Here is a 461,373-nt window from a genome sequence, read left to right as displayed (position 1 = left end):
GGATGAATTCAAGGAGTGGGCGGCTTCCCGCGCCGCAGCTAGCGAGGGCAACAACGTTGTTGCCCTCGCTAGCTGAAAACCATTCGTCATTCATCGGATCGAAGAGTATTTACAGCAGATTTTGGACTTGACTCGATTCAGCCAGTCAGCCGACCTTGCGAACATCAGCCGCTCAGGTAGTCGCAGCCACAGACACCGGGCAAACAGCGTCAAGTCATTGAAACACGATTGCTGATTAGCCTGGGTCGGCAGGCATAACCGATGCGGGCTTTCTGGCCTTTAGAAGCACTGCAAGCGTCGGGTATGGTCCACACTTTCCCCTTATTGCGAACGTGGATTCAAGTTCGAAGTGCAATTTTGAAAACAGTCAGGCTGAAGCGCCATTCTTTGTCGCGCAAACAGCCTCACTTCGGGAACATGAACTGTATCTGTGCGCGAATCTGCCAGTTCGCTCCGTCGTCTGGCGTCACCACGTTGTAATAGGCGGACAACTGCGTGTTCACCGGCAGCTTGCCGAGGTGGAATATCTTGCCGACGCCGCCACCCACCGGCACCGTCCAGCGCTGGCTGCTCTCGGCCTTCCAGTTGGCGGTGATGATCGGCGCGCTGGTCAGGTACAGGCCGCCGGCTAAGTTGTAATTGACGAAGGGCTGGATCAGGCCGTTGTTGTACGATCCGCCGGTACCGCTGTCCGAGAGCGACCAGACGTTGTTGACAATCGCGCCATAGACCCAGGGGTCACCTTTATCCAGGTGCAACACCACCAGCGACGGACCGAGGCCCCAGTTCCGGTTGCCGAGTTGCGAATCGCTGTTGGTCGGTATCTGCACTACCGGTCCGGCGCCCCAGATGACGCTGCCCGGTTTCGCCGGCGACAGGAAAGCCGTGAATACCGTGTCGCCGACGCCGTTGGTGCGGTCGTCGCCCGGATAGAGCGCGGGCATCGAGATCACCGGCACGATGGTACGGGTGATGATGTTCCATTCGTCATTCACAGAAACCGGAATCACCGGCTGGATATTGAGCACATTCTGCGTCTTCTTCTCCGGCCCGAAGTTGAGATTGGTATTGTTCTGGAACGGCACGCTAATCAGGTTGCCGACCGGGTTCTGGGCGAGCTTTGCCAATTCCTCGGCGCTCATCTCGGCATGCGCCGGCAGTGTGCACAGCGCGGTCAGGGCGGCGGCGCACAGTGGTGCACCAGCATGGTGAATTAATTGCATCGGTTTACTCCGGTTTCGATGAATGGCGCCCGTAGCTCGGCGGGCAAACTACTGCACCCGCACCGCATCAGGCGGCACGAAAGCGCCGCAATGCAGCGTCCTGTTCTTCATGCCGAGTGAGAAGCGGTGCATCGGGTTCAGATACGTACGGGTGTGCTGTTCATTTCACTTGCTCGATGTCCGGCAACTTCCAGCTCTTGTCCAAAATCGATGGCTCCGGGCCATACACTCTGAACCATGGGAACCATTTCTGACCCGCAGGCGTGAAGAGCCAGTTGGATTCCTGGCCAGCGGGCGGCTTGGGGCCGATGTAAATATCCACCGAGCCATCGGCGTTCTTCTTCAGATCCTTGTCGAGCGAACCCAGCGTGAGGCGGGTCGAGTTGAAAAAGAAGCTTGAAGTCTTCAGACTGTAAACAGTGATTGACCAAAACTCCTTCACCGGAACATTCGCCGGAACATGAAGCCGGTAATTGCTCCCGCCTTCCAATGGCTTGCCGCTGCGGTCGAAAAAGGCACCGAAGTAGAAGCTGCCGGTCCCCGCCTTTACCATTGGGCAGAAATACTGATAGAGACCGATGGCTCGCGAATCCACACCAAAATAGTTTGGCATTTCCCACGTGAAATCGGTCTCGATGGAAATCGGCGGGGAGACGAAGACCCACTTCCTGTCCGGCCACCACGGGGTGTCGCCCGTTGTGACCGCCTCCATTAACCAGGCCTGCGCTTCCGCCGCCGCGCGCTTCAACACGGCGTCGGTTGCGGCGTCGGGCTTGAACTCCTTGCCCTTCTCGATACCGAGCGGCAGGAGCATGCCCATCATTTGCAAGTCGCGAGGATGCACCGGCTCTTCGTTCAGCATGCGGGAGAGGTGGGTGAAAAAAGTTTCGTCAAACTTGACCAATCCGTTGTACAGGATGTCGCTCATGTCGAGGAAACGCTGCGCGGGTGGATTGGCCGCCTGCGACAATGGGTAAATCTTGAGCTGCTTGACCAGAGCATCGCCCGCCTGCACATCCTTTTCGGAGTAGGACGCCAATATTGAGCGCAGCAGCGTCATCGTGTTGTAGGTGGTGGGACGCACCACCGTGTAGCCGTCCGGCACCTTGCCCTTGTAGTCCGGCGGCAGCACAAGATATTTGCCGCCTTTGCCATCTAAGCCAAGGTCCACTTGCGGCACATACCAGGCGTCTTCGATGGTGCCGTAGAAGCTGGCGCCGGGGACGGCGGGCGGCACTTCCACCACCACCGGGCCGTCCTGCCTGGTGTTGATGAACCAATAGATGTAGCGCGTGTTGACGTTGGGCGTGGGTGACTGGTTCTTCCAGCCGCCACCTTTGGGCCACCAGACGATGTCGTTGTAGTTCGCCTTGCCGTCGCGGAAGGCGGCTTGCTTCACAGCGTCCTCGCCCACCAGCGGCAGGCCCCAGATGACGGCTTCCACCGCGCGCCGATCCAGCATGCGGCTGTTGAGTTCGCTGGGAGAAAAATATTCTAGTTTCACCGTTTGTGCGCTGGTTTGTGCGCTGGCCGGTGTGCCAATGCCCAGCGCCGTCAGCATGACCATGCAAATGAGTGTCTTCATGATGGTTTCCGTTTCATCCTAGCGGCGGAATCCGCCGAAGCCGGCACCGCCCCAGCCACCCCAGCCACCCCAGCCACCCCAGCCGCCCCAATCCATGGAGTCCATGCTGTTCATCTGGGCCGCTGCGAGGTTCTCGTTGCTCAGTTGCTTCTGGATACGGAGCTTCTGGTAGGACTGGAATTCGGCAGGCCCGCCGACGTAGGCCAGGTTGTTCATCGCGTCCGGCAGCACGTAGTAGTGCTTGCCCTGATAGTTGATCGGCGAGACCTGGTCCTTCGGTAGTTTCGCCAGGATGGCCCGCTGCTCGGCGTTGACCGGGGTGATGACCTTGAACCCGGCCGCAACGGCCAGGTTTTCATCGCTGATCGTGCTGGTGGCGCAACCCGCGGCCAGTACGACGAGCGCGATGGCAGCAAGGGTCTTCAAAGGGTTCAGGATTTGTGTGATGGTCATGGTGGTCTCTTGTTCGGTTGTTCGGTTGTGGTGTGGTGGTGGTGGTGGTGGTGGTGGTGGTGGTGGTCGGGGTATCCATGTTTAGTCAAAGCTAAATATCTACTTCCAGTCGTCGTTCATGCTGACAACAATCCAGCCCTGCTTCTTCGCCTCGTCGTGTTGGAGGCACTTATACGCAGGCTATCGGATCATTATTTATGCAAAAAACCGGGTCAATTTGAAATACAAATCAACCCTGTATTGCTGTGCTGTTCATTTCACTTGCTCGATGTCCGGCAACTTCCAGCTCTTGTCCATGATCGCCTTCTCAGGGCCATACACTCTGAACCAGGGGAACCATTTCTCACCGGCAGGCGTGAAGAGCCAGTTGGACTCCAGGCCGGCAGGTGGCTTGGGGCCGATGTAAATGTCCACCGAGCCGTCGGCGTTCTTCTTCAGATCCGTGTCGAGCGAACCCAGCGTGAGGCGGGTCGAGTTGAGAAAGAAGCTCGAGGTCTTCAGGCTGTAAACCGTGATTGACCAGAACTCCCTCACCGGAACATTCGCCGGAACGTGAAGCCGGTAATTGCTCCCGCCCTCCAACGGCTTGCCGCTGTGGTCGTGAAAGGAGCCGAAGTAGAAACTGCCGGTCCCCACCTTTGCCGTTGGGCAGAAATACTGAAACAGAGCGATGGCTCGCGCATCGACACCAAAGTAGTTTGGCAACGCCCACTTGAATCCGGTTTCAATCGTGATCGGTGGGGTGGGGACGACCCACTGACTGTCCGGCCACCACGGGGTGTCGCCCGTTGTGACCGCCTCCATTAACCAGGCCTGCGCTTCCGCCGCCGCGCTCTTCAACACGGCGACGGTTGCGACGTCGGGCTTGAACTCCTTGCCCTTCTCAATACCGAGCGGCAGGAGCATGCCCATCATTTGAAGGTCGCGCGGCTGCACCGTCTCTTCGTTGAGCATATGGGACAGGCCGGTGAAAAAGGTTTCGTCAAAATTGACCAGACCGTTGTACATCACGTTACTCAGGTCGAGGAGACGCTGCGCGGGCGGATTGGCAGCCTTTGACAACGGGTAAACCTTGACCTGCTTCACGAGTTTGTCGCCGGCCTGTACATCTTTTTCGGCTTCGGACGCCAAAATGGAGCGCAGCAGCGTCATCGTGTTGTAGGTGGCGGGACGCACCGCCGTGTAGCCGTCCGGCACCTTGCCCTTGTAGTCCGGCGGCAGTACAAGGTATTTCCCGCCTTTGCCCTCGAATCCAATGTCCCTGAGCGGCTCATACCAAGCATCTTCGATGGTGCCATAGAAGCTGGCTCCAGGGACGGCAGGCGGCAGTTCCACCACCACCGGGCCATCCTGCTTGGTGTTGATGAAGAAATACATGTAGCGCGTGTTGACGTTGGGCGTGGGCGACTGGTTCTTCCAACTCCCTTTGGGCCACCAGACGATGTCGTTGTAGTTCGCCTTGCCGTCACGGAAGGCGGCCTGCCTCACAGCGTGCTGGCCCACCAGCGGCAGGCCCCAGATGACGGCTTCCACAGCGCGCCGATCCAGCATGCGGCTGTTGAGTTCGCTGGGAGAAAAATGTTCTGGTTTCGCCGTTTGTGCGCTGGCCGGTATGCCAATGCCCAGCGCTGTCAGCATGACGATGCAAATGAGTGTTTTCATGATGGTTTCCGTTTCATTGAGTGCCAGCTGAGGGCGAGCTTTGCCAATTCCTCGGCGCTCATTTCGGCGAATAAAGGTGAGGTGGCGAGCAGTGTTGCGGTCGACGTCGAAAAAACCAACATTTTTGCTTTCGTGATGAATTTCATCGAACGCTCCCTGACTTCAAATATTGGTGCAAGCAAGTCAACAATCAAAAAACACGCCATCGGGTTTCGTGCTGCCATGCGCCCCCCCCCACGGCTCCCTACGCCAAGGGCACATGGTCACGACACTGTCCTGCACCTACTTGGCCGGCGTGACCCCACGCAGTTCGGCGAAGCGCTTGGCGATGAGCAGCGACCACTTGTCGAATGCATCCTTCGCATACGACCAGGCCTGGAATGAGTTCATGTAACCGCTGGCCCAGGTCTGGGCCGTGCCAACCACGCCACCCTTGGGGTCGGCAGCGTACTTGCGGCCGATCTGGGTATCCCGGCACTCGGCGAGAATCGCGCCCGTTGCCCCGTCGCGGACCTGCATTTCCATGCCGGTTTCACCCATATAAGGGGTCGAGCCCGCCGGGCGGCCAGTGGCGGCGCCGGAACCAATCTCGGCAACGAACCCGTAGGGGATAAGCGTTCCGGTCACGCTGTCCGTCACCTTGGTCGGCACCAGGTCGGTCAGCTCGATGCCGATTACCGCGACCCCCGGGCCTGCTTTGTCGACGACCTGCATTTGCGAACTCAGGGCCTTGCCCAATGCAGCGTGGAAGTAGTCGGTCAGGGTCTTGAGGTCGCTCGGATCGACCGTCACGTGCTCGCCTTCCTTGGCATTCTTGGGTGGCACCAGCGAGACGAGGATACGCGAGATCATCACCTTGTCGAACTTCTTTGGATCGAGATTCGGGTCGCGCCAGCAGTCCATGCCGCCCGCCTCCGGGTTGGGCTTGAGGCGCGCGTAATCGCTCAGAAAGCCGCTTTTGGTCAGGCGCGCGGAGTCGGTCGCCGTCACGTTCGTGCCACTGCCCAGCGCCGCATCGTAGGTGGCGCAACCGGCGAACAGCGTCGCTGCCCCGGCAATGAGGCAAATACCCAGACCGCGTGTGGCGAAGGGCGCTATGGTTGTTCTGGTGTTCATGATCATTCCGTTTCCTTGTTTGGTATTGGTGGTAACCCGGCGTTCCAGTCGGGTGCTTATTCGAACGCGAATATCTTTTTCCAGTCGTTCTTCATGCTGATGACAGTCCAGTCCTGCTTATTCGCTTTGTCGTAGAGCCCTTGCGTGAAGGTGCCGACCTTGGTGGCGGGCAGTCCCTGGGCCGGGCCGTAAGCATACTCGCGCTTGGCATCGTCGTGCAGCACCAGCATCGACAGCCGCGCACCGTCGCCGGCCTTCGTGAATTCGAGCATCTGCTGGTCGCCGGTCGAATTGCCGAACGCGGCGTAAGGCCGGCGGCCGATCATCAGGTGGATGCCCTCCGGCTTGCCGGTAAAGTCGTCGTTGAGCAGCAGCTTCAGCTCCTTGGTCAGGAAAGGCTTGCCGTTCTTGGCGTAGCCGTACTTCGTGGCACCGGCCGTGCCCACCACCTGCTCCGGTGGAATGCCATAAGTCGCCTCCGAGTACGCGCGCACGAAATCCTGGCCGCCGCCGGTGACGATGTAGGTCTTGTAGCCGTTGTCGCGCAGGTACTTCAGCACCTCCTGCATCGGCTGATAGACAAGTTCGGTATAGGGCCGCTTCCAGCGCGGGTCCTTGGCGCTCGCCATCCACTTCGACACTTCGGTGTTGAAGTCATCCACCGACATGCCGGTGAAGGTGGCAGCGATGATCTTCTCCAGGTCGGGCAGCGTCAGCTTGGCCATCGCCTCGCGGTTGCCGGAGAGCACGGTCTTGAACGGTTCGACGTTCTTCAGCTCAGGCTTGGCTTTGACCACTTCTGGCACTCGGTCCAGCGCGTACATCACGAACGAGTAAATCGGCTGCTCGACCCACAGCGTGCCATCCTGGTCGAACGTGGCGATGCGCTCGGCGGGCGGCACGAACTTCGGGCTACCTTGCGTGGTCGTCTCCTTCACGAACGCGACGATGGCCTGCTTCGCGGCACCGTCGTTCCATGAGGGCAGTGGATCTGTCTGGCCCCAGGACAGCGCAGAAAGCGAGAACAAGGTGAGAACAGCAAAGGCACGAGAAAGAAGATGTACGACACGCATGGTTGATTCCTCCGGAAGTTTATCAATCCGACGCGCAGCCCGCTTCAGACAATGTCTTCCGCAAGCTGTTGGTCATGTTGAGGGGGTACTTTTCAGAACCTGTGGCCCTTCAATACGGCGGATTGACCACCAGGTATTGGTACCCCTGGGGCTCATACCAGACCGAGCCACATTGCTGGTAGTACGCGCCGCCGTAGTTGACCGGGGCACAGCCCACCGGAACGGAGTTCACGATTGAGCCCACCGCTGCGGCAGTCAAGGCAACCGTCGCACCGACAGCGGCCGCGGTGGCAACCGGGTGGTAGCCGCCGTCCCAGCCGCCGTAACAGCAGCCGCCGCGATTGACATTCGCGTTGAAGTTCCGGTTGATGTTGACGTTGTTGACGCTGGTGTTGCGGACGTTGTTGGTGCGTATATCAGATCTGTCGAAGTTGGCGTGCATGTCACCACCACGGAAGCCGCCGCCGTCGAAACCGCCACCACCGCCACGGAAGCCGCCGCCGCCAAAACCGCCGCGCCCGAACGCCTGGGCAACGGGCACTGCAGCGAAGCTTGCGAGAAAGAGGATCGTCAGCGTGGCCAGGGAAACCTTGTTGATTGATTTCGTCATTTTTTTACCCCTTTACTTGGTCTTCAGCGGCACAAACTCAACCTTGGTTGCGCCCGTGGGTGGCGTCGTGTTGAACACCGACGCATCGAAGGTCGGCTTCAGATTCCACGCCAGCACGTGTGTCGATTGCGGACGTGCCTCATCCGCCAGATTGTTGATCACGATCTTGCGCGGCAGAGGCTTGGTGCCGGTGGTGACCCAGATTTCCCAGTCGATCTTGCCCTGGCGAAAGGCATAGTGATCGCAGAGGTCCTTGCCGATGAAGTCCTGCCCGGCGTTCATTGCCGACTCGATCTTGTCGACCGGCGCCTCCGGCGTACCCCAGACGAAGAGGTCGGACAACGGAATCTCGACGCCGTAGTTTTCGTCCAGGCGCTTCGCCAGTTCGACGAGCGATCCGCTGAACCCGAACGTCGAGTAAGCCTTCTGCGCCGGCATGTTGAGCGTAACCGTCTTGCCGTCGTAGATCAGTTCGCTTCGATTCCGGGCGGTCGCCATGGCGACGTGCACCTTGTTCGGCCGATCGACGGCCATGTCCACCATCGCCGAGTGCTGCAGCTTCTGACCACTGGCGAGCACCTTCTCGCCAGTGGCATCGGAATACACCGTGAAGCGCTTCAGTGTCTGCAGATGAGCACCCAGGTCCTTGAGGGCCTGAATCGTTGCCGGATCGACCGGCTTTGCGGCAGACTGCGCCATGCCCGGGGGCGCGAACAACATCGCCAGCAGGCTGAGCACCCATATCCTTCGTACCATGACTTTCTCCCAAATTGTGAACGAACGATTGAAAATTTCCACTGGTACAGCATCGGATCGTTCTAACGTCGCTGTACCCGAAGCCTGTTCAAGAAACCCTTTTGAATCAATTCCGACATTCGCGCGCCATCAATTACCAGGCGGCGAGATGCCCTCCAACCGCTTTAGCCGATTCATCGCCTGCATTGCCTGCAGTGAGTTGTAGTTGATGCCCGCGGCGTTCAGGCTGCTGCCCTGCTGGAAGGGATACTCCGGCAACGTCGCGAGAAATTTCTGCAGCTTTTCCTGGACCGGCACGAACAGCCAGATATTGTCCGCATACCAGCGGATATACATCCCGGACTCCTCCGGCGCCTTCTCATACGGGTCGGCGCGCAGGTTGACGATCACCGGCCAGCCCGGCACTTCCCGCACCGCGGTCGCGATGTTGCCGTGGGTGACGGCAAAGTGCACCTTCCAGTCATTCCAGCGAATCGCGTTCAGATCGCCGTTTTGCCCGAAGTAGAAAATCTCTTCACGTGGTCCCTTCTTCGCTTCACCCTTGAAATAGGGCAAGAAGTTGTAGCCGTCCAGATGCACCTTGAAGGACTTGCCGTTCGCCTTGTAGCCCTGTTTCATCTTCGCGACGATGTCCGGCTCGCCTGCTGCCGCCAGCAGCGTCGGCAGCCAGTCCTCCTGCGAGAAGATTTCGTTGACGATGGTGCCCGGCTTGATGACACCGGGCCAGCGCACCAGCATCGGCACGCGCATGCCGCCCTCCCAGGTGCCTCCCTTTTCGCCCTTGAAGGGCATGGTGCCGCCATCGGGCCAAGTGCCGGTTTCGGCGCCGTTGTCGGTGCCGTAGACGACGATGGTGTTGTCGGCGATGCCGAGGTCGTCGAGCTGCTTCAAGACCTCGCCGATCATCTTGTCATGCGCGGCCATGCCGTCAGGGTAGAGACCAATGCCGGTCACGCCTTCCTGCGCCTTGGTCAGATGCGTCCAGACATGCATGCGGGTCGTATTGAGCCACACGAAGAAGGGCTTGCCGTCCTTCGCCGCCTTGGCGACGAACTGCGCCTGGGCTGCGTGAATCTCCTCGTCGACGGTTTCCATGCGCTTCTTCGTCAGCGCACCCGTGTCCTCGATCTTCTGTCCGCCTTTGCCATCGGACCAGGTGTGCAACACGCCACGCGGGCCGTACTTCTTCCTGAATTCCGGGTCTTTCGGATAGTAATAAGTCTCTGGTTCCTCCTCCGCGTTCAGGTGGTAGAGGTTGCCGAGAAACTCGTCGAAGCCGTGCACCGTGGGCAGGTGCGAGTCGCGGTCGCCGAGGTGGTTCTTGCCGAACTGGCCGGTGACGTAGCCCTGCTGCTTCAACAGATCGGCAATCGTCGGCGACCAATCCGGAATGCCCTGCGGTGAACCAGGCATGCCGATGGTCAGCAGCCCGGTACGGAAGGGCTGCTGCCCGAGGATGAACGACGCACGACCCGCGGTGCAGCTTTGCTGCGCGTAAGAATCGGTGAACAGGGCGCCTTCCTTCGCGATGCGGTCGATGTTGGGCGTCTTGTAGCCCATGATGCCCATGCTGTAGGCGCTGATGTTGTCACGGCCAATGTCATCGCCCCAGATGACGAGGATGTTGGGCTTCTTCCCATCGGCGGCGTGGGCGGGAGCAAGCGCGCTCACCAGGGCGAGGCCAACCGCCATAACGAGAGTCAGGATACTTGTTCGTTTGGTCTTCATGGCATTCCTATCTTTCTGCAGTCAGTTGCTTGTTATTACTCGAAAATGGAAATTCAAGCGAGGTTAATGCAGTCTGGCCATCACCCTCGCATGAAAGCGCTGATGCCCGTGAGCGCAAACTGCACTCCCATGGCGATCACGATCAAACCCATGAAGCGCGTGGCCGTGTCGCGTGCGAAGCCTTCGCCTTTGGCGCTCGTGCCGCCCCGGTCGTGACCGCCGACGAATATGGCCAGCATGATCGCCAACCACATGACAGCGGTGCCGACAGCCACCGCGACCAGCGCGGTCGTCGGAACCTCGCGGCCGGAATGAGAGACCGCAAGCGTAATCACGCCGGTAATTGTGCCGGGGCTGGCCGCGAACAGGATCAGCGGCGTGAGCGATGACTGCGGAGGGGTGGCACCGGGGTTCGCCTGGCCGCCCGTGGTCGGGTTGCCGCTCAACATGGAAAACCCGATCCACGCGAGCACGCCGCCTCCCGCCACCGAGAACGCATCCAGCGAGACGCCGAAAGCGTCCAGTATTTTCGTGCCGAACAAGGCAGCCAGCACCAGAATCACCAGCACCGTCACCGCGGCTTGGGTAGCGGCGGCCATCATTGCCCTGCGGGGTGGCGTCCCCTCGACCCGCAGAAAAATCTCGGCACACATGGCCGGATTGATCAATGCCAGCAGTGTGATAATGGCTTGTAGCTGATGTCCCATCGTTTGCGCCTTCCTGCATTTCCGCCTATTTCAAATTGCCGGTGACGTTTGTCGCCGTGGTTTTCAAGTATTTATCCAGCGGGACCAGCAGGTTTTTGGACTTGCCAAGCTCGTCTGACAGCTTCTGGGCGGCGGCGACTTGATCGGTGGTCAGCCCCTTGGTCTTGGCAATGTTCATTTTGGCGTGGTTATCGGGTGAACCATCCAGGGTCGCTGACAGCAGGAGCAGGGCCAGGCCGGCAGTCTTGTCAGCTTTTACGCCATCGCCGCGCAGATACAGCATGCCCAGATTGCCGATAGCGAGCGCATCACCCTGCACCGACGCCTTGCGATACCACTGGTTGGCTTGCGCAAAATCAACGGCGGTGCCACGACCATTTTCATACAGTACGCCCAGATTGAATTGCGCGTTGGAGTTCCCTTGGTCCGCGGATTTTCGATACCAAACCACCGCTTCCTTTTCGTCCTTGGTGACCCCGATGCCTTTCTCGTACATCAAAGCCACGTTGAATTGGCAACTGGCATCACCTTTTTCCGCGCAGGCGCGAAACTCCTTGAATGCCAGCGGCAGATTACCGGCTTGGTGGGCCGCCACGCCTTCGTTCAAACCCGCCCGGGCTGGACTGCTCAGGAGGCTGAAGGCTGCCAGCAACGCCAGGCTGGCACAAATGATGTGAAGGGTTCGTTTCATAATTTTCACTTTGTTGTCCGGAAACCGAGCCGTCAGAAGCGCGTAATGTTCGCTGCCGGCGGGTTCGGATATAGCCGGGGTCTGATCCAAGCCTTGCTACACCATAAACCATGGCAGCGTGAGGTACCAACGACGGACTATCAAACTCATGGCGCCGACGGAATGAAGATGTTCGGCAAAGGCTCGCAACACCCCTCCATCGCGGAACGCGACGACTGTTGCGGTCGACGCCTAAAAATCGCTCAATTTCAAAGCCCAGGCAAAGGCAACGGGTTCCGACCTGAACTAAATCCGCGGGCCGCGGAGTCATGGCATGGCCCCGCACGGCTAAACGAAAACGGGCACCGCGTTACCGGGGTGCCCGTTGCTTTACATCAAGCAACCTCGACCGCTATTCGCCAGCGTGGCTGCTGGTATTCGCCTCCTGCATTTCCTTGATGATCTGATCGAGGTTGTAGCTGGAGGGAGATTGAAGCGCCGGGAATTCCTTGTAGCTCATCAACTCCTTCATCCACAGCAACTGTCCGATGGGCAGCAGGTTCCAGTCGTAAATATACGCCGTGCTCGGCGCGGCCAATGCGCCGCTTATGCCCGAGAAGGTGTTCTGATTCATGACGGAACCTTCGAACGGATCGCGCTTGATGTTGTTGACCTGCGTCCAGTGCCAACTCTGGACTCCCAACAGGCCACCCAAAGGTGTCGAAGGGGCCATCGCATAGTACATCTTCCAGTTCTTGTAGCGCACCGCCGAGGGGTGGGTGCCGCTGTAGTAGAACAGCGTGTCGCGCGCGGAATCGCCCTTGCCCTCCAGGTAGGCGCGCTGATTGACGCCGTCCAGTTTGGTCTTGAGGATGCCAGGGTACTTGCCGGCCATGATCTGCTTGTTCAGGTCGTCGCCTTTGGCACCGCCGGCGATGTCAACGAAGGTGGGCACAAAGTCCAGCATCGAGAAGATCTGGTCCTTGAGGATGCCCGGCTGGATGTGTCCGGGCCAACGGATCAACAACGGGACTCGCATGCCGCCTTCCCAGGTCGTCAGCTTGCCGCCGCGGAACGGCGTGACGCCACCATCCGGGTAGGTGATAACCTCGGCCCCGTTGTCGGTGGTGAAGACGATGATGGTGTTGTCCATCTCGCCCATCGCCTCGAGCTTCTTGAACACTTCACCGATGTTGTCATCCATCTGCTTCATGCCGACTTCGTTGATGCCCCAGTCCTTGCCGCCCTTGACGCCCAACATGGCTTCGTACTTGGGCGAGAACACGGTCGTGATATGCATGCGCGCCGGGTTGTACCAGACGAAGAACGGCTTGCCGGTCTTCTTCGGGTCGTTGCGGTCGAGGTAGTCGATGACCTTGGCCGAAATTTCCTCGTCCACGATCTTCGACCGCTCTAGCGGCAGCGGACCTTCATCCGTGCAGCTCTGGTTTGCTTCCGTGCCATCCTTGGAGTGGCACCAGATGACTGGCCGTGGCGGCATCATGCACAGCGTGGTTTTCGGGTCCACCGCGCCCGGCACCTCGGCAAGTCCCTTGACCGGCAAGTTCTTGCACGGCGGCACCACAGCCTGATCCGTCGGCGTCTTGTTGATGTCGGGGAAGCTCACGCCCTGCATCGCATCCAGGTGATACAGATAGCCCCAGAACTCCTGAACACCATGGGCCGTCGGCAGCGAACCGGGCTTGTCACCCAGGTGGTTCTTGCCGAATTCGCCCGTGTTGTAGCCAAGGTCGAGCAGGAATTTGGCGATATGCGGAGTGCCGGGCAACAGGGAACTGGTGGAGCCGGGCAACTGCGGCATGATCATGCCCGCACGCAGAGGGTTCATGCCGGTGGCGAACGAGGTGCGGCCGGCGGTGCAACTCTGCTCCGCATAGGCGGTCATGAATCTCGCGCCTTCCTTCGCCAGACGGTCAATGTTGGGCGTTTCCCCAACCATCAGCCCCTGGTGGTAGGCACCCACGTTCATGATGCCGATGTCGTCGCCCATGATGAACATGATGTTGGGCTTCTTGCCGGACTGTTGCGCCGGCGCCGCGGCCATTCCCGGCGTCTGCGCCGGCGCCGCGGCTACTTCCGAGGTCTGCACCGGCACCGCAGCCGATTCCGCCTTGGGAGCCGGAGCGGCGACGGCCGATACTGCGACCCCCGCGACCGCCTTCGGCTCTTCCTTCTTGTCACAGCCCCCCACGAAGAACACGGCGGCAACGGCAAGCCCTGCCATTAATATTCTGCGCAAATCTTTCATCGTTAGTCCTCTCATGTGATCGGTGAGCCGCAGTGACGCGGCCTGCGTTACCGCCTCACAAATGTAGGTTGGGATGCGGTTTCCGCCAACTGTACTTTGGTTTAGTTCGCGCCGGCACTGCGGCAGAATCACATCGCTGCGCCGGGGTGACTCTGCAACGCGCTGCGCACGGCCTCAAGCAAGGCCCGGTTCGTGAACGGTTTGCGCAACAGGGCTGATGCGCCTGCATCGCTGGCGCGCTGAGTCAGCTCGGCATCGTCGCTCGCGGTGATGAAGACGATCGGCAGCAGCGGATGTGACACGCGCAGCAGCGCGCGCACCTGCAGGCCCGACAGACCCGGCATATGCACGTCGAGCAACACGCATTCGGGCACGCGCTGCGTGAGCGAGTCAATAAAAGTCTGGCCCGATTCGAAGCTCAGCACCTCGAAATCCGCCAAGCGCAGCAGCCGCCCAAGTGCAGAACGCACTTGCGCCTCATCATCGACGATCGCGATGCAGTTTTGGGTCATGCGCGCAGCCTAACGCCGGCGATCGATTGCCGATACTGAACTTTCGTCTAGGGACCAGACACTGGCGGTCGGGCAACCGCCTTGCCCTCCACATCAATGTCGAGCCGGGCGACCAGATACATCAGCTCGGCCACCGTGCGCGCCTGCATGCGCGCCATGATGTGCGAGCGATGGAACTTGACGGTCTGCTCGACGATGCCCAGGTCGGCGGCGATCTGCTTGTTCAGCTGGCCCGCGGCCAGCCCGCGCAGCACCTCGCGTTCGCGCGGTGTCAGGCCGGCCAGGCTCTGCTGCAGTGCCTGGCCGTCGGCGGCGGCCTGGCGGGCGCGCGCGTCGAGCGCCAGCGCCGCACCCACCGCAGCAAACAGCGTCGCCGCCGCTACCGGCTTGGTCAGGAAATCGACGGCGCCGGCTTTCAGCGCCCGCACCGTCATCGGGATATCGCCATGGCCGGTGAGAAAGACGATCGGCAGTGCGCGGCCGAGTTCCAGCAGTTTGCGTTGCAATGCCAGCCCGTCCAGGCCGGGCATGCTCACATCGAGCAGCAGGCAACCGGGCATGGCAGGCGTGTGCCGGGACAGGAAGGCTTCAGCCGAATCAAAGGCGAGGCACGGATAGCCGCGGGCGTCGAGCAGCCGCGTCAATGCGACGCGCAGTGAAGCGTCGTCGTCGACGATGAATACGGTTGGCATGGTCTCACTCATGTCGTCGCCGCCGGCGGCAGTTGCAGGCAGAAAACCGCGCCGCCCTGCGCAGCGGTGGCAACGGTCAGCGAACCTTCATGCGCCGCGGCGATGGAGTGGCAGATCGCCAGCCCCATGCCCATGCCGTTCACCTTGCTGGTCCAGAACGGCTCGAAGATCGACTGCATGTCGCTTGCAGCAATTCCGTGGCCGCTGTCGGCGACGCACAACTGAACCATTGAATCTTTCAGCGCCGTATTGACGATCATCTGGCGCCGGTCTTCCGGATTGCCGTGCATGGCGTCGGCCGCATTGGTCACCAGGTTCAGGATCAACTGCTGCAAATGCACCCGGTCTCCTGCTACGGCGGGCAAAACTGCCGACAGGTCCGTCACCACCGACATCTGGCGCGCCAACAAGTCGCCGCGAATCAGTTCGAGGGAATCGCGCACGAGGACGTTCAAGTCCAGCGCAACCCGTTCGAGCTCGTTGCGCTTGAACAGCGCACCCAGCTGGCGGATGACGTCGGCAGCGCGCTGGTCTGAGGCGGCGATGTCGTCGCAGATGAGGCGCAGTTCGGCCAAATCCAGCGGATGACGGTCGAGCATCAGACGGGCCGCTTCGGCATTGCCCAGGATCGACGCCAACGGTTGGTTCAGCTGGTGCGCGATCGATGCCGACAGCTGACCGAGCAGCGATACCCGCGTGATGTGCCGCAGTGCGCTGCGATCCTGTGTGGCCTGCAACTCGGCCTGCTTGCGTTCGGTGATGTCCATCGCCACGCCGAGCATGCGCTGCCCGCGGCCGGGTTCGGTGTGGCCGCGCGCGGCGACCCAACGTTGCTCGCCGTCGCTGCCGACCTGGCGGAATTCGACATCGAGTCGGCCTTCGCCGGCGCGAGCGTTGACCACCGCCGCTTCCACCGAGGCGCGATCGCCGGGGTGGACGCCGGCGAGCAGCGTGTTGAAATCGGCGAAGCGCCGCATGGCGTCGTCGGTACTGCGCCGCTTCGGCAACACCGGGCGGGCGTCGGCGCCTTGCGTGTCCAGCACCCACATCGACAAGCGCGCCGCCTGCGCAGCCAGCTTCATGCCGTGTTCGCTTTCCGACAGCGCGGCAGCGGTGCGCCGTCGCCGTCGCCGCTCGACGAGCAACGCGCCGATCAGGATTGACTGCACCAGCATCACGGCGACGCCTGCGAGTGCCAGGTCGCGGTACTGCTGCCAGAAGCTGGGCTCCTTGAAGTTCACGACGGTTCCCGGCGGGATTTCGGCATCGCTGATGCCGAATCGTTGCGCCTGCCGCCAATCGACCTGCATGGGCAGCGGCACCGACTCGGGCGGCGCCAGCAATTCAACGGGGACACCAGAGATCAGATCGGCGCTGAGCCGTGCGGCAGTGCGGCCCATCTGCGAATAGTTGACCATCCGACCGCCAAGCACCCCGGTGTCCATGAACGTCAGATGCGGGCCCAACACGGGCACCGGCGACGCCGACGCAACCAGCTGCGCCGCGTCGCGGGGCAGGTAGCGGCCACCTTGCCGATCGGTATAGAAGCCCGGCGTGAACACCAGCCAATCGTCGCTCAGGCCTTGCAGCCGCGAACGCAACGCGGCGGCGGACTCGACGACCATGAATTCAATGTCGAGTCGGCCCTCGAAAGTGGGCGCCTCCTTGCGAATCCTCTGATTCCATTCGTTCGCAAATTCGCCTACGTCCAGCACGATGAGCAGATGGCGCGCCTTGGGCCGCCATTTCAAGCCTTGCTCGACCGTGCCGCTGAAGTCGTGGCGCATGAGCACACCCACGAATTCAGGTGGCAACGGCCCCGTCTTGCGCAGCATCTGCTCCGGCACGGCCACGTACACCACCGGCGTGTGGGGAAAGAACTCGTCACGCTGGCGCACGACAAAGGCAAATGCCTCGGGACCACCCGCAACAATGACCGACGGCGGCCGCGACGCGTATTTGGCGTTCAGGTAGGTGACGAACGTGCGCTCGTAGGCGGCGCCGTAGAAGGTTGGCGCATCGAGAAACTCGCTGAACACGGTGACGTCGACATCGTGCCGCTCTTCCAGCGCCTGCATCAGGCTCTGATCGAATTGGATGTTTGCCGGCAGTAGGCGGCTGGCGGAATACAGCACCAACACGTTGCCGGAGGAAATCGCCGACGCCGTTTGCGGCAGCACCGCCAGCAAACACAGCATCAGTGTCCAGGCAAACTGCGAACGGCGTGAATCGCATCGGCTCGCCGCCGAGCGCTCGGCTGCTTGATCCGCCGAATGGGCAAGGGCTAAAAAGGCACAGACCACGTTTTACCGCCCGCCACCTGGTCAAATAACCAAGCGGGGTCGAGGTCTGCCCCGTTGGGCCAGGTCACGGCGCCCAATTCGAGCAGGCGGCCACGCAGCACTTCGAGAGTGCGGATGTCGATCTCCACTTCGAACTCGGCATACAGCGCATGGAAGTGCCGGGGGGTGGGCTTGTTCGCTACAGAACATCTGAATAAAGATACCGAAAAACTGCTGATCGTTGGCATCGGCGCATCTTATCAGACCCGGGAGAGCCACCGGTCCGAAAAATCGCACACCTCGCTTGCTCAGGTTTTGGGGCAGGTATCAGATTGCAGGCGCCGCCCGAATGACTGGTCTGGCGAACGACTGTCGGGCCGCTTATGGCCCAGAGTGTGGAAAAAAGCCCTGCCCGGATATGATAATGGCAACATATTCTCCGAAGTAGCGCCATGAAGCGCTTCATCGAAGGCGAAAACCGGGCACAAAGCACGCTGATTGCGCGACCTATAACCCACATTGGCCGACACCAGCCCGCTGGGCTTGGCTACCGTGCAAACCCGCCCCCGCACTTCAGGCATTGCGGGCAGCGCCGCCGGTCATCGGGAAATGGATCAGGCTTTGGCAGTTCCGCCGCCGCCCGCCCGGTGAAGTAGTCCCGCGCATCCGCATCCGCATCCCGCTGGCACTGGCTCAAGACTTCGGCAATGGCCGCCGGGTCAGATTCTCCGATCAGCGTCAGCCAAACGTAGATTGGATGTTCTTCATCGGCAGTCATGGGAACGGACGGTTGCTGGATCGTCGGCTTGAACGGCTCTGCCGCGATTGCGTCCGGATAGCTAGCAAGGAATTCAGCATCGGTCGCATCGGAACAGCAGGCCACTTCCAGCGGATCACGGTCGGGGTAGTAAATCAGCCAGCAGAGGAAAGCGGTCGCCGTCTCGCCAGCGTCGACTTTTGCAACCTGCACTCTTTCCACATTCGGGGTCTGCGTTTTTATGTATGCCCCTCGAGCGGTACTGACAGAACTGACCAAAGGGGCTTTGGGCGGCTTTGTCAGTACGGGTTCAGGGATATGCGCGAATATCTTTTGCCCTTCAATTTGCTTCAGTCGTTCAAGGTAGCTCATGCTTTGCCCCCCCTGATCCAATGGAACTGACTGGTCGACTTGCCGCCTGTCTCAACTGATTCCACAGTGAGATGCCCGTATTCCTGCAACAGCACGATGGCTGTCTGCGCCTTCGCTGGCGTTTCGAGTCCCGTCCATCCGGCCCGGTAAATTTCCCGCACCTTGAACGGGCTGATGAGTTTCCCGGATTGCAGTCGCTTGAGCAGGGTCTTTGCCGCGTCAATATCGGGTCGTGTGGCGTAGCTGTAAATCCTCCGCGCATGGCTTTCGAGATATTTACTGAACACAATGGCACGAACTAACGCCTCCTCGCTCACCGGCCCGACGCAGTCATCGCAGAGATGATTGATGCGTGACAGCAACGGTATTACCCGAAGGGTCAAATGCACTTGCCGGATTGATCTCGATCACTTGCCGCTTGATACCGAAATCGAATATCCGCTTTGACCAGCGCAGTACTTCGTTCGCCACAGTGGGTGCACCACGCTTAACGACGCTTTGCAGCATGGCGTCAATGTCTCGGGGGCGCACGTCCTCAGCTTTCATTTTGCCGATAGCGGGCTTGATGACTTTCTCGATAGGGGATCGCACGATGTTGGGATGCTTCCAGTGCCCGAGAATCGTCCGCTCAAAGTATTCGTCCGCCAGTTTGGCAACCGTCCAAGCGTTTTTTTCGTCCTCGATCTTGGCGGCAGCTTCGCGCTTGCGTTCTTGTTTTTCGCCTGCAACGTCGTAGCCAAGTGATACCCGTGCCGCCATTTCTTGTGCAGTCTTGCGGGCGTTGGCCAACGAGAGTGCTGCATAGCTGCCCAAATTCATTACCCGTTGCTTGCCGCCGAAGCGGTAACGAAAGCGCCATGACGCGCCGGTGTCGCCTTCACGGAAGCGAAGATATAGCCCATCGCCATCTCCATCGCCATCGCCATCGGCACGGCCTTCAAAACGTTCGCCCGCCTTGATCCAGCCCCGAATCTCAATATCTGTCAGCTTGCCCATATCGCCCCAGGAATCCGCATTAGTTCGTGTGCTCAAATTTGCAACCTATAAACACAAGGGGCACACGTCTGGGTACACGGAAGTTCTGCGCCCTTCTGATACGACATGCAATTGCAAGACGTTAAAAAGCCCCATGGATAGGGGCTTTTGTTGGTTCACTGCGCCGTCGTGAAACGGCCTGAAGAATCATTCCAAATTGGATTTAAATCAGTAGTAGCAGGCACAAAGTCCCACCACTACTGACTTTTGGTTATTCGATTTTTTGCGGGGGTACACGCATGGGTACACGTTTTTCATGGGCTTACCTGATACGTTGTGATGCGAATAATTTTATGTTCCCGTGCCTCATTAGACGACAAACCCGCCACGAAGGCGGGTTGCGTACCTCTAAAATCTGATTATTCCCTATGCGGTGCTCTTCGGCACAGGAATGATCTTCCCCGTCACGAAGCCATGAGACTTTTGAGGGGCGAACGTTTTTTCCTCTTTGGTGGCACCAATGCGCTTGATTGCAGATGCCTCGTCACGGAGCATCCGCTCAACACTACGCCCTTGTAGCACCTGCTTAAGTAGCTCATTCATTTGGTTTCTCCTTCTCTGCGTGAGCAGCTGAATCAAGCAACGTCTCCCGCACGATGACAAGTATAGACAATAACTGCCGGAATGGTTCAAGTAGAGGACTAAGCCGTTCGGCGCCTTTTACCTCCGCGATTCCTTCATTAGTGCTGTGTAAGTTCAGAACGCCTAGAGGCACTCCTGTAGCAGCATCAGCCAGTTGTAACAATGGCATTGAGAAAAAGCTACCGATGTTTTTTCCCGGCCCTTCAGCAAAGTAGGAGCGAGTATCTCTCTTTGTTTTTTCATCCATTGACCCTTGCGCATCTAACCAATCGCTAAGCTCGCTGATTGCAGCAAAACCGGCAAACTCCTTTTTCACAAATGCCCACGGGGCACCAGGCAGGATGGGATGCTTTACTGCAAGGTCTTTATTGCGAGTAGGTGTGGTGTCTTTCGGAATCAATATCGCAAGGGGAACCACCGAACCGTCGGGGCCGAATTCATCACCACAGGTGCTAGCCCGGATGTTTCATAAACCCATCCCATTACACACAACTTCAACACCTCTGCGTAACATGCTGACTTTACAAGAAATGCTGGGTGGATGTGATGGGTTGGGCAGCGGAAGAATTCAAGGCGATCGACCTGGGCGACCGGCGTCTGGACAAGCGCACGGTGCTGCTGGCGGAGCGCATGGCAGCCAATCCGATGGCCAGTATCCCGCAAGCCTGCGGCGGCTGGGCGGAAACCCAGGCGGCGTATCGTTTTTTTGCGCAGGACGACATCGAATGGGAAGCCATCCTGGCCTCGCACTGGGGAAGCGCCGAAACGCGCATGCGGGTGCATCCGGTGGTGCTGTGCATCCAAGACACCACGGAACTCGACTTCAATGGTCAGCGCATTGCCGGTCTGGGGCCGCTCTCGTATGAAGCCCAACGCGGGATGTACGTGCATTCCACCTACGCGGTCAGTCCGCAGCGTGAACCCTTGGGTGTTCTGGACGCCTGGATGTGGGCACGCGAACCCAAGGACGCGAGCGGCCAACGAGGTGGCCTGCTGGAAAGCACCCGCTGGACGGAGGGCTACACCCGCATCGCGGAGTTGGCGAGCAGCATGCCGGACACCCGGCTGGTGTATGTGGCGGATCGGGAGGCGGACATCGTGGCCCTGATGGTGCAAGCCCGCGAGCTGGGGCATCCCGCCGACTGGCTGATTCGTTCCCAGCACAATCGGGCGCTTCCCGAGGGCGGCAAGCTGTGGACTGAGGTCCTGGCCAGCGAAGCGCTCGGCGGCATCCGCTTCACGATGCCTTCGCGGCAAGGACAGAAGGCGCGGGACGTTCGGCAACGAGTCTGGGCAAAGCGGGTGACGGTCTCCGACGGCAAGGGGAGCCGGATCGAGGTGAGTTGTCTGGTGGCGCGAGAAGAAAGTGCCCCCGAGGGCGTGAAGCCGGTGGAATGGCGGCTGCTGACCAATCGGCCGATTAACTCTTTCGAAGCGGCGACCGAACTGATCGACTGGTACCGGGCGCGCTGGGAGATCGAACTGTTCTTCCATGTCCTCAAGAACGGCTGCCGCGTAGAGGCGTTGCAGTTGAGCACCGTGGCGCGGCTGGAACGGGCGCTGGCGCTGTTCATGGTGGTGGCTTGGCGGATTGCCCGACTCATGCGCCTGGGCCGTACCTGCCCAGACCTGGATGCGGCCTTGCTGTTCGAGCAGGACGAATGGCAAGCGGCTTACATCCTGAATCGGAAGAAGGTGCCCAAGACGCCGCCCAGGCTCAATGAAGTGGTGCGCTTGGTGGCGATGCTTGGCGGATTTCTGGCCCGCAAGGGCGATGGCGAGCCAGGGGTGAAGACCCTTTGGCTTGGCCTTCAACGCGTCGTCGATTTCGCCGCCGGGATCAGATTCGCGAGAGAGGCTCATGCGTTATGACGCGAGTTCAACTTCAAAGTGTAATTTTGAATAATTTGTGTGTAATGGAATGTCATAAACCCGCCGCGCGATGTCAATGTCGTGCCATTCCAGCCGTGATGCGAGTCAGCTTGCTGCGAATTTTGCTGCCAACCCGCCACGATCGGCCAAATACCCCAACTTTTGGGCATCACACCCTGCCGCCATCGATCCCTGGACAGAGCGCTGGCGAGACCTCACCTCCGCTCAAGCGGATTCGAGTCGGCAGCATGAGACGGCGTCGCCGAGTCGATCAGGCCGGCGCCGGCGGGCGCGGGACGAGGTAAAGCAACTCGGTCACCCGCGCCAGCACCCCTTCATCGGACACGACGTAGGCAAGGACAGCTTGATCCGATCCTTGTACTGCACCACGCGCACCGCCAACTTAAAGAGTTTCAGGATAATCGACAGCGGTTGCGCCTTGGCCAGTTCCGTATGCACCAGCGTGTTCTCGCGCAAGCCGTGAATCAACCCATACGCCGCACACGAATAGAACAGCCGCAGGTGATTGGCGAGGAAGGCATGATCGGAGGTCCGGTCACTGGCCAAGTCGTTCTTCACCGCCTTGATGAAGTTCTCGTCCTGCCCTCGAGCACAGTACAGCTCTTTGTAAAGCACATCAGGCGTCGGGTCGGACAGCGAGGTCACCACGTACCGCGGGTTGTCACCCAAGGCCATCACCTCGGCCTTGACCACCACGCGGTAAGCCTTGGGCCACGAGCCCGCCTGATACTCGATATCGTCGTACAGTCGTGTCGCCGCAGGCTCGGCGTTCCCCAGGCGCTGGGCGTTGGCGCTGTGTGTCTGGTGCAGCGCACGGGCTTTCTTCAGCAGCGGCTCGGCCTTGGGCGAGAGCACCTGGTTGCCGGCCAGGCCGAAGAGAAAGTCCAGATGCGGATCGGACTCGCACAAGGTCATCAGTTCGGGATTCGCGAAGTGACCATCCCCGCGCAGCAGGATGTGGGTCTCGGGCCAGGCCTGGCGGAGCAGGTGCAGCACGCGCTTGATGATGACCGCATTCTCTTTACCGGTGGGACGCTTGCCCGGACGCAGGACGGCGGTGATCAGCTTCCCGGAGAGTCCTTCGAAGAGGAACAACGGCAGGTAGCAATGATTGCCGTAGTGGTGGTTGTAGAACGCCAGTTCCTGCTGCCCGTGAGTGGCATCCTCAGAGTGATCCATATCCAGCACGATCACGGCAGGCGCTTGGGCGTAGCTGGCGATGAAGGCGTCGACGAAGCTTTTGGCCAGGCGGTAAATGTCTTTGCGCGATACGCTGTTCTCGAGCCGGGAGAGCGTGGGGCCGGAGGCCAGGTCATTTCCCTCGCCCAGCGGGGCACGACCGACCGCCAGTTTGAACAGCGGATCGCGCCGCAGCGTGTTGGCGTCATTACCGTCGGCGTAGCCGCTGGCGGTCTGGAATATCCGCTGACGAAGCAGGTCGGCCAGCGGATGGTCAATGTACGAGGCGTGGCGTTTGTCGTGAATCGCGCTGACCAGGCGGGGAATCAGGCCGATTTGCAGGTCGATGCCACGCAACAGGAGTGCGCCAAAGTCGGAGGACATCGCCCCGCCGTCAAACTCTGCCCGGATCGTAAATCCGGCGCTGGCGGGAAAGCGAAGCTGGGTTGGGATAGAATTGTCCATGGGCGGTCTCGTTTAGGCTTCTTACAAAGCGTTATTGGCGTAACCCCAATTATATCAATGGGTTAAACGAGATTCGCCTGCTTTTATGAAAAATTCGGGCTAGTTGAGAGAGGCAGCACCAACTCAAGACAACCATCATAGTCAGGGTGCTTCCTCTCCTTACAGTTTGGCATGAATATAGGGGAAGCCGCCTCCGTTTTGTCTTGGGGTCGATAAATCATGATGTTGGCGTGATAGTCGACACCGTCGCTGGTTCCATCATATTTTTGGGTTGTTTCGAGAATCGCCCCCAAGACATTGCGAATACCCTGCTCGATGTTTTGCAGTGATGAATTCGTTGTGACGGCTATCGTTACCGCTGTAGCCCGTCTCACAAGCTCTTGATATGCCGTCAAGAAATCTTCAGGAGGAAGTGACTCTAAGCGATGAACAGTTGAGTTGAGGACTTCAACCTGGTTATCTAATTGGCTCCTTGCGCGGCCAACAGCACGGTTCTGCGCCCATTGCGTGCCATGAATCAGTATCCCAACAAAAAAAATGGACACCCAAAACACACTGGCTTTCCAGGAGCAATTGCCGGCCATAAACGCGGGCCAGAGATTGTTCTTGATGTCATTAGTAAAGAAGGATGCAAGCGATCCCGCCAACAAAGTGCTAATTGCTAGAAGCGCCCCAATCCAAGGCTGCAGGAGTACTTTTTCAAATTTATCGATGATAGACATATAAGCCAAATTTCTGAAGATAACGATTATATGCTTTACATGCCCCTCATCTCGCTTCTCGCGAGCGCACTGTCTGTGCCCTAATTGAGCACATCAAAAACCCGCCACGACGGCGGGCTGATAGTTGTTACGTAATTTTTAAGCCTTGTTCGCTAAGGTAACAACGTGGCGCGCAACTCCGCGTTCAACATTCAGTCCAAGGGGACCAACAACATCGATCACAGGGTATTTTTGCGAAACAGATTCATTCGTACCGATCAGCCAGCCGGTTAGCAGCTTCTAGCTCTCCCTCGACTATCCCCAGCATCTTCATCATTCCGGCCAGCGAAACGCCCACATGGGCGTCATGCTCGGCAGTCAGTCGTTCAAAGGTTCGCCAGTGCATTCCCTTGGGCTTCGAGCCATTGCCGTTCAATATGCCCGGCTCCCAGCCTAGCCGCTCCCTGATTCGATCAGCCCGCCGCGAGGCGCGATCATGGCTCGCTTCCCGCTGACACTGATAATTCAGCTTATGGCAGTGCCGACAGGCAAACACAGCGCCGCCGAAAAGGATCGCCACGCGCTTCCCGCACTTCGGACACAGAAACCATGCCCGCTTGCCGCCCAGGTTGCAGGCCGTCCATGCCAGCCGCACCGGGTATTCCATCTGCTGCCAGTCGTCGCCATTGCTCCGGCTCCGGTAAATCAGGGTCACGTGGTCGGCATCGGTTCGCATTTTGATAGAACCTCGCTCCGTGCCATTGCTCGACCAGTTCAGATCAATTAACCGTCCAGGCATCAGCCATTCCTTGCGCTGCAACAGTCGAACATCCAGCCGCAGCATGTCGCTGGTCGTTCGCTTCCCGCCCTGATACCTCCGCCCGCTGCCTCGTCCGCCCATTTTCTTACGCTCCGATTCTGCCTAAATCATTTGGCAAGTTTCGCCTATTGCCTGCATGGAAAAGGCGGAAACCATTGCCCTGCCTACTCCTTGGATGATTCTGAAAATCCTTGATTTATCGACTTCTCAGCTCTCGCAGCTTCAACAGCATGGCTAAAGTGCGTTCAAACTTGCGGTCCAGGTGCGTTTCGTAGCGGTTCAGCTTCTCCAATCGGTGCGCTTGCAGCCCTTCGCCCAGGGTTTGAACCTGTATTGCCGGTGCGTAGCGGGCTTCCTTGTCGTAATTGAAGCAGTGCAGCCACAGGTGTTCGTCAATGAATTGCGCCAACCCTTCGGCATTGGCCGGGCATTCCTCTTCTTCGGAGTGCTCCTCCCACCAATCCCGCGAATCTTCACGAAGCGCCCGCAGTGCCCGGTCATAGGCATTGACGCCACCTTTGCGAAGTATTGCCCGCGCCTTTTCGGTCGCCTGAAGATCAAGCGCAGCGACCCGCTGATTCTCGGTAATCTGCTCCGGGGTTTCGTTCATCAAGTCCGCCAATTCAGGGCCATTCACCGACAGGCCGACGCGCTCGAACGGTGCCGCCGATGTTGCCGCGTTATCCATCTTGCTATGGGCTGCGGTTCGCAAGCCCCGATTGATCGCCGCCCCCTCGGCCAGCAGTACCCGCCGTTTGCGCCAGATGATCGCGGCCAGTTCCTCGACGAGATGCTGCTCGGTCATGCCTGCCGGTCGGTGTTCCTCGATCAGCGCCGCCAGCATGTCGGCAAACTCCGAATAGCTCTCATGGGCCAGGACAACCAACCGCGACAAAATGCCGTGCTTCAGGGCGTTGCCTTTGACCGGCTCATATTTGCCCAGCGTAGCGACGGGGGCGGGTTCGGCGACTTCAGGAAATAGCACGGTCACAGAATCGGCGCGTTTCGTTTTGGTCATTGTTCTGTCCTCCATTGATTGCAGGATGCGCCGCCGTCCTCGGGCAGCTTGCGAAGCGGGTGATTGATGCCATAGGCGCGGGGTAGGTCGTCACGTTCGCCGCAGTAGCCGTCTGATTTACCGGGCCGGGCAAAGTGCTGACAGGCCCGGCAGGAATGCACCGGCTCGGGTTTGGTGTTGATCGTGATGCCCCGATCCTTGGCAATGCTTCGGTAGCAGAGCAAAGCGCCATACGGATCAGCCAGCGCCGCCGCCAATGCCTCGGCTGGGTCGGCCTCCGTGTCGTTCGCGTAGATCGCTGCAACCAGCGCCCGAAGCTCTGCCGCTTCGTTCGGTGTCGGTTTTCGCTGGATGCGCTCCGGTATCGGTTCGGCGGCTACTGCGTCTGGATAGAAGGAAAGCGCCTTGGCATGATCAACCGCAGGCGCGAACGTCACCGGCAAGTCGTCGCGGTCGGTGAAATGGAACAGCCAGCCAAAAAACTGCGCCCAATCATCCGCATTGATATTTTGTGCCGTTGCAGACGTTTCAGCCGTGCAAGCCCCTATTGGCAAGGGTTTCTCTGCAACGGCACTACCGTTGCAAGCCGTTTCAGACGTTTCAGCTACCCGGCCTTCCATCTTCGATAGCAGATCATCAAGCGCCATGATCGCCCCCAAGTCGGTCAGCCTGCACCGGGTAGAGTTTCAAAGCGCGTCCGGCTATCCGGTGGAACTTCGCCCGTTCGCCATTGGCGCTAGGTGCGGCCAGTGCTCCGGCTTCCTGCAAAACATCCAATGCCCGCTTGAAGTCGAAGCCCTTCAAGGCTTCGCGCATCCCATCTGCCGTGAACAGATAATCGCGGCTTCCGTTGGTGTCTTTCCACCATCCGGCCCGGTCGCGGATCGTTGCTTCGCCGGTTGCGTCCGCATCGGAGAAACGCCCGTCGCCATGCCGATCAATAAAGCCGGAAACCTTTTCGAGAATCTGTCGCCGCTCGTCGTTGCCCTTGCCGCGCATGGCACGCCATACCCTGAAGCCTTCCGCCGCCGCCTTGATCGCATCGCCTTCCGGCCAACCTGTTATGCCGTATTCGGTCGCCACTTCACCGGCCAGGGCCAACAGGGCGAACCGGCCCGCTGCGCGTTTGTCCTGCCCTTCGCCGCCTTCCCCGGATAGGGTCGGCAATGCCTTGATCCTTTCCAGCAGGGCGCAAAAGTCCCGATTGTCGCGGGTCAGCTTTTCAAGAAAGGCCCGCCCGGCGTGTCCGTGATGCGTCACGGATGCCCGCTTGATCGCATCGGAGAAAGCCGTACCGCTCGGCAAGTCGTGCAGCGCATCCCATGCGCCATAGGTTCGCGCCGCAGGAATATCCAGCAACCGCACAGCTTGCCCGGCCTTGGCCCGGTGCCCGCCTTCGAGCATCGTTGTGGCAATGCTGCGTTCGCCACTCGACAGAATGAAACAGCGCCACCGGGAAACCGCTCGGGCGCTGCCGGATCGCCCGGCCCTTTGCTTGCCGCGCCCATTGCCCAGGCTATAGACAATCGCGCCCACCTCTCGCGGATCGCATTCGCTGATTTCATCCAGGGCCAGCAGGCAATCATTGAACAGCGCCGCCGCGCCTTCCATGCCGTTGGCCGTCGCCCGCCAGCTTCGCCGGTAGCTCGGTCCGCCCCAGATGGAACAGCCCGCCTCTAACAAGGTCGTCTTTCCGGTGGAAGAATCGCCGACAAAATGCACGCCGCCCCCTTCGGCATTGCATCGCGCCAGCATCGGCCCGGCGAACGATGCCGACAACGCCAGCAGCAACAGCGGATTGCCCACGGCCAACGCCGCTATATCGGACTTCCACCCGGCCAGCGTGCCGCCCGTCGTGTGTTCGTCGTGTCCGCGTTCGCCGCTCTGGAAAATCACGCCCGAAGCCTTCGGCCCGATCACCGCATCCGGCAGAACGAAAGAACCGTCGCACCATCCGACTTGCAGGGCGCAGCGCATCAGGCGTTTCGGGGGCTTGGCTTGCAGGTAGGATGCCAGCAGGTTCCGCGCCTTCGGTGAAGGGTCAATTTCCACGCCCATGCCCAACAGTTCGCCGCGCATGTCGTCGCCTGCCCCTCTGAGCAAATCCATTGGCATGGCCCATTCCCGCCAGCGGCCTAAGGTGTTTTTGAAGCGCAGCAGCCGCCCGAAATTGTTGTCGCCGCCGTCAAAGGTCACGGCCTCGACTTTCAACGGCGAGCAAATCCATGATTGAAACGGGTCGCCATTCCGATCAGAGCCAAAGAACCAGACGCCAGGCCGAAACTTTGCCCCGCCATGCTCTAGCCAGTCCTCGAAAAGACGAAAGGCCGGGCGCTCGTTGTCTTTAGTCACTAACCAGTTCAATCATCACAAATCATGAGAAGAATTCAGGATGCGCAAGCCATGGTTGGCACTATGTTGAAGCGGGTCAATGAGCAGGCCGCAGCGACGACTGAACGTCCCAATCGAGTGAGGTAGTAGCGATAGGTATGAGTGACTTTCTTGATCAAGCCGAGCGTACGCGGTCGGGCAAGTTGGCGCGACATGGCGGACGGAGTGAGCTTCAGATAGCTGAGAAGATCGGCACGACGCCAACCGTGAATGTTGAACTCGCCGCGTTGCATGGTTTGCAGCAAGGCTTTCTCGGCAGGATCAAAGAAGTTCACCCTTTGACACCGGGAGCCGCCCCCAACCGTGGCATGCTCAATCGCTCCAAGTCACGCTCGCCGGCACTGGGGTCATCGAGGCTGGAGAGGAACGCCAGGTAACGTTGGTTGCAGCCGAGCAGGATGTCGCGCAGGTCGATCAGGCTATAGATTGTCTTCTTCAGGGGCGCCAATTCTCGGGTGGCGTGCCTGTCCTTGTGTTCCACCTTGCGGTGGTGTTTGAAGAAACTCACGTCATTGACGGTCGTTTCGACCCGCAGTACGCGGGAGAATTTGTCATACACCTTGACGCCAGCGGCGCCCATGGTGTGCTTGATGCAGCGCCCCTCGATACGGGTGGACAACCGGGAACCGATCTCCTGGGCCAGTTGTGGCGTGACCTTCTTGCCCAGAAAGCTGGAGACGCGTTCTGCGTTGGCGGCCAAGACCGCTTGGCGCGAAATGGCGTCATACAGTGGAACCAATATCTGCTCACTGCGAAACATCAGGTCGGTGGAGTATTCGACTTGGCGCAAGCTCCAGTGATACGAGGATCCAAAGACGTCAAGCACTGGGCACAACCACTGCGCATAGCGATCCAGTCGCGGGTGAAGTACGTCGGGACTGAACGCATCCGCCAGCGCCTGCGCCTGCGCGATGTCGGCGACACGCAGGAAGGCGTTGTCCTGCTGGAGGAAGTCGATCCTTTCTCGCGTCAGAGTTCTTGCCAGAGCGCTGTGACCATTACAGTAGAACTGCAACCCGAACGGTGCCCACGTCGGCACACGCAGGTAGCACAACCCCAGTTCCTCGTCGATGAAATAGAAGTAGTAGTGCAGGCACTTGCCTTGATCGGGGCGCAGGTAAGTCTTGCCACTGCCTTTGTCATGCCACGGTTTGTAGCTCGGACAGGCTTCCATGGCCGAGAGCACATGCACCAAACCCGGTGCGTCGCCGCGACCGGCGAGCACTCGCGCGACCAACTCTTCCTTGCGAATATGGCTTTTGCTGACGTGCTCGATTTCAATACCCGCCGCCAGACACACCTCCTGCGCACGCTCACGAATGCGATCTCGCAGCGGCTCGGCAAATCGCGGGTAGTCGAATACCCGAATTCCGTGCGTGTACAAATAACTCGTCATTCCTGCCGCGTAGCACGCACCAGGCAGCGTGCCGGTGATAATGATCCGGTCAAAGCACGAAAGCACGCCATGCATGTTCGTCGCGTATCGTTCCGCCAGAGCCATCGCCAACATGATCGCCTCCTCGGTCATTCGTCAGGCTTCTATCGTAATACCTGTTTGGTTCCGGCTCGTCCGGCTTAGGAAACGGGCTTTCCACCGGTTTTGAAACGGCTGATACGTCTGCCAATTCGCTGCCGTTGCAGTCGAAAGCCTTGTCGTTACAGGGTTGCACGTCTGAAACGGCTGATACGTCGATTTCCGTCGTTGCTGTGCTTTCGGACTGGATCAGGCCAGCAATCGCCAACCGTACCGATTCAATCCCGACCAGCGCCGCCATGTCGTTGAAGTCGGTCGCACCGGCAGGCCGATCAATGCCAAAGTCAGGAACAGCCAGTAGCCCGCCCACGGATCGCGCCGCCTCGGTTGCTTTGGTCATGCCGGGATTGCCATCGGTGCGGGTGTCGTCGTCAGCGCACAGGATCAGCGGCAATTCGGGAAATTTGCCCCGCATGGCTTGCGCTACGGCCAGCAGGTTGCCCGCGTTGAAAGCAACAGCCACCGGGTAGCCGGTCGCCTCGTGGATCGTCGCGCCGGTTGCGTAGCCTTCGGCAATGCACAGCGCCGCCGCGCCCTTGGGGTTGCCGATACTGAAATAGCAGCCCTTTACCCGTCCGCCAGTCAGGAAACGCTTGTCGCCATCGGGTTGGATGAATTGCAGGCTGTGCAGATCGCCATCGGCCCGCATTGGGATAACCAGCGCCGCATTGTGCAGCCTTGCGCCGTTAGCCTTGATGCCTTTGCGGATCAGGTAAAGATGATCGCCGGGGGCGGGTTCGGCCTTTTGCCAGATCGCCGCCGCTTTGGCTTTAGCTTCGACCTTGCGCCTTGCTTCCTCGGCTTCACGTTCGCGCCGCATGGCTTCGATTCGTTGCCGGTGCGCCGCTTCCTCGTCGCTGGTCAGGCTGCGCCCAATGTCGGCCCGCCAGGTGTCAGAGATACCAGCCCGCCAGCAGCCAAACGAACCGGCAGGAATGCCGTCGCCGTGCAGCGAATACCATCCTGAATCGTCGCCCCGCTTCCCGTTACTGGAAAACCGGCGCAGCTTGCCATCGGCCTCTATGTCATCCGGTGGAGTCAAGCCCGCCGCTTGGATCGCATCGCGGAATTGCCCGACAGGGTTAATCTGCATCACCGCTCCCTTCGCCGTCGAAGAAGCCCGGCTTCGGCCATTCCGGCGAACCCAAGGAATACAGGGCGGCGTTATGGCGGATCACGCCACGAAATTCTACGTCTGCCAGGATCGTCGTCCGAATGTTGAAGCCCATCGCCCGCAGGTTATGCACCCGCGCCGCCGCTTCGGGAATGGCATGGTCAGCCGTCAGGACGAACGAGAGGACAGGTTGATTCTGGCGAATCAAATTCAGCACATCGGCGCATTGGCCGGTCACCATTGGCGCGGTATGATTGCAGCTATCGAATGTAGTTTTTGAAGCCGTGTGCGGCTTTTTCTTGTCGGTCACGGTCGCCCCTACGCCGCCAGGGCTTTGCGAAGGTCGCCCACGTTCCAGGCGGTAACGCGCTCCGACAGCTTGCGGGGTGCAGGCAGGGTGCCACGCTTGACCATGCGCCAGACGGTTGCCGACGAACAGCCGACAAGTGCCTGCACTACTGGCAGGCGAACATGCGCGGAATCGGGAAATGAATCGTAGTTGGTAAGCGCGTCAGGGATTGCGCTCGGGTCGGTATGGTGTGCCATGACTTGATCCTTTCTGAAGTGTCATGGCCGAACAATATTGATCGTCAAAAACCCGCGAAATACACGACGGGCGGAGGGCGTGCATTTACCGACCGACTACGCACAGTCTCCGAACGGAGGCTGATTATCTAAACTTTACACCCACCCTTTTTGCATGCTCGCGTATCCACCCAGTTACCGTTCTAGGCTCAAACTCAAACTCTTGTTTAAGTAGCCAATCTGAATAATGCCTGCCTGCTTTTTCCGCGCTAGGAAATTGCGAAGGCGACTTCTCCCACTCTTCTATCACTTTGGCTTGAGCTTCGTTGCGTTTTTGGTGTCTGGCTATATTCAACTCTCGACCACGATCTGATCTTTTTTCCCGTTCTAACTTTTGCTTGCTCATTTCATTCTGAGTTTGGATTGCTTCCATTTTTTCTAATTGTTGTAGGTGTTCGGCGAAGCAAACCGCCTCCATCGCTTTCAGCGTGCATTCGATCGCCGCAGACAATCTCCATGCAGAATCACCGTTGATATGCTCAATAAACGAGGTGATGGTCGTGCCATCTCGGAAGGTTGCGACAATCGGATATTTTGTGCCAATCCATTCGAGTGCCTCAGCCAACATCCATAGAGAAAGTGTCGCAAATAATTCATACGGCTTATTTTCGGAAAAGCCTTCTTTACCAATGTCATCCCACCAGTCAGCCAAATCCTTCAACGCATCAATTTCGCTTGTATTCTCTAAAGACGGAATATCCAACTCGCCTTCCATTCCATCCTTAAAAAGCCAGCGCCCGTTTGCCTCTGTTCCACCGTCCCACTCAAAAAACTTTTCCCGCATTTCCATCGCTAGAGAATATTTCGAATCCAAATCTTGCGGTTCTCGCTTGTAGCGGCGAGGGGCGTTGGCGCAATATAATGTCATGCACTGCCCTGTGGTGGGGTTTTGAAGCGAAAGAGGACTTCAGATGGCAGCAAAGACCAGGATAGACGACAGCCCGGCGAAGGTGAAATACCGCTACCGGGTGAAGAACTGGGCGGAATACGACCGTGCGCTGGTCAATCGCGGCAACCTGACGATCTGGTTTGACGAGGACAGCGTGGCCAAGACCTGGAAGCCGCCGCGTCCGGTGGGTCGAGGCAAACCGGGCACGTACTCGGAGGTCGCGATTCAAACCTGCCTGACGCTCAAGACCCTGTTCCGTCTGCCCTATCGGGCGACCGAAGGTCTGCTCAAATCGCTGATGCGCCTGTGTGCGCTGGACCTGCCGGTGCCGGACCACACCCACATGTCGCGCCGGGCGGCGACGCTGGAAGTCAAGATTCCCCGGCGTCCGAGAGTTGGCGCCACGCATGTCGTGGTCGACTCGACCGGGCTGAAGATATTCGGGGAAGGCGAATGGAAGGTTCGCCAACACGGTGTCGGCAAACGCCGCACTTGGCGCAAGATTCACCTGGCCGTCGATGAGACGGCCAAGGACATCATCGGGATTGAAGTGACGACGGCGGACTGGCACGACAGCGAAGTCTTCCCTGATCTGTTGGCACAAGTCGACGGTGACGTCGGTCAAGTCTCGGCGGATGGCGCCTACGATACCGAAGGGACGCACGCCGCCATTCGTCAGCGGGAAGCCAGGGTAACGATTCCGCCTCGCGAGGGTGCTGTGCTTTGGGGGAATGACCATCCGCGCGATGCCCTCCTGGCCGAGATCGAAACCCAAGGGCGAGCGGGATGGAAGGAAGCCTCCGGCTACCACCGACGCAGCATTGCCGAAAACATGATGTATCGGCTCAAGCAATTGGGCGGTCGACTCTTCTCCCGCGAGTTTGACCGGCAGGTTGCCGAGAGCCATGTTCGAGTGGCAATCATCAACCAGTTCACCTACCTCGGCATGCCGAAATCCGTCCGCGCTGGGCAAATTGCGCCTGCGGCATGAATCAGGATGGGGATAGGGGGAATTCATACTGAAAATCGCGAAAGCAAGCCATTGTTATATAAGCGATGCCTAATAGTGCACCAACGCCGCGGCGAGGGATGCTTAATATGGCCTCCAAGTCGCTACGAAGCCGCTGAATTTCATTTTCTTCTAGCTCGTTGAAGTGTTCATAGATGGCAAAATCAATAGCCTTGGCTACAGAATGAATTTGCTCTGATGTGCGTGAATTAAGCAGTTGCCGGGATCGAAATGCAATTGACGGCATTCCAGGCACAGGCCCATTTGGGATTTCCCCCAACTTGGGGTCAAATCGCTGAAGTTGTCCAAAATAGCTCACAGTGTCCCTTTCACGCTCCCTTAATTCAGAAGCCGCACCAGCCGGGTAAGGGTGCCCGGTGTTCCTCCCGTCGGAGTAGGCGCGGCAAACTCGGTCAGGCGACGGTCTTGCCCTTCTTCAACGGCACGACGTTGTAATCGGGTTTCCCTGCTTCCAAGGCTTTCAACAGCTTGGCCCATTCATTCAGCGCCGCCTTCCGTTCGTCAAAGTAATCGTGCCGGTTGTAGGTGCCTTCCACGCCTTTCAGCTTGTGGTTAAGGCAACGCTCCGCAACGTATGGATCAACGCCCAATGCCGCCAAGTGCGTGCGTGCCGTGCGCCGGAAGTCGTGAATGGTGAAGTTCGGAATATCGGCCAGCTTCGGCTTGATGTGCTTCGATAGCGCCGCATTCAGCGTATTCAGATCAATGTGCGGAATCATCCGGTGCTGCATCTTCCGCGCCGGAAAAACGTAGGCACTACCACAGGCCAGGCGGTGCAACTCTCGCAGTGTTTCAACAGCCAACGGTGGCAGGGGAATATCAATCGCCGCGCTGGTCTTGGTGCGCTCTTCCGGCAGGTGCCAGACGCCGCCATCAAGATCAAACTCCGACCAAGGGGCGGAAACCAGCTCTTCTTTTCGAACAGCCAGCAACAGCAACAGGCGAACGGCGTAGTGATTTTCGATAGTTAAGGTGCCCGCCTTGTCCTTCATGGCCTGAAACAGCTTGATGATTTCCTCGCGGGTCAGCCAGCGGTCGCGGGTTTCTTCCTTGCCGCCAGCGTCAGCAATATCAAAGGCGCTGGCCGGGTTGTACTGGATCACATGGCGCTTGATTGCGAAGTCAAATATCCGCTTTGTCCAGCGCAGCACGTCGTTAGCCATTGTCGGGGCACCGCGCTTGACGATGGTTTGCAGCATGTTGTCGACGTCGCGAGGCTTTACGTCCTCGGCTTTCATCTTGCCCATGTTCGGCTTGATGTCGTTCTCGATCCTTGACCGGACAATGTTCGGATGCTTCCAGCGCCCGAGAATCCTCCGCTCGAAATACTCGTCCGCCAGTTGCGCCACGGTCACGGCGTTTTTCTCGGCCTCGATCTTGGCGACAGCCACACGCTTGCGTTCCTGCTTCTCGCCTGCAACGTCATGGCCTAGCGCAACTTTCGCGGAAAGGTCTTTGGCGGTCTTACGGGCATCAGCCAGCGACAGCACGGCATAGCTGCCCAGATTCATGATTCTTTGCTTCCCGGCGAAACGATAGCGAAATTTCCAGACAGGCGTTGCGTAGCTCTCCCGGTAGCAAAGGTAAAGACCATCGCCGTCCCCGCGCTGCTCAAAGCGTTCCCCGCTCTTGATCCATGCACGAATCTGAATATCTGACAGCTTGCCCATGACAACCTCCGCAATGTGCACCCCTAAAATCAATACTTGTGCACCTCTGGGTTCACATAGGGGTGCACACAGATAATGCGCTTTCCTGATACGGCATGCAACACTATGAAAAGAAAAAGCCGCATGGTTAGCGGCTTCTATGGGCATCTTGCAATGTTCTGCAACGGTCTGAAATGTCACTCCAAATTTTGGATTTGCTCGCGCATCTGCTCGATCAGAAGCTTGAGGTTCATCGATGCCTGCGAGACTTCGGTGATCGCCGATTTAGAGCCGAGCGTGTTGGCCTCGCGGTTAAGCTCCTGCATCAGAAAATCGAGGCGTTTGCCGCAGGCGCCCCCCTGTCTGAGTACCCGCTCGACTTCATCCAGGTGCGTGGTCAGCCGGCTCAATTCCTCGGCCACATCGATGCGCGTAGCGAACACGGCGATTTCCTGCAGTACGCGCTCGTCGTTGGCGCCACCCAGCGCTTCGACCAGCCGCTGGCGCAACTTGTCGGTATACAGCGCCTGCGCTTCGGGAATTCGCGGCGCCACCCGGTGAACGATGTCGCGCATGGCAGTGACGCGGTCGACGATCATTTCAGCCAGTTTTTCACCTTCACGGCCGCGGCTGGCGGAAAACTCGTCGAGCGCCTCGCGCGCCAGTTCCAGGACCCGCGGCCCGAGCTCAGCGTGGTCGATGGACTGGTCGCCGAAGATTCCCGGCCAGCGCAGCACGTCGTTGACCGACAGTGGCATCGCCTCCGGCAACACCCGGCCGACCCGGTCGTTGAGAACGCGCAGCGCGGCGAGAAGGTCGGTGTTGATCTCCAACTGGTTGGCGTTGGCTGCTGCCGCATTCAGGGAAAGCCGACATTCGACCTTGCCGCGGGCGATGCGTGCGGCAAGCAGTTCGCGCAACGGCATTTCTAGGGCGCGAAGATCTTCGGCGATGCGAAAGTGAAAATCGAGATAGCGCGAATTGACGCTCTTGAGCTCGAACTGCAGCGTTCCCCGCTCGATATCACGGGTCTTCACTGCGTAACCAGTCATGCTGCAAATCATTGTTCGTGGGCCTCCAGCTTTACAGGCCGGACAACACGCCCGACAATGCCTGCACTCCGCATCATAACCGCGAGATCGATGGCGCAACAAGCCAACCACGCGTTACCCGATGGCTTCCAGATCGAGGAATACACGATTACCCGCCAACTTTCGCTCGGCGGTTTTTCGATCGTCTATCTGGCGACGGATACGGATGACAATCGCGTCGCGATCAAGGAATATCTTCCCAACAGCCTCGCCTTGCGTGATCAGGGGGAAATCAAGCCGCTGATCACGCCCGAGCATCAGGGCGCGTTTCGCTATGGGATGAAGTGTTTTTTCGAGGAAGGTCGCGCCTTGGCCCGCCTTTCCCACCCCAATGTCATTCGCGTGCTCAACTTCTTCCGCGGCAACGACACGGTATACATGGTCATGGAATACGAACGTGGCCGCACGCTGCAGGAATACATCCAGACGCACCGTGGCGAGGTCACCGAGCGTTTCATTCGTGGAGTGTTCACCCGACTGCTCAACGGCTTGCGCGAGGTGCATTCGCACAAGCTGCTGCATCTCGACCTCAAGCCGTCTAACATCTATCTGCGCGCTGACAACACGCCGGTGCTGATCGACTTCGGCGCCGCCAGGCAGACGCTGGCATCCGATGAGCCGATGCTCAAACCGATGTACACCCCCGGTTTCGCGTCGCCGGAACATTACGGGTCGCGCAAGGATCTCGGTCCGTGGAGCGACATCTACAGCGTTGGCGCATCGATGTACGCGTGCATCGCCGGCAGTTCCCCGCAGGCCGCCAACGAGCGTTACAAGAGCGACACCCTGGCGCCTGCCATGATGCTCTGGGAGGGCCAATATTCTGACCGCTTGCTGGAAATCATCGACTGGTGCCTCAACCTCAACCATTTCTACCGCCCGCAGAGCGTCTTCGCGCTGCAGAGGGCGCTGATCGATACGGAGGCGCCACCCGTTCCCGACGAAACGCGCAACTGGCTCAACCGCTTTGTCGGCAATTACAAGAAAGATGACCGATGAGATTCACGATCTACCAGGACAGCCGCCAGGGAGGGCGCGCCAACAACGAGGACCGGACCACCTACTGCTACTCGCGCGAAGCGCTCCTGATGGTGGTGGCCGACGGGATGGGAGGTCATCACTATGGCGAGATCGCCTCCCAGATCGCCGTGCAGACCATGGCCGACAGCTTCCAGCGTGAGGCACGGCCGTCCCTTGATGACCCGTTCCGCTTCCTGCAGAAGGGCCTGACCAACGCCCATCATGCCATTCTCGACTATACGGCGCGCCATCGTCTGCGTGACACGCCGCGCACCACCTGCGTCGCCTGCGTCATCCAGGACAACGTGGCCTGCTGGGTGCACGCCGGCGACTCGCGGCTGTTCCAGATGCGCGGCGGCAAGGTGATCGCCCGGACGCGGGATCATTCGCGGGTCCGCTTGCTGATCGAGGAAGGCGTGCTATCCGAAACGCAAGCGGCGCTCCACCCCGAACGCAACAAAATATACAGCTGCCTGGGCAGCCCCACGTTGCCGGAAATCGAATTCTCGCGCAAGACTCCGCTCAATCACGGGGACATTCTGCTGCTCTGCAGCGATGGGTTGTGGGGCGAGGTCAGCGGCGAGGAGATGGCCGTCGCCCTCAAGGGCGCCAATCTGGTGCATGCCATGCCGATGCTGCTGACCCGGGCCGAGGTCAAGGGCGGCACGCACGCCGACAACCTTTCGGTGGTGGTCGTGCGCTGGGAAGACGCCTATGTCGAGGAGCCAAGCAGCAGCATCTCGACCCGGACCATGAAATACAACGAGGTTGCCACGCACATGGAGGAATTCGGCCGCGATCCTGCACACAAGACCGATCTCAGCGAAGACGAAATCGAGAAGGCGATCGAGGAGATTCGTTCCACTATCGAGAAGTTCAACCCGAGGAAACCAGGACAATGAGCATGCGCCCCAGCGAACGACTACCCGACCAGATCCGTCCCATCCGTCTGACCCGCAACTTCACTCGCCACGCTGAAGGTTCGGTGCTGGTCGAAATGGGCGACACCCGCGTCTTGTGCACCGCCAGCGTCGAGGAAAACGTGCCGCCCTTCCTGCGCGGCAAGGGCCAGGGCTGGGTCACTGCCGAATACGGCATGCTGCCGCGCGCGACGCATACGCGCACCGCGCGCGAAGCGGCCAGGGGCAAGCAAAGCGGCCGCACCCAGGAAATCCAGCGCCTGATCGGCCGCAGCCTGCGTGCGGTGACCGACCTGAAAGCACTCGGCGAACGCCAGATCACGCTCGATTGCGATGTCCTGCAGGCCGATGGCGGCACGCGCTGCGCCTCGATCACCGGTGCCTGGGTCGCCCTTTACGAGGCCTGCGAGAAGCTGGTCGGTGCCGGCAAGCTGGCGGCCAACCCGGTACGTGACCACGTTGCCGCCGTCTCGGTCGGCATCTACAAGGGCAGTCCGGTGCTTGATCTCGACTATCCGGAAGACTCCGCCTGCGATACCGACATGAATGTCGTCATGACCGGCGCCGGTGGCATTGTCGAAGTTCAGGGCACCGCCGAAGGCACGCCGTTCACCCGGTCGCAGATGAACACCCTGACCGACCTCGCCGAAGCCGGCATCCGGCAACTTGTCACCGCCCAGCAGAGAGCACTCGCCACATGAAGAAGATCGTCCTCGCCTCCAACAATGCCAAGAAGATGAACGAGTTGAACGCCCTGCTGGCGCCGCTCGGTTTCGAAATCATCGCCCAGGGCCAGCTCGGCATTCCGGAAGCCGAGGAGCCGCACTGCACCTTCGTCGAAAATGCGCTGGCCAAGGCCCGTCACGCCGCGAAACTGTCCGGCCTGCCGGCGCTGGCCGACGATTCAGGACTCTGCGTCGCCGCGCTCGGCGGGGCGCCCGGCGTCCATTCAGCCCGCTACGCTGGCGAGCCGAAATCGGATGCGCGCAATAACGAAAGGCTGCTTGCCGATCTCGACGGGCACGGCAATCGCGCTGCTCACTTCGTCTCGGTCATCGTTCTCGTTCGCCATGACGACGACCCCCAGCCACTGATTGCCGAGGGCGAATGGCATGGCGAGATCCTGCCCGCGCCGCGCGGCGCGAGCGGCTTCGGCTATGACCCGCTGTTCTATGTGCGGGAGTTCGACCGTTCCGCCGCCGAACTCGACGCCGCCACCAAGAACCGCCTGTCGCATCGCGGCCAGGCCATGCAGAAGCTCATCGACCGCCTGCCGACGCTGTAATTGCCTTGGCCCGCAGCATCCCCATTTTTGCCCAAAAACCGGCGTCGACCGCAACAGCCCTCGAATTCCGCGTTTCGCCGCCGCTCGCGCTCTACGTGCACGTCCCGTGGTGCGTGCGCAAGTGTCCGTACTGCGACTTCAACTCGCACGAGGCCGATGGCGCGATTCCCGAACGGCAATATGTCGACGCGCTGATCGCCGACCTGCAATCCGCCCTGCCGCTGATCTGGGGACGGCCTGTGGTCAGCGTCTTCTTCGGTGGTGGCACCCCCAGCCTGCTGTCGCCCGCCGCCATCGACGAACTGCTTGCCGCCTTCCGGGCGCTGGCCATGCTGTCGCCGGAAGCGGAGGTCACGCTGGAAGCGAACCCGGGAACGGTCGAGGCGGAGAAGTTCGCCGGCTTTCGCGCCGCTGGTGTCAACCGCCTCTCGCTCGGCATCCAGAGCTTCAATGACGAGCACCTCAAGGCGCTCGGCCGCATCCACGACGCCGCCGAAGCCAAGCGCGCCGCGCGACTCGCGGGCGACCATTTCGCCTCGTTCAACCTCGACCTGATGTACGGCCTGCCGGGCCAAAAGCACGAGCAAGCACTCACTGACCTCGATATCGCGCTGGCCTTTTCGCCGGCACACCTGTCGTGCTACCAGTTAACCCTGGAGCCCAACACCCGCTTCGCCGCCTTCCCGCCGGCATTGCCGGAAGACGATCTGTGCGCCGACATGCAGGAGGCCATCGAAACCCGGCTGGATCGCGCCGGCTACGTCAATTATGAAACCTCGGCCTTCGCCCTGCCTGGCCGGCAATGTAGACACAATCTCAACTACTGGCATTTCGGCGACTATCTCGGGATCGGCGCCGGCGCCCATTCCAAGCTGACGTTGCACGACCGCGTACTGCGCCAGATACGCTGGAAGCACCCGGCCGCCTACCTTGAGAACGTGCGTAGCGGCTTGCCGGTGCAGGAAACGCACGAGGTTGCCGTCAGCCAGCTTCCGGTCGAGTTCCTGATGAATGCGCTGCGCCTCACCGCCGGCTTTCAGCCCGCGCTCTTCGAAGCACGGACGGCGCAGCCGTTCAGCCGCATCCTGCCGCAACTGCGGGCCGCCGCCGCTGACGGCCTGGTCGACATCGGCCGCGAGCGCATCGCCCCAACGCCGCGCGGGCGGCGTTTTCTCAACGTGCTTCTCGGACGTTTTCTCGATGAGGACCGGGCGAGCTGAAACAGCTTCCCCCGGCTACGCCCTAGCCGAACAACCCGCCCTTCTTCAGCAGGCCCAGCCCCTGGCTCAGCAGATCGCCACCCTGGGGCACCTCGCCATTCGGCGTCATCTGGTCGATCAGTTGCGGCAGAACGCCGGCCAGGCTGCCGGAAGCCTGCTGCGGGCTGACGCCGAGTTGCGCGGCGAGATCGTGCAGCACGGAGCCGCCCAGCACGCTCTCGATCTGCTCTCCCGAAACCGGCAGATTCTGGCCATTCGCCACCCACGAATTGACGATATCGCCGAGCCCGCCCTGCTGGAACGACCGGATGATGCCTTCCAGGCCGCCGGTCTGCGGGTTGTTGACGAGTTGCAGCACGGTCTGCAGCAAGCTGCCGCCGCCGCTGGAGTTGCCGCCGGCGAGCGCGCCGACAACCTGATCGAGAAGGCTCATGACTTTATTCTCTACTGGATAATGGGATAGCCATCGTAACCGAAGCCGCGCACGAATGGCGCGCCGGATTGCTCGACCACCGGGACGGCGCGGCGAACGCGGGTCTCCGTTTCAAGCGATTGTGTAGCTCCGATCTACCCCCTGGCGGGACGGGTTCCTGGCGGCGTGGTCGGGCAGCGTCGGTCCGCTGTGGCTTTTCTGCTGACATTCAGTGTGTTATCTATGGTTTTATAGTTGACCGGTGGCGTCGAGGTGCACATACTGTTAATTGGGGGCGAGGGGCTCTCCAAACCGCAAAAACACGCGGGGCGGTGAGGTTCGGAGCCTTTCCCGATGCATGCTGGTTGCAGCTTTTTTCGAATGACGAATGAGTTGCGGCAAGTTAATGAATGACAACAACAGGGGCAGGTTATGAGTGCGTTACTGATTCTGACGATTGTGACGATTGTGATCGTCCTTTTCTTTGACTATACCAACGGCTTTCACGATGCCGCCAACATCGTCGCGACGATCATCGCGTCGCGCGCGATGACGCCGGCGCAGGCGGTGATCATCGTTGGCACCTTCGAGTTTCTCGGCCCGCTGCTCGGCGGGACGGCGGTCGCCAACACCATCGGCAAGTTCGTCACCCTGAGTGACGTCCAGACGATTCTGTCGCTGGGGATCCTGATGAGCGGTCTGGTGGGGGCCATCGTCTGGAATCTCGGCACCTGGTATTTCGGTATTCCGTCATCGTCTTCGCATGCGCTGGTCGGCGGCCTGATTGGTGCCGTCGTCGTCTCCGTCGGCTTGGACCATGTGGTCTGGGGTTTCTCGGAGTTGATGCACGGCAAGCTGACCGGCATCGTGAAGGTTATTGCCTCGCTGATCCTGTCGCCCCTGCTCGGGTTCTGGGTCGGCTTCGTCATGCTTCGCCTGTTCAAGTTCGCGCTGACGGCGGCGACGCCCTCAGCCAACAAGGGCCTGCGTTATGCCCAGTACGTCACTTCCGCAGCCCTCGCCTTCTCGCACGGCGCCAATGATGCGCAGAAGAGCATGGGCATGCTGACCCTGGCCCTGCTGCTCGGCGGTTTCATCGACAAGTTCGAGGTTCCCTTCTGGGTCATGCTGGCTTGCGCCACCGCGATCACCCTCGGCATTCTCTCAGGCGGCTGGCGCATCGTCCGCACCCTTGGCTTCTCGATCTACCGCGTCCGCCCGGTCCACGCCCTCAGTTCGCAACTGACGTCGGCGCTGATCATCATGTCCGCGTCGATTTTCGGCGCGCCGGTGTCGACCACCCACGTCGTCGCCACGTCGATCATGGGCATCGGCGCCGCCGAGCGTCCGAAGTCGGTGCGCTGGAAGAAAGCCAAGGATATTGGCATCACCTGGGTGATCACGATTCCCGGGTCTGCCCTGGTTGCAATCATTACATTCGCATTGATCAATCTCTTCATCGGAAAGGTTTAAAAATGAACGCCGAAGCAAGCAAAGGCAGCACCAAGAAATCTCTCGGCAAGCGGGTTGTCGAGCGCGTATTCCCCAAGGTTCCGAATTTCTTCGTCCTGCTCGCCGAACAGAGCGCCGTTGTCGCGGTCACCGCCGGCCTGCTGGTCGAGTACATGGGCTCGAGCAGCCCGGAGGTCGCCAAAAGGATTATCGCGTCCGAGCAGGAGGGGGACCGGATCAAGGTCAACAACCTGACGCTGCTCAACGAAGCCTTCTCGACTCCGATCGACCGCGAGGACCTGCACCGCGCCATCATCAATCTCGACGAGATCATCAACAGTTGCATGACGACCGTCGTCGATATGGACGCCGATCTCCTCAGCGTCAAGGCCGACAAGCACTGCATCGAGATGGCAGCTTACCTGAAGGAAGGCGCCGAGGCGATTGCCTTGGGTTACGGGCGCCTCGGGACCGAACCAAAAGCCGGCCGTGCCGACGCCGACAGGGCTGAAAAGGCCGTCAAGAAGTTCACGAAATCGTACCGGCGCGCCCTCGCCGAGTTGTTTTCAGACAACGACTTCCACAACATCTTCCGGCGCAAGGAAATCTATACCCAGTTGTCACATGCGGCCTTGCGCATGAACGTCTGTAACAGCACGCTGCTCGATATCGTCGTCAAGCTGACCTGACCTCCCGACCGCGCCGGGCCAACTTCGGCGCACCGGCAACTCCCATCGGGGAAGACCTTACGGTCTTCCCCATTTTTTTACCCGCTCGCTGAAGCCGGGTTCACGACCGCCGGCCAGCGACGGCCAGGAAATAAACGCCACCGTGAATCGCGGCGACGCCTACCGGCCTCGGGATGCGCCGGTGACCGTCGATGCGCCCGCAGGCGCATTCCTCTCCGCCGGGTTCCGACCACTTACGGGTTCTGCGAGCGGCGCCCGGGCGCAGCGTACCCGGAGTCCTCTGGCCGGGCTGAGTATGCCGAAACCATCGAAAATACCCACAAACGACGCTCGGGCGCGCAGATCGCAGGTGCCTTCCTTGTGGATCCAAGGCGAACGCCATCACTCCAAAACGTGACAAGTGGATGAACCCCAACAAATATAAACCATAAGCATTGCTGAAGACATATTTTATGACGCGGGCTATCAAATAGTTGTTGACAATTTTACAAAAATGAAATTTATTTTTGAATTCCTTGCGTGCCTAATGCTTAGGAAGTAGAGTAACCACTCTTCTAGTCCTGTTTCTTACTCAAGGGGAAATTGTCATGCTCAGCAGTCTCATGCCTCAACGCAAGGAATTCTATGTGCTCCTTGCCGCGCTTTCCGATCGTGTCGTCGCTGGCGCCAACGCGACCTTGCGCCTGTTGAATGGTCTCGGCAACAACGCCGAGGATGTTCCGACGCTGGTCGCCGAAGTCAGCCTGCTCGAGCAGGCCGGCGACAAGATCAAGGCCGAAGTGATCACCTTGCTGCACCGTTCGTTCACCACGCCGATCAACCGCGATCAGATTCATGCGCTGGTCAATGAACTGGACGTCGTGCTCAATGCTCTCGAGGACGTCGCCAGGGCGGTGGCAATGTACAACATCAAGGAATCCACCGGCGAGGCGCGCGAACTGGCCTCGCTCGGGGCCGACGCCTGCATGCGCCTGAACCGGGCCGTGGCCGGCCTCGGAGAAAAGAGCCGCCGTCCGGAAGTCATCGGCTTCTGCAAGGAAATCGATGAAATCGAATCGAAGGCTGACCGTGTGCACCGCAAGGCCATCACCAGCCTGTTCGACGGCAGCGGCACGGCGTGGAACGCAGTCAAGATGAGCAGGTTCTACGCCCTGCAGGAAGTGGTTCTGGACTCTTGCGAAGAGGCGGCCAAGACCATCGAAGAAATCCTGATCGAAAATTCCTGAGGGGCGCGCAAATGGAAACTCTGAACATGAGCATCTGGACGCTGGGGATGATCATCGCTGTGGCTTTGGCCTTCGACTTCATGAACGGGTTTCATGACGGCGCCAATTCCATCGCGACGGTCGTCGCCACCGGCGCCCTGACTCCCAAGCAGGCGGTGCTGTTCGCCGCAGCCTTGAACTTTGCCGCACTTTTCGTTTTTCATCTCAAGGTCGCGGCGACCATCGGCAAGGGGACAGTTGACCCGAGCTTCGTTGATTACTATGTCATTTTCGGTGCCATGATGGGGGCGCTCGCCTGGAACATCATCACCTGGTACTACGGCATTCCCTCTTCGTCCTCGCATGCGCTGGTCGGCGGCCTGGTCGGTGCCACGGTGGCAAAGGCCGGCTCGGGTGCGCCGATCATCTGGGACGGTTTCGGCAAGATCCTGGCGTTCATCATCATATCGCCGCTCGTCGGCTTCATCATCGGTGGTCTGTTGATGGTTGTAATGGCCTGGATTTTCCGCAAGCATACACCGCACGAGGCGAGCAAGTGGTTCCGCAGCGGGCAGTTGCTGGCGGCGGGACTGTACAGTCTGGCCCATGGCGGCAATGATGCGCAGAAGACGATCGGCATCATCTGGCTGCTGCTGATCACCGCCGGTGTCGCGACGACGGATGTCGACAGCCTGCCGATGTGGGTCGTCTATTCGTGCTACGGCGCCATCGCCTGGGGCACCTATCTCGGCGGCTGGCGTATCATCAAGACCATGGGTTCCAAGATCACCAAGCTCAATTCGGTGAGCGGCTCGTGCGCCTCGATGGGCGGCGCAATTACCCTCGGTCTCGCGACCTTCGGCGGTATCCCGGTATCCACCACCCACACCATCACCGGCTCGATCATCGGCGTCGGCGCGGCTTCGGATGTCAAGGCGGTGCGCTGGGCGATCACCGCCAACCTTATGGTGGCGTGGGCACTCACGATCCCGGCGTCCGGCCTCCTTGCCGCGCTCTTCTGGTACCTGGGCAAGGGCTTCCTCTGATAAATATAAGGAACGGTGATCATGTCAAGTAACTTTCTACCGAAGCGCGGTGAATTCTTCGCATTTTTGACGGCTCATACCGATCGTGTCGTGGCCGGAGCAAACGCCACATCGCGGCTGGTCAGCAGTCTCGGCAATCCCGCCGCTGGGGCCGACCAAGCCACCCCCCTGATCGACGAGGTGAATGCCAACGCGACCAGCGCTGACCGCATCAAGGACGATTTCATTCAGGTCCTCTACGAAGCCTTCGTCACCCCGATCAGTCGCGATCTGCTGCACACGCTGATTCTCAATCTGGAGAGGGTGCTCAGCAAGCTGCAGACCGTTGCTAATGCCATAAGCATTTACCGCATCGAGGAATCGACGAGCGAAGGCCGCGCCATGGCGGCACTGGCGGCCGATGCCTGCGTGCGCCTGAACAAGGCGGTAATTGCCTTGAGCGAAGGCAAGGAAAAGCCGGAAGACATCGCCAAACTCTGCCATGAAATCGCCGACGCCGGGGCCAAGGCCGGACAGGCGATGACTGCGGCGGTGACCCGGCTATTCGCGAACGAAGGCGACGACGACGCTACGGTGCACGCGTTGAAGATGAACCGCTTCTATTTCGCGCAGTACGACGTGCTGAATGCCTGCAAGCGCACAGCCCAAGGTATCGAGGAAATACTGCTCGAAACTGCCTGATCGAGGATGGCGGGGGCCAGCGCTGGCCCCCGCCTTTCCTGCCGTCCGCGTGCCATCGCGGATCATTCCTCCAGGCATCGCTTCTCCCGCAACTCCACATCTTGGTCCACGGCCGCCGGGCTCTGGCCTCCGGTGGTATGCGCGCAATGCGCCGGCCGTCCGCCTGGTGCGGCCAGCGGCAAGCCCATGACCGAAACCCTGCTCGAAGCGCTCAGCCTGCTGGGGGACTTCGACCACCGGCGCCTGGCTGGCGGTGGCCGACTTTCACGAGCGCGGTGCTCTGGTCGTGGCGCTCAATGCCCTGATAGGGCTGCCGTCGGTGGTCGACGTACTCATCAATCTCGTGCTTTCGCGCAGCGGCCCGATCGGCGCCTACGGCCTGCTGTTCTCGCCGGCGGCGTGGGCCGTTTTGCAAGGAGAACTGCATTGGCGCATTGCACGATCGCTGATTCTGCTCCTCGCTCTGCTGGCCGGCATGACTCACCCGAGGAAACCCTGGTCGTCGCCGTCGACACCGGCCAGGGACTCGACATTGGCCGCCGCGGCGATGCCGACGTCCTGTTCGCCCATGATCGCGCCGCCGAAGACAAGTTCGTCGCCGACGACTACGGCAGCTACCGCCAGGATGTGATGTACAACAACTTGGCCTTCATCGTCCCAAAGGACGATCCGGCGAAGATCCGTAACGCCGGCAACGCGCTGAAGGCAATCGCCGCCAGCGGCCAGTCGTTCGTTTAGCGCGGCGACAAGAGCGGCACTTATGCAGCGGAACTGCGCCTGTGGAAGAAAGCCGGCATTGATCCGAAGGGTCTGCCCGGTTACAAGGAGACCAGCAGCGGGATGGGGCCAACGCTGAACATGGCGGCCGCCGAGCGTTTCGCCGGGTGGCCGACCTCGCCGGCCGGCCAGGAAGCGATTGCCAGCTTTCGCGCCGACGGCCAGCAAGATTTCTTGCCCAATGCCAAGAGGTGATGCCATGACCGATATTTCCCCCCGCGCTTCGCGCGCTCCGGAAAGCCGCTCCCTGTTGGCCGCCGAGGCTCGCGATCGCATGCTGGCAGAGGTCGTGCCGACCATCACCGCCACCGGGTTGCCGGGCAGCCCGAACAGCCAGGCCTTGCCAACCTTGTAGAAGGCCATCGGCCGTCCGGGCTTGATGTTCAGCTTCCAGAACCTGACCTCGCCCAGTTTTTCGAGAATCTCGCGGACAAAATCGGCCTCGCCGACCGCGACCCCGCCGGTGGTTGTGATCGCATCGGCGACCTGCGCCGCCTCGGCCAGGGTTGCTTCGAGCCGCTCCGGCTGGTCCGGAACGACGCCCATGTCGATAATTTCTGCGCCGAGCCGGGTCAGCAGCCCGTGCAGCGTGTAGCGGTTGCTGTCGTAGAGCTCGCCTGGCGCCAATGGCTTGCCGATCGCGGCCAGTTCGTCGCCGGCCGAGAAGAAGGCGACGCGCAGGCGCCGCTTGATCTCGACTTCGGCCATGCCGAGCCAAGCGATCAACCCGAGTTCGGCCGGGCCAATGCGTTTGCCGGCCGCCAGGCCGACGGCGCCGCGCGCCAGATCCTCACCGGCGCGGCGGATGTTCTGACCCTGGCGCTGGCCGGCGGGAACGCATACGGCATCCGCTTCGACCCGCGTGACCTCCTGCATGACGACGCTATCGACGCCAGCCGGCAGTACGGCGCCGGTCATGATGCGCACCGCCTGCCCCTTGCCGACCAGACCCGAGAAAGCTCTGCCGACGAAAGCCGTGCCGACCACGCTCAGCCTGGTCTCACCTTCGGCGGAAAGGCTGTCGAAGGGGACCGCGTAGCCGTCCATCGCCGAGTTGTCATGCGCCGGCACATCGTGCGGTGCGACGATGTCGACGGCGAGGATGCGCCCTAGCGCACTACGGACCGGGAGGAATTCGCGGCCGCTGAGCTGCACGCAGTTTGTGCTCGACGCGCTGCTCAGCTTGTCCGGGCCGGTGCGCCCGCTGCTGACCGTTGCGGCAGCCAACGCGATCAGGAAGCAGCCCGGGCGCCGCGAATACCTGCGCGGGCGGGTTGTTGCGGTCGACGGCGAATAGCAGGTAAAAACTATCGGCAATCAGGGGTCGGGCGTGCTGCGCTCGATGTCGGAAGCCAACTGTTTCATCGTGCTGCCGGAAGATTGCGCCGGCGTGCAGGCCGGCGGCAGCGTACAGGTGCAGTTGTTCGAAGGATTGTAGGGCTCAGTCGGCCACTTCGATCTGGCCGCTGACTGTCGTCGTCACCAGGCTTTCACCGGCCTCCAGCGGAATCGGTGCCGCTGCCTCGTCGGCCATCGCGCGCCTGGCGCGCAACATCGGCATCGGCGGCAACTGGCCGCTTTGCTGGACGCTGAGGTGGCGAATCACGTATGGCTTGCCGAGAACCTCGGCGACCACTGCGGCACGCTGGCGAAAAGCAGCGATGGCATCGCGCGTCGCTTCGTCTTCCACCTTGCGGCGTGTTTCCGGTGTCGGTAACTGGTTGACGCCGCTGACCGCCAGCCGCATCTGCTGCAACTGGCCGAGCAGTTCGGAAACTGCTGCCACGTCGCGCGATTCGAGAATCAACTCGGAGTGAATGCGCCAGCTGTCGATCTTCTGGTTCTGGCCATAGACCGGGAAAGTGCTCTGGCGGCCGCTCTTGACCGTTATGCCGGGCTTGGCCTTGATGACCTTCAGTCCTTCGGCAATCTCCTGATTGACGCGGCGCGCCAGTTCGGCCGGGTTGTTACCACTCGCCTCGGCGAACACGGTGGCGCGTACCATGTCGTTGGCTGCCGGGCGACTCGCTTCGGCCGTCAGGTCGACGGTGGTGGCGGCGCCGGCTGTCGTGCATAGCAGCGCACCGGTCAGTAGTGCGAGGCAGGCTTTGCGCATGGTATTCAGTGTTCCTTGGTGTGGCCTTGCAGTTCGTCGACGATGCGCTCGCAATGCGCGATATGGCGCATCGCCACGGTATTGACCGACCAGTAGCCGATGCCGGCAGCGACCAGTTGGCCGGTAATCGGCACCAGACGCAGCGCCTGCATTGTCGTCAGGCGCAGGCCGACCACGCGCACGATGCGGCCAATCAGCACCGGTGTCGTCAGCCGGGCGGCGAGCGTGCCGCCGGCCCCGGCGAGCAGGCGATAGACCAGCGCCTGACGCTGCTTCGAGAGCCGGCCGATCTGTTCATCGCTAAGGCCGAAATGTTCGTTGATGCGATTGATCAACCGTGCCATCAGGGCGAGGTCGGTTGCCAGGTCGATGCCGGGAATGGGGATCAGCGACGTTGCCGCCGCCAGCGCCGCGCGGCGGCGGGCCATGGTGCGGCACTCCTGGCGCAGCGACTCGGTCGGATTGCTCGCGCGTGCGTCGGCCCAAGCGGCATCGGCGGTGGCAGCGTTCATGTTGCGCTGCACCCTGCTCAGGACCCGCCGGATTGACCGCCGCGTACCTTGCCGTAGATGACGAGCAGCACGATGGCGACGACGACCGAGGCGATGAATCCGGCGCCTTCACCCGCCTGATACCAGCCGAAGTACTGGCCGATCACGCCGGCGAGGAAAGAGCCGCCGATGCCGAGCAGCACGGTGACGATGAAGCCCATGTTTTCCTTGCCCGGATGCAGCAACTTGGCCACGACGCCGATGACGAAACCGAGAACGATGGTCCACAAGATGCCCATGATCTGTTTCTCCTTAAAAAAGTGAGTTTGACCCGGGTGCCGGGCAGAGGTTTCATGCTAACCCTGTTTGCGCCCCGCGAGTTGGTGGAGCAGCTAAAAATCTGGGTGGCCAGGCAGCGACTGTCACTTCGCCAGCACCGAGCAGAGCGACGCCGGGCAGGACGATTCCGGACAGATGGACGGTCCGCAGGCACAGGTTCAGCCAGCGGCGGTCGGGAAAGTCACAGACATTGTCACGTTGCTTGAGCATCAAGATGCGGACGGGTATAGAATTGTGCACTATGTCTGAACTCGAAATGCTTGCCGAACGTCTCGGCCGCGAGTTGCTGAACCGCGGGGAATGGCTGGCGACCGCCGAATCCTGCACCGGCGGCTGGGTAGCGCAGGCGGTGACCGCCGTTGCCGGAAGTTCCGCCTGGTTCGATCGCGGCTTCGTGACCTACTCGAATGATGCCAAGGTCGAAATGCTGGGAGTGACGGCGACGACGCTTGAACGTCACGGCGCAGTTTCCGAGGCGACGGCGCGGGCAATGGCGCAGGGTGCCCTGAAGCATAGTCGGGCTACGTGGGCTGTGGCTATTACCGGCATCGCCGGCCCGACCGGCGGCACGCCCGCCAAGCCGGCGGGCATGGTCTGCCTTGCCTGGGCGCGACGTGACGGCGGCTGCGAGGCCCTGACCTGCCAGTTCGCCGGCACCCGCGCCGAGGTTCGCCAGCAGGCGGTGCGTCTGGCGCTGAGCGGCGCGCTCAAGCGGGCGATGGCAGCGACTCTGATGGCCTGAGGCACCGTTGCGGTCGACGGCTGAAATCGGGCAATTTTTGGTTGTCGATGGGGCACCAGGGCTGCAGAATTCGGCGAGAAGCAGAAGTAGTACTCTGAAAATCGTCAGGCAACAGTCAGTTGAGGCGAGACATTACGGCTTCGGGAAGTCGCAGTAGCGCGAACAACAGCTTCTCGATCCAAAACCTGATGACTTTTCAGACACGCCAGTGACGCCACATCCCGAGTATTGCCCCGCCGGCAAGTATCACAAACAGAACGGCCTCCTCGAAGCGTTTGAGGTCGGCCAACACGGTGTTGATGACCAAACCGAACGCATAACCTGCCCCGCCGATCGTCAATGCCCGCACCACGGCACCAATCACATTCAGTACCACAAAGCGGAGGATCGCCACTCTGCTTGTTCCGAGGAGCATTGGCCCGGCAATTCTCAGCCCATAGAGGAAACGCAATGTCAGAATGAAAAGGGTAGCGTGACCCTCCAGCAGTTCATGAACCCGTGGCTGTTGCTCTGCCAGTGAAGGGAAGCGTGCAATCAGTGCCCGGCCTTTCCAGCGACCTAGCAGGAAGGCCAGTTGATCGCCCAGCGTGGCGCCCAGAACCGCCACCACGATTACCACGGGCAAGTCGAGCAAACCACGATGCGCGGCGAACCCGGCCGCGAGCAGGATGCTTTCTCCTTCCAGCAGTGTGCCGACAAAGACCGCCAGATAGCCGTAGGAAAGAATGAAGGCGCTGATCATGTATGCTGCTTCTGACGGTAGCTGAACACCAGCCCCGGGCGATCCTGGCGCGTGCGCAGTTCAATGCTGCCGCCCATCTGCATGGCCGCCTCACGGGCGATGGCCAGGCCAAGGCCGCTGCCTGTACCAATCGCGCCCGGCAGGCGGTAGAAGGCATCGAACACACGGCTACGTTCGTTCTGGGGAATGCCTGGGCCGGTGTCGACGACTTCGATAAAAACGGCATCGCCAGCGGCCAGCAGGCGCAGCGTCACCTCACCGCCGGCAGGCGTGTATTTCAGCGCATTGTCCAAGGCACTGGCCAGGATCAGGCGTAGCGCTTCCTCGGTTGCGTGCAGCGAAAAGCGCGCTTTTTCATCGAGGCCCAGGTCGATTCCCCCAGCCTCGGCCCGAGGAAGAAATTCGGCGATCAGCGCGCGCGCCAGAGCCGGTACCTCGACCTCGGTTTCTGCTGCACCTCCTGTCTGGATACGTGCCAGGTTCAGGAGTTGGTCGGTCAGGCGTTGCGCCCGCTCGATGCCGGCCTGCAAGGGTGCGACTCGCGCCTGCATGTCTGCCAGCGAGGTGGCGCGGTCGAGATTCTGCGCCTGCACCGACAAGGCGGTGAGTGGGCTGCGTAGTTCGTGGGCGGCATCGGCGATAAAGCGCATCTGCTGTGTCACCAGTAGATTCACGCGCTCCAACAGGCGGTTGATCGCCTGCACGAAGGGCCTGATTTCGTCTGGCAGACCGTCATCCACGAGAGGCAGTGGGCGTTGTGCGGCTTGCGCGTCCAGACTTGCCGAGAGTCTGGCGACTGGCACGAACCCCCGCCGCACGATGCGCACCACCAGCCATGCCAGCAGCGGCAACAGGAGGAGCAAAGGAATCAGGGTACGCAGGGCGCTGTTGACCGCGATTTCGTCACGTACCTCCGTGGGCTGAGCCAGCACGGTGCGCGCACCTGTTGCATTATCATGGATATAAACGCGCAACCGGCCCGAGTCCGTATCCAGCGTATGAAAACCGGCCTTCAGATCAGCGGCCAGCCATGCTGGAGGGCGGCTGCCGGGCAAGTGCAGGATCAGGATACGGGACTCCGGATCACCACCGACGCCAGCGTTACTTCGAACGCCAACTTGTGCCGCGTCGCCATACAACTCGGCGACCTGTCGCAACATGTCGTCCTGGAACTCCTTGGCTTCGGAATATGCCAGGATGAAGGAGGCCAGTGCAGCAACCAGCGCCGCAATCAACACGGCGCCGCCCAACATCAGGCTTAGGTGGCTTTGCAATGAACGCTTCATGCCGTTTTATCCACCATCCAGCCGGCACCGCGCACGTTCCTGATGGCGCCGGCACCGAATTTCTTGCGTACGCCGTGGATCAGGAAATCGACGGCGTTGCTTTCCACTTCCTCATTCCATCCGTAAATACGCTCCTCCAGTTCCCCGCGCGACACTATCGCGCCGGGACGCAGCAACAGCGCATGCAGCAGGGCAAACTCACGAGCGCTCAGTAATACAGTCACCTCCCCACAATGTGCTTCGCGGGTAGCCGGGTCGAGGCTAAGCTTGCCATTGCTGAGGACGGGTGTCGCCTGTCCGCCCTGACGCCGCACCACCGCGCGCAACCGAGCCAAAAGTTCGCTGACAGCGAAGGGCTTGACCAGGTAATCATCGGCACCGTAATCGAGTCCTTTGATCCGGTCATCGACGCCGTCGCGGGCGGTGACGACGACGACCTGCACTGAATTGCCCGTCTGGCGCAGACGACGCAGCACTTCCAGTCCGTCACGCTTGGGTAGTCCAAGGTCGAGCAGTACGGCTTGATGTTCGCCAAGTGCGAGAGTGGCGCTGGCATCCGCCAACCCGGCCTCATTGCGTTGGCCAAGACGGTTAATCGTCGTCGTCATGATCGGCCTTGTCCTCAGTGGCCAGGATCACCTGGCCACTGGTCGGATCGACCTTCACGTCCATGACCTTCCTGCCATTCACCACTTCGACATCAAAAACCCACTGGCCTTTGTGATGCTCGTAGTCGGCGCGGGCAGCTTTGCCACCGGTGTGCTGTTCGGCCGCTTTGACGGCCTGAACCATATCTATCTTCGCCCCGCTAATCGCCAGAGCGTCGTTCTCAGTGGGTTGCGCCGCATGAGCAATGCCGATAGCGGCGGCAGACAGGGCAATAAACTCTGCCAGATACAGTTTGTGTTTCATGATGCTTCTCCTTCAAGAACCGCGACATTCGCATAGACATGAAGTTAGTGAAGAAGAATTAGGGGAGAATTAGCCCAGCATCAAACAATTGCCAGATTAGGAAATGTAAATCACGCCCTACTGGAAACGGCAGCAAAGCGCAGTATGTGGTCTGCCTCGTTGCATTTGGCATGTAACGGCATTGGGGCTGGGAGCTGACTCAGTTAGCCTTACCCCGAAGAGTAGCCGCGGGTCGAACCGAGCCAGTCATATTCATCCGGCCGATCCTGTTAGTTACCCCGGCAGCGGCTCGAACAATGCTGCCAGGTCATCAGTGCCGAACTTGAGTTCGACGCCGCGATCCTCGGAGAGTATGCCGGCGGCCAGTTCGGCCTTTCGTTCCTGGAGCGCGAGAATCTTCTCTTCGATGCTGCCGCTGACGATCAACTTGTAGACGAACACCGGCTTGTCCTGCCCGAGGCGGTGGGCGCGGTCGGTGGCCTGGTTTTCGACCGCCGGGTTCCACCACGGATCGTAGTGGATGACGGTGTCGGCGGCGGTCAGGTTGAGGCCGACCCCGCCGGCCTTCAGGCTGATCAGGAAGATCGGAACTTCACCGGCCTGAAAGCGGCTGATCGGCTTTTCACGGTCGCCGGTGTCGCCGGTAAGCAGCGCGTAGTCGAGGCCGCTGGCGACGAGTTCATGCTCGATCAGCGCCAGCATGCTGGTGAATTGCGAGAAGACGAGGATGCGCCGGCCTTCATCGACCAGTTCCGGCAGCATCGCCATCAGCAGGTCGAGCTTGGCGCGTTCCCTGACCTTGCGCGCCGAACTGGCCCTGACCAGGCGCGGGTCGCAGCAGACCTGGCGCAGCTTCAGGAGTGCGTCGAGGATGACGATCTGGCTGCGGCTGAAGCCCTTGCTGGCAATTTCGTCACGCACCTTGGCGTCCATCGCCGCGCGTACCGTCTCGTAGAGGTCGCGTTGCCCGCCTTCGAGTTCGACATTGCGCACGATGATGGTCTTCGGCGGCAACTCCTGCGCGACATCTTCCTTTTTGCGGCGCAGGATGAAGGGCCGGATGCGGCGGGCGAGCAGGTCGCGGCGCCGGTTGTCGTTCTGTTTTTCGATCGGCGTCCGCCAGTGCCTGGCGAACTGCCGGCCGCCGCCGAGAAAGCCGGGCAGCAGGAAGTCGAACTGGCTCCACAACTCGCCGAGATGATTCTCCAGCGGCGTACCGGTCAGGCACAGGCGGTGCCGGGTATCAATCTTGCGCACCGCTTCGGCGCCGCGGCTCTGGGCGTTCTTGACAGTCTGCGCCTCGTCGAGGATGAGCAGGTGGTAGCTATGCCGCATCAGTTCGTCGGCGTCGCGCCAGAGCAGCGGATAGGTAGTAAGCACGACGTCGTGTTCGGCGATCTCCGCAAAGCGCTGCTTGCGCTCCGGGCCGTGTAGCGACAGCACCGACAGGTCGGGCGCGAAGCGCGCCGCCTCGTGCTTCCAGTTGAAGATCAGCGAGGTCGGGAGGACAATTAGCGCCGGCTTGTCGAGGCGCCCAGCCTCCTTTTCGAGCAGCAGGTGGGCCAGCGTTTGGGCGGTTTTGCCAAGGCCCATGTCGTCGGCCAGGATGCCCGAGAGGTTCTGCTCGCGCAGGAACTGCAGCCAGGCCAGCCCCTCTTTTTGGTAATCGCGCAATTCGAGGCGCAGGCCGGCCGGCGAAGCGATGCTCGATACGCCTTGGGCGGCGCGCAACTGGTCGGCCAGTGCCAGGATGTCGCCCTGGCCCTTGAACCGCCAGCGGCTGGTGTCGTTGATCTCGGCCAAGCGCGGCGCGTCGAAGCGCGAGACGCGCAACGTGTCGCCGCCGGCAAAACCGTCGAAGAGATCGATCAGCGTCGCCGCCAGCGGCTTGATGCGGCTGGCCGGGACGCGAACGCGCTGACGCAGCGCGGTCTGGAGTTCGATCGGCTCGTCGTCGGCAATGGCGTCGATCAGCGCGCTGTCGAGCCAGCGGGCATCGCGGCGGAACAGCGTGGCGAGCAGCGGAGCCAGCGCCAGGCGCTGACCGTCGACGATGATGCCCATGTCGAGATCGAACCAGCCGTTGTCGGACGCGACGAGATCGGCTTCCCAGCCATCGACTTCGAGCAAGTGGTGGCGGAAATCTTCCGGGTATTCGACCTGCCAGCCGGCGGTGCGCATGGCATCGCGGCCCTCGCGCATGAAGACGATCCAGGCTTGTTCGCTGGCCAGCCCGAAGATCCCTTCCGGTGGGCGGCCGAAGGTATCGAGGGTGTGCGACGGAATCTTCTCGAAGCCAGCTGCGGTCAACGCCTGCAGGGACTCCCTTTCGGCTTCGGGCCGCCGCTTGAGGTGGACCGTCTCGCCTTCCGGCAGGGTAATGAACTCGTGGTGCTCGCTTGGCCGGACATCGACGTCGGCATAGCGGAAGAGTGGTTGCGCAATATCGAAAGCGTCGCCGGTCAGGCTGCTTGCATAGCCGCGCCAGGCGCGGTTGCCGTGGGTCTGGACGGTGTCGAGTTGGAGGACTGGCTGCGGCGGCGCATCGACGATGCGCAGGTGGATCGTCGCGTCCTCTGCCGGTTTCGGCAATTCGGGGGCGAGTTCCGCCAGGGTCTGGGCGACGACCGCCGCTTCCTTGGCCGAGAGTGGCGGCAGGCTGAACAGCCGGCTGATCACTGCCGGATTGCCGGCCACCTCGAGCGGGCCGGCCTCGCTTTCGCCGAGATCGACATACCACGGTGGCTGCAGCAACGGGACGACCAGCGCCGCCGGCGGTTCGGCGATCAGTCGCGGTCTCTGCTGGCCGCGCGCGTCGACGCGCCAGCCGACCCGGGCCGGGCGCGGGCCCCCCTCGCTTAGCGGTAGACCGTCGCCGCTATCCACATAGAGACGGCCGCTGCGCGCCAGGCGCTCGAGAACCTGGGCGCCGTGCCGCGGCCCGAGGCCGAAGGCGCGCAGCCCGACGGTTTCATGTAGGCGGTCGGCCCACAAGGCGCGCAGGATGCTGAGATCTTCCTCGTTGACGAATTGCGGCGGATTGACCAGCGCGCGTTCGATGTTCCACCATTCCTCGGTGCTGTCGGGAAACTTGCCCTTGGCGATCTCGATTCCGAAATGGCGCTGGTCAGGCGTCCATTTCAGCATGTAGAAAAGCTGCTGGCGGGCACCGGACGGACGCGCCTTCTTCTTGGCCACGGCGATCGACGCGCGGCGCAGATCCTCAACCCACGACAGAACGCCGGGACTGACGCGATCCGGGATGTCGCGCTCGGTGATGGCGCGCAGCAGCATGGCCGCGACGTGCTTGCAGTGGCTGCCGACCGGGCAGCTGCAGTTGCTGAACAGGACCGGCACGCCGAGCCGGCCGGTAACCAGCTTCGCCATCGCCAGATAGGGTTTGCGAGCGCTGCCGGGAACGACAGCACGGATGAATTCGGGCGTGATTTCGAGATCATCCACGACATCAACATAAGCGTGCGCCTTGTCCAGTTCGCGCTGGCCGAGCCAGTCACGCAGATCTTGCTCGGTGTAGGTATCTAGGGAAGGAGGCGGCATCAGGTTTCAGTAGAGCAACAGGCCGATCAGTGCCGCCAGCAGCAGCGCGATTGCGGCCAGCCAGTGACTCTGCTGTTTTTGAGCGGCGATCAGGCGTTCGAGTTGCACCTGCAGGTCGGCCGACGGTTCGCGCGCCAGCGCCCGATGAATCAGGCGCGGCAGTTGCGGCACGGTGCGCGCCAGGTAGGGGGCTTCCTGCTGCAAGGCGCGCAGCATGCCGCGCTGGCCGACCTGTTCGCTCATCCAGCGCTCGAGAAAGGGCTTGGCGGTCGTCCACAGGTCGAGTTCCGGGTCGAGCTGGCGGCCAAGGCCCTCAATGTTGAGCAGCGTCTTCTGCAGCATGACCAGTTGCGGCTGGATCTCGACGTTGAAGCGGCGTGACGTCTGGAACAGACGGAGAAGGACTTTGCCGAAGGAAATATCCTTTAGCTGGCGGTCGAAAATGGGCTCGCAGACCGAGCGGATGGCGGACTCGAATTCATCGACCCGGGTATCCTTGGGCGCCCAGCCGGACTCAATGTGCGCCTCGGCGACGCGCTTGTAGTCGCGACGGAAGAAGGCGAGGAAGTTTTGCGCCAGATAGTTCTTGTCGCTGTCGGTCAGCGTACCGACGATGCCGAAATCGACGGCGATGTAGCGGCCGTCCGGGGCGACGAAAATGTTGCCGGGATGCATGTCGGCATGGAAAAAGCCGTCGCGGAAGACCTGCGTGAAAAAGATCTCGACGCCGGCCGCCGAGAGCTTCGGCAGGCTGATGCCAGCGGCCCGCAGCCTGTCGATCTGCGAAATCGGTATCCCCTTCATGCGCTCCATGACCATGACGGTCCGTGTGCAGTGGTCCCAGTAAACCTCGGGCACGATCAGCAGCGTCGACTTGGTGAAGTTGCGGCGCAATTGCGAGGCATTGGCGGCCTCGCGCATGAGGTCGAGTTCATCGCGCAGGTATTTGGCGAACTCGGCGACCACCTCGCGTGGCTTCAGGCGCCGGGCATCCGACCACAGTCTTTCAAGCAGAACGGCGAAGGTGTCGAGCAGAGCGAGGTCGTGCTCGATGACCGACAGCATGTTCGGGCGCAGGATCTTGACCGCGACTTCGTGACCGCCATCCTCTTCCTTCAGCCGGGCGAAGTGAACCTGGGCGATCGAGGCCGAAGCGACCGGTATCGGGTCAAATTCGGCAAACACGTCGTTTGCCGGACGGTGATACGCCTTCTCGATTTCCGCCAGCGCAAGATGCGAATCGAATGGCGGCACCTGATCCTGCAGTTTGGCGAGTTCGTCGGCGATGTCGGTCGGCAGCAGGTCGCGACGGGTCGACAGCACCTGTCCGAACTTGACGAAAATCGGCCCCAGCGCCTCCAGCGCCATGCGCAATCGTGCTGCCCGCGGCGCGGAGAGGTCGCGCCAGAACTGCAGCACATTGGCAACGCGGACCAGACGCCCGCTCGGCTCAAGTTCGAGCACCATTTCGTCCAGCCCGAAGCGACTGGCGACGGAGGCGATCTTGAGCAGGCGGAAGAGGCGCATGAGGAAAAGGGGGCGCGAACGGGCATGAAGAAAGCCAATCGAGCATGTTAACACGCAGGGTGGCAATTGGCCTCGCGCGGTCGGGGCATTTTGCAATACCCTGGCACCCACGGCGTATAATCGCCATTTGCCTTTCCCGCAGCGAATCAATGGCCCATGATGTCAAATCCCTGCTGACCGAACTGCTACGGCGGGCGCTGGCAAGCGTTGCGCCGGCGGCGACCGGAACGCCGATCCACATTGAACGACCGCGCGACCCGACGCATGGCGATTTTGCCACCAACCTGGCAATGCAACTGGCCAAGGTACTGCGGAAGAACCCGCGCGAAGTCGCCAGGCTGTTGCTGGCCGAGCTTCCGGCTTCGGGGCTGGTCAGCAAGGCCGAGGTGGCGGGGGCGGGATTCATCAACTTCACGCTCGATGCGCGGGCCAAGGTCAATGTCGTCAGCGCCGTGCTGGCTGCGGGCGACAAGTTTGGGCGCTCGCACCTCGGCGGCGCGCAGAAGGTGCAGGTAGAGTATGTTTCCGCCAACCCGACCGGCCCGCTACACGTTGGCCACGGGCGCGGCGCCGCCTATGGCGCGTCCCTGGCGAACCTGCTGGCCTTCGCCGGCTGGGATGTGACGCGCGAGTATTACGTCAACGATGCAGGGCGGCAGATGGACATCCTCGCGCTGTCGACCTGGCTGCGTTACCTCGAGCAACACGGCGTCGTCGTGCCCTTTCCGTCCAATGCCTATCAGGGCACCTATGTCCGCGACATGGCAGGGCAACTGACGGCGGCGCACGGCGACAAGTACCTCCATCCCGCCACCGTGGTGATGGCCGGCGTCCCCGGCCTGCCGCAGGCCGACCGCGCCGACGACGAGGCCAGGCAGCAGCGCGAATTCCATCTCGATGCCCTGATCGCCCGGGCCAAGGATCTGCTCGGCCCGGACTGGCCCTACGTGCATCAGCATGCGCTGTCCGAACAGCTGGCCGACTGTCGCGACGATCTGGAGGAGTTCGGCGTCGAATTCGATGTCTGGTTCTCGGAAAAAGCGCTTTTCGATACCGGACTGGTCGCGCGTTGCGTCGACCTGCTCGGGCGGAACGGCCATCTCTACGAGCAGAACGGCGCCCGCTGGTTCCGGTCGACCGCCTTCGGCGATGAAAAGGACCGCGTCGTGCAGCGCGAGAACGGCCTGTACACCTATTTCGCCTCCGACATTGCCTACCACCTCAACAAGTTCGAGCGCGGTTTCGACAGGGTCATCAACATTTGGGGTGCCGATCACCACGGCTACATCCCGCGCGTCAGCGGCGCCGTCAGGGCGCTCGGTCTCGATGCCGACAGGCTGCAGGTGGCGCTGGTCCAGTTTGCCGTCCTCTATCGCAACGGCCAGAAGGCATCGATGTCGACGCGCTCCGGCGAGTTTGTTACGCTGCGCGAACTGCGCAAGGAGGTCGGCAACGACGCCTGCCGTTTCTTCTACGCGCTCAGGAAGTCCGACCAGCACCTCGATTTCGACCTCGATCTGGCCAAGAGCCAGACCAACGAGAACCCGGTCTATTACATCCAGTATGCGCATGCCCGCATCTGCTCGGTGATCGCGCAGTGGGACGGCGATTTTGCATCGCTCGCCGTTGCCGATCTGAAGCGCCTCGACAGCCCCCGCGAACTGGCCATCGCCAACAAGCTGGCCGATTTCCGCGATGTCGTCGAGAATGGGGCGCGTGACCTGGCGCCGCATCTGATCGCCTTCTACCTTAAGGATCTGGCCGGCGAGTTCCATGGCTGGTATAACGCCGAACGTATGCTGGTCGAAGATGCCATGCTGCGCGATGCGCGTGTCGCGCTGGCCGCGGCGGTCCGCCAGGTGATCCGCAATGGTCTGGGAATCCTGGGTGTCAGCTGCCCGGAATCGATGTGAGGAAAAACCATGAGTCGTGACCTGAAACCCAAAAAGAACCAGCCGGCAAGGAAGAAGGCGCGCGGCGGTACCCTGATCGGTATGTTCATCGGCCTCGTGATCGGGGTCGTTATCGCCGCCGGGGTGGTGTGGACCATGAACAAGTCGCCGCTGCCCTTCAACAAGCAGGTGATGACGCAGACACCTCCGCCGGAAGGTGGCAAGGTCAATGGCGTCAAGGCGGTGGCGCCGGCCGGTGATGCCCAGCCGCCACTGCCGATAACGCTACCGGGCAAGCCGGGGGACCCGATTCCCGAAAAACGCTTCCAGTTCTACGACATCCTGCCGGGCAAGTCTAACGCCGTCCCGGACAAGGCACCAAAACCGGTCGCCAGGGAAGAGCCGAAGAAGGAGGAAAAGAAGGAGGAAGCGAAGGTGGAGTCCAAGGAGAGCAAGACCCCGCTCTTCCTGCAGGCCGGTTCCTTCAGTACCCCGCATGATGCCGACAACCAGAAAGCCAAACTTGCGTTCATGGGAGTGGAGGCCGTCGTGCAACAGGTGATGGTGCAGGACAAGACCTACTACCGCGTCCGGGTCGGCCCGTACACCAAGAGCGATGAACTGAACAAGGTCCGCGCCGAACTGGCCAGAGACGGTATCGAAGCCCAGGTTGTCAAGAGCAAGGAGTAAACAATGCAATTTGCCCGTCGTACTTTTCTCGGTGTTACCGTCGCCGCCGCGCTGGCTGTCGGCGTTCCTGCCTTGGCTCAGACTGCCGGCAAGGATTACACTCCGGTTTCGCCAGCCCAGCCGACTGACGATCCAGCGAAGATCGAGGTGCTCGAATTCTTCAGCTACGGGTGCCCGCACTGCAGCGATTTCCATCCGCAGATTTCCACCTGGGCGGCCAAACTGCCGGGTGATGTCGTCTTCAAGCGGGTGCCTATCACCTTTGGCCGTGCTGCCTGGGCAAATCTCGCGAGGATCTACTATTCGCTGGAAGCGACCGGCGACCTGGCCCGTCTCGACGGCGAAGTGTTCAAGGCGATCCATAACGATCGCCTCAACCTGTTCGAGGAAAAGTCGATCGTCGAATGGGTCGCCAAGAAGGGTGTCGATCAGAAGAAATTCACCGAAGCCTTCAATTCGTTTGGCGTCATGAGCAAGGTCAAGCGCGGCGACCAGTTGGCGCAGGCCTACAAGATCCAGGGCGTGCCGGCGGTGGCGGTTGACGGCAAGTACCTGGTCGGCGGCAGCGGCTTCAACGAGGTGCTGGCCACCACCGACAAGTTGATCGCCAAGGCGCGCGGCGAGAAGGCCGGCAAGAAATAGTTGGCGTTGAAGGTATTCATCACGGGCGCCTCGTCGGGTATCGGCGAGGCGCTTGCCGTTTACTACGCGGGCCAGGGGGCGACCCTTGGCTTGGCGGCGCGGCGGGCCGCTTTGCTCGAGGCACTGAATCAGCGTCTGGGTGGCAGGCATGCCACCTACTCGCTCGACGTCCGTGATGCGCCGGCCCTGCGCGCGGCGGCCGCGGACTTCATTGCCCGCTTCGGCGTCGCCGATATCGTCATCGCCAACGCTGGAGTATCGGCCGGAACGCTGACCGAACACGCGGAAGATCTCGATACATTTCGCCGGATCATGGACATCAACGTTTTCGGCATGGCCGCGACCTTCGCGCCGTTCATCGCGGCGATGCGGGCGGGCGGCGGCGACAGGCGCCTGGTCGGCATCGCGTCGGTCGCCGGGATTCGCGGACTGCCGGGCGCCGAGGCCTATTCGGCCTCGAAGGCGGCGACGATCAGCTACCTCGAAAGCTTGCGTCTCGAGATGCAGCCCTGTGGAATCAAGGTGGTGACCATCGCGCCCGGCTTCATCAAGACACCCCTGACTGCGGTCAACCGCTACAAAATGCCCTTTTTGCTCGAGGCGGACGAGGCCGCCCGGCGTTTTGTGCGGGTCATCGAACGCGGCATGAGCTATACGGTGATTCCGTGGCAGATGAGTGTCATCGCCAAACTCCTGCGCGTCCTTCCCAACCGGCTCTACGACAGGCTTTTCAGGAGCGTCCCGAGGAAGCCGCGCGACTTGCTAAAATAGTCTCATGCCAAACATCATCATCAATGGCGGAACACGCCAGATTACTGAAACCCTGACTGTCGCCGCGCTCATCGAGCAGCTTGGCTACACGGGCAAACGCATTGCCGTCGAGCGCAACGGCGAGATTGTCCCCAAGAGCCAGCACGCGGCAACCCTGCTCGCGGCCGGTGACCAACTTGAAATCGTCGTCGCCGTCGGCGGCGGCTAAGCAAAGAGAGAACACTCATGCATCAACTGACTATCGCCGGCAAGGCGTATCGTTCCCGACTGCTGGTCGGTACCGGCAAGTACAAGGATTTCGCTGAAACCCGGGCGGCCATTGATGCTTCGGGTGCCGAGATCATCACCGTGGCGATCCGTCGCACCAACATTGGCCAGGACCCGAGCCAGCCCAACCTGCTCGACGCGCTGCCGCTCTCGCAATTCACCATCCTGCCCAATACCGCCGGTTGCTACACGGCTGATGACGCGGTGCGCACGCTGCGCCTGGCGCGCGAACTGCTCGACGGCCATCCGCTGTGCAAGCTCGAAGTGCTGGGCGACCCGACCAGCCTGTTCCCGAACATGCCGGAAACGCTGAAGGCTACGGAAACGCTGTTCAAGGATGGTTTCCAGGTCATGGTCTACTGCTCCGACGACCCGATCCAGGCCAAGATGCTCGAAGAGATCGGCTGTGCCGCCGTGATGCCTCTGGCCTCGCTGATTGGCTCCGGCATGGGCATCCTGAACCCGTGGAACCTGCGCCTGATCATCGACAGCGCCAAGGTACCGGTCATCGTCGATGCCGGCGTCGGCACCGCGTCCGACGCCACCATCGCAATGGAACTCGGTTGCGACGGTGTGCTGATGAATACCGCCATCGCCCACGCCAGGAATCCGGTGCTGATGGCGAGCGCCATGAAAAAGGGCATTGAGGCCGGCCGCGAGGCTTATGTGGCCGGGCGCATGCCGCGCAAGCTCTATTCCGCCGATCCGTCGTCGCCGACCAGCGGACTGATCGGTTCGTGAGCGACGGCGTCTACAACGCCGGCCGGGCCGGCGAGGATCACGGTCACATCAAGAGTTACGTGCGCCGTGCCGGGCGCATGTCGGAAGCGCAGCAACGCCACTACGCGGAACTGATGCCGAAGATTGGCATTGCCTACGTCGCAAAGCCGATTGACCTTGTTGCGGTCTACGGGCGAAATGCCCCGAAAATTCTCGAAATCGGCACCGGCATGGGCGAAACGACGGCGCAGATTGCCGCTGACAACCGCGACAACGATTATCTCGGCGTCGAAGTGCACTTGCCGGGCGTCGGCGCGCTGTGCAAGCAGATCGTCGAGCGCGAACTGACCAACCTGCGCATCTGCCAGCATGACGCCGTTGAAGTCGTGCGCGACATGTTGCCGGAAGGCTCACTTGACGGTGTACACATCTTCTTCCCCGACCCGTGGCACAAGGCGCGCCACAACAAGCGCCGGCTGATCCAGCCGCCGTTCGTCGCACTTCTCGCAGCGCGCCTGAAGCCGGGCGGCTATTTCCATTGCGCCACCGACTGGGAAGAGTACGCCGGGCAGATGCTGGAAGTTCTTTCCGCCGAGCCGTCACTGGTCAATTCGACCAACGGCTTCGCCCCGCGTCCCACCTACCGGCCGCTGACCAAGTTCGAAAACCGCGGCCTGCGTCTCGGGCACGGGGTCTGGGACGTCATTTTCTTCAGGCGCTAAGCTGGCAATCTAGTGGCCGTGCATGGTGCCCGGCTCCATCGTGGTGACGCCGGGTTGCAGCACGTTCGGGTCGAGCATCCCGAAGATCATCGCGACGTGCGCGACGACCAGAAATACCGCCGCCCACATCGCGTGCCACTTCAGCCTCTGTTCATCGTTCAGGCCGCGTCCGGTAACACCGAGATCAAGCAGCGCCAGCCCGAGCAAGGGCACGACGCCGAGCAGGTAGGCACCAACCGCGATCAGGTCGGCCGGGCCACGCCATAGGCCGCCCTGAGTCAGCGGGATGACGGCGGTGAACAGCAGATAAACAAAGACGCCGACGAAGTAGATGCCGCCGGCAATGCTCGCAGTCCGGTTGATGCTGCGTACCGTGCCGTGCAACTGGCGCGAAAAGAGGATGAACAACTCGGTGATGACGACGGTTTCGGCAAGAATGACCGGGACCGCCATGAACAAGATCAGGTTCCAGGGCTGATTGGTGGCCAGCAACTGCATGTAATGCGTCATGGACATGATGATTCTCCAATGCAAGGGGTAAAGCCGCGCCGGCAGGTGCCGGGCGGATTGAAACAGGCAGGGGAGAATCAGTGAATCGGGGGCGGGTTGTCGGGCGGCAGTGCCGGGCCAAGCGCCAGCGTGCAGCGGATCGGAATCACTCCACCCGGAGTCGGGTCGGCGAGCAGCGCCGGCTTGGCCGGCAAGGCGGGTGACACGGCGAGGTCGCAACTGATCTGGCAGGCCTTGTCGCCAAGCTGGTGGTGTGCATGCGCCAAAGTCGCATCGTTCGCTGCGTGGTCCGGACAATCAGCCATCACGGATGATTGCGCCACAGCAAAGTCTGCCTGAATTGCCGGTAACGGCAGGGCATAGGCAGCCCCTGATAGCCCGCGCAGGGCAATCGACAGTATCAGCAGCAAAACGAGACGCACACCCGGACGCATGGCGCAAGTCTAGCATTCAAAGGCGATGCGGCGAGCCTGGCGGACTGCTAAAATCTCGGTCTTTTCAGTCCGCATGGTGCGGCCCGCACCCGGATACAAACACTTCGGAAATTCAATTATGTGGTTCAAGAACCTGCAGCTATACCGCCTGCCGACACCGTGGAACGTCGACCTGGCCAAACTCGAAGAACAACTGGCGCGCGGCCCGTTTGTCAAATGCCCGAGCAACCAACCGGCCAGCCGTGGCTGGGTAGCGCCGCGCAAGGATGGCGCGCTGGTCTTTTCGCTTGGTCGCCAGTGGCTGCTGGCGCTCTCTGTCGAACAACGCCTGCTGCCTTCGGCGGTGATCAACGAAGAAGTGCAGGAGCGGGCCGAGACAATGGAGGCGCAGCAGGGCTACGCACCCGGCCGCAAGCAGCTGAAGGAGTTGCGCGAGCGCATCACCGAGGAACTGATGCCGCGGGCCTTTACCCGGCGCCGCATGACCTTCGTCTGGATCGATTCGCAAAACGGCTGGTTGTGCGTTGATGCCAGCAGCCCGGCCAAGGCCGAGGAGGCTATCGAGCATTTGCGTCACTGCCTCGACGATTTCCCGCTGACACTGCTTCATACGCAGCTTTCGCCAACTGCGGCGATGGCCGACTGGTTGGCTAGCGGCGAGGCGCCGGCCGGGTTCACGATCGACCGCGACTGCGAACTGATGGCCGCCGGCGACGAAAAGGCAGCGGTCCGCTACGTCCGTCACCCGCTGGAAGGCGACGAGATCAAGGCGCATCTGGTGAGCGGCAAGCTGCCGACGCGCCTGGCGCTGACCTGGGATGACCGGATATCCTTCATCATCAGCGAGAAGCTCGAAATCAAGCGCCTCACCTTCCTCGACCTGCTCAAGGAGGAAGCCGAGAAAAGCGCCGAACATGCCGACGAGCAGTTCGACGCCGACTTCGCGCTGATGACCGGCGAACTGTCGCGCTTCCTGCCGCAGATCGTCGAAGCGCTGGGCGGCGAGGTCGCCGACGAGAAGTGAGCGCCTGCCCCTGCACCCCAGGGGTGCTTCCTTCGGGGCGCGGGCTGGATAAGCAATATGCGGACTGTTGCGGTCGACTTCATTCCGGCGCCGAAAATGCCGCGAGCGCCGCGGCGTTGATGTGCTCGCGTTACAGCGCCTATGTCCTGGGACTCGAGCCTTACCTGCTGTCGACCTGGCATGCGTCGACCCGGCCATCTTCGCTGAACCTCGCCGAAACGATGGACACCAAATGGCTGGGCCTCGAAGTCAAGAGCCACCAGCAACAGGACGAAGCCCACGCCACCGTCGAATTCATCGCCCGCTACCGCATAGCCGGTCGAGGCCATCGCCTGCACGAACTCAGCCACTTCGTTCGCGAGGAAGGGCGCTGGTATTACGTCGCCGGCGAGGAGCAGCCGATCCGATGCGCCTGAAAATCACCGGAGTCATCCTGGCTGGTGGACTCGGCCGGCGCATGGGCGGCGTGGACAAGGGTCTGCAACTGCTCGATGGCAGACCGCTGGTCACGCATGTCATCGAGCGCCTCGCGCCGCAGGTCGATGAACTGCTGATCAATGCCAACCAGAACAGCGCACGCTACGCTGAGTTTGGTCTCCGTGTCGAGGCCGACCGGATTCACGGATTTGCCGGTCCGCTGGCCGGCCTGCACGCCGCGCTGGCGGTTGCGATGCACCCGCTGGTGGCCACCGCACCCTGCGATTCGCCCTTCCTGCCGGCCGATCTGGTTTTTCGCCTGTTTTCGGCGTTGACCGCGACAGATGCGGAAATCGCCGTCGCTCGCACTTTCAACCAGCCGCACCCGGTATTCTGCTTGTGCAAACGCGCGGTGCTGCCGCATCTGGACGAGTTTCTCGAACGCCGCGAACGTAAGTTCGAGCGCTGGTATTCGACGCTGAATGTTGTCGAGGTCGCCTTCGACGACGAGGCCGAAGCCTTTGCGAACATCAACACCCGTGAGGAACTCGGGCGCTTCGAGGCGGCAAAGGAATAACCGCCAGCCGGCTATTCCGGCAACTGGACATGTCCTTGCTCATCGAGCGGCAAGAACGGATTCCAGCAGGACTCCCAGAGAAGCCAGAAGTTTGCAACCATGCGGGCTTCGGCGACAAAGGTGAGCAGCCGGTGGTGCGACAGACATCCGCGCTTGTTAGTCACTAACCAGTTCAATCATCACAAATCATGAGAAGAATTCAGGATGCGCAAGCCATGGTTGGCACTATGTTGAAGCGGGTCAATGAGCAGGCCGCAGCGACGACTGAACGTCCCAATCGAGTGAGGTAGTAGCGATAGGTATGAGTGACTTTCTTGATCAAGCCGAGCGTACGCAGTCGGGCAAGTTGGCGCGACATGGCGGACGGAGTGAGCTTCAGATAGCTGAGAAGATCGGCACGACGCCAACCGTGAATGTTGAACTCGCCGCGTTGCATGGTTTGCAGCAAGGCTTTCTCGGCAGGATCAAAGAAGTTCACCCCTTTGACACCGGGAGCCGCCCCCAACCGTGGCATGCTCAATCGCTCCAAGTCACGCTCGCCGGCACTGGGGTCATCGAGGCTGGAGAGGAACGCCAGGTAACGTTGGTTGCAGCCGAGCAGGATGTCGCGCAGGTCGATCAGGCTATAGATTGTCTTCTTCAGGGGCGCCAATTCTCGGGTGGCGTGCCTGTCCTTGTGTTCCACCTTGCGGTGGTGTTTGAAGAAACTCACGTCATTGACGGTCGTTTCGACCCGCAGTACGCGGGAGAATTTGTCATACACCTTGACGCCAGCGGCGCCCATGGTGTGCTTGATGCAGCGCCCCTCGATACGGGTGGACAACCGGGAACCGATCTCCTGGGCCAGTTGTGGCGTGACTTTCTTGCCCAGAAAGCTGGAGACGCGTTCTGCGTTGGCGGCCAAGACCGCTTGGCGCGAAATGGCGTCATACAGTGGAACCAATATCTGCTCACTGCGAAACATCAGGTCGGTGGAGTATTCGACTTGGCGCAAGCTCCAGTGATACGAGGATCCAAAGACGTCAAGCACTGGGCACAACCACTGCGCATAGCGATCCAGTCGCGGGTGAAGTACGTCGGGACTGAACGCATCCGCCAGCGCCTGCGCCTGCGCGATGTCGGCGACACGCAGGAAGGCGTTGTCCTGCTGGAGGAAGTCGATCCTTTCTCGCGTCAGAGTTCTTGCCAGAGCGCTGTGACCATTACAGTAGAACTGCAACCCGAACGGTGCCCACGTCGGCACACGCAGGTAGCACAACCCCAGTTCCTCGTCGATGAAATAGAAGTAGTAGTGCAGGCACTTGCCTTGATCGGGGCGCAGGAAAGTCTTGCCACTGCCTTTGTCATGCCACGGTTTGTAGCTCGGACAGGCTTCCATGGCCGAGAGTACATGCACCAAACCCGGTGCGTCGCCGCGACCGGCGAGCACTCGCGCGACCAACTCTTCCTTGCGAATATGGCTTTTGCTGACGTGCTCGATTTCAATACCCGCCGCCAGACACACCTCCTGCGCACGCTCACGAATGCGATCTCGCAGCGGCTCGGCAAATCGCGGGTAGTCGAATACCCGAATTCCGTGCGTGTACAAATAACTCGTCATTCCTGCCGCGTAGCACGCACCAGGCAGCGTGCCGGTGATAATGATCCGGTCAAAGCACGAAAGCACGCCATGCATGTTCGTCGCGTATCGTTCCGCCAGAGCCATCGCCAACATGATCGCCTCCTCGGTCATTCGTCAGCCTTCTATCGTAATACCTGTTTGGTTCCGGCTCGTCCGGCTTAGGGTTGTACCCACGCGCCGCGCCCTCCTGTTGCCCATGCCGGGCATTTCCACTTTCTCGGATTCGTTTTCGATCTTCCGACGCTGTCATTTGATACAATTCAGCCTATTGTTTTAACGCTGTTTTATGAGGATCATCATGACTATGACGTCCTCAATATATCAACTGCATCACCCCGTTGATTAATTCTGCGCTGGCGCACTTTGATGCCCACTTTGCCCCCTACCTGCGGTGCTTCCAAAGCCGCACCGGCTCGGTTGAAGCAGCAGCCCGCCTGTATCTCCATGGCCGGTTCCAGAGTGATCGGCGTAATCTGGAGCGGATGGCCGAACAGGTGGCGGGAAGCCACTACCAGCGCCTGCATCACATGCTGAGTGAGTCGGCGTGGCGCTGCGCTGATGTGCGGCATCAGCTGATCCAAGATGCCAATGGGTATTTCGGCCATGGCGCCGCCTTGGTCTTCGACGAATCCGCGCTGGAGAAGAAAGGCGAGAAGTCGGCTGGCGTCGCGCGGCAATGGAATGGCCGGCTGGGCAAGACAGAGAACAGTCAAGTCGGTGTCTTTGCAGCCGTCGTTCGTGATCGCGCCTGTGCGCTGGTCGATGGCGAACTCTTTGTCCCCGAGAAGTGATTTAACGAACGGGTACGTTGTCAGGCGCCAGGCACGCCTGAGGACCGAGCGTTTCGCACCAAGAGGGAAATGACGCTCGCCATGCTGTTGCGGCTGCACCGCGAAGAACTCTATTTCAGCTATTCGGTGTTCGATGCCGGCTACGGGGGCATTTACCGTGGTTGCTGACTGAGCTTGACGACGCGTGTGAAACCTTTCTGGCCGAAGTGCATGCGGATCGGACGATCTATTCGAGTGATCCGCGCCCCGGAATACCGGTGCGCACTTGCGCCAAGGGCAAGGCACCCACATGATGGCAAACGCAAGTAGCCGCACCGACGGTGACGGCTTGGGCGCTGGCGCAACCGGCTGCTGCCTGGTGTCGCCTGTCGGTACGCGAGGGGGAAAAGGGTGGGGCCATTGCCGATTATCTGACGTGTCGGGTCTTTGTCTGGGATGGTCAAGCGGCACCGGCCCGGCGTTGGCATTTGCTGGTTCGTCGGGAAATTGATGGCACGAAGCTGAAGTTCTGCCTATCGAATGCCAAGCCCCAGTGTTCGCTAAGCCGCTTGGCCGATATGCAGGTGGCCCGTCACTTGGTCGAACGTGCCTTCGAGGATGCCAAGGGCGCCTGCGGGATGGCCGCTTATCAGGTCAGGAGTTGGCAGGCCTGGCATCATCACATGGCGCTCGTCATGGTGGCGCTGATGTTTCTGGCCAAGGAACGACTGGCTAATCGTGAGACCGCTACGCTGCTTTCCTGCAATGACCTGGTCGATATCTTGCGCCACAAGCTAACGATCCAGGATCGAGACAAATGCTGACCTCGCCACCATGATCGCAAATCGCCATCGACAGCGCCAGAAAGCCATGGATTTCGCTTATCAAAAATAGGCCACTACCCTGAAGGCATTATGTTGTTATGGTATCTCACTACTGTCCGGTCAAATGAGCACTCGAACTGCCGAGCGCCGTGACTGACGGGGCGTTCCGAGCGAAAAGGTGTGGTGTCGATTTGAAATCGGCGAAAAATGGCCCTTCGAAATTTTCTGAAGGGTGTTGCCATGAACGCCGGCAAGACACTGTTTTCCCAGTTGATGGATTTCCTGCCGTGGTCGACATTCAATCGCTATGTCACACGCTACAGCGGCGACAAAGGCGTTCGCACACTGAGTTGCGCCGAACAATTTCGGGTGATGGCCTTTGCACAACTGACGTATCGGGAGAGCTTGCGGGACATCGAGACCTGTCTGTCGGCGCAATCCGCCAAGCTGTACCACATGGGATTTCGCGAGCCGGTACGGCGTGCGACATTGGCCGACGCAAACGAATCGCGGGATTGGCGCATCTACGCCGACTTTGCCGCGCGGCTGATTGTCCAGGCAAGAAAGCTCTATGCCAGCGAAGACTTGGGCCTGGAATTGTCGAACACCGTGTATGCGCTCGATTCGACCCCCATCGACCTGTGCCTGTCGGTATTTCCCTGGGCGCATTTCCGTACCACCAAGGCGGCGGTGAAGATGCATACGCTGCTCGACTTGTGACCAGGGGAAATCCCTGTGGGACGCGGCAGTATTCCCAGTTTTATCCACGTCTCCGACGGGAAACTGCACGATGTCCATGCGCTGGACTTGCTGACCCCGGAAGCCGGTGCGATTTACGTCATGGATCGCGGTTATGTTGATTTCGCCCGCTTGCACAGGCTGCATCAGGCGGGGGCTTTCTTCGTGACCCGTGCCAAATCGAACCTGAATTCCCATCGCGTCTATTCGGCGCCAACCGACCGCAGTACCGGTATTCTCTGCGACCAGACGATTGCCCTGGATGGCTATTACACCCGGCGCGACTATCCTGCCCAGTTGCGGCGTGTTCGATTCAAGGATGCCGAGACCGGAAAAACGCTCGTCTTCCTCACCAACCAGATGATCTTGCCGGCAGCAACGATCTGCGCGCTTTACAAAAGCCGCTGGCAGGTCGAGTTGTTCTTCAAGTGGATCAAGCAGCATCTTCGAATCAAACAGTTCTTCGGTACTTCAGAGAACGCGGTCAAGACGCAAATCTGGATCGCGGTGTCGGTCTATGTGTTGGTCGCCATTGTTCAGAAAAAATTGAAGCTCGACGTTTCCCTCTACACTTTGCTACAGGTTTTATCCCTCACCCTATTCGAGAAAATGACCTTGCAGCAGGCGTTCCCGGGTGACGATTACAGATCCGGAGCGCACCCGGTTTGCAACCAATTGAATTTATTGGGAATCTAACCGGACAGTCAAGTTTTACCCTCCTCCAATTGAAAAAGGAAATTTCGCCATGATGACTTTTAAATCTTTGTGCGCCGGAATTACCCTGTGCGGCGCTTCCGCCATCGTATTTCCTGCCGGCAACCCGCTCAGCGTCCACGTACTAAATTTGGAGAATGGCCTACCATCGCCCGGGGTGAAAGTGCTGCTGGAAAAGCAGGACGGCAAAAGCTGGATAGAACTCAGCAGCGGCATCACCAACGAGCAAGGCCGTATCCCGGCGCTGTACCCGGAAGGCAAGGCGCTGGAAAAAGGCAACTACCGCGTCACCTTCAAGACCGGCGAGTGGTTTGCAGCGCGCAAAACGCCTTCGTTTTTTCCTGAAGTTCCGGTGGTTTTTGTGGTCGATGGCACAGTGCCGCACTACCACATCCCGCTGCTGCTGAGCCCCTTCGGTTTTTCAACCTATCGCGGCAATTAAGTCCGGCGTCGAAGGTTACCTGTAGTCAATTTCACAGCCCCCTTCGACGGGTCGCCCTGACGTTCATCGAAACCGGCGCGCGTCAAGATAGTTGTCGCCTCGGTCATGCAGTTAATGGCGGAATAAGCTTGTCTTCCAGATGCGCGTTGGCGATGCAATCGCGTTCTGGATTGAGGGTCACTACACCGACCGGCGTCCAATTTCGTGTCTGACCAGTCCAGCGCGCCGGGTTGAGATTGTCGAGCACCAGATGGACCCGGCGAGCGGTGGCATAGACCTGTTCGGGCAGGTGGCGGACGAAAGCCACAAAATCGGCTTTGGTCCGATGATCGGTCACTCCGACAGTTCGTCGACCGCCCTTGGGCTCGATGGCAATGAACAGATTGCACGTTCCGCGACGAACGTATTCGTAGTCCACTTTGACTGGCATGCCGGCCCGATCGGCAAGGGCCGGCGCGAATCCTCGAGCAGTTGCTTGCTCTTCTCGTCCAGCCAAACGACGGGTTCCCGCGAGCGGAACGGGCGCGCGTACAACTCGAGCAGATCGTACATCAGCTGTCGATACTCTTCCGTCAGCCTGCCGACACACCACATCAGTTTGCGCCACGGCTTGATGCAGTTTTTTTTTAGCAGCCGGCGTATCGTCTCGCGGCTGATCGGACCGACATCGGCCACTGCGTGTGCCGCCCGCTACAGCAATTCGAGTGTCCAGCGTGTGGCCCCCTCCGGCGGCGCCGAACAGGCCAAGGCCGAAATCTCGGCCTCGACATCGGCACCGTACTGGCATGGTTTGCCTGGTCGTGCCACATCGCGCAGCGCGTAATCCGCCCGACCTTCCCGATATGCCGCCCGCGTTTTCCAGATGGCTGTCCGTCCTACCCCCAGAACCGCCATGATCTGGGACTCCGGTATGCCGTGATCAAGCGCGGACAGTACGTGTGCCCGATTGACTTCCCTGGTGTGGCGCAAACCTTTCGCCCGGCACGATTCAACCTAAAAACCTCGGTTAGCTGATTCCATTCGCATGGCTTACGAGGAATTGATGCGGATGAGGTGGGCCGATGGCAGCCCTCAAGCGCTGCTCCTGTTGGGCGATCTGTTGCCCGACTTGCTGAGTACGGACAAAGCCTGCGACATAGACGCGATCATCGAGCATCTTGCTGCGAATGAGATTCAAGCGGTCATCCCTCCCAAAAGCAATCGTATTGTCCAGCGTAGTTTCGATCAGCACCTTTACAAAAATCGCAACCTGGTAGAACGCTTCTTCTGGCGGATCAAGTAGTTCCGACGCGTCGCCACGCGCTATGACAAACTCGCCGAACGCTTCGCTTCCTTCGTCGCCCTCGCCGCAGTTTTCATCTGGCTCACGTGATTGTCAACACACCCTAGCAAACCGAAGAAAACCGTGATCGGTCCCCGATACGTCTGTACCTGCTTTCTCTGACTGTCTACCGTCTGAATTTACCGGACTGCGCGACTTTTCGCGTAGGTCCGGTGGAATGATGAGTTGGAGGAAGTAGCCGACATCAAGCAAAGCCGCGATGACGAAAGCCTGATGATGTGGATGGAGGCGTACGTGCTTACATGACTTCGATGACGAGAGCCGGATCAAATTGCGGATTCTCGCTCACACCGCTCTTGGCATAGCCGCGCGGGTTACAGACTACGCGTGTGCCGTTCAAAACATAGTCAAAGCTGTCGTGAGTATGCCCGTGTATCCACAATTCGACACGTTTGCCGTCAATCAGTCGTTCGGCATCGGAGACGAAGCAGGCGTTCAAGGGTGAGCCCGCAAATTTCGGATGAACGCTTTTCGGCGAGGGGGCGTGATGTGTGATAACAACGGTTTTGCCCGGGAAAGGTTCAGCCAATTTTTCTTCAAGCCAGTTCGCGTGACGAGTGAATAGCAGTTCGGACATATCCGGCGTGAACATCGTTTCCGACGCTGCGTCCATTTGAATTCTGCTGAAATCACGCATGAAGTTCAGTGCTTCGCTGACTGCCACATCTCGCTTCTCCCCATCGCCAAATAACCGGAAATCGGTCCACAGCGTCGTTCCAAGAAAACGTACGCCACCAATCACGACGGCGTTGTTGTCGAGCACCCAAATATCACGCCGGCTACACAACTGCCTTAACTCCTGAACTGTCGAGGCAATACTGCCTCCGTAAAACTCATGATTGCCTGGCACGTAGAGAACGGGCTTGGTGAACGTGCTCGCCCAGGCGATGGCTTCTTTGGGTCGGGCGATGTCTCCCGCGATAATTACTACGTCCGCATTCGTTTTCGGTACCTCAAATGCGGCGACGCTCAAATGGAGGTCGGAAAGAACATGAAGCTTCATAGATTTCGTCCTCTAAGTTCAAGGTAAGCGACAGGTCCGCCTTAGGCGGACCTGTCCGCTTGAGCATCTTATTCGGCGCGTTGTTTGCCAGGGAGCATGCGCCGCAAGGTGTTGTCACGAAGAACGTAGTGATGGATTAAGGCCGCAAAAGCGTGCAGACCAATCAAGAAGTAGCCCACTGTTCCCGCTGTTTCATGAATTTCCTTTATTTGCTTGGCTAGGTCCTTGTTCTCCGCAACAAGAGTGGGTAGCTGGAGCCCAAAAAACGGAATTGGCTTACCAGCCAAGCTCAGAACCAACCAGCCGGCCAACGGCAACCCCAGCATCAACGCATAGAGCGCATAGTGAACTGCTGTGGCAAGCAACTCCTGCCATCGCGCAGCGGGCGGTTCAATGCGTGGTGCCGGCCCACTGGCAAAGTGCACCAACAAACGCAGGATAGCGAGAAAGAAAACGGACAGACCCAGCATGAAATGCCACGTTTTCAACGCCTCGCGAAGGTCACTACCCTTTGGAAACAGGCCATGTAGTTCTATGCAGGCATACACCGCTGCGATCAACGCAAACATCAACCAATGCAAGCCAATTGATAAGGAGCCATAACGTACAGAATTGTTTTGCCAGTTCATATTTTGCCTCGAGGATTTGCCATCCACCGTTGGAATTCACCGGCTTGCACGGCTTCATTCGCAAGGTCCGGGGAATAATGGGTTAGGCCTCATGGTGCTTGGCCACGGACCGAGGAAGACCAAACACACGATCGAACGCCCATGTGAAGGCAATAGCATAGATAAAGAAAAATACCAGGAGGCCAAGATTTGCTACGAATGCGCCGAGTGCGGATATATTCAACCAGAGAGACATGACCGGGGTCAATATGATGGCGAGGCCTCCTTCGAAACCTACGCCATGCCCTAGGCGCCTAGCAAGTGACCGGCCTCTTACGGTTTGCCGCGACTCCCAGTGCTCAAAAAGTGTGTTGAAGACATAGTTCCACGCGAGCGCAATGCTGGACAGAACGAATGCAAGTCCGATGGTTGAAGCAGGTGGCTTTTCGAAGGCCAGGCTCAGCACTGGACCAACGAAGGCGATGGCGAAAACCTCATACAGGACGGCTTGGAGCATACGTCGGGTTCTGGGATTCATGAAGATACCACAGTGGTAATTTGGGTTTTGGTAAAGTCTAACGAAGTAAAGAGACTTCCCCGTATCGAATTAGAGGCGGAAGCCGCCAGCAGCAGTTGCTGCCATGAATGAGTTTCCACACTGAATCATTTGCTCGAAAGGGGAAGTCCATGAATATTGTCACCGCAGGCAGCGATCTGGCCAGACATGTATTCGCTTTGCATGGCGCTGACCAGAGTGGCAAGGCGACATTTATCAAGCCCAAGGTGGTTCACAGTCAATTGCTGGAGACGGTCGCCAACCTGCCGCCCTGTCTGGTCGGCATGGAGGCCTGCTCCGGCGCGCACCACGCATTGGCTGTTCCATTTATCCTGCGTCAAGAAAATTCAGTAAATCAGCCCTTACCCAGAAAAACGCCATGACCCAAGAACTCGATTACAAAAACAACCCGCTGCACGGTGTGAGTTTGAAAACCCTGCTCACGGAAATCATTGACTACTACGGCTTCGATATTCTGTTTGCCTACTTGAACATCAACTGCTTTGCGAGCAACCCGAGCATCGAATCCAGTGTGAAGTTTCTGCAAAAAACTGTTTGGGCGCGGGAAAAGGTAGAGGCCTTCTACTTGTACCAGTTCAAAAGCCTGCCTCGCGCTTCCGCCGAACAATTTGAATTGCCGCCGCGGGACCGTATCGTACCGCCAGACCAAAAGCCGGGGCAACCAGCCAAATTGAGTCTGGAAGATGCCGAGCGACTGCGCGAAAAGCGGGCAAAAAAAGCTGCGCTACACGATCGTGCAGCCGATCAACGAACCGGCGCCGAACGGCGTCCCACCAATAAGGCAGGGACTTCCACCCCAGACAGCTCAGACCCCTGGGCGAAGTGGCGGAAATAGCACAATCATTCCTTGCACCGGGGAAATGGTGCTCTGATCCCGGTTGCAAATCCCAATGTCGGGCTGCCCGATCTGAACGTAAGCGAGAACTGCCCTGCCAGCGCGGAGTGACACAGACTCACCTGCGGCAAAGGCGAAACTCTGTTTCCACAAAGCGCCTTCTCCATCAATGACCGGACTGACCATAGAACTTCCTGATGATCAGGCTCGGCCGACCACGCGGTTTTTTCGCGCGGACCGGCCTATATTGCCCGGATGGTCATCTCACCATCCAACAGTTGAACAGCGCTGTCAGGACGCTTACTTATTGTCCTTCTTCTCCGCGCCCTCTGATTGCACCTGCTTCATTTGTACTCCACAGCAGATTTCGGAATGGGGCCTTCCTGCCGGACAAGGGCAAGCCTTCTCATAAACAAGCTGAGCTCCACACTTCTCGCAGACATATCTATCACCGACATTACGTGGCATTTTGCTCTCCTTTTTCGCTACATTACTTAAGAACAGGCTCCAGAAGGAACCAGCAGCATTCGCAGTTCATCCTAGCACGCAGATACCTTCATAAGCAAAATCTTCATTTCTTCGTAACGCCCTGCATTGCCACTCCTAACGACCGAGTAGCCTGACACGAGAGCAAGCGCCAAAAATCATGGTCGCCTCACAAAAAACTGATTGGGCGCGGCAAAAGGTCGAGGTCTTCTATTTGTACCAGTTCAAAAGCCTGCCTCGCGCTTCCGCCGAACAATTTGAATTGCCGCCGCAGGACGGTATCGTACCGCCAGACCAAAAGCCGGGGCAACCAGCCGAATTGAGTCTCGAAGACACCGAGCGACTGCGGGAAAAGCAGGCAAAAAAAGCTGCGCTACACGATCGTGTAGCCGATCAACGAACCGATGCCGAACGGCGTCCCACCAATAAGGTAGGGACTTCCGCCCCACACAGCTCAGACCCCTGGGCGAAGTGGCGGAAATAGCGCGATCATTCCTCGCGTGGGGTAAATAGTGGTCTGTCCCGAATGGCACTAAGTTAAGGACTTATTGCGTCCATTTTTGCAGCGACAATGCTAGCGCTGGGCATGCTGGACAGCCTTAACTTAGTGCCATTCTGGTCTGTCCCCGATTTCCGTCCCCCTTGATCAGCCGGCCCACGCTTAGAACAACCGGGTAAGCCGTTCGGCCAGCATGCGCTCGTTCGTAAACGACAAGTCGTACATCGCCGAAAATGCCTTGGCGTTTTCGTCGCTTAGTCCGGCGATGCACATGACGAATTGCTGGCCATTGATTCCCAGACGCTTCTTCAAGGCAAGGTAGCGGTCAATATTTTGACGGAATTCACCACTCTTGCACTCGATGCAAACAGGAGTCTCACCGTCGATTAGCATAAACACGTCGATCTCGTGGAGGTCGCCGTTGGCCAGCGTCAGGTTGAGACCGCGTGCACAGGAGAAGCGGCGCTTGCGTTCCTTGGCGTAGCGCAGGCACGTCATCAACGTATGCCATTCCAGCCATTCTCCGTTGAAGAAATTGCGGATGGTCGGCGCAGTCTGCAGAATTAGCCGGACATTGTTTTCCGGTTTGTTGTGAAAACACTTGGCGACGAAAGAGAAATCATAGAGTTGCTGACAGAAAACGGAGATCGCCTTGGCGTCCTCAGGTGACTTCTTGTCCAGATTGATCGTTGCGCTGACGTGCTCCTTCTGCTGCGACCAGCGGATGCGCTCCAGCACCTCTTTGAGCACCGGCAGATTGGCGCCGATGGCCTCGGCCACTTCGTCGAAGAAACCGCTGGTGTCGACGTCGCGCATGTTCGCCTGGGCCTTGATCTGCTTCTTGTGAAACCAATCGTAGATCGGTCCATGCTGCAGTTCACTGGCGAGGAAATCGGTATTGGCCAGGTCAATATCGGCAACTTGACGGTTGTCAGTTGCCGCATCGGGTGAGGGTTTCACCGGGCCTCTCAGGCGGATGACTTCTCGCTGGGCTGTGAAGTATTTGTCGAGCAGTTTCTCGATGAAATACAGCACTGGATAGACCTGTGCTGGTGCGCCGCATTTCGGACAGGTGACGTTCTGACCGACGAGGCTGTCCGGTTGTTCGGCGAGCAGTGTGCATTTGTTGCAGCGGATGATGGCCATGAGATATTGAAATGAGCTGAATTCGGTTAAGAGTATAGCGGCTGACAGCGCGCTTTTTGGCGGGGAGTGCTTGCTTTGTTTCGTTTTCTGGGCGGCCGAATATAATTTGCTCCCATGTCTTTATCCTCCAGTAAGCACAGCTCACGCGACGACACAACCGGGGATAGACAACGGTTTTTGGCTGTTTTTCGCGGTTGACCGTGGCAATGAGTGGAAATCGTGGCCTGTCGTCCCCCGATTCTGCGCGCTTGAGGAAAATGTAGGTGGATTCGCTTGGGTGCAGATCGTTTCAATCGGTCAGCCAGCTTTCATTGGTGCGATCGCTTGGCTGGTTTCCGGGGCGAATAACTGGCTGCTTAATGAAGGTCGGCCAGTAATCTAATGGCATGGTTTCTGCGCTTTACGAAGGTCGCCAGCAGAAGCACAAAACACGCTGAAGCGTTGCCAAAGAAAATCAAAGCCATAACAGGATCACCTACACAAAAAACTGCATAGGCAACGGTGGCCAGGTGGGATAGAAAAAAGAGCGCCCAGGTACTATACGAAATGGCCGATGCGCCGTTTTCGTCTTTTGTGACTTTGATGATCTGGGGCAGATAGGCAAAGATGCGAATGGAGTTCATGAACGTGAATAAGGCGAACACCAACGGGGAAACCCAATCGTGTTGAATCTCGACTTGCCCCTTGAACAATACAACCAAGCCTCTCAACTCTTGTAGCAAACCAAAAATGTCGCCCATATTCACTTTCCTCCTGAATCGAATCGGAAGAACCGCAAGCGAATCGGAAAAACTGGAAGAACCGGGGACAGGAAGAACCGTGGACAGACCAGAATGGCGCTAAGTTAAGGCCATTTGGCATGCCAAGCGCTAACATTGTCGCTGCAAAAATGGACGCAATACGTCCTTAACTTAGCGCCATTCGGTAGAGTAGAGGACAGGCTTTCGCCTGCCCTCCCTCATCAAACCGTGCATGCGATTTTCCCGCACACGGCTTTCCGATGTTCTTCACACCAAGGCATGCGCAGTTCCTCGACTCATGGTTGCTAGCTCAACCGAGTTGGTCGAACCTGCGCACTCAATGCTTGAGTAAGCAACATCAGCGTTTTCCTGCTTGGCCTTGGCATAGAGCTTCCTCTGTAGCGTCCTGATCGTATCCGGGATGGTTAGCGACATGGCAATCCCCTGATCCTCCGCGCTTCGGTTGCATGAACAAAGCAGGGTTCCTTCCCTCGACCGGGGTTGTGTTGTCCCGCGATCTCAGTCGGTACTATGAACCCCTCCGACTCCCGTCTCAGGCCGCTGCGCTTTCGTTTCCTTATGCGCAACAGTCGGTGGCCTCCCCACCTCCCAAAACGGGTCTCCAGCACTGGGCAGTCTATCTTCGAGTACATGCCGACCCTGCTACCCCGGGAGTCAACGAATGCCACTTCCGTTATTTCAGCATCCACCCAACGGCCTTCCCCTTCTGTCCACAGGGTCGGCGTCTCCATTTCGTTTACGAGGCTACTCATGGGTTCACTTGCGTTACGGCCTGCTCTCTTGCTGTTTGGAAACTCACGACCCCGCGTTACCGCGACGCCGCTTCCTCATGCTACCGGGGCGTACGGACAACTCCCCGGACGGGACTTCAACCCGCTAGACTTACTGCTGTTACTGCGAACGGACAGACCACGGTTTTCGCGGCGTTATGCCGTCGGGTAGCCGGCGTCTTCGATAATCTGCCGGATATCGCTTTCCGAGACTACCGTGGTGTGTTCGATAGTTGCTTCGCCGGTGTTCATCGAGATATCGACGTAGCCGATGCAGGGCAGGTCCTGGATGGCATTCATGACGAGGCGCAGGCATTCGTCCGATTGCATGTTGAGGATTTTGATGGTGGTGTTTGGCATGGTGAACTCCGTCGATTGATTGCCGATTGTATGCGCACTGGCGCCGCGCCTCCAGTGTCTGGCGAGGTAAAATTCCTGCCCCTGTACCCACACCATGTCGATGAGCAAAGACCAGTCAGCCCACCGTGCGGCATTGGCAGAATTATCGTGCCTGACTGCCGATGCCCGGCGTTTGCGTGCCTTGCCGCGGGAATTGGCGCGGTCGACCGGCGAAAAGCGGCAAAAACTGCGAACGGATTTGGCGACGCTGCTAGCTGCATCGCAGGCAGCGGTGGTCGCGCGTCGCGCCCGGTTGCCCAGGCCGGAATTTCAGCCTGACCTGCCGGTCAACGAGCGCCGGGTTGATATTGCCGAGCTGATCGCCGGGAACCAGGTGGTCATCGTTTGCGGTGAAACGGGCTCGGGCAAGACGACGCAGTTGCCGAAGATCTGCCTCGATCTCGGCATTGGCGCGCGCGGGCTGATCGGCCACACTCAGCCGCGCCGGCTGGCCGCGCGTTCGGTGGCGACGCGGTTGGCGCAGGAGTTGAAGACGCAGGTCGGCGCCGGGGTCGGCGTGAAAATTCGCTTCCACGACATGTCGACCGCCGACAGTTGGGTCAAGCTGATGACCGATGGCATCCTGCTTGCCGAATCGCAGTCCGACCCCTACCTGAACGCCTACGAGGCGCTCATCATCGACGAGGCGCACGAACGCAGCCTGAACATCGATTTCCTGCTCGGCTATCTGAAGCAGTTGCTGCCCCGGCGGCCGGATCTGAAGCTAATCATCACCTCGGCGACCATCGACGCCGAGCGTTTTGCCGAACATTTCACGGTCGACGGCAAAAATGCGCCAATTATCGAAGTTTCCGGTCGGCTTTACCCGGTCGACGTGCGTTATCGACCGGTTGAGGATATCGACAAGAAGGACGACGAGCGCGATCTGTACGATGCCATCGTCGATGCCGCCGATGAACTTTCCCGGCTTGGCTCTGGCGACATTCTGGTGTTTCTGCCCGGCGAGCGTGAAATCCGCGAGGCGGCAGAAGCCTTGCGCAAACATGCGCTGGCGCGGCCGGGCTTGAGCACGGCGCACGCGCCGGAAATCCTGCCGCTGTTCTCGCGCCTGTCGGCTGGCGACCAGGACCGTATCTTCAAGCCATCCCGCGGCCAGCGGCGCATCGTGTTGGCGACCAATGTCGCCGAAACCTCGCTCACCGTACCGGGCATCCGCTACGTGATCGACACCGGGCTGGCGCGGGTCAAGCGGTATTCATACCGCAACAAGATTGAGCAGTTGCAGGTCGAGAAAATTTCGCAGGCGGCGGCACGTCAGCGAGCCGGGCGTTGCGGCCGGGTGGCAGCCGGTGTTTGCGTGCGACTCTACGATGAGCTGGACTTCAACGCCCGACCGCAGTTCACCGACCCGGAAATCCTGCGCTCCTCGCTGGCCGGTGTCATCCTGCGCATGAAGTCGTTGAAGCTGACCGATGTCGAGAGCTTTCCCTTCATCGAACCGCCGCCGGCCAAGGCGATCAGCGATGGCTATGCGCTGTTGCAGGAACTCGGTGGGCTGGATGACGATAATCGGCTGACCAAAATTGGCGAGGCGCTGGCCAGGCTGCCGCTCGATCCGCGCATCGGCCGCATGCTGGTTGCCGCCCGTGACCTGGGTTGTTTGACGGAAGTGCTGGTAATCGCCGCCGGGCTATCCACGCAGGACCCGCGTGAACGCCCGCAGGAGCGCCAGCAGGCGGCGGATGAAAAGCACAAGCTGTTTGCCGACGAGAAATCCGAATTTCTCAGTTGGTTGAAACTGTGGAATTGGTTCAAAAATGCCGTCGACCACAAGAAGTCGAACGGGCAGTTGGTCGACAACTGTCACGCGCACTTTCTCTCCTACCTGCGTTTGCGCGAATGGCGCGAGGTGCATGGCCAGTTGCACGCGATGGTGACTGAACTGGGCTGGCGGGAAAACCAGCTGCCCGGCACCTACGAGGCGATCCATCAGGCGCTGCTGACCGGCCTGCTCGGCAACATCGGCTGCAAGGCAGACGAATCCGGCTACTACCTGGGCGCACGTGGCATCCGTTACCTGATTCACCCTTCGTCGCCGCTGCAAAAAAAAGCCGGCAAGTGGATCATGGCCGCCGAGATTACCGAGACAACGCGCCTGTTCGGCCGCTGCGTTGCCCGCATAGAAGATGTCTGGATCGAGAAAGTGGGCGCTCACCTGATCAAGCGCCAGTACTTCGATCCGCACTGGGAAAAGAAGGCGATGCAGGTCGCCGGCTGGGAGCGGACGACGCTCTACGGCATCGTCATCAACCCCAAGCGGCGCATCCACTACGGCCCGCTGGCACCGGCCGAGGCGCGCGAAATTTTTATCCGTCAGGGGCTGGTTGCCGAGGAAATCGAAGAGAGCTTTGCCAAGCGCTGGTTCTTCTTTCAGCACAACCAGAAGCAGATTCGCGACATCGAGAAGATCGAGCACAAGCAGCGCCGGCAGGATGTGCTGGTCGACGATGAGTTGATCTTTGCCTTCTACGACTCGCTGATTCCCGAAGGCATCCACAACGGCGCTACCTTTGATCACTGGCGCAAGACCGCCGAGCTGGAAAATCCGAAGCTGCTCTTCCTCGCCAAGGATGACCTGATGCGCCACTCGGCGGCTGGCGTCACGACCGAAGCTTTCCCGCATCATCTCAAGGTCGGCGGTATCGACTACGCACTGAGCTACCACTTCGAGCCCGGTTCGCCCAAGGATGGCGTGACGCTGACCCTGCCCCTAGCGCAGCTTAACCAGATCCCGGCGCTACGCATGGAATGGCTGGTGCCAGGATTGTTGAAGGAAAAGCTGGTGCAATTGATCAAGACGCTACCGCAGAAGATTCGCGCCAAACTGGTGCCGGTGCCCGAATTTACCGAAGAATTCCTGTCGACCGTAGCAAGTCAGGACAAGAAGCTGAACCAGGGCATCATTTCACCACTGATCGACTACATCCTCGAAGCGCGCGGCCTGAATGCCCGCGGTTGGGCGGTAACGCCGGATGCCTTCCGTCCCGACGCGCTGCCGCTGCATTTTTCGATGAACTACAAGCTGATCGACGAACATGGCCGGCAACTGGACATGAACCGCAGCCTGGTGGCACTGCGCGGCGAGTGGGGCAACTCAGCAAAGGAGGAGTTCGCCGAACTGCACGAAACCCCGTCCGAATACACGAAACTAACCGACTGGACTTTCGGCGAATTACCGGAGCTGATGGAGGTTCCTGTTGGCAAGCAAACGGTGATCGGCTACCCGGCGCTCGTTTGTGAAGAGGGCGACGAAACCGTCAGCCTGAAGGTTTTCGATTCCGCCGAGGAAGCCACCGAGTGTCATCGCAAGGGCCTGGCCCAGTTGTTCATGCTGCAGTTTCGCGAGCAGGTGAAGTACTTCGACAAGAACGTGCCCGGCCTGGCGCCGATGGCGATGCAATACATGGCGCTGGGTAGCAGCGACGAACTGAAGCGCCAGATTATCGACCTGACCTTCGAGCGTGCCTGCCTGAGCGAACCGCTGCCGACCACGCCGGAGGCATTTAAGGTGCGCTGCGCCGAAGCCAAGGCACGACTCGGGCTGATCATGCAGGAAGTCTGCCGCCTGGTCGGCACCGTGCTGGGCGAATGGCAGGCGGTGACCAAGAAACTGCCGGCCTTCAAGGCGCACGCCTCAGCAGTGGCTGACATCGAGGTACAGATGAAGCGACTGATGGGCAAGCAGTTCGTCAGCGACACGCCATTCGAGCGGCTGCAGCACTACCCACGCTACTTCAAGGCCATCGGCGTGCGTCTCGATAAACTCAGAGCCAACCCGGCGCGCGATGCTCAGTTGATGGCCGAATACGGCCCGCTGTGGACCAATTACGAACGCCGCGCCTTACAATTGGCCAGATTGCACGCATCTGACCCGCAGATAGACCAGTTCCGCTGGCTTATGGAAGAATTGCGCGTCGGCCTCCATGCGCAGGAACTGCGGACGCCGGTGCCAGTCTCCACCAGACGACTGCAGAAACAATGGGAAGGAATCAGGAATGGGTGAAAAATGGGTGACGTGATGCTGGCGCTGGCGAAAACCTTCGCCAGCCTGAAACAGGGCAGGGTCTGGGGCTATGTGTTGGTGCCGGCCGTCGTCTCGCTGCTGCTTGCGGTCGGACTGGGGATCTGGGCGCTCGGCGCCGTGGTCCGGCAAATGATGGACTATCCGCCGATGACCCTGCTCGTCGGCTGGGGGCTGATCTGGCTGGCGCACATTCTGGCTTACCTGGGCGGCTGGATGGCGATCTTCGCCATCGCCTACCTCACCGCCTCGCTGCTGGCGGCCATCTTCATCATGCCACTCATGGTGAAGCACCTGGCGGAAACCGAGTACCGCGACGTCGCGGCGATGGGCAAGGACAGTTTCGTCGCTGCCACGGTCAACAGCGTCGGGGCATCGATTCTGTTCGTCATTGCCTGGGTGGCGACGATTCCGCTGTGGCTGATCCCCGGCCTCTCTCTGCTCATTCCGCTGCTGCTGATGGGCTGGCTGAACCGCCGGACATTTGCCTACGACGCGCTGTCGGTGCACGCCACCGCCGATGAATGGACGGTGCTGCGCAAGGAAAACAAGGCACAGTTCCTCATGCTCGGCCTGACCATGGCGCTGCTCGCCCACGTTCCATTCGTCGGCCTGCTGGTCCCGGCGCTGGCCGCCCTGTCATTCGTCCATTTCGGGCTCGAGGCCCTGCGCCGCTCGCGCGGCGGCGCATTGGTAAGCATCGAAGGAGGTGCAGCATGAGTCGCAGCTTTGGCGCCGTCATCATCGGCGATGAGTTGCTCTCGAGAAAGCGCCAGGACAAGCACTTCGCGAAGATCGCCGAGATGCTCGGCCAGCGCGGCCTGCGCCTGTCCTGGGTCGAATACCTGGGTGATGATCGCGCGCGCCTGACCGCTACCTTCCGGCGCACGATGACCGCTGGCGACGTAGTCTTTTCCTGCGGCGGCATCGGCAACACCCCGGACGACCAGACACGGCAGGCAGTGGCGGCGACGCTCGGCGTCGGGCTGGAAATACACCCTGAGGGGCTGGAGGAAGCGAAGCTGCGCTTCGCCGACGACATGACGCCACAACGCCTGCAACTGGTCACCTTCCCGGCGGGCGTCAGGATCATTCCCAATCCTTTCAACCGCATACCTGGCTTCATGGCCAACGAGCATTATTTTGTTCCGGGCTTTCCGCAGATGGCGCACCCGATGATCGAGTGGGCGCTCGATACCTTTTACAGCAACGAGTTCCGCCCGGTCACGGGCACCGTGGAAAAGGCCTTGCTGTTGACCGGACCGACAGCTTACGAGAGCGCCCTGCTCGATCTGATGGAACGCATCGTCAGCGTCTACCCGACCCTGCGCCTGTTCTCGCTGCCGTCGCTGATCGGCAACGAGCGCCGCCACCTCGAACTCGGCGTCGAAGGCGAACCGGTGCTGGTCGACAAGGCAATGGACGAGATCCGCGGGGAAGTCGAGCGACGCGGAATTTCGTGGACCTGGCGCCCATAAGCGGTAAGGCACCGCCGATGCAAACGGCGCGGTCGACGCAAAAAAAACCCGCGGAATTCGCGGGCTTTTTGTCGGTGACCGAGGCGCCGGTATTACTTGGCGACAGTCTTGCGGGCAGCGGTAGTTGCGGTGACGGCCTTGGTGCTCGCCGTTGAGGCTACCTTCATGTTGGCTTCGGCGACGTCGGAGAACTGCTTGGCCATCGCCGTCATGTTGTCGAAAGCCTTGGTCGAGGCGTTCAGCATCGACTTCATCGTGGCCGCGAAAACATCGCCGCCGACCGGTGCGCTGGCAGTAGCCTTTTCGACGGCGCTGCTGGCGTTCTTGGTGAAGCTGCTGTACTGGCTTTCCATCACGGCAGTGACTTCCTTCTGCATGCTGCTCACCAAGTCATAAACGCTGCGCGAGTAGTCAACCCACTTGTCGACGTTCGGCTTGGCCAACTCGCTGTTGAGCTTGGTGACTTCGCCGGCGTCCTTGGCGCCGAGAAGCTGCTGGGCGTTACCGACGGTGTTGTTGAAGAATTCGCGTGAGGCCGCCATGTTGAGGGCGGTCAAACGCTCGACACCATTGAAAGCGGTGCGCAGCAGCGCCATCATCACCTCGGCGTTGGCCTTCTGGGCGGTGGCAAGTTGTTCCATGTTCGGTTTGTTCATCATCTTCTCCAGTGTTGTGGTATCGGTGTGGACGAAACAGACCCCCGCGCCGGGCGCCAGGGGTCATTTACAGCAGATTACTTCTTGCCGCGGGCGACGGCACCGACAGCCTTGACGGTCGCGTTGGTCGCGGCGGCGACGTTGGCTTCGGCGATCTCGGCAACCTGTTTGGCGGCCTTGTTCATGTTGTCGAAAGCAGAAGTCGCGGCAGCGATGGCGCTCTTGACGGCAGCAACGGCAACGTCGGAACCGGCCGGAGCGGACTTGGCAGCCTTGTCGAGCAGGCCGGCAACGGTTTTCTGGAAGTCACCGAACTGTGCTTCGATCATCTTGGCCATCTCTTCCTGCGTCTGGGCCGAGATTTCATAGACGGAACGCGAGTAGGCGACAGCCTTCTCGACATTGGGCTGTGCCAGCGAAGCCTGGATCGACATGGCGTCCTGGACGTCCTTGGCACCCATCATGGCCTTGGCGCCGGAGACCGAATCTTCCATCATGGAACGGGCGGTGTTCAGGTTCAGGGCAGCGATACGCTCGGCGGAAGCCAGCGCGGTGTTGGCCACGGACAGCAGTGAATCAACGGTGGCCTTGTTGGCGGCGGCAAATTGCTCGGGGGTGGTGAACATTGTGGGATCTCCTGTATTAAAGTTTGACGAAAGGTCAGGGACAAGCAGCACGGCACATCTAAATCTTTTTGCTGCACTGCACCATGGGCTTGATTATAGGGGTTAATCTCTGAATGTCAACAAAATTTGGTGCACCGCAACAAATTTTTTAGGGTAGGTCAGAACAGGTACTTACCGGTGCCGCAACGACCCCTGCCCGATACCGGATCCTGCACCGCAGCAGCGAAGAGGCCTCAGTTCCGTGCGGGCGTCGTCCCCAGCGCGCCCGATCCCTTCAGTTCCAGAGGCTGACCCGATGCGGCCGGCTGCTCCACCTGCGCGCTCTTGTTCCTGGACTGGATCAACGCGCGCACCCGCGCCGGCGGCGCTTTCGGGTCACGGCTCTGGCCTGCCGTCACCAGATATTTTTCACTGATCGAGTCATACCAGATGTAGTCCCCGCGGACCTGGTCCGGTCCGCTCTTGACCCAGGCGCGGTGAAAGAATTCGGCGATTTCAGTATTGGTGTTGTACTCGATGCGCTCGGCTTCGCCATCAGTATATTCATCCATGCCCTCGCGCTTCTGCCGCATGCGCGCCAGTCCATCCTTGCCGCCGAACGCCGTTCCCTTCTGGAAGCCAAACTCGTCCTCGGTGATCACCACACGATCGGCGCGCAGCACCATCGTGCCCTTGATTACCACCACGTCACCCTCGAGAATCTGGATCTTCTTGGCGTCATCAATCGAAATCCTGTTGGCTTCGACCTGCATGGGCTTGTCGCGATCAGCGCGCTCGGCAAAAGCCACCTGCGACAGCAAGGCAAGGATCAGGAGGGTGACGGTTCTCAGGCTCATTTTTTCGCTCGACGTGGATAGGACATTCCGGTGACCTGCGATTGCAGGACGAAGGTTGAGGCATTGTTGTCCACTTGCATGCCCACCCCCTTGACCCAGGAGCGGTCTTCGGTAATCTCGACCGCGCTGTTGGTAAACGCGATCCCGGTATCGGGTTCGACGGTCAGGTCGGGCATCCTGGCGACCATTACCGGCCGCTCCCTCGTCTCTGAACGAACCGCCTTGACGTCATCCCAGAGAAACACGGTGTCCCCCTGGCTCGTCACCCGCGCGTTGTTGCCGGACGTCGTGAGCGTCACCGCATCTGGCCGGTATTGGGTCAGGACCGGCGATTTCAGCTCCGAACTGTCGTCATCGGGAAAATGTTCCATGTACGGTGCCGTCAGGCGGTATTTGACCCGCCCCCCTTCGTCGAAAGTGCGGATAATGAAGTTTTCCGCAAAGATATCTGGGTCATGGCGAAACTTTCCATCGCTGACTGCTTCGGCCGGCGCCATCACCTTTTGCAGCCAGAAGGTGAGGCCTGCGAGCAGCGCCAGCAGCACGAGCACGAAGATCTGGTGGGAAGTAAATTTCATTGCGGGTCGAGGTAGGCGGCGAAAAGGTTTTCGAGCTTACCCTGGGCGGCAAGAATAAATTCGGCAGCCTCGCGCACCGCGCCATGACCACCCGAACTGTCCATTACCACATGCGCGCGCTCGCGAACCACGGGCCGCGCGTTGGCCGGGGCGATCGCCAAGCCGCACTGCATCATGACCGGCAGGTCGATCAGATCGTCGCCCATGAAAGCGCATTCCGGCCAGTGGAAACAGAGTCGCGCGAGCAGCCCACCAACTGTCTCTCGCTTGTCGGCAACCCCCTGGAAGACATGTTCGATGCCGAGATCGGCGGCACGCGCGGCCACCACACCCGAGCTGCGCCCGGTGACGATGGCCAGTTCGATTCCGCCACGCTGCAGGAGTTTCAGGCCGAGACCGTCCTGGACGCTAAATATTTTTAACTCACGACCGTCGTCGGTGTAGCAGAGGCCGCCATCGGTCATCACGCCATCGATGTCGAAGGCGATCAGCTTGACGCGGCTGGCGCGCATTCTGGTGTCCATCAGATCACCCTGGCCGTAAACAAATCATGCATATTGAGCGCCCCCAGCAGGCGGCCATCCGTATCGACAACAAGCAGGGCGTTGATCCGGTAGCGCTCCATCATCTCGACCGCCTCGACCGCGAGCCGGTCGGGGCCGATTGTACGCGGACGGACATGCATGACGCTGTCGATGCGCGCCGACAACAGATCGACCCGTTTTTCGAAAGCGCGGCGCAGGTCGCCGTCGGTGAAGATACCAAGCGTCCGTTTCTGATCGTCGAGGACGGCCACCAGCCCGAGGCCGCCACGCGACATGGCGAGGATGGCATCGGTGACGCCGGTCCGGGGGCTCACGGTCGGCACGCCGTCGCCCGTGCGCATCACGTCGCGGACATGGGTCAGTAACCGACGCCCGAGCGAACCGCCGGGATGAGAACGGGCGAAATCGTCCGGACCGAAGCCGCGCGCATCCAACAGCGCGACTGCCAGGGCATCGCCGAGCGCCAGCGCCGCCGTCGTGCTCGCCGTCGGCGCCAAATTGTGCGGACAGGCCTCCTGCTCGACGCCGGCATCGAGGTGAACATCTGCCTCGCGAGCAAGTGTCGAGGTTGGGGCGCCGGTCATGGTGATCAGGCGCGCACCCTGGCGCTTGACCAGGGGAATGATGCGCAGCAATTCCTCGGACTCTCCGGAGTTCGACAGCGCCAGCAGAACGTCGTCGCGGGTGATCATCCCGAGGTCGCCATGGCTCGCCTCGGCCGGATGAACGAAATAAGCCGGCGTCCCGGTGCTGGCCATCGTCGAGGCGATCTTCCGGGCGACGTGTCCGGACTTGCCCATGCCGCTGACGATCACTCGCCCGTGACAGCCGAGAATCAGCCTGACGGCCACCGCAAACTCGCCACCTATCCTGCCTGCAAGCGCCTTGACCGCGGCAGCCTCGATGCTCAGTGTCTGGCGACCGAGCTCAAGGGCACGCTCCGAAGAAAAATGATCGGCTATCAAGCTTGGGTTCATGGCCATGCTGCGGTTATGATTGTCCGAGTATACCTGACTTGCGAAACGGACTTGAGCTCACTCTCCCTTGCCCTTCTGCTTCTCGGCGCCTCGGTACTGGCAGTAGTCATCTGCCGCCGCTTCAACCTGCCACCAGTCCTCGGCTATCTGCTCGTTGGCAGCATCATCGGCCCGCACGCCCTCAACCTTATGGACGACGTGCATCGGGTCGAGTATCTCGCCGAATTCGGCGTCGTCTTCCTGATGTTCTCGATCGGTCTCGAGTTCTCGCTGCCCAAGCTCTACTCGATGAAGCGCATCGTATTCGGCCTAGGCCTGCTCCAGGTCGTGGTCAGCATGTTGCTGATCGCCGGCCTGGTCATGTTCGCCGGCATCAACTGGCAACTTGGCATCGCCCTCGGCGGCATCTTCGCGATGTCCTCGACCGCCGTCCTGACCAAGCTGCTTGCCGAACGCATGCAGTTCGACACGGCCCACGGTCGGGAAATAATGGGGGTGCTGCTCTTTCAGGATCTCGCGGTGGTGCCGTTGCTGGTAATCATTCCGTCGCTGACGCAGCCGCCGGAAAAGCTCGCGATGCTGCTCGGCATCGCGCTGCTCAAGGCCGTCGTGGTGCTCGCCGTGATACTCGTGTTTGGCCAGAAGCTGATGCGCAGGTGGTTCCACTTCGTCGCCCGTGCCAAGTCTTCCGAGGTATTCGTCCTCAACGTGCTGCTGATCACCCTGGGCCTCGCCACGCTGACCGAACTGGCCGGCCTGTCGCTGGCCCTTGGCGCCTTCGTCGCCGGCATGCTGATTTCCGAAACCGAATACCGCCTGCAGATGGAGGAGGACATCAAGCCGTTCCGTGACGTGTTGATGGGTCTGTTCTTCGTGACCATCGGCGTCAAGTTGGATCTGCATATCGTTGTCGGGTTGTGGTGGCAGGTCTTGCTGATTTTGATCAGTCTGCTCGCGATCAAGGCGGCGGTCGTCGGATTGCTGTCCTGGCGCCTCGGGTCGACGCCGGGCAATGCCATTCGCTCGGCGCTATGGCTCTGCGCCGGCGGCGAGTTCGGTTTCGTCCTGCTCGGCGAAATCGCCAACGCGCCGAAAGCCATCGAGCAGGTGGCGCTGACGGTGCTGGTCCTGTCGATGCTGGTTGCGCCCTTCATCATTCAATATAGCGAAAAGCTGGTAATGCGCTTCGTCGCCAGCGAGTGGATGATGCGCTCAATGCAGTTGACGAAGATCGCCGCGCAATCCATGGACACCGAAAAACATGCGATCCTTTGCGGCTTCGGGCGTAACGGTCAGTATCTGGCGCGCTTTCTCGGCCAGGAAGGGATCACTTACATTGCGCTCGATCTTGACCCGGATCGGATTCGCGAAGCCGTAGCCGGTGGTGAAAGCGTCGTTTTCGGCGATGCCGGACGCAAGGAATCCCTGATCGCCGCCGGCCTGATGCGGGCCAGCGTAGTGATAGTCACCATGAGTGACACGCCCCTAGCCGAAAAGATTCTATTCCATGTTCAGTCCGCGCGGCCGGAGGTGCCGGTCATAGTCCGCACCGCGGATGAACGCGACTTGGAGCGCCTGTCGCGGGCGGGCGCTACTGAAGTGGTTCCCGAAGTACTCGAAGCCAGCCTGATGCTGGCCTCGCATGCACTCATGTTGCTCGGCGTTCCGCTCAATCGGGTGATCAGGCGCGTCCGCCAGACGCGCTCGGAGCGCTACAGCCTGCTGCGCGGCATCTATCGTGGCGCGAGCGATCATGACCATGACGCGCGTGACGACCATTACCAGCCCAGGCTGCACTCGATTCTCCTTGGGCCAGGTGCCAGCGCAATTGGGCGGACCCTGGACGACCTCAATCTGGATGAAATCGGCTGCGAGGTCAGCGCCATACGCCGCCGCGGCATCCGCGCGGTCGAGCCAGCCCCCGAAACCCGCCTGCTGGAAGGTGACGTTGTCGTCGTACTCGGTGACCGCGAAGCGGTCACCGTCGCCGAGGAGCGGCTACTCCACAAATGAAAAAACCCGCCGAAGCGGGCTTCCGAGAGCGTCCGTGACTTACAGCGTCTTGCAAACCACATAGACTGTGCCGCCGTCGTCCACGTAGGCAGTTTCCGTAGGCGTCACATTCAGCGCCGCAGCGTTACTCGTTCCGCGAACCTGACCGGTATTGGGCTTGCCGTCATCGAACTGCGCATCAATCGCGTTGGCGATCTTGCCCGACAGGTTGGTCGAACAAATGGTCAGCGCCGAAAGGCCGAGCGCCCCATTCTGCGCCTGCAGGATGCCGCCCGCAGCATTCTGCGGTGCGAGCCAACTGCCTGAGTCGCCTCCGACGAACCCGGACAACCGGAGATGCTGCCAGAAGCGGCAATTCTCGCCATCCTTCCCCGCACCCACACAATCGATTACGGTAGCCTGGCCGGTAGCGCCAACCGCCCCGTTACCGTCGCCCGATATCGTAGCCGGGTTTGTCCACCGGCTCGCGGCATCGTTGTCGTCACCGGGGAACTTCTTGTAGCGATCCTGGTAGCCGTATACTGCGGCCGACATCCCGTTAAGGTCGTTGGCAACGTTCCTGATCTTGGCCTGGGTGATCAATTCCTGACCTTTCAGTACGCCGCCCAGCAACAGGCCGATAATGACCAGTACGATGGCAATTTCGACGAGGGTGAAGCCACCTTGGCTGTTTTTCATTTCTTTCTCCGGTTGGGTCTTTATGCACATACCAAAGCAAACTCCGTGCCAGATTGAAATGGGGTCATTTTGCGGTTTCAGCGCCCGAAATTTGTGTTTACCCTGTCGGAAATTCGACAGTTGTTGAAAACATGAACACCGACACTTCAAGCACCCTCCCCTGGTGGTCGCGCCAGCCCCACCTTCTGCTGGCCGGGCACCTCCTGCTGCTCCATGCGCTGGCCTTTGGCGGCTGGAAATTGCCGGCCATCCGTATCCTGTGGTTCGTCGCCTTCGGCCTGTTTCTGCTCTGGCAGCCCTTTGTCGCCGGCGAGCGGCCCATGAGCTGGCGTCAGGGGGGGGCACTGCTGGCTGCCGCGCTTGCCTCGACGTGGCTGCTCAGCCCGTGGCTGATGCTGATCTGGTGCGGCGCCCTGGCGGCGGTGATCGGCGGGCGCGTGCTATGGACCAGTGACCGCCTCGAGCGCGCCGGCTATCTCTTCGCCTTCGGCTATCTGGTCTGCCTGACCATCTTTGGCATCGTTCCGGAAATCTCTCCGTCCGTCGTCCTCAATCCCTTGTCCAGGGAAATGATCGCTCACTACATGCCGCTCCTGCTCGGTGCGCTCCTCGTCTTTCCTTCGCACCCGCTACGCCGCCGGGCGGGTGACGCGTTCGACCTCTTCTACGGTCTGCTGGTATTTCTGGCGCTCGCCGTCTTCGTGCTTGGCGCGCTGGCCGTCACTTTCGTGTCCGCCATCAGCTATGTCGAGGCGCTGGCGCAGACCTCGCTGGCGATTGCCGCCGCCCTGCTCGTGTTGGCGTGGGCGTGGAACCCGCGCGGTGGCTTTTCCGGAATTGGCTCCGCCCTCTCACGCTACCTGCTCTCGGTCGGCCTGCCACTTGAACAATGGCTGATTCAACTGGCCGAAACCAGCGAGCACGAAAGCCACCCAGTGCGTTTCCTCGCCACCATCGCCGAACAACTGGAGCACATGCCCTGGGTGGTCGGCTGTCGCTGGCAAGCGGATTCGGAGTCCGGCGAGGTCGGCGAAACCTCGCCGTACCCCCAGGAGTATCGCCGGGACAACCTCCTGCTCGCCATATATTTCCACTATGCCCCGTCACCGGCAATGCGCTGGCATGTCGAATGGCTGCTGCGCCTGGCCACCGAGTTCTACCTTGTAAAGTTCCAGACCCACGAATTGCAGCGCATGAGTTATCTGCAGGCGGTCTACGAAACCGGCGCCCGCGTGACCCATGACGTCAAGAATCTGTTGCAGTCACTGCACACTCTTTGCTATGCGGCAGCGCAGCGGGGCAACCCGGAAGCGACAGCGCAACTGCTCGCCCGCCAGTTGCCGCAGATCGCGGAGCGTCTGAAATCAACGCTCGACAAGTTGCAGCGCCCACAGGCCGACGACAGCTGCAATGTTTCCTCCGCGAAGTGGTGGGGGCGCCTGCAGGATCGCCACACCGGCGACCACATCGAGTGGAACGACCCGGCCGGCGAGGCGGAGATACCGAGCGCGCTGTTCGACAGCATCGCCGAAAACCTGTTGCAGAACGCGTTGACCAAGCGTCAACACGAAAGCGGGATCGAAATTTCGGCCAGACTGACGGTCGACCGCGACAACCCAATACTTACCGTGCGTGACACCGGGCAAGCGATTGCTCGGTCGGTTGCCGACTCACTGTTCAGGGCGCCGGTCGCGTCCGAGTACGGGCTGGGCATCGGTCTCTATCATGCAGCCAGACAGGCCGCCGAAACCGGCTACCGCCTTGACCTTGCCGAGAACCGGCCCGGTTCGGTTGTCTTCACGCTGGCGCCCCGGACGTGACAGCCAGCGTTGGTGAAGGCCGGCCCGACAAGGGACCGACCAGCCGGTATACCGGAGTGTTGCCCTTGCCCTTCAGGTAAATGATCTGCGGTTCGCGGAACTCGAAGCGATCCGCCAGGCGCCGATAGGTCGTTTCGTCCACATGGACCATGCCGGGGACGCCTTCGCTGGTGATGCGGCTGGCCAGATTGACCGTATTGCCCCACACGTCGTAGATGAACTTCTTCTTGCCGACCACCCCGGCGACCACGGGTCCGGTACCGATGCCAATCCGGACTTCCAGATGCAGGCTGTTGACCTCGAAGTCAGTCTGCAACAGGTCGCGCATGGCCAGCGCCAGTTCGCAGATGGCCTGCGAATAGTTGCCCTGCTCATTGTTGAGGCCGCCGGCGACCATATAGGCATCACCGATGGTCTTGATCTTCTCGATGCCGAATTTTTCGGCCAGTTCGTCGAACGAGGAGAAGATGCGGTTCAGCATGGCGAAAACCTGCTGCGGCGACATCCCTTCCGCAATCCTCGTGAAATTGACGATGTCGACGAACATCACGCTGACGTCGGCAAAACCGTCGGCAATCGTCTGTTTGTCGTATTTCAACCGTTCAGCGATGGGTCCGGGCAGGATGTTGAGCAGCAGGCGCTCGGAACGGTCCTGCTCATCCTGCAGCAACCGGTGGGTTTCCTCGAGGCTGGCCTGCGCCTTGGCTTTTTCCTGCGTCGAGTAACGCAGCAGCAGATAGACGATGGTCGAAACCGCAGCGAAGTTCAGCGCGAAGAAGAACACGCTGACCCTGGTCGGCACCCGCGGCCCGCCTACAACAATGCTGTCGGCAAGGAAGTAGTCAAAAAATCCCGAGAGCGCCGTCAGAAAGATGTAGGCAAAGAACCATGCCGCCGACTCGCGCACGCCCAAGAACAGTACAGCACCGATCGGGGCCAGCAATCCCCACAGGCTGATGCCGCTGGCCGTGATGAAGTTGCCGATGCTCCACTGCACCACAAAGGGCATGAACAGGAAGAGAGCCAGTTGCGAGTAGCGGAAAAAATTGAAATTGCCGCTCTTGAGGAAATAAATCAGGTTGGAAACCAGAAGCAACTGGAAGACGAAGGGCGCCGTCGAGGAAAATTTCGGGCCCATCTGCCAGTAGAGCAGGAGCCACAGCATCGACCCCAGCGAGACGAGGCCGGTGGCAAATATCAGCAGCGATTTTTTCAGGCGCGTCTCGGCGTCATCCTCCGGATTGAATCCGGCGGTACTCAACTTGAACAGGCTGGACTTGGACTGGCTCATTTGACCCCTGCCGTCGACGCAACGGACACTCTCCAGTTTGTCAGGCGACACCGAAGCCGTCAATAAGCCGGCAACATATTTACCGCGCAATCTGCAGGCAAACAGGCGCGCCAGTTCCGCCCCGGGAGACGGCGCCCGCATGAAAACCTTGCTGACCACGAAGGCATGAACCCCGTTGGCGCGCATCGGTGCCACATCTTCCGGTGGCTGGATGCCGATTTCGCTGTCGACGATACGCTCGACCCGCTAGGCAACTCCCGGCGCGGCATCGCGTAAAGCGCCGTGGAGATGGTCTCGTGGCTGACCGGCGCCTTCGCCAGCCGAGCCGTAATTCAGCGGGGCTCATTGGGATCGTCAGCCCAATTCCGCGAAGCGCCCCCGACAAGTAGAATGGTGCGCTTTCAGGCTCATCATTCCATCGCCATGCCCCAACTTCTGCTCACCCCCGTCCGCCTCGGCGCCCTCGAACTGAAGAACCGCGTCGTCATGGCGCCGCTGACGCGCTGCCGCTGTGACAATCCTGGCTATGTACCGACCGAAATGATGGCCTGCTACTACGCGCAGCGCGCCGGTGCCGGACTGATCGTTTCCGAAGGCGCCGTCGTCTCGCCGCAGGCTCGCGGCTACCCGTTCACGCCGGGCATCTGGTCGGATGAGCAGGTCGCCGGCTGGCGACTGGTCACCGAAGCCGTGCATGCCAAAGACGGACTGATCGTCTGCCAGCTCTGGCACTGCGGCCGCCTGTCGCTGCCGGAATTCCACGACGGCCAGCCGCCGGTGGCGCCGTCTGCGGTCAACCCGGAATGGAAGATGTTTTCGACCACCGGGAATCCCGACACCGTGACGCCGCATGCGCTGACCCGCCACGAGATCAGCGGAGTCGTCGCCGATTTCCGGCAGGCTGCCGCCAATGCCATGGCCGCCGGATTCGACGGAATCGAAATTCATTCGTCCAACGCTTACCTGTTCCACCAGTTCTTCTCGCGGCAGGCCAACCTGCGCGATGACGAGTACGGCGGCAGCCATGAAAACCGCGCGCGCTTTTTCTTTGAAGTGCTTGATGCCGTCGGCCAGGTCATGCCCTTCAACCGTGTCGGCTTCCGCCTGAATCCGATGATGAACCGTTTCCATGGCGTTAGCGTTGATGAAGACACGTTGCCGATGTGGGAGCACGTCATCCGGCGCGCCAATGGCTACAGCCTCGCCTTTCTCCATCTAAGCGAACCCTTCCAGCCCGGCCAACTCGACGATACCGCTTACGGCCTGGCCGATGTCGGCGCCCGTTTCCGCCCGCTGGCAACGATGCCGATCGTCGCCAATGGCGGCTTCGACCAGGCCTCCGGCGAAGCGCGGCTGGCCGCCGACCTGTGCGATGCCGTGGCCTACGGCCGTGCATGGATCGCCAACCCCGACCTGGTCGAGCGTTTCGCCGCCAACGCGCCGCTCAATGAAGCTGACATGAAGACTTTCTACCAGGGTGGCGAACAAGGTTACGTCGACTACCCGACGTCCGCAGCATGAAGCGCCTCGCCACGCTGCTGACACTGGCCATCCTGGCCCTACCGGCACTAGCCGGCGGTTTGCCACCGAGCGTGCTGCAGGCGCTCAAGGCGGCACAGATTCCCACGGCCAACGTTTCCATAGTCGTTCAGCCGGTCGGCACCGCACAGCCGCTAGTCGCCCACAACGCGGCACAACCGATGAACCCGGCCTCGGTCATGAAGCTGGTCACCACCTACGCGGCGCTCGACCTGCTCGGCCCGGCATGGACGTGGAAAACCACGGTGTGGACGGAAACCTCTGCGGTCGACGGCGTTTTGAACGGAAATTTGTATCTCAAGGGCAGCGGCGACCCGCGCTTTGCCATCGAGCACCTGTGGGATCTGCTGCGCCAGTTGCGCGTGCGCGGTATCCAGAAAATTCGTGGCGACATCGTCCTCGACCGCACCGTTTTCGACGTCCCCGCCATTGACCCCGGCGCCTTCGACGACAAGCCGATGCGCCCCTACAACGTCGGCCCCGACGGCCTGCTGATCAACCTGCGCGCGCTGCGTTTCGCGCTGCTGCCCGACAATGCCCGGCCACGCGTGCTGCTGGAAACGCCGAGCACCGGATTGCGCGTCGACAACCAGTTGCGCAGCGGTGAAGGCCGCTGCGGCAGCAACTGGAAGGATCTGATCAACGTCCGCCTGATTCCCGAAAGCAACGGCGACCGCCTCGAATTCTCCGGCACCTACAGCGCGCGTTGCGGCGAAAAGACCCTGAACCTGTCGCCGCTGCCCGCCGATGGCCAGGCCGGCGGCCTGATTCGCGCCTTGTGGCAGGAACTCGGCGGCACCTTTGACGGGCAGGTACGTGGCGGCACGCTCGCGCCGGGCGCCCAACTGATCGCCACGCACGAATCGCCGCCACTGGCCGACATCGTGCGCGACATCAACAAGTACAGCAATAACGTGATGGCGCGCCAGGTTTTCCTGACGCTGGGCAATGAAAGGGGGCCGGCGACCGCCGAACGCGCACAGGAACGAATTGGCGAATGGCTGAATGCGCGCGGCCTGCACTTTTCCGAACTGGAAATCGAAAACGGCTCCGGCCTTTCACGCAACGAACGAATCAGCGCCGACAGCCTCAACCGCCTGCTGCTCGATGCCTGGAAAAACCCGGTGATGCCGGAATTCGTGTCGAGCATGCCGATTGTCGGCGCCGACGGCACGATGAAGAAACGCCTCAAGGATTCCGAAGCCAGCGGCCGTGCCCATATCAAGACCGGCACGATCAACGGCGTCAAGGCTGCCGCCGGTTTTGCGCTCGACGCCCAGGGTCAGCGCTACGCTGTCAGCTTCCTGATCAACGATCCACGCGCCCGGGCCGGCAGCGCGGCGATCGACGCCCTGTTGCTGTGGGTCGCCCAGCGGCGGGTCGGCGAGAAGAACGTCGTGCTCGAAAGCGAGTAGGACGCCAGGCACGGTGACCGCTCCCCAGCCCTTCCCCGGTGTCATGCTCGACCGCTGCGGCCTCAACCGGCAGGCGATTTTCGATCTCGACGCGTTGCCGGACGACATTTTCGGGCAACGCAGCGTGCAGACCGCGGGTTACCGGCAACTGATCCTGATCGGCCATGGCGGCACGGCGCTTTGGCAAGCGGTTGGCAAATCGGGCATCACCGGCCGCGACCCGATCGACGACTTCACGCTGCGCGCTGTCAGGCAGTGGATGGCCGAGGAACTGCCCGGCCATCACTACGCCATCGTCTATCCCGATGCGCAGGCGATCCCACTGCAACGCCTCGGCGCACTGGCCGGCTGGCACCAACCGACACCGTTCATGCTCGGCATCGACGCCGACTGGGGAACCTGGTTCGCCTACCGCGCTGCCGTTCTGGCCGACACGCATTTTGCAGCCATTTCAGCGGTCGACCGCAACGCTCATGGATGCGCCTTGGAGGACGCCAGTCCATGCGCCACCTGCGCCTCCCGGCCTTGCGTCGCTGCCTGTCCCGCCTCGGCGATGGTTGATGGCAAATTCGCGCTGCAAAAATGTCTTAAGTATCGCCGAGAGGCCGACTCGGCCTGCGCCTTCACCTGCCTGGCGCGCGTCGCCTGCCCGGTTGGCAGCGCGCACCGCTATGGTAGTGAGCAACTGCACCATACCTATGCGGCTTCACTGCGCGACATCAGTGAGTATTCTGAATGAGCGACTTCAGACGATCGGGCGTACCCCAGCCAGTGCTACCCAGCCGCGAATGACGCGGTAGGCGACCCACAGGCCGAGGAGGGCGATGAGAATCCAGGCGATAGGGATACCAATGATGGTGATGATCAGCAGGCCATAGACAACCAGCCACAGCGCAGTGAACCAGAAGGTACGGATCTGCCAGCGGAAATGGGTTTCCAGCCAGGTGCCATTGACGTCGCTGCGCTTCAGGTAATTGAGGAAGACGGCGATCAACGACGGCAGGCCGAAGACGAAGCCACCGGCGACGGTCGCCGCGGAAGTGACGCCGACCAGCACGGCAATGGCGTGCAGGCCGTAGATGATATGGGTCAGTTGCACCAGCGAAGGGCGAACGCCTTGCAGGTTGGCAGCGGGAATGGGTTCTTGCATTACGGCTCCGGAAGAAGTTTTTGTATCAGCAGGGCCTGCCCAGCGGCAGGGTCGAGCACATAGGGAGCATACCCCGCGCGCATGTAGGATGCCATTGCCTGCGCATTGCCCGAGAGGATTTCCAGGGTCAGCTTGCAGCACCCGAGTTCGCGTGCACGCTCTTCAGCCCAGCGCAGCAAGGCCTGGCCGATGCCCTGGCGGCGATAATCGGCATGCACGACGACGTCGTGAATGTTGAGCAGCGGCCGGCCGGCAAAGGTGGAAAAACCGAGAAAACAGTTAATCAGGCCGACCGCCTGTTCGCCGTCATACGCCAACGCGCCGTGAAAACCCGGTTGGTTTTGCAATGCCATGACGAGATGGGATTTGGCGTAGTCGGGCAAACCCTCGCCGCCGCCCATCGGGTCACGCGCGTAATGATCGAGCAGTTCCAGCCAGGCTGTGGAAATGGCCTCGATTTTCAGGTCGACCGCGACAAGTTGCAACATCAACACAGCTCGGGCGCGATGAACGCGAGCGTGGGGAAGCAGCCCCGGTAACGGCCGACGCCGAGAAAAGGCTTGCCACCCGGAAAGAGCGCCCGGCGAGGGATCTGGATCACCGGCAAAGCGATGGCTTCAGGAATTGTTTCCATCTCCTCGGACCGGGTATGAGTTATGGACAGTTCGCTGCAGATGACGGGATTGATCGCCAACATCTCGCTCACGGCCGATCGCTCAAGCTGCCCTTGCGACCCATCAGCCGATAGCGCATCATCTTCGGCGACATCAAGCATTACGTGCGTATCGACAAGAACCATGCGGAACACTCCCCGCGAGTCAGCGCAAGCATCGCGCGGCGTTCACCCGAACCGCGGCCGACCCGCGCAACGCGGCAACACGTGCTGACTGCGGTGGCGCATCGTCGCAACGCACGAGACAAACGGTGCCATCGGGCTCCGCAACAAAATCGACACGACTGTCAGCGGACAAACCGAGCAGATCGCGAATCGGTTTGGGCATCGTGGCCCGCCCTTTCTAATTAACGACGGTCGACATTATATTACCTCTTCAAAATGGGTATTGGCGTCCTATCAACCCGTCGCGTTTTGGGACGGCTCCCGGCGCCAATCCGGTTGGTGTGTTGCCAAGCGCCGATAACGCCTTCGCGGCCGCCAACATGCATGAAGCTGTCAACCGCATGAACATCGGCTATCATTCGGCAATGCCCCCGACCGAGCATTCGTTGAAGTACTTGAAGTTCCTGCACCTTGCACATGCCATGCGCCAGATGCCGAGCTTGCCTGCGCTGGACAATATCGAAGAGCGCTTGCTCAACATGCTGGCGACAGCCTGGTATGCCAATCAGAGAATTCCGGTAAGCGAAGCGGCACGCATGGTGCCCGATGCATCTGAACGCACCGTATACAGACGATTGAAAACTCTGGAATCGAAGGGATTGATAGCTTTTGGCGCGGATGCCAACGACCAGCGCGTGCGTTACGTGATGCCGACAACACGTACGGATCAATACTTCGACAGATTGGGGCGTTGCCTGGAACGTGCCCAGGGCGCGTGATGCGCGATCAATCCGACTCGATCAAGGTTCAACTGGTCGAGGTCTGCGCAGTTGCCACGCTGTGGGTCGTATTGTTCAGAGTCAACCACTGGCTGTTTTCGGCCGTAGAAGTAAGTCCCTACATCAATTGGGTCTTCTTGCCGGCCGCGTTGCGGGTCCTGTCCGTGTTGGTGCTTGATTTGAGCGCCGTCGCGGGGTTGTTTATCGGAACCCTGATCACCTGTGATCCCGTCGTGGGGGTCAACCTTGCAGACTCGCTTATCCTGTCGTCCATATCCTCGTTGTCACCTCTGCTCGCGGTCCGCTTGATGACGAGATGGATGAGGTCCGAGCCGGACCTGAAAGGCATGACGTTTGCCCAATTGGCAGCAATCTCGACGTTGAGTGGGGTGGCGAGCTCAACGATCGCGAACTTCTATTTTCATTTGCGTGACCAGACACACGACTGGATGACAGGGGTGATGCCCATGCTCATCGGCGACCTGGTTGGTACGCTTATAGTGCTGTTCATAGCTTCGCAGGTGCTGCGCAGACTATCCCATCTTGCCAGGCGTTAAGCGCCTGCGACAGCGGTCCAGTTGGATTCCGGCCTTCTTGGCTTCTTCAACCAACATTTGACAAAAGCCACGCTTGACACCGGACATGTCGTTGCCTACCATTAACTGTCAGCGTGGCAGTTATCAAGCGAATTCTTCAAAGCCTTTCTCCTTGAGGTGCAGTGCATGCGAGGTGACCACAAACGGGTCGCAGGCTGGTTGAGGTTGATCAAGCAAACGGGGAGCGGGATGAAACTACGATGAAAGAGGGGCTGACCAAGGGACAGTCTGAAACGACGCCCACCGAACCACCCAGGTTCCGGGATATGATCTGGACGGTGCTTGGATTGTCCTTGCTGATCTATGTCGGCATTGATCTGATGATTGGGAGCGGTAGCCGGACTTCCGAGTACAGGGAATACATGGTCTCGCGATCGACAGTCAGCCCTCTGAAGCCGAACCCGTCCCACGGCATGCCGGAAAATGCCAGGACCGACCTGAACAACGTCGAACCCGGAGCGTCGCTGGCTCCTGAGGCAGTTCCCGAAAGCGCTACACAAAGCCCGCCGGCGCGCTAGCTGGCAAGTCTGTAACAAGCAACCCGGGCGTTGGCCCCGCCACCGCTTCTCCGGAAAAAGCGGAACCAGGCACCGCCCATGCGGCAGCGGGCGTAGCGAGCGAATCCTCAAAGTCCGGGGATTGGTGATCCTGGCGAAAACGCCCGCCCAACCCTTCGCTTTTCCTGACCGAAAACGGTCGGAGGGTTACTTCACTCACAAGCCTAGGTCCTGCCACAGCGCATCAACGCGCTGCTGGACCCAGGCATCCATGACAATCGGCCGCCCCCATTCGCGGTTCGTCTCACCCGGCCATTTGTTGGTCGCGTCCAGCCCCATCTTGGAGCCGAGGCCGGCAACCGGGCTGGCGAAATCGAGATAGTCGATCGGCGTGTTATCGACCAGCGTCGTGTCGCGGCTGGCATCCATGCGCGTCGTCATCGCCCATACCACTTCCTTCCAGTCGCGGATATCGATGTCGTCGTCAACGACGATGATCGTCTTGGTGTACATGAACTGGCGCAGGAAGCTCCAGATGCCGAACATGATCCGCTTGGCGTGGCCGGGATACTGCTTCTTGATCGACACGATGGCCATCCGGTACGAGCAGCCCTCCGGTGGCAGATAGAAATCGACAATTTCCGGGTATTGCTTCTGCAACAGCGGCACGAAGACTTCATTGAGCGCGACGCCGAGCACGGCCGGCTCGTCGGGCGGCTTGCCGGTGTAGGTGCTGTGATAGACCGGGTTCTTGCGCATGGTCATGCGCTCGATAGTGAATACTGGGAATTCCGCCTGCTCGTTGTAGTAGCCGGTGTGGTCGCCGTACGGGCCCTCCAGCGCCATTTCGTCGGGATGAATCACGCCTTCGAGCACGATTTCAGCCGAGGCAGGCACTTGCAAAGCGGAGCCGAGGCATTTGACCAGCTCGGTTTTGCCACCACGCAGCAGGCCGGCAAACTGATATTCCGAAAGGGAATCGGGCACCGGCGTCACGGCACCAAGAATGGTCGCCGGATCGCAGCCGAGCACGACGGCGACCGGGAAAGGCTGGCCGGGATTGGCCAACTGGTGATCGCGAAAATCCAGCGCCCCACCGCGATGCGCCAGCCAGCGCATGATCACCTTGTTCGGGCCGAGCACCTGCTGGCGGTAGATGCCTAGATTCTGCCGGGACTTGTGCGGCCCTTTGGTGACTACCAGCCCCCAGGTGATCAGCGGCGCAATGTCGCCCGGCCAGCAATGCTGGATCGGCAATTTGGCCAGATCGACATCCTTGCCTTCCCAGACCACTTCCTGACATGGCGCGGTCGACACCGTTTTCGGTGCCATATTCATGACCTGTTTCAAAATCGGCAGCTTGTGCCAGGCATCCTTCAGCCCCTTGGGCGGCTCCGGCTCCTTCAAATAGGCGAGCAACTTGCCGACTTCGCGTAGCGCCTGCACCGATTCCTCGCCCATGCCGAGCGCCACCCGTTTCGGCGTGCCGAACAGGTTGGCCAGAACTGGAATCGTGTGCCGGGTCTGGCCACTGCGCGGCTTCTCGAACAGAATCGCTGGGCCTTCCGCACGCAACACACGGTCGCAGATTTCGGTCATTTCGAGGTGGGTATCGACCTCGATACCGACTCGCTTCAGCTCGCCGGCTTTTTCCAGCTGCGACATGAAGTCGCGCAGGTCGTGGTATTTCATCGCGTCCGGTACGAGAAATGGCAGGCGACGCAAGCCGTCGTCAGATTAGGCAGCAAGGCCAGCGCCTTGTCACGGTTGCCGGTCCTGGCTGCGGCGGCGAATTCGCTGGCTGCCTGGTGACCATCCATGCCGATGCCGTGCATGGCCGGCGGCATGTACGGGCCGGGCCGGGCATCGAATGGCTTGTTGCGATGCTTGCCCATGGCGGAACGGCCAAGTTTGGCCTCGGCCACTTCGCCGGCCTCCTTGACTTGGCCTGCCGCCATTAGCGACAACACTTCGTTGAGGGCGACGAGATTTCCCTGCATTTCCTCACGCAAGCTGTCCTGTGCCGCTGGCGGCAACTTGACCAGTTCGCGGGCATCGTCGGCAAGCGCCAGCCCTGAACTCCCCACTGTTGCGGTCAACGCCAGAAAAAGGCCAAAAAACAGGGCTTTCATCCAAAGGTCCTTCCGGAAACCAGAAAATCGACGACGATCCCGGCAAAGATCGCCGCGCCAGCCCAGTTGTTGTGCAGAAAGGCTTTGAAGCAGGCCATCCGCTCGCGGTCACGAATCCATGTGTAGTGCACCCCGAAGATGCCTGCCGCAACTACCAGTCCGGCATAAAATGCCCAGCCCAGATGCAGCCCCCGGCCAATCCAGCCGATGATCAACAGGGTCGCAGCGTAGCAGATCATCACTGCCGCGACGTCGAAGCGCCCGAAGGTAATGGCCGAGGTTTTGATGCCGATCTTCTGGTCATCTGCACGGTCGACCATGGCATATTCGGTGTCGTAGGCGATCGCCCAGAACACATTGGCGAGCAGCAGCCACCACGCTTCGGCCGGTACGCTGCCGAGGTGTGCGGCGTAGGCCATCGGAATGCCGAAGCCGAAGGCAACGCCGAGGTAGGCCTGCGGCAGCGCGAAGAAACGCTTGGTGTACGGATAGCTGACGGCAAGAAAAAGCGCCGGCAGCGACAGCCAGATCACCAGCGGGTTGCTGAGCATCAGCACCAGCAGGAAGGCGCACAGCGAAAGCCCGGCGGAGAGAGCAAGCGCTTCCTTCGTCGACACCTTGCCGGCGGTCAGCGGACGCTCCTTCGTGCGCTCGACATGGCAATCGAAGTCGCGGTCGGCGTAGTCGTTGATAACGCAACCAGCCGAACGCATCAGCACGGTGCCGAGCACAAACACCCAGAGGACGATCCAGTCCGGCTTGCCGAGCGACGACAGCCACAGTGCCCACAAGGTCGGCCACACCAGCAGCAAAATGCCGATCGGCTTGTCGAGCCGCATCAGCTTTTCGTAGAGGTCGAGACGTTCTCTGATCCGGTCGAGTTGCAGTGCCATGATTGAGGATTTTACCCGACTGTTCTGTTACTTCCTGCTGCTACTTCCAGTCACCGCGCAGGTGCTCGACGATCTGCTGCAAGTTTTCGGGTGTCGCTTCAGCCGGCGCCACCGGTGGCGCGCCAACGACGGCAATCTTTGAGAACAGCGGGCGGCGGAAGGGTTTGCTCATTGCCGGGCCGCCCTTGCGTGAATAGAAGCTGCCCCACAACCCACGCAGCGCCAGCGGAATGACCGGCACCGGGTCGCGTTCGACGATGCGCGTGACGCCGGGGCGGAAGGGACAGATTTCGCCATTGTCGGTGATCTGCCCCTCGGGAAAGATGCCGACCAGTTCGCCTTCCCTGAGCGCCGCCGAAACTTCGTCGAAAGCGCGTTCCATCATCGCTGCATCCTCTTTGGCCGGGGCGATCGGAATCGCCCGGCTGTGGCGGAAGATGAACGAAATGATCGGTGTCCGGAAAATGCGGTGGTCCATGACAAAGCGGATCGGGCGCGGCGACACGGCCATCAGGATGACCGGATCGACGAAGCTGACGTGGTTGCAGACGACCAGCGCGGCGCCTTCGTGCGGAATGTGTTCAACGCCGCGCGCCTGGAGGCGGTAGAAAAGGTGGATCAACACCCAGGCGATGAAACGTAGCAGAAACTCGGGCACCAGCCCGTAGATGAAGACGGCGACGGCGGCATTGCAGATGGCGGCGACGGCGAACAACAGCGGGATCGACAGCCCTCCCGCGAACATGGCGGCTGCGGCAAGCGCCCCGAGCACCATGAAGAATGCATTGATGATGTTGTTGGCGGCAATGATCCGCGCCCGCTTGTCCGCAGTGCTGCGCAGTTGCACCAGCGCATACAGCGGCACGATGAAGAAGCCGCCGAACATGCCGAGCAGCAGCAGATCGACGAGCACCCGCCAGACGCCTGACTGACCAAGGAGCGCGGCGACCGGCAGTTCGCGCGTCACCGGCGGCAGCGCCATCGATGCCAGGGCGAGGTCAAGCCCGAAGATGGTCAGACCGATCGATCCCAGCGGCACCAGCCCGAGCTCGACATGACGCGCCGAAAGCCGTTCACAGAGCAGCGAACCGACGCCGATGCCGACCGTAAACACCGCCAGCAGCAGGGTCACCGCCCCTTCGCCGCCACCCAGCACGATCTTGCCGTAGGCTGGAAGCTGCGCGAGAAACAACGCGCCGTAGAGCCAGAACCAGGAGATGCCGAGGATCGACAGGAAGACCGTCCGGTTCTCACGCGCGAAGCCGATGTTGCGCCAGGTTTCGCTCAACGGATTGACGTTGACCACAAGTTCTGGCGCCGGCGGCGGCGCTTCCGGGATGCCGCGACTGACAAGATAGCCGGCGACGGCGACGCCAAGCCCGGCCATGGCGATCCACACCGCATCAACCCCGGCCCCGGCAAGAAGACCGCCGGACAGCGTCCCGATCAGGATGGCGACGAAGGTTCCGGCCTCGACCTGGGCATTGCCGCCGACCAGTTCATCCTCGCGCAAATGCTGCGGCAGGATCGCGTACTTGACCGGCCCGAACAGCGTCGATTGCAGGCCGAGCAGGAACAGCGCGGCCAGCAAAAGGGCCAGGTTGTGCAACAGGAAGCCGGCGATGGCGACAATCATGATCCCGATTTCGAGCAGCTTCGTCAGCCGCGCGAGCATGGCCTTGTCGTACTTGTCGGCGAGTTGCCCCGCCGTTGCCGAAAAAAAGAAGAAAGGCAGGATGAACAGCCCGGCAGCCAGATTGGCGAGAATTTCCGGGCGCAGCGACGTCCATTGCGCCGACTGGAATGTCACCAGCACGATCAGGGCGTTCTTGAAAAGATTGTCGTTGAACGCGCCGAGGAACTGGGTCAGGAAAAGAGGGGCGAAGCGCTTGGTGCTTAGAAGACGAAACTGCCCGCCGGCAGATTTTTCAGTAGCATCACTCATTCAATATCCGTATTCACGTGTCAGAATCGCAGCTTGAAAAACGGCATTATCTCCGACATGCTCACTTCCCGCTCCGAATATCTTGACCTCCCCGACGTCCGCCTGCACGTCAGGCGCTGGGGCAACCCGAAGGCGCCGACCCTGTTCATGCTGCACGGCTGGATGGACGTTTCCGCCTCGCTCCAGTTCGTCGTCGATGAACTCAAGCACGACTGGAACATCGTCGCCCCCGACTGGCGCGGCTTCGGACTCTCGGACTGGCTGAGCCGCCCCTATTTCTTCGCCGAGCACATCGGCGATCTCGAAGCCATCCTCGATCGCTATGCACCGAAAGGGAAGGTCAGGATCGCCGGACACAGCATGGGCGGCATCATCGCCTGCCTGTATGCCGGCATCCGGCCCGAGCGCATCGAAAGCCTGATCTCGCTGGAAGGCTTCGGTATCGCCCCGCACCAGCCCGACGTGGCGCCGGAACGCTATCAGCAATGGCTGGATACCTTGCAAAGACCGCCGCGCATGCACGTTTACCAGGATCGCGCCGCCTTCGCGCGCCGATTGCTGCACACCGACCGTTTCCTGACGCCGGAACGCGCCGAATTCCTCGCCAAGCACCTCGCCCGCATCGGCGACGGCGAGAACAAGGCCGGCCAGCGCCGCCACGGCATCATCTGGAACGGCGACCCCTGGCACAAGGCGCCCGCCCCCTACCTGTTCCGACTGGAGGAATCGATGGCCATCTGGAGGCAGATCACCTGCCCGGTGCTCTGGGTTGTCGGCCGCGACTCGTGGATCATCCGCGACTTCGCGACCCGCCCCGGTGACTGGGAGGCCCGTCAGGCCTGTTTCGCCAACCTGAGCGTGGAGTGGATCGACAATACCGACCACATGCTGCACCACGACCAGCCGGCGGAGGTGGCGCGGATCATCGAAGCGGCGTTCACTCAGGAAAGCGCCGGTTGATGCCGCCCGTTCGCCGGCGGCGGCAGACAGATCCGGGAGGCTGGATGGCGATTTCGTCCGCAACGAGGACAACCCGGTGAGCCAGGCCTCCGACTACCTGAACGAAGGCGTGCGACCACGCGAAGTGTGGTCCTGGGCCTGCTACGACTTCGCCAATTCAGGCTATACGACGGTCGTCGTCACGGCGATTTTCAACGCCTATTTCGTCGCTGTCGTGGCCGGCAACGCCACCTGGGCTACCTTCGCGTGGACCGCCGCGCTGTCGGTCTCCTACGCGGCGATCGTGGTCACGGCGCCATTCATCGGCACCTGGGCCGACGCACACGCGGCCAAAAAGAAGGCGCTTGCCGTCACCACCGTCGGCTGCATAGCGGGAACCGTGGCGCTGTATTTCGCCGGGCCGGGAGATCTCGCCATCGCCATCACCGCCCTGATAATCTCGAATTTCTTCTTCGGTACCGGCGAGAACCTGATCGCCGCCTTCCTGCCCGAACTTGCCAAGGGGTCGGCTCTGGGCAAGGTCTCCGGGTGGGGCTGGGCTTTCGGCTACGTTGGCGGCCTCCTCAGTCTCGGCGTGTGCTTCGCCTATGTAGTCTTCGCCCAGGCACAGGGACAAACCGCCGCACAGTACGTGCCGGTGACGATGCTGATCACCGCCGCAATCTTCGCCATTGCCAGCCTGCCGACCTTCATGATTCTGAAGGAGCGCGCCCTGCCCCAGCGCCAAGCAAGCGGCGCCTACGCGCAGACCTTCGCCCGGTTCCGCGAGACGATCCGGCAGGCCGGCCGCTATCGCGACCTCGCGCGCTTCCTCGTCTGCATCCTGCTCTACCAGGCCGGCGTGCAGACGGTAATTTCGATCGCCGCCATCTACGCGCAGCAGGCGATGGGCTTCGGGACGCAGCAAACCCTGCTGATGCTGCTGGTGGTCAACATCACCGCCAGCATCGGCGCCTTCGTCTTCGGCCAGTTCCAGGACCGCATTGGGCACGTGCGCGCCGTCGCCTTTACGCTGGCCTGCTGGCTCGTGACCACGCTGGTCGCCTGGCGGGCCGACGGTCCCGGGCTGTTCTGGGTGGCTGCGAACCTCGCCGGCCTGTGCATGGGCGCCAGCCAGTCGGCCGGCCGCGCGCTGGTCGGCTACCTGAGCCCGGAGGCGCGACGGGCGGAATTCTTCGGCTTGTGGGGCGTCTCGGTGAAGCTGTCGTCGATTCTCGGCCCACTGACCTACGGCGCGGTGAGTTGGATTTCGGGCGGCGACCACCGCCTGGCCATGCTCGCCACCGGCGCGTTCTTCGTCGCCGGGCTCGCCATCCTGGCCGGCGTCGATCCCGAACGAGGCCGGCGCGCCGCCGAGGCCGGCTGATCCGGGCGACACGGCCTGTCGCGGTCGACACCGGATTCAGGGCAAATTTCAGCCGCCGGTAACCAACGCTTCCTGAATCTCGAAACGCTCGTCACCGCCCAGGCGGACGATGGTGAAATTGCTGCGGCGCTCGAAGACTGTCGGCTCCGTCGAATCCGCCGCGATCATCTCGTGCCTGACAAACAGGATGCGCCGCTTAAATCCCTCGCCCCAACGTACCTCGACGGTCGCCGTCCCATCGAAACCGCGACGGATGACGAAGGCGCCGCATTCTTTCGTTTTGGCGTCGAAGGGTAGCGTGCATGCAATCTTTGCCGAGGCATGGAAAGGCGTACCGGGAATCAGCGCATCCTGCGCCGGCGGAATGGCCACCAGCGCCTGGCCGCTGACGTCAAGTGTCAAGGTGTACCGGGCCGATTCCTTGCGCCGAGCGGCATTGCGCATCAGATAGACGCGAGTGCTGTAATCGCCGTCCATTGGCAAAACGCCCGAGAACCGGTTGCCGGAGGTGCTGCCGATGAACATCGCGACCTCGCTACCAGGCGGGTTGATGTTGAAATAGCCGGAGGCGTTGCCGGTTTTCATCTCGACGCTCAAGGTCTGCCCGGCGCCAGCGCGCAGCTGATAGTCGATGTAGTGATCACCCTTGATCGGTCCCTTGACGACCGTCGAGGTCGCGCCCTTGGCGAAGTGAACACGCTCGGCACGGCGATCCGGGTCGGCGATAGCTGCGACACCAACGACCGGTTGGACGAGGAACAACGCACCGGCAACTACAAGGCGCTCTCTGTTCAGTACAAAATTTCGATTCCTACGCTTATCGTGCAAAATGACTATTAGAACAGTCTGGGTTGCGCTCCAAATGCTCGAAATGTGCTGCGGCGTGACCTCCAGCTCTGTGAGGGCGTACTGGCTGATTGCACTCTGTGCAGCGAAAATCTTGCTGAATAGCAGGTGCAGAGTCTTTGAGATCAATTGCCGAGTCAATGTTAGTCAACCGGCCACTCAAGATACAGGTAGTCATTTTTGCCATGTCAATGTGCTCCGTAAAACAGATTAACGGTGAAATTCAGCAATTTGCTGCAAACGCAGCTGGCCGATGGCCCGCCAACGCGGATAATTAGGGAAGCTTGTAAAAGACATTGTGTCCACGCTTTTCGAACACCACATGCCCCTCGTTGACCAGCAATCCAATCACAGACCATGATAAATAGTTTTTTTGTTTTCCTTGGAAGTCGCTTTCAAGGCCGAGTTTTCTGGCAAGCACACTATTACCAGCACCATCAGGATAATTAGCCAGTTCCTCAAGAATGGCCGCCTTCATTGCGTCCAAAGCGTGTTGTGCTTTTGCAGCGGAATTCATAGTTGGCTTGCTCCTGAGCGTGCACAAGAAATTTTACAGGTCTGTGAAAAATCACACATCATACAACTTGATGGCTACCCGGCGACCCAATCCTCTTGACTTAGCGGTCTGTCATCTAATTTTGGCAACTTTGCCATCTGGCCGCGCCAAGATATAATCGAGCATGTAACCAATTGATATAAATAGGCTTTATATGACGGCCTAAATATGCCAATATCGTTTCACGGCTAACGGACTACATTCATGGCGCCAATTTCCTTGCCGCCGCCCGCCGCGAGCCTCGGTTTTTCACCCGAAACCGTGAATTGCCATTCACGAATCTGATCGCTTTCCTGCTCACCGGCATTCGCGGCGCAGTTCAGGCGGAGCTTGATTCCTGCTTTGCCCTGCTTGCCGGAAGAACCCGCCTTTGTCGGGCGATCACGGCCAGTGCCTTCTCAAAGGCGCGCAGCCATCTGGTCGCCAATCTCTTTGAGCCGCTCAATACAGAATTGCTGCGCCTGGTCGATGAGGTCGTTCCGCAGCAGCCGGACTGGCAAGGCTTGCGGGTCTTGGCGGCGGATGCATCGAAGGTACGTCTGACCTTGCTTGACCTGGAAGGGCGCCGCCATATTCGAGAAGCGGCCATCTTCGGTTTGTTTCGGCCAGGGATCGAATTGTTCGACTCGCTGATTTTGCACAGTTCGCTGGTCGGCGAACGTCAGATGTTGTTTGAGCGGCTTGACCGACTCGGTGCTCAGGACATGCTGGTGCTTGATCGCGGGTATCCGGGTGCCTGGTTGGTCGCGGCGCTGTTGCATCGAGGTATCCCCTTTTGCATACGCTGTGATTCGTCCGCTTCCTTTTCTGCCATCACCCAGTTCATGCGATCCGGAGAAGATGAGGCGCAGGTGACATTGCCGCCACCGCATCGTCAGGATGCCATTGATTACGAGTGTCCGCGTCTGCCTTCTATGGTTCGCCTGATTCGTCAGGTGACGCCGACTGGCAAGGTACGGGTCTTGATGACCTCCTTGCTTGATACCGCGCGGTATCCGGCCACAAGCTTCTCAGCCCTTTATCACAGCCGTTGGCGTATCGAGGAGGCGTTCAAGCGCATCAAACACCGGCTCAATCTGGAGCACACGTCCGGCCTGACTTGGCTGGCCGCCTGCCAGGATGTTGGGGCCAAGATGGTGTGTGACAATCTCAATGCCCTGGCCGCCTACCTGGCTGCGGAAGAGCGGCTGCCCAGCGATTCGCCATGGCGAGTGAATCGGACGATGGCCTTCAATACCGTACGTCGTATCTTGCCCCGAGTCTTGGCGGGTGTGCAGCAAATCACCACCCGAGTTACCAAGGAAATCTTCTCGGAAATCGTCAAAAACCTTCAGAAATTTATCCCTGATCGTGCTCGACCTCGGCCAAACCCGCGAAAGCCTCACCTGTCCTTTGCTTACAAACCCGCCGTATGACTATGGGCTAAGTTGAGAGGATTGGGTGGCGGTCGGCCAGTAATATATATATATGTTCAGCGACGCAACGAACTGACGATACCGTACTGGATTGCGTTCTGGACGGACATCGCGCGCGTCATCTGAATGCTGTTGACGCTTGCATTGATGGTCGTGACGCTCTGAATCTTCTGGTTGTCCAGAGTGTTCTGGATGACCGTTGCCGTTGGATTCTGGACGACCTGAGTGGGAACGTAATTGCCAGCTCCGTTCTGCACGACCAGCGCGCTTGAAGGTGCTACCGGCAATGCCCCCACCACGCTCGTGCCGCCCACGGTCGACTGGAGATCCTTGAGGTTGAGAACGTTGGTGGCTACTAGGTTGCCGTTGATGTAGACAGCCCGCTCGATACCAATGGTGAACTTGAGGCTGCTGCCTTCGAGTTCAAAGCCACCACGAACTTCGTCGAGCGCGGACGTATCCAGGGCAGCAAGTTGCTGGCCCAGGAGTTGCGATGCATCAAGCGTCCGAGGTGTTTGACCTGATGATTTCTTGGCGAGAGGCTTTTCGGCATCGGCCACGTCAGCCAAGACGGCGACAGCGGGCGACGCATCGGCAATCTCGGTACCCGCCGGTAGCGCCTCATCGACCACAGCCACTGAACCTTGCGGAACGGTAGTGCATTCGGCAGGTAACTGGTCGTCGAGCGGCCATGGGGCGAGCGAAAGGAGCTCCGGTGCTACCTGAAGCGCGCGGCGCTTGGCCACGGCACACGCCTGACTGTGCGGGCCACCGGCGAGCATCCGGCTTGCACTGCCGGCATCATCGTCGCCATTGGCACTCGCAGTCTGGATGATATTCCCGAAAATCAGGATTTCCAGGCTGCTCGCCAAGAACTGGACGGACACCGCCATCCCGCTGGCGACCAGCAAACTGGAGAGTTGGAGGCGAGAGAAGATCATTGCCATCTCCGTCAGAAATCCGCAGGCCCGCGCTTGGCCAGGTTGTAGTCGGCGCCCCCGCGTTGGTGGCCGGCGGCGATGGGGCTGGCGGGAGCGGCCTGCCAATCGCGGTCGGTGTTGAACCGGGCAATTTCCAGCTTGTTCTTGATCACGAACAGAATATTGTTGGCCCAGATCTCGGTGAATTTGCTTCTTGAAATGGCGCGAGTGCCTGAAGACGGGTCGCCAATCAGAACCCGGCCATCACGCAAGCCCTTGACCACGACGAAATGGTAATAGCCCTGTTCCTTAAGCAGAACGATGGCCGGCACTTTGGCGGCAGAAAGCTTGTCAAGCTCAGTGACGTAGCCGTCAGCCTCGAAGCCGTGGCTGGCGAGATAATTTTTGATGTCAAGCAAGGAGAAGCCTTCCTTCTTGATCTTTGCCTGATCACCACGTGTGAACATTTCGCGAAAGACGTCCTGCTCACTGACCGGGAAGTTGTAATGGTGGGTCAGCAGGGTGGCCAGCGCGGCCGACCCGCAACTGAAATCGTATTGTTGATGGAGGGTCTTCTGGAAGCGCTGTTCCTTCATGCTGACGACTGGCGCTGAGTATGAAGCGCCCGCCTGCGCCGGAAGATCAACGAACCCCCTGGGGGCAGCCGAAACGCCAAAGGCGCTGACCAACACCGAAAGGAAGCAGAGATTCCGGATCGCAGAGGAGAACATCATTTAACCTGCAAGTTGATGATGGTCGCGTTCTGGATCAACACGTTGTTGCCGGAATTCTGGACCACCGTCGAGAAACCAGCCGCACCAGCGAACGAACCGTCGTTTACAAAGTTACTACCCGTTGTCAGGTTGGAGGCCTGGTTGTTGCTCACCGCGCCATGGCTCTTGACATCGTTGAGCGTGATGTCGAGTTCGGCGCCGCCACGGGAAAACGCAAGATCCTGACTGTCGACCGCGGCAATGCCGAAAATGTCTCCCGCGCGCAACATTACCGCCTGGTCAGCCTCTTCGGCACTGGCCTGAAGCGGAAGGAAGGCAGCGCCGAGCAAGGTCGTTACGATCAAACAACGGGAATGCATAATTGCTTTCACGTTTTTCCCCTTTCATGAAAAGCAAAAAGTCCTGGGGCCGGGAGGCCCCAGGACCGATTACAACTTACTTGCCGACGTTTACAGTAGCCATAACATTGACCCCTTGCTGGACCATGGCGTTCATGCCACTGTTCTGGGCTGCCACCATGATGCCGGCGGCGGATTGACCGACGCTGCTCATGTTGTTGGACATGTTGAAGATGCCTGCATCAAGAGCGATGGAGCCACCCGCACCACCGGCGCCACCGACAGCGCCGTTGCCGACCCCACCTGCACCACCGTTGCCGGTGCCGCCGGCGCCACTGACGGCGCCGACCGCACCATTGCCACCGGTACTGGAACCACTGGCCCCACCGGCCGCAGCAGTAGCACCGTTACCGGCTGTTGCGGAGGCGCTACCGTTCGAGGCCGAGGTCGAAGCGCCGCCGTTGGTCGCAGATCCATTTTTACCACCGGCACCACCAGTGTTGGTAGCCGTGCTGGTGCTGGCGCCACCGTTCGCCGTCCCAGCGCCGGAGTAGGACTGACCCGTGCCGCTGCCGGCGCCGCCGGTGCCGTTCACGCCACCACCCGTGCCAGCGCCAGCCGCAGCGCTTGTCGCAGCGCCAGTGGCGCCACCACCGTTGGCGTTTGCAGCACCGCTACCCGCGCCGCCGGTATTGGTTGCCGTCTGAGTGCCGCCACCCGACCCGAACCCGTATGATTTCCCGTCATCCTTGCCGGAGCCCGCGCCAGCGTTCTGCATTGAACCGGCAGGACCACCCAAGCCAGCACCCATCGCACCGGCAGAACCTCCGGTGGTGGAATTGGTTGCGCCAGCGGGGCCGCCTTGGCCGGCGCTAATGCCGTAAGTGCTGCCGCCCATACCGGCGCCCAATGCAGCGCTATCGCCGGTCTTGGCCTTGGTGCTGCTCAAGTTGGCGCTATATGCTCCTTCAGCCGAGCCACCATTGCCAGCGCTGCCATTGGTGGCGCTGCCATTGCTGGCATATCCGGCGGTAGCGCTGCCATTACTGACGGCTGCGGTTGCACCGCCACTACCGCCAGTGCTGGAACCAGCATTGCCGGTTTGCCCGGCATTGCCGCCCGCGCCGCCATTGCCGCCATTACCGGAATTGCCGCCGGTGCCGCCGGTGCCAGCACCGCCATAGCCCTTGCCACCCTTGCCACCGGCGGCGCCGTTGGTGGAGCCAGTGTTACCAACAACGTTGCCGATACCGTACACCGTGTTACCGGTAACGGTACCAGTCAATTCGACCTTGGCAATCGCCTTGCTGGTGTTGAAAGCATTGTCAAAGCTGGACGTTGCCGTCCCACCACCACTGTTTGCGGTGCTGCCCAACCCGAGCGCCCCGGCGCTTTGGTCCCTGTTGTCGCTTTGGTCCCTGTTGTCGCTGTTGTTGTTGGCGACATTGTCGACCTTCGCGTCAACTTGAAGCGACGGATCACCACGCCCGTCCGCCCAAGCGGGAGTCACACTGTAGGCCAAAGCAACGGCCACTGCCAAAAGAGTCTTGTTCATTGTAAATCCTCCAATCAAGAAATATTAGAAGTGGTCGAAGCCTCATGCCACGCCCTCCTGTTACCTTCTAAGCAATGCCTGTGCCAGGAACAAGAAATTTTTTCAAGTCATTGTTTTTACTGTTATTCATGTATAACAAGAATTGGGGCGTCGGTTCAGTGTGGCTGAATGTGTAACGAATGTGAAACAGCCGGTCACCAAAACCCCGGAATCTGCCGTTTCATGAACCCGCTCGGGTCGCCTATGTCATGACGACACAAGGATTTTCGCTCGCCGTAGTCGCCTGTAACGACAGTGATACAGCGAGCCAGCGAGGGGCCTCGGTAAGGAGAAGCCGTTGATTTGCGCGGCTTCCAGCGCATTTTTCGTCGTGATTGAACAAGATTGAAATTACAGGTATTTCCGGCTCGTGGCGGCTGCGGCGGATTCCGCCGAGCGTTGAAAGAATGTCGACAAGTGCGCAACGGACCCGCCGCGGCGGGTAAGGCCAGGTTGCGGGGGAGATTAAGGATACGCGAGCGCCCTTCTCCGGAAGAAAGGCCGGGGAATGCCTACAACGTGATGCCTAGCTTGTTTATCACCCGATAGAGGGTGACACGGGAAACGCCGAGCTGACGAGCGGTCCTGCTTACGTTGTTGCCGTTGGCGCGCAGGCTGGTTTCGACAATATCGCGTTCGAACGAGGCGCGCGCCGCCTCGAGGGTCACGGCGGGCGCCTCCTGGTCAGCGGGCTCGAAACCCATGTCGTCGGAACCGACGAGCTTGCCTTCGCTCATGATCACTCCTCGCCGAACCCGGTTGATGAGTTCGCGAACATTGCCCGGCCAGTGGTAAGTATTGATAGCCCGCATGGCTTCGGCGGTGAAACCGACCACCCGGCATTTGGGCGTGGTCAACGCAAAGTTGCGGAGCACCGTTTTGGCAAGCAAAGCCACGTCGCCGTTACGTTCCCGCAGCGAAGGCAATTGCAGGTGGATGACATTCAGGCGGTAGAAGAGATCTTCGCGAAAACGCTTGGCGACGATGGCTTGGTGCAAATCGACGTGCGTTGCCGCAACCAGCCGGAAATCGACGGGGATCGCCCGGGTTGACCCAAGGCGGGTGACGGCGCGCTCCTGCAGGACACGCAAGAGATTTCCCTGGAGATCCAGCGGCAGGTCGCCGATTTCATCAAAAAACAGCAGACCGCCATTGGCGGCTTCGATCTTGCCGATCTTGCGCTCCGTCGCACCAGTAAACGCGCCTTTTTCGTACCCGAACAACTCGGCCTGAATCAAATTGGTCGGGATGGCGGCACAGTTGACGACGACGAAGGGCTTTTGCGAGCGCGGCGATTGGCTGTGAATAGCCTTTGCCACCAGTTCCTTGCCGGTACCCGACTCACCGCCGATCAGCACCGGCAGATCGGCGTCGACCACCTTCTCCAGTTGACGGAAGAATCTCATCATCACCGGGCTGGCGCCGATGATTCCAAAACGTCCGGATGCGTCATCCGGGTCGGCGAGAGCGAGGCGCAATCCGGCTTTGCCGCAGGCATGGCCAATGCTCATCGCCAGCCGTTTCGGGTCGATCGGAAGCGTATGGAAATCGTGAAAGGCATTCAGGATGAAAGTCTGCAACGCCTTGGAGCCGATTGTTTCCGGCGTGACGACGGCAATCCACTCGGTCGTCGGAGTGGCTGAAATCAATTGCTCGACCTCTTCGCGAAACGCCGGTGCCAGCGAGCCGAAGACGACCAGTCCGACACTGCAATGATCCCTGTGGAGGATCTCTTTGCCCTCGGCCACGGATCCTGCGCAATGCAGAATCTGGGAAGCAGCCGAGATCAGGATCCGCTGGTCACGCAGATGATCTTGCGGATCGACCGCCAATACATGCCATGTTTTCATTTTCGTGCCCAGTAATTCACACAACATCCTTCTTCCCCTGGCAAGCCCGTTTTCCGGAACAGGTGCATTTTATGCCGCAAATGAAAACTGCCGCCCCTGACCTGCCTTCAATCTACTGCGATGGGGCCGGGACTGACCGAGAGATAACTCACACTTGGCGAGAAATCACCAGCCGCTCATGTTCGGTGGCAAAGGAATGCGGCGCTGTGACCAGAACGCGCAGGATTCAGGCAATCCCGGTTTCGGGCGGGTTGCCGAACGAACTTGGGTGAGTCCGGGTCAAGGGGGCCTTGAGCAGTGCCCCCGACCGAATTCGGACGTTCGAGAGCATTTCCGCCCAAACCGGGCGGTCGACCGCAGCCGACACGGCACGGTGGGGGTGCGGGAGAAATGAACGGCGTCAGGCCGGGACAGGCCAGGCCTGACGGCCTCCCTGGCAAAATTTCAGTTTTCGGGGAACCGGTAATCCTTGAACAGTTCGCGCAGCTTCATCTTCTGCAGCTTGCCGGTGGCAGTGTGCGGCAGATCTTCGGCGAAGATGACATCCTCGGGCAGCCACCACTTGGCAACCTTGTCGTCAAGGAATTTCAGCATCTCTTCGCAGGTCACTTCCTGGCCGGCCTTCCTGACGATGATCAGGAGCGGGCGCTCCTGCCATTTGGCATGGGCCACACCGATCACCGCGGCTTCCGCCACGGCGGGGTGCCCGACCGCCGCATTCTCGAGGTCGATCGACGAGATCCATTCGCCACCCGACTTGATCACGTCCTTCGAGCGATCGGTGATCTGCATGTAACCATCGGGGTCGAGGGTGGCGACGTCGCCGGTATCGAAAAAGCCTTCGGCATCGAGGATCTCGCCGCCTTCGCCGTTGAAGTAGCCACTGGTGACCCATGGTCCGCGCACCATCAGATGGCCGAAAGCCTTGCCATCGTGCGGCAAGCTGTTGCCCTCGTCATCGGTGATCTTCATGTCTACGCCGTAGATCACCCGTCCCTGCTTGACCTGCAGGTTCAGGCGCTGGTCGAGCGAGTAATCCTTGTGCTTGGGCAGCAAGTTGCAGACCGTGCCTAGGGGGGACATCTCGGTCATTCCCCAGGCATGCACGACAAAGGCGCCGAACTGGGTCTCGAACTTCTCGCACATGGCGCGCGGTGCGGCCGAGCCACCAATGACGACGCGCTCGACACAAAGGTCATCGCGCGGCGCGAGCCGGTTGGCGTCGACATGCTGAAACAGCATCATCCAGACGGTCGGAACGCCGAGGGCCAGCGTCACCTTCTCGTCGCGCATCAACTCGTAGACGCTCTTGCCGTCGAGCGCCGGTCCGGGCATCACCAACTTGGCGCCACACATGGCACCGGCATAGGGCATGCCCCAGGCATTGACGTGGAACATCGGGACGATCATCAGCGCCGAATCCTTCGCGCCCAGTCCGAGTACATCAGTCGAGCAGACGGCGAAGGAATGCAGCACCGATGAGCGGTGCGAGTAGAGAACACCCTTCGGATTGCCCATTGTTCCCGATGTGTAGCACAGCGATGACGCGGTGTTTTCGTCGAACACCGGCCATTCGTATGCGCCGCTCTGGCGGCCGATGAGTTCTTCATAGCATAGCAGTCCGGGAATGTTGCAGTCGGGCACGTGGCTACGGTCGGTCAACAGCACGAAGCCCTTCACGGTCTTCATCAGCGGCGCCAGTTTCTCGATCAGCGGAACGAAGGTCAGATCGAAGAAAACGAACTGATCCTTGGCGTGATTGGCGATGTATTCGATCTGCTCGGGGAAAAGGCGCGGGTTGATCGTATGCAGCACCGCCCCGGAGCCGGAAACGCCGTAATAGAGTTCCATGTGCCGGTAGCCGTTCCAAGCCAGAGTCGCCACCCGGTCGCCGCGCTTGACGCCGAGCTCCGTCAGAGCGTTGGCGACCTGCTTGGACCTGCGCGAAATGTCGCCGTAAGTGCAACGGTGAATCGGACCCTCGCAGGTTCGTGAAACGATCTCCGCATCGTTGTGGAACTTGGACGCATGCTCGATCAGCGTCGAAATCAGCAGCGGACGGTCCTGCATCAGTCCCATGCCCATGATGTCTCCTTCTCTGGTTAGCTCGGGTTCGTTGGAATTCATTCTTTCGGGCAGGGTGCGCGCCCCGGCTGCGCTCACTGCAAGCAATGCCGCACATAATATACAAAGCCTGGTCACCTGAGCCACTCGAAACAGGGGGGATGTATGTGGCACGATGGCGAACAGTCATCTTCAAGTCAGGTCGGCAGGCACTCATTCTTCGGGGGCCGTCCCGGAATATTCCTTCTGCCTGACGCATGCCCGCTAACGGAGGTGCGGCGTTTGCGATGGCCGCGGTCAACTTGCCGCGCAGCCGATATTCGCCTGGTAGTGATCCATACTGCGGTGCCAGTAGCAGTGCTATTCGAGACATGCAGGCATAGCGATCGCTCACCATCGGCGAATGAATCGTGAAGTCGCGAATCGAGATCGATCAGGCACGCCCGCCGGCTCTCAAGGCCGCCTGGATGATCGACAACGTCGGGGCCAAGGAAGCGCGCAGGAGATCTCGATGATCAAGGCACTGGTCCTGGGCGTGCATACCGCGGTGTGCGATCGTGCGACGCAGACGTTCGGGGCGATGAGCAACAGCCCGAAGACGCCGCTGGCCGACCACTGGACCTGGGGCCGGGCGCTGCGCTATGCCGATGGGCCAGACGAAGTACACCTGCAAGCCATCGCGCGCATGGAAATCAGGAGAGGCAAGGAAAGTCTCAGTTCGACCCTGCCCTATCTGACACTGCCAGTGCGCATCCATTAACCCGGCCCAATAATGAGCGCCCCATGCAATGCTGTGCCCCGAAAGCCGGAAATTCCCATAAAACAGGGCTAGTTCACCCCAATTCAGCCTTGGATTTGGAAATCGACGTCAAATTGTTCAGCGTCTCCCTGGTGGGTTCAAGTCCATTTGAATCCGGCCTCCCCTTTTCTCAAGCGGGGCGACATTCATTAACCAGCGGTTTGTTGGTCTTGCCGTCCAGCAACAAGCCCTTCCACGGCAGGTCGATCCACACCAGCCCGCTCGCGCCATCCTCGTACCGTGGAAGTCCCGAGTAGGAAGGGTCGCGCTCGAGCCGGTAGCTGCTGCTATTCCAGACGATCGTGATGCTGTGGGTCACGCGGTTGCGGATTTCACGCTCGAGCTTGATGCGCACGTTGTGCTCGCAGTTGTAGGTGCCGCTCGCAAGCTTCAGTTCGAGCTGTGTATTCTGAGATGCGGGCGGGACCTTGGGTGTGCTCCCGCAGGCCGCCAGGACCAGCGTGAGCGCGGCAATTACCAATATTGGAGAATCAGACATCCGGACTTGCCCTCCTTTCATGAACAGAACTGATTGTAGCTCGACGATGGGATGGGCGGGCGTGGATCAGCGGAGTCCATGACATCCTGAATACCTTATTTACTACGCCCCGAAACACGATATCCGGGGCTGACCGGAACTCGACGTCGTCGACGAAGTTCTTCAGGCGCTTCGTGAACGGCATGCGAAGGGGATCGTCACAGTTGTAAAGGATGCTGTCGCCAGACAGAAGCTCCGCAAGAGGGATTGCGCCAATCGCCAGTCACTTGCGGAAGGTCATCGCGAGATTCCGCGAACAATCCGGAATCCGCCCACCGGCCGGGCCGGTTACACCGCGCGGCCGATCACGCTCTCACAGCCCCACAAACTCCCTGATCTTGGCCAGGATGCCGGCTTTCGGCTGCGATCCCTGGTCATCTTCGGCCGCGCCCATGAACTGGTGCCTGAAGCTATCCATTTCGGCCTCGCGGCGGGTAAGAATTTCGGCGATCGCTTCGGCAATTTCCGGCCGGGAGCGGATAACCTCCTCGACCGTGGCCTGGTCCAGGCGGTAGCACACCACGTCGGTCTTGGCGATGATCGTGGCGCGGCGATCCTCACCGGTCAGCACTCCCCTTTCGCCGAACGTGCCCCCGGCCTGGACCGTGCGGAAGAGCTGCCGTGAATGGTCGGGAAACTCCATCCACTCTTCGGCTTCGCCGACGGCCAGCAGATAGAGCCAGTGCGATGCTTCGCCCTGGTGGAAGATGACGTCGCCGCAGACAAATGGCGCGTAGACCATGTGCTCACAGATGGTCCGCAGCTCCTCTTCCTGCAGGCTGGAAAACAGCTCCAGCTTTTGCAGATCGGCGATACGGCGGTCGATTTCCCGGCGGCGCAGCGACTCGCGATAGGCATCGTTTTCCTTGGTAATGTGCACCGAGTGTTCCGGCACCGCCAACTCCATTCGCGCGCGTTGCAACGCGACCAGGATATGAACCCGCACCGCGGAATCGGTCGGGTCGTCAGGCTGCGGATCGAGCATCCAATAGCGCAGCGCGTAGCGCCCGTAGCCCTGCCCGAACTCCATCAGCACGCAGGTCGGGGCGGGATCGCGGGCGACGTTGGGAATGTCGGCGCTGCGGATCGCCTTTTCCACCTTCTGGATCACCAGCGTCGGCGGCGAGTCATAGGTGATGTTGAACCAGATCCAGCGTCGCCAGGGCCAGTTGGGGATGTCCGCCCGGCCGAAGACGGTGAACCTGCCGCGCATCAACTGACTGTTGGGAACGACCACCACGTCGCCGTTGCGCGTGCGGATCGTTGTCTGCCGCCAGCGAATCTGCGCCACCCGGCCAGTGACATCGTCGATCTTCACCCAGTCGCCGGTGCGCAGCGAGTTGTCGAGTTGCAACGCGACGCCCGACAATATGTTGCCAAGGGTGTCCTGCATCGAGAAAGCCAGCGCCGCGGTGATCACCGCCGAGGTGGTCAGCAGGCTGGACAGGTCGAGGCCGACGATGTGCAACCGCCCGAGGAGGAAGGCGGCGTAGACGACGAGGAGGATAATGTCCTCGGCGATGCGCACGACGACGATGCCGAAGCGCGGCAGGATGATGCGGAAGACGAAGATCGCCACCAGGCGGCACAACGCCATTCCTGAACCGATGACGAACAACTCGTGGATCATGACCGCGAAGCGCGAATAATCGAGCGCCTGGAGCACGGCACCGAAGATCTGGCCCCCCAGGCAGAGGACGAACACTACCGTCGTCCTGCCGATCCGCTGACGCTCCTTGGGCAGTATCCGCAACGACAACAGCGCAAAGAAGGCGACCACGGCGATAATGTACTTGGTCTCCGGCAACCAGAAATAGGTCCAGATTTTGAGCATCACTGCTTCCATCGTCACCTCCCTCGCGCATCAGGGAACAGCGCCGGAACTGCCCGGCGGCCCGCGGATCACGCTTTGTTCCTGACCAGACCAGGGCGGCGACAGTCGCGCGGACAGGCATCCAGGCGCTTCCCCGAGCAGTATCAGCGGGCTGCCAGGCGCAGTCAATCAACAATTCGATGCCTTCGAGCAGACCTCGGGAACTCGACGCCACCTGGATTACCGCGTCGTCTGCTCGCTTCCCCAACGCTCAGTCAGACATTGAAGACAGATACGCCGCCGACCTTTTTTCAAGAACCACACCCCATCCCGTTGCAAGCGCGGGTGCTCGACGGCGAGGACCTCGAAACGCTGAGTGTCACGGTCGACGGCGAAAAAGGGGCGTTTTCCGTAACGCCGAATGCGCTGACCATCGCCGACGTTCCCGATGCCTTCACGCTGCGCAGCGTCGTGCGCATCGAGGGTGCTGGGGTCAACGAGTCGATTCTGGTGGTTTCCGGGCAGGAACGGTGGCAGGTTTGGCGGCGGTGGTAGCTGAAGGTACATGGCTACTAGCGGCCAGGAGTGGTGATTAGAGTGCTCAAAAGCGAGGTAGGCCGAACGTCGGGTAACTGATCGGAAACCCGTCGCTCGATTCTCCGCGTGGCAGTTCTGGAATTCGGCCACAGCCGACCGAGTTCCTTACGCGTATTGATGGAAACAATTAGAGTCGAAGACGCAGAACTTCCTGCATGTCGTGGCGACCTTCGACATAGATATCGATCAACTCATGGAGCAGCACAGGAGAAATTGGCCCAACGTCGACCTTGCGCCCAGATGGAAGCTTCTGAAAGCCTTGATCAAGTCGCACCCCCCCCTTGATTGAGAAGAGGTAACGCGCATGCATGCGGCTAGCCGACTGACTGTCTTCGAACAACGCATATTCTAGCGAACATGCAAGCGGCAACTGAGCATCTGCACGCAATTTCCTTAGGGCCTCACGAAGCTCTTCTTCTGTACTCTGCCGGGTGCCAATCACGGAGTCATAACGCGCGCAGATCAGGACTCTTTCACATCGCCCGCGAGCAATCTGTTGCAGCAAAGGTCTCAGCACGCTTACTGCATTTTGCTTGCACGGATTGACATACGGATCGACCATTACAATCTCCGGACTGAAAAGCGCGATCGTCTTGCAAACACGGACAAACTCACGCGGAATGCCCTCGATTTTTTCCTCTGCTGTCGGAGGAAGATCGAGTGAATCAAGCGTAAGCGCCGCAGAATGACCACCTTCGTGCCCAATGATTACCGCATCGAAACAAGGGTTCGGCGGCTTGAGCAACTCAAAGGCGTTATCCTCCCACGACCGCCTCAGATCGAACGGGAAGGAGCGGTTCGGAATCAGTTTCAGACGCTCAATGGCTCTTCTAAGGCAGGTACTGATACGCGCCTGCTCCACAGGCGAAACAGCAGGGACGCTTTGCTCAACCCGCAACACCCAGTCAGAGGGATATTCACCAAGATAGCGACCTGCCTCAGGGCCAAATTTTTCCAAGGCGAAGCGCAGATCAGACGGATGGAGAAATGCCCCAGGATCGGCGGCAAACAGCTCATTCATCGAACAGTTCCCGGTCACGTTCCTCAAAGAAACCACGGGGCCATCGATCCATGAAATCCCCATCACGAGAAACCCGCAAATTCTTCACCTCGCTGGTACCATCAGGCAACGGATTGAAATAGAGGACCGTGACTTCGTCAGAGGCAATGCGCAACTGTTCAGGAATCTGCGTCCCTGCGGAACTTTGCCGAACTCGCTTTAATACGCGTAGCAAGAGATGCTCGCTATGCGTTTCGACAATCAGTTTTGAGTACTTCTGGCGACTGGCATCAATAAGCACATCGCCCATGGCCGCCTGCAAAGCAGGATGTAAATGCAGTTCGGGTTGCCTTCGTCATGTGACTCTTCAGGGTCGACATCGGAAATAGCCCCGCTCACCGACCCCCTTCGCGGCTTCACGTCACTTACATCCCTCGCCCCGCAAAAACCGTCCTCGCTGCTTTGACATATCATCGGCCGATCCAGCCCCGATGCTGCTCAAACAATGAAAACGGATACCCCCCAGACGATCTATCTCAAGGACTACACCGCGCCCGCCCTCCTGATCGATACCGTCGACCTCGACATCGAAACCGGCGGCACCACGGTCAGCGTGATGCTGGTGCTGCGCCGCAACCTGGCCCGCCCGGGCGCAGACACTGGGGCTCGACAGCGACGAACTGGAAACCCTGAGTGTTGCGGTCGACGGCGAAAACGTGCCATTTTCCGTAACGCCGAACACGCTGACCATCGCCGACGTTCCCGCTGCCTTCCACGTAGTCCGTCGTTTCAGGGCGCGAACGCTGGCCGATCTGGCGACGGGTAAGCGGCACAGGTGAAGCGCGAGACTTCAGTCTCTGAAGCGCTCAAAGCGCGTTGCAAGTGGGAAAATAGATCCACTCAATATCCAGCTTCAATCCAATTCAATTTTTGTTCTGCATTCCCACATGAGAATCCTCGAATACAGCGGCCTGAACACTTCGCGCGTCAGCAAAACCTATCGCAAACTTGTCGAGGCTATTGCCCGCGGCGACTTTGCCGCGGCCCAGGTCAAGAAACTGGTCAATCTCAGCCACGGCAAGTTTTACCGCGCCCGCCTCGACGACAGTAACCGTCTACTGTTCTCACTGGTTCGTCATGGCGACACGGTCTGCGCCCTGATGCTTGAAATCATTGAGAATCACGACTATGACAAATCGCGCTTCCTGCGCGGGGCGCAAATTGATGAAAGCAAAATTCCCGATTGCGGTTTTGCCGAGGCCGTCGCTGAAGCCGAGCCATTGCGCTACCTGCACCCGGATCGCACCCACGTACACCTCCTCGACAAGCCGCTGTCCTTTGACGATCTCCAGGAAGCCATCTATCGCGTTCCCGCCCCCATCGTGATTGTCGGAAGCGCGGGCAGCGGCAAGACCGCCCTGACCCTGGAAAAGTTGAAACATGCCGAGGGCGAAGTGCTGTATGTGACGCATTCCGCCTTCCTGGCCCAAAGCGCGCGCGATCTCTACTTCGCGCATGGCTTCGAGCACACTGGGCAAGATGCCGTATTTCTGTCGTATCGGGAATTTACCGAATCGATCCAGGTGCCGCCCGGGCGCGAAGCAACATGGCGTGACTTTTCGGGCTGGTTTTCTCGCCAGCAGCAAGCGTTTCGAGACATTGACGGGCATCAGGCTTTCGAGGAAATTCGCGGGGTCATCGCTGCCGCCGCCAGTGGCCTGCTCTCGCGTGACGACTATGCCGCCCTTGGCGTGCGCCAGTCGATCTTCCCGCCTGAGCAACGGGGAAAGCTCTATGATCTCTTCGACAAATACCGCGCGTGGCTGAGCGAAGCCAAGCTCTTTGACCTCAATCTCGTGGCCCAAGCCTTGCTATCCAAAGCCGCCCCACGATACGACTTTGTCGTCATTGATGAAGTACAGGACATAACGCCCATCCAACTGGCGCTGGTTCTCAAAACACTGAAAAAGCCGGGGCAATTCCTGCTTTGCGGCGATTCAAACCAGATTGTGCACCCCAATTTCTTCTCCTGGGCACAAGTCAAAGCCTTGTTCTGGCAGGACCCATCGATCGCTGAGCGGCAGGAGTTGCGCGTCCTGACCGCCAATTTTCGCAATGGCAGTGAAGCAACTCGCGTGGCCAACCAGTTGTTGAAAATCAAGCATCGCCGATTCGGCTCGATTGATCGAGAAAGCAATTTCCTGGTACAGGCGATGGCCGCCGAGCGCGGGGAGGTCTCGCTGATAGCAGACAAGGAGGCCGTCAAAAGGGAGCTCGACAAGCAGATTCGGCAATCGACGCAATTTGCCGTTCTGGTCATGCGTGACGAAGACAAGGCCGAGGCCCGGAAACATTTTGGAACCCCACTGCTGTTTTCCATTCACGAAGCCAAGGGCCTGGAGTACGAAAACATCGTGCTCTATCGCTTTGTCTCCGACCACCGCGCCGAGTTCTCCGAGATTGCCGATGGTGTCAGCGCGCAGGATCTGCAAACCGATGAGCTCGACTATCGCCGCGCCAGGGACAAGAGCGACAAGTCGCTGGAAATTTACAAGTTCTTCGTCAACGCCCTATATGTAGCGCTAACCCGCGCCATCAGGAATCTTTACATCATTGAAACCGATGTCCAGCATGCCATTTTCGGCCTGCTGGAACTGTCGACCGCGGAACAAATCAAGGTCGACGCCCGTCAATCGACGCGCGAAGATTGGCAAAAGGAAGCGCGCAAGCTCGAACTGCAAGGCAAGCAGGAACAGGCCGACGCCATCCGCAGCGACATCCTGAAACAAACGCCCGTCCCTTGGCCGATTGTCGACCAGCCTCGCCTGAACGAACTGCTGATCAAGGTATTTCGCGAGCAGGCCCCGGGCAACAAACAGAAACAACAGCTTTACGAGTTCGCCACCTGCCACGACGAACCCATGTTGGCCGCCTGGCTAGTCCGCGAGGCGAAGTTCGACGCGGCCAAGGCCTACACTCAGCAACGCGCCACCCTGGGCCGCAAAAACTACATGGCCTATTTTGCAAGGAATATCAGGGACGTGCTGCGCCAATGCGACCAATATGGCCTGGAACATCGCCTGCCGATGAACCAGACGCCGCTCATGGCCGCCGCCGTCGCCGGCAATGTACCGTTAGTGGAAGCACTGGTTGAACGCGGCGCCAATCGCGAGGCAGTGGACCAATACGGCTTCAATGCGCTGCACTGGGCCATGCGCGAGGCCTTTCGCGATGCAAAATTTGCCGCCGGGCCATTTGCCGCGATGTATGGCCTGCTCGCCCCGCAGTCGCTGGATGTCAATACCGGAGAGCGCCTGGTACGCATCGATCGCCATCTCTCCGAATATCTCCTCTTCCAGACCCTGTGGACACAGTTCAAATCCCGCTTCACCTATCGTCAACGCCGGCCTTATGCGGCCTTTGAGGCCACCGCCATCGCCGCGAGCTGGGAGCATCTGCCGGCCAACGTCGTGCGCCCGGAACGCAAACGCCGCACCCATATCTCCCAGGTTCTCTCGCGCAATGAAGTCGACCGCGAATATGCCTACAATCGCGCCTTGTTCAAACGCGTCGACCATGGCTGGTATCAGTTCAACCCGCAAATTGCCGTCCGCGGCACCTCCGGGCAGGAACAATACTGGACCCCGATCTTTCAAGCGCTCAACCTGCCCTTGATTGGCGAATTCTCCGACACCATTCTATGGTCGCGAATTGGCGAGTATCTGGAACTCGCCAAACTCCCGGCCTTTACCCCTCCCATCGCGGCCGAGCGCCTGTTGGCAAAACAGGAAGCCGAACGCAAGGCTGCGGAAGAAGCCGAGCTTCGCCAGCGCGAGGAATTGGCGCAATGGCAACGCGAGCGAGCAGAATATTTGGCGAGCCGAAAAGCGAAGACAGCGCGCCCACTCAAATGGGGTACCCGCGAAGCAAAGCAAATCGAAATTGAACGCATCCGCAAGGAAATAGAAGCGAAAAACAAATCATGAAAACCGACACCCCGCAGACGATTTACCTCAAGGATTACACCCCGCCCGCCTTCCTTGTCGACAGCGTCGACCTCGATTTCGTCATCGAAACCGGCGGCACGACGGTGACGTCGACGCTGGCGATATGCCGCAACCCGGCCATCGCCGCGCAACCGCTGGTCCTCGATGGCGAGGAACTGGAAACCTTGAGTGTTGCGGTCAACGGCGAAAAAGTGCCATTTTCCGTGACGCCGAATACGCTGACCATCGCCGACGTTCCCGATGCCTTCACGCTGCGCACCGTCGTCCGCATCGACCCCGACGCGAACACCGGCCTTTCCGGCCTCTACCGATCCCGCGACGGCTATTTTACGCAGTGCGAGGCGCAGGGATTCCGCCGCATCACCTGCTTCCTCGAACGGCCGGATTTCATGTCGACCTACACCGTGCGCTGCACGCCGGCGATTTCTTGGTCCGCGAATAGACAAGGGGCCCGCCCTTCGGCATCCTGCCTGACCAGACCGACGCCATGCTGACACCCGCGTTCGAACGTATCGAGGATGCCGCGGTCGACGACTCGATTCCGGTGTTTTCGGGGTGGGAATGCAGGCGGGTTTGGCGGCGAAGGTGGCTGAAGGCACATGGCTACTGTCGACCCAAAGTAGTCCTTGGCCCATTGGGAAAGCTGACCTTCAACGTGGAGTTGGTGCGGCCGTTGGCGCGACGGATTAGCGAGGGTTTAGTCACTAACCAGTTCAATCATCACAAATCATGAGAAGAATTCAGGATGCGCAAGCCATGGTTGGCACTATGTTGAAGCGGGTCAATGAGCAGGCCGCAGCGACGACTGAACGTCCCAATCGAGTGAGGTAGTAGCGATAGGTATGAGTGACTTTCTTGATCAAGCCGAGCGTACGCAGTCGGGCAAGTTGGCGCGACATGGCGGACGGAGTGAGCTTCAGATAGCTGAGAAGATCGGCACGACGCCAACCGTGAATGTTGAACTCGCCGCGTTGCATGGTTTGCAGCAAGGCTTTCTCGGCAGGATCAAAGAAGTTCACCCCTTTGACACCGGGAGCCGCCCCCAACCGTGGCATGCTCAATCGCTCCAAGTCACGCTCGCCGGCACTGGGGTCATCGAGGCTGGAGAGGAACGCCAGGTAACGTTGGTTGCAGCCGAGCAGGATGTCGCGCAGGTCGATCAGGCTATAGATTGTCTTCTTCAGGGGCGCCAATTCTCGGGTGGCGTGCCTGTCCTTGTGTTCCACCTTGCGGTGGTGTTTGAAGAAACTCACGTCATTGACGGTCGTTTCGACCCGCAGTACGCGGGAGAATTTGTCATACACCTTGACGCCAGCGGCGCCCATGGTGTGCTTGATGCAGCGCCCCTCGATACGGGTGGACAACCGGGAACCGATCTCCTGGGCCAGTTGTGGCGTGACCTTCTTGCCCAGAAAGCTGGAGACGCGTTCTGCGTTGGCGGCCAAGACCGCTTGGCGCGAAATGGCGTCATACAGTGGAACCAATATCTGCTCACTGCGAAACATCAGGTCGGTGGAGTATTCGACTTGGCGCAGGCTCCAGTGATACGAGGATCCAAAGACGTCAAGCACTGGGCACAACCACTGCGCATAGCGATCCAGTCGCGGGTGAAGTACGTCGGGACTGAACGCATCCGCCAGCGCCTGCGCCTGCGCGATGTCGGCGACACGCAGGAAGGCGTTGTCCTGCTGGAGGAAGTCGATCCTTTCTCGCGTCAGAGTTCTTGCCAGAGCGCTGTGACCATTACAGTAGAACTGCAACCCGAACGGTGCCCACGTCGGCACACGCAGGTAGCACAACCCCAGTTCCTCGTCGATGAAATAGAAGTAGTAGTGCAGGCACTTGCCTTGATCGGGGCGCAGGTAAGTCTTGCCACTGCCTTTGTCATGCCACGGTTTGTAGCTCGGACAGGCTTCCATGGCCGAGAGCACATGCACCAAACCCGGTGCGTCGCCGCGACCGGCGAGCACTCGCGCGACCAACTCTTCCTTGCGAATATGGCTTTTGCTGACGTGCTCGATTTCAATACCCGCCGCCAGACACACCTCCTGCGCACGCTCACGAATGCGATCTCGCAGCGGCTCGGCAAATCGCGGGTAGTCGAATACCCGAATTCCGTGCGTGTAACAAATAACTCGTCATTCCTGCCGCGTAGCACGCACCAGGCAGCGTGCCGGTGATAATGATCCGGTCAAAGCACGAAAGCACGCCATGCATGTTCGTCGCGTATCGTTCCGCCAGAGCCATCGCCAACATGATCGCCTCCTCGGTCATTCGTCAGGCTTCTATCGTAATACCTGTTTGGTTCCGGCTCGTCCGGCTTAGGATAAAAGCATACACCAGATGCGCATCAGCGACTGCTTTGGAGCATTTTCTTCAAGGACCACTCGCCGGGAGTATGAGTAGGCGCCTGCGCCAGAAAGCCAAAACTCGCCAAAGCAAGCGGTTTTTTGCAACGGCTGCAATGTGGCACGTACCCCACGGAATGCTTTCGGCCACTATGCACAGTTTGAAACTATGTGCAGTTCGTTTTGGCATACGCTCTGCGACGCAGGCAGGGCGTATCTTTCGCAAAACCTATTCTCTAAATTGCTGACATAGTTTCTGCTGCGATGAGAAACAGCAATGCCGCTACTTTGCTCCAGTTACCAACTTACCCCAATTGCATCTTAGCTCGACCACGCAAACAAAGCCGGCTCCGTGCCATGATGGTGCGGGGTTGCAGAGGAAGGGACTGTATTCGATCGGGCTGCATGGCGAAAAGCACATGGCGACTTTTGCATTCGGATTCGCTTGTCCAGTCCCTGATTTCGCCAAAACTATGTTCAGAACTGTTGCACGTAAGGTCCGCGAATAGGGCCATTCCGGTCGTCACTGTACCTAGTTGCGAACTGTGCATAGTGCAGAGGGTTTTTAGCTTGGCGGGCGCGGCGTGCCGAGGTTGGTAGGAGGTGTAGCGCCACCACCGCGACCGGTAGGCTAAAAATCCTGTTGTACTGAACCGCCCGCGCAGGCGGTGGAGCTATGGGGTTTGAATCAGAACGGTATTGTTGGTGCGCGAGATTGGCAACCGCGAGAAGCGCGCCGCATAGGCACAAGAATGCATTTCCTGTGCGCATGCTCGATCTCGGGCGGTTGGGTGCAGCGCTTTGATGGATAGCCCAGCCAAGGCAAGAGGGCATTTCGGCGGCGCATGTCCGCTCTGGCAATAGGATGCCCGATGGCTGCCGGGGAAACTCGCAACGCCTTTTTGAGAGTGAGTAAAGTCGAGACCATCAGCCATGACGAGGTGGTCCGCGCGGCAGGGTGCCGGGCAGGAAGGTTTCAATGCGAAGCATGTGGCCACGTCCGCACTTTGGGCAGTCACGCAGCGAGTTGCCGGTCAGCAACTGGTAGTGGTCACGGTAGTCGAGCGGTACATCAGGAATCTCGACCACGGGTGTGGGTTCGGCGAGCAACTGCCGGCAGAGGGCCAGCTTGGCCGCGCGGTGGCGGTTGGCCAGGAAGCCGTAATGCCGAATCCGTTGAAACCCGTCCGGTAAAACATGTAGCAGGAAGCGGCGGATGAACTCCTGGTCATCCAGACACATCACTTTCGGACGCGACTCATGGCGGTAATCCTTCCAGCGAAAGCGAACCTGGCCATCGCCAAAGTCGAGCAGCCGATTATTCGAGATGGCCACCCGGTGGGTGTAGCGACCCAGATACTCGAGGACATGCTGAGGACCGCCAAACGGCGGCTTGGCGTAGACCACCCACTCGACCTTTCGCGCAGGCGCCAGATAGTGGGCGAACGTACGTGGAACCTGAAGCGGTTCGAGAGTGTTGAAGAAGCGTAGGTGCCCGGCGTCAAAGGCGGCCTGTAACTGCGCCAGAAACAACCGGCGAAAGAGCCGCGAGAGCACCCGCACCGGCAGAAAGAACCCCGGACGGCAGGCGATCCAGCGCTCACCATCGGCACTCAAGCCGCCGCCCGGCACCACACAATGCAGATGTGGGTGATGCAGCAGATTCTGACCCCAGGTGTGCAGGATCGCGATGAAGCCGATCTCGGCACCGAGGTGCTTGGGATCCACCGCGATCGTGCGCAAGGTCTCGGCAGTTGCATGGAACAGGATGTCATAGACCACAGCCTTGTTCTGATACGCGATCGCTGCAATCTCCTCTGGCAACGTAAAGACGACGTGGAAATAATCCGCAGGCAGGAGATCGGCGTGGCGATCATCCAGCCACTGCGCACGCACCAGGGACTGACACTTCGGGCAGTGCCGATTGCGGCAACTGTTGAAGGCAATGCGCAGGTGACCACAGGCGTCACACTGCTCCACGTGTCCGCCGAGAGCGGCGGTGCGGCAGCGCTCGACCGCGCTCATGACGCGGCGCTGCCCGCGACTGAGCGCGTCAGCGTGGTCCTCGCGGAAACGGGGCCCGGTTTGGCGAAAGATGTCCGCCAGTTCGAGCCCGATGGCACGCAACGCCCGCCTCAGAAATGAGCAGGCGGTGTCGGTGTCAGGGGCGGAGGTTCCACTTTGGGCAACAGGTCAAAGGGACTGGTCGTGGCACACACGGTACTGGCCGCCACCTTCAGGTAGCGCGACGTAGTGGCCAGACTGCGGTGCCCGAGGAGGAGTTGAATGGTGCGAACATCGGTGCCGGACTCAAGCAGGTGCGTGGCGAAGGCGTGACGCAGCGAGTGAGCAGTAATCGGCTTGGCGATGCCCGATGCGCGGTGGGCTTTCTGGCAGGCCAGCGTGACAGCACCGCGGGTGATCGGCTGACCTGGCAGATCGCCCGGAAACAGCCACAGCCTCGGGTGCTCGGCTTTCCAATACAGCCGCAAGGTCTCGAGCAGTCGCGGCGAGAGCATCACATAGCGGTCCTTCTGTCCCTTCCCTTGGGCGACCCGGAGCATCATTCGCTGGCTGTCGATATCCGTCACCTTGAGGTGAGTGGCTTCGGAGACGCGCAGGCCAGCCGCATAGGCGGCCGTCAGAAGCGTTCGATGCTTGAGACTGCCTACCGAGTCGAGGAAGTGCATCACTTCCTCTCTGCTGAGGATCACCGGTAGCTTGAAGGGCCGCTTGGGCATCGGAATTTCTTCGACGGACCAAGGCCGTTTGAGCGTCACCTTGTAGAGGAAGCGCAACGCACCGGTCGCCAGGCCCACGCTGCTCGGCGCGAGCTTCCGGGTCTCAATCAGATATAGTTGGTAGGTTCGGATCTCTTCCGGCCCGAGTTCCTCCGGCGGACGGTGAAAGTATCTTGCGTATGCAGCGACCTGTTGTACGTAGGACAATCGGGTGTTCATGGCGAGATTGCGAATGCCCATGTCTTCGAGCATGCGCTGGCGTAGTGGGGTCATGATTAAGCTCCTTATCGGGAATGAGTGAAGTGCTGCAAGCAGCGACTTCATCGTTCTCCGTCAGGAGCCTTCTGTAAATCCATCCCACTGAATTCGGCCGTCAATCGGCGATTACCGCGTCAGCGGTTTAGTACAATGGCCGCTATGTAAACCTCTACATAGCGGCCAGGAGCGGCTCAACGAGGAAATTCGCCGGCGGGAGCGCGTGATCCGCATCTTCCCCAACGACGAGTCAGCCTTGCGCCTGATCGGCGCTCTGCTGGCCGAACAGAACGAGGCTTGGCAGGAACGGAAGTACCTCGACATGGATGAATTCAAGGAGTGGGCGGCTTCCCGCGCCGCAGCTAGCGAGGGCAACAACGTTGTTGCCCTCGCTAGCTGAAAACCATTCGTCATTCATCGGATCGAAGAGTATTTACAGCAGATTTTGGACTTGACTCCCCGCAGAATCGCAGACACCGAGATCTTTGCAGAAAATGACGAGCAGGTAGTCGTGCCTACAGCGGTCACAGCAAACAAGAGTAGAGCTGTGATGGTTCTCCCAGAATTTGCTAGCCCTTGCGACGCAGACGCCCCGAGAGCTTCAGTCCATCACGAAAATTCAGCGTCATCAGGCTGAAGTTGGTGGCGCCCGCCACTAGCTCTACCACTTGCAGCGCATAAAAGGTCGCATTAATTTCGCCCGCAGCGGCCTTGTAGTACAAGTAAAAAGCGCAGGGCAACAGGATCAAGATTCCGTTGGCAGCTATGAGTTGCATGCGCTTTTTCTTGACCGCCAACAAGTTGCCTTTTCGCACGCGTGATAGCGCAAATCCGCTGCCACCGACAGCAGCCATGGCCGGAATCATGATCCACATGGCTTGGAGAATGCTGTGCTTGACCAGCACGACGGCTTCTTGCGACAAGAACAGCTCAGAGATCAGTGTGGATAACCAAAAGCTGGCAATGCACACCATCGCGATGGTTCCGGCAATAGGATGGATGGTTTTTTTCATGGGTGCCTTACTACAGTGTTTGGGTGATATCGCTTGCTTGTTCCGACACTTGGGGCTGTGCGACTGAATCCATTTGCGTAAGCAGTGACGCCAGAACCTCGCAAGCGCCTTCTAGTGCCGATGGTGCAATGTCCTTTGCCAACGACGCGCCACGCTTCTGCCACTCAGTGCTAATGCCGTCATAGGCGAGCTGCCCGCTCGGGCTCAGGCTGTAAACCGGCGCGCGTGCGTCGTTGGGATTGACCTGTTGGGTGAGCAGACCCATGGCGAGAAGTTGGTCGGTCTGCTTCAATGCCGCTTGTCGGGTAAGGCCCATGGCACGGCCGATGGACGCCGCCGACACAGGCTGGCAAGCCAGATCCACCGCGCCCAGAACCTTCCACTTGGCGCTGGTCAGGCCCCAAGGCGCGCAGAGCTGGTCGCCCTCCGAATTAAGCGCGCGCTGTACCTGAAAAACGAGCAGGCTCAGACGGGACATGAGATCGAGATTAGTCAAGATAGGGCCATAGTTCGACAATAAGTTGTCGAACTATGGCTGATTGACTATTGGTTGTCAATATGATTATTTGCCACACTTATCTGGACCATGGCTTGCTCGACACTGCGTTGATGCACTCTGGCGAACGGCAGCAAATACAGCATCACAGTCATCCAAGCGAGCGGCGTCTATGGCCGGAATGGGTCGACACCGGAAATAGCCCCACAACCGCGCCCCGACTGCCTCAAGTCGCACGCACTCCGCGCCCCACAAAGGCCACCCTCTCCGCTTTGACGTATCATCGGCCGATCCAACCCCGATGCTGCTCAAACGATGAAAACCGACACCCCGCAAACCATTTATCTCAAGGACTACACCCCGCCCGCCTTCCTGGTCGATACCGTCGACCTCGATTTCGTCATTGAAGCCGGCGGCACAACCGTCACCGCCACGCTGGCGCTGCGCCGCAATCCGGCCATCGCCGCGCAGCCTCTGATCCTCGATGGCGAGGAACTGGAAACGCTGAGTGTTGCGGTCGACGGCGAAAAAGTGCCTTTTTCCGTCACGCCGAACACGGTGACCATCGCCGATGTCCCCGACGCTTTCACGCTGCGCACCGTCGTCCGTATCGACCCCGACGCGAACACAGGCCTTTCCGGTTTCTATCGTTCCCGCGACGGTTATTTTACGCAGTGCGAGGCGCAGGGCTTCCGCCGCACCACCTGACTCCTCGACCGGCCGGATGTCATGTCGAGCTACACCGTGCGCTGCACGCCGGCGATTTCTTGGTCCGCGAACAGACAAGGGGCCCGCCCTTCGGCATCCTGCCCGGCCAGACCGACGCCATGCTGACACCCGAGTTCGAACTTATCGAGGATGCTGCGGTCGACGACTCGATTCCGGTGTTTTTGGGGCGGGAATGCGGCGGGTTTGGCGGCGACGGTAGCTGAAGGCACATGGCTACTGTCGGCCATCAAGAGACCTTCAGGCACAGAAAAATTGCCGCAACGAAGGACCGGTAAATGATAGCAAACCCGTCACTCGATTTTCTGGCTTGTTGGCTTGGGCTTCGGCCAGAATTGACGGCGTACTTTTCGCCAATCAGATCCTCAATGTAGTGGTTACCGGTCAGGCGACGGCAAATATTTCGGCTTCAAAACACCCCACGAGGTCTTTACCAAACAGCTACACTCGCGTCATAACGTCGTTGCACTTCAGAGTTAAATCCACCTATCAATTCGTCGAATATATTTCCCAATATCCCTCCGGAATCGACAGGATGAGGCGTTTCAACTTGCCTTCCCGCCGATCCGGACGCATGAACTGCCAGAATTACTTTTTCATCTCGTCTTTGCCCATGCTGTCTTTGGCCATCGAATCTTTCGTCATGGCATTCTTCGTCATGTGATCCTTGGTTATCGTATCTTTTTTCATTCCTTCTTTGGCCATCTGATCCTTGGCCATCGTTTCCTTCTTCATGCCGTCCTTGGCCATGCCATCGGCCATGGCATCCTTCTTCATTGCATCCTCTGCGAAAGCCGTGCTGCCGGCGATCAGAAGACAGGCGGCGAATAGGGTGGAAGTGATCTTTTTCATGGTGAACTCCATTGAGATTGGTGATTGAACGGCAAGATGCCGGGTATTCAGGGCAGCCGAGCGGGATTGCTCAACTACCGCCGAACCAGTTGTACCCCTGGTCTTCCCAATAGCCCCCGGGGTAAGTGTTGGTGACAAAAATTGCCTGAATGTGTTTGGGATTCTTGTAACCGAGCTTGGTCGGCATGCGCAGTTTCATTGGAAAACCATAGCGAGGTGGCAGCGGCTGACTATCATAGGTAAGCGTCAGCAACGTCTGCGGGTGCAGCGCCGTCGGCATATCAATGCTGGTGTAGTAATCGTCGGCACATTTAAAACCGACGTACTTGGCGCTGAGATCGGCACCGATCCGGCGTAGAAAGCTGGCGAACGGGACGCCGCCCCATTTGCCAATGGCGCTCCAGCCTTCGACACAGATATGGCGCGTTACCTGATCGGTCTGCGGCAGGGCTCGCAATTCGGCCAGTGTCCATGGATGCTTGTCGGCCATGATGCCGTTCACCTCCAGGCGATAGCCCGCTTCGTCCACCTCGGGTATCTCGTCTTCGTCATAGTAGGCATTGAACGGAAACGGACGCGTGATCATTGAGTCCGGGTAAGTCGGGGCAAGGCGGTTCGGGTCGAACAACCAGCCCTGCACCTTGTCGTTGAATCGGGAGACTTTCATCAGCGCAATCTCAACGCTGCTCTCATCGACAATGGCGCAACCGCTCAGCAGCGACAGTCCACCGAGAGTCAGGGAGCGCTGCAAGAATGCGCGCCGAGTTGGCTGCTGGAGATGGTGTCCGATGTCTTTAATGGCATCCTTGAGCACAAGATCGCCGTCAATGGCGAGGCGCTGGGAGGCTTTCTTGATCATCGCTGTCCCTTTCTAACGTCCGCGGATCATGGCCAGCAGCGTGCTGGGAACCAGCGCCACCATCAGGAGATGAACGCTGAAAAATGCTACCAAGGCCGACATGCCGAGGAAATGAACCCGCCGCGCCGATTCGTAGCCGCCGAGCAGTTCACGGAGCAGCGGAAACTGCACCGATTTCCAAAGCACCAGGCCGGACAGGACGAGCAACAGCAAATCCGCCATCACAAATAGGTAGGCACCACGCTGCACCATGTTGTAGTGGTGCAGATCGGCATGAGACAACCGACCTTTCAGTGCGGCCAGTACATCTGCCAGCAGTGTGCGCAGCGAAAGGGGAAAGAACTTGTCGCGCAATCGGCCGCCGATAATGTTGCACGCAAGGTAAATCAGCCCATTGCCGGCCAGTACCCACATCGCGGCGAAATGCCATTGAATCGCCCCACCAAGCCAACCGCCAAGGGTTATGTTGCCGGGAATGACAAAATCGAAGACAGGGGAAGCGTTATAGATCTTCCAGCCGCTCATGGACATAACGATGACCGCGACCGCGTTGATCCAGTGCGTAATGCGCACCCAGCGCGGGTGAATCAGGCGGGCATCATTATCCATCTTGGTCTCTTCTCTTTTTTCCACTTGGGTGTGCGTTGTGAAAGGTAGTTCGGTGACAATTGGCTAATGGTTACAAGCTCAGGCAAAATTTGTTTGGTGAAGACCAGGCTCGTCTTTTTTCCGGTCGCTGTAACCAATGGCGTCAATGCAACGAACAACTAGAGAAGAAGGGTTTCGCGCGAAGGAAGATCGCCTCAAGGATCAACTGCTGCGCGGGCTTGCCGGGGACAACGCGGCCTACCGGATGTTCTTGACGGAATTGAGCACTCATTTGCGCGCCTTCCTGCGGAAACGTCTTTTCCGCCTGCCTGACGAAGTGGAGGATTTGGTGCAGGAATCGCTCCTGGCAATACACAACCAGCGCCATACCTATGATGCCGGGCAACCCCTGTCGGCTTGGGTTCAGGCCATCGCCCGCTACAAGCTCGTAGATCTGTTTCGTCGGCGGGCCGCTCATGAACAGTTGAACGATCCCCTGGACGACGAAATGGAAATTTTCTCGGTGGCGGATTCGGAAGCAAGCGAAGCACGACGGGATTTGCACAAGTTGCTTTCCGAATTACCCGAGCAACAAAGGCTGCCCATCATTCACACCAAACTGGAAGGCTTATCGGTGAAAGAAACAGCGAAAATGACTGGCATGTCGGAGTCGGCGATCAAGGTTGGCGTACATCGGGGCCTGAAGGCCCTAGCAGCAAAGATTAGAGGCACTTTATGAAAACGGATGATCTGGTCAACATGCTGGCAACCGGCGGCGGCACGATGACCGCAACGGCCATAGGACGGCGCTACGCGACGTCGATTGGCTGGGGCATGCTCGGCGCGATCTTGCTAATGCTTGTGTTGTTGAGAACCCGGCATGATCTCGTCCAGGCAACCTCGCTACCGATGTTCTGGATAAAACTGGCATTCTCCGGCGCTCTTGCAGGGGGCAGCCTGTTTGCCACAATGCGATTGTCGCGTCCTGGCGCGCGACTCGAATGGCTGCCGCTGGCAGTTTTTTTGCCGGTCCTGACCATTTGGACTATCGCGACTTATTCATACTTCGACGCGGAACCCGTTGAGCGCTCGAAACTGCTCTTCGGCGAAACATGGAAAATCTGTCCGTTACTGATTGCCATGCTTTCGATCCCGGTGTTCGTGGCGGTGATACGGGCCATGCGGGATCTAGCGCCGACCCGGCCGCGCCTGGCCGGCTTCACCGCGGGATTGCTGTCTGGAGCGATTGCCGCTGTCGTCTATTGCCTTCACTGCCCGGAGATGGGTGCGCCGTTTATCGGTGTTTGGTACCTGCTTGGCATCCTCATCCCCGCATGCATAGGAGCTTTGTTGGGGTCAGCTCTTCTACGCTGGTAGACGTATGGGGGAGGCGGCGGATTTCGAACTCATATCGGAAATTGATCAGTTGAATTGCCAATCGCAGCAATGACCAAACTTGAGAAGTCGATCTCAGGAGCTTGAGCGGCCGCTTCCTGATCAATGGGCAGTCTTTGGTCTCCCCCGAGAATTCAGGGGACGAATTTCCGCATCTGTTAAGGCTTGTTCGATGCCCGCCTGTACGCGCAGGGCATTTAGTCACTAACCAGTTCAATCATCACAAATCATGAGAAGAATTCAGGATGCGCAAGCCATGGTTGGCACTATGTTGAAGCGGGTCAATGAGCAGGCCGCAGCGACGACTGAACGCCCCAATCGAGTGAGGTAGTAGCGATAGGTATGAGTGACTTTCTTGATCAAGCCGAGCGTACGCAGTCGGGCAAGTTGGCGCGACATGGCGGACGGAGTGAGCTTCAGATAGCTGAGAAGATCGGCACGACGCCAACCGTGAATGTTGAACTCGCCGCGTTGCATGGTTTGCAGCAAGGCTTTCTCGGCAGGATCAAAGAAGTTCACCCTTTGACACCGGGAGCCGCCCCCAACCGTGGCATGCTCAATCGCTCCAAGTCACGCTCGCCGGCACTGGGGTCATCGAGGCTGGAGAGGAACGCCAGGTAACGTTGGTTGCAGCCGAGCAGGATGTCGCGCAGGTCGATCAGGCTATAGATTGTCTTCTTCAGGGGCGCCAATTCTCGGGTGGCGTGCCTGTCCTTGTGTTCCACCTTGCGGTGGTGTTTGAAGAAACTCACGTCATTGACGGTCGTTTCGACCCGCAGTACGCGGGAGAATTTGTCATACACCTTGACGCCAGCGGCGCCCATGGTGTGCTTGATGCAGCGCCCCTCGATACGGGTGGACAACCGGGAACCGATCTCCTGGGCCAGTTGTGGCGTGACCTTCTTGCCCAGAAAGCTGGAGACGCGTTCTGCGTTGGCGGCCAAGACCGCTTGGCGCGAAATGGCGTCATACAGTGGAACCCATATCTGCTCACTGCGAAACATCAGGTCGGTGGAGTATTCGACTTGGCGCAGGCTCCAGTGATACGAGGATCCAAAGACGTCAAGCACTGGGCACAACCACTGCGCATAGCGATCCAGTCGCGGGTGAAGTACGTCGGGACTGAACGCATCCGCCAGCGCCTGCGCCTGCGCGATGTCGGCGACACGCAGGAAGGCGTTGTCCTGCTGGAGGAAGTCGATCCTTTCTCGCGTCAGAGTTCTTGCCAGAGCGCTGTGACCATTACAGTAGAACTGCAACCCGAACGGTGCCCACGTCGGCACACGCAGGTAGCACAACCCCAGTTCCTCGTCGATGAAATAGAAGTAGTAGTGCAGGCACTTGCCTTGATCGGGGCGCAGGTAAGTCTTGCCACTGCCTTTGTCATGCCACGGTTTGTAGCTCGGACAGGCTTCCATGGCCGAGAGCACATGCACCAAACCCGGTGCGTCGCCGCGACCGGCGAGCACTCGCGCGACCAACTCTTCCTTGCGAATATGGCTTTTGCTGACGTGCGCGATTTCAATACCCGCCGCCAGACACACCTCCTGCGCACGCTCACGAATGCGATCTCGCAGCGGCTCGGCAAATCGCGGGTAGTCGAATACCCGAATTCCGTGCGTGTACAAATAACTCGTCATTCCTGCCGCGTAGCACGCACCAGGCAGCGTGCCGGTGATAATGATCCGGTCAAAGCACGAAAGCACGCCATGCATGTTCGTCGCGTATCGTTCCGCCAGAGCCATCGCCAACATGATCGCCTCCTCGGTCATTCGTCAGGCTTCTATCGTAATACCTGTTTGGTTCCGGCTCGTCCGGCTTAGGAAGTGACGAACCCAATGAAATGGCGGTGAAATCGCCGTTTGCCTTACGGTATACGCTGACCTGACCTTGCAGCCTTGTGCGGCAGCAATAGTTCAGTAACCGGCCTCATGACAACTGCAATGTCGATGTCCACAGAAGGTCGACACCGGAAATAGCCCCACAACCGCGCCCCGACTGCCTCAAGTCGCACACACCCCGCGCCCGACAAAAGCCGCCCTCTCCGCTTTGACGTATCATCGGCCGATCCAACCCTGATGCTGCTCAAACAATGAAAACCGACACCCCGCCAACCATTTATCTCAAGGACTACACCCCGCCCGCATTCCTGGTCGATACCGTCGACCTCGATTTCGTAATTGAAGCCGGCGGCACAACCGTCACCGCCACGCTGACGATGCGCCGCAACCCGGCCATCGCCCCGCAACCGCTGGTGCTCGACGGTGAGGAACTGAAAACCTTGAGTGTGCGGTCGACGGCGAAAAAGTGCCTTATTCCGCGACGCCGAACACGCTGACCATCGCCGAAGTTCCCTATGCCCTTACGCTGCGCACCGTCGTCCGCATCGCCCCGGATGCGAACACCGACCTTTTCGGCCTCTACCGTTCCCGTGACGGTTATTTCACGCAGTGCGAGGCGCAGGGATTCCGCCGCATTTCCTGCCCGGATGTCATGTCAAGCTACACCGTGCGCTGCACGCCGGCGATTTCTCGGTCCGCGAACAGACAAGGGGCCCGCCCTTCGGCATCCTGCCCGGCCAGACCGGCGTCATGCTGACACTCGCGTTCGAACGCATCGAGGATGCTGCGGTCGACGACTCGATTCCGGTATTTTTGGAGTGGGAATGCAGGCGAGTTTGGCAGCGAAGGTAGCTGAAGGCACATGACTACTGTCGGCCATGAAGAGACGTTCGCTCACCTCGGAAATTGACAAAAAGAAAGGCGGCAACAACCCAGAGAGCCGCCATTCAACAACTTGCCAATCTCCTGGAGTTCGGCTTTTGCGGTCATTAGCGGAAACGCAAAACTTCTGACACACCCTCCCTTGTGCAAGGCTAAAGTCGTTCAGTGACGAGAAGACGCACCTCAGGCCGGTTGAACCGGAATTGAGTTACGAACTGATCTAACTTTTAATCAGGTCATCAATCTGGTTCAGGATTTGCTTATCGTTCGCTCAACTGCAGCCTCTAACTGGCCAAGAAATTGCCTATCAACTGATTCCAGAACATGGTTCAAGTTCCAAAGCAGACTGTGGCGAATCTCCTCGCGAGGGCTTGAGCAACCCAACCAGTTACCATTAACGACATCAATAGGAGCAAGTCTGTTAGAGAGCAGGGCAATAGAGTTCCTCTCAATATATGCTCGATCACTTTTTGGCCCAGGCTCATCGGGTACTTCCACCCATAACACAGTCATGCTGCCGAGATATTCCGATACACTCTTCTCCAAGGCCAGTTCATCTGCCTTGGTAGTCGTGTCTTGACGAACCTCTATAGGAGCAGATGCACCACGACCCCACGTCGGAAGCGATTCTCCGTTGCGAGCAAGCAATGCGGCTCCAACGTGCAGGCGAAAAACCGAGCTGCGGTGATTGCCATCACCAATTCGGTTCCCTCGATGTGTTCTCAATCGGTTCCATAAGGTTGCCTTAGCTCCAATGCTAACAGCATGTGTGCCCACTCTAACGATCCTCGGCGTCAGCGGGGACGATGAACGATACTCTCCCGGTTCACGAAAGAAATAGACCCCCCTCGCTGGCAACCCTGACTTCGAACTTAATTCCCTGAGCGGAACCCCTTGGTTTTCCAATGCGTCCAGTTTAGCGAGGATAGCGTAAAACCTGTCGAGGTGAACGAGGGCATCAGTCATCAACTGTGTTCCTTCAACCACCTGAGCTGACGGCCGAAAGATAGGCCGGCCAACGGGACTTCAACCTCGTATCCCTCCTTTATCAGAGCCGGGATGATCCCATCGCGATAGCGCTTTCCAGCAAGAATAATCACAGCAGTCCCCGCCACGAGAGTCTCACTCAACTGCTGTACAACCCGCGCCGACCATTGGCTCCTTGCCGCTTTGCCCATCTTGTTGAGTGTCTTTTCGTAAGGTGCGATTACTTCATCGGGACTGAGAACGCCATGCTCTGCTGAGAGAATGAACCATGCATCCGCGTTCTGCTCGGCGTATCTGCGCATCCCCTGAAAAAGCTGGGATGCATATAGATCACAGGCGGGCGAAGGCACCTCTCGCTTCGACTTTACGCACGATACGAGGGCCACTTTCTTTGCCATGACATACGTTCCTCAATTCGAATTCATGCGAATCGACTTGGCCTTGATTGCAGTCAGCGACTGACTGCCTTGCCTTGCGATTGCCCGTGTTTGTCGTAAAGCTCAGTCGTGTTGCCCCGAGTGACCTTCTTGCCTTCATAATTCCCCTGTTTGTCATAGAGGCGAGTTGTATCCCCGCGAGTCTCTGACTTGCCGACATAGTGGCCCTGCTTGTCGTATATTCGGGTCTCGCTTCCACGCTCATTCGTTCCTGCCTCAACGGTCGAGGCAAGCACATAATGGCAGCGACAAAGATGAACTTTTTCATGTGGCAATCATAGATGAAAGCGATTTCCTCTGGGGCCGCCGGCGAACGAGGAGACAGAAATGTTCGATGATTTCTTTTTGCTTGAGCGAGAAGGCGAACCAGCCGTGCGTGCCGAAAGGCTCGCTTTTGGTGAGACCTCGGGTCGTAACGAAACGTGGCTGCGCGATACGCTATTCGAACATCCAGAACTTCTGCCGTTAAAGGACATCGACCCATCGTTTGGACCGCTAATTCCATTATGCAAGGAGCTCCAAACTGAAGCCGGACCGCTGGACATTGCCTTCATCAACCAATACGGCCGCTTGACGCTGGTCGAATGCAAACTCTGGCGTAACCCGGAAGCAAGACGAAAAGTGGTCGCACAGGTTCTGGATTATGCGCGGGCGATCAGTCGCTGGTCGTATTCCGATTTGCAGCGACAAGTGGCGTCAGTACTCGGACGCAAGGGCAATATTCCCTTTGAACTTGTCCAAGCCGTTATGCCGGGCCTGAAAGAGCAGGAGTTCGTGGACAATGCCTATAGCGCGATGCGATCGGGCAGATTCCTTCTCTTGATCGCGGGCGATGGCATCCGGGAAGACGTTGGCGCACTTGCAGAACTGATCAACCGCAATGCTGCATCTGGCTTCGCATTCAGCCTGGTCGAGGTCGCTCTATATGGGTTTGAAGACGGTGGGATAGTTGTCCAGCCGCGTGCCATCGCAAAGACGCAAATAATCGAACGTACGGTGGTTCTGATTCGCGAATCCGGAAGACTTGAAGTCGTATCGGAAGAAGATGAACTTGGAACGGAAGCATCTGCCGGGCAGGTCGACAGATCGACCGACAGGAACGAGCTTGGCGAAAGTCCAAAACAGGCTGAATATCGTGCGTGGTGGAAACAGGTTCTTGAAATGCAGTTCGACGACCCCGACCAAGAGCCCCCGAAGTTGTACTGGCCTAACAATGTACGCGTGATGCTTCCCTGGCCGCAGATTTGGATAACCGCCTATCGACTCGGCGGTGATGCCGGAAAAATCGGGGTCTTTCTGGGCGGACGTAGACCAGGCTACACAGAGATGATCGAAGCCCTGGCCCAGCAAAGCGAAGAAATACTTGCCGAACTGCCCGAAAATACCGCCTTCAGGCTTGGTATCGGCGGTGGTGAATTTACGTTTGCAACGCAGTTGCCCGCCTCGGATTTCCCTGATGATGAATTGAAGAAACGTTAGTTCGAGGAAACTCTTAACGCTTACGTCAATGCGATTCGACCAAGGCTCAAGAAACTCATGCAAGAGCGACAGAACGAGCAAGTTTGAGATCGACATGAGCGTGGATAGATTCGACTGATAGCACAAAAAATGACGAGAATCAGTGAAAACACGAATGCCCACATTGCAGGAAATTGACGCATTAATCTCGTTTCTGCCACGACTGTACGCCCAAGGGTTTACACCCATCAGGGGATGGGGCGGCGGAACCACAGATGAGAACGGCGTTATTACTCTGTCTTGGCCAGAATACGACGAGGTTGTTGAGGAATTTTTCCGGATTGCTTCCAGAGAATGCTGGAGTGACTATGCCTATAGTCCTGAAGTGGCAGGCCGAATGCTTGAAGACGACGAAGTTGTGAATACCGCCGATCTTGCCCAAATCAAGACAATGCTGACATATTGTGTTCGTGGGGAGCGGTTTTGTGAAGGACATTGGTCCGCAATGATCGAAGATGGCGATGTTCGCCGATTGCTTCAGCGGCTTGCCGAACTCGGATCATGAAATGCTTAAAAGGACGCGCCACCTGATAACGTCAGTCGACATCCATTGTCGAGCCTGTACGAACCGTTGCGCTTTTGAATCGCGAGCAGCATGCGTCCCTTTACCACCACAAGGCTGCCATTCAATTTTCACCAATCCCAATGGCCGCAGTGGGTCGACACCGGAAATAGCCCCACAACCGCGCCCCGACTGCCTCAAGTCGCACACACCCCGCGCCCCATAAAAGCCGCCCTCTCCGCTTTGACGTATCATCGGCCGATCCAACCCCGATGCTGCTCAAACGATGAAAACCGACACCCCGCAAACCATCTATCTCAAGGACTACACCCCGCCCGCCTTCCTGGTCGATAGCGTCGACCTCGATTTCGTCATTGAAGGTGGTGGCACGACCGTCACCACCACGCTGGCGATGCGCCGCAACCCGGCCGTTGCCGCGCAGCCGCTGGTGCTCGATGGCGAGGAACTGGAAACGCTGAGTGTTGCGGTCGACGGCGAAAAAGTGCCGTTTTCCGCGACACCGAATACGCTGACCATCGCCGACGTTCCCGATGCCTTCACGCTGCAGACCGTCGTCCGCATCGAACCCGACGCGAACACCGGCCTGTCCGGCCTCTACCGTTCCCACGACGGCTATTTCACGCAGTGCGAGGCGCAGGGATTCCGCCGCATCACCTGGTTTCTCGACCGGCCGGACGTGATGTCCACGTACAGCGTGACGCTGCACGCCGACAAGGTGAAGTTCCCGGTGCTGCTCGCCAACGGTAATCCGGTCGCTGCCGGCGAAGAGGCTGACGGCCGGCATTGGACTAAATGGGAAGATCCGTTCAGGAAGCCGGCCTACCTGTTCGCTGTCGTCGCTGGCAAGCTCGATGTGTTGCGCGACAGTTTCCATACCGCTTCCGGGCGCGATGTGCAGCTCGCCATCTACGTCGAGCCGGGCAAGCTCGACCAGTGCCCGCATGCGATGGAAGCGCTGAAGAAATCGATGCGCTGGGACGAGGACCGCTTCGGCCTCGAATGCGATCTCGACCACTACATGATCGTCGCCGTTGGCGATTTCAACATGGGCGCGATGGAAAACAAGGGTCTCAACATCTTCAACACGAAGTATGTGCTGGCGCGCAGCGACGTCGCCACCGACGTCGATTTCGAGAACATCGACCGCGTCGTCGCCCACGAGTATTTCCACAACTGGACCGGCAACCGCGTCACCTGCCGCGACTGGTTCCAGCTTTCGCTGAAGGAAGGCCTGACCGTCTTCCGCGATCAGGAATTCGGCGCCGACCTGCATAACCGCTCGATCGCCCGCATCCGCGAGGTACGCGGCCTGCGCGCCGCCCAGTTCCCGGAAGATGCCGGACCGATGGCGCACCCGATCCGCCCGGCCAGCTTCGTCGAAATCAACAATTTCTACACGGCGACCGTCTATGAAAAGGGCGCCGAAGTCATCCGCATGATCCAGACCCTGATCGGCCGTGAGGCTTTTCGTGCCGGCATGGACGAATACTTCCGCCGTCACGACGGCCAGGCCGTGACCTGCGAGGATTTCGTTGCCGCGATGAGCGCCGCCAGTGGTTTCGATTTCAGTCAGTTCATGCGCTGGTACAACCAACCCGGGACGCCGCATGTTGCGGTCGACGGCTATTTCGATGCCGAATCGAAAACCTATACGCTGACCTGCACGCAAGCCAACCGCCGCGCTTCGGACGATGCCCCTTACCTTATCCCGATTCGCGTCGCGCTGTTCACCGAAGCCGGCGAACTGATCGCCGGCAGAGAACGTCTGCTGCACCTGACCGCAACGACGCAATCCTTCGTTTTCAACGACCTCGTCTCCGAGCCTATCCCCTCGCTGCTACGCGATTTCTCGGCGCCGGTGATCCTCGATTTCGACTACACACCGGCCCAGCTGGCCGTGCTGCTCGCCCACGAAAGCGACCCGTTCAACGCCTGGGAGGCCGGGCAACGTCTGGCTACGCAACTGATCCTCGACGCTACCGCGGCCATCGCCGCCGGCGAGACACCGCTCTGGCCAGCCGATTTTATCGACGCCATACGCCGCCTGTTGCAGGCGCAAGCCGCCCGCGGCGCTGCCTTCGTCGCCGAAGCGCTCAGCCTGCCCGGCGAATCGACGCTCGCCGAAATGCTCGACATCGTCGACCCGGACGCCCTGCACGCCGCCCGCAACGGCCTGCGCCACCACTTGGCTGAACAACTGGAAAAGGAGTTTTTTGGCCTGTATTCGGCGTTGACCGTCAGCGAGCCTTATGCGCCGAGCAGCGAACAGGCCGGCCGCCGGGCGCTGCGTAACTTGTGCCTTTCTTACCTGCTCGAACTCGATACGCCGGCGGTCCGCGCCCTGGCGCTCAAGCAATTCGAGTCGGCCGACAACATGACCGACCAGTTCGCAGCGCTGGCCGCACTGGCCAACGTCAATGCTGCCGACTGCCCGGAACGCTCCACGGCGCTGGCCGAATTCTACGCCCGCTGGCAGGGTGAAGCTCTCGTCGTCGACAAGTGGCTGGCCGTGCAATCGACCAGCCGGCGTCCCGAAACGCTGGCCACGGTCAAGACACTAACCACGCACCCGGCCTTTGACCTCGCCAATCCGAACAAGATTTATGCGCTGATCCGCGCCTTCGGCGCCAATCTGGTGCGCTTCAACGCTGCCGACGGCAGCGGCTATGCCTTCATGGCCGAGCAGATTCTGGCGCTGCACGACCGCAATCCGCAGGTTGCCTCGCGCCTGGCCCGCTGCTTCGACCGCTGGCAAAAGTTCGATGCCAACCGGCAGGCACATGCCAGAGTGGCGCTGGAACGCATTCGCGACCACGACGGCCTGTCGCGCGATGTGCTGGAGGTGGTGAGCCGGGCACTCGTCTGATCGCTAACGGGGCAGTCAGCCCGCCCCGTTATTGCTCAAGTTTGTGGAATGATCGCCATTGGATCGATGGTCGTTTTCATGGCGCCTGCAAGCGAGTGGGATCAAACAATGCCTTGAGCCAGCATGGCTTCGGCGACCTTGACGAACCCGGCGATATTCGCGCCGTTTACGTAACTCACTTTCCCGTTCTCGCCACGGCCATAATTCAGGCAGGCGTCATGGATACTGACCATGATTTCGTGCAATCGGGTATCGACTTCCTCCGGCGGCCACGACAAACGCATGGCATTCTGGCTCATCTCCAGCCCCGAGGTGGCTACGCCACCCGCGTTGCTGGCCTTGCCCGGCGCGTAAAGCACGTCGTTGCTCTCGAAAATGCGGACCGCTTCGGCAGTCGACGGCATGTTGGCGCCCTCGGCCACGCAAATGACGCCATTGCGCAGCAAGGTTGCGGCATCGGCGCCATCGATCTCGTTCTGCGTCGCACACGGCAGAGCCACGTCAACCGGCACCTGCCAGGGGCGAGCGCCAGCCAGGAAATGAGCCCCCACACGCTGGGCGTAGTCGCTGACCCGGCCGTACAGATGGTTTTTCACTTCCATCAATTCCGCCAGCTTCTCGCGCGTAAAGCCGTCTTCATCTACCACCGTTCCCGACGAATCGGACACGGTAATGACCTTCGCGCCAAGCGCCATGGCCTTCTCGATAGCAAACTGGGCAACGTTGCCGGCCCCGGAGATGCTGACGCGCAGTCCCTCGAAGTTCCGTCCGCGCTGCTTGAGCATCTGCTCGGCAAAATAGATCGTGCCGTAGCCGGTAGCCTCGGGACGAATCAGCGAACCACCGAAACTCAGACCCTTGCCGGTAAAGACGCAATCGGCACGATTCGAAAGTTTCTTCATCATGCCGGCCATGTAGCCAATCTCCCGGCCACCAACGCCGATATCGCCCGCCGGAACATCGGTATCCGAGCCAATATGGCGAAACAGTTCGCTGACGAATGCCTGGCAAAACCGCATGACCTCCCCCGGACTCTTGCCCTTGGGGTCGAAATTGGAACCGCCCTTGCCGCCACCCATGGGCAGCGTGGTCAGCGCATTCTTGAAGGTTTGCTCAAAAGCCAGAAACTTCAGGATGGAGAGATCGACCGAAGGGTGGAAACGAATCCCGCCCTTGAACGGCCCGATCACCGAAGAATGCTGAATCCGGTAGCCGCGATTGACCTGAACATCTCCGTGATCATTGACCCAGGACACGCGGAACATGATGACCCGCTCCGGCTCGACCAGACGATCCAGCAAGCCATGTTCCACATAGCGCGGGTGCTTCTCGATGAATGGCCAGACGCTTTCGATGACTTCCGCTACCGCCTGCAGGAACTCCGGCTGGCCGGGGTTACGCAACGCGACATGGGCAATGAATTCTTCATACGAACGATACTCCATGATCAAAACTCCGTAGGTGCTAGGCAGGGCGCCGGGCGGCATTATGACGCTGCCCGGCGGTGTAAGCCTGGTGCGCCACAGACCGCCCGGGCATATTGCCTTCCGGATAGCTCACGTCCAGCACCAGCAGGCGGCGCAAGCTGGCATCGGGAAATTCCCAGTCGATCTCCTGACCGATTGCCAGGCCAATCAGTGCCGCGCCGACCGGCGCCAGCACCGATACCCGTCCGCGAGAGGCGTCTGCGTCCTCCGGGAACACGATCTCGACTTCGCGACTCTGACCGGTTTGCTGATCGCGGTAACACACCCGGGATTGCATGGTAACAACCCCCGGGATCATTGATTCCGCAGGAAAGACAATCGCGCACTCCAACACCGCCCGGAGTTCGGGCGGCGTTGGCATGGCCATCAGTCTCACAAAATCCACATCGCTCAGCATAAGATTCACGTTTTCCATCTTCACCTTTCTTGGGATCAAAGGAGTACTCGGCCTTCCCCAACCCGACGAGACGATGATAGACAGCCCGATGCCAGTTGATAAGCCCAGCGAATTGAATAAAACTGTTTCCTATATTGAAACAATAAAGCGTGGCCATGTACGATATCAAAGACATGCTGATCTTTGCCCAGGTGGTCAAGGCAAAAAGCTTTTCCGGCGCGGCGCGACGCCTGGACACATCGAAATCCAGTGTCAGCAAGGCCGTTTCGCGGCTGGAAGCGGCACTGGGAGTCCGCTTGTTGCACCGAAGCACACGTCGGCTCGGCCTGACTGAAATCGGCGAAGCCTATTTCGAGCACTGCGATCGCATTCTTGACGAGTTGGCGCTCGCCGACAGCACCATCCATCGCCTGCACATGGAACCGCGCGGCACACTAAAAATCAGTGCCCCGGTGGCCTTCAGCACGCTGCATGTCGCCCCCGCCCTGCCCGACTTCATGGCGCAATATCCGGATCTTTGTGTCGACCTGGCGATTGGCGACCGCTTCGTCGACCTGGTTGACGAAGGCTATGACCTCGCGCTGCGCATTACCGCCGAACCGGGACAAAACCTGGTGGCGCGACGCCTGGCCCCGATTCGTCGAAAAATCTGTGGCAGCCGCGAATACCTGGCCCGGCGCGGCATGCCGCAAACCCCTCAGGATCTCGTCAATCACAACTGCCTGGATTACACTTTCATGAATACTCAGGGGCTCTGGCACCTGCGGGGGCCGGAAGACGCGACTGCCATCCCGGTCAGCGGCACGCTGCGCATCAACGATGATGAAGCGCTTTCGCAGGCAGTTCTGGGCGGGCTGGGGCTGGCCCTGCTCCCCACCTTTATCGTTGGCCAGGCCTTGCAGACCGGCCATCTTCTTGAAGTCCTGCCCGGCTATGTCCCTCTGGAGCGCTTCCTCTACGCCGTTCACCTGCCCAATCAACACCTGCCGTTAAAAACAAGGGCATTCATCGAATTTCTGGTCGGGCGTTTTGGTATCGAGCCTTACTGGGATCAGGCCAAAGACGAAACCGCTGCGCCATTTCCCTTCTTCCAAACGCCTCCGGCACTGGGTGGTGGCTGATTCAGGCGCCGATCGTCGCCGCCTTGGCCGGGGCCCACTGGCGGCGGCTGACCGGCAACTTGTCCGGGACACCGCGCAGCAAGGCCCAGCCGTAGGCCTCGGCATCGTCGCCGGCAGCCTTCTCGAAGCCGGCGAGCGCCATTCTCGCCACCAGCACCGCACGGTGCAGGCGAATGAAGCGCTCGGCATATTCGCTTTCGAGATGGGTCAGCGCCTCGTCGAGCAGGTATTCGCGGTCGACCGTGCGCGCCGCGACATACTTGAGGTCGGCCTTGAAGTAGAGAACTTCAGCGACCGGCAAGAGCAGCAGGCGGCCGCGTTCGAGGCACGACAGGTGGGTGCGCCCGCCACCACGCACGGCGCGCCCGACGCTGGCAAGCAGTTCCGGATCGGCCGGTTGTGCGGTTTGCACCTTTTGCAAGGCAACAAGCAGGCGCTGGGCGCGGACCGGCTTGAGCAGGTAGTCGACGGCGTTGAGGTCAAAAGCCTGCACCGCATAATTGTCGTAGGCGGTGGTAAAGATCACCGCCGGCGGCGCCGGAAAGGCGCCGAGATGGCCGGCCAGTTCGATGCCGTCCATGCGCGGCATGCGGATGTCGGCAAGCACGACATCGACCGGGTGGTCGCGCAGGAATTCGAGCGCCGCGACGCCGTTGCCTGCCTCGCCGACGACTGTGGACGGGAACTGGATGGCAATGTCGACGAGCAGTTCGCGCAGACGGGCGCGCGCCAGCGGCTCGTCATCGACGACCAGGATTTTCAGGGGTTCGGCGTGCGGCATGGCAGGATGATGCGGACCTCGTAGAATTGCTCGCTGGCGTCGATTTCCAGACGTGCCTCGAGATCGTAATACAGGGCGAGGCGTTCGCGGATGTTGGCGACGGCGATGTGGTTGCCGGCCGCATGTTGCGACTGACTGGTGTTCGGGTTGGCGATGGCGATCCGCAGTTCGTCGCCGCCCTGCTCGATCGTAATGCGTACCGTACCACCCTCGGGTGACGGCTCGATGCCGTGATACACGGCATTTTCCAGCAGCGGCTGCAGCATCAGCGGCGGAATCGGCAGGCTCATGGAAACCGCCCCGATTTTCCAGTCGACCGTGAGACGCTCCCCGAGACGCAGCCTTTCGAGTTCGAAGTACTGCTTGCCGAGCGCGATCTCGTCGGCTAGGCTGATCATTTCACCAGGGTCGCGCATCGCGGCGCGGAACAGGTCGGACAGCGACTCCAGCGCCGCCTCGGCCTGCTGCGGCCGGGCGCGGATCAACGACAGCACGGCATTGAGCGAGTTGAACAAAAAATGCGGGCGGATGCGTGCGTTCAAGGCCGCCAGACGCGCTTCGGCCTGGGCCGGCGAAAAGGCGCGGGCGCGCAATTCGAAGTAACCGAGCATCACGACGGTCGCCGCCATCGTCAGCATGACCGGGCGCAACGCGTTGCCGCCGTCGCCGAAACCGAGCGACTGCCAGAAGAGATTCTGGGTATACGCCAGTCCGCCCGCCAGGATGAACACGACCAGTTGCCCGAGGCGCAGCGGCAGGCTCCGCAGCGGATCGCGCAATGCCGCCAGCAGCCCGAGCGCGAGAAGGAGCAATGGTTCGACCAGCGCCGCCATCTCGACATAGCGCGCCATCCAGTCGGCCAACCCGGGTGACTGGATGAAGGCAACGGCCAGCGCCAGCAGGTTGACCCCGAGCAGCACGCGCAACATAACCCCGAAATTACGCCAGTCGGGTAGCGGATGCGTTGCCGGAAAGTACCGTATACTTGCCATTCCTGATGCCTGATCGCCTTGACCGCCCTATTCTATGACTTCCAGCGCCGCGCAATACACCTGGGCCGGACGATTCTCGGAACCGGTCTCCGATCTCGTCAAGCGCTACACCGCCTCGGTCGACTTCGACCGGCGCATGTGGCAACAGGATATTCGCGGCTCGCTGGCGCATGCGAGGATGCTGGCCCGCCAGGGGATCATCGGCAAGGGCGATCTGATCGACATCGAGCGCGGCATGGAAGCCGTGCAGCACGAGATCGAATCCGGCAAGTTCGAGTGGTCGCTCGACTTCGAGGATGTGCACCTCAACATCGAAAAACGCCTCACCGCACTCATTGGCGATGCCGGCAAGCGCCTGCACACCGGCCGCTCGCGCAACGATCAGGTCGCCACCGACATCCGCCTTTATCTGCGCGACGCCATCGACGACATCCAAATGCTGCTCAAGGCCTTCCGCAGCGCGCTGATCGACCTCGCCGAAAAGGAAGCGGCAACGGCCATGCCCGGTTTCACCCATCTGCAGGTCGCGCAGCCGGTGACTTTCGGCCACCACATGCTGGCCTACTTCGAAATGTTCGGCCGCGACGCCGAGCGTTTCGCCGATGCCCGCAAGCGCGTCAACCGCTTGCCGCTCGGCGCCGCCGCGCTGGCTGGCACGACCTACCCGATCGACCGCGAATTCGTCGCTGCCGAGCTCGGCTTCGAGGGCGTCTGCGAGAATTCGCTCGATGCCGTGTCGGATCGCGACTTCGCCATCGAGTTCACCGCTGCCTGCGCGCTGCTGATGATGCACATCAGCCGCCTCTCCGAAGAACTGGTGATGTGGATGAGCCCGCGCGTCGGTTTCATCCAGATCGCCGACCGCTTCTGCACCGGCTCGTCGATCATGCCGCAGAAGAAGAACCCGGACGTGCCGGAACTGGCGCGCGGCAAGACTGGCCGCGTCTATGGCCAGCTGATGAGCCTGCTGACCCTGATGAAATCGCAACCGCTGGCCTACAACAAGGACAACCAGGAAGACAAGGAACCGCTGTTCGATGCCGTCGACACCGTGACCGACACGCTGCGCATCTTCGCCGACATGGCCGGCGGCATCACCGTGCGCGCCGACAACATGACGGCGGCGCTGACCCAGGGCTTCGCCACCGCCACCGACCTCGCCGACTACCTCACCAAAAAGGGCCTACCCTTCCGTGACGCCCATGAAGCGGTCGGCCTCGCCGTCAAGGCCGCCGAGGCAAAAGGCGTCGACCTGCCGCAACTGACGCTCGACGAACTGAGAGCCTTCTGCCCGCAAGTGGAAAATGACGTTTTTTCGGTGTTGACCGTGGCGGGTTCGCTCGCTTCGCGCAACCACATCGGCGGCACTGCCCCGGCCCAGGTCAGAGCGGCCATCACCAGGGCGCGCAGCCGCCTCTGAACGATGAAGAAAAATCTCGGCAAATACGAACTGGTCAAGAAACTCGCGGACGGCGCGACGAGCACCGTCTATCTCGGGCGCGACCCGTTCGCCCGGCGCGATGTAGCGATCAAGGTCGCCAGTCCGGAAATCCTGCGCGACCCGGAAAAGGGCAAGCTGTATACCAGCCTGTTCCTCAACGAAGCATCACTGATCGGCAAGCTCAACCACCCGCACATCGTCCAGATCTACGATGCCGTGGTCGCCGAGGATCTCTGCTACATCGTCATGGAGTACGTCGCCGGCGGCACCCTCGAGCCGCACGCCCAACCCGGCAGTCTCTTGCCGGTCGACCGCGTCGTCGAGCTTGTTTTCAAATGCACGCGGGCTCTCGATTTCGCCTACCGCCTCGGCATCACCCACCGCGACCTCAAACCCGCCAACATCCTGCTCGTCGGCGGCTCGGACATCAAGATCTCCGACTTCGGCGCCGCCATCATCAAACACGCCAGCATCGAACGCACCCAGGTCACCGGCATCGGGTCGCCGGCCTACATGTCACCGCAACAGATTCAGGAACAGTTTCTCGACCACCGCACCGACATCTATTCGCTGGGCGTCGTACTGCACCAGTTGCTGACCGGTGAGTTACCCTACGCGGCATCCAGCAACTTCAGCATGGTGTACCAGATCGTGCATGGCGAACCGTCCAAGCCTTCAACACAACGCCCGGGCTTGCCGCCAGTGCTCGACGAAATTGTCGGGCGCGCCATGGCCAAGGACCTCGGCGCCCGCTATCAGACCTGGCAGGCATTTGGCCATGACCTGGCCCAGGCTGTCCGCAACCGCCAACTCAAGGCGTCACGCAGCGACTTCCCGGATACCGAGAAGTTTGCCACCTTGCGCGCCCTGCCCTTCTTCACGGATTTTACCGATGTCGAAATCTGGGAAGCTTTGCGCTTCGCCGACTGGCGGCAGGTTGCTCCCGGCACCGCGATCATGCGCGACGGCGATCCCGGCAATTTCTTCTGCTTCGTCGCCGACGGCGAACTCGTGGTGAGCAAGAACGGCACCCGGCTCACCACGCTGAGCGGCGGCGAATGCTTCGGCGAGATGGCGATCATCCGCCGCCATAGCCACATCCGCAGCGCCGATGTCGTCGCCGAAACTGTAGCGAACATCGTCACCATTCGTGGTGAAGCCCTGGAAAAGGCCTCCGAATCGTGCCGGATGCACTTTTACCAGGGTTTTCTCGACGTTCTCGCGAACCGGCTGTCGCTCTCCAACCAGCGCCTGGCGACGAACTAGCTAGCGTCAGCGGCTGGCAGCGAAGCCTTGGCCTCGCTCGCCGATTCGTAGATCTGTGGGGCCAGCTTGCCCTTCGCGAGCGCTTCGCCGAGCTTGACGCGCAGGAAGGTGTTCGAGGTGTAGCGCGTCACGTCGTGGTAGTGGCGCTCGACGACGCCCTTGACCATGGCAATGTAGTCTTCGACCAGTTCCGGCAGGATCGAGAAACGATCGTAATTGACGATGGCGAAGACCTTGTGTCCGACGGGTTTCAGGCACCCATCGACGGCCTGCTCGATGCGCGCGATATCATCATGGCTGCGGATGTTCAGCCCCTCGAAATTCAGGAAGAAGAGGTTTTTGTCAGCATCGTAGGTCAGACGTTCGGGCATCGGGATCTCCAACATCTGCGGACGCATCTTCATCGGTTCGTCGCGGAAGATGCGGCTGTCCATCAGGGCTGGCGGCGAATGCATGATTGGGACGAAGTCCATCTGGTCGAGAATGTCTTTTTGCAAATTAACGCCGGGGGCGATTTCGATCAGTTCGAGACCTTCCGGACAGAGCCTGAAGACACAGCGCTCGGTCACGTAGAGCACCGGCTTGCCCCATTTGGCTGCCTGCACCCCGCTGAAGGTGCGGTGCTCGACTTCCTCGACAAATTTCCTCGCCTTGCCGTCCTCGAAAATCCGCAGTTTTCCGGCGTCGACCGCAACATCCAGATGACCGGCGGTGAAGGTACCGACAAAAACCACTTTTTTTGCATTCTGCGAAATGTTGATAAAGCCACCGGCGCCCGCCAGACGCGGCCCGAATTTCGAGACGTTCAGGTTACCTTGGCGATCTGCCTGAGCCAGGCCGAGAAAGGCGATGTCGAGGCCGCCGCCGTCGTAGAAATCGAACTGGCTGGGCTGGTCGATGATCGCCTGGGCATTGGTCGCCGCGCCGAAACTCAGGCCACCGGCCGGTACGCCGCCGATGACGCCCGGCTCGGCGGTCAGCGTCATCAGGTCGATGATCTGCTCTTCCGCCGCCACATTGGCGACTCCCTCCGGCATGCCGATACCGAGATTGACCACCGCGTTGGCCTTCAACTCGAGCGCTGCCCGACGCGCGATGATCTTGCGCTCGCTCATCGGCATCGCGGCGATCGCCGACATCGGCACCTTGATTTCACCGGCGAAAGCGGCACTGTAGGGTTCGCTGAAGGTCTGCATATGGTATTCGGGCTTTTCGGCGACCACGACGCAGTCGACCAGAATGCCGGGAATCTTCACCTGACGCGGATTGAGCGTGCCGCGCTCGGCAATGCGCTCGACCTGGACGATGACGGTGCCGCCCGAATTGCGGGTGGCCATCGCGATGGCCTGCGCCTCGAGCGTCAGCGCTTCCTTCTCCATCGTGATGTTGCCGTCCGGGTCGGCGGTCGTTCCGCGGATGATACCGACGTTGATCGGCAAGGCCTTGTAGAAAAGATATTCCTCGCCATCGATCTCCATCAGGCGCACGACATCCTTCGTGGTCTTCTCGTTCAGCTTGCCGCCGCCGAAGCGCGGATCGACGAAGGTGCCGAGGCCGACCCGCGTGATGGTCCCCGGCTTACCGGCGGCGATGTCGCGAAAAAGATGGGTGATGACGCCTTGCGGCAGGTTGTAGGCCTCGATGCGATTGGCAACGGCCAGTTGCTGCAGCTTCGGCACCAAGCCCCAGTGGCCGCCGAGCACCCGAGCGACCAAGCCGTCGTGCCCGAGGTGGTTGAGACCACGCTCCTTGCCGTCACCCTGACCGGCGGCATAAACGAGCGTCAGATTGCGCGGGCTACCGAGGCCGTGCACATCGGCCTCTTCACCCTCCAAAAAAAGATTCTCGAGGGCGACGGCGATATTTTCGGCGAAGCCGATACCGACGAAGCCGCCGGTCGCAACCGTATCGCCGTCGCGGATCAGGCGAACCGCGTCACGGGCCGAAACGACCTTTCCGGTATCCGAAGCGCGGAGTGATGAGGCCATCGGGTGTTTGGCGAGAGGCATGTCTTGTCTCCTTGGTGGCTTATCCGGCGCTCAAACGATGCCGGTGAGGTAATAGGTGCCGATCACCACGAACACCGCCAATGTTTTGATAATCGTGATCGTGAAAATGTCCTTGTACGACTGGCGATGGGTGAGGCCGGTGACGGCCAGCAGCGTGATCACCGCGCCGTTGTGCGGCAAGGTATCCATGCCACCGGAAGCCATCGAGGCAACGCGGTGGAAAACCTCCAGCGGAATTCCTGCCGCCGCGGCATTCTGGATGAAGGTTTCCGACATGGCCGCGAGCGCGATACCCATGCCGCCCGAGGCAGAACCGGTGATCCCGGCGAGGACGGTGACGGTGATCGCCTCATTGACCAGTGGGTTCGGGATGGCGCGCAAGGCATCGGCGATGAATAGAAAGCCGGGCAAGGCGGCGATGACCGCCCCAAAGCCATACTCGGAAGCGGTATTCATGGTCGCCAGCAGGGCGCCGCCGATCGCTGTCTTGGTTCCCTCGGCGAATTTCTCCATGACCGTCTTTCCGGCAAAGACGAAGACGGTGGCGATGCCCACCAGAAGCGCGCCTTCGACCGCCCAGATGGCGGCGATGGCCTTGGTCTGCTGGACCACCGGCGCTGCCTTGCCGATCACCGCCGGAATGAAGGAAGTCGATTCACCATAAATTTGCGGAATCACCACCGTGAATACCTTGTTCATGACCCCGACCATGACCAGCGGCAAGATGGCGATCAGCGGATGCGCCAGCTTTTCGTGCTCGAAAGGTTCCGGCTCGTTAATCAGGACGGTGCCGTAACCCTCGTTATTGGCCGCCGCCTTGCGCCGCTGCCATTCAAGGTAGCTCATGCCGACGATGAAAATGAAGACCGCGCCGATGATTCCGAGCATCGGTGCAGCATAAATGTTGGTCTTGAAGAAGGTGGTCGGGATGATGTTCTGGATCTGCGGCGTTCCCGGCAGCGCATCCATCGTGAACGTAAAGGCGCCGAGGGCGATGGTCCCCGGAATCAGCCGTTTGGGAATACCGCTGGCCTTGAACATCTCGGCAGCGAACGGATAAACGGCAAAGACCACGACAAACAGCGAAACCCCGCCGTAAGTCAGGATGGCGCAAACCAGCACGATCGAAAGCATGGCGCGCTGGCGGCCGATCAGATTGATCACCGACGCCACGATGGCCTTGGAAAATCCCGAAAGTTCGATGACCTTGCCGAATACCGCACCGAGCAGGAAGACCGGGAAGTAGTTCTTGACGAAGACCACCATCTTGTCCATGAAGAGGCCGGTAAACATCGGCGCCACCAGGGATGGATCGGTAAAGAACACTGCGCCGAGCGCGGCAATCGGCGCAAAAAGAATCACGCTGTAGCCGCGATAGGCTACGAACATCAGGAAGCACAGGGCTCCCAGAACGATCACGAAATCCATTGCCCTGTCTCCTTATTATTGGTGAGGAAATCGGGCGGCGCTGCCGGAGCATGACGCCAGAATTCCATGCATTCAGACGATTGCCGAACCTCAAACACGCTTATGATTTGCCCGTGGCAGCGGCGCTTTCACGGGCAGGCGCAGTTTGCATCAACAATACGGAATAAAGCAAGTTCCGGCTGTTCTGCCGGAAAACATCCGAGCCGGCCTTGTGCAGCCATTCGGAGGCAACCATCTCGCGCGAGAAGATGCGGCACCCTCCTGGCGCAGACGTACCACCGCCAGCCTGATCTTCCGGCCGCCGCGAGCAACCCGCCTCGGCTTCCACAAGGACCTTCTTGCCCAAGGCCGGCAGATCAAGCGCTGTCTGTAGGACGCCCGGGTCGGCAGTCGTCCCGGACATGACGCCAAGATTGATCGGGAAGATCTTGTAGAAGGGGTACTCCTCGCCGTCGATCTCCATCAGGCGAAAGGCATCTTGTGTGGCTTTTTCGTTCAGCTTGCCACCGCCAAAACACGGAGCGACGAAGGTGCCGAGGCCGACGAAGCCGCGTCATGGGCCGATATGGCCTTTCCGGTATCCGAGGCGCGGAATGAGGAGGCTTTGGGGCGTCTTGCAAGCCGCTTGCGGAAGTCTCGCGGAAATTCAGTTCGCGTCAGGATCGTTCTTACAAGGCCAGCGGCGCAATCGCTGGCGATCATAACAAACACCGCCAGCGGGAGGAAGGGCGGGAAAATCCGCCCTTCCTGATAACCATCTCAGCCGCTCAGAACTTTTCCGGCACGACCTTGTACGGGTAATCCGGCTCCTTGTACTTGCCCGGCGCCTGGCGCTTGGGCAAGACGATCTTGCCGCGCTTGATCTCCTCGTAGGGTATCTTGCTCAGCAGGTGCGTGATGATGTTGAGGCGCACCCGCTTCTTGTCGTTGGACTGCGCCACATACCATGGCGCCAACAGCGTGTCGGTTTTCTCGAACATCTCGTCGCGTGCTCGCGAGTAGTCGTACCAGCGGCTGTAGGACTTGAGGTCCATCGGCGACAGCTTCCAGATCTTGCGGCCGTCGTCGATGCGCTGTTCGAGGCGCCTTGTCTGCTCCTCGGGGCTGACTTCGAGCCAGTACTTGATCAGGATGATGCCCGATTCGATCATCAGTTTCTCGAAATTGGGCACGATATCCAGGAAGCGGCTGGCCTGCTCGTCGCTGCAAAAGCCCATGACCCGTTCGACGCCGGCGCGGTTGTACCAGCTGCGGTCGAAGATGACGACTTCGCCGGCTGCCGGTAAATGCGGCATGTAGCGCTGCGCATACATCTGGGTCTTTTCGCGCTCGCTCGGCGCGGGTAAGGCGATAACCCGGAACGCACGCGGACTGACGCGCTCGGTGATCGCCTTGATCGTACCGCCCTTTCCGGCACCATCGCGACCTTCGAAGACGACGCAGACCTTCAATCCCTTGGCGACGACCCATTCCTGCAGTTTGACCAGCTCGACGTGCAGTTTCTCGAGTTCCTGTTCGTATGCCTTGGCTCCGAGTTTCTCGCCAACGGGTGCCGCCTGCTTTTTTCTTGCCTTCTTCTTGCCCATCTCGATCTCCTTGAATAGATCCCTGGCATGGCGCCAGCGGTTCCATCATAGGCCGCTAGCCGATGGTCGGCAATCTGCACCCACCGATTCCGCCGTGCTATCCTGCGCCGGTCAGCTTTTGGTCTGATGTCCGAGGAGAACTCCATGAAAACAATCCGATCCTTCGTGCTTTGGTGGCTGGCCGCCAGCGTGCTGCTGGTTTCGGCAGTCCGCGCACAGGACAATGCGGCACCCGCCGGCGCGCCGGCGGCGCCACCGCCGTTCACGGCGCAGGAACTCGATTCCATTCTGGCACCGATCGCCCTCTACCCCGACAGTCTCCTGTCGCAGGTTCTGATGGCCTCGACCTATCCGCTCGAGGTGGTACAGGCAGCGCGGTGGTCCAAGGCCAATCCGAAACTCAGCGGGGACGAAGCGGTCAAGAAGGTCGGGAACGAAAGCTGGGACGTCAGCGTGATGTCGCTGGTCGCCTTCCCCAATATCCTCGAAATGATGAACGAGAAGCTCGACTGGACACAGAAGCTCGGTGACGCCTTTCTCGGCCAACAGGGGGACGTCATGGCTTCGATCCAGCGCCTGCGCCACCTCGCCCAGAACGCCGGCAATCTGCAATCCAACGAGCAGCAGGTCGTGCGCAGCGAGGCGCAGGTCATCATCATTGAGCCGGCCCAGCCACAGACCATCTACGTGCCCGCCTACAATCCAACGGTGGTCTATGGCGCCTGGCCCTACCCTGCTTATCCGCCCTATTACTATCCAGGTGTCGCCATGTGGTACCCGGGGGCAGCACTGGTTCGCGGCTTTGCCTGGGGTGTCGGGTTCGCGGCCGCCGGCGCAATATTCGGCAACTGCAACTGGGGCAGGGGAAACGTGAATGTCAATGTCAACCGTGCCACGAATATCAACCGCAACTACAACCGCACCAGTGTCGGGGGCGGCGGCAACTGGCAGCACAATCCGCAGCATCGCGGCAACGTCGGCTACCGAGACCAGGGTTCTCGCGAACGCTACGGCGACGGTCGTGGATCAGGTGCAGACAGCCGGCGTGACTACCGCGGTCGTGATGGCGAGCGCGGCGGTAATCGCGAAGGAATCGGCGGCGACCGGGGCGGGAACCGCGATGGAATCGGTGGCGGTGATCGTGGCGGCATCGGTGGCGGTGATCGTGGCGGCATCGGTGGCGGTGATCGCGGTGGCGTCGGTGGCGGTGATCGCGGTGGCGTCGGTGGCGGTGATCGCGGCGGCATCGGTGGCGGCCAGCATGACCGTCAGCCTGGCGCCAGCGACCGCATGAGCAACCGCGGAAGCGGCAGCGGCAACCGGGCGAACGCCTTCGAGGGGGTGAACAGCGGCTCCAGGGATCACGACCGCGGCCGTGCCAGTACCGGGCAGATGGGTCACCAGGGTGGTGGTCACAGCTTTGGTGGCGGTGGTGGGGGGGCACGTCAGATGCCCAGCGGCGGCGGTGGCGCCCGGATGGGTGGCGGCGGTGGCGGGGGTGGCGCCCGGATGGGCGGTGGTGGTGGCGGGGGTGGCGCCCGGATGGGCGGTGGTGGTGGCGGTCGCGGTGGTGGTGGCGGTCGGCGTTAAGGAGAACAGACATGAACATGAACAAACTCAAGCGCTTTCTGACGGCAGCTCTCTGCGCCGGCACCCTCGCACTGCCGGCGACAGCGGCAAATGCGGCGCCGACGACGGCCTTCAAGTCGCCCGAAGCGGCGATGGAGGCATTCGGCGCGGCGATCATCGACAACGATCATGCGGCGAAAACGGCTCTCCTCGGCGGAAATTACCAGTCGGTCATTCCGCCCATCGACACAGAAGCCCGTTACCGCTTCCTCGAGGGTTGGGCGAAGTCGCACAAGGTCGAAATGGATGGTGACTCGGTCGCCCGGATCGCCGTTGGCGACAAGGGCTGGACGCTGCCGATCCCGCTCGTGAAGACCTCGGCCGGCTGGCGCTTCGACATGAAGGCCGGTGTCGCCGAAATGCAGCTGCGCCAGATCGGTCGCAATGAACTGGCGGCGATCAAGGTCGCCCAAGCCTACGCCGATGCCCAGATGGAGTATGCGCAGAAGGATCGCAACAGTGACAGCATACTCGAGTACGCGAGCAAGATCGTCAGTTCTCCCGGCAAGACCGACGGCCTCTACTGGCCGGCCAAGGTTGCTGCCGAGGAAAGCCCACTCGGCCCACAACTGGCCCGCGCGGCTGCCGAACATGGCCTCAAGCAGCCAGGCAGCTACCACGGTTACCGTTACCGCATCCTTACCGCACAAGGTCCGGATGCACGGGGCGGGGCGCGTAATTACATTGCCGATGGCCGCATGACAGACGGCTTCGGGCTGATTCTCTGGCCGGCCCGTTATGGCGAGACCGGAATCATGACTTTCATGATCAACCAGGATGGCCAGGTCTTCGAAAAGAATCTCGGCCCCGATACGGCAACCCAGGCCGCGCGACTGAAGACTTTCAACCCGGACGCAACATGGCGGAAGGTCGAGGACAATCAGTGAGAAAAATCGCGAACTTTTGAACTACAATACGTCGTCTAATTTTTTTGACAGGGAATCTCTCATGATCAATTACGCCAAGAAATCTCTTCTTGTGGCGCTGCTGGCCGGTATCGGCTTCGGCGCCACCGTCGCTCAGGCTCAAGAGCGCGTTTATGTCATCGACCAGCGCGACGTCGTCGCCCTGAGCGGCTTCGGCCTCTGCTGGCGCACCGGCTACTGGACTCCGGCGGCTGCCGCCAAGGATCCGGCTGGCTGCCAGTGCGACAAGGACCTGCTGCCGAAGGAAGTCTGCGAGCCGCCTGCTCCCGCTCCTGCCGTCGGCGTCAAGCCCACTGCCGAGAAGATCACCGTCGCCGCCGACGCCCTCTTCGACTTCGACAAGGCGACGCTGCGTCCGGAAGGCAAGGCCAAGCTCGACGAACTGGTCTCCAAGGCCAAGGCCATCAACCTCGAAGTGATCCTCGTCGTCGGCCACACTGACCGCATCGGTTCGGCTGCCTACAACCAGAAGCTGTCTGACCGTCGCGCTGCCGCCGTCAAGACCTATCTGGTCTCCAAGGGTATCGAGACCAACCGTGTCTATACCGAAGGCAAGGGTAAGACCCAGCCGGTCACCGGCGACAAGTGCAAGGGCAATGTCAAGTCCAAGGCCCTCATCCAGTGCCTGCAGCCGGATCGCCGCGCCGACATCGAAGTCATCGGCACCAAGTAAGACGCCGCGCTTCAGCAAAAACCCCGCTCGCGCGGGGTTTTTTTTGTTCATGTGATCGGGGTAAGCTGCCATGATCCAGTTCGTTCGTCTTGTTGCCAGCTCCGCCCTGTCCTTGGTCTTGAGCACGTCAGCCATCGCCGACGCCGGGCGCCCTAAAATCGGACTCGTACTCGGCGGGGGTGGCGCCCGCGGGGCGGCACATATCGGGGTTCTCGAAGTGCTCGAAGAACTGAAGGTGCCGGTCGACTGCATCGCCGGCACCAGCATGGGCGCCCTGATTGCCGGTGCCTATGCCTCAGGTCTGACACCGGCGATGATGCGCAAGGCAATGGCCGAGGCCGACTGGAGTGACATGTTTACCGACATCCCGGATTACTCGGATGTCAATTTTCGCTACAAGCAAACGCTGCAGGAATTCATTCCCGGCTCCGAGCTGGGCGTCACCAGCGACGGCATCCGCATCCCGCCCGGCGTCATCGATGGCGTCAAGATCAAGCTTTTCTTTAACCGCCTGGTCAGCGCTGGCAAGGATGAGCGGATCATCGAGAGACTGCCGATACCGATATCAATCATCGCCACCGATATCGGCAACGGTCGGCGCGTCGTCCTGCGCGAAGGCAACCTGGCTTCAGCGATGCGTGCCAGCATGTCGGTACCCGGACTGCTGTCGCCGATTGTATTGAATGGCAAAAAACTGGTCGACGGCGGACTCGTCGACAACGTGCCGATTGAGGAAGCACGCGAGCGCTGCAACGCAGATATTGTCATCGCGGTCAACGTCGGGTCGCCGCTATTGGACCCCAGCCAGGTCGGCTCTTTGCTCACTATTTCGGCGCAGATGGTCAACATTTTGACCGAGCAAAACGTGACTCGCTCGCTGGCCATGCTTAAGCCGACCGATATCCTCATTCAGCCTGATCTCGGCACGATCACCGCATCAAATTTCAGCCGCAACGCCGAAGCTGCGGATCGTGGAAAAGCGGCGGCCAACGCGGCACGCGGGCAACTGGCCAAACTCGGCGTCGACGCAGAAAAGTACGCCCTGTGGCGCGAACCGATCAACCGGCGCAACAAGCAACCACCGATCGTCAACGAAATCGAAGTCGCCGGCCTGGTCGGCGTCAACCCGGCCATGGTCGACCGTCAATTGACGGTCACGCCAGGCGAACCGCTGTACGGCTCGAATATTGACAACGACATCCTGCGCATCTACGGCGACGGATTTTATCAGGGCGTCGACTATCAACTGGTCAATTTCCGCGACCGTAACATTCTGCGCATCCTCCCTGTCGAAAAAAGCTGGGGGCCGGATTACCTGCGCTTTGCACTGAACCTGGACACCGATTCGAGCCAGGGATCCAGCTTCACCTTGCGCGCCGGCTACCAAAAGACGCTGATCAATGACCTCGGCGCCGAGATGCTGGCAGCCGTCAGCATCGGCAATACGATGGGGGCCGCACTGAACTACTATCAACCGCTCGATCCGGCACAGCGCTTCTTCGTCGAAAGCAACCTGAGTCATGCGCGTAGCTCGCTGGATATCTACGAGAACAACAAGCGTATCGCGCAATACACTACTTCAGCTACCGTGCTCGCCCTATGGGCAGGGACGAATATCGGCATCAAGGGTCAGGCACGCCTTGGACTGATAGCGCAAAAACGTTCGTTCGATCGGGATATCGGCAACCCCCTGTTGCCCAATTTCGATACAACTTATACCGGCTGGATAGCGTCACTTGCCCTCGACCAGATGAACCGCCTTTATTTCGCCACCCGTGGCTGGTCGACAAAACTCGACTATTTCGATTCGAGCGATGCCGGGTTCTCGCGCGTCGACGCCGACATTCGGGCTGCCTATTCGCGGGACAACACAGTGTTCACCGGGCGCGTAAATTATGTCGGGTCACCACGCGGGGAACTGCCTTTCTACAATCCCGGCAAACTTGGTGGCTTCCTGAACATGAGTGCTTTCGCCCGCGGGCAAATTCTCGGCGACAACATCACCTATGCCGGCATCCGCGCCGAGCAGATCATCGGCACTTTCCCGGTCGGCCTGCGCGGCGACATACGGCTCGGTTTCGCCCTTGAAGGTGCGCATGTCGGCACCTACTACACGGAGACGAATCTCAGCGGCACCAAAATCCTCAATTCGGCCGCCCTCTATCTCGGTGGCGAAACGCCTTTCGGCCCAGCCTATCTTGGCTTTGGCTATTCCACCAACGGCGCCTCCAACCTGTTCCTTTCGATCGGCATTCCCTGAGCGGCGCATCAGGACCGTTCACTGGCATAATCTGGTTTTCCCCCAAGGAGAGACACCCCATGAAGAACCGTTCCATCCTGCTCGCGGCGCTGATTGCCGCAGTTCCGGTCCTGGCTTCGGCCCAGCAGGCCGCGAAGGCCGCCACCATCATTGAGAAGGAAAAGGGCGCCGTTACCGTTGCTGACGCCGTCGAGCTGCAAGTGGTGGTGACCGCCCTCGACAAGAACACGCGGGCGGTCACCGTCCAGGAGCCTAACGGAAAAGTGATGACCTTCACTGCCGGGCCACAGATCAAGAACTTCAGCAAGATCAAGATCGGCGACCTGGTAACACTGAGTTATATCGCAGCGCTTGGTCTCGAACTGAAAAAGGGCGGCGGCAGGCTGCGCGAGAGCATCGAATCCGAGCAGACGGCCCGCGCCAAGCCCGGCGACAAGCCGAGTGGCAGCATGAACCGCACGGTCAAGGTCATCGCCGATGTCACCGCGGTGGATGCCGGTGCCGGCACGATCACCTTGCGCGGCCCGCAGCGCAGCGTCGATCTCGTCGTCAAGGACAAGGATCTGCTGAAGGACGTCCGTGCCGGTGACCAGGTTTTCGCAACCTACGAGGAATTGACAGTCCTGTCCATCACCCCGACCCCACCTCCCGCGCCTGAACCGCCGCCCGCCTCCGCGCCGGCAGCGCAGTAGTCTCGCCAACCGACCATGTCGGTTTGACCAATCGCCTGACCCTCTGCGCCACCACCCGCCTCGCCCAGGTGCTGCGCGGGGAGGCGCCGGAGGGTGTCACCGTCTGGCAAACGCGCCAGGCGCTGACCATCGCGCAATGGCTGGGCAACCTTGCCGACGAAGCCTTGCTTGGCGGCAGCGCCGACCTGCCAGCCGTACTCGACCCGTTTGCCGAGCGCCTGCTTTGGGAGCAGATCATCGCCGCCTCGCTGACCGACGCGGCTCCGCTCTTCGACCTTCAGGGCATGGCGACATCGGCAGTCGAAGCGCACGCCCTGTCGCGCCTGTGGAATATCCGGCCGACCGGCGCACTGTTTGCCGACGAAGCCAGGCTATTCGCCGGCTGGCAGCGGGAATTCGACAAACGCTGCAAGGTCGCCGGCTGGTGCGATGCGACCCGCTTCCAGCAGCAAGTGATCGGCCTTATCGCGGCCGGCCATTTCGCCTTGCCATCGGTCGTGGCTTTCGCCGGTTTCGACCGCCTGACCCCGCTCGACGAAGCGCTGATCGCGGCGCTGACTGATCGCGGCGTCAATATAGAAAATGTGGCCGATTCCGCCGTCGACCGCGACAGCGTGCAAAAAATGCTTCCCTGCGCCGATATCGCCGCCGAGTGCGCCGCCATCGCGTCATGGGCCAGCGCAAAGCTCGCCAGCAATCCGGAGAGCCGGCTCGGTATCGTCGCCCCCGATCTGGCCAGCGTGCGCGACCGCCTGGAGTTCGTGCTCGACGACGCGCTGCATCCGGCGCTGATTCGTCCCGATGGCGCCGAAATGCCGCGCTGTTTCAACTTTTCGCTTGGCCGGGCGCTGGCCGATCTCCCCCTGATCCGGATCGCCCTCGACCTGCTGGCGCTCGGCAGCGGGCGGGCCAAGGTCGAACAAAGCCGTTTCTCCGCGCTACTGCTGGACGGCGGCTGGGGGGCTGGCGAAGCGGAAGCCGACGGCCGCGCCCGGCTCGATGCCGCGCTGCGCCGCGACCTGCCCTATTTCACGAGCTTGCCGGCGCTGATCCGGCTCGCCGGGCGCCTGGCCGAAGACGGCGCGGCGCTCTGCCCGAAAACGGCGGCGGCGTTGCAGGGCTTGCTCGACACACTGGCGACCGCACCCAAAAAATTATTGCCGGGAAAATGGGCGCCCGTTTTGCGCAAGGCACTGCAAGCGTCCGGCTGGCCTGGTGACCGCGTGCTGTCGAGCCACGAGTTCCAGACCCGTCGCGCCTTCGGCGAAATGCTCGACGGCCTCGGCCGGCTCGACATCCTGCTCGGCCCACTGTCCCTCAACCACGCCGTACGCCGTCTTGGCGAACTTTGCCGGCAGCGTATCTTCCAGCCGGAAACCCGTGGCCGGCCAGCCATCCAGGTACTCGGCGTGCTCGAAAGCGCCGGTCTTGAGTTCGATGCGCTTTGGGTGATGGGCATGAACGACGACCAGTGGCCGCCTCCGCCGCGCCCCAACCCGCTGTTGCCGGCCGAACTGCAGCGCGCGGCGGGCGCCGCGCATGCCAGCGCCGAGATCGAACTCGATTTCGCGCAGCGCGTGCAGGCGCGCCTGCTGCGGGCGGCGCCGGAAGTGAGCCTTTCGTATTCGCTGGCCGATGGCAACCGGGTGCTGCGACCGAGTCCGCTACTCGCCGGAATTTCCAAACGCGAGCCAGCGCCGGGCGCATTCCTGACGCTGGCCCGGCAACTGGCCGACCAATCAAACCCGGTGCTCGCTGCGATCGACGATGCCGTCGCACCGGCGGTCGCCGAAGGCGAAAAGGTCGGGGGCGGTACCTGGCTTTTGCGCGCCCAGGCGATCTGCCCGGCCTGGGCGTTTTACCAATACCGGCTCGGCGCGGAGGTGCTGGGTAAGCCTGTCGAAGGCCTCGATCCGGCTGCCCGCGGCACGCTGGTACATGAGGCGCTGGAGGCTTTCTGGACGGCGGCACGCTCATCGGCGAACCTCGCTGCGCTGGGTGAAGGAGAGCGCCGGCAGGCAATTGCCGGCGCCGTCGCCAACGGCGTGGAGGCGTTCGAGCGCAAGCGCCACATTTCGCTCCCCGCCCGTTTCCGCAAACTCGAAGCGGTGCGCCTGGAAAAACTGCTTGACCTCTGGTTGGCCCTCGAAATCCGACGCCGCCAAGCTTTCGACGTTATCGCCTGCGAGCAGCGGGAGGCGGTCGAGATCGAGGGCATCAGGGTCAGCATGGTCGTCGACCGTATCGACCAGTTGGCCGATGGCCGGCAGGTCATCATCGACTACAAGACCGGCGCCGTCATCGATACCAAAAACTGGGCTGCGCAGCGCATTACCGAGCCGCAGTTACCAATCTACGCCGCGCTGGTCAACGATGAGGTGGCGGCCGTGGTTTTTGCCAAGGTACTGCTCGACAAGCCGGGTTTTGCCGGGGTTGCCGACGAGAAGGACATCCTGCCCGGCGTCCAGGGTATTGGCGATGACAAGCAGAAAATCTTCGATCCCGCCGAATTCCCGGACTGGGTAGCCGTCATCACCCATTGGCGTGAACGACTGCACGCCATCGCCCGTGAAGTCAAAGAGGGGCAGGCCGGTGTCGTCTTCGCCGATGAAAAGGCGCTGCAGTACTGCGAGGTTTTGCCACTGCTGCGCTTGCCGGAGCACCGTCGCCTACTGGCGACCGCACTGGCCGGGAGGCCGGCATGAGCATGGCACCCGACCGCCTCGCAGAAGACGAAGCCGCCCGCAAGCGGGCGCTCGATGTCGCCTCCTTCATCGTCGAAGCACCGGCCGGGGCCGGCAAGACCGAACTGCTGACCCAGCGTTACCTGTGCCTGCTGGCGGTGGTCGAGCATCCGGAGGAGGTGCTGGCGCTGACCTTCACCAACAAGGCGGCGACCGAGATGCGCGACCGCATTCTCGGCAGTCTGGAGCGGGCGGCGCGCGGCGAAATGCCGAAAGAGGCGCACAAACAATTGACTTTCGGGCTGGCCAAGGCAGTGCTCGCCCACGATGCCGAACGCGGCTGGCTGTTGCTCGGCCACCCCGGCCGGCTGCGCATCACGACGCTCGATGCGCTGTGTGCCAGCCTCGCCCGGCAGATGCCCTATCTCTCCCGTTTTGGTAGCCAGCCCGGCGTCGCCGAGGATGCCGAGGCGCACTACGCGACGGCGGCGCGGCGCACTCTGGAAATGGTCGAAAGCGATGGCGATGACGCCGAGGTGGTCGCTGCGGCGCTGGCTTTCATGGACAACAATGCTAGCCGGCTGGAAAAGCTGCTGGTGACCATGCTTGGCCGCCGCGACCAGTGGCTGCAGCATGCCTCGCGGATCGAAAGCGGGGCGCTGAAGGCCGAGGTCGAGGCTGGCTTCGCGGCACTGATCGAGCGCGATCTGGCGGCGGTCGAGCAGTTGGTCGACGGGCGAATCCAGCACCTGCTGATGCCGCTAGCCCGCTTTGCAGCGGCCAATGTGTCGGGCGTGTACGAGGCGATTTTTGGCTGGAATTCGCCGTTGACCGCAACAATCGCCGATCTGGCGCCATGGCAGGCGGTCGCCGGGCTGCTGCTGACCAGCAGCGGCACGCTGCGCAAGACGGTCGACAAACGCCTCGGCTTTCCGGCCGACAAGGAATTCGCCGACCAGAAAAAAGCCATGCTCGAACTGCTTGCCGACTTGCGCGTTGTGGCCGGGCTGGAAGCGGCGCTGGCCATGCTGGTCAAGCTGCCACAGCCCGAGTTGACCGAGGCTGAGTGGGCCACCGTCGAGTGTTTCTCGCGCCTGCTGCGCCTTGCCGCCGGACAGCTGTGGCTGGCTTTTCAGGAGGCCGGTGAGGTCGATTTCATCGAGATTGCCGCACGCGCCGGCTTGGCGCTGGGCGACGATGAGGCACCGACTGACCTCGCCCAGGCGCTCGATTACCGCATCCGCCACCTGCTGGTCGACGAATTCCAGGACACCAGCCCGAGTCAGGTCGGCCTGATCGAGAAACTGACACGCGGCTGGATGCCGGATGACGGCCGCACCCTGTTCGTCGTCGGCGACCCGATGCAGTCGATCTACCGTTTTCGCAAGGCCGACGTCGGGCTCTTCCTGCGCGTGCGCGAGCGCGGCATCGGTGACATTCGGCTCGGCCACCTGCGCCTGTTTCGCAACAACCGCTCGTATCCGGGTATCGTCGATTGGGTGAATGGCGCCTTCCCGAGCATCTTTCCGCCAGACGACAGCCCGGAAGCCGGCGCCGTGCGTTATGCCGAATCGGCCGCTACCCGGCCAGCCCGTGACGACAGCGGCGTCATCGTCCATCCGGTCATCGAGCGCGAAGGCGGCGATGGCGCCGTGGAGGAAGCCTGTCGCGTACTGGAGATCATCCGTCAGTCGCGCGCCGCCGCGCCGGATGAAAAAATCGCGGTGCTGGTCCGCGCCCGTAGCCATCTCGATGCGCTGGTCGCCGAAATCCGCCGCAGCGCCCCGGACCTGCGCTTTCAGGCGGTCGATATCGAAGGACTGGATGGCCGCCAGCATGTTCAGGACTTGCTGACCCTGTTCCGCGCCCTGCATCACCGTGCCGACCGGGTGCATTGGCTGGCGCTCTTGCGCGCCCCGTGGTGTGGCCTGGTGCTGGCCGACCTGCACGCGCTGGCGGCCGACGATAAGCAATCGACAATCTGGCAACTGATGCACGATGCGGCCCGGATCGCTCGCCTCTCGGAAGACGGCCAAAAACGCCTTTGGCATGTGCGCGACGTGCTGCACATCGCGTTTGCCCAGCGCGACCGCCAGCACTCGCGACGCTGGCTGGAAGGCATCTGGCTGATGCTCGGCGGGCCGTGCTGTCTGGAAGCGCCGGAAGCCCTGAGCGATGTCGAAACCTTCTTCGCGCTGGTCGACAGCCTGGTCGCCGCCGGCAAGCTGGATGCCGACACCCTGGCTACCCACGCCGGCGAACTGTACGCGCCAACCGACCCGCTCGGCGGTGCGCTGCAGATGATGACCATTCACAAGGCCAAGGGTCTTGAGTTCGATACCGTGATCGTCCCCGGCCTGCACCGCGTGACCGGCGGCAACGACAGCAGCCTGCTGCTGTGGGACGAAGTGGCCGGGGCCGATGGACGCCAGCATCTGCTGGTCGCACCAATGAAGCAGAAAGGCGCCGACAACGGCGAACCGGCAGCTTACGATTACCTGAAAAAGCTCGAAGCCGAGCGCGCCGCGCACGAGGATGAACGCCTGCTTTACGTCGCCGCGACGCGCGCCATCCGCAAGCTGCATCTGCTTGGCGTGGCGGTCGCCGACGACACCAAGGACGATGGCCTCAAGCCGCCGGCCAGCGGCACGCTGCTCAAGCTGCTGTGGCCCGGCGTTACCCAGGCAGCGTTTGCTGCCGCGCTGGCCGAAACCCCGGCAACGGATATGCCGCCGCCGGCCATCGACCCAGCATGCTTCGTGCCGCCACTGCTGCGTCTCGCCCGACCCGAAGTGCCCGAGGCTCTACAGCAACTTCCCGAGGGCATCCTGGCGGCCGACAACCCGCTCGAAGTCGATGTGTCCGAGCAAGGTTTGTCGCTCGAAGCCTCGGTCGGCACGCTGGTCCATCGCTGCCTGGAACTGATTGCAAAAAATGGCCTGAAAACGGCGTCGACCGCGACGATTGCTTCCATGCAGCCCATCTACCGGCGCTGGCTGCTGGCGCAGGGCCATGCAGAAGCGGAGGTGGCGCAGGGCAGCACCGAAGTCGTTGCCGCGCTGACCCGCACGCTGGAATGCCAAGCCGGCCGCTGGCTGCTGGCCGATCACCCCGAGGCCGGTGCCGAACAGGCTTGGTCAAGCCGCGACGAGCAGGGGCGCGCGGTCAACCATGTTATCGACCGGACTTTCATCGACGATGGCTGCCGTTGGATCATCGACTACAAGACGGCTCGCTTGCCAGAGGCCGAGTTGCCACGGCACGCCGAGCAATACCGGGCGCAACTCGAACGCTACGCCGCGCTGTTTTTCAACGATCCCCTGCCGCTCAGGATGGCGATCTTCTTCCCTCTGCACGGCGCCCTCGTCGAACTCCCCCGAAACTAGCCGCGGTCGCGCCGGATCGACTTGACGGGTCAAGCTTGGGATATACTGCGGCGAAAATACCAACAACATGATTTGATGTCGCCTCGACCGTGGAACATTCTAGCCGGCTTGTTCGTGGTCGCCTGCCTTGCCGCAGCGACGGCGGCTCACCCGGCTGCGGCCACTCTGCAGATCGCCGTGCTTGAAAACTCGCCACCGATATCCTTTCGCGACAGCGATGGCCGATTGACAGGTTTCGACGTCGAGCTGGCGCGAGCACTGTGCGCGGAAATGAAAGTCCAGTGCGAGTTTCAGGTGATGGTACTGGATCGCGTGGTTGACGCGGTGGCCGGCGGCGAAATTGACATCGCCGCGGTCTGTCTGCTCGATACGCCCGAGCGGCGCCGCCGGATCCTCCTTGCCAAGCCCCACTTCCGGTCGATCACCCTGTGGCTTGCCAAATCCGGCGTGGAACCGGGCCAGCGCGGCCTGCGTGTCGCCGTCGTCAAGGGTTCCGCGCAGGAAACCTATGCCCGCAAGCAGGGATGGAATACCGTCGGCGTGCTGACGAACAGCGAAATCGGCGCACCGCTGCTTGCCGGTATTGCCCAGGCGGCTATCGTGTCGATGAATACCAGCCTGCATCTACAGGGCGACAAGGCCTTTCAGGAGCTGGGCCTCGCCACGACGGTCATGAAGGTTCCCGAACTGGTCGGCAATGCGTCATTCGGCATCAACCCGCGCCGCCCCGAACTCAAGACCGCGGTAGACGAGGCGCTCGAACGTATCAATCGCAACGGGGTCTACGAACGGGTCAACACGCAGTTCTTACCTTTCCGGGTGCATTGATGCCGGCATTTCGATCCCTCTTTCTGGTTGCCGCCCTGTTGTCAGGAGCCCTGCATGCAGCCGATCTGCGGGTGGCGGTTCTGGTCCAGGATGTGGCGCAGGTCTCGTCGCAGGGCAATCTTGTCCCGAGCGGCACGCCCAAGGCAGACGAGGTGGCTTTCACCGACGAACTGGCCCGGGAGATCTGTCGCCGTATCCGTTCCCGCTGTGCCTTTTCCTACGTGACCTTCGGCGAAATCCTGCCCGGTGTCGAGGACGGGCGCTTCGATCTCGGCTGCGGCAACTTCTTGCGCTCGCCCGAGCGCGAGGAACGTGTCGCGTTCAGCGAACCGATCTTTCGTTCCGCATCACGCCTGATCGGATCGCCGGCCACCGCCCGCGCGTTTGCCGGCAAGATCGGCCACGAAGTCAATACCGGCAACCTGCGCGGCGCGCGAGTGGCGGTGATGGAAGGTACACAACAACAGGCATTCCTGAACGCCATCGCCGCCGAGCGCGATCTGACTGTCGTGGCCACGGCGACAAAGGCCGCTGCCTTCGACGCGCTGCGCGATGGCGGCGCCGACTTTGCGTTGCTGCCGGTACGCGCCGGTTATGCCCTGATCAGCCATCAAGAGACGGGGCGCTTCGGTTTTGTCGGCCCCGCCGTTGCCGATCATGGCCTTGGCGACACTGTCCACATCATCCTGCCAAAACAGGAAAACGCATTGCGCCGCTCGGTCAACCAGGCAATCGCGGAAATTCGCGCCGACGGAACGGGGCATCGCATCGTACGCCGACACTTCCCGGTAAACCTGGACTAAAGCGCGATGCCGACTCGCCCCAAACGTTACTCCGCGAACCGGGTTTTCGCCCTGCTGGCGGCAGCTTTCACGCTGCTGTTCGCCCTCGTCGTCATTTTTCTGGCTATTGACCAGAAACGTGTTCACGAATCATCAGCACGCCTGCAAAAGAAGACCGTGCCGGAGATCATCCGTTATCAGCGCCTGGCGCGCAATCTCGATCTATTGCGCCAGGAAGGCGAACAGGTCTTTTCTTCGGACACGCCCGAAGACCGCCAGCAGTCGCTGTACCTCGTCATGCTGGTAGCCAGTCATCCGAGCATTCTCGAACATCCGCGGGCGGCAGCGGCCGCCCGCGACACCGAGGCTTTCCTCGTCAAGACCGGCCATCTGGCCACACAGAACCCGGCCATGCTCAAGGTGCAGTATGCGGAATGGCAACAGCTTTCCAGGCGCCTGAACCTGCTGGCGGATGACATCCTGGTCGAGGGCGCCAATCTGGCGACCGCTGATCTCGACGACGTTGCCGCCGCCATGCGCCTCACCAGATACAAGCTGATGGGGGCTACGGCGCTGATCGGCAGCTTTCTCCTGGTGCTGCTGATCCTGCTCAGACAGCAGCTGCTGCGCCCGTTGCAGAAAATCGACCGCGCTCTGTCGTCTCTCAGCGTCGACCAGCCGGCACCGGAATTTCCCGGTGTCCGCCTGGCCGAGATTCATGCTGTCGAGGAAGCGACCAGACGCCTGCACGACGCGATGGTCAGCAATGATGCTGCGCGCCGCGAGCTGCAACTGTTGGCCAACCGGGACGGCCTGACCGGACTGATGAACCGGCGGCACTTCATGGAATCGGCCGCGGCCGAATTGCGGCGCGCCCAGCGCTATGGCCGGCCCGCTGCCGTCGCCCTCGGCGACCTCGATTTTTTCAAGAGTCTCAACGACACCTATGGTCACGGCGCCGGCGACGCCGTGTTGCGCACCTTCGCCGAACTGCTCGCCGAGAGTCTGCGCCAGTCCGATCTCGTCTGCCGCTACGGCGGCGAGGAGTTCGCTTTCCTGTTTCCCGAGAGCACGGTCGAGCAGGCACGCATTCTGGTCGAGCGTTTTCGCGAACGCTGTGCCGCGCACGAGATCCGGCTGCCCGACGGCCTGCTCATTCGTGTCACGCTCAGCATCGGGCTGGCGGACGCCACCCGCTGTCCGATCGACGTTGCCTTGCAACGCGCGGACCTTGCGCTCTACGAGGCCAAGCGACTGGGGCGCAACCGCATAGTCGTTGCGGCGGAGGCCGGCTGATGCATATCCTGATCGTCGAGGACGACCGGGTGATTGCTGAAAACCTCTATGATTTCCCCGAAGCCTGCGGACATCGCTGCGATTTCGCACCCTCTCTGGCATCCGCGGACGCCCTGCTCGGGCGCCATGAATTCGACGCGCTGGTTCTCGACCGCGGACTGCCCGACGGTGACGGTGCGCTACTGGCCGGTCGACTGCGCGCCGCCGGGAAATCACTGGCGATTCTGATGTTGACCGCACGCGATACGCTCGACGACAAACTGGCCAGCTTCGGCGGCGGCACCGACGACTACCTCGCCAAACCCTTTGCCCTGAAGGAAGTGGAGACGCGATTGCAGGCCCTGCTGCGCCGTTCGGGCGGCCAGCCGCCAGCACGGCAGTTGGCGTTCGGGGCGCTGTCCTGCGATCCGGCGGAACGGTCGGTGACGCTGGCCGGCCAGCCGCTCATCCTGCCGCCCAAGGCACTGCGCCTGGTCGAGGTGCTGCTACGGCAGCCACAACATGTCTTTTCGCGGCGCGAGCTGGAAATGGCAATCTGGGGGCGGGAACAGGAAGCGAGCGACAATCTGCGCAGCGTCCTGCATACCGTACGCCGGGCTCTGACCGATGCCGCTCCGGTCAAGATCGTCAATGTCCACGGCCTCGGCTACAAGCTCGTCAGCCGCTAGACGCGGGCCGAGCATGCGCCTGCGCATCGCACTGGCGCTGGGCGCACTGTCGCTCCTCGTGATCCTGGCACAGTCGCTGGCGATGCTCGCAGTATTCGACGAGACCGAAGAAGCGTTCATCGACCAGATCCTCACCCAGCAGATCGCCCACAGCATGGCCGTCTGGAAGACCGCGCCGGGATCGGCATTTCCCAACACCCCCGCCATGCAACTCTACCGGATCGACGGCGCAACGGCGCCATCCGCAGGGTTGCCCGCCCAAGTCCTGGCGCTGCCGGTCGACAACCATGAGATCCACCTCGGCGGTCGCGAAGCTCACGTGGCGGTCCGCCAAGATGGCGGCGCGCGCTACATCCTCGTGTACGACGCCGAAGAACACGAGGAGCGACTGCGCAGCCTGACGCTTCTCACGCTGAGTGCCGGCGCATTGCTCACACTGATCGTGCGGCTCGCGTCGGCGAGCCGGACGGCGCACCGCTGGCCGAGCCCGGGATGGAGCGCGAGATCCTGGCAATCGCCGGGGCGCTCGACCGCTACCGCCAGCGCCAGCACGAAGCGCTCGACCAGGAACGGGAATTTGCCGCGAACCTCTCCCACGAATTGCGCACGCCCCTGACCGCAATCCGCACCGATGCCGAACTGCTGGCGGCCCTCCCGGACGCCCCGGAATCGGTCCGGCGCCGCGCGAATCGCATGATTCAGGGGGTCGACCGTATCAACGCCCTCGGCAGCAGCCTCCTGCTCCTGAGCCGCGAGGCGGGACCCGCACTGCTCGGGGAAATCCGTCTTCGCGCCGCCGTATCGGCGGTCTGGGAATCGCTTTCGCACTCCTCGGGCAAGCCCGTCAGCCTGCGCCTGATGGTGCTGGAAGCGACTATCGTCAGCGCGGATCCGGCCCTGCTGGACCTGGCATTGCGCAACGTGCTCGACAATGCGCTGCGCCACAGCGACCGGGGTGAAATAGTCTGCGCGCTGGAAGGCAGTCGGCTGATCTTCTCCGACTGCGGCCCGGGGTTTGCAGAGGCCGAACTGCCGCGCGTATTCGACCGTTTTTTTAGTGGACTGCGAGGCCGGCACGGCCTCAGCCTCGCGCTGGTGCGACACGTCTGCCGCGCCAGCGGCTGGCAGGTCGGCGCCGGAAACGCGGCAACGGGTGGGGGAAGGGTCACCATCGATCTTGGCGAGAGCCTGCGGTCGAACTGACCCTGCCATTTTCTCCCGATTCGCTCACCCTGACCTCGCACGCAGTCGCGCATCCCGGCGCAACTCGAACAGTTCGCTGGCAATCACCAAGTCGCCAAGTTTTGCATAGCCAAAATTGTGCGGATCGAACGCCAACCAGTTCTTGTTCATGTGAGATCCGACGCCAGCAAGCGCCGCCCAACCCTTTTCATCGGAAACCGCTTCGACGGCGCTGCGGAGGTGGATAATGCCAGCGAGTCATCGACGATGACCGCATCGCTGCCGCAGTTGCCGCAGCAATGCCAACACTCCGGGGATCCCGGGACTTTTACTACAATGGTGGCCATGCTGTGATCAGCCGGGCTTGCCGTCTAGCCGCGCGCGCGACAGCACCAGCCAGTAGCGAATCGCGCAGATCGCGAAAGCGAGCGACCAGCAGATTCCAGAGCCGACGATCGTGCTCGCGTAGGCATCGGGCAAAAGCATCCCGCCGAAGACTCTGATCAGCACGGCGCACAGAATGAGCAGGAAAGTCATGACCTCAAAGCGGTCGGCGACCAGCGGACGGCCGGTGTGACCGCGCGCGGTGCGAGTCATCATGCCGAGGGTCATGCCGCCAATGGTGCCTATGGTCAGCGCGTGAAGCGCCAAGGGCTCGGCAACAGCGCCGAGCGCCGCCAGGGCACGCAGCACGAGATGGACGACCAGCCAGCCGTAAGCCACATGCAGCACCCACACCAACGGTGTTCGCAGCGTCCGCCAGGGTTGCCAGAGATAGAGTCGGGCGGCGTGCGCCAACGCAGCGGCCAGCGCAATGGCGGCGATCAGCGCCGCCGGCAACACCAGAATGTCCGCGATCAACAACAGCAGTACACTGCCCAGGGCAAGTTTTTCGATCAGCGGACGGCGAGTGGCTTGCGCACCGGGAATGCCGTTGTTGGTGAACATGGGAATGACCCGACCGCCCATCACCGCGATCACGAAGAGCACGACATCGAGCCCGGCTTGCAAGCCCGCTTGTGCGGGCCAGGCGATTACGCCGAGCCAGGAAAGATGCATCGCCAGCACCACCGCACCGAGTAGCACGAGCAGCGCGACGAAAAAATAGTTGCGTTGGTTGCGGCTCTTCCACAGCGGGATGGCGAAGGCGATTGCCACCGCCACTGGGAAAGCTGTATTCACCACCGCTGCGGCGAGCGCATAGGGGGTCAGCATCAGGACCCGCCCAGCAACCCAGAGCAAGGCAAATGCCATCAACACGCCACCGGTCGGCGTTGGCTGCCCGGTCCAGTTGCGGCCCGCCGTGAACAGGAAGCCGGTAATCACCGCCAGGGTGTAGCCGAACAGCATCTCGTGGCCGTGCCAGGCCGGGATGTGCGTCATCCCGGCCGGCAGGTAGCCGGCGTACTGCGCCACCCAGAGCGGAATCGACAGCGCGGCAAAGATGCTGGCCAGTAGATAGAACGGTCGAAAGCCCAGCACCCAGAGTGCGAAATGCCCGCCTGGTGCGTCGCTTCGTGCTTGTCGCTCCGCGACGATGAGCAGTTTTGCCATCGTGTTCTCCATTCTCAAGAAGTCAGTATCCAGCAATCTGGCTGAATTCGAGGCCGAAAGCTCTTTCGTTTCAGTACCTGTGCGCCAGACTTGGCGATGCCCGCGGTCCGCGCCAGGCAATTGTCCGCACTCGGCATGAGATCGCCTCGCCAACGCCTGCCTTCAGGCGGCGCGCGCCTCGCCGGCCTCTTCGTAGGTCCGACCATCCCGGATATGGTAGAGGCGCTTGAAGGTCGGGATGATTTTCTCGTCGTGCGTGACGACAATGATCGCCGCCTGGAAGCGCTGCGCCATTTCGTTGAGGATGCGAATCACGGTCAGCGCGCGCACGCTGTCGAGCGGTGCCGTCGGCTCGTCGGCGAGAACGATCGGCGGCTGGTTGACCAGCGCGCGCGCGATCGAAACCCGTTGTTGCTCGCCGCCGGAAAGTTGCCGTATCTGCGCCTCCGCCCGGTGTCCGACGTCGAGTGCCGCGAGCATCTGGCGCGCCCGCTCGCGCGCCTGGTCATTCGGCACACCGGCGAGCATCGGCAGCAAGGCGACGTTGTCGGTCACGTCGAGGAAGGGAATCAGGTAAGGCGCCTGGAAGACGAAGCCAATGCGGTCGCGGCGCAGCGCGCGCAGGTCGCTGACCTTCCAGCCATTGTCGTAGATCGCTTCGCCGGCCAGAGCGATCCGGCCCGAAGTCGGTTCGATCACCGCCCCGAGGCACTTCAGCAGCGTGCTCTTGCCCGAGCCACTGGGGCCGATCAGCCCGACCACCTCACCGGGCTGGATCGCCATGTCCACCCCCTTGAGCGCGTAGACTGCTGCATCGCCCTCGCCGTAACGCTTGCTCAGACCGCTGATTTCGATTGCCGGCTGGACCATGTCAACCGCCGATCGCCGCAGCCGGATCGACGCGCAGGGCGGCGCGAATAGCGACGACGCTGGCCAGCGCGCAGATCAACAACACCAGCAGCGCGCCGCGCAGCGCGTCGCCGGGGAGCAGCAGCACGTACTTGGGAAAGATCGGCGCCCACAGCGCTGCGGCGCTGCGCCCGACGACGAAGCCGATCACGCCGAGGCCCAGCGCCTGCTGTAGGATCATCAGCGCAATCGTCCGGTTGCGGGCGCCAATCAGCTTGAGCACCGCGATCTCGCGGACCTTGTTCAAGGTCATGGTGTAGATGATGAAGGCGACGATCGCCGCGCTGACCACCGAGAGGATGACCAGAAACATGAAAATCTGCCGCGCCGACGTAGCGATCAGCTTGGCGACCAGGATCTCGTCCATGTCGGCACGCGTATAGGCCTCGAGATGTTTCCAGCGTCTGATCTGCTCGGCGACCTGCGTTTCGTCGGCGTCCGGCGCAAGTCGCAGCAGTACGACATTGACCTGATGGCTGTTGGCCTGGCTGGCCTGCACCGCTTCGAGCAGCCCCGGGACACCCGGGCGGTTGAACGCCGGATTGGCGGCGGTACGCGCGCGCTCGTTTACCAGCGCGTCGTTGTCCTTGAGAAACTGCACCTCCTGCGCGTCCTTGAGCGGCACGAAGAGCATCGGGTCGCCGCCCGACGAGACCATGCGCCGGGTCAGGCCGACCACCGTGTATTCGTGACGGCGGATGCGGATGCGCTCGTTCAGGGCGAGCCCGCTGCGCACGTCGGCGATCGCCTCGTAGTGCGAGCGCGTGATTGGACGCCCGGCGACGAGGTAGCCGGGTTCGCCGGGGTGCCCGGGTTCGAAGCCGACGAGCATCACCCGTACTTCGCCACGTGTGTGCTCGATCTGCATCGTCAGATAGGTCACGTTGCCGGCAGCGGCGACACCGGGGATGCCGAGCAGGCTGCGGTAGACGTCGTCGCGAACGCTCGACGGCTCGGCGTACGGCCCCAGCGTATCACGCTGGACGACCCATAAATCGGCACCGCCAATGGCCAGTAAGGCTTTGCCGTCGTCGACCAGACCGCGGTAGATGCCGGCCATCGACAGCGTCACACCGATCAGCAGTCCGAGGCCGACGCCGGTAAACACGAACTTGCCCCATCCATGCAGGATGTCGCGCGCCGCGAGGTTGATCATGGCGTCGAACCGACGATCGCGGTGACGACTTTCACCCTGCTGTCCGGTCTCAATTCCTGCGCGCTGTGCACGACCAGCTGGTCATCCGCAGCGAGTCCATCGAGGATCTGGCTACGCCCGTCGAGCGTCGTGATGCCGACCGTGACCGGCTGGAAGGCGACGCGCCCCTCGTCAAGCCGCCACACCCCTTGCCGACCGTCGACCCGCTTCACCGCTGCCGCCGGCAGCCAACGCGCATTGGCCAGCGCGGCAACCGTGATCGTCACTTCAACCAGCTCGCCGACTGAGATCGCTTCCGGGCGTACAGCGAAGCCGACATTGACGATGCGTTCTTCGCTTACTGCGTCGCTGACCAGATCGACGCGCTGTACTTCACCGCGGTAGCTGCGCTGCGGGTCCGAACGCAGCACGATCTCTGCCGGCTGGCCGACGCGGACACTGCCTGCCTGGCCCTGGTCGATCCGCGTCCGTACCCACAGGCTTGTCGGGTCGATGACCTGCACCACTGCCTGGCCGCCGACGACCGTCGTTGCCGGTTCGACCAGGCGCGCGCTGACCACCCCATCGACCGAGCTCACCAGTCGACCCTGCGCCTGCAGCTTGCCAGTTCCGGCGACGTCCGCCTGCGCGCGTTCACGGTCACGCTGGGCCGCCGCGACCAGCGCTGTGGCGCCGGCGACGGCCGCCTTGGCGGCGTTGGCTTCGTACACCTTGGCGTCGACCGCCTGCTGGCTGACGAAGCCCTTGCCTTGCAACTCGTGATAACGGCGGGCCTCGGTGGTCGCCACCAGAGCGCGGCCTTGAGCCTCCGCCAGCGCCGCCTCGGCAGCCAGGATCGTGCTTGCAGCGCGCGCCACCGCCAGCTCGCCACTGAGCACACGCTCGCCGAGATCGACCGGATCGAGTTCGGCGACGAGCTGCCCGGCCTTGACTACATCGCCCTGATCGACCAGCACGCGCAGAACGCGACTGGCTTGTGTCGGCCCGAGCGCGTAGGCGCGGCGCGCCTCAACCGTGCCGATGCCGAAGGTGCTGGCGCTGAGCGGGCCATCCGTCGGCGTGGCGAGCGTCACCTTGATCGGCGCCAGCGGTCCCTGACTGACAATCAGCCAGCCGAGGACTATCGCCAGACCGATCGCGGCAGCGATCAGTCCTGCGCTACGGCTTAGGTGAAGCTTGGCCAACAGGCTCGTACGCATGTTCACCGTCCCCTTTGCCCGCGATAAGCGTCAAGCAGCAGTGGCCACAGCTTCTGCGCTGCACCGACCATTTCTCCTTCGTTGTCGGCGAGCGATGCCTGAATGACCAGGCCCTGCACGGCGCCGATCAGCAATACAGGTGCCAGTGCCTGGTCAAGCGCAGCCGGCAGTTCGCCGGCCGCCTTCGCCTCGGCAAAGAGTTGGCTCAGTCTCTGGCGATACCTGCTGATCATCGCGCGCACTTCGAGGCGCGCCGGCGAATCGCCCGGGTATTGCAACTCGTGGAAGAGGACACGCGGCACACCGGGGTTGCCTGCAATGAAAGCCACATGCGCGAGAAACACTTGCTGAATCTTGGTCAGCGGCGAGGCCACCTCGTCGGTCGCCGCCGCCAACGCGGCACCAAGCGCTTCACGTACCCAGCCGAAGACCGCCAGCCAGATCGCCTGCTTGTCGGGAAAGTGCCGGAATATCGCCCCCTGAGTGACGCCCATATGGTCGGCAATCGCCTGGGTCGTGATCGCGTCCGGTCCACGTTGGCGGGCCAGGAAGAGAACCGTCGTGACAATCTCACGCTGCCGCTGTTCGGTGGTCAAGCGCTGGCGTGACGGTATTTGGGAGGTAGTTGAAGCAGTCATGGCACCGTTACACCTACATTCCGAATAGTAATTAGATACTAGCCTACTCGCACAACGCCTGTTTGGCAACCGTCGAGTCGCCCGATTTATTGGGTACTAACGGAAATCCTTGTAGAGAGAAAACCAAGGGGAATCACGGGCCGCTCGCTGGTGGCCAAATACCAGCGAAGCACTGCCAACTTTGATGTGAAGCGGGTTGGACCCGCGCGGGGTATGCCTGATTAGCTCAAGGGGAAGAAGCCATTCCCGACTAACGAAAGAGGCCCCCGCGCATGTCCTTCATCAGGGTCTGGGCAAGAAGCCCGACGCGCCCCATGGGAAGTCCCCTTGGAGGATGACCGGTTGTAGTACCGCAGTCCTTCACCTTCTTTACTTCAACATAGCAGACCAGATGGGCAGGCAGATCATTGAGGCAGAACAACGATGAGACAGTAAAAATCAGAAAACCGTTTGCTAAATATGGAGAAGCTCTTGTAGTTTGAGCTTAGGGGCCGGCGGAGGGCGAAGCCCGGAGCGAACCTGCAAGCGCAGCTTGCAGGTGGTCCCCACAAACGAATGGTTGGGCCTCATTCAGGGAAAACTCCTTGAGCATGCAACTCGTCGGCATGCTTCCACAAACCGTAGCCGCTTGGAGGAAGCGCCAGAAGTTCCAAAACATCTCGTGATGAAAGAAGTCGCTCAAAGATCAGCAGGAATCGCTGGTCAATAATGTCCTTGTATAACTCGGAAACCTCCTCCAAAGTGAATTCGCAGGCGTGAACCCAGCCAAGTTTGTAGAACTGAGGGGCGGTTGGGCCATCGGCCGTAATCGTACGTAACTGACCTGTCCTTGAGCAGTATGAAAGAACCGCAATGGCGTCCTCTCCGAGAACGCAGGACTCTGGATATGGTGCAAGAACTTCGGTCATGAGTTGCTGCCGTTTCAACAGCTGAAAGAGAACGCCAGTTGGTGTGGCAAGGCCAACAATGGCTACTTCGGATGTGTATGAATGGAATCGAAAGAGCTGAACGCGGCTCCCCAAATGCTGCTTGCGACACACGCGGACCACGACGGAGACATTCCCGCAGTCGTGGCTGTGTGCGAGTCTGTGCAGTTGTCCGCGTGATTCCGCCACCTCCAAGACTCGTTCCCCAACTTCCAGAGTGAGTTCGGCGTCTATGGCCAGAATGCCAAGGTAGGGCTCGACTCCGTTAACGAAAATTGTGGAAAGCTGCACGAGCGCGGGCTCCAGTCCGTCATCCTCGTGGGCAGTGCCCATCTGTTGTGCCACGGCCTTGATGAGGTATTCGTGCGTAAGGGGCTTGCCAAGGACGACCAGCGCCTCTCCTTCCTTGATCACGGCACGAAGCGAGTGGTTGCCGGGGACTAGCCGTGGATCTCCTTTTCCTGCACGGAAGATTGGGACAATCATGAATTCCAGGCCGCGTACAAGAGGATGGTCTTGCTTTAGCTTTCCAGGTAAATGAAGCGCTACCAGATCACCGACTTTCAGTTCATCGGTTAATCGCCAGAGAAGGCCTTCAGTCCCGCTGGACCTGCACACGAGTGTTCTCAGTTCCGCGGCGATTACCTTAAGATGACTCTTACTGTCGCGCAACTTATGCAGGTGCTGGCGCAGCAATTACATGTGCGCGTCCAAGTCCAACAGCTTCTGCTCAATCGATTTCGCGTTTCGGTTGGAGGACACGGCAAAAACCCTCTAAGAGGCCCAACGAAGGGGTAGAAAAACTCGCTCAGCAAAATTGAGGGGCAATTTTGAGGAATGATTTATGTCTCCCGAAACCGAGATCGTCGATTCTGGAGCGATTGTGGAAGCCGCAAATTTCTGGTACGAGGGCATTTTTCGCGAAAACGGGATTTTCTACAGCTTCAATGTTTGAATTCACCGGACTTGCGCAGCTCTATCCGCAGGGTCTGGTGGAATGATAGGTTGGGCCTCATGTCATTGGGCGACCGGGAAGCAAGGAGCTCAGAGATGGCGCACTTCATCTGGTAAATTTCCTCATTCGTTATTTTGTCCATCAGCATATCTGATCGGTGCCGCAATAAGTTCCTGCGGAATTGCGTTGTCTAACGATGCAAGTTGAACCGCCACGTAGTGCCCACCAATCTGCTCTACGTACCCACGTGCAAACGAGCGCACGCCGCAATGTCGACAGAAAAGATGGTGTCCGACTTTTTGTCCGAATTGGTAGTCGTTCAATGCGCCTTCATCCGAAAGTAGCCGAAAAGCGTCGGGCTTAATAATCGCGTTCCAGTTTCTTGTTTTTGTGCAAATTGAACAATTGCATTTGTTAGTTCCAACGCTCAAGTTGATGTCGGCCTCGAAGCCTACTGCGCCACAGTGGCAACTTCCCTGGTAAGTTTTCAACATGCTAAAACTCCTCATGTGACAAAGCTAGCTCATTGGCGCGTCTGAGGCCCAATGTTGGAGTTAGGCGTCTGCGTGTAATTTGAGTTCATTGCGTTCCTGTCAACAGCATTTCCGCCAAGTCTGTCGTCGGAACCCAAATGCCTTCTGTACCCTGTAGGTATAGCGGTGTTTTCCATGGCTGGCGGATCGAGTTGGCTATTTCTTGTCAAGGAGTTGCTTCAGGAAGCGGCCCGTGTGGCTGGCCTTGCATTTGGCGATCTGTTCGGGCGTCCCGGCGACAAGAATCCGTCCACCGCCGTCGCCGCCTTCCGGGCCGAGGTCGACGATCCAGTCGGCGGTTTTTATGACGTCAAGGTTGTGCTCGATGATGACGATGGTGTTGCCGTTGGCGGCCAGCCGCTGCAGCACGCTGAGCAGCATTTCGATGTCCTGGAAATGCAGGCCGGTGGTCGGTTCGTCGAGGATGTACAGGGTGCGGCCAGTGTCGCGTTTGGAGAGTTCAAGCGCCAGCTTGACGCGCTGCGCTTCGCCGCCGGACAGCGTGGTGGCGCTCTGGCCCAGCGTGATGTAGCTGAGGCCGACGTCGACCAGCGTTTGCAGCTTGCGGGCGACGACCGGCACGGCGCCGAAGAACTCGCGGGCCTGCTCGACGGTCATGCCGAGCACGTCGTGAATGGTTTTACCCTTGTACTGCACTTCCAGCGTTTCGCGGTTGTAGCGCTTGCCGTGGCAGACGTCGCAGGGGACGTAGATGTCGGGCAGGAAGTGCATTTCGACCTTGATCATGCCATCGCCCTGACAGGCTTCGCAGCGGCCGCCCTTGACGTTGAAGCTGAAGCGCCCCGGTCCATAGCCGCGGACGCGCGATTCCGGCACCTGCGAAAACAGTTCGCGGATCGGCGTCAGCAGGCCGGTGTAGGTCGCCGGGTTGGAGCGCGGCGTGCGGCCGATCGGCGCCTGGTCGACGTTGATCACCTTGTCGAACAGTTCGAGTCCGGAAATTTCCTTGTACGGTGCCGGTTCGGTCGACGAGCCGTAGAGGTGTTTGGCGGCCGCGGCGTAGAGTGTGTCGTTGATCAGCGTCGATTTGCCGGAGCCGGATACGCCGGTGATGCAGGAGAACAGGCCCACCGGCAGTTCGAGCGTGACATCCTTCAGGTTGTTGCCACAGGCGCCGGTCACCAGGATACGTCTGCCAGCCTGGCGCGGTCGACGCGTTTTTGGGGTCGGAATTGCCTTGCGCCCGGAAAGATAATCGCCAGTCATCGAGGCTGGGTTGGCCGCCACTTCAGCCGGCGTCCCTTCGGCAACGATGAAGCCGCCGTGGATACCGGCGCCGGGGCCGATGTCGATCACGTAGTCGGCTGACCGAATCGCATCCTCGTCGTGTTCGACAACGAGCACCGAGTTACCCATGTCACGCAGGTTTTTCAGCGTTTGCAGCAGGCGGTCGTTGTCGCGCTGGTGCAGGCCAATCGATGGCTCATCGAGGACGTACATGACTCCGGTCAGCCCCGAGCCGATCTGCGAGGCCAGCCGGATGCGTTGTGATTCGCCGCCGGACAGCGTTTCGGCCGAGCGTTCGAGGCACAGGTAATCGAGGCCGACGTTGATCAGGAAGGAGAGGCGGGCGGTGATTTCCTTGAGAATCTTGTCGGCCACCTGCGCCTTGGCGCCGGTAAGCGTCAGGCAGCTGAAGTAGTTGCGCGCTTCGCCGAGCGGCAGGCGGCTGATTTCATGCAGCGTCCTGGTGCCGACACGCACGTGCCGCGCCTCGATGCGCAGGCGGGTACCGGCGCACTGCGGACACCCGGTATTGCTGATGTATTTGGAAAGCTCCTCGCGCACCGCCTGCGAGTCGCTGCCCCGGTAGCGCCGCTCCAGATTGGGGATGATGCCCTCGAAGGTGTGGCTACGGTCGAAGCGTGTGCCCCTTTCGTTGAGGTAGTGGAAATTGATCTCGGTGCGCCCGGAGCCATAAAGAATCACCTGGCGGAATTCCTCGGGCAGTTCGCCGAACGGCGTATCGACCGAGAAGCCGTAATGCGCGCCCAGCGATTCGATGATCTGGAAGTAGAACTGGTTCTTCCTGTCCCAACCGCGAATTGCCCCACCCGCCAGCGACAGTGCCGGGTTGCCGACCACGCGCCGCGGGTCGAAAAACTGGATCACCCCGAGGCCGTCGCATTTCGGACACGCGCCCATCGGGTTGTTGAAGGAAAAGAGGCGCGGCTCCAGTTCCTGCAGGGCGTATGAGCAGACCGGGCAGGCGAACTTGGCCGAGAACAGGTGTTCCTTGCCGCTGTCCATCTCCAGCGCAATCGCCCGGCCGTCGGCATGACGCAAGGCAGTTTCGAAGGATTCGGCCAGGCGCTGGCGCATGTCGTCGCGCACCTTCAGACGATCGACCACGACGTCGACATTGTGCTTCTGCGACTTGGTCAGCTTGGGCACCGCGTCAAGTTCATGCACCGCGCCGTCGACCCGCACCCGGGCGAATCCCTGGGCGCGTAGCTCAGCGAAGAGATCGACCTGCTCGCCCTTGCGGTTGGCAACCACCGGCGCGAGAATCATCAGCCGCGTTTCTTCGGGCAGCGCCAGTACGTGGTCGACCATCTGCGATACGGTCTGCGCTTTCAGCGGCTGGTTGTGGTCGGGACAATACGGCGTCCCGGCGCGGGCAAAGAGCAGGCGCAGATAGTCGTGGATTTCGGTAACGGTGCCGACGGTCGACCGCGGGTTGTGCGAAGTCGCCTTCTGCTCGATCGAAATTGCCGGCGAGAGTCCCTCGATCAGGTCGACGTCGGGTTTCTCCATCAACTGCAGGAACTGCCGCGCGTAAGCCGACAACGATTCGACATAACGCCGCTGTCCCTCGGCGTAGAGGGTGTCGAAGGCCAGCGAGGACTTGCCCGACCCGGACAGCCCGGTAATCACGATCAGCCGGTTGCGCGGCAGATCGAGATTGATGTTCTTCAGATTATGGGTGCGCGCACCGCGAATGCGGATGGTTTCCATGATGCCGACGTCGTTTCGGATTAGAGCAACCGCTAACTATACGCAAGTTCTTGCGCTGAACCGCCGCCGAACAGCAAGCCGCGCCGGCGATCAGCCCGCCGGTGCGTCCTTCAGGGACAGCGTCACGTGGACCGTGCCATCCACGATCCGCTTCTTCATGGGCCAGCCAACGGCGGAGAACACCCTGAGCATGGCTGCGTTGGTGACGAGGACTTCCGCGATGAAGTGCGAAATTCCCCGATCGCGGGCGATCCGGCCGAGGTGCATGAGCAACCGCCGGGCAATGCCCAGGCCATGCATGTCTTCCTCAACGACGAAGGCGACTTCCGCCATGTCGTCCCCACAGCGCGCATAGCTCGAAGACGCAATCACAACCTCCCGGCCTGCCACCATATGGGTGACGATCAGAGCAACCCGGTTGTCGAAATCCATCTCCCGTATCAGGCGGTAGTCCGCCTCGTTCAGCTTGCGCTTGAAACTGAAGAAGCGCGAATAGATGGATTCCGGATCGAGGTTGCTGAACGCCTCGGCTATCCGCTCGCCATCGTCGGGACGCAACGCCCGGATGCAGACTTCCATGCCATTGCGCAAGGTCTCCCTGACATAGTAACTACGCGCATCGATCACCCGACTACCCTCCCACGACATACAATCTTTTTTTCGCCCGAAAACCCCTGGTCATGCCTGCTCCAACCCGGGGCAACACCCAGTACAGCCACCCGCGCAGACTGCCAGAAATCGGCGGCCAACTCCAGAGGCGCGGGCCGCAAGCCGGTTCTGCTAGCGCACGACCTTGCGCCACTCCTGCTCGAAGTAGCGGACCAGCACCTGATTGTTCAGGCGATTGACCTCGGCCGGTACGCGCGCCATGTCGGCCGGAAAGCGGAACAGGTCGGGAACGATTTCCGGGGTCAAAAATCGCGTTTTTTCCGGGTCGACCGCAACGGGCGAAAAATCCTGGCGGCCGGCGATGATGAATCCCCATTCGCCGAACGAGGGCACCAGCGCGTGGTAGGGCGCCGTCTTGAAGCCGACATCCTCGAGCGTCGTCACTACACTCCAGAACGACTGCCGCGCATAAAGTGGCGAAGTTGACTGGACGACAATCAGGCCGCGTGCTGCCAGGCGCTTTTCCAGCAGCCGGTAGAAGGCCGAGGTATAGAGTTTGCCGAGCGCGAAATTGGCCGGGTCGGGAAAATCGACGACGATGAAGTCGAAATAGTCGTCGCTCCCCTCCAGCCATTGCAGCGCATCGGCGTTCACCACCTTGACGCGCTCCGACTTGAGCGACCCGGCATTCAGCGCCACCAGTTGTGGCGCCGTTGCGAACAGTTCGGTCATCGCCGGATCGAGATCGACCAGCGTTACCGCCTCGACATTCGGATACTTCAGGATTTCGCGCACCGCCAGTCCGTCGCCGCCACCGAGCACCAGCACGCGCCGGGCACCAGGCAGCGCGGCCAGCCCCGGATGAACCAGCGCCTCGTGGTAGCGGTATTCGTCGTGCGACGAGAACTGCAGGTTGTTGTTGAGGAACAGGCGCAGATCATCGCGCCAGCGGGTGACGACGATGCGCTGATAAGGCGTCGTTTCGGCATGGACGATTTCGTCGGCGTAAAGATGGCTTTCGGCGAAAGTCGTCAACTGGCCAGCACCGGCAAAGCCGGCGGCCAGCAGCCCGAAGACCGTCCAGCTTTGCACGGCCAGCGCACGCCGGGCCGGTAACTGGTCGCGAAACAGGTGCAAGGCCCACAACGCGACCGCGACGTTGAGTACGCCGAACAGCAGCCCGGTGCGCACCATGCCGAGTTGCGGCGCCAGTACCAGCGGGAAAAGAATGGATACGGCCAGCGCGCCGAGATAATCGAAAGTGAGCACTTGCGACACCAGATCCTTGAACGCCAGCTCGCGCTTCAGGATACGCATCACCAGCGGTATCTCCAGACCAACGAGAACGCCGACGCCGAATACCATCAGATAGAGCACCAGCTTGAACGGCGCTGCCAGCCACGTGAACACGACGAACAGCCCAACTGCCGAAAAGCCGCCGAGCAGCCCGACCATCAGCTCGATCTGGATGAAGCGCCCGATCAGGTCACGCGTGATGTATTTTGACAGCCACGACCCGACACCCATGGCGAACAGGTAGGTGCCGATCACCGTCGAGAACTGCGTCACCGAGTCGCCGAGCAGGTAGGACGACAGCGCGCCGGCGATCAGTTCGTAGGCCAGCCCGCAGGAAGCGATGACGAAAACGGAAAAGAGGAGGGCGTGCCGCATGGGCATGGATGCTAACCCGAATCGAAGACTCGGTGACTTTGCTCGAGCACCTAAGCCTGCCGCTGCGGGCCTCCTGACACCGTGAAGCAAGCCTCACTCGGCGAATAGTTGGTGGGCGCCAGTTCCACCGCCCGGTTGACTGCCACCACCAACGTGCTCACACCGCGCGGGTGCGCCTGGCGGTCAGGGCAGCGTCACTCCCAGCGTCCACATCACGCCCGAGGTACCGATCAACACCATCTCGCCACATATGCGATTAAAGCAGTAGCCGACGGAGCCAATGGCTGCCGGTGCAAAACCGGTGCTGTTGAAGGGAATCTTGTCCTGGTATTCGCCTTTGTAACCGTGCAACACGCCGGCGGCAACCCTGGCGTAGGCTGCCGGTACCGAGTCGAACGGCCGCCACAACAGCCCCCCGAAGACGAACTGCGACGGCTGGTAGAAGGAGTTGGAGAAGGCCGCTGCGCCGACCAGCACCTGCCCACCGAGCCAGCGCTCCTGCAGACGCCATTCACCGTAGACCAGTTTCTGATTGTTGTTGTGTTTGTCCGACGGATTCCAATGCACTGTCGCCAGGCTGGTCTGGAAGTAGAAGCGATCGGTGCGCCAGGGCTCGGGGGCGTCCCACACCGAATTCGTCACCTCCGGCGTTCCCTCGGATCCCGTGGCAGTGCCGGCGGACTGCGCCATCGCCGGTGCGGCACCCAAAAAACACGCCGCGGCGAGCAGAAGCGCCGGCACGCGGCACGCCGACGCGGGCGAAACCCGGAAGACGATGGCGGACAGGGAAGGGAGCGCCCATGCGCCCAAGGTACAACTAGAGAGGGAAGACATGGCAGCTCACAAAAAAGAAGGCCCGTCGCAGGGCAAGTCGCGCAGTATATTTTCTGCGATCAACTGCGGTCAATGCCGGCCAAGGTGATTTTGGCTCCGGAATACCAAATTGACAGCGTCTTTCAGGCACGTGATACTTCGTCGGGTGGCATTGCAACGCCTATCCCGTTTCCTTGACCCGGACGATTCCCCAACCAAGGCGCCCGACTTTCCGACCAGACCTGGATGACGCTCCGTACGGCAAGCCTGGACATCGGGAGTTGCCGCAACATCCGCGACGGTTTCCGGCCCCCCGAGTCCAACGGCCTATTACCGGGGTGTGATGCGACGGGGAACATCTTGCTGACTTCTTCATTCACCGGAATCCTTCGTGACCCTTGACATCGCCGAACCGGACCTGTCGGTGATCGTCACCGGGCAAGGCTCCTTTTCCCAGCGCCAGGACTTCGGCGAGCAGTTGCTCGAGATTGCGCGCGGAGCGGGGCATTCCGCCGAGTTGATCGTCGCCGAGACGCGGCCGACAGCAGCGGATGAAGAAAAAGGCATCGTTCGCGCTGTCAGCAGGGCTCGTGGAAAGTTCGTGGCCTTCTGCGACCCGGCGTCGGGCCTCGCGCCGGAGACGCTGATAGCGCTGGTGGCACCACTCGCGGACGATCTTCACGACCTCGCCATCGTCGTGCGCGACGAGAAACAGTCTGGCGCGGCGCTGACAACGCTCGCAACCCGGTTCAAGGCGTTGCTCGCAAGACTGATTCTCTGGCCAGTCGCGCAAACACGCGATCCGTGGTCGCGATGGTACGCGCTGCGCCGCGATCAACTCCTTCGACTTGCGCCGCCGGACCGTGCATCCGCGGCGCCTCTTCACTCGCTGCTGCTTGGCGGACCCGAGATGCGCATCGTCGACGTTTCAGCACGGCCCGGCCCGAATGCTTGCCTACCGCCAGAATTACCCACGCTGCGCGAGATTCTGGCCAGGCTGCGCCGGGGCATGTTCGCACCGGAGGGGGCGGCGCCCATGGGCGGGAAGGCCCGGTTTGCCGCCACCGTCGGAATCACGGTTGACCTGGTTGTCACCTTGGCGCTCCTCACCTGGGGATGGTTGCCTGGGGCATCGAACCTCGCCGGATTCGTCATGGGTGCTGCTGCTTTTCTGGGGGCACGCGTTCTGTGGCCGGCAGGCTCGCGCCCGGCGGGGGGCTGGCAACTGGTCGCCGCCGCGCTTGCGCTGTGCCTGCGCGGTGGCGCGATCGCCACCGCACTGGCTTACGGGTTGCCGCCATGGATGGCCGCGATGGTCGGCGTCGGTATCGCCTGGAGTGCCGGCGCGGTTGGTAACGCGTTCGCCCCACGGTCCGCGCCACAACCGTCGGTCTCCATGGCACGGCGCTGGAGCATGGCGGCGACGGGCATCGTGGTCAGCGTTTTGTTGCTGCACCTGCTCTATCTCAAGGTGTTTCCGCTGACCCCCGAAGAAGCCTATTACTGGAACTACTCGATGCGGCTCGACTTCGGCTACCTCGACCACCCACCCATGGTGGCCTGGCTGATCGCGCTCGTCGAAGCACTTTTCGGGCACGGCGAGGCCAGCATCCGCCTCGCCTCGCTCGCCTGCACGGCGGTGATGATGGTCTTTGTCTACCGCTTGGCCCTGCGCCTCGTTGACCGGCCGGCCGCCCTGGTGGCGGCCGCGTTCGCGGTCCTGATCCCCTACGGCTTCTTCATCGCGGGATTTATGATTTCGCCGGATGCGCCGCTGGCGGCGGCATGGGGTGCCGGCCTTTATTTCCTGCACCGCGCACTGGTCGGGGACGAGCGCCGGGCCTGGTACGGCGTCGGTATTGCGCTGGGGCTGGGCCTGCTTTCCAAATACACGATCGCCTTGCTGGGTCCGGCCGCCCTGGCTTTCTGCCTCGTGGACCGACGCTCGCGCGCCTGGTTCCTGCGCCCGCAGCCCTACTTCGCGGTGCTGATTGCCGCCGCCCTGTTCGCGCCCGTAATCTACTGGAACTTCGCCAATGACTGGGCGTCGTTCCGCTTCCAGGGGGGCGAGCGCTTCGGCGAGGAACAACAGTTCAGCCTGCACTACATGCTGATGAACATGATCCTTGTCGCCACCCCGCTGCCGCTCATGGTTCTGCCGCTGCTCTTCTCCCGACGGTGGACGCGGGACGCCACGCGCTTTCCCGAGCCCGCGCACGCCGAGGCACGCAACCGGCTGTTCGTGGCCTGTTTCGTCTTTGTCCCGCTCGCGGTCTTCGCCTGGAGCGCGCTCAAGCATGTTCCGCGCCTCAACTGGACCGGCCCGATCTGGCTCGCCACCCTGCCGCTGCTTGGCTGGACGATCGTCCATGCCAGCGCGCTGCGCTGGCATGGACTCGGTACCGCAATGCGTCTGACGGCGGGCAAGGTCATCGGCGCGTTGCTGGTCATCTATGCATTTGTCAATTACCACCTGGTCCTGGGAATTCCTAAAGTTCCCTATTCACCGTCGTTCGCCAAAGCGATCGGCTGGCCGGTGGCCACCCGGGAACTTCAGAGGGTGCATGACCGAATTGCGCAGGAAACCGGTGCCACGCCGGTAATCGTCGGGATGGACAAGTACAACACCGCGAGCCAGATCGCCTTTTACGGTGCCCGACCGTTCGCCTTGCCGAGGCAGGTGCCGCTGAAAGCGACAGCGATTGAGGCATTCACCGGGAATTCCCTGATGTTCAACTACTGGGATCCGCCCGGCCAGTTCCGGGGTCGTACGCTAATCATGGTGGCGCGCAACCAGCAAACGCTGGCGACCGATCTGCTCGAGCCGTACTTCGGCGAACTTGATGCGACGATTCATGCGCTACGACTGGCAAACACCGGACCTGGCGGTGACGGTCGGCGCATCGCTGACTACTTCTACCGGATCGGTTACGACTACCGACCCGTGCCGGGCGAACGCTGATCGGGCGCGAAGGACGCCGCCAGGAAGCAAGTCTGCGCGGGCGTCGCCGTCTACCGGCCTCATGCCGCATGACGGCGTTCTGCATGGCAGCGAATGGTTCAACGAGGAACAGCCGATTACGGTCTAGAGCGTGCTCGTCATGCCCAGCGAGGCGAGGCGTGGCAGATGCACCTCGACACCGTGCTAAAGTCATGTGCCGCCCGCGTGTTTCTGCGAAAATGTCTCCCCCGTTTACGAAGTTTCCGGATTTCCATGCCTCCCCATCCCGCCATTGCTCCCACCGCTGAAATCGTCGCCGAACTGAAGGCGGGCCGCATGGTCGTCCTCGTCGATGAAGAAGAGCGCGAGAACGAAGGCGATCTCGTCATGGCCGCCGAGCACATCACGCCGGAGGCCATCAACTTCATGGCCAGGTACGGGCGCGGATTGATCTGCCTTACCCTGACCGAAGAGCGCTGCCACAAGCTGGGCTTGGTGCAGATGGCGCGCAACAACCGGACGCAGTACGGCACTGCATTCACGGTTTCCATCGAGGCCGCCGAGGGGGTCACCACAGGCATTTCCGCCGCTGACCGCGCGCGCACGATCCAGGTCGCCGTCGCCAGGACTGCGACTGCTGACGACATCGTCCAGCCCGGCCATGTCTTCCCGATCACCGCGCGCCCCGGCGGCGTGCTGGTCCGCGCCGGGCATACCGAAGCCGGTTGCGATCTGGCCGACATGGCAGGCCTGGAACCGGCTTCGGTGATCTGCGAGATCATGAACGACGACGGCACGATGGCCCGCCTGCCCGAACTGATCGATTTTGCCCGCGAACACGGCCTCAAGATCGGCACCATCACCGACCTCATCCACTACCGCGCCGCCTCCGAAACGCTGGTCGAGCGTGTCACCAGCAAGACGATCCAGACCGCCCACGGCGAATTTACGCTGCACGCCTATGTCGACCGCGCCGGCGGCGCGACGCACCTGGCGCTGGTCAAGGGCAAGATCCCACCCGGCGAGGAAACACTGGTGCGCGTTCATGAACCACTCTCGGTACTTGACTTCATCGACCCCGGCAGCAAACCGCAATCGTTCTCGATCGACGAGGCGCAGGCCGCTCTTGCCAGGAACGGGCATGGTGTCATCGTCCTGATGCACCGCCCCGAGGATGGCGAAGCGCTACTCACCCGCCTGACCAGCGACCCGCCGCGCGCCCGGACCAAGTGGGATCCACGAACCTACGGTATCGGCGCCCAGATTCTGCGCGATCTCGGCGTCGGCAAGATGCGCCTGCTCTCAAGTCCGCGCCGGATGCCCTCCATGACCGGCTTCAGCCTCGAAGTCACCGGTTTCATCACTTCTCCTGCGGAGCTCTGAGCCATGTCCCGTTTCGACGACATCCATGAATATGACAATTCTCTCGCCGGCGCCGGCCTGCGTATCGGTATCGTCATGAGCCGCTTCAACCTGCCGGTCTGCGAGGGTCTGCTTTCGGCCTGTGTCGCCGAACTAAAACGCCTCGGCGTCGCCGCTGGCGACATGGCGATCGCCAACGTGCCGGGTGCGCTGGAAATTCCGCTGGCGCTGCAGACCATGGCGCAAAGCGGCCGCTACGACGCCCTGGTCGCTCTCGGCGCGGTGATTCGCGGCGAGACTTACCATTTCGAGGTGGTTTCCAACGATTCCTGCCGTGGCGTGATGGACGTGCAACTTGATACCGGCATCCCGATCGCCAACGGCATCCTGACCTGCGAAAGCGACGAACAGGCCGAAGTCCGCACGCAGGAGAAGGGCGGCGATTGTGCCCAGGCCGCCGTCGAAATGGCCAACCTGCAGAAGGCGCTCACCCAATGACCACTTTCGCCAGCGATACCGAGCAACCGCAGGAATCCAAGGCGCCACCCAGATCGGCCCGTCGCCGCGCCCGCGAGTTCGTGCTGCAGGGGCTTTACCAGTGGCGGGTCGGCGGCGCCGACGAAGCCACCATCGAAGCCCAGATTCCCGAGATGGAAGATTTCGCCAGGGCGGACAACGACTTCTTTCTCGCCACCCTGCGCGGCGTCATCGCTCAGCAGGACAAATTCACGGCACTGGTCGCCACCCACATCGACCGCGCGTTCAGGGAGTTGTCGCCGATCGAGGCCTGCGTTCTGCTGATGGGCACGTGCGAACTGGTAGACAACCCGGAAACCCCCTACCGCGTGATCATCAACGAGGCTATCGAGCTGACCAAGGCGTTCGGCGGCACCGACGGCCACAAGTACGTCAATGGTGTGCTCGACAAGGTTGCGGCCGAAGTACGACCGGCCGAAGTGGAAGCCAAGAAAAAAGGCCGTTGATGCCCGGGGAGTTCGCCCTCATCGACAAATATTTCTCGCGCCTCACGCCGACGGCTATTCTCGGTCCCGGCGACGACTGCGCCCTGCTGCAGCCGACGCCGGGCAAGCAACTGGCGATCACCACCGACATGCTGGTCGCTGGCACACATTTCCGGCCCGATACCGACCCCAAGAACCTTGGCTGGAAGGCGCTGGCGGTCAACCTTTCCGACCTCGCCGCCATGGGCGCCACGCCGCGCTGGGCGCTGCTCGCCGGCAGCCTGCCTGCGGTTGACGAGGCTTGGATCGCGGCTTTCAGCGTAGGCCTCTTCGCCTGCGCCGCCGAATATGGCGTCGATGTCGTCGGCGGCGATACGACACGCGGACCGCTCAATCTGTGCATCACCGCACTCGGCGAATACGAACCGGGCCAAGCGCTGCGCCGTGATGGCGCGCAGGCCGGCGATCTGATCTGGGTTTCCGGACGCCCCGGCCTGGCCAGCCTCGGATTGGTGCAACTGCAGGGCCGGGTCAACCTGCCCGAACCGTGGCGCCGTCTGTGCATCGCCGCGCTGGAACAGCCGCGCCCGCGCGTCGCGCTCGGCCAGGCGCTGGTCGGTGTCGCCTCGGCCGCCATCGACGTCTCCGACGGCCTGCTCGCCGATCTCGGCCACATCGGCGAGCGCTCGGGTCTGGCCGCCGCCGTGCACCTGGTGCAACTTCCGCATCTGCCCAAAGGTGAGCGCTACGATGCCGACCTGCGGCGTATCGCCCTTGAGTGCCAGCTAAGCGGCGGCGACGACTACGAACTCTGCTTCACGACACCGCTTGCACAGGCGCAAGCCATCGCCGGAATCGCTGCGCGTCTCGAACTGCCGCTCTGGTGCATCGGTAGCATGGGCGAAGGCCAGGCCGGCGCGGTGACGGTCTTCGACCCCGACCGCAAACCGATCGAGTTCGCGCAGCGAGGCTACGACCACTTTGGCTGAATCTTCGAAAGGCGCGCCCAGCCTCAAATTCCTCTTCGCCCACCCGGCGCATTTTTTCGCCTGCGGTTGCGGCAGCGGCCTGGCCCCGCGGGCGCCCGGCACCTTTGGTACGCTGTTCGCGTGGCTGAGCTTCAACCTGTTTCACTCCTACTTCACCGATTTCGCGCTGCTCGGCCTGTTTGCCGCGGCCTACGTGTTCGGCATCTGGGCCATCGACATGGCCGGCCGGGCGCTCGGCGACCCTGATCATGGCAGCATCGTCTGGGACGAAATCGTTCCCTTCTGGCTGGTGCTGCTGATGACCCCGGACACATTGCTCTGGCAAGCCGCCGCCTTCGGGCTGTTCCGCTTTTTCGACATCACCAAGCCGCAACCCGCCCGTTACTTCGACGAGCACGTCAAGAACGGCTTCGGCGTCATGGCCGATGACCTGGTTGCCGCCGGCTATACCCTGGTCTGCCTGGCGCTGCTGAAATTCATCCTTTTTTGACGGTCGACCGCAACATTCGAGCAGTTCCACTGGCGAGCGACAGGCATAAAATGGTGGCACGAATTTTGGGAGTATCACCATGAGCCACAAGCATGCACACTTGATGCGCAGCATCTTTCAGGATCCGCCGAGCGCCAACATTCACTGGCGCGAAATCGAATCACTGCTCCATCATCTCGGCGCCGAGGTCGAATCCGCGCACGGCGCACGCTTCAAAATCACGCTGAACAAGGTTGAGGCTTTCATGCATCATCCGCACAACAGCAACACCTGCAGCAAGACCGATATCAAGCAGTTGCGCGAGGTGCTGACCCACGCTGGAATCACGCTGTCCTCATACGAGTCCACCTGAAGGTCGAGCTTTCAGCTTTCCCCGGGGGCGCCGAGCACCAACGCGACTGCGGCATCGGCCAGTTGATCGACCGTCAGTTGCCCGTCGGGGCGATACCAGTGGCCGGACCAGTTGAGCATGCCGAACAGCAGCAGGCGTAGCGGCGGGCCAGCGGAGCGGATTTTCCCCTGTTGCTCGAGTTCGTCGAGCGTCGCCTGCCACGGCACCTGATAGCGGTCGAATGCAGCGGCGATCTCGGCGCGTTCAGCGACACCCAGCGAACGGGTTTCGCTGAGCAGCATTGGCGCTGCGCTATCGGCTTCGAGCACGGTCGCCAGATGAGTGCGAACCAGAACCCGCAGGCGCTGCTCGGGATCGGCGATATCGGCGATCTCTGTCATGAGTCGTGCGCGGCCGGTTTCGAGACCGTCGATCATCGCCTCCTTGAGCAACTCCTGCTTGCTGCGGAAATGATAGAACGGGCTGCCCGAGCGCATGCCGACCGCTTCGGCGATGTCGCGCGTTGTCGTGGCAGCAAAACCTTTGTCGACAAAAAGGCGCGCCGCGGCGCGTAGCAGTTCTGCACGGCGGTTGGGCTCGCTCCCGGCTTCGGCTTTGCGGCGCGACATGACTAGAGGCTGGCCGCGACGCGCGTGCCCTGCTCGATGGCGCGCTTGGCATCGAGTTCCGCCGCGATATCGGCGCCGCCGATCAGCGTAAACGGAATGCCTGCCGCTTCCAGCGGTGCCTGCAGTTCGCGACGCGGATCCTGGCCGGCGCAGATGACGATGGTATCAACCGCCAGGGTCTGCGCCTCGCCATTGATGGTAACGTGCAACCCTGCATCGTCGATACGCTCGTAATTGACGCCGGCGATCATCTGCACGCCGCGCTTCTTGAGCAGGGTACGGCGAATCCAGCCGGTGGTCTTGGCCAGCCCCTCGCCAACCTTGGACGATTTGCGCTGTAACAGAAATACGCGGCGCGGTGCCTCTTCGCTGACCGGCGCTTTGAGTCCGCCGCGGTTGGTGTAACCGGGATCGATGCCCCACTCGTCGTTGAAGCGCTCGGCCTCGCTCTTGTCATCATGGGCATGGGTCAGGAACTCGCCGACATCGAAACCGATACCGCCGGCACCGATGATCGCCACCGTCTTGCCGGCTGCTTTGCGTCCCTCAATGATGTCGAGATAGCTCGCCACCTTGTCGTTTTCGATACCTGGGATCGGCGGTTTGCGCGGCACGATGCCGGTTGCCAGAACGATATGATCGAAGGCCCCAGCCTTAAGTAACCCGGCGTCGACGCGCTGGTTCAACTGCAGCGTGACACCGCTGGTTTCGATCAGCCGCCCGAAGTAACGCAGCGTGTCGGCGAAGTCTTCCTTGCCCGGAATCTGCTTGGCGATATTGAACTGGCCGCCGATGCGGTCCGCAGAGTCGAACAGCGTGACCTGATGACCGCACTCGGCGGCCGTTGTGGCACAGGCCAGGCCGGCGGGGCCGGCACCGACGACGGCAATTTTCTTTGGCGCCGAGGTCTTTTCGATGACCAGTTCGGTTTCGTGACAGGCACGCGGATTGACCAGGCAGGATGTCAGCTTGCCGGCGAAGATGTGATCGAGACAGGCCTGGTTGCAGGCGATGCAGGTATTGATCTCGTCCGCCCGATTGGCCGCGGCCTTGTTCACGAAATCGGCATCGGCAAGGAAAGGTCGGGCCATCGAGACCATGTCGGCGCAACCCGAGGCGAGAACATCCTCGGCAACTTCCGGCGTATTGATGCGGTTGGTCGTGATCAGCGGAATCTTGACGGAACCCTTGAGCCGTTTGGTTACCCACACAAAAGCGGCGCGTGGCACCATCGTCGCGATGGTCGGGATGCGCGCCTCGTGCCAGCCGATGCCGGTATTGATGATCGTCGCTCCCGCCGCCTCAATCGCCTTGGCCAGCGCGACCACCTCGTCCCAGGTGCTGCCGCCTTCGACCAGGTCAAGCATCGAGAGGCGGAAAATGATAATGAAATTGGGTCCGACCCTGGCGCGTGTTGTGCGTACCGTTTCGACGGCGAGGCGGATGCGATTCTCGAAACTACCGCCCCATTCGTCGGTTCGCTTGTTGGTTTGCAGCGCGATGAACTGGTTGATCAGATAGCCTTCTGAACCCATGATCTCGACGCCGTCGTAGCCGGCCTGCTGTGCCAGCTGGGCGCAGCGCGCGTAATCGCTGATGGTCTTGCGGATGCCCCAGCGCGTCAGCGCACGCGGTGTGAAGCGGTTGATCGGTGCGCGCAGTTTCGACGGCGCGACATTGAGCGGATGATAGCCATAGCGCCCGGTATGCAGGATCTGCAGGGCGATCTTGCCGCCTGCGGCGTGGACCGCATCGGTGATGATGTGGTGTTTGCCGACCTGCCACGAAAAACTGAGCTGCGACGCCTTGGGGTAGCCACGGCCGGCAAGATTCGGCGAAAAACCGCCGGTGACGATCAGGGCGACGCCACCGCGGGCGCGCTCGGCATAGAACGCAGCCATACGCTCGAAACCATTTTTCTCTTCTTCCAGCCCGGTGTGCATCGACCCCATCAGGGTGCGATTGCGCAGCGTCGTGAAGCCGAGATCGAGCGGGGCGAGAAGGTGTGGATAAGGCGACTGTATCGAGGTCTGATTCATGAACTGCTCTCCGGAATATCTGATTAGCAATTAAGCAAGCAAGCGCTTGATTATTTTCAGGCCGAAGCAAGGGAATTGCAAGCGCCGGGGAAATCCTCTGGATGTGAGCGCAGTGTCCAAAACAGAACAGTGGCAAGGAGTCGCCGCGAGGCTTATCCCGATTTGGGCTTTTTCCAGGTGTAGACCGCGGTAACCGCGTAGTTCCAGACCGCGCCGACGAGCACGCCGGCAACCGCCGAGAGCAGCCAGTAGGCGCGCTGATCGAAGAGGTAGGCCGCAATCCCCACATTCGCCAGCGCCCCGACGCTGCAGGCCAGCGAGAAGGACAGCCAGCCGCTCAGAAGTTTCCAGCCCTGCAGTTGCATGTCACGGTAGGTCAGCACATTGTTGACCGCGAAGTTGAACGTCATGGCAACGAGCGTCGCCGCGGTTTGCGCTACGATGAACGAAGCTCCGAATCCCCGGAAAAGAATTGCCAGGATGGAAAGGTGAACCCCGAGGCCGAGCAGACCGACCAGCGAAAAGGCGATGAAACGGATGGGAACGACGCGACCCAGATAGTGGTCGAGCAGCATGATGAAAAACTCCCATGCCACCATTGCGTCAAGTTTGCTCTTTCCCGAGAAACGATTGCGGAACTCGTAAGGCAGTTCGCGACAGCGGAGCGGCTCGGGCGAGGTAGCGAAGAGATCCAGCAGTATCTTGAAGCCGACGCCGGACATGCCGGCCCTGACACAGCGCTCGACGGCCGTGCGCCGAATCATGAAGAATCCGCTCATGGTGTCCTGCAGATCCGCCTTGAGCACCAGACGGCTGAGTCGCGTGGCGAACTGGCTGGTGGCCACGCGGGTGCGATTCCAGCCCTCCATGCTGCCACCTTCCGTGTACCTGCTGCCGACCACAACGTCCAGGTCGTCACCGCGCAACGCGTCGAACATGGCTGGCAGCAGCCGCTCGTCGTGCTGCAGGTCGGCATCGATGACCGCGACGATGGGCGCCGATGAAGCCATCATTCCTTCAATACACGCCGATGACAACCCGCGCCTGCCGATACGCTGGATGCAGCGGACCCGGCTATCGTGCTGCGCCAGTTGCCGCACCGTTGCCGCTGTACCGTCCGGAGAATCGTCATCGACATAGATCATCTCCCAGTCGACCTCCGGCAGCGCGACGGCTACCCGATTCCTGAGTTCAACGATGTTCCCGGCCTCGTTGAAGGTCGGCACGACTATGGACAACTGGGGCATGAAAAACGTTCTCCTGAACGGTACGGGACGCAAAATGGCGTTAGTTTAGCGCATCCTCTTTGCCGCGCCGAGGCCGCCCCTTGTAGTTCGTCGCCTGATAGATCTCGATGCGGCGAACGACCTTTCCGGAAGAGGTCGTCTCGACGACATCAACCGGGGTGACCGCGTCGAAATACGGCTTGAGGCGCTCAAGATCGAGTTTCGACTGTGCCTGGTCGGTAATGACAAGTATCCCGGTCGCTCCCCGCAGGTCGCGATCAGCCGGAAAATAATCGTACTCGAGCGCCTTTTCGCCGTAGATGTCCTGAGCGTAGGTGCGCTGTTGCCCGGAGCGGTGGAACCAGATCAGCGAACTTGTCTTGTAGTACGGTGAGAATACGAAGCTGTCCTTCCCCTCGGCCCTGATCGCCGCCTCCAGTCGATCGACCCGCGCCGCTGCTTCCCGGAAGCCACTCCAACTGTTGAGATCGCCTGGAATCGGCAGGTTCGGAACCGTTGAAATGGCGGCGCCGACGACAAGCACCGCCGCCGACGATGCCAGGCCCCAGACCATGCGCCGCTCCCTGTCGCTCCGTGCAAGCAGGTGGCGGATACCCAGAACGATCAACGGCCAGAAGGCAGGCGCCAGCCAGTTGATCTTGACGATGGAGCGGAAACTAATCCCGGTGAACAGCAGCAGGGGAACAGCGGCACTGATCAGCAACAGGCGAACCGAATCGTCGATGCCCCGGGTGAGCCATCCCCGGAACTCGCGGACCAGGGAGGCGATCGAGACGATGAACAGATAGGGGGTAACGATCAAAAACTGCTGGACAACCAGCATCAGGAAGTAGCGTGGCTTGAAGCCGCTCATCTCGTTCAGCCGGCGACTGCTCTGGAATGTGAGCGAAGCCCAGTCGTGCTGAACATTCCAGATCAGCACCGGGGAGAAGACGACGATCGCCAGAAGGAAGGCCAGGTAGGGATGCGGCCTCGCCAACCAGAAGCGTTGCCGCGGCGACGTGAGCAAATAGAGCAGCACGATCGGGCCGAGCAACGCGCCGGAATACTTGCCCAGCCAGGAGAGCCCCATGAAGGCGCCGGCGACGAACCACCAGCGTCCTTCGGCCGTGGCGCTCAGACGCCACACTGCCCAGATCGTCCCGACCCACGCAAACAGCAGGGGCCCGTCAGGCGTCGGGCCAAACCCCAGGACCTCGTAGACGATGGTCAGGTTTAGCGCCAGCAGTGACCAGAAAGCCAGTTTGCGGTCACCGAACATGTCGAGTATCAGCCGGGCCCAAAGAATGTTCCAGCCGATCGACCAGAGCACCGCCGCCGACTTGATGCCAAATGCCGTCTGCCCGAACACCGCCGTCGTCAGCGCAATGCTGTAGCTGGCCAGAGGCGGGTGGTCGAAATACGACCAGTCCGGAATGCGGCTCCACGTCCAGTAATACGCCTCCTGCGGCAACAGCGGTACGATCGCCGCCAATGCGAAGCGCAGCAGCGAGAAGCCGATGATGAGAAACGCCACTGCCCGTGATTGCTCGGGAAACGAGCGCCAGGTACCGCCGGAAATGTGGGATGTTCGAGTCATCGGGTGAATCTTACCGGTTGATCGAACGCCCTGCCACAGGAGAATTCCGAACCGATACGATATGTCAAATTCTCCGAAAATCAGTCCGGCCAAGTTTAGCGAGGGCGCCGTAAGGGTATTGTGAGGAAGCCTCGCCACCGTTCGCGCTGAGCGCGCTTTCTTAGCGCGATACTTTTCGGGGGATCACCGGTTGCGGCCATCAACCCGGCTTTGGCGCGGGCCAAGGCCACACCGGATGCGAGCCACCGGGCAGGATGCCACCAGCCGCGGCAAGCAAAGTGACGCAATCCGGATTCGGGTTTTCCTTGGACTGTCGTGGGGATTAGACTGCATCCTTGAAGCAATGAGAGACGAACATGCTGAAGCTTTACGGATTTCGCGTCAGCAATTACGTGAATATGGTCAATCTGGCGCTGCGGGCGAAATGGCTTCCCCTCGACTACGTGCTGACCATCCTCGACCAGAGCCCGGAATTCCTTTCCAAGAGTCCGCACGACAAGGTTCCCCGCCTGGAAACGGAGCACGGGTGTATCAGCGAAGCCTGTGTCATCCTTGAATATCTTGAGGTGTCCGGCGCGGGGCGCGCGATAAAATCGTGACCCGGAACCGCCAGATCGTCCTCGACAACCGCCCGACTGGCGCAGCCAGCTTCAGCAGCGTCATTCCTCCGTTGCGGGATGGGCAGGTACCCGCGCGCGACCACCGCCGGAACCTCGACCCCCGCATGCGCGGACACATGAACAACACCAGGAGCAGGAACTTGGGCAAGTGGTTGGTCAGGCGATCCGGGCAATATGCAAAGCCGATCCACCCCGCGATCGCTGACGGCGATGATGGCTCCGCTCGAATGCACAGGGCATGACGGTCTCGACCTGGCTGCCCTGATCCGACGCGGCGAGGTGGGTTCGGTGAAATTCCTGGATGCGGCGATCGCGCAGATCGAGCGGCACAACCGAACCGCGAGCGCCGTCATTCGCAAACGCTACGAACAGGCACGAAGCGAATCCGCGCGGGTGAGCACCAACGCGCCGTCTGCCGGCGTCCCCTTCCTGCTGAAGGACCTGATCGCCAGCATCGCCAGCGAGCCGACCCGGTGCGGCAACCGCCTGCTCGCCGCGCTGCCCGTGCCGCGCGACAGCGAACTGGTGCGCCGCTTCCGTGCCGCCGGCCTAGTCATCATTGGCCGCACGGACACACAGGAATTCGGTCTGACGCCCTATACCGAGCCCGACGCCTTCGGTCCGACCCGCAACCCGTGGTTGCTTCGGTACTCGTCGGGAGGCTCCGGCGGCGGCTCGGCGGCGGCGGTAGCTGCGCACATGGTGCCGATGGCCAGCGGCGGCTCGATCAGGATTCCCGCATCGTGCTGCGGCCTGTTCGGCTTCAAGCCGAACCGCGGCATGACATCGACCGGACCCGAATTCGGCGAACTCTGGCGCGGCTATGCTATCGAACACGAGATCACCCGCTCGGTTCGCGACAGCGCCACCATGCTTGACGCCACCACAAGGGTCGAGCATGGCGCCCATTATGCCGCACTCGGGCCGATCCGACCCTCCCTTTACGAGATCGGAAACACACCGGGTCCGCTGCGCGTCGCGTTTGCCGGCAAACCCCTCCTTGGCGGACATCCCGTCCATCCCGATTGCCTGGCCACCATGGAAGCGAGCGCCAGGCTGCTCGCGTCACTAGGGGGCACCACGTCGAAGAAGCCGCCCCACCGCTTGACTGCGAGGCTTGCGCCTTGGCCTTCATCACCGTCATCGCTCGCGAACTGCGGGCCGAGTTCGAGAACTTCGCGCGGCCTGCCGGGCGCTCGCTTCATGCCGGTCAATTCGAGACGGTAACCTGGAGACTTGCCCTTATCGGTCATACCGTCAAGGCCGCCACTTATGTGAATGCCGTCCGCACGCTGCAACTTGCGGCACGGTCGCTGGCGCCCTTTTTCGATCAGTACGACGTGCTGCTGACACCCACTTTGGCAACACCGCCGACGGTGATCGGCTCGCTCCAGCCGTCGGCCGGCGAGAGTCGCCTCCTCCGCATCGTCAATCGACTCAACGCCGGCTGGCTGTTGCATGCGCTCGGTGTTCTTCGCTCGGTCGCGGACAAGACGTTCGATTACGTTCCGTTTACGCCGCTGTTCAACGCCACTGGACTGCCAGCGATGTCGGTGCCATTGCAGTGGAATGGCGACGGATTGCCGGTTGGGGTGCAGTTCGTCACCAAGTTCGGCAGCGACGCGACGTTGTTTCGACTGGCCGGGCAACTGGCACGAGCGCAACGGTGGTTTGAGCGCGCGCCTGCCGGGTATCCGGGGCGGCTGGATGGCGCGTGAATACATTCCGTACACGACATCAACATATCGTTGCATTCCGTCACTTGAATTTCCCGGCATGCGCCCCTATCTTCTACGTATGCGCTGATGATTCAGCCTGGCGGCCCACCTCCCCCTCCCCCTCCTTCAGGTGGCCGTCTTGGAAGCCTCGGACTCCCCCGGTCCGGGGCTTTCATCCTTTCAGGCTGCATCAAGCCGGCATGCCGAACACGCGGGTTCGCTTTTAGAACCCCCTGTCAAGACGCGGCTTCATGATCGGTCTAGGATGGTCGCGCTTCTCCTTCCCTGACTGCTCCCATGCCCCTCTCCATTTCAGGCATCACCCGCGGGATGAACCGTCGCACGGCCAATTCGCGCATCGGCCAGCGCGTCTTGCGGACTTTGCCGGTCCCCGCGGACCTCGGGGCGGTGACCGATGTCGACCGGATCGGTGAACTCGCTCCCGGGTCGGTCGGGATGACGCAGGATGATGTCGGCGCGATCTGGTCCCGCGCCGAGGATCTCTACTGCACCGGCTACTACCCGGCGCTGATGCTCTGTATTCGCCGACACGGCAAGATCGTGCTGAACCGGGCAATAGGTCATGCCCGCGGCTTCGGCGAACCGGGTGGTCCGGACATTCCGGAGCCGGTCAGCACCGGAACGCCAGCCTGCCTGTACTCGGCGAGCAAGGCGATAACCGCCATCCTGATCCACAAACTGGCCGACGACGGCCACGTCAACCTGCTCGACCCGGTCGCCCATTACCTTCCCGAGTTCGCCAAGCACGGCAAGGACAGATTGACCATCCTGCAGATTCTCTCGCACCGCGGTGGTGTTCCCGGTATCCGGTGCGAAATTTCGCTTGAGAAACTGGTTCACCACGAGACCCTGCTCAAACTGGTCTGCGAAGCCGAACCGACGGATGTTCATGGTCGCAAGCAGGCCTACCATGCCATCACCGGTGGGACCATCCTGCAGGCCATCCTCGAGCGCGTGACCGGACACTCTATCCGCAGCTACTGGCATGACAATTTCAAGAAGCCGATGCAGTTCCGGTATTTCGACTATGGTGCCACGCCCAAGGAATTCGACCTGATGGCGCGCGACCGGTTTGCCGGCGCCAGGGTTCCGCAGCCATTCCGCACCTATTTCCGTCAGTTCCTCGGCCTGGACGTCGAAAATGACCGTGATTTCGTCAACAACTACGCTTTCTTCTCCGAACCGGTTCCGGCCAGCAACATGATCGCCACTGCCGAGGAGACCGGGCGTTTCTTCCAGATGCTGCTCGATGACGGCCGCCACGGGGAACGGCAGATCATCGGCAAACTGGCTGCCCACCGGGCGACGTGGGAAACCTCACCGCATCAACTGGACAACACGTTGAAGGTGCCCCTGCGTTACTCGGCGGGGATGATGCTCGGCGGCGAGCCGTTCGGTCTTTTCGGCCCGCACACGGGCAACGCCTTCGGACATCTCGGGTTGATCAACATTTTGGCCTGGGCTGATCCCGATCGCGACATCGCGGTCGCCCTGCTCAGCACCGGAAAGCCTCTGCTGGCGCACAATGCGTTCTGCCTGATCCAGTTGTTGCGCGAGATCAACAACCGGATTCCCCGCAAGCAGCGTTCGCTGTCCTAGGGTGTGTTGACAATCACGTGAGCCAGATGAAAGCTGCGGCGAGGGCGACGAAGGAAGCGAAGCGTTCGGCGAGTTTGTCATAGCGCGTGGCGATGCGTCGGAACTGCTTGATCCGGCAGAAGAAGCGTTCTACCAGGTTGCGATTTTTGTAAAGGTGCTGATCGAAACTACGCTGGACAATACGATTGCTTTTGGGAGGGATGACCGCTTGAATCTCATTCGCAGCAAGATGCTCGATGATCGCGTCTGTGTCGTAGGCTTTGTCCGCACTCAGCGAGTCGGGCAACAGATCGCCCAACAGGGGCAGCGCTTGAGGGCTGTCACCGGCTTCTCCACCGGTGAGACGAAAGCGGGCGAGTGACCCCAAGCCTTCAACCAGGGCGTGAATCTTGGTGCTCAGTCCGCCCCGTGATCGCCCAAGCGCCTGGCCACCGTTTTTTTTGGTGCACCGGCGGCATGTTGATGGGCGCGAACGATGGTGCTGTCGATGAACACCTCTTCGAAATCTGCGTCCTGCGCCAACTGGGTGAAGATGCGATGCCAGACACCACGCCGCGACCAGCGAGCAAATCGTTGATAGACACTATTCCACGGCCCGAATGGGCATGGCAGGTCACGCCACGGACTACCCGTGCGAGCAATCCACAAAACCGCTTCAACGAACTGTCGATTATCGGCCGCCGTGCACCCCGGGTCGCTGGCTTTACCCGGCAACAGGGACGCTATCCGCTCAAACTGATCATCACGCAACCACAAACGTACCATCATCCTGACGCCACCCAAAAGTCAGGATATGACCCTATATCAACCTCTGTGAACAGCCCCCTTGTAACTCATTGACTGTAAACGAGGATTTCGCCGATCAATGCCATGGTCATCTATCGGAGTGATTGTCAACACACCCTAGGCGAGAGGCCGCCCGTTTTCCGGGATCGCCGCCGCGGCCACCCTCTTGCGGATCATTTCTTCATTGCCCCCGACACTGCGCGCTTCGAGGCGATATTGGAACTCAAACGGTACCCCTCGGTCGGGCCGCGACCAGTCGTGAGGTTCCGGTCCGACATGCATCATGGTCAGGACCCGTCCCGGGAAATCATTGCCCTCAGTCGGCTTCGGCATACAATGATCGTTCAAGGAAGAATTCCCGGAGAAGGTCATGAAGTTGAAGACTGGACTTCTTTGCGTCACCCTCGCGGGGATCCTCTCCGCCTGCGCAACCCCCAATGGCGACAGGGGGACGCTCAATGTCCCGTTGCGGCCGGGCCAGCAAAATCTTGGGGCAGTCGCCCAGGCCACCCTGGTGGCGCGGGGCAAGGTAACCGATGTCAGAATCTTCCTCAGCGGTCCCCTCCCGCTCGGGGTTTCGCGGATGCCACAGCTTTTTGCCTTCATCTACCCCGGATTTTGCGGCAGTCAGGGATCCCGACCGGCCTTCGAGATGAACAGCACGGTGACCACCTTCTCCGAAATAGGAGGCTGGAGGCTGAGAAGGACAGCAGCGACGCCGCTGGAAGCGCTGCGCAGCGGCGACTATTCGATCGTCGTCCGCACCAGCCCGCAGGACCGGAACATCGACATCTTCTGCGGCGACATCCGGTAAGAAACGACCGGTCCGCGCTCTGGCCAATGGAGGCATCATTTTCGTTTCCGGTCCGCAGTGCCCGGAACTTCACCCTTTCCTCACCGCACTCGGCCGTGGCGCCACATATTTCGTCCATGGCGCGATGTAATCGCTGTGAGCAGCCGCAACCCTGCCGTCCACGCGTCCGTCATCGATCGTTCCACGGCATTCTCGAACTCGGCATGCCCGGTATCGGCATTCCCGCCGCCGTCGGCGCCGAGTTCGGCGACCCGGCGTGCGAGGGTGTGATGGTCACGGTCGTCATCATGGCGACTTCACGGTGTCCAAATCGATCCTCGGGCGCTTCTTCGAGGTTTACTTCGGCCCGAGCGCCTGGATTGCGATATAACCCTGCCTTGACCGACAACAGTTGCGGTCGACGGCGGGAAAGTCGCGAAAACGGAATTATGGGAGCAAGGGCATGAAGCAGCTGAGCGGGTCGGACAACCTCTTCCTGGTACAGGAGGACAAGAACGTCTCAACCACGTCGCGAGTCTCACCATATATGACGTTTCGACCGCGCCTGGAGGCAAGGTCCGCTACAAGGACATTCTCAAGCACTTCGCTGATCGCATGTCGATCGACCCGATCTTTCGCCAGCGCCTGGTCGCCCCACCGCTCGGCATTGATCGCCCCTACTGGGTCGAGGAAAGCGAGGTAGACCTCGAATTTCACGTCCGCCACATTGCGCTGCCCAAGCCGGGGGACTGGCGTCAGCTGATGATTCAGGTGGCACGCCTGCATTCACGTCCGCTCGATCGCTCGCGCCCGATGTGGGAGGCCTACGTGATCGAGGGACTGGACAACATTCCCAAGCTGCCGCCCGGATCCTTTGCAATGTTCATGAAGTTCCATCATGCCTCACTCGATGGCATGGCCGGCATCCGTCTCGGAACGCGGATGCATTCGGAAACGCCGGCCACCGACATGTCGGACACCGAAACCGGAACAGTCTATGCCGATCGTGATCCGTCGGCGGTCGAGTTGGCCTCGCGCGCCGTGATCAACGGAATCAATCGCGTGGTGACGGCCGGCAAACTATCCGTCGAGATCGCGGCCAAGGTTGCCGTACATGGGCGCGGGGCCGTTGGCGACTTGCTGCGGGTAGCGAAGGGAGATTCACGCGGCGGTAACGGCTTTATCCTGGCGCCGGCGCCGAAGACACGCTTCAATCAAGCCGTATCCGCCCACCGCGTGGTTGACGGTTTCGGGATGCCCCTCTCCCGGATCAAGCGCGTCCGCGCCAGAGTGCGGGGCGCCACGCTCAACGACATCTTTCTGGCGGTCGCTGGCGGAGCGGTGCGCAAATACCTGCTGAGCAAGAACGAGTTGCCCGAGCGCTCGCTCGCCTGTCTGATGCCGATGGCTCTGCACAGCGACGGGTCAGCCGGTGGAAATGCGGTCAGCGCGGCAGCCGTCAAGGTCCGTTCCGACATCGCCGACCCGCTGGCACGGCTGAAGGCCGCGCACCATGAGGCACAGGCCGGCAAGGAGCAGGCCGAACTGCTCGGCCCGGAAATGCTCAAGAATCTCCTGGATACCCTGCCGTCAGCCGTCGGCAGCCTGATCGTCAACCGGGTACTGATTCCGACACTGAACATGACCGTCTCGAACGTCCGCGGTCCGGAAAGGCCGCTGTACATGGCCGGCGCCAAGGCCATGTGCTACTACCCGGTGAGCATACCGACCGACGGCGTGGGGCTCAACATTACCGGCGTCAGCTACAACGGTGTCATGTGGGTTTCCGTCGTCTCGTGCCGCAGCATGCTCCCCGATCCGGACTTCTTCACCGCCTGCATGCAGGATGCCTGGGAGGAAATCCTCGCTGCTGCCGACGCCCTGCCGGAAGAGCCGGCGGCAGCCACGGCAAAGTCCCGGACAACGCGGGCGACGACAACGAGAAAACCGGTTGCGGCAAGAAAAACAGCCCCTGAAAAGACCGCGCTGCCTGAAAAGCCAGCACGAGCCCGACCCATGCGGACGCCGGCAAACCCCGTCGCAGATACCGCAAAGCCGGCAGCAAGAAAGCGGACGGGGTCGCCAGCAACCACAATGCTGACGGAAGGCGACGAGAAAAAGGCCGGATAGACTACCGGCAGGATTCTACAGGCAGGTCCGGTGACCCATCTTCTGGGGCATCCGGCCTGCCTTTCCGCATCCTTTCAAAGCGCCCACTATCGCTTGAATTGCGTGACTCGACGACGTGGTCATCGGATTGACGCGTCTCGGCACCCTCACCGCACTACCTGGGCGCGCATGCGGACATCCGCCACCCTTCTCACACTTCTTCAAATCGCGTCTTCCAGATCTCCTGAAACAACTCCGCCGGCGTCGTTCGCCACCCACTGGAGAAAGATGGAAGCCCGACAGATCACTTGCCACAAGTCCGGACAGATTGTTTGTTCCCTGCGGACGGAATCGACGTTATTGCACGATACGATTTTCATTCTACAATGCAAAAAATAACTAGGTGTAAATACGGGTTTGCGATTCGGACCCGACGCGACACAATTGGCGTTAAAGTTGTCGTGCGCAACAGGCATGACATGACCGAAACCGACTTTGGAGACGAACAATGGCCGACCAGCAAAATCCACAGCCCGCCCCCATGGATGCAGACCCCCAGGAAACCAGTGAATGGATGGAGGCACTGGAAGGCGTCATCGCACAAGAAGGTGCCGATCGTGCCCATTTTCTGATCGAGAAGCTGATCGGGCAGGCGCGCGAGGACGGTATCGATATTCCGTATTCGGCCAATACCGAATACATCAACACCATTCCGGCCGAGCATCAGCCCAAGTACCCGGGCAACGCGGACATGGAAATCAAGATTCACTCCTACATCCGCTGGAACGCCATGGCGATGGTCGTTCGCGCCAACAAGGACACCAACGTCGGCGGCCACATCGCCTCCTTCGCCTCGGCTGCTGCACTATACGACGTCGGTTTTTCGCATTTCTGGCGCAGCATCAATGACCCGTCCGGCGGCGACCTGATCTTCTTCCAGGGCCACTCCATACCGGGTGTTTACTCGCGCGCTTTCATGCTCGGCCGCCTGACCGAGGAGCAGATGGATCACTTCCGCCAGGAAACCGGCGGCAAGGGCATTTCGTCCTATCCGCATCCGTGGCTGATGCCGGATTTCTGGCAGTTCCCGACCGTCTCCATGGGCCTTGGCCCGATCCAGGCCATCTACCAGGCCCGCTTCATGAAGTACCTCGACTCGCGCGGACTGGCCAAGGCCGGTGATCGCAAGGTCTGGGCCTTCCTCGGCGATGGCGAGACCGACGAGGTTGAATCGCTCGGCGCGATCGGCATGGCTGGCCGCGAAAAGCTGGACAACCTGATTTTCGTCATCAACTGCAACCTGCAGCGCCTGGACGGCCCGGTGCGCGGCAACGGCAAGATCATCCAGGAAATGGAATCCGAATTCCGCGGGGCCGGCTGGAACGTTATCAAGCTGATCTGGGGCACCCACTGGGATGCGCTGTTCTCCCGCGACAAGAAGAGCATCCTGAAGCGCCGCATGATGGAATGCGTCGATGGCGAATACCAGACTTTCAAGGCCAAGAACGGTGCCTACGTGCGCGAGCACTTCTTCAATACGCCGGAACTGCGTGAACTAGTTGCCGACTGGACCGACGACGAAGTCTGGCAACTGAACCGCGGCGGCCACGACATCTTCAAAATCTTTGCTGCCTATGACCGCGCCATCAAGACCAAGGGCGCGCCGACCCTGATCCTGGCCAAGACCATCAAGGGCTTCGGCATGGGCCAGGCCGGCGAGGCGATGAACATCTCACACCAACAGAAAAAGCTCGACACTCAGCAGGTCGGCCGCTTCCGCGATCGCTTCAGCCTGCCGGTAGCGGACGATCAACTGGAAAAGCTGCCCTACCTGACCTTCCCGGAAGACTCCGAGGAATACAAGTACATGCGCCAGCGCCGCATGGACCTCGGCGGCTTCCTGCCACAACGCCGCCGCAAGGCCGAGGCGCTGGCCATTCCGCCGCTCGAGACCTTTGCCGCACTGCTCAAGGCCTCCGGTGAAGGCCGCGAATTGTCGACGACGATGGCCATCGTCCGCATCATGAACATGCTGCTCAAGGACAAGCAGATTGGTCGCCATGTCGTGCCCATCGTGCCGGACGAATCACGCACCTTCGGCATGGAAGGCATGTTCCGCTCGGTCGGGATCTGGAACCAGCAAGGCCAGAACTATGTGCCGGAAGACCATGACCAGCTGATGTTCTACAAGGAGTCGAAGACCGGCCAGGTACTCCAGGAGGGGATCAACGAAGCCGGTGCGATGAGCGACTGGATCGCCGCCGCGACGGCTTATTCCGTGCATAACGTACAGACCATTCCGTTCTACATCTGCTACTCGATGTTCGGCCTGCAGCGCACCCTGGACCTGTGCTGGGCGGCCGGCGACCAGCGCTCCCGCGGCTTCCTGATCGGCGGGACCGCCGGGCGCACGACGCTGAACGGCGAAGGCCTGCAACATGAGGACGGGCACAGCCTGATCCTCGCCAATCTGATCCCGAACTGCGTTTCCTACGACCCGACCTTCCAGTACGAAGTCGCCGTCATCGCCCAGGATGGCATGCGCCGCATGCACGTCGAGCAGGAAGACGTTTTCTACTACATTACCGTGATGAACGAGAATTACGAGCATCCGGAAATGCCGGTGGGTGCCGAAGCCGACATCATCAAGGGGATGTATTCCTTCCGGAAGGGGAGCGACGCCGCCGGCCCGCGCGTGCAGTTGCTCGGTTCCGGCACCATCTTCCGTGAAGTCATCGCCGCCGCCGAACTGCTCAAGCAGGACTGGGGCGTCGAGGCTGATCTCTGGGGCTGCCCGGGTTTCAACGAACTGGTGCGCAATGGCCAGGATGTGCACCGCTGGAACATGCTGCACCCGCTGGAAGCGCCGAAGCTGTCGCACGTCGAGCAAAAATTGGCGGGCGCCAAGGGTCCGGTCGTCGCCGCCACCGACTACATCAAGCTGTACTCCGAGCAGATCCGCCCCTTCGTCAAGGCACCGTATGTGACGCTCGGCACCGACGGCTTCGGCCGCTCCGACACGCGCGAGAAGCTGCGCCATTTCTTCGAGGTCGATCGTCACTGGGTGACGCTGGCTGCCCTGAAGGCATTGGCCGATAGCGGCGAAATTGCCCGTGAGAAAGTTGCCGCTGCCTTGGTCAAGTACAAGCTTGACCCGAACAAGCCCAACCCGCTGTCGGTTTGAGGGGGAGAGACGACATGAGCCAGATCATTGAAGTCAAGGTTCCCGATATCGGCGATTTCCCGGAAGTCCCGGTCATCGAACTGTTTGTCAAGGTCGGCGACAGCATTGCGGTCGATGATGCGATCGTCACGCTGGAATCCGACAAGGCGACGATGGATGTGCCGTCCACTGTCGCCGGCGTGGTCAAGGAAGTCCTCGTCCAACTCGGTTCCAAGGTCGGCGAAGGCAGTGTGCTGATCAAGGTGGAAACGGGGGCTGCGGTTGCCGCCACTGTTGCGGTCAACCCGGAAAATGCGCCAAAAACACCGTCGGCTGCTGCGGTCGCTGCTCCGGTGGGCGGCGCGCTTGTTGAAGTCACGGTACCGGATATTGGCGACTTTTCCGACGTGCCGGTCATCGATCTGTTCGTCAAGGTTGGCGACAATATCAGGGTGGACGACGCCATTGCCACGCTGGAATCCGACAAGGCGACGATGGATGTGCCCTCCACCGTTTCCGGTGTCGTCAAGGAAGTCCTGATCCAGCTCGGCTCCAAGGTCAGCGAAGGTGCCGTGCTGATCAAGGTCGAAACAGGTGCCCCGGCGGCCGCAGCGCAAGCCGCCGCTGCAGTTCCCGGTGCAGCAGCGCCGGTCGCCGCACCTGTTGCAGCCGCTCCGGCTGCGCTGGCGCCGGCCCTGCCGGCCGGCAGCAAGGTCCATGCTTCGCCATCGGTCCGCGCCTATGCCCGCCAACTTGGGGTCGACCTCTCGAAGGTAAGCGCCAGCGGCCCGAAGAACCGCATCGTCAAGGAAGACCTGACCAAGTACGTCAAGGGCGTGATGACTGGTGCGATTTCCGGGCCGGTTGCCTCGGCGACTGGCGGCGTGGTCGGTGGCGGAGTCCTCGATCTGCTGCCGTGGCCAAAGGTCGATTTCGCCAGGTTCGGTGAGGTCGAAATCAAGCCGCTGTCACGGATCAAGAAGATTTCCGGCCAGAACCTGTCGCGCAACTGGGTGATGATCCCGGCCGTGACTTATCACGAAGATGCCGACATCACCGACCTCGAAGCTTTCCGCGTGTTGCTCAACAAGGAAAACGAGAAGACCGGCAACAAGCTGACCATGCTCGCCTTCCTGATCAAGGCCTGCGTCAAGGCGATGCAGCGTTATCCGGAATTCAACGCTTCGCTTGATGGCGACAATCTGGTGCTGAAAAAGTATTTCAACATCGGCTTCGCCGCCGACACGCCGAATGGCCTCGTCGTCCCGGTTGTCAAGAATGCCGACCAGAAGGGCGTTTTCGAGATTGCTCGGGAAACCGGCGAACTGGCCAGGCAAGCACGCGACGGCAAGCTCAAGCCTGCCGACATGTCCGGTGCCTGCTTCACGATTTCCAGTGTCGGCGGCATCGGCGGCACCTACTTCGCGCCGATCGTCAATGCGCCGGAAGTCGCCATCCTCGGGGTTAATCGTTCGGCGATGAAGCCGGTCTGGGACGGCAAGCAATTCGTGCCGCGCCTGACCCTGCCGCTATCGCTGACCGCCGACCACCGCGTCATCGACGGCGCGCTGGCCACCCGCTTCAATGTCTATGTCGCCGAACTGCTGGCCGACATGCGTCGCATGATCGTCTGAGGGGAACGCGATGAGTCAACTTATTGAAGTCAAAGTCCCCGACATCGGCGATTTCTCCGAAGTGCCGGTCATCGATCTGTTCGTCAAGGCCGGCGATGCGATCAAGGTGGACGACGCCATTGCCACACTGGAATCCGACAAGGCGACGATGGATGTGCCGTCGACGGTCGACGGCGTGGTCAGGGAGGTTTTGATCCAGGTAGGGTCCAAGGTCAGCGAAGGTGTAGTGCTGATCAAGGTGGAAGCTGGAGCGGCTGTCACGGTCAACGTGGAAAATGCACCAAAAACCGAGTCGACCGCAGCACCAGCGCCGGTTGCCGCCAGCCACGCCGGCGGTGCCGACCTCGAGTGCGAGATGCTCGTCCTCGGCGCCGGCCCCGGTGGCTATTCCGCCGCCTTCCGTTCAGCCGACCTCGGCATGAAGACGATCATCGTCGAGCGTTACGCGACGCTCGGCGGCGTTTGTCTGAACGTCGGCTGCATTCCGTCCAAGGCGCTGCTGCATGTCGCGGCAGTCATCGAGGAAGCCGTGCACGCCAACGATCTCGGCGTCACTTTTGCCGCACCGCAGGTCGATATCGACAAGCTGCGCGCCCACAAGGACAAGGTGGTCGGCAAGCTGACCGGCGGTCTGGCCGGCATGGCCAAGGGCCGCAAGGTCGACATCGTGCGCGGCTATGGTTCTTTCATCGACCCACGCCACATCGAAGTCGAAGAAACCACTGGCAGCAGCCAGGAAAAGACCGGCGTCAAGAAGATAATCAAGTTCCAGAAGTGCATCATTGCTGCCGGTTCGGCCGCCATGCACCTGCCCTTCATCCCGAAGGACCCGCGCATCGTCGATTCTACCGGCGCGCTGGAACTGCGCTTCGTACCGAAAAAAATGCTGGTCATCGGCGGTGGCATCATCGGCCTGGAAATGGCCACGGTCTATTCGACTCTGGGTGCCAAAGTGGACGTCGTCGAAATGATGGACGGCCTGATGCAAGGGCCGGACCGCGATGCGGTCAAGGTCTGGGAAAAGCAGAACACCAGCCGCTTCGACAAGATCATGCTGAAGACCAAAACGGTTGCCGTCGATGCCAAGGAAGATGGCCTGTGGGTCAAATTTGAAGGCGAAGCTGCGCCGAATGCCGACGCCGTGCGTTACGACATGATCCTGCAAGCCGCCGGCCGGACGCCGAACGGCAACAAGATCGGCGCCGAAAAAGCTGGCGTGATGGTCACCGACCGTGGTTTCATCAACGTCGATGCGCAGATGCGGACCAACGTGCCGCACATCTTTGCCATCGGCGACCTCGTCGGCCAGCCCATGCTGGCGCATAAGGCCGTCCATGAAGCGCACGTCGCCGCCGAAGTCGCCGCCGGTCACAAGGCGGCCTTCGATGCCAGCGTGATCCCGAGCGTCGCGTATACCCACCCCGAAGTGGCGTGGGTTGGCGTCACCGAAGATCAGGCTAAGAAGGAAGGGCGCGAGATCGAAGTCGCCAAATTTCCGTGGGCTGCTTCCGGCCGAGCCATCGCCAACGGTGCCGACTACGGCTTTACCAAGCTGATTTTCGATGCGGAAACGCATCGCGTGATCGCTGGCGCGATTGTCGGCCCCAATGCCGGTGACATGATCGGCGAAGTCTGTCTGGCCATCGAAATGGGCTGCGACGCGGTCGATATCGGCAAAACCATCCACCCGCATCCGACGCTGGGTGAAACGATCGGCATGGCGGCCGAAGTGGCGCACGGCACCTGTACGGATGTGCCGCCGCCGCGCAGGAAGTAGCTTGTGGGGTTAAACTGACGAAGGGCGGCGGTTATCCCGCCGCCCTTTTTCATGTTGCTGGAATTCCATGACCGCTGCCAACTCCTTGCCCCGCCGATCCACGCAAGAACAGGTGCGCCTCGAAGAGGTTCTGCGCGACATGTTCGAGCACCGGATTTGTTTCAACGAAGTAATCGGCTTTCACGTCGAATCGTTCGACCCGGCCGCCGCTTCCCTTTCCTTCGCCATGCGTCCTGATCTGGTTGGCCACTACCTGCATGGCCGCCTGCATGGCGGAGTCATATCCGCGGCGCTCGATACGGTTGGCGGGTTTGCCGCAACCGTCGGAATCGGCGAGAAATTCTCGAGCGAAACGGCCGTTCAGGTCGCCAGTCGCTTCGGACGTCTCGGCACCATCGACCTGCGGGTCGATTACCTGCACCAAGGCAACGGCACCCGATTCACGGCCACCGGACGGGTCACCCGTCTCGGCGGCCGCATCGCTTCGGTGCAGATGACGCTGGAAAACGAAACCGGGCTGCTGATCGCAACCGGCTGCGGCTCCTATATCATAAGTTGAACGTCAGGTTTTGGCGGGACGCCTTGCCCGCGACGACAGTAAACCGCCTACCGTACCCGACGATCCATAACTCGACCGCCAGCCGCCGCCGGCGCTGCAACCATCCTTCTCGGCAGCGCGGCCGCTTGATCGCCCCAGGCAACTGGATCACATGCCGGATTGGGGAAGGTGCCTATTCGAGCAGTTCAGCGGGAATAACCGCCCGCAGCACTGTCTGTGTTTCACCACCGCGGGTGCGGTTGCTCAACCACCAGAGAGCACCCTTCTTGATCGTCCATTCGGCTTCCTGACCTGCAAGAAGAAGTGCCGCCAAACGCCCGAGAACAGGCTGGTGACCCACGACAAGCACGGCGCCACTGGCGTCCGGCCAGCCGCATGCCGAAATCAAGTCGGTAACCCCGGCATCGGGGCCGATCGTGCGTATGGTCTCGAACGGCAGCTTCAACGCCGCCACCGTCTGCTGCGTTCGCACCGCAGGACTGGCGATGATGCGCAGATCCCTCGGCTGGTGTTCGCCTATCCACTTCGCCATGATCCGCGCCTGCTTGCGGCCGCGCTCGGTCAGGCGCCTCTTGAGATCATCTTCGCCTTCCTCCGCCTCGGCGTGTCGCCACAATAGCAAGTCCATCATCTACCCCCAAGAAATACCGTTATTCATGCTGAGATGTTACCGCAGTTCCCAACCATAATCTTGTCAGTGATTTCAGCCGAAGCCAGACACCAATTCCAGGCATCGACATCGCACCGGGCTACGACCACATCACCAGCGGCATCATCACCTACAAGCTCGCCGCCCACTCCGCCGCCCTCGCTAAAGGCCGCCCCGGGGCGCAGATTCACAATAACGCATTGAGCGAGGCGCGTGAATTCCACGACGAAACCCTGCCCAAGGAATCAGCCAAGGTCGCCCACTTCTGCTCGATGTGTGGCCCGCACTTCTGTTCGATAAGGACCACCCAGGATGTACGTGAATTTGCGGCACAGCGAGGCATCGCCGAAGCCGAGGCGCTGGAGAAGGGCAGCTACGCGGCTGCCCTTCTTTTTTTGCCAAATTCTGCGGTCGACCGTAAAAAATCACCAGTTTTTTAGCAAGATGTGCTGCAAACCGGGCGTTTGTGCGACGCGTCCTCGCAGAATATTTTTCCCGCAGCCACATTGCCGTTAAACTGCATGGCAGGCGTCCCAGCCGCCGGCTGGTGCAATTTTCTCCCCTCCTCGCGACCCCTGAAAACGCCAATCCATATTGATGCCTCGATTTGAACGGCTGCGCCAATATACGCTGCACCTGCTTGATCGAGCGGAGCATCGCGTCGGCCAGGCACAAGTTTATGTGCGCGCCAATCAAACCTACCTTCTTGCCCAGGGGCGCCTGTGGGTTGGGCGGGCTGTTTTCTGGCTGGCGGCGGTCGCCGTGGGTCTGGCGGCGGTCGGGTTTGCACTGCTGTCGGAGGATGCGAAGCATTTCTTTTCCAAATGGGTTGCCGAATACCCGTGGCTACCCTTTATTCTGACGCCCGCCGCCGGCGCTGGCCTGCTCTGGGTGACGCGCACCTATTTTCCGGGGGCGGAAGGTTCCGGCATTCCGCAGGTGATGGCGGAACTGAAGCGGCCAAAGACTTTGGCATGGCGCCCGCTGGTTTCCTTGCGCATTGCCTTCGGCAAGGTGCTTGTCGGCATCGCTGCTGTCGGTTCGGGTTTTTCCTTTGGCCGGGAAGGCCCAACCGTGCAGGTAGGAGCTTGTCTGATGTCCTTTGTCGGGCGTCTTCTGCCGACGACCCTGCGTATCCAGCAGCATCACCTGCTGGTTGCCGGCGGCGCTGCCGGAATTGCCGCGGCGTTCAATACGCCCCTGGCCGGAATTGTCTTTGCGATTGAAGAGTTGTCGCGCAGCGTCGAGTCGCGCATGTCCGGCGTGGTCATTACGGCGATTGTGCTGGCCGGCGTAGTGGCACAGGCTTTTCTCGGCAACCACAATTATTTCGGTTACGTGACGGTGCTCGGTGAAACGCCGGATCTGCTCCAGACGATTCTGCTGTGCGCGCTGGTCAGCGGCATGGCCGGTGGAACCTTCGCGCGCATGCTGGTCCTGGCGGCGACTGGTTGGACCGGTCGTGTGGCCGAGTTCAAAAAAGTCAGTCCCTACCGTTTTGCCGCGCTGCTCGGCTTGCTCATCGCCGGTGTGGGCTGGGCCAGCGGCGGCCTGACCTGGGGGAGCGGCTACGCGGAAACGCGCGCGGTGCTGGCGTCGTATGAGTCGGTACCCTGGTATTTCGGGCCGGCCAAGTTCATCGCAACCGTGGCCGCCTACCTGACCGGGTTGCCTGGCGGCATTTTTGCACCGTCACTGGCCATCGGTGCCGGAATCGGACGTGATCTGGCTCCTCTCCTGAGTGGACAGGCCATCGCGCCGACGGTCATCGTGTTGTGCATGGTCGGCTTTATGGCAGCGGCGACGCAGGCGCCGATCACCTCGTTCATTATTGTCATGGAAATGGTCAATGGCTACAGCCTGGTCATGGACCTGATGGCCACCGCGCTGATTGCTTCAACGGTTTCCCGCCTCATCTCGCGTCCGCTTTATCTGACCTTGGCAGAAAACATGATTGCACAGCAAGAGGCCGCTACCGCTGCTTCCCGTCCGCCCACTTCCTCCGAAAAAATATCCTGAGCCCGCCACGATGGAGTGTCGCCCCTACTGCGCAGCTTGCTGTATTTCGCCGTCGATTTCCTCGCTCGGCAAGGCGGCCGGCACACTCTGCCGATATCTGGACGCCCGGTTGCGCTGCACGGTTTTTGACCAACCTGAACGGCCAGCCTGTTGTGCGGGCCTGCAGCCTTCGTTTGAGATGTGCGGTGCGTCGCGCGAGCATGCCCTGCGCTGGCTGAGCGATCTTGAGGCGCGCACCCGGCCAGAATAGTAGAATGCGGCCTCGCATTCTAGGCTACATACCATGGACCCGATTCTCCTGCTCAAAGCCCTCATCCTCGGCATCGTCGAGGGGCTGACCGAGTTCCTGCCGATTTCCTCGACCGGCCATCTGATTCTTGCCGGCGACCTGCTGAATTTCAATGACGATCGCGGCAAGCTGTTCGAGATCGTCATCCAATCGGGAGCGATCCTGGCTGTCGTCTGGGAGTATCGGACGCGGATTGTCGGGGTTTTTCGCGGTCTGGGCCACGACCGGTTGGCGAATCGGCTGGTGCTCAACCTCGCCATCGCCTTCATGCCACTCGCTGTACTCGGACTGCTTTTCAAGAAGGCAATCGAGGCCCATCTGTTCAAGCCGGTACCGGTGGCGCTCGCCTTCATCGTCGGCGCCTTCGTAATTATTTGGGCCGAGCGGCGAACGCATGCCATCCGCGTCGAAACCGTTGACGACATGACCTCGCTCGACGCGCTCAAACTGGGGCTGGCGCAGGCCTGCGCGCTAATTCCGGGCACCTCGCGTTCCGGCGCGACGATCATCGGCGGCCTGCTGTTCGGGCTTTCACGCAAGGCGGCGACCGAGTTTTCATTCTTCCTCGCCATTCCGACCCTGTTCGCAGCGACCGCTTACCAGTTGTACAAGGAACGCGCCCTGCTCAGCCTTGACGACCTCGGCATGTGGGTGGTCGGCTTCGTTTCCGCCTTTATTTCGGCATTCCTCTGCGTGCGCTGGTTGCTTCGTTACATATCCAGCCATGATTTCACGGTCTTTGCGTGGTATCGCATCGTGTTTGGTATCGTCGTGCTGGCGACTGCACATTTCGGCTGGGTTGAATGGACCGTCAACTGATCCTTTACCTGCACGGCTTCTGCTCGTCGCCGGCCTCGGCCAAATCGCGGCTACTCGGCGACTACATGGCCGGGCGCGGACTGGCCGATCGCTTCGTCTGTCCGCAACTGTCCACGGTGCCTGACGAGGTGATCGCCAATATCAGCACCTTGATCGAGGTGGCTGACGGACCAGTGACGCTGGTCGGCTCGTCGCTAGGCGGGCACTACGCCAACCATCTGGCGGAGAAGTTCGGTCTGAACGCGGTGCTGATCAACCCGGCTGTGGTCCACCGGCTGGAGCCGGAGGCGTTCGTCGGCGAGCACGCCAATTTCCACACTGGCGAGCGCTTCATCTTCACCACCCAGCACGCAGAGCAACTGGCGGCCCAGGTCGTTCGCCCGACCCCCGGGCGTTACTGGCTGCTGTGCGAGACCGGCGACGAGGTTCTCGACTGGCAGCAGGCGGCCGAATTTTATGCCGGCTGCCGCCAGACAGTGCTGCCAGGGGGCGACCACAGCTTCACGCGGTTTGCCGAGTTCATGCCGCAAATCATTGAATTCTCGGGGTTATAATCCACCGATGAATGTATTGTTCGAAGAAGATGGCGGCTTCAAGGCCGGCAGTATCATGGCCGACAACGATAGCTCCTTGCAGGTCGAAATGCCGACCGGCAAGCGCAGCAAGATCAAGGCCGCGACGGTATTGCTGCGTTTCGACAAGCCAGCGGCGGGCAACCTGCTGGAACAGGCGACGCCGCTCGCCGAAGAGATCGAGCCGGATTTCCTGTGGGAATGCGTCAATGACGGCGAGTTCTCGTTTCTCGATTTCGCCCGCGATTACTACGGCCACGATCCGGCGCCGGTCGAAGCGACTGCGGTGCTGCTGGCTGTGCACGCGGCGCCCGTCTATTTTCACCGCAAAGGCAAAGGCCGCTTCCGCAAGGCGCCGCCCGAGATTCTCACGGCGGCGCTGGCCAGTCTGGAAAAGAAGCGCCAGCAGGCGCTGGCGATGGATGCCTGGATCGCCGAACTCAAGGAATTTCGGCTGCCGCCGGAAATTGGCACGCTGACCGACGCCCTGCTCTACGCGCCGGACCGCAACAAGCCGGAAACCAAGGCTTTCGAGACGGCCTGCGGCGAAACCGGTCTGACGGCGGCGCAACTGCTGTTCAAATGCGGCGCCATCAAGTCGGCCTATCATCTGCATTTCAAGCGCTTTCTGCACGAGCAGTTTCCTAAGGGCATCGCCTTCCCGGCGCTCGAAGCGCCGACGCTGCCGCGCGATCTGCCGCGTGCCGATGTCCGCGCCTTCTCGATCGACGACGCCAGCACCACCGAAATCGACGATGCGCTGTCGGTCGTCAAACTGCCCGGTATCGGCTCGCGCATCGGTATTCATATCGCCGCGCCTGGCATGGCTATCGAACACGGCTCGCCGCTCGATGGCGTCTCGCGTGCCCGGCTGTCGACGGTTTACATGCCCGGCAACAAGATCACCATGCTGCCCGATGCCGTGGTGCAGAACTACACGCTGACCGGCGGCGTCGATTGCCCGGCGGTCTCGCTCTATCTGACGGTCAACGACGTTTTCGAGCTGATTTCCCACGAATCGCGACTGGAGATGGTGCATATCGCCACCAACCTGCGCCATCACGATGTTGAGCCCTGGTTCAACACAGAAACGGTCAACGGGCCACTGCCCGAGATGCCGTTCAAGGATGAGTTGGTTCATCTGTGGCATTTCGCCAATGCCTGCGAAGGCCGGCGCGGCAAACCTTCGGCGACGCAGGGCATCAACGACTACAACTTCGAGATTATTGGCGACCTGGCCGATCCCGATGCCTGCACGGTCGAGATCAGCGAACGTAAGCGTGGCAGCCCGCTCGACAAGCTGGTTGCCGAACTGATGATCGTCGCCAACTCGATTTGGGGCGGCCTGCTCGCCGATAAGAACATTGCCTGCCTGTATCGTGCACAGACGCAGGGCAAGGCGCGCATGACCACCTCGCCATTGCCGCATGAAGGCCTGGGCGTGGCGCAATATGCCTGGATGACCTCGCCGCTACGCCGCTATTGCGATCTGGTCAATCAATGGCAGCTGATTGCCTGCCTGAAGGGCGAAACACCACCGTTTTCCCAGAAATCGGCCGAACTGTTTGGCACGATGCGCGATTTCGAGGCAACTTATGGCGCCTATGCCGATTTCCAGCGCCTGATAGAGCGTTACTGGTGCCTGCGCTGGCTGCAGCAGCACGGTATCAGCGAAATCGACGCGACGGTACGCCGCGAGCAACTGGTCAAGCTCGCTCATTTGCCACTGGTGCTGCGCATACCGTCGCTGCCGGCTGATATCGGGCAGGGTCGGCGGGTTCGCCTGTCAGTCGAGACCATCGACCTGCTTGGCCCGGAGCTCACTTGCCGCTATCTTTCCGTCATGGATGAAGCCTTGGCCGAATCGATAGAGGAGGAGGTTCAGTGAGCGTGGCAACGCTTTCATGGCAGCCCGTGGTACCCGGCAACCGCCGGTTGTTGCTGGCGATCAGTATTTCGCTGGCGGTCCACGCACTGCTGTTGACCCTGCACTTCAGTTTTCCGGACGCCTCGAAGGCGATGCGCGAAAAGGCGCTCGACATCGTCCTGGTCAATGCCAAGTCCGCCAGGAAGCCGACCGATCCGCAGGCGCTGGCCCAGGCCAATCTTGACGGCGGCGGCAATACCGACGAGAACCGCAGACTCAAGACACCATTGCCGCCGACCCCGCAGCAGACTACGGGCACTGAAATCGAGCGCATGCAGCGCCGGTTTCGTGAACTCGAAGTCGCCCAGCAGAAGATGCTGACCGAAGCCAAAACGGCGCGCGCCGTCGCCGCCGCGCGCAATGCCGCGGAGCAGCCAAAACCCGTGACCAGCGTCAGCGGCCTCGATCTTGCCGAATCGGCGCGGGCGATGGCGCGACTGGAAGGCGAAATCAACAAGAGCGTCGATGAGTACAACAAGCGTCCGCGCAAGAAGTTCATCGGGGCAAGGACAGAGGAATATCGCTTTGCCCAGTACATCGAGGACTGGCGCCGCAAGGTCGAACGCATAGGTACCATGAACTACCCCGCAGCCGCGCGCGGCAAGCTCTACGGTTCGCTGGTGCTGACCGTTTCGATCAATTATGACGGCAGCCTCAATCGTGTGGACATCAACCGTTCTTCCGGTTACCGCGTGCTCGACGATGCGGCAAAGCGGATCGTCCAGATGGCATCGCCCTACTCCCCGTTCCCTCCGGACATACGGCGTGACACCGACATTCTTGAGATCACCCGGACCTGGTATTTCACTCAGGGCGACCAGGTCTCGGCAAAATGACCGATCGCTATTGCGTGATCGGGAATCCGGTTGCCCATTCCCGGTCGCCGGCCATTCATGCCCGGTTCGCGGCGCAGTGCCATCAGGACCTGAGCTACGAAGCGATTCTCGTCCCGCTTGATGGATTCGCCGCGGCGGTTGGCGACTTCGCCGCCGCCGGCGGCAAGGGGGCGAATGTCACTCTCCCCTTCAAGGAGGAGGCCTTCGGTCTGTGCAGCCGCCGCAGCGCGCGCGCGGAGCGGGCGGGAGCGGTCAACACACTCGCTTTTGGGAGGAATGAAATTTTCGGCGACAACACCGACGGTGCCGGCCTGGTCCGCGACATCGAGGTCAATCTGGGATTTCCGCTGGCCGGCCGGCGTGTTCTGCTGCTCGGGGCCGGCGGCGCCGCACGCGGCGTCATCGCGCCGCTTCTCGAGCGCCAGCCGACCGGTCTGTTCATTGCCAACCGCAGCGGCGACAAGGCGGAGACGCTGGCAGGACAGTTTTCCGACCTTGCCACGGTCAACGCCGGAAACTTTGCCAAAACCGCTAGCCGAACATTCGATGTCGTCATCAACGCCACCTCGGCCAGCCTCTCCGGGGCGACGCTGCCTTTGCCGGCCGGCATCTTCGCTTCCGGCAGCCTCGCCTACGACATGATGTACGGCAAGGGTGAGACGCCATTTCTCGCGCTGGCCCGCGAACAGGGCGCTGCCCGTCTGGCTGATGGTCTCGGCATACTGGTCGAGCAGGCGGCCGAGGCTTTTTTCGTCTGGCGCGGGGTGCGGCCGGACAGCGCGCAGGTACTCGCGGAACTTCGCGAACAACTGCCGGCATGAGCCGGCTGGGCCGCTGGTTCAAGTGGGCATTGCTCGGCCTGATCGGCGTCTTCCTCATCTGGCAGTTGTGGCTGCTCGGCTGGGTGCTGCTGTGGAAATGGGTTGACCCGGGCACGACGCGCTTTATGGAAATTCGCTTGGGCGAGTTGCGCGAGAAGAATCCCGACGCCCGTTTGAAGAAGCAGTGGGTCGCCTATGAGCGGATTTCGCCTCATCTCAAACGCGCCATCATCGCCTCGGAAGACGCCAGGTTCGTCGATCATGAAGGCTTCGACTGGGAAGGCATCCAGAAGGCCATGGAGAAGAATCAGAAGCGCGGGCGGACCGTTGCCGGGGGGTCGACCATCAGCCAGCAACTGGCGAAGAACCTCTTCCTGACGCCGACAAAATCCTATTTCCGCAAGGCCGAAGAAGCCGTCATCACGCTGATGCTCGAAAACCTGTGGAGCAAGCGCCGGATTTTCGAGGTCTATCTGAACGTCATCGAGTGGGGCAACGGCGTTTTTGGCGCCGAAGCGGCCGCCCGCCACTACTACGGCATCGGTGCTGGCCAGCTTGGTCCGGAGCAGGCTGCCCGGCTGGCGGGGATCGTGCCGAATCCCCGCTTCTACGACCGCAATCGCAATGCACCCGGCCTCGGGCGCAAGACCGCGATCATTCTCGCGCGCATGCCGGCGGCCGAAATTCCCTGACCGGCACCTCGCTGGTCGCACTTGCGACAACAGCGAATCGCGTCAGAATTTCCGCGTTCACACGCCGTCGATCAACCATTTCCGGCAATGTTTACACCTAATTTATGCGGAGAGTGGGAAACTGCCTGCCGCTCGACACCACTGGCCGGATTCCATGTCCTTCGCAGTCACGCTGCAGTCCGCATCGACCCGCCGCGCCGCCGATTACATGGCGGCCGTCGCGGCCTGTTGCCTGACGGCGGCCGTCGCGTTCCCCTTGCGGGATCACCTCGATCTGCCCGACATTGTGATGCTCTTCCTGCTCACGGTGTTTCTTGTTGCCACTTTTCTCGGTCGCGGACCCGCCGTCGTCGCCTCGTTCCTGAGCGTCGCGCTGTTCGACTACTACTTCGACTCGCCGCATCACTTCCTATTCTTCGGCGATGCCGAGCATGTGCTGACCTTTGTGATCATGCTCGCAGTCGGCCTGGTGACGGCTCAGCTCGTTTCACGGGCTGCCGCGAAGACCCATGAGGCCCGGGCGCGCGAGCGGGAGACTCGCCAACTCTACGAGGCGGCGAGGGACATGGCCGGCGCCCATGACGTCACCCAGATTCTCGAGGCAATGCAGCGTTACCTGAGCAATCGCGGCCTGAGTGGAAATCTCCTTGACGTCGGCGACGATGATCGCCTCGCCGACCACGCCGGAGCCGGCATCACCTGTTTTCCACTGCGCACCGTGACGCGGGTTCGCGGCGTACTTGCCGTGACGCCGCTGGACGACCATGCCCCGCTTGCCGACGAGCAGCACAAGGCGGTCGAGGCTCTGACGTCTCTCGCGGCACTCGCACTCGAGCGTCTTCACTACGCCGAGGCCGCGCAGAAGGCCGAACTCATGGTCGCTGACGAACGCCTGCGCACGTCCGTGCTCTCATCGCTGTCACACGACCTGCGCACACCCCTGACCACTCTGGTCGGTCTTGCCGACACCCTCGCCCAGCAGCGCGAGACGCTGCCGGCCGACGCCACCGAAACGGCCGGCATCATCCGTGACCAGGCACGGGCCATGCACAAGCTGCTCTCCAACCTGCTCGACATGGCGCGGCTGAAAAGCGGCAGCACCCCGTTGCGCCGGGAATGGCAGCCGTTCGAGGATGTCGTCGGCAGCAGCCTGCGACTGTCCGAGAGTGTCGCACCCGACCGCCACGTGACTGCTGAACTGGCCCCCAACCTGCCGCTGATGTTCTTCGACGCCGTACTGATCGAGCGGGTCCTCTGCAATCTGCTCGACAACGCCTTCAAGTATGCGCGAGCGGGCGCGTGCATCTCGCTGGCGGCGCGGCAATCGTCCACGCATCTCGAGGTCTCGGTGTGCAACGACGGTTCCGGGTTCCCGGCGGGACGCATCGAGTCGATGTTCGATCTCTTCGTGCGTGGAACGAACGAATCCTGCATTCCGGGTGCCGGACTCGGACTCGCCATCTGCAAGGCCATCGTCGATGCGCATGATGGAAGCATCCGAGCCGAGAACAGCGTCAGCGGCGCCTGCGTGCGGTTCACGCTGCCGTGCCTGACGCCGCCGGTCACGATCGAGGACGAAACTTGAACACGCTGTCACCCCTCGCCGTGGTCGTCGAAGACGAGCCGCAGATCCGGCGCTTCGTCTGCAGCGCCCTCCGCGATGAATCGTGCCGGGCGTGCGAGGCCGGATCGGTCGCCCAGGGTCTCGACCTGGCAGCGCGCGAGCGCCCGGACCTGGTGGTTCTCGACCTCGGGCTCCCGGACCGCGACGGCGTCGACTTCATCCGGGAGCTGCGCGTGTGGTCGACCGTTCCCATCCTCGTCCTCTCGGCGCGCTCCGACGAGTCGGACAAGATTGCCGCCCTCGATGCCGGCGCCGACGATTACCTGACCAAGCCGTTCGGTGTCGGCGAACTGCGCGCCCGCGTGCGGGCGATGTTGCGCCGCAACCAGATACGCGGCAATGCAGGCGCCCTACATGCCTTCGGCGATGTCGAGGCGGACCTTGCGCGACACGTTATCCAGCGCGCGGGAGCGGAGGTTCATCTGACGCTGCGGGAGTACAATCTGCTCGTCCAGCTATTGAGTAATCCGGGCCGCGTGTTGACGCACGGTTTCCTGATTGACAAGGTCTGGGGGCCGGCTAACCGTGAGAAGAACCACTACCTCAGGATCTATGTCGGGCGTCTCCGGCAGAAGCTCGAGACCGATCCGACCCGCCCGCGCCATATCCTGACGGAAACCGGCGTCGGCTACCGTTTCCAACCGTAACCTGCAATCGCGCGGATCGATTGCCAGATAAGGAACAAAGAGGATTTCGATCATGACCCAGCAAGACCACCTGAACGACGCCAGTCCAAATGCCGACGAAGATCTGACCGACGCCAAAGAAGTCAAGGACGACCTCGCCCAGGTTAATGGTTTGGTCGCCAAGGCTCGTTTTTACGACGAGGAAACCCGGAACCAGGAGGGCCCCCGCCAGGAACTGCTGGATGTCCTCCATCGCGAACAGCAGTTCCGGCTGCGAACCTTCCTCGCCACCATGCCGACCGTGGCGATCGCCGTCGTCCTCAGCGCCTTGCCGGAAGACGATCGCGCGATAGCCTGGAAGGAGATCGCCGAGGATCGCCTCGACGGCATTCTCGACCTGCTGGCCGAGGACGTCGCCGAGGAACTGATCGGCGACGGCCAGCACACCAGCAGCAAGGTGATGGTCAACGCCTTCGAACTTCAGAACGGCCGGCTGCGCCAGGTAACTGTCGATCGTCCGGCCCTGCTTGCCAACATCAAGCCGATCTGGGTCGACCTGGTGGCGCCGACGGCGCGCGTGCGCAGCTGGGTCAGCAAGCACTATGGACTGGAAATCCCGGACCCGGAAGACCTGAACGACCTCGAATCGAGTGCGCGCTACTACGTCGAGGACAACGGCGAGGTCCACCTGCGTTCCGACTTTCTCCTCGATCTCGACGCGGGGTCACGCAACGTGGCGGTTGGCTTCATCGTGCACAACGACATCCTTTTTTCGGTGCGCAGTGAGGAACTGCCAGTCTTCCGCCTGCAAAGACTGCGCGCCCGCAGTCAGCCGGGTTATGTGAAGTCTGGCACGGACGTCCTGCTCGACCTCTACGCCGCCGACGTGGAGTACTCGGCGAACGCCCTCGAGGGCGTCTATGGCGAACTGGAGCGAGTCGGCACGCAGGTACTCAGGTCAGCGATTACCGATGTCGAAGCGTCACAGATACTGGCCGGCGCCGCCGAGGCCGAGGACATCAACGGACGCACCCGCCGCAGCGTGCTGGATACCCGGCGCGCCCTGTCCTTCCTGATGCGCGGCAAGTTGCTGTCGAAGGTTCAGCTTTCGGATGTGCGCGAGATTCTGCGCGACATCGAGTCCCTCGATGGGCACACGGCCTTCCTGTTCAACAAGATCAACTTCCTGATGGATGCCACGGACAGTGCGATCAACATCAACGCGAACAGGAAGATCGAGCGGCTGACGGTACTCAGCGTCGTCTTCATGCCGATCAACGTTCTCGCTGGCATGGGCGGCATGTCCGAGTTTTCGACGATGGCGCAGGCGTTCGAGTTGCCGATGTGGTTTGCCTACGAACTCTTTACGGTCTTCGTGATCCTGGTCGGAGCCTTAATGTTCTTTGGCCTGCGCTATTTCGAGAAACGGCAGCCCAAACGCCCGCGAGCCGTCGCCACCAAGAGTGCCTGATCGTCGTTCCAAAAAATGCTACCGCCGGGTTGCTGCTCAGCTCGGGGTGGATCAATGGCTCGCGGCCGGAGGCCGTCACAACGCTCCGGGCGCAGCCTGTGCTCAGTTGAGACTGGCGAAATAGTCGGCGGCGGCGACGACGGTCGCCGCGATGTCGGCATCCGAATGCGCGGCGGAAACGAAACCGGCTTCGAAAGCCGACGGCGCGAAATAATGGCCGGCGTCGAGCATGGCGTGGAAGAAGCGGTTGAAGGCCTCCTTGTCGCAGGCCAGCACTTCGTCGTAGGTCGTCGGGCAGTTTTCGGAGAAATAAAGGCCGAACATGCCGCCGATGTTCTGCGCGGCAAAGGCGACGCCATGTTCTTTGGCTGCGGCGACCAGACCGTCGCACAGCGCTTTGGTCCTGGTGGTCAGATTTTCATAGAAGCCGGAGGCCTGGATCAGCTTCAGCGTCGCCAGCCCGGCGGCCGTGGCGACCGGATTGCCGGACAGGGTGCCGGCCTGGTAGACCGGGCCGAGCGGAGCGATCTGTTCCATGATTTCGCGCTTGCCGCCGAAAGCGCCGAGCGGCATGCCGCCACCGACCACCTTGCCGAATGTGGACAGGTCAGGCGTGATGCCGAACAGCCCCTGGGCGCTATTGAGGTCGACGCGGAAGCCAGTCATTACTTCGTCGAAAATCAGCACGACGCCGTGTTTTGTACACTGCTCGCGCATGGCTTTCAGGAATTCCGGCGTCGGTGCGATCAGGTTCATGTTGCCGACCACCGGCTCGACGATGACAGCGGCGATCTTGTCGCCATGTTTCGCAAAGGCGTCTACCAATTCCTGCGGATTATTGTAGGCCAGCACCATGGTGTGCCGCGCCAGATCGGCCGGCACGCCGCTGGAAGATGGGTTGCCGAAGGTCAGTGCGCCGGAACCGGCCTTGACCAGCAGGCTGTCAGAATGACCGTGGTAACAGCCTTCGAACTTGATCAGCACGTCGCGGCCGGTATGGCCGCGTGCCAGGCGGATGGCGCTCATCGTCGCCTCGGTGCCCGAGGAGACCAGGCGCACCATATCCATCGACGGCACCAGTTCGCACAGCAGATCAGCGATTTCGACCTCGCGCTCGGTCGGCGCGCCGAAGGTCAGGCCGTCGACGACGGCAGCCTGGACGGCGGCGATGACTTCCGGGTGGGCATGGCCGAGGATCAGCGGACCCCAAGAGCCGACGTAATCGGTGTACCACTTGCCATCGGCATCCTGCACTTTCGCGCCGACACCCTTCTGGAAGAAACAGGGCGTGCCGCCGACCGAACGGAAAGCGCGCACCGGCGAATTGACGCCGCCGGGAATGTGGCGCTGGGCGCGTGCGAAAAGCTGCTCGTTGCGTGTGCTCATGGTTGTACTTCCTCGAATAGGCGTTGATAGGCAGCGGCACGAGCCGCGATGTCCGGTGCGCCAAACAGGTCGCTGATGACGGCGAGCAGGTCGGTGCCAGCGGCGACCAGGGCTGGCGCATTGGCGAGCGTGATGCCGCCGATGGCGCAGCTTGCCACGGTCAACGTGGTTTTGGCCCGAGAAAACAGGTCGACCGCGGCAGACACGGCATTTGGCTTAGTGAGCGATGGAAAAATGGCGCCAAACGCGACGTAATCGGCTCCGGCAGCGGCGGCCTTGCGCGCCACCGCGAAGTCGGCATAGCACGACGCGCCGAGGAGCCTTTCCGACCCAAGAATGGCACGAGCCGCGACCAGGTTGCCATCGTCCCGGCCGAGGTGGATACCATCGGCCTTGACCAGAACGGTCAAGGCCATGTCGTCATTGATCAGGAGCCTGGCGTTGAAATCCAGCGTAAGCCGGCGCAGGGCATGTGCCCGGGCCACGCGCTCGGGGGCAGCGCTGGCCTTGTCGCGGTACTGCACGAAGCGGCAGCCACCACGCAACGCGGCTTCGACGTCGGCCAGCAGGCGGTTGCGATCGCTGCATTCCGGCGTAATCGCGTAGAGTCCGCGCAACTTATCGGCCATCGCCATCATCTCCACCTTGGCTCATCGCAACCTTATCGCCTTCGCTGCGGGCCCGGAAGAAGCGGTCCGGGATGAACTGGCCCCCGCCGGGCCGGAAACCGTGGACCAGTGTCTGCCAGGTGTAGTCCTGCGCATAGCGCACGGCATCGTCGATGCTGGCGCCCCCGGCGAGGTGGCCAGCGATTGCCGATGCCAGGGTGCACCCCGAGCCGTGATAACTCCCGGGCAGGCGCTCCCAGCGATCCTGGCGCATCACGCCGCCCGGGCCATACAGGGTATTGATGACCTCCGGGGTCACTTCGTGCGTTCCCGTGATCAGGACGTATTGCGCGCCCATCGCGATCAGGCGTTGCGCGCAGAGTTCGATTCCGGGTTCGTCTTCGTCGTCCTGGTATTTGGCAAGCCGTCTCGCCTCCGGGGCGTTTGGAGTCAGTAACGTGGTCCGCGGCAACAGGAATTCGCGCATCGCGGCAATGATCGCTTCGCCAGAGAAATCGTCGCCGCGCCCCGAGGCCAGCACCGGGTCGAAGACAACGGGAATGTCGGGATGATCGGCCAGGATTCCGGCAACGGCGACGACGTTTTCTACGCTGCCGAGTACGCCGATCTTGAAGACCGCCACTTGCATGTCGTCGAGCAGCGTTCGCGCCTGGCGCTCCAGGAGGTCGGCGGCAACGGCATGCACGCCTTTGACGCCGACGGTGTCCTGGACCGTCAATGCGGTCAGCGCTGACAGGGGATGGCAACCGAGGCTGGCCAGGGTCAGGGAGTCCGCCTGAACGCCGGCACCAGCAGTGGGATCGCTGGCGGCAAATGCCAGGACAAGCGGGGGAATTGGAGTTGCGGTAGTCATGAATTGCCGCGGACATGGCGCGCAAGGCGGCGATTGGGTAAGATTGAGCGGATTTTATCCGAATCCGGCTGCCATCGAACGCCACCAAATGAACAACGAAACAAATAGCAAAACATGGATGTGTCTGATCTGCGGTTTCATTTATGATGAGGCATTGGGTATCCCGGCGGAAGGAATTCCGCCGGGAACCCGCTGGGGGGATGTCCCGATGAACTGGGTTTGTCCCGAATGCGGGGCGCGGAAATTCGATTTTGAAATGATGGAGTTTTGAAGTCGGCGTAGTATGATGCTGCGCTGGGAAGGCTCCCTGACGAGGAGCAAGGGGACTCGATTGGCTGATCTATCTAAACTGCGCGACGTCAAGGTAATGGTGATTGACGACAGCAACACAATCCGGAGGAGCGCGGAGATATTCCTCGTTCAGGCCGGATGTCAGGTCGTGCTTGCGGAAGACGGATTCGACGCACTGGCCAAGATCGCCGACCACCAGCCCAGGTTGATCTTCTGCGACATCATGATGCCTCGTCTCGACGGATACCAGACCTGTTCCCTGATCAAGAAGAATCCGCGTTTCAAAGCAACGCCGGTGATCATGCTGTCCTCGAAGGACGGACTTTTCGATCGGGCGAGGGGACGCATGGTCGGCTCCGATCATTACCTGACCAAGCCTTTTACCAAGGATAGCCTGTTGCAGACCGTTGCCACCTTCGCCCTGCCGTCCGCCCCGGAAGCTTCTTAGTATTCATGGAGAAATAATGCCCGTCAAAAATATACTCGTCGTTGACGACTCTCCGACCGAAAGGTACTTTTCGGTGGACTTTCTGACCAAGGCCGGCTATCACGTGACCACTGCCGAGAACGGCGAAGAAGGAATTGCCAAGGCCAAGGCGACGAAGCCGGACCTGATCCTGATGGATATCGTGATGCCGGGACTCAACGGCTTTCAGGCAACCCGCACACTGACGCGTGATGAGGAAACGCGGCATATTCCAGTCATCGTGTGTACCTCCAAGGGGCAGGAAACCGACAAGATATGGGGATTGCGGCAGGGTGCTGCCGACTATGTCGTGAAGCCGGTCAATCCGGAAGAGTTGCTCAAGAAGATTGCCGAGCTTCCCTGATCCAGATGGCAGGAAAAACCAGTCTTCGCGATTTTCAGGAATACCTTTCGGGGCGCCTCACCGGCGCCGCGCACGGACGCAGCACATCTTCGTGGCTGGGAGTGCTGGTCGGTGACGAAAACTGGCTCGTCGACCTGTCCGACGGCGGCGAGATTGTCCAGGCGCTGAAACTGACCCCCGTTCCGCTGACACAACCATGGTTTGCCGGTATCGGCAATATCCGCGGGAGCCTCTACGCAGTGGCTGATTTCTCGGTCTTTTGCGGGGGTACGCCGACGCCGCAGAACAGCAGTACGCGCCTGCTTCTGGTTGGCAGCAAGTACGGGGCGAACGTGGCATTACTGGTCAATCGTATGCTGGGCCTGAAAAATCCCGAAGACTTCGTCGGCGAATCGGTCGATTCGGCAGCACCGGCCTGGGGTGCGGCACGCTTTTCTGACAGCCAGGGTCAAATCTGGCGAAAACTCTCGGTGCGCGACCTGCTTGCCGATAACGATTTCATGAACATCGGGGTTTGATTGTCCGTGACCCAGAGCAGAGGATAGAGATGGCGTTGAGCTCGAAGAACCCTGGTCATGGTGGCAAGGAAGGTGCGGACGCGCCCAGGAAGGCAGCTAAGGCTTCTGCGGCGACATCGGCTGGTGGGTTGTCCTGGCTACCGGGATCGTTCGCACAGCAACCCGTCATCAAGCAGATGAAGACTCTGGGCGGCATATTCGTTGTGTTGCTGCTCGCGATCGCCATTCTAGTCATTTTCAACAATCGCAGTTTGACGTACGACACCGCTTACGTCGCGGCATCGGGCGAAATGCGCATGCTCTCGCAACGTCTGGCCAAGGCATCAACCCTGGCCTTGCAGGGAAATCCGGCCGCCTTCGCGCAACTGAAGGATTCACGGGAGACATTCAGCCGTCTGCTGGATCGGTTGACTTCGGGCGGCGAGATTGCCGGTACGGACGTGCCGCCTTCGCCGGCTGCCGTGCAAGCGCAGCTTGAGACGCTGACCAGGATCTGGGCGGAAACCGAGAAGGACGCGATGACGGTTATCGAGCAGGAGGCAAACCTGATTGCACTGGGCAAGAGCGTGACCACCATCGACAACGAAAACCCGGCGATGCTGGAACTGTCCGAGCAGGTTGCCGCCCTCAAGCTGCAAGCTGGCGCCGGAGCGCGGGAAATTGCGTCAGCAAACCAGTTGGTCATGTTGACGCAACGGATCGCCAAAAACGCGTCGGCACTGCTGGTCGGTGACGAAATCAATCCGGAAGTGGCCTTCCTGCTGGGCAAGGATACCAATGCCTTCCGCGATATCCTTCAGGGGCTGCACAAGGGTGGCGGCGACTCGGATACACGCGAGAAGCTGGTGGAACTCGACAATGCCTTCAAGTCCTATCAGGCAGCGATCGGTGGGATTCTCGACAACATGCAGCCGCTGGTTCTGTCCAAACAGGCGGGTGCTCGCATCTTCCGTGGCAGCGAGGAGTTGCTGAAGGCGACCGACGATCTGGCTGCCGGCTTTCAGCAGGAGCTCTCCGAGCGCTGGTTCTTCATCGTTCTGCTGATTGTCCTGGCGGCATTGGCGGTGGCTGTCCTCTCCTTGCTGGCCAAGGTCTATCTCGATGACGCGCGGCGCCGTACCGAGGATGCGGAATTGCAGCGTCAGGTTTCTGAGCGAACCAACCGCGAGAACCAGGACGCCATTTTGCAACTAATGAACGAGCTAGGTGATCTGGCCGACGGCGACCTGACAACCAACGCGACGGTGAGCGAGGACATCACGGGCGCCATTGCCGACTCAATCAACTACACCATTGAGGAACTTCGTCTGCTGGTCGGCCGCATCAACGATGCGGCGAACCGAGTGACGACGGCGACCGAGATCGCCCGCCAGACTTCCATCGAACTGTTGACTGCCGCCGAAAAGCAATCTCGCGAAATTCAGGATGCCGGCCAGTCGGCGCTCGAAATGGCGCGTTCGATGAGTGAGGTCTCGAGCAGCGCGACCCAATCGGCCCAAGTCGCTCGCCAATCGCTGGCTGCTGCCGAGAAGGGTACGAGGGCCGTTGAGGACTCGATCAAGGGCATGAACGAAATCCGTAACCAGATCCAGGAGACCTCGAAGCGGATCAAGCGCCTCGGGGAAAGTTCCCAGGAGATCGGCGAAATCGTTGAACTGATTTCCGACATTACGGAGCAGACCAATGTGCTGGCCCTGAATGCCGCGATCCAGGCCGCTTCGGCGGGCGAGGCGGGTCGCGGCTTCACGGTGGTGGCCGAGGAAGTGCAGCGGCTGGCGGAGCGGTCGGCCGAGGCAACCAAGCAGATTGCCGCGATCGTCAAAACTATTCAAACCGATACGCAGGACGCTGTATCGGCCATGGAGAAATCGACCCAAGGGGTGGTGGAAGGTGCGAAATTGTCGGATGCGGCCGGTCAGGCGCTGACCGAGATCGGCCTGGTGTCGCACAACCTTTCGGATCTAATCGACAGGATCTCGGCGTCGACCCAGGACCAGGCCACATCGGCGACCGATGTCGCCAAGCTGATGCAGGCGATCCTGAGCGTCACCGAGCAGACTACCGCCGGCACGGAACGTACTGCGGCGGCGGTCGAAGAACTTAGTTCCCTGGCATCCGAACTGAAGGGCTCGGTCGCGGGCTTCAAGGTCAGTTGAGCGAGATTCGCGAGAGCTTATGAACGCGGCAACCGAATTCGATCTGGGCCCCTTGACTTGGGTCAAAGGTGAGATCGACCTGGCACTTGATCGTGCCGTCGAAGCGCTTGGTCAGCATGAATTGAGCGGTGATGCGACACAACTGAGGTTCTGCCGCACCCATATCCACCAGGTTCATGGTGCCCTGTCGATTGTTGGCCTTGACGGCGTGACACAGGTTATCGAATCGCTCGAAGGCTTGACCGGTGCTCTGGAAAACAAGCGGCTGCAATCGACAGCCGAGGTTTTCGCCACGCTGGCGGACGCCATTGAGGCGATCCGCGGATACCTGGACGATCTGATCGCCGGCGAGCCGAATCAGCCTTTGCGGCTGTTTCCCACTTATTCGGCGCTGGCGAAGGCTCGCGGGATCGAGGCATGCAACCCCACTGACCTGTTCTATCCGGACATCACACGTCGGCCACCCCGGTATGCGGTACCGGTTGCGCCTCTCACGCCGGAACAGTTGCTCACTCTGCTCAAGTCCGAGCGTGCGCGCTTTCAGAAGGGGCTGCTCGCCTGGTTGAAACACACGGCAGATCCGCATGTTGCGCTCGAACACATGCGAACGGCGCTGGACAATATCGAGGCGACCCAAGAGTCGCCATCAACCCGTGCTTTCTGGTGGGTTTCGCTGGCCTTCGTCGAGTCACTGTTCGATCATCGGGGTGAGGCCGACGCCGAATCCCGGCAGTTGCTGGCCCGCATCGACACGCAGATACGCCGTCTGCTCCAGGGTTCGCGAAGCGTTGCCGAGCGTCTGATGCGTGACGTCCTCCACGCGGTAGCGCGGGCCCCGGCCGAATCGAGTCCTGGGGTTGCCGAGGTGCAGTGGGTTTTCGGGCTGAAGGCACTGATACCGGCTATTTCGGTGGGACATGGAACGACACAACCGCAGGAGATCGCGCTACGCCGCTTGCGTGATTCCCTCGCCGCCACAGAGGAATTGTGGAATAAGTTCTGTACCGGCAGCGCATCCGCGCTCCCCACATTCGAAAAGCAGGCGCAGACCTGCGCGGCTCTGACAAACGAAATCGGGCACACGGATCTCAAGCGCCTCGGCCAAGGCTTTGGTGCTTTGGCGAGTTGGCTTGCAGAATCACCCGCTCGCCACAATGACGCGGTAGCGATGGAGGTGGCGACGGCTATCCTGCTGTTGCAGAATGCCCAGGAGAATTTCCGGCGCTTGGGTATGGACTTCGCAAAGCAGGTCGACCTGATGGTTGCCCGTCTGTACGCCTGCATCGCCGGCAATCCGCTTGGCGGCAACGAGGAATTGCCGTTGCTCGACGAGATGACCCGCCGGGCTCAAGAAAAGCTGCTGGTCGGGCAGGTGGCTCGCGAAATCCAGAACAATCTGGCCCAGGTCGAACAAACGCTCGACGCCTTTTTCAGAAATCCCGAAAAGAAAAAGGACCTCGCGTTACTCGATGCCCCGGTCAGGCAAACCGCCGGCGCGTTGGCCATGCTGGGCCACATGCCAGCCGTTACGCTCGTGCGGGGTTGCGGTGCGAAAATTCAGGATTTCGCCCGTCCCGACTATGCTCCGCTGGCAAGTGACTTCGAAGCCGTGGCGCAACAACTCTCGACGCTCGGGTTCTTCGTCGATGCACTGCAGCATGGCGAAAGCGATTTCGATGTCTTCCTGCGGCGACTGCATGGGGCACCTGCGCCCGAGACAGGTGAAGATGCCGGGGACGATCTGTCTGCCGTGCAAACCGTCGAAGATCAACTCGAACAGCACAAGCACGAGACCCAATCGCTGTTCGAGGCGTTCAAGGACGCTCCCGGCGACGAACGAGTTCGCACGGAGCTGAAGCATAATCTGCAGACTTTGCAGAAGGATGCCGATCTGCTCGCAAATTCCGAACTGGGGAACACCGCGAAGACGGTCCTCAAGGCGCTTGAGAGCGGGAAGGCTTTGCGGCCCGAGATCGATGCTGCCGTCTCGTCGTTGGTGGGGACGTCAGTCGCGGCAGCGGCGCCTTCGACGGAGACTCTGGAGCTTGCCCAGTCGAGCCACGAGGCAATCGATGCCGAACTCTTGGCAATCTTCCTCGAGGAAGCACATGAGGTACTCGCCACCATCGGTGAGCAGGAAAGATTGTTGGCGGCCAACGCAAACGACGGCGAGGCACTGACGACGATCCGCCGTTCGGCGCATACACTCAAGGGCAGCGGCCGAATGGTCGGGCTGACGGACATGGGCGAGGCCGCTTGGGCGCTCGAGCAGACCCTCAACATTTGGCTACGTCAGGACATGGTCGCCACGCCAGCGCTTCTGGATTTGATCACCGATGCCCATCAACTGTTCTCGCGCTGGGTCGCAGCCCTCGAACACGGCAGCGAGGCCATTCCTGATCCAGTCGCCATGGTCGCAGCGGCAGAATTGCTGCGCGGCGAGGAGCCGCTCTTGCCGGTGCCCGCCGACAGGCCCGCTAGCGTCGTCGAGTCAACGGAATCGCCGTTGACCGAGACCGCCGAAGCGGCATCGTTTGTCCTGGATCTCGCGGCCGACACGCACGCCGTCCCCGAATTCGAATCTGCCGCCGTCGCGGAAGTGCAAGAGATACTGGAGTCCGAGATCAGTTTTGATGGGGTCAGCGAACCCGATGTTGCCTTTGCAACCGAAGCGGCAGAGCAGTTGCACGACATGATTGATGCCTTCGCCGACCTTCTTGCAGAGGAAGCCGGTGGTCTTCCGCCGCCGGCGGAAGCACCAGCCGCAGCACCAACTCTTTACGACATCTTCTATGAAGAGGCACGCGGACACCTTGAAACCCTGGTCGCTTCCTATGTTGCCCTGGAAGCCGACCCAACTGCCCCGACCGCATTCGACATGACGCGTGCCGCCCACACTCTGGGCGGCATTGCGGCCACGGTTGGCCTGATGCCCCTGCACCATCTGGCGGTCGCGCTGGAACACGCACTGTTGCGTCGTGACAGTTCGGGCCGCCTGGCCAGCATCGAGGGACTTGAAACGATCCGTCAGGGGATCATTACCCTCGAGAGCATGTTTACGGCACTGGCATGCCAGGAGGCGCCCGAGGAGCAGTTCCAGCTAATTGGAGCGCTTGCGGACATCTACCTTCCCAAAGCGCAACCCGAACCCGCGGCAGTCGAGCAGACCAGCGTTTCGGACGAGGAGGCTCCGGGTGTGCAGGAACCGGTCGCGCCGCCTGCCGGCGAAGTCGTTGCACAAGAAGCACCCGGCCCTGTTGTCGCAAGGCTCAAGGATGACCTCGACGAGCATTTGCTGCTCGTCTTTCTTGAAGAGGCTCAGGACCATCTGCGCGAACTGACCGTGCAGCTTCGCTTGTGGCGCGGTGATCCAGCCAGCGATGCCCAGCCACACGCCATCGCCCGTCTGTTGCATACCTTCAAGGGGAATGCGCGGATGGCGGGCGCGATGAACCTCGGTGAGTTCACCCACTTGCTTGAAGCGCGCGTCGAGGACGTTCTCCGCGCCGAGGCGGCAACTCCCGCATTCATCGACGAAATCGAGAGCGGCTGCGACATGCTGGCTCAGGCGGCAGAGCGCCTGCGCTCCGGCGGGGGCCCCGAGATCGATGCTGGCAGCATGGTCTCGGGCGCGGCTGTTGGCGAAGCGGCTTCCGCAATCGCCCAGGCGCCGGATGTCGACCGCGACCATGATGTCGAGACGGGTGCGCAGCGCGCAACCCTCCGCGTCAGGGCCGACCTGATCGACCGGCTGGTCAACGAGGCGGGCGAGCTGTCCATCGCCCGGGCGCGGATCGAGGGTGAAATGCGCAGCCTCAAGGGGTCGCTGCTCGATCTGACTGAAAACGTCATCCGTCTGCGGCGACAGTTGCGCGAGATAGAAATCCAGGCCGAAGGCCAGATCCAGACGCGTGTCACCCAGGCCCACGACGGCCAGACGGACTTCGACCCGCTTGAACTCGACCGCTTTACCCGCTTCCAGGAACTGACACGCTTCATGGCCGAGTCGGTCAATGACGTCGCGACGGTACAGCAGAACCTGCTCAAGAACCTCGATGATGCCAATGCCGCCATCGTCGCGCAGGCACGACTCAATCGCGGACTTCAGCAGGAACTGATGGGCGTCCGTATGATGCCTTTCGCCAGTCAGGCCGAAAGGCTATTCCGTATCGTGCGTCAGAGCTCCAAGGAACTCGGCAAGCGGGCCAACTTCGACATCGTCGGCGGTCAGGTGGAACTCGACCGCTCGGTGCTCGACAAGATGATGGCGCCGCTCGAGCACATGCTGCGCAACGCCGTGGCGCACGGTATCGAACCGCGCGCCGAACGGGTCGCTGCGGACAAACCGGAAATGGGCGACATCACGGTCTCGCTGGCGCAGGAAGGAAACGAAATCATCCTTTCGATGACCGACGATGGCCGCGGACTCAACCACGATCGAATCCGCGCCCGGGCGGAAGCTCTGGGGCTTCTTGAACCGGACCAGGAGATTGACGAAGCCCACCTCTACGACTTCATATTCCTTCCCGGGTTTTCGACTGCGGGAGAGGTCAGCCAACTTGCCGGTCGCGGCGTCGGCATGGACGTGGTTAAGACCGAAGTCGCGGAACTCGGCGGGCGCATCGAAACTGCCTCCCGCCTTGGCCACGGAACCACCTTCCGCATCTATCTGCCGCTTACGCTGGCTGTTACCCAGACGCTACTGGCACGGGCCGGCACGATTCTTTATGCCGTTCCATCGACGATGATCGAACAGGTGCTCGATCTCAAGGAAGAACCGCTCGCCGAACTTCGCGCGCAGGGCGAAGTAGAATGGCTGGGCAACCACTACCCGTTCCACTACCTCCCACATTTGCTCGGCGACACCACGGCGGTGCCGGAGGCACAGCGCCAGTACTGGATCCTTCTCTTGCGTTCCGGCTCGCAACGCGTGGCGGTACAGGTCGACGAACTCAGGGGCAATCAGGAAGTCGTCGTCAAGAATATCGGCGCCCAGCTCTCACGGGTGGTCGGCATCGCCGGCGCCACTGTCCTTGGCGATGGTCAGGTCGTCCTGATACTCAACCCGGTCGCGCTGGCCAGCCGCAAGCCCGCAGCGAGCATCCAGAACGCAGTTCCGGTGTCGGCGGCGCCAGTCGTGACGACCGCAGCCACTCTGCCCACCGTGATGGTGGTCGACGATTCGCTGACCGTGCGCAAGATAACGAGCCGCCTCCTTGCCCGCGAGGGTTATCACGTAGCGCTGGCCAAGGATGGCGTCGATGCTCTCGAACAACTGCTCGAGTTGGTGCCTGATGTCGTGATTTCCGATATCGAAATGCCGCGCATGGATGGCTTCGATCTCATACGCAACATTCGCGCCGACAAGCGGCTTAGCAAATTGCCGATCATCATGATTACCTCGCGTACCGCCGAGAAGCATCGCCGCCACGCGCTCGAAATCGGTGCCAGCGATTACCTTGGCAAGCCTTACGACGAGGACGAACTGCTGACCCTGATTGCCGGCTATATCAAGGCCAAGCAGGCTTCCTGATCACCGAGTAACGGGCCAGGGTATCCGCTCTCGCTCGGGCATGGTCTACCATCGGCAACGGATAGTCACGACCGATGATCACTCCGGCCGCTTCCTGCTCGCTTCGTGATATCAGCCACGGGCTGTGGATATACCTGTTCGCCACACCGGTCAGCTCCGGCACATAGCGGCGGATGAACTTGCCTTCCGGATCAAACTTCTCCGATTGGGTAACCGGGTTGAAGATGCGAAAGTAGGGCTGCGCATCACAGCCTGTCGATGCCGCCCATTGCCAGCCACCGTTGTTGGCCGAGAGGTCAAAGTCGTTGAGCTGCTCGGCAAAATGCCTTTCACCCAGTCGCCAGTCGATACCGAGATCCTTGGTCAGGAATGAAGCGACGACCATGCGCAGGCGATTATGCATCCAGCCGCAGTGTGTCAATTGGCGCATGGCGGCATCGACCAGAGGGTAGCCGGTACGACCCTCTCGCCACGCAGCCAGGCCTTCCGGCCAGTTCTCCCAGGCAATGGCATCGTATTCGGGCTTGAAGGCGTGACCGACGACGCGTGGGAAGTGGTCGAGGATCATGAAATAGAAGTCGCGCCAGATCAGCTCGCTGAGCCAGGTATCGGCCCCATTTTCGCGAGCAGTGCGGACCAGTTCGCGGATGCCGATCGTGCCGAAGCGCAGGTGCACCGAGAGGTATGAAACGCCTTTCACGGCAGGGAAATCGCGCATGGCGCCATAACGCGAGATGCGCTCCTCGCGGAACTCGTCCCAAAGCGCGCGGGCGCCCGACATGCCCGGCTGGATGCCGAGTTCGACAAGGTCGGTGCTCGCGAAGCCGATTTCATCGAGGCTGGGCACTCGCGCATGCTCCCGCTGGGCCAGAGTGCCGTGACAGTGGCAGGCAGCACAGTCTGCTGCGGTCAACCGCTTCAACCAGGCGTTTTTGTAGGGAGTGAAGACTGAGAACGGTTTGCCAGCCAAGGTCAGAACCTCCTCCCGGTCGAAGATGGTCTGATCCTTGAAACGGTGAAACTCGATGCCCGAGTCACACAAGCTTGCGCTGATCGCGTTGTCGCGCCGCTTCGCGGCCGGCTCGTAATCACGATTCGCGTACACAGCGGCCACGCCAAGTTCGCGGGCCAGTTCGGGAATCTCTTCGGTCGCCCGACCATGACGCACGATCAATCCACCACCCCTGGCGCGCAGCGCGGCGTCGAGTTCGCAAAGCGATTCACGGATAAAATGCACGCGCCGGTCGCGCTTCGACGGCAGCACATCAAGAATCTCGCGGTCGAAAACGAAGGCGCAATAGACCTCCCCCGCCTCGGCCAGTGCCGCGCTCAGGGCTCCGTGGTCATGGTCGCGCAGGTCGCGACGGAACCAGACAAGTGCTTTTTCTATCTTCATGGTTGGTTTGTACCCCGGTGGCGATTAAAATTCCAGCATGAACAGCGTTAATCTCACCGACAATTTCCTGATTGCCATGCCGAGCCTGGAAGATCTGTATTTCTCCCGTGCGCTTGTCTATATCTGCGAGCACAACGAGAACGGAGCGCTGGGGATTATCGTCAACCGGCCAATCGACATGACATTGGCGGGGCTGTTCGAAAAGATCGACATCAAGCTGGATGCGGAAAATTTGAACAATCTGCCCGTCTATTTCGGCGGTCCGGTACAACTTGACCGCGGATTCGTGCTACATCGTCCGGTGGGACAGTGGCAGTCGACACTGACCGTGAATGACGAGGTCGGCTTGACCAGTTCGCGCGACGTCCTGACTTCGGTCGGGAGCGCGGGCTTCCCTTCCGAAATTATCGTGACGCTCGGTTACTCCGGCTGGGATGCCGGACAACTGGAAGCCGAACTGGCCCAAAATTCATGGCTAACGGTGCCCGCGAAGAACAGCATTCTTTTCGATCTGCCGCCGGAAGAGCGTTTGCCGGCGGCAATGCAGAAACTCGGCATCAGTTTCACACAGCTTTCCGACGTCGCCGGGCATGCCTGAAGGCACCGTACTGGCGTTCGATTTTGGCGAAAAGCGCATCGGAGTTGCCACTGGGGAGACCCTGCTCGGCAGCGCCCATCCGTTGACGGTGATCCATGCCGAATCGAACGATGACCGCTTCGCTGCCATCGGCAAGCTCGTTGCCGAATGGCGGCCGGTCCAACTGGTGGTCGGTCTGTCAACCCATGCCGATGGCACGCCGCACGAGATGACGCGACTGGCACAGAAGTTCGCCGAACGCCTGCGCCGCCGTTTCAACCTGCCGGTCGGCCTGGCCGACGAGCGCCTGACCTCGCTCGATGCCGAAGCCCGGCTTCGGGAAGCCGGCCATAACAGTAAGTCCGCCAGGCCGCTGCTCGATGCCGTGGCGGCCCAACTCATTCTTCAAACCTGGTTCGAAAGCCCGCACCATGCCGCCCCTGCCCAGCCCCCTGCCTGACGCCGAGATCCAGTGCCGTCAACTGGCCGAACAGATTCGCCCGCACCTGCATCGCCAGCCCGCGCTTATAGGCATCTTCAGCGGCGGGGCCTGGATTGCCGGGCGACTCAAGGAACTCCTCGGTCTTCCCGGGGATATCGGGTTGATCGACGTCTCCTTCTACCGCGATGATTTCGCCGCGAAAGGCCTGCATCCGCAGGTCAAGCCGACGGTCATCCCCTTCACTGTCGAAGGTCGTCACCTGATTCTGGTCGATGATGTGCTCTACACCGGGCGCACCACCCGCGCTGCGCTTAACGAACTGTTCGACTATGGTCGCCCGGCGTCGGTGGCGCTGGCGGTACTGGCCGACCGTGGCGGCCGGGAACTGCCGATCGGAGCCGCCTACTGCGTCTGGGATGTGTCCCTGAGCGACGGCGAAAGCCTGGAACTGAGCAAGCGGGACGATGGCCGGCTGACCTGGAGGCTCGCGAATGCATAATCCACAGTTGAACCGAACCGGCGAACTGATCCACCTGTTGTCGATCGAGGGCTTGCCGCAGCCCGTTATTGCCCAGATTCTCGACACCGCCGCCTCGTTCATGGAAGTCTCGGCACGCGATGTCAAGAAAGTGCCCCTGCTGCGCGGCAAGAGCGTCTTCAACCTGTTCTTCGAAAACTCGACACGCACGCGAACGACTTTCGATATCGCCGCCAAGCGCCTCTCGGCCGACGTCATCAATCTCGACATCAATCGTTCGTCGACCGCCAAGGGCGAGACGCTGCTCGATACCATCGACAACCTGTGTGCCATGCACGCCAATCTCTTTGTCGTCCGTCATGCGTCGAGCGGCGCTCCCTACCTAATCGCCGAGCATCTGCAGCGTATCGGCCGTGACGACGTCCACATCATCAACGCCGGCGACGGCCGCCATGCGCACCCAACGCAGGGCCTGCTCGACATGTACACGATCCGTCACTACAAAAAGGACTTCACCCGGTTGCGCGTAGCCATCGTCGGCGACATTCTGCATTCGCGCGTCGCGCGCTCGGACATCCAGGCCCTGACGACGCTGGGTGTGCCGGAAGTTCGCGCCATCGGGCCGGAAACGCTGCTGCCCAAGCATCTTGACAAGCTCGGCGTGCAGGTTTTCCACGACATGAACGAGGGCCTCAGGGATTGCGATGTCATTATCATGCTGCGCCTGCAGAACGAGCGCATGGCCGGCGCGCTGCTGCCGTCGGCAGGCGAATACTTCCGCCACTACGGCCTGACGCCACAGAACTTGGCGCTCGCCAGACCCGACGCCATCGTCATGCACCCGGGGCCGATGAACCGCGGCGTCGAGATTCACTCGGCCGTGGCCGACGGACCGCAGGCGGTGATCCTGCCCCAGGTCACCTTCGGCATCGCGGTGCGCATGGCCGTCATGAGCATCGTTGCGGGGAATTGACATGAATATCGCTATTGAAAATGGCCGCGTAATCGACCCGAAAAACGCTGTCGACCGCAACGCTTCTCTGTATATTGCCGACGGCAAGGTGGCGGGCGTCGGCGAGGCGCCGGCCGGCTTCGTCGCCGAGCGCACTGTCGACGCGACCCGGTGCGTCGTTTGCCCCGGGCTGATCGACCTCGGTGCCCGTCTCAACAGCATCGAGGCCGAACTGGCCGCCGCCGTCGCCGGAGGTGTGACTACCGTCGTCGTGCCCCCCGATGCCGTCCCACCCCTCGACGAACCGGAACTGGCAGATCGCCTGATCCACCGCGCCAAGGATATCGGCAAGGCCCGGGTGCTGCCGCTCGGCGCGCTGACCATAGGTCTGCAAGGAGAACGCTTGGCCGAACTGGCCGGCCTGAAAAAGGCGGGCTGTATCGCCTTCTCGCAGGCCAAGGCCCCGGTCGTTGATACCGAGGCGCTGTTGCGGGCCATGGAGTACGCCGCGACCTTCAGCTTTCCGGTCTGGCTTCAGCCACAGGATTACTGGTTGTCGCGCAACGGCATCGCCCACGAAGGCGCGGTGGCCAGCCGACTTGGCCTGGCCGGGATCCCGGTCGCCGCCGAGACCATTGCCATCGCCACCATCCTGCAACTGGTACGCGACACGGGTTGTCGGGTGCATTTCACGCGTCTGTCCTCGGCAGCCGGTACGGTGTTGATCGGTGCGGCCCGCGACGAAGGACTGCCCATCACCTGCGACATCGGCGTCCATCACTTGCTGCTGACCGACTACGACATCGGCTATTTCAACCCGCACGCCCGTTTCGTTCCGCCTCTGCGTACCGAGCGCGACCGCCAGGCGCTGTCGGCAGCGGCGGTCGCCGGGTTGGCGGCAATCTGTTCCGACCATACGCCGGTCGACGCCGACGAAAAGCTGCTGCCGTTTGGCGAGGCCAAGGCGGGCGCGACCGGCCTCGAAGTCCTGTTGCCGCTGACCCTGAGGTGGGCGGAAGCAGCGGGAGTGGCGTTACCCGCGGCACTAGCCCGGATCACAGCGGCGCCGGCCGAGGTGCTCGGGCTGCAAAGCGGGCAGCTTGCCGTGGGGGCGACGGCGGATGTCTGTATTTTCGATCCGGCGGCGATCTGGCAATTGACCCCGGATACCCTCAAGAGCAGAGGCAAGAATTCACCGTGGACCGGCTACCTGATGAGTGGCAAGGTCAAGGCAACCCTGGTTGGCGGGCGGGTTGTTTACCAGGCATAAGGCGGTTTGCCACAACGGAAACTGTGGGAGCCAGCCCGCCGTTTTGCGTAAACATTTCATCCCTTGAGATATGCAACGCTTGCTGATGCAGGTGTTTGTGCAGATATATTCCTGAACTGGGGGGCGGCGTTGGCGACAAACCACACACCCGTGCGTCCACCAACAGTTTTCAGGTTGAACCGTCATCGTCCCGCAAGAGGGGGCTCAAGCTTCGTGGCTGGACTCTGGGATGCCCGGAATGAAAGCCACGCACAGCCGATGGCCGCGGCATAGGGTAAAGCCTGCAGGCTCAGCGCCAGGATCCATCCCTTCAGCGCGGCACTCGGATCGCCAGGCGCGAAACCGAGCGCGGCAATGCACAGCAACAGGCCCAGTAGCAGGACGGATTCCTCGCGAACCGAAGCGAACGCACCCGGTTGCTGAAGGGGTGGCGCTTCCGGATTGTCGCTGGTCTTACCCTTGCGGGTCACATCGAAAACAGCACGTCGGCCAGACAATCCGGCGATGACGCCGCGGGCGATGCTGTGCGAGAGCCCCATGCCGGCCAACGCCGCGCCAGCAACATCGGCTGCCGGACAGGGTACCCGACGGCTATAGAGTAGTGGGACCAGCGCCAGCCGCGTGACAAAAAATACCGCCAGCGGCACCACAAAAAGCGCTATCGGCAAGCCGAAGATCTGCGGCGCAGCGAGCACACCCAGGGTCCAGCTAATGGCCGCAACGCTGAAGAATAGATGTAAGGTGTCGCCCAGCCAGGGCAGCCAGCCGGCGATGAAATGGTAGCGTTGGGCCGGCTGCAGCCGAGATTCACCGAACAAGATCGCCCAATGGCGCCGCAGGATCTGCATTGCGCCCTGCGCCCAGCGCCGGCGCTGGCGCTGATAGGCGGCAAAATCGGTCGGTACCAGGCCGGTGCCCAGTACTTGGTCGACGTAAATCAACCGGAAACCCGCTTGCATCAGGCGCAGGCCCAGTTCGGTGTCTTCACAGACGCAGTCGACATCCCATCCGCCGACGTCGCGTAGCGCTGCGGCCCGGATAAGCGTCATGGTGCCATGCTGGATCGCTGCGTCACGTTCCTGGCGGTGGTGCATGCCGATACGGAAAAAGCCGTCGTACTCCCAGTTCATCATGCGGCGCAGGCGCGTGTCCGACCAGTCGCGATGGGCTTGCGGCGACTGCACGACGCCTACCGCCATGTCGGCGAAATAGCCGGCGAGCGCCCGCAGCCACTCCGGCTTTACCAAGTAGTCGGCGTCGACTACGGCAACCCATTCGGCGCGCGGATCGGTGTGCTCGAGCGCAAAGTTCAACGCTCCGGCCTTGTAGCCAGGCCAGTGTGGTAGATGAAAAAAACTCAGGCTTGGGCCGGACGCCGCAGTGTCAGATCCCTTGTCCGCTGCCGCCAGACGGGCGCGAACATGCGCTTCGACCGGTTTCCACAGCGCTTGATTACCCGTGTTGTTGTCCACCACCAGGACCTCGAAAGCCGGCCATTCCAGCGTCAGCAGGCTGTCGATCGCGGCGATTACCATCGCTGGCGGCTCATTGCTGCAGGCCAGATGAATGCTGACGAAAGGGGTCCGCATGCCGGCAGCGAGCGGGTACGGTGCCGCCTGGTGGCGTAGGCTACCCGGCCAGAACAGCTCGGCGAACTCAAGGACTTGCACCAGTAGAATCGCGGCGATCATCGCCAGTGCAGGCACCAATAAGGCTAGCGGTACGATGTCGAAGGGGCGCAGATAGTGCAGGAGGGGCACCGTCGCCAGGAGTACGGCGAACGAAGCCGTCGCCTGCAGGCTCAGAGCAAGAGTTATGCGACCGGCCAGCCGCATCGGTGAAAAAAAGAACAGCAAGGGCAGCATCGCCAGCAAGCCCAACGCCGCCGAGGTGAGTGCTTTCTCTGACCAGAACGGGTCAGCCCGCACCGGGCCGGTGAAGGCGAACTTCGCCTGCCGCGCTGCGTCGAGCAGTCCCCAGTGAGCGCCGGCAGTCCCCTCGCTGGCGTGCTTCCACGGTTGGTCAACCGCCTCCATCAGGAAATAATCGAGGTCTCGCCCGGCGACACGCTCGAGAAAGGTACGCACGAACACCGCCTGACGATCGGGCGTGGCTTGCGCCGCCGCCACGCGCTCGCCGTTGCTCGGCCAGCCGATTTCACCGATCACCACCGGCTTGCCCGGAAAACGCTCGCGCACTTCGGCGTAGCGCTGCAGCGCGTAATCGACCGCGAGCTCAACGGGTACCCCTTCCCAGTAAGGCAACAGATGTACGGTGATGAAATCCACATGCTCGGCCAGCGCTGGCTGGCTCAACCACACATGCCAGGGCTCGGCGGTGGATACCGGCACTGACAAGGTGGCACGCAGGCGATCGAGATAGCCGTACAGCTCGATCGGATCAAGCTTGCTGCGCAACTGGGTTTCATTACCGGCGATCACTCGTTCGATGCCTGGGTGCCGGGAAACTGCTTCGACGATGGCGGTGATTTCGCGCTCATTGTTCGGGTGGCGGTGGTCAAGCCAGACCCCGGCGCTTAGTTGCAAGCCAGCTTGCGCAGCCAGCGTCGGCAACGTTGGCAGTTCGCTCGCGCTGTAGGTACGCAGGCGAGTGGTCAGGCCGGCCAGCTTGTGCAGGTCGCCAGCGAGCTCCGCATCGCTTGGAAAGCGCCCGGTGAACGGGCTTTCCCAACGCTGGAAGCCGCTGTAAGCCAACCCGGTGACCCGCATTGGCACATCGGGCGCCACCACAGACGGATTGAAGGCCCGCCAGATCAGCAGGTTGATAAGTGCCACGAACGCTGCAATGAGCAGCGCGCCGGCCCAGCGTACGGCAGTGCCTCGCCCGGGGTCGGGCCGGTCCGGCGTTGCGCCGTTCGCTCCAACTGCCCCTGCGCGACGCGGCAAACTGCCGGTATCCCCCACTTTCTGCGCTACGATTGTGCAATCGTCACCAATGCCCTGATCCACATGCCGGGTTTCTCGCTGCGCTGCTACGGCTTGCTGATATGAACGCGACCTGTTCACGACAAGCCCCTGCGCCCTGGCGTCAAGCGACGGTGTTGGCGGGGCTTGTGCTGAGCGTCCTCGGGCTGCTCGCCTGGGCCGTTGCACAGGGTCGGCCCGTGCCCTTGCCCGATGCCGTCGACCTGCGCGTGCCTTGCGTGTCTTATGCGCCCTTTCGCCGACCGAACCACAACCCCTTCGACCCGACATTGCACCTCGAGCGGGCTCAGATTGAAGCCGATTTGCGTCTGCTGCGCGAGATGACCTCCTGCGTGCGCATCTACGGTGTGGACCACGGACTCGATGCGGTACCGGCGATCGCGCGGGCGCTGGGCATGCGGGTGGTGCTGGGCGCATGGATCGATGGCGATGCGGCGGCCAACACAGTCCAGCTCGAGCGGGTGTTGGCGCTTGGCCGTGAATATGCAGATGTGGTCGACTTGCTGGTGGTCGGCAACGAGGTGTTGCTGCGCGGTGAACAGACCCCGGAGGCGCTGGCCGCGCTGCTCGCGCGGGCTCACCGCGAATCTTCCGTGCCGATCGCCTATGCCGATGTCTGGGCCTTCTGGCTGCGCCACGCCGACGTGCTGCGCGATCACGTCGATGTCGTCGCTATCCATGTTCTGCCCTACTGGGAAGACGAGCCGGTTGCCGTAGCCCAGGCAGTCGAGCATGTTGTTGCGGTCAACGCCCAAATGCGTGCGTTTTTTGCACCATTGCCGATATTCGTCGGCGAAACCGGCTGGCCGGCGGCAGGCCGCCAGCGCGGACCGGCCGTGCCCGGAAGGCTGGAGCAGACACGTTTTGTACGTGAACTGCTCGCTTTTAACGCCCGTGCCCCGCTCGGGTCCCAGGTAGTCGCTGGGCCGGGAATTAACCTGATCGAGGGCTTCGACCAGCCGTGGAAACGCCGGCTGGAGGGCGCGATGGGCGGCTATTGGGGCATGTTCGACGCCGACGGCCGGCCACGGGTTACCCTGCGCGGTGCGGTCGTTGGCGACCCGCAATGGTGGCGCGTGCCGCTGGGAATGGTCATCGGGAGCGTCGCCGGGTGGCTGTGGGCGCGGGGTCACGGCACTCCGCGCAGCGCAGCTGGCGGGGCTGGGCTGCGCCGCCGTTTGCTCATTACCTGCTCGGCGATGGGCCTCGCCGGGGCAGGCATCGTCGCGCTCGCGCTGTTGCAGTGGCAGATGCTGCTCGAGTGGAGTCGCGGCCCGCTCGACTGGGCCTTGGGCGTCAGCGCCGCGGCGACCGCCGGGCTCTGTGCGCTTGCCGCTGCGGGGCGTCTCGCCCGCATCCTCGGCGGCACAAGCTCGGCAGGCTCCCGCCCGGGTGTGCTCGCCGCGTTGCGCACCGCCAGCGCCCGGGGAACACAGGCACTGGCGTTCGCACAGGCGGTGCTGCTCTGCAGCGTCTTGCTGATCGCCAAGGGGCTGCTGTTCGACGCCCGCTACCGCCCGCTTTTCTGGCCCCTGTTCGCTGCACCGGCAGTCTTGTTCCTTGCCCTGACCGTGCTCGGTGATCGGCTCGACCGAGGCGCGTGGCTCGAGCGCGCCTTGGCCGCCGTTTGTGCGATATCCGCAGTGGTGCTGGTCGCGCAGGAAGGTCTGGTCAACACGCAGGCGTTGGGTCTCGCACTGATTTGGCTGGCTCTGGCTGTTGCTGTCGGCTGGCCTCAAAGTTTCGTCTCCGCCAGCGGGACCGAGGCCGCCGGCTGATCAGCGTCCGGCGCCGAGAAAGCGTGCAGCAGCAGCCCGGTCAGGGCATGCAGCGGCCCCAGTGACTTTCGCGGCGGCTCCAGTCCATGGTGAAAACCCTGCTCGACGAAGCGTGCCAGCAGTTTGCTGTCGCGCGAGACAATGTAGACCGGAACATCCCAGGAAGCGTCGTCGCCTGTGATATTGGCCGCCGGCTGATGATCGCCTATCAACACATAGATGGCCTCGCGCGGCTCCGGTTGACGCAGATAGGCGCCCAGCCATTGGTAGGTGTAGCTGACCATCCGTACAAAGTCGGGGAACATGTCCAGCCAGTTCGGTCGCTCGGCCAGGGCGCGGTGGACTTCGGAGTCGTCAAAGGGCTGCGCACCAAGTACCCGGGGCCAGTCCGGCTGAAAGGGCGGTATCGGGCTGAACGGCAGATGGCAGGTGATGGTAGGGAAAAAAACCAGGCGCGGCGGGGCATTGCCAGCGCGCGGGAACAACTGCTCGAAGCGCGCTGCCGTGAACTGATCGGGAATCTCCCAGTACCCCATGGCCGGCCCCGCATAACCCAGATCGCGCCGGGTCAGGAGGACATCGAAGCCGTAAAACGCACGTTCAGGCCACTCCCAATCCAGCGCCGAATAGACGCCGAAGATCTGATAGCCCTGCGCCCGGAACAGCGAGTTCAGCGTTGGCCGCTGCGTGGTCAGCAGCACGTCATAACGCATGGGGTCGCTGAGGTCGATGCCCGACAGCAGGCCGAGATGCGCCAGATCCGAGCCGCCGGCAAAAGTCGGCGAACGGAAGAAAGCTGACACGACCTGACGGCCACTGGCAGCGATATCGGTGGCGAAGCGCTCGCGGCTGGCCCGCAGGACTTTTTCGGCGCGCGGGTTGTCATAAACCACCGCACCCAGCGACTCGAGCATGATCAGGTAAACATCGCGCCCGCCGAGCGCAGCCAATGCGCTCCCCGGTGCAGCGGCCATCGCGGCGTCGACCGCAGTCGCGGCGGGCAACAAGTCCACCTGACGCTGTGGCAAGAACGCAGTCGCCAGCAGTTGCATTTGTCGCCAATAGGTTGGAATGACCGGCTTGGAGACCAGTGGCCAGGTGGCGCTCGCCCCAGCCAGATTGCCCGCCGCCAGGACCACGGCCGCTGCGGTAAGGCCCCATGCCCATCGGCTTCGCAGCGCATAGGGGACGGCATCACGGGCGGCTATCGCGATTGCCAAGCGCAGCAGGCGAAACAGACTCCAGAGCAGCAGGCCGACGCCTGCCACCAGAGCAGTGCTTTGCCACCACGCCAGCTTTTGCGCCGACACCCACAGAAAACGTGGAATCTGCGCACCATCCCAATAAAGGTTGATCGGACGCCCGAACAGGCTGGGAACGGTCACGTCGCCGTAGCGCCCAAGCACCAGCAGAAAATAGGTGAGTGCGAACACGGAGAGTGCGCGCGATGAGAGTTTGCCGCGCCATGCCACCATCGCCAGCAGCGCCAACCAGAGCCAGACGAACTCGGGTGCCAGTCGGTGGTCGGGCAAGATGCCGGGGGTCGGCCACCAGTCCCTGAAACTGAGCATGCCGTTGAGGAAGAGAAGCGCCAGTATTGCGACGGCGATCCGCCGCCAGGAACGGTGCTCGAGAAGTGTGGCCGAGGGCAAGGCGGGCGTGCTCATCCGGGGTTCTTGATACGCTCGGGCACTCGCCCGGATGCGAGGTAACCCATGCCAAACTGCGTGGGTACCAGCCGCCAATCCGTCAATCTTGACGCCATGCGATCCCAAGGCGAGGCCAATTCACCCGGGGCGCCGTTGTAACCATGGTTCTTGAAATAGACCCATACATTCAGTGGTGCCAGCCACAGCGGGAAATACTTGATTCCGGCAATCGCCACTGTCGCGCCAGGGCATGCCGAAGCGAGCAGCCGATCGATGGCGGCTGGCGAACGCAGGATGTCATGGGTGTAGTGAAACAGCAGCGCGTTCACGGTTTCGGGCAGCACCAGTGTTTGCGCCGGAGTCTCCAACAGCTCGACGTTACGCCAGCCAGCGGCTTCGGCACGGCCGCGCGCCAAAGCCAGCATCTCGGGACTCTGATCAAAGCCATAGACTCTGCCAGTTTCGCCCACGGCAGCACGCAATAGCGACAGGCTCAGCCCGGTACCGCAACCGACATCGAGCACCACTTGCCCAGGCTGCAGTTGCAGGGCGCTGACCGCCCGCTCCCTGATCGGCCAGGTAGGACCGCAGGTTTTGTCATAAGCCGCAGCGCGCTGGCGATACTTCGCCAGCGAACGGGCGCTCACAACTTCGTCGGACAGGCGATTTGCTGGCACGCTCATCGAATAAGATGGGAATTGGAATTTCACGGCGGGCGTCGTCCGCAGAGACAGTTGGTCTGGCCTCATCCCGGCTGACGTCAGCATCATACCTTACTGACCCGCGACTTCTTGATCAGCTATCTGCCGCGTGTTCCAGTCAGATTCCGCTATTTTTGATCTTGACGTGCCCACGCGTTGCGGCGCCGGCAGCGCGGGCGTGCCTGACGTGAGAGCGTATCCGTCGCCCGGATCAAAACCTGGCCCACCGATCTTATTGAGCGCTGCCGCATGAGCAAGTGGTTGCTGCTTTGTCAAATCGGGAACGGATCGCCGGCCTTGTTCGACACTTTGCAACGATCAATTCCCATCACGCGTTGCCAGCGCGCTGCCCAGTTTCAGCAGTGCCCTATTTCGATAAAAGGCCGGCGACGACACTTGCCTCGGCGCCACTTACTTCCAGCACCTTGCGTCGCGAATTGTGGCCGCTTTTCAGGTTGACCGCAGCGTTCGGCAAACTCAGGGTTTCGGCGACGAACTTGACCAACGCCGCGTTTGCCTTGCCGTCGACCGGCGGTGCCGCAAGGCGGATTTTCAGCGCGTCGCCATGCAGCCCGGCGAATTCGGTCTTTTTGGCCCCGGGCTGAATGTGCAGGGTGAGTGTGATACGGCCATCGCTGGCAATGCGAAACCAGTCGGCCAAGGTGGCCTCAGAGATAACTGAGGAGAAGTTGCAGCAGCAAAATGACGATCAGCGGCGAAAGATCGATGCCGGAGATCAACGGAACAAAGCGGCGGATCGGGTCGAGTAGTGGCCGGGTCAGTTGCTGCGCTGGGGCCGATAGCGATGAGTAGGGATTGATCCAGGACAACACGGCTTGCAGGATCAAGGCGCCTATCATGATGTAGACGGCAAGACGGAGCAGGCCGCGCACGGCCAACCAGAGAATCATCGGGGCCAGACTGGCTAGGTCGGCTTCGGCCAGATGACTGGATAGCCCGACAATCAGGCCGGCCTGCACCAGTTGCAAGGCGAGCGCGGCAAAGAGGCTAGACCAGTCCAGCCCGCCGACGCCGGGGATGAGCCGGCGCAGCGGTTTGACCGCCCAGTTGGTCAGTGCCACAACAAAATCACCGAGTTGGCCGGCAAAAGAAACGCGCATCGCCTGCATCATGAAGCGGAGCAAAAACAGGCTACAGAAGAAACTGATGACGGCGTCGAGCAGGAAGACGATAGGCTGCATCAACCCGCTCCCAGCAGTTTGCCAAGCTCCCGACCGCGTGCTTCGGCAGCCTTGATGCCGGCGATGATGCCTTCCTTGACCCCTTTGTCGGCCATCGTCTGCAACGCGGCCTCGGTCGTGCCGCCCTTGGAGGTGACCCGTTCGCGCAGCGTTGCCGCTGACTCGGGTGATTGCGCAGCCAGTGCTGCAGCGCCCTGAACCGTCTCGATGGCCAGTCGGCGCCCCTGTTCGGACATGAGGCCGAGGTCGGCAGCGGCTTGCTGCATGGCTTCGATAAACAGGAAGACATAAGCCGGGCCGCTGCCGGAAACCGCGGTGACGGCATCCATCCTCGCCTCGTCGGCGATCCAGACGGTCGCGCCGACCGAGCGCAGCACACGATCGGCGGCGGAACGTTCATCGTCACTCACTTCCGGCAGCGCGCACAACCCGGTAATGCCGGCGCCGATCAGCGCCGGCGTGTTCGGCATGCAGCGAACGATCCTGCGGTGCCCGCCCAGCCAGCGTGAAAGTGTTGCCATGTCAAGTCCGGCGGCAATGCTCACCACGACGGCATCGCCCAGCCTGCCGGCCAGCGGAGTGACGGCCTCCTTCATCTGCTGCGGCTTGACGGCCAGAACGAGCAGATCGCCGACGTCCTCCAGCATGTCGGCCGATTCCACGCAGCTTACCGCATAAGTCGCGGCCAGCCTGACACGGGCATCGGCGACGGGATCGATAACGCCGATGTCGGAGGCGGCAAAACCCTGTTTCAACATGCCGCCGATCAGCGCATTCGCCATATTGCCGCCGCCGAGGAAGGAGATTTTCATGCGTGACCTCGCTCACCAAAAATTGCCGTGCCGATGCGGACAATGGTCGCACCTTCGGCCACAGCCGCTTCAAGATCGTGGGACATTCCCATGGAAAGGGTATCGAGTGGCAGGCCGGCGGCGCAAATTTTCTCGCGAAGCTCGCGCAACTGGCGGAATGGCGCCCGCTGGGCCGCGAAATCGTCTGCCGCTTCAGGAATCGCCATCAAACCACGCAGCTTCAGTCTGGGCAGGCCCGAAACTGCCAGACAAAGCGCCAACGCCTCATCGGGTGCGCAACCGCTCTTGCTTGCAGCACCCGAAACATTGACCTCGATGCAGACGGAAAGCGGCGGCAGGTGCTCCGGACGCTGCGCGGAGAGCCGTTCGGCCACTTTCAGACGTTCGATCGAGTGCACCCACGAAAAATGCCCGGCGACCAGCCGCGTCTTGTTGCTCTGCAACGGACCGATGAAATGCCAATCGAGACCCTGGCCCGCCGTCGCGAGCACCTTGGCGATACCTTCCTGCACGTAGTTCTCGCCAAATGACCGCTGTCCCGCTCTGCTCGCCTCGGTCACGCAATCCACCGACCAAGTCTTGCTGACCGCCAGAAGACCTATTTCTTGTGGCGAACGGCCGAAATCCCGTGCCGCCCTGGCGATACGTTCTCTGACTGCTTGCAGGCTGGAGGCGATTGCGCTCATAATTGTTTGGAATTCTCTCTGGTTTCAGTATACACGCGCCCTAAGGACGATCCGTATGGACATCACAGAACTGCTGGCCTTTGGAGTCAAGAACAAGGCTTCCGACCTTCACCTCTCGGCAGGCGTGCCACCGATGATCCGCGTCCATGGCGATGTGCGCCGCATCAACCTGCCGGCGATGGAGCATAAGGACGTGCACAGCATGGTGTACGACATCATGACCGATACCCAGCGGAAGATCTATGAAGAGACGCTGGAGTGCGACTTCTCGTTCGAAATCCCCAACCTGGCCCGTTTCCGCGTCAATGCCTTCAATCAGCAGCGCGGCGCCGGCGCAGTTTTCCGGACCATCCCCTCGAAGATCCTGTCACTTGACGACCTGAATTGCCCCAAGATTTTCAAAGCCATTTCCGAATACCCGCGCGGTATCGTGCTCGTGACCGGGCCGACCGGTTCCGGCAAATCGACAACGCTGGCGGCGATGGTCAATCACGTCAACGAAAACGAATACGCACATATCCTGACCGTCGAGGATCCGATCGAATTTGTGCATGAGTCCAAGAAGTGCCTGATCAATCAGCGCGAGGTCGGCCCGCATACGCTGTCCTTCGCCAACGCACTGCGCTCGGCGCTGCGCGAAGATCCGGACGTAGTTCTGGTCGGTGAGATGCGTGACCTCGAAACCATTCGCCTTGCGCTGACCGCAGCCGAAACCGGCCACCTGGTTTTCGCCACGCTGCATACCTCGTCGGCAGCCAAGACCATCGACCGCATCGTCGACGTCTTCCCGGCGGCGGAAAAGGAAATGGTTCGCTCAATGCTGTCCGAATCGCTGAGAGCCGTCATTTCGCAGACGCTGCTCAAGACCAAGGATGGCAATGGTCGCGTCGCGGCGCATGAAATCATGATCGGCACCCCGGCGATCCGTAACCTGATCCGCGAGAACAAGGTCGCACAGATGTATTCGGCGATCCAGACCGGCCAGAATTTCGGCATGCAGACGCTCGACCAGAACCTGCTCGAATTGGTACGGCGCAACGTGGTGTCCAATGCCGAGGCGCGTTCGCGGGCCACCAACAAGGACAATTTCCCCGGCTGAGCCGGAATAAATTAGGGAAAAAGGAAATTTATGGAACGCGATCAGGCAATGAAATTCATGCACGATCTGCTGCGCCTGATGGTGCAGAAAAAAGGATCGGACTTGTTCATTACAGCCAATTTTCCACCCGCCATCAAGGTGGACGGCAAGATCATGCCGGTCTCCAACCAGATACTGACGCCGTCACACACAGCCGAACTTGCCCGCTCGATCATGAACGATCGGCAGGCGGCGGAGTTCGAGGCGACCAAGGAATGCAACTTCGCCATTTCGCCGGCCGGCATCGGTCGCTTCCGGACCAACGCCTTCATTCAGCAGGGGCGCGTCGGCGTCGTCTGCCGAACCATCAACCAGACGATCCCGACCCTTGACGGACTCGAAATGCCGCCCGTTCTCAAGGACGTCGCAATGACCAAGCTCGGTCTCGTCATCTTCGTCGGTGGTACCGGTACCGGCAAGACGACTTCGCTGGCCGCTCTCGTCGATTACCGCAACCAGAACAGCTTCGGCCACATCATCACGGTCGAGGATCCTATCGAATACGTTCACGAGCACAAGAACTGCATCATCACGCAGCGCGAGATTGGCGTCGATACCAACGACTGGAAGCCAGCCCTGAAAAATACGCTGCGCCAGGCGCCGGATGTCATCCTCATGGGTGAAATCCGTGACCGCGACACGATGGATTACGCCATCGCCTTTGCCGAAACGGGTCACCTGGCGTTGGCGACGCTGCACGCCAACAGCACGAATACGGCGATTGACCGCATCATCAACTTCTTCCCCGAAGACCGCCGTTCGCAGTTACTGATGGACCTCTCCCTCAACCTGCGCGCCATGGTGTCGCAGCGCTTGATTGCCAAAAAGGACGGCAAGGGGCGCGTGGCGGCTATCGAGGTCTTGCTCAACTCGCCGCTGATTTCCGACCTCATCTTCAAGGGTGAGGTGAGCGAGATCAAGGAAATCATGAAGAAATCGCGCGAACTCGGGATGCAGACCTTCGACCAATCGCTTTTCGAACTGTACGAAGCCGGCAAGATCAGCTACGAGGATGCGTTGCGCAACGCGGATTCGTTGAACGATCTGCGCTTGCAGATCAAGCTGTACGGAAAGGAATCCAAGGATCGCGACCTGACCAGCGGCATTAGTCACCTCGACATCGTCTGACCAACCCCGGGAGCCTTCGTGCCAATACTGAAAAAATCAATTTTCACCGCTTTTTTGACGTTGACCATCGCCATTGCCCAGGCGGCCGGGCTCGATGCCATTTCGGCCGGCGATGCCAGTGCCGGGGTCAAGGCCGCCTTGAGCAAGGGCGCCGACTACGCCGTGTCAACGCTGGGCAAGGAAAACGGCTTTCTGGACAACAGCAAGGTCAAGATTCCCTTGCCGGGTTACCTGCAGACTGCGGAAAAAGGCCTGCGCATGTTCGGCATGGGCAAACAGGCTGATGAGCTGATCGACACGATGAACCACGCGGCCGAAAAAGCCGTGGCCCAAGCCGGGCCGATCCTGAGCGACTCGATCAAGAAAATGAGTGTTCAAGATGCCAAGGGTATTCTGACCGGTGGCGAGGACAGCGTGACGCAATACTTCAAGCGCACCTCTACCGATCAGCTCACCGCCAAGTTCACGCCCATTGTCAAGGATTCAACCAAAAAGCTGCAACTGGCCGAGCAGTACAACCAGTTTGCCGGCAAGGCGGCGAGCAGCGGCCTGATCAACAAGAAGGACGCCGATATTGACGGTTATGTGACGCAAAAGGCTATTGACGGACTGTTTGTGATGATTGCCGAGGAGGAGAAGAAGCTACGCTCCAACCCGCTCGGCGCCGGCAGTGATCTGCTGAAAAAGGTGTTCGGCGCACTTTAGCCTCAAGCGGGAGTGCTTCTGTACCGTTACTGGCATAAGGAGCCCGCCCGATGAAACTCCATCGCCTCGATCAAGCACGCAGCACCCGACGCCCGATTTGGGTGAACGGGCGCGGCAAGTAGCCGACGAGAAGTCGGCCGGGTCCAGATGATGTAGGGCGTCGAAGGCGATCGCCCGCGCTCGCTACAGCAGGAAATCGATGCTTTTGACCCGCGAGGCCATCGCACTGTTTGGAGGCCGGGAACAGGGGCTCGAAGACGCTCGTCGGGTGGCAGCCCAACTCACGCGGCATGGCAGCAATGTGGACGGACTGGTCAAACTGCAGGCGCTCAGCCTGTCCTTGCCGCGGGTCGAAGATGCGATCTGAAGGCGTCATCGGTTAAAATCGCCGGCCCTGATCTTGCGCGCCTTTTTGCCGGCACGCCCTTAGCCCTTCATGTCCGGCCTTAATCCCCAGCAACGCGAAGCGATCCATTACCTTGACGGTCCGCTGCTGGTGCTGGCCGGCGCCGGCTCGGGCAAGACCCGGGTAATCACGCAGAAGATTGCCTACCTCGTTCGGGACTGCGGCTTTCAGCCACGCAACGTGGCGGCCATCACCTTCACCAACAAGGCGGCCAAGGAAATGCAGGAGCGTGTCGCCAAGCTGCTGTCGCGGTCGACGGCGGAAGATCTGCAAATTTCCACTTTCCACTCACTCGGCGTGCGCATCCTGCGTGAGGAGGCGAAGGCCCTCGGCTATAAGCCGCGCTTCTCGATTTTCGATGCCGCCGATTGCGCCGGCATCATCGGCGATATTGCCAAGACCGTCGACAAAGGCACGTTGCGCCATCTGCAGTCGATCATCTCCAACTGGAAGAACGCGCTGGTTACGCCCGAAGCCGCTCGCCAGTTGGCCGGCAACGAGCACGAGGCGCTGGCGGCGCACGCCTACCTGTCCTACGAAGCGACGCTGAAGGCCTATCAGGCGGTCGATTTCGATGACCTGATCGGTCTGCCGGTCGTGCTCTTCCAGCAGCACCCGGAGATCGTCGAGAAGTGGCAGAATCGCCTGCGCTACCTGCTGGTCGATGAATACCAGGATACCAACGCCTGCCAGTACCAGCTGCTCAAGTTGCTGACCGGCGTGCGCGCCCAGTTTACGGCGGTGGGCGATGATGACCAGGCAATTTACGGCTGGCGTGGCGCCGATATCGAGAACCTGAAGAAGCTGCCGAATGAGTTTCCGGCGCTGAGGGTCATCAAATTGGAGCAAAATTACCGGTCGACCGTAAGAATCCTCAAGGCCGCCAACAACGTCATTTCGCACAACGAGAAACTGTTCGACAAGAAGCTGTGGTCCGAACTCGGCCACGGCGATCAGATCACCGTGACAGCGTGCAAGGACAACGAGGTCGAGGCGGAAAGCGTGGTGATGAAGCTGCAGGCGCACCGCTTCGAGCATCGTGGCAAGTTCCGTGACTACGCCATTCTCTACCGCTCCAACCATCTGGCGCGCGGCTTTGAGCAGCATTTGCGCAGCCACAAGATTCCTTACCAGTTGTCCGGCGGTAAATCGTTTTTCGACAAGGCCGAAATCAAGGACATTATCGCCTACCTGCGGCTGCTGACCAACGAGGACGACGACCCGGCCTTTATCCGCGCGGCGACGACACCGAAGCGTGGCATCGGTGCGGCGACGCTGCAGGCCCTTGGCCAGTACGCCGGCGAGCGCCATGTCTCGCTCTTTCATGCCGCCGATGAGGAGGGTTTCGCGCATCGGGTGCAGACACGCCAGCTTGAGCCACTCCTTGTGTTCTGCCTGTTCATCGGCCGTCTGCGGCAACGAGCGGGGTGCGAGCCGGCGCATCGGGTTCTGCCCGACCTGCTGAAGGCGATTGATTACCAAACCTATCTCCACGATCACGAGGAAAATCGGGTCGCCCAGACGCGCTGGGGCAACGTCTGCGAATTCGCTGAGTGGCTGAACAGGAAAGGCGAGGAAGATGGCAAGACCTTGATCGAACTTACGCAGAACATCGCGCTGATCAACCTGCTCGACAAGCAGGCTTCCGAAGACAATGACGCCGTGCAGCTGTCGACCCTGCATGCGGCCAAGGGCCTGGAATACAGGCACGTCTTCCTGGTTGGCATCGAGGAGGGCATCCTCCCGCACCGCGAATCCCTCGACCCGGCGAAGCTTGAAGAAGAACGCCGACTGATGTATGTCGGCATTACTCGTGCCCAGCGCTCGCTGCACCTGTCCTACTGCGAGCGCCGCAAGCAGGCGCGCGACTTCATCCCCAGCGAGCCCTCGCGCTTCATCGCCGAAATGGGTAAGGAGGATATCCGGTTCTCCGGCGGCAAAGAGTCCGTCACGCCGGACAAGGCGACTGGCAGCGCCCGGCTTGAATCCCTGAAGTCCATGCTGGCCGGCAACAAGCGGTAGCAACCGGGTCACGACCCGTCACATACGGGTACCTTTCTTATGACATCGGCGCGACCACCGTCCGCGTTATTCGGCACAAGGCAGCGCGATTCCGCAAAGCCCGATGAACCCGGACAAATCACTCAAGGAGATTGAAAATGACCAAGCAACTCATTGCCCTCGCCCTCGCCGCCGCTTTCGGTATTGCTCACGCTGCTGATGTCAAGCCGGCTGCGGAAGTCAAACCCGCCGCCACGCCGGCTACCGTCGTCAAGACCGAAGCGCCCAAGCCGGAAGCCAAGGCGCCGGAAGCCAAACCGGCTGTTGCCGCACCCGAGGTGCAGGCACCCACGAACGGCGGCAAGCACGGGCACGCCAAGAAGGCCGCGCCGAAGACCCCGGCAACCCATGCCACCGAAGTACCTAAGGCAGAGGCGGATAAGGGGGCCGAACCGATGAAGAAGTGAACGTCCTTGCGAGAACCTGAAACGGCCGACCAGAAGCCGGCCTGAGCAGGGCGCCCACGAGGCGCCCTGCTTCCGTCAACGAAAAAGGGAGGCCGCAGCCTCCCGTTTCACTTTTCCTGACAATTACTTGGCCAGCTCCACCATGTGATTGACCGCGCCCTTGATCTCATCATCGGACAGATCGGCCGCACCACCCTTCGGGGGCATTGCATTCTTGCCAAAGATTGCGCTCTTGTAAAGAGTGTCGTTACCCTGAGCGATGCGTGGCGCCCAGGCCGCCTTGTCGCCCGCCTTGGGTGCGCCGGCGACGCCGGTATTGTGGCAGGCGCCGCAAACCGTATTGAAAACGGTTGCGCCGTCTTTCGGGCCAGCGGCAGCGGCCGGAACGGCCTTGGCCAGTTCGAACCTGGCCACCGGTTGGATACGACTATCGGCCTGATCCGCACTGCTGGCGTCGGCAGCGGATTTCTCAGGCCTCATGGAGAAGGGAACTACAACTGCAGTCAGGATAATGGCCACGACGATGGTTGCGACCATGATGCCTTTGGAGGAATATTGCTCGGCCATGCTGATTACCTCAATCCGCGAAAATTCAGATATGCGATTATAGCGGCTTGTGGGCAAACCAAATGGTGGATCTCTGATATCCGCACCAGATACCGCCAGCGGCGGGACTGATGGCATAAAAAAACCCCGCCGTGCGGCGGGGTCGAAGTTCTCGAAAGGGGGTTTCGAGAGGAGGGGTTCAGTGCATGAGTGCACTTTATGAAATTCCATCGGTCATGTCTGTCGTGCTTGCGTAGCTTTGTGTAACCAGATGTTGCGGGGTATTTGGCTGCATCACGTAGTGACAGCGCTCGACGAGCGCGATGGCCTGCTCTTACGAGCATACTGGCGCCATCAATCCATCGAAGTCCCGCATCAAGGTCTTCAATTTCGAACATGAAGGCCGCAAGGCGCCCTACACCTGCGCGCACTACGCCGATGCCTGGCGCATGAATGCCTGCCCGGTCGACGCCATTGTCATCGATACCGCGACCGGCGCCAAGGTGGTCCGCGATGCGACCTGTGTCGGTTACAAGGTATGCACTATCGCTTGACCACCTGGCGCCGCTCCTGAAGACCGAAGCTGGCAAGACCGGCCCGGTCAAGGGTCTGGTCAACGGTATCGACAAGATGCGGCCGGAGTATTACAAGGCGCATGACTGGACCCTGGAAGACGCGCCCGAAAGTTCGATGCTCGAACGCCTCGGGCTCTAGCGCTATGCAGGAATGGGGCGGGGTCGCGGTGGTCGTCGCGGCCCCGCCCTTCTTTCACAACCGGAGAACAGGCATGAAGTACATCATTCTCGCCAATGGTCCGGCCGGTGTCGTCCATTTGGAAACACTGCGCCGTGTGGCGTCGGGTGATGACATTCTGCTCGTCAGCAGCGAGGATGCGCCGCAATATTCACGGATGGCCATCTCCTATCTGCTGGAAGGAAATATCAACGAGCGCAGCACCTATCTGCGCAAGACGGACGACCATTCCACCAAACGGCGTATTGCGCAGCGCCGCGGGCGGGCCGTTGCGGTCAACAGCGAAAAACACACGGTTTTGTTCGATGACGGTTAGTTCGAGAAGTACGATCGCCTGCTGATTGCCACCGGTTCGCACCCGGTCCGGCCACCGATTCCCGGCATCAATCTGCCGCAGGTGCATACCTGCTGGACGCTCGACGATGCGCGCGCTATCGCGCAGTTGGCCAGGCCCGGCGCGTGGGTGCTGCAGCTGGCGGCGGGCTTCATCGGCTGCACAATAATGGAAGCCTTGGTCAGACGTGCCGTGCAACTGACGGTTGTGGAGATGGGCGATCGCATGGTGCCGCGCATGATGACGCCTGAGGCCGGCGCGATGATCAAGCGCCGGGTCAAAACGCAGGGCGTGTGCGTGGTGACCAAGGCTGGCGTCGAGCGCATCGAAAATGGCGGGAATTCGCCGTTGACCGTGACGCTGTCGAGGGCGACCGGATTGATTGCGAACCACTGATCGCCGCCGCCGGGGTCGCACCCAACGTCACCTTTATCGAAGCCACGCGGGTGCATGTCGCCAAGGGTGTGCTGGTTGATGACACGATGCAGACCTCGGTGCCCGGCATCTACGCAACGGGCGATGTGGCGGAGGCTCCCAATCTGTTCTCTGGCCACCATCTGGTTGCTGCGATCCAGCCCAATGCCGCCGACCAGGCGCGCATTGCGTCGCTCAACATGGCAGGCGGAGCGGGCAACAGCGCGGCGCGCCTGAACGGCGTGCTGGCAATCAACGTACTCGATTCGCTGTGCATGATCTCGTCGTCGTTCGGCGAGTGGCAGGGTGTTACCGGCGGCGAGGACGTCGAACGCGCCGATGAGGCGAATGGCCGCTACATCAGCCTGCAATTCGACGACGACGTTCTGGTCGAGGCGACGGCAATCGCCGGTGGCTGACGGGCCGTTTCCGTGGAGCGGGAGGTGGGTCCGGGTAATGAGCAGTACCCTGGATGCGTTTCGCCGGAGCCTGTCAAAGGCCTTCAGTGATGCGGTGACCGAGGAGGTGACCGGGTTACTGGTTACGGAGGCCTGGGTGAGTCTTCATTTCGCCTTAATTGGCGAAACCCCGCAGCGCGTTGGTGCGTTGCAGCTTTGCACCCTGCGGACCGAAATCACGGTTCGCCAAGGCGACGTGCAGGCGGCAAACGAACTGCTCGCCCGGATTGACCGGGCGACCCAGCGTGGTGGCGGCTAGTTGGTCAGCCGGCGATCCGAACGATCTCGACAGCCCGCAGCGGAACCTGATAATCCGCCGCCAGTTGGGCTTTCGCGAGTTCCTCGACAGCCTGACCCTCAGGCACGACGAAGTGGCGGGCGCCAGTATAATCCATCGGAATGCCCGCGCGATCCTGGGAGATACTATAGTAGATCTTGAGTTTCATTGCTGTTTCCTTATATGACTTCACCTGCGCAGGCAGTATAGTCAGTTCTTGCTGCACTGCAATATGAAATATTTCACACTTGGCATCAGATGGTCCGGCGAATGTGGATGACCGCCGCTGTTGCAATATTGCGGATGACGGCGCAGCAATGATCCTATTTTCCTCAGTCAGCCGGCTGCAAGCGGCGGCGAAGTGGCTATCGTGACCGCTGGCAGTGCATAGACTTTCTCTGTCGCTGCGATGATCTGAGCGACGATGTAGCGAACAAGCGCCGCCCAGCGTTCAGTCTTGGTCAACTGAGGCGCAGTCGCTCGAACGGTGTCCAAGCCCTTGCGTACATTAGCAATCATCGCCTTGACCTGATCGCTGGCGGCGTGGGTAATCGTCAGCAGCAAGCGCGACTGGCCGGCATGTTGGGTCAGGCGAGCGACTCCCGCCAGCAGCAAGGGGCGCGACGTGATGGCCTCCAGCCGGGTTTTGGGATGCGCCAGGCGCACATACCAACTCCACCAGTTGTAAATCAGTGCCACGGCACGGGCTGACAGATTGCAGCGTTCCATATCCCGCGTGGTGTAGCCGCCCCAGCCCCATTGGTTTTTCAGCTCATCAAAACCATTCTCACAATCGGCTCGATCCCGATACAACTGGCCAATGGCGCCGAGGTCGTAGTCGGCGTTGCTGACCAACACCGTGTATTCCCAGAGTTTGACCGGTTGCAGCGGTTCGGCAAACCGCAAGCGCTTCTGCCGTTTCTCGCGTGGGCCGGTCTTTTGCTCAGCCACCAGCGAATCCTTGGCCGCACGGCGTAAGACGACAACGCGACGGGCGCGCGTCCAACTCGTCAGCGCGAGTTCCGCCTCGACCGCCTGGAATCCCTGGCCCACATCGCGCCAGTCGTGCCGTGACCACTGACGCTCAATCAGTTGCCTGACGCCCGTCGTCTGGCGCAACTTGAACAGGTACGGCTGCTCAATGGCTTCGAGCTTGGCCATCACCGGTTCATTGCCAAAGGCGTTGTCGCCCCGCACCAGTCGCGGACGTTGCTCGGCGGGTAATTCGATGAGGATCTGGATCAGGCGCGGCAGACTGTACCTGGCCGCCGTGGCGGTACCCTCCTGTACTTCGGCGTCGAGCACCAGTCGGACGTTGGCGATCCAGTAGGTGTGGATGGTGTGACTGGGGCGCCCCGGTTTGGTCGGGTTGTAGCCAATTTCAGCACCGGCCTGATGGCCGTAGAGTACTTTGACGGTAGTATCGCAATCCAGTATCCAGCCGCTACCGAGGGCTTCCCAGATGCTGTCCTTGAGCGCGCCATCCATCCAGGCGGTGCTACGGGCCATCTGAGCTTCATGCTTGCCTCGCTCCTCGTCCGAGCGAGCAGGGGGCCAGATGCTTGAGCGCACGCCGCAGGCTTTCGTCGCTGATGATTTTCGTCATGCCCAGTATCTCAGGGGCGACGCCATCCCCGCGCAGTCCGGTGATGTGCGCATAGCGGTGCTGGCCATCGAGAATCGAGAGCAGCCAGGTGCCCAGGACGTCTCGTACTTCGGGGGCGTTGTTGCTGGTGTAACTCATGGGACAACTGGCAGCCCACCGCTCGAACAATCCACTGACGTCAAGAAACTCGGCAAAGAAGGCCAACTGCCCAAGCGCGCTGGCGCTGCCGTTCTCGTCCCAGCGCACTTGAAAGCGCCCGCCCGGGGTGCTGACGCAAAGGTCACCGCCGCCTCCGCTGCGTTCGACGAGCGCGGTAGCCACCGCTTTGACCATCACCGTTTGCTCAAATGTCATTTCACCCATCGGGTGACCCTCCCGATCCGTTGCAAACCCTTGCCAAGTCACAGTTTGCCTCAGTTTTGTTGGGGGCTACTGAGGAAAATAGGATGATGCAGATTCTCTTTGGCGGTCGATCGGGTGGCGGCAAGGCAAGCCTCCCCGGCTCGAGCCAGGTGAGAACGGTCTCAACCGATCGCTGGGCGCAGATTGATGCGGTGCCACGACACCCGAATTCGACTACCAACGGGACGCCGCGCCGAATTCCGCTCCGTGGCCCTCCGCCCCCAATCAGGCGACAGGCTGTTCGGCGACGTCAGCCGCAATGTCGACCGTATCGATCTGCTCCGGTTTCATGAAGCGCTCGGCATACTCGCGATAAACGCCGCTACGCAGGAAGAGGTCGAACAGGTCGGGGTCGATATGCTGGTCCTTCTTCATGAGCGACATGATGCGGATCGCTTCCGAGAGCGTCTTGCCCTTCTTGTAGGGGCGGTCGACGGCGGTCAGTGCCTCAAAAATGTCGGCGATCGCCATCATGCGCGCGACCGGGCTCATCTCGCCCCTGGTCAACCGGCGTGGATAGCCCGTGCCGTCCATCTTCTCGTGGTGGCCGGCGGCAATTTCCGGAACCTCGCGCAGATGTTTCGGGAAAGGCAGTTGCTTCAGCATGATCAGCGTCTGGACGATGTGCTCGTTGATCTTGTAGCGCTCTTCTTCGGACAAGGTGCCGCGGGCGACGCTCAGGTTGTACAACTCGCCCTTGTTGTACAGCGCCTCGGGAACCGTCATGCGGAAGCCCCACTTGTTGTCGGCTGGCATCCGGTCGCGCGCGCCACGTTCGAAAATATGCTCGGGGCGGTCGGCGAGCAGCGTTTCGCGCACTGGCAAAGACGGCGCCAAGGTGCGCGCCTTGCGCTCCCTCTCTTCGTGGGAGATGCCGATCCGGTCGTCGAGTGTCCGGGTCCAGGTCCGCGCCGCAACCTGGGCGAGTCGTTCCATTTTTTCCGGCGCCATGAATTCGCCGCCTTCATTGCAACCGGCGACGAAGGCATAGTCGTCGTCGAGTTCGGCCAGCTTCTGCGCAAGTTCGGCTCGCGCCTCGACTTCCGGGTGGCCCTCGGCGATGGCCTTCAGGCAATCAATTTCGGCATCGCGCTTCAACACCTCGAAACGCATGCGGATTTCGTGAATGCGGTCGTACAGGGTTTCAAGCTTGGTCGCCTTGTCGACGACGTATTCGGGAGTCGTTACCTTGCCACAGTCATGCAGCCAGGCGGCGACGTGCACCGCTTCCCACTCATCTTCGCCGAGCTGAAAATCCTTGTACGGGCCGCTGGTTTCAGCACAGGCGGCGCGCGCCAGCATCTTGGTCAGCTCCGGCACGCGGGCGCAGTGGCCTCCGGTGTAAGGGCTCTTGGCGTCGATGGCGCCGGCGATCAGCTGGATGAAGGCTTCGAACAGCAGCTTCTGGGCCTTGATCAGTTCCTTACTTTCGAGCGAGACGGCGACCGATCCGGAGAGCGCCGCGATAAAGCTGAGGCGCGCCGGGTCGGTATCGTCATGACGCAACAGCAGCATGGCGCCGACCAGATTGTGCTGGCGGTTGAGCAGCGGAACGGCAATCGCGTCGCTAGCTTCGCAGCTTTCGATGATCCGCTCCAGGCCGAGGATACGCACGTCGACATCCGTCAAACGCGCGGCATGTGCCGTGCCGGCGCTCAGCGCCGCCGCGAGCAGCCGGCCGGCGCTTGGCGTGGAAACCGCCAAGGCACCGGCCGGCAAAGGCGTTCCGTCAGCGTTGAAGGCGGCGGCCGGTAACAGTTTGTCACCGTCAACCAGATAAAGAATGCCGGCATCGGCATCGGCAGCCGAGAGGGTTTCGGTCAGCAGACGCGGCAGCAGCTTGTCGAAATCGTTCTCGGCGGCGACTGCCATGCTGATGTCGAGGAAGCGCCTGATCGTTCGTTTCATGCTGTCCATGGTCACGGTCAGGTCATTGACTTCGAGGACCAGTGAATTGACCTTGATCGGCTGCGAAAATTCGAAGTGACGAATCGCCTCGGCCTCGCCGGCCAGTTGGCGCAGCGGCCCGGAAATGTTGCGCGCCAGAATCCAGGTAACCGGAATCGCCAGCAGGATGACCAGTACCGTGGCGATCAGCGCATGGCGCATCAACTCCCGGGCAGCAGCCATCAGTTCGGCATCGGGAATTGCCGTGATCAGGAACAGCGGAGCAGCACCTTCCAACTTGACCGGGCGCAGCGCGGCATGCCAATTAGCGCCGTCAACGCTGAGCGTGAGGTCGCGACCGCTGGTCTCGTCCACGCTCTGCAGCAGTGGTTCCAGTTGCCTGAGAACCGGAATGCCGAGTTCGCCAAGGCGTGCCAGTCCCGGCTTGTCGTCGGTTATTTTGATAGCCTGCGCAAAATTTTCGTAGGCGATGGTCAGGCCCTGCCGGTTTGCCAGCACCACTTTGCTGCCCGGCGTGACCTTTTGTCGGTCCAGTGTGTCGCTTAGGGTTTCGAGCAGGATGTCGGCACCAACCACTGCGTCAGCCTGGCTGGCGCGATTGGCGAGGGTCATGCCGACCTTGCGGCTGGAGAAGAATAGATAGGGCGCCGTCTTGATCTGTCCGCTGGCAGCCTTTGCTGCGGTGTACCAACTGCGGGTGCGCGGGTCGTAGGCCGACGCATAGTCGGGCAGGTCATCGCTGCGCAACTGCTTCAACGCCGCATCGAAGAAGGTGAAGCTGCCGCGTGGTGTATCGCCAGCGCGTTCGATGCTCTGCACCATGTAGACAGCCGTGGGCGGTGCGTTGAAGGTTTCGCCTTCGGCCGGGTTACGGAAACGACGAACCATGAAGAAATCGCCGTTGGCATAGCCGATGTAGAGCGAGGTCAGTGCCGCCGAGTTGTTCAGCGCCTCGCGCATGAAGCCCAGATTTTTCAGGCGCTCGGCCAGCGAGCCGGCTTGGGAGATGCCGTCGTAACTGAGGAGGCGGACCGCCATTTCGGCCGGGCCGATAAGGTTGGTGAATTCGCCGAGGGTTTCGCGGCTGATGCGGGTGTTCAGTTCACCGGCGGTCGCCTGAAGAATTTTCTGGCTGTTGTTATAGCCGAGTCCGCCGATGATGGCGCCGACCAAAAGGATCAGCGCGATGAACAGGGTCGAGATATGAACATGAAGCGGGAAGCGGCGAGTCATGGCAAAGCCTCGGACGATCGGGACAATGCATGTTACGCCCAACGGCACCAGGCATAAACTGGCGGGCCGTTCCTGCACGGACTGCTGGAAAATACTCCAGTCCATCAGCTTCATCACCCTCGGAGTCGGCGACCTCGCCGTCAGTCGGGCTTTTTACGCGGCGCTTGGCTAGCGGGAGTCGTCAGGCAGCCAGCCGGGGATTGCCTTCTTCAACGCCGGCGGCGTCGCCCTCGCGCTACTGCAAGGTGGCATGCCACGACCGAAGCGAGCGCTGCGCAACCGCGCCAATGCGACACGGGAGCGTGAGGCGCAGATTCTTGATGAGGTTCTGGAGGGCGCGATGCGCGGTGGGGGGGTGGTCGTTGCGCCGATCAAGGACAAAATTGGCGAGCAACTCGGCAAACAGGTGGCGCTCTCGACAATCTACCGGATGTTGGCGCGTAATGGTTGGCGCAAGTTGGCCCCGGATACCGCCCACCCCAAGGGCAATACTGCCGTTCGCGAGGACTGGAACAAAAACTCCAGGGGAAGTTTGATCAAATCATAGCGACCTGGGGCGAGGCCCGACCGCTGCGGCTGATGTTCCAGGACGAGGCCCGGTTTGGGCGCATCTCGGATACCCGCTACTGCTGGTGCCGTCGCCCGGCCAGGCCGCTGGTCAGTGCCATGGTGACCCAGCAATACACCTACGCTTACGGCGCCGTGAGCCCGCGGGACGGCCGCTTCGACAGTCTGATACTGCCGCAGGTGAATTCCCGCTGCATGCAGATATTCTTTGATGAGATTGTCAATCGCTATCCGGACGACAACGTGGTCATGGTGCTCGATGGTGCTGGCTGGCATAAGAGCAACGATTTCCACTTGCTCGACAATCTACGCCTACCATTCCTGCCGCCGTATTCACCCGAACAGAACCCGCAGGAACACCTTTGGGACGCGTTGCGCGAAAAGTACTTCCATAACCGTGTCTTCGATAGCATCGACGCCCTCGAAGACCATCTGGTCGTCGCCCTGCGCGATCTCGAAAACTCACCCAAGCGCGTCAAAAGCATCGCTGCATGAGACTGGATTATTAATGTGCTTTCTAATGCGAATTCGAATCACAGCCTCCACCCCTGAATCGTTGAAAGGCTGGTGGGCTGCTCGCGCTTCACCGACCACTGCTATCGTGCCGTCGACTGGGTCGACCTGGGCTTGAGCACGGGTCGTGGTCTTCAGGATCGCGAGCACCGGCAGCACGGCTCCGCACCGAAGAAGCGGGTTCTACTATGTCCGCTAAGACACGATACACGGCAGCCCCTGCTCAATTTCTCAAAATGAGAATTGCTGGGTCATACCGGTGATGGTAGGCAATATCAACCAACCTTGATCTAGATCATTTCCCGCACGATGCTCCCAAGTTAACTTACTCGGGTTACTAGGGGTTAGGCACGGGGTCTGTTTCGATGAGCAAGCAAGGGCAAGGGTTGGCGGTGTTGATTGTCAGCACGCTGGCGTTTACTGTGTGCTTCATGGTGTGGATGATGTTTGCCGTGATCGGCATCCCGATCAGGACAACACTCGGTCTCAATGCCACGGAGTTTGGGTTGCTGACGGCCACCCCAGTGCTGACCGGCTCCCTGATTCGCGTCCCCTTGGGCATGTGGACCGATAAATTCGGCGGTCGTATCGTTATGTTCGTTCTGATGCTACTGTGCGTCGTGCCAATTTTCCTGATCTCCTACGCGACGGCGTACTGGCACTTTCTGGTTCTGGGCCTGTTCGTGGGCCTGGCTGGCGGCTCATTCTCGGTCGGGACACCTTACGTGGCGCGCTGGTTCAGCAGGGAGCGACAGGGATTTGCCATGGGCATCTTCGGTGCCGGCAACTCTGGTGCCGCAGTCAACAAGTTCGTCGCCCCCGTGCTCATCGTCGCCTTCGGTTGGACGGCCGTTCCCCAAGTCTATTCAGGGGTCATGCTCACTACCGCACTGCTCTTCTGGTTCTTCAGCCATTCCAATCCGGCCCATCTCGTCGATTCGAAGATCACTTGGCGCGAGCAGTTGCTGGCGCTCAAGGATCCCAAGGTCTGGAAGCTCTGTCAGTACTACTCGATCGTTTTTGGCGGTTACGTTGCGATGAGTCTGTGGATGGTCCAGTACTACGTCGGCGAATTCGGTCTGAGTATCACCACCGCAGCCTTGCTGGCCGCGTGCTTTTCGCTGCCCGGTGGCGTCCTGCGCGCAGCTGGGGGCTGGTTTTCTGATCGCTATGGAGCACATGCAGTGACCTGGTGGGTGTTGTGGCTCAGTTGGGTCTGCCTATTCCTGCTGAGCTACCCACAGACCGACTTCACTATCCTGACGGTTGGCGGCCCGAAGTCGTTTCACATCGGGCTCAACGTCTACCTCTTTACCGCTCTGTTGTTCGTGCTAGGCGTTGGCTGGGCCTTCGGCAAGGCTTCGGTATTCAAATATATATCCGACGAATATCCCGCCAACATCGGCGTCATTTCCGGCGTCGTCGGATTAGCCGGCGGCCTAGGTGGATTCGTGCTGCCGATCATGTTCGGCGCGCTGATGGATCTTACCGGAATCCGCTCAAGTGCATTCATGTTGATGTATGGCGTTGTCTGGGTTTCCCTGATCTGGATGTATCTCACCGAAGTCCGTACCACTCATCTCATGGGCAAGAGCACCCAAGCGCCGTAAGACGACTCAAGCCATACCCTCTATTAATCGGAGCCTTTATGCAAAGTACCTCACCTGCTGCCTCCCCCGCGCGCGCAAGTTCGGCCGATGTCAGCGACTGGCGACCCGAGGACGAAGCCTTCTGGGAAAGTACCGGCAAGAAGGTCGCCTACCGCAACCTGTGGATCTCGATTCCCGCGCTGCTGTGCGGCTTCGCGGTGTGGGGCATGTGGGGCATCATCACCGTGCAGATGCTCAACCTGGGTTTCCCGTTCACACAGGCCGAGTTGTTCACGCTGACCGCGATCGCCGGCATCGCCGGTGCGACGATGCGCATTCCAGCATCGTTCCTGATCCGTCTGGCCGGCGGTCGCAACGTCATCTTCCTGACCACGGCGATGCTGCTGGCGCCGGCCATCGGCACCGGCATCGTGCTGCAGCACAAGGACTGGCCGTTGTGGGCCTTCCAGCTGATGGCTCTGTGGTCTGGGGTCGGCGGCGGCAACTTTGCCAGTTCGATGTCCAACATCAGCACCTTCTTTCCTAAGCGCCTCCAGGGCACTGGGCTGGGCCTGAACGCCGGCCTGGGCAACTTCGGCGTGACGACGATGCAAATCGTTATCCCGCTGGTGATGACGGTAGGACTGTTCGGTTCCTTCGGCGGCTCGCCCGAAATCCTGATCAAGGAAAGCGGCTGGATCTTCGGCAAGATCGCCGCCGGCACGCCGACCTGGATCCAGAACGCCGGCTTCGCCTGGGTGCTGTCGCTGGTGCCGCTGTCGATCCTGTGCTGGTTCGGCATGAACAACCTGAAGACGATCTCGCCGAACACCGGCAACCCCCTCGTCGCCTTCTCGAAGATTACCTACCTGTACACGCTGGCTTTCATGCCGTCGATCTTCATGCTCTGGCTGTACCTGCCGGCGCCAACGGGCCTGGGGCTGCTCAACGTCTGGGTGGCGATTCCGCTGGACATCATGCTCATGCTGACGGTGATGAAGCTTGCCGCCTTCGGCCCGATGAAGGAGGGCGTGGCCAAGCAGTTCGAGATCTTCCGCAACAAGCACACTTGGGCGATGACGGTCCTGTACATCGTCACCTTCGGTTCATTCATCGGCTTCTCGATGGCGCTGCCGCTGGCGATGAAGGTCATCTTCGACGTCGTCCACGTGCCCGACGCGAATGGTGTGATGACGCACACGAAGGGCAATCCGAATGCGCTGCCGGTGCTGGCCTATGCCTGGATCGGCCCCTTCGTCGGCGCGGCGACGCGCCCGCTGGGCGGCTGGATCTCCGACAAGGTCGGCGGATCGATCGTCACGCAATGGGTGTGCGTGGTGATGGCGCTGGCGGCGATAGCGGTCGGCTACGTGATGATGCTGGCCTACCACTCGGCCACACCCGAGCAGTACTTCTTCCTATTCCTGGCGCTGTTCATGGTGCTCTTCGCTGCCACTGGCATCGGCAACGGCTCAACCTTCCGCTCGATCGGCTTCATCTTCGACCGCCAGCAGGCCGGCCCGGTGCTGGGGTGGACTTCGGCGGTGGCCGCCTACGGCGCCTTCGCCGCACCGGTGGTCATCGGCGAGCAGATCAAGGCCGGCACGCCGCAGGCGGCGATGTACGGCTTCGCCGTTTTCTACGCCTTGTGCCTGATCCTGAACTGGTGGTTCTACCTGCGTGCGAATGCGTACGTAAAGAACCCCTGATCTCCCCGACCCCTTAGTTCCCAAGGAATCTACATGAGCCATTTCTTAGACCGACTGAGCTACTTCTACACCCCGAAAGAAGCATTCTCCAATGACCATGGCCGGGTCACCGGGGAAGACCGCACTTGGGAAGATGCCTACCGCAATCGTTGGGCGCACGACAAGATCGTGCGCTCTACGCATGGCGTAAATTGCACAGGTTCGTGCTCGTGGAAGATTTACGTCAAGGGCGGCATCGTCACTTGGGAGACCCAGCAAACCGACTATCCCCGCACGCGCTGGGATATGCCCAACCACGAACCGCGCGGATGCGCGCGCGGGGCGAGCTACAGCTGGTACCTATACAGCGCCAACCGCGTCAAACACCCGATGGTGCGCGGGCGCCTGCTCAAGAGCTGGCGCGCAGCGCGCTTGGCGTATGATCCGGTAGCCGCGTGGGTGTCGATTGTCGAGTCCGACAGCAAGCGCCGCGACTACCAGAGCGTGCGTGGTCTCGGCGGCTTCGTCCGTTCGAGTTGGGACGAGGTCAACGAAATCGTGGCCGCAGCAAACGTCTACACGATCAAGAAATACGGCGCTGATCGGGTGATGGGATTCTCGCCGATTCCCGCCATGTCGATGATCAGCTACGCAGCCGGCAGTCGCTATCTGAGCCTGATCGGCGGGGTATGTTTGAGCTTCTACGACTGGTACTGCGATCTGCCGCCGTCCAGCCCGCAGGTCTGGGGCGAGCAGACTGACGTTCCCGAGTCAGCCGACTGGTACAACTCCACCTTCATCATCGCCTGGGGATCGAACGTACCGCAAACGCGAACGCCCGATGCACATTTCTTCACCGAGGTGCGTTACAAGGGGGCCAAAACGGTGGCTGTGACCCCCGATTATTCGGAAGTCGCAAAGCTCGCCGATCTGTGGATCCACCCAAAGCAAGGCACTGATTCTGCAGTAGCCATGGCGATGGGGCATGTGATCCTGAAAGAATTTTATTTTGATAAGCGCAGCGAGTATTTCGACGACTATGCGCGCCGCTACACGGATCTACCCCTGCTGGTGATACTCAAGGAACATACCATCTCCACAGGCGAGACGCTGATGGTCCCGGATCGCTACGTCCGCGCCTCCGACTTCGACGGAAAGTTCAGCCAGGGTAACAACCCCGAGTGGAAAACCGTGGCTTTCGACGAGACCGGCAAGGCCGTGCTACCGAATGGCTCGATCGGCTTCCGTTGGGGCGCTGAAGGACGTGCTGACGAAGGTAAGTGGAATCTCGAAGCACGCGAGGCAGTCGCTGGCGACAAGGTAAAGCTCAAGCTGTCCCTGCTCGAAGGGACGTCCCCGGCACCCGACACGGCGCAGGTGGGCTTCCCGTATTTCGGCGGCATTGAGAGCGAACACTTTCCCAACAATTCGCAAAGCGACGTGCTGGTGCGCATCGTTCCGGTTCAGCGCATCACGTTGGTCGGCGAAGGTGGCGCGCACGAAGCGCTGGTGGCCACGGTGTTCGACTTGCAGGTCGCCAACTATGGCATTGCCCGTGGCTTGCCCGGTGAGTCGGCGGCCTCCAGCTACGACGACAACGTGCCCTACACTCCTGCGTGGCAGGAGCGTATCACCGGCGTACCGCGCGACCAGATCATTACGGTTGCCCGTCAGTTCGCGGATAACGCCGACAAGACGCACGGCAAGTCAATGGTCATCATCGGCGCGGCGATGAACCACTGGTACCACTGCGACATGAATTACCGCGGGGTCATCAACATGCTGATGCTATGCGGCTGTATCGGCCAGAGCGGCGGCGGTTGGTCGCATTACGTGGGCCAAGAGAAATTGCGTCCGCAGACCGGCTGGACCGCACTGGCGTTCGCGCTCGACTGGATTCGTCCACCGCGCCAGATGAACTCCACCAGCTTCTTCTACGCCCACACCGATCAGTGGCGGTACGAGAAACTTGACATGGAAGAGGTGCTCTCGCCACTCGCGGATAAGACAAAGTACGCCGGTAGCATGATCGACTACAACGTGCGAGCCGAGCGGATGGGATGGTTGCCTTCGGCTCCGCAACTGCAGACCAATCCCATGCAGGTAGTGCGCGATGCACAGGCTGCCGGTCTGGAAGCCAAGGACTATCTCGTCAAGGCGCTGAAAGATGGCTCGCTGAAGATGAGTTGTACGGATCCTGACCACCCAAGCAACTGGCCGCGCAACATGTTCGTGTGGCGCTCCAACCTGCTTGGCTCGTCGGGTAAGGGGCATGAATACTTCCTCAAGCACCTGCTAGGTACCAGCAACGGCGTGCAGGGCAAGGATCTGGGCGCAGAGCAAGCGAAACCGACGGAAGTCGTCTGGCATGAAAAAGGGCCAGAAGGCAAGCTTGATCTATTGGTAACCCTTGATTTTCGCATGAGCACCACCTGCCTCTACTCCGATATCGTGCTACCAACGGCGACTTGGTACGAGAAAAACGACCTCAACACGAGTGACATGCATCCCTTCATTCACCCGCTCTCAGCGGCAGTAGACCCGGCCTGGCAGGCACGGAGTGACTGGGAAATCTACAAGGGATTCGCGAAGAAGTTTAGCGAAGTCTGTGTCGGCCATCTGGGTGTGGAACGTGAAGTCGTGCTCACGCCGATGATGCACGATACCGCAGGAGAACTGGCGCAGCCATTTGACGTGAAGGACTGGAAGCGCGGCGAGGTTGATCTGATTCCCGGCAAGACCGCGCCGCAGGTACAGGTAGTCGAACGCGACTACCCGAACGTCTTCAAACGCTTTACCGCCCTGGGTCCGCTGATGAGCAAGCTGGGCAATGGCGGCAAGGGAATCGGCTGGGATACGCAAGACGAGGTGAGACAACTGGGCGAACTCAGCGGCCTCGTCCTGTCTGAAGGCGCTTCTTGCGGCATGCCGAAGATCGACAGCGATATCGACGCCTGTGAAGTGGTTCTTCAACTCGCGCCCGAAACCAACGGCCATGTAGCGGTCAAGGCATGGAAAGCGCTTGGCAAGCAGACCGGACTGGATCACATTCACTTGGCGCTGTACCGCGAGGACGAAAAGATTCGTTTCCGCGATATCCAGGCGCAACCGCGCAAGATCATCAGCTCACCCACCTGGAGTGGCATCGAAAGCGAGACGGTTTCCTACAACGCCGGCTACACCAACGTGCACGAGTTGATTCCCTGGCGCACACTGACCGGCCGCCAGCAGTTCTATCTTGACCACCCTTGGATGATCGCCTTCGGTGAAGGCTTAGCGAGCTATCGCCCACCGGTGGATCTGAAGACCACCGCCGGCATTCACAAAATCAGGAGCAATGGCAACCCGGAAATCCTGTTGAACTTCATCACGCCACACCAGAAGTGGGGAATTCACTCGACCTATACCGACAACCTGATGATGCTGACGCTTAGCCGTGGCGGGCCGATTATCTGGTTGAGTGAAGACGATGCAAAGAAGGCCGGCATCGTCGACAACGACTGGGTCGAACTCTTCAATATCAATGGAGCCATCGCGGCGCGGGCGGTTGTGAGTCAACGCGTCAAGCCGGGTATGGTGATGATGTATCACGCTCAGGAAAAAATCGTGAACACCCCCGGCGCCGAGATCACGGGCGTCCGCGGTGGCATTCACAACTCGGTGACGCGCATCGTGCTCAAGCCAACCCACATGATTGGAGGTTACGCTCAGTTCTCGTATGGCTTCAATTACTACGGGACCGTCGGCACGAACCGTGACGAGTTCGTGGTGGTACGCAAGATGAACAAGATCGACTGGCTCGACACGCCGGTCGGGGCCGAGCGCATCGCGCTCGTGCAGGCGCAAGGAGAAAACGCATGAAAGTCCGTGCACAGATCGGTATGGTGCTCAACCTTGACAAGTGCATTGGTTGTCACACTTGCTCGGTGACCTGCAAGAACGTCTGGACCAGCCGGCCGGGAGTGGAGTACGCCTGGTTCAACAACGTCGAGACCAAGCCCGGCATCGGCTACCCCAAGGAATGGGAGAACCAGGATAAATGGAACGGCGGCTGGGTGCGCAAGGCGGATGGCTCGATCGAGCCGCGGCAGGGCGGTAAGTGGAAGCTGCTGATGAAGATCTTCGCCAACCCCAACCTGCCGGAGATCGACGACTACTACGAGCCTTTCACTTTCGACTACGACCACCTGCAAAGCGCACCGGAGATGAAGGCCAGTCCGACGGCGCGGCCGCGTAGTCTGATCACCGGCATGCAAATGGACAAGATTGTCTGGGGTCCGAACTGGGAAGAGATCTTGGGCGGCGAGTTCAGCAAGCGCAGCGCCGACAAGAACTTCGACGGCTTCGAGGCAACGCAGAAGGCGATGGTTGGCGAGTTCGAGAACACTTTCATGATGTACCTGCCGCGGCTTTGCGAGCACTGCCTGAACCCGACCTGTGTCGCGAGTTGCCCGTCGGGCTCAATCTACAAACGCGAGGAAGACGGCATTGTTCTGATCGACCAGGACAAGTGCCGCGGCTGGCGCATGTGCGTCAGCGGCTGTCCGTACAAAAAGATCTACTACAACTGGAAGAGCGGCAAGGCTGAAAAGTGCATCTTCTGCTACCCAAGAATCGAGTCCGGGCAACCGACGGTCTGTTCGGAAACCTGCGTCGGCAGAATCCGTTACCTTGGCGTGTTGCTATATGACGCAGACCGTATTCAGGAAGCCTCCAGCGTCGAACATGATCGCAACCTGTACCCGTCGCAACTGCAAATCTTCCTCGACCCGAACGATCCCCAAGTGATCGCCCAGGCGCGCATCGACGGCATCCCCGATGCCTGGATGGAGGCCGCGCGCAAGAGTCCAGTGTACAAAATGGCGGTTGACTGGAAGGTGGCCTTGCCCCTGCATCCCGAGTACCGAACCCTGCCGATGGTCTGGTACGTGCCGCCGCTATCGCCGATCACCGCTGCGGCCAATGCCGGCCATTTGGGGAGCAACGGGGAGATCCCGGATGTTAACTCGCTACGCATCCCCGTCAAGTATCTGGCCAACCTGCTGACCGCCGGCGACACGGCGCCGGTGGTGCGCGCGCTCGAGCGCATGCTTGCCATGCGCACCTATCAACGTGCGAAGCATGTCGAAGGCCGCATCAACTTGGACGTGCTCAAGCAGGTACAGATGACCCAGGCAGAAGTCGAAGAGATGTATCGCGTGATGGCCATCGCCAACTACGAGGACCGCTTTGTGATCCCGACCACCCATCGCGAGTACGCCGAGAACACCTTTAACGTGCGCGGTGGCTGTGGCTTCTCGTTCGGCAACGGCTGCTCCGAAGGGATGGGCGAGACGAGCCTGTTCGGCAGCGAGAAGAAGCGCACGATTCCTATCAAAGCGGAGGTCTGACCGATGCTTTTGCCCAAGACCCCAGCCATGGCGATCACGCTACGTGTTCTCGCCCGGCTGCTGAGCTACCCCGATGCCAAACTGCGCCAGCACCTTGACGAGTTGCGCGATGCTCTGCAACGCGAACAGGCGCTCGACGCGGCGCGACTGGCTGAACTCGATGCGCTGATCGCGAGCATCCAGCGCCAGACCGACATCGACGCTGAAGCCGATTATGTGCAACTCTTCGATAGCGGGCGAAGCACCGCGCTGCACCTCTTCGAACATGTGCACGGGGATTCGCGCGAGCGTGGCCCGGCGATGATCGACCTGGCGCAGACCTTTGAGAAGGCCGGCTTGTACCTTACCGAAGGCGCGATGCCCGATTACCTGCCGGTGGTGCTGGAATACGCCTCGACGCAACCACCACGCGAGGCACGCGCTTTCCTCAACGAGATCGTGGACATCCTGAATGTCATCTTCAACGGACTCGACAAGCGCAGCAGCCGCTACGCCAGCGCGTTGGGGGCCTTGCTCGAACTGGCCGGCGGCAAGGTGCGGCCAGTAAACATTCCCGATGACGAGCCACTCGACGACAGTTGGGTCGAGCCGGCTGCTTTCGATGGCTGTGTCGCACACGGACAGCAACGTCCCAACCTCGCGCAGCCGATCCACGTCGTCCGCTCCAACGCCACTCAAGGAGTGCTTCCATGAATGCCTTTCAAGCCTACCTCCACAACTTTTTCTTCAACATTTACCCGTACGTGTGTTTGGCAGTCTTCTTCATGGGTAGCTTGGCACGTTTCGACCGTGACCAGTACACCTGGAAGAGTGATTCATCGCAACTGCTACGCTCCGGAACGCTCCGCTGGGGCAGCAACCTGTTCCACGTCGGCATCCTGTTCCTCTTGATGGGTCATACGGTCGGCCTGCTTACGCCACACTGGCTTTACGAGTCCTTCATTACGCCGGAGCGCAAGCAGGCGGTGGCGGTGGTGGCCGGTGGTATTGCCGGCGTGGTGTGCTTTGTCGGGCTGACGCTGCTGCTGCACCGGCGCCTGTCCGACCCACGCATTCGTCTCACCAGCCACCGCACCGACCTGGCGATCCTGATCATCCTGTGGGTACAACTGACCATCGGATTGATCACGCTACCCTACTCTTTCGGCCATGAGGACGCCAGCGTGATGCTCGCACTGTCGGACTGGGCACAGCGCATCGTCACCTTCCGGCCCGACGCCGCCGGGCTGGTCGCGCTGGCCTGGCCGTACCAGATCCATCTGGTGCTGGGAATGACAATTTTCCTGCTGCTGCCATTCAGCCGGTTGGTGCACGTGTGGAGCGGCTTTGCGTCGATTGCTTACGTGTTCCGCCCCTACCAATTGATACGCGCCCGTCGGCTCAACCTGCCGGTTGGCCACAACACGCCGCCGGCCGGCAACTGAAAGGGAGTCGAGGTGACCAACGCTGCGCCCAACACGGCGCCCGCCATCGCTCGCATCAACGGCGTCGCGCTGCACGCGGCCGGTGAATTGCCGGGCGCCAAAGCGCTGCGCCAGCGCGCTTGCAGCGAGTTGTTAAGACAGGCGGCGCAGACCACAGGCCTGCTGGATGAAAGTGATCAGCCAGCGCCCGACGGCGTGGTCAGCGAAGCGGCGGCGAGCGCCATTGAAGCACTGCTCGAACGCACCGTGAAGGTCCCGGATCCATCCGACGACGAGTGTCGGCGCCACTATGCGGCGCACGTCAGCGCTTACCGGATCGGCGAACAAGTCCGGCTTCGGCACATTCTCTTTGCGGTGACGCCGGGCGTAAATGTGGTCGCCTTAAGGAAGCGCGCAGAAGCTGCGCTGCTTGATGTCCGCTGCCACGACGATCACGAACTCGACCACTTTGGCGAAGCGGCGCGGGCCTTGTCGAACTGTCCCAGTGGTGCTGAGGGCGGCGATCTCGGATGGCTGACTGCGGTCGATTGTGCTCCCGAGCTCGCACGGGAGGTATTCAACCATGTCGAAGTGGGCGTCCTGCCGCGGCTGGTGCACAGCCGTTTTGGCCTGCACGTGATCGAAGTGCTGGAACGCAAGCCCGGCGTGACGCAGCCCTTCGAAGTGGTACGCGCCGCGGTAACGCTGTCACTGCGTCAGCAGACCTACGTGACCGCGCTCCGCCAGTACCTGAACGTGCTGGCCGGACAAGCCGCACTCGAAGGCGTCGACCTGGACACGGTGGTGGCACCTGCAATTTGTGGCTGATTCCGTATCGTCATCCTCAATCGTGACCACCACTCATCCTTCCACGCTTCAGGCATAAATTTCCACCGCCGGCATGTCCGCCAGAACAGCGCGTGCCTCATCGAGACTCCCCGGCACGCTGTGCACGATCGCACTTGGAATATTCAAGTTCAAACTCCCTTGTCTGACCACCTACCAGCGGTGTGCGTCATAGCGGACGACACGATCCTGACCCCGGAGCGCTCATTCTGGTGATTTGAGTCAACTCTCCCCGGCTTTGACGGGCTTCCAGTACTACTGCACGATGGACCATTGGTTCTGTCGAACTATTCTTGTCACCAGTAGCGGTCCATAGTTAATGACTATGAAAGCGATGCCCCGATTCAATTAGCTCAATGACCGGAGGCGATCTATCATTAGCTCGTTGTCGTCAACCTCAACCAAGGAGAAAACCCCATGTCGCTGATCAATACTGAAGTCCAGCCGTTCAAAACCCAAGCCTTCCACAATGGCAAGTTCGTCGAAGTCACTGAAGCCAGCCTTAAGGGCAAGTGGTCGGTCCTCATCTTCATGCCCGCGGCCTTTACCTTTAACTGCCCGACCGAAATCGAGGACGCCGCCGACAACTACGCCGAGTTCCAGAAGGCCGGCGCCGAGGTGTACATCGTCACCACTGACACTCACTTCTCCCACAAGGTCTGGCACGAAACCTCGCCGGCCGTCGGCAAGGCCCAATTCCCGCTGGTCGGCGACCCGACCCACGCGCTGACCAACGCCTTCGGCGTGCACATTCCGGAAGCAGGTCTGGCGCTGCGCGGCACATTCGTCATCGACCCCAATGGCATCATCAAGACCATGGAAGTCCATGACAACGCCATCGCTCGCGACGTCAAGGAAACTCTGCGCAAGCTGAAGGCTGCCCAGTACGTGGCCGCGCACCCGAACGAAGTCTGCCCCGCCAAGTGGCAGGAAGGCGCCAAGACCCTGGCACCGTCCATCGACCTGGTCGGCAAGATCTAAGACCCAGCGCGAATCACCAATCCGCTCCCGGAACGGGAGCGGCGAGGATTTCAGTAAAAAAGGGGCCGCCGAGCCCCTTTTTTACTGAAATCCTCAATTACGGGAGAACAGCATGCTCGACGCAAACATCAAGAACCAACTCAAGGTCTACCTCGAAAAGCTGCGGACGCCGATCGAACTCGTTGCCTCGCTCGACGACAGCCCGGCGGCGCGCGAAATGCACGGTCTGCTGACCGACATCGCCGGACTGTCCGACAAGGTGAGCCTGCGCGACAACGGCGACTCCGCGCGGCGGCCCTCGTTCGCCATCGGCCGTCCCGGCGAAGCGGCAAGCATCGCCTTTGCCGGCCTGCCGATGGGCCACGAATTCACCTCGCTGATCCTCGCCCTGTTACAGACAGGAGGCCACCCGCCCAAGGTCGACGCCGAAGTGATCGAACAGATCAAGGCGCTGCCCGGCAATTTCCGCTTCGAGACCTACATTTCGCTTTCCTGCCACAATTGCCCGGATGTCGTGCAGGCGCTCAACCTGATGGCCGTACTCAACCCCGGCGTCAGCCATACGATGATCGACGGTGCGCTGTTCCAGGCCGAAGTCGAGCGACTCCAGATCATGGCGGTGCCAACCGTCTTCCTCAACGGGGAGGAATTCGGCGCCGGGCGGATGAGCGTCGAGGAAATAATCGCCAGGGTCGATACCGGTGCCGCCGCCCGCGATGCCGCCAAGCTCAACGCCAGGGAAGCCTTCGACGTGCTCGTTGTCGGCGGCGGACCGGCCGGTGCCGCGGCAGCGATCTACGCCGCGCGCAAGGGCATCCGCACCGGCCTGCTGGCCGAGCGTTTCGGCGGTCAGGTAATGGATACGCTGGCAATCGAGAACTTCATCTCGGTCAAGGAGACCGACGGCCCCAAAATGGTCATGGGACTGGAAGAACACGTCAAGGAATACGACGTCGACATCATGAACCTGCAGCGCGCCAACAAATTAGTGGCGGGCGACCTGATCGAACTGACACTGGAAAACGGCGCCGTGCTGAAAAGCAAGTCAGTCATTCTGGCTACCGGCGCGCGCTGGCGCGAAATGAACGTACCCGGCGAGCAGGAATATCGCGGCAAGGGCGTCGCCTACTGCCCGCACTGCGACGGCCCGCTGTTCAAGGGTAAGCGCGTCGCGGTCATCGGCGGCGGCAACTCCGGGGTCGAGGCAGCGATCGATCTCGCCGGTATCGTCGGCCATGTCACGCTGCTCGAATTCGCAAGCAAGCTGTGTGCCGACGCGGTCCTTCAGCGCAAGCTGGCCAGCCTGGCCAACGTCGAAGTGCACACCAGTGCGCTGACGACCGAAGTGACCGGCAACGGCAGCAAGGTGAATGGCCTGCTCTACAAGGACCGCAACACCGACGAGATCAGGCGCATCGACCTCGAAGGCGTCTTCGTCCAGATCGGCCTGCTGCCGAATACCGACTGGCTGAAAGGCACGGTCAACCTGACAAGATTTGGTGAAATCGCGATCGATGCCAAGGGCCAGACCTCGGTGCCCGGCGTCTTTGCAGCCGGCGACTGCACGACGGTCCCTTACAAACAGATCGTCATCGCCATGGGCGCCGGGGCTACCGCTTCGCTCGCCGCATTCGATCACCTGATCCGCACGTCGGCGCCTGCCTAATTACCGGGTTCGCGAAAATTGCCCGCTGCGACCAGTCGACCGCAGCGGGCCTTTTGCGCCCGGTTCTCGCCGCGATCACGATTCGGACCCCCCACCGACTTTGGCCAGCTATCCAAACAGACAAAATGAAGCCCGGCTGCAAACCGGAAAGCGGTGCATGAAAGGGCACGGCAGGCGCAAGCCGACTGCCTTCCCGGCACTCCTGATGAACGTGGGAACCGGACACGCTCCCGCAAGTATATTTTTCCGCCAAGCAATTGACCTTGTCGCGACCAGACGGACGTCATCTGGGAAGACCTGCTCGACTCGAAGACCGTCGAACTGACGGCAAACGACAGCACGGTCTACAGCTTCATCTGGCTCGACACCAAAAAGGGACCGCTGGTGGTCGAGATTCCACCCAAGGTGCTGGGGCTGATCGACGACTTCTGGTACAAGTGGGTGACTGATGTCGGCATCACCGGTGCCGACAAGGGGCAAGGCGGCAAGTACCTGGTGCTGCCACCGGGCTACAAGGGCGAGGTGCCGGCGGGCTATCACGTTGTACGGTCCGCTACCTACGGCACCTGGCTGGCCTTCCGCTCCTTCCTCGTCGATGGCTCGACCAAGCCTGGGGTCGAGTCGGTCAAAAAGAACCTCAAGATCTACCAGCTTGCCGATGCCGCCGACCCGCCGCCGATGAAGTTCGCCAACGCCTCGGGCATCCCGGCGACCTTCGTTGCGCTGGGCGATTACTCGTTCTGGAGTCTCTTGAACCAGGTGATTCAGGAAGAACCTGCCGAGGGGTCCGATCCAACGACCCTGGGCCTGTTCGCTTCGATCGGCATCGTCAAGGGCCAGCCGTTCAATCCCGATGCGCGGATGAACTAGATCCTTGCCGATGCCGCCAATATCGGCGCCGTCACCGCCCGCGCCATCGCCATCGCCATCGCCATCGCCATCGCCATCGCCATCGCCATCGCCTTCAAGATGCGCGAGAAGGACGCCTACTTCTACCCGAACAGTTCGTGGCGCCTGCCCTTCTTCGGCGGCTACAAGTTCGAGGTGGCGCCGGGTGTTGCCAACCTCGACGGTGCCGCCTTCTTCTATTACTTCGCGACCGGCGTGACACCCGCGATGGCCGAGAAGTTGGTCGGTAAAGGGTCGCAGTACCCGTGGGCATCCCTGGACTCCAAGGGCAATCCCTTCGACGGCGACAAGACCTACAGGCTGCGCCTGCCGCCGAATATCCCGGTCAAGGACTTCTGGTCGGTCATTGTGCACGACAACCAGACACGCTCGATGCTGCAGACCGATCAGGCCGCGCCAAGCGTCAGCAGCCAGAACAAGGGGGGCAAGACCAATGCCGACGGCTCGGTGGATGTCTGGTTCGGACCCAAGGCTCCGGCTGGGTTCGAGAACAACTGGGTGCAGACGATTCCCGGCAAGGGCTGGTTCATAATCCTGCGCCTCTATGGCCCGCTGGAGTCGTGGTTCGACAAGACCTGGCGGCCGGGCGAGATCGAGCTGCAAAAATAGGCTGCCCCACCAATCTCCATCCGGACTGAACAATGGGCGCTACGGCGCCCATTGCATTTCCGGAAGCGACGATGTGAAGATCGCCTCTACACCGCGCTGGGGCGGGCGCCTGCCAAGTGCATGTATTGAGTAACCGGCATTGGCAGTGACGGCTCAGGACCGACAACGGGCGCGAGCCTCCCGGGAGGACGCGGGGCAAGCGCACGAGCCGTACAGTTCGATGGCATGGTTTCCACTCGACCTTTGAACCACTTCCAGTTCATTGACTGGCCACACCCAACCGCCACAGCGAGGTCACTTCGGCAGACCGCGCGGCATGCAGCGGATCGTTGCGGTCACTGGCCCTGGAATGCCGCGGACGGGTATCGATGCGGTCGCGCACCTGTAAGTCGCCATCCGCGATCCAGCCGTGCAGCTCATTGCGCGAGCGCAGGCCAAGGTGCTCGGCCAGATCGGAAATGATCAGCCAGCCCTCGCCGCCCGGCGCCAGATGCGCCGCCAGCCCGCCGAGAAAGCCACGCAGCATCCGCGAGTCGGGATCGTAGACGGCGTATTCGATGGGCGAACTCGGTTGTGCCGGAACCCAGGGTGGGTTGCACACTACCAGCGGCGCCCGGCCCGTCGGGAAGAGATCGGCCTCGATCACCTCGATTGCTGCGGTCAACCCCAGATTTCGGGCATTTTCCGAGGCGCATGCCAGCGCCCGCGGATCCTGATCGGTGGCGACCACGCGCTTGATGCCACGCCGCGCCAGCACGGCCGCCAGAATGGCGGAGCCGGTGCCAATATCGAACGCCAGTTCGCAACCCGCCGGCAACGAGGCTCCGGCCACCAGATCAACATACTCGCCGCGTACCGGCGAAAAGACACCGTAATGCGGATGGATGCGGCCCTCGATCGCCGGCACCGGGATACCCTTCCTGCGCCATTCGTGGGCGCTGACCACGGCGAGCAATTCGCGCAGCGCAATGACTGACGCATCGCCCGACGGCGGCCCCCAGGCTTCGATACAGGCCTGGCGGACATCCTGCGCCCGGCGCAGCGATACCCGGTAATCCGCATCGACCGGCACGAGCAAACGGGCAAGCAGCACGGCACGCCAGCGCTGCCGTTCACGGTGACGGGCAAAGGCCGCAGCCGGGGTCGCCGGCGGTTTGTCGCGCGGCAAGCCAGAAAGGCGGTCGGCCCGGCGCGTCAGAGCCTGCATCAGGTGGCGGACGTTGACCCAGTCGCCATTCCAGAGCAGCGCCGTGCCACCCTCCATCAGACCCCAGGCGGCGTCTGCGGAAATGCGGTCGTCGACGACGTCGACCGCGGCGGGCGGCACCAGGCCGGCCTCCGAGCGCCAGCGTGCGCCGCGGCCCACGCCGCCTTCCTGCCATTTCACGATCGAAGTCATGCCAGGATTGTAGGTGGAAAGCTGGCCGATAAGCCGGGTTCTGTTCCCCCCTCGCGGGGTTCGGCAATCATTCCTCTAGGCCTGCCGTCACCGACAGGCTCAAGCAACCTACCCGGAAGCAGCGCGGGCCACGCCCATGCTTCCCTATTTGGTCTTGCTCCGGATGGGGTTTACCGTGCCGTCCGCCGTTACCGTGGACGCGGTGAGCTCTTACCTCGCCGTTTCACCCTTGCCGTTTCAGGCGAACCTGAACTTAGGCGGTCTGTTCTCTGTTGCACTTTCCGTTGCCTTGGGTCTTGCGACTTACTGCACCCAGCCGTTAGCTGGCATCCTGCCCTGCGGAGCCCGGACTTTCCTCCCGATACTCGCGTATCCAGCGATTGCCTGGCCGACTTTCCGGGAGGGATTATCGCACGCCTCGGCGGTACCGATGCATCTCCGATCGTCTTCCGGCTTGCTTCGCCGGGCCAAGCCACGTAAAATTCTCCCGCGCGTTGCGCTGGACCGCCCGACGCCGCCGTTCTGCCCGGCGTAAATGCCCTTCTCCAGTCTGCACCTTCGCCCCGCGAACCGCCGGCAAACTGAACTGAACATTTCACCTGCGCAAAGCGCCGTTTGACCGGTGGCCCGACCACGCCCGGGTTTGGCTCGCCGTCGAGCCTTAGCGCTCGCCGCCTACGCGACGCGGTATTGTTCCCGAACTGATATTTGTTGTACCGACTGGAGAAAAACTACTTGGCAAAAGAAGAACTGCTCGAAATGCAAGGCGTCGTCAATGACGTCCTCCCTGACACCCGCTTCCGGGTCAAGCTGGAAAACGGTCACGAACTCATCGCCTACACTTCCGGCAAGATGAAGAAGAACCACATCCGCATTCTGGTCGGCGACAAGGTCACGCTTGAACTCTCGCCCTACGACCTGAGCAAGGGCCGCATCACCTTCCGCCACATCGAAGCCCGCGGCAATACGCCGCCGCCGCAGCGCCGCCGCTACTGAAACTAGCCGGCGGCAACCGGCACGGCGGTCTTGTCGACCACCCGCCGCAGCACGAAGCTCGAATGCACGCCGGTCACGCCGGGAATGCGCGTGATGCGGTTGAGCAGAAGTTCCTGGTAGGCGTCCATGTCGCGTACCACGACCTTCAGCTGGTAGTCGGCGTCCTGCCCGGTAATCAGCAGGCATTCCAGCACTTCGGGATTCTCGGCGACCCGCGCCTCGAAGTTGGCGAAGCGCTCTGGCGTGTGCTGGTCCATCGAGATATGGATCAGCGCCATTAGCGACAACCCGAGCTTCCGGGCGTCCAGCAGCGCGCGGTAGCCGGTGACCAGCCCCGAATCCTCGAGCGCGCGCACCCGGCGCAGGCAGGGCGACGGTGACAGGCCGATGCGGTCGGCGAGATCCTGGTTGCTGATCCGCCCTTCCTGCTGCAGGATTTCAAGAATATGTCGGTCGTAGCGATCGAGCTGCATGCATTGCTCCGGAGCGGATCATTCAATAGTCATCTTGCGCTACGACAAATCTTTGAGCAACTACCCACGTCACAAATATCAATTGGCACAACAATAATCAACCATCTTCCTGGCTTCGCGGAACCGACTGAGTTTGGTAAGGAACACGGCTGATGCGGCACGCCGATTCTGCGGACACCACGTTGAAAGTGGCGCAATAAAGGGTGAGATCAATCTGGGCGCCCTGAACGCCCATCCCCGGCGAGGTCCACCGTTCACCCGGAAGACATACTGCGCGTCCACCACGAAATTGGCGGCACCATTGACCGTGAACTGGTAGGCAAACTCCACCCCCTGCGTATTGCTCGTGGGCGACTGAACTCTGTTGCTAGGCTTGCCATAGAACCCGCCAATCGACACGATGTCGGGACAGCTTGCGAGCCGACCCAGATGCCTCGCGCCCGTAGCGGCGAAAATTGGTGGACGATTGACGTTCTCGTTGCTGCCATAGGCGACGCTAATCCAGTTCGTCAGGCCTTGCGCCCTTCCCGTACCGCCTGGTGGAGCGAGCTATTGCTACGCCATTAAATAAACGCCCCGATTGCTTCTCTCCAACGCCGGCGTCCCATCGATAGTCGGAAACTGCTTGCCGTCCGAGAAGCCGCCAATGCCGTATTGACCTGGCATGTCAGCATCTCTCGTACCCTGATTTCGAAGCCAGTGGATCTGCGCGATAGTAAACGCACCTCTGTTGCCAGCGCGCCAGCCCCTGTCGAGGTCGTGGTGCTTGCCGGCTGGTGAATTCGGATTGTTGTTGAAGACCCAAGCACCACCTCCATGACCTGCGTTGGGGGGTAGAGCAGCTGGATGCCCAACTGTGAACCCGGCGGCGGCCGCGCGAAGACCGGGTGGGTGACGAAGGTCGCACCGAGACCAGGACTGCCGGCAGCGATCTTGAGGTCGCCGCTGGCAAGATTCTATTGCAGATAGAATTGACCGAACCAGGCGCCGGTAGAGCCGAATGTGGAAATGCCGCCCCGCGCTGCCAAATTTCGGCGCAAATTACTTGAATCCCCAAGTAGGGTGCGCTCGAAGGCGGGCTCGACGGCATAGCACTCGAAGTGGCGACCACGCGGGCTCTCCGGCTTGGGAAAGGGTTTGCGGCGAGATGCCGCTGGCCCCCGCTCTCCTGGCCAATGGTTGTTCCCGCCAGCGCGAACCAGAGCGACTCCCCGACCGTCGCCAGCCAGAGCCAGTTCAGCCTGACACCACCAAGAACCCCCAGATTCCCAGACCATAGAAAAGCAACGCTGCCCACGAGTCCGCCCCCAGACCCAAGTATCGCCGGGGCATTCGCAGCATGATGCCGAAGACGTAGATTGCCGTCATTCCCAACCCGATCATGCCGATCCACGCATTGGCACGTCCCTCGTGCGTCAGAACCGGTTGCCCCGCCAACAGGTCGGCGAGCACGAACAGGATGAGCTGAAAGGCGTTGCCGCCGAAGATGTCGCCAAAGACCAGTGTGTAGCTCTTCATCCGCACAGCGGTAATCGCCGTACTTATTTCGGGCAAGGCCGAGGCCAGCGCCAGAAACGTCGCGCCGAACAACACGCCATTGATGCCCATGAGGTCGGCAAGGCGACCGCCGCTCTGCTCGAGCAAGACACCGGCCACGAGCGTAACCATTGACGCTCCTACGAAGATCGTGACTGACTTGGCAGTGCTCGCGCCGCTCAGGCCGTCGCCCTTGTCGTGGAGATTCCCGCCTGTGGCCGCGGACGCGGCGGAGCTATCGGCAGGGATGACCAGATTCAGGTCCTTCCTGTCGCGACAGCGTCCCAGCACAAGCATGCCGACTAGCCAGGCGACGAATATGGCTATGCTGCCCGCTCCCAGCGGACCCACGGCAGCGGAAGCAGGAAGGAGGCCGCTCATCACGGTTATCGCGATTACGATGATGACCAGCACCCCCTCAAGCGCCGGCATGAGCGAGGCTGCGACGGTCGAAAGGGGCAACGAAGAACCGTGAACGAAGCGGTCGGCAATGACGAGGACGAGCGTCTGGACAGCGACTCCGCCAATCAGATTGCCTGCCGCAATGCCGAGATGACCGCTTGTCACGGCACTCACCGTGATGGCGAGTTCGGGAAGACCCCCGGTAACCGACAGAAGGAGCATTCCCCCTATGGTCTGGCCGAGGCCAAAGCGATCATCAATAACGTCGGTGGCCTTCGCCAGCCAGACGCCGGCAACCCATATTGCTATGCCCGCGCCGACGAAAACCAGCAGAAGGGCTGGTATTCCGAGCTCTTTCATTTCTCCGTACCCTCGTTGCGGCGTGTCAGTCAAGACCCTTCATGCGGCTCTGAGAACAAGGCGCGTGAGTGAGATCCAGTCAGTTTCGAGTTCCCCGGAAGAATCATATTTGTATTGACTGCATTGCGCAATTGCCGGGGACACGGCACCGCCTGGGTGCCGGATATCTCAACCAGAAATCAATTTCTGGACCAGAATTTTTATAAACCTACTATTTGCGCAATTTAATTGCTTATTTCCTCGATTATTGATCGAACAACGCAAGCACCTGCCAGCGCCATTTCCCTAAAATCTCGTTCACCAATACTGTTTCCAGGAGCGGCACCATGTTGCACAACCCAAGCACCAAATACCACGCTTTTGCCCCAGTCCGCCTCGTCGACCGCAACTGGCCTGGCCAGACCATCACCCGGCCACCACTGTGGATGAGCACCGATCTGCGCGACGGTAACCAGGCACTTTTCGAACCGATGAATGGCGAGAAGAAGATGCGCATGTTCCGGACGCTCTGCGCCATCGGCTTCAAGGAAATCGAGGTCGCCTTCCCGTCGGCGTCGCAGACCGAATTCGACTTCGTGCGCGGCCTCATCGAAGGTGGCCACATCCCCGCCGACGTCAGTATCGAGGTGCTGACCCAGGCACGCGAACATCTCATCCGGCGCACGATGGAATCGATCCGGGGCGCGCGAAAGGCCATCGTCCACGTCTATAACGCCACCTCGAAGACTTTCCGCGACCACGTCTTCGGCATGAGCAAGACCGAGGTCGTGAGCATGGCGGTCGACGCCGTCAGGCTCATCAGGGAGTTTGCCGCCGGAATGCCGGAAACCGAGATCACGCTCGAATACAGCCCGGAACTCTTCACCGCCACCGAACTCGATTTCGCCAAGGAAGTCTGCGACGCGGTGACCGAAGCCTGGGGCGCGACGCCCGAGCGCAAGGTCATCCTCAACCTCCCGACCACGGTCGAGATCGCGACGCCCAACATCTACGCCGACCAGATCGAGTGGATGCACAAGAACCTCGCCCGCCGCGACAGCGTCATCATCAGCCTTCACCCGCACAACGACCGCGGCACCGCCGTCGCCGCTGCCGAACTCGGCCTCATGGCCGGTGCCGACCGCGTCGAGGGCTGTCTCTTCGGCAACGGCGAGCGCACCGGCAACGTCGATCTCGTCACCCTCGCCCTCAACATGTACACGCAGGGCGTCCATCCCGGCCTCGACTTTTCCGACATCAACGCCGTCGCCCGCAGCTTCGAGCACTGCACCCAGTTGCCGATCCACCCGCGTCACCCCTACGTCGGTGATCTCGTATTCACGGCCTTCTCCGGCTCCCACCAGGACGCCATCAAGAAGGGGTTCTCCGCTCAGGAGGCGGAACAGCCGTGGAACGTGCCCTACCTGCCTATAGATCCGGCCGACGTCGGGCGCAGCTACGACTCCGTGATCCGCGTCAACAGCCAGTCGGGCAAGGGCGGTATCGCCTACCTCATGGAAACCGAGAACGGCATCGTCATGCCGCGCCGCCTCCAGGTCGAATTCTCGGGGGTCGTCCAGCGCCACGCCGAGGAACTTGGCGGCGAAGTGAGCGCTGACGACATCTGGGACCTCTTCGCGCGAACCTACCTCGATAACGCCGCCCCGATCGCTTACCGTGGGCACCACCTCTATGAGCACGGCAGCGTCCAGGGCATCCGCCTCAGCGTCGATATCGAAGGCGCGCCGCACATCCTCAGCGGTGAAGGAAACGGCCCGATCAATGCCGCAGTCCACGCCTTCCAGAGCGCCGGTATCAGGGTCCAGGTCCGCGGCTACGAAGAGCGCTCGCTGCTGCCGGGCAGCGACGATGGAAATGCCCAAGCCTGTGCCTTCATGGAGATTGCCGGCAGCGGTAATGGCGATTTCTACGGTGTCGGCATCGACGGCAACATTGTCACCGCATCGATCAAGGCGCTGGTCAGCGGCATCAACCGCATGGGCATCGCCAGCCAGGTCCAGCGCGTCGAGCAGGCGGCGTGAACCGCGCCGGCCCGACCAATGCGCCCGATGCGGAATCTTTCGCCGCCTCCGGGCACGGTCAGCTTACTTGGGGAACATGAACTGCACCTGAAAACGGATCTGCCAGTTTGCCGCGTCGTCCGGTTTGACGACGTTGTAGTAGGCGGACAACTGGCTATTCACCGGTAACTTGCCAATATGGAAAATCTTGCCGACCCCGCCACCGAGCGGCACCGTCCACCGCTGGTCACTGTCCGCCTTCCAGTTGGCGGTGATGACCGGCGCGCTGGTCAGGTAGAAGCCCCCTGGGAAGTTGTAGTTCGCGAAGATCTGGATCAGGCCATTGTTGTAGGAGCCGCCCTGCTGGCTGTCGGAGAGCGACCAGATGTTGTTGACGAGAACGCCGTACACCCAGGGATCACCCTTCTCGAGGTGGAGCACGACCGCCTGTGGACCTAAGCCCCAATTGTCGTTGCCAAGGCCATTGGTGTTGGTCGGCGCCTGCAGGATCGTACCCGCGCCCCATATCCAGGCACCCGGTTTGGCTGGCGACAGCATCGCGGAAAACTGCAGGTCGCCGATGCCGTTGGCCCGATCGTCGTCAGGGTAAAGCGCCGGCTGCGAAATCACCGGCAGGATCGTCCGCGTGATGACGTTCCAGTCGTCATTGACCGAAATCGGGATCACCGGCTGGATGTTGAGGATGTTCTGCGTGCCCTTCCCGGGCCCGACGTTGAGATTGGTGTTGTTCTGGAATGGCACACTGATCAGCGCGCCGACCGGGTTCTGGGCGATCTTCGCCAGTTCCTCGGCGCTCAGTTCGGCCTGCGCGGAGGCGCTAATCGTGGCGCCAAGAACGGCAACGGCGGCGATCAGCCCGAAATAACGATCTGGCAAACCCATGGCGATGCCCTCTCCTGCGTTGAAGTGACGTCAAACCGCATTCTAGCAGCCTGTCGGACTTAACCAGAAATATGATATGATCATATCCACTATTTCAACGGGCACGGTAATGGCCTTTCAACCGATAGATCGAGATACGGACTACCTACTCCCACCTTCGGTGCAGGATTGGTTACCCAAGGCGCACTTGGCACGGTACGTTGTGGATGTGGTCGAAGGGCTGGACCTCTCGGCGCTGGAGCGGGCCTATGCGGGCAGAGGCAGTGAGGCCTACCCTCCGGCGACGCTGCTGTCGTTGCTGATCTACGGTTACGCCACGGGCACGTTCTCCAGTCGCAAGATCGAACGGGCAACGTACGACTCGCTGGCGTTCCGGTACATTGCCTGCAACCGGCATCCGGATCACGACACCCTGGCGACGTTCAGGACGCGCTTTGGCCAGGAATTTGAATCGGCGTTTGTTCAAGTGCTACAGGTGGCCCGAGAGAACCAACTCTCGCGCTTTGGCACGGTAAGCCTGGATGGCACCAAGATTCACGCCAATGCTAGCCGGCACAGCGCCTTGTCGTACGGGCATTGCGAGAAGATCGAAGCCCATCTGAAGGCCGAAGTGCAGGAACTGTTAGCGCTGGCCGCAGCGGCCGACCAGTCGGTCGTGCCGGACGGGGTCAGCATTCCCGAGGAGATCACCCGCCGGGAAGATCGCTTGGCCGCGATTGCGGCGGCCAAGGTCAAGATCGAAGCGCGAGCCCAGGAGCGGTTCGCGGGGGAACAGGCCGAGTACGAGGCCAAGATGTCGGCTCGTGTGGCCAAGGAAGCAAAGACGGGCAAGAAGCCCCGTGGCAAGGAGCCGGAGCCTCCCGAGCCGGGCCCGCGAGCCAACGACCCGATCAACCTGACCGACGAAGAATCGCGGATCATGAAGGTGGCTGGTGGCGGCTTTGAGCAGTGCTATAACGCGCAGGCGGTCGTTGACACCGAATCGATGCTCATCCTCGCCACGCATGTTACTCAAGCCACGAACGACAAAGAACAGGTTGAGCCCATGCTGGCGAAAGTTCAGGCTAACCCCGAAGGGCTAAATCAGCCCAAGACCTGGCTGGCCGACACCGGCTATTACAGCGCGAAGAACGTCGCGGCGTGTCTCGCCGCCAACAGTGAGCCGCTGATTGCCGTCCAGCGCGACGAGCACCATCCGGACTGGCGGGAACGTTTTACCGAGCCGCTGCTGCTGGCGGGCGACGCCTCGCCGGTCGAGATCATGAAACACACGCTCAAGACACGAACGGGGCGTGCCGCCTATGCGCTACGCAAACAGACGGTTGACCCGGTGTTCGGCATCATCAAGTCGGTGATGGGCTTGCGCCAGTTTCTGCTCCGCGGTCTTTCTAACGTCAAGAACGAATGGACGCTGGTTTGCCTCGCGTGGAATTTGAAGCGCATGGCCGTATTGCGTCCGCAGTGAGAAAATAGAACAGGAGCATTGCAATTCCATGAAAAAACAACCCGATTTCGCCCCAAAAGGTGTCAATTCGTCCCGGATTATGAAATCGCGCCATCGGTCGAACTCAAGCCCGACAGGCTGCTAGGGTATCAAGCATCACATTTGCTTGACATATCGCGACACCGCGGCGTAACGGTTGCGGTCAACTGCTTGCGCGGCCGGTATTCCGGGCATGCGTCCGGCGCCACTCGCTGGGCACCACGCCGCGCCAGCCGCGAAAAGCGCGGGTGAATACGCCAGCCTCGGCATAGTCGAGCACCGACGCAATCTCGCCCAGCGTCATATCGGTATCGAGCATCAGGCGCTCGGCCAGGGCACACGACTCCTCCTGGGAAATCTGGTGGTAAGTCGTTCCCTGGCGCTCGAGTTTGCGGTTGATGCGTCGACGATTCATCGCGAACATGGCAGCGACCTCGTCGAGCGTGCAGCGGCGAACCGCCACCAGGCCGCGGACGACGCGGCGAACCTGGTCGGCAAAATCCAGATCGCTCTGCCTGTCGACCGTCTTCAGTCGTTCCGAGAGCAAGGCATACATTTCGTGATCAGCGCCGGCAATCCGCCGCCTGAGGTTTCCGGCGGGAAAGATCAGCACGGCGCGATCGGCGGCGAAGTCCGGCGAACAGCCCAAGACCTCTTCGTACGGGCGCACATCGCGCGGCCGGTGGCGCGGCAGCAGAACTTTCCGCGGATTCCACTGCGGACCGCACAACTGGCGCATCAGCGCCACGCCGACGGCGATGGCCACGTCATAGATCTGGTCGGCTCCGGGAACCGCTGTATCGAACAAGGCGTAGCCGAGCGACGCTTCCCTGCCGGCGACCGTCCGGGTAACCAGCGCGCCGCGGTCATGCAGATGAAATTGCTGATGAATATGGGCAATCGCCGTCCCGACGTCGGCGCAGTGCTGCATGACCTCACTGAGCAGGCCGAACGGATTGCCGACGGCGCCGGCACCCAGCAGCAGGCCGAAGTGCGCGCAACCGGTCGCCACCACGCAGCGCTCGAGCAAGTCTCCGACCGCGGGAAACGAAATCGTGTTTTCGGGATTCGCGAACAGCCCGGCGGAGATACCGGCAGGGGCAAAAACCCGTTCCGGGTCGGCGCCCAGTTCGCCGATCATCCGGGCGATATGCATGATCGGCTGGACACGCAGGCAGCCACCCTCAACGTTGCCGAAGCTTCTAGCTTCCGACGAATTCGCGGCACAAGTCACGGACATCAGGAGATCCAAAACAATTACGTCGTAAATTATCAAGCAAGGCGAAGAATTTTGGAAGAGAATCATGTGGCGCCGTGATGGTCGCGCCGGGATCCTTGATTTTGCGCGCCAGGGAGCGCGTGCACGCAAGGCATCAATGCCGGAATTCATCGGTGAGAGGACATCCGTGGAGGCCATGAACATCGCTGAACAGGCTTTTTTCGCTCTGGATTTCAAGTACGGCAAGCAGATCATTGCCGCCCTGCTGCCGATGTGCCTGACCGTCATTTTTCACGGCGCCGGCATTGAGATGGTGCATCGCTTCTTCAGGCGCTTTGGGCGACCCGTCATGCACGGAGCGCACCGGTCCGCGCGCACCGCAGTCATCATCAGCGTGGTCGCCATCCTGCTCATAACGCATTTTGGCGGCGTCGCCATCTGGGCCACCTTCTATTACTTGAGTGACCTGATCAAGGACATATCGCATGCGATGAACTACTCGTTCAACTCCTACACGACCATGGGCGCCAGCGCCATCGTTCTTCCCAAAGGCTGGATCGGCTTCGGAAACTTCGAGGCGATGACGGGCATGCTGATGTTCGGATGGTCGACTGCGGTCCTCGCCGACATCATCGGGAGACTTCATAATATCGATGACTGACATCAGGAAATATCTCGTGGCGCCCGCTCACTCCAGGGAATGGAGATTCGAACGAAAGCCGCGCATCGGAATTCAAATCACCTTGATTCGCGAGGAGCAGAAATAATGTCAAAGGCCAGACCAACCATCGGTAACAATGGACAAGCACTTCCCCTCCTGCCGCCGGAGCGTGATCCGCGGCTGTGGACGCGGCTCGTCCGGGTCATGTTCTTCACGCCCGGCTTCGTCGCCTTGCTCCTGATAAAGGCCGGCGAACCGGCGGCCTTCGGCGTCACGGTCGAACTGCTGATGCTGTCGTGCGCCACCGCCGTCGTCGGCGGATTGTTCATCGCCTCGCAGTCATCGGGCGCCGGGGCCGATTCGGCCTCCGAGGTCAGCCTGTGGTCCGGCGCCCTGATCATCGAATTCCTATCGGTCGTTCCCTTCCTCTGCGCATTGCCACCGCTATTCCACCAGCTGGCAAACAGCACCCTGCTGCACAGCAAGGCTCTGGACGCCGTCGACCTCAGTCTTGGCGCCTCCGAACTCATCCCGGCCGCCGCCATCCTGCCATTCATGCTCTACCAGCTTTCGGGATTCGGGACCCTGGGCTACATCGTGTCGAGAACGACCAACTGGGTGCTCAACATTGTCATTTTCGCGACGATCATCGTCGCCTATATCGCCAACCGCACCGCCAATTTTTCCGCCGAGAAAGCCCTCGATGGCTTCCTGGTCGCACTTCTGACACTCGTGGTCTTCTACGGCGTGCTCAAACTCAAGCGCCTGCAGGCTGTCCATGACGCGCACGCACCCGCCAAGCAGCCCAAGGAAGCAAAGGAGCCCAAGGAAGCAAAGGAGCCCAAGGAAGCAAAGGAGCCCAAGGCTGCGGAAGCGCACGCCCCGGAAACCCCGCAATCAACCTGAACAAACAACAACATTCAACGGAGGTTTCATGTCGTCACGCTCGCTGATCGTGATGCCCGACGATACGGGCAAGCCGCTTGTGGACGCCATCGACGGCGCCCTGAAGTCGATTCGCATCAAGATGTTCCTGTTTTCCGACCCGTCGCTGCTTGCCGCGGTGATCGCCGCCCACCAGCGCGGGGTCAAGGTTCGTGTCATGCTCAATCCCGCCCGTCGCGGCGGCGAACCCGAAAACGAGGCGACGCGCAAGGCGCTCGAAGAGGTCGGCATCGAAATAACCGATACCAATCCGGCAATCGACCTGACCCACGAAAAATCAATGGTTGTCGACGATGATACCGCCTTCATCCAGTCGCTTAACTGGGAGACCAGGAACCTCACGGTAACGCGCGACTACGCGGTGGTCACCTCGCACCGCCACGAGGTATGCGAAGTCAGCGCCTGCTTCGATGCCGACTGGGAGCGCAGGGAATTCGATCCGGGCCCGGACTGCCACCTGATCTGGTGCAACATCAATGGGCGCAACCGGGTGGCCCATTTCATCGACCAGGCGACCGAGTCGCTGTTCCTGCAGAACGAGCGTTACCAGGATGAGGTAATCATCGAGCGCTTGGTGCGCGCGGCGACGCGTGGGGTCAAGATCCACATCCTGGCGCGACCGGCGCACAACTTGAAAAAGGGCAAGCTGGTCGAGGGCGTCGAGGGCCTGCGCATTCTCCAGGACCTCGGCGCCAAGGTGCACAAGCTCAAGGGATTGAAACTGCACGCCAAGATGATGTTGGCCGACGGCGCGCGCGCCCTGATCGGCTCGATCAACTTGGCGCCCGGCAGTTTCGACAGCCGGCGCGAACTGGCGATCGTCGTCCATGACGAGGCGGTGGTGAAACGGCTCGAACAGGTCGTCCATCACGACTGGTCGCATTCGGTTTCTCTGGATCTCTCCGACGAAGGCCTGCTCGCCGACCTCGCCGAGATCGCGGAGGACGCCGCCGCCGAACTTGCCCTCGATATTCATCACAAGAACCACCATCATCAGTGAAGCCGGGGCACGGGTACGGCCCGGCATTTCCAACTCACAATGGAGATCGAGTCGTGAAGACTTCCGTCCTGTCCGCCGCAACCCTGCTCGCCACCCCGGCCGTTGCCGGGTGCGCCACGCCGCCGGTGTAGATCCTCGACAGCATGCAGCCGACGGCTGTCAATACCACCCTGCAGCGCGGGCGCTTCGAACTCAACTGTCCGGGTGCTCAGGAGGCCGCGCTGCTGTCCCGGAAACTGATGCAGCCAGCCATCGAAACGTTACGTTTCCACGGCATCCAGCGCGGTTCGTTCACCATCGGCATCAGCGGCTGTGGCCAGCGCAAGACTTATCAGATCATCTGCCCTTAGGGCGGAGATGGCTGTTTCTCGGCCGATACGCTGGGAAATCTCCGTTAGGCGCACGAGTCCTGAGCCTTGCGGAAGCAAAAAGTTGATACCATGGGCAACGCGCACCTCCGGACACCTCCGGACCGCAGTCGCAAATATCCATTAATTCCTCTCAAGGAGCACAACATGAACCAGAGAATCTCATCCTATATTTCCGCCATGGCACTTGCGCTGACCCTTGCCGCCTGCGCGGCGCCGGGCGGAGGGCCGGGCGAAATGGAGATTCGCAGCGGAACCATCGAGCAGATCGCGCCGGTTCAAATCCAGAGCAATCAGCATACCGGCGTCGGCGCCGTGGTCGGCGGCCTGGCCGGTCTCGGCATCGGCAGCCTGATCGGCGCTGGCACCGGACGCGATGTCGCCATGGTTATCGGCGCGGTCGGCGGCGCGGTCGCCGGCCACAAGGTGCAGCAGAAGTATGAGAAGCCGGTCATGGGCCAGCAAATCATTGTCCGGACCAACTCGGGCGTCCTGGTCTCGGTGACCCAGCCGACCAACCCCGACCTGCGTCAGGGCCAGAAGGTCTACGTCGAGGGCAGCGGCGAAGACGCACGCGTCGTTCTGCGCTGAGCCATCTGAATGACCGGTTGCGGGCGCAAAAATGGCGCCTGCAACCGGTCGACCACAACAAGGATGCACCATGCCCTTTTTTGACCGCGCCGCCTGGCGCATCGCCAGCGCTCGGGAATGCCGCCACCACCTTACTGCGTTCAGCATCGCGTTGTCGCTCGGAGTTGCCGGCTGTGCTCCCGACGCCATCCGCCCCGAACGCCCTTACGACGCCTTTCTTAACCGTGTGCAGAACAATTGCGGAGAGCTCCCACTAGGACTGGACGTGATTGACACGCGAGTTCGTCAGCAGGATCCCTACTTCCTTGACCTGACCTCACGCTACTTCAATGGGCTAGTCTCGCGGCAGAATTTCGTCGAAGGACTGGAGAGCTTCTATAACGCCCCACCCGACTCGCCGAGCATTCGCTGTATTCTCCAGCAGATGCCAGCGCCAGGGTCGCCGCCCCCACTGTCCGTTCCGCCGATCATCCGGTAGCGATCCGCGGCGCGCGGCCATCCCTCCGACTTTCGTTTTTCCCGCCACATCGGCACCATCCAACCCCTGGAGATCACTCATGAAAACTGTAATAAATGCCACCCTGCTTGCCCTGACTCTTGCGTTCGGTTCTGCCTACGCCGCCGACGCCAAGCCCATCACCTCCGATACCGGCACGCCGGGAATGATCGCCGGCGACGTCGCCAACGCCGAAGCCGAAGTTATCGGGATCGACAAGAAGACGCGCACGGCGACGCTCAAGGGCGCGGATGGCAACGTCTTCGACGTCGTTGTCGGCAAGGAGGCCAAGAACTTCAAGCAGGTCAAGGTCGGCGACCGCGTGATCGCCGAGCACATGGAAGTGCTCACCATGGAACTGAAGAAGGGCGGCGGCGTGCGCGAAACGGTCGAGCGGGATATCAACGAAACGGCAAAGCCGGGCCAGAAGCCGGGTGCGATCAGGGGACGCGAGGTCAACTTCGTGGCAGACGTCCAATCTGTCGATGCCAAGGCCAGCACGGTCACGATCCTGGGCGCCAAGGGCCGGACTTTCAAGCTGCATGTCAAGGATCCGAAGGTCATGGCCGAGGTCAAGGCAGGCGACCAGGTCAAGGGCACCTATGTCGCGGCAACGAGTATTGTCGTTGTCGCGCCCAAGGCCAAGGTCGCGAAGTAAGTCACTGCCGCATCGATAAAAGGCTGCCCGAAACGGCGGCCTTTTTTGTTTCACCGCTACTGCCGATCACGGCATCGCTTGCGGATTTGCACATCAGGCGCGCCGCCCCGACCGGAACTGCCAGTGATCGTCGTAGTAGGACGCAACCTCGCTGTCCGGATTGACGCCGGGAATGCCCAGCACCGGCAAGGGCTGGAAGTCACGCGGCCGGGTATAGCAGCCATTAGCGAAATCTGCCGCCAGCAGGGCGTCGACCGCGGCAGCCTGTTCGGCGACGGGCATGCCCGGCCAGCCGTCATCAACCTCGTGCAGGATCGCCTTGGCCGTCAAGCCGCGAAAAGGGTTGAGCAGGCTTTCGTAGGTGGCATGGCCAAAGACGACGAAACGCATGGCACGCATTACTTCCGCCCGCCGCTCGACGAACAGCGGCTTCCACTTGAAGTCGCGCAATAGGGCCAGCAGTTCGGGTTTGCTCGACAGCACGACGATCCCGCACTCGTCGAAATGGGTCAGCGCGTCGCGTGTGCTGCCCCGCGCCGTGCCGGCCGGCGCCATCGCCTGCGCGTGACGCGCGCTGATGGCCAGTTTGGTCTGCGGAAAAGTCAGCCAGACCAGTGCATTGAAGAAATCATGCCAGTTGCTGGGCCGCGTCGCGACCTCGCCGGTATCCAGGATGCGACATTCATAGACGAGACCATCCGCCCGCGGCGGAACAAAGCGGATGCGCCCACCACCGGGCACAAGGATCGGAAACCGCTCGCCCAGCGCGGCGGCCGCCACTGTATCTGGGCCCGGCGGCAACTGGTCAAGCCAGCGACGCAACGGTTCGTAGAGCGGCGATGCGTATGGGGCCGGAGTAATCACCGGGCAAGCCGGCGCCGGCTCAGCGCATCTTCCAGGACAGCGTTTCGCCGGCCCTCAAGGGGACGATCGTGTCGTCACCGATGTAAGGGTATGCGGCGGGCACCGTCCACTTTTCCTTGACCAGCATCACCGTGCCGCTGTTACGCGGCAGGTCGTACCAGTCCGGGCCATGGAAACTGGCAAAGGCTTCCAGTCTGTCGAGCGCCCCGGCCTGCTCGAAGGCCTCGGCGTACAGTTCGAGCGCGGCGTAGGCCGTGTAACAGCCGGCGCAACCGCAGGCGGATTCCTTGGTCAACTTCGCGTGCGGCGCCGAATCGGTGCCGAGGAAGAACTTGGGATTGCCGGAAATCGCCGCGGCGACCAGCGCTTCGCGGTGCGTCTCGCGCTTGAGGACTGGCAGGCAGTACCAGTGCGGACGAAGGCCACCGAGGAAGATAGCGCTACGGTTGTAGAGCAGGTGGTGGGCCGTAATCGTGGCCGCCACGGTCGACGGCGAATTTTGCACAAATTCCGCAGCGTCACGGGTCGTGATGTGCTCCATGACCACCCTGAGTTTCGGGAAGCGTTGCGTCAGCGGCAGCAGGACGGTGTCGATGAAGGCCTTTTCGCGGTCGAACAAATCGATCACCGGATCGGTCACCTCGCCATGCACGAGCAACGGCAGGTCGATCCGTTCCATTTCGGCCAGCGTATCGTACGCCTTGGCGATATCGGTCAGGCCCGCATCGGAGTTGGTCGTCGCCCCCGCCGGATAGAGTTTCACCGCCTTGACGAAACCGGAAGCGGCGGCCCTGGCAACCTGCGCCGGCGGGGTGTTGTCGGTCAGATACAACGTCATCAGCGGCTCGAAACTGGCGCCGGCTGGTAAGGCGGCGACGATGCGGCTACGGTAGGCGGCAGCCTGGTCGACGGTCGTCACCGACGGCTTCAGGTTGGGCATGACGATGGCGCGGGCGAACTGGGCGGCGGTGTGAGCCAGCACGGCAGCCAGCGCTTCGCCGTCGCGCAGGTGCAGGTGCCAGTCGTCGGGGCGGGTCAGTGTAATCTGCATGGTCTGTCTCCGATCAGTTTCGGCAATTCTACCAAGGTGCTCGAATACCACGCTGCAATTGCTGAAAGACTGGCATCGATGCCGCAGGGTCGGTCGGGAATTGGTATCGCGAGCACGATGGAGCCAATGCGCCCGAGGTCGTTGCAAGACCTGAAAGGAAGGTCTGGTGGTTCGAGCGCTTGCTGGGAAGGGCCTGATGCATGTGCTTCCCGCATCCATGCTGGCATGGCGCGGATTGCGCCCGATCCGCGCGTTTCGCGGCCGGTTCCGGGAAATGCGGCCGCCTGAATCAGGTCGGGCAGTGACCTACGGCTAAAAGAGTGCTGTCAATAATGAGCTAGCCCCTGACCAAGGCTTAAGTCAGGTCGAGATGGCGGCCTGATCGGCGAGTTCTCTGTTGCGATTTGCCTCAGCTTCTGCTGGCGGGATATATGGTGCTTATTCGGAGACCCCGCCCCTCGGCAAAATCAAGAGCAAGGCCGGAACGAGCCGAGCATTTCCGCAAGCTGCGGAGCCTGGCCCTTGACCTTCGAAAGCGTGGCTATTCATACCGGGAAATTGCCAAGCGCACCGGCTTGAGCCGGAGCGCCACCCACAATTACGCCCGCAAGGTCAAAATTGCCGAACTGCAAGGGAGCGCTTGGCTGGGATTGAGTGAGGTCCGCCCGAAGGAATGGAAAAAGCTCCTAATGGCCCAAACCAGTGGCCCCTTTATGCATCGGCTCCAAACCCTCACATCCTGACGAAGAAATCCTAGCCGGGTGCCAACCGCCCTTGGCCATAAGCTTGGCCACCATGAGGCGATACTTTTCTGGCGATAGGTCGGTGGACCGCGCATGCCTCTTAGAATTGCACCAATAACAGGCCGCTACAATATTCGAAGAAGATACACCACCACCATTTTTGTGGGGTGTTAGATGCTCACCGTTACATTGGAGCCACTTCGCTTGCTTGGCTGATATTCGATGCGCCTGAGTGAACTGTTGAATATCACGCTGGCACATTGGCTGGCCGCAGTAGAAGCAGCGGCCATTCTGCCTGTCAAAGGCAACTGCACGTGGTTTGATAAGAGATTTTCGACGCAAGGCCATGTGAGAAACTCCTGAGGTTAAGGAATAACCCACGCCTGACATTACGTCACGCTAATGGCACTGACCCGAAGCACTCGAGGCAGCCAAACCAGCATCAGCGAATTACTCGCCGTGACCGAGGTCTCTATGCAAGATGACCTAACCCGGATGTTTCATAAACCCGCCGCGCGATGTCAATGTCGTGCCATTCCAGCCGTGATGCGAGTCAGCTTGCTGCGAATTTTGCTGGCAACCCGCCACGATCGGCCAAATACCCCAACTTTTGGGCATCACACCCTGCCGCCATCGATCCCTGGACAGAGCGCTGGCGAGACCTCACCTCCGCTCAAGCGGATTCGAGTCGGCAGCATGAGACGGCGTCGCCGAGTCGATCAGGCCGGCGCCGGCGGGCGCGGGACGAGGTAAAGCAACTCGGTCACCCGCGCCAGCACCCCCTTCATCGGACACGACGTAGGCAAGGACAGCTTGATCCGATCCTTGTACTGCACCACGCGCACCGCCAACTTAAAGAGTTTCAGGATAATCGACAGCGGTTGCGCCTTGGCCAGTTCCGTATGCACCAGCGTGTTCTCGCGCAAGCCGTGAATCAACCCATACGCCGCACACGAATAGAACAGCCGCAGGTGATTGGCGAGGAAGGCATGATCGGAGGTCCGGTCACTGGCCAAGTCGTTCTTCACCGCCTTGATGAAGTTCTCGTCCTGCCCTCGAGCACAGTACAGCTCTTTGTAAAGCACATCAGGCGTCGGGTCGGACAGCGAGGTCACCACGTACCGCGGGTTGTCACCCAAGGCCATCACCTCGGCCTTGACCACCACGCGGTAAGCCTTGGGCCACGAGCCCGCCTGATACTCGATATCGTCGTACAGTCGTGTCGCCGCAGGCTCGGCGTTCCCCAGGCGCTGGGCGTTGGCGCTGTGTCTGGTGCAGCGCACGGGCTTTCTTCAGCAGCGGCTCGGCCTTGGGCGAGAGCACCTGGTTGCCGGCCAGGCCGAAGAGGAAGTCCAGATGCGGATCGGACGCGCACAAGGCCATCAGTTCGGGATTCGAGAAGTGGCCATCCCCGCGCAGAATGATGTGGGTCTCGGGCCAAGCCTGGCGGAGCAAGCGCAGCACGCGCTTGATGATGGCCGCGTTCTCCTTGCCAGTCGGGCGTTTGCCCGGACGCAGGACGGCAGTAATGAACTTCCCGGAAAGTCCTTCGAAGAGAAACAGCGGCAGGTAGCAGTGATTCCCGTAGTGGGGGTTATAGAACGCCAGTTCCTGCTGCCCGTGAGTGGCATCCTCCGAGTGATCCATATCGAGCACGATCACGGCAGGCGCCTGGGCGTAGCTGGCGATGAAGGCGTCGACGAAGCTTTTGGCCAGGCGGTAAATGTCTTTGCGCGATACGCTGTTTTCGAGCCGGGAGAGCGTGGGGCCGGAGGCCAGGTCATTTCCCTCGTCCAGCGGGGCACGACCGACCGCCAGTTTGAACAGCGGATCGCGCCGCAGCGTGTTGGCGTCATTACCGTCGGCGTAACCGCTGGCGGTCTGGAATATCCGCTGGCGGAGCAGGTCGGCCAGGGGATGGTCAATGTACGAGGCGTGGCGTTTGTCGTGAATCGCGCTGACCAGGCGGGGAATCAGGCCGATTTGCAGGTCGATGCCACGCAACAGGAGTGCGCCAAAGTCGGAGGACATCGCCCCGCCGTCAAAATCTGCCCGGATCGTAAATCCGGCGCTGGCGGGAAAGCGAAGCTGGGTTGGGATAGAATAGTCCATAGGCGGTCTCGTTTAGGCTTCTTACAAAGCGTTATTGGCGTAACCCCAATTATATCAATGGGTTAAACGAGATTCGCCTGCTTTTATGAAAAATTCGGGCTAAATGCAATTTTAAGACCAAAACGCCCGAAACGCATAGGGGGGCAAACCCCCGAGGCCGCTTTTCTTTGGGGCCATTGATGAAATCCGCTTACAAAGTGCTTACGTGGATTTCAGAAAGCAAAAAGCCCCGGCTTATGACTGGGGCTAAGTGCTTGATTTTTTGGTGGCCAATCGCGGAATCGAACCACGGACACGCGGATTTTCAATCCCTGATTTATGCTATTTATTGACGTTGAGCGCCATTTTCGGAAAATTAATAATTGCAATTAATCAATGCATTAAATGTATAGCCAATAATCCGCACGTTGAAAAATGTTGATTGACATCCTATAATTTGGCTACATGGTGGCTACACAGCCAAAAAGAGGCCGGATTATGGAACGCGTAAGACTCACCCTAGTACGAATAGCAGACCTCACCTGTCCGGCAGAAAAACGGCAGTCATTCCTCTGGGATACAGAAGCGCCGGGGCTGGCCGTGCGGGTTACAGCAACTGGGGCGAAGTCGTTCATTTTCGAGAGCAAGCTAAACCGGCAAACTATCCGCATTACTCTGGGTGACGTTCGCGCCTGGATGCTCAGGTCTGTGTGGAAAGATGGCAAGGAAATTCAGCGAGGCGCACGGGAAGAGGCTAACCGCCTTAAAACGCTAATCGACCAAGGCAAAGACCCGCGCCAAGTGGCAGCCGATGAAGTGAAGGCCGTACAGGCCGAACGGGACGAGAAAGCCGCCGCCGTGCTGGAAGCTGAACAGGCAGTCCACCGCAATCAAATCACTGTTGGCGAGGTGTGGAGCGCCTACATTGAAGCCCGCCGCGCCAAGTGGAGCGAACGCCACCTATTCGACCATTACAAGCTAATGAATCCCGAGCGCACCAAGGGCGAAGGCGAGACAGCCCGCACCCTGACCGCTGGCGTGCTTGCCTCTCTGTCACCGCTGCCACTCTCGGGCCTTACTTCTGAGCGCGTGATTTCATGGTTGGAAGTTGAAACCCCGAAACGAGGGACACAAGCCGCCTTAGCATTTCGGTTGCTTCGGGCCTTCGTCAATTGGTGCGAAACCAAGCCAAGGGAAAGCGAAACGGATTATCGAGGCATTGCCGACCCGCTGGCCTGCGCCAAATCAGTAAGCAAGGAGCGCGTTAAATCAGGGACAGCCAAAAAAGACAGTTTGCAACGTGAGCAGCTTCGCCTCTGGTTTGAGGCTGTGCAACTCATTCCGAACCCGACCATTGCTGCCTATCTGCAAGGACTGCTAATCACTGGAGCGCGTCGTAATGAACTGACCGCTCTGCGCTGGCAGGATGTGGATTTTCAGTGGAACAGCCTAACCATACGCGACAAGGTGGAAGGTGAGCGCACCATCCCATTAACACCATACCTTTCCAGTCTGTTACGTGACCTTTATCGACGAAACGAAACCGCCCCCACCGTTCGCCGCCTCAAAACATTGAAGGGGCATGGTAGGGAGTGGGAGCCTTCGCCTTGGGTATTCAGTAGCCCAACATCTGCAACGGGGCGCCTTGAAGAGCCGAGCATTGCCCACCGCAAGGCAATCGCCGCCGCTGGCCTGCCTGCACTCTCCCTGCACGGCCTGCGCCGCTCTTTTGGCAGTCTTTCCGAATGGTGCGAGGTGCCGGTAGGCGTGGTGGCTCAAATCATGGGACACAAGCCAAGCGCAACGGCTGAAAAGCATTACCGCGAGCGTCCGCTTGATTTGCTTCGCATGTGGCACACCAGAATTGAAACGTGGATTCTTGAGCAGGCAGGCATTGAACAGCCGAGCGAAGAAGCCAAGCCGGGATTGAAGGTGGTTGCCTGATTGCAATTTAATAGCACGTGAGCTATATTCACTATGGAATACACCCTTGAGTTTTACAGCGAATCTGTTCAAGTAGAAATTCTTGCTTGGCCGGATGGCATCCAAGCCAGTTTCACCCGGATTGCAGAACGGATGGCGGAGTATGGCCCCAACTTGGGCATGCCCTACACCCGGCCATTTGGAGACGGCCTGTTCGAGGTTCGCGCCAAGGGTAGAGAAGGAATTGGCCGTGCTTTCTTCTGCACCTTGGTGGGCCGTCGTGTCGTTATCCTGCACGGCTTCATCAAGAAGACAGAGCAGACACCAGCCAAGGAATTGAAGACCGCCCGCCAGCGATTGAAGGAGGTACAGAATGGATAAGTTCACCCCGGTAGCTTTTGACCCCAAGGCCCATGCCGCCAAGAAGCGAGAGGATAGCCCTGCGTTTCGTGATGCCTACGATGCACTGGATGATGAATTCGCCGCCCTTGCCGTACTGCTCAAAGCCAGAAAGGAAGCGGGCCTGACTCAAGCGGAAGTCGCCTCAATCATGGGTGTTTCTCAGCCCGTACTGGCACGCATTGAGTCCAGCTTGGGCAACCGTAAACATGCCCCATCTCTCTCCACACTTCGCAAATACGCCAGCGCTTGCGGTAAGCGGCTGGTCATTCAGATGCAGTAGGTGAGCGATAGCCGCCTGAATTGTTACGCGGCAGCGGGGGGCGATGTGGCGCTGCCACTCGCGTTGCATCGAATTCATTCACGTTGAAATAAATGCTGGCGGGTCAGCCAAAATACGCGCATTGAAATAATGTTCGAGGCGCGAAATGGAATACGAGCAGAAGACCGAAGGCCACCCGGAAGGTGAGCGTTGCATTGAATTAGCGGCAATGGATACGCTGATGTTTCGCCACTGGGAAGAATTGACGGGGATAGGAATCTGCAAAGGCGGGTCATATATTGTCGGCCAGTCAGGCGTCCATCCGGAACAATACAGCGACGACGATTTACGATTGCTAACCACTGAAGAGCGCCGACTCCTTCTTGAACGGGCCGATCGTCCGCCGCTGATATTCCCCTGCACGCCCGCTCAACTTCTCCAGTTTGTCGATGGCGACCTGCTGGGCGACTTTGACTTGCCGGACGATTTTCGGGCGGCAGTCGAGAAACCTGCACCGGAGGCTGCGGAGCCGACTGAGAAAGCTGCCATCCAAGCCGACAAATATCAGGAAAATTGGCCGCTCTGTACCAAGCGAGAAATAGTCGACGGGTTTCAATTGACAGGTAAGAACTGGAGCGACTATTTAAGCCGCCCCAACAAAGAGGCTGCCAAATTCAAGGAAGCGTTAAAGGAGATCGGGGGAAGGGGTGTGGGGAAAGAAGCCCGATGGAGTCCAATAATCTTTGCACGGCTTTTGGTTTCAACCGACACATTGAATGTCGGTCAAGTGAAATCCCGGTTCGTCAAAGTTGAAAACTGGAAAAAATGGGAACCTGAGATGCTTTCCGAAATCGGGGAAATCGGGGAAATCGGGGAAATTTGACCCCCGTTAAATTGGGGAAAACAGCCGGAAACCCGTACTAGCCATAGAAGTAAATCGGGATTTAAATCGGGAAAAATCACCCCGAATTCATGCTTCGCACGTCAATCACAGCCAATGAGTTTAAGACGATGCCAAGCAATATCAACACCCCAAAACTATCTACCGAAGAATTAGCCGCATTCGGTAAGGTTGTCCCTCAATCAATCAGGGCCGCCGTTTGCCGCAATGGGCATTGGATGGGCCTGCGCCCGATAAAGTTGCCAAACCGCCGCCTACTCTGGGACGCTGCCGAGGCTGCCCGCGTGTTGAATGGCGAGGTGGTCGGAGCGCCTGACACCCTGGCATCGGCATAGGGGGCGACCATGACCGACAAGAAAAAGCCGCACACGGCAGGCACCGGCACGGCCTCAAAAACTACATTCGATAGCCGCAATCATACCAAAACCGACCCGCTGACAGGCTGGTTAAATCTGGCAAAACCTTCGCGTGATCGTCAGCAAAAACGCACATGGAAGCGCAATAGTCGAGGCCGGATTGATCCGACGATGGCGGCGGATATTGTTTTGCTGGCGATAGCTGCCCTGCTGATTCTGGGGGTGATCCATGCTTAACGCTATCGGGCAGTTCCGTGATGCAATCCAATCGGCGGGACTTGTTCCACCGTCTGATATTGAACCTGATGGCAAGTTGCGCCGCTTTTCCAGCAACGGCAAGAAAGCCGACGACGCGGGCTGGTATTTGCTGCACGACGAGGGCATTCCAGCCGGGAGCTTTGGCGATTGGCGCACCGGCATCATGCAGACCTGGCGGGCCGACATAGGGCGCACCCTGACCCATGCCGAAGAAACGGCACACCGGGCCAAGGTGGAAGCCATGCGGCGCGAACGTGAAGCCGAGGAAGCCCGGCGCAAGTCGGAAGCCAAGACCAAAGCAGCAGCGATCTGGCAGACGGGCGAACCCGCCCCCGGCGATCACCCCTATCTGACCCGTAAAGGCATCAAGGCCAACGGGGCGAAGCTATACAACGATGCGCTGCTGATCCCTATGCGGGCCGATGGCGATATTCATTCGCTGCAATTCATCGGGCCAGATGGTGAAAAGCGCTTTCTCACTGGCGGACGAGTCAAGGGCTGTTACTTCAGTATTGGCAACCCCAAGGGCGCAGCGGCGTTGTGCATTGCCGAGGGCTTCGCAACCGGCGCAACGATTCACGAGACGACGGGCTACCCCGTCGCTGTGGCGTTCAATGCCGGGAACGTGGGCGCAGTTGCCAAGGCCATGCGCGACAAGTTTCCTGACCTGCCTTTGATCCTGTGCGCCGATGATGATACCAAGACCGAAGGCAACCCCGGATTAACCGCAGCAACCGAAGCGGCGCGATCCGTGGGCGGCTTGCTGACACTGCCTGACTTTGGCATGGATCGGCCAGCGGGGGCGACTGACTTCAACGACATGGCGGCACTGTGCGGGCAGGATCCGGTACGGCAGGCAATTACCGGGCTGGTTGAAGCCAATAACGAGGAATTGAAAGAAACAGAGGTATCACAGGTATCAGGGGTGCAAGCCAGTAACGACGGGCTTCCTGCTGATACCCCACAAGAAAGCGGGGAGGTATCAGAGGTATCAGGCGCAACGGAAAACCCCATTCCTGCCGAGATCGAGCGCCCGGCCTATCGTGTCTTTGATGACTGGCTGGAACACGGCGGGGCGAAGTATCGGGCCGGGGTTTGGTTTTTCAGCACCGACAAGGACGGCAACCCCGTTCAATTCTGGGTTTGCTCTCCGGTGCGTGTTGAAGCAGTGACCTTTGACGGCAGCGACAACAATTTCGGGCGGCTGCTACGTTTCAAAAACACCTTGGGCCGCTGGCGCGAATGGGCTATGCCTATGGATTTGCTCAGAGGGGCAGGCGACGACATGCGCGGCGAACTGTTGAGCATGGGCGTGGAAATCGACCCCTCACCCAAGGCGCGGAACCTGTTGGCATCCTACCTGCAAGCCAAGCCGCCAAAACGTCGGATGCGCTGCGCCCTGCAAGTCGGCTGGTGCGACGGTTCGTTTGTTCTGCCGGATGCGGTGATCGGGCCGAAGGCTTCAGGCGTGATTTTCCAGAGCGGCGAACGTGGGCACGACGAACATACGACGGGCGGCACGCTGGCAGGGTGGAAGTCCGATATAGCGGCGCTAGCTGTGGGCAACCCGCTTTTGCTGTTGGCGCTGTCGGCATCCTTTGCCGGGCCGATGCTGGCGCGATGCAACGCTGAAGGCGGTGGCGTGCATTTCGTGGGCGACTCGTCCACCGGCAAAACGACCTTGTTAGAGGCTGGTTGCTCTGTCTGGGGCGGGCCGAATTATCGGCGCAGTTGGCGAGCCACGGCGAACGGCATGGAAGGCGCGGCGTCACTGTTCAATGATTGCCTGCTGGCCCTGGATGAAATCAGCGAATGCGATCCGCGAGAGGTGGGCGCTATCGTTTATAGCCTGGGCAACGGGCGCGGCAAGCAGCGGGCCGGGCGATCCGGCAATGCACGGGCGGTTTCGCGTTGGCGCTGTTTCATCCTGTCGAGTGGCGAACGCAGCATTGCCACCACGATGCTCGAAGGCGGGCACCGGGCCAAGGCCGGGCAAGCGGTGCGGCTGCTGGATATAGCGGCGGCGCGGACGTTTGGTGCATGGGACAACCTGCACGACTTGCCGAGCGGCACGGCCTTTTCGGATGCGATCAAGCGGGCATCGGTGACTCATTACGGATACGCCGGGCGGGCCTTCCTTGAAAAGCTGACCCGAGACAATCGGGACTTTTGCGCCTTGCTGGAAAGGATCAAGGCTTTGCCGACGCTATCAGGTGAAGGTGGCGAAGGGCAGGACAAACGCGCAGCGGGCCGGTTCGCACTGTTGGCGCTGGCTGGCGAAGTAGCGACCGAGTACGGCATTGCCGGCTGGCCGGAAGGCGAAGCGATCAAAGCGGCGGCGGAAGGTTTCAGGGTATGGCGTGCGATGCGCGGCAAGGGCAACGACGAACGGCGGCAAATTCTCGAAAGGGTTTCGGGCTTCATCGAGCGGCACGGCAGCGGGCGATTCTCCGACGCTGACGCAACCAGCGAGGCACCGATACGCGACCGGTCAGGATGGTGGAAGGAAAGTAACGATTGCCGGGAATATCTCTTTACGGCGGAAGGGATGCGCGAAGCATTGAAGGGCTTTGACTTCAACCGGGCGCTGGATGTTCTACAGGAAGCCGGGGCATTGCCTGTGCCTGGCGCTGATGGCAAGCGGGCGAAGTTCTACCGGATTTTCGGACACGGAATGAAGCTGTACCCCGTTCAGGCTGAAAAGCTCGGGGGCGATCATGGCGCTTGATGACCTGCTGTTGAAACTGGAAGGCCGGGCGGCTGATACCCCTGATACCCCATGCAACCCGCTAGAGATATCAGCGAAACCCTTGCAGGATAAGGCTTGCACCCTTGATACCCCTGATACCTCACAAAATATCAGTGCGGAAGATTGGGCGCTGTTCAACGCCTGGTTGTTTCACTTCGCCGACAGTGACGATTTGCCGGTTACGTTCGCGCCTGCAGTGGATCATGCGGCGGCGCTGGCCTATTACCCTGACGCAGTTGCAGCGGAACCCTTTACCCCGACCATGCGGCAACCATCGGCACCCATGACCGCCAGCGAGGTAACGGCAATCCGCGCCTGGCTGGCACTGATCGAGGAAACCGACCCGGCGACCATTGCGGAAGTGATCGAGCAATGCCAGCGGGACTTGGATGCGCGGGACGACTTCACCGGGCGGGCAGCGGCGGAACTGCCGAAGCCTGATCCATTCTCCGATGACCGGCACACTTGTTCGCAATGCCTGAATCTACGGGGGGGAGCCTGCGCGATTGCCAAGCCCGGCGGGCTGGTATCGGCCAATCTGGGCTATCGGCCTGCGACTGCTACTTTGCAACGATGCACGGGCTATCTGCCGAACGTGACTGACACCAATCAACAACCGGGCGGCGAACGCTGACCGGGCATCTGAAAGGAAATGACCATGCGAATCATTGAAGCCGAAACCATCAACGAGGCGGCACTGATAACCCGCGACGATTCCGCACCCGTAGCGCCGACAGGAAACTATGAGCCGGTGCGCTTCAACGCCATGAAGCACGGGATTCTTTCGCGGCTGGTTGTCCTGGCCCACGAAGATCATGCCGAGTTTGCCGACCTGCAGGCGGCGCTGATCGACGAACACCGACCCGCGGGCATGACCGAGCGACACCTGATCGAAGAATTGGCGACGATCATCTGGCGCAAGCGCCGTGTATTGCTGGCCGAAGGCGCGAAGATCAACGAGGGGTTGAAAGGTGCGGTCAACAGTGCAAAGTCGGTGATTACCTCAGCCGCACCGTTTCAACGTGGCCTCGCGAGCGAGAATGCCGACCTGCGCGAATTCATGGACGAAACACCGGAAGAGATAGCCGAGCGGCAGCGGGGCGCGGCGCTTGATCTGGCGGCAACCCGGAAGGCGGCGGCGATACTTCGCAAGGGTGGGCCGAATGCCTACACCAAAGCGCGGCGGGCGCTGATTCAAGAATCACGCGACTGGTGGGATGACAATATCGGCGAAGCAGAAGGAAAATACCCGGCGACCGCCGAAGGACTGGCCAAGTTCATCCGCGATTCAATGGAACCGATTTGTTTCCAGATGGCGCGGGAAGCCCAGTTCACACCGGCGATCAAGGCGCAAACCTTGGGCGAAGGGCTGCGGGCGCACGTGTTGGAGAAACTCAACCGCTACGAAACGCATCTTGACCGCAAATTTGAGCGGACACTGGCGATGATTTTGAAGCTGAAAGACCTTCGTGGTGCATGAAATGGAACACCATCAAAACTGGCCAAATGCTCGGCGTAGCAAGGCACACGGCCAAATTCAGCAAAAACGATACTGCAAACTTTCCAAATGATTTAGGCAAATCTTGAAAGGAAAAAATCATGAGCGGCTTTGGTAGCGGACGGCGGGGTGGAAAAGACACGACCGACGATATGCGACCGCTGGATATTCGGAAGCTGCAACGCGATGGCCTGCTGACACCGGGTCGGACCTTCAGCTGGCAATGGACGGTCAACGGCAAAGAGGTGGCCTCAATTCAGGCGCGAACGGACACCGACCGCGTGATCCTGAGCTATCAAAATCGAAGCAACGGCGGCGAATGGCAGGCGATGGAATACCCGGTTTATCTGGAATGGACGGATTGCACCCTTGGCGGGCGGCGGGCGTGGTTTCTCTGTCCGGGGCAAGGATGCGGGCGGCGCGTGGCAATTCTCTACAGCGGTCGCGTGTTTGCCTGTCGGCACTGTCACAAGCTGAATTACCAGTGCCAGCGGGAAACCGACGGTGATCGAGCAATGCGGCGGGCGGATACCATCCGGCGGCGGCTTGGGTGGAAAGTTGGGATAGCGAATCTGGAAGGCGGCAAACCCAAGGGGATGCACTGGCGCACCTTCTGGCGATTGAAAGCTGAGTACAACGCTTTCGCGATGGCTTCATGGGCCGGGGTGGCGCAACGGCTGGGGATGGTGAATCGGCGGCTAGATGCCTTGGGCCTTGATCTTGGTAACATGAACCGCAATGGTTGAATCTGTTTCGCAAAATTCGGTATCGAGCCGAGGAGTGTCGTTTCATCCGTCGCGAGTCAGCATCCGGCCATTTTTTGCCGTTCGTCATTGCCCAAAACCGGTCATTTGAGAGGCCGATTCATTCAGAAACCTGCCGGACAGCTTACACATTTAACTCGGCTTGAGCGATTACATATCTCGAATGCTTGGGAGTTCAACTCCAATCCTCTTGACTTAGCGATTTGTCATCCAGTTCGGGTAACTTCGCAATCTGGCTGTGGTAGGATACAATATAACCTGTAACTAATTGATATAAATAGGCTTTATATGACGGCCTAAATATGCCAATATCGTTTCTCGGCTGACGGACTACATTCACGGTGCTGATTTCCTTGCCGCCGTCCGACGCGAGCCTCGGTTTTTCACCCGAAACCGTGAGTTGCCATTCACGAATCTGATCGCATTCCTGCTCACCGGTATTCGCGGCGCAGTTCAGGCTGAGCTCGATTCCTTCTTTGCCCTGCTTGCCGGAAGAACCCGTCTGTGTCGGGTGATCACGGCCAGTGCCTTCTCGAAGGCGCGTCGCCATCTGGTCGCCAATCCCTTCGATCCGCTCAATGCGGAACTGTTGCGTCTGGTCGATGAGGTCATTCCTCAGCAGCCGGACTGGCAAGGCTTGCGGGTCTTGGCGGCGGATGCATCGAAGGTTCGCCTGACCTTGCTTGACCCAGAAGGGCGACGCCATATTCGGGAGGCGGTGATCTTCGGTTTGTTTCGACCAGGGATCGAGTTGTTCGACTCGCTGATTTTGCACAGTTCGCTGGTCGGCGAACGTCAGATGTTGTTTGAGCGGCTTGACCGGCTCGGCGCCCAGGACATGCTGGTGCTTGATCGGGGATATCCGGGGGCCTGGCTGGTCGCTGCGCTGCTGCATCGGGGTATCCCCTTTTGCATGCGCTGTGATTCGTCCGCTTCTTTTTCCGCCATCACCCAGTTCATGCGATCCGAACTCGATGAGGCGCAGGTGACATTGCCGCCACCCCACCGTCAGGATGCCATCGACTATGAGTGTCCGCGGCAGCCTTCTACGGTTCGTCTGATTCGTCAGGTGACGCCGACTGGTCAGGTACGGGTGTTGATGACGTCTTTGCTTGATACCTCGCGGTATCCGGCCACAGACTTTTCGGCGCTTTATCACAGTCGTTGGCGTATCGAAGAGGCGTTCAAGCGCATCAAGCACCGGCTCAATCTGGAGCACACGTCCGGGCTGACTTGGCTGGCCGCCTGCCAGGATGTCGGTGCCAAGATGGTGGGTGACAATCTCAATGCCTTGGCCTCCTATTTGGCTGCCGAGGAGCGGCTGCCCGGCGATTCGCAATGGCGAGTGAATCGGACGCTGGCCTTCAATACCGTACGTCGTATCTTGCCTCGAGTCTTGGCAGGGGTGCAGAAAATCACCACCAGGGTCACCAGGGAAATCTTCTCGGAAATCGTCAAAAACCTCCAGAAATTCATCCCTGATCGATGCCGACCTCGCCCAAATCAGCGGAAAACTCACTTGTCCCATGCTTATAAACCTGCCGTATGACCTCGTGCTAAGTTGAGAGGATTGAGTTCAACTCCCAGTCAGTTACCGGCCATTCCTTGCAGTTCAGTCACGAACTGTACGGCGAGCATCTAGACCTACACCATACTTAAAAACAGCTACTATACTTTCGAAATCAGACAACAATCACATTCGCACCTGTCGAGGACAACCACAACTATGCTAGAGAGAATCAGCGCGACAAATTACCGTAGTTTCCAGCACTTTGATATCTCATTAGCGCCAATTACATTATTTGTTGGCCCTAATAACTCAGGAAAATCATCAGCACTATCAATTATTAGACTGCTCAGTCAAACTCTAGAAAGTAACGATCCTAACGTACGACTTTTGTTAAATGGTGCCAAAGGTGATTTTGGTACATATAAAGATCTAATACATGGCGGGATAACCAGGAAGCACCTAGAAATAAAATTCTCATTACGAATCGATGACCGTCATATGCGATTGATTCCAACCGATGAGCTTATCACATACGATCTTCACTACAAATATAGGTCTTCACTTAAAGAGATAATCTTAAAAAAGTTGGAGTGCTTTGCAAATAACGAACCACTGCTAATCGCCGAATTCAATGAGGATTCTGAGCGTTTTCAATTACGTCGCGTTGGGAGGAGCGAGATTTCACCCACACTCCGTTCAGAGTTAACTCTAAGAGCTCTCGAAGTCCGAAACTTCCTACCTCGAGCGGGCTTCGCAAACTTTCAAGAAAAAGGGAACGAACTGTCAAAGTTGATTGCCGAGAAAGTTCGCAGAGCTAGCCGTAATTCAGTTTATGCAGTCCGTAGCTTGCAGTCCATTGAATACGTTGGTGCAATGAGGATCCCGCCCTCAAGAACCTATCTCTTCTCTGGAGAGCGACGTCTCAAGGTTGGCGCCAATGGTGAACACGCCATAACAATGCTGGCTATGGACTCCATGCGACGAGGCAGAAAGTCTCGAGGAATTAGACAAAACGTAGTGAATTGGCTGCAAATCGCTGGGATTGCGTCAGACATTAAGATCGTCCACTTGTCTGATCGTTATTTTGAGGTTCATATCCAGCACCCAATAACAAAAGAGTACGCAAATTTTGCTGATGTCGGTTATGGCAACAGCCAAGTAATTCCTGTATTGGTTGCCGGGTTAAATGCAGAAGGTGGAGACACTTTTATCGTTGAGGAACCGGAAATCCATCTTCATCCCAAAGCCCAGGCTGAACTAGGGGATTTCTTCTTAGACCAATTCAAGCGCGGCGTTCAGTCAGTTATCGAAACCCACAGCGAACATATGATTGTTCGCCTACAGCGCCATATCGCACAAGGAAACCTTCAGCCGAAAGACGTGCGCATCTATTACGTTCATCCAACGAGCTCTGGAAAAGAATTAATTCCACTCGAACTCAATGCTCAAGGAATATTCACAGCTGAATGGCCGGGAGGATTTTTCCCCGAAAGACTTGCCGAAGCCAAAGAACTCGCTATCGCGCGAGCCAATCAAAATGGCTTCGAACCTGAAAGGCCTGACGCTTTCGGAAAACATAAAGAGAAAATAAAACAATCAGACGTAACTCGGGGCTCGGAAAAATGATTGTGGATGCTAATGTTTTCAAGGGGTACTACGAAGCAGTGTTAGGAAGGCGACACTCTCTATGCGGATGCCCACAGGCGCTCATATCAAGCGCAACATCACAATTCCCCATTTTCCATGATCTCGATGGAATCGTCGAAGCAGAATGGAGGCAAGTTGTAGACTATGAATGGTTTGATGCTTGGCTATCCGATAACCTTCAACGCGGGAATATTCAGTATGCCAATCCAATCAAGGACCGGGCGCTAGAGAAATCTCTGAAAAGTCACGGATTCCCTACTGGTCGCGACATTGTTTACGTGCGACTTGGTCTTGCTAACGTTAGTGTAATCGGAAATGCATGTAATTTCTATACTGAAGACATTGACTTTTACGATCCTGCGCTCAAGAACAGTTGCTCAAAAACTCGTCTTAAATTAATTAGTTCTTCAGGCGGCCCGATCCCGAAGGTCCTAAAAAAGAGAAAAATCATTGCGCAGTGCGTTCCGTAAATTGCAACGCAACCTTATAGCGTTCCTTAGTCGGTCCTGCAAAATTCAGCTGAGCACCCCGTTCAAGCGGAAATTCTGATTGCTCGAATTGAATCGTGAATGCTCGTCGTTGATGAGCAGCATCAGCGCCAATAAAGGTGGGCGCAAAAAAGCAGCCTTCAGGCCCAAACGGAGCATGTCCCACAGCAACCAGCGCAAGTTGTAACCGGCGGCACACAGGACTGCATGCAAGGCATCGCCCAATTGCCCCTGGAGCCAGCAGCGATCCATCCTGTGGTCTGACTTGAGGTGGCCAATCGCCGGTTCCACCGCCTGTCGTCGCTTGAGCCAGCGACGCTGCTGCCTAGTCAGTGACTTGTACTCCCGAGTTCGACAGTTACCACCCCCGCGACAACATCTCCTTCATGCTGAACCCATTCAGCACTGACGAACAGGTTTCCCAGTCGGCGTCTTCCACCTTGCTGTATTTCGCGTCGAATGGATTGCGTGTTGCCGTGGTCCGGTCGATGAGTTGATTGGCGGCTTGTTCGTCGTTCATTGCCACCTGCACCCACACATCTTCCAGCGTGTCGGGGATCTGACCGAAGAGGTCGTGTATTGCTTCGAGGCGATCAGCCAGTACCTGATGAACGCGGTCCTCGACGGAACCTCGGTAGCGCAGATTGGCGATCCAGATTTCATTGCGTGCCTGCCCAATCCGCTGGATGCGGCCTTTGCGCTGTTCCAGGCGAGTTGGGTTCCACGGCAAGTCGATATTGATGAGGGTGCCAAGACGCTGAAGGTTCAAGCCCTCGGAGGCCGCATCGGTTCCCAGCAGAAGTTTTAGGTCGCCCGAGCGAACGCGGGCTTTCAGGTCATTGCGGTCGCAACGCTGGAACCTGCCGTTGCGCCATAAGCCGGAGCGGTTGCTGCCGGCGTAAAGGCCAATATCCATGCCGGTGAATTCGGCACGTTTGGCCAGTTCATCACCCACCCAGCGCACGGTGTCGTAATACTGTGAAAATAGAATGCAGCCCAGATCGAGCCAGCTTCGAGTGACACCGGGGTAGGTCCCGCGCAGATATCCGATCAACGCATCCAACTTCGGGTCGTTATTGCCGCCTTCACGCAGCAGTTGGAGGCAACGCTCGAGCGATGTCCGCTCTGCGTCGGTGAAGTTCTTGAAGTCGCTGACGGCCTGCGGTGGCCGCCCGACCTGGACCGGCACTTCTTCCTCGGCGTCGTCTTCATCCTCGTCACTCGTGTCGTCCGGCTCTTCGCCGAGCAGCTTGGCTACCGTGCGGCGGCCCGCCTCCATTGAACTGCCCAGGCGGCGCAGAAGCAAGGTTTTGAAAAACCCGGCGCCCCTTACCCGTTGCTGGAGCAGTTGCGAAAAATTCTCGGCCTCCTGATATGCATCGCGCAGATAGCTGCCCAGATTCAATGCGCCTTGGTCGTCCTCGCCGAACAGCTTCACCGTAACCTTGGGCAGAAAATACCCGCCGGTGGCTGGATTGATGGTCGCTTCCAGATATGCCCGGGTACGGCGCACAATACAGCGCAGCAGCGGATTGAAATTTTCGCCATAGTGCGGCAACAGGCCGTTCTTGAGCTGAACGCGCTGGATCGCCGTCGAGAGCTGATTCAGGCTCTCCGGGTTGAATTGCCAGCGGGTATCACTGGCACCGAGCGTGCGACGAATGCGCTCGAAAGCTGGGTCTTCAAACCGGGACGGCAAGGGGTCGCGCACGTATTGCCAGCCATCATGCACGTTGGCAGTCGGAACCGCTGCATCGCCGGTGGCGATCTCCAGACAATGGCTCGGCCGAAACCATGGGCTGGTTTGCGTCCAGCCACCCAACACGCTTTCGTTGCCGTGGGACAGAATATGTAGCAGGTCCCACGCCTCGACCGGGTGCAGTTGCACCGGCGTTGCCGTCGCCAGCAGCATGCTCTTGGTTTTCGGGCCGATCTCGCGCAAAAAAGCCATCAGCTTGTTGGGGTCGGCTTTTTCGTTGATTTCGTCGGCATTGGCATCCACCTTGGGCACCTTGCGGCGACGGGCGCGGTGCGCTTCATCGACGATCACGCAAGTATAGCGGCGGCTCAACAATTGATTCACCGCCTCGCTCAAGCCGCGCACCACCAAGCCCTGCGACACCAGTCCGATCCGGCGCGGACACTTGCCGAGCGACTTCGCGCCCTCCGACGGATATTCCAGATCGTTCTCATCCACCCAAGCTTTGCCATTCCAGCGCGCCGAGGGCAGCAACAGCAGTTCCATCAATTCATCCTGCCATTGTTGCAACAGCGGCTTGGGCGCCAGCACCAGAATCGGTCCGCCGTCGGGGTCGTCCAACGCCATCAGCAGCGCCGCCATGGCCAACTGCACCGTCTTGCCCAGCCCGACCTGATCGGCCAGGACCAGCCGCGCGCCACCCAGCCGATGCCGCTCCAACGCTAAGCGGGCGAAATACTTTTGATGCGGCCAAAGACCCTGTTCGCGGCGATAGACCGGTGTTTCCACCGCAGCCGCAGCGGCTGCCGCTGTCGGATCAGTAATAGCCGGCAAGTCCGCCGGTTCGATCACCCGGCGCGAAATAATTCGCTGCACGTCCTGCACGATGAACGGGCAGCACGCCAGATCCACTGCGCGCGGGTCGTTCCACAAAGCAGCGAATTCTTCCTGCACCCAAGCAATCGTTGCCGGGTCGCTGTCTTCCCACAGCAACTCGTAATTTAGTTTCCATGCTGAGGCGCTTTCATTCACGCTACCGAGAAAAGCCGTGGCCGAACCATCGGCGCGACGCACCACTCCAGCTTTGCCGTGAATCAACCCGAAGGCTGAATCGGGCAGCACCCGCACTTCCATTTTCTTGCTGGTCAGGGCCTCAAAGAGTGCGCGGTAGCGCGGCAGAGCCAGCGCTGGCGCATCCTCCGGGCGACCAGCGCACCAGCTTCGGCGCAACGCGGCCTGGGCGGCGGCGGCGGTGATGAGGTCTTGCGGGTCGAGGTCCGAGTTGCAAATGATGCGCACCGGTCCGGCAACTTTGGAGATCGCTTCCGCCGCTACTTCAAACAGGCTCGACCGGAAATAACCCGCAATGCGGTCGTAGGACACGGCACCATCCAGGCGCTGCGCCAGAACCGTTTGGTCGAGGCGATTACGTCGACTGGAATGGCGCTCCAGCATCAGGCGTGATCGTTCCGCAAGCGTCCGGCCAGAATGCGGGCGGCTTCGGAATCGGTGATCCACTCGTTCATGCCTTCGGCGTTGCCCAGTGCGGCGAGCCATTCGAGCAGGAAAACGAAGCCCTCGCGCTTGCCCCAATAGCCCTGGCCGAAGGTGTCGCGCAGGTATTGGCGACCCGGTTCGGGGCTGTTGTCGGCGACGGCGGTTTCGCGGATGGCGAACAGCAGATGACGCAGGGAGGATGCTGCAAAGGGGTGCGGCGCAGACGAAGAGGCACGGCCACGTCCAGCAGGCAGGTTGTCTCTGGTGGCTTCACCGATGGGTGCGAGTCCGGCGGCAGCAAAACCGCTCGGGGTATGCATGCGGGCGCCGTTGGCTTTATCGCTCTTGAGCAGCGGCTTGATGCTAGTGACGCCGAAGCCGCGCGCCAGTTCCTCATACATGCCTTGACGGCGCTCGCCCCTGCTTTCGATGTCCAGCGCCCGTAAGTAGTAGCGTTCGACCAGCAATAGCTCGCGCCATGAGTTGTCGAGACCACGAGGGATGAGGGTGTTGCAGGCGATGCCCAATGCGCGTTCGATGACGACCTGGAAATCACTCTTCTGATTTTTGTCACGCACGGCAAATACTTCGTGCTCCACATCGCGGCCGTCGAGGTTGCCGTATTGGGTCAGCACCTTGAGCGCGGCAGCGTAAGCGGCGAGCTGGTAATCGGCGTCGTTGAAGTTGGGTTCGCCGTCCTCGTCCAGCGCCTGCATCGAGGCGATCTGGCGTTTCACTTCGTCTTCCACCAGCGGATAGACCTCGTCGAGAAAGCCGGGATCGTTGCCGATGCGCTTGCGCAGGACGAGACAGACGGTACCTTGCACGTAGTTGCCTTTCTTGATGCCTGCTGCTTCGGTCTCGGTACTGATGGTCCAGGCGGCGGTGGCCTTGAGTCCCGCCGCCCAGAGGATCATGCCGAGGTCGGCCCAGACCGCCGGGTCTTGATGGGTGAACATGACCATCTGCACGCCATTGTCTGGCATGTGCCGGGTGAGGTTCTGGTAAATCTCAACCATGGAGCGACGGAAGTCTTCGCCGTCACCGCGCACGGCCAATTCGGCACGGGCGTCGGGCGTCCACTCGGGGAATGCCTTGCCAAGTTGCTTGTCATACCACGCGAGGAAGAAATCGCCGAGTTCGTGGTAGTTCACCGCATCGGCGTAGGGCGGGTCGGTGATCCAGAGGTCACAGTCTTCGCTGAGGTCTCGGGCATCTGAAACGTTGCTGGAGTACTTTCCAACGAGGAGCGGAGAATGCTTCTCCATAATCCGCCATGAGACGCGCAAAGGCCCAAGAGGACGACAGCAGTAATTGAATAGCGTATTTAGCGCTTGATTGCTGAAAACATCTTCACCCTTATCGTGCGCAAGGCCAGTGTGCCAACGACAAAGTCTGGAGCTCCAGTTAGACAGGCGGCCGATGCCTAGCAGATTAGCCACCATGCAATGTTTATCGCTTGACAGGCTGACTGACTTCTCCGCCAGAAGCCCAATAATCAACAACTGCCTCGGCGTAAACAAATGATGCCAGTGGGTCCAGCCGCGCGTGCGAATCGGCTCGTCGGTCTTGTCGCCATTTTCAGGCATCGCCTTCGACGGAATAAAGCCCTCGCGTTGCCACTCGGTGAAGCGCTCGCGCAGCAGGGCGAGCACATTGGCTTCGCGGGCGAGATCGGCGGCATCGGGCGCGGCGTAGCGACGAATTTCCTTGGGCTTGCCATTCCTTCCGATTACAGTCTTTACCCAGCGAATGCAGTAAAGCCGCTCTTGAAATACGTCGCCCGTTCGGGGCACGACATCCTCATTGCTCCAATGACGCAAGCCATCGGGTCCGCGTAAAGCTTCAACCGCCCATGTGCGAGTCGGATCGAAGGGATCGAGTACTCTGCTGTCATCCACTGACGCATTCTTGGCAAGAATTTTTCGTTTCGAGTCACCTTTCCAGGCACCAAGCTCATCGTCTGAAACAATTTCGATTTCAGGTTGGAGTTGCTCGGCATTTGGACGACGCTGCCATTTGATGACAGCATTGACTTTTTCGCCTACCAGCCAACTGGGTGCGAGTGGGATGAAGTATTCGCAACCTTCTGGCTTGACCTCCACGCAGTAGAGGTAGGCATCAGCGCGTTCGCCGCGCTCGTTGTGTTCGATGCCCCACTCGGTGACCTGGCGGTCGGTCGCTTGCAAGGCTCCGGCCTGTACCCGCATCACTTCTTCCTGCACGTTTTTGCCACCGCCAAGCAGATTGAGGCTGGCCCAGGTGAGCAACCCGGCGACGGGGTTGAGATCGGAGCCAAATGCATCGCAGCCGATGCGGGCAGCCTCGAACGGAATCGAGCCGCCGCCGCAGAAGCTGTCGCCGACGCGGGGCGTGTGGCCGAAACTGCGCTGGCCAAGTTGTTCAATCAACTCCGGCAAACTGGTTGCGGTAGTGCCCAGATGCGCGTTGATTTCCGCCCATGATGATTCAGTTGGCCCTTGAACGTTTTCCGGTCGATCACAACGCGCAATCCGCCCGACATAGGGCTGCCGATTGAACACCTTCTTTTGAAGCTCATCAATGTAGCCATTAAGCTCCGAACCCAAGGCTTCCACTTCAGCCACGGCGGCGTCAATGGCGGCGATTGCGGCGGCCTTTGCCCTTTCGTCGCCCTTCGGAACGTCTTTTGACTGGTTGCGGACGTCTTTGACCTTTTCCTGTGCTAATTCGCAACGTCCATCCAATTCATTCCAATACTCGCGTTCAGCCGGTAACGAGCGCACCCCCAGTTCCGCTATGCTAAATCGCTCGCTTCGCTTCCATCGTTCAAATGTCCCGACATCGTCCATGGTAAGAATCTTGAGAAAAATCTCGCGGTCTCTTCTTGCATCGCTCGATGCTGGCATCAACATCCCAAGAATAGACGCCCTTACCAAGATCAGCGGCTTGCGGCCCCACCATTTGCCGAGACGCGTGAGCGTCTGCCCGTTGTTCGCCTTGCGCTCCTTGTAAGACTCAGCCGAGAGGCGGGCGATGGGAAATTGCGTTTCGATGAAGGCGGGCATGGTCTTTACAAGCTCAGGCTGAGTTGCGAATGGCCCAGCAACTCGCGGCGGGCTTTAGGCGAGAGTCCTTCGCCTTTGACGAAGGGGTTGTCGGCTATGGCGGCACGCAGCGCCTTGCGCCAGCCCACGCCCTTTTGCATGGCCTGGCCGGTGGTGGCGACAGTCATGGTGTACAACCACCAGCGCTCTTCCGGGGCCAGGGCTTCCCAGTTGTGCAGGGCGTTGGGAATGTCGTCCGGCGAGGCCTCTTCCACAGCCCAGCACAGGATGCAAAGCTCCTTGCCGAGCGAAGGATGCACCGGCACCGGCTTGCCGGGGTTCTTCTGGAACTTGGCCGCTGGCAGGCCGTTGGCGCGCAGGCGGCGGTTGGCTTCGTCCCAGAAAGCCGGGGCGAGCGCCAGCCAGCGGGTGCGGTCGATCAGGACACGTAGTGAGTGGTCGGTGGGTGATGGCGATTCCACAGTGCGTGCTCCCAGATGATCGAGATCGGCACCGCGATGTTCGGTGATGCAGATCATCTCGCTGGCAGCGCTGCCTTTCGGAATGTCGATCAAAAAACCATGGCGGGCTTCCTCGGGCAAAAAGCCGAGGCCGACGACCTTGCGGGTGTTGGCGGATACGGTTGTGCGCGCCATCGCTTATTGGCTTACTTGCTGTTTGACGTTGGCCGCATCGAATTGCTGGTTGGTCGCCCTGAGCCAGTCGAGCAAAGCCTGGCCGCTGGGGAAAGCGAGACTCCCCACGTTCATGCGCAGGCTGCCAGTGCTGACGATAGCCTGCAATTGCTCGGCCACAACCTTGGCGGCGGCGGCATCGTAGCCGCTCTCCAGCGCACCGGAATACTCGACGTTCTGCATGCCATCAGCGCTTTCGGCGGTGAGACTGATGTCGTGGGCGACAACACCCGAAGCCAGTTCCAGTCGTTGCAGGAAATCCCACACCGCGCTGGCATCATCGAGCCGAGCCTGCCGGCTCCAGCGGGCGGGCTGGATCAGATCGATCAGCGGGCGCGCCTCCTGCCCTCGTTGCGGAATGGTGATACGGACGACCTCAGAACTCAATTCATAGGCAGCGCAGACAGCCATGGCGCAGACGATGCGGCAAGTGGCCGGCACCCGGAAGGGACCGTCGTAGGTGGTCGCGCCGGCATTGGTAGGCGAGGAGCCATCGGTGGTGGTGCGAATGACGATGCCGTTGGCCCTGGGCAGGGCTAGCAGTTCGATCTCGTAGTGATCGCCCCGGTTGTGCAACTGATACTTGAGCCGCAGCTTTGCCGTCCATTCCTTGACCGGACTGACCCGCACCATGTCGGTGGGATCGTAGGCAAGAAAGCGGTAGCGCAGAGCGCTGGCTTCAAAGCGGGTGGGCGTCGGCACCGGGCTGGAGGCGCTGGTGGGATCGGCATCGCCTGTTTCAAAGACGAGGGCTGGCGCGTGCAGCGGTTCGATTTTCAGATAGGTATATCCGTCGCCGTCTTCCTGCACGGAGAGTTCGCGTATCGCAACCTCGGGCACGGGTGGTGGAAAGGGACCACGACGAACGTGATTGCCCTCTTCGCGCCAGAGTCCGCGACGCAGGCATTCGGCCTTGAGATCATCCAGCGCCAACAGCTTATGCAGCGGCCAGTTGGTGTTGACCGCAGCGGCCCGCTTGAAGTCGGACCAGAGGACGACCTTGGTGTCCGCCGAACCAAAGAGGCGGGCTTCGGCACGGGTGCGGAAGCTGTCGTCGTCGATCTTGGTGGTGAATTTCTGCGCACCTTCAAGCGTATGGCGCAGGGTGGCTTCGCCGTTCTGGTTGCCGGCAAAGGCAAGATCGGTGCCGGTGGCGCGCAGGGCCGCGTTGATCGATGGATAGACGATCTGGTCAAACGCTTCCTTGAGTGCGGCGGTGAATTGAAGACCGACGCGGTCGCGCAGGGCATCGAGCGCCCGCCACTGCGGATCGTCGGCAGGCGTGTTATCGGAGCGCAGTTCGTCGTCGATACTTTGCAGGGCGCGCGTCTGACGGGCCGAATCGAGTACCTTCTGGAAGGTGTCGCGCGAGCCGGTGAGAAAAAGGACGCGGTTCTTGTACTGCTGCTGCTCCCACCAGCCTTGCCAATCGGCCGAGATGGGCAACTGGTTCGCCTGAGCCCCAGGGCGCACAATAACCAGCGTGGTCTTTTCCTGCTCGACCTGAACTTCGTCGGGCGGCGGCAGCACCTTGACCACCTGGTAGCAATCACGCAGCGACGCGGAAAAATAGGACTCCAGATGTTCGCGCAACATCCGATCCACCGTTTCGGAGTGGAGCGAGAGCGCCGTCGAGCGCAGTTTGGCAGCCAGGTTCTGCTGATTCTTGAAGTACAGGCGACCATCAGTGGAGTTGTGCAGATACCAGGCGCGGGTCGCCAGTTTGTCGAGAACGTTGGTCTTGAAGGTGGAGAGGTCGCGGCCGGGACGTTGTAGGCAATCGACGAGCTGGTATTCGCGCAAACCGTGAATGGCGCCGGGCGTAGTGGATAGGGAGGCAACGAGAATCAGCTTGGCCGCGTCCGAGGCGTCGGAGTTGCCATTGACGAGATCGATCTGTTCGACTTCTGCATCCCCGCCGTGGGCAATGTCGTGGGCGATGGCGGAACTCAACGAGGGGTTGATGGTGCGAACTTCGGACGCCAGTTCATCCAGATTGAGATCGAGATCGTAGGGGTGAATCAGGTCAATGCTTTCCGCTTTCTTGGAACTCCAAAGATGGGAGACCACCATCTGCATCAGACGGATAACGCCGCGCGTTTGCTGAAAGCCTTCGTTCTCCTTGAATTTCGCCATCAATTCGCCCAGGTCCGGATGGAACGGGTAGGCATCGGTCACGCGGGCAAAGAGGGTTTCCGGCGAGGTCGTGGTCAGGTTCATTTGCACGGCTTCACGCAGGGCTTCACGGTATGCGCCTGCCACCTGCTGAATCTCTGATTCCGGCGCAACCTGCTCAAAAAGCCGTTTGCGCAGGATGTGATAGAGATCGTCGCCGTTGGGATTGACCGGCGTGATCGGTACGGCGATACGCCTAGCTTCCCCCGTGAGGCCCTGAACCGCGCGATTGAAGGCGGCCTCAAGGGCTGCCTGGCCACCGCTGAAATTTGATCCGGCCAGATCGGACAGCACCAGGCACACGTTATCCATGTCGGCAACCGCGACAAACAGGTTGGCCAACGCAGCGGTGGTTACCACGCCGAGATCGGCATTGCCGACCGGCACGGCGACCGCGTATTCGAGATAGGGTGGCAGCTCGTCAAGAAATAGCACCAGCGGATCACCGCCGAGCAACTGCTTCCATGCTTCTGGGCCGGGCGCACTGAGCAGGGGCGAGACGTAGCGGCCAAACTGTTCTGCCTTGCCGAGTTGATCAGCGATTGAGCCCCAGATGCCGCCAGGGGCATCGGTGCTTCGACCATTGAAGCCGGCGACACGACAGCGACCGAGATTCGGTGCTGGGTTTTGATCTCCACTGAGTACCTTTTTCCGCAACGCGGGATCACGCGCCAACAGCCCCAGTGCGATCATGCTGTGCGTTTTGCCGCCGCCCATCGCCTGGGAAAGCAGAAAGACCGAAGAACCTGCGCCGGCGCCACCCAGATGCCGGAATGCCCGATCCACCAGCGTGAGCATGCCGTTGGTGAAGTAGTTTTCCTCGAAGAATTCCGAACCATTGACCTGCCCTTTGAGGAAGGTATCGAGGTTGAGAACCGTGGCACGGCGATCCGCAGCGAATACGGATTGGCGAGGCTTGCAGAGGGAGTGGAGGCTCATGGTCGATTCGGGCGGAATAGGTTGATGGCGGTTATCGGATTTGTGTTCGTGCAAGTCCGTCATTGTCCGACAAAACCCGTGGAAGAGTGAGGGCAAGTATGCAAACTGCGATTTTTTGACGGCGATTCATCGACCAGGATTTGTCTTTGCGCGAAAGAACGCCATTTTCCCGTGTCAGAGGCGCCCCCGGTGAGCCAGCGGCAAGACTCGATCTGGCCTCTGCATCCGCCGGCAATTGTTTTTTCTGGGGTAGCGCCGCGCTGTAAAAGTTGTGACTTGGTCTGACACCGGTTGTCAGAATAAACGTCGCGGTTCGGCCGAAGTTGTTGAAAAACTCGTTTCCGTCGAAAAGGTTGGTTAGATAGAGAAAACCGACGTCCACAATCGCGCCATATTCCACGATCTCACCTCAAGGAATATAGTGACATACCCTAAAAAAATTCGATGTGGAGTTTTCCAACACAATCGGCCATGAGCCGACCCTCGCGGGCCTCGGAAATCGCGAGATGAACGTCAGCAGCACCCCGAAAAGTTGCCGTTCGTAGAGTAAGCTTTCGGCCTGCGCCGCCCGGCAGCGAAACACCAAAAAAACCCTTATGGCCATCAAGAAATCCGACCTCTACTCATCCCTCTGGGCTTCATGCGATGAACTGCGCGGCGGCATGGATGCCAGCCAGTACAAGGACTATGTCTTGTTCATGCTGTTCATCAAATTCATCTCCGACAAATGCAGAGACTACGATGGTTTTGAGCCACCCGTCACCATCCCACCGTGGGCCGGTTTCAAGGACATGATTGCACGTAAGGGCAGCGGTGCGAAAACACTCGGCGTTGCGAAGGTTGGCCTGCATGGAGGGCCTGCATGAAGCCCGACGTCCCGAAACACGACCCCGGAGGCAAGGTCCGCCCCGCTTGGCCGGCGGACTCGACCGTCACCGCCGTCTTTTCAAAGTGCCAGAAGTACCGTTACCAGCTTCGAGAGGTCTGGGACACGGCCAGGCCGCTCGTCCTTTGGCTGCTAATGAACCCCAGCGTGGCCTGCACGGATTACAGTGATCCAACTCTCCGCAAGACGGGGAAGTTTGCCCGCTCCTGGGGCTACGGCGGGCAGCTAGTCGGCAACGTCCACGCCTACCGTGCCACCGACAAAAACAGACTGCTGGAAGTAGCCGATCCCGTCGGCCCGGAGAACGACAGGATGATCCTTGAAATGGCGGCTGAGGCCCTGACTGTCGTTCTGGCCTACGGTCAGCCTCCGAAGGCCCTACGCCAACGGGGCGAGGAAATCGCCACCCTCCTCAGCCACCACCAAGGCCTCTGCCACCTGCGGCTTGCCCAGGACGGCACTCCGGTCCACCCCCTCTACCTGCCAGAAACCCTCATCCCTCAACCCTCCCGGATGAAGGCATGATCCAGGAACTCCTCACCGGAAGAAGACGACTGCTATGAGAATCTCCACAATCCTCGACCACATCGACAGTGGCCACATGGCCCTGCCCGAGTTCCAGCGCGGCTATGTATGGAACAGCGAGCAAGTGCGTAAGCTGTTCCGCTCGCTTTACCTCCGGCGACCCGTGGGTGGGCTGTTGGTTTGGGCCACTGAATCCAAGACTGCGACGCATCGAGGGGACGGACCACTGGCCGCCGGCGTGGTGAAGCTCCTCCTCGACGGCCAGCAACGCATGACCTCGCTTTATGGCGTCGTTCGCGGCCGGCCGCCCAAGTTCTTCGACGGCAACGCCAAGGCATTTACGGGGCTGCGCTTTCATCTTGATACCGAGGCGTTCGAGTTCTATCAGCCGGTCAAAATGAAAGACGAACCGCTGTGGATTGATGTCACGGAGTTGATGAAGAAGGGAACAGCCGGATTGGGAGAGTTCGTAACCCGTCTGAGCGCGCAGCCCATCCTGGTGACGAAGGTTGGCGATTACGTCGGTCGGCTCAGTCGGCTGCTCGGCATCACCGATGTTGATCTTCACGTCGAGGAAGTCACCGGAGCAGACAAGACGCTGGATGTGGTCGTGGACATCTTCAACCAGGTCAATAGCGGAGGCACGAAGCTCTCCAAAGGCGATCTGGCGCTGGCCAAGATTTGCGCCGATTGGCCCGAGGCCCGCGATACAATGAAGGCCAAGCTCAAAGAGTGGGCCAAGGCGGATTATCATTTCAACCTCGACTGGCTTTTGCGCTCGGTGAATACGGCGCTGACCGGGGAAGCGAAGTTCCAGTTTCTCCACGAGAAGAGCGCGGCTGAGATTCAAGACGGTCTCAAACGTGCCACGAAGCATGTGGATACCAGCCTTAACCTGATCGGCGGGCGTCTGGGACTCGATCACGACCAAGTTTTCTTCGGCCGGTTTGGCGTGCCGGTGATGGTGCGCTACCTCGACCAGCGCAGCGGGCCGATGGATGTGAAGGAGCGCGACAAGCTGCTGTTCTGGTTCGTGCAGGCAGGCATGTGGGGCCGCTTCTCGGGCTCGACAGAGTCGTTTATCGATCAGGATCTGGCGGCACTTGAGGGGCCTGACGGGGGGCTTGAAAAGCTACTTGAGCAATTGCGGTTGTGGCATGGCGGCCTGCGCGCCGAGCCAGGACATTTTACGGGTTGGAGCCTCGGCGCACGCTTTTATCCGGTGCTGTATCTGCTGACGCGCATGGGCGAATCACGGGACTGGGGGACTGGCCTTCCGCTCAAGTCCAACCTCCTCGGCAAGATGAGCCGGCTGGAAGTGCATCACATCTTTCCCAAGGCGCAACTCTACAAGCGAGAATTCAAGCGACCCGAGGTGAATGCGCTGGGCAATTTCTGTTTTCTCACAAAGGACACGAATCTCGACATTAGCGACCGCCTGCCGGAGGAGTATTTCCGCGAAGTCGAGAAGACCCACCCCGGAGCGTTGGCGTCGCAGTGGATTCCCACTGATCCGGTGCTGTGGAAGGTCGAGAATTTCCTGGCGTTCCTCGAAGCCCGTAAGGTGCTCCTTGCCGCTGAATTGAATCGCCGCATGGAAGACCTGCTGCACGGTGATACCCGCTGGCTGGCCGGTCCAGCCGCCGCCGTTCCCGTAGTCGCTGCCGCGAGCGGCGGCATTGCCAGCGAGGAAGAAGAACAGCAGCTCGAAGCCGTGAATGATTGGATAAAAGCACAGGGGCTTCCGGCCGGGATATTGAGTTACGACTTCGCCGACGCCGCCACCGGTGAGCAGAAAGCGGTGTTCGACCTAGCCTGGCCGAACGGCCTCCAGGAGGAATTGAGCCAGCCCGTGACGCTCTTGCTGAATGAGGGCACGGAGACCATCGGCATCGCCAGTCAGGCGGGCTTCCGATGCTTCACTTCGGTCTCTGATTTTCAGCGTTATGTGCAGACGGAAGTCTTGGCAGAAGCCCTTCCGGCATGAACGATATGGGCAACCCAGCGCGAGAAACCCATGATGGCGCCCTCAAACAGGGCCAGATGCAGGAACTGCTCACCGGGAGAATCCGCCTCGTATGAAAATCGAGCGCATCCACGGAAAGGATTACCGGCTTCCGGGAAACCTGAGCAGCTTTCAGGAAGGTTTGTATGTCCACCTGATTAACTGGAAGTGGAAGCACATCACAACCGAACCAGGTCACTCCAGAGGCATCGCATACGACGCCATCCTGCCCGATGAGCACATGCGGCAGGAGGCAATGCCGCACCTGCACTCATCGTTATTGGGCAATCTGTCCGTGCACCGACAGCGAAACCGTTTTCGCATCCACTCGCATTTCTATCACATGGCGAGTTCGCAGGCGGCGAACATCAATCTATTCCTGCCCGTGCTGCACCACACGGCAGCCAGTGACATCCTGATTCATGTCAAGCCGGACTTCGCGTCACTAGCGACGGACCAGCTTGACCACGGTTATTGTCTGGAATTCTGGGGCGGGAATTTCGGATCTGATGCGGCCGACCGTGGCCCGTTGGGTGACAAGTCAGGGAGCCACGGAACAGACTCAGATATTGCCATTGCCTACCGCAACCGGGAGGGTGAGCTCTGCCTTTGGTTGATCGAGCACAAGCTTACGGAAAAAGAGTTTACGCCATGCAGCGGACCCAGGAGCAAGGACCGCGACAAAGCGCGGCATAACTGCGAGAGCAGTTTTGCCGACATTCTGCGGGACAAGCGAACCTGTTTTCATCACGATTTTGGCAAGCGGAAGTATTGGGACATCACCGAACGCAACCGCAGCATCTTCGTCAATCATGCCAACCATGCCCAATGCCCGTTTCAAGGCGGAATGAACCAGCTCTGGCGCAACCTGCTGCTGGCCTTGGCGATGGAGCAGGATGAAGGACAGCCGTACGCCCACGCATCATTCTCGGTCGTTAAACATCCGGCGAATCCGCATCTGGACGAATCCCTCGATGCCTTCAAGGGCCTGATTGGTGACTCCCCGAAATTCTCCGTCTTCGACTCGGATGCTCTGTTGCGGGCGGCGGAGGCGGTTCAAGACGACGCTCTCAACCAATGGACGCATTGGTATCGAGAGCTCTACATGCTATGACCTCACGAGTGCTGACCCACATAGATGCGGAATTGCCCCTGCTTACCTATTGGCTGGCCAAGAACAGGGCGTTCATTCAAAGAATGTTGCATGATCGCTTCGTCGTGAGGGCGTGACTCTCATAACTCCGACTACCAAATCAAATATGCCACCTCCCTACCAAATTCCTCACTGGAATGTCTTCGCTGCCATCGCACACGCTCCCGCTGGGCCGATTGGATACATCCCGGCAACTTGGGTTGCAAATAGAGGCTTGGCCGGGGTGCCTGCGGGCACGATCCCGCTGCCGACACATCGTCTGGATCGCGCCGCAGTGCGTGCCATCTGCCAGAATCCGGCGAACCCGGTATTGTTTGGCTATGCGTGCGCGATGGCATGGGGCAGTCAAGGTGCTCGACCGGGCGGCGCTAACCATGTCGCGGCGGCGTGGAATGCGAATGCGGCAATAGCCAATAGGCTAAGCGCGCTGCGTGCAGGTGGCCTGCCGCGATGTGCCGCCTATAACTTGTTTCTCGGCGCTGGGGCGGTGCCAGGTCTCGGACCAGCTTATTTCACCAAACTGCTTTACTTTTTTAGTCCCGATCCGGATTTCTACATCATGGACCAGTGGACGGGAAAATCGATGAATCTGTTGACCGGCAAGCGGATTGTTCGGATGAGTGGGGTTGCGGTATCGAATCTGAATACATGCGGAAGTTATCAGGCATATTGCGAGGAAATTGACGCGATGGCGGCTATGTTAGGTGTCATGGGTGATCAGATTGAAGAGATGATGATGTCCAAGGGAGGACGCCATCCTTGTCCTTGGCGAGCGCACGTGCGCGCCAATTGGCCACACAATGCACCAACAGCACGTTACAACCGCCCTGCAATGTACGCAGCTTATCCCCATATTCCCTTAACCTGTTTCTAAAACTCATGCTCGAACAACCCCGTTCCGAACGCCGCACGCAGAATCGCGTTATCGCCCTGTTCACCGATCCGGCGCGTCCCGACTGCCTCGGCTACCGTTACCTCGGTGAGTGGAACAGGTGTGAGGACAACCGCAATATCGAGACGGCGCTACTGCGGGACAACTTGAAAAGGCGCGGCTATTCCGACGCCCACATTTCTGCCGCCCTGCAAAAGCTATCGGCCGCAGCGGATGCTACCGGCGTCACGCTGTATCAGGCCAATCTGCGCACCTACCAATTGTTGGCATTACTGCCCGCGACGATCAATCAGACGAATCCCGGCGTCTCCTGAATAGTTTTGCGGGCCTGAACGCCCCAGTTTTCATTTCGCCGGGAATCGCTTCAACGACTTCACGGTCATCCAGTCGCCGCCGGAAACTCGACTTGTCCAGTCGATGGCCGAGCAGCGCCTCACAGCAGGATTGAAGTTCCCCAAGCGTAAATTGCTCTGGCAGGAAACCGAACGGCAACTGCAACTCGTCAATTTCCCGCCGCGTTGCGTCGACCGCCGTCTGTATCAGCGCTGCGTGATCGAACGCTAGGGTTTTGTCAGTCGCAGCCTCATCGGCAATTCGCCATTGCAGTGCCTCTATGCGCTTGCCAGCCGCTGGGGCGATCGACTCGACCGGCACCATCGCGCGAAAGGCAATACTCAAAGCCCAAGGCGCCCGCGGGTCTCGGTCCTTGCTGCCGACCGCCGTCAATTGACGCAGGAAAGGAAGCTTCGTACCCAATCGTTCCATCGCCACCCGTTGCGCTGCATCGTCAAGATCCCGATCCCGGTCAATACGCAACACCCCGCCGGGCAGCGCCCATTGCCCGACATGCGGTTCCCCGGTGCGCTTGCCGAGCAAGGCCGACAGCCTCCCGTCGACGATGGACAGGACGACCAGTTCGATGCGCACAAAGGGCATCGGGTAGATCGGCGCAACAGTCGTTGCCCCTGATGCGGATATTTTGTTCGACATAGTTGTATATAGCCACGAAGTAAATTATAGTTCGTAGTGTAATGCAACGAAGTTACGGAGGCAATTCATGGACTACGACATCATCGCCGATATACACGGGCAGATCGGCAAGTTGGAAGCGCTGCTCAAGAAGCTGGGCTACCGGATCAAAGACGGCACCTGGTGTCACCCGCAGGGGCGCATGGCGCTCTTTCTTGGTGACCTGATCGATCGCGGGCCGGGGCAAGTCGAGGTGCTGACCATTGTCCGCAACATGACCGAGGCCGGCAGTGGTCGGACGATTCTGGGCAACCACGAATGGAACGCCATCGGCTTTGCCACCCGTGATCCGGAAAACGGCGACTGGTTGCGGCCACGTACCGAAAACAAGGTCAAGGAGCATAGGGAGTTTCTGGCTCAGGTCGGTTGTGACTCGGATCTCCATAAGGAGCTGGTCGACTGGTTCAAGACCCTGCCGCCCTTCATTGACCTCGGCAACATCCGGGTCTGCCATGCCTGGTGGAATCCGGAGAGTATCGCCAAGGTTGGTGAAGCAATGGATGCCACGGGCAGGCTGGACGAGTCGTTCATGATCGAGTCCTTCCGCAAAGGTAGTGAGCCATGGAAAGCCATGGAAGCGGTGACCAAGGGCTACGAGATCAGGCTGCCAGATGACTGCTTCTTCCTTGACCACAACGGTGCGCCGCGCAAGGATATTCGGGTGCGCTGGTGGGATGACAGTGCGACGGGATACCGGGCAGCGGCGCTCGTACCGGAAGGAGAGCGCGAGCGGATACCCGACATCCTGCTGCCAGACGACGTCAAGCTCGGCGCGGTGGACAACGTGCCGACCTTCGTCGGCCACTACTGGCTGACCGGGACGCCCGGCGTGCAGAGTCCGACGGTGGCGGTGCTTGACTTCGGTGCCGGCAAGGCCGGGCCACTGGTGGCTTACCGGTGGTCGGGCGAGTCAGAGTTGAGTAATGAGCGGTTGGTCTGGGTAGCCTGAGCAAAGTCGCTTCGCGGATCGGAATTGCCACTATGACGACGATGAAGCCGGAAAGTATTGCCCTGATCAGCGGCGGGCGCCCCGAAAATCTCGGGAAGACCGTCTTCGTCGTCGGTTACCCAGATGACCCGCGCCTGCCATGCCTGGGTGGAAAGGGCGTCCGGTGGGATGTGCAGATGCTCGCCATGCCGCTGCTTGGTGCCGACGGCGAGGAATACCTTCGCGGGGCGATTGGCGAGCGATGCCTGACACTGCTCGATGTGCCGGAGGATCAGGCGATGGCGATGCGGGAAAAGGCGTTGGCGAAGCTGTTCGAGCGAATAGTGGAGGAATTGCTTCAAGAGGATTTCGGGGATGATGACGCTGTCGACCAAGGAAAACTGCCATGAGCAAACTGACCCATCCCAACTTTCCCCAGGAAGTGACCGAGAAATGCGCCGTCGATGAAATCATTCCCAGACTGGGCTTCGTGGGCAAGAACGACGTTCATCTCCGGGAATTCGATGGAATCCAGTTTTCGATCGGTACCTGGATCGGGTGCTACATGCTGTCCCGAGACGGGCGGGTTGAGAAGAACACCGCGACACCGCCCCATGAGACTCTTGTGTTCTCGCCTACTTCGCCCATCGAGTTGATGGCGACGATCTATCGTCTCTGGACCGAAGTTTTCGGGGATAGGGAACCGCAAGACTCCTGTCTTCGTTTGGGTAAGCAGTGGCTCGATTACCAGGGCGAACTCAAGCGGCTCATTCCACCACCGCCAACACTGTGGGCAGAAAGGGAGTTCCTGCGGCACAGCCTGAACTACATCGACAAGCAGCACGATTGGGCGGAAGAAGATTACTTGGTGAAGTTTTCCAGTCTGCCGGGGCAGCTACGGATTGTTGCCAAGGAGACCGAACTGTTTTGCCCGGCGCGTGGAAACTGGATTGGCGAGGTCAGCATTTCCGCGAAGGAACTGTTCCGGAATCTGACCAAACGCTTTATTGGGCCGGCGGTGATGCTCCAGATCGAAGCCGACAAGTTGCGCATCGACAATCGGGTGCTGCGGGCAAAATGGGGGGAACCCTGAGCGAACGAAGGCAACTAGGAAAGCATGAAATGAATTGCTGAAAACTGGACTTGATCTGGCAATCATTGTCAGATGAGTCACAACTTCCGCACTTGATGACCTGAGCCGCGAGGGTTAAGTCTGTTTCGTGAAATCGGAAAGTCGGCGCTGGCCGCACCGAGACGTCAAGCCAACCAATCCAGAAATGCCAGCGTCGCCCGATAGATACCCGGCCGCTTGCATTCGCGCGGACCGGCGACGTTGAGAATCCCAATGTGGTGATCGCGCAGCCAGTCCCGCACGCGGCCTACGGCATCGCATGGACTTGAGCCGCGTTTTCGTTCTGGTCCTGCCTGAGCATCGATAGGCATTGACAGAAATTGGCTACATGGTGGCTACACGGAAGCCAGAAAGCAAAAAGCCCACTCAGGAAAGTGGGCTAAGTGCTTGAATATTTGGTGGCCAATCGCGGAATCGAACCACGGACACGCGGATTTTCAATCCGCTGCTCTACCAACTGAGCTAATTGGCCTCGGGAGGAAGGATTATAGCGAGGTGACCGCCTAGCCGCAATACAGGCTGTTAAAAACGTGAGGTCAGGTTCCGATCGGCGGCGATTGCCGGTAGAGTTCGGAGAAGTCATCGGGAATCGGCATCGGTGGCGGCGGCGGCTGCCACGTATGGAATGCCACCCGGGCAACGGTTCCCTGGCCCGAAGGATTGGGACGCAGCCGGGCCGTGGCATCATGCTGGGTGGCAATTTCCCGAACGATGGCCAGCCCCAGTCCGCTGCCTTCGCCCGCCGCATTGTCGATCCGGAAGAAACGCTCGAACGCCATCTCGGCCTGTTCCTCGGTAATGCCGATGCCGTCGTCCTCCACCTCGAGAACAGTCACATTCCCCGTCGCCATGACCCTGCACGTTACATGGCCACCTTCCGGGGTATATCTCAGCGCGTTATCGAGCAGATTTTTGGCCAGTTCCTTTAACAGGAGAGGGTTTCCGCTGACCATCGTGACATCCTGCGCCTCGAAGCCAAGGTCGATCCTTTTTTCGAGCGCGATGGCGACCCACTCCTCGACAACATCTCGCATCAGCCGCGCAAGATCGAGCGGTGCGTGGCTCTGCTGGACTGTCTCCAGACCTTCTGTTCTGGCCAGAGTAAGCAATTGGTTGACGAGTCGGGTGGCCCGGTCGACACCGACCGCTATCTGGCGCAAGCCATGACGCAGGGCGGCCGGATCCGCCTCGCGAATGGCAAACTGGGCCTGCGTCTTGAGGCCGGTGAGCGGCGTGCGCAGCTGGTGGGCAGCATCGGCAACGAAACGCTGCTGCACCTCGACGTTGCGCTTCATGCGCTCCAGCATCTCGTTGAAGGCTTCGACCAGCGGCTCGAGCTCGTCGGGAACGCCGTGCGTGGCAATCGGCGAAAGATCGGCCGCATCGCGCGCTTCGATCGTCTTGCGCAGACGGTTCAAGGGCCGCAGTCCCCGCGACAGTCCGAACCAAACCAGCATGACCGCTAGCGGGATGATGACGAATTGCGGAAGGATGACGCTGGCGACGATCTTGTTGGTCAGTTGCGTACGCTTCTCCATCGTCTCGCCGACCTCGACCAGCACCCAGCGGTCGCGCGGCATATTCCCGTCAGCAACATAGGAGTATGCAACCCGGACATCCTGCCCCTTGAGTTCCAGGTCGCGAAAATAGATATCTCCCGGCAGCGCGGCCGGATCGGCCCCTGCATCAGGCGGCGGCAGATCGGCGTCTCCCGCCAGCAGCTTGCCGTCGTGGGTGATGACGTGAAAATACACGCTGTCCGTCTCGTCCGCTCGCAACATCGCCCGTGCCGGCGCAGGCAGACTCAGCACGGGCTTGCCGTCGACAAGCTTGACCTGACGAGCAATGGCATTCACGTGCTGGCGCAGCGCCTGATCATAGGGGAAATTGGCAACGTTGTTGGCGAAGTAGTGAGTAAACGCGATGCTCAGTGGCCAGACAAAGAGCAGGGGCGCCAACATCCAGTCGAGGATCTCGCCAAAAAGCGAGCGCTCGCTCTCGGAAGTCGGCGGGCTATTCGGGCCGGGGGCGTTCAAGGCAGTAGCCCAGCCCACGTACTGTCGCTATCTTGACCCCGCCCGCCTCCAGTTTCTTGCGCAGACGGTGAACGTATACCTCGATGGCGTTATGGCTGACTTCCTCACCCCAGCCACACAACTTGTCGACCAGTTGATCCTTGCTGACAAGGCGGCCCATACGCGTCAGAAGCACCTCGAGGAGACCGATTTCCCGTGCCGAGAGATCGAGTGCCTGACCATCGATCTGCGCCACCCGACCAACCTGATCGTAGACCAGCGCTCCGCATTGAATGGTTGGCGCCGTGCCCGCCGAGCGTCGGCACAACGCGCGAACCCGCGCCTCGAGTTCCGCCAGGTCGAAGGGTTTGGCCATATAGTCGTCGGCCCCGAGATCAAGTCCCTTGACACGGTCGCCGGAGCCGTCGAGCGCGGTCAGGATCAGCACCGGCAGCGAAGAGTTGCGCGCGCGCAGACGCTTCAGAACTTCCATTCCCGACAACCTGGGCAACCCGAGGTCGAGGATCAGCAGGTCATAGGCAACAGTCAACAGAGCCGCGTCCGCGTCAAGCCCGTTGGATGCCCAGTCCACCGCGCAGCCACCTTGACGAAGCGACCGGGAAAGGCCGTCAGCGATGATCGCATCGTCTTCGGCAATAAGAATTCGCATTTAAGCCTAAAAGTCCATTCCAGCGTAAGAATCCTGTAAGGCACGCACCCTATTCTACGCCTGCTGTTCTCCTTTTATGGTCTTGGGAGTCGGCGGCTTCGGCCGCGACTCAGGGGGTTAGCCCGATCCTGCACTGGGCGCCCCCTACCATTTTTCACACCAGAACCCAACAAGTCTAACAAAACGTGGCTTCGCGATTGGCGCGATTCACCAACACGTCCGTGGATGGCACGGAGGCTGTTGCGCTCCAGGGCGCGCCAACGGGGACCTGCTCCATTGCTTCATGCCAATGCGGTCGACCGCGAAAATTGCTCGAATATGGACGTAAAAAAGCCCGAGGGTTGCCACCCGGGCTTTTTGCTGGGACTTACGCTGTCTGCTTAGTGGCCGGAAGCGCCGGCGGCACCGAGGCCGGTTTCCGAACGCAACTGCTGCGCCGGGAACAGGGCACGCTCCTTTTTGGCCTGAGCCGAGTTGTCCAGAATGGAAACCAGCCAGATCGTGAAGAACGCGGCAGACATCGAGAAGATGGCGGCGGAGTTGTAAGGGAACCAGGCGGAGCCCTTCGGGTTGTGCAGCACGTGTTCCCAGACGCTGGCGGAACCGATGGTCAGGATCACCGCCAAGGCAAGGCCAACGAAGCCACCAACCACGGCACCGCGGGTTGTGCAGTTCTTCCACAGCACCGACATGAAGAGCACCGGGAAGTTGCCCGAGCAGGCGATGACGAAGGCCAGCATCACCATGTAAGCGACGTTTTCCTTCTCGAAGGCGATACCGAGAACCACCGCCAGAATGCCGAGGCAGATCGTGGTGATCTTGGAAACGCGCAGTTCGGCATCCGAGGAAACCTGGCCCTTCCTGATCACGGAGGCGTACAGGTCGTGCGACACGGCGGAAGCGCCGGACAGGGTCAGACCGGCAACCACGGCGAGGATAGTGGCGAAGGCCACGGCCGAGATGAAGCCGAGGAACAGGTTACCACCGACCGCCTGCGCCAGATGCACGGCAGCCATGTTGCCACCGCCCCGCAGTCCGTCCCACAACGGCTTGCCGTCGGCGCCGATTTCCTGGATGCCGTTAACTAGTTTCGGCACATAGTAAGCAGCCGGATCCTGAATCAGATTGGTGATGGCGCCGAAACCGATAATGAAGGTCAGGATGTAGAAATAGCCGATCCAGGTGGTTGCCCAGGCAACCGACTTGCGGGCTTCCTTGGCGTTCGGCACGGTGAAGAAGCGCATCAGGATGTGCGGCAGACCCGCGGTACCGAACATCAGGGCCATGCCGACCGAGATCGCGGAGACCGGATCCTTGATCAAGGCACCCGGCGCCATGATGGCGTCGTGCTTGGAGTGCACTTCAACCGCCTTGGCGAACAGCGCGTTTGGCGAAAAGCCGAACTGCCAGAGCACAGCACCGGCCATGAAGGTGGCACCGAAAAGCAGCATGCCGGCCTTGATGATCTGCACCCAGGTGGTGGCGGTCATGCCGCCGAACAGTACGTACATCATCATGATCGAACCGACCAGAATCACCGCGTAGATATATTCCAGGCCGAACAGCACCTTGATCAACTGACCGGCGCCGACCATTTGCGCGATCATGTAGAACGCGACGACAACCAGCGTCGAGGTCGCGGCAAAGATGCGTACCGGGGTCTGGGCAAAGCGGTAGGAGGCGACGTCGGCGAAGGTGAATTTGCCGAGATTGCGCAGACGCTCCGCCATCAGGAAGGTGATGATGGGCCAGCCGACCAGCCAGCCGATCGAGAAGATCAGGCCGTCGAAGCCGTTGGCGAACACCAGGCCGGAAATTCCGAGGAAAGAGGCGGCGGACATGTAGTCGCCGGCAATCGCCAGGCCGTTCTGGAAACCGGTGATACCGCCACCGGCAGTGTAGAAGTCGGCCACCGTCTTGGTCTTGGAAGCCGCCCACTTGGTGATAAAGAGCGTACCGACGACAAAGATGGCGAACATCGCAATGGCCGTCCAGTTGGTGGCCTGCTTGGTGGTGTTGCCGAGGTCGGCGCCGGCAGCGATGGCGCCTCCGGCAACGGCCAGCGCGGCGACCGCCGCGAGTAGATGTTTGATAGTCATGTTATTTCCGCGCCTCCGCAATAAGCCTCGCGTTGGTTTCGTCGAATTCGCCGTTGGCGCGACGCACGTAGATCCAGGTCAGGATGATGGTAAAGACGATGACGCCGACGCCGATCGGCACGCCGATGCTGGTAGTCATGCCCGGCCCCATCTTGGTGCCCAGCCAAGGGCCCTCGAAGGCGACCAGAAGAATGAAGCCGTAGTAGGCGGCGGCACTGACGATGGTCATGATGACCGAGTAGCGGTTGCGCACGGCAACGAACTCGAGGAATTTTGGGTTTGCTTTAACCCGGTCGATAACGTCTTGCATTGATTTGCTCCTCAAATATTGGTTATGGAGGCATTGCTGCGGAGCGTAATGTAGGTCGGACTACTTACAGCAAACTTACGGAGCGTTACAAAAGTCACACTCAAGGCCGCCCCTGAAATCCGGGGATTTTTCCCGGTTGACCGCGGAAAGCAAAAAGCCCCGCCAAAGCGGGGCTTTTCTCAAACGGCAAGATCTGGGCAGGGGAATTACATGCCCATGCCGCCCATACCACCCATGCCGCCCATACCACCCATGTCCGGCATGCCGCCACCCGGTTTGTCTTCAGCCAGTTCGGCCACCATACATTCGGTGGTGAGCATCAAGCCGGCCACTGAAGCGGCATTCTGTAGCGCGGTGCGCGTGACCTTGGTCGGATCGAGCACACCCATTTCAACCATGTCGCCATACTCGCCGGTGGTGGCGTTGTAACCGAAGTTACCCTTGCCACGCTGCACCTTGTCGACAACCACCGAGGGCTCGTCACCGGCGTTGGCGACGATTTCACGCAGCGGCTGCTCGAGGGCGCGGAGAACGATCTTGATGCCGGCGTCCTGGTCGTGGTTGTCACCCTTCAGCTTGCCAACGGCAGCACGAGCGCGGATCAGGGCAACGCCGCCGCCAGCGACGACACCTTCTTCCACGGCGGCGCGGGTCGCGTGCAGGGCGTCTTCAACGCGCGCCTTCTTTTCCTTCATTTCGACTTCGGTCGCGGCGCCGACCTTGATGACGGCAACGCCACCAGCCAGCTTGGCAACACGCTCCTGCAGCTTTTCCTTGTCGTAATCCGAGGTAGCTTCCTCAATCTGGATGCGGACCTGCTTGACGCGGGCTTCGATGGAAGCTGCTTCGCCGGCACCATCGATGATGATGGTGTTTTCCTTGGAGACTTCGATGCGCTTGGCCTGGCCCAGATCCTTGAGGACGGCCTTTTCGAGGGAAAGACCGGTCTCCTCGGAGATCACGGTGCCGCCGGTCAGGATGGCGATGTCCTCGAGCATGGCCTTGCGCCGGTCGCCGAAGCCCGGAGCCTTGACGGCAACGGTCTTCAGAATGCCGCGGATGTTGTTGACCACCAGGGTGGCCAGTGCTTCGCCATCGACGTCTTCGGCGATGATCAGCAACGGACGGCCGGCCTTGGCAACCTGCTCGAGGATCGGCAGCAGGTCGCGGATGTTGGAAATCTTCTTGTCGAAGAGCAGGACAAACGGATTTTCCATCAGGGCTTGCTGCTTGTCGCCGTTGTTGATGAAGTACGGGGAGAGATAGCCACGATCGAACTGCATGCCTTCGACGACATCAAGTTCGTTGGCCAGCGACTTGCCGTCCTCAACAGTAATGACGCCTTCCTTGCCAACCTTTTCCATGGCATTGGCGATGATTTCGCCGATGTCAGCATCGGAATTGGCGGAAATGGAACCTACCTGGGCGATTTCCTTGGACGTCGTACACGGCTTGGAAAACGCCTGCAGTTCGGAAACGGTAGCGACGACCGCCTTGTCGATGCCGCGCTTCAGATCCATCGGGTTCATGCCGGCGGCAACATACTTCATGCCTTCGCGGACAATCGCCTGGGCCAGCACGGTGGCAGTAGTGGTGCCGTCACCGGCGATATCGGAGGTCTTGGAAGCAACTTCCTTGACCATCTGGGCGCCCATGTTGGCGAACTTGTCTTTCAGTTCGATTTCCTTGGCGACCGAAACGCCGTCCTTGGTGATGGTCGGGGCGCCGTAGGAGCGCTCAATTACGACATTGCGGCCTTTCGGGCCAAGGGTAATCTTGACCGCGTCGGCCAGGATATTGATGCCCTCGACCATGCGGGCGCGGGCGGAATCACCGAATTTGACTTCTTTTGCAGCCATTGAATTCTCCTAATTTGAACAGTGGTTGGGGACGAACGGCGCTTAAGCGACCACAACGCCCATGATGTCTTCTTCACGCATGACCAGAACTTCCTCGCCATCGACCTTGACCGCCTGGCCGGCATACTTGCCGAACAGAACCCGGTCGCCCACCTTGACGTCCGGGGCGTTCAACTTGCCGCTGTCGTCGCGCTTGCCCGGGCCGACCGCCAGAACTTCGCCCTGATCGGGCTTCTCGCCGGCAGAATCAGGAATAACGATGCCGGAAGCGGTGGTGCGCTCGGCTTCGACGCGCTTGACAATGACGCGGTCGTGCAAAGGACGGATATTCATAGAGATGGCTCCTTGTAGTTCAGACAATAAAAATGGGCCGGGGTAAAGCCCGGGAACGCGCAAGGCTATTTATTAGCACTCGTCACCGTTGAGTGCTAATAATAGGGGCGGATCATCGGGATTTCAAGTCTCCTGTTCAAAGATTGTCGTTAGTAGTCGCCGCGGGCTTCCATCATGACTTTCCTAAAGCTATTTACGAGTTTGTATGATTCACCACCCGGATAGCCTTTAGTAGTAAAGCCCTTTACATTTTAAGCGGCAGGTTACGGGAGGGAGATTTCCCATGGCGATCTACTCAAGCGTAGCGTTGTCATATCAACAATGAATAAAATAGCATGGATATGCTGCTATGCAGCATAAAAGCACGCGGCCAAATAATTTGTACACAACGGCCAAATAATTTCTACAAATCGGCCAAATAATTTCTACACTCCTACCGGCAGATCTCCGGGCTTCCCATCCGGCGGGCCGTTCAAAGTTTTGCGGATGGGTCGTCCCTGATGGCTCCTCTGATTGACAGATGCCTGGCCGACCAGCGACACTAGGATTAAGATTTTCAGTTCTGGCCACGATGACCGCCGCTACCCCTCACCATGACCTGATCGTTTTCGGCGCGACGAGCTTTGTCGGGAAGATCCTGACCCGCCGCCTCTTCGAGCAGTTCGGCGCGCATGGTGATCTCAATTGGGCGGCGGCCGGCCGCTCGGTCGCCAGGCTCGAGGAACTGCGCGCTTCGCTCGGTCCGAACGCGGCGAAATTACCGTTGCTCGTCGCCGACGCTGCCGACGAAGCCGCGCTCCGCACGATGTGTCTCGGGACGAAAGCCGTCGTGTCGACCGTCGGTCCGTACGCGCTATACGGCGAAACACTGGTCAAGGTTTGCGCGGAAACCGGGACGGACTACTGCGACCTGACCGGCGAGGCGCAATGGATCCGCCGCATGCTGAGCCGATACGAAGACGAGGCACGCAAGTCAGGGGCGCGCATCGTCCACTCGTGCGGCTTCGATTCGATCCCGTCCGACCTCGGCGTGCATTTCCTGCAGCAAGAGGCGATCCGGCGCTTCGGCCAGCCTTGCTGCCGCGTCAAGATGCGGGTCAAGGCGATGCGTGGCGGATTCTCCGGAGGGACTGTCGCCAGCATCATGAACGTCCTCAAGGAAGCCGCCGCCGATCCGCAACTGCGCAAGGAACTCGCCAATCCCTACTCGCTCTGTCCGGAGGGCTACGCGCCGCAGGTCCGCCAGCCCGATGTCAGATTTGCCGAATACGACGATGATTTCAAGGCCTGGCTGGCGCCGTTTGTCATGAGTGCGATCAACACCCGTATCGTGCAGCGCACCAACGCCCTGACGAAGCAAGCCTACGGCGCCGGGTTCCGCTATGACGAGGCAATGTTGGCGGGCCCCGGGCTCAAGGGCCGGATGACGGCACTGGGGATAACCGCCGGACTAGCCGGCTTCATGGTTGCGGGCGCCATCGGCCCAGCGCGCTGGGCCCTCGAGCGCTTCGTGCTGCCGGCGCCGGGCTCGGGCCCGAGCCCGGAAGCACGGCAGCGAGGCTTCTACGATCTGCGCTTCCTTGGCCACACTGACGATGGCCGCAGCATCATGGTCAAGGTGACCGGCGACCGCGACGCCGGTTACGGGTCGACGTCGAAGATGCTCGCGCAAGCCGCAGCATTCCTCGCCCGCGACCTGCCCAAGGCAGAGAAACCCGGCGGCTTCTGGACGCCGGCGACCCTCTTTGGCGACCGCCTGATCGAGCGCCTGAAGAAATATTCTGGGATCGCCTTCACAGTGGTCGACAGCGGAAGCTAAACCTGATTGTCGATTCGCTGCGCCAAGCGAAAAGTCAGTACTTGCCAGGCGGGTTACAGATTTCAGGACGCCCATCGCAGCAGTTGTCGGTCAGGAAACCGATCAGCACGTTGATCCTGCTCATCTCGGCCTGACAACGAACGAAGCGACCTTCCTGCTTGGTCGTGACGAGGCCGGCGTGGCTCAATGTCTTCAGGTGGAAGGACAGCGTCGGTGCCGGCAACTCGAGTTGCTCGCCGATCAAACCTACGGTCAGACCTGCAGGCGCATTCTGAATGAGCAGCCGGACAATGGCGAGGCGGCTGTCCTGGGCCAGCGCGGCCAGCGCAGTGACGGCATCGGTGTTGTTCATGTTTCCAAAGATACCGAAATATCGCCGACCTCGCAAAACTTTTGCACCCAGTTCCGACAATCACAATTCTCCAGCCAATCGTCAAATCGAGGTGCCTCGATTTTTTCCGTAGCCGGCGAGCGCGAGGGGTTTACTTATTTTTAGATTTCCAGCAATATGGAATTGTTAGTCAGGCAAGGTCGCCTGTGGCGTTCAAACGATCTTGCTCGCTGGGCATCCAAGCGAGCGCCACTCACCAACTGGAGGAAAGAGAAATGACTGTCAGGGTCGGCATCAACGGTTTCGGTCGCATGGGCAGGCTGGCGCTGCGCGCCGGATGGGACTGCCCGGATATCGAGTTCGTGCATATCAACGAACCGGCCGGGCCGGTGGAGTCCGCCGCCCATCTGCTCGAATTCGACTCGGTGCATGGCCGCTGGCGGCACGAAATCGGGACGAGTGGCGGGCGCCTGCTGGTCGACGGGAAGGCGATCGGCTACAGCTCCTCCCGGGATATAGCGGAAGCGACGTGGCGTGCTGCCAGGGTGGACATCGTTCTCGAAGCCAGCGGCAAGTGGAAGACAGTCGAGGAACTGTCGCCCTATCTGGCGGCGGGAGTGAAGAAGGTGATCGTCGCCGCACCGGTCAAGGGTGGCGATACGCTGAACATCGTCATGGGGGTCAACGACCACCTTTACGACCCGGCCCGGCATGACATCGTGACTGCGGCATCGTGCACGACCAACTGCCTGGCGCCGGTAGTCAAGGTTGTCCATGAGGCAATCGGCATCGCACACGGCCAGATCACGACCGTCCACAGTTCGACCAACACCCAGAGCGTGCACGACCAGATGCACAAGGATCTGCGCCGCGCGCGTGCTTCAGGCCTGTCACTGGTGCCGACGACGACCGGTTCGGCGACCGCAATCGCGCTGATTTTCCCGGAACTGAAAGGCAAGCTCGATGGCCACGCGGTGCGTGTACCCCTGCTCAACGCGTCGATTACCGATTGCGTATTCGAGATGCAGCGTCCGACGACGGTCGACGAGGTCAATGGCCTGCTCAAGGCTGCTGCCGCAGGGCCGCTCAAGGGAATTCTCGGTTACGAGGAGCGGCCGCTGGTGTCGATCGACTACTGCGGCGATCCGCGCTCGGCTATCGTAGATGCGGCGCACACCCTGGTGACCAACGGCACGATGGTCAAGATCTACGCTTGGTACGACAACGAGTGGGGCTACGTGAACCGTTACGTCGAACTCGCGCGCAAGGTCGCCGCGTCACTCCAGGGCGCACTTCCCTGATTTGCCGCCTTTTTGGCCGTCGACCGCAACTGGCGGGCGACGGCCTGCAGGGCACCGATATCCCAATGGAGGAACAGCATGAGTGACTCATCCGCAGCTGCGAACAGTTCCACGCGGGCCGGCCTGCGCAACTACGTGCTGGTTACCGCAGCCTACTGGTCCGATACCGTCACCGACGGCGCCACCCGCATGCTGGTGCTGTTCTACTTCTACAACCTCGGCTACACGCCGCTTGCGGTGGCTTCGCTGTTCATCTTTTACGAAGTATTCGGGATCATCACCAATCTGTTCGGCGGCTACATCGGCGCCCGCTTCGGGCTCAAGACCACGCTGTTCATCGGCCTCGGCACCCAGATTGTGGCGCTGTCGATGCTCGCTTTCGCACCGCAGGGCTGGCTGGTCGTCGCCTGGGTCATGGCCTCGCAGGCCTTGAGCGGCATCGCCAAGGACATGACGAAGATGAGTTCGAAGAGCGCGGTCAAGCTGATCGTTCCCGAAAATGCCTCGGCGACGCTCTACCGCTGGGTCTCGCTACTCACAGGGTCGAAGAATGCCCTCAAGGGCGTCGGCTTTTTCATCGGCGGCCTGCTGCTGACCGTGCTCGACTTCCAGACCGCGCTCAAACTGCTTGTCGCGCTGGTCGGCGGCACCATGATCCTCGCCGCGCTCCTGATGCGCGGCGGCCTCGGGCAGGCCAACAAGAAGGCCAAGTTCGGCCAGATGTTTTCCCGCAACGGCGTAGTCAACAAGCTCGCCGCGGCGCGCATCTTCCTTTTCGGCGCCCGTGACGTCTGGTTCGTCGTCGGTCTGCCGGTCTTCCTGTCAAGCGTTCTCGGATGGACCTTCTGGCAGTCCGGGGGCTTTCTGGCGGTATGGGTCATTGGCTACGGCATCGTCCAGGCGGCGACGCCGGGCCTGCTGCGCAGCCGCGTCGAGGGACGACACGAACCCGACGGGCGGACGGCGACGATCCTCGCCTTCGTCCTCGCCGCCTTGCCGGCCGGCATCGCCCTCAGCCTGAGCGCCAGCATTGCGCCGAGCATCGTCGTGGTCGCCGGCCTGATCGCCTTCGGCGTTGTCTTTGCGCTGAATTCGGCGGTGCATTCCTTCCTGATCCTGGCTTATACCGACAGCGACAAGGTGGCAATGAACGTCGGCTTCTACTACATGGCGAATGCCGCCGGCCGCCTTGCCGGCACCGTTCTCTCGGGAGCGCTGTATCAGTGGGGCGTGCAAAGCGGGCCGAACAATGGCCTGATCGCCTGCCTCTGGGCATCCACGGCCTTTGTTCTGGTCGCCGGCCTGCTGTCGCTGCTCTTGCCGCGCAACCCTGGTCGGCGCACCAAGCCGATCCGGCTCGACGATATGGGCGAGTAAATTCCCGAGTTGGAAATTCGCAGACAGTAGCGTTCGCTCTGATGTGCTTTGAGGTTGCCGATCCCCGAATGTGGCCGGCGTACCCGTATCGCACAGAGAATAAATGCGGCATGGCTTGCGATGAATCAAATGCCGGGTTGCGCCGCTTCGTATAATGGCGAGTTTCGTATTGCTGATCGAGGAGTCGTCATGGCTGCAGTCATGCCCGTACCGGCCGCCAGCCGGGTTCTGATGTCTGGTAACGAAGCAGTCGCCCGTGCCGTCTGGGAAGCAGGTGTCAAGGTTGCCGCCGCCTATCCGGGCACGCCATCGACCGAGATGATGGAAGAGATTTCGACCTATCCGGATCTCTATGCAGAGTGGTCAGTCAATGAAAAAGTCTCGCTGGAAGTCGCCATCGGCGCCGCTTACGCCGGCTCGCGCGCCTTCAGCTGCATGAAGCATGTCGGCATGAATGTCGCTTCCGATGCGCTGATGACGCTGACCCTGACCGGCGTGATCGGCGGTCTGGTCATTGCGATTGCCGACGACGTCGGGCTGTCCTCGTCGCAGAACGAGCAGGATTCGCGCTACTGGGGTCGCTTCGCGCATGTCCCGGTACTCGAGCCGGCCGATTCGCAGGAAGCCTACGCGATGACGCTGTACGCTTACGAATTGTCCGAGCGTTTCCAGGTGCCGGTCATCCTGCGCATGACGACACGCATCAACCATGTCAAGGGTCTGGTTACCGTTGGCGAGCGCAGCGAGAAGGCTTCGGCGGGTTTCAAGAAGGACCCGGCACGCTGGGTCATGACGCCAACCGGCGCCGGCAAGCGGATTCCGCTGATGTTCGCGCGCGCCGAAGCCTTGCGCGATGCGGCCGAAGCCTCCGAGCTGAACTTCATCGAGCCGGGCAGCGACCGTCGTGTCGGCTTCATCGCCTCCGGTCCGGCCTACATGCACGTCAAGGAATCCTTCCCGGACGCACCAGTACTCAAACTCGGCTTCTCGTGCCCCGTACCGGTCGCGAAGTGCCGGCAACTGGCGGCGCTGGTCGATCAGGTCGTCGTCGTCGAGGAAGTCGAACCGCTGGTCGAGAACGAACTCAAAGCTCAGGGGCTGAAAGTCATCGGCAAGGAAATCCTGCCGCTGCAGGGCGAACTGTCCCCCAACGTGCTGCGCCCGGCAATCGCCCGCCTGCTCGGCGAGGAGGTGCCGGAAAGTGGCCAATTCGGGCTGTCGACCGCACCAATGAAGGTTTTTCCGCGGCCGCCGACGATGTGTGTCGCCTGCCCGCACCTCGGCGTCTATTACACGCTGTCGCAGGTGCGCAACCTGACCATTTCCGGCGATATCGGCTGTTACACGCTGGGCGCCGGCCATCCGTGGAACGCGCTCGACACCTGCATCTCGATGGGCGCCTCGATGGGCATCGCGCTCGGCCTCGACAAGGGCCGCGGCGAAGCCGACAAGGACAAGCGCATCCTTGCCGTGATCGGTGACTCGACCTTCCTGCACATGGGCATGCAGGGCCTGCTCGACATCGTCTACAACAAAGGCAATGTCACGGTGCTGCTGCTCGACAACCGCGCCGTCGGCATGACCGGCGGCCAGGACAATCCGGGCAACGGCCGCGACATCTACGGCGAAGAGGCGTCACGCGTTGATTTCGCCAAACTGGTGGCGGCGCTGGGCGTCAAGGAAGAGCGCATTCATACCGTCAACCCGTATGAACTGCCGGTTTTGTTCAAGACCATCCGTGACGAAGTGAAAGTACCCGAAGTCTCGGTCATCATCACCGACCAGCCGTGCGTGCTGATCAAGGATTATCACAAGCTGAAACCCTTCGAGGTTATCGACGACAAGTGCACCGGTTGCGGCAACTGCATCGACGTCGGCTGTCCGGCCATCCACGTGACGCGGCGCGGCAAGGAAATCAAGCCGAACGGCCGCGAAGTCGATCTCGCCTTCGTGCGCATCGAAACCTCGGTGTGTACTGGCTGCACCCTGTGCGTGCAGCCCTGTGCACCGGGAGCCATCGTCCATCACGTACCGGTTTCGCCGATCACGCTGGTCAAGGGTTGCGGAGTCTGAGATGAGCGAAAACACCAATATTCTCGTCGTCGGCATTGGCGGCCAGGGTGTCATGACGGCCACTGAAATTCTCGCCGAAGCCGCTATCGCGATGGGCCACGACGCCAAGAAAACCGAAGTTGCCGGCATGGCGCAGCGCGGTGGGGTCGTCTCCTCGCACCTGCGTTTTGGCGAACGCGTGCTGTCGCCGCAGATCACGCCGGGTACCGCCGACGTGCTGCTCGGTTTCGAGTCGGCCGAGACGATGCGCTGGCAACACATGCTGCGCCCGGACGGCATTACCCTGATGAATACCGCGCGTCTGGTGCCGCCGGTCGTCGAGCTTGGCCTCTTCGACTACCCCGACGATCCTCTGGCCGAGATCAAGAAGAGCGGGCGCAAAATCGTCGCTTTCGATGCGACGTCGATCGCCCAGGAACTTGGCGATATTCGCCTCGGCAACACCGTCATGCTCGGCGCCATTGCCGACCACCTGCCGTTTCCGGCCGAAACGCTGCTCGACTGCGTGCTCAAGCGCTTCCAGCGCAAGGGCGAAAAGCTTGTCGAACTGAACCGGAAGGCGTTCGCGGCCGGTCGCGCGGCGGTCGGCGCTGCGGAAGCCGCATTCGCGTAATCTGCTAAAATACGCGCCAATTCAAAGGGAAAGGCCACCGCCTTTCCCCTTTTTCATTTCTGTTGGATGCGACGATGACGGCACAAGTAATCGACGGCAAGGCCCTGGCTGAAGAATTGCGCCAGGGCTTCAAGGCGCGCGTGGAAGCGCTGGCCGCCAAGGGGCAGCGACCCGGCCTGGTGGTCATCCTGGTCGGCGCCGATCCGGCATCTGAAGTCTATGTCCGCAACAAGGTCAATGGCTGCCTGGCGATCGGCATGCATTCCGAGAAGATTACCTACGATGCTGCGGTCGACCCGGAAATCGTGCTGAAAAAGATCGCCGAGCTGAATGTCGATCCGGCCATCCACGGCATCCTCGTACAACTGCCTTTGCCGAAGCATTTCGACGAGGCAGCCGTCCTCGAAGCGATTGCCGTAGAGAAGGATGTCGATGGCTTCCACGCCGAGAACGTCGGCGCACTGGCCCAGGGCAATCCGCGCTTCATTCCGTGCACGCCGTATGGCGTCATGAAGATGTTCGAGAAGGGCAATATCGACCTCAACGGCAAGGAAGCCGTCGTCATCGGCCGCTCCAACATCGTCGGCAAGCCGATGGCGCTGCTGCTGATCAACGCCGGCGCCACCGTCACCGTCTGCAACTCGCGCACCAGGGATCTGGCCGGCCACACCCGCCGTGCCGACATTCTGGTCGCCGCCGTTGGCAAGCCGCGCTTCGTCACCGCCGACATGATCAAGCCGGGCGCCGTCGTCATCGACGTCGGCATCAACCGCTTGCCGGACGGCAAGCTGTGCGGCGACGTCGATTTCGCCGGCTGCAAGGAAGTTGCCGGCCAGATCACGCCAGTGCCGGGCGGCGTCGGCCCGATGACCATCACCATGCTGCTCGCCAACACCATCGAAGCCGCGGAGAGAAAGGCCGCCGAGAACTGAAACGCCGGACTGCTGACAAAGGCCTGGCTGGTGCGTTTCCGCATGGCCCGAGCCAGGATTGTCCCCCTTGGAAATTCACAGATCATCATCTTTTGAAGGAAGGCAAGGCATGAGCAATACAGCATTGGTGGGTATCATCATGGGTTCGGACAGCGACTGGCCGGTAATGCGGGTAGCCGCCGAGACCCTCAGAAACTTCGACATCCCCTACGATGCCAGGGTATTGTCGGCCCATCGCACACCCGACGCCGCCCTCGATTACGCGGCAACCGCCAGCGAGCGCGGCATCAAGATCCTGATCGGCGCGGCCGGTGGTGCCGCCCATCTGGCCGGCGTGCTGGCGGCCAAGACGCAGATTCCCGTGCTCGGCGTGCCCATGCCTTCGAAGCACCTGCAGGGCCTCGATTCGCTGCTGTCCATGGTGCAGATGCCCGGCGGTATTCCTGTCGCCACCTTCGCGGTCGGCGAGGCGGGAGCGCTCAATGCGGCCCTGTTTGCCGTCTCCATCCTGGCGCTGGAAGACCCCGAGGTTGCCACCCGGCTGGCAAATTTCCGCCAGCGCCAGACCGAGAAGGTGCTGTCGAAGACGCTTCCCGATCTGCCTTGAACGCAGCTGACGACAACTCCTGCCCATGAGCCCGGATTTGGCGCACGCAGTCGATCTGCTGCGCGCAGGCCAACTCGTTGCCTTCCCGACCGAGACGGTCTACGGCCTCGGGGCGGATGCCACCAACGCACAGGCGGTTGCCAGAATCTTCGCCGCCAAGGGCCGCCCCACCGATCATCCGCTGATCGTGCATCTCGGCGGGCATGACGCGGTCGACCGCTGGGCCGAGCAGGTTCCGGCGGTGGCGTGGGAACTGATGGAAGCGTTCTGGCCGGGCCCGCTGACGCTGATTCTGAAAAAGCAGGCCTGGGTGCCGTCGACCGTGACCGGGGGTCAGAATACCGTCGGCTTGCGCGTTCCCGGCCACCCGGTCGCGCTCGAACTGCTACGCCGCTTCGCCGCCGGCGGCGGGCCAGGCGGTATCGCCGCGCCGTCGGCCAATCGTTTTGGCCATATCAGCCCGACCACAGCCGAGCATGTCCGCGAGGAACTTGGCGACCGCGTGGCGCTTATTCTCGACGGCGGCCCATGCACGGTCGGCATCGAATCGACCATTGTCGACTGCTCGCGCGGCATGCCGGTCATCCTGCGCCCAGGCCACATTTCGGCGGCCCATCTGGAGGCCGTCACCGGAATTCAGCCGCGCCAGGGCGCCGCCGGCGCACCACGTGTTCCTGGTGCGCTGGAGGCGCACTACGCGCCGCGGACGCCCATGCGCATGGTTGCTGGCGACCGCCTGCTCGACTTTCTCCATACACAGCGGCACAAGAATAGCATGTGCTGTGCGGTTATTACCCACAGCCAGCAACCACTGGCCGCCATGCCGCATCTTGGGCGCCGGATTGCCGCCGATCCAGTCGCCTACGCACACGATCTGTACGCAGCGCTGCGCGAGATGGATCACGCCGGCGCCGACCTGATCGTCGTCGAAGTGCTGCCAGACCGGCCTGACTGGGAGGCCGTTGCCGACCGCCTGCGGCGCGCGGCCGCCGGGTCCGGCAGCGACTGATCAGGGCGAGAAGAGGTGCACTCTGTTGACGGTGACTTTCCACCGAAAAGAAAATATCAAACGCTTGGCCCGGTCTGCACGACCGGGCTTTGGCTTTTCTGACACCGGGTTTATTGGGCCTGATGGTGGTTGGTGGGTTGGTATTGTCATGCGGTAGTTTTTCGCCCAGCGCCGGTATCGGAGTCAGCCACCCTTCGCCGCTTGCGCAGGGTGACGGTATAGCACGGGAGGTACGAGATACCTTCCTTAAGGGCAGTTGAATTGCTATCCTTGCGCCGTCCCCGTTCGGGGCGTGTGGCGCCTGACATGCGCTTACGGCTACCGGGGAAGCGCTCAGAGCAATTTGAAAGGCAAGTGTCTTGACAAATCCGGTTGTAATTTGGCGCGTTATCGATGGAAAGCGTGGCCACGAGCGACAAACCGAGGGACTTGTACAGGCACTGGCACAATTGATCCCGCTGGAGGTAAGTGAGATTCCCGCTTTGCCCCGCGGACAAGCTTTCTGGCATTGGTTGACCGGGCGTTTTGCCAGCGGCGACCGGCGCCCTCCGGCACTCATCATCGGTGCCGGGCATGGAACGCACTTCACCATGCTGGCCGCGCGACGTGCCCGCGGCGGAAAGACGATTGTGCTGATGAATCCCGGTTTGCCGAAGCGCTGTTTCGATCTCTGCCTGATTCCCGAGCATGATGGCGTCAGCGAAGGGCGCAATGTGCTGCTCACCAAGGGAGCAATCAATGGAATCCGGCCCTCCCATGAACTGCAGGCGAATGCAGGGCTGATGCTGCTGGGTGGACTATCGGCCCATTACCGATGGGATGACCGCGCTGTGGTCGAACAGGCGCGGAAGCTGGCGTCGGCGCGCGGCGACGTGAACTGGCGGCTTACCACTTCCCCACGTACCCCTGACGGCACGTTGCGCATGTTGCGCGAGGCGTTGCCAGGCAATGTCGACATCGTTCCATTCAAGGCGGCTCCACTCGACTGGCTACCAGGGCAGTTGCGCCAGGCCGGGCAGGTCTGGGTGACGCCGGACAGTGTCTCAATGCTTTATGAGGCGCTGACTGCCGGCGCAGCGGTGGGCATCTTCGATCTGCAACGAATCGGCGATGGGCGCGTGGCACGTGGCGTCGAGCAGTTGCTTGGAGAGGGTAAAGTGCTTAGCTTTGCCCGGTGGCAGGCAGGCCAGCCGCTCCCTGTGCCGCAGCAGGAATTCAATGAGGCCGCACGGTGCGCGCGCTGGATCAGGCAGACATGGCTTCCCGGTCAATAGCCGTGCTGCAGGTTCTTCCCGCCCTGGAAAGCGGCGGTGTGGAACGCGGGACCCTTGAAGTGGGGCGGCATCTGGTCGAACATGGCCACCGCTCGCTGGTGATGTCGGCAGGCGGGCGCCTGGTTGGGCAGCTTGCTGGGGAGGGGTCGCGGCACTTCTGCTGGCCGATCGGCGAGAAGTCGCTGCGGACACTGGGTCTGGTGCGAAAACTGCGGCGTTTCCTGGTCGAGCAGCAAGTGGACATCCTGCACGTTCGTTCGCGCCTTCCCGCATGGGTCGGCTACCTGGCATGGAGAGGAATGAACCCGGCGACGCGACCGCGTCTGGTGAGTACGTTTCACGGCTTCTACTCGGTCAATTCGTACAGTGCGGTCATGGCGAAGGCCGAACACATCATTGCCGTCTCGGATTGCATTGCCGATCATGTCGCGAAAGAATACGGGCCGCATGCGCCGGTAACGACAATCCATCGTGGAATCGACCCGGGGGAGTATTCCGGCGGCTTTCGTCCTGACGCCCTTTGGCGGAGGCGATGGGGCGAGGAGTATCCTCGTCTGCAGGGGAAGCGCCTCGTCACCTTGCCCGGAAGGATCACCCGACTGAAGGGGCACCACGACTTCATCGAGATCATTGGCCGCTTGAAAGCGATGATGCCGGACGTTCACGGACTGATTGTCGGGGGGTATGAGCCGAGGCGGAGCAGGTACTTTGCGGAACTTGAGGAAACGATTCATCGTCGGGGTCTTTCTTCGGACATTACATTCACCGGCAATCGCGGCGATCTGAAAGAAATCATGAGTATTTCCGCGCTGGTTCTTTCTTTGTCTTCCCAGCCGGAATCCTTCGGCAGAACCGTTCTCGAGGCGCTTGCCCTGGGCATTCCGGTGGTCGCTTACGACCACGGCGGGGCAAGCGAGATCCTCGGCGCAATGCTACCTGCCGGGCTGGTCGGATTGAAGGATCTGCCACAGTTGATCGAGGTATCCATCGCATTCTTGCGGCAAGCGCCCGCCATCGGGAAACTGCCGGAAAAGTTTATGCTGGCAACCATGTTGTCGGGTACTCTCGGCGTTTATTGCAACCTGCTTGGTGAGCCTTGTGCAAGACCGATCGTTTCTTGAAGGATCTGTCGATTCGATGCGTGTGATGCAGATCATCGGGAGCAAGGGCGGCGGTGGCGCCGAGGGCTTTTTCGTGCGTCTGACCAATGCGCTTCACGACAGCGGGGGACAATTGCTTGCCGTTACGCTACCAGGGAGTCAGGCATCAACCGGGCTGAAGTCGGGGTTGCCTCAACGGCATATTGCGATGCGCGGCGTCTGGGATATTTGGGCAAGATGGAAGATTTCCCGCGCCATCAGCGAGTTCCGGCCTCATATCGTCCAGACATGGATGGGCCGGGCCACCAGGCTGGTATCGCTCGGACAGGGCCGGCTGCCGATTCACGTTGCGAGACTTGGCGGCTATTACAAGCTGCACAGCTACCGGCATGTCCATGCCTGGATCGGAAATACCGCGGGAATCTGCGACTATCTGCGAAGGAGCGGTTTTCCTCCCGAACGAGTGTTCCATATCGGCAATTTCGTCGAGCTGGCACCCGTGACCGATCAGGTAAGCATCATCGAATCCCGGCGGCGCTTCGGCATCCCCGAGGATGCACTGCTGATAACATCCGCAGGACGCCTGCACCCCGTCAAGGGATTCTCTGACCTCTTGCAGGCGTTCTCCGCCCTGCCCTCAGCCATTGCCGGCCGTCCCTTGCATCTGCTCATCGCGGGAGACGGGGAACTCGCATCGTCATTGTGCGATCAGGCGGTCAGTCTCGGCATCTGCGGTCGTGTCTGCTGGGCGGGCTGGCAACGGGATATCGGCCCACTGCTCGACATGTCGGATGTCTTCGCCTGTCCCTCGCGCGAGGAAGCGCTCGGCAACATCATTCTTGAAGCCTGGGCGCATGGCAAGCCGGTCGTTTCCACTGCAACTCACGGTGCTCTCGAGATAATGTCGCATGAACAGGACGGATTGATTGTCCCTTGCGCGGAGCCCGAAAATCTGGCTAATGCCTTGCGCGAACTTCTGACGTCCGAAGCGAAGACCCTCTCCCTGCTTGGCGAAGCGGGCCGGTCAACACTCCTGCGGGAACACGGCAAGGAACGCGTCATTCAGCAATATCAGGAACTCTATCAACAACTCGTACATGAGGTTGAAGGCAATGGCTGAACCTCTCCCCCACGCCCTGATGGTCTTCGAGGAGTCGGGTCTGGCGCAGGAGATCGCCTCGGTCCACGACCTGCCTTCCCACGATGATATCCGGCGCATTCTGATCATCAAATGGGGGGGCATGGGCGACGTCGTGATCAGTACCGCCATCATCGAGGATGTCTTCAGGGCGTTTCCCGGACGGGAGATTCATCTCAACGCGATGCCGCCGTGGAATTCGCTCTTTGCCGATGATCCGCGATTTTCGCGCGTCTGGATGGTGGATCTGCGAAATCGGGAGCGCAACGTCAAAGGGATGTGGCGCTGGGTCAAGACCGCCCGCGCCGGCAACTATGATCTGATAATCGACCTTCAATGCAACGACCGGACGCGCCTGTTGCTTTCGGCCCTGCTTTTCTCGGGGTGCCGGATTCCATGGAGAATCGGCAACAGACCCGGATTTCCATACAACATCTCGCACCCGAAACTACCGGTCAGTACTCACGTCTTTCAGCGCATGCGCGCTTCATTGCTCGCCGCAGGTATTCCTGCCAACACGGAGCGGCCACTATTGCATGGCTCCGAGGCACAAAGGAAACGCGCCTCGGCGATCCTTGACGAGAGCGGCCTCGAGGACGGAAGATTTGCCGTGTTTCTTCCCGGAAGCCACGCAGCTGGACTTACCAAGCGCTGGGGAGTGCACAACTATCGGCGGCTTGCCCTGTTGTTGAAGGGCGTCGGCCTGACCAATGTCGTCTTGCTGGGTGGCCCGGATGAGGTTGAAGAGTGCGCAGCCATCGCCGAGGGTGACAGCGGCTACGTCGTCAACCTGTGCGGCAAGACGCAACTGCTGGAACTGCCGCCGATCTTCGAGCGCGCGGCGCTGATCGTTGCCAATGACACGGGTACCGCACACCTGGCCGCGGCGAGCAATCAACGCATGATTGTCATCTGCGGCCCGACTGACCCACGGCGGGTGAAACCGGTTGGAAATGGAATTATAGCGATCCAGGCCGACTTATCATGCAAGAATTGCTATCGAAAGACCTGCGATCATCACTCGTGCATGAAATTCGTTACGCCTGAGCAGGTAATGGATCTGGCGGGTTCCATGGTGGACTGGCATCTCCCGGCGTCACCAGCAGGCGATCTGTCCACTGTGTCCCACAAATAGACCGATGCAAGCCGCCAACATGAAAAGAGGATACTCCTTTCCCGTGCCACGCGAGGTGGAAGAACTACTTTGCATGACAAATTCTGGCTGGACCGGGAATCGATGAATCAAGCGAGCGCTCGTCGCGGAGTACTGGTCATCCAGCCGCTTCCCGGTATCGGCGACATGGTCTGGCACCTTCCTCACCTGTTGTCGATCGCTCGTCACGAGGTGGAAGGGCGGGTTTCGGTGCTGACCAAGCCGCGTTCGCTTTCGGACCAACTGCTGGCCAGCCTGCCCGAGGTTGCCGAGGTGCTGTGGGTGCAGCGCAAGCCGGGTCCGCACGACGGGCTGCGGGGGTTTTTCCGGCTGGTATCTGAATTACGTCACAAACGCTACCGCAAGGTGTGGATTCTGCACGATAGCAGCCGTTACCTTGTTGCCGCCTGGCTGGCGGGCATCCCTCGCCGCGCGGGAATTGCGTCGGGATGGCAGCGGATGCTGCTTACCGATCTACCCGTAGTCCCAGTGCCGAACACGCTCCATACCGTGGAGCGCGCCGATTATCTGCTACGCGGCCTGGCGGTCGATCTCGACCGACCGGTCCCGCTGATCGCTGCACAAGCCTCCTCCAGATCTGTCATTCGCGCCCGTTTCGCGGCATGTCCCCGCCCATGGTTTGTCCTCGGGATCGGCAGCAGCGAAGCCTACAAACAATGGGGAGCGAGCAATTTTTCCGCCCTCGCGAACTCCTTGCTGCAAAGCTACGGGGGAAGCTGTTTCCTGCTCGGTGGCAATCCGGAACAAGTGATGGCCGATGGCATCAGCCAGGAACTCGGCAATCCTGACAATCTGGTCTCGCTCATCCAGATGCCTCTTCAGGAGGTCGTCGCCCTGCTGGCGGAAACGCAACTCTTTCTCGGCAACGATACCGGCATGCTCAATTTGAGCGCGGCCTGCGGGACACACAGCATCGGCTTCTTCGGGCATCCGGTTTCGGCCTGGGTGGCGAACAGTTCTCCCCGAATTCATCCGATATATCCCGAAGCCGGACTGTCAAGCAACGGAGTCAGGCAAATTCGACCATCCGATGTACTTCAGGCGGTCAATCATCTGGAATTAATTCATGAGCCTGAAGCAGGTAGCTGAACTGGTTCGCAGTCACTTCTTTCGCTGGGGCTGGCTGATTCCCGCATTCCTGCCGTTGACAAGTGTCGCCGGGCGCGGTGCGTTCAACATCGCGAGCGCGATATACTTCCTTTGGGCGCTGGCCAGCGTGTTGCTCACGTCGGGCAAGACGAGCGCCATCTGGCAACAGCGCTGGTTCCTGGCTTTCTACGGCCTGATGCTCCTGATCTGGGGTCTCAGTCTGACGCAGTCTGCCGATCCGCGGAATGGCGGATATCAATTGTTGCGCTACTTGCAATTCAGCCTTACGGGGGTTTTTACGCCGGTAGCCCTGCAGCAAATGCCCTTTCAGCTTCCTCGCCTGATGCGTGCCATGGCGTGGGGATCCCTGACACTCATTCTTGTGCTATACCTTCAGCTTCCATATTTTCTGCTGGCTGTCGAATTCATTCCCACACAGCAACTTCACGAAGACGACCTCCCGTGGTTGCTGCCATTTCTGCTGCTTGCGATTCTCTCTCAATCACGTCGCCGCTGGTTGTTGCCTTGCGCGATCGTCGCCTTCGCCGTCTACATCGGGTTGTCGCAAGGGCGCGCGGCGCTGCTTGCCATGATGGCCGCGCTGGCGGTGTTCTCGTTTCTAGGGCTGCACTTGCGCAAGCGACATTGGCTGGCAGCCGGTGTGGCCGTGGTGGCTTTAGGTATCGTCTTCGGCCAGCGTTTCTTCCGCGGTGTCTCCAATATTTCCTTCGACTTTGCCACCATGGATCGTTTTACCAATGGCAGAGCGACCATCTGGTGGCAGGCGCTGAATTCCCCTCCCGAAAACCATTGGCTGGGAGTTGGTTTCGGCAATATCGCCAGCCGTGTCGACGTACTGCGTATCGCTGACTTGGCGGGAATTGGTGAGGTAACGGTAAGGCATCTGCATAACTTTATCCTTGATGCCTGGTTTGAAACCGGCATTCTCGGCCTCTCCACTTTCCTGGCGATGCTCGGCGTGGTGCTCGCACGCGTTCTTCGCGCTTGGCCGGGGCTCGGCCAAGATCATCGACGCATCGCCGCCGCGGCGCTGGCCGGTGTTGTTGCCTTGCTGACAGCAGGGCTGCTCAGCTTTTCCTACACCTCCAAGCAGTTTGCGCTCTATCTTTACCTGCTGCTCGCCGTATTGCTGGCGCTGCCCCAGAACGCATGGGCTGAGGGTGGCCTCCCGAGAAATCACAAGGATGGGTGACGGTTGTCTATCTATCCAGGGCTCGCCCGGTGCATTTCGGCAACAATTTCCTCTCGGGTTTTGCCACCCCATGTGGTTAGGCCTGCAGGAACGACATAGGCAGCGAGCAAAGGGGAGATTGCCGGTGAACGGCTCCGCTACGTTACGGCAGGAAGCATGCTTTCAGGATGGCCAGTGGTCGAAAACATCTTCTACTCCGGGTTGACCGCAGAAGGCGCCACCGGCGGCTGGACGTCGTGAAATTCCGGCAGCGGCAGGCGCCCACAGTGCCATAACTGGTATCGGTAGGAGCATACTTGCTGAACGCAGGGTTTTTGCACTCAAAACTATTTCAGCGCCGAAAGAGTCAGAGCCATTTGGCTTTCTGAGCCAATAGATTTTCTGCGCGGAACTTCTGTCAGCCGGCCAAGGCTGCCTGTCGAATAGCTTCGGTCGCCCATTGATTGAGGCTCTGACCGTGAGCCGCCGCAGCGATGGCGGCGGCTTCGTGTGTGGCGGGATCGACCCGCAGGGAAAACTTGCCGGAGAAGTGCTTGCGCGGTTTGACGCCATCTTCGGTGCAGGCGTCGAGAAATACCCGAAGGGAAACCTCCCCCTCGCGCCGCAGGCCATCCACATCTTTTGCGTAGAAGTCGGCGCCGCCATTCAGTCCAACAAACTCACCCCGGAACATCTGAATATCCGGGTCAAATGCGATGACCGCCTGATAACCTTTGATCGTCATGGTGTTCATGGTTTTACTCCGTTTCCGTCAAGCCACTTGCGGACCGCCTCGACCGCACCTTTATCCGTTGTCGGCTCGGAGTGTGGACGATGGAATACCCGCCTGTCGTTGAACAATCGCACCAGCACACGTGAACCTTCACGCTCGGCAAGTTGTCCACCCAATTCTTCGAACAGCGCCTCAATGTCGGCCCAGCGCACATTGGCCGAGACTGGCCGAGCGAAGATCAGTTCCAGGGTACGCTGATGCTTTCGTTTCACGGCTGAATGGTAGCAAAATACGGTATCAATCGACAAGTGCGAATTCCGACCCAAACTGGACAGTCATTCCGACGGAACCTGGACACTGATTCCGAGGCAAACTGGACACCGATTCCGACGGAATCTGGACAGCCCAAAGTCATATCGTAGCACGCGGGATAACCGTGGCACCCTCGGCGCATTTGCCGAGGGCCACATGGCGAATAGCAGGTTATCCATGCGCAAGATTTTTGAAGTATTACGGCTATCCGTTGCGGACGGTCGCAGCCACCGCGAGATTACCCGGGCAATCGATTCCTCGCCGACGACGGTGGGCGAAATTCTCCGCCGAGCGAAATTGGCGGGGCTCACTTATCCGTTGCCGGCGGGCATGACCGAAGCAGGCGTCGAGGCACTACTCTACCCGCCGTCTGCACCTTCATCGACCCGCCGACCGGAACCGGACTGTCCTGGTGTGCAGCGGGAACTGCGCCGCAATGGCGTGACGCTCGACCTGCTCTGGCAGGAGTACAAGAGCGAGCACCCGGACGGCTATCAATACAGCAGCTTCTGCGACCACTACCGAGTTTGGGCTGGGCGTTTGTCGCTCAGTCTGCGCCAGACCCACACACCCGGCGAGAAGTTGTTTGTCGATTACGCCGGCCCGACCGTTCCAGTCACCGACCCGCTGACCGGCGAAATCCGCCAGGCGGCCATCTTCGTTGCCGTCCTCGGCGCCTCGAATTATGACCGAAGGAAATCCCCGTGGGACACCTATTATGACGCCACATGGAGCCAGGCACTGCCGGACTGGATTGGCAGTCATGTCCGAGCACTGGAATTCTTCGGCGGTGTGCCGGCCATGCTGGTGCCCGACAATCTGAAGAGTGGCGTCAACAAAGCCTGCCATTACGACCCCGAGCTCAATCCCAGCTATCGCGACCTGGCCGTCCATTACGCCACCGCCGTCGTGCCGGCCCGGCCGTATCGCCCGAAAGACAAGGCCAAGGTGGAAGCGGGTGTTCTGCTCGTCGAGCGCTGGGTGCTTGCTCGCCTGCGGAATCAGCGATTCTTCAGCCTCAGTGAGCTCAATCGGCACATTGCCGAACTGATGCAGGCCCTGAATCGCCGCCCCTTCAAGAAACTGCCGGGGTCACGGGAAAGTGCCTTTGCCGAGATGGACCGCCCGGCCTTACGCCCGTTGCCGGAATCGCGTTACGAATTCGCCGAATGGAAGGTGGCGACGGTCGGTATCGACTACCACGTTGAAATCGCCGGCCATTACTACTCCGTGCCTTACCGCTTCGCCCGGCAGAAGGTCGATGCCCGTTTCACAAATACAACCGTCGAACTGTTTCATCGCGGGAACCGCATCGCCAGCCATGTGCGGAGTGCGGCGAAGGGGCGGCATACCACCGTCGATGCCCACATGACGCCGGCCCATCAATCCGTTCAGGGCTGGAATGCCCCTCGGCTGCTGGACTGGGCCGGCCGTATTGGACCGCACGTCAAAGCCGTCATCGAACATGTCCTGCATCAACGTCGCCATCCGCAACAGGGTTACCGCAGTTGCCTGGGCATTCTGCGTCTATCGAAGGCCTATGGTGAGGCCCGCCTGGAGGCGGCGTGCGAACGGGCCATCGACATCAATGCGCTGTCCTACGGCAGCCTGAAATCCATCTTGAAGCATGGCCTGGACATCAAGCGCCTGACGGCAACGGCCCAGACCGCTCTCCCCCTGGATCACGCCAACGTGCGTGGTCCGCATTACTACCACTGACCTGAAAGGAAACATCTATGCTCCATCACCCGACCATGGACCAACTGCACCAGCTCCGCCTGACCGGCATGGCCAAGGCTTTAGCCAGCCAAGCACAACAAGCCGACATCAGCCAACTCGCCTTCGAGGAACGCCTTGGCCTTCTGATTGACAGTGAACTGGCCGAGCGCGAATCCCGGCAGAACGCCGCTCGCCTGAAACGGGCCAAATTGAAACAGGCGGCGACACCGGAGGATGTCGATTTCCGCCATCCGCGCGGTCTTGACCGGGCCTTGTTTGCCCGTCTGATGACCGGACGCTGGGTCAGCGACCACCAGAATGTGCTGATTTGCGGGCCGACCGGCGTCGGCAAGACCTTCCATGCCTGCGCCCTGGTCAATCAGGCATGCCGGCAAGGCCGTTCTGCCTTCTATGTGCGCTTGCCACGCCTGTTGCCGGCACTGGCTATCGGCCGTGGGGATGGCAGTTATGCCAAGACGCTGGCGCAGTTAGCCAAAACCGACGTCCTGCTGATTGAACCTAAGCCGGACGAGCCGGAACCAAACAGGTATTACGATAGAAGCCTGACGAATGACCGAGGAGGCGATCATGTTGGCGATGGCTCTGGCGGAACGATACGCGACGAACATGCATGGTGTGCTTTCGTGCTTTGACCGGATCATTATCACCGGCACGCTGCCTGGTGCGTGCTACGCGGCAGGAATGACGAGTTATTTGTACACGCACGGAATTCGGGTATTCGACTACCCGCGATTTGCCGAGCCGCTGCGAGATCGCATTCGTGAGCGTGCGCAGGAGGTGTGTCTGGCGGCGGGTATTGAAATCGAGCACGTCAGCAAAAGCCATATTCGCAAGGAAGAGTTGGTCGCGCGAGTGCTCGCCGGTCGCGGCGACGCACCGGGTTTGGTGCATGTGCTCTCGGCCATGGAAGCCTGTCCGAGCTACAAACCGTGGCATGACAAAGGCAGTGGCAAGACTTACCTGCGCCCCGATCAAGGCAAGTGCCTGCACGACTACTTCTATTTCATCGACGAGGAACTGGGGTTGTGCTACCTGCGTGTGCCGACGTGGGCACCGTTCGGGTTGCAGTTCTACTGTAATGGTCACAGCGCTCTGGCAAGAACTCTGACGCGAGAAAGGATCGACTTCCTCCAGCAGGACAACGCCTTCCTGCGTGTCGCCGACATCGCGCAGGCGCAGGCGCTGGCGGATGCGTTCAGTCCCGACGTACTTCACCCGCGACTGGATCGCTATGCGCAGTGGTTGTGCCCAGTGCTTGACGTCTTTGGATCCTCGTATCACTGGAGCCTGCGCCAAGTCGAATACTCCACCGACCTGATGTTTCGCAGTGAGCAGATATTGGTTCCACTGTATGACGCCATTTCGCGCCAAGCGGTCTTGGCCGCCAACGCAGAACGCGTCTCCAGCTTTCTGGGCAAGAAGGTCACGCCACAACTGGCCCAGGAGATCGGTTCCCGGTTGTCCACCCGTATCGAGGGGCGCTGCATCAAGCACACCATGGGCGCCGCTGGCGTCAAGGTGTATGACAAATTCTCCCGCGTACTGCGGGTCGAAACGACCGTCAATGACGTGAGTTTCTTCAAACACCACCGCAAGGTGGAACACAAGGACAGGCACGCCACCCGAGAATTGGCGCCCCTGAAGAAGACAATCTATAGCCTGATCGACCTGCGCGACATCCTGCTCGGCTGCAACCAACGTTACCTGGCGTTCCTCTCCAGCCTCGATGACCCCAGTGCCGGCGAGCGTGACTTGGAGCGATTGAGCATGCCACGGTTGGGGGCGGCTCCCGGTGTCAAAGGGGTGAACTTCTTTGATCCTGCCGAGAAAGCCTTGCTGCAAACCATGCAACGCGGCGAGTTCAACATTCACGGTTGGCGTCGTGCCGATCTTCTCAGCTATCTGAAGCTCACTCCGTCCGCCATGTCGCGCCAACTTGCCCGACTGCGTACGCTCGGCTTGATCAAGAAAGTCACTCATACCTATCGCTACTACCTCACTCGATTGGGACGTTCAATCGTCGCTGCGGCCTGCTCATTGACCCGCTTCAACATAGTGCCAACCATGGCTTGCGCATCCTGAATTCTTCTCATGATTTGTGATGATTGAGATTGAGTCCCTAAACTGCTGTAAATCGGGTGGCAGGTAGCCACCGCTTCGATTCGGTAAACTGACGTTGCGAGACGATCGATAACCGAAGGAGAGAAGCGATGACTGGGTATGAGGTTAGCGTAGGAACGGACTTGCTGCCAGGGCTTTTAAACGGGCAGGACGGGCTGGCGAAACTGGTGGAAGCGGTGCTCAATCAAGTACTGGAGGCGCAGGTGACGGAAACGCTGGGGGCGACGCGGCACGAGCGCACGGACGAACGGGCCGGCTATCGCAACGGCTACCGGCCACGCACCCTTTACACGCGGGTTGGGCCGGTGACGCTGCTGGTGCCGCAGACGCGGGACGGCAGCTTTTCGACGGACATCTTCAAGCGCTACCAGCGGAGCGAGCAGGCCTTCGTTCTGGCGCTCATGGAAATGGTCGTGCACGGTGTCTCGACGCGCAAGGTCTCGGCGATCACCGAAGAGCTGTGCGGCGCCAGCTTCTCCAAATCGATGGTGAGCGCACTGTGCGCCGGACTGGAACCGCGGGTCAGCGCGTTCAACGAACGGCGGCTGGACGGCGAGTATCCCTTCGTGCTGGTCGATGCCCTGTTCATCAAGAGTCGGCAAGAAGATCGTGTGGTTTCGCGTGCCGTGCTGACCGTCTCAGGCATCCGCTCCGATGGCTTCCGGGAGATTCTGGGCGTGCGGATCGGCGACACCGAGAGCTTCGCCACCTGGGACGAGACCTTCCGCTGGCTCAGAGGGCGCGGCCTCAAGGGCACGCAGTTCATCATCTCGGACGACCACGGCGGCCTGCGTGAAGCGGCAGCGCGGCACTTTCAGGGGGCCAGCTGGCAACGCTGTCAGGTGCATCTGATGCGCAACATTCTGGGCCAATGCAACACCCGCCACCGCGCCGAGGTGGCAGCTGCCGTCAAGCTCGTGCTGCAGGCGCCCGATTTGGTCGAGGCCAAGCGCCGCCTGGCGGAATTCACCGAGCGCTTCGCCAAGAGCGCCCCCAAAGCGGTGGCCTGCCTCGAAGCAGGATTCGAGGATGCCATGGCGGTAATGGTCTTGCCCGAGAAGTATCGCAAGCGGCTACGCACAACGAACATGCAGGAGCGGCTCAACGAGGAAATTCGCCGGCGGGAGCGCGTGATCCGCATCTTCCCCAACGACGAGTCAGCCTTGCGCCTGATCGGCGCTCTGCTGGCCGAACAGAACGAGGCTTGGCAGGAACGGAAGTACCTCGACATGGATGAATTCAAGGAGTGGGCGGCTTCCCGCGCCGCAGCTAGCGAGGGCAACAACGTTGTTGCCCTCGCTAGCTGAAAACCATTCGTCATTCATCGGATCGAAGAGTATTTACAGCAGATTTTGGACTTGACTATGATTGAACTGGTTAGTGATTAAAAACCTGAGTTGCCCCAGTGCAAACTGGCCAGAAGCCGAGCAGACTGTGGTTTTGCGAACGAGATGAGGAGTCACCCAATGGGTGAGTCAAAACTGAAGCAGCAGAAACACGAAGAAAGGCTTTTGTCCTGTTCGGGAGTGCAAACCGTAGCGGGCCGAGTGCAGATGCGCTGGGAAGCCGAAAGCGCAGCCACCCCGCTGGGGCAATTGGCTTACTTCATCGAATTTCTCACACTCACCGGGCTATGGTCGCGTTGGCTGGAAAGCTGTCCACTGACATACACCAGCCCGAATGCGCCGAGCAAAGCGGACGTACTGGGCATCTGGACGCTGTCAGTGCTATCTGGCCACAAGCGCTATGCTCACGTCACCGCCATCCGTTGCGACGGCGTCAACCCAGGCTTACTGGGTATGCGCAAAGTCGTCTCTGAGGAGAATGGCACTTACTTAACATTCAACTCTTTGATGCAAATGATGAAACAGGCTGGATCGACGCGTGATAAGTTGGCGTCGCCAAACACCCAACCCGCCCACGATGAGCCAGCCCAAATGCATCCTATCCGCAGTACACGCGCACAGCAACACCGAACGGTCAAGGCCCACGCTGCCCAGAGCGACGCCTATGCGTTTTTCAACCTGTTGATGGGGCCGGAATTGTTCGATGCCGTGGAATCTGAACTGCCGCCCCACCGAGAAAGGCAATATCCCCCGACGGAGACGTTGTCGATGTTTCTGGCCCAAGCGCTGAGCACCGATCGTTCCTGCCAGAAGGCAGTCAATGACCGTGCGGTCAAATGCCTGGTTGGCGGCCTGGTGCCGGGCAGCACCCACACGGGCGCCTATTGCCGGGCGCGAAAGCGCTTGCCTTTGAAGATGCTCAGTACACTGGCGTGCCACGTGGGGCAAAGAGTCGCCACGCAGGCGCCGACAGCTTGGCATTGGCGGGGTCGTCCCGTCCGTCTGGTGGACGGGACGACCGTCGTAATGCCCGACACCTCAGACAATCAGGTCGTCTACCCGCAACCGACGAGCCAGAAGCCGGGGCTGGGTTTCCCGCAGTGCCGGATCGTTGGGCTCGTTTGTTTGGGTAGCGGGGCGGTCCTCAATGCCGCGACCGGCTCCTGTCGAGGCAAGGGCAGCGATGAGCAGTCGTTGCTGCGTTCGATATTCGATTCTCTGGAGCAGGGTGATTTACTGTTGGGCGACGCCTTCTACGCCACCTATTTTCTCCTCTGCTCATTGCGCGAGCGGTGCATTGATGCGGTGTTTGAACAAAATGGCGCGCGGCAACGCACCACCGATTTTTGCCGAGGTCGGCAGTTGGGGCAGTGCGATCATCTGATCGTGCTGCCAAAACCCGTCAGCAAACCCGACTGGATGCCTCAGGCCGACTACGATCAGGCCCCCGAGAGTCTGACCGTACGCGAGCTTCGGGTCGGCGGCAAGACACGGGTGACGACATTGCTTTGCCCAAAACAAACCGACAAGACTGCCTTGAAATCGCTCTATCGGGATCGCTGGCACGTTGAACTCGATCTGCGCAACATCAAGACCACGCTCGGCATGGAACGACTGAGTTGCCTGACGCCTGCGATGGCGATCAAGGAAATCTGGGTCTATCTCCTCGCCTACAATCTGATTCGCTTAATGATGGCTCAGGCTGCAATGCTCTCCCACAGATTGCCGCGCCAACTGAGCTTCAAGCATACCGTGCAAATCTGGCTCGCCTGGGCACCCTTTGCGAGCCGCAGCCATCACAACATACACAGCGAACTATTCGTTTTAATCGCCCAACAACAGGTCGGTAACCGACCGGGCCGGATCGAGCCTCGCGCCGTCAAACGACGACCTAAACCCTATCCAATGCTCACCAAACCACGTAATCTCGCCAAAGCTATCGTCATGAAAAATGGACATCTCAAAAAGCTTAAGTAAGTGCCATTCATCTCTGAGGACGCACTGCGCAATGCTCTGAAGCGCATCCCGGAAGTCGAAGGCACAGCCTGGCTGGATCGGCACCTTGCCGACAGCGTCGTCCCACTGCTGGATGCTGGCTGGATTCTCGACACCGACGCCACCGTCAAACCGCTCTACGGTCATCAGGAAGGCGCCATCGTTTCCTACAACCCGACAAAGCCGGGCCGCCCCTCTCACAGCTATCACACCTACCTCATGGCAGGTACTCGCCTGGTACTGGGCGTCAAGGTCCATGCCGGCAACGAACACGCAGCCAAACATACTCAGGCGGGGCTGCTGAAGATCCTTGATGACCTGCCTGCGCCGAAGAAGCCGAAGCTGGTGCGGGGCGACTGCGCCTTCGGCAACGATCCACTGATGGCGGCGCTGGAAGAGCGCGAACAGCCTTACCTGTTCAAACTCAAGCTCTCGAAGAACGTCAAACGCCACATCGGGCGCCACATCGGGCGCCTGTTCCGTGAAGCCGGTTGGACAGATGCCGGTCAGGGCTGGGAAGGCAAGGACGGCGAACTGAAGCTCGCCGGCTGGGAGGCCTCAAGGCGCGTGCTGGTTCTGCGCCGCCCACTCAAGGGTGAGATCGTGGTTGCCCAGGAAGACAGCGGCCAGCAACTGCTGGGCTTTGTCGAGGCGAACCGCAAGACCGGCAAACAAATCACCGGCTATGAGTATTCGGTATTGGTCACCAATACCGCCTATGAGATTCTCAGCCTGGGCCAACTCTACCGTGACCGTGCGGATGCCGAAAACACCTTTGACGAACTGAAGAACCAGTGGGGCTGGGGCGGCTTCACCACGCATGACCTGCATCGCTGCCAGCTCTCGTCCCGTGCGGTAGCGCTGATCTACGACCAAAGGAAGTCCCTGGGGACAACTGGTGGAGTCTGTTCGTACGTTTGGCCAATTCCGGAGCGCGCCGCGAAGCCATCACCAGCCGGCCATGGTTGATGTCGTCGGTTGGACGCAAGACCGAGCATGCAGGCCAGACAACGATCACGCTGACCGGTTTGCACGCCCATTTCGGCAAGGCACGGGAAGCTCTGATGCGTGTCTCTGCTTTGCTTCAGGGCTGGGTCACCTCTGCTGCGGAGCAGTTGAATGTGACATCCCTCTGGCAACTCGTCTGCGATCATCTCAAGCGCGTTCTAGCCGGTGTCGGACCACCTCTCGCCCACCAATTTCTTGAGAATCATGCGAATGGAATCGGGTAACTGCGGTTTTTAGGATAAAGCTTACAAAACCAACAGCGTGCCACTACACGACTTTTTGGCAAATCGCCCTCAAACCCGCATGGCTACGCTGCCACCCTGTCAAAAAACGGCATTTTTTGCCTTGAACTGTCGAACTCAAGTGGGCAGTCCCAAGGTTTCGAAGAAGCGTAATGGTAGCGCGAAATCTAATGCCGGCGTCTTCGACAGCCGCCATGGCCCATGCGCTGACTTGCTGGTGTTCCACGCTTCGCGCACGGATACCCCGCGCTTGCGCAGTTCCCGATAGCCGACAGGTCTCCATTGTTTCCAGAGATATCTTCACCTGGCCTGGACACAGCAAGCTGAATAGCGAGGCTCCCAGCCATTGTCGCAATTTTCAACACTTGAGGAACATCGGCAGCGCCGGCGATGTCGATAGGTTGTTCAACAACATTTTCGGAGGCAAGCTATGAAGGCAACTCGTACGCTCCACAATTTCGGCCAAAGCCTATGGCTGGACAACATCACGAGGGATCTCCTCAACAGCGGCACTCTCAAGCGCTATGTTGACGAACTGTCCGTGACCGGACTGACCTCCAATCCGACGATTTTCAACCAGGCGATCAAACATAGCACAGACTATGACGCAGCGATTAGTGCCGGACTCGAAGCGGGGAGGACTGGCGAACAGTTATTCTTTGCCTTGGCATTGGAAGACATCACGCAGGCGGCCGATCTCTTCCTGCCGGTCCATGATCTCAGTTGTGGTGTCGATGGTTGGGTATCACTGGAAGTTTCACCGCTGCTTGCCCGCGACACCAATGCGACGATTGCAGCGGCCAAGGACTTGCATGTACGCGCCCGGCGCAGCAACCTGTTCATCAAGGTGCCCGGTACGCGCGAAGGCATACCGGCGATTGAAGAATTGATCTTCGCCGGCGTTCCGGTCAACGTCACGCTACTGTTTTCCCGCGAACAGTACCTTGCGACTGCCGACGCGTGGCTGCGCGGCATTGAGCGTCGCGTTGCCGCTGGCCTGAAGCCTGACGTTGCCTCGGTGGCATCGCTATTCGTCAGTCGCTGGGATGTGGCGGTCGCAGGCAAGGTTCCCGATGCCCTTATCAATAGGCTCGGTGTCGCAATCGGCCAACGCACTTACGCGGCTTATTACGATCTGCTAGCGACGCCGCGCTACCAGCGTGCCCTCAATGCTGGCGCCCGGCCGCAGCGTCTCTTGATGGCAAGTACAGGCACCAAGGATCCGAAAGCATCCGATGTTCTATACATTGGTGCGCTGGCTGCCCCATTGACGATCAACACCATGACCGAGCCGACATTGAAAGCGTTTGCCGACCACGGCGAACTCGGTGCGGCCATACCAGCGGACGGTGGCGACTGCGAAGCCGTACTCGCCGACTTCGCCAGGGCCGGTGTAGATGTTGATGCGTTAGCCGCCCGCCTGCAGGACGAAGGAGTAGCTTCGTTCATCAAGTCTTGGAACGATCTGATAGGTGCCATCACGTCGAAGAGCGCTGATCTAGAGAAGTCCGTCTAGGCGCCCGAGCAAACCCCCGCGTAAAGTGGAGCCGGCGATCCGGGTTTTGTGGCTATGGGGAGTGTGCAATGAACGTGCTGGTGATCGATGTTGGAGGGACTCACGTAAAGATTCTCGCCGGCGGTCGCATCTTGCCTCGGCAGTTCGATTCGGGTCCGGACTTGACGGCGAAGCAGATGGTCGCGAGTGTCAAGAAGCTGGCGGGGAACTGGAAATACGATGCCGTTGCCATCGGCTATCCGGGACCGGTGCTGCGCAACCGGCCGGTAGCCGAACCCCACAACCTTGCACCGGGTTGGGGCGGCTTCGACTACGAAGCCGCTTTTGGTTGCCCGACCAAGGTGATCAACGATGCCGCCATGCAGGCGCTGGGAAGCTACAAGGGTGGAAAGATGCTCTTCCTCGGCCTGGGTACCGGACTCGGTACCGCGATGATTGTAGACGGCATTATCGAACCGATGGAACTGGGTCACCTGCCTTACAAGAAAGCCACCTACGAAGACTACGTTGGCTTGCATGGCCTCGAACGCCTTGGTCGGAAGAAGTGGCGCAAGCAGGTGGTGGACGTTGTGGAACGCCTCCGCGCCGCGCTTGAGCCTGACGACATCGTCATCGGCGGCGGTAACGCCAAGAAGCTTGCCGAGCTGCCGCCCAACTGCCGCCTCGGCGACAACGCCAATGCATTCCTGGGCGGCTTCCAGCTTTGGCAGCCGGTGGCTTAGTTCCAACGAAATCGAAAGTAATTTCAGGAAAGGACATCGCAATGCAATTGGGAATGATCGGATTGGGCCGCATGGGCGCTAATATGACGCACCGGCTCATCGCGGGAGGGCATGCATGCGTGGTCTTCGATATGTCGCCGCAGGCCATCGACGCGGTGGTGGGCGAAAAGGCGGTTGGGGCCACTTCGCTCGCCGACATGGCAAAGAGGCTGACGCGGCCACGTGCATTCTGGCTGATGGTACCCGCCGCCGTCGTCGACGCGACCATCGCCGATCTACTGCCGCACCTCGATGCCGGCGACATCCTGATCGACGGCGGCAACTCTTACTTTGTCGACGATATCCGTCGGGCCAAGGAACTGGCGCCCAAGGGCATCCACTATGTGGACGTCGGCACTAGCGGCGGTGTCTGGGGGCTGGAACGCGGCTACTGCATGATGATCGGCGGCGAAGTCGATACGGTGCGGCACCTAGATCCGATATTTGCCCGACTGGCACCGGGCATCGGCGAGATTGCACACACGCCCGGCCGCGACAAGCCGACAGGCACGGCCGAACAGGGCTACCTGCATTGCGGCATCAACGGCGCCGGCCACTTCGTCAAGATGGTCCACAACGGCATCGAGTACGGGCTCATGGCCGCTTACGCAGAGGGGCTGAATGTGCTGCGCGCCGCCAACATCGGCAATGAGGCGCACTCAACGGATGCCGAAACGACTCCATTGCGTGATCCAGAACGCTATCAGTACGATCTCAACCTGCCCGATATCGCAGAACTCTGGCGGCGTGGCAGCGTCATTTCGTCGTGGCTGCTTGACCTGACCGCGAGCGCGTTGAGCAAGGACCCGACGCTGTCGCGGTTCGCCGGGCGGGTCTCCGATTCGGGCGAGGGTCGGTGGACCATCAAGGCCGCTATTGATGAAGGCGTACCGGTGCCGGTACTGACGACCGCACTCTACGAGCGATTCAGTTCACGTGGCGCCGCCGAGTTTCAGGACAAGCTGCTCTCGGCGATGCGCTATGAATTCGGCGGACATCACGAAAAGCCAGCGGCGAAGTAGAGCGCAAAGGGAAAGACGATGAACGAACAGCATTCCGACGCGCTGGTCTTCTTTGGCGCTACTGGTGATCTTGCCTACAAGAAGATATTCCCGTCGCTGAACGCCATGGTCCGGCGCGGTCACCTTGACGTGCCGGTAATCTGCGTTGCCCGCGCCGGCTGGACCCTGGACCAATTGAAGACGAGGGCACGCGATAGCATCGAGGCGCACGGCCAGTTTGACATTGCCACTTTCGAGCGCCTTGCCGCGTTGCTCCGCTATGTCGATGGCGATTACGCAAATGCCGCGACTTTCCAGTCGCTGCGCAAGGCGCTCGGACCGGCGCAACGCCCGGCCCACTACTTGGCGATTCCGCCGGCCTTGTTCGGTTCGGTGGTCAAGCAGTTGTGCGACGCCGGCTGCGCCGAAGGTTCGCGGGTCGTGGTCGAGAAACCGTTCGGCCGCGACCTGTCCTCGGCGCGCGAACTTAACCGCATCCTGCTCGCAACTTTCGACGAGAGTCACATCTTTCGCATCGACCACTACCTCGGCAAGCGTCCGGTGCACAACCTGGTTTTTTTCCGGTTCACCAATGCATTTCTCGAGTCGTTCTGGAATCGCCGCTTCGTCAAGAGCGTGCAGATCACCATGGCCGAGGATTTTGGCGTGCAGGGACGCGGGACCTTCTACGACCAGGTTGGCACCATCCGCGACGTCGTCCAGAACCACCTGTTCCAAGTACTGGCGAATCTGGCAATGGAGCCGCCGGCGCGCGCCGATGCTGAATCGATGCGCGACGAGAAGGTGAAAGTACTGAAGTCGATTCCGCCGATTGAAACGAAGCATCTGGTGCGTGGCCAGTTCGTCGGCTATCGTCAGGAGCCCGGCGTTGCGCCCGATTCGCGGAAGGAGACGTTCGCCGCGCTACGCCTGGAAGTTGACTCCTGGCGCTGGGCCGGTGTGCCGTTCTTTATCCGCGCCGGCAAATGCCTGCCGGTGACCTGTACTGAAGTCTTGGTCCGTCTGCATCGGGCGCCGAAGATGTTTCCGAGTTGCGCCGGTGTGCCCAACCATTTCCGCTTCCGCATCAGCCCAGACATGACCATTGCTATCGGCACCACGGTGATGGACCCGGAAGACCGCATGACTGGCCAGCCGGTTGAATTGACCGCCAGCCACCGCGCCGGCGCGCAGGAGATGGATGCCTACGAGCGCGTGTTGAGCGATGCGATGGCCGGCGACCGCGCCCTGTTCGCGCGCGAGGATTACGTCGAGGAAGCCTGGCGCATCGTTGATCCCGTCTTAAAGGCGGATACGCCGATTTATCCGTACGAACCTGATACCTGGGGGCCGGCGCAAGTCAACGGCAGCATGACGCCTCCTGGCGGCTGGCTGGATCCGACAACTTCGGACCCTGTGACGTGAAAATCGAAGTGCTGGCCGATGCCGCTGCGGCGGCGCAGCGTGCCGCCGACGTCATCGCCGCTGATGCACGCACCGGCGTCGCTGAACGCGGACGATTCGTGATGGCGGTCAGCGGCGGTAGCACACCGTGGTTGATGCTACGCGCGTTCGCCGACATGAGCCTGCCGTGGTCCGACGTGCAGATCATGCAAGTGGATGAACGCGTCGCACCTGCCGGAAGCAATGAGCGCAACCTTACCCACATCGAGACAAGCCTGTTGGCACATGCACCGCTAAATTACGACCAGCTCCACCCAATGCCCGTGGACGCGGACGATCTCGACGCGGCGGCCGCCGCCTACGCCAAGGCGGTGCACGCGCTTGCCGGGACGCCGCCAATATTCGATCTCGTGCACCTCGGTCTCGGTTCCGACGGCCACACCGCTTCGCTGATACCCGGCGACCCCGTACTCGATTCGACCGGAGCCGTCGCCCTGGCAAGCCCCTACCATGGTTGCTGGCGCATGACTCTCACTTACCCGACGCTGCTTCGGGCGCGACGTATCCTGTGGCTCGTGACTGGCGCCGAGAAGGCCGCGATGCTGGCCCGTCTTGTCGCAGGCGACAACTCCATCCCGGCTGGCCGGCTGCCGCAGGAGAACGCCCTACTGATCGCGGACGCCACCGCAGCGGCCGGCCTTAGCCAACTACAAGGGCTTCCCCATATTTAGCAAGCGGGTTTCTGATTTTTGCTGTCTCATTGTTGTTCTGCCTCAATGATCTGTCTGCCCATCTGGTCTGCCATGTCGAAGCAAAGAAGGTGAAGGACTGCGGTACTACAACCGGTCATGTTGGGCTTCTTGCCCGGACCCTGATGAAAGACGCGCGCGAGGGCCTCATTCGTTAGTCGGGAATGACTTCTTCCCCTTGAGCTAATCAGGCATACCCCGCGCGGGTCCAAACCGCTTCACATCAACGTTGGCAGTGCTTCGCTGGTATTTGGCCGCCAGCGAGCGGCCTGTGATCCCTTTCCAGATTTTTCCCTATAGACGCTTTTTTCGACTGTTCAGGCGGGTTCCGCGGTCAACCGGAAATCTTCCCCATATTTCATGACGGCCCAGGCCAGCCGCAGATTCTTGGCAGCAATGGCGACCGCCGCTTTCCAGTAGCCGCGTCGTTCAACCAGGGCGCGAGCCCAACGGCTGAAGCGATCTTGCTTGTCACCCAGACCGGCGAGGACAGAGCGGGCACCCATGACGAGCAGGCTGCGCAGGTAGGCGTCACCCGCTTTGGTAATCCTGCCCAATCTTGCTTTGCCGCCGCTGCTGTATTGACCTGGAACCAAGCCGACCCAGGCGGCGAGTTGGCGGCCGTTCTTGAAGTCGTGCCCACCACCCAGACTGGCGACCAGGGCACTGGCAGTGGTCGGCCCGAGGCCGGGCAGTTGCATGAGCTGGCGGCTGCGCCGATCTTGCCGGGCGGCTTCGGCGATGGCGCGGTCGTCCCCCAAGGGGACTTTCTCCGGGGCGTATTCCGTGATGCGTTCGTTGAGACGGTCAGCGTGGGAAAGAAGATCGCCGACACAGCGGTTGGCCCAGCCGGGTAGTTGTTCGAGGTGGGCGCCGATTTCCCGGCGCAGGCGCTCGACTTTCTGCGGCAGGACGATGCCGAACTCGCTGATCAACCCGCGCAGACGGTTGTAGAGGGCGGTGCGCTCTTCGATGAAGCCTTGCCGGGTGCGGTGCAGACAGAGGATGGCTTGCTGGTCGATGTCCTTGATTGGCACGAAGCGCATATTGGGCCGGGTGACGGCTTCGCAGATCGCGGCGGCATCCGCCGCATCATTCTTGCCGCGCTTGCCGCTCATCCGGTACGGCGCCACGAATTTGGGCGCCATCAGTTTGACGGTGTGCCCGAACTGCCGGAACAGTCTTGCCCAGTGATGCGCACCCGAGCAGGCCTCCATACCGATCAGACAAGGCGGTAGATTGGCGACCATCTCCAGCAATTGGCTACGCGCCACCTTCGGTTTGACAAAAACTGCCTGGCCGCTCTGGTCAATGCCATGTAAAGCGAATACATTCTTGGCGAGATCAATGCCGGCGGTGACAATACTCATGGACTTCCCCTTTCGAATGAATGATTCAGTCTGGAAACTCAATCATGGCAGCAATCGCTGCCGGTGGCTTCCGCTGCTACTTCGGGACGGGGAAGTCCCTTTCATTCGTTAGCAACCAAGCGACAGGGGAGTGATCATGCACGCACCACGGACCACTTCTCACCCTACTTGGGCTCATGCTGGCACGGATATGGCAGGCACCAGCCTCGGAAATTCGCGGCTTTAGTTCACGGTCGCCAAGGGTATCGTCATTAAAATTTACTATCCGCGCATAGGCATTTCCCAAATCAAGGATCTGGAGTTCATCATCGCGGATGACCTTGGATTTTGAGTCGAACTGCGTCGCCTTGAGGATTATGAGGTGCGCTTCCCAAAACCTGGGATACCTGCCGTCACTGTTGTTCATCGCCACCCGCGTTTCACCTTCACGCTGGAAATCTGCCTCTCGCAACGGCGTGATACGCTCTTGTTGGGCAGTGCAACGTTTTTTCTGTAAAAGTTCTCAGGCGATTCCATTGGGTTGAACTCAGTCTTTCAAGTTGAGATAAATTTTCCCGGTCATCCAATCCTCATCGCATTCGGCGAGAAAGACTTTATCGATGAAGCCGGCCGCCAGTTTCTCTATCAGTCCTTTCCTCAGGGGCTGGTTAGCCAGGGATCGCCGCTGGCGGGAGTGCTGGAGCCTCCATACTCGCATGACAATTCCCTTGACTCAGATATTTGACATCTCGAAGTGACACGCCATGGAATCGCCGCGACACGACACGACAGTTCGGAGCTTGAATCCTTATAGCTTCAAGGACTGGATTGCATTTTGAAGCACCAGCACCAGTTCATCTTCAAACCAGGGGTTTTTAACAAACCATGGCTGGTTGCGTGGAGAGGGATGCGGTAGCGGGAGATACCCCAGTGGCAAATACTCCTTCCACGCTTCGACGGTATCGCCCAGCTTCGCTTTGCGGCGACTACCGAGATAGTAAGCTTGTGCATACCGGCCTATCAGCAAGGTAAGGGCAATGTTGGGCAAATGGGCAATCAGTTGCTCGTGCCAGCGAGGAGCGCATTCCGGACGCGGCGGCTTGTCGCCGGACGCTGCTTTGCCCGGATAGCAAAAGCCCATCGGGACAATGGAGACTTTCTGCGGGTCATAGAATTGCGCCGGTGTCAGCCCAAGCCAACTACGCAAGCGGTTGCCCGACGGGTCGTCCCACGGAATGCCCGTTTCGTGCACCTTTCGGCCGGGCGCCTGGCCGACAATACATAGCCGTGCCGATTGGTGCACCTGCAAGACGGGGTGGGGGCCGCACGGCAGGTCACCGACGCAATGGGTGCAAGCCCGAATATCCTTCAACAACTGTGACAGTTTTTTTTGCATTTTCAACGAAGTCGAAAAACCGGCTCCAGCAGTGACGCCTGTTCAGGCCGGTGGCTTAATCACGGCCAATCAGTTCCTAAAATTTTGAGGTTCCGGTGAGCACCAACCGGCGCCTTTCCGCTTCTCATACTCGCCAAGCGCAACCTCGATCTGGCTTTTGCAATCCTCATCCATGTGACCCAATACGCCGGTTAATGTTCCAGATTACGTCGGTGGCCACTCAGCTGGTCTTTGCATTCGGCGGCAACGTATACGGATAGCCGCCACCGCCTCCGCATTTCCAGCCTCTTATTGCCTGATAATCGCCATTCTCAAGCATGGTGAAGCAATACTGAACAATCCGTAAGCGTCAATCGACGCTGAGCGACTTGCCGGAATCCCTAAGCCTAATTCGAATTGGCGTTCAAAGTGATACTAATGCTAGAATATTCCTAAGTACAAGATACTTGGGAGGCATTGACATGGCCAGACCGCGGCGAGTAGATCCGAAATTGGTGACGCAGGCCCAAGCGGCCGTGAGAGACGCCGATAATGTTGAGGCCCTGCGCTGTGCGCAGGCGGTGCTGCTACCGGCGCTATTGGGAGCGACGCTGGAGCAGACCGCAGCGGTACTGGGCATAGGTCGAGCCACCGTGCCCAGGCTACAAGCGCGCCTGCGCCGGCTGTTGGCCAAACCGGACGCAATCCGACCGAATTGGGGTGGTCGCCGGCGAGCTTCGCTGCCACTGGAAGAGGAGGATCGTTTCCTGGCCCCTTGGGTGCAGGCCTCCAGTGAAGGGGGAATCCTGGTCGTTTCGCCACTGCGTGCCGCGTTAGCGCAAAAGCTGGGACGTCCTGTGGCCGCCTCTGTCGTGTATCGCCTGTTGGCGCGGCACGGCTGGCGCAAGGTCGCACCCGACACCCGGCATCCGAAGAGTGATCCGCAGATCCAGGAAGCGTGGGAAAAAAACTTCCCGAAACACTGGCAGCCCTCTTGAAACAGGAAGCGATTCGGGGTCGCCGGGTGCGCCTGATGTTTCAGGACGAAGCGCGCTTTGGGCGCATGGTGCGAATTCGTCGCTGCTGGGCACCCAACCCAGCACGGCCAATGGTCTGCAACGGCTACGAGCGGGAGTTCATCTACCTTTATGGCGCCGTCAGCCCCATCGAAGGCGAGTTGGATTGGATGACCTGTCGGCAGATGAACACCGAACAGATGACGGCGTTCCTGGCCCGAGTCAGTACCGCGCATAAAAAGGAGTTCATGCTGATGGTCGTCGACGGTGCCAGCTCACACGTATCGAAAGATCTGCAAGTGCCAGAGAACATTCGTCTGCTGCGCCTGCCACCTTACGCGCCCGAACTCAACCCGCAGGAGCACGTCTGGGATGAGGTGCGGGAGAAGGAGTTTCACAATCGTGTGTTTGCCGACCTCGGTAGTGTCATCCGCCAGTTGGAAACAGGCCTTCCACGTCTGGCAGCAAATACCTCAGGGCTGCGCAGCCTGACCGCATGGCCATGGATCGTTAGTCTCAACTTGAACGCTACTTAGAATTAGAGCCAGAATTTTCCGGACTGCTCGTACTGCCCACCGCTCTGGCGATTCGTAAGTGCCTGCCGCATTGCCGAACGAGGTACGCAGCATGTCCGTATCAATAATTCCGGGATTCAGCGGCACAGCCGCCATTCCCTTGGGCAAATCCTGCGCCAGCGCCTTGGTCAACCCCTCGATCACCCATTTGGTAGCGCAATAAGCTGCAACACCAGCCGATGTGCTCCGTCCCCAGCCCGAACTGAAATTGACAATCACCCCGCGATTTACTTTGACCATCGCGGGTACGAAGTGTCGGATAACGTTCGCGACACCTTTGATATTTACGCTGGTCAGCCCGTCGAATTCACTGGCCTGGATCTCCCAGAGCGGGGAATTCGTGTTCACCACAGCGGCATTGTTGATCAGAAGATCAGGGATGCCGACGATATTGAGTATGTGAACTGCCCAATTGGATACCTGAACATCGTCACTGACATCGACGCTGGCAAAGCGATGGGGTGCAGGATATTCCCGGCGAAGGGTTTCGATGTGCCCGGCATTGCGACCGCATCCAGCTACGGCATGACCGGCGGCCACCAGTTCTTTGAGCATGGCGCGCCCCCAATCCTCTTGACTTAGCGCGTTTGCATATTTTACAGCCGCCGCGATAAGCCGGCCATATCGGGGTAGAATTGGGTCTCGTAACGGATTGATATTTATAGGTTAAATATGCCGTCCTAAATATGTCAATGTGCTTTTCAGGCTTGTGGACTTCATTCAGAGCACAGCCTTTCGCGAAGCGGCTCGCCGTGATTCCCGGAATTTCACGCGCAGCCGTGGATTGCCCTTCACCGATCTGATCGCTTTCCTGCTCAGCGGTGTGCGTGGGGCCGTGCAGGGCGAACTCGATGCGTTCTTCACGCTGCTGGCGCGGCGAACCCGCTTGTCTCGGGTGGTGACCGCCAGTGCGTTCTCGAAGGCGCGTAGCCGCCTCTATGCGAATGTCTTCGATCCGCTCAACACAGAGTTGCTGCGGCTGGTCGATGAAGCCCTTCCCGGTCAGCCGCTCTGGCAGGGATTGCGGGTTCTGGCCGCCGATGCCTCCAAGGTTCGCTTGACCTTGCTCAACGCGGAGGGCAAGCGGTGTGTGCGCGAGGCGACGCTGTTCGGCTTGTTTCGTCCGGGCATCGAGTTGTTCGATTCGCTGATCCTGCACAGCCCCCTGGTTGGTGAGCGGCAGATGCTGTTCGAGCGCCTGGACCGGATTGACCGCCACGACATGCTGCTGCTCGACCGCGGTTACCCGGGCGCGTGGCTGGTGGCCGCCTTGCTGCATCGGGAGATTCCCTTTTGCATGCGCTGCGATTCGTCGTCGACCTTTGCCGCCATCACGCAGTTCATGCGCTCCGGCCAGGACGACACCGTGGTGACCCTGCCACCGCCGAATTGCCGGGATGCCGTCGATTATGAGTGTCCCCGCCAGGCCTCGACCGTGCGCCTGATCCGCCAAGTGACACCCGCCGGTAAGGTGCGCGTGCTCATGACGTCCTTGCTCGACAGTGCGCAGTATCCGGCGCCTGCATTCGCAGATCTCTATCATCGGCGCTGGCGCATCGAAGAGGCCTTCAAGCGCCTCAAGCATCGCCTGTCGCTTGAGCATACGTCTGGCTTGACCTGGCTCGCGGCCTGTCAGGACGTCGGCGCCAAGATGCTCTGCGACAACCTCAATGCGCTGGCGGTCTATCTGGCCACGGAGCACCTCATCGCCCCAGATTCGCCGTGGCGTATCAATCGCACCTTGGCTTTCTCGCATCTGCGCCGTCTGCTGCCCCAAGTGCTCACCGGCCGCCTTCGCTTGACCTCGCGCATCGTCGCCGCACTGTTCTCCGAGATTGTCCTGAACCTTCAAAAATTCATCCCCAACCGAAACCGACCGCGACCTATTCGACCCAAGCCACACAAGTCTCATGCCTACAAAACCGCTCCATGACAAGATGCTAAGTCACGAGGATTGGGCGCGCCCCAACCCCCTGGTAACACCGGTCAAAACCACAATGCGTGGTGTGCCCATTTAGCCAACTCCTCAGGTGTACGAGTATTCTCCTTCAACGGGAGAGGCAACTAAAGTTAGCTCGCAATGTCCCTACTGTAAGGCACCTCGCGGCTGATAAATACTAATCGTTAAGACTGGGATCGAAACATGGACAAATTGAAACTCACCTATTTTGATTTTCCAGGAGGGCGGGCGGAACCGGCGCGACTGGCGTTACACATCGGCGGGATCGAGTTTGAAGACTATCGTTTTGCGTCGAGTGACTTTCCGGAAGTCCGTAAGACGACACCGCTGAATCAGGTGCCGACCCTGCACATCAATGATCTGCAGATCACGCAAAGTGACGCGATCACCCGCTACGTCGGAAAACTGACCGGTTTGTATCCCGAAGATCATTTACAGGCCTTGTTATGTGACGAGGTGATGGGTGCGTTGGAAGACTTGAATATCAAATTGGTGGCGACGTTCGGCATGAAAGGGGATAACTTGAGGAATGCTCGTGAGGCTTTGGTGTCCGGAGCGTTGCCGCAGTACTTGCGATGGCTGCAGCATCAACTTGAAAGCCACGGCAGCGAATATTTTGCGGACAACCGCCTGACCATTGCCGATCTGAAAGTATTCGTCGCGGTGCGCGGACTCAGCTCCGGCCAGTTAGAGCACATTCCTGCCAATTTGATCGAGACCGTGGCACCGAAGCTCAAAACGCATATGCAGCGCATCGGTAGCATTCCAGCGATCGCTCAATATTATTCAGAACTCGGTGTAGCCTGATTCTCGGTCGGCCGGCAACTGTCGGCAACCTCCACTACGACCTGAATAACAAAGGCGTAAAGCGGGTTCCCCCTGACACTAGCAAAGCCGATTCCCTTCTTTAAGGAAAATTTCTTGTTCGGACGAGTGGGGCGCTGCGATGCCATGAGTTGGATCGAATGTCCGATATTTGATGCATGACGGACGGATTACTTCTCCAAGTGGGTTATCGGTAAAGGCCGAGCTTCATGCGTAGACCGTCCGGCAAGTATCAGAAGTAGAGCGGCCGTTCAAATGGCTGCTCTACTGAACAACCAAACGGCCGTTCCTGACTGGTTCCGGCCAGACACCGCGATTGGCCTCCGCCTTTGCCTCTTGCCACAGCGAGGGGGCTTCTGTGAAGACCGGACGCCTCGCTCTTCGCTCCTCCGCAAACGCTTCAGAACTTGCTCAGCCAAGGGCGCCGCTGGCTGCCAGATGTTCTATTTCGGCGGAGCTGTAGCCGGCGGCGGCGAGGATTGCCGCAGTGTGCTGGCCGGCTGCGGGGGCCGACTGGTAGATCGAGAATTCGAACTCGGACATCTTCAGCGGCGGGGCGAACTGGGCCAGGCCGTCTTCCTGAAACACCATGCCGCGCGCCGCGATCTGCTCGTTCTCCAGTGCTTCTTCCGGCGTCAAAATCGGCGTCACACAGCAGTCGACCGCAGCAAACAGGTTCGCCCAGTCGTCTCGTGGTCGCGTTACGAACACGGCGGCCACCTCGGCGCGCAGGCTGGCATCCCATTGCCGCCCGACCCATTCCGGGCGGCTAAGAACCTCGCAACAGAGCTTCCAGAACTTGCCTTCCAGCGCGCCGACCGCCATGTGCCTGCCGTCGGCACAGCGATAGGCGCCGTAACAGGGCAAACCGCCCGCGAGCAGGTCGCTGCCACGCGGAACCGAATGGCCGCTGTCGTTCAGGCGCAGCATCGTAAAATAGGTGTGCGCCAGCACGCTGTCGGTCATCGCTACATCGATGTAGCGCCCCTTGCCGCTGCGCTGCGCTTCGACCACCGCCGCCAGGATGCCGAACGCGGCGGTCAGCGCCCCACCGAGCAGGTCGGCGATCTGGAAATTCGGGATCGCGGGGTTGCTGCCTTCGCAGCCGATCTGGTCGAGGACCCCGGCGTAGCCGAGATAGTTGATGTCGTGGCCGGCCAGATCCTTGTACGGACCATCCTGCCCGTAGCCGCTGATCGAACAGTAGGCGATCCGCGGGTTGAGGGGGGCGATCACGGCATAACCGACGCCGAGTTTGTCCATGACCCCCGGCCGGAAACTTTCGACGATCACATCGGCGGCGCTAGCAAGGCGTTTGAAGACGTCGACGCCTTCCGGCTTCTTTAGATCGAGCCGCAGGCCCAGCTTGTTGCGGTTGATCATCCGGAAGTAGGCGCTGTCCGCGCCCTGCCCGGTGCCCAGCGTGCGGGCATAGTCGCCGACCTGCGGGTCCTCGATTTTGATCACCTCCGCCCCGAGATCAGCCAAGTGCAGCGTGGCGACCGGCCCCGGCAAGAGGCGGGTCAGATCGAGAACGCGGATGCCAGCCAGTGGCCCCGGCCGGCTCATTCTTCGCAACTGCCGAGGAGGTCGGCTTCGAGTTCGATTTCCATGCCTTCTTTCAGATTCGTGTCGATGAACATGCCGCGATAGAGCCGCCCGCCGCTGGCGGCGCGCCTTGCGTGCGGCGTTTCCCATTGTTCAACGCGCAGGCGAACCATTCCCGACTGCACGTCTCGTTCATATTTGCCGGATGACACGCAAGGATAGGCCAGCAGCAGATGGTTGAATTCCTCGCGCGTATACTGCTCGATACTCCTTTCTGGCACCCGCGGGCAAACGGTCAGGCGCCGGGTCTGCACGCCAGCGGCCACGATGCGACCCTTGAAGTAGAAGGTAGCATCCGCCACTTCGGGATTGCTCTCCCGGTAAATCACGCAGCGACCGTTCCGCCAGGCCTCGGGATTGGCCTGAAGCAGCTTTGCCGAAGGTCGCAGTTCGGCGTCGCCAGCTGCGGCAACCGCCACCGCCAGCCCCAGAATTCCTGCTGCGAAGCGCACTGGCAGCAAAATGCGATCAATAGACGCGGCTATCCTCGATCACCTTGCCATCGTTCGCTAGCCCTCCGGGAGCGCAGAAGGCGACCTCGCCGCGCAGCTTGGTGACTTCGCGCAGACTGCCTGCAACCGCCTTGTCCAGCACCTCGCTGACGGCTTCGATTTCGCAGTGCAGGACCATGCGATCCTGACCGTCGGGGTTGTCGACAACCAGGCGCATGCGGTGGATTTCCGGATGGCGCCTGGCCAGGTCGGCAACTTGCTCGGGATGAACGAACATGCCCTTGACCTTGGTCGTCTGATCGGCGCGGCCGAGCCAGCCCTTGAGCCGTACGTTGGTGCGCCCGCAACGCGAACGACCGGGCAGTATGGCGGAAAGGTCGCCAGTGGCAAAGCGGATCAGCGGGTAATCGGCGTCGAAGCCGGTGACCACGACCTCGCCGACCTCGCCCGGCGCTACCGGATCGCCGGTTCCCGGACGGACGATTTCGACCAGCAATTCTTCTTCGACGACGAGGCCGTCCTCGGCATCGGTTTCGTAGGCGATGGCGCCAATGTCGGCGGTGGCGTAACACTGGCGCACGCTGATGCCGCGTTTGCGCAACCAGTCGCGGGTCACGGCGGGCAGCGCTTCGCCGGAAACACAAGCCTTGCGCAGCGAGCTGATATCGATACCCATCTCTTCCGCCCGTTCGACGATGATGCGCAGGAACGAAGGCGTGCCGACGTAAGCTTGGGGTCGCAGGTCGGCGATGGCCTGCACCTGCTGTTCGGTCTGCCCGGTGCCACCGGGGAAAACCGGACAGCCAAGCTTGCGGGCGCCGGCCTCGAATATAAAGGCGCCGGGCGTGAAGTGATACGAAAAGCAGTTGTGAATCAGATCGCCATGGCGAAAACCCGCGGCATAAAGCACACGTGCCATGCGCCACGGGTCGATATCCTTGCCCTGCATTTCGTAAATCGGCCCTGGCGACGCGAATACACGCTTGGCGTCGCGCGGCGCCAGTGAATTCAGCCCGCCGAACGGCGGTGATTTTTTCTGCAGGTCGATCAAGTCACGCTTGCGGGTCAGTGGCAGGCGGGCCAGCGCCTCGCGCGTCACGACACCGAACGGATTGATCCCGGCCAATGCATGAAAATAATGGCTCGTCGTTTCCTTGGCATGCGCCACCTGACGCGCCAGTTTGTCCATCAAATCCCGCTCGCGCTCTTCGGCATCCCGGGTTTCGAGAGGGTCGTAAAAGCTCATTTCATTTTTCTCCATTTTTCCCGGTTGACCGCAACACTTCGATGCCGAACAGCCTGCAGATTGCAAAGAAGGCGCTCAGGGCAAGGCGGAGCGCGGCGCCGTTTACTTCATGCAAACAAGCTGCGCGACAACGCAGCTCTGAGTGCCGCACTGCAATCTACGACAGCCAGCGTTTGCGGCGTCTGTAATGCTTTACGTCCTTGAAGGATTTCCGTCCCGTAGAAGACAAGCCCAAATAGAACTCTTTGACGTCCTCATTCGTTCTGAGATCTTCGGCATCGCCTTCCATGACGACCCGGCCGTTCTCCAAAATGTAGCCGAAATCGGCATAGCGCAGCGCGACCATGGTGTTCTGTTCGGCCAGCAGGAAACTGACCTGCTCGCGCGTATTCAGGTCCTTCACGATCTCGAAGATTTCCTGGACAACCTGTGGTGCCAGACCCATCGACGGCTCGTCGAGCAGGATCATCTCCGGCTTGGCCATCAGAGCGCGACCGATGACGCACATCTGCTGCTCGCCGCCTGAGGTGTAGCCGGCCTGCGAAGTACGTCGCGTCTTGAGGCGCGGGAAATAGTGATAGACCTTCTCCAGGCTGTCCCTGAGTTCTCCGCGGGAAAGCGAGCGGGTATAGGCGCCGGTCAGCAGGTTTTCCTCGATGGTCAGGTGGCCGAAGCAATGGCGGCCCTCCATGACCTGGATGACGCCGCGCTTGACCAGCTCGTTGGGCGTCAGTTGATCGACGCGCTGGCCCTTGTATTCGACCAGACCCTTGGTCACATCGCCGCGTTCGGCGTGCAACAGATTCGAAATCGCCTTCAATGTCGTTGATTTGCCGGCGCCGTTGGCACCGAGCAGGGCGACGATCTTGCCTTTCGGCACGTTCAGCGACACGCCCTTGAGCACCAGGATCACGTGGTCGTAAATGACCTCGATGTTATTGATGTTCAGATAGTTGTCGACCGCAGCAGCAGGTGTGCTCATAGCTGTTCCCGAAGCATGGAAACCGGAAAATGGCGAGGGGCTTCCCCCTCGCCTTTCCGCTCTCTCGCCCTATTTTTCCTTGGTGCAGTCACGCGGTGTGATGCCCTTTTCCTTGGCGTACTGCTTGGCCGACGCCTGGAACAAGGGGTGGATCAGCGACTTGTTGCCCTCGATCCAACCCGATACCGGCACCCATTTGCTGCCATCCCATTGCTGGATCTTCACCTTGCCGGAGCCTGCGTGGTCAGCGCAGGAGGTCTTGACTTCCGGCAACAGGTCGGTCGCACCAATCTGCTTCAGGCGAGCATCGGTGATGTTCAGGTTTTCCAGCGCCCAACGCACTTGCTCGCCGCTCATCGCCTTGCCCTTGCCATATTTTTCCTGCGCCTTGCGGATGGCTTCGACCGACAGCACGGCAGCGGAAACGCCCCGGTTGTAAAGGACGGTGCCGATCTTGCTCGCGTCCTGCAGGTTACCCTTGCCAGCGCCGTAAACGACCTTCTCGATGTCGGCAATCAGCGGCACCTGTTTGCCGGAGACGTTCCAGGTCGCCGCCATGTAGCCCTTGGCGGCGTCGCCGGCCGGGATCACGTCTTCCTCGGAACCGGTCCACCAGGAACCGATCATCCGGTCACGCGGGAAACCGACCTTCTGTGCCGCCTTCAGCGCTGTCTGGTTCATCACGCCCCAACCCCACAAAACGACATAGTCCGGCTTTTCCTGACGAATCCGCAGCCACTGGGCGCCCTGTTCGTTGCCCGGATGAGCAACCGGAATCTGCACCAGTTCGAACTTGTTCAGCTTGGCCTCAACCTCCATGGCGACGATGGCTTCCTTGCCATAGGCGGAGTCGTGATACAGATAAACGATCTTCTTGCCGGCCAAGCTGCCACCTAGCTTCTCCTTAATGAACTTGACGATGGCCGAGGCCTGCACCTGGTAGGTGGTGATCAGCGGAAAAGCGTAAGGGAAAACCGAGCCATCCACCGCATCGGTGCGGCCGTAGCCCATCATGGCGAGCGGCAGCTTGTCCTGGGCGGACTTGTCGATCAGGGCGTAGGAAATGCCAGTGGACATCGTGTGGATCGGGCCGGAGGATTTGGCCGCCTTGCTCTTCAGGCGCTCGTAGCACTCGACGCCCTTGGCGTTGTTGTATTCGGTTTCGCATTCCTCGTAGGTCATCAAAACGCCATTGACGCCCTTCTCTTTCAGGTTAACGTAGTTCAGATAGTCGATGAAGCCACCGTAAAAAGACTGCCCGTTCGAACCGTAGGGGCCAACGCGGTAGTCGATGAGCGGGAAGAATTGCTCCTCGGCGGCTGCGGCAGGCTGCGCCAGCATGGCCAGCGATAGCGCGGCGGCGGCGAGGGCGGGTTTTATATTTCTAATCATTGAATGTCTCCTCCAGGTTTACAAAAACGACGGGGCTGCCGTGGCTTGAACAATCGCCATTCCTAGTGCGGGAACGGCCACAGACGCAGTTTCTCCTTGGCAATCTGCCACAAACGGGCGAGCCCGTGTGGTTCGACGATCAGGAAGAACATGATCAGCGCACCGAATATCGCGATCTGGATGTGCGACACGGTAGCGCTGGCAAAGGGCAGGTCGAACAGGTCGGCGACAAAAGGCAGTGCCACATCGAGAAAGATGGGCAAGAGCAGGATGAAGGCCGCGCCGAGGAAGCTACCCATGATCGACCCGACACCGCCGATGATAATCATGAACAGGATCTTGAACGACATGTCGAGCGAGAAACCATCGGGCTCGACCGAGCCGAGATAGCAGAAGGCATAAAGCGCGCCGGCAACGCCGCAGTAGAACGAACTGACGGCGAAGGCAAGCAGTTTGGTCGGCATCAGGCGGATACCGATCACCGAGGCCGCCACATCCATGTCGCGCACCGCCATCCAGGCGCGCCCGGTAGCTGAACGCACCATGTTCTTGGCAGCCAGCGCCATGACGACGACGATCGACAATACGAGCAGGTATTTCTCGACCGGCGTCGTTAGTTCGTGTCCAAAGATGATCAGCCGCTGCGTCGAGATGACGCCGGAAGACGAGTTGTTCGACAGCCAGGGGAACTTGGTCAGGCACCAGATGATGAAGAATTGCGCGGCCAGCGTCGCCACCGCCAGGTAAAAACCCTTGATGCGCAGCGACGGCAGGCCAAACAGGATACCGACACCGGCTGCGGTCAACCCGGCAAGAATGAAGGAAAGCAGTAGCGGAATGCCCTCGATGCGCAACTCGAAGTTGTAGGCTGCATACGCACCGACCGCCATAAAGGCGGCCGAACCGAGCGACAACTGGCCAGCGTAGCCGGTCAGGATGTTGAGCCCGAGTGCCGCCAGGGCGAAGATCAGGAACGGGATCAGGATCGCCGAGAACCAGTACTCGCTGGCCAGCAACGGCACGCCGACGAACGCGACGGCGAGCAAGGCGACGATGGCGATGCGGTCCTGACGGATCGGGAACAGTTGCTGGTCGGCGGCGTAGGTCGTCTTGAACTGGCCGGCTTCGCGATAAAGCATTTTCTTCTACCCTCTCTTATACGCGGTCGATGTGGCGTTCACCGAACAGCCCTTCGGGGCGAACCAGCAGGAACATGAGTGCCAGCATGTACGGGAACCAGCCCTCGATGCCGCCGAAATTGCCGCCGAACAAATCCTGCATGACCGGCGGGATGTAGATTTCAGCCAGTTTTTCGGAAGCGCCGATGATCAGGCCACCGACGATCGCCCCCGGCACCGAGGTAAAGCCACCGAGGATCAACACCGGCAGCGCCTTCAATGCCGTGAAAGTGAGCGCAAACTGCACACCATTGCGGGCGCCCCACATCATGCCGGCGACCAGCGCCACAAAACCGGCAACGCCCCAGACGATGGCCCAGATGTGCTGCAGCGGTATGCCAATCGACAGCGCCGCTTGATGGTCGTCGGCGACGGCGCGCAAGGCACGGCCGACCCGGGTGTACTGGAAGAACAGAGCCAGCGTCGCCACCAGCAGCGAGGCAACCCCGGCGGCAACCAGATCAAACTTGGAAATAACCATGTTCCAGTTATCGAGGATCCACGGTATCGGCTCGTCGACAATGCCCAGTTCCAGTGCCCGCGGCGCGCTGCCGAAGATCATCGGGGCCACCCCTTCGATAAAAAAGGCAAGCCCGATGGTCGCCATGAACAGCGAGATCGGCGGCTGGTTGACCATTTTGCGCAGCACGAATTTTTCGGTGGCGATACCGAATAGAGTCATGATGCCGAAGGCGAGGATCACCGCCAGCCACAGCGGCGCGCCCCACTCCATGACCCCGACCACGGAGAGCGCCGCCAGATAGACCATCGCCCCCTGGGCAAAGTTGAAAACCCCGGAGGCCTTGTAGATCAGCACGAAACCGAGCGCGACCAGGGAGTACATGACCCCCGAGAGCAGGCCGCCGATCAGGACTTCCAGGAAAAAATTCATGGTTGAAGACCTTTCTTGCCGCAGATTACGCAGATTGGCGCAGATCAAGCTGCAAAAAATCTGCGTTTATTTGCGTCAAAGTATTTTTGTTCATTGTCAGAAGCACCTTCAGTGTCCCGCACCGAGGTAGGCCGTAATGACTTCCTCGTTGTTCTTGACATCTTCCGGCGTGCCGTCACCAATCTTCTTCCCGTAATCAAGGACGACAACGCGGTCGGATATATCCATGACGACCCCCATGTCATGCTCGATCAGCACGATCGTCGTACCGAACTGGTCATTCACGTCGAGGATGAAACGGCACATGTCCTGTTTTTCCTCGACGTTCATGCCGGCCATCGGCTCGTCGAGCAACAGCATGGCCGGCTCGGCGGCCAGCGCGCGGGCGAGTTCGACACGCTTTTGCAGGCCATAGGGCAGACGGCCGACCGGCGTCTTGCGGATGTGCTGGATCTCGAGGAAGTCGATGACCTCTTCCACCTTCTTGCGATGCTCCAGTTCCTCGTTCTTCGCCCGGCCGAACCACAGCGCATGCTCGACGAAACTGGATTTCATCTTGGTGATGCGCCCGGTCATGATGTTGTCGAGCACGCTCATGCCCTTGAACAGCGCGATGTTCTGAAAGGTGCGGGCGATGCTCTGACGGGCCGCCATGTGCGGCTCCATCTTCCGGCGCTCCACGCCGTGCCAGAAAATCCTGCCTTCCTGCGGGTGGTAGACGCCATTGATGACATTGAGCATCGAACTCTTGCCGGCGCCGTTGGGGCCGATGATGGCGCGTATCTCGTGTTCACGGACGTCGAAGGAAATGTCGGTCAGCGCCTTGACGCCGCCGAAGCGCAGCGAAATGTTCTGGAGGTCGAGGATGACGTCGCCGATCTTCTTGCTCATGCTGAAAACCTTTTATTCGACGCAGATTGCACCGATCGATGCAAATTTAAAACCAGACAAAAAGATTTATCTGCGTTTATCGGCAAAATCCGCGTCAAGGTATTTTCGGTTAATATTCCCCGGCTCATCTCAAGCTGCCTTTTTGACGATCGGGAAGGTCTTGGCATCGATGATCCGCAGGTCGGCAGCTACCTTGCCGCGCCGCCCGTCCTCGAACTTGACCTCGGTTTCGATGAACTGCGATGTCCTGCCGTCGTAGAGCGCGTCGATCAGCACCCCGTATTTCTCGGCGACGAAGTTGCGGCGCACCTTGCGCGTCCGAGTCAACTCATCGTCGTCGGGGTCGAGTTCCTTATGCAGAACGAGGAAGCGGTGAACCTGCGAATCCGCCACCATCGCGTCATGGACCAGATCGGCGTTGACCTTTTCGACGCACTCGCGGAGCAGGTCGAGCACTTCCGGCTTGCCCGCCAGATCGGTATACCCCGAATAGGTGATGCCGCGCCGCTCGGCCCAGTTACCGACAGCGCCGACGTCGATGTTGATGAAGGCGCAGACCATCTCGCGCGCGTTGCCGAAACAGACGGCTTCCTTGACGTGTGGGAAGAACTTGAGCTTGTTTTCGATGTAGTTGGGCGCATACATTGCGCCATTGGCGAGCTTGCCGACATCCTTGGCGCGGTCGATGATCTTGAGGTGGCCGTCGGCGTCGAGAAAACCGGCATCGCCGGTCATGAAGTAGCCGTCGGCGTTGATCGACTCGGCTGTGGCGTCCGGCTGCTTGTAGTAACCCTTGAGCAGCATCGGCCCCCTGACCAGAACTTCGCCATTGTCGGCGATCCTGATTTCGACGCCCGGCGCCGGCGCGCCGACGGTATCCGACTTGACCTGGCCGTCGGGCTGCAGGCAGACATAGGCGCAGGTTTCGGTCTGCCCGTAGAGTTGCTTGAGATTGATGCCGATCGAACGGAAGAAACTGAACAGTTCGGGGCCGATCGCCGCGCCGGCGGTATAGGCCACGCGGATGCGGCTCATGCCGAGCACGTTGCGCAACGGCCCGTAAATCAGCACGTTCCCGAGCCAGTACTGCAGGCGATCGCTGGCGCCTACCGGCTTGCCATCGAGAATGGCCCCACCGCAGCGCTTGGCGACGCCCATGAAATGATGGAACAGCCGCTGCTTCAACTTGCCCGCGTCTTCCATGCGGATCATCACGGAAGTCAGCAGTCCTTCGAAGACCCGCGGCGGGGCGAAATAGTAGGTCGGGCCGATCTCGCGCAGGTCGGTCATCACGGTTTCGGCGGACTCCGGGCAGTTGATGGTGAACCCGGCCACCAGTGCCTGGGCATAGGAGAACAGATGATCGCCGACCCACGCCATCGGCAGGTAGGAAAGGATGTCTCCGTCACCGCTCATGTGGTCGACCTGCACGCCTCCCTGCGCGGCGGAGATGAACGCGGTGTGCGTCTGGCAGACGCCTTTCGGCTTTCCGGTCGTCCCGGACGTGTAGAGCATGACCGAAACGTCATCGTGATGACCCTTGCTGACTTCGTTGTCGAAGACGTCGGGATGGTTGCGGTCATGGATCCGCCCCATTTCGATCAGTCCCTGAATGTCGTGCAGGAAGGGCAGGGTGTAGTGCCGCATCCCGCGTGCATCGTCATAGATGATGTGTTCCAGCGTGCCGACCTGCGCCATGATCTCCAGCAACTTGTCGACCTGTTCCTGGTCCTCGACGACCGCGAAGCGGATGCTGGCATCCTGCATCACGAACAGCATCTCGTTGGCCACAGCGTCCTGGTACAGCGGAACCGGCACCCCGCCCAGGGCCTGGGCGGCGCACATCATCATGTAAAGGTGCGGCCGGTTGTCGCCGATGATGGCCAGGTTGTCGCCACGCCTGAATCCGAGCTCGGCGAGACCGCAGGCGAGTGCCCGCACGCGTTCGGCAACCTCAGCCCAGGACAGCGTCTGCCAGATCCCGAGGTACTTTTCACGCATCGCCGGAGCGTCAGGGCGATTCCTCGCGTGATCGAGCAGCAAGCGCGGGAAGGTGTGGAGCCCGCCCGGCGATCCCGAATTTGCCTGTACGGCCATTCTTGTCTCCTCTTCGCCGCGCCGCGCCGGGACACGGTCTGGCGTTCGTCCCGCATTGTGTCCAAAGTGCGTGCCCACGTAAACGTTGCGGTGCACAACTGCAATGAGGCATTGTTCACGCAGAGTCTATGGGTAATCGCCGGCTTATAATTGTCATCCGGCGGACATTTGGGAACAATAATCTTGAAAAGCGCTGAGGAGCTTCTGCGCAACTCTCTTTGGGGCCAAGAACTGACCGAGTCCGAAATGTCGCGGGCGCTGGCCGGAACCTGCGAACGGACATTTGCCGCCGGCGCCTTCATCTGCATGAAGGGGGAATCGGTCGACTACTGGATGGGTATCGTCGATGGCCTGGGCAAGATGGCCAACCACTGGACCACCGGCAAAACCACTTCGCTGATCGGCATCGGTTCCGGCGGCTGGTTCGGCGAGGGTTCGCTGCTCAAGGAGGAAACCCGGCGCTACGATGTCATGGCGCTGCGCGAAACCCGCGTCGCCTTCATGAACCGCAGCACCTTCCTGTGGCTGATGGATCACAGTATTCCCTTCAACCGCTACCTGATCATCCAGTTGAACGAACGCCTCGGACAATTCATCGGCATGATCGAAAACGAGCGCATGCTCGACCCCGATGCGCGCATCGCCCGCTGCCTCGCGGCGCTCTTCAACCCTGTCCTCTACCCGGGAACCAATCGCCTGCTGCGGATTTCCCAGGAAGAACTGGGCTACCTCGCCGGCGTCTCGCGACAGCGGGCAAACCAGGGGCTCAAGGTGCTCGAGGACGCCGGGCTGGTGCGCAGCGAATACGGTGGCATCAATGTGCTTGATGTCGATGGCCTCGGCCGCTACGGCGAATGAACAGAATCCCTAACCGCCACCAACCCGCCAAACTCAATAACAAGGAATGACAATGACCACCACCACCCCGCGCCTGACCTCGCTCTCGCACGGCGGCGGCTGCGGCTGCAAGATTGCGCCCGGCCTGCTGAGCGAAATCCTCAAGGGCGGCAACCGCCTGCCGCTGCCACTGCCGCCGGAACTGCTGGTCGGCATCGAAACCGCCGACGATGCCGCCGTTTACAAACTAAACGACGAACAGGCACTGATCGCCACCACCGATTTCTTCATGCCGATCGTCGATGATCCCTACGACTTCGGGCGCATCGCCGCGACCAACGCCATTTCCGACGTCTATGCCATGGGCGGCAAACCGATCATGGCGCTGGCATTGGTCGGTATGCCGATCAACGTGCTGCCGCCGGAAGTCATCGCGCGCATTCTCGAAGGCGGCGAAGCAGTCTGCCGCGCCGCCGGCATCCCGATCGCCGGCGGCCACAGCATCGATTCCGTCGAGCCGATCTACGGCCTGGTCGCGCTCGGGCTGGTTCACCCAAAGCTGGTCAAGCGCAATGCCGGCGCCCGCGTCGGCGACCGTCTGATCCTCGGCAAGCCGCTCGGTGTCGGCATCCTCTCGGCCGCCTTGAAGAAGGATGCGGTCGACGCCACCGGCTACGCCAAAATGATCGAAATCACGACCCAACTGAACACCCCCGGCCCCGAACTCGCCGCCCTGCCCGGCGTGCACGCGATGACCGACGTCACCGGCTTCGGGCTCGCCGGCCATGCGCTCGAACTGGCACGCGGCGCAGAGTGCAGCCTGAACATCAATTGGTCGCGCGTGCCGCTGATCGACGGTGTGCGCAGTCTGGCGGAAGGAGGCATCGTCACCGGCGCCTCGGGGCGCAACTTCGCATCCTATGGCCACGACATCGCCCTGCCTGAAGGCTTCGCAGCGGCGGATCAGGCCCTGCTGACCGATCCGCAGACCAGCGGCGGCCTGCTGGTTTCCTGCAGCGCGGACAGCGTCGGCGCGGTTCTGGAGATCTTCCGGAAGCACGGCTTTGCGAGCGCAACCGAGATCGGCGAGGCCGGAGCGCGCGGCGAAGCCCTACTGACCATCTGCTAAACAGCCCAGGAATCGCTGTTGACCGTGGATGACCGGTGAACACCGTCTTGCTGCAGGGATTTCCCGGATTCGAGTCCGCTGGCCCTGCAGCGCAGACCGTTCCCGGGAACTACGGGTGACGCCGCTTCATCGTTGCCACCCGCCAGATCATTGGCCAGCGGCTTTGGCGAAAAGCGCCTTTTCGATGTCGTCAGCCCAGGCCGGCTGTTCCCCGCTGGCCGCCCGTGCCGCACCAATCAGCGACAGATTGCGGGCCGTCGTCTCCGGTTCCCAGAGTTCGCGAACGGCGGCGAGCGCGTTGGCGGCTGCATCCTCCGCCGCCCCCTGATCGCGGGACAGGACAGCCAGTTCAAGCAGGGTCGCGTGATCCCAGTAGTCCGGCGTCCCTTTGGCGAGGCGCCGCTTGACGGCATAGGTCACCACTGGCAGCAACTCGCCGCGACGCGGGTCGGGCGGCGATGCCAGTTCCATCAGCGTCACGGCGTTGATTCCCGGATAAGCGTCCCGCCAGTCGCTCTCGAAGCCCTGCAGGTAGGTAGCGATGGCCTTCTTGAGCCAGCCCCGGGCGGCGAAGGCATTGCCGGCCTTCTGCTCGGCCTCCCAGCGATCCTTGTAGACGCGACCTAGCAGCCCATTGGTCTCGCTGCTCGCCCCGCGCACGGCGATTATCTCCTTGAGTACGGCTTCCGCCTCGTCCTTCCGACCCAGGCGATTGAGCGCGAAGCCCTGCTGCTCGCGCACCAGCGTGCTCTGGCCCAAGGGCTTGGGAAAGGCCGCGACCAGATCGACCATCGCCTGCCAGTCGCTGACGGCCCGGTACGAGAGCAGCAGATCGACCAGCACGCCCGCTTCGGCCTGTGAAACATCCCCGAGTTCGGCTGCCGCCGCCCGCACCGCCTCCTTTCCGGCGCGGCGGGCGGCCGTCAGCTTCTCGCGGGTGGCCGCCGCGTAGCGCGCCTGATCGCGAAAGACATCGGTCTTCAGTCGGGCGATATCCGGCGCGACATAGCCTTCGAGCAACTGGAACACCGGGCTGTCCCTGGGTGGCTCGTCCTTGCTGCGGCGCGCCTCGTCGAGGAAGGCGGTGACTCCGGCAGCGCCCGCTGCCGAATCCGCTGGCTTGCCGTCCGCCCCCAACTCGTAGCGGATCGTCCGCAGCGGCGCCACATCGAAAGGCAGCGGCCCCTTCTCGCCAAACAGCATTACCGTCGTCGCCGGCCGCACGCCGTGGCGCAGGCCCAGTTCATAGAAAACGTTGGCATTGGCGCCGGTCAGGTCGGCCACCGCGAAGTCGCAGAGGATCAGGCGCTCGTACATCGGCTTGTGGATCATCCCGCCCACCGCCTCCTCGTCGGCACGTAGCGGCTCCATGCCGGCGGCGGCGATAGCGGGCTGGATCAGCGTGCTGTAGATGGCGTCGAAATCCACCGTCTGGCCGGCGGAGATGTTCTTTTTGCCGAAGGGCATCAGGACAAAGCAAAGAGGTTTCATGTCGTTTCCTCATGACGAAAGAGGTGGGTCAGCGTTCGCCGCATGGCCATATCGCCAATCTCGCGGCTCAGATAGATGGCCTGACGATACATCGATTCGAGTTCCCGCGGTGTCGCGTCCTGCTCAGGCGCGATGGCCTGCCGGTAGCGCTCGTAAGCGTCATCTGCCTGGCCGAGGTGCAGCAGTGCCTCGCCCTCGGTAGCCAGCCGCCATTTGCGGCTGCTGGCGAGTTCGGACGGCGCGGCCTGTGCGCAATAGACCAACACCTGCTCGGCCGTCGCACGGGCGGCCTCGCGTTGCCTGTCGGCGAAGAGCTGAAAGAACGCCACGTTGATGCCGTGGTAGTAGGCCTGGGCAAAATCCCCGGCCGTCAGCGCCAGAGTTAGCGCGTCGGCATATAGCCGGCGGGCCGTCGCGCCGTCGTCGGCGATGCGGTTCAGCAACCAGCGCCGCTTCAGCCGGCCGGCGAGCACGCCCATGGCATCGGTGCCGGAATTGCCATGCTGCTTGAGCAGATCGATGGCATCGTCCTGGCGCCCGACTCCTTCCAGGCTCAGGGCCAGTTGCGTCAACCCCTCGTGATCCAGTTCGGCTGCCCGCGGCTCGAGCAAGGCCACCGCGCGCTGGAATTCGCGCGACTCAATCGCCACCCGGGCCGCATTCCACGGCCCCGCCGGCGCGGCGGCGCCGACCAGCCGGTTGATCACCAGTTGCACGCTCTCCGCTTCGCTGCCGGCAGGCTTGACGATCTCGAGGTGATTGCCGGGTACGACAAAGCGCGCCCCCGGATAATCAGCCTCCGGGAACGGATTCAGCGAGGACTCGTAAGGCACGAACTCGTCGCGCAGGCCACCGACCACAGAAAAGATGAAGGGCCTGCGCTTCTGCGGCGTGAAGCGCTCGTTCCACTCCCGGCGCAACCCGCGAATGAAGGCACCGTCCCGAGCCATGTCGCGCAACTGCGGTTTGAGCAGGCGCACCAGCGAGGCCTTGACCAGCCCGCCGCTGGGTGTCCCGAAGAGAAAGACATGGCTGACCCGCTGGCACAACGCGGGGCTGTCGAGCAAGGCGCGCTGGGTGGCCAGCCCGCCCATGCTGTGGGCGATCAGGGCCAGGCTTCTGTAATCCTTCAGCTCCCCGACGCGAACATCGGTCGTCAGCTTGTCCGCAACTTGCTGCAAATCGGGATCGGCGCTCCACAGCTTGACCACGTCGACCCGCAGATGCGAGTCGTAGCCCAGCGAATAGATGTCCCAGCCGGCAAGCCGGGAGTCGGCGGCGAGAAAGTCAGGAAACGACTGCCAGGTTGCCTGCCAGTCACCGCCGAAGCCGTGGATGAAGACCACGGCGGCGCGATCGGCGACCGCTCCGGGCCGGCGTTGCAGCGCCTTCAGGGTGCTGGCGCTGACCCGCTCCCTGGCATCGCTCATTTCATCCTTTCCCATGTCAGTGCCTCATCAGGCGCCCACCGGGCGCAACAGGCCGACATCACAGCCCGCCCTTTTCATCGATCTGGGCGTCGCGCGATGCACTCCAGTCCAAGTCCCCACGCTCCAGCAGTTCGCGCAGCATGCCGGCGATACTGTGCTGGTCAGCGCCCAGCGTTGCCGCATCACGCAAGAGCAGCCACGCTAGATCACGCGCGAAGACCTTCTGGGCTGCCTCCGGCTCCCCTGATTGAAGCAGACTCATCAGGTAATTCCAGGCACTGACTGACGTATTCGGATGCTCGGCGCCGAGCACGCGGCGACGCGCTGCGAGCACCGTTTCCTGAAGTTGGCGGGCGCCGGCCAGATCGCCCTGGCGGCGGAGCGTGTTGGCCAGGTTGTTCATCGAGATGAGCGTATCCGGATGTTCGGCGCCGAGCAGGCGGCGATGCGCTGCGAGCACCGTTTCCTGAAGTTGGCGGGCGCCGGCCAGATCGCCCTGACTCTGGAGCGTGTTGGCCAGGTTGTTCATCGCAGCGAGCGTATCCGGATGTTCGGCGCCGAGCACGCGGCGACGCGCTGCGAGCACCGTTTCCTGAAGTTGGCGGGCGCCGGCCAGATCGCCCTGATTCCACAGCGTGCTGGCCAGGTTGCTCATCGAAGCGAGCGTATCCGGATGTTCGGCGCCGAGCACGCGGCGATGTGCTGCGAGCACCGTTTCCTCAAGTTGGCGGGCGCCGGCCAGATCGCCCTGACTCTGGAGCGAGATGGCGAGGTTGCTCATCGAGATGAGCGTATCCGGATGTTCGGCGCCGAGCAGGCGGCGATGCGCTGCGAGCACCGTTTCCTCAAGTTGGCGGGCGCCGGCCAGATCGCCTTGACTCTGGAGCGAGATGGCCAGGTTGCTCATCGAGATGAGCGTATCCGGATGTTCGGCGCCGAGCAGGCGGCGATGCGCTGCGAGCACCGTTTCCTCAAGTTGGCGGGCGCCGGCCAGATCGCCCTGGCGGCGGAGCGTGTTGGCCAGGTTTTTCATCGAGATGAGCGTATCCGGATGTTCGGCGCCGAGCAGGCGGCGATGCGCTGCGAGCACCGTTTCCTGAAGTTGGCGGGCGCCGGCCAGATCGCCCTGACTCTGGAGCGTGCTGGCCAGGTTGCTCATCGAAGCGAGCGTATCCGGATGTTCGGCGCCGAGCACGCGGCGACGCGCTTCGAGCACCGTTTCCTCAAGTTGGCGGGCGCCGGCCAGATCGCCTTGCGCTTCAAAGGTGGTGGCCAAGTTGTTCATCGCAGTGAGCGTATCCGGATGTTCGGCGCCGAGCAGGCGGCGACGCGCTTCGAGCACTGATTCCTCAAGTTGGCGAGCGCCGGCCAGATCGCCCTGACTCTCGAGCGTGAGGGCCAGGTTGCTCATCACAGTGAGCGTATCCGGATGTTCGGCGCCGAGCACACGGCGACGCGCTGCGAGCACCGTTTCCTGAAGTTGGCGAGCGCCGGCCAGATCGCCCTGACTGTGGAGCGAGATGGCCAGGTTGCCCATCGAAGCGAGCGTATCCGGATGTTCGGCGCCGAGCACGCGGCGGCGCGCTGCGAACTGACGCTCGTAGCCGGTGCCAGCCGCCCAATAGTCGCCGCGCTCCTGATCATGGCGAGCAACCCAGCCGAGCAGGGTCGCCGTCGGCTCATCCTCCAGGTTGGCGGCCAGCGACCGCGCATGAACCACCCAGTTCTCCAATTTGCCGTGGTTGCGGATGTCGACCACCGCCGGCAGCGCCTCGTTCAGGGCGGCAACAAGCGCATCGCGCAACACCTTGACTCGTGCCTCGTTCTGCTCCCGGAAGCGCAGCGTGCGGGCGATCAGCGTGTGGACCGTCAAGGCGCCGGGCACCGCCTCCTCGGCAAGCGAGTGCCGGAGCACGTCATCGCTGGCGAGATCGGCCTTGTCCTCGGCTGCGCGCTGGTCGACCTTGTCGGCAGCGGCAAAGGCAGCGACCACCAGTTGCCGCGGAATGGGTGCGGCCGCCAGTTGCGCAGCGAGGCGCAGGAAATCCTGCCCCGCGGCACCCAGCAGACGGATGCTCGCCAGGAAGGTGGCGGCGATGTTGCGCTGATGACCGTTGGGCAGGTCTTCGCCAAGTTCGGCGGCAAGTTCGAGGATATCGCGATCCGCGCGCCCGAGACCGTTGACAAAGCCCCGGTAACCCCGGCGCCGGACGAGGCCGGCGGCAACGTCGATGGCCAGCGCGTGGCGGCCAAGTTGCTGGCAGATTTCCCGGGCGGCGGCTTCTTCATCCCCATCCGCCGGTGGCATTGCTTCCGGCTGACCGGCGCGCGTCAGCAAGGCATGGGCCTCGTCGGGGTCGAGTTCGGGGAGTTCGATGCGCGCGATTGCGCTCAGGCTGCGACTCCGCGTGGTGATCAGGCTGCGGCCGAGGGCATGCGGCGCCAGCCAGGGTTTGAGGCCTTCCGGCCCCGGTGCCGAGGGAAAATCATCGATGACCCACAGGAACGGCTGGCCCTGTCGTTCGAAATAGGCATGCAATACTCCTGTTACCGCGGCCGGCTCCAGACCCTTGACCTCGAACCCGAGGTATTGGGCGTAGCTGCGCAGCTGGCTTTCACGGCTGGCGGCGCGCTGCTCCGGACTGAGTTCGACCCCGCCATCGGCATGGCCGTAAGCGCGCAGCCAGAATACCCCACCCGGGTAGGCGGCGCCGAAACGCAGGGCGTATTCTTCGGCCAGCAAGCTCTTGCCGCTGCCACCGGAACCCCGCACCTGGACCACCCCTTGCTTGCCGCCCGTGCCGGTGAGCATGGCGGCATCCCCGGCCAGCAGTCGGCCATGGATTTGCCACATTTCCGCCAGCCGGCCGACAAATCGCGTCGACCCGGTGGCCGGCGCCGGCAGCCAGCGCGGGGGACGCAGCGCCCGGATGGCCCCCAGCGGCCCGGCCACGCCGGCCAGCGCATTGCCGATGCGCTTTGCTGCTGCGGCGATGGCAGCGGGATCGTCAGCCGCTGGCGCCAGCAGGTAGTGTTCGTCTAAAAGTTCCGGCAGGTGGATGTGACCGCTGGCGGCCGCCGGATTGACGACCAGAATGCGCCGCCGCGGGTCGCCTGCGGCCTGGGCGGCGATGTAGCCGGCGGTCAGTTCCCATTGGCAGGCGCGGGATTTCGGGTAATCCGCCGAGTACCAGACGAGCATCGCCTTTGAATTGGCGAGGCCGTTGTCGATGGCTTGCTGGATCGACGAGAACTCCTCGATTTCGCTGGTGTCGCGCCAGATGTGCAGGCCGAGGCTTTCCAGTGCAGCCAGTAGCGGCTGGATGCGCGGGCCGTCAGTACGGCGATAGCTGAGAAAAATGTCGAATTCCGCCGGCGTCGGAGACGGCGATGTGCTGGGCTCGTTCATGCCAACCTCGTGGTTCAACGCGAACTCAGGCTGCTGGAGTCGGGTTATCTGCATGGTAGTCCACAGTCCGTGACGATGCCATCAGAATTGACCTTGATGAATCGCCCGTCCGTTCCCGTTGCCCCGAAAAAAAACGGCGAGGGTCATCGCCTCGCCGTTTATTATTTCCGCGATCCTGCCGGGTTCGCGTTACCGTTCCCGGGATAGCCCTACATGCTGCGCCGATACTGGCCGCCGACTTCGTAGAGCGCACTGCTGATCTGGCCCAGCGAACAGTATTTGACGGCATCGACGAGCACGGCGAAGACGTTGCCATCCTCGATCACCGTCTGCTTGAGCTTTTCCAGCATGGCCGGTGCGGTCGACGCGTTTTTTGCCTGAAAATCGCGCAGGCGCTTGATCTGCGACTGCTTCTCTTCCTCTGTCGAGCGCGCCAGTTCGATTTCCTGCTGCGCCATGCCCTTGGGGTTGATGAAGGTGTTCACACCGATGATCGGGTAGGAGCCGTCGTGCTTCTTGTGCTCGTAATACATCGACTCTTCCTGGATCTTGCCGCGCTGGTAGCCGGTTTCCATGGCGCCCAACACGCCGCCGCGCGAGGCGATGGCTTCGAACTCCTTGAGCACGGCTTCCTCGACGAGGGCGGTCAGTTCGTCGATGATGAAGGCACCCTGGTTCGGGTTTTCGTTCTTGGCAACGCCCCACTCGCGGTTGATGACGAGCTGGATGGCCATCGCACGGCGCACGCTCTCTTCCGTCGGCGTCGTGATCGCCTCGTCGTAGGCGTTGGTGTGCAGTGAGTTGCAATTGTCGTAGATGGCGATCAGCGCCTGCAGCGTGGTGCGGATGTCGTTGAAGTCCATCTCCTGCGCGTGCAGCGAACGGCCGGAAGTCTGGATGTGGTACTTCAGCTTCTGGCTGCGCTCGTTGGCGCCGTACTTGTTCTTCATCGCCACCGCCCAGATGCGGCGGGCAACGCGGCCGATGACCGAGTATTCCGGATCCATGCCGTTGCTGAAGAAGAAGCTGAGGTTCGGCGCGAAATCGTCGATGTGCATGCCGCGCGCCAGGTAGCTCTCGACATAGGTGAAGCCGTTTGACAGCGTGAAGGCAAGCTGGCTGATCGGGTTGGCACCGGCTTCGGCGATGTGATAGCCGGAGATCGACACCGAGTAGAAGTTCTGCACCTGGTTATGGACGAAGAACTCCTGGATGTCGCCCATCATCTTGAGCGCGAATTCGGTGCTGAAGATACAGGTATTCTGGCCCTGGTCTTCCTTCAGGATGTCGGCCTGCACCGTGCCGCGCACGGTCTTCAGCGTCCATTCGCGGATTTTCTCGGCTTCGTCTTCGGTCGGCTGGCGGCCGTTGTCCTGCTTGAACTTGGCCAGTTGCTGGTCGATGGCGGTGTTGAAAAAACAGGCCAGGATGATCGGCGCCGGACCGTTGATCGTCATCGACACCGAGGTCGTCGGGCAGACGAGGTCGAAGCCGCCGTAGAGCACCTTGAGGTCATCAAGCGTGGCGATCGAGACGCCCGAGTTGCCGATCTTGCCGTAGATGTCCGGGCGCTCGTCGGGGTCACAGCCGTACAGCGTTACCGAATCGAAGGCTGTCGACAGGCGGTGCGCCGGCATGCCTTCGGAGACGCGCTTGAAGCGGCGGTTAGTGCGGAAGGCATCACCTTCGCCGGCGAACATCCGCGTCGGGTCTTCACCTTCGCGCTTGAAGGCGAAGACGCCGGCAGTGAACGGGAAGGAACCCGGCACGTTTTCCTTCATCAGGAAGCGCAGGATTTCGCCATCATCTGTGTATTTCGGCAGGATAACCTTGCGGATTTTGGTGCCGGAGAGTGACTCGCTGGTCAGCTGGGTGCGGATTTCCTTGTCGCGGATTTTCACGACATATTCGTCGCCGGAATAGGCCTTGACGGTATCCGGCCACATGTCGAGCAGTTTGCGGGCTTTCGGATCGAGCTGGCCCTCCTTCCAGGCACGCATTTCGGCGAAGTCCGCTGTCGACTTGTCGCAAGCACTGAAAAGGCCGGCGGCGATGCGCAGCGACTGGCGCTCGCGGGCAATCTTCACCTGCTCTTCGGTGTGGGCATGATAGGCGCGCACGCTGTCGGCGATTTCGGCAAGATAGCGGATGCGCTTGGCCGGCACGATGGCGCGCTGGCTTGACGACTGCTTGACGCTGACCAGCGGCAGCTTGCCGGCCTTGAGCTTGAGGCCGCGTTCGCCGAGCACCGGAACCAGCGCCTGATAGAGCGCGGTGACGCCGTCGTCGTTGAAGCGGGCGGCCATGGTGCCGAATACCGGCATTTCGTCGGTTGGCGTCGTGAAGGCTTCACGATTGCGCTGATATTGCTTGCGTACGTCGCGCAGCGCATCCTCGGCGCCCTTGCGGTCGAACTTGTTGATCGCGACAAAATCGGCGAAGTCGAGCATGTCGATCTTCTCGAGCTGCGACGCCGCGCCGAACTCGGGCGTCATGACGTACAGCGAGACATCGACAAAAGGCACAATGGCGGCATTGCCCTGGCCGATACCGGAAGTTTCGACGATAACCAGATCGAAGCCGGACAGCTTGCAGGCGGCGATCACCTCGGGGAGCGCGGCGGAAACTTCGCTGCCGGTGTCGCGGGTGGCCAGCGAACGCATGAAGATGTTCGGATGCTCGATGGCGTTCATGCGGATGCGGTCGCCGAGCAGCGCGCCGCCGGTGCGCTTGCGCGAGGGGTCGATGGAGATCAGGCCAATCCTGACCGTATCGTCCTGGTCGAGGCGGAAGCGGCGCACGAGCTCGTCAGTGAGCGAGGACTTGCCGGCGCCGCCGGTGCCGGTGATTCCGAGTACCGGCACGGCGACGGCTGCCGCGGCCTTGAGCAGCGGCTCCTTCAAGAACGGTGCGGCGCCGTTTTCCAGGACGGTGATGACCCGGGCCAGCAAGCGCCGGTCACCGGCCCTGAGACCGTCCAGGACCTTTTCGGTGGCCGGCAGGCCGTGCGCCGCGACGTCGAAGTCGGACTGCTGGACGAGATCGTTGATCATTCCCTGCAGACCCATGTGCACGCCATCTTCGGGGGCATAGATGCGGCTGACGCCATAAGCGTGCAGTTCCCTGATCTCGGCCGGCACGATGACCCCGCCACCACCGCCGAAGATCTTGATCTCGCCGCCGCCATTGGCCTTCAGCAGGTCCAGCATGTATTTGAAGAATTCGACGTGCCCGCCCTGGTAGGAGGTGATCGCGATGCCCTGGACATCCTCCTGAAGAGCGGCATTGACGATTTCCTGCACCGAACGATTGTGTCCGAGGTGGATCACCTCGGCGCCGGTGGCCTGGATTATGCGGCGCATGATGTTGATCGACGCATCGTGGCCGTCGAACAGCGAGGCTGCGGTAACGAAACGCAGCTTGTTCTTCGGCTTGTAGGGAGCAAGTTTCTTGGCAACGGAAAGGTCGGTCATGGTGCCTGCCTCATTGAGTACGTTAAAGGTCCATCATATTACTGCGCTTTCCTCACGTGGCAATTGTCGGGATTGACGCCCATAATGCAAATCCAGCCAAAATGATAAGCTGTTGCGGTCGACCGTCAAAAATCACCGAAAATGCCTCCGCGCACCATCCGCAGCCCGACTGAAAAAGCACAAGCCACTGTTGCAATAAGTTTTGTGAACGGCATGCTGTCCGGATTGGCGCGCAACGGAATCGATGCCACGCCGCTGCTGTCTGCGGCCGGCATTGACATTGCAGATGCCGCCAGCCGGGTTCCAGTCGATCGCTATGCCGCGCTCTATAACCGGATCAATCACCTGCTCGACGACGAAGGCTTCGGGCTGTTTTCACAGCCGCTGCGCGTCGGCAGTTTCGAGTTTCTCTGCCGGGCTTGCATCAGCGCACGGACACTGGCTGAAGCGCTGCTCCGCGCCGCCCGCTTCCTGCGCATCGTGTTGCCCGACCTGGCCATCGCCCGTCGGGCGCCACCAGGGACACGCAGAACTGCTGATATGCGAGAGCCGGCGCCTGGCCGACAATCCGGATGACGGCGGCCGGGTCTTCGCTTTCGAATGGCTGCTCCGGATGCTGCACGGTCTGTCGTGCTGGCTTGCCGGTCGCGGCCTGGCGTTCGACAGCGTGATCTTTCCCTACCGCCGCCCGGCTCATGCCGCCGACTACGCGCTGATCTTCACCGAGAATTCCCGCTTCGCCCCGACCCTGCCGGATGGCTGCGGCACGCTCGTCGCCAGCTTCAACGCCAACCTGCTCGACCTGCCCATCCGTCGCGACGAGGCAGCACTGGCCAGCTTCCTCGACGGCGCACCCGGCAAGATCACCTCACTCTACCGGCGTGACCGCGAGATGGTCATCCGCGTCCGCGACCTGCTGCGCGCCGCGCTGCCCGCCACACTAGGCCTTGAAGACATCGGCGACCGCCTGCACCTGTCGCCACGCACGATCCACCGCCGCCTGGACGAGGAAGGGTCGAGTTTCCGCGCCATCAAGGATGCGCTGCGCCGCGACATGGCACTGGCCCGCCTGACCAAGACCCGCGATGCAGTCAGCCAGATCGCCGCCGACCTTGGCTACGCCGACCCTTCGGCGTTTTACCGTGCCTTCGTCGAGTGGACCGGCATGGCGCCCATCCATTATCGCAAGCGCTGGGCGGGCGACAGCTGACACGCCGACCCTGGCAGGCACCGTGGCAGCGCAGGGTTCAGGCCTTCCGTTACTGGCACAAATGCGCTACCCTTTGCTGTTCTAGGATTGATACTCCGAGGAGGTTTGGCCTGTCATGAACCGCAAGGACAAGCGCAAGTTGCCGGAGGACCGTCGCATCGAGGATGCGGGGCCGCCCCCCGGTTGGCGCGACCGTCGCAAGGGGGTTGAACGGCGCATACCGGTGACCGAAGAGGTCGATGTGACCGACAGTCAGTGGGCAACTTACTTCGGTCCGCGTTCCTTTGATGCGGCCGAAAACGAGCAAGCCCCGGATAATGCCGGGGGCGCTTTCGATCAGGCCCGCAAGTGATCGAGCCGTTGCCGGGGCCGATTCGCGCCCGACGAATGGATGCAAAAAAGGCCGGATGACTCCGGCCTTTTTGTTTGCCTGGCGCGACGCTTATTCGTCGTCTTCGCGCAACTGGAACTTGCCGGCCATCTGTTGCTGCACGTTGGGCGGAACGGCCGCATAGCGGGCGAACTCGATGGTGTAGCTGCCCTGACCGCCGGTGAGTGACTTCAGGCGTGACTGGTAGTCGCTGATTTCGGCCAGGGGTACTTCGCCGGTAATCGCGGACATCCCGTGACCGCGACCGTCCGTGCCCGTGATGTGGCCACGGCGGCTCGAGAGATCGCCAGTCAGGTCACCGATACAAGCTTCCGGCACAATGATTTCGACGCTGACGATGGGCTCCAGGACGATCGGTCGCGCGGCGCGCACCGCATCGATAACCGCCTTGCGACCAGCGGTGACAAAGGCAACCTCCTTGCCATCGACCGCGTGGGTCTTGCCGTCGAAAACAGTCACTTTCAGGTCGTCGACCGCGTAACCCGCCACCACGCCGCCTTCAAGGCCCTGGAGCACGCCTTTCTCTACCGCCGCCATGAAAACACCTGGGATCACGCCGCCCTTGACCGCATCGACGAACTCGATGCCTTCGCCGCGACCTCTGGGCTCGACGCGCAGGTGTACTTCACCGAACTGCCCGGCGCCGCCACTCTGCTTCTTGTGGCGGTGGATCCCTTCGGCCCCCGCGGTAATCGTTTCACGGTAGGGAATCGTCGGCGGTTTGGTATCGACTTCCAGCTTGTACTGAGCGGCCATCTTTTCCAGCTTGGACTTGAGATGGATTTCGCCGAGGCCGCGGATGACGGTTTCGTTGCTGGTCGGGTGGCGCTCGACGACGAAGGTCGGGTCCTCCACCGCGAGCTTGCCGAGGATGTCGAACAGCCTTTGCTCGTCGCCCTTCTTCCTGGTTTCGACCGCGAGTCCCGACATCGGCCTGGGAAACTCGAGCGGCACGAGGTGGATCTGGTCTTCATCGTGAGAGTCGTGCAGGACGCAGTCGAACTCGATCTCGTCGACCTTGGCGACAGCGCCGATGTCGCCGGGCAGCAGCTCGTCGACCTCCAGCGGATCCTTGCCCTGCAACTGGTAGAGGTGGCCAACCTTGAACGGGCGCTTGCCGTCACCGACGAACAGTTGCATGTCCTTCTTCATCGTGCCCTGATGGACGCGGAAGACGCCAATCTTGCCCAGATACGGGTCGGCGACAACCTTGAAGACGTGCGCCAGAACATGCTTGCCGGCATCGGGTTCTGCGTGGAACGCTTCTGCCGCCATACCCGGTTCGCCCTTGTAGAATGGCGGCGGATTGACTTCGGCCGGATTGGGTGCCAGAGAAGCAAGGACGTGCAGCAGTTCCTTGATGCCGGCGCCGGTCTTCGCCGAGGTGAACAGGATGGGAATCAGGTGGCCTTCGCGCAACGCCTTTTCGAACGGCGCGTGCAAGGCCGCCGCACTGGGGTCGGCGCCGTCCTCGAGATACTGGGCGAGCAGGTCTTCGTCTTCCTCGACGATCTGGTCGATGAGCGCCCGGTGGGCCGCGGCGACCGACGCGAAATCGGCGTCGCCGGCATCGTGCTCGAGCACCTCGACGACATCCGCCGCGTCATGCGCCGGCAGGTCGAGCAGCATGCACTGCTTGCCGAAGCGCTCGCGGATGTCGGCCACCAGCCCGGGCAGATCGAGATTGTCGGCGTCGATCTTGTTGATGACGATCATCCGGCACAGCTTGCGGTCGCCGGCATGGCGCATCATGCGCTCGGTCATCAGCTCGACACCGTTTTGCGCGTTGATAACGATCAGTGCGGTATCGACACCGGCCAGCGCGGCGATCGACTGTCCCGAAAAATCCGGATAGCCCGGCGTGTCGATCAAGTGAATGTGCGTGCCTTCGTGGGCGAAATTGACGATGGCCGAGTTCAACGAGTGGCCGACCTCCTTTTCCTGGGCATCGAAGTCGCAGACGGTGCTGCCTCTCTCGACACTGCCCTTGGCCGGAATTGTCCCGGTCGCGAACAGCATGGCCTCGGCCAGACTGGTTTTTCCGGATGCACCATGGCCGACCAGGGCCATGGCACGAATCGCCTCGGTATTGTATTTGGACATCCTGCTCTCCCTGAGCTTGTAGAAATTCAGCCGAGTATTTTACGCCAGTGTCCAGGCGGTCATAAACATCACTCCTGGGCCTTTTTCGGGCGCGTCCAGCCCAACACCGTTGTCTGGCGGGCACGCGAGATGGTCAAGGCGTCGGGCGGGGCGTCCCTTGTCAACGTCGTTCCCGCCCCCAGCGTCGCCCCGCGTCCGACCGTCACCGGCGCGACAAGCTGCGTGTCGGAACCGATGAACACGTCGTCTTCGATGATCGTCCTGTACTTGTTGGCCCCATCATAGTTGCAGACGATGGTGCCGGCACCGACATTTACCCGCTCGCCTATATCGGCGTCGCCGATATAGGCCAGGTGATTGGCCTTGGAGCGGGCGGCGATCCTGCTCTTCTTGACCTCGACAAAATTGCCGATATGCACCTCGGGCCCGAGTTCGGCTCCCGGGCGCAAGCGGGCGAAGGGGCCGACCACCGCGTCAGGCCCGATCACCGCATCGTCGAAGTGACAGAAGGCCGCGATCCGCGCGCCGGCGCCGACCGTGACATTGTTAAGCACGCAATAGGGGCCAACCTCGACGGCGTCAGCAAGCTCAACCCTGCCCTCGAAGACACAACCGACATCGATGAAGACATCGCGCCCGCAAGTGAGTTCACCGCGCACGTCGATGCGCTCCGGGTCGGCGAGACGCACCCCAGCGACCAGCATGGCATCGGCCAGATTGCGCTGCTGCACGCGCTCCAGTTCGGCCAACTGCACCTTGCTATTGACTCCCAGCACTTCCCATTCCTTATCGGGGTGAGCGGTGCGCACCGGCAACCCTTCGGCGACTGCAAGCGCGACGATATCGGTCAGGTAATACTCGCCCTGCGCATTTCTGTTCGACAGCCGGCCAAGCCAATCCTCGAGGCGGGAAGAGGGAATCGCCATGATGCCGGTATTGACCTCGCAGATCGTCTTTTCCTCGGGTGTCGCGTCTTTCTCCTCGACGATGCGCCGGACATTGCCCGCGGCATCGCGGACGATGCGGCCATATCCCGCGGGGTCGGCCAGTTCCATCGTCAGGATCGACAAGCCGTCCCGGCCGGCATGCAACAGGCGCTTGAGGGTTGAGGCCCTGGTCAGTGGCACGTCGCCATAGAGAACCAGCGTCCGGCCCTCACCGGCAAGGGCTGGCAGCGCCTGGGCAACCGCGTGCCCGGTACCGAGCTGTGGCTCCTGGAGAGCCCAGGAAATATCGTCACCATCGACGGTCGACCGCACCGCTTCACCGCCATGTCCGAAAACCACGACCAGTTTAGCCGGGGCCAGCGAACGCGCGGTGTCGATGACATGCCGCACCAGGGGCTTGCCAGCCACGGGATGCAGGACCTTGGGCAGATTGGAATGCATGCGCTTGCCCTGGCCGGCGGCAAGGATGACCACTTGTAGAGGCGTTTCAGCCATTATTGGACTCCGGAAATGACGAAGGCGACCGCTTGGGCCGCCTCTGCATTATCGCATGATGCTCCCGCTCCTACCGGGGCAGCGTCGAGCTGGCCATCAGGAAAGCATCGACTTCACGCGCGGCCTGACGCCCTTCGCGGATCGCCCAGACGACCAACGACTGACCGCGTCGCACGTCGCCGGCGGCATAGACCTTGGGCACGTTGGTCGCGTAGCAGCCTTCGTCATCCGTCGTGGCCTTGGCATTGTTACGCGCATCCTTGTCGACACCGAAGGCATCAAGCAGGGAGCCGACCGGATTGGTGAAGCCCATGGCCAGAAAGGCATTGTCGCAAGGCAGTTCAAATTCTGAACCGGCGACCTCGCTCATCTTGCCGTCCTTCCATTCAAGGTGAATGGCTTTCAAGGCCTTGACATTGCCCTTGCCGTCATCGACGAAACCTTTGGTCGCCACGGCAAAGTCACGGGTGCAGCCTTCGTCGTGCGACGACGAGGTGCGCAGCTTGTAGGGCCAGTACGGCCAGGTCAGCTCCTTGTTTTCCTGTTCCGGCGGCATCGGCATCAGTTCGAACTGGGTGACCGAGGCAGCGCCGTGACGGTTCGATGTACCAACGCAGTCGGAGCCGGTATCACCGCCGCCGATGACGATGACGTGCTTGCCCTTGACGTTGATCGGATTGGCCTTGCCCTGGTGGACTTCCTTGTTTTGCGGAATCAGGAATTCGAGCGCGGCGTAGATGCCCTTCAATTCGCGTCCCGGCACCGGCAGATCACGCGGCACTTCGGAACCGGCGGCGAGAATCACGGCGTCGAATGTTGCGGTCAACTGCTCGGCAGAGAGGAATTCGGTGGCGTCGTTATTGATATTAGCCGGCAATTCCTTGCTGCCGACGATCACTCCGGTCTTGAAGGTGACGCCTTCGGCTTCCATCTGCGCGACCCGGCGGTCGACAACCGATTTTTCCATCTTGAAGTCGGGAATGCCATAGGTCAGCAGGCCACCGAGACGGTCGCTCTTCTCGAACACCGTCACGTCATGACCGACCCGCGCCAGTTGCTGGGCGGCGGCCAGACCGGCCGGTCCGGAACCGACGACGGCCACCTTCTTATTGGTCTTGCTTGTTGGCGGCTGTGGAACGACCCAGCCCATTTCCCAGCCTTTGTCGATGATGAAATGCTCAATCGACTTGATGCCCACCGGCGCCGCGTTGATGCCCAGCGTGCAAGCGGCCTCGCAGGGGGCCGGGCAGATGCGACCGGTAAAATCCGGGAAATTGTTGGTCGAATGCAGCACTTCCAGCGCCTGTTGCCAGTTGCCCTGGTAAACCAGATCGTTCCAGTCCGGGATGATGTTATTCACCGGACAACCACTGTTGCAGAACGGAATACCGCAGTCCATGCAGCGCGCGCCCTGAATCTTGGCTTCTTCGTCGGACAGGGTATGGACGAATTCCTTGTAGTTCTTCAGGCGCTTTTCGACCGGCTCATAAGCCTCGGAAAGACGTTCAAATTCCATGAATCCAGTCGGCTTGCCCATTATGCGGCCTCCTTCCGTGCAGCAACGGCTATCTCGGTGAGGGCGCGCCGGTATTCGTGCGGAAAGATTTTGACGAACTTCTCACGCCAGGCATCCCAGTTGGCCAGGATGGCTGCCGCGGTCTTGCTGCCGGTGTATTCAGCGTGCCGGGCGACCAGTTCCCTGAGCTGGTTTTCGTCGGCCAGCCCACGATGCAGCGGCTCACCGCCAGCCTGACGACCGGCCGGCAGCACCTTTTCGAGCGCCACCTGGGCCAGATTGCAGCGACCGGCAAAGCTGCCATCCTCGTCCAGCACATAGGCGATGCCGCCCGACATGCCGGCAGCGAAGTTGCGCCCCGTCATGCCGAGCACGACCACGGTACCGCCAGTCATGTATTCGCAGCCATGATCGCCGACACCCTCGACGACTGCCGAGGCGCCCGAGTTGCGAACCGCAAAACGCTCGCCACTGACGCCGGCAAAGAACGCCTGGCCATCGGTCGCGCCATATAGCACGGTGTTGCCGACGATGATGTTGTGCTGTGTATCACCCCGAAAATCCGGGCTCGGCTTGATGATGATGCGACCGCCCGACAAACCTTTGCCGACGTAATCATTACCTTCGCCGGTCAGTTCGAGTGTCACGCCCCTGGCCAGAAAAGCGCCAAAACTCTGGCCGGCGGTACCGCTCAGGCGGATGTAAATGGTGTCGTTCGGCAGGCCAGCGTTACCGTAGCGCCGGGCTACCTCGCCCGACAGCATGGTGCCACAGGTGCGGTTGACGTTGCTGATCCTGGTATCGATCTCGACCTTTTGGCCTTTTTCAAGCGCCGGCATGGCCTGTGCGATCAGCTTGTGATCGAGTGCCTTGTCGAGACCATGATCCTGACTCTCGACATGGCGGCGCGGCACATCGGCCGGGACCGGCGGCTGATAGAAGATCCTGGTGAAATCGAGACCCTTGGCCTTCCAGTGTTCAATGCCCGGACGGGTATCGAGCAGGTCGGCCCGTCCAACCAGATCTTCAAACTTGCGAATACCAAGCCCGGCCATGATTTCGCGGACTTCCTCGGCGACGAAGAAGAAATAATTGACGACATGCTCCGGTTGACCGGAGAAACGCTTGCGCAACTCTGGATCCTGCGTCGCGACACCGACCGGACAGGTATTCAGGTGGCACTTGCGCATCATGATGCAGCCTTCGACGACCAGCGGCGCGGTGGCGAATCCGAATTCATCGGCACCGAGCAAGGCGCCGACGACGACATCGCGCCCCGTCTTAATCTGTCCGTCGACCTGGACGCGGATACGGCTGCGCAGGCGGTTGAGCACCAGTGTCTGCTGCGTTTCCGAGAGCCCGAGTTCCCACGGCGTACCGGCGTGCTTGATCGACGACACCGGTGATGCGCCGGTACCGCCGTCGAAACCAGCGATCACGACATGATCAGCCTTGGCCTTGGCGACGCCGGCGGCGACGGTGCCGACGCCGACTTCGGAAACCAGTTTGACCGAGATCGCGGCGCGCGAATTGGCGTTCTTGAGGTCGTGAATCAGCTGCGCCAGATCCTCGATCGAGTAGATGTCATGGTGCGGCGGCGGCGAAATCAGACCGACACCCGGCACCGAGTGGCGCAGGAAGCCGATGTACTCGGACACCTTGTGCCCCGGCAACTGCCCGCCTTCGCCCGGCTTGGCGCCTTGCGCCATCTTGATCTGGATCTGGTCGGCATTGACCAGGTACTCGGTCGTCACGCCGAAACGGCCGGATGCCACCTGCTTGATCGCCGAGCGCAACGAATCACCCTCTTTCAACTCCAGATCGCGGGCGACGCGGCTCTTGCCGATCACGTCGGAAAGCATCGTGCCGCCCTTGACCGGCGCGTAGCGACTGGCGTCCTCGCCGCCTTCGCCGGTATTCGACTTGCCGCCGATACGATTCATCGCGATCGCCAGCGTCGTGTGCGACTCGGTCGAAATGGCACCAAGAGATATGGCACCGGTAGCAAAGCGCTTGACGATTTCCTTGACCGGCTCGACTTCGTCGAGCGGAATTGCCTCACCTTGCGGCCGAAATTCGAACAGGCCGCGCAGCGTCAGGTGGCGCCTGGTCTGATCGTTGATCAGTTTGGCGTATTCCTTGTAGGTCTCGTACTTGTTCGAGCGCGTCGCATGCTGCAGCTTGGCGATCGAATCCGGTGTCCATACGTGTTCTTCACCACGAATGCGGAAGGCGTATTCACCGCCGGCATCAAGCATGGTGGCCAGCACCGGATCGTCCGAAAAGGCGTCGTGGTGCAGGCGGATGGCTTCCTCCGCCACCTCGAACACGCCGATACCTTCGATGTTGGAAGGAGTTCCGGTGAAGTACTTTTCGACGAACGCCTTCTGCAGGCCGATGGCTTCGAAGATCTGGGCGCCCGTGTACGACATGTAAGTCGAGATACCCATCTTGGACATGACCTTGTTCAGGCCCTTGCCGATCGCCTTGATGTAATTCTTGATGAACTTCTCGGTCTTTTCGGCATCGCCCTTGGCCAGCGCCTCAATGGTTTCGAGTGCCAGATAGGGGTGGACCGCCTCGGCGCCATAACCGCCGAGCAGCGCGAAGTGATGCGTTTCACGTGCCGAACCGGTCTCGACCACAAGGCCGGCGCTGGTACGCAGACCCTTCTTGACCAGATGCTGGTGAATTGCCGAAGTCGCCAGCAGCGCCGGAATGGCGACATGCTCGGCATCGACCTTGCGGTCGGAGACGATCAGGATGTTGGCACCGGAACGCACCGCATCTTCGGCATCGGCGGCCAGCGAAGCGAGCCGGGCTTCGATAGCATTGCTGCCCCAGACCAGCGGATAGCAGATATCCAGTTCGAACGAACGGAGCTTGTTCGACGTGTATTTCCCGATATTGCGCAGTTTCTCCATACGGTCGAAAGACAACACAGGTTGCGATACTTCGAGACGGATCGGCGGATTGATGTCGTGCGTATTCAGAAGATTTGGCTTGGGCCCGACGAAGGACACCAGCGACATGACCAACTCCTCACGTATCGGGTCGATCGGCGGATTGGTCACTTGCGCGAAAAGCTGCTTGAAGTAGTTGTAGAGAGTCTTGTTCCTGTTGGACAGCACCGGCAGGGCGGAGTCCGTGCCCATCGAGCCGGTCGCTTCCTCGCCGTTGTGGACCATCGGCTCGAGGATGACCTTGATGTCTTCCTGGGTGTAGCCGAAGGCCTGCTGGCGATCAAGCATGGAAGCAATCGATACCTCAACCTTTTCAGCCGGTGCCGGCAAGTCGTCGAGCTTTATGCGGATTTTTTCAACCCACTCGCGATAGGGCTTGGCGTTGGCCAGCGCGTCCTTGAGTTCCTTGTCGTCGATGATGCGCCCCTGTTCCATATCGATCAGGAACATCTTGCCCGGCTGCAGACGCCACTTCTTGATAATTTTCTTTTCCGGAATTGGCAGGACGCCGGATTCGGAAGCCATGACCACCATGTCGTCGTCGGTCACCAAGTAGCGGGCCGGACGCAGGCCGTTGCGGTCGAGCGTCGCGCCAATCTGGCGCCCGTCGGTAAACGCCACCGCCGCCGGGCCGTCCCACGGCTCCATCATCGCGGCGTGGTATTCGTAGAAGGCGCGGCGGTTCTCGTCCATCAGTGTGTGCTTTTCCCAGGCTTCGGGAATCAATAGCATGACCGCCTGCGCCATCGAATAGCCACCCATGACGAGCAGCTCGAGCGCGTTGTCGAACGCTGCCGAGTCGGACTGGCCGGGATAGTGCAGCGGCCAGATCTTTTTCAGATCATCGCCGAGGATCGGTGAGGAGATCGCCTGCTCGCGGGCCTTGAACCAGTTCACGTTGCCGCGCATCGTGTTGATCTCGCCGTTGTGGGCAATGTAGCGAAACGGGTGTGCCAGGTCCCAGGTCGGGAAGGTGTTGGTCGAGAAACGCTGGTGCACCAACGCCAGCGCCGAGACAGCCCGCTCATCCCGCAGGTCGAGGTAATAGACGCCAACCTGATGCGCCAGCAGCAAGCCCTTGTAGTTCACCGTACGCGCGGAAAACGACGGGACGTAGAACTCTTGGCCATGCTTCAGTTTGAGCGACATGATGGCATTGGCGGCGCGGCGGCGGATGATATAGAGCTTGCGCTCAAGCGCGTCAGTCACGAAAACGTCGGGGCCGCGCCCAACGAAGACCTGGCAGATCACCGGCTCCTTGTCCCTGACTGTCGGCGACATCGGCATGTCGCGATTGACAGGCACATCGCGCCAGCCAAGAAGGACCTGACCCTCGGCCTTGACCGAACGTTCGATTGCTTCGACACAGGCGTGGCGGGAAGCGGCCTCCTGTGGCAGGAATACCATGCCGACACCGTATTCTCCGGCGGGCGGGAGGATCACGCCCTGCCCGGCCATCTCCTCGCGATAAAACTGGTCGGGGATCTGGATCAGGATGCCGGCGCCATCGCCCTGCAGCGGGTCGGCACCAACGGCGCCCCGGTGGTCGAGATTTTTCAGGATCAACAAACCCTGCTCGACGATACCGTGACTTTTCCATCCCTTGACGTGGGCGACGAAGCCGACTCCGCAGGCGTCGTGCTCGTTGCTCGGGTCATACAATCCCTGCCGCTCGGATACTGCCGGTTCCATCACGTTAATCCTCTAAAACTCGATCAAAGAATACAGCCGCCCAAGGCGGGCGGTCTTACCTCCAATGTGCCAGGCAGCTCGCAGGATATTCGGACAACTTTGGAATATACCGCCAATACCCCGTTGATTCAAGATGCTGCGATGCACCAACGCGGTTCGTCTGCCCTTCTGCGATCCCCTTTCAGGTGCATCGCGCTTCGATGGCAGCACCTATCGTCGCTTCATCAAGGCCTTCCGCAAGGACAGCCATGCCAATCTCCTTCAACAGGACCAGACGCAGACTGCCGTCGCGGACCTTCTTGTCGTGCCGCATCAACTCGATATAGCGCGCCGCACCCAGCGGTGCTCCATGGGATGGCAATCCGGCCCGCTGATAAAGTGACTCGATGCGCTGCACGGACTGAGCCGCAAGCCAGCCCAACCGCCTCGATAGCTCGGAAGCAATAAGTGTGCCAGAGGCGACCGCTTCGCCATGTAGCCATTTGCCGTAGCCGAGACCAGTCTCGATCGCGTGTCCGAAGGTGTGACCGAGATTGAGCAAGGCGCGCTCCCCCGCTTCGCGCTCGTCCGCCGCCACGACCTCGGCCTTGTTGAAACAGGAGCGACGAACGGCGAAAGCCAGCGCCTCCTGGTCCCGCGCCAGCAACTTGTCGAGGTTCGCTTCCAGCCAGACAAAGAAATCGGGATCACGAATCAACCCGTATTTGATGACTTCGGCGAGACCCGCCTTGAGTTCCCTGTCGGGCAAGGTTTCGAGGGTCGAAATATCGGCCAGGACGACTTTGGGCTGGTAGAAGGCACCGATCATGTTCTTGCCCCGCGGATGGTTGATTGCGGTTTTACCGCCCACCGACGAGTCAACCTGGGAAAGCAGCGTCGTCGGGATTTGTATGAAGGGCATACCCCGCTGGTAGCAAGCCGCGGCAAAGCCGCCCATGTCACCGATGACGCCGCCGCCGAGAGCGATCAGCGTGGCATTGCGTTCGCAGTGGCCGCCAATCAGCGCGTCGAAAATGAGATTGAGCGTTTCCCAGGTCTTGTATTTCTCACCATCCGGAAGGATTACGGGCAGGGCAGAAATTCCGCCCTTTTTCAGCGTCGACCGCAACAGTTCGAGATAGAGCGGCGCAACCGTCGTATTGGTAACGACGACCGCCTTCTTCTGGGCCAGATGGGGCGTCAGCAATTCCGGGCGTGACAGCAATCCACTACCGATGTGGATGAGATAGGAACGTTCGGCGAGTTCCACTTTCAGGGTCTGGATCATGGCTTGCATTGGCGGTGAAATTCCCGGAGCAGGTACTGGACGACGCCGGCGGCGACGAGGTGTGATCCGTCGACGACAACATGAGCGGCTTCCCGGTACAGAGGGTCGCGGAGGGCATGAAGTTCCTCCAGCTTGCTCAAAGGGTCAGGGACACGCAGTAACGGGCGATTTCGGTCGTGGCGGGTGCGTTCGAACAGGATGGCCGGCGGGACGTTCAAATAGACGACCCACCCCGTATCACGCAAGCGCTTCCGGTTCTCCGGATCAATCACCACGCCGCCGCCGGTGGCGACAACGCTTGCCGACCCTGAAGTCAGTTCGCCGATCGTCTGCGCTTCGCGACGGCGGAAGCCTTCCTCGCCCTCGATTTCGAAAATGGTCGGAATGGAAACCCCGGTGCGCTCGACGATTTCATGGTCGGAGTCATGAAACCGCCAGCCAAGCCGCCTGGCCAGTTGCCGGCCGATGGTCGTCTTGCCGGCTCCCATCAGGCCAACGAGGTAGATATTGCTGCAATTGTTCACCACGGCATTTTAGCGGACTCGAGGAGTCTGCCACAAAAGACAAGGGCCGGCAAAGCCGGCCCTTGATGCTCTCACACGGACGATCAGTTGATCTGCAATTTATCCGAAATGATGCGTGGCGTGATGAAGAAGAGCAGTTCGCGGCGCTGCCCAGTATCGTTCTGATACTTGAAAAGATAGCCAAAGAACGGGATGTCGCCGAGCAGCGGAACCTTTTCGGTCACATTTTCCTTCTTGGTGACATAGACGCCGCCGATGACAACCGTTCCACCGTTCTCGACAACGACGCTGGTCTCGACCGTGGAGGTCTTGATCGGCGGATTGCCGAGAACAGCACGCGTCCAGTCGGGCTCTTCTTTCTTGACGACCAGCAGCATGCGCACGGTCCCTTCGGGCGTGATCTGCGGCGTCGCTTCCAGCGAGAGCGCGGCGGTCTTGAACGAGACGTTCTGGGTCGCCACGCCACCGCCCGTTGCCGTCGTTACGTACGGGATCTCGGTACCGTCCTGGATCTTTGCCTTGACGTTATTCGCCGTGATGACGCGCGGGCTCGAGACAATCTTGCCGAGACCATCCTGTTCGAGGGCCGCGAGCTCAAGGTTGAGGATGCGGGTCAGTGAGGAATTGAACAGCGCGAACGCCAGCGTGCCGCCGACATTGGTGAAGGATGGCAGATTGACGCCAATGGTCTGGGGGGTAACCTGGCCCGACGGCGAGTACACACCGCCGCCAGCATAAGTTCCGCTGCCGCCAAGCTGGCTTCTTGTAGTGCTCAGGAAGTTCAGGCGGACACCAAGGTCGCGGTTGAAGGTGTCCTGCGCCTCGACCACACGGGCCTCGATCATCACCTGGCGGGAACCGGTGTCGATCGCCTTGATGAACACGCGGATCTCCTCGAGCTTGCTCGGGATGTCGTTGACGAAGAGGACATTGGATTGCGCATCGGCGATCGCATTGCCGCGCTTGCTCAGCAGGCGCTGCGATGCCCCCCCCGGAGTACCACCAACGCCACCAACCCCGGCGAGAAGCTTGGCAACATCACCGGCCTTCTGGTAGTTCAGATTAAATTGCTCGTGCTGGATGGGCTCCAGTTCGCTGATCTGCTGGCGGGCCTCGAAATCCAGCTTCTCGCGGGTAGCGATTTCGTCGCGCGGGGCAATCATCATGATGTTGCCCTTCTTGCGCATGTCCAGGTCCTTCTGCTTGAAGATGATATCGATCACCTGATCGGCCGGCACGTCCTTCAGGACGAGGGTCGTCGTGCCCGTCACGGTGTCGCTGATCACCGCATTCAGGCCAAGTTCCTCAGCCATCAGTTTCAGGAGGGCACGGACGTCGCCGTTCTGGTAGTTGATACTGACGCGTGGTCCCTGGTAACCGGTCTTCGTTCCCTGCACCAGCTTGTTCGGGTCCTCGATAATGCGCTTGACCTCGACGATGAACTGATTGTCGCTCTGATAGGCGTTGTGCTCCCACAGGCCATGCGGCATGATGGTCATCCGTACATTGTCGCCGAGCGGCCTGGTTTCGACGGAAGTCACGGGCGTGCCAAAATCGGTTACATCAAGCTTGCGTCGCAGATTCTCCGGAACGCTGGTCTTCAGAAAGTCGACAATCAGGCTCTTGCCCTGTTGACGGATGTCTATGCCGGTGCCGGCGTCGTTCAGGTCGACGACGATTCGCGCCTCGCCATCCTTGCCGCGACGGAACGCGATATCCTGCAAGGCGTGGCGCTTGCCAATGGAAGTCTCCGCCGTGAATTGCGTGACGCGCTCGGGCAGCGAACCGACCGCCGGGATGGGGGCAAGCAGAACATAAAGCGATTTACCGTCCAGGCGCGTCGTGTAGGTCATGCTCCGCGTCAGATTCAGGACGACGCGTGTGCGACCGCCAACCTCGACAACGTTGGCGCTCTGCAGGTCGCCTTCCTTGAAGGTCACGCTGGTCTTGCCCAGACCATTCGTGGTTGATGGAAAGTCAAATGCGATCTTCGCTGGCTTCGCCACGCTAAATCCTACGGGCGGCGTGGCCAGCGGTTCCTTCAAATCGATCCTTATGGCCAGGTTGTCGCCCTGCGGTGCGGCAACCATCGCCTCGATCGTGTTGGGGACAGCGTTCTGCGCCGACACCGGCCCGGCCAAGGCAAGGCAGGTCGCCGCGATAGCGGCCATCGCGTAGTTGATGACATTCATTTCTTACTTCCCTCCTTGGCCTGCAGATACAAGGAACTGGTGCGTTCACTCCAGTCACCTGCCGAATCCTGAATCAATTCACGCATCACGATTTCCTTGTCGGTAATCTGCGTAACCATGCCGAAATCGAGGCCGACATAATCGCCAACCTTGACCTGCTTTACCTTGTTTTCGACCTGAATAACCGCAATCGGACGGCGGTTGATATTCAGATACCCGATCATCTTGAGTGACTCGACCGGATATTTTTCGAGCAGGCTGTTGCGCAGATCACGCGCCTCGAAGTCCGGCTGGAAAGCACCAGCCTTTCCGGACCCTTGCTTGTTCTTGTTTTCCGGCTCGATCTTGCTTGCCTTGAACGGATCCAACTGGCCTTCGACGTCGTAGGGCACCGCCTGATAGGGCTTGACCTCCGGCAACTTGGGGACATTGCCCCGCATATCCTTCGTATTGTCAACCATCCACCGCTTGAGGTCTTCGTGGTCGTCACCCGAACAGGCTCCCAATGCCCCGCAGAGTACGACGAGGATTAGTCGCTTCACTTCTTCGCTCCTTGCGCTGCCTTCTTCTGTTTGGCAACCTCTTCCTCATCCAGATACCTGAAGGTCTTGGTTGTCGCATCCAGCGAAAGCGTATTGTCCTTGGATGGCACGATCGAAATATTGTTGAGCGTCACAATTCGCGGCAGTTTCGCTATATCGGCGGCAAACGCTCCAAAATCGTGGTACCCGCCGGCGATTTTCACGGCAATCGGCAATTCCGCATAGAAGTCCTTGACCTGTTCGGCTCCCGGCCGGAAAAGATCGAACTGGAGACCGCGTCCAAGACCGGCCTGGTTCACCTCGATCAGCAACGCCTCGACTTCCGACTTGTTCGGAAGTTGCTTGAGCAACGCACCAAACGAGCGGTCAATTTCAGCCAGTTGCTCGATATAGAGATCGAGATTGACGGCCTGCTTCTTTTTTTCGAGGTATTGCTGCTTGAGCGTTGCCTCTTCCTTTTGCTTGACGTCCAGTTCGGCAAGCTGGTCGCTCCAGAAGAACCACCAGCCAGCAAGTACCAGCACTGCAAAGATGGCCAGCAGAACGGCCTTCTTGGGCAGCGGCGGCCAAGCGCCCGGATCGTTTGGATTCAGATCGCGGAACTCGTCGGCGATTGCCTGAAAGTCCATCTTTGGAAGCGAAGCGGACCTGGCTTTCATTTCTTGCCCTTCCCGACGACAGGTGGCTGAGTGCGGGTCAGCAGGAAGTTCATCGCGAACTCGTTGCTGCGGCGCCCGTTGAGAACCACCGCCTTGACCTCGACCAACTGGGGATTCTCCAGCCAGGGAGACGCTTCCAGATTACGCATTAGCGCCGACACGCGCGCGTTGGACTGGGCGTAACCGGTGATATTTACCTTGGCCCCATCCTGTTTCAGCGACTTGAGGTATACACCCTCCGGAACCTGATTGACCAGTTCGCTCAGCAAATAAACGGTTTCGCTGCGGTCACGCTGCAAATCTTCGATGACCTGCTTGCGAGCCAGCAGCGCCTGAGTCTTTTCCTTCAGCAGTTTGATCTCGGCGATCTGCTTGTCGAGAACAGCGATTTCGCGCTTCAGGAAATCGTTGGCGGAGGCTTGACTGGTGATATGCCCGTCAATGATCGTGTAGCCGAGAAAGACAACCAGTCCGGCAAAACAGACCGCTGCGCCAACCATCAGATAAAAATTCTGGCGCTTTGCCTTGCGGGCTTGTTCCCGGTGGGGGAGGAGGTTAATTCTGATCATGATGGGTCGAACCTCCGCAGCGCCAGTCCACACGCCACCATCAGCGACGAGGCATCGGCAAGCAGACTCTTGGCCCGGACCCGATCCGAAAGCACCATGTTGGCAAATGGGTTCGCAATCAGCGTACTGACTTGCGTGCGCGTCGCGACAACCTCGTCGACACCCGGAATCACCGCACAACCGCCGGCCAGAACGATGCTATCGACGTGATTGAATTGGGTCGAGGTGAAGAAGAACTGCAGGGCGCGGGAAATTTCAAGCGCCAGATTGTCCATGAAGGGGGTAAGGAGTTCCCCCTCGTACCCCTCGGGAAGGCTCCCTGAACGCTTCGCGGCTTCCGCTTCCTCATAATTCATCCCGTAATGCCGGGCAATGTCCTGGGTCAGCTGTGCCCCACCGAACGCCTGTTCGCGTGCATACACCTGTTGACTATTGCGCAGCACTGTCAGACTCATCATGCTGGAACCGGCATTGACCAACGCGACAGTCATATTCTTCCCGCCGCCGGGCAACTGCCTTTCGATCAGTTCGAACGCCGAGAGAGCGGCCTGTGTTTCCACATCGACCACAACCGCTGTCAGACCGGCAGCGTCGGCAACCGCGATGCGATCCTCCACCCGCTCTTTCTTGGAAGCGGCGATGAAGACCTCAAGTTCATCTGGCGCCGATGGCGCCGGTCCGATCACCTGAAAGTCGAGATTCACTTCGTCGATGGCGAACGGGATGTACTGATTGGCCTCGGACTCAACCTGGATTTCGAGCTGATCCTCGCGCAATCCAGCGGGCACGATAATCTTCTTGGTGATCACCGCGGATGAAGGCAGCGCCATCGCGACATTGCGCGTCGACGTGCCGAGCCTTTTCCAGGCCCGCTTGACGGCGTCGACGACTCCGTCCATGTTGGCAATATTGCCGTCCGAAACCGCATCCTTCGGCAACACCTCTACAGTGTAGCGCTCGACACGGTAACCCTCTTTCCCGTTGGCAACCAGTTCTACCAGCTTGACAGCCGAGGAACTGATGTCCAGCCCCAACAGGGGGCGCGCCTTGGGATTAAAAAACGCTGAGATATCGAAGCGCACCAGACCCCCAAAAAGTCCTTACAAAATGCGAAGTTAGCTAAATAACCAATAATTCTTTTTCGATGCTAGCAACAAGCACACGGCATGTAAAGGGTTTTCAGGGTGTGTTTCAGGTACGGCGTATAATCCGCGCAACGCCAATCAAACCGACTCACAACCGTGCGCTCTCTACCTCTGGCTATCCGAATTACGTTCTTCCCGCTACTCATGCTGCTCGGCCTGGTGGCAATCGGCATCGCGCTGGCAATGATCATCCTCGCTCTCGCCTATCCGAATCTGCCATCGCTCGAGGTGCTCACGGACTACCGGCCGAAAATTCCGCTGCGCGTCTATACCGCCGATGGCTTCCTGATCGGTGAATTCGGCGAAGAGCGAAGATCGCTCGTAGACATACATCAGGTTCCAGATGTCATGAAACAGGCAATCCTCGCGGCGGAAGACGATCGCTTCTACCAGCATGGCGGAGTCGACTACATTGGCATCCTGCGCGCCGCCGGCGCCAACCTAGTAGGTGGCGGCAAGCGGCAGGGAGCTTCGACCATTACGCAGCAGGTCGCAAAAAACTTCTTTCTATCGGGAGAAAAGACCTATACGCGGAAATTCTACGAGGCGCTCCTGTCGTTCAAGATCGAGAACAGCCTGAGCAAGGACCAGATCCTCGAGCTCTATGTGAACCAGATATTCCTCGGCCAGCGCGCCTACGGCTTTGCCGCTGCCTCGCAAATCTACTACGGCAAACCCCTGAAGGACATCACACTTGCCGAGGCGGCCATGCTGGCTGGCTTGCCAAAGGCACCATCGGCCTACAATCCGATCGCCAATCCCAAGCGTGCCAAGATGCGGCAGCAATACGTGCTGCGGCGAATGCATGAGGTTGGCTATATCAGCGATACGCAGCATGAGTCCGCTCTGCATGAAACCCTCGTGGTCAAACGCGAACTGCGCGATTACCCGGTCCGCGCCGAGCACGCCGCTGAAATGGCAAGGCTGATCGCCACCGAGCGCTTCCCTGAAGATGTGTATTCACGTGGCCTCAAGGTCTACACCACCCTGATCAAGGACGAACAGGAAGCCGCCTACGCCAGCCTGCGTCGTGGCGTCATGGATTATGACCGCCGCCACGGCTACCGGGGAGCCGAGTCCTATCTTGACATGAAGGGCTTTGCCAGTGATCAGGACGAAGCGATCGACGAGGCATTCCAGGATATCGCCGATGCCGGCGATCTGGTTCCTGCCCTGGTGCTGGCGGCGGACGCGAAACAGATTCGCGCCTACCGCAAGGGGGGCGAAGTCGTCACGCTCTCCGGCGATGCCATGAGGTTTGCTGCAAGAATGCTCGACGACAAGGCGCCGCCCAACAAGCGCATCAAGCGCGGGGCGATCATCCGCCTGCTGAAGGACGACAAGGGCGGTTGGCAGATTGCCCAGCTCCCCGAAGTGGAATCGGCGTTTGTCGCGGTCGACCCAAAGGACGGGGCAATTCGCGCCCTGGTAGGCGGTTTCGACTTTAATCGCAACAAGTTCAATCATGTCACGCAGGCCTGGCGGCAGCCCGGCTCCAGTTTCAAACCGTTCATTTACTCGGCCGCGCTTGAGAAGGGCTTCAATCCGGGCACGGTCATCAATGACGAGCCAATTGTGATTTCCGCGAGCCAGACCGGCTCGCAGGCCTGGGAGCCGCACAACTACGACGGCAGGTACGAAGGTCCGATGAAGATGCGCACGGCGCTGGCCAAGTCGAAGAACATGGTTTCGATTCGCATCTTGCAGGCCATCGGCACACGTTATGCGCAGGACTTCGCCACCCGTTTCGGCTTCGACGCCGCAAAGCACCCGCCCTACCTGACCATGGCGCTTGGCGCGGGTTCAGTGACCCCCTGGCAGATGGTCACCGCGTACTCCGTGTTCGCCAATGGCGGCTACCGGATCAGTCCCTACGTCGTAAATGAAATCCGCAACGAGAAGAACGTGTTGCTGGCCCAGGCGGCACCTGTTCCGGCGGGCGAGGGATCGCTCCGCGCGATCGATCCCAGGAACGCTTTCATCATGGACAGCATGCTTCGCGGCGTAACGATCTACGGCACCGCCGCCAAGGCTTCCGTGGCGCTCAAGCGACAGGATCTGGCGGGCAAGACCGGAACCACTAACGAATATGTCGATGCCTGGTTCTGCGGCTATCAGATGACAGTCTCGGCCTGCGCCTGGGTCGGTTTCGACCAGCCACGGAAACTCGGCGACAAGGAAACCGGCGGCGCCGCGGCATTACCGATCTGGATCGGCTACATGGGCCGCGCGCTCAAGAATGTCCCAATCCAGACACCGGAAGCGCCGGAGGGACTGGTTGCCTATGGTAGCGGCCGTGACCGGACCTACATCTATGCCGAAAACGTCCGCGCCGAAGAGCCGCCGGAAGATGATGCCGACGGCACGCCACAACCCGAACCCGACCTGAGCAAACCGCCCAGCGACTAATTAGCTGAGGCTGACCACTTCGCCGGCCTGCTGGCTGGCGAGCGTCGAGAGTTTTTCCAGCAGTTCGGTTCCGTCACGGGTATCGCGCCAGCACTCTCCATTCCAGCGAAAGTGAAAGCCGCCGGCACGCGCCGCGACCCAGATCTCGCGGGCCGCGCCATGGCGATTGACGATGATCTTGCTGCCATCGGCAAATTCGACTTCAAGAACCCCGCCGGCGGCCAACTCGAAGTCGATATCGGCGGCGCTTGCCTCCAGCGCCGCATCGATCCGGGCCAGAATCCGGTCGGCCAGGGCATTGAATTCCTTATCATCCATCGTGTGCTAACATCCCTTTCTTTACTGACTGGCTCGTCATTAATGTCCAGAATCGTTGCCGTGCTCCTGACGCTCTGCCTCGCCGGTTGCGGCCTGAAAGGCCCCTTGGTGCTACCGCCCGGCCCTGCGCCGGCACCGGTTCTCGACAGCCTGAAATGGCCAAGTCCGCCGTCAGATGTTAGCACGGACCAGAAGACCACCACCCCATGAGTCAATTCACCGTCAGAAATGGCGTCCTGCACGCCGAATCCGTCGCCCTTCTCGCGATTGCAGAGCAATTCGGCACGCCGGCCTACGTCTATTCCCGCGCTGCGCTCGAAGCCGCGCTGCAGGAGTTTCTCGACGTCCTCAATGGCCATCCGGCCGGCCAGGGAGCGCTTGTCTGCTACGCGGCCAAGGCCAATTCGAACCTTGCCATCCTCAACCTGTTCTCACGCATGGGGGCCGGCTTCGACATCGTTTCCGGCGGCGAGCTGCGGCGCGCCCTGGCGGCCGGTGCCGATCCGCGGAAGGTCGTCTTCTCGGGTGTGGGCAAGACGGCTGCCGAAATGAAGATGGCGCTCGATGCCGGCATTTTCTGCTTCAACGTCGAATCCGCCCCGGAACTGGAACGCCTGAACGAAATCGCCGGTCAGTGCGGAAAGAGGGCGCCGGTCAGCCTGCGCGTCAATCCCAACGTCGACCCGAAGACCCACCCGTACATCTCGACCGGGCTCAAGGAAGCCAAGTTCGGCGTCGCCTATGAAGGCGCGCTGGCGCTCTACCGCCGCGCCGCCGCCTTGCCGAATATCGAAGTCGCCGGCATCGACTGCCACATCGGTTCGCAACTGCTCGATCCGGCACCTTTCATTGAGGCGCTCGACCGCATTCTGGCGCTGATCGACCAGCTGGCCGCGGAAGGCATCTCTATCCGCCACCTCGACCTCGGCGGCGGTCTCGGCATCAAATACAAGGATAACCAGGTCGAGCCGACAGTGGCTTCCTATCTGACGCCGTTGCTCGACAAACTGGCTGGCCGCAACCTGCGGGTGGTCCTCGAGCCTGGTCGCCGCCTGGTTGGCAATGCCGGCCTGTTGCTGACCCGTGTCGAATACCTCAAACCCGGCGAAGACAAGAATTTTGCGATCATTGACGCTGCGATGAACGACCTGCTGCGCCCCGCGCTCTACGAAGCCTGGCACGACATCGTGCCGGTAACGCCGCGGGCGGGAGCGGGGCGCGCCTACGACGTGGTCGGCCCGGTCTGCGAGTCCGGCGACTTTCTCGGCCTCGCCCGCCCGTTGAACATCCAACCGGGTGACCTGCTCGCCGTGATGTCGGCTGGCGCCTACGGCATGGCGATGAGCTCCAACTACAACACCCGGCCGCGGGCGGTCGAGGTCATGGTCGACGGCGACCGGGTGCACCGGATCCGGCGGCGCGAAGCCGTGGACGACCTCTATGCCGGCGAACAGCTTCTACCGGCATGAAGCGCCGCGTGGTCGTCGTGGCCGCCCTGTTGCTGGCGGCCTGTGGCGACAGGCCGGTCGAGAAGAAGGGCGCGCTGCCGACACTGATTACCATCACGCAGGTCAACACCACCGCCCTTGAAGTCAGCGAGCGGACGCTCGGCACCTTGAGTGCCGTCAGGGACCCGACACTCAGCGCCGAGATCGCCGGCAAGGTCGCCAAGGTCCTGGCGCGCAGCGGCGAACCCGTGAAGAAGGGACAACTCCTCGCCTTTATCGACCCGACCGACGCGCGACATCAGGCCGACGTCGACTCCGGCGAGATTGCCCGTCTCACCGCCCTCCTGGCGCAACAGGAGCGCGTGGTCGCCCGGCAGAGCGAACTGGTGCAGAAGAATTTCATCTCGAAGAACGCGCTCGATGATGCCGTCGCCCAGCGCGACGCGCTTCGCAGCCAGTTGGCAAGCGCCCGCTCGCGCGCCAGCCTGTCGCAACGCAACGTCGGCAAGACCGAGGTGATCGCGCCATTCGATGGTGTCATCGAGATGCAGATCGTGTCGTCTGGCGACTACGTCAAGCTAGGGTGTGTTGACAATCAATCCGATAGATGACCATGGCATTGATCGGCGAAATCCTCGTTTACAGTCAATGAGTTACAAGGAGGCTGTTCACAGAGGTTGATATAGGGTCATATCCTGACTTTTGGGTGGCGTCAGGATGATGGTACGTTTGTGGTTGCGTGATGATCAGTTTGAGCGGATAGCGTCCCTGTTGCCGGGTAAAGCCAGCGACCCGGGGTGCACGGCGGCCGATAATCGACAGTTCGTTGAAGCGGTTTTGTGGATTGCTCGCACGGGTAGTCCGTGGCGTGACCTGCCATGCCCATTCGGGCCGTGGAATAGTGTCTATCAACGATTTGCTCGCTGGTCGCGGTGTGGTGTCTGGCATCGCATCTTCACCCAGTTGGCGCAGGACGCAGATTTCGAAGAGGTGTTCATCGACAGCACCATCGTTCGCGCCCATCAACATGCCGCCGGTGCACCAAAAAAAACGGTGGCCAGGCGCTTGGGCGATCACGGGGCGGACTGAGCACCAAGATTCACGCCCTGGTTGAAGGCTTGGGGTCACTCGCCCGCTTTCGTCTCACCGGTGGAGAAGCCGGTGACAGCCCTCAAGCGCTGCCCCTGTTGGGCGATCTGTTGCCCGACTCGCTGAGTGCGGACAAAGCCTACGACACAGACGCGATCATCGAGCATCTTGCTGCGAATGAGATTCAAGCGGTCATCCCTCCCAAAAGCAATCGTATTGTCCAGCGTAGTTTCGATCAGCACCTTTACAAAAATCGCAACCTGGTAGAACGCTTCTTCTGCCGGATCAAGCAGTTCCGAGGCATCGCCACGCGCTATGACAAACTCGCCGAACGCTTCGCTTCCTTCGTCGCCCTCGCCGCAGCTTTCATCTGGCTCACGTGATTGTCAACACACCCTAGGGAAGTGCTGATTTATTCCTGCTTCGTTTTCCCATGCTGAGCGAGAGTGGTAAAATGCCATTGAGTTAAATGGTAAGGGTGGCGAGCGTGCAGGCAAGTTTTTCCGAACTCGAATATGCGGCGAAGAAGAAGCAGACACGGCGCGACCGGTTTCTTGCCGAGATAGAAGCGATCACGCCGTGGTCGGTATTGGCACAATCGCTTATCCCGTTTTACCCGAAGAGCGGAGGTCGGGGTCGCCCGCCCATTGGTCTGCCCCGGATGCCACCACCCTGCTTGAATTCCGTCACTTGCTCGAACAGCATCAACTGAGCGAATCGATTTTCAACACGACTACCCATCACCTCACCGCCAAAGGCCTGCTGTTGCGTGAAGGCACCATTGTGGATGCGACCCTGATCGCCGCGCCGCCTTCGACCAGGAACAAGGCCGGCAAGCGCGACCCGGAAATGCACCAGGGCAAGAAAGAGTCGCCGCGCCGACAGCGCATTCCACTTCCCGGCAAGCGCGACCCGGAAATGCACCAGGGCAAGAAGGGCAAGCAATGGTACTTCGACATGACAAGCCGAAGGCGAAGGACGCCCGTAGGGCGGTCCCGCGTAGCGGGATGCGGTCACGAGCGAAGCGAGGTCGCACAGGTGGCGCACATTGGTGTGGATGCCCACTCGGGGCTGGTCCATTCCGTGATCGGCACACGTCAGGCAACGTCAGCGACATCTCGCAGGCCGAAGCGTTGTTGCATGGCGAAGAAACGATGGCCTTTGCTGACGCCGGCTATCAGGGCGTTGAAAAACGTCCGGAGAGCCAAGGCGGCGAAGTCGAATAGCAAGTCGCCATGAAACCCAGCAAGCGCAAACAACTGCCGGGAACGGAACTTGGCCGGTTGGTCGAACAGGTGGAATACGCCAAGGCGCGTATTCGTGCCAAGGTGGAGCACCCCTTCCATGTCGTCAAGAATCTCTTCAAGCATAGGAAGACGCGTTACAAGGGCTTGGCCAAGAATACGGCGCAACTGTTTTCGCTGTTTGCTTTTGCCAATCTGGTGCTCGCCCGCCGTTGGTTGTTGGGCGCTGACAGCCAAGTTGCGTCCTGAAGGCCAGAAATGCCATGAAAATCAATGTTTTTCACTTCGGAACGACCTTCAATGTGGCAAGTGACACCGAAAATCGCACAAAGCCCCTCGCAACACTGAATTGATCAGCACTTCCCTAAGACGACCGATGCCATCTCGGCTGCCATGATCTCCTTGCTGATGCCTTTTGCAGCCAGTGTCCATACGCTGACGACCGACAACGGCCGGGAGTTTGCCCAGCATGAGCGGATAGCAAAGAAACTGGATGCGGACTTCTTCTTCGTTCACCCCTTTGCTTCCTGGGAGCGTGGGGCCAACGAGAACATGAACAGACCTATCCGGCAGTTCTTCCCAAAGAAACTGCGCTTCGATTCCATCACCCCCAAGGACATCGCTTTCACCATGCACCGCCTCAATCATCGCCCCAGAAAATACCTCGGCTTCAGAACACCTCACCAGGTCTTCATGGAGCAGTTACACTCGCCTTATAGCACCGTTGCGCTTCAGACTTGAATCCGCCGTTCATAATGCGCCGTTACCCTGACGGTCAATGCTTCAACAGAAAGGATTTGCCATGCATTGGCTCCGCTTGCCCGAACCGCGTCGCGATATTGACCCCGCCTTCAAGGATGCCGAATCTGCCCAAGCCTGGCTTGGCGCGCTGGCATCAACAGATTCACTTGCGCTTTTCTCCACATTGCTCGAACAGATCCACGCGATCGATGGTTCGACCATGCCACCTGCAAACGCAGTGAGCCTGCTCAACCAGTTACGTACCGTCGCCGTTCCGCTTCAGTCCACAATGGAGGAACAGTTCACGCGCAAGGCCCTGCCTATGCTGGCGGGCGAAGAACTTGCCTTTGAAGTTACTCACCGAGTCTGGATGCAATTCGGCATTGCCTACCTGCGTTTCGCCCCGCGGTGCACACCTGCAAATCGCGCCCTGCCATTGCATCGTGCCACCACCGCTTTCCGCCTCACCCAGTACTGCCACTTTCTGGCCGCCCGCACCTGCCCTCCGATATCGGACCATCTACTCCTCTTGGCGCTTGCTGCCGCGGAAGCCAACGGCGTGCTGCGCCGGCCGCTGGCCGACCCGGATTTCCCACAGAACGGCAAGGGAAGCATCTCGGGGCAACTGGCCTGGGCGATCCTGATGCGCACGGCCGATGCCTATCACCTTACCGCCATCCAGCTTCCGGTCGTCAATCGCATCTACAGCCGCTGGCGCGAACTGGCCAGCTTTCAGGCCGAGCCGAACAGGAACACGGAAACCTATGTGGTCGATCTGGCTGCTCTTTTCGACGACGGTTTGCCACAGGGAGTCCTGCGTTTCCTGAACCTGCGCGCGATCGCGGTCAAGCTTGGCCAGCGCATCAAACTGCTCAGGGCGGGCGAGTCGCCTGAGGCGCTCAAGCTCGGGCGCTCGCTTTCAGCCGCCGCAGCCATTCGCCTTCTCCGTGATCTCGAGCAATACCTTCAGCCACCGAGCAGGACAGCACCGCAAAAGAGGGACGAGATCGAACTCGTGTTCGGCAGCGAGGATGCCTATGCGCTGCTAAGAAACCGGATACTCAATCCAGTCGGCGCTCAGAAGTCGGACCAGCCGCTTGTCTATCAGCGAAAGGCAGTCTTCGGTATCGATCAGGCAGCTCCGCTGCACACGAACAAGAGCCGCCAGACGGTGCCCGGGGAACACTGGAAACTCACCGGCAGTTCGGCCACGCTTGCGCCTCGGCCCGACGCAAGCCGCCGGCTGACGCCCTCCCTCATCGCCGCGATTGTCGGTGAGAGTCCCAGCCTCGGCGTCATGACCAGCCTGCAGTGCGACGACGACGGGACTCTCTCGGCACGGCTGAGATGGTATGACGAGAAAGCCGAGGCCTGCAATCTAAAGCGCCTCGCTCCCAAGGGCGATAGGCTGGTGCGGGTTCCGGCCTTCGTCCTGCGGCACCAGTGGGGTATCTCCCTGGTCCTACCCGCGGACGCCGGCGCCCGTCTCAGCGTCAGCCTCGACCTCGCCGATTGCTCGGTCGAGCAAGTAATTCCCACCGAGATTGTCGACCGCGGCAGCAACTTCATACATTACGCATGTAAGCTTCCGTGAACGCACAAGGCCCGTCCGGAGACGGGCCTTGGCGACGCAGTCGACCGTCGGGAACGACCGAATCCCGGGCTATTCGAACTCGATGATGACCTGATCGACCGCCAGGCTTTCGCCGGCGGCAGCAGAGATCTTCTTGACCTTGCAATCCTGGTCTGCCCTCAGGATATTTTCCATTTTCATCGCTTCGATGACCGCCAGTTTCTCACCGGCCTTGACCTCCTGACCGGCCTTGACCGCCACTTCGCGTAGCAGGCCGGGCATCGGGGAGAGCAGGTACTTGGAGAGGTCGGGTGGCAGCTTCTCGGGCATCAGAGCGAGCAGTTCCGCGGCGCGGGCGCTCATAACCATGAAGCTGGCGTGGGCGCCCCAGTGGAAGAGAACGTACCGGGTCTTGCGGCGCTCGACCTGCAGGGTGAATTCCTCACCGTTGCAGGTTCCGTTGAACAGCGACTCGCCCAATTTCCAGTCGGAGCGTATTTCATAGTTCTCACCCTTGTACTCGACATGGTAACCACCCAGGATCGGCCGCGCAATGACCATATGTTTTTCGTTACCACGTCGGTGCAGGCGCACCACACACCACTTGTCGCTGACCATGCGTTCGTGCCCATGCAATTGGCCGGAAACGGAAGCGCCGCGGTCGGTGTAGGCACGATAGACGTAAGCTGCCACGGACACCAGAAGCACCGGGTCATCGTGTGGCACCATCGAGGCATCGAAGCCCTTGGGGTATTCCTCGGCAATGAAGCCAGTGTTGAAATTGCCGGACTGGAAACGTGGATGCTGCATTAGCGCCGCCTGGAACGGGATGTTCGAGGAAATACCGCGGATGACGAAGGCATTCAGTGCGTCACGCATGCGCGAAATCGCCTGCTCGCGGGTGGCGCCATGGACGATCAACTTGGAGATCATCGAGTCGTAGAACATCGAGATTTCGCCGCCCTCATAGACGCCAGTGTCGACCCGCACCTGACCCGGGATTTCCTTCGGTGGCTGGAACTTGATCAGACGACCGGTGGAGGGCAGGAAGCCGCGGAACGGATCTTCGGCATTGATCCGGCATTCCATCGCCCAGCCGTCGAGCCGGACCTCGTCCTGCGTCAGCGGCAGTTTTTCGCCATAAGCAACGCGGATCATCAGTTCGACCAGATCGACGCCGGTAATCAGTTCGGTGACCGGGTGCTCCACCTGCAGGCGAGTGTTCATTTCCAGGAAGTAAAAGTTCTTGTCGGCGCCGACGACGAACTCGACCGTGCCGGCCGACTCGTACTGCACGGCACGGGCCAGGGCCACAGCCTGCTCACCCATGGCCTTGCGCATCACCGGATCGACGAAGGGCGACGGCGCCTCTTCGATGACCTTCTGGTGACGACGCTGGATCGAGCAGTCACGCTCGTTCAGATAAACGTAGTTGCCAAAGGAGTCGCCGAGCACCTGAATTTCGATGTGACGTGGTTCCAGCACGTATTTTTCAATGAAGACGCGGTCATCGCCGAAGGCGTTCTTCGCTTCGTTCACGCAGGAGGTAAAACCTTCGTGCGCTTCCTGGTCGTTGAAAGCGACACGCAGGCCCTTGCCACCACCGCCGGCAGACGCCTTGATCATCACCGGATAGCCGATGCCCTGGGCGATCTTGACCGCTTCATCCGGACCGGCAATGGCTTCGTTGTACCCCGGGATGGTATTGACCCTGGCTTCGAGCGCCAGTTTCTTGGACTCGATCTTGTCGCCCATCTTGCCGACCGAGTAATGCTTCGGGCCGATGAACTTGATGCCTTCTTCCTCAAGGCGGCGCGAGAACTCGGCGTTCTCGGACAGGAAGCCATAACCCGGATGGACCGCCTCCGCGCCGGTCTGCTTGCAGGCGTCGATGATCTTGTCCATGACCAGATAGGATTCTTTCGACGCAGACGGGCCGATGAAGACCGCTTCGTCAGCCAGATCGACATGCAGCGCGTCCTTGTCGGCCTCGGAATAGACAGCGACTGTGGCGATGCCCATATTGTGGGCGGTTTTGATGATGCGGCAGGCGATTTCTCCCCGGTTCGCGATCAGAATTTTCTTGAACATGTTTCTGTTTCTCCCTGAGGCTTACAGCGGAATGTTGCCGTGCTTGCGCCACGGATTCTCGAGCTTTTTGTCGCGCAACATAGCCAGCGAACGGGCGATGCGCTTTCGGGTAGCGTGCGGCATGATCACGTCGTCGATGAAACCGCGCGCCCCGGCGACGAACGGGTTGGCGAACTTTTCCTTGTACTCGGCTTCGCGTCCGGCCAGCTTGGCAACATCGTTCTTTTCCACGCGGAAGATGATCTCGACCGCTCCCTTCGGACCCATGACCGCAATTTCGGCAGACGGCCAGGCGAGGTTGACATCGCCGCGCAGGTGCCTCGACGACATCACATCGTAGGCGCCGCCGTAGGCCTTGCGGGTGATGATCGTCACCTTGGGTACGGTGCATTCGGCGTAGGCGTAGAGCAGCTTGGCGCCATGCTTGATGATGCCGCCGTACTCCTGAGTGGTGCCCGGCATGAAGCCCGGAACGTCCACGAAGGTAACGACCGGTATGTTGAAGGCATCGCAGAAGCGGACGAATCGGGCGGCCTTGATCGACGACTTGATATCGAGACAGCCAGCCAGCACCAGCGGCTGGTTGGCGACGATACCGACCGGGTGACCGTCAATACGGCCGAAGCCGATGATGATGTTCCTGGCGTAGTCGGGCTGCAGTTCGAAAAAATCGTTGTCATCGACGACCTTGATGATCAATTCCTTCATGTCGTACGGCTTGTTGGTGTTATCCGGAACCAGCGTGTCAAGCGAGTAATCCATGCGGACAGCCGGATCGTTGGTCGGCGTATGGGGTGGCTTTTCCCTGTTGTTGGCCGGAATGAAATTCATGAAGCGACGCAGCATGGACAGGGCTTCGACGTCGTTTTCGAATGCCAGATCGGCGACGCCTGATCTGCTGGTGTGGGTGATGGCACCGCCCAGTTCCTCGGCGGTGACGTCTTCATGGGTGACGGTCTTGACCACCTCCGGACCGGTCACAAACATGTACGACGAATCCTTGACCATGAAGATGAAATCGGTCATCGACGGCGAGTAGACCGCACCGCCGGCGCAAGGGCCCATGATCATGGAAATCTGCGGCACGACGCCGGACGCCATCACGTTACGCTGAAAAACGTCCGCATAGCCACCGAGCGAGGCGACACCTTCCTGGATGCGCGCGCCGCCCGAGTCATTGAGGCCGATCACCGGAGCGCCAACTTTCATCGCATGATCCAAGACCTTGCAGATCTTCTCGGCATGGGTCTCGGACAGCGAGCCGCCGAAAACCGTGAAGTCCTGCGAAAAGACGAAGACAAGACGGCCGTTGATGGTGCCGTAGCCGACCACAACACCATCGCCCGGGGTCTTCTCGGCCTTATCCATGCCGAAATCGACGCAGCGGTGTTCCTTGAACATATCCCATTCCTCGAAGGAATCCGGGTCAAGTAGCAGCTCGATACGTTCACGGGCAGTGAGCTTGCCCTTTTTGTGCTGGCTGTCGATACGCTTCTGGCCACCGCCGAGGCGGGCCAGTTCACGCTTTTTTTCCAGCTGGCGGATGATGTCGATCATGGAAAACTCCCTAAGTAGTTCGGGTAATTAGAATCAGTGTTTCAGATAGTCGAGAAGCGCATGGGCCGCCACCGCGGGGGTCGTATGGCCCTGTTCGACGGACCGGATCAATGCCGGCAGGTTTGCCCGCACGCGCGGATGTTGGCGGAAATACTGGCGCAAGCCGGAGTCGATCAGTTGCCACATCCAGCTTAGCGCCTGATGTTGCCGTTTGGCGGCGAACTCGCCAGTCGGCTTCAGGGTGTCCCGGTATTTCTCGATCTGTTCCCAGAACTCGACGATGCCTTCCTTGTGCAGCGCGGACAATGCAATGACCGGCGGCGCCCAGTTGGGCGAGGCCGGGCGCAGCATGTGCAGTGCATTGCGCCACTGGGCGCGTACCACCGCTGTCGCGCGCGGGTCGATGTCGGCCTTGTTGATGACCACCAGATCGGCAATCTCGACGATGCCTTTCTTGATCGCCTGCAGGTCGTCGCCGGCATTCGGCAATTGCAGCAGGCAGAAGATGTCGACCATGCCGGCCACCGTCGTTTCCGACTGGCCAACGCCGACGGTTTCGATGATGATCACGTCGAAGCCGGCCGCCTCACACAGCAACATGGCCTCACGTGTCTTTTCGGCCACACCGCCGAGCGAACCGGCCGATGGGCTGGGGCGAATAAAGGCTTCCTCGCGCTGGCACAACAGTTCCATACGTGTCTTGTCACCAAGGATGGAGCCGCCCGAAACGGATGAAGAAGGATCAACAGCCAGCACGGCCAGTTTCTTGCCCTGCTCGATCAGCCAGACGCCAAGGGCCTCGATGAAGGTCGACTTGCCGGCCCCCGGGGCGCCGGAGATACCGATGCGGATGGCGCCGCCGGTTTGCGGCAGCAGCGTGTTCAAAACCTGCTGCGCCCGCTGCTGGTGATCGGTACGTGTCGACTCAATCAGTGTGATGGCCTTGGCCAGCGCCCGCCGCTGGCCGGCGAGCACTCCGACGACCAGCTTCTGGTCAACGGACGAAAGCGAATGAGCCGACACCGGAACCTCGCTCAACTTCATCCCGGCTTAGCCGCGCGCCTTGCGGATTTCTTCCAGCACCCTGACGGCCGAATCCTCGATCCGCGTGCCGGGCCCGAAAATCGCCTTGGCGCCAGCGTTGTAAAGATAGTCGTAGTCCTGCGCCGGGATGACGCCGCCGGCAAAGACGATGATGTCGTCCGCACCCTGCGCCTGCAGCGATTTGACCAACTCGGGCAGCAACGTCTTGTGGCCGGCGGCCAGCGATGAAACGCCGATGGCGTGCACGTCGTTCTCGATGGCCTGGCGGGCAGCTTCTTCCGGTGTCTGGAAGAGCGGGCCCATGTCAATATCGAAGCCGAGGTCGGCAAACGCGGTAGCGACTACCTTGGCGCCGCGGTCGTGACCGTCCTGGCCGAGCTTGGCGATCATGATGCGCGGCCGGCGGCCTTCTTCCTCGGCAAATTTGGCGATATCGGCCTTGATGGCTTCCCAGCTTTCCAATCCTTCCACAACACCTCCGTACACACCCGAAATGGTCTGGTTATTGGCGCGGAAGCGGCCGAAGACCTTTTCCAACGCATCGGATACTTCACCCACCGTGGCGCGCAGGCGCATCGCCTTGACGGTCAGGTCGAGCAGGTTGCCGTTGCCCAACTCGGCTGCTGCGGTCAACGCGGAAAGTGCGGCAGAAACCGCAGCCGTATCACGCGTCGCCCGGATGTTGTTCAAACGAGCGATTTGCGAATCACGCACGGCATGGTTATCGATATCGAGAATATCGATGGCATCTTCCTTGGCCAGCTTGTACTTGTTGACGCCGACGATGACGTCCTTGCCGGAGTCGATGCGCGCCTGCTTGTCGGCGGCGCAGGTTTCGACCTGCATCTTGGCCCAACCGGACTCGACCGCCTTGGTCATGCCGCCCATCGCCTCGATTTCCTCGATGATGCCCCAGGCCTTGTCGGCCATGTCCTGGGTCAACTTTTCCATCATGTAGGAACCGGCCCACGGATCGACGACGTTGGTGATGTGGGTTTCTTCCTGGATGATCAACTGGGTGTTACGGGCGATGCGCGACGAGAACTCGGTCGGCAGCGCGATGGCTTCGTCGAGCGCATTGGTGTGCAGCGACTGGGTGCCGCCGAAGACTGCAGCCATCGCTTCGATGGTCGTGCGCACGACATTGTTGTACGGGTCCTGCTCGGTCAGTGACCAGCCGGAGGTCTGGCTGTGCGTGCGCAGCACCATCGACTTCGGGCTCTTGGCATTGAAACTGGTCATGATGCGATGCCAAAGTAGGCGGCCGGCACGCATCTTGGCGATTTCCAGATAGAAGTTCATGCCGACGGCCCAGAAGAAGGACAGGCGGCCGGCAAAAGTGTCGACGTCCATGCCGGAAGCGACGCCAGTACGCACGTATTCCATGCCATCAGCCAACGTGAAAGCCAGTTCGATCGCCTGGTTGGCCCCGGCTTCCTGGATGTGATAACCGGAAATCGAGATCGAGTTGAACTTCGGCATGTGCTGCGCCGTGTAGCCGAAAATGTCGGCGATGATCTTCATCGACGGCTTGGGCGGATAGATATAGGTATTCCGCACCATGAATTCTTTAAGGATGTCGTTCTGGATGGTGCCCGACAGCTTGTCCTGCGCCACGCCCTGTTCCTCGGCGGCAACGATGTAACCAGCAAGAATCGGCAGCACGGCGCCATTCATCGTCATCGATACCGAGACCTTGTCGAGCGGGATGCTGTCGAACAGGATCTTCATATCCTCGACCGAATCGATCGCCACACCGGCCTTGCCAACGTCGCCGGTGACGCGGGCGTTATCGGAATCGTAGCCACGGTGCGTCGCCAGATCGAAAGCGACCGAAACACCCTGACCGCCAGCAGCCAGGGCCTTGCGATAGAAGGCATTGGAGGCCTCGGCGGTGGAGAAGCCGGCGTACTGGCGGATGGTCCACGGCTTGACCGCGTACATCGTCGGCTGCGGCCCGCGCAGATACGGGGCAAAACCGGGCAACGTGTCGGCGAACCGCAGGTCTTCAATATCCGCCTTGGTATACAAGGCTTTGACCGCAAGACCCTCGGGGGTATTCCAGTCCAGATTCCTGACGTCGCCGCCCGGCGAGTGCTTTGCCGCCGACTTTTCCCAAGCATCCAGGTTATTGGAATCAAAGAACTTTTCAGACATTACACTCCCTCGCCGATTCGATTTTTTCAAGTCGCTGCTGCCGGATTTCAGATTCTACGCTCTCGGACCCAGCTTGACATACCAAGTCCTGCATAATACTGTATCCATAATTACAGGGGCAAGTCAGCAACACCCACATCACGCGCGCCAAAGCCAGCAGATACATGACCCGCATCGCACCTACCGCGCTCTATCAGGAAGTGGCAGAACGCTTGCAGCAGCGCATTTTCTCGCACGAACTGGCGCCCGGCGACTGGATTGACGAACAGAGGCTAGCCGAGCAGTACGGGATATCGCGCACACCCTTGCGCGAAGCACTGAAGGTTCTGGCGTCAGAGGGGCTGGTCGAACTCAAGCCACGCCGCGGCTGCTACGTCACCGAAATTTCCCGTCAGGATCTCGACGACATCTTCCCCCTGATGGCCTTGCTCGAGGGGCGTTGTGCGGGAGATGCGGTTCGCCGGGCGAACCCCGCCGATATTGCGCAGCTGGGCGATATTCACGCACTCCTCGAATCCGCCGCACGCGACGGGCGAATCGATGCCTTTTTCGAGGCCAACCAGCAATTCCACGAGAAAACACAGGAAGTCGCCGGCAACCGCTGGATGCTTTCGGTCATTCAGGATCTGCGCAAGGCACTCAAGCTCTCGCGTCTGCATTCGCTGTCACTGGAAGGTCGCCTCCAGCAATCCCTCGCCGAACACCGTGCGATCATGGCGGCGATCAAGGCAGGCGATGCCACCATGGCCGAGAAGCTCATGCACGACCACATTCTGCGCGGTCGCGAGGCGCTGGCAAGAATGGAAGCGAGGGCGTCAAGCCCGGCGTAAGAGCCGTCCGGTCAGCACTTACGACGAAGGCTGAAAAACAAAAAAGCCCCGACCGCCAGGCCGGGGCTTTTTCCTTATGGAAAACCTCAGTGCTTGGCTGCTCCCGAGGCACCGAAACCGGTCTGGGCGCGAACATACTGGTCTTCGAAGGCTTCGATCTCCTTGCCGGCGCGAACGCTGTTGTCGGTCTTCGAGAAGATGTAGGCGAGCAGGAAGGCAATCGGCATCGCGAACAGCGCCGGCTGGGTGTAGGGGAAGAGCGCCGCCTTGTTGCCAATGACATCGACCCACACCGACTTCGAGAGCACGACAAAGCCCACCGCCGAGATCAGGCCGCCGTAGCCGCCGAACAGGGCGCCGCGGGTGGTCAGACCTTTCCAGTACATCGAAAGTATGAGCACCGGGAAGTTCGCCGCCGCCGCCACACCGAAGGCCAGACCGACCATGAAGGCGATATTCTGCTTCTCGAACAGAATGCCGAGAACGATGGCGACGAAGCCAAGGCAGATGGTGGCGATCCTGGAAACGCGGATTTCCTTGGCTTCCGTGGCCTTGCCCTTCATGATGACACGGGCGTAGATATCATGCGAGATCGCCGACGCGCCGGCCAGAGCCAGGCCGGAAACGACTGCCAGGATCGTGGCGAAGGCGACAGCCGCCAGGAAGCCAAGCAGCATGTTGCCCCCCACGGCCTTGGCCAGATGCATCGCGACCATGTTGCCGCCACCGATCAACTTGCCACCGACCACCCCGCCCTCGAAGAATTCGGGATTCTGGCCGACGATCAGGATGCCGCAGAGTCCCATCAGGAAGATCACGTTGAAGAAGTAGGCGACGAAGCCTGAAGCGTAAAGCACCGATTTGCGCGCTTCCTTGGCGTCGGACACGGTGAAGAAGCGCATCAGGATGTGCGGCAGGCCGGCGGTACCGAACATCAGGCCGAGGCCCAGCGAAATGGCGGTGACCGGATCGGCCAGCAGGCTGCCCGGATACATCAGCTTGGGGCCGAGCTTGTGCACGGCCGTCGCCTTCTCCATCAGGTTCTGGTAGGAAAAGTCGAACTGGCTGAAAGCCAGAACCATCACCAGCGTGCCCCCCATGAGCAGCATGCAGGCCTTGATGATCTGCACCCAGGTCGTCGCGACCATACCACCGAAGGTCACATAGACCATCATCAGGAGACCAACCGCGAAAATCGCGATGTTGTAGTCGAGACCGAACAGCAGCTTGATCAACTGACCGGCGCCGACCATCTGCGCCAGCAGGTAGAAACAGACAACGGTCAGCGACGAGATCGCGGCCATGGTGCGCACCTTGCCCTGATCGAGGCGGTAGGCGGTGATGTCGGAGAAGGTGAACTTGCCCAGGTTACGCAAGCGTTCGGCCATCAGGAAGAGGATAATCGGCCAGCCGGCAAAGAAGGCCAGCATGTAGACGTAGCCGTCGTAACCCTGGGTGTAGACCATGGCCGTCAGACCGAGCAGCGTGGCGGCCGACATGTAGTCGCCGGCAATCGCCAGACCGTTTTGGAAGCCGGTGATCCCACCGCCGGCGGTATAGAAATCGGCAGTAGTCTTGGTCCGACTGGCAGCCCAGTAGGTAATGCCCATCGTCAGCGTGACGAAGATACAGAACATGATAATGGCGTGCCAGTTGGTCGCCTGCTTTTCGGTCGCTCCGATGGCGTCGGCGGCGATGGCAAGTGCTGAAAAACCAAGCAGTGCGAGCGCGGTGATCATCTTGTGCATTATTTGTTCCCCTTCCAGGCGTCGCGGATAAGGTCTTGGGTCAGCGCGTCGAAGTCACTGTTGGCGCGCCTGACGTAGACGGCGGTCAGCACCCAGAAGAAAATGAACATGAAGAGTTCGACGGCGACCCCCACGGTCAGCATCGATCCCTCGGCAACCGGCCGGCCAAGCGCCGCCGGATTGAAAGCGACCGTCAGCACGAAGCCGTAGAACATGGTCAAAACGATAATGGCCAGCGTCCACGCGAAACGCCCCCGGCGCCTGACCAGTTCCTGAAATTTCGGATTGGTCCGCATATGCTCATACATTGCACTGCTCATGGTTATCCCCCTATCTATCCACTCAGAATGACTTGCCGCGCAATTCTATCGTATGTGGGGGCCGCAAAGCTACAATGTCATTCTCGCAACCCGGAATCCGCTAATGAGCACGGTCGACCTCTCCCGCGACGGCAGAATCGCCATCCTGACCCTGAACAATCCAGGAAAGCTGAACGCCGTCAATCTCGACATGTGGCTGCGGCTCGCCGAGAACATGGCCATTTTGTCGGTGGACCGCGACATCCGCTGCATCGTGGTAAGAGGCGCCGGCCATGATGCCTTTGCCGCCGGGGGCGATCTCGAGGAGTTCGTCACCGCCCGCGCGACACTCGAACAGGCGCTGCACTATCACGGCCAGGTGGCTGCGGCGCTGAATGCCATCGCCGACTGCCCGCATCCGACGGTGGCGCTGATCGAAGGCGCCTGCATCGGCGGTGGCCTGGAAATCGCCGGCGTCTGCGACCTGCGCATCTGCAACGAAAGCGCCCGCTTCGGCGCCCCCATCAACAAGCTCGGCTTCTCGATGTATCCCGGCGAAATGGAAGGGCTGCTCAAACTCGCCGGCGCCGCGGTGATGAAGGAAATTCTCCTCGAAGGGCGAATTCTGACGGCAAGCGAAGCCTACGACAAAGGCCTCGTCACCCGCGTCGTACCTGACCATCAGACGGTCGACGAGGCCTACGCCACGGCCCGCCGCATCTGCGCCGGCGCGCCGCTGGTGGCCGGCTGGCACAAGCAATGGATACGCCACCTGCAAAGCGGTCGCCCATTGAGCGATGACGAGAAGGCAGCCGCGTTCGCCTTTCTCGACACCGAGGACTACCGTGAAGGCCTCGCCGCTTTCATCGAGAAGCGCAAGCCCGCGTTCAAGGCGCGCTGAACAGGTTCCACAGCATCTTTGCGGCAAGCAGGATCAGTAGCCCGGCAAACAACCGTTTCAGCATCGCCACCGGCAGGCGATGCGCCAGCCGGGCGCCAACTGGCGCCGTCAGCACCGTCGCCATTACAAGAATAGCCAGCGTCGGCAGGTAAACGTAACCCAGGCTGCCCGCCGGCAATCCGGCCCGCCCCCAGCCATTGAATACGTAGCCGAGCGTCCCGCCCAAGGCGATCGGTAGGCCGACCGCCGCTGAAGTGCCAATCGCGTTCTGGACACGGACATTGCACCAGGTCAGAAAGGGAACGGTCAGCGAGCCGCCGCCGATGGCGACCAGCGACGACAGCACGCCGATCCCCAGCCCGACGCCGGCAACCCCCAGCGGCCCCGGCAATTCACGCGTCGGTTTGGGTTTGAGGTTCAAGGCCATCTGCAGGGCGACGAAACAGACGAAGAAGGTGAAGAACACGGCGAGTGGGCGGGCCGGCACACTCGACGCGAATAGGGTGCCCAGACCGGTGCCGAGAAGTATTCCTGGTGTTATGGTCTTGACCACATCCCAGAGAATCGCCCCGTGACTGTGGTGCGTCCGTATGCTGGCGATTGCTGTAAAGATGATGCTGGCCATCGAGGTTCCCAGCGCCATGTGCAGGGTTTCCCCAGCCGGAAACCGTCCCTGCGCGGCGAACATCAGCGTCAGCGCGGGGACCAGGACGAGGCCGCCACCAATGCCGAGCATGCCCGCGAAAAATCCGGCAAATGCGCCAAGCGCAAGATATTCCGCAATCCACGGGATGGTCATGGCAGTGTCCTCCAGAAGATCCGGTGCCCATCCCTGGCGACCGCCACCCGCGACTGGAGGGTAATTGTTGGCGCGCACTTGATTCCGACGCAGGTCGGAGATATTGAAAATTGGGGCAAATTGTAGGTCGACCGCGACAGGCGGTGATAATCTCCATCGTCAATGCCATTTGGCCTAAAGTGCCTCTGATTCAACGATCTTCACCCCCGCGTGCTCATCAAGGATGCCGCGGAGCAGCGCGGCGGCGATCGCCTCAGCGCTTACCGCTCGGTAACGGCGTGGAATCAGCGGGCGCAGGACATGGGCGAGAAACAGCCCGACTTGCTCGCCGGGGCGGGCCTCGCTGCGCTCGGTATCGATCAGCGACGGGCGGACGATGGTGGTGCTGGCGAATCCGAGGTCGATGATGCCCTGCTCGGCTTCGGCCTTGGTCCGTAAGTAAAAGCTTCCGCTGGCACTGGCGCCGAGCGACGAGTTCAGCGCATGGCGCGTGGCACCGGCCTGGCGCGCCAGGCGCGCTAGGGCGATTGGCAGATCGCGGTCGATGGCGGCGAAGGCCGCCTGCGAACCCGCGACCTTGATCGTCGTGCCAAGGGTGCACACCACCGCATCGACCTTCCACCACGCTGCCTCTTCTGGAAGCCGCGTGAAGTCGATAACCGGATTCAGTAGCCTGGCGTTACCGGCGAACTCAACTTCCAGCGGACGACGGGTGGGGGCAACGATTCGTGTGATACGCTTCTCGGCCAACGCCTGACGTAGTACCGCCTCCCCCACCGCGCCGGTGGCTCCGACCAGCAGCAAGCTCAATTCCTTCGACATCAGCGCTTGAGCAAGCGGTAGGCCAGCCGCGGGAACAGGCCGCGCGGCAAAATGCGATTGGCGAAGGCGGTCGCCTGATTGGGCAGGCCGGGTACGACCGAAGCATGACCGGCGTCGAGCGCCTTCAGCCCGATCTCGGCCACTGGCCGGCTCTCCATCGACAGCACATCGGGCAATGGCATGGTCTCCTGGCCAGAAACGGCAAGGAAGTTGGTCGCCGTGACCCCAGGGCAGAGCACGGTAACCACGACCCCGCGATCCTTCAGCTCCTCATGCAGGGCTTCGCCGAAACTCAGAACATAGGCCTTGCTCGCCGCGTATGTGGCGTACATAGGCAGCGGCTGGAATCCTCCCAGTGAGCCGACCAGAAGAATCTTGCCGGTGCCGCGCGTGACCATATCGGCGGCAAAGACATGGGTAAGTTCAGTCAGCGCCATGACGTTGAGCTGCAGCATGTTCATCTCGCTCGCCAGCGGCTGATCGACGAAATCACCGAAGACACCGAAGCCGGCGTTGTTGATCAGGACATCGATGGCTACCCGCTTGGCCCTGATCCTGGCATGCAGTTCCGCACCAACGCCGGGGCGGGCGAGATCCATCGTGATGACATGGCAGTGCGTGCCATGCGTCCGCTTGAGTTCGGCGGCGAGTGCCCTCATCGGCTCGCCGCGCCGCACGACCAGCACCAGATTGGCGCCGCGCGCTGCGAGCAGGTGCGCGAAATCGATACCGAAGCCACTGGAAGCGCCAGTCACCAGTGCCCACTGGTCCTGCAGGTCGCGTCGGATTCCTGTCATTGCCGCATCACTACCTGGCCATGGTGGCCGCTTGCGGCGCACGCGTTATCTTCGGCGGAGATGTCAAACGCCGCGGCCTTGTCGTCGCTGGCGCGAACTTCGCGGGAGGAGCGCCCCTGGTCGCCAACCTGAAGGGCTTGTTGTCCCGGGCAATCGTTCCGACAAGCAGTTCGGTGAGCCCTTCCTTGAGGCAGTCGCGTAGTTCGTCCGGATCAGCAACCATTTTGCGGCAGGCGAAGAACAAATCCAGTTGTGCCCCGGCCACGCAAAACAGAACCGCGAGTCCGCGCACACTGGAAATCGTGACATTGCTCAACTTGCCACCGGGCGCGGGCGACGGGTCGAAGATGCCCAATCCGGCGACATGCATGTACTGACTGCCCTGCTCCACGTGCAGAAACAGACTGTCCATTCCCGAGAGCAGCTTCATTTCAACCCCTCTCGAAGAATGGCCCCCGCGAGTGCCGTCAGGCCGGCATCCTGAACCTAGATCCAGTGTGGCTGCTTTCCTCCCGCTTCAGGCGCTCTCGAAGAAGAGAGCGCACAACAGCGGTTTCGTTGGTCCGCAACCGATGCCAATCAACATTGGTCCAAGGAATCTATGGCCTTAACAAACACCGCAGGGGACGCTCGGCGGGCGGCGCCGGGATCAACAGCAACTACAGATCCAGTTGCTGTTGGGGCGCAAGCGCGGTATCGATCCGTGCTCCCATATCGATGATTCTACGCTTCGCGTCGGAAGTATCAATCGTATAGTCGATTTCTTTTTCTGCACTGGCCGGCGCGGTTGATAAATATTCGTGCGCGATGTTGAGCGCTGCCATGACGGCGACGCGTTCGGCGATGGTGCTCTTGGTCCGCTGGGCGATTTCGCGCATCTTGTTGTCGACCAGTTCGACCGCCGCCAGCAGCCCGTCGAGTTCTTCCGGGGTGCAGGCGACGCGGTATTCGCGACCCATGATCTTGACATCGAGGAAGTTCGGCTCGGCACTCATTTCAGGCATCCTCGGGCAACTTGTCGATCAGTCCCTCGAGACGCTCGCGCGCGGCCGTCATCGACTGACGCAGATGCAGACGCTCCGCTTCGGCTTCTGCCATTTGATTTTTCAGCACCTCGTTTTCGGCGCGCAACTGGTGCACCAGGGTAACAACCTGTTCGATTTTAGCTTCGAGCTCTTCGAGATGCTTGTTCATGGCGCGCACTATAGAGGTAAAAATACTGCATGGTCAAGGACTAAGTCTTTATTCTAAAAGTGCTTTATTGATAGCGGCCAGGATAATTTCTGGTGCAACGCAACAAGTCGCATTGTAGAATGCACGTTGTAACAGGTGCCGCGGAAGGTTTCTCCAACTGCGGTTAAACGGGAAAGCGGTGCGTCCCCTCGGACAACGCCGCTGCTGCCCCCGCAACGGTAAGCAAGTGTGGGCGCGCCATGATGCCACTGGGTTTCGACCTGGGAAGGCGGCGCGTCAAGACTTGCAAGCCCGGATACCGGCCTGAGACAACCAGCGGAAGTGCCACGGGGGTGTGGTGCCGGTCCTTGACCTGCGTTCGTTCTCCCGGGATTTCCTTGTTCAGTCATTCCGGTATGCGGGGACGCCTGCCGGGAAAGGGAGAATCATGAATCCACGTCTCACGCCGCTCGCCGCGGCGCTATCCATTGCCTTTACGGCACCGGTACAGGCCCAGATCGCCGAACTCGACTCGATCATCGTCACCGCCACCCGCTTCGCCGAACCCGATTCCAACGTTGCGGCCAACGTCACTGTCATCACCCGCGACGACATCCGCAACACGCCTGCCCGCGATCTGCCCAGCGTCCTCAAGGGAAGCGCCGGCGTCGACGTGCGCGCCCTCTACGGCAGCCTCGGTATCGACTCGACGATCGACATCCGCGGCTTCGGCGAAACGGCCGGCAGCAATACGCTTATCCTGCTCGACGGCCAGCGTCTCAACCCGATCGACACGGGCAGTGTCAGTTGGTCGGCGATCCCGCTCGACAGCGTGCAGCGCATCGAGGTCCTGCGCGGCGCCGGCACTGTTCTTTATGGTGACAAGGCCACTGGCGGTGTCGTCAACATCATCACCGACAAATCCCGGACTCCGCGCGCCGGCCTCACCGTCGGTGTCGGCAGTTACAACACCCAGACCGTCGACGCCAATGCGGCAGCCGGCAACGACGTGGGCTACTTTAACGTCTTCGGTCATTACGCCAACACCGCTGGCTGGCGCGACAACGCCCAAGCCGAGCAATCCGCGTTGAGCGGGCGCGGCGCGCTTTACGCCGGCCAGGGCGAAGTTTTCATCGATTACTCAGTGTACAAAGATCGTTCCGGCCTGCCCGGCCCTTTGCTCAGCGCAGCCTATCAAGCCAACCCGAGGAGCGCATCGACACCGAACGATTCGCAGCACAGCGAGGGCTACCGCCTGCGTCCCGGCATCACGCTACCGGTCACCGACACCCTGCGCTTCGAGGCTGAAGTATCCTACGACCGCAACGACCAGTATGCCAATTACGTCTCGTTCGGCAGCAAAGCCGATCGCACACGCGACAACTGGTCGGTGACCCCGCGCCTGCGCTGGCAGCATGGTCTGGGTAGCCTGAAGAGCGAGACGGTCGCCGGCATCGACTACTATTCCGGCGAGGTCGACGCGACCTACACGACTTCCGCCGCACAGAGCGCCAAGCAGGACAGCACCGGCTTCTACTTCCAGAACATCACTGAATGGGTCGCCGGCCTGTCCAGCACACTCGGCGCGCGCAGCCAGCGCGTCGACCAGTCGGCCTCGCAGGATGCCTACCCGGGCTTCTTCGGCATGCAGCCGGCAATGAACGGCAGCGCCGAATACACGCGCAGCGCCTGGGATCTCGGGCTCACCTATGTCGGTGACGGCTGGAAGGTCTACGGCAAGGGTGGCGCCACTTTCCGCTTCGCCAACACCGACGAACTGTTCGGCTACGATCCGTTTACCGGCAACCCGACATTTTCCGGCGACCTCAAGCCGCAGACCGGCACGCTCGGCGAACTGGGCGGCAGCTTTTCCGCCGGGTCGGTCAAGGGACGGGCAGCCCTCTACCGCATGGACCTTGAAGACGAAATCGCCTACGACGGTTCGCTGTTCGCCAACGTTAATCTCGACAAGACCCGCCGCCAGGGTCTGGAACTCGAAGCTGACTGGCGCATCGTTTCGTCGGTGCTGGCGCGTGTCACCTATACCTACACCGATGCAACCTTCCGCGAGAGGGTGTACGACGGCAATCAGGTTCCGCTGGTGCCGAAGAACATGGCAGCGGCGCGGCTGACCTGGGATGGCGGCAACATCGGCCAATACACTGCAGTCGTCAACTATGTCGGCGAGCGTTACTACAGCGGCGATTTCGCCAACACACTCGACAAGCTGCCCGGCTACACCACGGTCGACTTCATGGCTGGCTGGAATTTCAAGCCGTGGTCGATTTCGGCGCGCCTGCTCAACGCCTTCGACAAGAAGTACTCGCCTTATGCCGGCTACTCGACCTTCCAGTCCGACTATTATTACTACCCCGCCGACGGTCGCACCTTCCTGATGACCGCGAGCCACAACTTCCGCTGATGCCGACCCGCCGCCGCGCCTTCCTGATTCTCGCCACGCTGGCTCTGCTGGCGCTGGCGAGTTTCTGGACGGCGATGGCGGTCGGCAGCATCCCGGTTGCCCCATCCGACATCGTCGCTGCACTACTCGGACAGGCGGCGCCCGGCGCCGACATCGTCCACGAACTACGGCTGCCGCGTGCGCTTGCCGGATTCGCCTGCGGTGGCCTGCTGGCGCTGGCCGGCGCGCTGATGCAGGTCTTGCTGCGCAACCCGCTGGCCGACCCCTACATTCTCGGCATCTCGGGCGGCGCCGGGGTCGGCGCGCTGTTTGCCATCATGATCGGTCTGCCGGTATTTGGCATCAATGGCCTGGCTTTCGCCGGCGCGCTGGGCGCGATGTTTCTCGTCTTCGGGCTGGCGCATGGCGACGGCAGTTGGACCCAGACCCGACTGTTGTTGACCGGCGTCATCGTTGCCGCTGGCTGCGGCGCATTGATCGCGCTGATGCTGGCGATCGCTCCCGACGACCGTCTGCGCGGCATGTTGTTCTGGCTGATGGGCGATCTGTCGCAGGCTGGCAGCGCCTGGTCGCCGCTGCTGGCGCTCGCCGTCGCGCTGGCGCTGGCAATGCCCTTCGCGCGCGAACTCAACCTGGTGGCACGCGGCCTGATGCAGGCGCAGGCGTTGGGCGTTGCGGTCGACCGTCTGCGTTATGCGATTTATCTGCTCGCTTCACTGGCCACCGCCGCGGCAGTGACGACCGCCGGCGCGATCGGCTTCATCGGCCTCGTCGTCCCGCATCTGGTTCGCCTCGCCAGTGGCAACGACCAGCGTCTGCTGCTCCCTGCTTCGGCACTGGCCGGCGGGGCGCTGCTGATGCTCGCCGATACGCTGGCCCGTTCGCTGATCGCCCCGCAGCAACTGCCGGTCGGCGTACTGACGGCGCTGATCGGCGTTCCGGTTTTCCTTTTCTTGCTGTCGAGGCAGCCCAAATGAGTGGCGCCTTGCTCGAAGCGCGGCAACTGGTCGTCGAGATCGGCGGCCGTCGCGTCGTGAATTCCCTTGATCTGGCGGTCAAAAGCGGCGAACGGCTGGCCATCCTCGGGCGCAACGGCGCCGGCAAATCAACACTGCTGTCGACCCTGGCCGGACTGCGAACGCCGGCAAGCGGTAGCGTCGAACTGGGCGGCAGCACCTACGCCGCCCTGACACCGCGTGCGGCGGCATTGCGCCGCGCCTGGCTCGGGCAGGCGCTGGCCGATCCGTTTGCGTCAACCGTCCTTGAAACTGTCCTGACCGGCCGCCACCCGCACCTTGGTCGCTGGGACTGGGAAAGTACGCGCGATGGCGAACTGGCGCGTGCTGCGCTAGCCGCTGTCGGTCTCGCCGGCTTCGAACAGCGCCAGATTCACACGCTATCCGGCGGCGAACGCCAGCGTCTGGCGATTGCCACGCTGCTCGCCCAGGCGGCGCCGCTTTACCTGCTCGACGAACCGCTTGCCCACCTCGACCTCAACCACCAGATGGCCGTTCTCGAACTATTTTCCGGTGCCGCGCACGATTGTGGGGCCGGCGTCGTCATGGTCCTGCACGATCCGGCTCTGGCGCACCGTTTCTGCGACCAGGCGCTACTGATCGACGGCGACGGGCACTGCGAAAGCGGTGCGGTCGACGCCATTCTGACTGCCGAAAAACTCAGTGCCCTCTACGGCTACGACCTGCACGAAGTCTCGTACCAAGGACGGCGCTGCTTCGTTCCCGACTAGCTGGAACAACTGACCTCAAGCCCGTTCGCCCAATCAGGCGGCAGCGCCGCATAGTGCTCGAATTCCGGCTGCTCGGCATACGGGTGGCGCAGGCAGGCAAGCAGATGCTCGATTTCCGAGAAATCCCGTTCCTGCGCCTTGCGAATAGCGCCTTCCGCCAGCCAGTTACGCAGCACGTATTTCGGGTTGGCAGCGCGCATCGCGGCCTGACGGATCGCGTCGTCCCACGGTGTCTGCGCCTGACGGGCCCGCCACTTGACGAGCCAGGCATCGCCGGCGGCGCGATCGACGAACTGGTCGCGCAGCGGATCGTCGATTTTCGGCGACTTTTCCCGGTCGACCGCAACGGCCAGCAGTAACGACAGCGCCCGGAAAAACAGCGTGAAATCGGGCCGCTGCTGCTGCAACATCGCGAAGGTTTCGCCGATCAGGTTTTCGTCATCGGGCAGCGCCTCGCGCAAACCGAGCTTGGCCCGCATCAACTGCTCGAAATGCTGATCGAAGGCATCGCCATAATTTTCGTCGACCAGCGCTCGCACCGTCGCCTGATCGCCGACCAGCGGGCGAAAAGCCTCGGCCAGGCGGTAGAGATTCCATTGCCCGACATGCGGCTGGTTACGATAGGAGTAGCGACCCTGATGATCGGAATGATTGCAGATGTGGCCGGCGTCGAAGGCCTCCATGAAACCGAAGGGACCATAGTCGAGCGTAAGGCCGAGGATCGACATGTTGTCGGTGTTCATGACGCCATGCATGAAGCCGACCGCCATCCAGCGCGCGATCAGCTCGCCAGTGCGGCGGCTGACGTCGGCGAGCAGGGCACCATAGGGATTGGCCGACTCACGGCACTCGGGGCGAAAGGTATCGATCACATAATCAGCAAGCAGACGCAGTTCGTCGTTGCGCCCGTGCGAAGCCCAGTGCTCAAAGGAGCCAAAGCGCACGAAACTCGGCGCGACCCGGGCAACCACGGCGGCGCTCTCGATTTCTTCGCGGCGCACCGGCAGGTCGGCGCCGACAATCGACAGCGCCCGCGTTGTCGGAATGCCAAGCCCGGCCATCGCCTCGGAGCACAGAAATTCGCGGATCGACGAACGCAACACGGCGCGCCCGTCGGCACCGCGCGAATACGGTGTACGTCCCGCGCCCTTGAGCTGGATTTCCCAGTGTCCATGCGCACTGTGCAGGCCGCCCAGTAGATGGGCGCGACCGTCGCCCAGTTGTCCGGCCCAGACGCCGAACTGGTGGCCGGAATAGACGGCAGCCAGCGCATCGCTTCCCGGCGGCAAGCTGTTCCCGGCAAAGGTTTCGCGGAACTCGGGACGTTCGATTTCCCGCGGGTCGAGTCCGACCAGTTCGGCCACCTCGTTGCTGGCGGCAACCAGGTAAGGTGCGGGAAGCCCGTGCGGAGCCAGGCGCGTGTAGAACGCTTCCGGCAAGCCGGCAAAGCTGTTGTCGAATTCGAGGTCTTCGAGGCGAGCCAATCGCCGGTGGTGGTCGGGTGCGTTCATGACATCGTCGGATTGAGTCTTCAAGGATGCCCGTTCCCAAGATCGGGATGATCTCGCGACGGCCGTTGGGTCAGAGTGGAAAATCGTGGGATAGTTCTGCTTGCCCGATCAACAGGGCTATTTCTCCGACCCCCAGTGCCGCATGCCGACCGTCTTTTCCGTCCGAGGCCACGTTATGAACGAGCTCGCCAGCCATGTCTCTTCCGTCGCCCAGGTGATCCAGCTGGCCGTCGCTCCCGTCTTCCTGCTCGCCGGCGTCGGAGCGCTTCTCGGTGTGCTTACCAATCGCCTGGCCAGAGTCGTCGACCGCTTTCATGCACTGGAACGGGAACTCGCCGAAAACCCGTCACCAGACTATCGTCGGAAAGCCCAGACGACAATTACCTCGCTGGCACGTCGGGCCCGGCTGATTCACTGGGCCATCACGCTGTGCACAGTCTGCGACCTGCTGGTCTGCCTGGTCATCGCCGCGCTCTTTGTCGGCGCCGAACTGCATGTCGAACTGCCGAGCACAATTGCCGGACTGTTCGTTGCCGCCATTCTCGCCCTGATTGCCGGGCTCGTATGCTTCCTGAGGGAAATAACCCTGGCGACCAGCGTCATCGAAACCCTCGACCAATCGGTTTCCAGCTTCGACGCCGGTCGCTGATCCACTCTGAGAAAGACAGGGCGCTCGTCGCCGAAGTCCCGAATTAGGCGCTAACGCTTGGCCAGTTCCCGGAAATGGCTGGGCAGGCCGAGAAGCAAGCGGCCGAATTCGTCGAGCAGTTCCTGATCGATCGCACTGGGCTTGATGGTCTGGACTACGCTGCCGAAACGTTCAAGATTGCGCGATTCGAGGATCAGGACAGCATTGGCGAAGTCGGCTTTCCAGCGCGCGCTGACGCCAACCTGGCCACCGATTTCGAATTCGGCGCGCTCGACATAACTGCGTTCGTTCTTGAATTCCTTGCACGTGAACTGCAGGCCGTAATCGAAAAGAACCGTGCGCAGTCGTTCGACCCCCGGGCCATCACGCTTGATGGAAAACCTGAGCGGCGACACGAGTTGGTAGGCAAGGGTAACCAGCTCGACCATCGCCCCCCTGCTCTGCGACTGCGTGCGATAGTCGGCAAAGCCCTCCTGCCAGACGAGGCCACTGAACATCACATCGCCGACCGCAACGTACTCGCGCTCGACAGCCGGCTTGACGATATTGAGTTGCTGCACGAGGTCGTGCAGAAAGAAAAACAGCATCTTGAGGGCATATTCGAGTGTGTCGTTGCTCGCCGAGCGCCCCGCCATCTCGGTGTGCAACTCGCGCTGCCGGAGTTCCGCCCGATGACGCAACTGACCGAGGAAATCGCTACCCCTGACGATCCATTCTGGATCCTCACGGGTCTCTTCATCCTTGCTCCGAAGATCGCGATGCCGGACGGTGCCGGCCGGCACGATCTCGGGAAACACCAGCGACAGATCGCTCATTCCGCCCTGCGTGCTCGCCAGTTGCTCACGCCGTGCCTGGCGCTCCGCCTCGTTCAGGTCGAAAGAATCGATATCGGCCACCAGCGAGGCTTCCAGTTCATCGATATCGCCACCCGACGAAGTTCGGCGTTCCCGCTTGGCGCGGATCGCTTCGAGAATTCGGCTGGGCTCCCCGGCTTTTTCGTCTGTGGTCATGGCGTTGGCAAATTTCTGCTGAAAACAGCCTATGGTGGAACGAATCAATAGCAAATGCAATGCCGCGACCTGCCCATAAGCACGGCGCTTGCATCCGGGAACACGATGTTGAGCACACTCCGGCGCATGAGTCGTCCCGCAAAAACCGACCTACCCGTGCCGCTGACGAATGTCATGCCTAAATGAAACCGCAACAGCTATTTTTCCCAAGCACCCACGCTACCGCGATAGCGACCGGCATGACTGCGAAATACTTCACAGGTACCGAGAAATCGGTGGCCATCGGCCATGTCGCCTGAAAAAGCGCGGCGAACGCGAGTCCATTGCCTCGGTCAAGCCTCCAGGGCGTCGAGCCACGCGCGCACAGTGCCGGCAACCAAAGGCCATTCCTTCTCATGGGTCACGGCATGGCCCATGTCGCGAAAGATATGGACGGGCAGCCCGTAGCTTTGCCCGGTCGATTGCACCAGGAAAGCCGGCACGAGAACGTCATGCTCGGCGCCGAGAATCAGCATCGGTGGCCGACTCATCGCGTGCAGACGGGGCAGGTTGAACATCGACATGTCCCACAGCGCCTGTTGGGACTCCGTCTGCATGTGCCCCAGCCAGATCTTGAGCATCGCCTCGTCAACCTCGCCGGCGAACAGGGCTTCGCGCAGCGTGCTGGTATCGGCATAATCGCCGCCCATGATGCTGTTGAGGTCCATGAACAGATGTGGCTTCTGGAACAGCAGATGGAACTGGGCGGCGATCAGCCCCTGCGGAGGTACCGAGCAGAGCAGCACGGCAGCCGGTGCGGTATGGAGCTCGAGATATTTCTGAATGACGAAGCCACCCATCGAGTGCCCGACCAGGACCGGCTCCCGCCCCAACCAGTCGATGACCCCGGTCACGTCTTCAACGTAATCGGCGACGGAATGCCAGTTGATGCGCTCGCGCCCGTGACTACCGCCGTGGCCACGCAGGGAAACCGCGTGGCAGGGGTAACCGGCCTCAGCGAGAAAAGGCATGAAGGTGTCGACCCACATCCAGCCCCCGGCAAACGCCCCATGAACGAAAAGCAGGGGCGGACGATCCGTAGTGTCCGCGGGCAGGCACGAGATGACCTCGATACCATTGATCATTTCAGTTTTTGTCATCGCTGCTCTAGTGTCCGGTGAAGCGTGGTTAAATGCGGAAAACTCCTGAGATTAGCGCAAGTCGACATGCTGAAGTGGATTCTGACGCTGGTAATTGCCATATTTCTGCTTGGCATCATCGCCCCACACATCGCCCGGTTCATCCGCTTCGGCCGATTGCCAGGCGACATCGCCTTCCGCTTTCGCGGCCGGACCTACTATCTGCCGTTTGCGACGACGATTATCCTGTCAATTTTCATCGTCGTCGTCTCGCGTCTCATCTAGCAGGCGTCTGACGGCAGCGACCCGCGCCGCGTGAATCATCCCGGGAATTTTCGCCTTGTCGGCGCAGGCCACGGCGATGGCCCCGGCATCGACTGTCCGCGCCGCAGCCAGGACCGCCAGCAGCAGGCGGTCACTGTCGTAGGGTCGACCTGCCCAACCGAGGCGGCCATTGAAATCGCACCGGCAGACCTCCAGCAGCCGCTGAAAGCGCTCGGGACGGCGGAGCGCGTCGGTCCGTTCCAGCAGGGCGACCAGAGTCGAAGGACGCAGTTCAGCGGCGCGCGAGATGTCACCGTGGTAACGCGCGGCGAGCAGCGCCAGGTCGCGGCACTCGTTGGGTACCCGGAGCCGCTCGCAGAGCGCGGTCGTCAGGCGCACGCTGCGCGCTTCATGGCCGCGATGACGCGGCAGGAGGTCGGCCGGTGTCGTCGCCTTGCCGAGATCGTGGGTCAGCGCGGCAAAGCGGACCGGTAATGCGTAGTCATGGAGGGCAGATTCGTCGACCACCATCAGCGTGTGCACGCCGGCATCGATTTCCGGATGGTAATCGGCGCGCTGCGGCACGCCGAACAGCGCGTCGACCTCGGGCAGCAACCGCGCCAGCGCGTCGCACTGGCGCAGCACTTCGAACATGCGGGAAGGCGCCGCTTCCATCAGCCCCTTGGCCAGTTCCTGCCAGACGCGTTCGGCAACCAGATGGTCGACCTCACCGCCGGCGACCATGCCGCG

Annotated in this window: 403 protein-coding genes, 1 tRNA gene, 1 other RNA gene, 28 pseudogenes and 1 riboswitch (2 of these 434 running past the window's edge); of the genes and pseudogenes, 220 read left to right on the top strand and 213 right to left on the bottom strand. The window is 60.7% G+C overall.

Annotated features, from left to right (window positions below):
* Window positions 1-76: the final stretch of an IS256 family transposase gene (locus IPP03_16290; protein ID MBL0354129.1), read on the top strand. Its footprint begins 1,142 nt before the window's first position; only the last 76 of its 1,218 coding nucleotides appear in the window; the start codon falls outside the window, past its left edge; the stop codon is at window positions 74-76.
* 328 nt (window positions 77-404) lie between these two features.
* On the opposite strand, the gene IPP03_16285 is transcribed toward IPP03_16290, so the two are convergent.
* The 22 genes and pseudogenes from IPP03_16285 to IPP03_16180 form a co-directional block, all read right to left on the bottom strand.
* Complete coding sequence (locus IPP03_16285; protein ID MBL0354128.1) at window positions 405-1,142, bottom strand: neuromedin U; 738 nt, start codon at window positions 1,140-1,142, stop codon at window positions 405-407.
* 241 nt (window positions 1,143-1,383) lie between these two features.
* Window positions 1,384-2,808, bottom strand: a complete 1,425-nt coding sequence (locus tag IPP03_16280; GenBank protein MBL0354127.1) for a DUF1254 domain-containing protein — start codon at window positions 2,806-2,808, stop codon at window positions 1,384-1,386.
* Between the two features lie 18 nt (window positions 2,809-2,826).
* Complete coding sequence (locus IPP03_16275) at window positions 2,827-3,261, bottom strand: hypothetical protein (GenBank protein MBL0354126.1); 435 nt, start codon at window positions 3,259-3,261, stop codon at window positions 2,827-2,829.
* A gap of 252 nt (window positions 3,262-3,513) precedes the next feature.
* Window positions 3,514-4,923, bottom strand: a complete 1,410-nt coding sequence (locus tag IPP03_16270; protein MBL0354125.1) for a DUF1254 domain-containing protein — start codon at window positions 4,921-4,923, stop codon at window positions 3,514-3,516.
* Complete coding sequence (locus IPP03_16265; GenBank protein MBL0354124.1) at window positions 4,920-5,147, bottom strand: hypothetical protein; 228 nt, start codon at window positions 5,145-5,147, stop codon at window positions 4,920-4,922. Before IPP03_16265 ends, IPP03_16270 begins: the two co-directional genes overlap by 4 nt.
* A 58-nt stretch (window positions 5,148-5,205) precedes the next feature.
* On the bottom strand, window positions 5,206-6,039 hold the full coding sequence (locus IPP03_16260; GenBank protein MBL0354123.1) for a DUF3313 domain-containing protein: 834 nt from the start codon (window positions 6,037-6,039) through the stop codon (window positions 5,206-5,208).
* A gap of 56 nt (window positions 6,040-6,095) precedes the next feature.
* On the bottom strand, window positions 6,096-7,112 hold the full coding sequence (locus IPP03_16255) for a haloacid dehalogenase-like hydrolase (protein ID MBL0354122.1): 1,017 nt from the start codon (window positions 7,110-7,112) through the stop codon (window positions 6,096-6,098).
* 109 nt (window positions 7,113-7,221) lie between these two features.
* A complete protein-coding gene (locus IPP03_16250; GenBank protein MBL0354121.1) occupies window positions 7,222-7,722 on the bottom strand; it encodes a hypothetical protein in 501 nt (166 codons plus the stop codon).
* 12 nt (window positions 7,723-7,734) lie between these two features.
* On the bottom strand, window positions 7,735-8,478 hold the full coding sequence (locus IPP03_16245) for a DUF2092 domain-containing protein (protein MBL0354120.1): 744 nt from the start codon (window positions 8,476-8,478) through the stop codon (window positions 7,735-7,737).
* 129 nt (window positions 8,479-8,607) lie between these two features.
* The gene (locus tag IPP03_16240; protein ID MBL0354119.1) at window positions 8,608-10,206 is read right to left on the bottom strand and encodes an arylsulfatase; all 1,599 of its coding nucleotides are present in this window, start codon (window positions 10,204-10,206) and stop codon (window positions 8,608-8,610) included.
* A gap of 80 nt (window positions 10,207-10,286) precedes the next feature.
* Window positions 10,287-10,913, bottom strand: coding sequence for a MarC family protein (locus IPP03_16235; protein MBL0354118.1), 627 nt, complete (start codon window positions 10,911-10,913; stop codon window positions 10,287-10,289).
* A 25-nt stretch (window positions 10,914-10,938) separates the two neighbouring features.
* Window positions 10,939-11,604 carry a sel1 repeat family protein gene (locus IPP03_16230; GenBank protein MBL0354117.1) on the bottom strand — a complete coding sequence of 222 codons (666 nt, stop codon included), beginning with the start codon at window positions 11,602-11,604 and terminating at the stop codon, window positions 10,939-10,941.
* Window positions 11,605-11,995: 391 nt separating this feature from the next.
* Window positions 11,996-13,648 carry an arylsulfatase gene (locus tag IPP03_16225; protein MBL0354116.1) on the bottom strand — a complete coding sequence of 551 codons (1,653 nt, stop codon included), beginning with the start codon at window positions 13,646-13,648 and terminating at the stop codon, window positions 11,996-11,998.
* Window positions 13,649-13,980: 332 nt separating this feature from the next.
* Window positions 13,981-14,364: a response regulator gene (locus IPP03_16220; GenBank protein ID MBL0354115.1), complete on the bottom strand. Its 384-nt coding sequence runs from the start codon at window positions 14,362-14,364 to the stop codon at window positions 13,981-13,983.
* A gap of 47 nt (window positions 14,365-14,411) precedes the next feature.
* A complete protein-coding gene (locus IPP03_16215; GenBank protein ID MBL0354114.1) occupies window positions 14,412-15,068 on the bottom strand; it encodes a response regulator transcription factor in 657 nt (218 codons plus the stop codon).
* The gene (locus IPP03_16210; GenBank protein ID MBL0354113.1) at window positions 15,065-17,254 is read right to left on the bottom strand and encodes a PAS domain-containing protein; all 2,190 of its coding nucleotides are present in this window, start codon (window positions 17,252-17,254) and stop codon (window positions 15,065-15,067) included. The genes IPP03_16215 and IPP03_16210 overlap by 4 nt, the downstream gene beginning before the upstream one ends.
* Window positions 17,255-17,442: 188 nt before the next feature.
* Window positions 17,443-17,548: pseudogene (locus tag IPP03_16205) on the bottom strand (DUF4160 domain-containing protein).
* Window positions 17,549-17,885: 337 nt separating this feature from the next.
* The gene (locus IPP03_16200) at window positions 17,886-18,467 is read right to left on the bottom strand and encodes a hypothetical protein (protein ID MBL0354112.1); all 582 of its coding nucleotides are present in this window, start codon (window positions 18,465-18,467) and stop codon (window positions 17,886-17,888) included.
* Window positions 18,464-18,784 (bottom strand): hypothetical protein, encoded by a 321-nt coding sequence (locus IPP03_16195; protein MBL0354111.1) that lies wholly within the window; start codon window positions 18,782-18,784, stop codon window positions 18,464-18,466. Before IPP03_16195 ends, IPP03_16200 begins: the two co-directional genes overlap by 4 nt.
* Before the next feature lie 13 nt (window positions 18,785-18,797).
* Window positions 18,798-19,463, bottom strand: coding sequence for a DUF4102 domain-containing protein (locus IPP03_16190; GenBank protein ID MBL0354110.1), 666 nt, complete (start codon window positions 19,461-19,463; stop codon window positions 18,798-18,800).
* Window positions 19,464-19,868: 405 nt separating this feature from the next.
* On the bottom strand, window positions 19,869-20,045 hold the full coding sequence (locus IPP03_16185) for a hypothetical protein (protein MBL0354109.1): 177 nt from the start codon (window positions 20,043-20,045) through the stop codon (window positions 19,869-19,871).
* Window positions 20,038-20,484 carry a hypothetical protein gene (locus tag IPP03_16180; GenBank protein ID MBL0354108.1) on the bottom strand — a complete coding sequence of 149 codons (447 nt, stop codon included), beginning with the start codon at window positions 20,482-20,484 and terminating at the stop codon, window positions 20,038-20,040. Before IPP03_16180 ends, IPP03_16185 begins: the two co-directional genes overlap by 8 nt.
* 146 nt (window positions 20,485-20,630) lie before the next feature.
* Here IPP03_16180 and IPP03_16175 point away from each other — a divergent pair, with 146 nt between their 5' ends.
* Window positions 20,631-21,956 carry an IS4 family transposase gene (locus IPP03_16175; GenBank protein ID MBL0354107.1) on the top strand — a complete coding sequence of 442 codons (1,326 nt, stop codon included), beginning with the start codon at window positions 20,631-20,633 and terminating at the stop codon, window positions 21,954-21,956.
* Between the two features lie 271 nt (window positions 21,957-22,227).
* Here IPP03_16175 and IPP03_16170 read toward each other — a convergent pair.
* The 12 genes and pseudogenes from IPP03_16170 to IPP03_16115 all read right to left on the bottom strand — a co-directional run bounded on the left by IPP03_16170 (window position 22,228) and on the right by IPP03_16115 (window position 32,652).
* Window positions 22,228-23,621 (bottom strand): annotated as a pseudogene (locus tag IPP03_16170) (IS1380 family transposase).
* Between the two features lie 83 nt (window positions 23,622-23,704).
* Window positions 23,705-24,343 carry a hypothetical protein gene (locus IPP03_16165; protein ID MBL0354106.1) on the bottom strand — a complete coding sequence of 213 codons (639 nt, stop codon included), beginning with the start codon at window positions 24,341-24,343 and terminating at the stop codon, window positions 23,705-23,707.
* A gap of 244 nt (window positions 24,344-24,587) precedes the next feature.
* Window positions 24,588-25,223 carry a hypothetical protein gene (locus IPP03_16160; protein MBL0354105.1) on the bottom strand — a complete coding sequence of 212 codons (636 nt, stop codon included), beginning with the start codon at window positions 25,221-25,223 and terminating at the stop codon, window positions 24,588-24,590.
* A 115-nt stretch (window positions 25,224-25,338) separates the two neighbouring features.
* Complete coding sequence (locus IPP03_16155; protein ID MBL0354104.1) at window positions 25,339-26,133, bottom strand: hypothetical protein; 795 nt, start codon at window positions 26,131-26,133, stop codon at window positions 25,339-25,341.
* A gap of 23 nt (window positions 26,134-26,156) precedes the next feature.
* Window positions 26,157-26,807 carry a hypothetical protein gene (locus IPP03_16150; GenBank protein MBL0354103.1) on the bottom strand — a complete coding sequence of 217 codons (651 nt, stop codon included), beginning with the start codon at window positions 26,805-26,807 and terminating at the stop codon, window positions 26,157-26,159.
* Window positions 26,797-28,512 (bottom strand): DUF927 domain-containing protein, encoded by a 1,716-nt coding sequence (locus IPP03_16145; protein ID MBL0354102.1) that lies wholly within the window; start codon window positions 28,510-28,512, stop codon window positions 26,797-26,799. The genes IPP03_16150 and IPP03_16145 overlap by 11 nt, the downstream gene beginning before the upstream one ends.
* Window positions 28,513-28,547: 35 nt before the next feature.
* The gene (locus IPP03_16140; protein MBL0354101.1) at window positions 28,548-28,826 is read right to left on the bottom strand and encodes a hypothetical protein; all 279 of its coding nucleotides are present in this window, start codon (window positions 28,824-28,826) and stop codon (window positions 28,548-28,550) included.
* Window positions 28,823-30,079: a MarR family transcriptional regulator gene (locus IPP03_16135; GenBank protein MBL0354100.1), complete on the bottom strand. Its 1,257-nt coding sequence runs from the start codon at window positions 30,077-30,079 to the stop codon at window positions 28,823-28,825. The genes IPP03_16140 and IPP03_16135 overlap by 4 nt, the downstream gene beginning before the upstream one ends.
* Complete coding sequence (locus tag IPP03_16130) at window positions 29,997-31,178, bottom strand: toprim domain-containing protein (protein ID MBL0354099.1); 1,182 nt, start codon at window positions 31,176-31,178, stop codon at window positions 29,997-29,999. Before IPP03_16130 ends, IPP03_16135 begins: the two co-directional genes overlap by 83 nt.
* Entirely contained in the window at window positions 31,168-31,440 is a 273-nt protein-coding gene (locus IPP03_16125; GenBank protein MBL0354098.1) for a helix-turn-helix domain-containing protein, read from the bottom strand. Before IPP03_16125 ends, IPP03_16130 begins: the two co-directional genes overlap by 11 nt.
* 77 nt (window positions 31,441-31,517) lie before the next feature.
* Window positions 31,518-31,745 (bottom strand): AlpA family phage regulatory protein, encoded by a 228-nt coding sequence (locus IPP03_16120; protein ID MBL0354097.1) that lies wholly within the window; start codon window positions 31,743-31,745, stop codon window positions 31,518-31,520.
* Window positions 31,746-31,869: 124 nt separating this feature from the next.
* Window positions 31,870-32,652: a hypothetical protein gene (locus IPP03_16115; protein MBL0354096.1), complete on the bottom strand. Its 783-nt coding sequence runs from the start codon at window positions 32,650-32,652 to the stop codon at window positions 31,870-31,872.
* A 43-nt stretch (window positions 32,653-32,695) separates the two neighbouring features.
* Here IPP03_16115 and IPP03_16110 point away from each other — a divergent pair, with 43 nt between their 5' ends.
* Window positions 32,696-33,664 (top strand): IS5 family transposase, encoded by a 969-nt coding sequence (locus IPP03_16110; protein ID MBL0354095.1) that lies wholly within the window; start codon window positions 32,696-32,698, stop codon window positions 33,662-33,664.
* 1 nt (window position 33,665) lies between these two features.
* Here IPP03_16110 and IPP03_16105 read toward each other — a convergent pair whose 3' ends face one another.
* The 3 genes from IPP03_16105 to IPP03_16095 all read right to left on the bottom strand — a co-directional run bounded on the left by IPP03_16105 (window position 33,666) and on the right by IPP03_16095 (window position 36,416).
* The gene (locus tag IPP03_16105) at window positions 33,666-34,001 is read right to left on the bottom strand and encodes a hypothetical protein (GenBank protein ID MBL0354094.1); all 336 of its coding nucleotides are present in this window, start codon (window positions 33,999-34,001) and stop codon (window positions 33,666-33,668) included.
* 94 nt (window positions 34,002-34,095) lie between these two features.
* A complete protein-coding gene (locus IPP03_16100) occupies window positions 34,096-35,373 on the bottom strand; it encodes a tyrosine-type recombinase/integrase (GenBank protein MBL0354093.1) in 1,278 nt (425 codons plus the stop codon).
* Between the two features lie 176 nt (window positions 35,374-35,549).
* On the bottom strand, window positions 35,550-36,416 hold the full coding sequence (locus tag IPP03_16095) for a YicC family protein (GenBank protein ID MBL0354092.1): 867 nt from the start codon (window positions 36,414-36,416) through the stop codon (window positions 35,550-35,552).
* Window positions 36,417-36,494: 78 nt separating this feature from the next.
* On the opposite strand from IPP03_16095, the gene IPP03_16090 reads away from it, so the two are divergent.
* The 5 genes from IPP03_16090 to IPP03_16070 are packed head-to-tail and all read left to right on the top strand — an operon-like array spanning window position 36,495 to window position 40,888.
* Entirely contained in the window at window positions 36,495-37,442 is a 948-nt protein-coding gene (locus IPP03_16090; GenBank protein MBL0354091.1) for a serine/threonine protein kinase, read from the top strand.
* Window positions 37,439-38,365: a serine/threonine-protein phosphatase gene (locus tag IPP03_16085; GenBank protein MBL0354090.1), complete on the top strand. Its 927-nt coding sequence runs from the start codon at window positions 37,439-37,441 to the stop codon at window positions 38,363-38,365. The genes IPP03_16090 and IPP03_16085 overlap by 4 nt, the downstream gene beginning before the upstream one ends.
* Before the next feature lie 2 nt (window positions 38,366-38,367).
* Window positions 38,368-39,084, top strand: a complete 717-nt coding sequence (gene rph, locus IPP03_16080; GenBank protein MBL0354089.1) for a ribonuclease PH — start codon at window positions 38,368-38,370, stop codon at window positions 39,082-39,084.
* Complete coding sequence (rdgB, locus tag IPP03_16075) at window positions 39,081-39,668, top strand: RdgB/HAM1 family non-canonical purine NTP pyrophosphatase (GenBank protein MBL0354088.1); 588 nt, start codon at window positions 39,081-39,083, stop codon at window positions 39,666-39,668. Before rph ends, rdgB begins: the two co-directional genes overlap by 4 nt.
* A gap of 5 nt (window positions 39,669-39,673) precedes the next feature.
* Window positions 39,674-40,888, top strand: coding sequence for an oxygen-independent coproporphyrinogen III oxidase-like protein (locus tag IPP03_16070; protein ID MBL0354087.1), 1,215 nt, complete (start codon window positions 39,674-39,676; stop codon window positions 40,886-40,888).
* A 22-nt stretch (window positions 40,889-40,910) separates the two neighbouring features.
* On the opposite strand, the gene IPP03_16065 is transcribed toward IPP03_16070, so the two are convergent.
* Window positions 40,911-41,321 (bottom strand): DUF937 domain-containing protein, encoded by a 411-nt coding sequence (locus IPP03_16065; GenBank protein ID MBL0354086.1) that lies wholly within the window; start codon window positions 41,319-41,321, stop codon window positions 40,911-40,913.
* A 411-nt stretch (window positions 41,322-41,732) separates the two neighbouring features.
* On the opposite strand from IPP03_16065, the gene IPP03_16060 reads away from it, so the two are divergent.
* The 9 genes and pseudogenes from IPP03_16060 to IPP03_16020 all read left to right on the top strand — a co-directional run bounded on the left by IPP03_16060 (window position 41,733) and on the right by IPP03_16020 (window position 48,588).
* Window positions 41,733-42,773, top strand: a complete 1,041-nt coding sequence (locus IPP03_16060; protein ID MBL0354085.1) for an inorganic phosphate transporter — start codon at window positions 41,733-41,735, stop codon at window positions 42,771-42,773.
* A 2-nt stretch (window positions 42,774-42,775) separates the two neighbouring features.
* Window positions 42,776-43,441 (top strand): DUF47 family protein, encoded by a 666-nt coding sequence (locus tag IPP03_16055; protein MBL0354084.1) that lies wholly within the window; start codon window positions 42,776-42,778, stop codon window positions 43,439-43,441.
* 587 nt (window positions 43,442-44,028) lie between these two features.
* Window positions 44,029-44,667 carry a DUF47 family protein gene (locus IPP03_16050; protein MBL0354083.1) on the top strand — a complete coding sequence of 213 codons (639 nt, stop codon included), beginning with the start codon at window positions 44,029-44,031 and terminating at the stop codon, window positions 44,665-44,667.
* An 11-nt stretch (window positions 44,668-44,678) separates the two neighbouring features.
* The gene (locus tag IPP03_16045; GenBank protein ID MBL0354082.1) at window positions 44,679-45,692 is read left to right on the top strand and encodes an inorganic phosphate transporter; all 1,014 of its coding nucleotides are present in this window, start codon (window positions 44,679-44,681) and stop codon (window positions 45,690-45,692) included.
* Window positions 45,693-45,713: 21 nt separating this feature from the next.
* The gene (locus IPP03_16040; GenBank protein ID MBL0354081.1) at window positions 45,714-46,373 is read left to right on the top strand and encodes a DUF47 family protein; all 660 of its coding nucleotides are present in this window, start codon (window positions 45,714-45,716) and stop codon (window positions 46,371-46,373) included.
* Between the two features lie 399 nt (window positions 46,374-46,772).
* Window positions 46,773-47,345, top strand: a pseudogene (locus IPP03_16035) (substrate-binding domain-containing protein).
* A 4-nt stretch (window positions 47,346-47,349) separates the two neighbouring features.
* On the top strand, window positions 47,350-47,505 hold the full coding sequence (locus tag IPP03_16030) for a hypothetical protein (protein MBL0354080.1): 156 nt from the start codon (window positions 47,350-47,352) through the stop codon (window positions 47,503-47,505).
* A gap of 227 nt (window positions 47,506-47,732) precedes the next feature.
* Entirely contained in the window at window positions 47,733-48,263 is a 531-nt protein-coding gene (locus IPP03_16025) for a hypothetical protein (protein MBL0354079.1), read from the top strand.
* Window positions 48,238-48,588, top strand: a pseudogene (locus IPP03_16020) (hypothetical protein). The gene IPP03_16025 and the pseudogene IPP03_16020 overlap by 26 nt, the downstream one beginning before the upstream one ends.
* Before the next feature lie 3 nt (window positions 48,589-48,591).
* Here IPP03_16020 and IPP03_16015 read toward each other — a convergent pair.
* The 3 genes from IPP03_16015 to IPP03_16005 are packed head-to-tail and all read right to left on the bottom strand — an operon-like array spanning window position 48,592 to window position 50,056.
* On the bottom strand, window positions 48,592-49,266 hold the full coding sequence (locus IPP03_16015; GenBank protein MBL0354078.1) for an SIMPL domain-containing protein: 675 nt from the start codon (window positions 49,264-49,266) through the stop codon (window positions 48,592-48,594).
* Window positions 49,267-49,271: 5 nt separating this feature from the next.
* The gene (locus IPP03_16010) at window positions 49,272-49,778 is read right to left on the bottom strand and encodes a hypothetical protein (protein ID MBL0354077.1); all 507 of its coding nucleotides are present in this window, start codon (window positions 49,776-49,778) and stop codon (window positions 49,272-49,274) included.
* A 17-nt stretch (window positions 49,779-49,795) separates the two neighbouring features.
* On the bottom strand, window positions 49,796-50,056 hold the full coding sequence (locus IPP03_16005) for a GlsB/YeaQ/YmgE family stress response membrane protein (GenBank protein ID MBL0354076.1): 261 nt from the start codon (window positions 50,054-50,056) through the stop codon (window positions 49,796-49,798).
* Window positions 50,057-50,337: 281 nt separating this feature from the next.
* Between IPP03_16005 and IPP03_16000 the strand changes: the two genes are divergently transcribed.
* Window positions 50,338-50,838, top strand: coding sequence for a CinA family protein (locus IPP03_16000; protein MBL0354075.1), 501 nt, complete (start codon window positions 50,338-50,340; stop codon window positions 50,836-50,838).
* Window positions 50,839-51,034: 196 nt separating this feature from the next.
* On the opposite strand, the gene IPP03_15995 is transcribed toward IPP03_16000, so the two are convergent.
* From IPP03_15995 to ubiB, 6 genes are all read right to left on the bottom strand, one after another.
* Complete coding sequence (locus IPP03_15995) at window positions 51,035-51,580, bottom strand: DedA family protein (GenBank protein ID MBL0354074.1); 546 nt, start codon at window positions 51,578-51,580, stop codon at window positions 51,035-51,037.
* Window positions 51,577-52,866, bottom strand: coding sequence for a two-component sensor histidine kinase (locus IPP03_15990; protein ID MBL0354073.1), 1,290 nt, complete (start codon window positions 52,864-52,866; stop codon window positions 51,577-51,579). Before IPP03_15990 ends, IPP03_15995 begins: the two co-directional genes overlap by 4 nt.
* The gene (locus tag IPP03_15985; GenBank protein MBL0354072.1) at window positions 52,863-53,474 is read right to left on the bottom strand and encodes a response regulator; all 612 of its coding nucleotides are present in this window, start codon (window positions 53,472-53,474) and stop codon (window positions 52,863-52,865) included. Before IPP03_15985 ends, IPP03_15990 begins: the two co-directional genes overlap by 4 nt.
* Window positions 53,458-53,778, bottom strand: coding sequence for a PepSY domain-containing protein (locus IPP03_15980; GenBank protein MBL0354071.1), 321 nt, complete (start codon window positions 53,776-53,778; stop codon window positions 53,458-53,460). The genes IPP03_15985 and IPP03_15980 overlap by 17 nt, the downstream gene beginning before the upstream one ends.
* Before the next feature lie 273 nt (window positions 53,779-54,051).
* A complete protein-coding gene (locus tag IPP03_15975; protein ID MBL0354070.1) occupies window positions 54,052-57,336 on the bottom strand; it encodes a DEAD/DEAH box helicase in 3,285 nt (1,094 codons plus the stop codon).
* Between the two features lie 6 nt (window positions 57,337-57,342).
* Window positions 57,343-58,863, bottom strand: coding sequence for a ubiquinone biosynthesis regulatory protein kinase UbiB (gene ubiB / locus IPP03_15970; protein MBL0354069.1), 1,521 nt, complete (start codon window positions 58,861-58,863; stop codon window positions 57,343-57,345).
* 149 nt (window positions 58,864-59,012) lie between these two features.
* Between ubiB and IPP03_15965 the strand changes: the two genes are divergently transcribed.
* Genes IPP03_15965 through trmB form a run of 7 tightly spaced genes read left to right on the top strand, consistent with a single transcriptional unit; the run spans window position 59,013 to window position 64,567 of the window.
* Window positions 59,013-60,776, top strand: a complete 1,764-nt coding sequence (locus IPP03_15965) for an arginine--tRNA ligase (protein ID MBL0354068.1) — start codon at window positions 59,013-59,015, stop codon at window positions 60,774-60,776.
* Between the two features lie 9 nt (window positions 60,777-60,785).
* Entirely contained in the window at window positions 60,786-61,445 is a 660-nt protein-coding gene (locus IPP03_15960) for an SPOR domain-containing protein (protein MBL0354067.1), read from the top strand.
* Window positions 61,446-61,448: 3 nt separating this feature from the next.
* Window positions 61,449-62,087, top strand: a complete 639-nt coding sequence (locus tag IPP03_15955) for a thiol:disulfide interchange protein DsbA/DsbL (GenBank protein MBL0354066.1) — start codon at window positions 61,449-61,451, stop codon at window positions 62,085-62,087.
* A gap of 18 nt (window positions 62,088-62,105) precedes the next feature.
* Window positions 62,106-62,858 carry an SDR family oxidoreductase gene (locus IPP03_15950; GenBank protein MBL0354065.1) on the top strand — a complete coding sequence of 251 codons (753 nt, stop codon included), beginning with the start codon at window positions 62,106-62,108 and terminating at the stop codon, window positions 62,856-62,858.
* A 4-nt stretch (window positions 62,859-62,862) separates the two neighbouring features.
* Window positions 62,863-63,066, top strand: coding sequence for a sulfur carrier protein ThiS (thiS, locus tag IPP03_15945; GenBank protein ID MBL0354064.1), 204 nt, complete (start codon window positions 62,863-62,865; stop codon window positions 63,064-63,066).
* Window positions 63,067-63,083: 17 nt separating this feature from the next.
* Entirely contained in the window at window positions 63,084-63,866 is a 783-nt protein-coding gene (locus IPP03_15940) for a thiazole synthase (GenBank protein ID MBL0354063.1), read from the top strand.
* Window positions 63,863-64,567, top strand: coding sequence for a tRNA (guanosine(46)-N7)-methyltransferase TrmB (trmB, locus tag IPP03_15935; GenBank protein MBL0354062.1), 705 nt, complete (start codon window positions 63,863-63,865; stop codon window positions 64,565-64,567). Before IPP03_15940 ends, trmB begins: the two co-directional genes overlap by 4 nt.
* 9 nt (window positions 64,568-64,576) lie before the next feature.
* Here trmB and IPP03_15930 read toward each other — a convergent pair whose 3' ends face one another.
* Both IPP03_15930 and IPP03_15925 read right to left on the bottom strand, forming a co-directional pair.
* Window positions 64,577-65,083, bottom strand: coding sequence for a permease (locus tag IPP03_15930; protein MBL0354061.1), 507 nt, complete (start codon window positions 65,081-65,083; stop codon window positions 64,577-64,579).
* Between the two features lie 71 nt (window positions 65,084-65,154).
* On the bottom strand, window positions 65,155-65,499 hold the full coding sequence (locus IPP03_15925) for a hypothetical protein (GenBank protein MBL0354060.1): 345 nt from the start codon (window positions 65,497-65,499) through the stop codon (window positions 65,155-65,157).
* A gap of 130 nt (window positions 65,500-65,629) precedes the next feature.
* Between IPP03_15925 and IPP03_15920 the strand changes: the two genes are divergently transcribed.
* The 3 genes from IPP03_15920 (at window position 65,630) to mobA (ending at window position 67,529) form a co-directional block, all read left to right on the top strand.
* Window positions 65,630-66,535, top strand: a complete 906-nt coding sequence (locus tag IPP03_15920; protein ID MBL0354059.1) for a recombination-associated protein RdgC — start codon at window positions 65,630-65,632, stop codon at window positions 66,533-66,535.
* 119 nt (window positions 66,536-66,654) lie between these two features.
* Entirely contained in the window at window positions 66,655-66,951 is a 297-nt protein-coding gene (locus tag IPP03_15915) for a zinc chelation protein SecC (protein MBL0354058.1), read from the top strand.
* Window positions 66,942-67,529, top strand: coding sequence for a molybdenum cofactor guanylyltransferase (mobA, locus tag IPP03_15910; protein MBL0354057.1), 588 nt, complete (start codon window positions 66,942-66,944; stop codon window positions 67,527-67,529). Before IPP03_15915 ends, mobA begins: the two co-directional genes overlap by 10 nt.
* Window positions 67,530-67,540: 11 nt before the next feature.
* Here mobA and IPP03_15905 read toward each other — a convergent pair whose 3' ends face one another.
* A complete protein-coding gene (locus tag IPP03_15905; GenBank protein ID MBL0354056.1) occupies window positions 67,541-67,693 on the bottom strand; it encodes a hypothetical protein in 153 nt (50 codons plus the stop codon).
* Between the two features lie 35 nt (window positions 67,694-67,728).
* The gene (locus IPP03_15900; protein MBL0354055.1) at window positions 67,729-69,261 is read right to left on the bottom strand and encodes a MarR family transcriptional regulator; all 1,533 of its coding nucleotides are present in this window, start codon (window positions 69,259-69,261) and stop codon (window positions 67,729-67,731) included.
* 227 nt (window positions 69,262-69,488) lie between these two features.
* Between IPP03_15900 and IPP03_15895 the strand changes: the two genes are divergently transcribed.
* The 5 genes and pseudogenes from IPP03_15895 (at window position 69,489) to uraH (ending at window position 72,638) form a co-directional block, all read left to right on the top strand.
* The gene (locus IPP03_15895) at window positions 69,489-69,941 is read left to right on the top strand and encodes a transposase (GenBank protein MBL0354054.1); all 453 of its coding nucleotides are present in this window, start codon (window positions 69,489-69,491) and stop codon (window positions 69,939-69,941) included.
* 12 nt (window positions 69,942-69,953) lie between these two features.
* A pseudogene (locus IPP03_15890) lies at window positions 69,954-70,109 on the top strand (transposase).
* 152 nt (window positions 70,110-70,261) lie between these two features.
* Window positions 70,262-70,744: a hypothetical protein gene (locus IPP03_15885; GenBank protein MBL0354053.1), complete on the top strand. Its 483-nt coding sequence runs from the start codon at window positions 70,262-70,264 to the stop codon at window positions 70,742-70,744.
* 240 nt (window positions 70,745-70,984) lie between these two features.
* A pseudogene (locus IPP03_15880) lies at window positions 70,985-72,178 on the top strand (IS4 family transposase).
* 49 nt (window positions 72,179-72,227) lie between these two features.
* Window positions 72,228-72,638, top strand: coding sequence for a hydroxyisourate hydrolase (gene uraH, locus IPP03_15875; protein ID MBL0354052.1), 411 nt, complete (start codon window positions 72,228-72,230; stop codon window positions 72,636-72,638).
* Between the two features lie 103 nt (window positions 72,639-72,741).
* On the opposite strand, the gene IPP03_15870 is transcribed toward uraH, so the two are convergent.
* Window positions 72,742-73,056 carry a transposase gene (locus tag IPP03_15870; GenBank protein MBL0354051.1) on the bottom strand — a complete coding sequence of 105 codons (315 nt, stop codon included), beginning with the start codon at window positions 73,054-73,056 and terminating at the stop codon, window positions 72,742-72,744.
* Window positions 72,972-73,607, bottom strand: a pseudogene (locus tag IPP03_15865) (helix-turn-helix domain-containing protein). Before IPP03_15865 ends, IPP03_15870 begins: the two are co-directional and overlap by 85 nt.
* 55 nt (window positions 73,608-73,662) lie before the next feature.
* On the opposite strand from IPP03_15865, the gene IPP03_15860 reads away from it, so the two are divergent.
* Entirely contained in the window at window positions 73,663-73,920 is a 258-nt protein-coding gene (locus IPP03_15860) for a transposase (protein ID MBL0354050.1), read from the top strand.
* Between the two features lie 298 nt (window positions 73,921-74,218).
* Here IPP03_15860 and IPP03_15855 read toward each other — a convergent pair whose 3' ends face one another.
* From IPP03_15855 to IPP03_15845, 3 genes are all read right to left on the bottom strand, one after another.
* Window positions 74,219-74,983, bottom strand: coding sequence for a metallophosphoesterase (locus tag IPP03_15855; protein ID MBL0354049.1), 765 nt, complete (start codon window positions 74,981-74,983; stop codon window positions 74,219-74,221).
* A gap of 68 nt (window positions 74,984-75,051) precedes the next feature.
* Window positions 75,052-75,612, bottom strand: coding sequence for a cytochrome b (locus IPP03_15850; GenBank protein MBL0354048.1), 561 nt, complete (start codon window positions 75,610-75,612; stop codon window positions 75,052-75,054).
* An 82-nt stretch (window positions 75,613-75,694) separates the two neighbouring features.
* Window positions 75,695-76,129 carry a PACE efflux transporter gene (locus IPP03_15845; GenBank protein ID MBL0354047.1) on the bottom strand — a complete coding sequence of 145 codons (435 nt, stop codon included), beginning with the start codon at window positions 76,127-76,129 and terminating at the stop codon, window positions 75,695-75,697.
* Between the two features lie 149 nt (window positions 76,130-76,278).
* Here IPP03_15845 and IPP03_15840 point away from each other — a divergent pair.
* From IPP03_15840 to IPP03_15830, 3 genes and pseudogenes are all read left to right on the top strand, one after another.
* Window positions 76,279-76,458: pseudogene (locus tag IPP03_15840) on the top strand (IS110 family transposase).
* A gap of 68 nt (window positions 76,459-76,526) precedes the next feature.
* Window positions 76,527-77,003, top strand: coding sequence for a VF530 family DNA-binding protein (locus tag IPP03_15835; GenBank protein MBL0354046.1), 477 nt, complete (start codon window positions 76,527-76,529; stop codon window positions 77,001-77,003).
* A 658-nt stretch (window positions 77,004-77,661) separates the two neighbouring features.
* Window positions 77,662-77,862, top strand: a pseudogene (locus IPP03_15830) (hypothetical protein).
* Between the two features lie 288 nt (window positions 77,863-78,150).
* On the opposite strand, the gene IPP03_15825 reads toward IPP03_15830, so the two are convergent.
* The 3 genes from IPP03_15825 to IPP03_15815 form a co-directional block, all read right to left on the bottom strand.
* Entirely contained in the window at window positions 78,151-79,134 is a 984-nt protein-coding gene (locus tag IPP03_15825) for a hypothetical protein (GenBank protein MBL0354045.1), read from the bottom strand.
* Window positions 79,135-79,490: 356 nt separating this feature from the next.
* Window positions 79,491-79,874 carry a hypothetical protein gene (locus tag IPP03_15820; protein MBL0354044.1) on the bottom strand — a complete coding sequence of 128 codons (384 nt, stop codon included), beginning with the start codon at window positions 79,872-79,874 and terminating at the stop codon, window positions 79,491-79,493.
* Between the two features lie 947 nt (window positions 79,875-80,821).
* Window positions 80,822-81,025: a heavy-metal-associated domain-containing protein gene (locus IPP03_15815; GenBank protein ID MBL0354043.1), complete on the bottom strand. Its 204-nt coding sequence runs from the start codon at window positions 81,023-81,025 to the stop codon at window positions 80,822-80,824.
* Between the two features lie 100 nt (window positions 81,026-81,125).
* Here IPP03_15815 and hrpA point away from each other — a divergent pair, with 100 nt between their 5' ends.
* From hrpA to IPP03_15800, 3 genes are read left to right on the top strand one after another with little or no spacing between them, the layout of a single operon-like run.
* Window positions 81,126-85,088 (top strand): ATP-dependent RNA helicase HrpA, encoded by a 3,963-nt coding sequence (gene hrpA, locus IPP03_15810; GenBank protein ID MBL0354042.1) that lies wholly within the window; start codon window positions 81,126-81,128, stop codon window positions 85,086-85,088.
* 3 nt (window positions 85,089-85,091) lie between these two features.
* Window positions 85,092-85,826, top strand: a complete 735-nt coding sequence (locus IPP03_15805) for an EI24 domain-containing protein (GenBank protein ID MBL0354041.1) — start codon at window positions 85,092-85,094, stop codon at window positions 85,824-85,826.
* Window positions 85,823-86,584 carry a competence/damage-inducible protein A gene (locus tag IPP03_15800; GenBank protein ID MBL0354040.1) on the top strand — a complete coding sequence of 254 codons (762 nt, stop codon included), beginning with the start codon at window positions 85,823-85,825 and terminating at the stop codon, window positions 86,582-86,584. Before IPP03_15805 ends, IPP03_15800 begins: the two co-directional genes overlap by 4 nt.
* A 92-nt stretch (window positions 86,585-86,676) precedes the next feature.
* On the opposite strand, the gene IPP03_15795 is transcribed toward IPP03_15800, so the two are convergent.
* From IPP03_15795 to IPP03_15770, 6 genes are all read right to left on the bottom strand, one after another.
* A complete protein-coding gene (locus tag IPP03_15795; GenBank protein ID MBL0354039.1) occupies window positions 86,677-87,240 on the bottom strand; it encodes a phasin family protein in 564 nt (187 codons plus the stop codon).
* Between the two features lie 77 nt (window positions 87,241-87,317).
* Window positions 87,318-87,866: a phasin family protein gene (locus tag IPP03_15790; protein ID MBL0354038.1), complete on the bottom strand. Its 549-nt coding sequence runs from the start codon at window positions 87,864-87,866 to the stop codon at window positions 87,318-87,320.
* A gap of 233 nt (window positions 87,867-88,099) precedes the next feature.
* Window positions 88,100-88,702 (bottom strand): lipopolysaccharide transport periplasmic protein LptA, encoded by a 603-nt coding sequence (lptA, locus tag IPP03_15785; GenBank protein MBL0354037.1) that lies wholly within the window; start codon window positions 88,700-88,702, stop codon window positions 88,100-88,102.
* Window positions 88,699-89,253, bottom strand: a complete 555-nt coding sequence (gene lptC, locus IPP03_15780; GenBank protein MBL0354036.1) for an LPS export ABC transporter periplasmic protein LptC — start codon at window positions 89,251-89,253, stop codon at window positions 88,699-88,701. Before lptC ends, lptA begins: the two co-directional genes overlap by 4 nt.
* Window positions 89,254-89,276: 23 nt before the next feature.
* The gene (locus tag IPP03_15775; protein ID MBL0354035.1) at window positions 89,277-89,804 is read right to left on the bottom strand and encodes an HAD-IIIA family hydrolase; all 528 of its coding nucleotides are present in this window, start codon (window positions 89,802-89,804) and stop codon (window positions 89,277-89,279) included.
* Window positions 89,804-90,802, bottom strand: a complete 999-nt coding sequence (locus tag IPP03_15770; GenBank protein ID MBL0354034.1) for a KpsF/GutQ family sugar-phosphate isomerase — start codon at window positions 90,800-90,802, stop codon at window positions 89,804-89,806. The genes IPP03_15775 and IPP03_15770 overlap by 1 nt, the downstream gene beginning before the upstream one ends.
* A gap of 51 nt (window positions 90,803-90,853) precedes the next feature.
* Here IPP03_15770 and IPP03_15765 point away from each other — a divergent pair, with 51 nt between their 5' ends.
* A complete protein-coding gene (locus tag IPP03_15765) occupies window positions 90,854-92,815 on the top strand; it encodes a cation:proton antiporter (GenBank protein MBL0354033.1) in 1,962 nt (653 codons plus the stop codon).
* 39 nt (window positions 92,816-92,854) lie between these two features.
* Here the strand turns inward: IPP03_15765 and IPP03_15760 are convergent, their stop codons facing one another.
* The gene (locus tag IPP03_15760; GenBank protein MBL0354032.1) at window positions 92,855-93,493 is read right to left on the bottom strand and encodes a prepilin-type N-terminal cleavage/methylation domain-containing protein; all 639 of its coding nucleotides are present in this window, start codon (window positions 93,491-93,493) and stop codon (window positions 92,855-92,857) included.
* A gap of 131 nt (window positions 93,494-93,624) precedes the next feature.
* On the opposite strand from IPP03_15760, the gene IPP03_15755 reads away from it, so the two are divergent.
* The gene (locus IPP03_15755; protein MBL0354031.1) at window positions 93,625-95,313 is read left to right on the top strand and encodes a sensor histidine kinase; all 1,689 of its coding nucleotides are present in this window, start codon (window positions 93,625-93,627) and stop codon (window positions 95,311-95,313) included.
* On the opposite strand, the gene IPP03_15750 is transcribed toward IPP03_15755, so the two are convergent.
* A complete protein-coding gene (locus IPP03_15750; protein MBL0354030.1) occupies window positions 95,291-96,604 on the bottom strand; it encodes an adenylate/guanylate cyclase domain-containing protein in 1,314 nt (437 codons plus the stop codon). The genes IPP03_15755 and IPP03_15750 overlap by 23 nt on opposite strands.
* Window positions 96,605-97,027: 423 nt before the next feature.
* On the opposite strand from IPP03_15750, the gene IPP03_15745 reads away from it, so the two are divergent.
* Genes IPP03_15745 through IPP03_15735 form a run of 3 tightly spaced genes read left to right on the top strand, consistent with a single transcriptional unit; the run spans window position 97,028 to window position 100,297 of the window.
* On the top strand, window positions 97,028-98,125 hold the full coding sequence (locus IPP03_15745) for an alkene reductase (GenBank protein MBL0354029.1): 1,098 nt from the start codon (window positions 97,028-97,030) through the stop codon (window positions 98,123-98,125).
* Entirely contained in the window at window positions 98,122-99,558 is a 1,437-nt protein-coding gene (gene dacB, locus IPP03_15740) for a D-alanyl-D-alanine carboxypeptidase/D-alanyl-D-alanine-endopeptidase (GenBank protein ID MBL0354028.1), read from the top strand. Before IPP03_15745 ends, dacB begins: the two co-directional genes overlap by 4 nt.
* Before the next feature lie 43 nt (window positions 99,559-99,601).
* Window positions 99,602-100,297: a hypothetical protein gene (locus tag IPP03_15735; protein ID MBL0354027.1), complete on the top strand. Its 696-nt coding sequence runs from the start codon at window positions 99,602-99,604 to the stop codon at window positions 100,295-100,297.
* Window positions 100,298-100,303: 6 nt separating this feature from the next.
* On the opposite strand, the gene IPP03_15730 is transcribed toward IPP03_15735, so the two are convergent.
* Genes IPP03_15730 through IPP03_15720 form a run of 3 tightly spaced genes read right to left on the bottom strand, consistent with a single transcriptional unit; the run spans window position 100,304 to window position 101,507 of the window.
* Window positions 100,304-100,708 (bottom strand): hypothetical protein, encoded by a 405-nt coding sequence (locus IPP03_15730; GenBank protein MBL0354026.1) that lies wholly within the window; start codon window positions 100,706-100,708, stop codon window positions 100,304-100,306.
* Complete coding sequence (locus IPP03_15725) at window positions 100,708-101,196, bottom strand: GNAT family N-acetyltransferase (protein MBL0354025.1); 489 nt, start codon at window positions 101,194-101,196, stop codon at window positions 100,708-100,710. Before IPP03_15725 ends, IPP03_15730 begins: the two co-directional genes overlap by 1 nt.
* Complete coding sequence (locus IPP03_15720; protein MBL0354024.1) at window positions 101,196-101,507, bottom strand: hypothetical protein; 312 nt, start codon at window positions 101,505-101,507, stop codon at window positions 101,196-101,198. The genes IPP03_15725 and IPP03_15720 overlap by 1 nt, the downstream gene beginning before the upstream one ends.
* Window positions 101,508-101,887: 380 nt before the next feature.
* Here IPP03_15720 and IPP03_15715 point away from each other — a divergent pair, with 380 nt between their 5' ends.
* From IPP03_15715 to IPP03_15705, 3 genes are all read left to right on the top strand, one after another.
* On the top strand, window positions 101,888-102,265 hold the full coding sequence (locus tag IPP03_15715; protein ID MBL0354023.1) for a winged helix-turn-helix domain-containing protein: 378 nt from the start codon (window positions 101,888-101,890) through the stop codon (window positions 102,263-102,265).
* Entirely contained in the window at window positions 102,265-102,822 is a 558-nt protein-coding gene (locus IPP03_15710; GenBank protein MBL0354022.1) for a hypothetical protein, read from the top strand. The genes IPP03_15715 and IPP03_15710 overlap by 1 nt, the downstream gene beginning before the upstream one ends.
* Window positions 102,823-103,061: 239 nt before the next feature.
* Window positions 103,062-103,379 carry a hypothetical protein gene (locus IPP03_15705; GenBank protein MBL0354021.1) on the top strand — a complete coding sequence of 106 codons (318 nt, stop codon included), beginning with the start codon at window positions 103,062-103,064 and terminating at the stop codon, window positions 103,377-103,379.
* A 195-nt stretch (window positions 103,380-103,574) separates the two neighbouring features.
* On the opposite strand, the gene ubiD is transcribed toward IPP03_15705, so the two are convergent.
* From ubiD to IPP03_15685, 4 genes are read right to left on the bottom strand one after another with little or no spacing between them, the layout of a single operon-like run.
* Window positions 103,575-105,050: a 4-hydroxy-3-polyprenylbenzoate decarboxylase gene (ubiD, locus tag IPP03_15700; GenBank protein ID MBL0354020.1), complete on the bottom strand. Its 1,476-nt coding sequence runs from the start codon at window positions 105,048-105,050 to the stop codon at window positions 103,575-103,577.
* A complete protein-coding gene (locus tag IPP03_15695) occupies window positions 105,047-105,481 on the bottom strand; it encodes a cytochrome C (GenBank protein MBL0354019.1) in 435 nt (144 codons plus the stop codon). Before IPP03_15695 ends, ubiD begins: the two co-directional genes overlap by 4 nt.
* Window positions 105,482-105,486: 5 nt before the next feature.
* Complete coding sequence (gene ubiA, locus IPP03_15690; GenBank protein ID MBL0354018.1) at window positions 105,487-106,383, bottom strand: 4-hydroxybenzoate octaprenyltransferase; 897 nt, start codon at window positions 106,381-106,383, stop codon at window positions 105,487-105,489.
* 40 nt (window positions 106,384-106,423) lie between these two features.
* Window positions 106,424-108,328 (bottom strand): MFS transporter, encoded by a 1,905-nt coding sequence (locus tag IPP03_15685; protein MBL0354017.1) that lies wholly within the window; start codon window positions 108,326-108,328, stop codon window positions 106,424-106,426.
* A 57-nt stretch (window positions 108,329-108,385) separates the two neighbouring features.
* Here IPP03_15685 and IPP03_15680 point away from each other — a divergent pair, with 57 nt between their 5' ends.
* Together IPP03_15680 and IPP03_15675 are read left to right on the top strand one after the other, a co-directional pair.
* The gene (locus IPP03_15680) at window positions 108,386-109,288 is read left to right on the top strand and encodes an alpha/beta hydrolase (protein MBL0354016.1); all 903 of its coding nucleotides are present in this window, start codon (window positions 108,386-108,388) and stop codon (window positions 109,286-109,288) included.
* 97 nt (window positions 109,289-109,385) lie between these two features.
* Window positions 109,386-110,654, top strand: a complete 1,269-nt coding sequence (locus IPP03_15675) for an MFS transporter (GenBank protein MBL0354015.1) — start codon at window positions 109,386-109,388, stop codon at window positions 110,652-110,654.
* Between the two features lie 48 nt (window positions 110,655-110,702).
* Here the strand turns inward: IPP03_15675 and IPP03_15670 are convergent, their stop codons facing one another.
* Window positions 110,703-111,416, bottom strand: coding sequence for a hypothetical protein (locus IPP03_15670; GenBank protein MBL0354014.1), 714 nt, complete (start codon window positions 111,414-111,416; stop codon window positions 110,703-110,705).
* A gap of 358 nt (window positions 111,417-111,774) precedes the next feature.
* Window positions 111,775-112,017 carry a hypothetical protein gene (locus IPP03_15665; protein MBL0354013.1) on the bottom strand — a complete coding sequence of 81 codons (243 nt, stop codon included), beginning with the start codon at window positions 112,015-112,017 and terminating at the stop codon, window positions 111,775-111,777.
* 239 nt (window positions 112,018-112,256) lie between these two features.
* Between IPP03_15665 and IPP03_15660 the strand changes: the two genes are divergently transcribed.
* Window positions 112,257-113,471, top strand: coding sequence for an IS4 family transposase (locus IPP03_15660; GenBank protein ID MBL0354012.1), 1,215 nt, complete (start codon window positions 112,257-112,259; stop codon window positions 113,469-113,471).
* Between the two features lie 56 nt (window positions 113,472-113,527).
* Here IPP03_15660 and IPP03_15655 read toward each other — a convergent pair whose 3' ends face one another.
* The 6 genes from IPP03_15655 to IPP03_15630 form a co-directional block, all read right to left on the bottom strand.
* On the bottom strand, window positions 113,528-114,412 hold the full coding sequence (locus IPP03_15655; protein ID MBL0354011.1) for a hypothetical protein: 885 nt from the start codon (window positions 114,410-114,412) through the stop codon (window positions 113,528-113,530).
* An 11-nt stretch (window positions 114,413-114,423) separates the two neighbouring features.
* The gene (locus IPP03_15650; protein ID MBL0354010.1) at window positions 114,424-115,122 is read right to left on the bottom strand and encodes a C39 family peptidase; all 699 of its coding nucleotides are present in this window, start codon (window positions 115,120-115,122) and stop codon (window positions 114,424-114,426) included.
* On the bottom strand, window positions 115,122-115,484 hold the full coding sequence (locus IPP03_15645; GenBank protein MBL0354009.1) for a hypothetical protein: 363 nt from the start codon (window positions 115,482-115,484) through the stop codon (window positions 115,122-115,124). The genes IPP03_15650 and IPP03_15645 overlap by 1 nt, the downstream gene beginning before the upstream one ends.
* Window positions 115,485-115,560: 76 nt before the next feature.
* On the bottom strand, window positions 115,561-117,018 hold the full coding sequence (locus tag IPP03_15640) for a hypothetical protein (protein MBL0354008.1): 1,458 nt from the start codon (window positions 117,016-117,018) through the stop codon (window positions 115,561-115,563).
* A 551-nt stretch (window positions 117,019-117,569) separates the two neighbouring features.
* On the bottom strand, window positions 117,570-118,907 hold the full coding sequence (locus IPP03_15635) for a sigma-54-dependent Fis family transcriptional regulator (GenBank protein MBL0354007.1): 1,338 nt from the start codon (window positions 118,905-118,907) through the stop codon (window positions 117,570-117,572).
* A gap of 444 nt (window positions 118,908-119,351) precedes the next feature.
* Window positions 119,352-120,992, bottom strand: coding sequence for a long-chain-fatty-acid--CoA ligase (locus tag IPP03_15630; protein MBL0354006.1), 1,641 nt, complete (start codon window positions 120,990-120,992; stop codon window positions 119,352-119,354).
* A gap of 446 nt (window positions 120,993-121,438) precedes the next feature.
* Here IPP03_15630 and IPP03_15625 point away from each other — a divergent pair.
* Window positions 121,439-121,731: pseudogene (locus IPP03_15625) on the top strand (hypothetical protein).
* 169 nt (window positions 121,732-121,900) lie between these two features.
* Here the strand turns inward: IPP03_15625 and IPP03_15620 are convergent.
* Both IPP03_15620 and IPP03_15615 read right to left on the bottom strand, forming a co-directional pair.
* A complete protein-coding gene (locus tag IPP03_15620) occupies window positions 121,901-122,290 on the bottom strand; it encodes a hypothetical protein (GenBank protein MBL0354005.1) in 390 nt (129 codons plus the stop codon).
* Between the two features lie 331 nt (window positions 122,291-122,621).
* Window positions 122,622-124,154, bottom strand: coding sequence for a mechanosensitive ion channel (locus IPP03_15615; protein ID MBL0354004.1), 1,533 nt, complete (start codon window positions 124,152-124,154; stop codon window positions 122,622-122,624).
* Window positions 124,155-124,403: 249 nt separating this feature from the next.
* Here IPP03_15615 and IPP03_15610 point away from each other — a divergent pair, with 249 nt between their 5' ends.
* Complete coding sequence (locus IPP03_15610; protein MBL0354003.1) at window positions 124,404-124,676, top strand: hypothetical protein; 273 nt, start codon at window positions 124,404-124,406, stop codon at window positions 124,674-124,676.
* Between the two features lie 169 nt (window positions 124,677-124,845).
* Here the strand turns inward: IPP03_15610 and IPP03_15605 are convergent, their stop codons facing one another.
* Window positions 124,846-125,739: a hypothetical protein gene (locus IPP03_15605; protein MBL0354002.1), complete on the bottom strand. Its 894-nt coding sequence runs from the start codon at window positions 125,737-125,739 to the stop codon at window positions 124,846-124,848.
* Window positions 125,732-126,028: a DUF3696 domain-containing protein gene (locus IPP03_15600; protein ID MBL0354001.1), complete on the bottom strand. Its 297-nt coding sequence runs from the start codon at window positions 126,026-126,028 to the stop codon at window positions 125,732-125,734. The genes IPP03_15605 and IPP03_15600 overlap by 8 nt, the downstream gene beginning before the upstream one ends.
* A 637-nt stretch (window positions 126,029-126,665) precedes the next feature.
* On the opposite strand from IPP03_15600, the gene IPP03_15595 reads away from it, so the two are divergent.
* On the top strand, window positions 126,666-129,704 hold the full coding sequence (locus IPP03_15595) for a UvrD-helicase domain-containing protein (protein ID MBL0354000.1): 3,039 nt from the start codon (window positions 126,666-126,668) through the stop codon (window positions 129,702-129,704).
* Window positions 129,701-130,132 (top strand): annotated as a pseudogene (gene pepN / locus IPP03_15590) (aminopeptidase N). Before IPP03_15595 ends, pepN (IPP03_15590) begins: the two are co-directional and overlap by 4 nt.
* Before the next feature lie 333 nt (window positions 130,133-130,465).
* Here the strand turns inward: pepN (IPP03_15590) and IPP03_15585 are convergent.
* The 4 genes from IPP03_15585 to IPP03_15570 form a co-directional block, all read right to left on the bottom strand.
* Window positions 130,466-131,770, bottom strand: a complete 1,305-nt coding sequence (locus IPP03_15585) for a MarR family transcriptional regulator (GenBank protein ID MBL0353999.1) — start codon at window positions 131,768-131,770, stop codon at window positions 130,466-130,468.
* Window positions 131,771-131,783: 13 nt separating this feature from the next.
* Window positions 131,784-131,999, bottom strand: a complete 216-nt coding sequence (locus IPP03_15580; GenBank protein ID MBL0353998.1) for a hypothetical protein — start codon at window positions 131,997-131,999, stop codon at window positions 131,784-131,786.
* Window positions 132,000-133,000: 1,001 nt separating this feature from the next.
* Window positions 133,001-134,200, bottom strand: coding sequence for an IS91 family transposase (locus tag IPP03_15575; protein ID MBL0353997.1), 1,200 nt, complete (start codon window positions 134,198-134,200; stop codon window positions 133,001-133,003).
* An 8-nt stretch (window positions 134,201-134,208) separates the two neighbouring features.
* Window positions 134,209-135,087, bottom strand: a complete 879-nt coding sequence (locus IPP03_15570; GenBank protein MBL0353996.1) for a site-specific integrase — start codon at window positions 135,085-135,087, stop codon at window positions 134,209-134,211.
* Window positions 135,088-135,253: 166 nt separating this feature from the next.
* On the opposite strand from IPP03_15570, the pseudogene IPP03_15565 reads away from it, so the two are divergent.
* Window positions 135,254-135,469 (top strand): annotated as a pseudogene (locus IPP03_15565) (transposase).
* Window positions 135,470-135,638: 169 nt separating this feature from the next.
* Here IPP03_15565 and IPP03_15560 read toward each other — a convergent pair.
* Both IPP03_15560 and IPP03_15555 read right to left on the bottom strand, forming a co-directional pair.
* Entirely contained in the window at window positions 135,639-136,082 is a 444-nt protein-coding gene (locus IPP03_15560; protein ID MBL0353995.1) for a hypothetical protein, read from the bottom strand.
* A gap of 10 nt (window positions 136,083-136,092) precedes the next feature.
* Window positions 136,093-136,578 (bottom strand): winged helix-turn-helix transcriptional regulator, encoded by a 486-nt coding sequence (locus tag IPP03_15555; protein ID MBL0353994.1) that lies wholly within the window; start codon window positions 136,576-136,578, stop codon window positions 136,093-136,095.
* 315 nt (window positions 136,579-136,893) lie between these two features.
* Between IPP03_15555 and pepN (IPP03_15550) the strand changes: the two are divergent.
* Window positions 136,894-137,283, top strand: a pseudogene (pepN, locus tag IPP03_15550) (aminopeptidase N).
* A 32-nt stretch (window positions 137,284-137,315) separates the two neighbouring features.
* Here pepN (IPP03_15550) and IPP03_15545 read toward each other — a convergent pair.
* The 4 genes from IPP03_15545 to IPP03_15530 all read right to left on the bottom strand — a co-directional run bounded on the left by IPP03_15545 (window position 137,316) and on the right by IPP03_15530 (window position 139,624).
* Window positions 137,316-137,534 (bottom strand): hypothetical protein, encoded by a 219-nt coding sequence (locus tag IPP03_15545; GenBank protein ID MBL0353993.1) that lies wholly within the window; start codon window positions 137,532-137,534, stop codon window positions 137,316-137,318.
* A gap of 358 nt (window positions 137,535-137,892) precedes the next feature.
* Window positions 137,893-138,156 (bottom strand): pentapeptide MXKDX repeat protein, encoded by a 264-nt coding sequence (locus IPP03_15540; protein ID MBL0353992.1) that lies wholly within the window; start codon window positions 138,154-138,156, stop codon window positions 137,893-137,895.
* A 70-nt stretch (window positions 138,157-138,226) separates the two neighbouring features.
* Window positions 138,227-139,015: a molybdopterin-dependent oxidoreductase gene (locus tag IPP03_15535; GenBank protein ID MBL0353991.1), complete on the bottom strand. Its 789-nt coding sequence runs from the start codon at window positions 139,013-139,015 to the stop codon at window positions 138,227-138,229.
* A 12-nt stretch (window positions 139,016-139,027) separates the two neighbouring features.
* Entirely contained in the window at window positions 139,028-139,624 is a 597-nt protein-coding gene (locus IPP03_15530; protein MBL0353990.1) for a cytochrome b/b6 domain-containing protein, read from the bottom strand.
* A gap of 145 nt (window positions 139,625-139,769) precedes the next feature.
* Between IPP03_15530 and IPP03_15525 the strand changes: the two genes are divergently transcribed.
* Window positions 139,770-140,342, top strand: coding sequence for a sigma-70 family RNA polymerase sigma factor (locus tag IPP03_15525; protein MBL0353989.1), 573 nt, complete (start codon window positions 139,770-139,772; stop codon window positions 140,340-140,342).
* The gene (locus IPP03_15520) at window positions 140,339-140,980 is read left to right on the top strand and encodes a DUF1109 domain-containing protein (protein ID MBL0353988.1); all 642 of its coding nucleotides are present in this window, start codon (window positions 140,339-140,341) and stop codon (window positions 140,978-140,980) included. The genes IPP03_15525 and IPP03_15520 overlap by 4 nt, the downstream gene beginning before the upstream one ends.
* A gap of 258 nt (window positions 140,981-141,238) precedes the next feature.
* On the opposite strand, the gene IPP03_15515 is transcribed toward IPP03_15520, so the two are convergent.
* The gene (locus IPP03_15515) at window positions 141,239-141,517 is read right to left on the bottom strand and encodes an ArsR family transcriptional regulator (GenBank protein MBL0353987.1); all 279 of its coding nucleotides are present in this window, start codon (window positions 141,515-141,517) and stop codon (window positions 141,239-141,241) included.
* Window positions 141,514-142,770, bottom strand: coding sequence for a MarR family transcriptional regulator (locus IPP03_15510; GenBank protein ID MBL0353986.1), 1,257 nt, complete (start codon window positions 142,768-142,770; stop codon window positions 141,514-141,516). Before IPP03_15510 ends, IPP03_15515 begins: the two co-directional genes overlap by 4 nt.
* 320 nt (window positions 142,771-143,090) lie before the next feature.
* Here IPP03_15510 and IPP03_15505 point away from each other — a divergent pair, with 320 nt between their 5' ends.
* On the top strand, window positions 143,091-143,336 hold the full coding sequence (locus IPP03_15505; protein ID MBL0353985.1) for a hypothetical protein: 246 nt from the start codon (window positions 143,091-143,093) through the stop codon (window positions 143,334-143,336).
* Window positions 143,306-143,596 (top strand): hypothetical protein, encoded by a 291-nt coding sequence (locus IPP03_15500; GenBank protein ID MBL0353984.1) that lies wholly within the window; start codon window positions 143,306-143,308, stop codon window positions 143,594-143,596. Before IPP03_15505 ends, IPP03_15500 begins: the two co-directional genes overlap by 31 nt.
* 374 nt (window positions 143,597-143,970) lie before the next feature.
* On the opposite strand, the gene IPP03_15495 is transcribed toward IPP03_15500, so the two are convergent.
* Together IPP03_15495 and IPP03_15490 are read right to left on the bottom strand one after the other, a co-directional pair.
* Window positions 143,971-144,687, bottom strand: a complete 717-nt coding sequence (locus tag IPP03_15495; GenBank protein ID MBL0353983.1) for a hypothetical protein — start codon at window positions 144,685-144,687, stop codon at window positions 143,971-143,973.
* Window positions 144,687-145,106 (bottom strand): hypothetical protein, encoded by a 420-nt coding sequence (locus IPP03_15490; GenBank protein MBL0353982.1) that lies wholly within the window; start codon window positions 145,104-145,106, stop codon window positions 144,687-144,689. The genes IPP03_15495 and IPP03_15490 overlap by 1 nt, the downstream gene beginning before the upstream one ends.
* Before the next feature lie 366 nt (window positions 145,107-145,472).
* Between IPP03_15490 and IPP03_15485 the strand changes: the two are divergent.
* From IPP03_15485 to pepN (IPP03_15475), 3 genes and pseudogenes are all read left to right on the top strand, one after another.
* Window positions 145,473-146,711, top strand: a pseudogene (locus IPP03_15485) (hypothetical protein).
* A gap of 67 nt (window positions 146,712-146,778) precedes the next feature.
* On the top strand, window positions 146,779-147,168 hold the full coding sequence (locus IPP03_15480) for a hypothetical protein (protein MBL0353981.1): 390 nt from the start codon (window positions 146,779-146,781) through the stop codon (window positions 147,166-147,168).
* Between the two features lie 283 nt (window positions 147,169-147,451).
* Window positions 147,452-150,052 (top strand): aminopeptidase N, encoded by a 2,601-nt coding sequence (pepN, locus tag IPP03_15475; protein MBL0353980.1) that lies wholly within the window; start codon window positions 147,452-147,454, stop codon window positions 150,050-150,052.
* 101 nt (window positions 150,053-150,153) lie between these two features.
* Here pepN (IPP03_15475) and gdhA read toward each other — a convergent pair whose 3' ends face one another.
* Both gdhA and IPP03_15465 read right to left on the bottom strand, forming a co-directional pair.
* Complete coding sequence (gdhA, locus tag IPP03_15470) at window positions 150,154-151,497, bottom strand: NADP-specific glutamate dehydrogenase (GenBank protein MBL0353979.1); 1,344 nt, start codon at window positions 151,495-151,497, stop codon at window positions 150,154-150,156.
* A 19-nt stretch (window positions 151,498-151,516) separates the two neighbouring features.
* Window positions 151,517-151,954 carry a GreA/GreB family elongation factor gene (locus IPP03_15465; GenBank protein ID MBL0353978.1) on the bottom strand — a complete coding sequence of 146 codons (438 nt, stop codon included), beginning with the start codon at window positions 151,952-151,954 and terminating at the stop codon, window positions 151,517-151,519.
* 137 nt (window positions 151,955-152,091) lie between these two features.
* On the opposite strand from IPP03_15465, the gene IPP03_15460 reads away from it, so the two are divergent.
* Window positions 152,092-153,057, top strand: coding sequence for a LysR family transcriptional regulator (locus IPP03_15460; protein MBL0353977.1), 966 nt, complete (start codon window positions 152,092-152,094; stop codon window positions 153,055-153,057).
* A 1-nt stretch (window position 153,058) separates the two neighbouring features.
* Here the strand turns inward: IPP03_15460 and IPP03_15455 are convergent, their stop codons facing one another.
* The gene (locus IPP03_15455) at window positions 153,059-153,838 is read right to left on the bottom strand and encodes a response regulator transcription factor (GenBank protein MBL0353976.1); all 780 of its coding nucleotides are present in this window, start codon (window positions 153,836-153,838) and stop codon (window positions 153,059-153,061) included.
* On the bottom strand, window positions 153,817-154,830 hold the full coding sequence (locus IPP03_15450; protein ID MBL0353975.1) for a histidine kinase: 1,014 nt from the start codon (window positions 154,828-154,830) through the stop codon (window positions 153,817-153,819). The genes IPP03_15455 and IPP03_15450 overlap by 22 nt, the downstream gene beginning before the upstream one ends.
* 34 nt (window positions 154,831-154,864) lie before the next feature.
* Between IPP03_15450 and argH the strand changes: the two genes are divergently transcribed.
* Window positions 154,865-156,250 (top strand): argininosuccinate lyase, encoded by a 1,386-nt coding sequence (gene argH / locus IPP03_15445; protein ID MBL0353974.1) that lies wholly within the window; start codon window positions 154,865-154,867, stop codon window positions 156,248-156,250.
* A 3-nt stretch (window positions 156,251-156,253) separates the two neighbouring features.
* On the top strand, window positions 156,254-157,537 hold the full coding sequence (locus tag IPP03_15440) for a protein kinase (GenBank protein ID MBL0353973.1): 1,284 nt from the start codon (window positions 156,254-156,256) through the stop codon (window positions 157,535-157,537).
* On the opposite strand, the gene IPP03_15435 is transcribed toward IPP03_15440, so the two are convergent.
* From IPP03_15435 to ppk2, 4 genes are all read right to left on the bottom strand, one after another.
* Window positions 157,534-159,546 carry an acyl CoA:acetate/3-ketoacid CoA transferase gene (locus IPP03_15435; protein MBL0353972.1) on the bottom strand — a complete coding sequence of 671 codons (2,013 nt, stop codon included), beginning with the start codon at window positions 159,544-159,546 and terminating at the stop codon, window positions 157,534-157,536. The two genes, IPP03_15440 and IPP03_15435, sit on opposite strands and share 4 nt — an antisense overlap.
* Window positions 159,547-159,576: 30 nt before the next feature.
* Window positions 159,577-160,974 carry a GntP family permease gene (locus tag IPP03_15430; GenBank protein ID MBL0353971.1) on the bottom strand — a complete coding sequence of 466 codons (1,398 nt, stop codon included), beginning with the start codon at window positions 160,972-160,974 and terminating at the stop codon, window positions 159,577-159,579.
* Window positions 160,975-161,074: 100 nt separating this feature from the next.
* Window positions 161,075-161,437, bottom strand: a complete 363-nt coding sequence (locus IPP03_15425) for a hypothetical protein (GenBank protein MBL0353970.1) — start codon at window positions 161,435-161,437, stop codon at window positions 161,075-161,077.
* Window positions 161,438-161,741: 304 nt separating this feature from the next.
* Entirely contained in the window at window positions 161,742-162,560 is an 819-nt protein-coding gene (ppk2, locus tag IPP03_15420; GenBank protein MBL0353969.1) for a polyphosphate kinase 2, read from the bottom strand.
* A gap of 144 nt (window positions 162,561-162,704) precedes the next feature.
* Between ppk2 and IPP03_15415 the strand changes: the two genes are divergently transcribed.
* From IPP03_15415 to IPP03_15360, 12 genes are all read left to right on the top strand, one after another.
* Window positions 162,705-164,150 (top strand): DUF3300 domain-containing protein, encoded by a 1,446-nt coding sequence (locus tag IPP03_15415; GenBank protein MBL0353968.1) that lies wholly within the window; start codon window positions 162,705-162,707, stop codon window positions 164,148-164,150.
* 17 nt (window positions 164,151-164,167) lie between these two features.
* A complete protein-coding gene (locus IPP03_15410) occupies window positions 164,168-165,076 on the top strand; it encodes a DUF2950 domain-containing protein (protein MBL0353967.1) in 909 nt (302 codons plus the stop codon).
* Window positions 165,077-165,137: 61 nt separating this feature from the next.
* On the top strand, window positions 165,138-165,788 hold the full coding sequence (locus tag IPP03_15405) for an OmpA family protein (GenBank protein MBL0353966.1): 651 nt from the start codon (window positions 165,138-165,140) through the stop codon (window positions 165,786-165,788).
* Window positions 165,789-165,858: 70 nt separating this feature from the next.
* The gene (locus tag IPP03_15400; protein ID MBL0353965.1) at window positions 165,859-168,048 is read left to right on the top strand and encodes a patatin-like phospholipase family protein; all 2,190 of its coding nucleotides are present in this window, start codon (window positions 165,859-165,861) and stop codon (window positions 168,046-168,048) included.
* A 59-nt stretch (window positions 168,049-168,107) separates the two neighbouring features.
* Complete coding sequence (locus IPP03_15395; GenBank protein ID MBL0353964.1) at window positions 168,108-168,740, top strand: hypothetical protein; 633 nt, start codon at window positions 168,108-168,110, stop codon at window positions 168,738-168,740.
* 23 nt (window positions 168,741-168,763) lie between these two features.
* Entirely contained in the window at window positions 168,764-171,445 is a 2,682-nt protein-coding gene (locus IPP03_15390) for a PD-(D/E)XK nuclease family protein (GenBank protein MBL0353963.1), read from the top strand.
* On the top strand, window positions 171,442-174,810 hold the full coding sequence (locus IPP03_15385) for a UvrD-helicase domain-containing protein (protein MBL0353962.1): 3,369 nt from the start codon (window positions 171,442-171,444) through the stop codon (window positions 174,808-174,810). The genes IPP03_15390 and IPP03_15385 overlap by 4 nt, the downstream gene beginning before the upstream one ends.
* A 75-nt stretch (window positions 174,811-174,885) precedes the next feature.
* Window positions 174,886-175,638: an amino acid ABC transporter substrate-binding protein gene (locus tag IPP03_15380; GenBank protein MBL0353961.1), complete on the top strand. Its 753-nt coding sequence runs from the start codon at window positions 174,886-174,888 to the stop codon at window positions 175,636-175,638.
* Window positions 175,638-176,441 carry an amino acid ABC transporter substrate-binding protein gene (locus IPP03_15375; protein ID MBL0353960.1) on the top strand — a complete coding sequence of 268 codons (804 nt, stop codon included), beginning with the start codon at window positions 175,638-175,640 and terminating at the stop codon, window positions 176,439-176,441. The genes IPP03_15380 and IPP03_15375 overlap by 1 nt, the downstream gene beginning before the upstream one ends.
* 6 nt (window positions 176,442-176,447) lie before the next feature.
* A complete protein-coding gene (locus IPP03_15370) occupies window positions 176,448-177,716 on the top strand; it encodes a GGDEF domain-containing protein (protein MBL0353959.1) in 1,269 nt (422 codons plus the stop codon).
* Window positions 177,716-178,384: a response regulator transcription factor gene (locus IPP03_15365; protein MBL0353958.1), complete on the top strand. Its 669-nt coding sequence runs from the start codon at window positions 177,716-177,718 to the stop codon at window positions 178,382-178,384. The genes IPP03_15370 and IPP03_15365 overlap by 1 nt, the downstream gene beginning before the upstream one ends.
* 492 nt (window positions 178,385-178,876) lie before the next feature.
* The gene (locus IPP03_15360) at window positions 178,877-179,587 is read left to right on the top strand and encodes a HAMP domain-containing histidine kinase (GenBank protein ID MBL0353957.1); all 711 of its coding nucleotides are present in this window, start codon (window positions 178,877-178,879) and stop codon (window positions 179,585-179,587) included.
* A gap of 24 nt (window positions 179,588-179,611) precedes the next feature.
* Here IPP03_15360 and IPP03_15355 read toward each other — a convergent pair whose 3' ends face one another.
* From IPP03_15355 to IPP03_15300, 12 genes are all read right to left on the bottom strand, one after another.
* Window positions 179,612-179,815 (bottom strand): OST-HTH/LOTUS domain-containing protein, encoded by a 204-nt coding sequence (locus IPP03_15355; protein MBL0353956.1) that lies wholly within the window; start codon window positions 179,813-179,815, stop codon window positions 179,612-179,614.
* Between the two features lie 105 nt (window positions 179,816-179,920).
* A complete protein-coding gene (locus IPP03_15350) occupies window positions 179,921-181,120 on the bottom strand; it encodes an NnrS family protein (GenBank protein ID MBL0353955.1) in 1,200 nt (399 codons plus the stop codon).
* Between the two features lie 162 nt (window positions 181,121-181,282).
* Window positions 181,283-181,990 (bottom strand): ABC transporter ATP-binding protein, encoded by a 708-nt coding sequence (locus tag IPP03_15345; protein ID MBL0353954.1) that lies wholly within the window; start codon window positions 181,988-181,990, stop codon window positions 181,283-181,285.
* A 1-nt stretch (window position 181,991) separates the two neighbouring features.
* Window positions 181,992-183,185, bottom strand: a complete 1,194-nt coding sequence (locus IPP03_15340) for an ABC transporter permease (GenBank protein ID MBL0353953.1) — start codon at window positions 183,183-183,185, stop codon at window positions 181,992-181,994.
* Window positions 183,182-184,384, bottom strand: a complete 1,203-nt coding sequence (locus tag IPP03_15335) for an efflux RND transporter periplasmic adaptor subunit (protein ID MBL0353952.1) — start codon at window positions 184,382-184,384, stop codon at window positions 183,182-183,184. The genes IPP03_15340 and IPP03_15335 overlap by 4 nt, the downstream gene beginning before the upstream one ends.
* A gap of 2 nt (window positions 184,385-184,386) precedes the next feature.
* Complete coding sequence (locus IPP03_15330) at window positions 184,387-185,022, bottom strand: TetR/AcrR family transcriptional regulator (GenBank protein MBL0353951.1); 636 nt, start codon at window positions 185,020-185,022, stop codon at window positions 184,387-184,389.
* A 566-nt stretch (window positions 185,023-185,588) separates the two neighbouring features.
* Entirely contained in the window at window positions 185,589-186,644 is a 1,056-nt protein-coding gene (locus IPP03_15325) for a hypothetical protein (protein MBL0353950.1), read from the bottom strand.
* 381 nt (window positions 186,645-187,025) lie between these two features.
* On the bottom strand, window positions 187,026-187,397 hold the full coding sequence (locus tag IPP03_15320) for a GFA family protein (protein MBL0353949.1): 372 nt from the start codon (window positions 187,395-187,397) through the stop codon (window positions 187,026-187,028).
* A 195-nt stretch (window positions 187,398-187,592) separates the two neighbouring features.
* Window positions 187,593-190,415: an excinuclease ABC subunit UvrA gene (gene uvrA / locus IPP03_15315; protein ID MBL0353948.1), complete on the bottom strand. Its 2,823-nt coding sequence runs from the start codon at window positions 190,413-190,415 to the stop codon at window positions 187,593-187,595.
* A gap of 90 nt (window positions 190,416-190,505) precedes the next feature.
* The gene (locus IPP03_15310; protein ID MBL0353947.1) at window positions 190,506-190,994 is read right to left on the bottom strand and encodes a GNAT family N-acetyltransferase; all 489 of its coding nucleotides are present in this window, start codon (window positions 190,992-190,994) and stop codon (window positions 190,506-190,508) included.
* 201 nt (window positions 190,995-191,195) lie between these two features.
* A complete protein-coding gene (locus tag IPP03_15305; protein ID MBL0353946.1) occupies window positions 191,196-192,695 on the bottom strand; it encodes a polyamine aminopropyltransferase in 1,500 nt (499 codons plus the stop codon).
* Window positions 192,696-192,878: 183 nt separating this feature from the next.
* A complete protein-coding gene (locus tag IPP03_15300; protein ID MBL0353945.1) occupies window positions 192,879-193,436 on the bottom strand; it encodes a hypothetical protein in 558 nt (185 codons plus the stop codon).
* 463 nt (window positions 193,437-193,899) lie between these two features.
* Here IPP03_15300 and IPP03_15295 point away from each other — a divergent pair, with 463 nt between their 5' ends.
* The 7 genes from IPP03_15295 (at window position 193,900) to IPP03_15265 (ending at window position 200,604) form a co-directional block, all read left to right on the top strand.
* On the top strand, window positions 193,900-196,470 hold the full coding sequence (locus IPP03_15295) for a glycosyltransferase family 39 protein (protein MBL0353944.1): 2,571 nt from the start codon (window positions 193,900-193,902) through the stop codon (window positions 196,468-196,470).
* A 252-nt stretch (window positions 196,471-196,722) separates the two neighbouring features.
* Window positions 196,723-197,832, top strand: coding sequence for a 3,4-dihydroxy-2-butanone-4-phosphate synthase (ribB, locus tag IPP03_15290; GenBank protein MBL0353943.1), 1,110 nt, complete (start codon window positions 196,723-196,725; stop codon window positions 197,830-197,832).
* Window positions 197,833-197,835: 3 nt separating this feature from the next.
* On the top strand, window positions 197,836-198,309 hold the full coding sequence (locus tag IPP03_15285; protein MBL0353942.1) for a 6,7-dimethyl-8-ribityllumazine synthase: 474 nt from the start codon (window positions 197,836-197,838) through the stop codon (window positions 198,307-198,309).
* A complete protein-coding gene (gene nusB, locus IPP03_15280; protein MBL0353941.1) occupies window positions 198,306-198,794 on the top strand; it encodes a transcription antitermination factor NusB in 489 nt (162 codons plus the stop codon). Before IPP03_15285 ends, nusB begins: the two co-directional genes overlap by 4 nt.
* Window positions 198,794-199,762, top strand: a complete 969-nt coding sequence (thiL, locus tag IPP03_15275; GenBank protein ID MBL0353940.1) for a thiamine-phosphate kinase — start codon at window positions 198,794-198,796, stop codon at window positions 199,760-199,762. Before nusB ends, thiL begins: the two co-directional genes overlap by 1 nt.
* Complete coding sequence (locus tag IPP03_15270; GenBank protein ID MBL0353939.1) at window positions 199,755-200,252, top strand: phosphatidylglycerophosphatase A; 498 nt, start codon at window positions 199,755-199,757, stop codon at window positions 200,250-200,252. The genes thiL and IPP03_15270 overlap by 8 nt, the downstream gene beginning before the upstream one ends.
* Before the next feature lie 79 nt (window positions 200,253-200,331).
* On the top strand, window positions 200,332-200,604 hold the full coding sequence (locus IPP03_15265; GenBank protein ID MBL0353938.1) for a type II toxin-antitoxin system HicA family toxin: 273 nt from the start codon (window positions 200,332-200,334) through the stop codon (window positions 200,602-200,604).
* An 11-nt stretch (window positions 200,605-200,615) separates the two neighbouring features.
* On the opposite strand, the gene IPP03_15260 is transcribed toward IPP03_15265, so the two are convergent.
* From IPP03_15260 to IPP03_15245, 4 genes are all read right to left on the bottom strand, one after another.
* Entirely contained in the window at window positions 200,616-201,212 is a 597-nt protein-coding gene (locus tag IPP03_15260) for a TetR family transcriptional regulator (GenBank protein ID MBL0353937.1), read from the bottom strand.
* Between the two features lie 2 nt (window positions 201,213-201,214).
* Complete coding sequence (locus tag IPP03_15255; GenBank protein ID MBL0353936.1) at window positions 201,215-203,251, bottom strand: NADPH-dependent 2,4-dienoyl-CoA reductase; 2,037 nt, start codon at window positions 203,249-203,251, stop codon at window positions 201,215-201,217.
* A gap of 152 nt (window positions 203,252-203,403) precedes the next feature.
* Window positions 203,404-204,498: a glycosyltransferase family 2 protein gene (locus IPP03_15250; GenBank protein MBL0353935.1), complete on the bottom strand. Its 1,095-nt coding sequence runs from the start codon at window positions 204,496-204,498 to the stop codon at window positions 203,404-203,406.
* Window positions 204,499-204,538: 40 nt separating this feature from the next.
* The gene (locus tag IPP03_15245) at window positions 204,539-206,077 is read right to left on the bottom strand and encodes a glycosyltransferase family 39 protein (GenBank protein ID MBL0353934.1); all 1,539 of its coding nucleotides are present in this window, start codon (window positions 206,075-206,077) and stop codon (window positions 204,539-204,541) included.
* A gap of 356 nt (window positions 206,078-206,433) precedes the next feature.
* Between IPP03_15245 and IPP03_15240 the strand changes: the two genes are divergently transcribed.
* The 3 genes and pseudogenes from IPP03_15240 to IPP03_15230 all read left to right on the top strand — a co-directional run bounded on the left by IPP03_15240 (window position 206,434) and on the right by IPP03_15230 (window position 210,035).
* The gene (locus tag IPP03_15240) at window positions 206,434-206,676 is read left to right on the top strand and encodes a glutathione S-transferase N-terminal domain-containing protein (protein MBL0353933.1); all 243 of its coding nucleotides are present in this window, start codon (window positions 206,434-206,436) and stop codon (window positions 206,674-206,676) included.
* 234 nt (window positions 206,677-206,910) lie between these two features.
* Window positions 206,911-208,415: pseudogene (locus tag IPP03_15235) on the top strand (amidase).
* Between the two features lie 330 nt (window positions 208,416-208,745).
* Window positions 208,746-210,035 carry a beta-lactamase family protein gene (locus IPP03_15230; protein MBL0353932.1) on the top strand — a complete coding sequence of 430 codons (1,290 nt, stop codon included), beginning with the start codon at window positions 208,746-208,748 and terminating at the stop codon, window positions 210,033-210,035.
* A 13-nt stretch (window positions 210,036-210,048) separates the two neighbouring features.
* On the opposite strand, the gene IPP03_15225 is transcribed toward IPP03_15230, so the two are convergent.
* Window positions 210,049-210,800, bottom strand: a protein-coding gene (locus tag IPP03_15225) for an IS5 family transposase (GenBank protein ID MBL0353931.1) whose coding sequence is annotated in 2 segments (ribosomal slippage) — window positions 210,049-210,479 and window positions 210,479-210,800 — 753 coding nt in all. Because the reading frame shifts where the segments join, the coding sequence is not laid out codon by codon here.
* A 391-nt stretch (window positions 210,801-211,191) separates the two neighbouring features.
* Between IPP03_15225 and IPP03_15220 the strand changes: the two genes are divergently transcribed.
* The 6 genes from IPP03_15220 (at window position 211,192) to IPP03_15195 (ending at window position 220,856) form a co-directional block, all read left to right on the top strand.
* Window positions 211,192-211,635, top strand: a complete 444-nt coding sequence (locus IPP03_15220; GenBank protein ID MBL0353930.1) for a hypothetical protein — start codon at window positions 211,192-211,194, stop codon at window positions 211,633-211,635.
* Window positions 211,636-212,157: 522 nt separating this feature from the next.
* A complete protein-coding gene (locus tag IPP03_15215) occupies window positions 212,158-213,744 on the top strand; it encodes a wax ester/triacylglycerol synthase family O-acyltransferase (protein ID MBL0353929.1) in 1,587 nt (528 codons plus the stop codon).
* 487 nt (window positions 213,745-214,231) lie between these two features.
* Complete coding sequence (gene aceE, locus IPP03_15210) at window positions 214,232-216,907, top strand: pyruvate dehydrogenase (acetyl-transferring), homodimeric type (protein MBL0353928.1); 2,676 nt, start codon at window positions 214,232-214,234, stop codon at window positions 216,905-216,907.
* A 14-nt stretch (window positions 216,908-216,921) separates the two neighbouring features.
* Window positions 216,922-218,520 carry a dihydrolipoyllysine-residue acetyltransferase gene (aceF, locus tag IPP03_15205; protein MBL0353927.1) on the top strand — a complete coding sequence of 533 codons (1,599 nt, stop codon included), beginning with the start codon at window positions 216,922-216,924 and terminating at the stop codon, window positions 218,518-218,520.
* Between the two features lie 10 nt (window positions 218,521-218,530).
* The gene (lpdA, locus tag IPP03_15200) at window positions 218,531-220,297 is read left to right on the top strand and encodes a dihydrolipoyl dehydrogenase (GenBank protein MBL0353926.1); all 1,767 of its coding nucleotides are present in this window, start codon (window positions 218,531-218,533) and stop codon (window positions 220,295-220,297) included.
* Window positions 220,298-220,364: 67 nt separating this feature from the next.
* Window positions 220,365-220,856 carry a thioesterase family protein gene (locus IPP03_15195; GenBank protein ID MBL0353925.1) on the top strand — a complete coding sequence of 164 codons (492 nt, stop codon included), beginning with the start codon at window positions 220,365-220,367 and terminating at the stop codon, window positions 220,854-220,856.
* A 172-nt stretch (window positions 220,857-221,028) separates the two neighbouring features.
* On the opposite strand, the gene IPP03_15190 is transcribed toward IPP03_15195, so the two are convergent.
* Window positions 221,029-221,484: a histidine phosphatase family protein gene (locus IPP03_15190; protein MBL0353924.1), complete on the bottom strand. Its 456-nt coding sequence runs from the start codon at window positions 221,482-221,484 to the stop codon at window positions 221,029-221,031.
* 140 nt (window positions 221,485-221,624) lie between these two features.
* Here IPP03_15190 and IPP03_15185 point away from each other — a divergent pair.
* From IPP03_15185 to IPP03_15135, 11 genes and pseudogenes are all read left to right on the top strand, one after another.
* Window positions 221,625-221,945, top strand: a pseudogene (locus IPP03_15185) (phosphomethylpyrimidine synthase ThiC).
* A gap of 157 nt (window positions 221,946-222,102) precedes the next feature.
* Window positions 222,103-223,524: a chloride channel protein gene (locus tag IPP03_15180; GenBank protein ID MBL0353923.1), complete on the top strand. Its 1,422-nt coding sequence runs from the start codon at window positions 222,103-222,105 to the stop codon at window positions 223,522-223,524.
* A gap of 283 nt (window positions 223,525-223,807) precedes the next feature.
* The gene (locus tag IPP03_15175) at window positions 223,808-224,632 is read left to right on the top strand and encodes an undecaprenyl-diphosphate phosphatase (protein MBL0353922.1); all 825 of its coding nucleotides are present in this window, start codon (window positions 223,808-223,810) and stop codon (window positions 224,630-224,632) included.
* On the top strand, window positions 224,617-225,186 hold the full coding sequence (locus IPP03_15170; protein MBL0353921.1) for an esterase: 570 nt from the start codon (window positions 224,617-224,619) through the stop codon (window positions 225,184-225,186). Before IPP03_15175 ends, IPP03_15170 begins: the two co-directional genes overlap by 16 nt.
* Window positions 225,187-225,193: 7 nt before the next feature.
* Window positions 225,194-227,092 carry an RNB domain-containing ribonuclease gene (locus tag IPP03_15165; GenBank protein MBL0353920.1) on the top strand — a complete coding sequence of 633 codons (1,899 nt, stop codon included), beginning with the start codon at window positions 225,194-225,196 and terminating at the stop codon, window positions 227,090-227,092.
* A 131-nt stretch (window positions 227,093-227,223) separates the two neighbouring features.
* Window positions 227,224-227,967: an energy transducer TonB gene (locus tag IPP03_15160; GenBank protein ID MBL0353919.1), complete on the top strand. Its 744-nt coding sequence runs from the start codon at window positions 227,224-227,226 to the stop codon at window positions 227,965-227,967.
* On the top strand, window positions 227,964-228,788 hold the full coding sequence (gene aroE / locus IPP03_15155) for a shikimate dehydrogenase (GenBank protein ID MBL0353918.1): 825 nt from the start codon (window positions 227,964-227,966) through the stop codon (window positions 228,786-228,788). The genes IPP03_15160 and aroE overlap by 4 nt, the downstream gene beginning before the upstream one ends.
* A complete protein-coding gene (mtgA, locus tag IPP03_15150) occupies window positions 228,785-229,480 on the top strand; it encodes a monofunctional biosynthetic peptidoglycan transglycosylase (GenBank protein MBL0353917.1) in 696 nt (231 codons plus the stop codon). Before aroE ends, mtgA begins: the two co-directional genes overlap by 4 nt.
* 154 nt (window positions 229,481-229,634) lie before the next feature.
* Window positions 229,635-231,065: a DUF4118 domain-containing protein gene (locus IPP03_15145; protein ID MBL0353916.1), complete on the top strand. Its 1,431-nt coding sequence runs from the start codon at window positions 229,635-229,637 to the stop codon at window positions 231,063-231,065.
* Window positions 231,062-231,751, top strand: coding sequence for a response regulator (locus IPP03_15140; protein MBL0353915.1), 690 nt, complete (start codon window positions 231,062-231,064; stop codon window positions 231,749-231,751). The genes IPP03_15145 and IPP03_15140 overlap by 4 nt, the downstream gene beginning before the upstream one ends.
* A gap of 52 nt (window positions 231,752-231,803) precedes the next feature.
* Entirely contained in the window at window positions 231,804-233,201 is a 1,398-nt protein-coding gene (locus tag IPP03_15135) for a magnesium transporter CorA (protein ID MBL0353914.1), read from the top strand.
* Window positions 233,202-233,303: 102 nt separating this feature from the next.
* On the opposite strand, the gene hemL is transcribed toward IPP03_15135, so the two are convergent.
* The 3 genes from hemL to IPP03_15120 are packed head-to-tail and all read right to left on the bottom strand — an operon-like array spanning window position 233,304 to window position 236,069.
* Complete coding sequence (gene hemL, locus IPP03_15130) at window positions 233,304-234,587, bottom strand: glutamate-1-semialdehyde 2,1-aminomutase (GenBank protein MBL0353913.1); 1,284 nt, start codon at window positions 234,585-234,587, stop codon at window positions 233,304-233,306.
* Window positions 234,584-235,216 carry a thiamine phosphate synthase gene (locus IPP03_15125; GenBank protein ID MBL0353912.1) on the bottom strand — a complete coding sequence of 211 codons (633 nt, stop codon included), beginning with the start codon at window positions 235,214-235,216 and terminating at the stop codon, window positions 234,584-234,586. Before IPP03_15125 ends, hemL begins: the two co-directional genes overlap by 4 nt.
* Entirely contained in the window at window positions 235,206-236,069 is an 864-nt protein-coding gene (locus IPP03_15120) for a hydroxymethylpyrimidine/phosphomethylpyrimidine kinase (GenBank protein MBL0353911.1), read from the bottom strand. The genes IPP03_15125 and IPP03_15120 overlap by 11 nt, the downstream gene beginning before the upstream one ends.
* A gap of 88 nt (window positions 236,070-236,157) precedes the next feature.
* On the opposite strand from IPP03_15120, the gene IPP03_15115 reads away from it, so the two are divergent.
* From IPP03_15115 to IPP03_15090, 6 genes are all read left to right on the top strand, one after another.
* Window positions 236,158-236,340 carry a rubredoxin gene (locus IPP03_15115; protein ID MBL0353910.1) on the top strand — a complete coding sequence of 61 codons (183 nt, stop codon included), beginning with the start codon at window positions 236,158-236,160 and terminating at the stop codon, window positions 236,338-236,340.
* Between the two features lie 96 nt (window positions 236,341-236,436).
* Window positions 236,437-236,808 (top strand): response regulator, encoded by a 372-nt coding sequence (locus IPP03_15110; protein MBL0353909.1) that lies wholly within the window; start codon window positions 236,437-236,439, stop codon window positions 236,806-236,808.
* A 16-nt stretch (window positions 236,809-236,824) separates the two neighbouring features.
* Window positions 236,825-237,190, top strand: a complete 366-nt coding sequence (locus IPP03_15105; protein MBL0353908.1) for a response regulator — start codon at window positions 236,825-236,827, stop codon at window positions 237,188-237,190.
* A gap of 5 nt (window positions 237,191-237,195) precedes the next feature.
* Window positions 237,196-237,708, top strand: a complete 513-nt coding sequence (locus tag IPP03_15100) for a chemotaxis protein CheW (GenBank protein MBL0353907.1) — start codon at window positions 237,196-237,198, stop codon at window positions 237,706-237,708.
* Window positions 237,709-237,737: 29 nt separating this feature from the next.
* On the top strand, window positions 237,738-239,864 hold the full coding sequence (locus tag IPP03_15095; GenBank protein ID MBL0353906.1) for a type IV pili methyl-accepting chemotaxis transducer N-terminal domain-containing protein: 2,127 nt from the start codon (window positions 237,738-237,740) through the stop codon (window positions 239,862-239,864).
* Between the two features lie 19 nt (window positions 239,865-239,883).
* A complete protein-coding gene (locus IPP03_15090) occupies window positions 239,884-245,397 on the top strand; it encodes an Hpt domain-containing protein (protein MBL0353905.1) in 5,514 nt (1,837 codons plus the stop codon).
* Here the strand turns inward: IPP03_15090 and IPP03_15085 are convergent.
* A complete protein-coding gene (locus IPP03_15085) occupies window positions 245,375-246,793 on the bottom strand; it encodes a deoxyribodipyrimidine photo-lyase (GenBank protein MBL0353904.1) in 1,419 nt (472 codons plus the stop codon). The two genes, IPP03_15090 and IPP03_15085, sit on opposite strands and share 23 nt — an antisense overlap.
* Before the next feature lie 37 nt (window positions 246,794-246,830).
* Here IPP03_15085 and IPP03_15080 point away from each other — a divergent pair, with 37 nt between their 5' ends.
* From IPP03_15080 to IPP03_15060, 5 genes are read left to right on the top strand one after another with little or no spacing between them, the layout of a single operon-like run.
* Window positions 246,831-247,391, top strand: a complete 561-nt coding sequence (locus IPP03_15080) for a YqgE/AlgH family protein (protein ID MBL0353903.1) — start codon at window positions 246,831-246,833, stop codon at window positions 247,389-247,391.
* Window positions 247,384-247,830 (top strand): Holliday junction resolvase RuvX, encoded by a 447-nt coding sequence (gene ruvX, locus IPP03_15075; protein ID MBL0353902.1) that lies wholly within the window; start codon window positions 247,384-247,386, stop codon window positions 247,828-247,830. Before IPP03_15080 ends, ruvX begins: the two co-directional genes overlap by 8 nt.
* Window positions 247,802-248,311: a bifunctional pyr operon transcriptional regulator/uracil phosphoribosyltransferase PyrR gene (gene pyrR / locus IPP03_15070; GenBank protein ID MBL0353901.1), complete on the top strand. Its 510-nt coding sequence runs from the start codon at window positions 247,802-247,804 to the stop codon at window positions 248,309-248,311. Before ruvX ends, pyrR begins: the two co-directional genes overlap by 29 nt.
* A complete protein-coding gene (locus IPP03_15065; GenBank protein ID MBL0353900.1) occupies window positions 248,304-249,263 on the top strand; it encodes an aspartate carbamoyltransferase catalytic subunit in 960 nt (319 codons plus the stop codon). The genes pyrR and IPP03_15065 overlap by 8 nt, the downstream gene beginning before the upstream one ends.
* Window position 249,264: 1 nt before the next feature.
* Complete coding sequence (locus IPP03_15060; protein ID MBL0353899.1) at window positions 249,265-250,512, top strand: dihydroorotase; 1,248 nt, start codon at window positions 249,265-249,267, stop codon at window positions 250,510-250,512.
* A gap of 182 nt (window positions 250,513-250,694) precedes the next feature.
* Here the strand turns inward: IPP03_15060 and IPP03_15055 are convergent, their stop codons facing one another.
* A complete protein-coding gene (locus IPP03_15055) occupies window positions 250,695-253,307 on the bottom strand; it encodes a glycosyltransferase (protein MBL0353898.1) in 2,613 nt (870 codons plus the stop codon).
* Window positions 253,308-253,450: 143 nt separating this feature from the next.
* Between IPP03_15055 and IPP03_15050 the strand changes: the two genes are divergently transcribed.
* A complete protein-coding gene (locus IPP03_15050; protein MBL0353897.1) occupies window positions 253,451-255,235 on the top strand; it encodes a hypothetical protein in 1,785 nt (594 codons plus the stop codon).
* On the opposite strand, the gene IPP03_15045 is transcribed toward IPP03_15050, so the two are convergent.
* The 6 genes from IPP03_15045 to IPP03_15020 all read right to left on the bottom strand — a co-directional run bounded on the left by IPP03_15045 (window position 255,193) and on the right by IPP03_15020 (window position 260,285).
* Window positions 255,193-256,902, bottom strand: coding sequence for a hypothetical protein (locus IPP03_15045; GenBank protein MBL0353896.1), 1,710 nt, complete (start codon window positions 256,900-256,902; stop codon window positions 255,193-255,195). The genes IPP03_15050 and IPP03_15045 overlap by 43 nt on opposite strands.
* A complete protein-coding gene (locus tag IPP03_15040; GenBank protein ID MBL0353895.1) occupies window positions 256,899-257,567 on the bottom strand; it encodes a methyltransferase domain-containing protein in 669 nt (222 codons plus the stop codon). Before IPP03_15040 ends, IPP03_15045 begins: the two co-directional genes overlap by 4 nt.
* 385 nt (window positions 257,568-257,952) lie before the next feature.
* A complete protein-coding gene (locus tag IPP03_15035) occupies window positions 257,953-258,246 on the bottom strand; it encodes a YggU family protein (protein ID MBL0353894.1) in 294 nt (97 codons plus the stop codon).
* Between the two features lie 7 nt (window positions 258,247-258,253).
* A complete protein-coding gene (locus tag IPP03_15030) occupies window positions 258,254-258,787 on the bottom strand; it encodes a YggT family protein (GenBank protein ID MBL0353893.1) in 534 nt (177 codons plus the stop codon).
* On the bottom strand, window positions 258,787-259,599 hold the full coding sequence (locus tag IPP03_15025) for a pyrroline-5-carboxylate reductase (protein MBL0353892.1): 813 nt from the start codon (window positions 259,597-259,599) through the stop codon (window positions 258,787-258,789). The genes IPP03_15030 and IPP03_15025 overlap by 1 nt, the downstream gene beginning before the upstream one ends.
* Entirely contained in the window at window positions 259,596-260,285 is a 690-nt protein-coding gene (locus IPP03_15020; protein MBL0353891.1) for a YggS family pyridoxal phosphate-dependent enzyme, read from the bottom strand. The genes IPP03_15025 and IPP03_15020 overlap by 4 nt, the downstream gene beginning before the upstream one ends.
* Before the next feature lie 55 nt (window positions 260,286-260,340).
* On the opposite strand from IPP03_15020, the gene IPP03_15015 reads away from it, so the two are divergent.
* The 6 genes from IPP03_15015 (at window position 260,341) to IPP03_14990 (ending at window position 266,130) form a co-directional block, all read left to right on the top strand.
* Window positions 260,341-261,384, top strand: a complete 1,044-nt coding sequence (locus IPP03_15015) for a type IV pilus twitching motility protein PilT (protein ID MBL0353890.1) — start codon at window positions 260,341-260,343, stop codon at window positions 261,382-261,384.
* Window positions 261,385-261,414: 30 nt separating this feature from the next.
* A complete protein-coding gene (locus IPP03_15010) occupies window positions 261,415-262,551 on the top strand; it encodes a PilT/PilU family type 4a pilus ATPase (GenBank protein MBL0353889.1) in 1,137 nt (378 codons plus the stop codon).
* 27 nt (window positions 262,552-262,578) lie between these two features.
* Window positions 262,579-263,256 carry a DUF4197 domain-containing protein gene (locus IPP03_15005; protein ID MBL0353888.1) on the top strand — a complete coding sequence of 226 codons (678 nt, stop codon included), beginning with the start codon at window positions 262,579-262,581 and terminating at the stop codon, window positions 263,254-263,256.
* 199 nt (window positions 263,257-263,455) lie between these two features.
* Window positions 263,456-263,623: a hypothetical protein gene (locus tag IPP03_15000; protein ID MBL0353887.1), complete on the top strand. Its 168-nt coding sequence runs from the start codon at window positions 263,456-263,458 to the stop codon at window positions 263,621-263,623.
* A 69-nt stretch (window positions 263,624-263,692) separates the two neighbouring features.
* Window positions 263,693-265,684: a UvrD-helicase domain-containing protein gene (locus tag IPP03_14995; protein MBL0353886.1), complete on the top strand. Its 1,992-nt coding sequence runs from the start codon at window positions 263,693-263,695 to the stop codon at window positions 265,682-265,684.
* Between the two features lie 137 nt (window positions 265,685-265,821).
* The gene (locus IPP03_14990) at window positions 265,822-266,130 is read left to right on the top strand and encodes a hypothetical protein (protein ID MBL0353885.1); all 309 of its coding nucleotides are present in this window, start codon (window positions 265,822-265,824) and stop codon (window positions 266,128-266,130) included.
* A 123-nt stretch (window positions 266,131-266,253) separates the two neighbouring features.
* On the opposite strand, the gene IPP03_14985 is transcribed toward IPP03_14990, so the two are convergent.
* A complete protein-coding gene (locus IPP03_14985) occupies window positions 266,254-266,697 on the bottom strand; it encodes a cytochrome c5 family protein (GenBank protein MBL0353884.1) in 444 nt (147 codons plus the stop codon).
* Between the two features lie 302 nt (window positions 266,698-266,999).
* Between IPP03_14985 and IPP03_14980 the strand changes: the two are divergent.
* The 4 genes and pseudogenes from IPP03_14980 to IPP03_14965 all read left to right on the top strand — a co-directional run bounded on the left by IPP03_14980 (window position 267,000) and on the right by IPP03_14965 (window position 268,894).
* Window positions 267,000-267,227: pseudogene (locus IPP03_14980) on the top strand ((Fe-S)-binding protein).
* Window positions 267,130-267,390, top strand: a complete 261-nt coding sequence (locus IPP03_14975) for a hypothetical protein (GenBank protein MBL0353883.1) — start codon at window positions 267,130-267,132, stop codon at window positions 267,388-267,390. Before IPP03_14980 ends, IPP03_14975 begins: the two are co-directional and overlap by 98 nt.
* A 73-nt stretch (window positions 267,391-267,463) precedes the next feature.
* Window positions 267,464-268,596 (top strand): annotated as a pseudogene (locus IPP03_14970) (NAD(P)/FAD-dependent oxidoreductase).
* Window positions 268,597-268,633: 37 nt separating this feature from the next.
* Complete coding sequence (locus tag IPP03_14965; GenBank protein MBL0353882.1) at window positions 268,634-268,894, top strand: hypothetical protein; 261 nt, start codon at window positions 268,634-268,636, stop codon at window positions 268,892-268,894.
* Window positions 268,895-268,898: 4 nt separating this feature from the next.
* Here the strand turns inward: IPP03_14965 and IPP03_14960 are convergent, their stop codons facing one another.
* From IPP03_14960 to IPP03_14950, 3 genes and pseudogenes are all read right to left on the bottom strand, one after another.
* Window positions 268,899-269,081: a hypothetical protein gene (locus tag IPP03_14960; GenBank protein MBL0353881.1), complete on the bottom strand. Its 183-nt coding sequence runs from the start codon at window positions 269,079-269,081 to the stop codon at window positions 268,899-268,901.
* A 236-nt stretch (window positions 269,082-269,317) separates the two neighbouring features.
* Window positions 269,318-270,881, bottom strand: a pseudogene (locus IPP03_14955) (transposase).
* Window positions 270,882-271,145: 264 nt separating this feature from the next.
* Complete coding sequence (locus tag IPP03_14950; GenBank protein MBL0353880.1) at window positions 271,146-274,061, bottom strand: HD domain-containing protein; 2,916 nt, start codon at window positions 274,059-274,061, stop codon at window positions 271,146-271,148.
* A gap of 250 nt (window positions 274,062-274,311) precedes the next feature.
* On the opposite strand from IPP03_14950, the gene IPP03_14945 reads away from it, so the two are divergent.
* The 13 genes and pseudogenes from IPP03_14945 (at window position 274,312) to IPP03_14885 (ending at window position 290,222) form a co-directional block, all read left to right on the top strand.
* Window positions 274,312-274,608: a winged helix-turn-helix domain-containing protein gene (locus IPP03_14945; GenBank protein ID MBL0353879.1), complete on the top strand. Its 297-nt coding sequence runs from the start codon at window positions 274,312-274,314 to the stop codon at window positions 274,606-274,608.
* Complete coding sequence (locus IPP03_14940) at window positions 274,605-275,123, top strand: IS630 family transposase (protein MBL0353878.1); 519 nt, start codon at window positions 274,605-274,607, stop codon at window positions 275,121-275,123. The genes IPP03_14945 and IPP03_14940 overlap by 4 nt, the downstream gene beginning before the upstream one ends.
* A gap of 72 nt (window positions 275,124-275,195) precedes the next feature.
* Window positions 275,196-275,381, top strand: coding sequence for a DUF4338 domain-containing protein (locus IPP03_14935; GenBank protein MBL0353877.1), 186 nt, complete (start codon window positions 275,196-275,198; stop codon window positions 275,379-275,381).
* Between the two features lie 125 nt (window positions 275,382-275,506).
* Window positions 275,507-276,751 (top strand): NarK/NasA family nitrate transporter, encoded by a 1,245-nt coding sequence (locus tag IPP03_14930; protein MBL0353876.1) that lies wholly within the window; start codon window positions 275,507-275,509, stop codon window positions 276,749-276,751.
* Window positions 276,752-276,789: 38 nt separating this feature from the next.
* The gene (locus IPP03_14925) at window positions 276,790-278,439 is read left to right on the top strand and encodes an MFS transporter (GenBank protein MBL0353875.1); all 1,650 of its coding nucleotides are present in this window, start codon (window positions 276,790-276,792) and stop codon (window positions 278,437-278,439) included.
* Window positions 278,440-278,472: 33 nt separating this feature from the next.
* A complete protein-coding gene (locus IPP03_14920) occupies window positions 278,473-282,279 on the top strand; it encodes a nitrate reductase subunit alpha (GenBank protein ID MBL0353874.1) in 3,807 nt (1,268 codons plus the stop codon).
* Window positions 282,276-283,808, top strand: coding sequence for a nitrate reductase subunit beta (narH, locus tag IPP03_14915; protein ID MBL0353873.1), 1,533 nt, complete (start codon window positions 282,276-282,278; stop codon window positions 283,806-283,808). Before IPP03_14920 ends, narH begins: the two co-directional genes overlap by 4 nt.
* A gap of 27 nt (window positions 283,809-283,835) precedes the next feature.
* Window positions 283,836-284,501: a nitrate reductase molybdenum cofactor assembly chaperone gene (gene narJ / locus IPP03_14910; GenBank protein MBL0353872.1), complete on the top strand. Its 666-nt coding sequence runs from the start codon at window positions 283,836-283,838 to the stop codon at window positions 284,499-284,501.
* Complete coding sequence (narI, locus tag IPP03_14905) at window positions 284,498-285,232, top strand: respiratory nitrate reductase subunit gamma (protein MBL0353871.1); 735 nt, start codon at window positions 284,498-284,500, stop codon at window positions 285,230-285,232. The genes narJ and narI overlap by 4 nt, the downstream gene beginning before the upstream one ends.
* A 12-nt stretch (window positions 285,233-285,244) precedes the next feature.
* Entirely contained in the window at window positions 285,245-286,039 is a 795-nt protein-coding gene (locus IPP03_14900) for a peptidylprolyl isomerase (protein ID MBL0353870.1), read from the top strand.
* A gap of 435 nt (window positions 286,040-286,474) precedes the next feature.
* Window positions 286,475-287,038 carry a peroxiredoxin gene (ahpC, locus tag IPP03_14895; protein MBL0353869.1) on the top strand — a complete coding sequence of 188 codons (564 nt, stop codon included), beginning with the start codon at window positions 286,475-286,477 and terminating at the stop codon, window positions 287,036-287,038.
* A gap of 112 nt (window positions 287,039-287,150) precedes the next feature.
* Complete coding sequence (gene ahpF / locus IPP03_14890; GenBank protein MBL0353868.1) at window positions 287,151-288,704, top strand: alkyl hydroperoxide reductase subunit F; 1,554 nt, start codon at window positions 287,151-287,153, stop codon at window positions 288,702-288,704.
* Window positions 288,705-288,977: 273 nt separating this feature from the next.
* Window positions 288,978-290,222 (top strand): annotated as a pseudogene (locus IPP03_14885) (DUF1254 domain-containing protein).
* 259 nt (window positions 290,223-290,481) lie between these two features.
* Here the strand turns inward: IPP03_14885 and IPP03_14880 are convergent.
* Complete coding sequence (locus IPP03_14880; protein ID MBL0353867.1) at window positions 290,482-291,621, bottom strand: class I SAM-dependent methyltransferase; 1,140 nt, start codon at window positions 291,619-291,621, stop codon at window positions 290,482-290,484.
* Window positions 291,622-291,634: 13 nt separating this feature from the next.
* Window positions 291,635-292,017: RNase P RNA component class A (gene rnpB / locus IPP03_14875), an RNA gene on the bottom strand.
* Between the two features lie 339 nt (window positions 292,018-292,356).
* On the opposite strand from rnpB, the gene infA reads away from it, so the two are divergent.
* A complete protein-coding gene (gene infA, locus IPP03_14870; GenBank protein MBL0353866.1) occupies window positions 292,357-292,617 on the top strand; it encodes a translation initiation factor IF-1 in 261 nt (86 codons plus the stop codon).
* A gap of 2 nt (window positions 292,618-292,619) precedes the next feature.
* Here infA and IPP03_14865 read toward each other — a convergent pair whose 3' ends face one another.
* Complete coding sequence (locus IPP03_14865) at window positions 292,620-293,090, bottom strand: Lrp/AsnC family transcriptional regulator (protein MBL0353865.1); 471 nt, start codon at window positions 293,088-293,090, stop codon at window positions 292,620-292,622.
* Between the two features lie 1,236 nt (window positions 293,091-294,326).
* Window positions 294,327-295,388: a sodium:calcium antiporter gene (locus IPP03_14860; GenBank protein ID MBL0353864.1), complete on the bottom strand. Its 1,062-nt coding sequence runs from the start codon at window positions 295,386-295,388 to the stop codon at window positions 294,327-294,329.
* 326 nt (window positions 295,389-295,714) lie between these two features.
* On the opposite strand from IPP03_14860, the gene leuA reads away from it, so the two are divergent.
* A complete protein-coding gene (gene leuA / locus IPP03_14855; GenBank protein MBL0353863.1) occupies window positions 295,715-297,409 on the top strand; it encodes a 2-isopropylmalate synthase in 1,695 nt (564 codons plus the stop codon).
* Window positions 297,410-297,472: 63 nt separating this feature from the next.
* Here the strand turns inward: leuA and IPP03_14850 are convergent, their stop codons facing one another.
* The gene (locus IPP03_14850) at window positions 297,473-298,291 is read right to left on the bottom strand and encodes a neuromedin U (GenBank protein ID MBL0353862.1); all 819 of its coding nucleotides are present in this window, start codon (window positions 298,289-298,291) and stop codon (window positions 297,473-297,475) included.
* 109 nt (window positions 298,292-298,400) lie between these two features.
* Here IPP03_14850 and IPP03_14845 point away from each other — a divergent pair, with 109 nt between their 5' ends.
* Window positions 298,401-299,756, top strand: a complete 1,356-nt coding sequence (locus IPP03_14845; protein ID MBL0353861.1) for an IS1182 family transposase — start codon at window positions 298,401-298,403, stop codon at window positions 299,754-299,756.
* Between the two features lie 181 nt (window positions 299,757-299,937).
* On the opposite strand, the gene IPP03_14840 is transcribed toward IPP03_14845, so the two are convergent.
* Window positions 299,938-301,014 carry an AraC family transcriptional regulator gene (locus IPP03_14840; GenBank protein MBL0353860.1) on the bottom strand — a complete coding sequence of 359 codons (1,077 nt, stop codon included), beginning with the start codon at window positions 301,012-301,014 and terminating at the stop codon, window positions 299,938-299,940.
* 136 nt (window positions 301,015-301,150) lie between these two features.
* On the opposite strand from IPP03_14840, the gene IPP03_14835 reads away from it, so the two are divergent.
* The 7 genes from IPP03_14835 (at window position 301,151) to IPP03_14805 (ending at window position 305,712) form a co-directional block, all read left to right on the top strand.
* Window positions 301,151-301,654 carry a hypothetical protein gene (locus tag IPP03_14835; protein ID MBL0353859.1) on the top strand — a complete coding sequence of 168 codons (504 nt, stop codon included), beginning with the start codon at window positions 301,151-301,153 and terminating at the stop codon, window positions 301,652-301,654.
* 105 nt (window positions 301,655-301,759) lie between these two features.
* Window positions 301,760-302,560, top strand: coding sequence for a hypothetical protein (locus IPP03_14830; GenBank protein ID MBL0353858.1), 801 nt, complete (start codon window positions 301,760-301,762; stop codon window positions 302,558-302,560).
* Between the two features lie 28 nt (window positions 302,561-302,588).
* A complete protein-coding gene (locus IPP03_14825; GenBank protein MBL0353857.1) occupies window positions 302,589-303,599 on the top strand; it encodes a phospholipase in 1,011 nt (336 codons plus the stop codon).
* A gap of 143 nt (window positions 303,600-303,742) precedes the next feature.
* Window positions 303,743-303,949: a hypothetical protein gene (locus tag IPP03_14820; GenBank protein ID MBL0353856.1), complete on the top strand. Its 207-nt coding sequence runs from the start codon at window positions 303,743-303,745 to the stop codon at window positions 303,947-303,949.
* 165 nt (window positions 303,950-304,114) lie between these two features.
* On the top strand, window positions 304,115-304,558 hold the full coding sequence (locus tag IPP03_14815; protein MBL0353855.1) for a glycine zipper 2TM domain-containing protein: 444 nt from the start codon (window positions 304,115-304,117) through the stop codon (window positions 304,556-304,558).
* 70 nt (window positions 304,559-304,628) lie between these two features.
* On the top strand, window positions 304,629-305,036 hold the full coding sequence (locus IPP03_14810; protein MBL0353854.1) for a hypothetical protein: 408 nt from the start codon (window positions 304,629-304,631) through the stop codon (window positions 305,034-305,036).
* 79 nt (window positions 305,037-305,115) lie between these two features.
* Window positions 305,116-305,712, top strand: coding sequence for a hypothetical protein (locus IPP03_14805; protein MBL0353853.1), 597 nt, complete (start codon window positions 305,116-305,118; stop codon window positions 305,710-305,712).
* A gap of 93 nt (window positions 305,713-305,805) precedes the next feature.
* On the opposite strand, the gene IPP03_14800 is transcribed toward IPP03_14805, so the two are convergent.
* From IPP03_14800 to IPP03_14785, 4 genes and pseudogenes are all read right to left on the bottom strand, one after another.
* Window positions 305,806-306,576, bottom strand: coding sequence for a DUF3025 domain-containing protein (locus IPP03_14800; protein MBL0353852.1), 771 nt, complete (start codon window positions 306,574-306,576; stop codon window positions 305,806-305,808).
* 19 nt (window positions 306,577-306,595) lie between these two features.
* Entirely contained in the window at window positions 306,596-307,627 is a 1,032-nt protein-coding gene (gene pyrC, locus IPP03_14795; GenBank protein ID MBL0353851.1) for a dihydroorotase, read from the bottom strand.
* A 686-nt stretch (window positions 307,628-308,313) separates the two neighbouring features.
* Window positions 308,314-308,718 (bottom strand): HNH endonuclease, encoded by a 405-nt coding sequence (locus IPP03_14790; GenBank protein MBL0353850.1) that lies wholly within the window; start codon window positions 308,716-308,718, stop codon window positions 308,314-308,316.
* A 371-nt stretch (window positions 308,719-309,089) separates the two neighbouring features.
* A pseudogene (locus IPP03_14785) lies at window positions 309,090-310,482 on the bottom strand (IS1380 family transposase).
* 477 nt (window positions 310,483-310,959) lie between these two features.
* Between IPP03_14785 and IPP03_14780 the strand changes: the two are divergent.
* The 11 genes from IPP03_14780 to IPP03_14730 all read left to right on the top strand — a co-directional run bounded on the left by IPP03_14780 (window position 310,960) and on the right by IPP03_14730 (window position 322,707).
* A complete protein-coding gene (locus tag IPP03_14780; GenBank protein MBL0353849.1) occupies window positions 310,960-312,405 on the top strand; it encodes an integrase family protein in 1,446 nt (481 codons plus the stop codon).
* Between the two features lie 33 nt (window positions 312,406-312,438).
* The gene (locus tag IPP03_14775) at window positions 312,439-312,765 is read left to right on the top strand and encodes a type II toxin-antitoxin system RelE/ParE family toxin (protein ID MBL0353848.1); all 327 of its coding nucleotides are present in this window, start codon (window positions 312,439-312,441) and stop codon (window positions 312,763-312,765) included.
* A complete protein-coding gene (locus IPP03_14770) occupies window positions 312,758-313,066 on the top strand; it encodes a helix-turn-helix transcriptional regulator (GenBank protein ID MBL0353847.1) in 309 nt (102 codons plus the stop codon). Before IPP03_14775 ends, IPP03_14770 begins: the two co-directional genes overlap by 8 nt.
* Before the next feature lie 145 nt (window positions 313,067-313,211).
* Window positions 313,212-313,928: a hypothetical protein gene (locus IPP03_14765; GenBank protein ID MBL0353846.1), complete on the top strand. Its 717-nt coding sequence runs from the start codon at window positions 313,212-313,214 to the stop codon at window positions 313,926-313,928.
* A 362-nt stretch (window positions 313,929-314,290) separates the two neighbouring features.
* Window positions 314,291-314,539, top strand: coding sequence for a hypothetical protein (locus IPP03_14760; GenBank protein MBL0353845.1), 249 nt, complete (start codon window positions 314,291-314,293; stop codon window positions 314,537-314,539).
* Window positions 314,532-317,288 carry a DUF927 domain-containing protein gene (locus IPP03_14755; GenBank protein MBL0353844.1) on the top strand — a complete coding sequence of 919 codons (2,757 nt, stop codon included), beginning with the start codon at window positions 314,532-314,534 and terminating at the stop codon, window positions 317,286-317,288. The genes IPP03_14760 and IPP03_14755 overlap by 8 nt, the downstream gene beginning before the upstream one ends.
* Window positions 317,278-317,943 carry a hypothetical protein gene (locus tag IPP03_14750; protein MBL0353843.1) on the top strand — a complete coding sequence of 222 codons (666 nt, stop codon included), beginning with the start codon at window positions 317,278-317,280 and terminating at the stop codon, window positions 317,941-317,943. Before IPP03_14755 ends, IPP03_14750 begins: the two co-directional genes overlap by 11 nt.
* A gap of 63 nt (window positions 317,944-318,006) precedes the next feature.
* Window positions 318,007-318,789 carry a hypothetical protein gene (locus tag IPP03_14745; GenBank protein MBL0353842.1) on the top strand — a complete coding sequence of 261 codons (783 nt, stop codon included), beginning with the start codon at window positions 318,007-318,009 and terminating at the stop codon, window positions 318,787-318,789.
* A gap of 119 nt (window positions 318,790-318,908) precedes the next feature.
* Window positions 318,909-319,553 carry a hypothetical protein gene (locus tag IPP03_14740; GenBank protein MBL0353841.1) on the top strand — a complete coding sequence of 215 codons (645 nt, stop codon included), beginning with the start codon at window positions 318,909-318,911 and terminating at the stop codon, window positions 319,551-319,553.
* Window positions 319,554-319,905: 352 nt separating this feature from the next.
* Window positions 319,906-321,120 carry an IS4 family transposase gene (locus tag IPP03_14735; GenBank protein ID MBL0353840.1) on the top strand — a complete coding sequence of 405 codons (1,215 nt, stop codon included), beginning with the start codon at window positions 319,906-319,908 and terminating at the stop codon, window positions 321,118-321,120.
* Between the two features lie 177 nt (window positions 321,121-321,297).
* On the top strand, window positions 321,298-322,707 hold the full coding sequence (locus IPP03_14730) for an AAA family ATPase (GenBank protein MBL0353839.1): 1,410 nt from the start codon (window positions 321,298-321,300) through the stop codon (window positions 322,705-322,707).
* Window positions 322,708-323,378: 671 nt separating this feature from the next.
* Here IPP03_14730 and IPP03_14725 read toward each other — a convergent pair.
* The 6 genes and pseudogenes from IPP03_14725 to IPP03_14700 all read right to left on the bottom strand — a co-directional run bounded on the left by IPP03_14725 (window position 323,379) and on the right by IPP03_14700 (window position 333,647).
* Window positions 323,379-323,555, bottom strand: a pseudogene (locus IPP03_14725) (transposase).
* Between the two features lie 19 nt (window positions 323,556-323,574).
* Window positions 323,575-326,370, bottom strand: coding sequence for a DEAD/DEAH box helicase family protein (locus IPP03_14720; GenBank protein ID MBL0353838.1), 2,796 nt, complete (start codon window positions 326,368-326,370; stop codon window positions 323,575-323,577).
* Window positions 326,370-329,459 carry a DUF1156 domain-containing protein gene (locus tag IPP03_14715; GenBank protein ID MBL0353837.1) on the bottom strand — a complete coding sequence of 1,030 codons (3,090 nt, stop codon included), beginning with the start codon at window positions 329,457-329,459 and terminating at the stop codon, window positions 326,370-326,372. The genes IPP03_14720 and IPP03_14715 overlap by 1 nt, the downstream gene beginning before the upstream one ends.
* Before the next feature lie 5 nt (window positions 329,460-329,464).
* Complete coding sequence (locus IPP03_14710) at window positions 329,465-330,094, bottom strand: DUF3780 domain-containing protein (GenBank protein MBL0353836.1); 630 nt, start codon at window positions 330,092-330,094, stop codon at window positions 329,465-329,467.
* Between the two features lie 3 nt (window positions 330,095-330,097).
* Window positions 330,098-333,247, bottom strand: coding sequence for a DUF499 domain-containing protein (locus IPP03_14705; GenBank protein ID MBL0353835.1), 3,150 nt, complete (start codon window positions 333,245-333,247; stop codon window positions 330,098-330,100).
* A gap of 31 nt (window positions 333,248-333,278) precedes the next feature.
* Complete coding sequence (locus tag IPP03_14700) at window positions 333,279-333,647, bottom strand: hypothetical protein (protein ID MBL0353834.1); 369 nt, start codon at window positions 333,645-333,647, stop codon at window positions 333,279-333,281.
* Window positions 333,648-333,843: 196 nt separating this feature from the next.
* On the opposite strand from IPP03_14700, the pseudogene IPP03_14695 reads away from it, so the two are divergent.
* The 6 genes and pseudogenes from IPP03_14695 to IPP03_14670 all read left to right on the top strand — a co-directional run bounded on the left by IPP03_14695 (window position 333,844) and on the right by IPP03_14670 (window position 338,974).
* Window positions 333,844-334,056: pseudogene (locus tag IPP03_14695) on the top strand (type I restriction-modification system subunit M N-terminal domain-containing protein).
* A gap of 53 nt (window positions 334,057-334,109) precedes the next feature.
* Window positions 334,110-334,658 carry a DUF1643 domain-containing protein gene (locus IPP03_14690; protein ID MBL0353833.1) on the top strand — a complete coding sequence of 183 codons (549 nt, stop codon included), beginning with the start codon at window positions 334,110-334,112 and terminating at the stop codon, window positions 334,656-334,658.
* Window positions 334,659-334,692: 34 nt separating this feature from the next.
* Complete coding sequence (locus tag IPP03_14685) at window positions 334,693-336,645, top strand: DUF262 domain-containing protein (protein MBL0353832.1); 1,953 nt, start codon at window positions 334,693-334,695, stop codon at window positions 336,643-336,645.
* A gap of 91 nt (window positions 336,646-336,736) precedes the next feature.
* Window positions 336,737-337,777: a hypothetical protein gene (locus IPP03_14680; GenBank protein MBL0353831.1), complete on the top strand. Its 1,041-nt coding sequence runs from the start codon at window positions 336,737-336,739 to the stop codon at window positions 337,775-337,777.
* 262 nt (window positions 337,778-338,039) lie between these two features.
* Window positions 338,040-338,690 (top strand): hypothetical protein, encoded by a 651-nt coding sequence (locus tag IPP03_14675; GenBank protein ID MBL0353830.1) that lies wholly within the window; start codon window positions 338,040-338,042, stop codon window positions 338,688-338,690.
* Window positions 338,691-338,695: 5 nt separating this feature from the next.
* Window positions 338,696-338,974, top strand: a pseudogene (locus IPP03_14670) (hypothetical protein).
* A 19-nt stretch (window positions 338,975-338,993) separates the two neighbouring features.
* Here IPP03_14670 and IPP03_14665 read toward each other — a convergent pair.
* Window positions 338,994-339,584 carry an NUDIX hydrolase gene (locus IPP03_14665; protein ID MBL0353829.1) on the bottom strand — a complete coding sequence of 197 codons (591 nt, stop codon included), beginning with the start codon at window positions 339,582-339,584 and terminating at the stop codon, window positions 338,994-338,996.
* 181 nt (window positions 339,585-339,765) lie between these two features.
* Between IPP03_14665 and IPP03_14660 the strand changes: the two genes are divergently transcribed.
* Genes IPP03_14660 through IPP03_14650 form a run of 3 tightly spaced genes read left to right on the top strand, consistent with a single transcriptional unit; the run spans window position 339,766 to window position 341,758 of the window.
* Complete coding sequence (locus IPP03_14660; GenBank protein ID MBL0353828.1) at window positions 339,766-340,686, top strand: metallophosphoesterase; 921 nt, start codon at window positions 339,766-339,768, stop codon at window positions 340,684-340,686.
* A 32-nt stretch (window positions 340,687-340,718) separates the two neighbouring features.
* Window positions 340,719-341,075 (top strand): hypothetical protein, encoded by a 357-nt coding sequence (locus IPP03_14655; protein ID MBL0353827.1) that lies wholly within the window; start codon window positions 340,719-340,721, stop codon window positions 341,073-341,075.
* Complete coding sequence (locus IPP03_14650; protein ID MBL0353826.1) at window positions 341,072-341,758, top strand: hypothetical protein; 687 nt, start codon at window positions 341,072-341,074, stop codon at window positions 341,756-341,758. Before IPP03_14655 ends, IPP03_14650 begins: the two co-directional genes overlap by 4 nt.
* 164 nt (window positions 341,759-341,922) lie before the next feature.
* Here IPP03_14650 and IPP03_14645 read toward each other — a convergent pair whose 3' ends face one another.
* The 8 genes from IPP03_14645 to IPP03_14610 all read right to left on the bottom strand — a co-directional run bounded on the left by IPP03_14645 (window position 341,923) and on the right by IPP03_14610 (window position 349,083).
* On the bottom strand, window positions 341,923-342,108 hold the full coding sequence (locus tag IPP03_14645) for a hypothetical protein (GenBank protein MBL0353825.1): 186 nt from the start codon (window positions 342,106-342,108) through the stop codon (window positions 341,923-341,925).
* An 85-nt stretch (window positions 342,109-342,193) separates the two neighbouring features.
* Window positions 342,194-342,269, bottom strand: a tRNA-Phe gene (locus IPP03_14640).
* 64 nt (window positions 342,270-342,333) lie between these two features.
* Entirely contained in the window at window positions 342,334-343,758 is a 1,425-nt protein-coding gene (locus IPP03_14635; GenBank protein MBL0353824.1) for a sensor histidine kinase N-terminal domain-containing protein, read from the bottom strand.
* A gap of 52 nt (window positions 343,759-343,810) precedes the next feature.
* A complete protein-coding gene (locus tag IPP03_14630) occupies window positions 343,811-344,482 on the bottom strand; it encodes a response regulator transcription factor (protein ID MBL0353823.1) in 672 nt (223 codons plus the stop codon).
* Window positions 344,483-344,862: 380 nt separating this feature from the next.
* Entirely contained in the window at window positions 344,863-346,581 is a 1,719-nt protein-coding gene (locus IPP03_14625) for a cation acetate symporter (protein ID MBL0353822.1), read from the bottom strand.
* Between the two features lies 1 nt (window position 346,582).
* Window positions 346,583-346,891 (bottom strand): DUF485 domain-containing protein, encoded by a 309-nt coding sequence (locus IPP03_14620; GenBank protein ID MBL0353821.1) that lies wholly within the window; start codon window positions 346,889-346,891, stop codon window positions 346,583-346,585.
* A 206-nt stretch (window positions 346,892-347,097) separates the two neighbouring features.
* Window positions 347,098-348,750, bottom strand: coding sequence for a chaperonin GroEL (groL, locus tag IPP03_14615; GenBank protein MBL0353820.1), 1,653 nt, complete (start codon window positions 348,748-348,750; stop codon window positions 347,098-347,100).
* Window positions 348,751-348,792: 42 nt separating this feature from the next.
* Window positions 348,793-349,083 carry a co-chaperone GroES gene (locus IPP03_14610; protein MBL0353819.1) on the bottom strand — a complete coding sequence of 97 codons (291 nt, stop codon included), beginning with the start codon at window positions 349,081-349,083 and terminating at the stop codon, window positions 348,793-348,795.
* A gap of 571 nt (window positions 349,084-349,654) precedes the next feature.
* On the opposite strand from IPP03_14610, the gene IPP03_14605 reads away from it, so the two are divergent.
* On the top strand, window positions 349,655-350,902 hold the full coding sequence (locus tag IPP03_14605) for a saccharopine dehydrogenase NADP-binding domain-containing protein (protein MBL0353818.1): 1,248 nt from the start codon (window positions 349,655-349,657) through the stop codon (window positions 350,900-350,902).
* A 34-nt stretch (window positions 350,903-350,936) separates the two neighbouring features.
* Here IPP03_14605 and IPP03_14600 read toward each other — a convergent pair whose 3' ends face one another.
* The gene (locus IPP03_14600; GenBank protein MBL0353817.1) at window positions 350,937-351,254 is read right to left on the bottom strand and encodes a helix-turn-helix transcriptional regulator; all 318 of its coding nucleotides are present in this window, start codon (window positions 351,252-351,254) and stop codon (window positions 350,937-350,939) included.
* Between the two features lie 254 nt (window positions 351,255-351,508).
* Between IPP03_14600 and IPP03_14595 the strand changes: the two genes are divergently transcribed.
* From IPP03_14595 to IPP03_14535, 13 genes are all read left to right on the top strand, one after another.
* On the top strand, window positions 351,509-352,534 hold the full coding sequence (locus IPP03_14595; GenBank protein MBL0353816.1) for an ArsJ-associated glyceraldehyde-3-phosphate dehydrogenase: 1,026 nt from the start codon (window positions 351,509-351,511) through the stop codon (window positions 352,532-352,534).
* 78 nt (window positions 352,535-352,612) lie between these two features.
* Window positions 352,613-353,911, top strand: a complete 1,299-nt coding sequence (gene arsJ / locus IPP03_14590; protein MBL0353815.1) for an organoarsenical effux MFS transporter ArsJ — start codon at window positions 352,613-352,615, stop codon at window positions 353,909-353,911.
* Window positions 353,912-354,100: 189 nt separating this feature from the next.
* A complete protein-coding gene (locus IPP03_14585) occupies window positions 354,101-355,984 on the top strand; it encodes a 4Fe-4S dicluster domain-containing protein (GenBank protein MBL0353814.1) in 1,884 nt (627 codons plus the stop codon).
* A 1-nt stretch (window position 355,985) separates the two neighbouring features.
* Window positions 355,986-356,597, top strand: a complete 612-nt coding sequence (locus IPP03_14580) for an indolepyruvate oxidoreductase subunit beta (protein MBL0353813.1) — start codon at window positions 355,986-355,988, stop codon at window positions 356,595-356,597.
* Between the two features lie 74 nt (window positions 356,598-356,671).
* Complete coding sequence (folD, locus tag IPP03_14575) at window positions 356,672-357,529, top strand: bifunctional methylenetetrahydrofolate dehydrogenase/methenyltetrahydrofolate cyclohydrolase FolD (protein ID MBL0353812.1); 858 nt, start codon at window positions 356,672-356,674, stop codon at window positions 357,527-357,529.
* A gap of 109 nt (window positions 357,530-357,638) precedes the next feature.
* On the top strand, window positions 357,639-358,136 hold the full coding sequence (purE, locus tag IPP03_14570; protein ID MBL0353811.1) for a 5-(carboxyamino)imidazole ribonucleotide mutase: 498 nt from the start codon (window positions 357,639-357,641) through the stop codon (window positions 358,134-358,136).
* A gap of 25 nt (window positions 358,137-358,161) precedes the next feature.
* A complete protein-coding gene (locus IPP03_14565; GenBank protein ID MBL0353810.1) occupies window positions 358,162-359,145 on the top strand; it encodes a threonylcarbamoyl-AMP synthase in 984 nt (327 codons plus the stop codon).
* Window positions 359,146-359,504: 359 nt separating this feature from the next.
* Window positions 359,505-360,419 (top strand): mitochondrial fission ELM1 family protein, encoded by a 915-nt coding sequence (locus IPP03_14560; protein ID MBL0353809.1) that lies wholly within the window; start codon window positions 359,505-359,507, stop codon window positions 360,417-360,419.
* On the top strand, window positions 360,401-361,540 hold the full coding sequence (locus IPP03_14555; protein ID MBL0353808.1) for a glycosyltransferase family 4 protein: 1,140 nt from the start codon (window positions 360,401-360,403) through the stop codon (window positions 361,538-361,540). The genes IPP03_14560 and IPP03_14555 overlap by 19 nt, the downstream gene beginning before the upstream one ends.
* A gap of 16 nt (window positions 361,541-361,556) precedes the next feature.
* On the top strand, window positions 361,557-362,639 hold the full coding sequence (locus IPP03_14550) for a glycosyltransferase (GenBank protein ID MBL0353807.1): 1,083 nt from the start codon (window positions 361,557-361,559) through the stop codon (window positions 362,637-362,639).
* Entirely contained in the window at window positions 362,632-363,792 is a 1,161-nt protein-coding gene (locus IPP03_14545) for a glycosyltransferase family 9 protein (GenBank protein ID MBL0353806.1), read from the top strand. Before IPP03_14550 ends, IPP03_14545 begins: the two co-directional genes overlap by 8 nt.
* Window positions 363,793-363,861: 69 nt before the next feature.
* A complete protein-coding gene (locus IPP03_14540) occupies window positions 363,862-364,920 on the top strand; it encodes a glycosyltransferase family 9 protein (protein MBL0353805.1) in 1,059 nt (352 codons plus the stop codon).
* On the top strand, window positions 364,898-366,133 hold the full coding sequence (locus tag IPP03_14535) for an O-antigen ligase family protein (protein MBL0353804.1): 1,236 nt from the start codon (window positions 364,898-364,900) through the stop codon (window positions 366,131-366,133). The genes IPP03_14540 and IPP03_14535 overlap by 23 nt, the downstream gene beginning before the upstream one ends.
* 397 nt (window positions 366,134-366,530) lie before the next feature.
* On the opposite strand, the gene IPP03_14530 is transcribed toward IPP03_14535, so the two are convergent.
* Window positions 366,531-366,866, bottom strand: a complete 336-nt coding sequence (locus IPP03_14530; protein MBL0353803.1) for a type II toxin-antitoxin system HicB family antitoxin — start codon at window positions 366,864-366,866, stop codon at window positions 366,531-366,533.
* Window positions 366,863-367,117, bottom strand: coding sequence for a type II toxin-antitoxin system HicA family toxin (locus IPP03_14525; GenBank protein ID MBL0353802.1), 255 nt, complete (start codon window positions 367,115-367,117; stop codon window positions 366,863-366,865). Before IPP03_14525 ends, IPP03_14530 begins: the two co-directional genes overlap by 4 nt.
* Before the next feature lie 196 nt (window positions 367,118-367,313).
* Between IPP03_14525 and IPP03_14520 the strand changes: the two genes are divergently transcribed.
* The 11 genes and pseudogenes from IPP03_14520 (at window position 367,314) to pgl (ending at window position 381,022) form a co-directional block, all read left to right on the top strand.
* Entirely contained in the window at window positions 367,314-368,876 is a 1,563-nt protein-coding gene (locus IPP03_14520; GenBank protein MBL0353801.1) for an IS21 family transposase, read from the top strand.
* Between the two features lie 17 nt (window positions 368,877-368,893).
* Entirely contained in the window at window positions 368,894-369,529 is a 636-nt protein-coding gene (locus IPP03_14515) for an ATP-binding protein (GenBank protein MBL0353800.1), read from the top strand.
* On the top strand, window positions 369,447-370,979 hold the full coding sequence (locus tag IPP03_14510; protein MBL0353799.1) for a MarR family transcriptional regulator: 1,533 nt from the start codon (window positions 369,447-369,449) through the stop codon (window positions 370,977-370,979). The genes IPP03_14515 and IPP03_14510 overlap by 83 nt, the downstream gene beginning before the upstream one ends.
* 128 nt (window positions 370,980-371,107) lie before the next feature.
* Entirely contained in the window at window positions 371,108-372,325 is a 1,218-nt protein-coding gene (locus tag IPP03_14505; GenBank protein ID MBL0353798.1) for an IS256 family transposase, read from the top strand.
* Window positions 372,326-372,955: 630 nt separating this feature from the next.
* A complete protein-coding gene (locus tag IPP03_14500; protein MBL0353797.1) occupies window positions 372,956-374,341 on the top strand; it encodes an IS4 family transposase in 1,386 nt (461 codons plus the stop codon).
* A 9-nt stretch (window positions 374,342-374,350) separates the two neighbouring features.
* A pseudogene (locus tag IPP03_14495) lies at window positions 374,351-375,591 on the top strand (transposase).
* Window positions 375,592-376,039: 448 nt separating this feature from the next.
* Window positions 376,040-377,125: a transaldolase gene (gene tal / locus IPP03_14490; protein ID MBL0353796.1), complete on the top strand. Its 1,086-nt coding sequence runs from the start codon at window positions 376,040-376,042 to the stop codon at window positions 377,123-377,125.
* A 68-nt stretch (window positions 377,126-377,193) separates the two neighbouring features.
* Window positions 377,194-377,847, top strand: a complete 654-nt coding sequence (locus IPP03_14485; GenBank protein ID MBL0353795.1) for an ROK family protein — start codon at window positions 377,194-377,196, stop codon at window positions 377,845-377,847.
* Window positions 377,848-377,888: 41 nt separating this feature from the next.
* Window positions 377,889-378,908 carry a decarboxylating 6-phosphogluconate dehydrogenase gene (gene gnd / locus IPP03_14480; GenBank protein MBL0353794.1) on the top strand — a complete coding sequence of 340 codons (1,020 nt, stop codon included), beginning with the start codon at window positions 377,889-377,891 and terminating at the stop codon, window positions 378,906-378,908.
* 18 nt (window positions 378,909-378,926) lie between these two features.
* A complete protein-coding gene (zwf, locus tag IPP03_14475; GenBank protein MBL0353793.1) occupies window positions 378,927-380,312 on the top strand; it encodes a glucose-6-phosphate dehydrogenase in 1,386 nt (461 codons plus the stop codon).
* Window positions 380,309-381,022, top strand: a complete 714-nt coding sequence (gene pgl / locus IPP03_14470; protein ID MBL0353792.1) for a 6-phosphogluconolactonase — start codon at window positions 380,309-380,311, stop codon at window positions 381,020-381,022. The genes zwf and pgl overlap by 4 nt, the downstream gene beginning before the upstream one ends.
* A 335-nt stretch (window positions 381,023-381,357) precedes the next feature.
* On the opposite strand, the gene IPP03_14465 is transcribed toward pgl, so the two are convergent.
* Window positions 381,358-382,410 (bottom strand): IS110 family transposase, encoded by a 1,053-nt coding sequence (locus IPP03_14465; protein ID MBL0353791.1) that lies wholly within the window; start codon window positions 382,408-382,410, stop codon window positions 381,358-381,360.
* Between the two features lie 136 nt (window positions 382,411-382,546).
* On the opposite strand from IPP03_14465, the pseudogene IPP03_14460 reads away from it, so the two are divergent.
* Together IPP03_14460 and IPP03_14455 are read left to right on the top strand one after the other, a co-directional pair.
* Window positions 382,547-382,906, top strand: a pseudogene (locus IPP03_14460) (hypothetical protein).
* Window positions 382,907-382,930: 24 nt separating this feature from the next.
* Complete coding sequence (locus tag IPP03_14455) at window positions 382,931-383,134, top strand: hypothetical protein (GenBank protein MBL0353790.1); 204 nt, start codon at window positions 382,931-382,933, stop codon at window positions 383,132-383,134.
* Window positions 383,135-383,197: 63 nt separating this feature from the next.
* On the opposite strand, the gene IPP03_14450 is transcribed toward IPP03_14455, so the two are convergent.
* On the bottom strand, window positions 383,198-383,785 hold the full coding sequence (locus IPP03_14450) for a uracil-DNA glycosylase family protein (protein ID MBL0353789.1): 588 nt from the start codon (window positions 383,783-383,785) through the stop codon (window positions 383,198-383,200).
* Window positions 383,786-384,300: 515 nt separating this feature from the next.
* On the opposite strand from IPP03_14450, the gene IPP03_14445 reads away from it, so the two are divergent.
* A complete protein-coding gene (locus IPP03_14445; GenBank protein ID MBL0353788.1) occupies window positions 384,301-384,762 on the top strand; it encodes a winged helix-turn-helix domain-containing protein in 462 nt (153 codons plus the stop codon).
* Window positions 384,763-384,797: 35 nt separating this feature from the next.
* Window positions 384,798-385,316 (top strand): IS630 family transposase, encoded by a 519-nt coding sequence (locus IPP03_14440; protein MBL0353787.1) that lies wholly within the window; start codon window positions 384,798-384,800, stop codon window positions 385,314-385,316.
* Here IPP03_14440 and IPP03_14435 read toward each other — a convergent pair.
* A complete protein-coding gene (locus IPP03_14435) occupies window positions 385,254-385,910 on the bottom strand; it encodes an SDR family oxidoreductase (GenBank protein ID MBL0353786.1) in 657 nt (218 codons plus the stop codon). The two genes, IPP03_14440 and IPP03_14435, sit on opposite strands and share 63 nt — an antisense overlap.
* A gap of 115 nt (window positions 385,911-386,025) precedes the next feature.
* Between IPP03_14435 and IPP03_14430 the strand changes: the two genes are divergently transcribed.
* On the top strand, window positions 386,026-387,288 hold the full coding sequence (locus tag IPP03_14430; GenBank protein ID MBL0353785.1) for an IS4 family transposase: 1,263 nt from the start codon (window positions 386,026-386,028) through the stop codon (window positions 387,286-387,288).
* Between the two features lie 210 nt (window positions 387,289-387,498).
* Window positions 387,499-388,122 carry a glutathione S-transferase family protein gene (locus IPP03_14425; protein MBL0353784.1) on the top strand — a complete coding sequence of 208 codons (624 nt, stop codon included), beginning with the start codon at window positions 387,499-387,501 and terminating at the stop codon, window positions 388,120-388,122.
* Window positions 388,123-388,551: 429 nt separating this feature from the next.
* Here the strand turns inward: IPP03_14425 and IPP03_14420 are convergent, their stop codons facing one another.
* The 9 genes from IPP03_14420 to IPP03_14380 all read right to left on the bottom strand — a co-directional run bounded on the left by IPP03_14420 (window position 388,552) and on the right by IPP03_14380 (window position 398,878).
* Entirely contained in the window at window positions 388,552-389,709 is a 1,158-nt protein-coding gene (locus IPP03_14420; protein ID MBL0353783.1) for a CoA transferase, read from the bottom strand.
* Window positions 389,706-390,209, bottom strand: coding sequence for a hypothetical protein (locus IPP03_14415; protein ID MBL0353782.1), 504 nt, complete (start codon window positions 390,207-390,209; stop codon window positions 389,706-389,708). The genes IPP03_14420 and IPP03_14415 overlap by 4 nt, the downstream gene beginning before the upstream one ends.
* 7 nt (window positions 390,210-390,216) lie before the next feature.
* Window positions 390,217-391,446 (bottom strand): AMP-binding protein, encoded by a 1,230-nt coding sequence (locus IPP03_14410; GenBank protein ID MBL0353781.1) that lies wholly within the window; start codon window positions 391,444-391,446, stop codon window positions 390,217-390,219.
* A gap of 157 nt (window positions 391,447-391,603) precedes the next feature.
* Window positions 391,604-392,428, bottom strand: coding sequence for an ABC transporter ATP-binding protein (locus IPP03_14405; GenBank protein MBL0353780.1), 825 nt, complete (start codon window positions 392,426-392,428; stop codon window positions 391,604-391,606).
* Between the two features lie 69 nt (window positions 392,429-392,497).
* Window positions 392,498-393,820 carry an ABC transporter substrate-binding protein gene (locus tag IPP03_14400; protein ID MBL0353779.1) on the bottom strand — a complete coding sequence of 441 codons (1,323 nt, stop codon included), beginning with the start codon at window positions 393,818-393,820 and terminating at the stop codon, window positions 392,498-392,500.
* Between the two features lie 62 nt (window positions 393,821-393,882).
* Window positions 393,883-394,959, bottom strand: coding sequence for a branched-chain amino acid ABC transporter permease (locus tag IPP03_14395; protein ID MBL0353778.1), 1,077 nt, complete (start codon window positions 394,957-394,959; stop codon window positions 393,883-393,885).
* 16 nt (window positions 394,960-394,975) lie between these two features.
* Complete coding sequence (locus IPP03_14390) at window positions 394,976-395,890, bottom strand: branched-chain amino acid ABC transporter permease (GenBank protein ID MBL0353777.1); 915 nt, start codon at window positions 395,888-395,890, stop codon at window positions 394,976-394,978.
* Between the two features lie 108 nt (window positions 395,891-395,998).
* Window positions 395,999-396,781: an ABC transporter ATP-binding protein gene (locus IPP03_14385; GenBank protein MBL0353776.1), complete on the bottom strand. Its 783-nt coding sequence runs from the start codon at window positions 396,779-396,781 to the stop codon at window positions 395,999-396,001.
* Window positions 396,782-396,910: 129 nt separating this feature from the next.
* Window positions 396,911-398,878 (bottom strand): AMP-binding protein, encoded by a 1,968-nt coding sequence (locus tag IPP03_14380; GenBank protein MBL0353775.1) that lies wholly within the window; start codon window positions 398,876-398,878, stop codon window positions 396,911-396,913.
* A 183-nt stretch (window positions 398,879-399,061) separates the two neighbouring features.
* Between IPP03_14380 and IPP03_14375 the strand changes: the two genes are divergently transcribed.
* Entirely contained in the window at window positions 399,062-399,736 is a 675-nt protein-coding gene (locus tag IPP03_14375; GenBank protein MBL0353774.1) for a Crp/Fnr family transcriptional regulator, read from the top strand.
* 46 nt (window positions 399,737-399,782) lie between these two features.
* Entirely contained in the window at window positions 399,783-400,844 is a 1,062-nt protein-coding gene (gene selD / locus IPP03_14370; protein ID MBL0353773.1) for a selenide, water dikinase SelD, read from the top strand.
* Window positions 400,845-400,991: 147 nt separating this feature from the next.
* Here the strand turns inward: selD and IPP03_14365 are convergent, their stop codons facing one another.
* The 4 genes from IPP03_14365 to IPP03_14350 form a co-directional block, all read right to left on the bottom strand.
* Window positions 400,992-402,335, bottom strand: a complete 1,344-nt coding sequence (locus IPP03_14365) for a DUF4071 domain-containing protein (protein MBL0353772.1) — start codon at window positions 402,333-402,335, stop codon at window positions 400,992-400,994.
* A complete protein-coding gene (locus IPP03_14360) occupies window positions 402,332-403,765 on the bottom strand; it encodes an alpha/beta hydrolase (protein ID MBL0353771.1) in 1,434 nt (477 codons plus the stop codon). The genes IPP03_14365 and IPP03_14360 overlap by 4 nt, the downstream gene beginning before the upstream one ends.
* Before the next feature lie 58 nt (window positions 403,766-403,823).
* Window positions 403,824-407,174 carry a toll/interleukin-1 receptor domain-containing protein gene (locus IPP03_14355; GenBank protein ID MBL0353770.1) on the bottom strand — a complete coding sequence of 1,117 codons (3,351 nt, stop codon included), beginning with the start codon at window positions 407,172-407,174 and terminating at the stop codon, window positions 403,824-403,826.
* Window positions 407,175-407,383: 209 nt separating this feature from the next.
* Complete coding sequence (locus IPP03_14350; protein MBL0353769.1) at window positions 407,384-410,647, bottom strand: cobalamin-dependent protein; 3,264 nt, start codon at window positions 410,645-410,647, stop codon at window positions 407,384-407,386.
* Window positions 410,648-410,788: 141 nt separating this feature from the next.
* Between IPP03_14350 and IPP03_14345 the strand changes: the two are divergent.
* Window positions 410,789-411,857, top strand: a pseudogene (locus IPP03_14345) (AraC family transcriptional regulator ligand-binding domain-containing protein).
* Window positions 411,858-411,972: 115 nt separating this feature from the next.
* A complete protein-coding gene (locus IPP03_14340; protein MBL0353768.1) occupies window positions 411,973-412,209 on the top strand; it encodes a hypothetical protein in 237 nt (78 codons plus the stop codon).
* Between the two features lie 90 nt (window positions 412,210-412,299).
* Here IPP03_14340 and IPP03_14335 read toward each other — a convergent pair whose 3' ends face one another.
* From IPP03_14335 to IPP03_14285, 11 genes are all read right to left on the bottom strand, one after another.
* Entirely contained in the window at window positions 412,300-414,351 is a 2,052-nt protein-coding gene (locus IPP03_14335; protein ID MBL0353767.1) for an elongation factor G, read from the bottom strand.
* A 68-nt stretch (window positions 414,352-414,419) separates the two neighbouring features.
* Entirely contained in the window at window positions 414,420-415,793 is a 1,374-nt protein-coding gene (gene glmU / locus IPP03_14330) for a bifunctional UDP-N-acetylglucosamine diphosphorylase/glucosamine-1-phosphate N-acetyltransferase GlmU (protein ID MBL0353766.1), read from the bottom strand.
* Window positions 415,794-415,863: 70 nt separating this feature from the next.
* Complete coding sequence (locus tag IPP03_14325) at window positions 415,864-417,330, bottom strand: glutamate synthase subunit beta (protein MBL0353765.1); 1,467 nt, start codon at window positions 417,328-417,330, stop codon at window positions 415,864-415,866.
* Entirely contained in the window at window positions 417,330-421,964 is a 4,635-nt protein-coding gene (gene gltB, locus IPP03_14320) for a glutamate synthase large subunit (protein ID MBL0353764.1), read from the bottom strand. The genes IPP03_14325 and gltB overlap by 1 nt, the downstream gene beginning before the upstream one ends.
* 181 nt (window positions 421,965-422,145) lie before the next feature.
* Window positions 422,146-423,228, bottom strand: coding sequence for a 3-dehydroquinate synthase (gene aroB, locus IPP03_14315; GenBank protein MBL0353763.1), 1,083 nt, complete (start codon window positions 423,226-423,228; stop codon window positions 422,146-422,148).
* Window positions 423,228-423,755, bottom strand: a complete 528-nt coding sequence (locus tag IPP03_14310; GenBank protein ID MBL0353762.1) for a shikimate kinase — start codon at window positions 423,753-423,755, stop codon at window positions 423,228-423,230. Before IPP03_14310 ends, aroB begins: the two co-directional genes overlap by 1 nt.
* A gap of 83 nt (window positions 423,756-423,838) precedes the next feature.
* Window positions 423,839-425,947 carry a type IV pilus secretin PilQ gene (gene pilQ / locus IPP03_14305; GenBank protein ID MBL0353761.1) on the bottom strand — a complete coding sequence of 703 codons (2,109 nt, stop codon included), beginning with the start codon at window positions 425,945-425,947 and terminating at the stop codon, window positions 423,839-423,841.
* A complete protein-coding gene (locus tag IPP03_14300) occupies window positions 425,944-426,489 on the bottom strand; it encodes a pilus assembly protein PilP (protein ID MBL0353760.1) in 546 nt (181 codons plus the stop codon). The genes pilQ and IPP03_14300 overlap by 4 nt, the downstream gene beginning before the upstream one ends.
* The gene (locus tag IPP03_14295) at window positions 426,486-427,148 is read right to left on the bottom strand and encodes a type 4a pilus biogenesis protein PilO (protein MBL0353759.1); all 663 of its coding nucleotides are present in this window, start codon (window positions 427,146-427,148) and stop codon (window positions 426,486-426,488) included. Before IPP03_14295 ends, IPP03_14300 begins: the two co-directional genes overlap by 4 nt.
* Window positions 427,145-427,717, bottom strand: a complete 573-nt coding sequence (locus tag IPP03_14290) for a PilN domain-containing protein (GenBank protein ID MBL0353758.1) — start codon at window positions 427,715-427,717, stop codon at window positions 427,145-427,147. The genes IPP03_14295 and IPP03_14290 overlap by 4 nt, the downstream gene beginning before the upstream one ends.
* Window positions 427,714-428,799 carry a pilus assembly protein PilM gene (locus IPP03_14285; GenBank protein ID MBL0353757.1) on the bottom strand — a complete coding sequence of 362 codons (1,086 nt, stop codon included), beginning with the start codon at window positions 428,797-428,799 and terminating at the stop codon, window positions 427,714-427,716. The genes IPP03_14290 and IPP03_14285 overlap by 4 nt, the downstream gene beginning before the upstream one ends.
* A 207-nt stretch (window positions 428,800-429,006) precedes the next feature.
* Between IPP03_14285 and IPP03_14280 the strand changes: the two genes are divergently transcribed.
* Window positions 429,007-431,271, top strand: coding sequence for a penicillin-binding protein 1A (locus tag IPP03_14280; GenBank protein MBL0353756.1), 2,265 nt, complete (start codon window positions 429,007-429,009; stop codon window positions 431,269-431,271).
* Here the strand turns inward: IPP03_14280 and cyaY are convergent, their stop codons facing one another.
* Window positions 431,272-431,589 (bottom strand): iron donor protein CyaY, encoded by a 318-nt coding sequence (gene cyaY / locus IPP03_14275; protein ID MBL0353755.1) that lies wholly within the window; start codon window positions 431,587-431,589, stop codon window positions 431,272-431,274. It abuts the gene before it with no gap.
* A 206-nt stretch (window positions 431,590-431,795) separates the two neighbouring features.
* Here cyaY and lysA point away from each other — a divergent pair, with 206 nt between their 5' ends.
* From lysA to IPP03_14245, 6 genes and pseudogenes are all read left to right on the top strand, one after another.
* Window positions 431,796-433,058, top strand: a complete 1,263-nt coding sequence (gene lysA, locus IPP03_14270) for a diaminopimelate decarboxylase (GenBank protein MBL0353754.1) — start codon at window positions 431,796-431,798, stop codon at window positions 433,056-433,058.
* On the top strand, window positions 433,055-433,648 hold the full coding sequence (locus tag IPP03_14265) for an efflux RND transporter periplasmic adaptor subunit (protein ID MBL0353753.1): 594 nt from the start codon (window positions 433,055-433,057) through the stop codon (window positions 433,646-433,648). Before lysA ends, IPP03_14265 begins: the two co-directional genes overlap by 4 nt.
* A 109-nt stretch (window positions 433,649-433,757) precedes the next feature.
* A protein-coding gene (locus tag IPP03_14260; protein MBL0353752.1) for an IS5 family transposase occupies window positions 433,758-434,509 on the top strand; the annotation gives its coding sequence in 2 pieces (ribosomal slippage) (window positions 433,758-434,079 and window positions 434,079-434,509; 753 coding nt in all).
* A gap of 86 nt (window positions 434,510-434,595) precedes the next feature.
* Window positions 434,596-435,619: pseudogene (locus tag IPP03_14255) on the top strand (transposase).
* Between the two features lie 144 nt (window positions 435,620-435,763).
* Window positions 435,764-436,111, top strand: a complete 348-nt coding sequence (locus tag IPP03_14250; protein MBL0353751.1) for an IS30 family transposase — start codon at window positions 435,764-435,766, stop codon at window positions 436,109-436,111.
* A 61-nt stretch (window positions 436,112-436,172) separates the two neighbouring features.
* Window positions 436,173-437,705, top strand: coding sequence for a hypothetical protein (locus tag IPP03_14245; GenBank protein ID MBL0353750.1), 1,533 nt, complete (start codon window positions 436,173-436,175; stop codon window positions 437,703-437,705).
* 69 nt (window positions 437,706-437,774) lie between these two features.
* Here the strand turns inward: IPP03_14245 and IPP03_14240 are convergent, their stop codons facing one another.
* From IPP03_14240 to scpA, 4 genes are read right to left on the bottom strand one after another with little or no spacing between them, the layout of a single operon-like run.
* The gene (locus IPP03_14240) at window positions 437,775-439,775 is read right to left on the bottom strand and encodes an acetyl/propionyl/methylcrotonyl-CoA carboxylase subunit alpha (protein MBL0353749.1); all 2,001 of its coding nucleotides are present in this window, start codon (window positions 439,773-439,775) and stop codon (window positions 437,775-437,777) included.
* A 21-nt stretch (window positions 439,776-439,796) separates the two neighbouring features.
* Window positions 439,797-441,332, bottom strand: coding sequence for an acyl-CoA carboxylase subunit beta (locus IPP03_14235; GenBank protein ID MBL0353748.1), 1,536 nt, complete (start codon window positions 441,330-441,332; stop codon window positions 439,797-439,799).
* Window positions 441,333-441,365: 33 nt separating this feature from the next.
* On the bottom strand, window positions 441,366-442,376 hold the full coding sequence (gene meaB / locus IPP03_14230; GenBank protein ID MBL0353747.1) for a methylmalonyl Co-A mutase-associated GTPase MeaB: 1,011 nt from the start codon (window positions 442,374-442,376) through the stop codon (window positions 441,366-441,368).
* A 6-nt stretch (window positions 442,377-442,382) separates the two neighbouring features.
* Window positions 442,383-444,533 (bottom strand): methylmalonyl-CoA mutase, encoded by a 2,151-nt coding sequence (gene scpA / locus IPP03_14225; GenBank protein MBL0353746.1) that lies wholly within the window; start codon window positions 444,531-444,533, stop codon window positions 442,383-442,385.
* Window positions 444,534-444,697: 164 nt separating this feature from the next.
* On the opposite strand from scpA, the gene IPP03_14220 reads away from it, so the two are divergent.
* Window positions 444,698-445,363 carry a GntR family transcriptional regulator gene (locus IPP03_14220; protein ID MBL0353745.1) on the top strand — a complete coding sequence of 222 codons (666 nt, stop codon included), beginning with the start codon at window positions 444,698-444,700 and terminating at the stop codon, window positions 445,361-445,363.
* Window positions 445,364-445,449: 86 nt separating this feature from the next.
* On the opposite strand, the gene IPP03_14215 is transcribed toward IPP03_14220, so the two are convergent.
* Window positions 445,450-447,111, bottom strand: coding sequence for a cation acetate symporter (locus IPP03_14215; GenBank protein ID MBL0353744.1), 1,662 nt, complete (start codon window positions 447,109-447,111; stop codon window positions 445,450-445,452).
* Window positions 447,111-447,431 carry a DUF485 domain-containing protein gene (locus IPP03_14210; protein ID MBL0353743.1) on the bottom strand — a complete coding sequence of 107 codons (321 nt, stop codon included), beginning with the start codon at window positions 447,429-447,431 and terminating at the stop codon, window positions 447,111-447,113. The genes IPP03_14215 and IPP03_14210 overlap by 1 nt, the downstream gene beginning before the upstream one ends.
* A gap of 103 nt (window positions 447,432-447,534) precedes the next feature.
* On the opposite strand from IPP03_14210, the gene IPP03_14205 reads away from it, so the two are divergent.
* Window positions 447,535-448,311 (top strand): enoyl-CoA hydratase/isomerase family protein, encoded by a 777-nt coding sequence (locus IPP03_14205; GenBank protein ID MBL0353742.1) that lies wholly within the window; start codon window positions 447,535-447,537, stop codon window positions 448,309-448,311.
* Here IPP03_14205 and IPP03_14200 read toward each other — a convergent pair.
* The 6 genes from IPP03_14200 to IPP03_14175 form a co-directional block, all read right to left on the bottom strand.
* Window positions 448,298-449,110, bottom strand: a complete 813-nt coding sequence (locus tag IPP03_14200) for a sulfite exporter TauE/SafE family protein (GenBank protein ID MBL0353741.1) — start codon at window positions 449,108-449,110, stop codon at window positions 448,298-448,300. The genes IPP03_14205 and IPP03_14200 overlap by 14 nt on opposite strands.
* A 174-nt stretch (window positions 449,111-449,284) precedes the next feature.
* Window positions 449,285-449,920 (bottom strand): NAD(P)H-binding protein, encoded by a 636-nt coding sequence (locus IPP03_14195; protein ID MBL0353740.1) that lies wholly within the window; start codon window positions 449,918-449,920, stop codon window positions 449,285-449,287.
* An 11-nt stretch (window positions 449,921-449,931) separates the two neighbouring features.
* Window positions 449,932-450,729, bottom strand: a complete 798-nt coding sequence (locus tag IPP03_14190) for an SDR family oxidoreductase (GenBank protein ID MBL0353739.1) — start codon at window positions 450,727-450,729, stop codon at window positions 449,932-449,934.
* Window positions 450,730-450,739: 10 nt separating this feature from the next.
* Window positions 450,740-451,159 carry a hypothetical protein gene (locus IPP03_14185; protein ID MBL0353738.1) on the bottom strand — a complete coding sequence of 140 codons (420 nt, stop codon included), beginning with the start codon at window positions 451,157-451,159 and terminating at the stop codon, window positions 450,740-450,742.
* A 229-nt stretch (window positions 451,160-451,388) separates the two neighbouring features.
* Entirely contained in the window at window positions 451,389-451,724 is a 336-nt protein-coding gene (locus IPP03_14180) for a cell division protein ZapA (GenBank protein ID MBL0353737.1), read from the bottom strand.
* A gap of 1 nt (window position 451,725) precedes the next feature.
* A complete protein-coding gene (locus IPP03_14175; GenBank protein ID MBL0353736.1) occupies window positions 451,726-451,923 on the bottom strand; it encodes a hypothetical protein in 198 nt (65 codons plus the stop codon).
* Between the two features lie 116 nt (window positions 451,924-452,039).
* A riboswitch (cobalamin riboswitch) is annotated at window positions 452,040-452,245 on the top strand.
* A 105-nt stretch (window positions 452,246-452,350) separates the two neighbouring features.
* Between IPP03_14175 and IPP03_14170 the strand changes: the two genes are divergently transcribed.
* Genes IPP03_14170 through IPP03_14160 form a run of 3 tightly spaced genes read left to right on the top strand, consistent with a single transcriptional unit; the run spans window position 452,351 to window position 456,071 of the window.
* Window positions 452,351-454,324: a TonB-dependent receptor gene (locus IPP03_14170; protein MBL0353735.1), complete on the top strand. Its 1,974-nt coding sequence runs from the start codon at window positions 452,351-452,353 to the stop codon at window positions 454,322-454,324.
* Window positions 454,324-455,301, top strand: a complete 978-nt coding sequence (locus tag IPP03_14165; protein MBL0353734.1) for an iron ABC transporter permease — start codon at window positions 454,324-454,326, stop codon at window positions 455,299-455,301. The genes IPP03_14170 and IPP03_14165 overlap by 1 nt, the downstream gene beginning before the upstream one ends.
* Window positions 455,298-456,071 carry an ABC transporter ATP-binding protein gene (locus IPP03_14160; GenBank protein MBL0353733.1) on the top strand — a complete coding sequence of 258 codons (774 nt, stop codon included), beginning with the start codon at window positions 455,298-455,300 and terminating at the stop codon, window positions 456,069-456,071. The genes IPP03_14165 and IPP03_14160 overlap by 4 nt, the downstream gene beginning before the upstream one ends.
* On the opposite strand, the gene IPP03_14155 is transcribed toward IPP03_14160, so the two are convergent.
* Window positions 456,068-457,582, bottom strand: a complete 1,515-nt coding sequence (locus IPP03_14155) for a YdiU family protein (protein MBL0353732.1) — start codon at window positions 457,580-457,582, stop codon at window positions 456,068-456,070. The two genes, IPP03_14160 and IPP03_14155, sit on opposite strands and share 4 nt — an antisense overlap.
* Before the next feature lie 175 nt (window positions 457,583-457,757).
* On the opposite strand from IPP03_14155, the gene IPP03_14150 reads away from it, so the two are divergent.
* The gene (locus tag IPP03_14150) at window positions 457,758-458,231 is read left to right on the top strand and encodes a DUF2721 domain-containing protein (protein MBL0353731.1); all 474 of its coding nucleotides are present in this window, start codon (window positions 457,758-457,760) and stop codon (window positions 458,229-458,231) included.
* A gap of 50 nt (window positions 458,232-458,281) precedes the next feature.
* On the opposite strand, the gene IPP03_14145 is transcribed toward IPP03_14150, so the two are convergent.
* On the bottom strand, window positions 458,282-459,241 hold the full coding sequence (locus IPP03_14145) for a hypothetical protein (GenBank protein ID MBL0353730.1): 960 nt from the start codon (window positions 459,239-459,241) through the stop codon (window positions 458,282-458,284).
* A gap of 332 nt (window positions 459,242-459,573) precedes the next feature.
* Window positions 459,574-460,380: an alpha/beta hydrolase gene (locus IPP03_14140; GenBank protein ID MBL0353729.1), complete on the bottom strand. Its 807-nt coding sequence runs from the start codon at window positions 460,378-460,380 to the stop codon at window positions 459,574-459,576.
* A 66-nt stretch (window positions 460,381-460,446) separates the two neighbouring features.
* On the opposite strand from IPP03_14140, the gene IPP03_14135 reads away from it, so the two are divergent.
* Window positions 460,447-460,644: a DUF2905 domain-containing protein gene (locus IPP03_14135; GenBank protein ID MBL0353728.1), complete on the top strand. Its 198-nt coding sequence runs from the start codon at window positions 460,447-460,449 to the stop codon at window positions 460,642-460,644.
* On the opposite strand, the gene IPP03_14130 is transcribed toward IPP03_14135, so the two are convergent.
* Window positions 460,609-461,373: the 3' portion of a multifunctional CCA addition/repair protein gene (locus IPP03_14130; GenBank protein ID MBL0353727.1), read on the bottom strand. It continues 474 nt past the right edge of the window; 765 of the gene's 1,239 nt are visible here — the last part of the coding sequence; the start codon falls outside the window, past its right edge; the stop codon is at window positions 460,609-460,611. The genes IPP03_14135 and IPP03_14130 overlap by 36 nt on opposite strands.

Origin of the sequence: Candidatus Dechloromonas phosphoritropha, assembly GCA_016722705.1 — a bacterium.
GTDB lineage: Bacteria > Pseudomonadota > Gammaproteobacteria > Burkholderiales > Rhodocyclaceae > Azonexus > Azonexus phosphoritrophus.
This window is presented reverse-complemented; position numbering and strand designations above follow the sequence as displayed.

What these genes read in the sequence shown, in the direction of transcription:
- IPP03_16285 (MBL0354128.1), bottom strand. Translation starts at nt 1,142, where the DNA reads ATGAGCGCCGAGGAATTGGCAAAGCTCGCCCAGAACCCGGTCGGCAAC.
- IPP03_16280 (MBL0354127.1), bottom strand. Translation starts at nt 2,808, where the DNA reads ATGAAGACACTCATTTGCATGGTCATGCTGACGGCGCTGGGCATTGGC.
- IPP03_16275 (MBL0354126.1), bottom strand. Translation starts at nt 3,261, where the DNA reads ATGACCATCACACAAATCCTGAACCCTTTGAAGACCCTTGCTGCCATC.
- IPP03_16270 (MBL0354125.1), bottom strand. Translation starts at nt 4,923, where the DNA reads ATGAAAACACTCATTTGCATCGTCATGCTGACAGCGCTGGGCATTGGC.
- IPP03_16265 (MBL0354124.1), bottom strand. Translation starts at nt 5,147, where the DNA reads ATGGCAGCACGAAACCCGATGGCGTGTTTTTTGATTGTTGACTTGCTT.
- IPP03_16260 (MBL0354123.1), bottom strand. Translation starts at nt 6,039, where the DNA reads ATGAACACCAGAACAACCATAGCGCCCTTCGCCACACGCGGTCTGGGT.
- IPP03_16255 (MBL0354122.1), bottom strand. Translation starts at nt 7,112, where the DNA reads ATGCGTGTCGTACATCTTCTTTCTCGTGCCTTTGCTGTTCTCACCTTG.
- IPP03_16250 (MBL0354121.1), bottom strand. Translation starts at nt 7,722, where the DNA reads ATGACGAAATCAATCAACAAGGTTTCCCTGGCCACGCTGACGATCCTC.
- IPP03_16245 (MBL0354120.1), bottom strand. Translation starts at nt 8,478, where the DNA reads ATGGTACGAAGGATATGGGTGCTCAGCCTGCTGGCGATGTTGTTCGCG.
- IPP03_16240 (MBL0354119.1), bottom strand. Translation starts at nt 10,206, where the DNA reads ATGAAGACCAAACGAACAAGTATCCTGACTCTCGTTATGGCGGTTGGC.
- IPP03_16235 (MBL0354118.1), bottom strand. Translation starts at nt 10,913, where the DNA reads ATGGGACATCAGCTACAAGCCATTATCACACTGCTGGCATTGATCAAT.
- IPP03_16230 (MBL0354117.1), bottom strand. Translation starts at nt 11,604, where the DNA reads ATGAAACGAACCCTTCACATCATTTGTGCCAGCCTGGCGTTGCTGGCA.
- IPP03_16225 (MBL0354116.1), bottom strand. Translation starts at nt 13,648, where the DNA reads ATGGCCGCGGCGCCGGCGCAACAGTCCGGCAAGAAGCCCAACATCATG.
- IPP03_16220 (MBL0354115.1), bottom strand. Translation starts at nt 14,364, where the DNA reads ATGACCCAAAACTGCATCGCGATCGTCGATGATGAGGCGCAAGTGCGT.
- IPP03_16215 (MBL0354114.1), bottom strand. Translation starts at nt 15,068, where the DNA reads ATGAGTGAGACCATGCCAACCGTATTCATCGTCGACGACGACGCTTCA.
- IPP03_16210 (MBL0354113.1), bottom strand. Translation starts at nt 17,254, where the DNA reads ATGCTGTGTTTGCTGGCGGTGCTGCCGCAAACGGCGTCGGCGATTTCC.
- IPP03_16200 (MBL0354112.1), bottom strand. Translation starts at nt 18,467, where the DNA reads ATGAGCTACCTTGAACGACTGAAGCAAATTGAAGGGCAAAAGATATTC.
- IPP03_16190 (MBL0354110.1), bottom strand. Translation starts at nt 19,463, where the DNA reads ATGGGCAAGCTGACAGATATTGAGATTCGGGGCTGGATCAAGGCGGGC.
- IPP03_16185 (MBL0354109.1), bottom strand. Translation starts at nt 20,045, where the DNA reads ATGAATGAGCTACTTAAGCAGGTGCTACAAGGGCGTAGTGTTGAGCGG.
- IPP03_16175 (MBL0354107.1), top strand. Translation starts at nt 20,631, where the DNA reads ATGGGTTGGGCAGCGGAAGAATTCAAGGCGATCGACCTGGGCGACCGG.
- IPP03_16165 (MBL0354106.1), bottom strand. Translation starts at nt 24,343, where the DNA reads ATGTCTATCATCGATAAATTTGAAAAAGTACTCCTGCAGCCTTGGATT.
- IPP03_16160 (MBL0354105.1), bottom strand. Translation starts at nt 25,223, where the DNA reads ATGGGCGGACGAGGCAGCGGGCGGAGGTATCAGGGCGGGAAGCGAACG.
- IPP03_16150 (MBL0354103.1), bottom strand. Translation starts at nt 26,807, where the DNA reads ATGGCGCTTGATGATCTGCTATCGAAGATGGAAGGCCGGGTAGCTGAA.
- IPP03_16135 (MBL0354100.1), bottom strand. Translation starts at nt 30,079, where the DNA reads ATGACCGAGGAGGCGATCATGTTGGCGATGGCTCTGGCGGAACGATAC.
- IPP03_16130 (MBL0354099.1), bottom strand. Translation starts at nt 31,178, where the DNA reads ATGCAGATTAACCCTGTCGGGCAATTCCGCGATGCGATCCAAGCGGCG.
- IPP03_16125 (MBL0354098.1), bottom strand. Translation starts at nt 31,440, where the DNA reads ATGGTGACCGGCCAATGCGCCGATGTGCTGAATTTGATTCGCCAGAAT.
- IPP03_16120 (MBL0354097.1), bottom strand. Translation starts at nt 31,745, where the DNA reads ATGGCACACCATACCGACCCGAGCGCAATCCCTGACGCGCTTACCAAC.
- IPP03_16115 (MBL0354096.1), bottom strand. Translation starts at nt 32,652, where the DNA reads ATGACATTATATTGCGCCAACGCCCCTCGCCGCTACAAGCGAGAACCG.
- IPP03_16110 (MBL0354095.1), top strand. Translation starts at nt 32,696, where the DNA reads ATGGCAGCAAAGACCAGGATAGACGACAGCCCGGCGAAGGTGAAATAC.
- IPP03_16100 (MBL0354093.1), bottom strand. Translation starts at nt 35,373, where the DNA reads ATGGGCAAGCTGTCAGATATTCAGATTCGTGCATGGATCAAGAGCGGG.
- IPP03_16095 (MBL0354092.1), bottom strand. Translation starts at nt 36,416, where the DNA reads ATGATTTGCAGCATGACTGGTTACGCAGTGAAGACCCGTGATATCGAG.
- IPP03_16090 (MBL0354091.1), top strand. Translation starts at nt 36,495, where the DNA reads ATGGCGCAACAAGCCAACCACGCGTTACCCGATGGCTTCCAGATCGAG.
- IPP03_16085 (MBL0354090.1), top strand. Translation starts at nt 37,439, where the DNA reads ATGAGATTCACGATCTACCAGGACAGCCGCCAGGGAGGGCGCGCCAAC.
- rph (MBL0354089.1), top strand. Translation starts at nt 38,368, where the DNA reads ATGCGCCCCAGCGAACGACTACCCGACCAGATCCGTCCCATCCGTCTG.
- rdgB (MBL0354088.1), top strand. Translation starts at nt 39,081, where the DNA reads ATGAAGAAGATCGTCCTCGCCTCCAACAATGCCAAGAAGATGAACGAG.
- IPP03_16065 (MBL0354086.1), bottom strand. Translation starts at nt 41,321, where the DNA reads ATGAGCCTTCTCGATCAGGTTGTCGGCGCGCTCGCCGGCGGCAACTCC.
- IPP03_16060 (MBL0354085.1), top strand. Translation starts at nt 41,733, where the DNA reads ATGAGTGCGTTACTGATTCTGACGATTGTGACGATTGTGATCGTCCTT.
- IPP03_16055 (MBL0354084.1), top strand. Translation starts at nt 42,776, where the DNA reads ATGAACGCCGAAGCAAGCAAAGGCAGCACCAAGAAATCTCTCGGCAAG.
- IPP03_16050 (MBL0354083.1), top strand. Translation starts at nt 44,029, where the DNA reads ATGCTCAGCAGTCTCATGCCTCAACGCAAGGAATTCTATGTGCTCCTT.
- IPP03_16045 (MBL0354082.1), top strand. Translation starts at nt 44,679, where the DNA reads ATGGAAACTCTGAACATGAGCATCTGGACGCTGGGGATGATCATCGCT.
- IPP03_16040 (MBL0354081.1), top strand. Translation starts at nt 45,714, where the DNA reads ATGTCAAGTAACTTTCTACCGAAGCGCGGTGAATTCTTCGCATTTTTG.
- IPP03_16030 (MBL0354080.1), top strand. Translation starts at nt 47,350, where the DNA reads ATGACCGATATTTCCCCCCGCGCTTCGCGCGCTCCGGAAAGCCGCTCC.
- IPP03_16015 (MBL0354078.1), bottom strand. Translation starts at nt 49,266, where the DNA reads ATGCGCAAAGCCTGCCTCGCACTACTGACCGGTGCGCTGCTATGCACG.
- IPP03_16010 (MBL0354077.1), bottom strand. Translation starts at nt 49,778, where the DNA reads ATGAACGCTGCCACCGCCGATGCCGCTTGGGCCGACGCACGCGCGAGC.
- IPP03_16005 (MBL0354076.1), bottom strand. Translation starts at nt 50,056, where the DNA reads ATGGGCATCTTGTGGACCATCGTTCTCGGTTTCGTCATCGGCGTCGTG.
- IPP03_16000 (MBL0354075.1), top strand. Translation starts at nt 50,338, where the DNA reads ATGTCTGAACTCGAAATGCTTGCCGAACGTCTCGGCCGCGAGTTGCTG.
- IPP03_15995 (MBL0354074.1), bottom strand. Translation starts at nt 51,580, where the DNA reads ATGATCAGCGCCTTCATTCTTTCCTACGGCTATCTGGCGGTCTTTGTC.
- IPP03_15990 (MBL0354073.1), bottom strand. Translation starts at nt 52,866, where the DNA reads ATGAAGCGTTCATTGCAAAGCCACCTAAGCCTGATGTTGGGCGGCGCC.
- IPP03_15985 (MBL0354072.1), bottom strand. Translation starts at nt 53,474, where the DNA reads ATGACGACGACGATTAACCGTCTTGGCCAACGCAATGAGGCCGGGTTG.
- IPP03_15980 (MBL0354071.1), bottom strand. Translation starts at nt 53,778, where the DNA reads ATGAAACACAAACTGTATCTGGCAGAGTTTATTGCCCTGTCTGCCGCC.
- IPP03_15975 (MBL0354070.1), bottom strand. Translation starts at nt 57,336, where the DNA reads ATGCCGCCTCCTTCCCTAGATACCTACACCGAGCAAGATCTGCGTGAC.
- ubiB (MBL0354069.1), bottom strand. Translation starts at nt 58,863, where the DNA reads ATGCGCCTCTTCCGCCTGCTCAAGATCGCCTCCGTCGCCAGTCGCTTC.
- IPP03_15965 (MBL0354068.1), top strand. Translation starts at nt 59,013, where the DNA reads ATGGCCCATGATGTCAAATCCCTGCTGACCGAACTGCTACGGCGGGCG.
- IPP03_15960 (MBL0354067.1), top strand. Translation starts at nt 60,786, where the DNA reads ATGAGTCGTGACCTGAAACCCAAAAAGAACCAGCCGGCAAGGAAGAAG.
- IPP03_15955 (MBL0354066.1), top strand. Translation starts at nt 61,449, where the DNA reads ATGCAATTTGCCCGTCGTACTTTTCTCGGTGTTACCGTCGCCGCCGCG.
- thiS (MBL0354064.1), top strand. Translation starts at nt 62,863, where the DNA reads ATGCCAAACATCATCATCAATGGCGGAACACGCCAGATTACTGAAACC.
- IPP03_15940 (MBL0354063.1), top strand. Translation starts at nt 63,084, where the DNA reads ATGCATCAACTGACTATCGCCGGCAAGGCGTATCGTTCCCGACTGCTG.
- IPP03_15930 (MBL0354061.1), bottom strand. Translation starts at nt 65,083, where the DNA reads ATGTCCATGACGCATTACATGCAGTTGCTGGCCACCAATCAGCCCTGG.
- IPP03_15920 (MBL0354059.1), top strand. Translation starts at nt 65,630, where the DNA reads ATGTGGTTCAAGAACCTGCAGCTATACCGCCTGCCGACACCGTGGAAC.
- IPP03_15915 (MBL0354058.1), top strand. Translation starts at nt 66,655, where the DNA reads ATGTGCTCGCGTTACAGCGCCTATGTCCTGGGACTCGAGCCTTACCTG.
- mobA (MBL0354057.1), top strand. Translation starts at nt 66,942, where the DNA reads ATGCGCCTGAAAATCACCGGAGTCATCCTGGCTGGTGGACTCGGCCGG.
- IPP03_15900 (MBL0354055.1), bottom strand. Translation starts at nt 69,261, where the DNA reads ATGACCGAGGAGGCGATCATGTTGGCGATGGCTCTGGCGGAACGATAC.
- uraH (MBL0354052.1), top strand. Translation starts at nt 72,228, where the DNA reads ATGATGACTTTTAAATCTTTGTGCGCCGGAATTACCCTGTGCGGCGCT.
- IPP03_15860 (MBL0354050.1), top strand. Translation starts at nt 73,663, where the DNA reads ATGGCTTACGAGGAATTGATGCGGATGAGGTGGGCCGATGGCAGCCCT.
- IPP03_15855 (MBL0354049.1), bottom strand. Translation starts at nt 74,983, where the DNA reads ATGAAGCTTCATGTTCTTTCCGACCTCCATTTGAGCGTCGCCGCATTT.
- IPP03_15850 (MBL0354048.1), bottom strand. Translation starts at nt 75,612, where the DNA reads ATGAACTGGCAAAACAATTCTGTACGTTATGGCTCCTTATCAATTGGC.
- IPP03_15845 (MBL0354047.1), bottom strand. Translation starts at nt 76,129, where the DNA reads ATGAATCCCAGAACCCGACGTATGCTCCAAGCCGTCCTGTATGAGGTT.
- IPP03_15835 (MBL0354046.1), top strand. Translation starts at nt 76,527, where the DNA reads ATGACCCAAGAACTCGATTACAAAAACAACCCGCTGCACGGTGTGAGT.
- IPP03_15825 (MBL0354045.1), bottom strand. Translation starts at nt 79,134, where the DNA reads ATGGCCATCATCCGCTGCAACAAATGCACACTGCTCGCCGAACAACCG.
- IPP03_15820 (MBL0354044.1), bottom strand. Translation starts at nt 79,874, where the DNA reads ATGGGCGACATTTTTGGTTTGCTACAAGAGTTGAGAGGCTTGGTTGTA.
- IPP03_15815 (MBL0354043.1), bottom strand. Translation starts at nt 81,025, where the DNA reads ATGCCAAACACCACCATCAAAATCCTCAACATGCAATCGGACGAATGC.
- hrpA (MBL0354042.1), top strand. Translation starts at nt 81,126, where the DNA reads ATGAGCAAAGACCAGTCAGCCCACCGTGCGGCATTGGCAGAATTATCG.
- IPP03_15805 (MBL0354041.1), top strand. Translation starts at nt 85,092, where the DNA reads ATGGGTGACGTGATGCTGGCGCTGGCGAAAACCTTCGCCAGCCTGAAA.
- IPP03_15800 (MBL0354040.1), top strand. Translation starts at nt 85,823, where the DNA reads ATGAGTCGCAGCTTTGGCGCCGTCATCATCGGCGATGAGTTGCTCTCG.
- IPP03_15795 (MBL0354039.1), bottom strand. Translation starts at nt 87,240, where the DNA reads ATGAACAAACCGAACATGGAACAACTTGCCACCGCCCAGAAGGCCAAC.
- IPP03_15790 (MBL0354038.1), bottom strand. Translation starts at nt 87,866, where the DNA reads ATGTTCACCACCCCCGAGCAATTTGCCGCCGCCAACAAGGCCACCGTT.
- lptA (MBL0354037.1), bottom strand. Translation starts at nt 88,702, where the DNA reads ATGAGCCTGAGAACCGTCACCCTCCTGATCCTTGCCTTGCTGTCGCAG.
- IPP03_15775 (MBL0354035.1), bottom strand. Translation starts at nt 89,804, where the DNA reads ATGGACACCAGAATGCGCGCCAGCCGCGTCAAGCTGATCGCCTTCGAC.
- IPP03_15770 (MBL0354034.1), bottom strand. Translation starts at nt 90,802, where the DNA reads ATGAACCCAAGCTTGATAGCCGATCATTTTTCTTCGGAGCGTGCCCTT.
- IPP03_15760 (MBL0354032.1), bottom strand. Translation starts at nt 93,493, where the DNA reads ATGAAAAACAGCCAAGGTGGCTTCACCCTCGTCGAAATTGCCATCGTA.
- IPP03_15755 (MBL0354031.1), top strand. Translation starts at nt 93,625, where the DNA reads ATGAACACCGACACTTCAAGCACCCTCCCCTGGTGGTCGCGCCAGCCC.
- IPP03_15750 (MBL0354030.1), bottom strand. Translation starts at nt 96,604, where the DNA reads ATGAGCCAGTCCAAGTCCAGCCTGTTCAAGTTGAGTACCGCCGGATTC.
- IPP03_15745 (MBL0354029.1), top strand. Translation starts at nt 97,028, where the DNA reads ATGCCCCAACTTCTGCTCACCCCCGTCCGCCTCGGCGCCCTCGAACTG.
- dacB (MBL0354028.1), top strand. Translation starts at nt 98,122, where the DNA reads ATGAAGCGCCTCGCCACGCTGCTGACACTGGCCATCCTGGCCCTACCG.
- IPP03_15735 (MBL0354027.1), top strand. Translation starts at nt 99,602, where the DNA reads ATGCTCGACCGCTGCGGCCTCAACCGGCAGGCGATTTTCGATCTCGAC.
- IPP03_15730 (MBL0354026.1), bottom strand. Translation starts at nt 100,708, where the DNA reads ATGCAAGAACCCATTCCCGCTGCCAACCTGCAAGGCGTTCGCCCTTCG.
- IPP03_15725 (MBL0354025.1), bottom strand. Translation starts at nt 101,196, where the DNA reads ATGTTGCAACTTGTCGCGGTCGACCTGAAAATCGAGGCCATTTCCACA.
- IPP03_15720 (MBL0354024.1), bottom strand. Translation starts at nt 101,507, where the DNA reads ATGGTTCTTGTCGATACGCACGTAATGCTTGATGTCGCCGAAGATGAT.
- IPP03_15715 (MBL0354023.1), top strand. Translation starts at nt 101,888, where the DNA reads ATGAACATCGGCTATCATTCGGCAATGCCCCCGACCGAGCATTCGTTG.
- IPP03_15710 (MBL0354022.1), top strand. Translation starts at nt 102,265, where the DNA reads ATGCGCGATCAATCCGACTCGATCAAGGTTCAACTGGTCGAGGTCTGC.
- IPP03_15705 (MBL0354021.1), top strand. Translation starts at nt 103,062, where the DNA reads ATGAAAGAGGGGCTGACCAAGGGACAGTCTGAAACGACGCCCACCGAA.
- ubiD (MBL0354020.1), bottom strand. Translation starts at nt 105,050, where the DNA reads ATGAAATACCACGACCTGCGCGACTTCATGTCGCAGCTGGAAAAAGCC.
- ubiA (MBL0354018.1), bottom strand. Translation starts at nt 106,383, where the DNA reads ATGGCACTGCAACTCGACCGGATCAGAGAACGTCTCGACCTCTACGAA.
- IPP03_15685 (MBL0354017.1), bottom strand. Translation starts at nt 108,328, where the DNA reads ATGAGTGATGCTACTGAAAAATCTGCCGGCGGGCAGTTTCGTCTTCTA.
- IPP03_15680 (MBL0354016.1), top strand. Translation starts at nt 108,386, where the DNA reads ATGCTCACTTCCCGCTCCGAATATCTTGACCTCCCCGACGTCCGCCTG.
- IPP03_15665 (MBL0354013.1), bottom strand. Translation starts at nt 112,017, where the DNA reads ATGAATTCCGCTGCAAAAGCACAACACGCTTTGGACGCAATGAAGGCG.
- IPP03_15655 (MBL0354011.1), bottom strand. Translation starts at nt 114,412, where the DNA reads ATGATCTTCTCTCGCCTCCAACTCTCCAGTTTGCTGGTCGCCAGCGGG.
- IPP03_15650 (MBL0354010.1), bottom strand. Translation starts at nt 115,122, where the DNA reads ATGTTCTCCTCTGCGATCCGGAATCTCTGCTTCCTTTCGGTGTTGGTC.
- IPP03_15645 (MBL0354009.1), bottom strand. Translation starts at nt 115,484, where the DNA reads ATGCATTCCCGTTGTTTGATCGTAACGACCTTGCTCGGCGCTGCCTTC.
- IPP03_15640 (MBL0354008.1), bottom strand. Translation starts at nt 117,018, where the DNA reads ATGAACAAGACTCTTTTGGCAGTGGCCGTTGCTTTGGCCTACAGTGTG.
- IPP03_15635 (MBL0354007.1), bottom strand. Translation starts at nt 118,907, where the DNA reads ATGAAAACATGGCATGTATTGGCGGTCGATCCGCAAGATCATCTGCGT.
- IPP03_15630 (MBL0354006.1), bottom strand. Translation starts at nt 120,992, where the DNA reads ATGGGCATGGGACTGATGCAGGACCGTCCGCTGCTGATTTCGACGCTG.
- IPP03_15620 (MBL0354005.1), bottom strand. Translation starts at nt 122,290, where the DNA reads ATGAAAGGAGGGCAAGTCCGGATGTCTGATTCTCCAATATTGGTAATT.
- IPP03_15615 (MBL0354004.1), bottom strand. Translation starts at nt 124,154, where the DNA reads ATGGAAGCAGTGATGCTCAAAATCTGGACCTATTTCTGGTTGCCGGAG.
- IPP03_15605 (MBL0354002.1), bottom strand. Translation starts at nt 125,739, where the DNA reads ATGAATGAGCTGTTTGCCGCCGATCCTGGGGCATTTCTCCATCCGTCT.
- IPP03_15600 (MBL0354001.1), bottom strand. Translation starts at nt 126,028, where the DNA reads ATGGGCGATGTGCTTATTGATGCCAGTCGCCAGAAGTACTCAAAACTG.
- IPP03_15595 (MBL0354000.1), top strand. Translation starts at nt 126,666, where the DNA reads ATGAGAATCCTCGAATACAGCGGCCTGAACACTTCGCGCGTCAGCAAA.
- IPP03_15580 (MBL0353998.1), bottom strand. Translation starts at nt 131,999, where the DNA reads ATGACCGAGGAGGCGATCATGTTGGCGATGGCTCTGGCGGAACGATAC.
- IPP03_15570 (MBL0353996.1), bottom strand. Translation starts at nt 135,087, where the DNA reads ATGACCCCACTACGCCAGCGCATGCTCGAAGACATGGGCATTCGCAAT.
- IPP03_15560 (MBL0353995.1), bottom strand. Translation starts at nt 136,082, where the DNA reads ATGAAAAAAACCATCCATCCTATTGCCGGAACCATCGCGATGGTGTGC.
- IPP03_15545 (MBL0353993.1), bottom strand. Translation starts at nt 137,534, where the DNA reads ATGGCCGACAGTAGCCATGTGCCTTCAGCTACCGTCGCCGCCAAACCC.
- IPP03_15540 (MBL0353992.1), bottom strand. Translation starts at nt 138,156, where the DNA reads ATGAAAAAGATCACTTCCACCCTATTCGCCGCCTGTCTTCTGATCGCC.
- IPP03_15535 (MBL0353991.1), bottom strand. Translation starts at nt 139,015, where the DNA reads ATGATCAAGAAAGCCTCCCAGCGCCTCGCCATTGACGGCGATCTTGTG.
- IPP03_15530 (MBL0353990.1), bottom strand. Translation starts at nt 139,624, where the DNA reads ATGGATAATGATGCCCGCCTGATTCACCCGCGCTGGGTGCGCATTACG.
- IPP03_15525 (MBL0353989.1), top strand. Translation starts at nt 139,770, where the DNA reads ATGCAACGAACAACTAGAGAAGAAGGGTTTCGCGCGAAGGAAGATCGC.
- IPP03_15520 (MBL0353988.1), top strand. Translation starts at nt 140,339, where the DNA reads ATGAAAACGGATGATCTGGTCAACATGCTGGCAACCGGCGGCGGCACG.
- IPP03_15510 (MBL0353986.1), bottom strand. Translation starts at nt 142,770, where the DNA reads ATGACCGAGGAGGCGATCATGTTGGCGATGGCTCTGGCGGAACGATAC.
- IPP03_15505 (MBL0353985.1), top strand. Translation starts at nt 143,091, where the DNA reads ATGAAAACCGACACCCCGCCAACCATTTATCTCAAGGACTACACCCCG.
- IPP03_15495 (MBL0353983.1), bottom strand. Translation starts at nt 144,687, where the DNA reads ATGACTGATGCCCTCGTTCACCTCGACAGGTTTTACGCTATCCTCGCT.
- IPP03_15490 (MBL0353982.1), bottom strand. Translation starts at nt 145,106, where the DNA reads ATGGCAAAGAAAGTGGCCCTCGTATCGTGCGTAAAGTCGAAGCGAGAG.
- IPP03_15480 (MBL0353981.1), top strand. Translation starts at nt 146,779, where the DNA reads ATGCCCACATTGCAGGAAATTGACGCATTAATCTCGTTTCTGCCACGA.
- pepN (MBL0353980.1), top strand. Translation starts at nt 147,452, where the DNA reads ATGAAAACCGACACCCCGCAAACCATCTATCTCAAGGACTACACCCCG.
- gdhA (MBL0353979.1), bottom strand. Translation starts at nt 151,497, where the DNA reads ATGGAGTATCGTTCGTATGAAGAATTCATTGCCCATGTCGCGTTGCGT.
- IPP03_15465 (MBL0353978.1), bottom strand. Translation starts at nt 151,954, where the DNA reads ATGGAAAACGTGAATCTTATGCTGAGCGATGTGGATTTTGTGAGACTG.
- IPP03_15460 (MBL0353977.1), top strand. Translation starts at nt 152,092, where the DNA reads ATGTACGATATCAAAGACATGCTGATCTTTGCCCAGGTGGTCAAGGCA.
- IPP03_15455 (MBL0353976.1), bottom strand. Translation starts at nt 153,838, where the DNA reads ATGCCGCACGCCGAACCCCTGAAAATCCTGGTCGTCGATGACGAGCCG.
- IPP03_15450 (MBL0353975.1), bottom strand. Translation starts at nt 154,830, where the DNA reads ATGGCAAGTATACGGTACTTTCCGGCAACGCATCCGCTACCCGACTGG.
- argH (MBL0353974.1), top strand. Translation starts at nt 154,865, where the DNA reads ATGACTTCCAGCGCCGCGCAATACACCTGGGCCGGACGATTCTCGGAA.
- IPP03_15440 (MBL0353973.1), top strand. Translation starts at nt 156,254, where the DNA reads ATGAAGAAAAATCTCGGCAAATACGAACTGGTCAAGAAACTCGCGGAC.
- IPP03_15435 (MBL0353972.1), bottom strand. Translation starts at nt 159,546, where the DNA reads ATGCCTCTCGCCAAACACCCGATGGCCTCATCACTCCGCGCTTCGGAT.
- IPP03_15430 (MBL0353971.1), bottom strand. Translation starts at nt 160,974, where the DNA reads ATGGATTTCGTGATCGTTCTGGGAGCCCTGTGCTTCCTGATGTTCGTA.
- IPP03_15425 (MBL0353970.1), bottom strand. Translation starts at nt 161,437, where the DNA reads ATGGAGATCGACGGCGAGGAGTACCCCTTCTACAAGATCTTCCCGATC.
- ppk2 (MBL0353969.1), bottom strand. Translation starts at nt 162,560, where the DNA reads ATGGGCAAGAAGAAGGCAAGAAAAAAGCAGGCGGCACCCGTTGGCGAG.
- IPP03_15415 (MBL0353968.1), top strand. Translation starts at nt 162,705, where the DNA reads ATGAAAACAATCCGATCCTTCGTGCTTTGGTGGCTGGCCGCCAGCGTG.
- IPP03_15410 (MBL0353967.1), top strand. Translation starts at nt 164,168, where the DNA reads ATGAACAAACTCAAGCGCTTTCTGACGGCAGCTCTCTGCGCCGGCACC.
- IPP03_15405 (MBL0353966.1), top strand. Translation starts at nt 165,138, where the DNA reads ATGATCAATTACGCCAAGAAATCTCTTCTTGTGGCGCTGCTGGCCGGT.
- IPP03_15400 (MBL0353965.1), top strand. Translation starts at nt 165,859, where the DNA reads ATGATCCAGTTCGTTCGTCTTGTTGCCAGCTCCGCCCTGTCCTTGGTC.
- IPP03_15395 (MBL0353964.1), top strand. Translation starts at nt 168,108, where the DNA reads ATGAAGAACCGTTCCATCCTGCTCGCGGCGCTGATTGCCGCAGTTCCG.
- IPP03_15385 (MBL0353962.1), top strand. Translation starts at nt 171,442, where the DNA reads ATGAGCATGGCACCCGACCGCCTCGCAGAAGACGAAGCCGCCCGCAAG.
- IPP03_15380 (MBL0353961.1), top strand. Translation starts at nt 174,886, where the DNA reads ATGTCGCCTCGACCGTGGAACATTCTAGCCGGCTTGTTCGTGGTCGCC.
- IPP03_15375 (MBL0353960.1), top strand. Translation starts at nt 175,638, where the DNA reads ATGCCGGCATTTCGATCCCTCTTTCTGGTTGCCGCCCTGTTGTCAGGA.
- IPP03_15370 (MBL0353959.1), top strand. Translation starts at nt 176,448, where the DNA reads ATGCCGACTCGCCCCAAACGTTACTCCGCGAACCGGGTTTTCGCCCTG.
- IPP03_15365 (MBL0353958.1), top strand. Translation starts at nt 177,716, where the DNA reads ATGCATATCCTGATCGTCGAGGACGACCGGGTGATTGCTGAAAACCTC.
- IPP03_15360 (MBL0353957.1), top strand. Translation starts at nt 178,877, where the DNA reads ATGGAGCGCGAGATCCTGGCAATCGCCGGGGCGCTCGACCGCTACCGC.
- IPP03_15350 (MBL0353955.1), bottom strand. Translation starts at nt 181,120, where the DNA reads ATGGCAAAACTGCTCATCGTCGCGGAGCGACAAGCACGAAGCGACGCA.
- IPP03_15345 (MBL0353954.1), bottom strand. Translation starts at nt 181,990, where the DNA reads ATGGTCCAGCCGGCAATCGAAATCAGCGGTCTGAGCAAGCGTTACGGC.
- IPP03_15340 (MBL0353953.1), bottom strand. Translation starts at nt 183,185, where the DNA reads ATGATCAACCTCGCGGCGCGCGACATCCTGCATGGATGGGGCAAGTTC.
- IPP03_15335 (MBL0353952.1), bottom strand. Translation starts at nt 184,384, where the DNA reads ATGCGTACGAGCCTGTTGGCCAAGCTTCACCTAAGCCGTAGCGCAGGA.
- IPP03_15330 (MBL0353951.1), bottom strand. Translation starts at nt 185,022, where the DNA reads ATGACTGCTTCAACTACCTCCCAAATACCGTCACGCCAGCGCTTGACC.
- IPP03_15320 (MBL0353949.1), bottom strand. Translation starts at nt 187,397, where the DNA reads ATGTTGAAAACTTACCAGGGAAGTTGCCACTGTGGCGCAGTAGGCTTC.
- uvrA (MBL0353948.1), bottom strand. Translation starts at nt 190,415, where the DNA reads ATGGAAACCATCCGCATTCGCGGTGCGCGCACCCATAATCTGAAGAAC.
- IPP03_15310 (MBL0353947.1), bottom strand. Translation starts at nt 190,994, where the DNA reads ATGGAAGTCTGCATCCGGGCGTTGCGTCCCGACGATGGCGAGCGGATA.
- IPP03_15305 (MBL0353946.1), bottom strand. Translation starts at nt 192,695, where the DNA reads ATGCGGCACGCCCTCCTCTTTTCCGTTTTCGTCATCGCTTCCTGCGGG.
- ribB (MBL0353943.1), top strand. Translation starts at nt 196,723, where the DNA reads ATGCCTCCCCATCCCGCCATTGCTCCCACCGCTGAAATCGTCGCCGAA.
- IPP03_15285 (MBL0353942.1), top strand. Translation starts at nt 197,836, where the DNA reads ATGTCCCGTTTCGACGACATCCATGAATATGACAATTCTCTCGCCGGC.
- nusB (MBL0353941.1), top strand. Translation starts at nt 198,306, where the DNA reads ATGACCACTTTCGCCAGCGATACCGAGCAACCGCAGGAATCCAAGGCG.
- thiL (MBL0353940.1), top strand. Translation starts at nt 198,794, where the DNA reads ATGCCCGGGGAGTTCGCCCTCATCGACAAATATTTCTCGCGCCTCACG.
- IPP03_15265 (MBL0353938.1), top strand. Translation starts at nt 200,332, where the DNA reads ATGAGCCACAAGCATGCACACTTGATGCGCAGCATCTTTCAGGATCCG.
- IPP03_15260 (MBL0353937.1), bottom strand. Translation starts at nt 201,212, where the DNA reads ATGTCGCGCCGCAAAGCCGAAGCCGGGAGCGAGCCCAACCGCCGTGCA.
- IPP03_15255 (MBL0353936.1), bottom strand. Translation starts at nt 203,251, where the DNA reads ATGAATCAGACCTCGATACAGTCGCCTTATCCACACCTTCTCGCCCCG.
- IPP03_15250 (MBL0353935.1), bottom strand. Translation starts at nt 204,498, where the DNA reads ATGCCCCAGTTGTCCATAGTCGTGCCGACCTTCAACGAGGCCGGGAAC.
- IPP03_15245 (MBL0353934.1), bottom strand. Translation starts at nt 206,077, where the DNA reads ATGACTCGAACATCCCACATTTCCGGCGGTACCTGGCGCTCGTTTCCC.
- IPP03_15240 (MBL0353933.1), top strand. Translation starts at nt 206,434, where the DNA reads ATGCTGAAGCTTTACGGATTTCGCGTCAGCAATTACGTGAATATGGTC.
- IPP03_15230 (MBL0353932.1), top strand. Translation starts at nt 208,746, where the DNA reads ATGAACCGTCGCACGGCCAATTCGCGCATCGGCCAGCGCGTCTTGCGG.
- IPP03_15220 (MBL0353930.1), top strand. Translation starts at nt 211,192, where the DNA reads ATGAAGTTGAAGACTGGACTTCTTTGCGTCACCCTCGCGGGGATCCTC.
- aceE (MBL0353928.1), top strand. Translation starts at nt 214,232, where the DNA reads ATGGCCGACCAGCAAAATCCACAGCCCGCCCCCATGGATGCAGACCCC.
- aceF (MBL0353927.1), top strand. Translation starts at nt 216,922, where the DNA reads ATGAGCCAGATCATTGAAGTCAAGGTTCCCGATATCGGCGATTTCCCG.
- lpdA (MBL0353926.1), top strand. Translation starts at nt 218,531, where the DNA reads ATGAGTCAACTTATTGAAGTCAAAGTCCCCGACATCGGCGATTTCTCC.
- IPP03_15195 (MBL0353925.1), top strand. Translation starts at nt 220,365, where the DNA reads ATGACCGCTGCCAACTCCTTGCCCCGCCGATCCACGCAAGAACAGGTG.
- IPP03_15190 (MBL0353924.1), bottom strand. Translation starts at nt 221,484, where the DNA reads ATGGACTTGCTATTGTGGCGACACGCCGAGGCGGAGGAAGGCGAAGAT.
- IPP03_15180 (MBL0353923.1), top strand. Translation starts at nt 222,103, where the DNA reads ATGCCTCGATTTGAACGGCTGCGCCAATATACGCTGCACCTGCTTGAT.
- IPP03_15175 (MBL0353922.1), top strand. Translation starts at nt 223,808, where the DNA reads ATGGACCCGATTCTCCTGCTCAAAGCCCTCATCCTCGGCATCGTCGAG.
- IPP03_15170 (MBL0353921.1), top strand. Translation starts at nt 224,617, where the DNA reads ATGGACCGTCAACTGATCCTTTACCTGCACGGCTTCTGCTCGTCGCCG.
- IPP03_15165 (MBL0353920.1), top strand. Translation starts at nt 225,194, where the DNA reads ATGAATGTATTGTTCGAAGAAGATGGCGGCTTCAAGGCCGGCAGTATC.
- IPP03_15160 (MBL0353919.1), top strand. Translation starts at nt 227,224, where the DNA reads ATGCGCGAAAAGGCGCTCGACATCGTCCTGGTCAATGCCAAGTCCGCC.
- aroE (MBL0353918.1), top strand. Translation starts at nt 227,964, where the DNA reads ATGACCGATCGCTATTGCGTGATCGGGAATCCGGTTGCCCATTCCCGG.
- mtgA (MBL0353917.1), top strand. Translation starts at nt 228,785, where the DNA reads ATGAGCCGGCTGGGCCGCTGGTTCAAGTGGGCATTGCTCGGCCTGATC.
- IPP03_15145 (MBL0353916.1), top strand. Translation starts at nt 229,635, where the DNA reads ATGTCCTTCGCAGTCACGCTGCAGTCCGCATCGACCCGCCGCGCCGCC.
- IPP03_15135 (MBL0353914.1), top strand. Translation starts at nt 231,804, where the DNA reads ATGACCCAGCAAGACCACCTGAACGACGCCAGTCCAAATGCCGACGAA.
- hemL (MBL0353913.1), bottom strand. Translation starts at nt 234,587, where the DNA reads ATGAGCACACGCAACGAGCAGCTTTTCGCACGCGCCCAGCGCCACATT.
- IPP03_15125 (MBL0353912.1), bottom strand. Translation starts at nt 235,216, where the DNA reads ATGGCCGATAAGTTGCGCGGACTCTACGCGATTACGCCGGAATGCAGC.
- IPP03_15120 (MBL0353911.1), bottom strand. Translation starts at nt 236,069, where the DNA reads ATGACTACCGCAACTCCAATTCCCCCGCTTGTCCTGGCATTTGCCGCC.
- IPP03_15115 (MBL0353910.1), top strand. Translation starts at nt 236,158, where the DNA reads ATGAACAACGAAACAAATAGCAAAACATGGATGTGTCTGATCTGCGGT.
- IPP03_15110 (MBL0353909.1), top strand. Translation starts at nt 236,437, where the DNA reads ATGGTGATTGACGACAGCAACACAATCCGGAGGAGCGCGGAGATATTC.
- IPP03_15105 (MBL0353908.1), top strand. Translation starts at nt 236,825, where the DNA reads ATGCCCGTCAAAAATATACTCGTCGTTGACGACTCTCCGACCGAAAGG.
- IPP03_15100 (MBL0353907.1), top strand. Translation starts at nt 237,196, where the DNA reads ATGGCAGGAAAAACCAGTCTTCGCGATTTTCAGGAATACCTTTCGGGG.
- IPP03_15095 (MBL0353906.1), top strand. Translation starts at nt 237,738, where the DNA reads ATGGCGTTGAGCTCGAAGAACCCTGGTCATGGTGGCAAGGAAGGTGCG.
- IPP03_15090 (MBL0353905.1), top strand. Translation starts at nt 239,884, where the DNA reads ATGAACGCGGCAACCGAATTCGATCTGGGCCCCTTGACTTGGGTCAAA.
- IPP03_15085 (MBL0353904.1), bottom strand. Translation starts at nt 246,793, where the DNA reads ATGAAGATAGAAAAAGCACTTGTCTGGTTCCGTCGCGACCTGCGCGAC.
- IPP03_15080 (MBL0353903.1), top strand. Translation starts at nt 246,831, where the DNA reads ATGAACAGCGTTAATCTCACCGACAATTTCCTGATTGCCATGCCGAGC.
- ruvX (MBL0353902.1), top strand. Translation starts at nt 247,384, where the DNA reads ATGCCTGAAGGCACCGTACTGGCGTTCGATTTTGGCGAAAAGCGCATC.
- pyrR (MBL0353901.1), top strand. Translation starts at nt 247,802, where the DNA reads ATGCCGCCCCTGCCCAGCCCCCTGCCTGACGCCGAGATCCAGTGCCGT.
- IPP03_15065 (MBL0353900.1), top strand. Translation starts at nt 248,304, where the DNA reads ATGCATAATCCACAGTTGAACCGAACCGGCGAACTGATCCACCTGTTG.
- IPP03_15060 (MBL0353899.1), top strand. Translation starts at nt 249,265, where the DNA reads ATGAATATCGCTATTGAAAATGGCCGCGTAATCGACCCGAAAAACGCT.
- IPP03_15045 (MBL0353896.1), bottom strand. Translation starts at nt 256,902, where the DNA reads ATGAGCACGCCCGCCTTGCCCTCGGCCACACTTCTCGAGCACCGTTCC.
- IPP03_15040 (MBL0353895.1), bottom strand. Translation starts at nt 257,567, where the DNA reads ATGAGCGTGCCAGCAAATCGCCTGTCCGACGAAGTTGTGAGCGCCCGT.
- IPP03_15030 (MBL0353893.1), bottom strand. Translation starts at nt 258,787, where the DNA reads ATGCAGCCTATCGTCTTCCTGCTCGACGCCGTCATCAGTTTCTTCTGT.
- IPP03_15025 (MBL0353892.1), bottom strand. Translation starts at nt 259,599, where the DNA reads ATGAAAATCTCCTTCCTCGGCGGCGGCAATATGGCGAATGCGCTGATC.
- IPP03_15020 (MBL0353891.1), bottom strand. Translation starts at nt 260,285, where the DNA reads ATGAGCGCAATCGCCTCCAGCCTGCAAGCAGTCAGAGAACGTATCGCC.
- IPP03_15015 (MBL0353890.1), top strand. Translation starts at nt 260,341, where the DNA reads ATGGACATCACAGAACTGCTGGCCTTTGGAGTCAAGAACAAGGCTTCC.
- IPP03_15010 (MBL0353889.1), top strand. Translation starts at nt 261,415, where the DNA reads ATGGAACGCGATCAGGCAATGAAATTCATGCACGATCTGCTGCGCCTG.
- IPP03_15000 (MBL0353887.1), top strand. Translation starts at nt 263,456, where the DNA reads ATGCTTTTGACCCGCGAGGCCATCGCACTGTTTGGAGGCCGGGAACAG.
- IPP03_14995 (MBL0353886.1), top strand. Translation starts at nt 263,693, where the DNA reads ATGTCCGGCCTTAATCCCCAGCAACGCGAAGCGATCCATTACCTTGAC.
- IPP03_14990 (MBL0353885.1), top strand. Translation starts at nt 265,822, where the DNA reads ATGACCAAGCAACTCATTGCCCTCGCCCTCGCCGCCGCTTTCGGTATT.
- IPP03_14985 (MBL0353884.1), bottom strand. Translation starts at nt 266,697, where the DNA reads ATGGCCGAGCAATATTCCTCCAAAGGCATCATGGTCGCAACCATCGTC.
- IPP03_14975 (MBL0353883.1), top strand. Translation starts at nt 267,130, where the DNA reads ATGCCTGCCCGGTCGACGCCATTGTCATCGATACCGCGACCGGCGCCA.
- IPP03_14965 (MBL0353882.1), top strand. Translation starts at nt 268,634, where the DNA reads ATGAGCAGTACCCTGGATGCGTTTCGCCGGAGCCTGTCAAAGGCCTTC.
- IPP03_14960 (MBL0353881.1), bottom strand. Translation starts at nt 269,081, where the DNA reads ATGAAACTCAAGATCTACTATAGTATCTCCCAGGATCGCGCGGGCATT.
- IPP03_14950 (MBL0353880.1), bottom strand. Translation starts at nt 274,061, where the DNA reads ATGACTCGCCGCTTCCCGCTTCATGTTCATATCTCGACCCTGTTCATC.
- IPP03_14945 (MBL0353879.1), top strand. Translation starts at nt 274,312, where the DNA reads ATGCCACGACCGAAGCGAGCGCTGCGCAACCGCGCCAATGCGACACGG.
- IPP03_14930 (MBL0353876.1), top strand. Translation starts at nt 275,507, where the DNA reads ATGAGCAAGCAAGGGCAAGGGTTGGCGGTGTTGATTGTCAGCACGCTG.
- IPP03_14925 (MBL0353875.1), top strand. Translation starts at nt 276,790, where the DNA reads ATGCAAAGTACCTCACCTGCTGCCTCCCCCGCGCGCGCAAGTTCGGCC.
- IPP03_14920 (MBL0353874.1), top strand. Translation starts at nt 278,473, where the DNA reads ATGAGCCATTTCTTAGACCGACTGAGCTACTTCTACACCCCGAAAGAA.
- narH (MBL0353873.1), top strand. Translation starts at nt 282,276, where the DNA reads ATGAAAGTCCGTGCACAGATCGGTATGGTGCTCAACCTTGACAAGTGC.
- narJ (MBL0353872.1), top strand. Translation starts at nt 283,836, where the DNA reads ATGGCGATCACGCTACGTGTTCTCGCCCGGCTGCTGAGCTACCCCGAT.
- narI (MBL0353871.1), top strand. Translation starts at nt 284,498, where the DNA reads ATGAATGCCTTTCAAGCCTACCTCCACAACTTTTTCTTCAACATTTAC.
- ahpC (MBL0353869.1), top strand. Translation starts at nt 286,475, where the DNA reads ATGTCGCTGATCAATACTGAAGTCCAGCCGTTCAAAACCCAAGCCTTC.
- ahpF (MBL0353868.1), top strand. Translation starts at nt 287,151, where the DNA reads ATGCTCGACGCAAACATCAAGAACCAACTCAAGGTCTACCTCGAAAAG.
- IPP03_14880 (MBL0353867.1), bottom strand. Translation starts at nt 291,621, where the DNA reads ATGACTTCGATCGTGAAATGGCAGGAAGGCGGCGTGGGCCGCGGCGCA.
- IPP03_14865 (MBL0353865.1), bottom strand. Translation starts at nt 293,090, where the DNA reads ATGCAGCTCGATCGCTACGACCGACATATTCTTGAAATCCTGCAGCAG.
- IPP03_14860 (MBL0353864.1), bottom strand. Translation starts at nt 295,388, where the DNA reads ATGAAAGAGCTCGGAATACCAGCCCTTCTGCTGGTTTTCGTCGGCGCG.
- leuA (MBL0353863.1), top strand. Translation starts at nt 295,715, where the DNA reads ATGTTGCACAACCCAAGCACCAAATACCACGCTTTTGCCCCAGTCCGC.
- IPP03_14850 (MBL0353862.1), bottom strand. Translation starts at nt 298,291, where the DNA reads ATGGGTTTGCCAGATCGTTATTTCGGGCTGATCGCCGCCGTTGCCGTT.
- IPP03_14845 (MBL0353861.1), top strand. Translation starts at nt 298,401, where the DNA reads ATGGCCTTTCAACCGATAGATCGAGATACGGACTACCTACTCCCACCT.
- IPP03_14840 (MBL0353860.1), bottom strand. Translation starts at nt 301,014, where the DNA reads ATGTCCGTGACTTGTGCCGCGAATTCGTCGGAAGCTAGAAGCTTCGGC.
- IPP03_14835 (MBL0353859.1), top strand. Translation starts at nt 301,151, where the DNA reads ATGCCGGAATTCATCGGTGAGAGGACATCCGTGGAGGCCATGAACATC.
- IPP03_14830 (MBL0353858.1), top strand. Translation starts at nt 301,760, where the DNA reads ATGTCAAAGGCCAGACCAACCATCGGTAACAATGGACAAGCACTTCCC.
- IPP03_14825 (MBL0353857.1), top strand. Translation starts at nt 302,589, where the DNA reads ATGTCGTCACGCTCGCTGATCGTGATGCCCGACGATACGGGCAAGCCG.
- IPP03_14820 (MBL0353856.1), top strand. Translation starts at nt 303,743, where the DNA reads ATGCAGCCGACGGCTGTCAATACCACCCTGCAGCGCGGGCGCTTCGAA.
- IPP03_14815 (MBL0353855.1), top strand. Translation starts at nt 304,115, where the DNA reads ATGAACCAGAGAATCTCATCCTATATTTCCGCCATGGCACTTGCGCTG.
- IPP03_14810 (MBL0353854.1), top strand. Translation starts at nt 304,629, where the DNA reads ATGCCCTTTTTTGACCGCGCCGCCTGGCGCATCGCCAGCGCTCGGGAA.
- IPP03_14805 (MBL0353853.1), top strand. Translation starts at nt 305,116, where the DNA reads ATGAAAACTGTAATAAATGCCACCCTGCTTGCCCTGACTCTTGCGTTC.
- pyrC (MBL0353851.1), bottom strand. Translation starts at nt 307,627, where the DNA reads ATGCAGATTACACTGACCCGCCCCGACGACTGGCACCTGCACCTGCGC.
- IPP03_14790 (MBL0353850.1), bottom strand. Translation starts at nt 308,718, where the DNA reads ATGGCCTTGCGTCGAAAATCTCTTATCAAACCACGTGCAGTTGCCTTT.
- IPP03_14780 (MBL0353849.1), top strand. Translation starts at nt 310,960, where the DNA reads ATGGAACGCGTAAGACTCACCCTAGTACGAATAGCAGACCTCACCTGT.
- IPP03_14775 (MBL0353848.1), top strand. Translation starts at nt 312,439, where the DNA reads ATGGAATACACCCTTGAGTTTTACAGCGAATCTGTTCAAGTAGAAATT.
- IPP03_14770 (MBL0353847.1), top strand. Translation starts at nt 312,758, where the DNA reads ATGGATAAGTTCACCCCGGTAGCTTTTGACCCCAAGGCCCATGCCGCC.
- IPP03_14765 (MBL0353846.1), top strand. Translation starts at nt 313,212, where the DNA reads ATGGAATACGAGCAGAAGACCGAAGGCCACCCGGAAGGTGAGCGTTGC.
- IPP03_14760 (MBL0353845.1), top strand. Translation starts at nt 314,291, where the DNA reads ATGACCGACAAGAAAAAGCCGCACACGGCAGGCACCGGCACGGCCTCA.
- IPP03_14755 (MBL0353844.1), top strand. Translation starts at nt 314,532, where the DNA reads ATGCTTAACGCTATCGGGCAGTTCCGTGATGCAATCCAATCGGCGGGA.
- IPP03_14750 (MBL0353843.1), top strand. Translation starts at nt 317,278, where the DNA reads ATGGCGCTTGATGACCTGCTGTTGAAACTGGAAGGCCGGGCGGCTGAT.
- IPP03_14740 (MBL0353841.1), top strand. Translation starts at nt 318,909, where the DNA reads ATGAGCGGCTTTGGTAGCGGACGGCGGGGTGGAAAAGACACGACCGAC.
- IPP03_14730 (MBL0353839.1), top strand. Translation starts at nt 321,298, where the DNA reads ATGCTAGAGAGAATCAGCGCGACAAATTACCGTAGTTTCCAGCACTTT.
- IPP03_14720 (MBL0353838.1), bottom strand. Translation starts at nt 326,370, where the DNA reads ATGCTGGAGCGCCATTCCAGTCGACGTAATCGCCTCGACCAAACGGTT.
- IPP03_14715 (MBL0353837.1), bottom strand. Translation starts at nt 329,459, where the DNA reads ATGCCCGCCTTCATCGAAACGCAATTTCCCATCGCCCGCCTCTCGGCT.
- IPP03_14710 (MBL0353836.1), bottom strand. Translation starts at nt 330,094, where the DNA reads ATGGCGCGCACAACCGTATCCGCCAACACCCGCAAGGTCGTCGGCCTC.
- IPP03_14705 (MBL0353835.1), bottom strand. Translation starts at nt 333,247, where the DNA reads ATGAGCCTCCACTCCCTCTGCAAGCCTCGCCAATCCGTATTCGCTGCG.
- IPP03_14690 (MBL0353833.1), top strand. Translation starts at nt 334,110, where the DNA reads ATGAAGCCCGACGTCCCGAAACACGACCCCGGAGGCAAGGTCCGCCCC.
- IPP03_14685 (MBL0353832.1), top strand. Translation starts at nt 334,693, where the DNA reads ATGAGAATCTCCACAATCCTCGACCACATCGACAGTGGCCACATGGCC.
- IPP03_14680 (MBL0353831.1), top strand. Translation starts at nt 336,737, where the DNA reads ATGAAAATCGAGCGCATCCACGGAAAGGATTACCGGCTTCCGGGAAAC.
- IPP03_14660 (MBL0353828.1), top strand. Translation starts at nt 339,766, where the DNA reads ATGGACTACGACATCATCGCCGATATACACGGGCAGATCGGCAAGTTG.
- IPP03_14655 (MBL0353827.1), top strand. Translation starts at nt 340,719, where the DNA reads ATGACGACGATGAAGCCGGAAAGTATTGCCCTGATCAGCGGCGGGCGC.
- IPP03_14650 (MBL0353826.1), top strand. Translation starts at nt 341,072, where the DNA reads ATGAGCAAACTGACCCATCCCAACTTTCCCCAGGAAGTGACCGAGAAA.
- IPP03_14645 (MBL0353825.1), bottom strand. Translation starts at nt 342,108, where the DNA reads ATGCCTATCGATGCTCAGGCAGGACCAGAACGAAAACGCGGCTCAAGT.
- IPP03_14635 (MBL0353824.1), bottom strand. Translation starts at nt 343,758, where the DNA reads ATGTTGGCGCCCCTGCTCTTTGTCTGGCCACTGAGCATCGCGTTTACT.
- IPP03_14630 (MBL0353823.1), bottom strand. Translation starts at nt 344,482, where the DNA reads ATGCGAATTCTTATTGCCGAAGACGATGCGATCATCGCTGACGGCCTT.
- IPP03_14625 (MBL0353822.1), bottom strand. Translation starts at nt 346,581, where the DNA reads ATGACTATCAAACATCTACTCGCGGCGGTCGCCGCGCTGGCCGTTGCC.
- IPP03_14620 (MBL0353821.1), bottom strand. Translation starts at nt 346,891, where the DNA reads ATGCAAGACGTTATCGACCGGGTTAAAGCAAACCCAAAATTCCTCGAG.
- groL (MBL0353820.1), bottom strand. Translation starts at nt 348,750, where the DNA reads ATGGCTGCAAAAGAAGTCAAATTCGGTGATTCCGCCCGCGCCCGCATG.
- IPP03_14610 (MBL0353819.1), bottom strand. Translation starts at nt 349,083, where the DNA reads ATGAATATCCGTCCTTTGCACGACCGCGTCATTGTCAAGCGCGTCGAA.
- IPP03_14605 (MBL0353818.1), top strand. Translation starts at nt 349,655, where the DNA reads ATGACCGCCGCTACCCCTCACCATGACCTGATCGTTTTCGGCGCGACG.
- IPP03_14600 (MBL0353817.1), bottom strand. Translation starts at nt 351,254, where the DNA reads ATGAACAACACCGATGCCGTCACTGCGCTGGCCGCGCTGGCCCAGGAC.
- IPP03_14595 (MBL0353816.1), top strand. Translation starts at nt 351,509, where the DNA reads ATGACTGTCAGGGTCGGCATCAACGGTTTCGGTCGCATGGGCAGGCTG.
- arsJ (MBL0353815.1), top strand. Translation starts at nt 352,613, where the DNA reads ATGAGTGACTCATCCGCAGCTGCGAACAGTTCCACGCGGGCCGGCCTG.
- IPP03_14585 (MBL0353814.1), top strand. Translation starts at nt 354,101, where the DNA reads ATGGCTGCAGTCATGCCCGTACCGGCCGCCAGCCGGGTTCTGATGTCT.
- IPP03_14580 (MBL0353813.1), top strand. Translation starts at nt 355,986, where the DNA reads ATGAGCGAAAACACCAATATTCTCGTCGTCGGCATTGGCGGCCAGGGT.
- folD (MBL0353812.1), top strand. Translation starts at nt 356,672, where the DNA reads ATGACGGCACAAGTAATCGACGGCAAGGCCCTGGCTGAAGAATTGCGC.
- purE (MBL0353811.1), top strand. Translation starts at nt 357,639, where the DNA reads ATGAGCAATACAGCATTGGTGGGTATCATCATGGGTTCGGACAGCGAC.
- IPP03_14565 (MBL0353810.1), top strand. Translation starts at nt 358,162, where the DNA reads ATGAGCCCGGATTTGGCGCACGCAGTCGATCTGCTGCGCGCAGGCCAA.
- IPP03_14555 (MBL0353808.1), top strand. Translation starts at nt 360,401, where the DNA reads ATGGCTTCCCGGTCAATAGCCGTGCTGCAGGTTCTTCCCGCCCTGGAA.
- IPP03_14550 (MBL0353807.1), top strand. Translation starts at nt 361,557, where the DNA reads ATGCGTGTGATGCAGATCATCGGGAGCAAGGGCGGCGGTGGCGCCGAG.
- IPP03_14545 (MBL0353806.1), top strand. Translation starts at nt 362,632, where the DNA reads ATGGCTGAACCTCTCCCCCACGCCCTGATGGTCTTCGAGGAGTCGGGT.
- IPP03_14535 (MBL0353804.1), top strand. Translation starts at nt 364,898, where the DNA reads ATGAGCCTGAAGCAGGTAGCTGAACTGGTTCGCAGTCACTTCTTTCGC.
- IPP03_14530 (MBL0353803.1), bottom strand. Translation starts at nt 366,866, where the DNA reads ATGAACACCATGACGATCAAAGGTTATCAGGCGGTCATCGCATTTGAC.
- IPP03_14520 (MBL0353801.1), top strand. Translation starts at nt 367,314, where the DNA reads ATGGCGAATAGCAGGTTATCCATGCGCAAGATTTTTGAAGTATTACGG.
- IPP03_14515 (MBL0353800.1), top strand. Translation starts at nt 368,894, where the DNA reads ATGCTCCATCACCCGACCATGGACCAACTGCACCAGCTCCGCCTGACC.
- IPP03_14510 (MBL0353799.1), top strand. Translation starts at nt 369,447, where the DNA reads ATGACCGAGGAGGCGATCATGTTGGCGATGGCTCTGGCGGAACGATAC.
- IPP03_14505 (MBL0353798.1), top strand. Translation starts at nt 371,108, where the DNA reads ATGACTGGGTATGAGGTTAGCGTAGGAACGGACTTGCTGCCAGGGCTT.
- IPP03_14500 (MBL0353797.1), top strand. Translation starts at nt 372,956, where the DNA reads ATGCATCCTATCCGCAGTACACGCGCACAGCAACACCGAACGGTCAAG.
- tal (MBL0353796.1), top strand. Translation starts at nt 376,040, where the DNA reads ATGAAGGCAACTCGTACGCTCCACAATTTCGGCCAAAGCCTATGGCTG.
- IPP03_14485 (MBL0353795.1), top strand. Translation starts at nt 377,194, where the DNA reads ATGAACGTGCTGGTGATCGATGTTGGAGGGACTCACGTAAAGATTCTC.
- gnd (MBL0353794.1), top strand. Translation starts at nt 377,889, where the DNA reads ATGCAATTGGGAATGATCGGATTGGGCCGCATGGGCGCTAATATGACG.
- zwf (MBL0353793.1), top strand. Translation starts at nt 378,927, where the DNA reads ATGAACGAACAGCATTCCGACGCGCTGGTCTTCTTTGGCGCTACTGGT.
- IPP03_14465 (MBL0353791.1), bottom strand. Translation starts at nt 382,410, where the DNA reads ATGAGTATTGTCACCGCCGGCATTGATCTCGCCAAGAATGTATTCGCT.
- IPP03_14450 (MBL0353789.1), bottom strand. Translation starts at nt 383,785, where the DNA reads ATGCAAAAAAAACTGTCACAGTTGTTGAAGGATATTCGGGCTTGCACC.
- IPP03_14440 (MBL0353787.1), top strand. Translation starts at nt 384,798, where the DNA reads ATGTTTCAGGACGAAGCGCGCTTTGGGCGCATGGTGCGAATTCGTCGC.
- IPP03_14435 (MBL0353786.1), bottom strand. Translation starts at nt 385,910, where the DNA reads ATGCTCAAAGAACTGGTGGCCGCCGGTCATGCCGTAGCTGGATGCGGT.
- IPP03_14425 (MBL0353784.1), top strand. Translation starts at nt 387,499, where the DNA reads ATGGACAAATTGAAACTCACCTATTTTGATTTTCCAGGAGGGCGGGCG.
- IPP03_14420 (MBL0353783.1), bottom strand. Translation starts at nt 389,709, where the DNA reads ATGAGCCGGCCGGGGCCACTGGCTGGCATCCGCGTTCTCGATCTGACC.
- IPP03_14410 (MBL0353781.1), bottom strand. Translation starts at nt 391,446, where the DNA reads ATGAGCTTTTACGACCCTCTCGAAACCCGGGATGCCGAAGAGCGCGAG.
- IPP03_14405 (MBL0353780.1), bottom strand. Translation starts at nt 392,428, where the DNA reads ATGAGCACACCTGCTGCTGCGGTCGACAACTATCTGAACATCAATAAC.
- IPP03_14400 (MBL0353779.1), bottom strand. Translation starts at nt 393,820, where the DNA reads ATGATTAGAAATATAAAACCCGCCCTCGCCGCCGCCGCGCTATCGCTG.
- IPP03_14395 (MBL0353778.1), bottom strand. Translation starts at nt 394,959, where the DNA reads ATGCTTTATCGCGAAGCCGGCCAGTTCAAGACGACCTACGCCGCCGAC.
- IPP03_14390 (MBL0353777.1), bottom strand. Translation starts at nt 395,890, where the DNA reads ATGAATTTTTTCCTGGAAGTCCTGATCGGCGGCCTGCTCTCGGGGGTC.
- IPP03_14385 (MBL0353776.1), bottom strand. Translation starts at nt 396,781, where the DNA reads ATGAGCAAGAAGATCGGCGACGTCATCCTCGACCTCCAGAACATTTCG.
- IPP03_14380 (MBL0353775.1), bottom strand. Translation starts at nt 398,878, where the DNA reads ATGGCCGTACAGGCAAATTCGGGATCGCCGGGCGGGCTCCACACCTTC.
- selD (MBL0353773.1), top strand. Translation starts at nt 399,783, where the DNA reads ATGACAATGACCACCACCACCCCGCGCCTGACCTCGCTCTCGCACGGC.
- IPP03_14365 (MBL0353772.1), bottom strand. Translation starts at nt 402,335, where the DNA reads ATGAAACCTCTTTGCTTTGTCCTGATGCCCTTCGGCAAAAAGAACATC.
- IPP03_14360 (MBL0353771.1), bottom strand. Translation starts at nt 403,765, where the DNA reads ATGAGCGATGCCAGGGAGCGGGTCAGCGCCAGCACCCTGAAGGCGCTG.
- IPP03_14355 (MBL0353770.1), bottom strand. Translation starts at nt 407,174, where the DNA reads ATGAACGAGCCCAGCACATCGCCGTCTCCGACGCCGGCGGAATTCGAC.
- IPP03_14350 (MBL0353769.1), bottom strand. Translation starts at nt 410,647, where the DNA reads ATGACCGACCTTTCCGTTGCCAAGAAACTTGCTCCCTACAAGCCGAAG.
- IPP03_14340 (MBL0353768.1), top strand. Translation starts at nt 411,973, where the DNA reads ATGAACCGCAAGGACAAGCGCAAGTTGCCGGAGGACCGTCGCATCGAG.
- IPP03_14335 (MBL0353767.1), bottom strand. Translation starts at nt 414,351, where the DNA reads ATGTCCAAATACAATACCGAGGCGATTCGTGCCATGGCCCTGGTCGGC.
- glmU (MBL0353766.1), bottom strand. Translation starts at nt 415,793, where the DNA reads ATGGCTGAAACGCCTCTACAAGTGGTCATCCTTGCCGCCGGCCAGGGC.
- IPP03_14325 (MBL0353765.1), bottom strand. Translation starts at nt 417,330, where the DNA reads ATGGGCAAGCCGACTGGATTCATGGAATTTGAACGTCTTTCCGAGGCT.
- gltB (MBL0353764.1), bottom strand. Translation starts at nt 421,964, where the DNA reads ATGGAACCGGCAGTATCCGAGCGGCAGGGATTGTATGACCCGAGCAAC.
- pilQ (MBL0353761.1), bottom strand. Translation starts at nt 425,947, where the DNA reads ATGAATGTCATCAACTACGCGATGGCCGCTATCGCGGCGACCTGCCTT.
- IPP03_14295 (MBL0353759.1), bottom strand. Translation starts at nt 427,148, where the DNA reads ATGAAAGCCAGGTCCGCTTCGCTTCCAAAGATGGACTTTCAGGCAATC.
- IPP03_14290 (MBL0353758.1), bottom strand. Translation starts at nt 427,717, where the DNA reads ATGATCAGAATTAACCTCCTCCCCCACCGGGAACAAGCCCGCAAGGCA.
- IPP03_14280 (MBL0353756.1), top strand. Translation starts at nt 429,007, where the DNA reads ATGCTGCTCGGCCTGGTGGCAATCGGCATCGCGCTGGCAATGATCATC.
- cyaY (MBL0353755.1), bottom strand. Translation starts at nt 431,589, where the DNA reads ATGGATGATAAGGAATTCAATGCCCTGGCCGACCGGATTCTGGCCCGG.
- lysA (MBL0353754.1), top strand. Translation starts at nt 431,796, where the DNA reads ATGAGTCAATTCACCGTCAGAAATGGCGTCCTGCACGCCGAATCCGTC.
- IPP03_14265 (MBL0353753.1), top strand. Translation starts at nt 433,055, where the DNA reads ATGAAGCGCCGCGTGGTCGTCGTGGCCGCCCTGTTGCTGGCGGCCTGT.
- IPP03_14250 (MBL0353751.1), top strand. Translation starts at nt 435,764, where the DNA reads ATGATCTCCTTGCTGATGCCTTTTGCAGCCAGTGTCCATACGCTGACG.
- IPP03_14245 (MBL0353750.1), top strand. Translation starts at nt 436,173, where the DNA reads ATGCATTGGCTCCGCTTGCCCGAACCGCGTCGCGATATTGACCCCGCC.
- IPP03_14240 (MBL0353749.1), bottom strand. Translation starts at nt 439,775, where the DNA reads ATGTTCAAGAAAATTCTGATCGCGAACCGGGGAGAAATCGCCTGCCGC.
- IPP03_14235 (MBL0353748.1), bottom strand. Translation starts at nt 441,332, where the DNA reads ATGATCGACATCATCCGCCAGCTGGAAAAAAAGCGTGAACTGGCCCGC.
- meaB (MBL0353747.1), bottom strand. Translation starts at nt 442,376, where the DNA reads ATGAAGTTGAGCGAGGTTCCGGTGTCGGCTCATTCGCTTTCGTCCGTT.
- scpA (MBL0353746.1), bottom strand. Translation starts at nt 444,533, where the DNA reads ATGTCTGAAAAGTTCTTTGATTCCAATAACCTGGATGCTTGGGAAAAG.
- IPP03_14220 (MBL0353745.1), top strand. Translation starts at nt 444,698, where the DNA reads ATGACCCGCATCGCACCTACCGCGCTCTATCAGGAAGTGGCAGAACGC.
- IPP03_14215 (MBL0353744.1), bottom strand. Translation starts at nt 447,111, where the DNA reads ATGCACAAGATGATCACCGCGCTCGCACTGCTTGGTTTTTCAGCACTT.
- IPP03_14210 (MBL0353743.1), bottom strand. Translation starts at nt 447,431, where the DNA reads ATGAGCAGTGCAATGTATGAGCATATGCGGACCAATCCGAAATTTCAG.
- IPP03_14205 (MBL0353742.1), top strand. Translation starts at nt 447,535, where the DNA reads ATGAGCACGGTCGACCTCTCCCGCGACGGCAGAATCGCCATCCTGACC.
- IPP03_14200 (MBL0353741.1), bottom strand. Translation starts at nt 449,110, where the DNA reads ATGACCATCCCGTGGATTGCGGAATATCTTGCGCTTGGCGCATTTGCC.
- IPP03_14190 (MBL0353739.1), bottom strand. Translation starts at nt 450,729, where the DNA reads ATGACAGGAATCCGACGCGACCTGCAGGACCAGTGGGCACTGGTGACT.
- IPP03_14185 (MBL0353738.1), bottom strand. Translation starts at nt 451,159, where the DNA reads ATGAAGCTGCTCTCGGGAATGGACAGTCTGTTTCTGCACGTGGAGCAG.
- IPP03_14180 (MBL0353737.1), bottom strand. Translation starts at nt 451,724, where the DNA reads ATGAGTGCCGAGCCGAACTTCCTCGATGTCAAGATCATGGGTCGCGAA.
- IPP03_14175 (MBL0353736.1), bottom strand. Translation starts at nt 451,923, where the DNA reads ATGAACAAGCATCTCGAAGAGCTCGAAGCTAAAATCGAACAGGTTGTT.
- IPP03_14170 (MBL0353735.1), top strand. Translation starts at nt 452,351, where the DNA reads ATGAATCCACGTCTCACGCCGCTCGCCGCGGCGCTATCCATTGCCTTT.
- IPP03_14165 (MBL0353734.1), top strand. Translation starts at nt 454,324, where the DNA reads ATGCCGACCCGCCGCCGCGCCTTCCTGATTCTCGCCACGCTGGCTCTG.
- IPP03_14160 (MBL0353733.1), top strand. Translation starts at nt 455,298, where the DNA reads ATGAGTGGCGCCTTGCTCGAAGCGCGGCAACTGGTCGTCGAGATCGGC.
- IPP03_14155 (MBL0353732.1), bottom strand. Translation starts at nt 457,582, where the DNA reads ATGAACGCACCCGACCACCACCGGCGATTGGCTCGCCTCGAAGACCTC.
- IPP03_14150 (MBL0353731.1), top strand. Translation starts at nt 457,758, where the DNA reads ATGAACGAGCTCGCCAGCCATGTCTCTTCCGTCGCCCAGGTGATCCAG.
- IPP03_14145 (MBL0353730.1), bottom strand. Translation starts at nt 459,241, where the DNA reads ATGACCACAGACGAAAAAGCCGGGGAGCCCAGCCGAATTCTCGAAGCG.
- IPP03_14140 (MBL0353729.1), bottom strand. Translation starts at nt 460,380, where the DNA reads ATGACAAAAACTGAAATGATCAATGGTATCGAGGTCATCTCGTGCCTG.
- IPP03_14135 (MBL0353728.1), top strand. Translation starts at nt 460,447, where the DNA reads ATGCTGAAGTGGATTCTGACGCTGGTAATTGCCATATTTCTGCTTGGC.